The following is a 461,373-nucleotide window of genomic DNA, read 5'->3' on the forward strand; positions in this document are numbered from 1 at the left end:
TGGAAAGATGGTGAAAAAAAAATTTATTACCCATCTACAATAAATGAACCTGATGCTGAAATAAACAAGAAAAAACTTTGCAGAAATATTATTGAAACTGCATCGAGCAAATTAATTGAAGTACCTTTTAATAGTGACTTTTTGATTACAAGCCACTGTCAAGTAGATTCTATTGAAGAAACGGCTGGTAAAATAATAAATATTACTAGTGGAGATTTACACAATAAAATAACTACTTGGAAAAATGTAGCACTTATAAACCGTGAACAAGCAAAACTAAAATTAAATGATAACGATAATTAATAATTTACTTCTTCAATTAGAATTATTAAGTACCCCATTGGAATTTGGCTTATTATATTCGTTTAAGGATTCAGCAAAAAAATCTTATTGGTTAGTCACTGAAGAAGAAAATCTAACGACAGTAATTGACAAGCAATCAGATTATTTTGAACAATGTAGAGGTATTCTGAATAATGAATGGTTTGATAAAAATGCAAATTTACTGATATTACATAAGGTTGATGAGATTAATGAAAAATTTCATAAACTAGTTTTAAAAGTTGAAGAAGATCCATATTTATTTAAAAAACAAGTTCTATTATATAAAGATGCAGAGGTTCAAAAATTAAACGAAATTTTAAATACAGAAAATATTACATTAAAGGAGTTTCTTGATCAAAACCTATTAATTGATAAGGTGTATGAAATACATAAAAATCAAATTAATAACAATAACTGGGAATCACTTATTTATAGGATTGCACAAAAAATACCAATAATAAGATTAAATATAAGTAGGTCTAATGGGTTATCTGTTTTAATTGAGGAGAATAAGCAAAAAGTTGACGTAGGAAACCATAAAGAAATTAATAGTTTGTTAGAAAATATTTTTTTTCAAAAATCCTCAGAGGAAATCTTGGAAATTGACAATGACTTAATTTTTAACCTATTAAATGGTAAAGAAAATGAAAATTAATAAACTACGAATACAAAATTTTAAAATTTTTGAAAAAATTGATTTGAATTTTAGTGATTATGATTTAATCGTATTCGACGGACCAAATGGATTTGGTAAAACCTCAATTTATGATGCTATAGAACTACTCTTTATTGGTAGTATTAGACGATTTATTGATTTAAAAGAAAAAGTTATTGATGGAAGAGAAAGTTTTGCCGAGCATCCGTTTTTATATGAGTTCGCAAATGGAGATATATCTATTACAATAAGTTTTACTAAAGATGATGTCGAATATATTTTAGAAAGATATGTTGCCCAGGCCGACATTACAAATACAGTAAACTTTGACATATATAAACTTTATCAAAAAGAAACTTTTGATTCTGATGAGAGGTCATTAATTGATAATGAAAAGAAATTTTTAGAACCATTAGTTGGTGAAAATTATAAGGAAAATTTTCAGTTCTTAAATTACATTGAGCAAGAAGAAAGTCTATTTTTACTGAAATCTCAAGATAAAGTCCGTAAAAGTAATATCTCTCATTTATTTAATGTTGCTGAGTTTGAAGATAGAATTAATAAAATAAGTCTTGTTAAACGGAAAATAAGCGAGTTATGCAATACTGTTGAAGAAAAAAAAATTGCTGATTTGGAAATTCTAGTAAATGATACAGAAGAATTTTTAAAAAGTGAGTTTAAAAACACAGAATACATAAAACTTTTTAATGATTGGGAATTGATTTGGGATAATGTAGAATTTGATTATACAACAATCACTTATCAAGACCTATTTTCTTCCGAAGGTATCATTCCTAAAATAAAGAAATTAATAGAAAACAAGCATACATTTAGTACCTATCGAAATAATGAACTCATTGAAATGCTAATCTCTGATGAGGAAAGGTTAAATCAATTCTTTACTTATTACTATTTTATTTCCTCTAAAGATTCTTTAAGATTACAAAAAGCAGATTATGATAAAGAAAGTAAAATTATTCATCTCCTTTCAAATATTTCAATTGATGATATAAAAAGAAATCTTCTAGAAATCACATTTGAAGAATTAGGTTTTTCGGATGTTAAAATAATAGAGTCCTATGAATCTGAACTAGAGGTTTTAAAAAATTCTTTAAATGAATTAGATAAGTTAGAAAGTATTTACTCTGGAATAAAGGAAACTAGAGAAAAGCTCATCCATAGAATTATAGAACTAAAAGAAGAATCGGAAATATCTGGTATTTGTTTTCTATGTGGTTACGATTGGGGTAATATCGATGAACTTTTAACTAATATTAATTTCGAATCTGAACAGCTTGAAAATTTAGCTTCAGATAAAAGCTTACTTTTTGATGAAAGATTTAATAAATTTAAAGAGGAAACTGTTATACCAATTATTAATTATTTGAATAATAGGGCTCTTGAAAAAAACTTAGATATAAACTTTATAGATAAATTGTTATTACAGAATGAAGCTTTCTTAAATAGTAGTAAAATCAATCTTGAAAGAATTGGTTTTAACTATACCGAATTACTTAATAAGGTTCCATCAACTGAAAGTTTAATAGATATAGAAAAAATTGTTTCAGATCTTCAGCTTTTAAAGCGTGAATTAGATATTAATGAAATACAACCATATTTTAATGAGGTTTTCGCTCAGTATTTTGAAAATAATTTTGGCATTTTAAATTCTTTAACTACTGAACAAGTGGAGCAAAAAGAAAATTATTTAAAATATAAATATTCACTTTTACAAAATGAATATCTAGTCGGAAAAAAAACGGAACTCAAAAATAAAAAAGATAAATTTATAAATGCTACATCTTTAGCATCTAATCTAAATCGAATTGAAAGTATTTATAAAAATTCCTTGAAAGCATATCAGCGAAAAGTAATTAAAGATATAGAAGTTATATTTCACATTTATTCTGGTAGGATTTTACAGGATTTACAAGGGGGATTGGGTTTATTTATATTCTCTGATAAGGATGGTATAAGATTCCAGACTAATCCAGCAAAAACTTTTGATGCTGTTTTTTCGATGAGTTCAGGTCAGCTATCAGCTTTGATAATTTCATTTACATTAGCACTTCATAAAAAATATTCTAAAAACAGTATTTTATTAATAGATGATCCTGTCCAAACAATGGATGAAATAAATATTGTAGGATTTACTGAATTGTTAAGAAATGAATTTTCATCAAACCAAATAATAATATCAACACATGAGGATATTCCTTCGGTATTTATGCGTTATAAGTTTAAGAGTTATGGTTTGAACCAGAATGGAATTAATTTGAAAACATATCACAATTAATAAGGTGTTATGAATACGGTTAATGTAATTTTTTTAAAGTACTTTGTCTAATTTATATGACTTTAAATATTATTGTTTGAAGAATTTCAAGAAAAATGAGACTATCAATAAAATCAAAGTTATACAAGCGCAAAAGATCCACAGAAATGTATATAATTTTGCCTTCCACCCATATTCATCAATTAAATTTTCATAATTTTTAAATTCTATTTTATATTTTTTTTGAACAGATTCATCAAATTTTATGATATAAAGGGAATCTTTTATATAATTATCATAAGCTGTTTGGTCAATTATAAAAGATTCCATTTTTTTATCCGTTGCATTATTTCTCTTTAGTTTTTTCTTATAATATAAGCTCAAATCTTTTACAATTTCGTATTCTGATAAAAGTAAATTCAATTGTGCCGTGTATTGAGATTTTCTTTCTCTAAGATCGATATCATTATAAGCTTTTAGAATACCGATTTCAAATGGAAGATCGCCCTTAATTTCATTGACTTTATTTAAAAAATATTTTAATGAATCTTTGGGGTAATTATTATTTAAATAAGAGTTCAAAGATTTCAGTACAATTATTCCTCTTTTCTCAGAAGCCTCTCTTAAACTATCCGATTTTGTCTTGAAAGAAACCATTTTTTGCAGTAAGGAATTATTCTTTTCTAAGTTAAAATCTACGGAGTCCAAATAATTTAATCTTTTTTGTTTTAGAGCTATTAGGCTTTCATTACTATAATTATCTGCTGTAGTATAAAAAGTAGTCGATAAATTGAAAAAAAATGATATTAAGATAAATGTCACAGAAGCAGAAATGTGTGATCTATATAATGTTAATAATCTAATCATAATTTTTTTACAAATATATTTATTTTTTTGTAACTAAAAAATAGTTACATTTGTATAAGTATTAAAAATGAGATGTCGAAAAAAGATAAACTTATCGCTAGATTAAAATCAAAACCGAAAGATTTTGAATACTCGGAACTAAAGTCTTTATTAATATTTTTAGGATATGAAGAAAATAATAAAGGTGGGACATCTGGAAGTGCGGTATCATTTTTGAATAAAACTATTGAAAGTGTAATAATGTTACATAAACCACATAATCCAGATATTTTAAAACACTATCAAATAAAAGCAGTAATAGAAGAATTAGAAAACAATAACTTAATTTAAAGAACTATGCTTGAACATAAAGACATCAAGGGAACAGTAGAGTTCGATCAAGAAACTACAATGTTTTTTGGTAAACTAATAGGAGTAAATGGTCTTGTTATGTATGAAGCTGAGAACGCAGAAGAATTCGCCAAAAATTTTATCACTGCGGTTGAAGATTATATTAAAATGTGTGAAGAGAATGAAATGCCTATCAAAAAAGAATATAAAGGTGTTTTCAATGTCAGAACTTCACCCGAAATTCATGAAAGGTTATTTACTACTTCGGTAGAAAGAGGGGTTAAATTAAATGCAATTATAAATGAAGCATTTGATTTTTATTTAAAAAATCAATTACAGGATAAATTTGCAGAAAAAAAATATAGCTCTGTTAAGAGTCTGTTAGATGATTGTATAACTCAAGTCTATTGGGAGCCTAGCGAATCTAACGCTTATGGAAAATTTTTAAAAAAAACAATCCTCAAATATGATTGTAATAATAATGTTGTAGTAGACAAAAGGAATGTAACCAAATTCCTAGAACAAAAGCATCATTTAACAGATAACAAATAAAAAGCCTCAAATTGAGGTTTTTTTGTATTACATATTAACAGATTATTATGGGTTTAATCTAAAAGCAATTTTAGCAAATTTCACATACTTTATTTCTGGAAAGTTTGTTGTAAATATCTCTTGATACAATACAGTTTGTTTTGGATTTAAGCTGCTAGGTGCTGGAATTCGTGGGGTTAAAAGCAAGACCTGCAATCGGGTAATAATTGATTTCAATAAATGGTGTTTCTGCTGCTATCGATTCGACCTTACTTTCATTAGTGTTAACAATTTTAGAATACACTATTAAGTTTAAATTACTAGATGATGGTATTTTTGCAAATTTATGTGTAACATACAATTCAACTCCGTTTGATGATGACACAAGATTCCAACATCCTTCAGAAAAAGCAGAGCAATTTTGAGAGTAAAAGAGTGAGTAGAATAATAATCCTAAAATTAATAAGAGTTTTTTCATGGTTTATTTTTCTTTCAAAACTACACTTAATATCAATTTTATGAAATAACACCAAAGGGTTATTTTTTAAGAAAAGGCTAAAAACGAAATGGAGAAATTTTTATGGGGTTAAAAAATAAAGGATAGTATCTTAAAGATTTGGGAATCCTAGGAGAATATTAATTATCAAATAATTTTATAAAATTCTTTTAACTTCAACATTTCTAAAAGGAAATATAAATGGCTTAAAATAACTTACCGTACATTTACCGTACAAATTAAAAACCGCAACCATTGATAATCAATGTATTGCGGTTTATTATTGTAGCGAAGACGGGAATTGAACCCGTGACCTCAGGGTTATGAATCCTGCGCTCTAACCAACTGAGCTACCTCGCCTTTTTGGTGGTGCAAATATAGAAAATATTTCTTTACCTCCAAAATTATTTTAACTTAAAATATTCCAAAACATCACCAACATGATCTGGTTTGTTGATAATCTTATTGTTAGCATCTAAAATAAAATACGTCGGAGTTGCATGAATATTGTACATATCCGTGTAACTGCTGTTCCATCCTCTCAATTCGGAGTCATTCACCCAAGGAAATGCAGCAATCTTTTTAGTATAAGAATTTTTGTCAACATCTAAAGAAAACCCTACAACCTGAATATTTTTTGATTTCAGATCATTATATTTTTCCAGAAGTTTCGGAAGTTCACTTTCACAGTGTGAGCATGTGGATGACCAAAACACAATAACCTTTTTATCAGCCTTTATATCATATAATGACTTCGCAGTAGTATTTACTGGTGACTGGAACTTATAGTTAGGGAAAGCAGCTCCCATTTCAATATTGGCATTCGATTTCAGTGTAGATGCAAGTCTGTCAGTGATGGTACACTTAAGATTTTTGGCAAGTGACAAATATTTGCTCTTGTACTCATCCATCTCATACACATCAAAAATATCGATCAGTTCTGATAAAACAGTCTGCCCTCTTGGAGTTTCCACTTTTAATCGGTCTAAGAGTTTATCAACAGAAGCAGCAACATTGGTATTTCCTCCGGAGTTCAGATAAGATACTAACACTGGTCTTAGTAGTGAGGAAGTCTCCAGCATATCATTTGACTTGTCCAGAAAGTTGATTATTTCCTCCTGATCTACTTTTTTGGTGGCATCTTGTGAAGGGGAAATAAATTTACTGTAATTCGTGTTATAATAGGTAATAAATGGATGTTGAGCGGCATCAATAGAGCTGGAAGTACCGGAAAGTCTGTCGATCTCTGTTTTCAGTGCTTTTCCAAAGTCTGTATTATCTTTATAATATTCTTTAATCTGTGCTAAAGCCGGCAAAATAAGCTCTTTCTTTTGTGAGCCTTCCTGCTGCTTACTCATCAGGTTGTTCGCTTCATCCAGATAGGTAACATCTTTAACTTTATTATTCTGGATATCCAGTTTAAAGTTGACATTTTTATTTTCAGAAATAAAGCTTACTGTATTATTAGAGCCCGGGAAATAGACTTTCATCATTCCCATATAACTGCTTGGGTATTTAAAAGTCCACGTACTATTCTTACTTTGTTCTTTGGTAACAATAATATCTTTCGAACCGTTTAATGTATATAGAATAGCGTCCTGATCTTTAAAGTCTGCCGGAGTCTGAATGGTAACTGTAAATTGAGCCTGCAGAGCAAATGCAGCCAAAACCGCAGATAGCGTATAAATCTTTTTCATAGAGTAAAAATAAAAAAACTCTCTGATTAATCAGAGAGTTTAATATTATTTTAATAAAATTTTATGCTTTTACGCTTTTGTACTTTTTTGTAAAGTAAACAATAAATACAATTGCTACAATACCAAGTATATATACGTACATATCAATAGGCGCTGGTGCTCCGGTACCATTTCCTCCATTTCCACTTCCTGTTGGAGCTGGTTGTGGTTGTGGTGGGGCTGCATTTGCTAAAGTTATAGCAAAAAGAAAAAGAGCTAATACTAGTTTATTAATAGTTTTCATGTGGTTTATTTTAAGATTTTAGTGTTAACAGTTTCTCCCTTATCAGAAACGATTTTTACAACATATGAATTTTTAACTGAGCCATCAAGCTCGATTACAAAATCTCTGGATGCATCAACCGCTTTTTTAGAGATTACTAGTTTACCGCTCATATCATAAACTTGAATATCTGCTTTTTTCCATTTTGGATCAAATCTTACAATGTAATTTGTAATAGATGGATCATACACTACAAGTGTTCTTGATGCAGTAGTATTGTTTTTATCTACTGCTAAAGTAATATTACTTGGTTCTCCATAATACAAATTAGCTTCTTCATTTGTCACCGCTATAACATCTCCTTGTTTAGCTTCTATTAAGTTTCCGTTTTCGGCTTTATAATAGAACCCAAGTCCTGAAGATAACTGGTGTGCACCAGCTGGGATTAGCACTGCATTTTCTCTGATCTCGAATTTATAAGATTTCACCTGATCCAGATAGTAGTTAACTAACTTAACATTTTTCCCCTGGAAGTTACTCTCATTAGCTTCGTTAATATATAACCAATAGTTAGTATAATTATTATCATACCCACCATTCAAAGATTCTTCAAAAGTACCGATGATATTTTTACCCGCTGAAGACTGAACTGAAGTTGCGGCAGAAATCTGGTGCCCTGTCGTTAATGATGGAGAAACAACATAGTATGTTCTGGAAAGTTCTTTTCCATTAGCATCAAGACCGATTACACCAAGCTGTTTTACAGTATTGGTTATATTCTTGCCAGTGCCAGCCATTCTAGCTGCTGTTACATCATAATTGATACCTGCTGTTCTTGCAGTAGATTTGAATCTTCTCAGTGTATTAAAATTTAAAGTCTGAGCCGTATTGTCTCTTAACTTTATTTTAAATGACTGCATAGGTTTGATTACAAGTAAATCTACGTCACCAATAGCTGGAGCTACTCCGTCACCTGTAGGTAAGAAAGTAACTACCTTAGCAGATGTAGCATAAGTAGAACCACTTGGAAGAGTCACAATTGTACCTGGGTCATATTCAATACCCCAGATATTTTTCACAGCATTTCCATCAGATCCTGTAACACTTTCAGTATATCCAATGTTAGCTAAATCTAAATTGGTAAGGAAAGGGTTTCCGAATTGGTAAAAATTTTGGCCGAATGTTCCAGACCATGCATTCGTAGTAAACTCAAAACTATCATCAAGATAAGTGTTGTACTTCTCATTGTATTGGTTTAGAGCATTACCGTTAGTTCCGAACACAACATTAGAGGCTCCCACATTAGACTTCCCTGCGTTCTGTAATGTTACAGCACCCGCATATGGCGCATATGGTTTCCCGTTAATATTGAATACGGTTCCTGATGCAGGAGCGCTTGGATTCCAGTCATTATTTTTAACCTTTAGCATATAATAACCTGAAGCATCCCAAGTAGTTGAGGTAGGAGCTAGATTCAACGTGGTAATAGAAACAGCATTCGCATTATCCCACTTAAGAATTGGATTGTCATATCTTCCGGTATTGAAAGTTTTACCAACTTCAGTAGATAATGAATTGTAAGCTTTACCAGAGAAAGGCAAAGCAACTTGCTGGAAATAATTACCGGTACCGTTACTTGTAGTTCTGTATTCTTTGGTAACAATACCTGAAATGTTGGATTGGGATAATCCGTCAATGTACAACTGACCATACGTGGAAGTAGCAAAAGAACCAGGGGTATTAAGTCTTAAGATGATATTTCCACCGTCAGTCTTATCAGCACCGCCATCATCAATTGTCTTAAAATTATCCGTAGCAGATCCTACAACCATGATATTTCCATGTACGTCCAAAAGACCATTACCTTTTGTCTGTACACCTCCACCGCTATAAACTAGGGTGCCTTCGCTCACATACATATTAGCATTAGTGTCAACATGACATAGTATCTGCGCCTGAACAGAGTAACTAATTGCTAAAAGACCTATAGCAAATAAACTTTTTCTCATTGTATAAATTATTTGTGTGTTAATACAATCTTCACCCGCAAAGGTATTATTATTTTTCTTAAAAAAAAAATATTTTATCTATTAATCAAAACATTATCTTCCGTCAAGGTGATCTCTTTGTCCTCTCCTATTGAAAACATATAGTCTTCTAGAACTTTTTCGGTAGTACCTCTCAACCCTCTTGCGCCTAATCCTTTTTCAATAGTTTCCTCTACGATTCTTTCAATTGCACCATCTGTTATTACCAAATCTGTACCATCCATCTTAAAAAGTTCCACAAATTGATTCACAATTGAATTTTTTGGCTCTTTCATAATTCTTACCAAGGTCTCTTTCGTGAGTTTATCGAGGTAAGTGATGATTGGAAATCTTCCTAAAAGTTCCGGAATTAATCCGAAAGTACGAAGATCAATTGCATTAATATTTGTTAATATATATTCGTCTTCACCGGTTTTATTGATTTTCTCAGAACTGAACCCTATTGCCTGCTTGTTCATTCTTCTTTCAATAATCTCTTTAATTCCGTCAAAAGCGCCACCAGCAATAAACAGGATGTTCTGAGTATTGACCTGGATATATTTCTGATCCGGATGTTTTCTACCTCCCTGCGGCGGAACATTGACAATACTTCCTTCCAGCAGTTTCAATAATCCCTGCTGTACTCCTTCTCCGGAAACGTCTCTTGTAATACTCGGGTTGTCTGATTTTCTTGCGATCTTATCAATCTCATCGATGAAGACAATTCCTTTTTCTGCTTTTTCCACATCATAATCTGCGACCATCAGAAGTCTGGACAGAATACTTTCAACATCCTCTCCTACATATCCTGCTTCCGTTAAAATAGTGGCATCTACAATACAGAAAGGAACATTCAGTTCTCTGGCGATAGTTTTTGCCAAAAGAGTTTTACCTGTTCCCGTTTCCCCTATCATGATGATATTTGACTTTTCAAGTTCCACTTCTCTGTTTTCGTCCTGAGCGTGGAGTAATCTCTTATAATGATTATATACAGCAATAGAAAGCTGTTTTTTTGCCTGATCCTGCCCGATCACATACTGATCAAGAAATTCTTTGATCTCTTTTGGCTTTTTAAGTTCAGCCATACTGTCGGCAGGTGAATATCCTGTTTTGGATGCACCATCTTTTACAATAGCGTGCGCCTGCTCTATACAATTTTCACAAATAAAACCATTCTGGCCAGAAATCAGCATCTGTACTTCATTTCTTTTTCTGCCACAGAAAGAACATTGGTTTGAGTTCATATGATATAATAATATGTATATGTTAAAGAAAATCGTAAAAAATTACTTTTTTACGATTTTCTGATTGTTAAGAATTAATAATTGAGTGTTGAATCTCTGTATATTCTTCGTTCGTTAATTTTAATCTTTCATTTCTAAAATTCATGTCTTCCACCTTGTTTAAAGGAATCAGATGGATGTGTGCATGAGGAACTTCAAGTCCTACCACCGCTACTCCTACTCTTACACATGGAATTGCAGTTTTGATCTTCTTGGCTACCTCTTGGGCAAATCCCCAAAGGTTTTTGTATTCTTCACTTTCAAGATCAAAAATCAAATCCACTTCTTTTTTCGGAACTACTAAAGTATGTCCTTTCACCAAAGGCATTGCATCTAAGAACGCAATAAAGTTTTCATTTTCTGCAATCTTATAGGAGGGAATCTCGCCATTGATGATCTTTGTGAATATAGTGCTCATTTTATCAGAAGTTAGGGGTAGATATTAGAAGTTTAGAAACTGTATCAGACTATAAAGAAATGTCTAATACTTCAAAAGACAGTTTGTTTCCGTTTGGTAAAGTAATTTCGGCAGTTTCGCCAACAGCTTTTCCCAACAGACCTTTTGCAATAGGAGTGTTTACAGAAATTCTTCCTGTCTTCAGGTCACTTTCGTTATCCGGTACCAATGTAAATACCTGCTCTTGCTTGGTAGCATTATTTTTAAGTTTCACTGTTGTTAAGATGGAAACTTTTGAAGTATCTAATTGGCTTTCGTCTATAATTTTAGAAGTAGAGATAACGTCTTTCAGCTTAGAAATTCTCATTTCAAGCATCCCCTGAGCCTCTTTAGCTGCATCGTACTCTGCATTTTCTGACAAATCACCTTTGTCCCTTGCTTCCGCGATCTGCTGAGTGATTTTTGGTCTCTCTACAGTTTCCAACTGTTCCAGCTCAGCTTTCATTTTCTCTAGGCCCTCCTTAGTTACATAGCTTGCCATAATTTTCAAAATTTAGTTTTAGTATAAAAAAATAATCCGACATTTGCCGGACAATGTTTTCGTGTTGTAATCGTTTTATTTTTACAAATATATAAAAATTTAAATTGAAATGAAAAAAACTTTTTCAATCTTATCCATTTTCAGTATATTGATTTTCAGCAACTTAATCATAATCTCTTGTGGAAGCAGAGAAGATACTGTGAACTGTTTCCCCAATACTCCCATTAATGTATCCCTTAATCTAAACCTGCCTGCCTACTATGCTTTGAACAATATTAACGGCTGGATTTATGTGAATGAACAGCAGTCCGGAACAAGAGGACTGATTATTGTCCGAACTGCAAATGGATTTAAGGTATACGACAGAAATGCTCCTCACATATGTCCTGATAATAATACAACCCTTGAGGTAAAGGATAATATCGCTATTATCTGCCCGCAGGACAACACAAGATGGATCTTAAGTACGGGGCAGCCAGAAGCTGGAGCTAAAACATCTCTGCCGCCTAAAACCTACCCTTCCAACTATGATGCTCCAAGCAAAACTTTAAATGTTTATTATTAGAATACAAAATGAAGATCGTTATACAGAGAGTCTCTGAAGCCAGTGTAAAAGTAGACGGAAAAATTGTTGGTGAAATAGGAAAAGGATTAATGCTGCTGGTAGGTGTGGATGAAAATGATGAAAAAACAGATGCAGACTGGCTTGTACAGAAGGTTTTAAACCTAAGAATCTTTGGAGATGAAGAGGGTAAACTTAATCTTTCTGTCAAAGATATTTCAGGAGAAATCCTTTGTATCAGCCAATTTACATTGATTACAGATTACAAAAAAGGCAATCGCCCGTCTTTCATAAAAGCAGCAAAACCTGATAAAGCTATACCTCTTTTTGATTATTTTAAAGAAGAAATAGCGCAATCCGGATTAAAGACGGAAAGTGGAATCTTCGGAGCGGACATGAAGGTTTCCCTGGTCAACGACGGACCTGTCACGATCGTAATGGATTCGGTTACCAAAGGTTAAATGACAGAAATGAGTAACAAAAATATAGTCATTGCTTATCTTGCAGTGACTTTAATTTTCCAGTTTGGAATAGTATTAAGCCTGAACAACTATAGCTTCGCCGGATATTACGTTGATAAAATCATTAACTGGCTCTGGCTGTTGATGACCATTTTTATCATTATCAGGTTTTGGAATAAAAAAGTGATTAAAGTATATTTTGGTCTTTTAATCTCAGGAATCGTTCTCAGCATTTTACCTATGATGATTCCCTTTTTTGGCATCCTCCATTATTTTTCAACTATAGGCTGTGACCAGCGAATTCAGCTGAATGATACTTACAGAATGGAAAGAGGACGTCCGGGAGCACTTTACAAACCGCTTATTACGATTTACAAGAAAGAAGGAATCTTTGAAAAACAAATCTCAAGAATTCCTTATTCAAGCATTATAGAAAAAATAGTATGGTCTTCTAATGAGACTTATTTAGATGATAAAAGCCTGCCGATCCAGAAAGCAAAACTCATCAATGTCAATCAGGACAGTATGGGTATTCAGTACCGGATCATGAATAAGCAGAAAGTAATTTACCATAAGAACACATTAAACTGGTTTGATGATTTTTAAAAATTATACCTACATACCTCAACACAACCATTCAGTGATCCTGGATGGTTTTTTGTAATCATAGAAGGTCTATTTTCCCAACCCCACAGGTTTCAAAAGCGGTGAAGTTTATCATAAAAAATTGATAAGAGTCTTTATACAAAGGAGAAATAAAAAAACAAAAAATAAATTCACAAAAATGTGATTTGTTTTTATTTTATTATTATTTTTGGGATAAATCAAAACTGATTTACAACCATTTAACAAAATCGTATGAAAACAAAAATCAACCTTTTCGCATTGTTTGCGTTCTGCTCTTCCCTGTCTTTTGGTCAGGAAAGCCAGCCCAAACTTAATCAGGATCAAAATTCAATCATCTATGTATGCTTTTCAAAAGGCATCAATTCAGAAAAAACTGCATTCAGCAGAAATGCTGAACTGGAGAGATTTTCAAGAGAAAATAACATTTCATTTAAGTACGATCTGGATTTTACAGACCGCAAACTTGATGAAATGGCCAGAAGCAGCAAAGCAATTGGAAACTCCTCAGAATCTGTAGAAAAGCTGAAAAGAATTTATAAGGCTGATCTGCCTCTTCAAAACGAAGAAACTATTCAAAAAATCATTCACAGTCTTGAAAGATTCCCTGAAATAGAATATGTATCTGTGATGAGTGCGGCTCCTATTGAACCTCCTTTGGTAAATGCTTTTGTAGCCACACCTGATCTGGAAAGTATTCAGACTTACCTGAATGACAATCCGGGAATCAATGCAAAATATGCTTGGTCAAGAGGAATTACCGGACAGAATATTCGTGTAAGGGATGTTGAATATGGTTTTTACAAAACTCATGAGATGCTTACCAACCAAAACTCTATACAGCTTGAACCGGGATATTCTCCGAATGCAGGATTAGCTAATAATAACTACCGTGACCACGGAACTGCAGTGGTGAGTATTTTAGGTTCAATAAAAGATAACATCGGGCTTACGGGTGCTGCCTACAGTACTTCTGAAATAAAAGGATATATGGAATGGACCACTGTGGGATACAACAGAGCATCTGCCGTAAGCAGATCTATTAATGCTTCCCAGTCAGGCGACATTATTTTATATGAAATGCAGACAGGAGGAAAAGACGGCCAGTATTGTCCTGCAGAGTATGACAAAGTAATCTGGGATCTTACGAAAGCAGCTACCGATTCAGGAATTATTATCATTGCCGCTGCAGGTAACGGAAATCAGAATCTGGATGATCCGTTTTATGCAACTTATCTTGCCAGAGGAAATAGCGGTGCTATCATTGTAGGAGCAGGGTCTCCCAATACCACCCATTCAAAATTAAGCTTCAGTACTTATGGAAACAGAGTGGATGTTCAGGGCTGGGGAAGCAGTGTTCTTGCTGCAGGCTATGGTTCTTATGCCAAATATGATAATGATAACAACAGGACTTATAATTATTTTAGCGGGACAAGTTCTGCAACACCTGTAGTATCTTCTGCAGCTATTTTAATTCAGTCTTTCTATCGTCAGACTACAGGTCAGAACCTAACACCCTCTGCGATGAAAAACCTCTTGATTTCTACAGGAATTCCTCAGGGAGGAACTGTAACCGGTCAGAAAATCGGACCTCTTCCTAATGTAAAAAATGCGATACTGCAATTGGAAAGTAAATTTGCTACCCCTGTAAAAACATTGTCTCCGCTGGAGGTTAAAATCTACCCTAATCCATCCAGCAGTACTATTGCTATTCAAAGTACAGAAAACAAAAAGCTGGATTTTGAAATCATCAATCTTCAGGGGCGTACAGTGATCAAAAGTGCTGTTTTGCCTAATGAAAAAATTGATATTTCACAACTGCCAATGGGTCAATATATCATCAATATTAATGAAGGCCAAAGAAGGGTTGTTGAGAAATTCACAAAACTATAATAACATTTTTTATACATTTTACTTCACATTAAACCCTCTTTCAGAATACTGAAAGAGGGTTTTTATTATCAATTTTTATCCGGTTATTTCGCAGGAACGCTGCTGAAATTCAGGGCTACTTTAATGTTCATGTCTGAAGAGGTTTGATTCTTCAGTTCATAGACTGTTCTTACTGTCAATCCTGAGCTTTTTACAATTTCATCCAGAAATCCTGTATCATTCAGATCCAAATTTAAGCTGGAAGAGTTGGTTGATATATTGGAGCGTGAAGCAATCAATCTTTCTCCTGTTCCGTTGGATGAAACATATATTTTAACCGTTTTGAATGCACTCAGATTTCCTCCTGAAGGGGAAGCCACAGAAATTTTAGCATCTGAAATTCTTACGTCTTTAATCTTTGCATTGTTATTTCCTCCAAACCATGTCTGTACATTGGTAGCTGTTGCAGTGGAAGAAACTTCTTTATCTGCAGGAACACCTGTAGAAATTAAAACATTCGTTGTGTAGGGAAATGTATTCTGAACCAGCGACTGTACGGTTCCGCAACTTACGAGTACAGCTGAAGCGGCCATTGCTGTTAGAACTATATTTTTCATAATTTTAAATTTTTAAACTTCAGAGTTTAGTTTGCAGAAATTGTACCAAATTGATTTGGTCTTACTCCACATTTATGGTAAAATTTCCCTTGGTATTTCCGGAAGCCATATTACTTTTCCCGATAATCAGCCATACTTCGCCTTTTCCCGGAGTATCATAAGTGATTTCTCTTCCGAAAGGTCCATCGTAGTCTCCATTAGGAAGTTTGATCTGATTGAAACGGATATTGAAATCTTTCTCTTTGGTTGAAATTTTTGCTTTGATATTCGGGCGGTCGTAATGCGTCAGTTTTAAAACCAATTCCTGATCATCTTTTTTAAATTCTTCTCCCAATGTAAAAGGAAGCTGGGTAGCATCTGCAGTTCTTATGATCTGCCCTTCTTTTTCAGTTCTCATTACGCCTTTACGCAAAACTTCTTTGGTAGCGGGAGCATTGTTAATAATTGAATCTCTTTTTCTCAATGCTGCAGAATCTGCTTTTACAACGGAATCCGGCATTTCTGTTACAATTGTAGAATCCTTGTCCTGAACTGCTGTCACGGCAGGTTCTTTTTTACATGAAATAATAATCAATGGAATCAACAATAAGCTTTTTTTCATAATAATTAAGTTTAAGAATGTACCAACATATCATTCTGGTGAACTCTATTAAATGCTAAAACTGTTCCAATCCTACTCTACTAAATTATTTTCCGGCTTCAATTCTCTTTCGTTATTTGTTTCAACCCATTTAAATGTAAAATACATAAAATTGAGCATAATTCCCATCAAAACAGTGACACCCCATGTCTTGGTATATTCCAGCGGATAAATAAACCGTACTATAATATCAGAGAACAGACCAAAAGGATTATTGAGCACATCCCAGCTGTTCCATCTCAGAAATCTTCCCAGATAAACTCCAAAACTGCTCATGAAAAGAAAGAATATAATCACTCCATTGATACTGCTTCTCTTACCATACGCAGAAAGGCTTTTTTCAATATCATTAAGACTTATAAAACCACATATCAGACCCGTCCACGCATAGGAAAGAATGACAATCAGATCATACCATACCGGTATTGAATTTCTCGCCCTCAGATGAAAGAGGTCTGTGAGAATATAGGGTGAATTGGGGAAGAACAAAATCCAGACGACAATAATAAAGATCAGTGATATTTTACTTTTGATATTAAAAGCAAGGATAAAAGAGCTTAGTAATAAAGGAATCCATGCCAGAAAAAGATTCCAGTTGAGAAACAAAAACACCTTTGTATCACTTATATAATATCTGAAGGCAGAGAGACTGAAACAGAATACAGTCATCAATATCAGCAGCATATTGATTTTAAACCTTGAAGAGGCAACGAGCTTTTTCATGATCGGCTATTGAATGGTTTGATAGTAAATAATCTGTGAAAGGAATGTTTTGGAGGTTTCTTTTTTCACTTTCGCCTGCAAGGTCTTTTTAAGTTTCTGATCATTTTTTTCTTCTGCATACCTCAACAGGGCTTTTTCGCTGAAATTGATAGAAGTTAAATGGTAGTTGACTGCAAAATCTTTTCTTTGCATGTTCTGGGAAGTAATAAAGCCTCCCCAATTGAAGCAACTGCATACTAAAATGGTTCCATAAAAATACCAAACCATTGTGTTGACAAGGAATATGTTTCTTTTCTTCTTTTGAATTTTAATAAAGGTCAAAGCAAGACCCACTATTGATAAAAGCAGGAAAGCAAAAACGCCCAGTCTTTTATAAGTGAATGCATAATTCACGATGTACTCATAATTTTTAACAGCGGCTGACACGACAAGGATAACATTGAGGAAAATCCAGATTTTGGCTAAGATTTTCAATAATCCTGCTTTCGGATCAAAATTAAATCCTGATTTAAAATAAAACATGATAACCAGAATAGCCATTATGATAGATATGATGACGGCATTCACCCTTTCATGGGTTTCTTCTGAAAGCTGAACGGGTGTTTTTACTGTTTCATAAAACTGTTCGTAATTGTAAGTAATAATAAAGAAGATCAGTAAAATATTCAGCAGAACAAAAGAGATGACTCCACTCATTCTTTCGGCACTGAGATCAAGAAAAGAATAGGTAGCCTTCGGTATCCGGGAATCTTTTTGAAACTCATTATCCAAAAAGTGGTTGTTTTTGTAGATGAGTTTTTCCACAGCGTAGTTCCAGTAATTGAAGGCAATAAAAAAGCCCAATACAAAGAGACAGAATACCTGCCACAGATTAATATCCAGTTCATAATCTGTGAAAAGGGCAGCAAAATGATCACTTCCAGCGGAATAAATTCCAAAGAAAACGGAAACCAGCACCAGCGGAATGACAATGAAAGCGAATGTCTTTTGCCACAATCCGGGAACATTCTTTTTGGGAAGCCATTCATCAAAACTGAAAAAACGGCAGAATGAAGTGCAGCAATTCACAATAAAAACCGGAATCAAAAAGAGAATTTTCAGCCTTCTGTTCTTTGATTTATATCCCAGCAAAAGCAGCGAACTGACCACCGCAATAAAGGAAGGGAAATCTCCATACCACGCAAATGCAATACTGGATAAAATGCTTGTTGCAAAAAGAATATACAGGGTTCTTGTTTTATTTTTCTCCGGAGTCTTAAACAGGGTTAATACGGCATAAATGATTCCCAGAATTCCAAGGTTCAGTCCCATATCCTGATCGTAGAAGACAATGACAAACAGGATGGCGGTAAGAAATATATAGTGATGTGTTTTCATGATATTTAAAGATTGAAAAATTAAAAGATTAAAAGAGTTAGATTTTGAGAACCTCATCGAGCCAGCTAAACTGCGTCAATATATAGAGATACAAGACTGTTATCGGAATATTGACAAGTAAAAGTAAAACTGAATTGCCAGATGCTTTCTGATCTGAAATATCGGTAAGATAGATAATAAGCTCATGCAGAAGAATAAACATATTAATCACAGCGGTAACCAATACATAATAAAAGCCCAGCTCAATAAAAAACTCTGCTCTTATCAACCAAAATGCAGCCAGTAGAAGTGTTCCCAGCAGAAAAGAAATGATGAATGATCTTTTCCCAAACGGACTGAATTTTATTTTCTTCATGGTCATTCGTTTTAATGAAGAACAACGGTTTCTTTCTGTTGAATAAAATCCATTACATGTTCATACTTCTGGCTCAACAACCCCTCAAAATCCCAGTGATAGAAAGCACGCATATTTTGTCCCTTTTTATAGGCTTTGATATAAATTTTCACATATTCAGGCAGAATAATTGTTCCTAATACGATTGCTGCCAAAAGATGTGCATTGAATTTACCATTTCCTAAGAGCAGATACTGCATGGCAATTTCATCCTCGAAGTTGGTTCCACAACCGGTTATCAGGTGGTGTACATCGTGGTTTTCCATTTTGGGAATCATTGAAAACCCATGTTTTCTGTAAAATTCACCAAGTTTTCTCCCCAGAGAATCTTCCTGAAATTCCAGCAGCTGTTTTTCATTGAACTGCCATTGTCTTTTTTTCTTTTTAAAGTATTTTCTGTATAATTTTTGAGTTTTGTCGTACACAAAAAGCAAAAACTGAACGCGTATTTTTTTCATAGTATATTTATTTAATGCAGACTATTAAGTCCTATGGCTGTATAAAGAATTGCAATGGGTATATTGATCAAAAGAATTCCAATAGCTTTCAGACATTCATTCAATCTTGATCTGTATACTAAGCCATAGATCAACAGTCCTAGTATTGCCAGTAAGTTCAAATATGTTCCAAAAATTAGCAGCATATATCCTCCTATTGCAAATTCTTCCATCTTTGTTGTCAGGTATCCAATAAGACACATGCTCCCCAACACCACAAACACTGCAAACAGAGACTTCCCGAGGTATAGAATTTCCTGGCCTTTTACCATTTTTTGATTTATTATTTCTGAATCTTTCATCATTTTTTTAAATAAGTAATCCAACCAATTAATTTCCGGCAAACGGACTTCCAAAAATGCCTACAGCAAGCTCGATCCAGATCAACGCAAGAGCCAGCAAAATGAAAATACTGATCAGGACTTTCTTACTTTGTTTTTTAATTTTATTTCTGACCATGTTGATCAAAAAAGCTGTTGTAAAGAGTAATGCTCCTGCTATCAGAAAATCTGAAGCTGACCAGTTTACTTCTTTAGAAAATAGATTCCCCAGCAATGGAATACACAATAAAACCAATGGCAAGGCATAGATTGTGACTGTTTTTTGTTTTTGTGTTATCATTTTATTTAAAGTTTAAATTATAAAGTACTTTGTAATTCAAAGTTAATTTTCAAAAAAATATAGGACTATCGTCCCAATAATTTTTCAAGAACATCCAAATGTTCGGTAAATGCCTGTCTTCCACTCTGTGTAACACGATAAGAGGTTTTGGGCTTCTTCCCGACAAATTCTTTTTTTACTTCAATATAGCCTGCTTTTTCCAATGCATTACTGTGACTGGCAAGATTTCCATCTGTAATTTCCAATAAAGCCTTCATTTCTGAAAAATCAACCCAGTCGTTGACCATAAGAACGGACATGATGCCCAGTCTTACACGGCTTTCGAATTCTTTATTGAGTTGATTTATTTTGATCATAATTTTTAATTTTTATCCGGAAAACATTGACCTCCAACCGCTCCTCCTCCATATTGAAAAGCTATATCTCTGTTTACCAATATATATTCACAACCGTCATTATATTTACTTCGGTCAGTATTTATTTCTTGAAAAACATTAAAAGAAAACATTCCCAAGCCACTCCTTTTAAAACCTATTTTTAAAGGTTCTCATCTTCTACAGAAATACAGTTTGCTTTATCTAATTTATTTTTTAAAACTGCAACCTGGCTTTTATTCCACCCTGTTAAATCTTTAAACTTTTCTGTAAATAAAACATTAGAATTCAGATTCCAGTCTTGATAAATCACATTGGACGAATCTTTAGATGTTATCCTTAATCTTTCAAATATTTTATCATTTTTAAATTCTATATCTACAGAATAATTTTTAGGTTTGATTTTGTTATAATAATTTATCAGATCTTTAATTTCAGTTTCTTTTGAATAATATTCATCCTTTAATTCAGATACCGAATAACTTTTATCAAAACTCCCAAAGGCACAGCCAATCATTAAAACCGTTACAATAGAACCAATCAAAAATACTCCTCCAATTACAGAAAAAATTATCAGTAGATATTTGAAAAAACTATTCACTTATTATTTATACTTCTTATGCATAATCAATCCATACACAATATGCAAAACTCCAAAACCAATTGCCCAGAATACTAATCCCCAGCCTAGAATAAATAAAGAAATAAGACCTAAAATGATCTCAAAATATCCCAGATATTTCACATCCGTTAAGGTATATCTTTCTGCAGCCACCAGAGCCAATCCATAAAAGATCAGCGTAGCCGGAGCTATGAAAACAAAAAGGTGATGATAAAGAAGAGCCAGACAAAAAATCCCTCCTGCCACTAAGGGAACTGCAAAGGTAATCAAAAGTCGTTTTGTAGTAGCATCCCAGATCTTCAAGCCTTTCTTTTTGCTTTTATTGACGGTAAAAATATAACCACTGAGGATGGCAACAATCAGAATTATGATGCCAATCAGCACAAGCTCTTTCACTAACGCCGGACCGAGAATATTTCTGTCTCCATCAAAATAGCTGATTCCTTCCCTCTGAAAAACAAAATACACATATATAGCCCCAATAATTGCCGTTAATCCGGCAACAACTCCGGATAACCCACTTAAAGAAATGAATCTGGAAGACCGCTCCATCATGGAACGGATATGAGATAAGTCTTCGTGATAGTTTTTTGCTTCCATAAAAAGAACTTTGAATTACAAAGTTATAATTTATTTTGAATCTGCCAATTAATTATTTTAAATTTTATTAATCTTTTTTCATATCCCATTTCGGCAATTCTTAACTTTAAGAAAATATAATTTAATTGACTTACTATGTCAGAAATACCAATAGACTGTCCGCAGGTACAATTGGAGGAAAATATCCCTCTGAGTGATGAGGAAGTAAAAAAAATTGAAGAAGAGCAAAGAAAACTAACCCGCATAATGCCTGCCATCCTGGGTGGCTGTTCACTTTTGGGAATCCTGGTGAACCCTGAATATTATTCTCAATATAAGACCGGAACAAAAGCCGTTGTCATTTATTTAAAGTACAGCAAAACAGCCCTTTCTATCAGAAAATTGTAATTGCTCTGCAGCAACTGATTTTCGTTTTAACAAAAAGAAAACCCCGCCAAAAGCGAGGTTCTCAGAATATATTAAAATTTGTTGTTTTTATAGTGGGTTTTGAACAATCAATGGATTGGCATTAATCTCAGTTCTTGGAATCAGGAATTCCCAACGTAGGTCTGTATTAGCAACGGTCATTACGTTATTGGTAACTACAGAAGAATGGTTCGCTCCTGTTCTATCCAAACCAAGATTCAATCTCTTAAGATCTAAGAACCTGAACCCTTCACCCCAGAATTCCAGCCTTCTGCTGTCAAGAATTTCAGTGATATATGCAGCCCCTGTTGTAGTGGCTCCCGTGTAAGAAATGTTTCTGTTTTTCGCAAATATATTGAAAACAGCTTTAGAACCAGCTTCGTCTCCAGATCTAGCCAAAGCTTCCGCTTCAATAAGATACATTTCTGCAGCTCTCATATAAGGAACATCTACTCTACTGTCTGCCTGACTTGCCGCAAGAAACTTCTGTCCTGTGTATGGGAATTTAGAGTATGTTGAAGGTAAACTTAGTCCAGTATGTGCTCCTGTTGGATCAAAATTCTTAGTCCTAATATCTGTAGATGGGAATGACAGGAATAATTTACTATTAATCGCTTTTGGAGCCTGACGAATATTGGTTGAATTAAAGTTTCTTGACATATACGCCCCAAAATTTGAAAATGTATCTCCTTGATCTGCTATGATTGTAGCTCCCCACATCCACTCACCAACACCTGCCAAATTATTAAAGCCGGCAGTATAAGTAGCATTATCCATCAATGGAAACCCTGCACGAGCCGACTGAGCAGCCGTTATAGCAGCAGCGTAATTCCCTTGTGTCAATGCAATTCTAGCTCTTAATCCTAAAACCACTTTGTCATTGAAATGTGATTTTGTAGCTCTGGTAACTCCTGCAAGTCTCGTCGCTGCTTCATTAAGATCTTTGTTGATCTGGGTATACACCTCTTCAACTGTATTCCTTGCTAAAGGTATTTCATTCGCCACTAGTCTGACTGGAACTCCAAGCTGTGTATTATTAGCACCCGGTACATATCTCTTACCATAAATCTGAACCAACATGTAATAACAGAAAGCTCTGAAGGCATATGCTTCACCAATTGCTGTTTTAATAGTAGCAGCATCTGCGGCAGTTGGTGCAGGAACTGAAGGACCATTCGCAATAACTAAATTTGCATTTCTGATCAACGCATAGTAAAACTGGTAAGGATAAAAATCATTGGATCCACTTTCATTCACCTGGTCCTGCCATCTTACTGTTGATACATACCAGCCGTTTCCTGTAGATGGAAATACAAGATCATCAGCCAAGGCATCCATCATAATCATAATACCTCCCTGACCATTTTGTCCCTGGCTATCATTTTGTCTTGAATACATATCTCTATGCATCCCATTGACAATCGCCATAAGGTTAGCTGCACTTGAATAAGCCGCCTCTTCAGAGGCTGCAGTCGTAGGATCTGTTTCAAGATAATCGCTCTCACACGAAACCATTCCTGTAAAGACTGAAAGGACAACAGCCCATTTTATATATTGTTTTTTGATATTTTTCATTACTTAATTATTTAAAATGACACATTAAATCCTATAGTTACCACTCTCGCCGGAGTATATCTGTTTGATGCAGTACCGTTGGCTGCCTGAGCTGGTTCCAATCCTTTTCTGGCTGTTTTACTCCATAAATTTTCACCAGAAACAAGAATTCTTAATCCTGATACTCCAAGTTGAGATAAAGTTTCCGGAGCAAAGCTATAACTTAATGTAGCCTGTCTGAATGTTATAAAATCTGAGCTCACCAGCCATCTTGATGAATTACCGGCATTTGAACTTGTATATGTTGACGAGTTCAATGCAGGTACATCTGTGATCTGCCCCGGAGTAGTCCATCTATCCAGAATATCTGTACTTAAAGCCCCTCCTTGTGAGTAAGCAGACATTAGTGCGGCATAGTTGGAGTCATAGGTTTTTCCGCCTAACTGATAAGTAAACATTGCTGACAATGACCACTGCTTATAAGTAATCGCTGTTCCAAAACTTCCAAACAAATCAGGAATTGCGGTCCCGGAATAATCATACTTTGCTTTGTTAAAATTGGTCGTCACTTTTTGACCGTTCACGGTTCTGATATCAGCAGCTGTTGTATTAGCAAACGCATCAGCAACCAGAAATAAAGGTGAACCATCCGCCGGATCTACTCCATACCACTGTCTTAACCAATAATCATATATTGAGTGTCCTACAGAAACTTTCTTCGTTCCATTGATGATTTCCGTGATCCCATCAGTAAGTTCTGTAACCTGGTTTTTCAGTGTTGATGCATTCGCATTGATATTCCATGTGAAATTTTGAGTTTTAATAACGTCCGCATTAATACTGAATTCAAATCCACGGTTATACATTGTTCCCACATTTCTACTGATCGTATTATCCGGAACACCTGCAGAAACTGGAAGAGGAACGGGGAAGATCAAATCTTCAGTAACTCTGTTATAGTATTCTACAGATCCTGTAATTCTGTTATTTAAAAAGCCAAAATCAATCCCTACATCAGTTTGCTTATTAGCTTCCCATGTTATGGTAGGATCTGCTAAGAAACCAAATAAGATTCCAGGTTCCTGAGCATTATTATATCCTAAGGTATAAGTACTTTTGTACATATAATAACTGTCTGTTCTGTCGTTTCCAACTTCACCATATGAACCTCTCAATTTCAGTTCACTGATAAGGTTAGAATTACTTAAAAACTCTTCTCCTTTTAATCTCCATCCTGCACCAACAGACCAGAATGAATCCCATCTTACATCTTTGGCAAATCTGGATGAGCCATCCCAACGGATAGATCCTGAAAGTAAATATTTTGATTTGTAATCATAATTCAATCTTGAAAACACCCCTTCTTTTCTATAATTGTCTGTACGGGAAGTAAGTGTTGCAGGCGTTACAAAGTTGATCAACTCATCATTATCGTCAACAATCTGGCCTTTTTTATATCCGTACAGATATTCATACATGAATTTATAGCTTTCATGTCCTAAAAGGAATTCAAAATTATGATCGTTGAATTTTCTTTTATAGTTTAAGAGTTGATTCCAGGTAAAAGTCTGCTCCGTAAAGCTATACTTCTCTGCTGAACCTCCCGGAGCAGCATCTCCGATAATTTTATTTCCATAGGTACTTCTTCTGTTATTTCTGATGTCGTATCCTACATTGGTAGATAAAGTAAGATACGGATCTACTTTGATTTCAGCATAGGCTCTGGAAATGATATAATAGTTTTTAGAAAGATCCTTATTTAAAAGCGTTTCCTGAATAACGTTTCTTCCCGCTGCAGCATCTGCACCTCTGGCACTTCCCGGATCATATACTATGTTCCCTGCACTATCATAAAGGGTTGCAAATGTATTGGGATCATGAGCATAAGGGCTATAAATAGGCCCCATCGTTCTTGTCCATCTGTATGGGTTGATATAAGCGGAATTATTATCCACACCTTCCACGGAATTGTTTCCATTAGAAGATACTCCACTGATACTTGTTCCTAATTTCAACCAGCTTTTAACCTGTGAATCTACTTTCAATCTTGCTGTAAATCTTTCAAAATCTGATTTGATAAGATATCCTGTTTCATTGGTATATCCTACTGAAGAAAAGTACGTCGTTGTATTACTTCCTCCACTGTAATTCAATTCATAATTCTGTCTGAAACCTGTATTCATCAAAGGTTTTTGCCAGTCTAAATCTGTATATTTAAGTTTAGCATCAGGATTTAAAACACCATTAATAACTAATTGATGAGGGTCAACATTAAATACATTCGTTTTTAGAACACCCGGTCCATATTGTGCATTTCCAGTAACCAAAACTATCGAAGCATAATTATTAGCATCTGCGAGCCCTAATCCCGGATTAGATGCAAATCTCCCATTTCTGATAGCTTCCCAGATAAGCGGATAATACTGATAAACATTTATTCTGTCATATTCCGGAATTGATCTTCCTACCGCTCCGGTACTCATACTAAAGTTGAAAGCATCTTTTCCTTTTCTACCTGATTTTGTGGTGATCAAAACAACTCCATTGGCGGCTGCAGAACCATACAACGAGGTAGAGGCAGCATCTTTCAGGATATTGAATGAAGCAATATCATTGGGATTGATAGCAGCAAGAGAACCGGTATATATGGTCCCATCTACTACATATAAAGGATTTGTTGTAATACCATAAGAACCTATTCCACGGATTTGAATACTTGGCGAACTTCCCGGCTGTCCTGTACCGGTACTTACTTTAACCCCGGCACTCGCTCCGTCTAAAGCTTGTCCGATACTCGTTATGGGCCGGTCTGCAAATTGTTTAGCTTTTACTTCGGTATTGGAACCTACCATAGTTTCCCTTTTCTGGCTTCCATAAGCTACCACAACGATCTCATCAATCTTAGTATCCTGCGGTATTGTGTCACGTTTTGTTTTTTGAGCCTCCACCAGATGTCCTCCTACAAAGAACAGCACAGCAGTACTCAATATTAATTTCATTTTCATATTTAACATATTTTAACAGCATGAAAGCAAATATATACAATAAAAACTATTGAAAACGTAAAGAAAATGATATTTTAATTAATTAAATTTAATCAATTTAAAATTTTAATCAAAATTTGACTATTTATTAAAAAAATATGTTAAAATTGAGTTAAATAAGTTTATTAAAAAGAAGAAAATATCGTAAAATAAGTTAAAAACACATCAAATAGAAACCAAAACAACGATTTAATTAACAAAAGAGCATTAAAACACCCAAATAATTAAACCAAATCAATTCTACAAATACTAAAGAATAACTTTTGAATAATGCAATATTGAAATACAAAAGACATAAAAAAATCCGGCGAAACAAATGTTTCGCCGGATCATGTATAGATTAGAATCTTATTATTTTTTTTAATCAAGAAGAAATTTATTTCGCTCTCAACTTTTCTTTAATAGACTGAATATTTTTCTTGGCTGAATCTTCCAGGATAAGACTTGCGCTCATATGAATTCTTGCCGGCATCAATTCGTTGAAGTGGTCTGTTCCCTCCCATGATACTTTTTTAATTAATGCTAAAGCTTCACTGCTTCTTGACGCTAAAGTCTGTAAAAAATTCTCCAGTTTCTCATCCATCTCCTGAATAGAATCTGATACGGAATGATAGACATTATGCTGCTCAGCCCATTCAGCAGATCTGAAGTCTGCATCAATAGCCATCGCAGAGAATTGTGACTTTCCGATCTTTCTCTCTACATAAGGTCCTATTACAAAAGGTCCTATTCCAAGATTGATCTCAGTAAGTGCTAAAGCCGAATCTTTCGTTGCAAAACAATAATCTGCTCCACAAGCAATTCCAACTCCTCCGCCAGTTGTTTTTCCCTGAACTCTTACTACTACGATTTTTCCGCAGTTTCTCATAGCATTCAACACTTTTGCAAAACCACCAAAGAATTGTGTGGAAGCTTCCAGTTCTTCAATAGCTAAAAGCTCATCAAAACTTGCTCCTGCGCAGAAAGCTTTTTCACCTGCACTTTTTACTAAAATAGCTTTCACCTCATCTTTCGCTCCCTCTTCAAGAATGGTTTCTGCCAGTTTTTCTAAAATAGCTCCCGGAAGAGAATTGCTTTTGGGTGTTCCGAAACTGATCTCAGCAATATTATTTTTAATTTCTGATGCTACAAATTCGCTCATTTTTATTTTTATTGGATTCTTACAAAAATACGAAATACAGCTCTTTCAGAGAAACTTAAAGATAATAATTTCTATTATAGATATACCATTTATAAGATTCCCTTTACGTAGAAATACGGAATCTATAATTTGGTATTTTCTACTCTAGCACTCCCTTCTTATTAATCGTTCCTTTGGCTTAGAATAATAACCAAAGGCGGAATCTGAAAAGCCCATAACAGAGTAAGAAATTTAAAACTAAATATCATTATTATGGAAGAGTACATTGGAATTGTAAAATTATTTGCAGGAAATTTCGCACCTAGAGGCTGGATGTTTTGCGACGGAAGCTTAATAAGCATTTCAAGAAATTCGGCCTTATTCTCTATTTTAGGAACAACTTACGGAGGAGATGGTATCAGTACTTTTGCATTACCTAACTTAAAAGGGCGTATGGCCTTAGGAGCAGGAAATGTAAACGCCAACCAGTTCTATCCTTTGGGAGTGGTATCCGGTACTACACAGAATACTCTTTTAACCTCAAATCTTCCTAGCATCGCAGGTGGATTCCAATTGAAAGTAGCTAATAAGAATGCCAACTCATCAACACCTACTGCTACATCATCTATTGCGATCTCAGGAACACAGGTGGGAAGAGATTTCAACGTGGTATCCAGCTTTGTAAATGATTCTAATCCTGATACCGTGATTAACGGACAAAGCATTGCCTTTATAGGACAAAATTTACCGGTGAATAATATGCCTCCTTATCTGGGTTTAAATTATATCATCTGCGTTGAAGGCATTTACCCTCCAAGAGATTAATATTCACAATAACCTAATATTTAAAACAAAAAAAATCATGAAAAGCACTACTTTTTTAACAATTTGTAGTCTGCTCATTTCAATTATCACATTCGGGCAGACCAGTACAGAACAATTTGAAACGGAATCGCACGGAAGTACAAGCTTCACCGACAATGGAGTCATTTTCAATATCATTTCACATGTAAGTGTTTTCGATATTCAAGGAAATTACCCAGGTACAGGCTGGAATGGAACAGCTAATGACAACAGATACATTGACAATTCCAACGATACCCAGTCTCCTCCCTCTTTCAGTATTAAAACAACTTCTAATTTATTTAAAGTAAACCGATTCTGGATGTATCTTTCTGCGTTGAACCTCGATCTCAATGTAGCAGGAACACTAACTGTAACCGGAAAACTAAGCGGAGTCACAAAATTTACCCAAACAAAAACCAGCGGATTTGCGACAAGTTTAGGGAGTACGAACGGATACACCCTGATTGACCTAACTAATTTAAATGGACAAAATTACTCAAACATTGTGATTGATGAGCTGCAGATCACTGCGAACGGGTTATACCGATATGTAGCCATTGATGCTTTCACCTGGGTAAAAGACAGCAATCTGGTATTGGGTACTTCGGAAGCTAAAAGCATTAAAAAAGACTTGACTGTTTATCCTAACCCAACCAACGGGCCTATTTCTATCACAACAGAAAAAGCCAGTGAAGCTAAAATCTACAGTCTGGATGGTAAAACGCTGAAAACAGTACAAACTCAGAAGGGAAATAATGAAATCAATATTTCAGAGCTTCCAAAAGGAGTTTATATTATCAAAACAGCAACAGAATCAACCAAAGTTATTAAAAACTAAATTCAGGAAATTTTATATAGTTCCATATCCCATAAAGATTCTAATTCATGAATGACAAAACCCTTAATATTTTTAAGGGTTTTGTTTTTTCAATGCCAGAATATACTTGTCTATATACAGCTGTTTTTCTTTCGATTTATACTGCTGAATGTATCTGGGATGTTCCAGAACAGTCATGGTATCAAACAGTTTTGCTTCTTTGTTTAGTTTTAAAATAAAGTCAGCATTTTTTTTACCCAGAACAAATACCTCTGATGTATCGAGATTAAGACTGATATGTTTCTTCAAAGATTCGATCATAAAGTCTTTTACAGCTTCAAACAGCTTTTTATCATCATAGTAATTGGCATTAAGCCATCCGTTTTTTGTTTTTCTCACGATAGCCAGCGGAAATGGAGAATTGATATAAATGTCTTTGTAAAAAAGATCTACACCTCCATACTCTTCAATCATATCATACATGAAAACAGAAGAAACTTCATGGGTATGGGCTGATTTCATTTTTATTCCACAAATACTTTCAAGTCTTTTGGTATCGGTAAACGGAACTCCGGTTACCCCTGCTCCATGACGGCTGGGATTGATTCCGATCATAAATTTTCGCTGAGTGGAATCATTATAATACTTGTGATAAAACTTTTGCATCACCATTAATGTTTCAGGATTACCCAGATAGGGATTCAAGACTTCAAAACCTTCAGGAAGGCTTCCTTTATAACTAAGGTTTTCATTGAATTCAATGATGTGGTCTGCAAAAGTTTTATTCATATTTAGTTTTTAAGAAAAATAAAATTGTCAGGTTCACTCTCATCTTCATCTTCATCTTCATCTTCATCACTTAAAGCCAATTCAATATCAATAAACTGAATGTATAAACCACAGATTTCTTCATTGTCATCATAAGCAAAGTAAACAGGATAGCTACCATCGCCAAAACCACTTGCAAACATCGGAATCTGATAACTGGTACCCGGAACCGTCCAATTGATCCAGTCACCTGCTTCCCTCTGATTATTGGGATGTTCTTTATAGCTTTGTGAGAAAAGCTCAGCGAAATAATCATCATAAACATTATCGACAGCTATTCCATCTACAAATTTATCTACAAAAGGAAGTACTTCTTTATCCGTAATACACCCCAAACCTGCATCTACTCCGAAACCAAAAAAATCATCTTCGGTTACCCCCTCCAATTCTTCAATCCCGACTAATGCTTCTCTGTAAATAACAGGCTTTTCTTTGGTAAATTCAACCTTTACAACAGCATACCTGGCCCCCCAATCTTCAGATTTTACCACGGCAATAGTCACAGGAAAATTCCCCTTCGGAGTCTGAATAAAATAAGGTGATTGATTTGCATTTAAAGAAACCAAAGGATCTCTTACCACCACTTTTCCGGAAGGAAGAGAAACATTTCCAATTTCCATCGTCTCTAATTTCTTTCCCAGAATTTCATCAGAAGTAAAATACGCTTCCAGATCTGTAGGACAAACCAGAATATTTTTCACTTCTTCCCATTTTTGTATCCAGTTTTCGTTCATTATTTTTTATTTTATGAATTGATTTCAGGTTTGAAAGTAATGAATAAATCTAAGTGCATCAAACAGGAAAGATGTTTTAACAAAAGATTATAAAATAAAGCCGCAAATCAAGAGGAATTGCAGCTTTATGTATTGTTTTAAATTAAAAAATCTAAGAATCGGCACATATATAACATGCTCTGGCAATATCAGGCCATCTTCCAGGAAGGCAGCAGCTTCCGGGAGGACAAGGATTAAGGACACAAGACCAGTTTGGCCCGGATCCTTTAAGAGATCTCAACTCATGTCTTGAAAGTTTTTTTAAGTTTTTCATAGTGTTCAGTTTTGATGTTATCTCCTACTCTATATGCTTTTCGGATTTCGCCTATTAAAGTTAGGTATTTTTAAGCAAAAAAATATAACTAACTGAAATAATGAACATCCTCTTCTATATAAAATAAGCCTGTCAATATTCTAAAGGCTTGTAGTTTCTAAAAATTTTATAAAAATCATCATCCTTTCCTTTGAATAGTTTTTCTTCAATAATTTTAAACTTGCCTGTAGAATCTTTTTCTTCCACCACTATTTTATCAGAAACATCTACTCGTGCAAATTCATCCAGAGAATCTTTTTTAATTTTTAGAAATGCGGTTGTGGTAGAGCCTGTTAAAATTACAGAATTGATACAATTTAGTTTTGAATTAAAACTTAGGTTTGGATAATTATCTGAATTTTTGATGTGGATAAAATCTTTATTTTTCGGTTCATATAAAAATAAGGTCATTACAATATTCCCTCCTCTTCCAGCTATTCCGCTTTGGTAAGTCATATCATTGAAGCCATCATTATTAAAGTCACTTATCTGAACATCTAAACCGGTTACTCCATCTTTGATAAATTTAAAACTGTTCTTTAATTCCCAGGTATGAAATATTGAACCTTTAGTTTCCACCCAGATATCTTTTAGATCATAAAAATTCAAGGTAACAAACACATCACCATTCTTGACATGCCGGAATTTTTCAATCTCGACTTTGGTTTTACCCTTCCGTCCAACATTCAGGCTATCAACAAATTTTTCTTCAGAAAAATAACCTTTTTTATCAGGTTTCGGATTTCCAGAACAGGAAAAAAAGAGTAAAAGTAAAAAAGAACAAAAGACAAGAGAAATGTTTAAAGGTTTCATGATTAAAAAAATATTCCTGAATTTATATATTTCCGGTCATATTTGAAATAAAAATCCCTTTCAATTACTGAAAGGGATTTTAAATTTATATTTTCCTGAATTAAATCAATCCAAACTGCTGGAAGTGGTGCGTAAAATGCTTTTTGTGCATCAGTTCCCACATTTCTTTATTCAGTTTTCCGAATACATAATTCATGTGTTCTGCCTGTGGATTTTCTTTGTAATAGATCACAAATTTCTTCAGGTTATCCATGAATGATTGTTTTGCGGCTTCCAGATTTCTGTGTGTTGGTTCCAGAAGTGAGCCATCCTTCGGAAGGAACGGAGCCGTAAATTCTTTTGGCATTGCTCTGTGGTTATACAGGGAATCCTGCCATTTTTCAAGATGTTCTTCGGGAGTAAAACACTTCTCTGCTTCAGGTTCACCAAAACTTACCAGAAGAGCCTGTTCAAGATGTTCTATCATCTGCTGTGGAGACATTTTTCCCCAAAGCGCAGGAGTGCTTTCCGTTAATCCATTCAACATTTTCTGAACATTTTTCACATTCAGATCAATGAAAGGAGATTGTTTTGCAACCAATGTCAAAATTGTTGCTACACAAACCACCTCATCTCTTTGGTTCACCACTTCAACCAGCCATTTTACAACACCGGAAGGAATGTTTCTGCCTTTTACTCCTCTGTTGATTTTTTCTTTTGCTGTTAAATAAACAGTGATCGTATCTCCAGCATATACAGGTTTGAAGAAACTACATTCTTCTAATCCGTAATTGGCAATAACAGGTCCTTTTTTACCTGAAACAAACAATCCTGCTGCTGCTGAAAGAATGAAATATCCGTGAGCTACAGTTTTATCAAAGATGGTTCCTGATAAACTCGTTGCATCAGTATGGGCATAGAAATGATCCCATGAAACATTGGAGAAGTTGACGATATCTGCATCGGTAACAGTTCTTCCTGCGGTTTCCAAAGAATCTCCTACTTCCACTTCTTCAAAATACTTTTGGAAAGGATGTTTGTCTGAGAATTTTTTCTCTGCTCCCTGCTGGTAGATCTTGGTAATTGCTTTCAGTACATCCGGTGATCCCTGAATAGCTGTTTTCTGTAAGAAGAAATGAAGACCGCTTAGTCCGCCCATTTCCTCACCACCTCCAGCTCTACCAGGACCTCCGTGCATTAATGTAGGAAGTGGAGAACCGTGGCCTGTATTTTCTTTGGCGTTATCCCTGTTCAGCACAAAGATTCTTCCGTGTTGGGAAGCCATTTTCCAAGAGGTTTCTGCGATAAAATTCTCGTCATGAGAAATGATTGAACCTACCAAACTTCCTTTTCCTCTTTTTGCCAGTGCCGCTGCTTCTTCAGCATCTTTATACGGCATTAATGTAGATACCGGCCCGAAAGCTTCTACATCGTGAGAGATATTTTTTTCAAAAGGCTTGTCGTTCAGGAATAGTTTCGGGCTCATAAATGCACCGTTTTCATAATCAGCATCTACCAGCTCGTGTTTTCCGTCATAGACAAGTTCTGTTTCTGATTTTAAAATATTTACTTTTCTCAGAACTTCTTCGTACTGCTGTCTTCCCACCAAAGATCCCATTTTAGTTTCTCTGCTTAATGGGTTTCCGATTTTAGTCTGATCCAAAGCTTTAGACAAAGCATTCTGAACGTCACCGATTAAGTGTTCAGGAACGATAATCCTTCTGATTGCCGTACATTTCTGTCCTGCTTTTGTAGTCATTTCGTTACGAACCTCTTTGATGAATAAGTCAAATTCCGGAGTTCCCGGTTTTGCTTCCAATCCAAGAATTGAACAGTTCAATGAATCTGCTTCCATGTTGAAACGAACAGCATTACCAGCGATAGAAGGCATTGATTTCAATTTTCTACCCGTGTGGGCTGAACCTGTGAATAATACAGAGTCTCCATCCTGTACATAATCCAGAATATTCCCTGGTTCTCCACAGACTAATTGCACGGCACCTTCAGGTAATACTCCACTTTCAATCATATCCTGAAATACCGCATTGGTAAGATAAGATCCGAAAGGAGATGGCTTCACAATAGAAGGAACACCTGCCAATAATGAAGTAGAAAGCTTTTCCAGCATTCCCCATACCGGAAAGTTATAGGCATTGATTTGTACAGAAACACCTTCACTAGGCGTTAAAATATGAGTTCCCAAGAAAGTTCCGTTAGCTGAAATTTTCTGAGTATCTCCATCTACCCAAAATGATGTATTGGGAAGCATTCTTTTTGCCAATCCGGAATAGGTAAAGAAAGTTCCGAAACCTCCTTCAATATCCACCCATGAATCTACATGGGTAGCGCCTGTTTTATATGATAAGTCGTAATATTTTTTCTTTCTTTCCAGCAGGTAAAGTGCTACTTTTTTCAACATTTCACCACGGTCGTAGAAAGTCATTGAAGAAAGGTTTTTATATCCTACTGTTCTTCCATAGTCAAGAGCCTGTTCAAAATTAAGCCCTTCTGTGTCGGAAACAGCTACCTGTTCTCCTGTAACGGCATTGTACAAAGGCATTCCGTTTCCGGTACCTTCTACCCATTGTCCGTAGATATAGTTTTTTAACTTTTCCATAAAATATTTAATTTATCAATGTAATGGTGTAATAGTTTACCAGTGAGATGCTTCGACTACGCTCAGCATGACAAGTGTGACTATTACAGCTTACATTGTCATATTATTAGATTTATTATTTATTTCGGTTCCTGATAAGGAAACATTTTCACCAATCCTTCATATAAACTTCTGTGAAGAATAGTTGCATGATTGTCTGTTTCCATCATTTTATATTCTAATGTCCAGTTTTTCTTTCCTGCTTTTTTCAAAACATCGTAGAAAGCTTCAGCATCTTTTATCATCACCGGATGCTCTCCTTTCCCTACAGACACATAGACAAACTTTTGAGTATCCGGAGATTTTGAAAGTAATTGTGGAGCTTGTTTTAAAAGGCTTTCGTCATCCCACCACAAACTTGGGCTAATGATAAAGTAGTTGTTGAACATTTCCGGTTTTTTCAAAAGGATTTCTGTGGCCAAAAGTCCTCCTAAAGATTGACCGAAAAGGTATTTGTCTGTAGTTTTGAACTGACTTTCCACATAAGGTTTTAATTCTTTTTCAAGGAATGCTATAAACTTATCAGAATGTCCTGTTGTAGGATAGTCTTTCTGCAAGTCTTTTAAATCTGTATGAAAAGTAAAATCTCTTTTTCTGTCTACATTAGCAACTCCCACCACAATGGTTTCCGGCATGGAATACATCTGATTAAAGAATTGTACTAATCCTGTTACGTGAATAAAATCTTCATTCATACTTCCATCCAACAGATAGATCACCGGGTATGATTTTGTTTTATCATAGCCTTGTGGAAGATAAATATTCAACGTTCTGTCTTCATTTAACGTTTTGGACTTGATCGTCCTCACTTCTCCGATTGTAAGCGGTTTTGTAGTAACAGCCTGTGCTGATACCACACCATTCATCGCCAACATCATGCTGCATACCAGTGCAATTTTTTTAATCATATTTAATTTTTTTAAACCTAACGGGTTTTAAAAACCCGTTAGGTTTGATTATTAGCAATTATTCAAAATTTAAAAAATCATATTCAATAGTCGACTTATGATAATTTCTAAAAACTTCTAGCGAATCAAAATACTGCATGATTTCCTTTCTATTCAATTTACTTTCTTTTTCAGGATTTACATATGAATTATATGAAGAATGCTTCCATTGATCAATTTTATTTACAAATCCGTGATTAATCGGATTGTTATGGATGTAATGGAAAACTTTCAATAAATACTTTTCATCAGATATTTTCTTTCGTTTTACCGCATTCAGAAAAAGAGCTCCTTTTCTATTATATTTTTTGTTGTAAGCTTTAGCATAAGCATTCAATAAATTACCAAAATGCTTCATTAAAAACTGATACTCATTTTCACTATTCACATCATCAAAATTCTTAAATCTTAACAACAAATGAAAATGATTAGGTAATAGACAATAAGCATAAATATCAGTGACCGGAAGAATATATTTTTCTATCTTTTCCAGAAAAAATTGATAATTTGATGGTTCACGAAAAATAACTTCAATCCCATTTACATGAGAGAAAATGTGATATGTACCTTCAAATTCAAAATTTTCTGTATTAATCATTTTAAATCTGGTATTAATTTAAACCTAACAGGTTTTCTTGTATACTATTATTTGATATCATCCCAAATACTGTAATCCACAATTTTCGTTGGAATCTGCTGAACATATTCAGTAAAAGGCTCACAAGGCAGAATAGCTTCTTTTCCTTCTCTTGCCAACTCCTGATAAAGTTTTGTTCCTTCTGTTTTCCAGTGTATCATTTCGTCGGAAACGTCACGGATAATTTTTGCAGGGCTTCCAACGATCAGTTTCCTTGGTTCACATCTGAAATTAGCCGGTACAAAAGCCAATGCTCCCACGATACTCTCATCACCGATATAGGCTTTGTCCATCACAACGGAATTCATTCCAATCAGACAATTTTTTCCAATGTGACCAGAATGAATAATTGCTCCATGTCCGATATGGGCAGACTCTTCTAAAATTGTTTCTATATTCGGGAAAACATGAAGGGTACAATTTTCCTGTACGTTGGCTCCATCTTTAATGATAATTTTTCCCCAGTCGCCACGGATCACCGCATTGGGACCAATATATACTTCTTCTCCTATTTCTACGTTCCCGATAATGACTGCCTGCGGATGAATGTAAGCAGATGGTTTTATAATGGGACGAATCCCATGGTATGAGTAGATGTTCATATTTGTTAAAGATCAGATAGTAGATTTCAGATGTCAGACATTTTTCCTGACTCTATATCTTTTATCTTTTTTAATTGATTACACTTTTTCGATTACCATTGCATATCCCTGTCCGACACCGATACAAAGGGTACACAAAGCATATTTTTTATCCTGCTTCTGAAGCTCTATTGCGGCAGAACCTACAATTCTGGCTCCGGAAACTCCCAGTGGGTGGCCAATCGCAATAGCACCTCCGTTCGGGTTTATTCTTGAATCATCATCTTTCAATCCTAAGCTTCTGGTTACAGCCAGCGCCTGTGCAGCAAATGCTTCGTTGAGCTCGATGATATCCATATCTTCAAGAGAAAGATTTAATCTTTTCAATACTTTTTGAGCTGCCTCTACAGGACCAATCCCCATAATTCTTGGTTCAACACCTGCTACGGAAGATCCCAGAATTTTTGCTTTTGGTTTTAAACCATATTTTTTAACGGCTTCTTCGCTTGCTAAAATTAAAGCTGCAGCACCGTCATTCATCCCTGATGCGTTTCCTGCAGTTACCGTTCCTTCTTTTCTGAAAGCCGGACGAAGTTTTGCAAGCCCTTCCATAGAAGACGTCGGCTTGATAAATTCATCTTTTTCGAAAACAACAGAATCCCCTTTTCTCTGTGGAATTTCAACTTTTACAATTTCTTCTGCCAGTCTGCCGCTTTCCTGAGCTTTTGTCGCTTTCTGCTGAGACCAAAGGGCAAATTTATCCTGATCTTCTCTGCTGATCTGGTGGATATCGGCTAAGTTTTCAGCAGTGTCTCCCATTCCGTCAACCCCGTACAATTCTTTCATTTTAGGGTTGATGAAACGCCATCCGAAAGTGGTATCAAACATCTGGCTGTCTCTTCCGAAAGCAGCACTTGGTTTTGACATCACATAAGGAGAACGCGTCATATGCTCAACTCCTCCTGCAATATAAATTTCTCCTTCTCCTGCAGCAATGGAACGGAATGCATTTGCTACAGCAGACATTCCGGAAGCACACAGTCTGTTAACAGTCTCTCCTCCGATTTTATAAGGAAGACCAGCCAGTAAAAGTCCCATTCTTGCAACGTTTCTGTTATCTTCTCCCGCCTGATTGGCACATCCGAAAATAACGTCTTCAATTTCCTCCACAGGAACTTCAGGATTTCTAGCAACCACTTCTTTGATCACAATAGCTGCCAGATCATCTGCTCTCACTTCTGATAATCCCCCCTGCAGTTTTGAGATGGGAGTTCTGACATAGTCTATGATGTATACGTTGTTCATAATTTTACTTTGAAAATAGGATAATGGATAATTTGAAAATTATACGCTATCTTTTTTATTTATTTGTTTTTATTTCTTAATTCTAAAACCTGTTTTAAAGTATAGGGTTCATATTTGAAGTCCTTCCCATACATTCTTTGGACGCTTTCTTCAAAGGTGGAATCAAACCCTGCTTCTTTTCTTCTTTTATTTACATTTTTAAGATCCTTTACAGGCCATACAAAATTGACAAAGATTTGTTTTCCGTCTTTATCTTTTGTCATTTCGCCTTTTCCCTGCGTTCCATAAATCTGTTCTTTGTCCTCCTGCATCAGATATCTATCTTCCATCATGGCAACCCATGTGAATGGAATTTCTTTCTTTTTCCCAGCTTCCTTAATGAGAGGCAGATATTTTCCAATTTTGGTTGAATGCTGAATTACATACCAAGCTGCCTGATTCGTAGGTTCTCCAACCAGTGTTTTTCCGGGATAACCATATTGAGCAATAATACTTTCAATTTTCTTTATATTCAGGCTATCATGTTCTGCCACCAGCTGCCAGTTTTTCTTTTTGAACTCTTCCTTGTCAATATTCAGATCTTTCAGCAGCTGTTCTTTTTTCTCCGGCGTTATCTCGGTATCAAAAAGCATTCTGTATCCCTGATCCACTTTCATGATGTCATCAAGTTCTTTTTTCAAAGTTTCATTTACTTTCTGCTGAGCATTGATCAAAAGGGTTGAAATCCCGAAAAACAATGCAATTATTTTTCTCATTTTGTTTAATTTGATGTCTGGTTTTAGTTTTTATAAATCAGTTACTTTCTTCCCGATTTTGTAGACCGTTCCTACAAATTTTGCAATCAGCTCCTGATTTTGATTGGTAATCTGAATGTCATAAACGGCTGTTTTTCTCGTGTCATTCACCAACACACTTTCTGCTCTGAAGACATCACCTTCTTTTCCCGCTTTGGTAAAATTGATGATACAGTTCAGTGCTACAGCAGCATTTCCGGTATTGTTGGATGAAAATGCCAGCGCAGAGTCTGCAAAAGCAAAGGTAACCCCGCCATGAACTGTTTTAAGCCCATTAATCATATCTTTCTTGATGGGCATTTCTATTAAACAGTAATTTTCTTTTACTTCAATCATCTTAATATTCATCCACTGGGAAAAATAATCCTGATTGAACATATAATCTGCTACTTGTCTTGGATTCATTTCTATTATATGTTTGTTATTTCTTCATACAGCTCATCCGATAATCTGTCATAAACATTCATTGTTTTACCCAGAATGATTTGCTCATATGTAAGATTTTCTGAGTCTGATGAATCTTCAGAGGGATATGATTCGCTTAAATCAATTCCATTTTCAATAGCTAATCTTTTAATCAGCTCCTTATATTTTTCATTAAACTTTCCTAACAGCTCAAGCCTTTCCTCAGCATTTACAGAGGAGGCTTCCTGAGTTAAATACTGTTTCTCAATTAAAAGCCTTGTATTCAGCTCTGCTCTGAATTCTTCAATATTCATGAAAATAATTATATTTTCTTTTTACTTCATTAAACATCTTTTGCTGGCATCTTTTAAATAACGTTTACCATCTTTATCGAATCCCCAGACATTGGATATCTCTCTTAATAGAAACAAATCATAATCTCTTTTGTGAATTTTGATTTTGTTTAATCTTCTCAGTTTCCGATTAGCGTCTCTTTTATTTTCCTTTTCTGTCACAGCAGTTGTAATTCCTGTTATAGGTGTTTTTTTCCTAGATCTGCTCATAAAAGGTAATTTATCTTTATAGTTTTCTCAGCAAAGGACTTTGCCTGTATCTCTCTTCCTGATATTCTTCGTAAAGGTTCTGTAAGGTTTCAGAGATTTTTGCATATCCGATTTCTTTGCCCCAGCCTAATAATCCTTTTGGATAGTTTACTCCCTTCTGCATTGCCAGTTCAATATCTTCGTCATTGGCAACGCCTAATCTTTTGGCCTCAACTGCTTCATTGATCAGCATGGAAATGATTCTTAAAAAGATTTGCTGATATAAAGCCTCATCTTTCTGAGCAAGAGGTTTTTCTGCTCCTTCGCTATAATCGTAGAAACCTTTTCCTGTTTTTCTGCCATGAAGTTTTGCTTCAGACATTCTTTGCTGAAGTAATGATGGTTTATATTTCGGATCGTAGAAATAATCTTTATAGACCGTTGTTGTTACGGCAAAGTTTACATCAACTCCGATAAGATCCATCAATTCAAAAGGTCCCATTTTGAAGTTCCCAAGCGTTTTCATTGCATCATCCACCTGTTCCGGTGTTGCGATGTTTTCTTCAACAATTCTAAGCCCTTCCCCATAGTAAGGTCTGGCAATTCTGTTGACGATAAATCCGGGAATATCTTTGGCAATAACAGGAGTCTTCCCCCATTCTTTCATGAGGTTGTATATTTTTTCTGCTAATGTATTTTCTGTTAATAAGGATGGAATAACTTCCACTAAAGGCATCAACGGAGCCGGATTGAAAAAGTGAATTCCGATGAAACGCTCCGGTTTCTTTAGTTCTGCACCAAGAGAGGTGATAGAAATAGATGAGGTATTGGAACTGAGTATACAGCTTTCTGAAACATAGTTTTCAAGTTCTGTAAACACTTTGGTTTTAATGTCTTTGTTTTCAATAATCGCTTCAATCACCAAATCAGAATCTTTTAAATCCTGCAGTGCCTCACCTTTTACGATATTGTTTCTGATTTCTGCTGCTTTTTCCTGAGAGATTTTATCTTTCTCAGCCAGCTTTTGAAGGGTCTTTTCTAAACCAGAAAGCGCTTTATCAATTTGCGGAGCATTAGCGTCGAATAAAACTACTTTGCAGCCTGCTGTTGCAGCCACCTGAGCAATTCCTACACCCATGGTTCCTGCCCCAATAATTCCAATATTCATTTTTATTTGTACAATGTATTAATGTAAAATGTATTCATGTAAATCGTTTTAAAAATCATTAATACACTTTACATGAATACATTAATACGAAATTTATCTTCCTTTATAATTAGGTTTTCTTTTCTGTAAAAAGGCATTTACTCCTTCAATGAAGTCTTCTGTGCCTGCAGCTTCCTGCTGAAGATCTCCTTCCAGCTCAAGCTGTTCTTTCAAAGTATTGGTATAAGAATTGGCAAAAGCTTTTTTAGTAAGCTTAAGAGCAGCTGTAGGCATATTCGCCATTCTTTCAAGGATTTCCATAGATTTTGGAACGAATTCTTCTTCAGTGAAAACTTCAGCGACAAGACCATGAGTTTTAGATTCTTCTGCAGATAATTTTTTACCTGTAAATGCTAAATAATTGGCTAATTGTCTACCTAAAAGTTTCGGTAAGAAGTACGTTCCTCCTGTATCAGGAATTAAACCGATGTTTGAAAATGCCTGAGCAAAATATGCTTTCTCATTCGCTAAAACGAAGTCAGAGATTAAAGCCAACATTGCTCCAGCTCCTACTGCAGGACCGTTTACTAAAGCGATAACCGGTTTTTTGCAACGGGTAACTTCTAACACTAAAGGGTTATAATAGTCTACCACAATTTTTCTAATGATGTCATGATCATGGTGTTCTTTTCCTACCACAAAAGCTTCATCCAGATTCTGACCTGAGCAAAACGCTCTTCCTCTTCCGGAAATAGCAACACATCTTACCGTTTCGTCTTCACTGCATTCTTTAACAAAATCTCTAAGATCTGATAAAGCCGGCTTGGTAAGGGCGTTCATTGTTTCCGGTTGATTAAGATATGCGATTTTAAGCTTCCCGTCAAAATGCGTTTCAATATCAAGTTGTGTATACATAGTTTTTATTAATTTATTATTTAACAACGCACTAATTTAACAATATAAATCAATGTAACAGTCTAATAATTTGACAATCTAACAAATCCTTCGTTATGCTTTGCATAGCCGTAAAGTTTATGCAGATTGGTTGATTACTCATCAATGACACTTAAAATAATCAAATGGCTCCAGACAGTCTAAGCATTGATAAGATGCCTTACATAAGGTAGACCCAAATCTGCTAATCTGTTTGGTATGCTCAGAACCACAGCGCGGACATTTTTTCGGTTTCCCGATGTGATGTTCGTCTGCTCCCTTTTCAGGAGGTGTGATTCCGTAGACACGGAGTTTTTCCCTCGCTTCATCCGTTAACCAATCTGTTGTCCAGATCGGAAACATCTTGGTCACTACTTTTGCATCCCAGCCGTTTTCTTTCATCATTTTGATAATATCTTCCTCAATGGTAAACATAGCAGGACAGGCAGAATAAGTAGGCGTAATGATTACTTCACATGTATTGTCACCTGTGACCTGTGCATCTCTTACAATTCCTAATTCTACAATATCAATAACCGGAATTTCCGGATCGGGAATTGTTTTTAATAAATCTAAAAGCTGATTCATATTTTATTTTTTATCAGAATCAAGAATTAGTTTCATTCTGTTCTGATAATCCAAATTATCTGTTATTCCGTTGTGAGACTGATTCTTTAATATAATCAAGCTGTCATCTTTTTTGAAATTATCTTTAAGTTTTAAAGATGCTTTATAATTAATAACCTCATCTTTATCACCATGAAAAATAACTACCGGCGACTCAACGTTTTTTAAATATTCACCAGTTTCAAAATTATATTTCAGTAGAAATTTCGGAAGAAATGAGAATTTCTGACTCATTTCATCCTCTATACTATAATAAGGTGCCTGTAAAATCAATAATCTTGCGTTATGCATTGATGCTAATTTTGCAGCCAGCCCTGTTCCTACAGAATATCCTAAAATAATAATTTTGTTCTCCGGATATTTTTTCAAAAGCTCTTTGTAAGCACTTTCAACATCCGAGAAAAGCTGATCTTTACTATTAATTTTATCTTCACTTTTTCCGTAGCCCCGATAATCAAGCATAAACGTATCATAATTCATACTGCGATATAACTGTGCTACTTCTCCCCAGCCATTTATTGATCCTCCATTTCCGTGAAGATAAAAGATGACTCCTTTTGGGTTTTGAGCTTTAAACAGAACAGAGTTCAAATGCTTATTATCCTGTGTTTTGATTGTTATTTCTTCAAAATCACCCTCAAATTTAAATGTATAGTTTTCTGGTAATTTTTCAGGATAAAAAATAATTTTCTCCTGATAGAAATAGATTCCAACACATACTATCACATATGCTGCAAGAAAAAAAGCTAATATCCCCAGAAGCATCTTCTTCATGACTTATTACCAGGTACATCCAGGATACGCTCTCTGCATATACTGAAGCTCACAAAGAATAAATCCGAAATATTCTGTATGATATCCTGTTCTTGATTTAGGCTGCATGAAGGGGTTTTCAGGATATTCTAAACCGAAATCAGCAAAATCTTTCTTCGTAATGACAAGAAATTCTTCGTAAAGAGCATCTGCATTCGGAACGATGTTTAAAGCAATAAGATCATCTTCACCTTCTGTTTTGGCAAAAAGACCTTTTGTATATTCCCAGATATCTTCAATTGCTTTTACGACACGGAATTTACTTTCTTCTGTTCCCTGTGCGAAGATTTTCATCCAGGATGCAGCATGAGTATAATGATATCTTACTTCTTTTAATGATTTCTGAGCAATAGCCGAAAGTTCTTCATCTGCAGAGTTTGACAATGCCTCGTACATCAGTTTCTGATACACTGAAAAAACGTACACTTTCAGAATGGTCTGAGCATAATCTTCGTTTGGAAGTTCCATCCAGTGTGCATTTACATATTCGTGTTCGTATCTTAAAAAGGCTAAATCGTCTTCACTTTTACCATTGTCTATTACTCTTGAAGCATAAACATAAAAGTTATTAGCCTGTCCTAGTTCATCCAGCGCAATGTTTGTCAATGCAATATCTTCCTCCAAATAAGGACCTTCACCACACCATGCAGACAAACGCTGTCCCATAATGAAACTGTCGTCTGCGAGTTTTAATAAATAATTATATAATGGGTTCATTGTTTAGTAAATTTCAGATTTCAGACGTTAAATTTCAGATTGACAAAAGTCTGGTATCTGATCTCTCACATCTTACAATCTTTATTGATTACATATTTTTTACATCGTTTGGAATATCATAGAACGTCGGGTGACGGTATAGCTTGTCATCAGCCGGATCGAAGAATGCTTCTTTATCCACACCTTCCGAAGTCACAATATATTTGCTTGGAACTACCCAAACAGAAGTTCCTTCTTTTCTTCTTGTATAAACGTCTCTTGCATTCTGCAAAGCCATTTCTGCTGTTGGTGCCTGTACAATTCCAACGTGTTTGTGAGATAATCCCGGTTTAGTTTGAATAAACACTTCCCACATATCTAAATTTGCCATAGTCAAATTAATTTAACAATGTATCAATGTACCAGTTTAACAATGAGATGCTTCGACAAGCTCAGCATGACAATGATTGTTACATTTCTACATTGGTATATTGTTACATTATTATATTACTTCTTTTTGTTGTTTCTCTGCAAAAGCTACCGCTGCTTCCTTTACCCAAGAGTTTTCTCTTTGCGCTTTTCTCTTGGTTTCGATACGCTTTTTATTGCAAGGTCCGTTTCCTTTTAAGATTTCCATAAATTCATCCCAAGGAAGTTCCCCGAAATCATAATGTTGTCTTTCTTCATTCCATTTCAGGTCTTTATCCGGAACAGTCAATCCTAAGAATTCAGCCTGAGAAACAGTAACGTCGATAAATCTCTGACGAAGGTTATCATTACTTTCTCTTTTTACTCTGTAATTCATAGAGATCTTAGAGTTTGGCGAGCTGTCATCATTAGGTCCGAACATCATTAGAGCCGGCCACCAGAAACGGTTTAATGAAGCCTGAGCCATTTCTTTCTGTTGTTTGGTACCACGACAAAGCGCCATTAGAATCTCATATCCCTGTCTTTGGTGGAAAGATTCTTCTTTACAGATTTTCACCATCGCTCTGGAATAAGGACCATAAGAATTCCCCATCAGCATTACCTGATTCATAATGGCTGCACCATCTACCAGCCAGCCGATTGCACCGATATCCGCCCAGCTTAGCGTTGGATAATTAAAGATACTTGAGTACTTTGCTTTTCCTTCCAGCATATCATCATAAGTAGCGTCTCTATCAGCTCTGATAGTTCCGTTTCCTAACGTTTCTGTTGCAGAATAAAGGTATAAACCGTGGCCTGCCTCATCCTGAACTTTTGCTAAAAGAGCCATTTTTCTTCTCAATGAAGGAGCTCTGGAGATCCAGTTGGCTTCCGGCAGCATTCCTACAATTTCAGAATGGGCGTGCTGTGAAATCTGACGAACCAATAATTTTCTGTAATCATCAGGCATTACATCTTTTGGTTCTACTTTATTTTCGTCATGTACATATTGTACAAATTTTTCTAAGTCCATTTTTTTGTTTTTTGTACTAAAGTAAAATGTTGGTTGTACAATGTATTTTCGATATACGTTTTACATTATACGTTTTACATTTTACAAAAAATTAAACATCATAATTAAGCATCACCACATTCGTTGTCGGGTGACATTGACAGGTAAGAACGAAGCCTCTGGCTACTTCTTCTTCGGTAAGCGCGTAGTTTTTCTCCATGAAAACTTCTCCTTCCAAAACTTCCGCTTTACACGTACAGCACACTCCTCCTTTACATGCAAAAGGTACAGGAAGACTGTCTTTCAATGCTTTATCTAAGATACTTTCTTTTTTAGAATTAAGGTGGAACGAATATTCATCATCATCAATAATTACCGTTACCATGCTTTCAATATTGGCAATGGCCTTGAATTCATCACTCATTTCCTCCGTATTTTCTTCATCAGGAGCAGTGAAATATTCAAATAATACCTGGATAGCAGGTACTTTCTTATCTTTTTTCAGGTAGTCTGCAATCCCTTTGATCATTTCTGCAGGTCCGCAAATGAAATAGGTAGCTTCTCTTACATCAATATCTGTGTATCTTTCAAATAACTGTTCTAATTTCTCGGAAGAAATTCTTCCTTCAAAAACAGGATCTTCATGTTTTTCACGGCTTACCAGGTAAACCACCTTCAGTCTGCCATTGAAATGTTCAACCAGTCTGTCAATTTCCGCTTTCCTTAAAATATGATTCATACTTCTGTTGCTGTAAAACAGGTAAGCAGTACTATTGGGTTCCTGATAAAGGCTTTCTTTAATATTGGATAAAACAGGGGTAATTCCGCTCCCTGCAGCCAAACCAACGTAAGTTTTTACGTTTGTAGGATGATAAGAGGTATTAAAACCACCCATCGGAGGCATTACTTCCAGGATTTCATCCATGTGAAGATGCTCATTGAAATAGCCTGATACTTTTCCGCCTTCAAGCAGCTTTACCAATACTTCCAGCGTATTGCTTTTCTCGCTCGGAGCATTACAGATAGAGTAAGAACGTCTTTCTTCATTTCCGTTGATCATCATTCGGAAATTCAGATACTGTCCTTGTTTGAACCTGAATTTATCTTTCAGTTCTTCAGGGATTTCTACCGCCACACTGACTGCTTCGGAAGTGTCTTTCTGAACTTTAACTGTTTTAAGTTTATAAAATGAATTCATTATTTTTTAAGTATTCTATTAATTTTTCCACCTTCGCACTTTGGCAGGCTGTCCTGGGCATGAACTTTCACTTTCGTTGTGATTCCTACCCGTTTTTTTATTTCGTTTTCTATGTTTTTTCCAAAGTTCCCGACAAAATTAAAATAATCATCGGTATTTGCTTCTATTTTCTGAGTCTTTACCAGCTCATCGTCTATTTCAACATCAATATCCAAAGCGATACACATATGTTCCTTTTCGATAGGCGTTAGATAATAATTGGGCACTACCCCTTCCACATAAGAGAAAGCCTCTTCAATCTGGCTTGGATAGACATTTACACCTCTTACAATCAGCATATCATCTGCTCTTCCTACAATGGGTTTCATTTTCACCATCGCTCTTTTGGCATTTTCATCATAGTAAAGGCTTGTGATATCATTGGTCCAGTAACGAAGAAGCGGCATTGCTTTTTTCGTTAACGTTGTAATCACCAACACCCCTTCTTCTCCGAAAGGAACGGGCTGTTTGGTAACCGGATCTAAAATTTCTGGGTAAAAATGATCTTCCCAGATATAAGAACCTCCTTTTTCCTCGAAATCCTCCATTGAAACTCCCGGGCCGATAATTTCGCTCAACCCATAAATATTGGTTGCATGAACCCCTAATTTTTCTTCAATGTGGCCTCTGATAATTTCCGTCCATGGTTCTGAGCCTAACACAGCATATTGAAGACTGATTTCATCTGCAGAAATTCCTCTTCTGGCAAATTCATCTGCAATAGTCAAAGCATATGATGGAGAGCAGCAAATCACTTCCGGCTTAAAATCTACAATCAGATCTACCTGTCTCGCCGTCATTCCTCCCGAAATAGGAAGAACACTCATCCCCAGTTTCTCTGCTCCGTAATGAAGCCCTAATCCTCCTGTGAAAATTCCATACCCATAAGCGTTGTGCAGCTGCATTCCCGGTTTCGCTCCTGCAGCATGTAAAGATCTTGCCACGACTTCACTGAAAAGGTCCACATCTTCTTTGGTATATCCTACCACTGTTGGTTTTCCTGTAGTTCCGCTTGAGCAGTGAATACGCTGAAGCTCATTTTTAGGAACGGTAAATAAACCAAATGGGTAGTTATCTCTTAAATCCTGTTTGTAAGTAATAGGAAGTTTCCTGATATCTTCAATCGACCTTATATCCTGCGGAGATATTTGTAATTCATCAAATTTCTTTTTATAAAATTCCGACTTCTCCCCCAAATAGCTGATCAAACTCATCAACCGGTCGGATTGAAGCTGTCTCAACTGACCCAGCTCCAGATATTCAACTGAAAAATCCATAAAACTAACTAACATTTGTTAGGTGTAAATTTAAAAAGATTTTATAAGCTGGCAAAATTTTTATGACTTTTGTCATATTTTGAATGATTCTAAATAAGGAAATTGACGTGGGATTTCTTTTCTTGTAAAAAGTACAGTGTAAAATGTACTAATGATTTCTACTTGCGAAAGACTATATTTTCTGGTTTCCAAGTAATCCAAAAAGGATTTTCTCCCTGATTTCTTCAGTGATTTCATCAGTAGAATCACTGCTTCTTTTGAACCAGAAATAAGAATTGTTTAAAGTATGAAGAATAAATCTTGTTGTAAATGATGGTGATTTCAGTTCCCAATTTTCTGCACTGTAGATCTCAGAAATGAGTTTTTCAACTTCCTGCTGATAATTTTTTCTTAACTCTACAAACTCGGAAAGCTTTTCTTCCAGATGTCTCCATTCATTAGAATAAATATGAGTGACATCACGGTTTTTAAGAACAACAGACAGATGCTTATCCAATAACAGATTTAGTTTTTCTCTTGGAGTAATATCTGTATTTTTTACTTCCTGAAGCTCATCGAAAAACTCCTGAGCAATACCAAAACAAATCCATTCCAGAATTTCTTCCTTTGAACGGATATGTGCGTACAGCGATGCTGCTTTGATATTGAGCTTCGTAGCCAGGTCTCTTACCGAGCTCCCCATATACCCTTTCTCTTTGAAAAGTTCTACTGCTACGTCTAATATTTTTCTCTGTTTTTCTTTTAGTTCCATCTGGTAAAATGCAAAAGTAATTATTCTGATTTAAACTGCTCCTTTTTTGATCACAAAAAGCACAAGGCTCTTCAACTTCAGTTTCATTGATTGGCTATTTTACCTGATTCTGACTATTTGTTCATGAATTTCAAAGAAATAATTACGAAATCGGAAATTTTGTCAAGTTAATTTTCCGTTAAAAATACAATATCCGGAAAATTTGTCTTATTTTTTTGTAAATTTAATAATTGAACAGTTTTTGCGATATAGTCATCGAATAAATGATTAAATAATTGATGACATTAAGAAACTGAGCCTTAAAATTTGGTTTCTTGATGTTTTTTAAAAAACTAAACTTTGAACAAATCATTACCAAAAATATATAAAATATGAACTTGAACCAATATACAGTAAAATCACAGGAAGCCATCCAGGCAGCACAACAGACTGCTATGGAATTGGGCAACCAAAGTATTGAACCTCAACATCTCCTTGAAGGAATCTTCCAGGTAGATGAAAATATATCGCCTTTCTTACTTAAAAAATCTGAAGCAGATGCCAATTTAGTAAGAGAGCGTAACCGTGAAAATTTAGAAAAACTTCCAAAAGTACAGGGAGGAAACATTTACCTTTCACAATCTGCCAACAAAGTATTGCTGGATGCACCCAATATCGCTAAGAAAATGGGTGACGAATATGTAACGATTGAACATTTATGGCTATCTCTTTTGGAGACCAGCTCTGAAGTATCCAAGATGCTGAAAGATATGGGTGTAACCAAAAATCTGCTGGAAGGTGCTATCAAAGAATTAAGAAAAGGAAGTAAAGCAACTTCTGCTAGCTCAGAAGAAACATACCAGTCCTTAAATAAATATGCTAAAAACTTCAACGAGTTAGCGGCAGAAGGAAAACTGGACCCTGTAATCGGGCGTGATGAAGAAATCAGAAGGGTTTTACAGATCCTTTCCAGAAGAACAAAAAACAACCCAATCCTTATCGGGGAGCCGGGTGTAGGTAAAACAGCTATTGCCGAAGGAATTGCCCACAGAATTATCAACGGTGACGTTCCTGAAAATCTGATGGATAAAACATTATTCTCATTGGATATGGGAGCTTTGATCGCCGGAGCCAAATACAAAGGTGAGTTTGAAGAGCGTTTGAAATCTGTGGTGAATGAGGTTATCAAATCTGACGGACAGATTATTCTTTTCATTGATGAGATCCATACTTTAGTAGGAGCCGGTGGTGGTGAAGGAGCAATGGATGCTGCCAACATTCTAAAACCTGCTTTGGCAAGAGGTGAATTGAGAGCAATTGGAGCAACTACTTTGAATGAGTACCAAAAGTATTTTGAAAAAGATAAAGCGCTGGAAAGACGTTTCCAGAAAGTAATGGTGGAAGAACCGGATACTGAATCTGCTATTTCCATCCTTCGTGGTATTAAAGATAAATATGAGGCTCACCATAAGGTAAGAATCAAAGATGAGGCAATTATTGCTGCTGTGGAAATGTCTCAGAGATATATTTCAGACCGTTTCTTACCTGATAAAGCGATCGACCTTATTGATGAAGCTTCTGCCAAACTGAGAATGGAAATCAATTCCAAGCCGGAAGAACTGGACGTTCTGGACAGAAAATTAATGCAGCTGGAAATTGAATTAGCAGCCATTTCAAGAGAAGGAAATCAGACAAAAATTGATCACCTGAAGGAGGATATTGCAAAAATTTCTGAACAAAGAAATGAGATCAATGCCAAATGGCTGAAAGAAAAACAGAAAAGTGAAGATCTTACCCAGATCAAAAAAGATATTGAATCTCTGAAACATGAAGCAGAAAGAGCTTCCAGAGCCGGAGATTATGCCAAAGTAGCGGAAATCCAATACGGAAAACTTCGTGAAAAAGAGGAAGAATTTACCAAAATGGAGCTTGAAATGCAAAACCATCAGAATGAACTGATCAAAGAAGAAGTTACTGCAGAAAATATCTCTGAAGTGATTGGCAAATGGACAGGTATTCCTGTAACTAAATTATTACAATCCGAAAGAGATAAATTATTAAACCTGGAATCTGAACTCCACCACAGAGTGGTAGGACAAGACGAAGCCATTCAGGCGGTTGCAGATGCTATCAGAAGAAACAGAGCCGGATTAAGCGATGATAAGAAACCTATTGGTTCATTCTTATTCCTGGGAACAACCGGAGTTGGTAAGACCGAGCTTGCAAAAGCATTGGCAGAATTCTTATTCGATGATGAAAACAATATGACGAGAATTGATATGAGTGAATATCAGGAGCGTCACAGTGTTTCAAGATTGGTAGGAGCACCTCCGGGATATGTAGGATATGACGAAGGCGGACAATTGACTGAAGCGGTAAGAAGAAGACCCTATTCTGTAGTGCTTTTGGACGAGATCGAAAAAGCCCATCCGGATGTTTTCAATACCCTGCTTCAGGTTTTGGACGACGGACGTCTGACAGACAATAAGGGACGTGTGGTAAATTTCAAAAATTCAATCATCATTATGACCTCGAATTTAGGCTCACACCTTATTCAGGAGAATTTTGAAAATCTTACGGAAGAAAATCAGGATGAAATTGTGGCCAAAACAAAAGATGAAGTTTTTGATCTTTTAAAACAAACCCTGCGTCCGGAATTCCTGAACAGAATTGATGAAATTGTACTGTTCCAGCCTTTAAGAAAAAAAGAAATCGGAAAAATCGTTCAGTATCAGTTGAGAGGATTTAATGAAATGTTATCGAAACGAAACATCATTATGACGTTCACTCAGGATGCTGTAGATTATCTGATGAATAAAGGCTATGATCCTGCTTTCGGGGCAAGACCATTGAAAAGAGTGATTCAGCAGGAGGTTCTGAACAAATTGTCTAAAGAGATTCTTGCCGGAAAAGTAAATGACGGAGACAGAATCACACTGGATTATTTTGTAGAAACAGGTTTGGTTTTCAGACCTACTGAACAATAAAATAGTTTTTTTCATATACATTATTTTTGTGGATAAGTGCTGTAGAGAAATCTGCAGCACTTATTTTTTTTCTCTACTTTTAAAAACTATTTTTTTTGCTGATGTATATAAAATTAATCACCTTATCATTTTTCTTGATCTCACTTCTGGTCAACGCTCAGAATAAACTGACATCTCCATTTTCACTCACCGATTACCAGAATATGCGTACAGAATATCTTGATGCAATAAAACATAACCATGATATTGTTCATGAAGGCAGATTCTATTATTCAAAAAGAAAACTGGATAGTGTAAATATCATAAAGCACGAGATCATAAGACAGGAATGGATCAGAAAAGGAGTTGATCCATCTGCAATTACCAAAGAAGTGCTTCAGAATGCAGAAAGTAACAGACAATATTATCTGCAATATGCCTACTTCACCAAGAACAGGAAAGGATATGATTTTTACTATTCTGATGATTCAAAACTGATTCTTTTCAATAATAAAGATTTAACAATAGAATATTCATTTGCAAAAGATACAGACAGTGAATATCTTCATAATAAAAAAATTGCTACAGCTAATCAATACTTCAACAGCAATGGACAACTGAAAAGAACAGATTCCTTCATTCTTCCGTCACAGGAAGGAGCTGAAAAAGAGATAACAGGACTTTCAAAAGAATATAATGTTATTGGAAAACTTTTGTTTGAAGCTGACTGGGAAAAAGACTTCAAACACAGCAAAGCCAAGGTGATTGCAGCCAGTGACCAATTAATACAACAATATATACTTAATAATATCAAAAGGAATAATGACGGGATAAGCGATATTCAGGCCAAAGAAATGACAGCAAATTATTTAAAATATGCCCAGAAAACCATTCAAAAATTAAAAAATGATGACAAGGTTTCTATATGGTTTGTAGCCTATTGGACGGTAACCTCCCGAATAGAACTGAAGATCAATGACAAAACGCTACAATTAATTAACATCCGCGACTTTAAAATGCAGGAATAGTCCACACTTTTGATATAAAAAGTCTTTGGGATTCTTCTTAATAAATTTTTTCTGGCTAATAATTCAACATCTTTTTTTATCCTTGTTAAGTGAAATAATACTATATTTAGCTTACAAATCAATAACTAATACCAAAATCAGTATGAAAAAGCTAAAAAGAAACGAATTAAAGAAAATTGAAGGCGGAGTACTTCCATCAATGATATCATGTGATGAGTACTGGAACTGCCCTATCGGCCTATGTTGCACAGCAGGGTTAATCTGCAGGGATCCAAAACATTACGGATGTATTTAATATAAACGGAGATCTTCTCCGTTTTTTTATGGGATCAATCTGGCTTTTCTTTTTCCCAAAACTATTATACTTCACATACAATCCGTAAAAACACGGTAAAAATAACAGTATAATTCCCTATTCGCGAATACATTTTCTAGCATATTTTTTCCGAGATTTGCATATTAATTGAATTTCATCCGTAAAATACTGCTAAGCTATGAATACAGAATCAAATAATCCGCTACAACCTGGAACAATGTCAAATAGTCTTATCCAGGCTCTGATTGACAATTACCGTCAAAATCATCTCAATGCTATTAATACCGCATTAGGAATAGATGACGCTCATTCCATTTGGTTTGACCTTCCGAAATTAAAAAGTTTTATTGCCAATATTGAAGCTGAAGCCGCCAAAGCAAACCCAGCTACATCTACGGAAGATTTAGGGATCAGATTTTATTATGCTACTTATCCGAAACAGGAAAACTGGTCTATTATGGAATCACACCCTGTTCCGATAGAATACGCAGGAAGGCACACTCTAGTAATGGTCCCAACATTAAAAAAAGCCGATGAAACAGGAGAACTTATTGATTATGATTTCAATCCTTTTCAAAGTACAGAAGGAAAATCTTTTGCATTAGCCAACAAATCCAACAAAGTCACGGGAGAAGATGATGATACCAGTCTTGGAGAAAATAACGGAATACTTGTCCCGCCAAAAGCTCCTATCGGTCAGTCTTATTAATTGTAAATATATCATATTTAGAACTGTATGACAGAATTCCAGGAATTTGCACAAAAAAGTCTGCTTTGGGCTGAAGGACTTGCTGCAGTCATAGCAATTTTCCATTATAACCGTTTAAAAGAACAACATTGGAAACTTTTTGTGTTTTATCTGGTATTTATTTTTCTTGGGGAAGCTTATGGCAAGTGGGGAAGTTTTGTTCATTTTACCAAAGCTCAGTACTATAACTATCTTTTAATGCCAATCCAGTTTATATTTTTTTACTGGCTATATGCTGCGAAATCTTTAGGAAAGCCCAAGCTATTTTGGATAATATCCATTTTATATCTGCTTTCATTTATTCCCAATGAATTATATTTTTCCAAAAGTAAAATTGTATTTGCTTTCAACTATACTTTTGGCTGTCTTATTTTGATGCTTTTGGTAATCATGGAGTATTACAAACAAATTACTTCACAAGAGATTCTCAATTTCAATAAAAACAAAATGTTTTATATTAATCTTGGAATTACGCTATCATATATAGGAACATTACCCTTCATGGCATTTTTATCACTTCTGGTAAAATACAAGGAAATTTGGGATATCTATTTCAGTTATTTCCTGATCTCAGTTTCAGTGATGTATATCTTATTTGCAAGTTCATTTATATGGGGAAAACAGAACTCTTAATAGTTATTATTCTATTCAACATACTCTTTGTGATGTTTGTAACAGCTGTATTAATCTATATCCGAAGTTACAGACAGCGAAAAAGAGAATATCTGAATGAAATCGAGATGAAAAATGAACTTCATCAGAGAGAGCTTTTGTCAACCCAACTGGAGATCCAACAAGCCACCATGCAGCAGATCGGTCGGGAACTGCATGACAACATCGGTCAAAAACTGACACTGGTAAGTCTCTATGTACAGCAGATGCTTTATGAAAATAAGGTTCCTGAAGCAAACGAAAGAATTGATCAGGTATCTCAGATCATCAACCAGTCATTGCAAGATCTTAGAAGTTTGTCAAAAACACTGACTGATGACAACATCAACCAGAAGGAAATTGTAACTTTGATACAGGAGGAGGTAGACAATACCAATTCTTTCAAAAAGTGTCATGTAAGCTTTGAACATAATTTTAAGCAGCTGGACTTAGGCTTTGTTCATAAAAATGTATTGCTCAGAATCACCCAGGAGTTTATTCAGAATAGTATAAAACATTCCGGTTGTAAAAATATTTTTATCACCCTTAATACCTCTGAAGATATCCTTTGGGAACTTAATATTCGTGATGACGGAACAGGATTTGATACTTCGCAGATTAAATCCAACGGAATAGGTCTTACCAATATGAAAAACAGAGCAGAAATCATAGGAGCCAGTTTTCACATGGAAAGCCATGAAAATACGGGAACCCAACTCAATATTATCTTAAAAAAACAGTCATGAAGAAATCTATTGTAATTGTTGACGATCATATACTTATAGCCAAGGCTCTGGAAGGGATTATTGGAAATTTCAATGAATTTGAAGTAATCTATGTATGCGAAAACGGAAAAGACCTCATCCAAAAACTTGAAGAAGGCAATTCAATTCCTGATATTATTCTTCTAGACATCAGTATGCCGATTATGGATGGTTTTGAAACCGCTGCCTGGCTTACAAAAAATCACCCCGGTATTAAAATCATGGCGCTTAGTATGCAGGGAGATGACAACAGCGTGATTAAAATGATCAAAAGCGGTGCAAAAGGTTATCTACTAAAAAACACACACCCAAGAGATCTGGAAACAGCTCTTACCCGATTGAACAGTGATGGCTTCTTTTATCCGGACTGGGCATCAAAAATTATTTTCTCTAATCTTAATAAAGAATCAGAAACTGAAATTGCCGTAAGAATTTCTGACAGAGAAAAAGAATTTCTAAAGTACACTGTAACAGAACTCAGCTATAAGGAAATTGCAGACAGAATGTGCTGCAGCCCAAGAACAGTAGAAAGCTACCGCGATCAGCTTTGTGAAAAGCTGGATTTGAAAACCCGTGTTGGGCTCGCTGTTTTCGCTATTAAAAATGGCTTTGCAAACTAAACTTTAATCACGATAAAATTCTTAAAAAAATAAATTTAAGCGAAATTTATTCTTAAAAAAACCACAAAACCATAAAACGCGCTAATAAACCACCCTAGATTAATTAAAATTTAAAACATTCAGTATAATTGTAAATTAAAATTAATAAAACATAGCAATACATATTGATTTCATAAATAAATTAAAAAAATATTTGTATATCAATTTTAAATAATATATTTTCACATCCTCAACCTAAATGATTTTTGATATGAAAAAACTATTATTTGGAGCTCTTATGCTCAGTGTAATGTCTGCATGTAACAATGACAACATTACCAATCAAAATGAAAACACAACTGACGAAGGAGTAACTACAGCAGGCTTTGCTCAAAGAGGCTGTGCTTCTGAGGAAATCAGACAGGAAGCCTTGAAAAAAAGTCCTGAACTTCAGCAAAGATTTGCAGCATTAGAAACCAATACAGAAAAATTCGCCAATGATATAAAGTTTGGAAAAGTTCTAGCTGATGGTACTGTAGAAATTCCAGTTGTAGTGAATGTCATCTACAAAACTACAACTGAAAACGTTTCTGACGCAAGAATTGCTGAGCAAATTGCAGTATTAAATGCTGATTATTCCGGCACCAACAGTGATGCAAGCAAAATTCCAACCGAATTCCAAACTGTAAGTTCTGGTGACACGAAAGTAAAATTCAGACTGGTGAATACTGTTAGAAAATCTACTTCAAAAACCAGCTGGGCTACCAATGATGATATGAAAAAAGCCTCTAAAGGAGGAATTGACGCAACTAATCCTACTAATTATTTAAATTTATGGGTGGTAGGCAAAATGACCAGTCAGGGACGTACAATTCTCGGATATGCAACTTTCCCTGAATCTGCAGGTCTCTGGAATGACGGTGTTGTAATTGCTGCTCCATATTTTGGAAAAACCGGTGCATCTTCGCCTTTCAACCTGGGAAGAACAGCAACCCATGAAGTAGGACATTATTTAAACTTAAGACACATCTGGGGAGATGCTAATTGCGGAAATGACCAGGTAAGTGATACTCCTACACAAACTACAGCAAATTACGGAAAGCCTTCTTATCCTCTATACAATACTTGCAGCGGTGTACAAAGATCTGTAATGTTTATGAACTATATGGATTATGTAGATGACGCAGCTATGTTCATGTTCTCATCAGGGCAAAAAACAAGAATGCAGTCTGTAGTGGCCTCTTCAGGAGCAAGATCCGGGTTGAGAGTATATTAATTAAAACATCTTTTTTACTTATATTTTAAAATCTATCCCACAAAATGGGATAGATTTTTTTGTACCCATCTTCTAGATTAAAATTCAGAAATACGATTCTATGTAGTAGCTCAGGCAATTTACTCACATGAAAAGCCTGAAATAAGCTTAAGTTATTTCTTTAAAAACAAATAATTCAGTAAAAAAAATAATAATGGAAGAAACATATAGCTTTAATTATGTTTTTTAAGATATTTCCATGGTAAGTTTTTAAAGAATAATATCCTACAAATTATATAGAATATAAAATTATTTACACTTAAAAAACACACTTAAGCGTGAAATATAAAACAAATTAATTAAATTAATTAAAATTCAATAAAAACCAAATTAAGTTACAATAAACGCAACTAAAACAACCATTGAATAGGTATTTGTTAAGTATTTTACAAAATAATTTGCATATCAATTTCAAATAATATAATTTCACAACCTCAACCAAATTATATTATAACGATATGAAAAAATTCTTATTCGGAGCCCTGGTTCTGGGCTTTATGTCGGCATGTAACACTGACAACTTAAGTAATCAAAATGAAACGCCCCTGGATCAGGAAACCTCCGCTCCAAGTGCTCTTAAAAGAAGCTGTCCTTCAGAAGGAATAAGACAGGCAATGCTTCTGAAAAATCCTGCGCTAAAACAAAAAATGGCTGACATTGAGTTCAGTACTGAAAAATTTACTGAAAACCTTAAATTGGGAAAAGTTCTTGCAGATGGAACTGTTGAGATTCCGGTGGTTTTTAATGTAATTTACAACACTTCCGCTCAAAATGTTTCCGATGCAAGAATCGCTGAACAAATTGCTGTACTGAATGCTGATTATGGTGCTACCAATTCTGACATCAATAAAATTCCTTCGGCATTTCAGCCTTCAGCGGCAGGAGATGTAAAAATCCGATTCAAATTAGTTGCTACCAACCGTAAACAAAGTACAAAAACAGGCTGGAGATCTGATCTTGAACAAATGAAAAAGGCAAGCACAGGTGGTATTGATGCTACTGATGTGACTAAAAACATGAATATATGGGTTGTGAATTCAATACTTGACGAAAATAACCAACCAGGAACTTTAGGATATGCTTATTACCCGGAAAATGCAGGACAATGGTATGACGGTCTTGTAATAGGTTATCAGTATATAGGAAAAACCGGTGCTTCCGCTCCGTTCAACTTAGGAAGAACAGTAACTCATGAAGTAGGACACTACCTAAATCTACCACACCTTTGGGGATCATCCGATACAGGCTGCCAAACAGATTACTCTAATGACACTCCTACATCTCCTGGCCCTAATTACGGAAATCCTACTTATCCTTTAAACAGAATTTGTGGAGGAGTAAGCCGCTCTCAGATGTTTATGAACTATATGGATTATGTAGACGACAAATCTATGGTAATGTTCTCTGCTAATCAAAAAACAAGAATGCAGGCTGTAGTAGCAGCATCCGGACCAAGATCTGGTTTAAGATAATCAACTCCATAGTTTAAATATTATAAAAACATTAAAATAGTCTATCTCAATTTTTGAGATAGATTTTTTAATATTTTTACGTGACTTAAATTTCAGCACCACTACGATGAAAAACTAGCATTAGGAATACTATTGCACTTATCCTGTATTAAGGCACAGGATACTCTCCAATCCCGAAATCTCAGGGAAGATCTTACATTAATTAATTCCGGCTATGCCATTCAGGAGAAGACACCTTTTTTCAAAAAGGAATGGGTAAAAAAAATCAGTGGCTCCTGCCCTTCTTTTTACAGCTGCGGCTGCTACATGGGGAGAAAAGGAGAATATCCGCGAGGTAAGAAACCGATATCTTCCTAACTTCAAAGTCAAATTTGATGATTATCTTCAGTACGCTCCGGCTACAACTGTTTACGGATTAAAACCGGCAGGCGTAAAGGGCCGGAATAATATTGGAAGAGCAACTTTATTTTATGGTACAAGTTTAGTCATCATGGCTATTTTAGTCAATTCTATTAAATATACTACAAAAGTTGAACGTCCGGACGGATCCAAAAATAATTCTTTTCCATCAGGACATGCTAATGTAAGCATCTTATCAAGAATACAGGGAAATGATTATTCTTCTTTTCTTGCTTTGAAAATGGGTACAGTACTCGGGACAACAAACTTCCTGAAGGAATCTGAACTGGATGACAAAAAACAAATCGGGTTTGAAGGTGGATTGGAAGGCGCTTATTTCTTTTTAAAAAAATGGGGTGTAGGTGCAGATGTAACCTTCAGCAGCTTTCCTATTAAATCTCAAAGAATCACCTTTGATGACGGACAGGATTTTGGAGACCATGAAATCAAAACCCAATCCATGGGCTTTCTGTCTGCGGGTATCGGACCTTATTATTCCCATGAGTTTTCGGATAAATGGCAGCTTATGCTGAAAGCAACCGGAGGATATGCTGCAACTGCCAGTGGACAAGTATTTGTAAAAGGAGATAATATAGATGCTCCTAATCATGAACTTCAGATAGCCAGATACAAACCTAAACCTGCTTTCCGCTGGAATACGGGAGTCTCTATGACCTATAAATTCAATCCTGGACTCGGTCTTACTTTTTATACGGATTACAATATGATCAATTCCACCATCCGTTATCATTTCAGCGATGAAATTAAGGAAGGTGATGAGTTGGATCAGGAACTTAACAACCTGATTGCTAAAGAAAAATCAGTTATATTACATTAGGATTAAGATTAACTGCTTACTTTTAGAATACAAAAGCCTTCAGAGTCTGAAGGCTTTTACTTTATAAGTTTTTACGGTTGTCGTCCGGTGTATAGTCCATAAACAGATCTCCATCAAGCTGTACAGATTTTACTTTCTTCTTAATGGGGATTACAAGATCGGTCATCTTTTGATTTTTTTCCCAAATAGAGGGTGAGAAATGAAGCTTCTCTGTGGTTTCGTCCTCATAAGACAATATTGCATCAAATGGAATAGCAAATCCACCTACGTTGGTAACGTTTATGGTGAGCATATCATTCATTTGAGAGGCTTCCGCTACTTTTAAATCAATATAATTATTGGTATAAAACCAATTCTGGAAGAACCAGTTCAGATTTTTCCCTGAACCTGTATTCATAGAGTTGAAATAATCCCAAGGAACCGGATGCTTTCCATTCCAGTTGTCCATATAATGATGTAATGCCTTTTTGAACAGCTCATCTCCTAAATAATCTTTCAGAGCCAGATAAGATAATGATGCTTTCACATAGGAATTGTTTCCATATCCCGCTCCACTTACCTGCGTACTCATCGTAATCACCGGCTGATCCTGTTCTGAAGATGGGTCATTGATCCATTTTTTAACACGGAAATTTTTATAAAATTCCTTAGCTGCAGCTTCTCCGTTTTCATCAATTCCTATAAGGTATTCCAATGTGGTCGCCCATCCTTCGTCCATAAAGGCATATCTTGTTTCGTTGATTCCCATATAAAAAGGGAAATAGGTATGAGCAATTTCGTGATCTGCTGTCAGCCTTGCATCCTTAAGATCATCAGGAATACTGGTATCGTTGATCATCATAGGATATTCCATATCTGCATAACCTTGAATAGCAGTCATTACGTTATAAGGATATTCTACTCCCGGCCAGTTTTTAGAGAACCAATCAAGATTATAACGCATCCAGTCTACATAGTGCTCAAAATCTTTTGCCCCATTTTTATATCCTGCCTGAACACTTGCTCTTTTTGATTTCAACTGAACACTTGCTGCATCCCACACATAATGGTTGCTCATTGCAAAACAGAAATCTGTGATGTGACTGGCTTTAAACTTCCAGACATTCCATTTATTCGGTTTGGTTACTTTACCAGACTTCATTTCCTGCTCTGTCGCAATGTGCATTACTTTATCGCTTTTTAATGAAGCTTTGTATCTTTTTAAATATTCCGGCTGAAGTACGGCTTCCGGATTCAGGAAATCTCCTGTTGCCCAGACTACAAAATTCTTGGGTGCGGTGATGGCAAAACTATAGTCGTTGAAGTCGTTATAAAACTCCTGTCTGTCTGAGTGTGGAAGCATATCCCATCCGTTATAATCATCATACACGGAAATTCTTGGAAAAGAATAGGCTACATAGAATGTTTCAGGATCTATCTGTCCTTCTCTTCCACTCTGTACTGAAAGCGGATATTCCCATTCAATTTTTACTTCAGCTTTTGATTTAGATTTTAAAGCTGTTTTTAATTTTACTTTTTCAACGGTACTCCAATCGTCACTGTTGACATCATATTTTTCACCGTTTACAATGAAAGATTTGATCTTAAGCCCTGAAGATAGAAAATCTTTAGACACAAATCCTGATCTTGGCGACTGCGGTTTATGAAGGTTATTCACAAAACGTATGGCCAGTTCATTCAGGCTATCCGGGCTATTATTTGTATAGAGAATTGTTTCTTTTCCGGAAACTATTTTTGTATTGGCGTCCACCCTCACATCCACATTGTAGGCTCCTTTATTCTGCCAATAGTTTTTACCTGGTGCTCCGGAGATATCGCGGGTCCCTTTTTCATATGCTTTTTTGATATTCCTCGGCATATAGAGTTCCTGTGCAGACAATTGCAGTAAGGAAATGACCATCAGCATTCCGGAAAAAATTTTCTTCATAATGACCTTTTTAAAGATAGGTGTCAAAAATAGCAAAAATGTAACATCAGTAGGTTATTTCTTTTATAATAATATCTTATTGTAATGATGTTTATATCATATTATTCTACAGTCTATCTTGTTCGGCAGTTTTCTTTATTGTTTTTGCATTTTTCACAGACTGATTTCCAAAGTTGAATTTCAGTGAAAAGGAGATGCCTTGAGCATCCGTATAATCGAGGAAATAATTATCCTGATTCGCGTATTTTGTACTGACTTTCTGACCTGTTGTTCTGAAAATATCAGTGAATATAAGACTTGCTTCCAGCTTTTTATTCAGGAACTTTCTGTTCATCACAAAATATGCCGACCACGCCGCAGAAATTCTAAAAGTCCCTTGTATTCCGGGAGAATAGTAACGGTGTCCCATTTCCATCTTCCAATCGTTGTTTTTATCGAGGGTAAAACTTGTTGAAATATTGGAGACCCAGTTCCAGACTTTATTTTTATACAGCAATCCGTCTGTACCTTTGAAATAATTTTCATTGTGTTCAAGATTTTCAGACATAATGATATTCCACCATGGTTTGACCTGAAAGTTTTTGTACAGACTCAATCCGAAAGCTTCTCCTTTTTCAATATTCGTAAAGTAATAAATGAGACTGTTGGTACTGGGTTCCTGATATGAAATTTCCATAGACGGATACATTTCTTTTCGGTAATACAGATCCAGATTCCAGTCTTTCCATGAATAGGTAAGATTGAGATTATGGGTGATCGTTGCTTTTAACTTCGGATCTCCCTGATAGTATGAAAACAGATTGTAATAAGATTTCGCAGGATTCAACCATGAATAGGAAGGTCTGCTGATCCTTTTCCCATAAGAGAAGCCGAATTCCTGTTTATTTTCTGTGGTATATTGTGCGTAAAAAGTGGGGAAGAATTTCCAGTAATTGCTTTTATTCAATTCATAAGGTTCAGAGACCACGCCTTCGAGATCTGTCATTTCTGCACGAAGCCCTCCTTTGAAAGTCCATTTTCCAATATTATAGGCTAGTGAAGAATACAGGGCAAAATTATGTTCTTTATAATCAAAGATACTGCTCTTTTCCGGCCGGTATTGCAGTACTCCATTTTCATTATCAGAGAAATCAAGTTGACTGTTCGTCTTTACAAAACTATATTTTGCTCCGGATTCCAGCTCCAGTTTATCATTTTTCCACTGATAATCGAATTGTGTGGAATACAGCTGAACATCCGCTTTATTCTTTGTAAGGAAATTATCTTCTTTTGGAGGCTGGCCTGCAAAGTTCAGACTGGTGATTACATTCTGGTATTTATCGGCGTTGTTTCCGGTAAAATAATTGATCCACGAAAGACTGCTTTTCTTATTCAGCTTCCGGTCTATCTGAAAACTTACAGAGTTATTAATGGAACGTGAGCGGTGATCGTTGATCGTGATATAATTAGATTCTACGATATCCTGATTATTATAGATCAGTGTAGGAACATTGTAGGTTCCGAAGGATTTTGGAGAAAAATACCCTGAATAGTTAAGGCTTGCATTGGTCAAGCTGTCCAATTCATACTCCACATTAAAATTCAGGGTATTCTGGTTATAGTTTTTATCCTTCCTGTTCATCGTACTGACCCATCGGGTTTGGCTTTCCGGATAGTTCACATAGTCTGTTCCTTCCCGGTAGTACGTTCCCAGCCCTCTATAATAGCTGCCCATAATGGAAAGTTTATCTTTTTTATAATATTGGGAAAGGCCAAAAACGCCTTTCCCATATTGTGTCTGTACATATTTGGATGAGAGAATTCCCCGGTAGCCTTCAATTTTATTCTTTTTCAGGACGATATTGAGAACTGCACTTCCTGAAGCTTCATATTTCGCAGGTGGATTAGTAATCACTTCTACAGACTTCACTTCATCTCCCTGTGTATTTTCCAGAAGGTTCTTCAGCTCATCTCCCGTCAGCATTACCTTTTTATCATTAATAGTCACCAAAATTCCGGTGCTTCCCTTTACTCCGAGCACCTCATTATTTACGGTGACACTCGGTGTATTTTTTAGAATTTCCCAGGCATTGAGTGATGAAATATTACTGTTTTCAACATTAAATTCCAGACGGTCTACTTTTCTTTTCACCAAAGGCTTACGCTTGGTCATTACCACTCCTTCTATTTCCTGAGATTCTTTTTTAAGGATAATATTCAGAGGTTCAAGTTTTGTCAGATCAAGTTTTTTCTCAAATAAAGAGTATCCCTGGTTTTTAACAACCAGTTTTACCTCCTGTTCTGCTATTCCCTCCAGTATAAATTTTCCGTTTTCATCAGTTTTTAATTCTTTAATTAATATGTTTTGAGAATTATACAGCTCAACTTTTACCGACGAAAGCTTTTCATTTTCAGTATTCATAACTGCTCCTCCAACTTTTTGTTTTTGGGCGAGAATCAAAACCGGAAAACACAGAAAAAAAAGAATTTTATACATGGCTATTTTTTATCCTAACAAAAACATTGTTCTGTTTTATGGCTACAAAAATCTGTAATGAAAGGGAGAATTTCGGTTAACGATGGGTTAATGATAGGTTAATGTCTTTTCTTTAAAATAACAAAACCTGAATTCGCAAATTCAGGTTTTAAAATCAATAGAGTATATTTTTTATGGATAAGGAATGGCTTTATCCAGTTCAATCGGATTATAATATTTTTTGATGTCTATCTGCGTTTGTTTAGTCAAACCTGCAAACTCTTCTTTGCTTTTGATTTGCTGCCCATTAATGCGGACATTCCAGTCCGGCTGAAATTCGGTTCTCATTCTGGCATATGGATCATTGTAAAACTCCAGATTCAGTTTTACCCATTTCTTTAAGTCAATGGCAATAGGATTCAGTGAATAATGTTTTTCAAGAAAGCTTTTTGTATCGTATGTTTTTGGCAGATTTTTATTTCGGGAGAAAGAATATATAAAATCTTTCTTATCATCTTCCACATAGAGAACCAGTCCCGGCAATCCTCTGAATTTATAGGGTCCTTCAGGAATGTTGATATCCGGCGTAAACCACGCGGTCCAGTTTCTTCCTCCAAACACAGCAGTTGCTCTTTGTAAATTATAGTTATTGATCTTTTTAGTATCAGCCTCTATTTTCCACTGGATATTATCCTCCGTTTCAAAAACATAATAATAAGGCATCATCATGATCTGAACAAAGTTTTTATTTTTATTGGAATTTCTTTTTCGGATAATGGTTTGTCCGGACTGGCTGGTATGTTGAGAAGAAATTCCCCCGTGAAGAATATTCAGGGAATCGCTTACTAAAAATTCTAATTCATAAAATTTCACTTCCTCCGTATTGATATCCAGCACCATTTCTTCTTTATCATAACTTGTACCATTGGGTTCAAATCTGTATTGAAGTTCATATATAAAGCGGTGGGTTTGCGCATTAATCTGCATCCCAAGCATAAGAATAAGAAGAATGAGTGTCTTTTTCATTAAATGGTCATTAATTTTCTAAAATTACCAAAAACACATTAACCATCAGGTTAATAAAAGGTTAATGATAAAAATACTATTTCAGTAAAATGTTAAAGTTTTATCTTTGTTTCAATGATAGCCAAGAGTAAAATTCTGATTCCGGTTTTTGCCGCCCTGTTCCTCCTTTTACTGGGAATACAGGTTTACTTTATGTATAAAACCTATCAGGTAAAAGAGAGGGACATCTACAGATCCGTGAATGACGGGCTTACCAATTATACAGACAGTCTGGAAGACATTCAGGAAGCTAAAGAGAAAAATGACGACTCCCTTCAGGAAATCATTATACAATATCATAATAAGGAGATCAATAAAAAGGATTTTCTGAATTATTTTATAGAAAACAGAAAGTTTGCCAGAGAAAGACTGATCCATTATATTGACAGCCGCTACCAGAAAGACGGATATGAGATTTCTGCAAGAATCCGGTATCTTTCAATTGTTCATCTGCCAGACAGCACAAAAATAATTACAGAACCTATTGTTATTTTTGAGACACAGGATAAGCTTAAAAAGCCGCGTATTGCAAGTAACGGAAGTTGGGAAACTTCAACCACCAAAAGAGATGATTCGGATAAAGGTCAGGTTGAAAAAAGAAATACTTTTCTTGTCAAAACCCAGACAGATTTTGAGATTAAAAATATAAAGAGTATTGTTTTCAAAGAGCTTACTTTACTGATTATTTGCTGTGCTATACTTCTTTCCGGAGTCCTTCTGCTCTATATCTTCACGATCAGAAATCTGATTCAGCAGCAAAAGCAGGTAGAAGTTCTCCACACCATTGTGGATAACATTTCACATGAGTTTAAAACTCCGATCGCTACTTTAAAAATAGCTTCAAAAGCATTAAAAAAAGAATGGAATCCTGAAACACTTCCTCTTATCGACAGGCAGATTTCCCGGCTTGAAAGCCTGATGTTCCAGCTTCATAAGAATGAAATACCGGATGAGATGACAGCCATACAGCCTGAAGACTGGGATTTTTTCATTCAGGATCTTGCGGTTACTTATTCTGATATTGATTTTAAACTTGAAAATTCAGTTTCACAAAAGCTTCCCTATGATAAAAACCTGATGGAAACAGTCATTAAAAATCTTTGTGAAAACAGTGTCAAATATGGAGCATCTGTTGTGAAAATAAATATCCGTAACAGTTCTCAACAATTAGAAATTGAAGTTTCTGATAACGGTCACGGCATGGAAGCAAAAGAGCTGAATAACATTTTTGAAAAATTCTACAGAATACAGAATAACAATATTCATAATAGTAAAGGGCTTGGACTGGGACTTTATTTCGTGAAGAAAATTATTGCCAATTATAGCGGCAAAACAGAGGTATCCAGCCAGATTAATTTGGGCAGTACTTTTAAAATATCAATTCCTTATGAAAACTAAAATTCTTCTGGCAGAAGACGATCCGGATTTCGGAATGATTCTTAAGCAATATCTTGAATTGGAAGATTTTGAAGTCAGCTGGTTTCAGAATCCTGAAGATGTAGTCCCCTTACTTCAGACTGATTTTCCTTTTCAGATAGGAATTCTGGATGTGATGATGCCCAATATAGACGGTTTCTCGCTGGCTAAAATGATCATCAAGGAAAAAAGTAATTTTCCATTGTTATTTTTAACGGCTAAAAATCAAAAAATAGACCGCCTTACCGGATTAAAAATAGGTGCTGACGATTATATCCCCAAACCCTGCGATCCTGAAGAACTTGTTCTGCGAATTAAAAATATTTTAAAGAGAACACTTCCGGCCGTTACGGAAAGTCAGATAAAAATCGGAGCATTTTCACTGGATACTACCAAACTTCTATTGTCACATCCTAACGGAAACAACCGGCTGACCATACGTGAACAGGAATTGCTGCTGTATCTTCTGAAGCATAACCGTACTATCATTACAAGAGATAATATTCTGGATAATCTCTGGGAAACGAATGATTACTTTACCGGGAGAAGTCTTGATGTATTCATCAGCAGACTCCGTAAATATTTCAACAGTGATCCTCAAATAAAAATCCAATCCCTGAGAGGAATTGGATTTGAAGTCGATTTTCCAACCAACTGATTTTTTATAGGGAAAGGTTCACAATCACCGGAAAATGGTCTGATGGATACAAAAGATTTTCTCTTCTGTCATTGATGTGTCGGTGAGATCTTATTTTGAAACCTTGTGTAAAAATATAATCAATTCTGTCTTTTGGAACTTCATTGACGTTGAAGCCAGTAAAAGTTCCTACCGGACCGTAATGTTTGGTTTCAGAATGGTAGAAAGTGTCTTTCATATTCTGTGAAAGAATTTTAATGGGTTCTGAATCATCTGTCAGGTTAAAGTCTCCGCTTAGGGCCACCGGAAGATTTTTTGGATTCAGTTCTTTTATTTTTTTCAGGATAAGTTCGGAAGATTTTACCCTTGCTACATTTCCTACATGATCGAAATGAAGATTCATCGCCAGGAATTCTTTCTTTGATTGTTTATCTTTAAATACAGCATAGGTACAGATTCTGTTCAATGCAGCATCCCAGCCTTTTGAGGGTTTTTCCGGAGTTTCAGATAACCAGAACGTTCCTGATTTTACAACTTCAAGTTTGTTCGTATCATAAAAAATAGCGGAAAATTCTCCTTTTTCTTTGCCATCATCTCTTCCTACTCCTATATAATTATAGTTTTTTAATCCTGTTTTAATATCTTTCATCTGTTCCGGAAGCGCTTCCTGTACTCCGAAATAATCAGGATGATAATAGGTCAGCAAATCTGCAACATCCTGCTTTCTTTTTGGCCAGGCATTGTCTTTATCAGACTCTACATTCAGTCTGATATTAAAACTCATTACGGTAAGGTCCTGTGAAAATCCTAATGCAAAAAACATCAGAAACACCATTGAAAATCTGAAATTCATATATTATTTTATCAGTAAGAGACAAAAATAAAACTTCTCCGCGACAGAAAAGCTTTATTGATGTGATTATATTGTTAAATTATCTTTTTCTTCTTCTATAGATATAAAATATTCCTGAAATCCGGACTCCGAAACCGGTAACGGGCTTTCAAGCTTTACAACGCCTATGGTTTTATAATGAGAGGCCAGTTTTATGCTTTTACTTTTGAGAAGAACTTCAAGCTTTTTAAAATTTATATCTTTCTTTAAAACTGCGAGATAAGTGATCATAAGTATACCTGTATTAAACCGTTTCCAATATCTCTGTATTTTATGCCTTCAATAGGCCTTGCTTTTTTTTCAATCAGTTCCCAGATCTCTTTTGCTGATTTATCCGGAAACTGTTCCATGTACAAAGCAGCAAGTCCGGAAACATACGGCGCTGCCATGCTTGTACCACTCATGCTGTAATACAAATTATTTTTGTTCTTTGCGTTTTTAGGATAGGCACTTACAATATCTACTCCGGGAGCACAGACATTGATATTTCCTCCTGTGGAAGGATTGATTCCTGCGTTTGAAAATCTGGCGATCTTCATTTGACTGTCAATAGCTCCAACAGCCATAATTGATTTTGAATTAGCCGGCATTGAAACGGGTTGCGGAATCTGTGGCCTGCTGCTGTCATTTCCTGCGGCCGCTATAATAAGACAGCCATTCTCCAGCGCCCGTTCTCCGATGGTTTCAAATAAAACAGAAGGTTGGTCATCCAATTTCACCGGGGATGCCAGCGAAAGAGATAATATTCTGATTTTTTTCGTAATCGCCCAGTCTATAGCGTCTATTACACTGCTGGTAGTACCTCTTCCATTATCCGCGAGTACTTTTGCAATTTTCAGATTGCAGCCTCTGGCAATTCCATAACGGTTTCCATTATCACTTCTGATATTTCCTGTTGCTACTCCTGCGCAATGAGTACCATGTCCGTTGGGATCCCGGTTCCAGTCTTCACCGTCTATGAAAGATTTACCTTCAATTTCTTCAGAGGAGAAATCAGGATGGGAAGTTTCAAGTCCGGTATCCAGAATGCAGACATCAATACCTTTTCCTGTATAGTTGGCATTTCCCAGCCCAATAGCTTTTAATCCCCACTCCATTTCAACAAATGATTGTTGAGGTAAAGGTTTGCCGGTAATATATTTTTCAAGTTCTGAAATTTTTTCTGCGAGTCCGGCAGATTGTTTTTTAAGTTCATTAATCAACTGTAATTCATCTGCAGGAAAAAATTCTCTTTCCTTTTCGTAATAAATAATAGGATTTGATTCATTTTTTACAGCACTTTTCAACTGATCTTCATCCATATTTTCCACCACAAGAACTCCCAGGTTTTTGTAAAGCACTCCGTTATCCTGATCAATGATTTCATAGGAACGGTTTTCTTTGGAGAGAAACTCTGAAGAAGTAATATTCACTTCAAGCTCTTTCTCTATTTTCTTGAGTGCAGTTTTCTGTTGATCCTGCAGCAAAACGATATATCTTCCGGTTTTCATAATGATGTTTTTAAATTAATTTCAGAAATACCTTTTCCAGAATAAGAAAAATATCCTCGGGAATAATGGTCAGTCTGAGCTTTTTATTAATTCCCGATATTGCTGTATTCTGCTCAACCAATGAAGTCCAGAAGCGTTCAATTTTGGGAATAGAATTCATTTCTTTCAGCTTTTCATCATCCAGAATACCGTTCTGATATAATGAGACAATGATTCCTGAGATAAGTTCTTCTGCATCGTCAAGCTTTTTATTTTCCTTAGTATATATTTCCATCAGAATATCATACATACTTTCCATTCCGTTGAATGAAAATCCTCCGAGAAGCTCTCGTCTTCCAGTCGCTATTTTCTCCATTTTAATAGGATTAAAACCTCTTTTAACGGTAGAAATCATATTCATAATCTTCAACACTTCAGATTCGTGGCTGGTGTTTCCTTTGGTACGGAAATATTCAAGAACCTCATTAAGGAATACGTCAAACCGGGCATCAAAGTCAAATGATTTTGACAGATACAAAGCCTGAACATCATTGAAATGTTCCAGAAGCTCCTTAATTTTCTGTACCGTAAAGTGAATAAGTTCCTGCATTACTCAAAAGTTATCTGTTCTATTTCATTACCGTCTTTATCTTTGTAGGACACAATCCTGATTCCTTCTTCCTCCATTTCCACATGAAGGTTGATGAATAGTTTATCTTTATCTTCCGCAGCGCTGGTATTGGGATCTATGTAGATGTTGTTCAGTTTTGCATTCACCAGCGTATATTTATTCAGCAGAATCTTTGAAAAAATCTCTTTCAATTCATCAGTTTCGTCTTCTGTTGTGCCATCTTGAGGCCGAAAGATTCCGGAATTAAGAAGCTGTACTTTGTGTCTGAGATCCAGCTTAAGAACTTCATTAGCAGGAAGCTTCCCAAATTTCTGATCATTTTTTTCCAGTTTACTGAACAGTGTTTTGAACTCTTCGGTCTGAATCTGTTTTATGGTAATTTGAGGAATATTCATCCTTTTCTCCTTGTTCACCAGGCGAATTCTCTCATTCAGTTCTGTAACGAACTGATCCTGATTCAGTTTAAAATTATATTTGGGAGCTGAATCTATATCTGTAATTTTGATCGGAATATCCATCTTTACACTGGGCAGGGCATATCGTGGAACCTTAAAATATTTAAGATATTCATGACGGGCATATTCTTTTGCAATAAGAACAGCATTTTCGTCTGCCTTTTTACGAGCCTGAATTATCTCGTTGTTGAGATAATCCAGGTAATCTGATAGTTTTATCATCTTTCGTAAAATAAATTATTGTGAAAGAAGCCCAAGCACTTTTTCAAGTCCGGCAGGCATTTCGTCATTGGTTGCACGTACTTTTACCCCAAGAGAATATTCTTTTTCAACCTTGATTCCTGTACTGGAAGTTCTTTTGTAAGATACATCCACTTTGAATTTTACAGGTCCCCATCCTCCGGATACTCCTGCATTAATACCGAATTCGTCGCTTACGTCCTTCGTGTAAGTAGAATTAAGTTTAACATTAAAGTCTACTTCACACGTTTCAATTCTGAAACTTGGAACATTCAGTAATGCGATAAAAGGAACGGTAAGTTCTACCGGATCTGGAATTGTTTTAGGATTGGTATTATCTACCGGCTTATCTGGATCAAAATCCGGGTTGGGAATGTTTTTCGTGTATTTGAATTCCGCCATTCTCAGTTTTTTCGCACTATTCGGGTTGTTAGGATCCGTAAGCTCAAAACCTACTTCATTGATGAAATTAACGGTGGCAATAGAAGCATTAGACTGCGCTTTTACACAAGCATCCAAAGGACCGCCAATGATGGTCGCAAAGTCAATACTTCCCAATTCTGCTGCAAAATCTGCACTGGCAGCGTCTGAAGTTCTGAAAATCTCTTCATCAGCAGCCATTTTACCCGCAATAAGCTTCATGATTTCTGAAGAAACTCCGGAAAAGGATTTTTCCCACTTAGCATCGTAATTCTTTTTGAAATCTTCAACAATATTCAGCAATTCTTTGTTGGTCAATGTGTTTAATTCTGAAATCTCAATTCCTGATACTTTTTCATAGACTGCCGGAGTAAGAACTTTTTCAACTCCTGACAAAAGGTCAATTAACTCATTTTTTGTTTTTTTGGCGTGGCTTGCTTCAAGCACCGATTTTAATGTTTCCATGTTGTTTTTGTTTTTGATTAATATTGTAGGACAAAATTATATTGCAGACCACTCAAACATTGCAGGAGAACACCTCTACTTACCCGGGAAAAACACCCTAAAAAAATAAAAGCCTGAACTTACGATGGTAAGCTCAGGCTTTTGTGACATATAGATTCATCGATATTTATCAGCAAAACATTCTATGCAGGTTTTTTGCTGTTGTTTTCCAGATTGACATCAGGCACTACTGAATTCGGATCCAGCTTCACCTCATTTATTTCTTTTGTAGAATCTACTTTGAATGTCCATTCTGTATTTCTTTTCCAAACCTCAACAGGAATTTTCACTGTTTGCGCAGTTCCATCTTTGAATTTTAACTGTACCGTGGTAGGCATTGGCATTTGCCCAAGATTTTCAACAGTGATCTGAACTCCGTTCTTAAAGTCACCATTGATATATTTTACATTTTTAACGGCCTGATCAATTTTCCATTTATTAAAGAACCACCCTCTCCAGAACCAGTTCAGTTCTTCTCCGGAAACATTTTCCATAGTGTGGAAGAAATCCCATGGTGTAGGATGTTTAAAAGCCCAACGGTCTATATATGTTCTGAATGCTTTATCAAACTTTTCAGGTCCGAGAATAGTTTCTCTTAAAACATCCAATCCTGTTCCCGGCTTATAATAAGCCAAAGCACCGATACTTCTTTCTTTCATATTGTCCGGTCCTACCATTACAGGCTCCAGGCTGTCCGTCAGCAGATACATTCCTGATCTTGCCAGATTCGGTTTATTATAATACTCTCCTTTATTGAAAGCTTCAGTTGAAAGTCCATTAATGAATGTATTGAATCCTTCATCCATCCATGCAAACAGCCTTTCATTAGAGCCTACGATCATAGGAAACCAGTTGTGCCCGAACTCGTGATCTGTAACACCCCAAAGATCTTCTCCTTTGGAATCCATATGACAGAATACAATTCCCGGGTATTCCATTCCGCCTTCATTTCCTGCTACATTGGTAGCTGCCGGATATGTGTATTCATACCATTTTTTTGAATAATGTTCTATGGCAGCCTTTGTATATTCTGTAGATCTTCCCCAAGCTTTTTCACCAGCACTTTCTGCCGGATAAGCAGAAATAGCCAATGATTTTTTTCCACTAGGCAGATTGATTTTTGCAGCATCTAAAATAAATCCGGCAGAAGAAGCCCAGGCAAAATCTCTGGTCTGTGTTATTTTAAATTTCCATGTTTTTGTACCGGAAGATTTATTTTTACCGATTTCAGATTCAGGATGAATCATCACCGTTTTATCACTGTTTCTTGCCTCGTTCCATCTGTTGATCTCTTCTTTGCTGTAGACTTCTTTCTCATTCAGAAGTTCTCCGGATGCTACTACGTAATGATTGGCAGGAACCGTAATATTGGCTGTAATGTTCCCATATTCCAAATAAAACTCCGAAGCTCCAAGATATGGAAGCGTATTCCAGCCCATGACATCATCATACACACACATTCTCGGGTACCATTGTGCCATAGTAAATATTTTACCGTTTTTGGTGTCCTGTATTCCCATTCTGTCTGAACCATATTCGGGAGAGACAAAAGAATATTCAATTTCTATTTTGGCAACTCCTCCATTGGCTTTCAGTTCCTTTGGAAGATCAATCTGCATTCTGGTATCGGTAATGGTATATTTCACCTCTCTTTTTCCGTCAAGCTTTACGGATTTAATTTTATATCCGCCATTAAATTCTTCACCATGAGCTCCGTTTCTGCTTCCCGAAAGCGGAACTACACCGTTTCCTCTGGAATCTTTTGCAAACAGATTCTGATCCAGCTGCAGCCAAAGAAAACCTAATTTATCCGGGCTGTTGTTGGTATAGGTAATCTGCGCTGTACCGGTAATCTCTTTTTTATCTTCATTCAGGCTGACATTCAAATGATAATCTGCTGAATTCTGCCAATAAGCATGTCCCGGCTGTCCGCTTGCAGAACGTGTTGCTGTACCTGTCTGCGGATAGAAAAACGGCTTAAATGCCTCTACATAATCATATTTTGGGGTTTCCTGCGCATGTACAGAGCCTGAAAACAGGATAACTGCAACGGTGGAAACGAGGGTTGGAAGTTTAAAATTCATATGAAAAATATTATTTTACTGTATAGGTAAAAAAAACTCCCGGAATTGTTACACATCCGGGAGCTTTTTTAATATAAGTTTAATTTAATTTGATTTTTTTGCTTTAATCATGGCTTCTAAAGCATCCCACATTTCACGAGGAATTTCTTCAAGCATATTAAATTCTCCGGCTCCCTGAAGCCATTCTCCTCCATCAATGGTTACTACCTCACCATTCATATACGCTGAATAATCAGAAACCAGATAAGCAGCAAGATTGGCAAGCTCCTGGTGTTCTCCTACTCTTCTCAACGGAACTTTTTTCTTCATATCGAATTTCTCCTGAAGATCTCCCGGAAGAAGCCTGTCCCAAGCTCCTTTTGTAGGGAAAGGTCCCGGCGCAATAGCATTGAAACGAATTCCGTATTTTGCCCATTCTACAGCCAGTGATCGGGTCATCGCCAAGACTCCTGCTTTTGCACAGGCAGATGGTACTACATAGGCAGAACCTGTCCATGCGTAAGTTGTTACGATATTTAATACAGTTCCCGGAGTTTTAGAATCTATCCAATGCTTTCCTACAGAAAGAGTACAGTTTTTTGTTCCTTTTAAAACAATATCCAGAATAGAATCAAAAGCCGAGTGAGTCAGTTTTTCTGTTGGAGAGATAAAATTTCCGGCAGCGTTATTCAATAAGATATCAATCTTTCCGAATTCTTTCAGGGTAGCTTCTTTCATCGCTTCCACTTCATCCCAGTTTCTTACATCACACGCTACACAAAGTACTTTACCTCCTGTTTCATCTTCCAGTTCCTTAGCTGTAGTTTGTAATTTTTCCAGATTTCTGGAAGTAATCACTACTTTGGCGCCCAGTTCAAGAAAGTATTTAGTCATTGCTTTTCCAAGACCGCTTCCGCCTCCTGTTACAATTGCTACTTTATCTTTTAGTGCACCTTCGCGCAGCATAGGTTGTGTATATAGACTCATAAAATATTTTTTCTTAAAAATAATAAATATTAAAATGCAATCCTTTAAAATAGATTGAGAAATAATGCTACAAATAATTATTCTTTAGATTATTTTAAAAACTAATCAAATATTTAAAAAGAAAATAGCCTGATAATTGTTATCAGGCTATTTATTATTTGTTAAAACGATATATTAAGAAGCTACCACTCCTTTGAAAGAAAGTGTCTTAGGAGTTTTGCTGTCACTTGTAGTAACGTTTACAGTCTTCATAAACGGACCTGCTGCCGCTGCGTTATAGCTCGCTTCTACAAATCCTTTTTTTCCTGGCTGGATAGGAGTTTTTGTATAATCAGCTGTAGTACATCCGCATGAAGGCGCTACATTCTGAATAATGATTGGTTTTGAACTTGTATTGGTAAATTCAAATCTGATCAATTTTGGTTTCCCCTGAGGAATATTTCCTACGTCTATAGATTCTGATTTCCATTTAATAGCATCAGCTACCATTTTTACAATGGATGGAGCGTCTGCAGTAAGTACATTAGCATAAAAAGGAGAGAATGCCAACACTGCCAAAAGAGCTGTAATTTTTAGTTTTTTCATGAGTATAAATTTTAATATTATTTTATTTCGATATAGCAAATGTAAAGCAGACCGTGATTACAACTTGTTAACCGCTGTCAAACATTTGTTAACGAGTTGTTAATAATAAAAGATAAATAGATAATTTTGGATAATATTGTTTCAGGAAATGAAAATAAAAAGACTCAATATTATAATAACGCTGGGATTTATTGCTATTATCGGAATTTTAATAGCACAGCTGATGTGGACCCGCCAGGCTTATAATCTTGAAGATAAAAAATTTAATCAGAAGGTCAATATTGCCTTAATGGAAGTTGCGGAAAAACTCTCCGGAGGAAAGACGTCCTATACTGAAAACCCTGTACAGAATATTGCGAATGACTATTATGTGGTAAATATTAACAATGAATTTCATCCTGTAGTGCTGGAGTATTATCTGAAGACAGAATTTACCCGTTTCCAGATCAATACAGATTATGTTTATGCCTTATACAACTGTCACAGTGACAAAATGGTGTACGGAAAGTACATGACGTCACACCAGGAAAGTCCCAGTAATAAAGTGATCAACTTTCCAAAGCACAAAAATCTGATTTATTATTTTTCGATACGTTTTCCTGATAAAACAACTTATCTGATCAGTTCATTAAGGTTCTGGTATCTTCTTACATTTGCCCTTATTATCATTCTTCTGGTGTATGTATATTCTATTTATACCATTATTCAGCAGAAGAAATTTTCGGAGTTGCAGCGTGACTTCATCAATAATATGACTCACGAGTTTAAAACGCCTCTATCTTCGATACTTTTAGCTTCAGAGGCACTCAATAAGCAGAATCTGGTGCAGGACAATTCCAAATTGCAGACCTATACATCCATCATTATCAACCAAAGTCATAAGCTTAACAATCATATTGAGAAAATACTGAATATTGCTAAAAACGATGCCGCAGGACTGTCATTAAAGCCCCAAAAAATTCTATTGCTTCCCTTTATTCAGGAGATTGCAGATAGTATAGAGTACAAAAATAAAGACCTCAGCATCGAAATTGATATTGAAAACAGCACTTCAGTAATGGCCGATGAATTCCACTTTACCAACATTATTTATAACCTATTGGATAATTCCATCAAGTATTGTGAAACAAAGCCAGTGATTAAAATTTCAGCTTATAAAGATTCAAAAGGCTTATATTTAAAGTTTAAAGACAACGGAATGGGGATTCCCGCTAAAAATATTCCTCATATTTTTGAAAAATTTTATAGGGTACATACCAAAAGAAGTGAAGAAGTGAATGGTTTTGGTTTGGGATTATTTTATGTAAAGAAAGTCGTTCAACAGCATCACTGGAAAATTTCTGTTGAGAATAATGAAGATAAAGGAATTACTACTACCCTGTTTTTTCCGTTTTCAAATAATCATGTGTAAGTATGGAGAAATCTAAAATTTTATATGCCGAAGATGACAAAACAATAGCTTTCCTGGTGGAAGACAGTCTTGAGAGTTATTATGACATCAGCTGTTACTCGGATGGTGAATCAGCATTGGAAGCATTTAACAATCAGAATTTTGATATTTGCCTGCTGGATATTATGATGCCCGGCATGAACGGATTTGAAATAGCCGAACATATCCGCAGTAAAAATTCTGAGATCCCTATTATTTTCATTTCTGCAAAAGCGTTAAAAGAAGACAGAATAAAAGGTCTTAAAATAGGTGCCGATGATTATCTGGTAAAGCCATTCAGTATTGAAGAACTGATGCTGAAAATTGAAGTTTTCCTGAAACGCACCAAGAAAACAGATACTTCCCCTCTAAAGTATAAAGTAGGAAAGTATGATTTTGATCCCAAAAACTATACGCTGCAAGGCATAGAAAACAGCATTACTCTTACCCAAAGAGAATCTGATCTGCTTTTGTATTTTATCTGTCACAAGAATCTGGTTGTCAAAAGGCAGGATATTCTGAAGGCAATCTGGGGTGATGATGACTATTTTATGGGGCGCAGCCTCGATGTATTTATTTCCCGGTTGCGAAAGGTGCTTGCCGAAGAACGGAATGTTTTAATAGAAAACCTGCATGGAATAGGTTTTCGTTTTTCTGAAAAAGAATAAATAGTACCTGAATTTATTTAAAACACAATAGCAAATGATGATTTTAATTAATTTTAAACTTTGAAAAATTGTCATTAATGAAAAATCACAGACCCATTGTTTTTCTTTCTCTATTATTTTTAAGTGCAAGCTTTCATGCCCAAAAATTTGAAAAATTAACACAATACGTCAATCCGCTGATCGGCACTGAAAAAATGGGCCATACTTATCCCGGAGCTACAGTTCCCTTTGGCGCGGTACAGCTAAGCCCTGAAACAGATACTATATCTTATGAACTTAACGGAAAATATAATGGCGAGGTTTATAAATACTGCGCAGGCTACCGCTATGAAGATAAAACCATTGTAGGTTTCAGTTCCACCCACTTCAGCGGAACGGGACATTCTGATCTCGGAGATTTCCTGATAATGCCTACTGTAGGAAAACTGCAGTTGAATCCCGGAACAGCTTCCAATCCTGAAAGCGGCTATAGAAGCAGATTTTCTCACCAAAACGAAACAGCTGAAGCTGGATATTACAAAGTAAAACTGGATGATCACAATATTCTGGCAGAGCTTACAGCGACTCCAAGAGTTGGAATCCACCGCTATACTTTCCCAAAGTCTGATCAGTCTCATATTATTCTGGATCTGATGGCTGGCATTTACAATTATGATGGAAAAAATGTATGGACATACGTGCGTGTAGAAAACGGAAATACCATCACCGGATATCGCCAGACCAATGGCTGGGCAAGAACAAGAACGGTTTATTTTGCGATGAAGTTTTCAAAACCTTTTAAATCTTATGGTCAGAAAAACTACGATGAGAAGCAGGTTTATAAAGGGTTTTGGAGAAAATTTGACCAAAATCAGAATTTCCCTGAGATTGCGGGAAAGAACCTGAAGATGTTTTTCGATTTTGACACTAATGATAATGAAGCTATTGAAGTAAAGCTTGCCATTTCTCCTGTAAGTCAAACCAACGCTTTGGAAAACCTGGAAAAAGAAGCCGGAGGTATGAATTTCGATCAGGTTAAGACTCAGGCTCAAAGCAGCTGGAACAAAGAGTTGAACAAAATTGTCATTAAAGGTTCTGATATGGAAAAAACGAATTTTTATACCGCGATGTATCACACCTTTATCAATCCAACGACTTACATGGATGTTAACGGAGAATATAAAGGTCTGGATCAGAACGTTCATAAAGCAGACGGCTTTACCAATTATACGACCTTCTCTTTATGGGATACTTACCGTACTCTTCATCCATTCTTTAATATTATTCAGCCCAAACGGAATAGTGATATGGTAAAATCTATGATGGCTCATTATAACCAGTTTTCTATGAAAATGCTGCCCATCTGGTCGCATTATGCCAATGACAACTGGTGTATGAGTGGTTATCACAGTGTAAGTGTAGTGGCAGATGCTATTATTAAAGGAAATTATGAAGGAGATCCTGAAGAAGCATTAAAAGCATGTATAGAAACGGCTAACAAAAGAAATTATGAAGGAATCGGCCAATATATCGATCTTGGATATATTCCGGCTGAGAAAAGCGGAACTTCAGTTTCCAATACACTGGAATATGCTTATGATGACTGGGCTATTGCTCAATTGGCAAAACATTTAAACAAAACAGAAATTTACAATCAGTTTATCAAGCGATCTGAAAACTGGAAAAATAATTTTGACAAAACAATAGGATTTATGCGTCCGCGTCTGGCAGATGGAAGCTTTAAAAAAGATTTTGATGTGTTAAGCACTCATGGACAGGGCTTTATTGAAGGAAATTCATGGAACTACAGTTTCTTTGTTCCACAAAATCCTGATGAACTGATTACCATGATGGGTGGAAAGAAAAAATTTGCCTCAAAGCTGGATGAACTATTCACGATGCATCTACCTGATGAGTTTTTCGCAGACACTGAAGACATTACAAGAGAAGGAATCATTGGCGGATATGTTCACGGAAACGAACCCGCTCACCATGTTGTTTATTTTTATAACTGGGCAGGACAGCCATGGAAAGCACAGGCACAGATCCGCCGTATTTTGGAAATGCAGTATAAAGCTACACCGGATGGGTTGGGCGGAAATGATGACGCGGGACAAATGAGTGCCTGGTATATTTTAAGTTCATTAGGTTTCTATCCTGTAGTGCCCGGTTCAGAAGATTATTCTATTGGAAGTCCTGCGATTGATAACGCTCTGCTGAATCTGGAAAACGGAAAAACTTTTGAAATTGAAGCTATTAATCAAAGTCCGAAAAATGTATATGTTCAAAAGGTTCTTCTGAATGGAAAAGAGATAAAGAATTTTACGCTGAAGCATTCTGAGATTATGAATGGTGGGAAGCTGACATTTTATATGGGCAGTAAGGCGAAAAAGTAAAAAATATATTCTCGCAGATCTGCGAGAGCTAAGAACAAGTTTTGGCTAAAGCCAATGGAAGATTTAAAATAAAAGAGCGGGCTAAAGCCCGCTCCTATTGAATTATCTTGACAATCCCAAGTTAATCTGAGACTATATTCATCGATTATATCTTGTTAATCTCTAGCTTCAAAAAGCAATCTTTCTCCGAACTTTTCCTCAGCAATTGTACCATTATCATATACCAGGTGCCCATTGACAAAAGTGTGGGTAACCTTCGAGTGGAAGTTCATTCCTTCCAAAGGACTCCAGCCGCATTTGTACAGTAAATTATCTTTAGAAACCGTCCAGTTTTCATTTAAATCAACTAAAACCAAATCTGCTTTATATCCTTCCTTCACAAAACCTCTTTTTTCAACTTTAAAAAGGATGGCAGGATTGTGAGACATCTTTTCAACGATTTTCTCAAGGGATATTTTACCGTTTTTATAGTTTTCCAGCATCACAACTAATGAATGTTGTACCAAAGGTGCTCCTGAAGGACATTTTGTATATACATTATTTTTTTCTTCTGCAGTATGTGGAGCGTGATCTGTAGCGATAACATCAATTCTGTCATCTAACAATGCTTCCCAAAGGGCATCTTTATCCTTTTGAGTTTTTACAGCCGGATTCCATTTGATAAGTCCGCCTTTTGTTTCATAATCCTCATTGGTAAAAGTCAGATGGTGAACACACACCTCAGCAGTGATCTTTTTATCTTTTAAAGGAATATCATTTCTGAAAAGTTTCATTTCCTTTGCTGTCGAAAGATGAAAAACATGAAGTCTTGCTCCTGTTTTTTCGGCAAGTTCAATAGCTTTGGAAGAAGATATATAACATGCTTCTTCGCTTCTGATCAAATGATGAAATTTTACAGGAATATCTTCACCATACTCATCCATATATTTTTGAGTATTGGCTCTGATCGTAGCTTCATCTTCACAGTGAACAGCAATCAGCATTTGGGTATTGCTGAAAATATTTTCCAGTGTTTCCGGATTATCCACCAGCATATTTCCTGTAGATGAGCCTAAGAATAATTTGATTCCCGGAACATTTCTTGGATTTGTTTTCAAAACCTCCTCCAGATTATCGTTGGTTCCTCCCATCATAAAACCATAGTTAGCATAAGCTTTTTGGGAAGCAATCTCATATTTATCTGCTAACAGTTCCTGGGTAACAGCATTAGGTACTGTATTGGGCTGATCGATAAAGCTGGTAACTCCACCGGCAATCGCCGCCTTTGATTCACTTTCAATATCTCCTTTATGAGTAAGTCCCGGATCACGGAAATGTACTTGATCATCGATTACTCCAGGAAGAAGATACTTTCCTGAACCATCAATGATCTGATCTGCTTCTTCAGAAATATCAGCAGCTATCCTGGAAATTAAGTCATTTTCTATTAGGATATCGCTTTCAAAGACTTTTCCTTCGTTGACGATATTTGCGTTTTTTATAAGAACTTTCATTTCAATTTATTTCCCCGTAAAATTAAGATTTTATGTTTTAATTCACCCCAAAATCACCAAACGAATACTTAAAGTTTTACATTTGTAAAAAATTTCGACTTTGTATAAGAAACTATTAGGGCAGACAATCATCTATGGAGCGGGGGCTATAGCACCCAGAATTATTTTATTCATCCTGAATCCACTTTTGATTTATAAAATTCCCAATGAAGGTTTTGCGATTTTCACCCAGCTTTATGCGTGGATTTCTTTTGTTAATATCATTCTTTCTTTCGGTTTTGAAACGGCATATTTCCGTTTTTCAGCTGAAGAGGGTAATGAAAAAAGGACGTTCAATACTTCATTCTGGTTTTTGTTTTCAACGTCCACGGTTTTTCTTGCATTGTGCTATTTGCTCAATCAGCCTATTGCAGATTATTTAGGGTATCATGATAATCCTGAATACATCAGATGGTTTGCTTTGATTGCGTTTTTTGATAATTTATTGGTGATTCCGTTTGCATGGCTGCGTTTTCATAATAAACCCATCAAATACTCTGCTGTAAGAGTTGTTCAGGCTATATTTCAGGCTGTTTTTACAGCAGCATTATTCTTCTGGATTCCGGAAAACATATCCAAAAGTTTTGGGTTGGACCAAAATGTAGATTATCCGTTCTTCAGTAATTTGGCAGGAAGCGCTTTAGGAGTTTTATTACTCCTTCCTATTATATTAAAAGTAAGATTTCAGTTTGTGACCTCTTTGTTCGGGCGTATGATCAAATATTCCTTTCCGCTCATGCTGGCAGGTCTGGCTTTTATGGTCAATGAAAATTTCGATAAATCTATCCAGAGAAATCATATTTCAGACGAAGAAGCCGGTGCTTATGGTGGCTGCTATAAACTGGCTGTACTGATGACCTTGTTTGTCACAGCATACCGAATGGGTATTGAACCTTTCTTTTTTAAACAAATGGATAAAGGTGATGCCAAAAAGACCTATGCCAAAGTAGCAGAATACTTTTCCTTTTTTGCCTGTGCCGTAGCGTTAGGAATTATCGCCAATATATCCTGGCTGAAAGAAGTTTTCATTCCCAACAAATCTTATTGGATCGCTATAGACATTATCCCGATTATTGTTATTGCCAATCTCTGCTTCGGAATATATTATAACTTTTCCACCTGGTATAAAGTAACGGACAGGACCAGTGTAGGAACTGTTATTTCATGGCTTGGAGCAGGAATAAACATTGCCCTTAATCTTTTAGCCTTAACTTATTATCACAGCATGATCGGTTCTGCGTGGGCTACGTTTGGAGCCTATGTTATTATGATGATTGTATCTTATCTTCTGGGGCAGAAATATTATCCTATTCCTTACAGAATGAAGAAAATGTCCTTCTTCCTTATATTACTTGCGATCTTTAGTTTTATCATTGTAAAATATCTTAATTATAATATTCTAACAAGTAATGCCCTGTTTCTGATCTTCACCGGAATTTTGATTTATTCCGAAAAAGACTTGATTTTATCGAGAATCAGAAAAAATTAAACTTTGGTCTTTATTTTGATAGTAAACAAACCTATTCAAATATTAAAAAGATATAAATCATATACCAACAAAGGTTTTAATTATTATCTTTAACCAAATTATTAAAATAACTATAAAAAATTTTTTATATAATTTATGAAAATTATTGTTCCTATGGCTGGACGTGGTTCCAGATTACGTCCCCATACACTGACAGTTCCAAAACCGCTTATTCCTATTGCAGGAAAACCTATCGTACAGAGATTGGTGGAAGATATTGCTAAAGTTGCAGGAGAAAATATTGAAGAGGTAGCTTTTATCATCGGAGATTTTGGCCCTGAGATCGAAAGATCCCTTATTCAGATTGCTGAAAAGCTAGGAGCAAAAGGAAGCATATATTATCAGAACGATCCTCTTGGTACTGCTCATGCAATCAAATGTGCTGAGCAATCTATGCAGGGAGATATCGTTATTGCTTTTGCAGATACCCTTTTCCGTGCAGACTTCCAATTAGACAAAAATTCTGATGGAGTGATCTGGGTAAAAAGTGTAGAAGATCCATCTGCTTTCGGAGTTGTAAAATTAGACAATTACGGTTTCATTACAGATTTTGTTGAAAAACCGACTGTTTATGTTTCAGATCTTGCCATCATTGGTATTTATTATTTCAACAGTGCTGAAAAGCTGATGGAAGAGATCAACTATATCATGGACAATGATATTAAAAACGGAGGTGAATATCAATTGACAACAGCCCTTGAAAACCTTAGATCTAAAGGAGCCAAATTTACCCTTGGAAAAGTAAACGACTGGATGGACTGTGGTAACAAAAATGCCACTGTAGAAACCAACAGCAAAATCCTTGAGTATGAAAGAGAGGAAATGATGAAGCACCCTGCCTCTGCTGTGATTGAAAATTCTTTGATTATTCAGCCGTGCTTCATTGGTGAAAATGTAAAAATCTCCAATTCAAAAGTAGGACCTGGAGTTTCATTAGGAAACAATACAACGGTTGTTAATTCTAATATTGAAAACTCCCTGATTCAGGAAAACACCAGAATCAATCACGGAAATCTTTCCAATTCTATGATCGGTAACTCTGCACAATATTTCGGAGTGGCCAGAGAAATTTCTTTGGGAGACTATTCCGTGTTAGATTTTCTATCTAAATAAAAGAATAGAAATTATTTAACTTAAACAAGATATCATCAAGCCACACAACATGTTTTGTGTGGTTTGGCGTTAATATTGCACCGTATTTTTAATTAAAGATAAATACATGAAAAACTGGATTCCCCTTCTTTTATTGCTTCTTGTCTTATCATCCTGTAAGACCCGTACCAAAGTTCAAAATGATACAGATCAGACACGGGACAGTATTACTACAACAGTGGATAAAGACAATGGAAATCCAAAAGATGTAAACCAACCGGTGAGAGACAAACTCACTTTTTTCGAACATGTATTGATTCCACCCAAATTTGAGCAGATCAAGATTGACAGCAAAGTTCGGGTAGAAACGGGAAGCTATGTCCCTACCCTGGATGCTACTGTCTATATTGAAAATGACAAAAAGGTATGGATGAATCTCAGAGCTTTATTCATCAATGCGGCCAGAGGTATTGCGACTCCTGAAGGAATAAAAGGCCAGGATAAGATCAACAAAACCTATATAGATTCCGACTTTGATTATCTTAATAATTTACTGAACGTTAATTTCATTGATTATAAATCTTTGGAGAAAATCCTGTTAGGAAGAACTTTTGTCAAAATAAATGACAGACAATTTGATCTGACACAAAATGCACAAGGCTTCAAAATGGTTTCTAACATCAATCAGAAAATTACGACAGATGAAAAAAACAGGGAATATAAAATTGCACTTCAATACGACACTAATTACGATTTATTATCCGTCAATTTAAAAGATATTCTGTCTTCAGACGAACTTGATGTTTCTTATAGTGACTGGAATGAATATGAAGGAATCCGTCTTCCAAAAAATGTTAAAATAATTATAAAAGGCTCAAAATCTAGTCAGATCTTAATGGAAAATACGAAATTTGACTTTTCGAGGATGGAAACACCTTATTCTGTACCATCCAGTTATAAGAAAATTGAGATTAAATGATTAAAAAATTTAGCTTTTTAATAGGTGTTTTGATGTTTGGACTGCACCAGGGACAGCAGAACAAAGAACAGCTGCAGAAGCAGAATGCCGAACTTAAAAAACAAATTGCACAAATAAATTCCGATTTAGCCAAAACCAGAAGTGAATCTAAGCTTTCTGTAGCTTATCTTTCCAATGTGAACCAAAAATTGGTTTTAAGAGAGAAGGTATATAATAATACTCAGAAAGAAAAAAGATTCATTGAGGATGATATCTATTTACGTCAGCTGGAAATCAATCGTCAGAACAAAGAACTGGCTGTATTGAGAAAAAACTATGCTGAGGTTTTGGTGAATGCTTATAAAAATAAAGGTGTACAGAACAAAGTAACTTTTATTCTTTCTGCCAAAAATCTAGGAGAAGGTATACGTAGAGTACAGTACCTGAAACAATACTCAGATTATCAGGATAAAAAAGCAGCTGAAATTACCAATGCTGCCAACCTGATCAAGAAAACAATTGCACAAAGACAAAACTCTGTAAAAGAGAAAGCAAACCTTCTGGTAAACCAACAGAAGGATTTGGCGACAATCAATGCTGAAAGAGCTCAGAAAGAGCAGCTGGTAACTGATTTTAAGAAAAACGAATCCAAACTGACTGCTGAACTTAAGCAGAAGCAAGTTCAGTCCAAAGCATTGGAAGGACAGATCAGAGCTATTATTGCTGAAGAAATCAGAATTGCTAAAGCAGAGGAAGAAGCAAGAAGAAAAGCAGAAGCAGAAAAAATACGTTTGGCAAAAATAGCTGCCGAAAGAGAAAAAGCAAGAATTGAAGCGGAAGCCAAAGCAAGAGCTGAAGCCCTTGAAAGAGAAAGAAGACTTGCTGAAGCTGAAGCTAAAAGAGCTGCAGATCTGGCGGCAAAAAGAGCTGAAGAAGAAAGAAAGCGTAGTGAAGATGCTGCCAAGGCAGAAGCCAATGCAAGAGATGAGTCCAGAAGAATAGCTGCTAAAAAAGCTTCAGATGAAGCCAATGTAAGAGCTAAAGAAGCTGCTGATAAATTAACAGCTGCAAGAGCCGCAGAAGCTGCCCTTACGAAGAGAAAAGAAGAAGAGAAAAAAGCTGCTGAAACGAAGGCAATGACAAGCTACGGAGTTTCTACCGCTACCGGAAACAGCTTTGCAGACAATAGAGGAAGACTTGGTTATCCTGCAGACAGAGCCGGACAAATCACCCACCGTTTCGGAAGACAGCAGCACCCGGTTTTCAAAAATATCTCTGAAGACAATACCGGTATTAAAATTTCTGTGCCTTCAGGTACACGTGCTAAATCTGTATTCCCGGGAACTGTATCTTCGGTTGTAGCAAGCAGTGATGGTACCAAGACCGTTATTATCAAACATGGAGGGTATTTTACTATTTATTCCAACTTATCCAATGCAAACGTTTCCAAAGGACAGCAGGTTTCATCAGGAACTGCAATAGGTACTATAGCCCAGGATTTTGATGGCGCTTATACTCTTGATTTTCAAGTATGGAATGGAAGTACACCAGTTGACCCATTAGGTTGGATTTCATATTAAAAAAAGTGTAACTTTGCAAAAATTTTAAGAGATGAATACACTAACAATACTTGCCTTATCTTGGCAACACATCCTTATCGTAGCAATACTTTTAGTATTACTTTTTGGAGGAAAGAAAATTCCGGAATTAATGAGAGGAGTAGGTTCAGGAATCAAAGAATTTAAAGATGCGGTAAAAGAAGAAGATAAGCCAGGTTCTGAAAAAAAAACAACTTCGAACGATAATAATTCTCCAAGCAACTAAAATTCCTTAGAATTAATGAAATTTACTGAGACTGCATGGAAAGTCTTCAATCAAGCTATTGAAGACTATCACGTGTCTGATGACGTTAACACTCTAATTAATAACCCGTTCGAAAAAGATACTTTGGAACGGATTTTGTATGCAAAGAACTGGATTGATACCGTTCAATGGCATCTGGAAGATATAATTAGAGATGAAAATATTGATCCGGCTGAAGCTCTTCAACTCAAGAGAACAATAGACGCTTCCAATCAGAAAAGAACTGATCTGGTAGAATATATTGACGGCTGGTTCCTTACTAAGTTTGAAAATATAACTCCTAAATCTGAAGCAAAAATAAATACAGAAACTCCCGCTTGGGCAGTAGACAGATTATCAATTCTTGCATTAAAGGTTTATCATATGTCGTTAGAAGCGAATAGAGAATCTGCTTCTGAAGAACACAGAAACAACTGCCAGGCTAAACTGGATGTTCTGCTTACTCAGAAAGAGGACCTGTCAACTTCTATTAATCAGTTGCTTGCTGATATTGAGAACGGTAACGTTAAGATGAAAGTATACAAACAAATGAAAATGTATAACGATGAAAGTCTTAACCCAATCCTTTATCAAAAAGGGCAACAGAAATGAAACGACTAATTTTTCTTGGAGTACTTATCATATTAACATCTTCCTGCGCAACGGAAAAGCTAAATCTTTCACCGTTGTCGAATAATTTTTATAGTGATACCAAAGGTTCTGATTCCGACAGAGGCTCAAAGAAGAATTTTAATATCAATATTAAAGAAAATGTAAATGCTTCTGAAATTTCAAATATGATCTCCACTTTTCCCAAGTTTAAAAACAATGGGTTGAACGATGAGGTTACCAGTTTGAAATACAGCCTTCAGAATTATTTATATGCTATTGATGCCAGTAATTCTGCCGGTAAAAGCAGAGCCCTTAAAAGCTTTGAAAAATCATACAAAAAAATTCAAAAGCTAAGACAAAATCTTGACAGAGATGACGATGAAGTTCTCAACAGATATCTGGTTCGTTTAAAAACCAATATCTCTGTTATTGAAGATGCTTTGCCAGGAAGTTAAAAACTAATTGAACAACTATCAATGATTAAAATTCAGGCGGAAGCCAATGTTCCCACAGAACACGGTACTTTCCGAATGATAGCTTTCTCCGAAAACGAAAACGACTGGATGCCTCATATGGCCATCGTGGCTGAAAATACAGATTTTTCAAAGCCTGTCAATGTTCGTTTCCATTCAGAATGTATTACCGGAGAAGTTTTCCATTCAAAAAAATGTGAATGCGGCCAACAATTGGATGCTGCAATGAAATATATCCATGAAAACGGTGGAATTATCATCTACCTTCGCCAGGAAGGAAGGAACATCGGGATCATCAACAAGCTGAAGGCATATTCCTTACAGGAAAAAGGTTTGGACACCGTACAGGCCAATCTTGAACTGGGACTACCCGCAGACGACAGAAATTTTGGCGTAGCCATTGAAATCCTGAATCTGCTGGAAGTAAAAGATATCAACCTTCTGACCAACAATCCTGAAAAGGTAAGATATGTTGTAGACAGCAACATTCACCTTAATTCAAGAGTACCGCTACAGATTCCTGCGAACGAAATGAGCAAAGGATATCTGCAAACAAAAAAAGATTTCTTTGGACATCTTCTGGATGACAATGATAACTAAATAAAACAAAAGCTTCAGAATTTCTGAAGCTTTTTTATTTTACCTTACTACCTTGGGAAACTGTCATTATTCAGACCACAAATTTCACACGGAAAACACTCAAATAGGGCTTTAATTTAGCAACACCTGACTTTCTTCTATACTATCTAATAATGCCCAAATTACAGCATCTTATAAAATCATTTATAATCAGTCATTAACAAATCAAAAGCCCCGAGATTTCTCCCGGAGCTTTTTTAATTATAAAAAACTGAAAAGATATTCTAAATTATTTAGTCTTGATTTTAGACTCGTCAATATTGTAATATTTAATTACACTCTTGTAATCGTTGTAATCTACTACATTACCTTTAGCTGCTTTTGCTCCACCAGTACCCGTTCCATTAGCAGGAAGAATAAGTACTCTGAAATTTTTATTCTGATAATATGACGGATTAGCCGTTAAACTAAACGCAGCAGTAGAATTAATATTAATGGTAGCAGCAAGTTTACTGAATTCATAAATATAATCTACAGCATCATTATTCGCATTACCTACATAACGGGTATATGGAAGAAGTTTCCAGATAGGAGAACCTCCGTCAGTTCCAACCTGCATATAAATAAGGACCATATCGGATTGTACTAATGGGCTGTTGAAATCATCAGTCCATCTGTACAGATTATCATCCACCTTAGTAAAACTAGGACTTATATCAAATGACTGGTTTATCGTGTCATAATCTGTTCCCTGTACTACAGTATCATCACTATTATCACAACTGTAAGCTGTAAATCCAACAGCACCCAGGAATAAAAAGAGAAGTATTTTTTTCATTTCTTATTAAAGTTTAGTTATTATTTATATTGCGTATTCAAATCATATACCAAAAATCTCAAAAACTTTGTTTTCCTCATTTTTTTAATTGTATTTTTGTTCTTATTCAAAAAGTCATGAAGAAATTATTATATACTTCACTCTTTATTGTCGCATTGATAAGTCCTAAGGTGAACGCCCAATATCAGCCTAAAAATGCTTCTAAGGAAGATTTGAAAAAGGCTCAGCAATGGGTTGACAAAACTTATAAAAATCTTTCTCAGGATGAAAAACTAGGACAGCTTTTTATTGTGGCACTTTACACCAATAAAGGAGAAGACTATATCAGCCAGGTAAGAAACATTGTTGCCAATGATAAAATAGGCGGTCTGATCTTAATGCAGGACGATGCTGCAAGAGAAATCAATCTGGTCAATGAATTTCAGCAAAAATCTAAAGTTCCTTTGATGATTGGTATGGACGCAGAATGGGGACTGTATCAGAGAATAGCAACTGCTCACAAATTTCCATGGGCCATGACATTGGGTGCTATCCAGGATAAAAACCTTGTGTATCAGATGGCTTTAAAAATTGCTGAGGATTGTCACAGAATGGGAATCAACTGGGATTTTGCTCCTGTAGTGGATGTTAACACCAACCCTAATAACCCTATCATTGGGAACAGAAGTTTTGGTTCTGAAGTGAATAATGTAATCAGTTCTGCCCTATCCTATTCTAATGGTCTTCAGGACAACAATATCTTAGCAGCGATTAAACATTTCCCCGGACACGGAGATACCAGCACAGACTCACACCTTGACCTTCCAGTGGTTTCCCACTCAATGGAAAGGCTTAACACCATAGAACTGGCGCCGTTCAAAGCGTTGATGAATAAAGGAATCGGAGGAGTAATGGTTGCCCATTTATATGTTCCAAGCTTAGAATCAGGAAAAGGAATCCCTGCTTCTGTTTCTAAAAACATCATTACCGGATTGCTTAAAGATAAGCTGGGTTATAAAGGTTTAATCATTACCGATGCATTAAATATGGGTGCTGTAGCGAATAAATACAAGCCGGGAGAACTGGATGCTATGGCTTTTAAAGCTGGAAATGATATTATGCTTTTCTCACAAGGTGTTTCTGAAGGTAAAAAACTGATTCAAAAAGCTATTGATAAAGGAGAAATTCCTCAGTCCAGAGTAGAAGAAAGTGTAAAAAAAATCTTATTGACTAAGTATTTCCTTGGCCTTACTCAATACACTCCAAAAAATCCGGAAAACATCAATGCTGATTTAAATAACAATTCTCATATCCAGCTGGTACAGAATCTTTATTCCAATGCACTGACTTTATTAAAGGATGAAAAGAAATTACTTCCTCTTACAGGAAAGCAGATTTACTATGTCCCTTTGGAAGAAGCCCCTTACCAGACTTTCGCCAGCAGATTAGGTAATAACGTAATCATCAAAAAAGCAGGAGAAATAAATACGATTCCAGCAGGATCAACGGTCATTGTCGGATTCCATAAAGATAATTCAACAGCTTACAAATCTTATAAAGTTTCAGCAGAATCTAAGCAGGTTCTTTCTGAGCTTACCAAAAATCAAAATGTAATTCTGAATGTATTCGGAAGTGCATACGCATTAAAGGATATTGACCTTTCAAAAGTTTCAACAGTTCTGGTTTCTTATGAAAACAATGATGATTCAATGAATGCCGCAGCTGATGCTTTAAACGGAAAAACAAAAATATGGGGAAAACTTCCTGTACTGGTTAATGATCAGCTGAAACCAGGAATGGGTATTGATCTTAATGTGGTTACCTCAGTAAATAATACAACATCAAAACAACAATAATCTAATGAAAATAGGCATACTTTGCTATCCAACATACGGAGGAAGCGGAATTGTAGCAACAGAATTAGGAATGTCTCTTGCCAATAAAGGATATGAAGTGCATTTCATCAGTTCTGCACTTCCTGCAAGATTAGACATTACCAACCCGAATATTTTCTTCCACAGGGTAAATGTTCAAACCTATCCGCTGTTCCAGTATCAGCCTTATGATATTGCGCTAAGCTCGATGATCTACAGGGTTGTTAATCTATATAAACTGGATCTTCTTCATGCACATTATGCCATTCCGTATGCGTATGCGGCTTTTACAGCAAAGCAAATGCTTCAGGAAGACAATAATGATATTCCACTGGTAACTACCCTGCACGGTACAGATATTACGCTTGTAGGCCAGCACCCGAGTTATAAGCATGCTGTAGAATTTTCAATCAACCAATCAGATGCTATTACCTCGGTTTCTGAAAGTCTGAAAAAAGATACCCTTCAGTTTTTCAACATCAAAAAGGAAATTCAGGTGATTACCAATTTTATTGACAATTCTGAATTTGATGACTGCTCTGAGTGTCAGAGAACACAATTTGCCAATCCTGATGAAAAGATCCTGATCCATGTATCCAACCTTCGTCCTGTAAAGCGTGTGGATGAGGTACTTCAGATCTTTAAGAATGTGGAGAAAAAGGTAAAATCCAAACTGATCATCATTGGTGAAGGTCCCGATATGGAAAAAGTCAATCAGTTTTTAGAAGAAAACCCAGATCTTATTTCCAAAATCCGTCTTTTAGGAAAGGTAAATGATTTGTATAAAATCTTACAGCTTTCAGACGTATTTCTTCTTCCTTCCGAACAGGAAAGTTTCGGTCTGGCTGCTTTGGAAGCAATGGCCGCTTATACTCCGGTAATCAGTTCCAATGCAGGAGGAATTCCTGAGGTGAATATTCAGGGAGAAACAGGATATCTTGCTGAAATCGGAAATGTGGAGGCCATGAGCAACTACACCATCAAGCTGTTGAGCAATGATGAACTTTTAACCAAAATGAAGCAAAACGCGAAAGATCAGGCTATAAAATTCGATTTGAAAAACATTCTTCCTATCTATGAGAAAATGTATAGAACGACTATAGAAAACTTTAATAAGGAGCTGACGAAAGTATAATATTTCTATTATATTTATCGTCACACTTATGACGGAAAAACTACTTCAATATCTTTGGAACTATAAGGTTTTCAAAAATTTTGACTTCAAGGATATTGAAGGAAATTCCGTTGAAATCATCCATTTCGGAAAATGGAATAAAAATGCCGGCCCTGATTTTCTGGATGCTAAAATCAAAATCAGCGGCTTACTTCTCGCAGGAAATATAGAACTGCATGTTCGTTCTTCAGACTGGATTTTCCACAATCATTCTCAAGATCCCAATTATCAGAACATCATTCTGCATGTTGTACTTCAGCATGACATAGAAATTAAAGAACTTACCGGAAAACATGTTCCAACTCTGGAGCTGAAAAATCATATCGATGAAAATATCATCCAGAAATATGAAAAACTCATTAATGGAAATGAATTTATTCCCTGTGAAAATATCTTTAATCCAAAAAAAATACCGCTGAACTTCCACGAAGAGAATATTCTGAAAAAGCTGGATGAGAAATCCCTGGAACTTGAGCAGAATTTAATTCAGTATAAAAATAATTTTGAAGCCGTATTGTTTCACAGTTTCGCCTATTCATTTGGATTAAAAGTAAATGCTCATATTTTCCGGCAGATTGCCGAAAGTGTGGATTACAGTGTTATTAATAAAATCCGCCAGAATCCTCTTCAGCTTGAAGCTTTATTTTTCGGAATATCGGGATGGCTAGAGAATCCGCAGGATGGACAGATGAAAATATGGAAAAGGGAATTTGATTTCATTAAAGCCAAATTTTCGATTTCAGATCTGAAGTTTCATCCTAAGTTTTTACGGTTAAGACCACCCAATTTCCCTACAATCCGATGGTCTCAGATGGCAGACCTCTACAAACATCAGAATCTATATTCAAAGATTATGGAAGCCAGAAATGCGGATCAGCTGTATACTATCTTTAAAGCTATAAAAGCCTCTGAATACTGGGATTTTCATTTTAATTTCGGAAATATTTCAAAAGTACAGCCTAAAACACTGAGCAAGGATTTCATTGATCTTCTGATTTTAAATACTGTTCTTCCCTTAAAGTATACTTATCACAAATACCATCGGGAAGAGATTGCAGATGAAATTATTGAACTGTACAAAACTGTTTCTGCTGAAAAAAATACGATCATTAATGGGTGGCAAAAGCTTGGACTAAACATTACCAATGCACTCGAAAGCCAAAGCCTGATCTATCATCATAAAAACTATTGTGAAGCAAAAAATTGTTTAGCCTGTGGCATTGGATTTAAACTTTTAAAAGAATAATTCTCTTTATAGATAACATCATACAAAAACCTTATCAAAAAAATTCCTTAACTTGCAGTATTGGATTTAAACTTTTAAATAACAATCTGGAAATGCTGAGTAATATCCGTCATAAAATGGAAAGAGAATGGTTTGGTGTACTGACAAGAACAGGGGCCAAACTGGGAATTCCTGTATCTAAATTGAGAATCTTCTTCATTTACTCGACTTTTGCCACAGTCGGTTTTTTCTTTCTGATCTATCTGGGATTGGCATTCACACTTTGGATTAAAGATATTTTCATCACCAGAAGACCTAGTGTCTTTGATTTATAAATTATGGAATTTTTACCGATCACTTCTGCTGAAGATCATAGAATTCAGGAAATCTATGCTTCTTATACTACTACTTTCCCTGTAGACGAACAAAGGGATAAAGAACAGTTTGAGGGTTTATTTTCAAACCCTTATGTAAAGTTCATGTCTGTCGTCCATGAGTCTGAAGCTATTGGCTACCTCATCTTGTGGGAGCTTAGCACTTTTGTTTTTGTAGAGCATCTTGAAGTATTTGAAGCATTCAGAAGTAAGAAACTGGGTTCTCATATCATCAATCATATCTCAGAAAACTATCCGGGGGTTATTTTAGAAATTGAACCTGCAGATTTGAGTGAAGATGCTGCAAGACGTTATTCTTTTTATCAGAGAAATAATTTCAGTTTGATTGACGATACTCATATTCAGCCAAGTTATGGAGAAGGGAAAAAATCTTTGAATTTATGGCTGCTTGCTAATTACACTCCTGAAAATGTGGAGGAAGCAAAAAAAGAAATTTACAATATTATTTATCACTAAAAATATAAAACGCCGGAATTGTTTTCCGGCGTTTATTGTTTTTTTTAACCACAAAAGTTTTAATGGTAGAGCTAAATTTATACATAATAAGTACACTTAAGTTTTTTGAAAATCTTTGATTTTCATCTTAGGTAGGCTTTCCTGAGGCATCGTTTTAAACTTCCCTACGTCCACCAAAGTGTTTAAAAATAAATGCTTTTGTGACTTTTGTGGTTTTATAGAGTTTTTAGTTTACTTCGTACTCAAGTTTTATGGTGATACTGGCTTCTTTTTCTTTGGAAGAAGTATTGAAAGTTCCTCCATAGGAATAGTCTTCATTAGAATTGGGGGCTGTAATCTGGATTACTCCCATTGTTGCTTTCTTCAGATTTCCCAGACCGCTTCCAGAGTTCTCAGCAATTTTTTCAGCACGTTCTTTGGCATCTTTTGTTGCACTGGCAATCATTTCCTGTTTCACGGTAGCCAGTTTAGTATAAAAGTAGGCTGGTGAAGAAGAGGTGAATTCAATTCCGCGATTGATAATTTCCGTAATATTTCTGGATAGGTTTTCTATTTTTCCTACTTCTTTACTTTCAATGGAAACTTTTTGGGTAAGGTTATAACCGGAGAATTCTCCCTGTACGTAATTTCCATTGGTATCATTATAACTTCTGAACTGTTTTTGGATATCTACGGAAGAAAATACAATCTCCTTCTGCTGTATACCTTTTGAAAGCAGATAGTCATTGATTACTTTTCTGTCTGTCGCCAACTCATCATAAGCCGATTTCAGATCAGCATTATTTTTAGAAAAACTTCCGGACCAGGTGATCAGGTCTGACGTAAACTGTTTTGTACCGAGACCTGTTACGGAAATTGTATTTTCAGATTTGTTTCTGTTTTTAATGGCGTTTCCTAAAAATCCGAGCCCGATTATGAAACCCAGCGCGGCTATAGCTACTGCAAAAATGTTTTTATTCATAAAACTTGTGAATTTGGGTTGTTGTTACACTGAAGATTGTATCAATTACCATTCCAATATTTTAAGATTTTTTTAACATTTCAAAGATAAAGATTGAAAATACAACTTATTCAGCATAGCTAGATATTTCTCTCTTCAACTACTTTTGATTTTCTTTCAGTCTTACGATAAAAAGAGGTACTGTTTCTTCTAACCTCAGCATTACGCCTGAAAGATTTTTTGCTTTCACATAGGTTCGTACCTGAGGTTTTGCTAAAAATGAAAACTGAATAAATTCTGAAATTCTGTCAGCGGGGATTCCGGCTTTTACAAAATAATCATCATCTATCCTGTCCCGAACCCAGGCAATATGTTCCTGAAGATCATCATATCTATATTGTCTTTTCTGTCTTCTCGCTTTACCACTTATCAGATCATAAACTCCCTGAACATTCAGATTTCCTAAAAGTATCGGCAAAAGAACACTCTTCACTTCGGCTGGTTTTTCTCTCATTTTTCCAACCGGCTGTGGAAGCCCTACTGCATCTCTCACCTGTTCTCCTTTATCTACTTTTGCCACAATCCGTGAATCTGTTTCCAGATCTCCCGTTAGTTTTTTTACAATCTTCACCTCTCCTACATCTCTCGGAATCTGATAAAGAGTAATAAACAGCGGAGAATTAACACCATTGGTAAGAACTTTTCTGGATGTTCTGTTGAAATCTTCTTTTACAAATCTCAGTTCATCATTCGGATTGGCTTCTATAGAGAACACCCCTTCTGAATCAGAATATACCTTTTTGTCGGAAGACATGTTGATAACAATCACTTTACTTAAGTTTTCTCCATTATCATCCACTACCCGTCCTGTTACGGTCTGCTGAGAAAAAATAAAAGTACTGCACAGAAGCATAAGGAAAAGAAGAAATTTTCTCAGCCCAAATGTTTCAATATTTTCAGTCATATACCCCAACTTTTATTATTCTTTAGTTCCTTCTAATTTATTCGTTTTGCTGTATTCCGCGAATGCTGTTTTAAGCTCATACTCTACAACACTTATCTGAAAATCCTTCCTGTATCTCTTTGCCAGTGAACGTGTTTTTTCTGCATACAGGAGAAAGGTATCTATCTGTTCCTCATCCATTCCGTATTTTTTCAGAAAATTCAGGTTGACCTGATTTTTTACTCTTTTAAGGAAATCCTGAGTTTCATTGTAATTCGCTTTGGTAATTTTAGGTTTTGTTACCTTCTTCACCAAACCTGATACAGCATTAAATACACCAAACAGGTTTACCTGCCCTGCATTATAATCATGTCCTGTAAAAGTTTTTGAAATGGTATTATTCGGTAAAGGCTGATTAAGCGGACTTTTCATATACTCCTCCATATCTGATTTTAACGACTGAAGTTTTCTGGATTCATTCAGATGCTGATTATCTTTCGCTAAATTTCCTGTAGGCTTATAGGTAATTTTCACTTCAGGAATCTGGATCTCCATTCTTTTGAGAATAATATTCAATGGAGAATTCATTTCTTCGCTGGTAATCTTTTTATCAACACGGTAGTATCCTTCTTTAACAAATCTGATCTCATCATTTTCTTTTGCTTCAATCTCAAATGTCCCGGACATATCACTTAACATACTTTTACCTTGTGAAATATTGACAATGAGTACAGGTGTTAAATCCAGTTCGTTCCCCGTGATCACTTTTCCTGATATCTTTTGCTGCGCCCATAATCCCGAAGTAATACAAAAAAGCGCAAGAAACAGAATCTTTCCGATACATTTTATTTTCATCTATCTTTGAGTTTGTGGAGCACGGTAGGATGAAATTCTTGTCAGAACAAAACGTTGGAACCTGTTCAGATCTGCATCACTACAAAATCCATACTTCAGTATTTTTTTTCTCTCAAAACCACCTGCAAAAACATAATAAATAAAATGGTCTATCAGAGGTTTTTCGATCTTAAGATTGGTAAAATAATCATCTCCGAGACTCGCTCTGATGTATTTCATCAAATCTACGTCATCCCATTTGTTTTTCACTTTTCCTATAGAGAATCCCTGCCCTTTTGGCTGTACAAATTCCCCCGGCTTGGCTGCCAATATTCTCGGGTCAGATTTCTTAGCCATATATTGGTCCATATCTTTGAGTAGCTTTTCAACCTTTTTAGGCTTGTTGTAGAGCTTTGAATCTATTTTAAGATTGCCGGTAAGCCCCTGTTTCACTTCCACTTCAGGAATCTGAATGGTTTGGCGAACAAGGCTTATATTCATAGGAGATTGTATATTTTCCTGAGAAACTTTCCTCATGAGTCTTTCATATCCTGCTTTGATAAAACGTAATTCATCCCCTTGTCTTCCGGAAATCATAAAATGACCGTCTCTGTTGGAAACTACGATTTCATCAGTACGGATATTGATTACATTCACATCTTCCATTTCAGCACCATTTTCAGATGTAATTCTTCCAAATATATAACTTTGGGCATGGGTATGGATAAAAAAAATAAAGGATAGAAAAAAGAATAGTTTGAGTTTCACTGGCTGTTTTTTATAGAGCAAAGCTAAAATTATTTTTAATGTATACCATAAGTTTAACCACAGTTAACGCGTTTTAATATTTCTTTTTGATTTTTGCCTTCTAAACTGTTAAATAGCCTGATTAAATTGTTAAAGTTTCTTTTAAATTTTAGCTAACTTGCAGTCTCAATTCTCTCTTTACAATGCAAAATTCTTACACAGTCATCAATGCTTCTGCCGGATCTGGGAAAACATATGCTCTGGTACAAAGGCTATTGATGATCTGTCTCCGCTATCCTAATCAACAACAGTCGATAAGGAATATTCTCGCTCTGACCTTTACGAATAAGGCCGCGAACGAGATGAAGGAAAGAATTTTATCATGGTTAGGAAATTTTTCCGCTAAAGAGTATGCAGAGAATACAGATCTGAAAAATATCCAGAAAGCATTTGAAGAACAGGGACTAAAAATTACGATTGATGAGCTGCATCACCGTTCTAAGAAACTGCTGGATTACGTTCTCCACAATTATTCCACATTGAATATCGGAACTATTGACCGTTTTAATTCAAGGCTGGTAAGAAGCTTTTCTTATGAATTGGGACTGGCTAAAAATTTTAATCTTGAAATTGAAGCTGAACCCTTTTTGATAGAAGCCGTTGATAAGATGCTGGACCAGATTGGGGAGAATGAAACGATCTCCAATTCTTTCATGGACTATGTAGATTATAGTCTTGAAAACAATGAAAGAATTAATCTTAACAAAAACCTTTATGATTCGGCAAAAGAATTTGTAAAGGATATTCACTATGAACATCTGAAAAGCAATAAGAGTTTTGACGATGCCAGCTACGAGAATATAAAAAATACACTTCGTAAAGAAATTGTTCTCAACAAAAAACAGTCTGCAGAACTTGCAGCCAGTTCTATTGAATTATTCAAATCCAGAAATATTGATATTGAAGATTTTGCTCAGGGTAAAAACGGAATTGGAGGCTTCTTTACTAAAGTCATAGATTTTTACCAACAGAAAAGAACCGGATTTCCTTTTCCTACTACTCAGGAAGAGTCTGTCATCAATAATTACAGAAAGGGAGCATCTTCCAAGTCAAAGCATAAAGAGTCTGAGATTTTTGAGATTCTTGACTCACTTCTTGATAACAGAATGAAACTTATCCTTCTGTACATTGAAACCCAGAAGAAAGAAAAAGTTTTGTCGGCTCTTCTTCCCTTAAAGGTAAATAAGGATATTCAGGATGAACTTCAAAAAATTGAAGAGGAAAATGATCTTGTTCTTCTTTCTAAATTTAATATTCTGATCAATGAAAATCTTAAAAACGAACCTTCTGCTTTTATTTATGAAAAGGTAGGATCACAGTTTCAGCATTATTTCTTTGATGAGTTTCAGGATACATCAGAACTGCAGTGGCAAAATTTTGTTCCGCTGAGAGATCACAGTGTTTCTACGGAATATACTTCATTTACTTTAGTGGGTGATCCCAAGCAGAGTATTTACAGATTCCGTGGTGGAGAGAGTAAACTGATGCTGGATATTATCAACAAGAAAGAATTCTCACCTAAGGAAGCTGATCTTCTTGTGTTAAAGGACAACTGGAGAAGTGCCAGAAATATTGTACAGTTCAACAATGAGCTGTACCGTTTCCATTCTGAAGGACTTTTGGAAGAACATAAGAATATTTTCGGAGAAGATGCCGAGCAAAGTCCAAAATCAAAGTTTGACGGGCGTGTAAAGGTGAACCTGATCGACAATCTTACGAATGAAGAGTTCTACAATGATACTTCAGAAAGAATGCGGAAAGACATCCAGGAATGCCTGGACAATGGCTTTAAGTTTTCTGATATCACTATTCTTTGTCGTGGAAATTTTGATATTTTCAGCTACTCTCAAAAGCTGGGAAATTTAAAAGTTAAATATCGCGGTGAGGAAACGAATATTAAAACGATTTCCGATAAAGGTCTTACACTGGAACTTTCCAATACTTTAAAGGCTGTGATTGAATTTCTGCGATGGGAACTTAATCCTAAGAATAAACATTGCCTGATTATGATGATGTATCATCTGAATACATTGGGAAAAATTCATATGCCGGATTTCACTTCAGAAATGAAAGAAATTCTGGACATTGAAGGTCATGAAGAAATACTTCAGTTTATTAAGGAGAAATATTCACTGCAGCTTAAGCAGGATAATTTTCCAAGGTTTAATCTATATAACTTTATAGAATATTACATCAACGAATTTTCTGTTGAAAACAAAGAAACCGACTTTTTACTGAATTTCCTGGAAATGCTTTTCAACTTCACCCAGAATGCGGGTGCCAGTACGAAGGAATTTTTGAAATATTGGGATGAAGAAGCTTCTTCTTACACCATTCAGGCTTCGGAAAACATTGATGCCATTCAGATCATGACCATCCACAAGTCCAAAGGGCTGGAGTTCCCTATTGTTTTTATTCCTATGATGAACAAAAACCGGGATAATGAATTTACCAACTGGTTTGATACGAATGAAAATGAAGCTTTAAAATCTGTGAACATCAATCAGTTTAATAAGAACCTGGAAGTTTATGATGAGGAAATCCTGTTTTTTAACAGTAAAAATGCTTATAAAAACATGATTGACAGGCTATGTCTGCAGTATGTTGCAACTACCAGACCCGTTGAGCAGCTGTTTTTCTATCTTCAGAAAGCCAATAAGACCTCTAATAATCTCGAGCTTCTTGAATTCCTTCAAACAAAAAATACTGAACAGTCTGATGAGTTTGATGTGTATGAAGTGAATCCTGAACTGTTGAAAAAATACTCGAAAGATAAAAGTTCATTTTTTAAAACGCAGAATATTCAGGATCTTAAGAATGTTAATGAAAAAAGTACATCTATCAAGATTGCGACACCGTCTAAAAACTATCAGGTACGAAATGAAAAGGTAAGGATCGGGCTATTTGTTCATGAGCTTTTATCAAAAATCAATACTGAAAAAGATATATCAAAGGTGCTGGAAGGCTATGCGCTGGAAGGCCAGATTACACTGGAGGAAAAAAATGAAATACAGCTTACATTAGAGGAGATCGTGAAGACTTATGCAGAATTCTTTGATGAAAAATGGGAAGTGATCAATGAGAAAGATATTATGATCTCTGAAAACGGGGAAAGTCATATCTTCAGGCCTGACCGTATTTTAAAAGGTGAGGAAGGTTATATCATTGTTGATTTTAAAACAGGTGAACAGAAAACCAAAGACGAGGCACAGGTAGAAGGTTATAAGAATATTCTTGAACGTCTGGGGAAAAAGGTTCTTAAAACTCAGATTATTTATCTTTAAATTTTCCTATTCAGATAAAAAAAATAAAAACCGCTATTCTATCGGATAGCGGTTTTATATTTTGAGAAGTTTTAGTCTTAAGCTGTTGTAGCAGGAACAAATACTCTCTGAGACAATTCCTGGTCAAAAAGGTATAGTGCTGATGGATTATCGCATACCATTTTGATTTTCGTTACGTACTGAGAAGCGCTGGCTTCTTCTTCTACCTGTTCGTTGATAAACCACTGCAGGAATGACGTTGTTGCAAAATCTCCTTCATCGTTTGCATTTTTTACAATATTGAAAATACTTTTAGTTACTATTTTCTCATGTGCCAATGCTTTCTCAAAAATATCTGTAGCATTTTCGAACTCATGTGGAGGTTTTGGAATTTCTCCGATGATAATTTCCCCGCCTACATCATTCAAATAATCAAACATTTTATCTGCGTGCATTAATTCTTCTTTACTCTGTACTCTGAAATAGTTGGCAATTCCATCCAGATCTTTTCCAGAAAACCATGCAGACATTGAAAGATAATATTGAGCGGCGTATTGTTCGTGGGCAATTTGTTCGTTAATTAATTTTGCAATTTTTTCGCTAACCATAAGTATTAAATTTATAGTCAAAAATAAGGAATAAAAGCCCGAAATCAAAGGTTTTAAAGAAAATTAATACAAAAAGGATGGAAAAACATCCATCCTTATCACATTAAAAAACTAAAATTACAGGCTGCTATTTTACATCAGCTGTTCCAGTATTCATCGGCTTTTTCATCATTTTTCTTTCTTTCATTGCCATCTTCATTTTTTCTGCTTTTGCTTTTCTGTCAGCCTGCCATTTATCATATTGCTCAGGGTTTAGAATTTTTTTCATGTCAGCATCCATCTGTGCTTTCTTGGCCATCATTTCCTGCATTTTAGCTTGTCTGTCTCCTTTATTTTTCTCAAACTCAGCTTTTCTTTCAGCATTTCTTTTGTCCTGAAGGTCCTTTATCTGCGCTACCTGAGACTCGTTCAGATTAAGGTCTTTTTTCATTTCTGCAAGGCGTTCCTGCTGTTTCTGCTCCATTTTCTGTTTCATTTCCACAGCTCTTGCCTGTCTGTCTTGTGGAGTTGTAGTCTGTTGTGCCATTGCAAAACTTCCCATTCCGATAAATGCTATTGCTAAAACTAATTTTTTCATCTTTTTAAAATTTAATTAATTGTTATGTTGTTATTATACCTTTTTGATTATTAATTAAAACAGAAGTTAAATTAACAAATTCATAAATAATGTTAAATTTTAATAAAAATAAATCAATAAATAAACAAAAAAAAGGACAGATTATAAAAACCTGCCCTTCACACCACTTAAATATAATATATGAAAATTAATTCTTTACTAAGCTGCCTCTAAAGCCTCCATTACCACGGTTAGAACTTTCAGATTTTTGTCTGGAGCCTCCTCCATTATTTCCTCTGAATCCGCCATTATCTTCTCTTTTAGGAGCTTCTCTTCTCACTTCACTGTTTCCTCTGAAACCGCTTCCATTATTACTTCTGAATCCTCCATTATTATCAGCATTTCCTCGGGTTCCTCCACTGTTATTAGTTCTGAAACCTCCATTGTTGTCAGTATTTCCTCGGGTTCCTCCATTATCAGAATTTCCTCTGAATCCTCCGCTGTTATTAGTTCTGAAACCTCCGTTATTATCACGGAAACCTGAATTTTCTGAGGTTCTCGTATTTCTGAAACCATTACCACCTCTGTTGTCTCTTCTGACAATATCAAAAGTAGGGTTATCCATTCTACGAAATCTTGATCTGTCTACTCTATAAATATTGATATTGACATTTCTATATCTTGGCATTACAGTATATCTCGGTACATAGTATGATCTTCTGTAATTCTGGAAATATACAACCGGACTGGAACCTCTGTAATAGTTATTTTGGAAAACAACAAATACTCTTGGTCCTAATATTCTTTCCATAGCATAAAATCTATCATAATACCATCTGTCCGGGTTATATCGGTAGAAATTATTCCAAGCTGTAAAACTTGCATACAGATTATTAAGTCTCATGATCTGATCTACCTGCCAGCGGCTTAATCTGTTCTGTACGAAAAATCCGTTCCAGTCGATATTAATAATACTTCCTCTGTAGTCGTTATAATAGCTTTGATAATAATCACTTGGATAATAGTCCTGAGGATAATTGTAATAATAATCGTCAGGGAAATAATTTCTGTCATCTTCATCGCTGTAATAGCCATCTCCATTCTGATAATAACCATCATCACCCCAACCATTGTTCGGATACTGCTGAGCTGACGTCAAAACGCCTAACCCAAAAGCTAATCCTAAAAATATTTTTTTCATCTCTATAGTCGTTAATTGGTTAATATATAGCAGAATATCTTAATTCTATCTTTTTGATACAAATAAAAAAAAAAGTTAAATCGTAAGATCAAACTTCTTTTAAATTATTTTTAACCAATTGATAATCAGGTGTTAAATTTACAATCTACCACTGTCTTTTATCCAAAAAGCAATCTTATCATTGAAAGATTCTTTCTTTTTAAGGTCTTCCAGTTTTATATGCATTCTGTAACGCCAATAATGTGGGAAAACCGCAGGATTGTTGATTCTTTCATTATCAATATTTTTATTAGCGAGTTCTGCATCTGTTGCCAGAAATTCCTGAATCGGGAAAATAGCCAGCATAGCATCATTATATAAATGCTGCTTCATAATGATCTCAGCAAGATGAGGGTTCAAATCTGCAGGGGCTTTACCATACTGTATCAGCTGCTGGTTGAAATATTTTTGTGTAAGAGCAGGATCTTCTTTCCACCACTGTCTCAAGGTTGAGCTGTCGTGTGAAGATGCTGTCACTACATTCATATAGCTTGCATTCTTAGGATTATAGAAAGGAATATTTTCAGAAGGCATTCTCTGTACCTTCAAAGCAATGATAGCTAATTCGTCCATTACAACCGGTACACATGCAGGAACCATTCCCAGATCTTCACCGCAAATCAGCATTTTAGTGGCATTCAGGATAACGGGAAGTTTTTCCATTGCTTTTTCAGACCAAAGATGATCCTGTCTTCTGAAGAAATAATCGTGATACAGATCATAAATACTTTTCTGCTCCAGTTCAGGAAGATGTTTGTAAGATTCTGTATTGTACACATTGAACCTTGGGTGATAAACTGTTTTCCCGTTTCTCTCTTCTGTTAAAAACAAAACATTGGCACACAGAGAAATCAATTGTTCCTCAAGCGGGCCATATGATTTCTTCTTAAAGAAATTAACCAGTTTTCTCTGGGAATCAAATTCTTCTTTGAATATATAGGTTCCGTCTGCATTGCGGTCCATAAATTCAAGAGCTTTCCCACTATCTTTTCCAAAATAGTCCCATAAAATCTGATTGTTGATAAAAGGCTTACAATACCTATCAAAATTAAACGGAATCTGCCAGGCTTTAAATTCTTCCGCAACTATAGGAACAGCCGGATAAAAGTACCCTAAAATTCCTTGTACCGCAGAAACAGGCATTCTCCATATTCTGAAGAAACCAAGAATGTGGTCAATTCTCATCGCATCAAAATACTGTTCCAGCGCTTTGAACCTGTTTTTCCACCATCGGTAATCATCTGCTTTCATAGCTTCCCAATTGTAAGTCGGGAATTCCCAGTTCTGTCCAAGTTCTGTAAACTGATCAGGTGGAGCACCTGCCTGAAAATCCATCCCGAATAATTCCGGCTCTGTCCAGGCTTCTACGGAATATCTGTAAATTCCAATCGGAAGATCTCCCTTCAACGAAATTCCCAGGTTATGGGCATAGTCAACAGCATCCTTCAGCTGTACATGCAATTGATACTGTACCCAGGCATGAAGCATTGAGATATCATAATCTTTATTTTTTGTTGTGAAAAACTGTAAAATTTTTCCTGCAATATATTTTTTATGGGTTTTCCACTCGTTGAAATTGGGTGTCTTATATTTGTCCCTCAATACGCAGAATGCAGAATAGGGAACCAACCAATATTCATTATCCTTGATGAATTTTTTGAAGTTTCTGTCTTTGTAGATTTTATCTTTCTCTGCATAGAAAACAGCAGTAAGATATTTCCATTTACCTTCGATCATTTTTTCATAATCAATCAGGTCCAAAGCATTTAACTTCTCTTTTTCAGTTAAATACGAATCAACTAATTCTTTCGGTAAAGAATAATCAAGCTTTTCTATAGAGATATATTGTGGATGCAGAGCATAGACAGATACTGCTGCATAAGGATAAGAATCCGTCCAGGAATAATTTGCTGTTGTATCATTGATTGGAAGAATCTGAATAATACCAAGATTCGTTTCTTTTGCCCAATCTGCTAATTTTTTAATATCCGCAAATTCTCCTACACCGAAACCGTCTTCACTTCTCAAAGAAAATACAGGAACAGCAACTCCGGCATCATGATACATCTGATATCCTTTGAATCTAAAATAATGATTGGAAACAATCTGCAGAACATCACTTAATAGATTAGCTACCGTAAATCTGTTCTCTCCTGTTTCTACATCAATGACTCTGTTCTCTTTGGTATCATAAATGCAATATTTGAATTGGATAAATTCATCTTCCGGAATTTCTACAGAAGCTTCCCACATTCCGAAATCTGTCTGATGCAGGGGAATAACTTTTTCATAACTCCAGCTTCCTAAGGATGCAGTGCTTCCAAAGAGTACAATTCTCCAATCCGGATTATAAATAGGTGCTTCTATTCTGAATAAATGAGTATGTTTTTTTAAAACCGTTATTTTTTCGGGAACAAAATCATGCAGCTTGTTGTAAAGGATTTTGTTGTTTAAATAGTTTTCAGGAAAATTTTTGTTATTCCATTCGTCAAAAACTATAAACTCCTTATAATTATGGGGAAAATTAAGATGATGCGAAACAAATTCCTCTCTTAATACATTACCTTTTTCATTGACTACCAGGTATTGGTAAGAAATAGATTTTGAGAAATTGTCAACTTCACATTTCCACAAACCATTCTCAGCATAAAACATAGTATGGATATGTACTGCAGCTCCTTCTTCACCAATTACCAACTGCAAATTTTCTCCAGCTTTTACAATATATCCTACATTAAAGTATAGTTTCATCTATATTTTTTTATAAAAATACATTTTAATATCGAAAAATAAAACTTATTGAATATCAAATAATCATTAAAAAAACCTTCTCAAATTGATTTGAGAAGGTCCTTCTTAATTATATTTTGTAATTATCTTGTTACGAGAATCTTCTTATTGAATATTGCTTTTCCGGATTCATCAGTAATATTTACAATATAAGCTCCACTCACCAATCCTTTAAGATATACTTTCTCATCCAGCGAAGCATCTTTTACAGAAAGATCCTGAGTCATCACATTTTTACCTGACATATCAAAGATATTCAGTTTAATATTACCTTTTATATTCTTATCAGCATGAACGTTGATATAATGCTCATCTACCTTTGTCGGATAAATATCCAGATTAGCTGCCACAGCATTGATACTGGAAGTTTTATCATTCACAAAATATTTACTTGCCAAATCATAAATATGCAGCCCTTGTTCTCCAGGAAGCTGCTTTGCCTGTAAAGTTGCAAGATCTACTTCATACAAGGAAGCTCCTTTAGCACTTGCAATTACCACTTTACCCTGAGCATTTACAGCGGATCCATTTACAGAATAATTATCCGGAATTCCGGTGATTTTACCCACAAATTTAGCTTTTAAATCTTTTGTCAGCACCTTGAAAACATTTCCTGAAGCTGCAAAAACATAGAAGTTATTATCTGCATCAGCAATCATATCTCCACCAAAACCAGTTTCCATAGCTGTAAATGAATTTCTACCGTTAGACGAATCATCCTTGATAATCCCAAGATCATTTACTACATATTGTCCACTTTTTTTACTAATTTCCAGAAACTGTGTTCCGGCATTATTCACAGCATAAATACTCCCATTATACCCTGTTGCCATTCTTGTAATATGAGAATTGATATCACATGATGATACTCTTGCAACAGTATTTTCTACCAACGTAATCTCTTTAGTCTGTGGATTTAAAACATAGATATTAGACGAAAACATAGGCATATACACCAGATTATTATTCGAAGAATCATAGGCCAGGGCAGCCAGAGTTATGGCTTGAGAATTACTGTAAGAGTTTTTATCTTCAGCTACAATACCTCTTCTAGTCTGCGAAAAAACTTTTGTTGAAGAATCGGCAGTAAAAACTTTCTCTCCGGAAGTTCCATTAGCTGCATCAATTGTGCGAAAATCATTGAAAGTAATACTCTGGGTCTCTTTTCCTGCAATCGCAAAGAAATCTTGCTGTGCTTGTGCATTCACACCAAATAACAGTAAAAATAGAGGGAATAAATGTTTTTTCATATTATATATTTTTAGATTCGTAATCATTTTGATATTACTAAATTACACAATTTTCAAGTTAAAAAACAAAAATCCCGGATATTTGAATAAAGTTGATGATAAATTAATGAATACACAGCTGTTATCAGTCATTTCTTCTTCCTGTTTAATCAGTTTGATAGGTGACTGTAATAGTTTAAATGCACTATAACAGATAAGTGAGGAGTAAGATCAGTGAGGTGAGAAGTGATAAGTTCTAAATCATACTAATATCCCTTTTCCCAATTATGTCATTCCGTAGGAATCCAAGTATTAGAGTCTAAAGGATTCAAAGGATAAACTACAGAATATAAAATGTATTGTATAAACTCCTACGGAGTGGAGTATGTATCAATGATAAACGGTAAATAATCAATGATCTTGGATTACAATAGGGGACAGTCAATCATTATTGATTGCTGATTGCCTATTATTTATGAGTTGGGTATAGGCTTGGGTATAACGCAAAAAAAAATCCTTTATCATAAGATAAAGGATTTTTTAAAAATAAAATAAAAACTGGCGGCGGCCTACTCTCCCGCTTTCGCAGTACCATCGGCGCTGGTGGGCTTAACTTCTGTGTTCGGAATGGGAACAGGTGAGCCCCACCGCTAAAACCACCCTAAAGAAGGTATATAAGGTTGCACGGTATAGATAAAAGGATACAGGTTTTACCTGATTCCCAATAGCTACCATCTGCTACCTGGTTATTTTCGATAAAAACTTTCACAAAGAGGTAACCTTGCTGCACTTTCGTGCGCCATATTAGGCTATAAATCTACGGGTAATTAGTACTACTCGGCTATGACATTACTGTCTTTACACCTGTAGCCTATCAACGTCGTCATCTCCAACGACCCTTAAAAGATGTCTCATCTTGAGGCGAGTTTCGCACTTATATGCTTTCAGTGCTTATCTCTTCCAAACGTAGCTACTCAGCAGTGCACCTGGCGGTACAACTGATACACCAGAGGTTTGTTCAATTCGGTCCTCTCGTACTAGAATCAAGCCCTCTCAAACATCTAACGCCCGCAATAGATAGAGACCGAACTGTCTCACGACGTTCTGAACCCAGCTCGCGTGCCACTTTAATGGGCGAACAGCCCAACCCTTGGGACCTTCTCCAGCCCCAGGATGTGACGAGCCGACATCGAGGTGCCGAACCTCCCCGTCGATGTGAGCTCTTGGGGGAGACTAGCCTGTTATCCCCGGAGTACCTTTTATCCTATGAGCGATGGCCCTTCCATACGGAACCACCGGATCACTATGTCCTGCTTTCGCACCTGATCGACTTGTAGGTCTCACAGTCAAGCACCCTTATGCCATTACACTCTACGCACGGTTACCAAGCGTGCTGAGGGTACCTTTGAAAGCCTCCGTTACTCTTTTGGAGGCGACCACCCCAGTCAAACTACCCACCACGCAATGTCCTTCCATTAAGAAGTTAGGCTCCAAGTAAGTAAAGGGTGGTATTTCAACGTTGGCTCCACCTACACTAGCGTGCAAGCTTCAAAGCCTCCCACCTATCCTACACATTACTTACTCAAAGTCAATACGAAGTTATAGTAAAGGTTCACAGGGTCTTTTCGTCCCATTGCGGGTAATCGGCATCTTCACCGATACTACAATTTCACAGAGCTCATGGTTGAGACAGTGCCCAGATCGTTACACCATTCGTGCAGGTCGGAACTTACCCGACAAGGAATTTCGCTACCTTAGGACCGTTATAGTTACGGCCGCCGTTTACTGGGGCTTCAGTCAATGCCTTCGGTTTAACCCTAAGCACCTTCCTTAACCTTCCAGCACCGGGCAGGTGTCAGACCCTATACTGCATCTTTCGATTTTGCAGAGTCCTGTGTTTTTGATAAACAGTCGCCTGGGCCTCTTTACTGCGGCCACCATTGCTGATGGCGTCTCTTCTCCCGAAGTTACGAGACTATTTTGCCTAGTTCCTTAACCATGATTCACTCTAGCACCTTAGGATTCTCTCCTCGACTACCTGTGTCGGTTTTGGTACGGGTTGCTTCACTTCGGCTTTTCTTGGAAGCACTTTCCCTACAGCAGCTTCGCCCGAAGGCTAGGCCTTGACTATTCCGTCAGTCTCCAGTAAGTACGGCACTCCGTCCCCTTTTTAGTGTGAGCAAGTATGGGAATATTAACCCATTGTCCATCCACTACCCCTTTCGGGTTCGCGTTAGGTCCCGACTAACCCTCAGCTGATTAGCATGGCTGAGGAAACCTTAGTCTTTCGGTGAGCGGGTTTCTCGCCCGCTTTATCGTTACTTATGCCTACATTTTCTTTTCTATCCGCTCCACAATACCTCACAGTACTGCTTCAGCGCAAATAGAATGCTCTCCTACCAGATGTACATAAAGTACAAATCCATAGCTTCGGTAATATGTTTATGCCCGATTATTATCCATGCCGGACCGCTCGACTAGTGAGCTGTTACGCACTCTTTAAATGAATGGCTGCTTCCAAGCCAACATCCTAGCTGTCAATGCAGTCCAACCGCGTTGCTTCAACTTAACATATATTTGGGGACCTTAGCTGTTGGTCTGGGTTCTTTCCCTCTCGGACATGGACCTTAGCACCCATGCCCTCACTGCCGTAGAACATTTATTAGCATTCGGAGTTTGTCAGGAATTGGTAGGCGATGAAACCCCCGCATCCAATCAGTAGCTCTACCTCTAATAAACTTATATACGACGCTGCACCTAAATGCATTTCGGAGAGTACGAGCTATCTCCCAGTTTGATTGGCCTTTCACCCCTACCCACAGGTCATCCGAAGACTTTTCAACGTCAACCGGTTCGGTCCTCCACTCTGTGTTACCAGAGCTTCAACCTGCCCATGGGTAGATCACAAGGTTTCGCGTCTAATCCTACTAACTATACGCCCTATTCAGACTCGCTTTCGCTCCGGCTCCGGTACTTAATACCTTAACCTCGCTAGTAAAATTAACTCGTAGGCTCATTATGCAAAAGGCACGCCGTCACAGCTTAATGCTGCTCCGACCGCTTGTAGGCGTACGGTTTCAGGTTCTATTTCACCCTTCTATTCGAAGTGCTTTTCACCTTTCCTTCACAGTACTTGTTCACTATCGGTCTTTCAGGAGTATTTAGCCTTGGAGGATGGTCCCCCCATATTCAGACAGGATTTCACGTGTCCCGCCCTACTCATTTATCACTCAAATATGCCTTTCATATACGGGGCTATCACCCTCTACGGCCGTTCTTTCCAGAACATTCTATTAAACATATATCAGCTTTTGGGCTAATCCGCTTTCGCTCGCCACTACTTACGGAATCTCTTCGATTTCTTTTCCTCCGGGTACTTAGATGTTTCAGTTCTCCGGGTTTGCTCCTCCTTAGAGGTGACTGGTCTTCAACCAGCCGGGTTGCCCCATTCGGACATCTGCGGATCAATTCGTGTGTGCCAATCCCCGCAGCTTTTCGCAGCTTACCACGTCCTTCGTCGCCTCTGAAAGCCTAGGCATCCGCCATACGCCCTTAACGATTTCTTTCCTAATAATTATATTAGTTCAGTATTTTTTGATAAATTTAATTTATCGATATTTTTATAAACTCGGCACTCGAAAGTGCTCGGTTATCTCTTTGTGATGTCTTTACCGTTAATGTCAATGATCTTAATTTCTTTTTATCCAACTGATGAACAGATATTGTTTTTGGCTCTATCCGTAACTTTTAAATCAGTCTTCTAAAACTGTGGAGAATAAGGGAGTCGAACCCTTGACCTCCTGCGTGCAAGGCAGGCGCTCTAGCCAGCTGAGCTAATTCCCCCTCTAGTTGCTGTTGGCTATTTGCTTCTGGCTTCTGGCATTTTTGCCATAAGCTATAAGCTATTTGCCAGCCGCTTTAATTAGTAGTCTCGGGCAGGCTCGAACTGCCGACCTCTACATTATCAGTGTAGCGCTCTAACCAGCTGAGCTACGAGACTTTATATGAGTTATGGGGATGAGTAAGTAAGTTATACTTTTCCTCTTCTTCATTTCTCAATCTCTTTCCCTATACTAATTTCTAGTGGGTGTTGTATTTTTAATATAACCAACCAAACAAAAAACTAAAGCTTTACTTTGAAGTAAGTGCATGGTACATTTAAGTACCTTTGTTTTTTTATCGTCTTTAGACGCTCTAAAATGAGATGTTCCAGCCGCACCTTCCGGTACGGCTACCTTGTTACGACTTAGCCCTAGTTACCTGTTTTACCCTAGGCAGCTCCTTTTACGGTCACCGACTTCAGGTACCCCAGACTTCCATGGCTTGACGGGCGGTGTGTACAAGGCCCGGGAACGTATTCACCGCGCCATGGCTGATGCGCGATTACTAGCGATTCCAGCTTCATAGAGTCGAGTTGCAGACTCCAATCCGAACTGAGACCAGCTTTCGAGATTTGCATCACGTCACCGTGTAGCTGCCCTCTGTACTGGCCATTGTATTACGTGTGTGGCCCAAGGCGTAAGGGCCGTGATGATTTGACGTCATCCCCACCTTCCTCTCTACTTGCGTAGGCAGTCTCACTAGAGTCCCCAACTTAATGATGGCAACTAGTGACAGGGGTTGCGCTCGTTGCAGGACTTAACCTAACACCTCACGGCACGAGCTGACGACAACCATGCAGCACCTTGAAAAATGTCCGAAGAAAAGTCTATTTCTAAACCTGTCATTTCCCATTTAAGCCTTGGTAAGGTTCCTCGCGTATCATCGAATTAAACCACATAATCCACCGCTTGTGCGGGCCCCCGTCAATTCCTTTGAGTTTCATTCTTGCGAACGTACTCCCCAGGTGGCTAACTTATCACTTTCGCTTAGTCTCTGAATCCGAAAACCCAAAAACGAGTTAGCATCGTTTACGGCGTGGACTACCAGGGTATCTAATCCTGTTCGCTCCCCACGCTTTCGTCCATCAGCGTCAGTTGTTGCTTAGTAACCTGCCTTCGCAATTGGTGTTCTAAGTAATATCTATGCATTTCACCGCTACACTACTTATTCCAGCTACTTCAACAACACTCAAGACCTGCAGTATCAATGGCAGTTTCACAGTTAAGCTGTGAGATTTCACCACTGACTTACAGATCCGCCTACGGACCCTTTAAACCCAATAAATCCGGATAACGCTTGCACCCTCCGTATTACCGCGGCTGCTGGCACGGAGTTAGCCGGTGCTTATTCGTATAGTACCTTCAGCTACCCTCACGAGGGTAGGTTTATCCCTATACAAAAGAAGTTTACAACCCATAGGGCCGTCGTCCTTCACGCGGGATGGCTGGATCAGGCTCTCACCCATTGTCCAATATTCCTCACTGCTGCCTCCCGTAGGAGTCTGGTCCGTGTCTCAGTACCAGTGTGGGGGATCACCCTCTCAGGCCCCCTAAAGATCGTTGACTTGGTGAGCCGTTACCTCACCAACTATCTAATCTTGCGCGTGCCCATCTCTATCCACCGGAGTTTTCAATTTAAAATGATGCCATTCTAAATATTATGGGGTATTAATCTCCCTTTCGAAAGGCTATCCCCCAGATAAAGGCAGGTTGCACACGTGTTCCGCACCCGTACGCCGCTCTCTCATTTCCGAAGAAACAATACCGCTCGGCTTGCATGTGTTAGGCCTCCCGCTAGCGTTCATCCTGAGCCAGGATCAAACTCTCCATTGTATGTTTGTCTGACTCACTCAAAGTTTTTTTACGCTTTAGTTTTTCCTTACTTGGTTGTTATATTGTATGTCAATGATCTTTATATCTTTCGCTTTGTAACGAAACACTCTCTTCTGTCAGTGGCGCTCCGTATTTGCGAGTGCAAAAGTAAAACTTTATTTCTTAATGACCAAATGTTTTGAAAGAAAATTTTAAAGTTTTTTAAGTAACCTTAATCCCTCTCCTAAACCTTAATCACCCTACTCCTGCGCTCCCTTTATTTGGGATTGCAAAGATACAAACTCTTTTTAAACTCGCAACTTTTTTTTGATAAAAAAAATTAAAGTTTTTTGTCTGCCTCTTGTTGAAGTATCATAATGTCTATGCTTATCTAAAAGCTCTCCTGCGCTACTGTATTACTCTCGTTTTTCAGTGGGGCAAAGATAACAACTTATTGCAACGCAAAACAACTTTATTTAACATAAAAATATACAAAGTGGATAACTATTCCCGTATATATATGTTATTCAGATAATTAATTACAATTTATAGTTATCCACAATAAGTATTTAGAAATGAATATCATTAAATTCTATACATAAGATTTAATTCTAATACATAAATCTCCAAAAGCAATTGCATTTATATGGGATATTTATCATAGTAATATACTTCTAATCAAGTACCTCAAAGCGGACAAAAATTTTATGGAATATAATTTACATACCAGAAATGTATCAAACTATAAATTTATTTGGTTCTAAGATTCAAACATGAAATTAATTGAAAGTAGATTATATAGATTCTAGAGTGTACAAGCAATACAGCACTTTAACTTTATACTATGTACAAAATACAGGCAAAGATTTATATAAGTTCTGTAAAGGATGAATAATTCTGGATTCTGGATTCTGGATTCTGGGTTCTGCGTATGAACTATGGAGTGATGAGTGATAAGTTATAAATCATACTAATATCCCTTTTCCCAATTATGTCATTCCTTAGGAATCAAGTCTTATTTATTAGAATCTTAAGAGTTCAAAGGAATACTATAGATGTTTTAATATTTAAGTGATTGATAAATTGATAATCTTAGATCTACTTAATTATAAAATTTAAAAGGTATTGTATAGACTCCTACGGAGTGGAATATGTATCAATGATGTATACCTATTGCTCATTACTTATCTTTTAGGGTTGTGCTTGGCTGGGTATACAGCAAAAAAAAATCCTTTATCTTATGATAAAGGATTTTTTAAAAATAAAATAAAAACTGGCGGCGGCCTACTCTCCCGCTTTCGCAGTACCATCGGCGCTGGTGGGCTTAACTTCTGTGTTCGGAATGGGAACAGGTGAGCCCCACCGCTAAAACCACCCTAAAGAAGGTATATAAGGTTGCACGGTATAGATAAAAGGATACAGGTTTTACCTGATTCCCAATAGCTACCATCTGCTACCTGGTTATTTTCGATAAAAACTTTCACAAAGAGGTAACCTTGCTGCACTTTCGTGCGCCATATTAGGCTATAAATCTACGGGTAATTAGTACTACTCGGCTATGACATTACTGTCTTTACACCTGTAGCCTATCAACGTCGTCATCTCCAACGACCCTTAAAAGATGTCTCATCTTGAGGCGAGTTTCGCACTTATATGCTTTCAGTGCTTATCTCTTCCAAACGTAGCTACTCAGCAGTGCACCTGGCGGTACAACTGATACACCAGAGGTTTGTTCAATTCGGTCCTCTCGTACTAGAATCAAGCCCTCTCAAACATCTAACGCCCGCAATAGATAGAGACCGAACTGTCTCACGACGTTCTGAACCCAGCTCGCGTGCCACTTTAATGGGCGAACAGCCCAACCCTTGGGACCTTCTCCAGCCCCAGGATGTGACGAGCCGACATCGAGGTGCCGAACCTCCCCGTCGATGTGAGCTCTTGGGGGAGACTAGCCTGTTATCCCCGGAGTACCTTTTATCCTATGAGCGATGGCCCTTCCATACGGAACCACCGGATCACTATGTCCTGCTTTCGCACCTGATCGACTTGTAGGTCTCACAGTCAAGCACCCTTATGCCATTACACTCTACGCACGGTTACCAAGCGTGCTGAGGGTACCTTTGAAAGCCTCCGTTACTCTTTTGGAGGCGACCACCCCAGTCAAACTACCCACCACGCAATGTCCTTCCATTAAGAAGTTAGGCTCCAAGTAAGTAAAGGGTGGTATTTCAACGTTGGCTCCACCTACACTAGCGTGCAAGCTTCAAAGCCTCCCACCTATCCTACACATTACTTACTCAAAGTCAATACGAAGTTATAGTAAAGGTTCACAGGGTCTTTTCGTCCCATTGCGGGTAATCGGCATCTTCACCGATACTACAATTTCACAGAGCTCATGGTTGAGACAGTGCCCAGATCGTTACACCATTCGTGCAGGTCGGAACTTACCCGACAAGGAATTTCGCTACCTTAGGACCGTTATAGTTACGGCCGCCGTTTACTGGGGCTTCAGTCAATGCCTTCGGTTTAACCCTAAGCACCTTCCTTAACCTTCCAGCACCGGGCAGGTGTCAGACCCTATACTGCATCTTTCGATTTTGCAGAGTCCTGTGTTTTTGATAAACAGTCGCCTGGGCCTCTTTACTGCGGCCACCATTGCTGATGGCGTCTCTTCTCCCGAAGTTACGAGACTATTTTGCCTAGTTCCTTAACCATGATTCACTCTAGCACCTTAGGATTCTCTCCTCGACTACCTGTGTCGGTTTTGGTACGGGTTGCTTCACTTCGGCTTTTCTTGGAAGCACTTTCCCTACAGCAGCTTCGCCCGAAGGCTAGGCCTTGACTATTCCGTCAGTCTCCAGTAAGTACGGCACTCCGTCCCCTTTTTAGTGTGAGCAAGTATGGGAATATTAACCCATTGTCCATCCACTACCCCTTTCGGGTTCGCGTTAGGTCCCGACTAACCCTCAGCTGATTAGCATGGCTGAGGAAACCTTAGTCTTTCGGTGAGCGGGTTTCTCGCCCGCTTTATCGTTACTTATGCCTACATTTTCTTTTCTATCCGCTCCACAATACCTCACAGTACTGCTTCAGCGCAAATAGAATGCTCTCCTACCAGATGTACATAAAGTACAAATCCATAGCTTCGGTAATATGTTTATGCCCGATTATTATCCATGCCGGACCGCTCGACTAGTGAGCTGTTACGCACTCTTTAAATGAATGGCTGCTTCCAAGCCAACATCCTAGCTGTCAATGCAGTCCAACCGCGTTGCTTCAACTTAACATATATTTGGGGACCTTAGCTGTTGGTCTGGGTTCTTTCCCTCTCGGACATGGACCTTAGCACCCATGCCCTCACTGCCGTAGAACATTTATTAGCATTCGGAGTTTGTCAGGAATTGGTAGGCGATGAAACCCCCGCATCCAATCAGTAGCTCTACCTCTAATAAACTTATATACGACGCTGCACCTAAATGCATTTCGGAGAGTACGAGCTATCTCCCAGTTTGATTGGCCTTTCACCCCTACCCACAGGTCATCCGAAGACTTTTCAACGTCAACCGGTTCGGTCCTCCACTCTGTGTTACCAGAGCTTCAACCTGCCCATGGGTAGATCACAAGGTTTCGCGTCTAATCCTACTAACTATACGCCCTATTCAGACTCGCTTTCGCTCCGGCTCCGGTACTTAATACCTTAACCTCGCTAGTAAAATTAACTCGTAGGCTCATTATGCAAAAGGCACGCCGTCACAGCTTAATGCTGCTCCGACCGCTTGTAGGCGTACGGTTTCAGGTTCTATTTCACCCTTCTATTCGAAGTGCTTTTCACCTTTCCTTCACAGTACTTGTTCACTATCGGTCTTTCAGGAGTATTTAGCCTTGGAGGATGGTCCCCCCATATTCAGACAGGATTTCACGTGTCCCGCCCTACTCATTTATCACTCAAATATGCCTTTCATATACGGGGCTATCACCCTCTACGGCCGTTCTTTCCAGAACATTCTATTAAACATATATCAGCTTTTGGGCTAATCCGCTTTCGCTCGCCACTACTTACGGAATCTCTTCGATTTCTTTTCCTCCGGGTACTTAGATGTTTCAGTTCTCCGGGTTTGCTCCTCCTTAGAGGTGACTGGTCTTCAACCAGCCGGGTTGCCCCATTCGGACATCTGCGGATCAATTCGTGTGTGCCAATCCCCGCAGCTTTTCGCAGCTTACCACGTCCTTCGTCGCCTCTGAAAGCCTAGGCATCCGCCATACGCCCTTAACGATTTCTTTCCTAATAATTATATTAGTTCAGTATTTTTTGATAAATTTAATTTATCGATATTTTTATAAACTCGGCACTCGAAAGTGCTCGGTTATCTCTTTGTGATGTCTTTACCGTTAATGTCAATGATCTTAATTTCTTTTTATCCAACTGATGAACAGATATTGTTTTTGGCTCTATCCGTAACTTTTAAATCAGTCTTCTAAAACTGTGGAGAATAAGGGAGTCGAACCCTTGACCTCCTGCGTGCAAGGCAGGCGCTCTAGCCAGCTGAGCTAATTCCCCCTCTAGTTGCTGTTGGCTATTTGCTTCTGGCTTCTGGCATTTTTGCCATAAGCTATAAGCTATTTGCCAGCCGCTTTAATTAGTAGTCTCGGGCAGGCTCGAACTGCCGACCTCTACATTATCAGTGTAGCGCTCTAACCAGCTGAGCTACGAGACTTTATATGAGTTATGGGGATGAGTAAGTAAGTTATACTTTTCCTCTTCTTCATTTCTCAATCTCTTTCCCTATACTAATTTCTAGTGGGTGTTGTATTTTTAATATAACCAACCAAACAAAAAACTAAAGCTTTACTTTGAAGTAAGTGCATGGTACATTTAAGTACCTTTGTTTTTTTATCGTCTTTAGACGCTCTAAAATGAGATGTTCCAGCCGCACCTTCCGGTACGGCTACCTTGTTACGACTTAGCCCTAGTTACCTGTTTTACCCTAGGCAGCTCCTTTTACGGTCACCGACTTCAGGTACCCCAGACTTCCATGGCTTGACGGGCGGTGTGTACAAGGCCCGGGAACGTATTCACCGCGCCATGGCTGATGCGCGATTACTAGCGATTCCAGCTTCATAGAGTCGAGTTGCAGACTCCAATCCGAACTGAGACCAGCTTTCGAGATTTGCATCACGTCACCGTGTAGCTGCCCTCTGTACTGGCCATTGTATTACGTGTGTGGCCCAAGGCGTAAGGGCCGTGATGATTTGACGTCATCCCCACCTTCCTCTCTACTTGCGTAGGCAGTCTCACTAGAGTCCCCAACTTAATGATGGCAACTAGTGACAGGGGTTGCGCTCGTTGCAGGACTTAACCTAACACCTCACGGCACGAGCTGACGACAACCATGCAGCACCTTGAAAAATGTCCGAAGAAAAGTCTATTTCTAAACCTGTCATTTCCCATTTAAGCCTTGGTAAGGTTCCTCGCGTATCATCGAATTAAACCACATAATCCACCGCTTGTGCGGGCCCCCGTCAATTCCTTTGAGTTTCATTCTTGCGAACGTACTCCCCAGGTGGCTAACTTATCACTTTCGCTTAGTCTCTGAATCCGAAAACCCAAAAACGAGTTAGCATCGTTTACGGCGTGGACTACCAGGGTATCTAATCCTGTTCGCTCCCCACGCTTTCGTCCATCAGCGTCAGTTGTTGCTTAGTAACCTGCCTTCGCAATTGGTGTTCTAAGTAATATCTATGCATTTCACCGCTACACTACTTATTCCAGCTACTTCAACAACACTCAAGACCTGCAGTATCAATGGCAGTTTCACAGTTAAGCTGTGAGATTTCACCACTGACTTACAGATCCGCCTACGGACCCTTTAAACCCAATAAATCCGGATAACGCTTGCACCCTCCGTATTACCGCGGCTGCTGGCACGGAGTTAGCCGGTGCTTATTCGTATAGTACCTTCAGCTACCCTCACGAGGGTAGGTTTATCCCTATACAAAAGAAGTTTACAACCCATAGGGCCGTCGTCCTTCACGCGGGATGGCTGGATCAGGCTCTCACCCATTGTCCAATATTCCTCACTGCTGCCTCCCGTAGGAGTCTGGTCCGTGTCTCAGTACCAGTGTGGGGGATCACCCTCTCAGGCCCCCTAAAGATCGTTGACTTGGTGAGCCGTTACCTCACCAACTATCTAATCTTGCGCGTGCCCATCTCTATCCACCGGAGTTTTCAATTTAAAATGATGCCATTCTAAATATTATGGGGTATTAATCTCCCTTTCGAAAGGCTATCCCCCAGATAAAGGCAGGTTGCACACGTGTTCCGCACCCGTACGCCGCTCTCTCATTTCCGAAGAAACAATACCGCTCGGCTTGCATGTGTTAGGCCTCCCGCTAGCGTTCATCCTGAGCCAGGATCAAACTCTCCATTGTATGTTTGTCTGACTCACTCAAAGTTTTTTTACGCTTTAGTTTTTCCTTACTTGGTTGTTATATTGTATGTCAATGATCTTTATATCTTTCGCTTTATAACGAAACACTCTCTTCTGTCAGTGGCGCTCCGTATTTGCGAGTGCAAAAGTAAAACTTTATTTCTTAATGACCAAATGTTTTGAAAGAAAATTTTAAAGTTTTTTAAGTAACCTTAATCCCTCTCCTAAACCTTAATCACCCTACTCCTGCGCTCCCTTTATTTGGGATTGCAAAGATACAAACTCTTTTTAAACTCGCAACTTTTTTTGATAAAAAAATTAAAGTTTTTTGTCTGCCTCTTTTTGAAGTATCATAATGTCTATGCTTATCTAAAAGCTCTCCTGCGCTACCGAACTACTCTCGTTTTTCAGTGGGGCAAAGATAACAACTTATTGCAACGCAAAACAACTTTATTTAACATAAATTTTACACCACCGTAATATTTAACCCTAATACACTGGAACGCAGGGAGAAAAATTTTAAACATTTGTTTGGGATTCCAAGTGGAAGGTTGGAGGGTGGGAGAATTTGAGGGGTTGAGGGTTTGAGCGTGAAAGGGGAATCATGGGTAATGAGTAATGAAAGATACATTCTATTATATATAAGATAAAGGGAAGTTTGGGGGAAAGGTGCAGGGGGAAGCTTTTATAAAACAGGCTCCCTTCGTCTACGCTCAGGATTATAGTGCGTTCTTATGGAATGAGTATTGGGGTAACCACAGATCACACAGATTTGCACAGATGATGATGTATATTTAGTATAGGGTATTTCATTCGGGGGAATTCATAATTTATAATTCATAATTCATCATTAACCTCACCCCTAGCCCTGATAGGAATGGGTACCCCGCAGCATGCCTTTGAGAGGGATGGGATTGGATGTGGGAAAGCCCGGGCGCGAGGAGTATGAATGGATAGCAGGAAATAGCTCCTGAAAAAGATCATATATAATAATGGATAAGATATATTTTCCGAGATGGTTCCAAAAAAAACATTCCGTAAGAATCCTAAATGTGGGACTCCTACGGAATGTTTTATAAAATAAAGTTATATTTTTAGTTCAGAACGTATGATGTTCCATCTCTTCCGTCTTTTAATTCGATTCCTTCTGCAAGCAGTTTGTCTCTGATCTGATCTGAAAGGTCAAAATTCTTGGATTTTCTTGCCTGATTTCTCAGTTCAATTAAAACTTTTAAAGTTTGATCAAGTTTTTCATTGTTATTTTCTTCTACGGTCTGTAATCCCAGAACGTCAAAGATAAAGGCATTCAATGTTGACTTTAAATCTTCTAGATCTGCAGTTGAAATTGTTTCTTTACCATCGTTCAAGGCAAAGATGTATTTCACAGCTTCAAACAGGTGAGCAATCAGGATTGGTGAATTGAAATCATCAGTCAAAGCTTCATATGCTTTATCTTTCCATTCTTTCAGGCTGAAACCGGATTGTTTGGTATCATCAGGGGTGATTGAGTTCAATACTTTCACCGCTTCCATTAGCCTGATAAATCCTTTTTCGCTGGCTATCATTGCATCGTTTGAAATATCCAGAACACTTCTGTAGTGTGCCTGCAGGAAGCAGAAACGTACAATTGAAGGGTGGAAAGGTTTTTCAAAGAAGTCATTATCTCCTGTAACCAGCTGCATCGGAAGGATATAGTTTCCAGTGGATTTGCTCATGCGCTGAGAATTCATCGTCAACATATTGGCATGCATCCAGTAGTTTACCGGAGCTGTACCATTACAAGCTTTTCCTTGTGCAATTTCACATTCGTGGTGAGGGAATTTAAGGTCCATCCCTCCTCCATGGATATCAAATGTTTCACCTAAATATTTCGTACTCATTGCAGTACATTCAAGGTGCCATCCCGGGAAGCCTTCTCCCCAAGGGGAATTCCATCTCATAATATGAGCTGGAGATGCTTTTTTCCACAAAGCAAAATCCTGTGGGTTTTTCTTTTCTCCCTGGCCATCAAGGTCTCTGGTATTGGCAAAAAGTTCTTCTATATTACGTTTTGAAAGTTCGCCATAGTTCAATCCTCTTTTGTTGTATTCTAATACATCGAAGTATACTGAACCGTTGCTTTCGTAGGCAAATCCTTTTTCAATAAGTTTTTGAGTCAATTCGATCTGCTCCACAATATGTCCTGTAGCAGTAGGTTCGATATTGGGTGGCAAAAGATTGAACATATCCAATACTTTATGGAAATCTACCGTATATTTCTGTACAATTTCCATAGGCTCTAGTTTTTCAAGTCTGGTTTGCTTTACGAATCTGTCATTATCTACATTCCCATCATCAGTAAGGTGTCCAGCATCCGTAATATTTCTTACATATCTTACTTTATACCCCAAATGCGTCAAGGTACGGTATATAAAATCGAAGGAAAGGAAAGTTCTTACATTTCCTAAATGCACATTGCTGTATACTGTAGGTCCGCAGACATACATTCCGACATTTCCTTCTAAAATAGGTTTGAATATTTCTTTTTCCGCTGTAAGGGAGTTATATATTTTTAATTGCATTTATTTTTAAGTTAAAAGATTTAATGATTTTAAAGATTCAAAAATTAGTTAAAAATTACTTTTGTCACAACAAATAATTGTTGTGATAAAAATCTTATGTGAAACTTTTTTAAATTTTATCATAATTAAATCGCTTTTAAATGATGCTGCAGATGGTCTACATAATCATTAATAATAAACTCCAATGTAAAAACCTGAGGTTCTATTTTGGTTGTATCACAAGTTCTCTGTAATGCTTCATCGGGAATATTTTCAACTACATGAACAATCTGGTAGTTCAAAGACTTCCACAGATCAATAAGATCCGAAGTAGGAACATTCTGATAGTTCTGAGCTTTTACCCAGATATTCTGATCATATACGATATTCTCGTTCTCTTTATATTGAGTAACAACAAATCTACGGATATTTGTTAAAGCACTGTCACAAAGATGGCCTATAATTTCTTTTTTAGACCATTTTTCTTGAGAGCTTCTGTATGACCATTCTTCTTCAGGGATATTCTGAAATCTCTGAAGTTCGGCATCAATAATATTTTTAAGAATTTGGTAGTTCATTGATTAATAATCCAATTTTGCATGGCTTCCTACGTAATGTAAGAATTCCTGTCTTGTAATAGGGTTTGTTCTGAAAATACCACTCAATTCTGCAGTAATGGTAGAACTTGCCGTGTCTTTTATTCCTCGGCAATTGACACAAAGGTGCTTTGCATCAATGATACACGCAACATCTTTTGTCCCCAAAGCTTCTTTTAAAGCATCTACAATCTGCATGGTAAGTCTTTCCTGAACCTGTGGTCTTTTCGCATAGTAATCAACAATTCTGTTTATTTTTGAAAGGCCGATTACTTCCCCATTGGAAATATAAGCAACATGGGCTCTTCCTATGATGGGTAAAAAGTGATGTTCGCAGAAAGAATATACGGTGATATCTTTTTCCACCAGCATCTGGCGGTATTTGTATTTATTGGAGAAAGTGGAAATCCCTGGTTTGTTTTCAGGAAGAAGTCCTCCGAAAATCTCATTCACATACATTTTGGCAACACGTCTTGGAGAATCTTTCAGAGAATCATCTGTCATGTCCATTCCTAATGTTTCCATAATCTCGCCAAAAAGCTCAGTAATTTTTTCTATTTTTTCCTGTGGCGATTTATCAAAAGCATCTTTCCTTATAGGCGTATGTTCTTTTCCAGTGAAAATATCATCGTCGTTATCAGTAAAATCAACCATTTTTATTTAATTTGCAGCAAAAATACGGATAATATCTATTTCTCTATTTCAAATAAAGTGAAAAACATTATCTTTTATAGCCATTTCTGATTAAAAAGCCTATGATTATTGTCGAAGAAGTACAAAACCGACTCCATAAAAGGGAATTTCTGGAATTCCCGGCACAACTTTATCAACGTGACAAAAATTATATCCGCCCTTTAGATAAGTATATTGAGGAAATTTTTGAGCCTGAAAAGAATAAATTCTTTCAAAACGGCGAATGTAAGAGATTTTTGTTTAAAAAGAATCACAAAACGGTTGGTAAAGTAGCTGTTTTCATTAACCATTGTTATGAGCAAAAGCAACCTACGGGAGGAATTGGTTTTTTTGACTGTATCAATGATCAGAATACCGCCAATTTTATTTTTGACCATTGTAAAAACTGGCTTCAGAAAAAAGGAATGGAAGCTATGGATGGTCCGATCAATTTTGGGGAGCGGGATAAATTCTGGGGGCTTTTGATTGATGGTTTTGCTGAGCCTTTGTTTGGAATGAATTACAACTTCCCTTACTACAAAGATCTTTTTGAAAATTATGGATTTCAGATCTATTTTGAGCAGCTTTGTTTTACCAGACCTGTTTTTGCTGAAGTTTCGCGAATCTTCACGATTGCCCATGAAAAAAACAGAAGAAATCCTGCCATTTCAGCTCAGCCTATGAAAAAGAATAATCTGGTGAAATTTGCAAAAGATTTTACTGAGGTTTATAATAAAGCATGGGCATCTCATGGAGAAGGAAAACATTTGGAAGAAGCAAAGGTTCTGAAAATGTTCAATACGATGAAACCCATTATCAATGAGCATATCTCCTGGTTTGTATATGAAAATGAGAAACCGATTGCGATGTGGATCAATATTCCTGACCTTAACCAGTGGGCTAAATATTTGAATGGAAAGTTCGGAATTTTTGAAAAACTCAAGTTCTTATTTTTTAAACGATTTAAGAAAAATGAGAAAATGGTGGGGCTTGTTTTTGGTGTAGTTCCGGAATGGCAAAAGAAAGGTATTGACGGATATATGATTTGGGAAGGAACTCAACATTTGAGAAAACATACAGATTTTAAGATTACAGAACTACAGTGGATTGGTGATTTTAATCCTAAAATGATTAAGATTGCTGAAACTCTGGATACCACAGTAACGCGAAAGCTGGCTACCTACCGGTATCTGTTTGACAGGAATAAGGAGTTTGAGAGGCACCCCTATTTATAATTAAGATCAATTATTTCTTTTCATTTAATTTAGTAGAATAGTTGTATTTTTGAAAGTAAATTTTTAATAAACTAAATAAAACCATATACAATGAGAAAAATCATTATAAGTATCTTACTAATATCTTCTATTCCTTTTTCTGCTCAGCAGATGACTACATTGAGCTATGATGGATCACGTTTACTGAATCATACTTTTTATCAAAATGGAGATTCAAGTGGAAAAGGAATCAACTATGATGATATACAGGGTACTCCTTACTATGATAAAACATTTTCTGCAGCTAAATTTATTGTTGCTGACAGATTTGAGAGTGCTGTAGCACGTTATAACACTTACTTTGATGAAGTTGAGTTCAAGAAGGATGAAGAAACTTATTCTTTGGTTCCGGACAGCCCTTTTACCAGAATTGAATTTACCAGAACAAAAGAAGTATTGGTAAAACTTGATACTGGTGATGATTTAAAAGGATATTTCTTTGAATTGGTAGGTGGTAAAAATGCACTTTATAAAAAAGTGAAATCTCAGTTTAAGAATGCAGTTCCTGCAAAGAACTCTTATGATATGGACAGACCAGCAGTCTTTAATATATTAGATCCTGTTTATTATATCAAAACAGAATCAGGATATATTAAAAAACCAAAGAAAATAAAAGATATAGCAAATGCTTTCCCAGCGAAAAAAGATGATATTGAAAAATTTGCAAAATCTAATAACATTAAAGTAAATAAAGAAGAAGACCTCATCAAACTGGTTAAGTTCTTAAATCAGTAAAAAATAAACCCCTGTGAAAACTCACAGGGGTTCCTTCATTTTGGTACTTTTATTAGAATAGCTCACCGGCTACTTTTTTGATATTATCACTCTTCCCCATTGAGTAAAAGTGCAGAACAGGAACTCCAAAATCCAGCAATTCTTTGCATTGGGCAATCGCCCATTCTACTCCGATCTGCTTCACTGCTTCATTGTTTTTTGCATTTTCAACTTCATTGATCAGCTCTTCAGGAAGATCTATTTTGAATACCTGCGGCAGGATTTTCAAATGTTTTTTTGTGGCAATGGGTTTTATTCCCGGAATAATCGGAACTGTAATTCCAATTTCCCTTGCTTTCTGAACGAATTCTATATACTTTTTATTGTCAAAGAACATTTGGGTAACAATATAATCTGCTCCGGCATCTACTTTTTGTTTCAGCCACTTCAGATCATAATTCATGGAAGGTGCCTCCATATGTTTTTCCGGATATCCGGCAACACCGATGCAGAATTTATTCAATTCACCACATGCCTGTTCTTCGTTATGAAGGTATTTTCCTCTTCCCAGATTATTAATTTGATTCACAAGATCCATGGCACTTGCATGCCCTCCCTGAGTAGGCTCAAAATACTGGTGTCCTTTCATGGCATCTCCTCTTAAGGCCATTACATTATCAATTCCAAGATACATACAATCTACCAACAGATATTCTGTCTCTTCTTTCGTAAATCCTCCGCAAAGAAGATGTGGTACTGTATCTACATTATATTTATGCTGAATAGCGGCGCAAATTCCCAGCGTTCCCGGACGCATTCTTGTAATGCGGCGTTCCATGAGGCCATTTCCTTTGTCTAAATAGATATATTCTTCTCTGGATGTTGTAACATCAATGAAAGGCGGTTTGAATTCCATCAACGGGTCTATATTGGTATATAAGTCTTCAATACCTATTCCCTTTTGAGGCGGAACAACTTCTAAGGAGAATAAAGTTTTTCCATTTGCGTTTTTAATGTGTTCTGTTATCTTCATGTCAATGTTAATCTGCTAAATTTGGCGACAACCATTTTTTCGCTTCCTGAATGCTACAACCTCTTCTTGCTGCATAATCTTTAAGCTGGTCTTCTGTAATTTTTCCTAATCCGAAGTATTTGGCATGCGGGCTTCCGAAATAATACCCGGAAACGGATGCTGTCGGGAACATCGCCAGGCTTTCTGTAAGGAAAACACCTGTGTTTTCTTCTACTTTTAAAAGATCCCAGATTGTTTTCTTTTCCAGGTGGTCTGGGCAAGCCGGATATCCCGGTGCCGGACGGATTCCTTTGTATTTTTCGGCAATCAATTCTTCATTGCTTAAGCTTTCCTGATTGGCATATCCCCAGTATTCTGTTCTTACTTTTTTGTGTAAGAATTCAGCATAAGCTTCTGCAAAACGGTCTGCCAGGGCTTTTACCATAATGGAATTGTAATCATCATTGGCTTTTTCGTATTCACTGGACAATTCATCGGTACCAAATCCAGTAGTTACACAGAATGCTCCCACATAATCTGTTTTTCCTGAGCTTTGAGGAGCGATGAAATCACTGAGCGCCAGATAATCTTTTCCTTTTGATCTTTGAGCCTGCTGTCTTAAGGTTAAAAACTTCGCCTGTTCATTGTTATTTTCATCAAAAATCAAGATATCATCAGATTCATTGGAATTGGCTTTAAAGATCCCGAAAATGGCTTTTGCTGTTAAAAGCTTTTCATCCAGAATTCTCTTTAGAATCACCTGAGCATCTTTGAATAATTCTTTCGCCTGAGCTCCTACCACCTCATCTTCCAGGATATTCGGGTATTTCCCGTGAAGATCCCAGCTTCTGAAAAACGGTGACCAGTCGATGAAGGGAAGAAGTTCCCTCAAATCCTGATTTTCGATAACTTTTATTCCTATCGTATTCGGAGTGAAAATCTCTTCATTCTCCCAATCAATTTTAAAATGATTCTCTCTTGCTTCCTGGATGGATACATAATCTTTATCCACCTGTCTGTTCAGAAACTTTTCTCTGAAGTCGGAATAGTCATTCTTTAAATCTGAAACATATTCTTTATTTCTGTCACCCAATAATGAGCTTACTACGTTCACGGCTCTTGATGCATCATTCACGTGAACAACTGCATTTTTATATTTTAAATCAATTTTCACTGCAGTATGTGCCTTTGAAGTTGTAGCACCACCTATTAATAAAGGAAAATCTAAATTTTGTCTTTCTAATTCTGAGGCGATATACACCATTTCATCCAAGCTAGGGGTAATCAATCCGCTTAATCCTATAACGTCTACTTTTTCTGCAATAGCTGTCTGAATAATTTTTTCAGCCGGAACCATTACTCCAAGGTCAACGATTTCATAGTTGTTACAACCCAAAACGACACTCACAATATTTTTACCGATATCATGAACGTCCCCTTTTACTGTTGCCATTAAGATCTTTCCGTTGGCAGGTTTTGCTCCGTCTTTTTCAGCTTCAATGAAAGGTTGCAGATAAGCCACCGCTTTTTTCATTACCCTTGCAGACTTTACGACCTGAGGTAAGAACATTTTCCCGCTTCCGAATAAATCTCCTACTACTCCCATTCCGGTCATCAGATTAATTTCGATTACATGAAGTGGTCTTGCAGCTGACTGTCTTGCTTCTTCTACATCTTCTTCAATAAAACGGTCGATCCCTTTTACCAATGCATAGGTAATTCTTTCCTGTAATGGATTGTTTCTCCATTCTAAGTCTTCGGTCTTTTCTTTTTTGACTGATTTGTGTTTTTCTGAATAGTCAAGAAGTCTTTCTGTAGCATCTTCTCTTTTATCCAGGATTACATCTTCTACAAGCTCCAGTAATTCTTTATTGATTTCATCATAAACTTCCAGCATCGCCGGGTTTACAATACCAATGTTCATTCCTGCCTGGATGGCGTGATAAAGAAAAACAGAGTGCATTGCTTCTCTCACAGTATCATTTCCACGGAAAGAGAAGGAAACATTACTCACTCCCCCACTCACGGATGCATAAGGAAGATTTTGTCTTACCCAACGTGTAGCTTCAATAAAGTCGATGGCATTTCTTCTGTGCTCATCCATTCCTGTTGCCACCGGAAAGATATTTAAATCAAAAATGATGTCTTCTGCCGGAAAACCAAGTTGATTGACAAGAATATCATAAGAACGTTTTGAAATTTCAATTCTTCGTTCAAAACTGTCAGCCTGCCCTACCTCATCAAATGCCATAACAATAACTGCTGCACCATATCTTTTAATAGCTTTGGCATGTTTGATAAATTCTTCCTCACCTTCTTTCAAACTGATAGAATTTACCACACATTTTCCCTGAGCTACCTGAAGACCTGCTTCAAGGATTTCCCACTTGGAAGAATCTACCATGATTGGGATTCTTGCGATATCCGGTTCGGAGGCAATTAAGTTCAGGAATTTGATCATGGATGCTTTTCCATCAATCAATCCATCATCAAAGTTGACATCCAGAATCTGGGCACCTCCTTCTACCTGATGGCGGGCAATATCTAATGCTTCGGAGAATTTCTCCTCTTTGATCAGTCTTAAAAACTTTTTGGAACCGGCAACGTTAGTCCTTTCACCAACATTGATGAAATTGCTCTCCGGTGTTATGATAAGAGGCTCGAGGCCTGATAATCTTAAATATTTCATTTTATTCTTCTAAAATATAGTAGGCATTATTGGCATTCTGTCTCAATAAATCCCTATGCTTGCTTAAAGCAGTCAACAATGGAAATCTTTTATATGCAAGATCATATTCTCTGGCAAATTCTTCAATCTCCTCTGTGATCTCGTTGTAATACATATAACTGTAGTTCGGAAACAGATGATGTGCTACATGGAAATTAAAATTCCCCAACATATTTCTTACCAGCCAGTTATTTTCTTTTAAATCATTGGTCACTTCAAACTGATGACGAAGCCAGCTAAATGGCAGACCATTTTCTTTATTTAATTTTGGAAAGGCATTATCAGGAAGCGGATGCAAAGGCAGTAAAACAAACAATGCAAAAATACTTGCTGAAATTACCTGTAAAAACCACGCTCCTAAAGCCAACCCTATTGATACTTTAAAGAACATCACAGGAACCACAATCTGATAAAAGAAATAGAACAGCTTATAGCTTATCATTTTTACTTTCTCCATAACCGGTATTCTCCCCTGGGTCTTTAAAATCACTCTTTCTTTGTCAAAGAAGTCTCTGAAGTCTCTTATAAACATCCAATTGAACAAATAGAGTGGATATACTAAAAAGAAAAACTTATCCTGATACTTCTGTACTCCTTTTGCTTTGATCCACGGTACGATTAGCAGCAATCCGCTCTGCTCGATATCCGTGTCCCATCCATCTACATTGGGATATGCGTGATGGCTCGCGATATGTCTTTTTTTCCAGATATAGGAGTTGGCTCCTATAAAATCAAAAATGTGAAGAACCAGCCCGTTCAGTCTTTTACTTTTATATATGTTGTTATGGGCTGCCTCATGAATTAGGTTTAAATAAATCAAAACCAGAGAAATTCCCATTAAAACAAAGCTCAGAATATACATCCAATGTTTTTCAGCATTCAAAACAGCAAGAAAATATAACCCAATATAGACCAGTGGCAGAATAACCGCTTTGATCTGAATGTAGATATCCCTGTTCTCAGAAATAGTTTCTACTCTTTGGTTTACTTTCTTTCTCAGCTCATTAAATAATCTGATATCCTCCGAATCTTTTAAGTAAATTGGCTTTTTCATTATATTTAACTTTGTGGTTTACATAAAGTTACTATTTATAATTAGCCTTCATTCTTGATTTTAATTAAAAAAATCTATCAAATCATACAAATTCCTTCAATTTCCTTGGCTGATATTGTTCTACCAAATCTGCAATCGCTTTTATATGCTCAGGAGTGGTTCCGCAGCAGCCACCGATAATATTGATCAGTCCTTTTTCTACATATTCTTTAATTTGTCTTGCCATATCTTCAGGAGTTTCGTCATATTTTCCAAAAGCATTCGGTAAACCAGCATTCGGGTATGCTGAAATATAGAATTCTGAATTATGGGCCAGAGTTTCAAGATAAGGCGTCAGCTGATCTGCTCCCAATGCACAGTTGAAACCTACACTTAATAAATTCAGGTGGGAAACGGAGATCAGAAAAGCTTCTGCTGTTTGCCCGCTCAGTGTTCTTCCTGAAGCATCGGTAATGGTTCCTGACACCATGATCGGAATTTTTATTCCTCTTTCATCCTGTAGTTCATCAATGGCAAACAAAGCTGCTTTTGCATTCAGGGTATCAAAGATGGTTTCTACCAAAAGAATATCTGAACCTCCGTCCAGCAAAGCTTCACACTGCTGCCTGTAAGCTACTCTCAATTCTTCAAAAGTGATGGCTCTGTATCCGGGATCATTAACGTCTGGACTTAAACTTGCCGTTCTGTTTGTTGGCCCGATAGATCCTGCTACGAATCTCGGTTTGTCCGGGTTTTTCGCGGTATATTCGTCACAGGCTTTTCTTGCAATTTTTGCGGACTCATAGTTCAGTTCGTATACCAGCTCTTCCATGTGATAATCTGCCATCGCTATGGTAGTTCCCGAGAATGTATTGGTTTCAATGATATCAGCCCCTGCTTCCAGGTATTTCTTGTGAACTTCTTCAATCGCCTGAGGCTGTGTGAGAGAAAGAAGGTCATTATTTCCTTTTACCGGATGCTCCCAATCCTTGAAACGCTCTCCACGATAGTCATCTTCTTCAAACTTGTATCTCTGAAGCATTGTTCCCATAGCTCCGTCAAGAACCAGAATTCTCTTCTGAAGTTGGGCATTGAGTGCTGAAAGCTGAGCGTCTTGTATATTATTTTTCATTTTCTATCAATTTGTAACAGTTTATAAATCCGCTGACCAGTTTTTTGCATAAGAGGATTTTTTGATTGATTATTTTAAAATCTTCTTTAGAAATATATTGTTGGTCTGAAGCCAAATGGAATTGAGTTTCCAGTTTATAAAGAGATTTCCCGGCAATCTGCAGAAACGGTAAAGTATCTTCGGGATTCAGCCTTCTACTTCCTTCCGTTATATTGAACGAAACTGAAGTTACCATTTTTCTTATCTGACCTGTTAAAGCCAATAATTCTTCTTTAGGAAAGTTGGCAGTCAGGATATAAGTTAGATTAACCAACTTTCTTCCCTCCATCCAAATTGCTAATTCTGTGTATTCTCTATTCATTTGGTTTTTTATAAACTGTCAACGATTAACTAATCTAAAGCCTGTTTCAGATCTGCTATGATATCTTCTACATTTTCCAAACCTACCGAACAGCGAACCAATCCTGCCGTAATACCTACTTCATTTCTTTCCTCATCGGATAATTTAGAATGGGTTGTAGATGCCGGGTGGGTAACGATCGTTCTTGTATCACCTAAATTAGCAGACAGCGAACACATTTGTATCTTATCTAAAAAGTTTCTTCCGCCTTCTATCCCTCCCTTTATTTCAAATGCTACGATATTTCCTCCAAGCTTCATTTGCTTTTTAGCGACTTCATAACTTGGATGGGATTTCAGAAATGGATATTTTACTAATTCTACGTTCGGATGACTTTCTAAAAACTCAGCTACTTTCAATGCATTCTCACAGTGCTTTTCTACACGGATCGCCAATGTTTCTAAACTTTTTGATAATACCCAGGCATTAAAAGGAGATAATGCAGGTCCTGTATTTCTTGCGAAAAGATAAATTTCTCTGATCAGGTCTTCTTTTCCTACTGCTATTCCTCCTAATACTCTTCCCTGTCCGTCAATCAATTTCGTCGCTGAATGTACAACAATATCTGCACCATATTTGATCGGCTGCTGAAGATAAGGTGTTGCAAAGCAGTTATCTACAATAAAAATAAGGTTGTGCTTTTTCGCAATCTGTCCGAAAAACTCAAGATCCAGAATTTCAATAGCCGGATTGGTAGGAGTTTCAAGATATAAGATCTTTGTATTGGGCTTGATATATTGTTCAACATTCTCAGCATCTCCTGCTTTGAAATAAGAAGTTTCAATATTCCATTTCGGGAAATACTTCGTAAATAAAGTATGCGTAGATCCGAAAACTGACTGGCAGCTCACGATATGATCTCCGGCATTCAATAATGCAGCAAATGTAGAATAGATGGCAGCCATTCCTGTAGCAAAGGCATATCCTGCTTCTGCACCTTCCATCTTAGCAATCTTATCTGTAAATTCTGTTACGTTTGGATTAGAGAAACGGCTGTATAAATTCTTTGGTTTTTCTTCTGCAAAGCTTGCTCTCATATCTTCCGCATCCTGAAATATAAAACTGGAAGTAAGGTATAATGGTGTAGAATGCTCGTCAAACTGACTTCTTTCAGTCTGGGTTCTTATTGCTGATGTTTCAAAATTTTCCATATAGTTTTAATTGATCAATTTTACATTGTAACCATCAGATTCTTCGCTATGCTCAGAATGACAATTGTCGTTATGGTTACACTGCCAAATTGATAGATGTTAGATTAAATATTATTTAGTTTCACTTACTCTTAGAATATCTCCGAATACTCCTCTGGCTGTTACTTGTGCTCCTGCTCCTGCTCCCATGATAACAATAGGATTTTCACCATAGCTTTCTGTGTAAATTTCAAAGATTGAATCTGAACCTTTTAATTGTCCTAAAGCTGAAGTTGCCGGAACAGAAATCAATTTTACATCTAACTCACCTTTATCTTTCTGCAGATCACCATGCAAATCACCTACATATCTCAATACATGCCCAGGCGCCTGATTTTCTTTTATTTTCTGATACTCTTCGTCCAGTTCTTCAAGTCTTGAAAGGAATTCTGATTTTGAAACCTCAAGCAGACTTTCCGGAACCAGATTTTGAATATTGATATCTCCGAATTCATTGATTAAGTCTAATTCTCTCGCCAGAATCAATAATTTTCTTGCTACGTCATTTCCCGATAGGTCTTCTCTTGGATCCGGTTCTGTGTATCCTTTTTCCAAAGCTTCATTGATGATGGTTGAAAATTTATCGTCTCTTAAAGAAAAATTGTTGAAAACATAGCTTAATGTTCCGGAGAATACTCCTTTGATTCTTGTGATATTTTCTCCTGAAAGGTGTAATAATTTAATCGTATCAATTAATGGTAAACCTGCCCCCACATTGGTTTCATACAGATAACGTCTGTTGTTTTTATTCAACGTATATCTTAGTTTTCTGTATTCTTCAATCGGAAGGGTATTAAAAATCTTGTTTGAAGAAACCAGATCAAATCCGTTTTCTGCCAAAGCATGATAGTTTTTCACAAAATCCTTACTTGCCGTGTTATCAACAACGATAAGGTTCTCCAGCTGGTTTTCGTTGGAGAAATTAATCAGCTCCTGAACACTCGAAGGATGTTCTGCAGTCAAAACCTCATCGCTCCAATTCGCATCAAATCCTTTTTTGTTGAAAGCTATTTTCTTTGAATTGGCCACTGCAACAACTTTAAGATCTATTTTTTTACGTCTTTTTATTTCTTCTGAAGATTCCAATACCTGTTGTATCAGAGTTTTTCCTACATTCCCGTGTCCGATGATCGCCAGATGAACGGTTTTTGGCTTTTTGAAAATTTCAGACTCGATGATATTTCTGGTTTTTTCATCCTGTGAAGAAGTTACTACGATGTTGACTCTGTTTTCTCCCGCAACCTGATTCAAAAGTAATGGGAAAACATTGTTTCTTGCCAGCTCAGCAAATACTTTATTGAAATCTTCTGCTACAAAACCGATCACAGAAACATTATTAATACTATAGATCTGAGAAACTTTTCCAGATTTTCTTTCTGCTTCAAACTCATCAATAAGACAAGCAACTGCTTTTTCTGCATCAATTTCCTGAACCAAGATAGAAATTCCGTTTTCTATGGCCTGTTGGGAAATTACTCCTACACTGATACGCGCTAAGGTAAGCGCTTTAAAAATTCGTCCGTCAATCCCGATTTCTCCCAGGAAATCTTCTCCTTCAAATTTGATGATTGATCTGTTCTTCAAAAATTTTATTTCGTTAGCATTTTTCATTACTTCTGTAAAATGTTTTTAATGATATTATTTAATTGTTGATATTCCATTAGGAAGGCATCATGCCCGTGTATAGATTGGATCTCGTGATAAGAAACATTCTTATTTTTCTTTTTTAAGTTTTCAAAACACATTCGGATTTCAGAAGCAGGAAAGAATAAGTCTGTATCTACGGAGATCATGTGCATTCGTGCCTGTATTTTATCCAGTGATCGTTCATCAGCATTAATATTCATCAAGAGATGATTCATCAGTTTGTACGCTTTTAAACTAAATCTTTCGTTTAGTGCATTACCATGATAAACCAACCAATCTTCTGATTCCAGACATTGTTTGTCCTGGTTATATTGGTTTTGAAATCTGTCATTGAGCGACTGTGGTGTTCTATAACACAGCATGGCATGAATTCTTGCTTTCTGTAGTGGTTCTTCTTTATCATTCAATAAAAATTTCTGAACCAGACATTGTGCATGAAGCCAGTCATGTGTTCTGTAATCACAGGCAATAGGAATAAATATTTCTGCAAGATCCGGCTGCTTGGCAAGCATTTCCCAGGCAATTCCTCCTCCCAGAGAGCCTCCAATAATGGCGTATAGATTTTTGATATGTAAAGCTTCAAGCCCTTTTAGAAATATCGCAGCGATATCTGAAGGCGTGAAATCTTCATAGTCTTCAATTAAAAAATTGTCATAACCGTTTCCGGGTATATTGAAACACAGAACCGTATATTGATTGGTATCAACAATCTGATTTTCTCCTACCAATTGTTTCCACCAACCTTTTTCTCCGGATACATCTGAGTTTCCGGTAAGTGCATGATTGATTAAAACAATGGGTGCTGTAAACAGATCTTTCCCAAAAAGCTGATAGCTTAACGGGATATGGTATTCCTTTTGGGAATTGGTTTGATACGAAAGATTTATATAGTTTAGTTCTGTTTTCAATTCTATTATATTTTAATACAAATACAATTGAAAATGCCACAGGAAATGGCTGAAAAGAACTTCAGTAAGTTATCTGTCCAAAATACTTTGGTAGAACGTAGCACCTTCTTTGCTTGCGCAAAGGGTTGCTAAGGTTTCATAGGGTCTAATCCCTCAACCTTTCTTGATAACATTTTCAATATTTGAATGAACGAATGGTGCAAAGATAGTTCTTTTCTTTTAATTTCAAAAAAAAATTATTTTAATATTTAAAAAAGCCCTTAAATACAAGTATTTCAAAACTATATTAATAATTGTTCAGATGAAAAAAATTGGAATTATTTTTCAAAAAAACTAACTTCGTATGGAAAAATGATGAGATATGACCGCCGAAAAAGAAAGATTACAAGATACTAAATGGAAAAACTGGGGACCTTATGTAAGCAACCGACAGTGGGGAAATGTACGTGAAGATTACAGCTCAAACGGGAATGCCTGGGATTTTACCAATCATAATAATGCTGAAAGCTATGCTTACCGCTGGGGAGAAGAAGGCATCGCCGGAATTTCTGATGTAAAGCAACTTTTTTGTTTTGCTTTTTCATTCTGGAACAAGAAAGATAAAATGGTAAAAGAACGATTCTTCGGATTGAGTAACCCTCAGGGAAATCATGGTGAAGACATCAAAGAAATCTTTTATTACCTGGACAATACACCTACCCACAGCTATATGAAAATGGTGTATAAATATCCGATTAATGAATTTCCTTACGATGATCTTATTACAGAAAATGGAAAACGAAGCAAAAAGGAACCGGAATATGAGATTTTCGATACCGGAATTTTTGATAACGATGAATATTTTGATATTTTCATTGAATACTGTAAAGCCGATCACAACGATATCTTAGCCAGAGTCACCGTTTGTAATCGAAGCCAGCATGAGGCTCCTATTCTGGTAGCTCCCACAATCTGGTTCAGAAACAACTGGAAATGGGGATACAATACTTATAAAGGAGAGGTCAATGCGTCTCATGACGGAAGTATTAATATTGGTCATGACAGTATTTCGATCAAAAAGCTATATTCCCGAAACTCAAATGCACAGAGTGTATTTTGTGATAATGAAACCAATACTTCCAAACTTTACGGAGCTCCCAAAGCAGAGAATACTTATTTCAAAGATGGAATTAATAATTTTATTATTCATCAGGGAGATACTGTAAATCCAGAAAAAAGAGGAACAAAAGCTTCTTTTCTTATTGATGAAATTATTGATGCTGGGGAATCAAAAGTTTTTGAGTTCAGGTTGTCTCCTGACGAAATGGATGAACCTTTTGACAGTTTTGATCATATTTTCAATATCCGTCAAGCTGAAGCTGAAGAGTTTTATAACGATATTCAGAATGATACAGTAAATGAAGATGAAAGAAATGTTCAGCGACAGGCTTTTGCAGGGCTTCTTTGGAATAAACAGTTCTATCATTACAATATCGGAAAATGGTTGAAAGGAGATCCCAATTTTGAGGCTCCAAGAAATTTCAACGAATATGTAAGAAATACAGAATGGAATCATCTTCATAATAAGGATATCATTTCCATGCCTGATAAATGGGAGTATCCATGGTATGCTACGTGGGATCTGGCATTTCACTGCGTCCCTTTCTCCATTATAGATGCGGAATTCGCCAAAGGACAGCTTTTATTACTTACCAAAGAATGGTACATGCATCCTAACGGACAGCTTCCTGCTTATGAATGGAACATGAGCGATGTGAACCCGCCTGTACATGCCTGGTCTTGCTTCCGTGTTTTTAAGATTGATGAAAAAAACAATGGAAAGCCGGATTTATTATTTTTAGAAAAAGTCTTTCAGAAGTTGTTGCTGAATTTTACATGGTGGGTCAACAGAAAGGATAAAAATGGTAAAAATATTTTCGGAGGCGGCTTCCTTGGTCTCGATAATATTGGTGCTTTTGACCGCAATATGGAACTAAAGGACGGTCAGCATCTTGAACAGGCAGACGGAACAAGCTGGATGGCGATGTATGCATTGAATATGATGCGTATTGCGATGGAACTTGCCCAATATTATCAGGTATATGAGGATATGGCGATCAAGTTTTTTGAACATTATCTTTATATCGCTGAAGCTATGGAAAACCTGGGTGAAGGAACAAAAGGCTTGTGGAATGAAGAAGACGGATTCTTCTATGATGTATTGCAGCTTGGAAACGGAGACAGTGTTTCTTTGAAATTAAGAAGTATTGTCGGCTTAATTCCTTTATTCGCAGTAGAAATTGTGGATCACAGGCTGTTGGAAAAGATGCCTAATTTCAAAACCAGAATGGAATGGATCCTAAAAAATAAACCGGAACTCACCAAGCTCGTTTCTCATTGGGATGAGGAGGGACAAGGCAGAAAACATCTGATGAGTATTTTACGTAAAAACAGATTAACAAAGGTTCTTACAAGAATGCTTGATGAAAAAGAATTTCTAAGCTCTTACGGAATCCGTGCTATGTCTAAAGTATATGAAGAAAATCCTTTTGTATTCTCTGTGCATGGAGCCGAAAATATGGTATACTATACTCCTGCAGAAAGTGACAGCCGAATGTTTGGTGGAAACAGCAACTGGCGTGGGCCGATCTGGTTTCCTATCAATTTCCTGATTGTTGAAAGCCTGCAGCGTTTTCATTATTATTATGGAAACAGTCTTAAGGTAGAATTTCCAACAGGAAGCGGCGATAAAAGAAATCTTGATGAAGTCGCTCAGAATATCAGCAAAAGGCTCTGTTCAATATTTTTAAAGGATGAACATGGGCAAAGGGCTTTCAACGGAGGCAATCCAAAATTCAATTACGATGAGCATTTCAGAGATTATATCACCTTCTTTGAATATTTTCATGGCGATAACGGCCGTGGTGTAGGGGCTTCTCACCAGACAGGATGGACTGCCACTGTGGCGAAACTGATAAAACCAAGACTTACCTTTTAATCAGCAATGAGTAATAAATAATAAAAAAGCCGGATGAGTCATCCGGCTTTTTCTATTTTTAAATAAGAGATTAAATTTTTTCTCCGTTTACATAGACTTCATATCCGATTTCTACATTCGGTTCTAACGTTTTTGATACGGAACAGTATTTTTCAAAAGAAAGTTCTGCTGCCTTCAACGCTTTTTTAGGATCAATTTCACCTTCTAAAAGAAATTTCACCTTAATAGCCTTGAAAGGTTTTGCATCATCTACTTGTACTCTCTCTCCTTCTACCTCTGCCTGGAAGTCTGTAATGTTCTGACGCTGCTTCTTTAAAATAGAAACCACATCAATTCCGCTGCAGCCTGCTACTGCCATCAGCACACTTTCCATTGGAGAAACGCCTTTTGCTCCCGGCTGGGAAGTATTATCCAGAAGAATAGAATTTCCCTGAGCATTTGTACATTCAAATAAAAAATCGTCGTTTATTCTGTTAAGTGTAATTTTCATTATTTATTGCTTATTGCTTCTGCAAAGTTATAAAATTCCTCTCGCTTTTATCTCCAGATATTTATTGATAACATCGATATTCAAATTTTCCGGAAGTGTATATACAGTATAGATTCCATATTTGCGGAGTTCCTGAATGATCAGTTTCTTTTCAAATTCAAATTTTTCAGCAATGATCTCATCATAGATTTCCTGCATATTTTCAGGATTTTTGTTGATCAGCGTCTGCAATTCTGAATTTTTGAAGAATACAACTACCAGCAAATGGTTTTTTGCGATTCCACGTAGATATTTCAGCTGTCGGTTCAGTCCGTCCAATGTTTCAAAGTTGGTAAAAAGCAGAATTAAGCTTCTTTGATTGATAGAATATTTTACATCCTGATACAGGCGGTTGAAATCACTTTCAAAGAAATCTGTTTTAATATTATAAAGCGCTTCAGAGATTTTTTTCAGCTGCCCGGATTTATTATCGGCTGCAATTTTATTTTCAGCTTTCTTGGAAAAGGTCATCATACCGGCTCTGTCTCCCTTTCTCAAAATAATATGAGACAATGCCATCGTTGCATTAATGGAATAATCCAGTAAACTTAGTCCGTTGAAAGGCATTTTCATGGTTCTTCCTTTATCAATCAGCATAAAAATACGCTGTGATTTTTCATCCTGAAACTGGTTTACCATCAAACGGTTCGTCTTCGACGTCGCTTTCCAGTTGATCGTTCTGATATCATCTCCGGGAACATATTCTTTGATCTGCTCAAATTCCATCGTGTGTCCCAGCTTTCTGACTCTTTTGATTCCACCTAATAAAAATTCACTTTGAATGGCCATCAGCTCATATTTTCTGAGATGAATAAAGGATGGATAAGCAGGAAGCATAGCATCCTTCTGAAAAATAAATCTTTTTGAAATTAAACCTAATGGTGAAGATGCGTAAATATTCAAACCTCCGAAATGATATTCTCCTCTTTCCTTAGGTTCTAATGAATATTGAAAGAATGTATTCGCACCTGAAGAAATCTGTTTTTCAATCAAAAAATCTCTTTTCTGAAACTGAAAAGGAATTTCATCAATAATCTTAGTGGATATGGTAAAGCTATAATTATTTTTGATGTCAATTTTTACAAAGTTCTCATCTCCGTTGGAAAGTTTTTCCGGCAGAATCCTTTGAACCTGTAATGCATTCTTTTGATTAAAAAGCAATAGAAAATCTACTATTGCTGCAAGAAAACAAATCAGGAGTGCAATATGGGCTGCCCACATCAGCACCGGAAAGAAAAATGCCAGGACATACAGAATCCCCACTCCGATGAGTGCAAAAAAGAAACGTGTATTGATGTATAAGTTTTTCATTGGTTAGGGTATAGGGATTAGGATTTAGAAAAAAGGGATTAGGGATTATTGCCCTGCCACCTATTATCTAATAACCTATCTCGGAATCTCTATTCCTTCTAAAATCTGGCGGATAATTTCATCTGCAGTAAGACCTTCCATTTCTCTTTCCGGAGATACGATGACTCTGTGTCTTAAAACAGCATAGCTTGCCTCTTTGATATCTTCAGGAGTCACAAAATCTCTTCCTCTCAGCGCTGCAAATGCTTTTGATGCTGTAAGAAGTGCTAATGAAGCTCTCGGTGAAGCTCCCAGATATAAGAATTGGTTTTCTCTTGTATTGATGATAATCTTAGCAATATATTCCATCAGCTGACTTTCCACAATGATTCCTTTTACCAGATTCTGGTAATTTTTCAGCTGTCCAGCTGTGATCACGCGGTTTACGCCTTCTGTTTTATCTTCTTTTTTACTTTCGTGCTGATTTTTAATGATCGCGATTTCCTGCTCAAGAGTAGGATACCCTACATTGATTTTGAATAAAAAACGGTCTAACTGAGCCTCCGGAAGTCTGTACGTTCCCTCATGTTCTATAGGGTTTTGTGTAGCAATAACAAGAAAAGGTTCTTCCAAAATATAACGGGTACCATCCATGGTGATCTGTCTTTCTTCCATTACTTCAAATAATGCAGACTGCGTTTTTGCCGGCGATCTGTTGATCTCATCAATCAGGATGAAGTTGGAGAAGATAGGTCCTTTTTTAAATTCAAATTCTGAATTTTTCACATTGAATATGGATGTCCCCAAGATATCGGAAGGCATAAGATCCGGAGTAAACTGAATTCTGCTGAAACCTACGTCAATGGTTTTGGCTAATAATTTTGCGGTGATTGTCTTCGCTACTCCCGGAACTCCTTCAATCAAAACATGACCGTTTGAAAGTAACGCTGCCAAAAGATGTTCAATCATCCTCTCCTGCCCTACAATTACTTTTCCGATCTCAGATTTTACTTTCTCCAGGCTTGCACGAAGTTCGATCATATCTATTCTCGACTGAAACTGCTCTTCCTGCTTATTAAGGTCTATAGAGCTTTGGTTTTCTATATTAGGGTTATCAAAGTTTTCCATAATAAATTTTAATTTGCCGATCTAACAATGGCTGTCAATGTAATAATCAAATCTCTTCCTGGAAAAGTCATTATTAGCATTGGTACTTGTTACATCATTATATTGTTGTATTATTTAAATATTTCATCAAGGAGCTTATTGATCCTTGTAAGGTCTTCCTTCATTACGCTGGCGTAAGGGTCCTGAGCTTTTTTTACAAGCGTTATCGCTTCATTGATCATCTCCATGGTTTTCCCGGTTTTCAGCTGTAATTTTTTTGCAAATTCTTCATCTAAATTCTGGGTATCTATCAACAGATCCATCCTCACTTTGTTCAGAAAATACTGTGCCTTCTTGGCCATCATATCATGAAAATCACCTTCCTGAAGATACAGATTTCCAATACTTTTCACAAAATCCAGAGAAGTATTCCTTAGTGGCTCTGTTACCGGTACTATTCTCTGTTTTCTTTTCGCATTAAAGAAAATAAAAAGGACAAGTCCACCCAAAAGCACCCACCAGGCATACTTTAAAGCCGGATTTGACAATACAAATCTCATGAAGAAGCGTGATGCTGAACTTTTGTTGGATACAAACCAAATGGTTTCTCTATCCGGCAGATATGAAAACACATCCTGTGCATATTTTACGTTCCCAGGTTTCAGAAGATAATAATTGGTCAGAAAAAGAGGTTCAGTATGAGCGTAAATATATCCTTTTCCAAATTTCACTTTGATAAAGTTAGCCTGATCGTTATTCTTTTTTTCCACAGTTTTCCCCAGGACTTCAACTTTAGGTTTAATGAATGAAAATCCTCTTCCTGACGGAAATTTATCCAGCTTAACAAAATCATTCTGATATTTTTTGTCTGTAAGTTTCAGCACATTTTCCTCTTCAAAGGAGATTTCGGAATCATAATACCCGATACTGTCTGAAATTTCTTTCGGCATCCGAACCACCAGTAAAAATGCATCCGAACCTTCAGATACCTGAGTCAGGATTTTATTCCAGGACTCTTTGTCAATATTATTTTCAATAACAATAATATTGTGAGGATCCTTTTTATGCTGACTGTAGTATTCGTAGGGAATTTGTTCAATCTTCTTCAGATTATTTTTAAACAGATCTTTAGCTTCATTATTAAAAACAAATAGTCCGAACGGAGACTTCTCATTGATGTCAAAATTCTTTCGCCAGTCTGTCGTTTCTTTTTTGTTAACTTCAAGCAATGCCAGAACAATCATCACAATGACGAAAATTACAGCATATGTTTTGAAAGTTTTATTCATGGTTACTATTGTTAAGGTTTAAATGCCTGATACTGATTTTTAAATTTCTGATAGCTTTCTTCTTCAATACTGAATTCTCCGTACCAGACATAATCAAAGATATAAGAAAGATTAGAGAAATCGTTTTTAAGATGGGGAGCTTTCAACTCTGCGGCATAATCTTTATTGGTTTTTTCCGGATTCCAGTTGATCAGCTTTTTATCACTCAGTTTTTTAAGAACAAACAGGAATTGGTAACGAACTGCTGACCGATAATCTCCCGCCATCTCAAATTTCGCGATACTTTCAGGGAAATTGATTTCATGGATATTCTCATGGAGTTCCTGAACGTTGATATCCAGTTTCTTATTCTTTTTGCCAAAAATAAAATTCCCATCTTTCCCCATCAGATATTTAATGATGAAATAAAGCAGAAAACCTACAAGGATAATCGCAAACAGACGGATAAGAACAGTTGTAAATTCCCCCGACTTAGTCAATGTTGTTTCGCCAAAAATCCCCTGTATAATCTGATTGAGCTTCCGCATCAGTTTTTGAAAGAAAGATTCTCTTGGTTTTGATACTGAATAATCAAATTCACGTCCTTTATATCTTGACGGAATATTTTCTTTAAATGTTTTCGGATGAACCTCATTTTCTGACACTGGGTTTTTCATCAGCACAGAATCTGCACGCAGCATATTTCTGTAATGCCCGGTTGTATATAATGAATCTACCAGATCATCATCAGGATTATCGTCCTGAGCCTGAAGCAGCCCAAGAGAGAAAAAAAGGAGTAAGAAAAGGAAAATTTTATTCATTGATTCCAATTGTGTCTATTTCTGCAAGTTCTACTTTCTGGTGAAAATCTGTTCTGCTGTCATAATACATCAATCCAGCATTCACATACATCAGGTTTGAAAGAAAAAATGAAATCAGCATTGAAACTCCATAGAATACAAAAAACAAAATTCCGGCAGTTCCGGTAAAAGGGTTCTGCTCAAAATTTCCGTCCGGTGCAGACGTAAGAAGCGATCCGTAAAAGAATATCATCGGAATAAATGTAAATACAGATGTTATCATGTAAATAATAATAAACATCACAAACGCAGATCCCCAATATTTCCAGAACGGAGATTTCTCACTGCCATTCGGGTAAGAAAACTGTGACCGTAAAGCATAGCTCAAACTTCCCCAGAATCCTCTGTCCGAATTAAAATAATCATACATCAGAAATGTAGTGAAATTAAATATCGTTGGGTAAAGCAGCAGTATCAAAAACAGTCCGATAATAATAAAAATGAGGATATAAGAAAATCCTACGACAAACAATACCATCGGAGTGACAATAAAAATCATTCCAAGGCACAGCTTAGCTATTCTCCCTGCATTGCTTTTAAAATCACTCAGAATTTCATCTGCTTTTATCTTTTCTGCACCTTCTGCAATTCTTTTTAAATAGAAAACAGGATACAGGTAATTGACAATCATCAGGACCATGAAAAGCAGAAAAGTCAGTAATCCTACTGTAATCAGCATACCGGCATTATCCGAAAAATACTGTTCAAAATAAGATGTTTCTCCCCCAAGGTTGGATGCGAATACCTGCGAAAAGAGTTCTTTATACCCGAAGATTGCAACGGTTACCATTAAGATCAAAAGCAAGCCATTGATCAGAATATAGTTCTTAAAATAATTCTTCCCGTATATTTTGAAGAAATTAAAACTATCGCTGATAAAGTTTCCAAAATCTCTTTTTTTATATAATTGTATCATGGATGTGTTTATTAGTTTTTTTATAGACAACAGACGGATATACAAAATAGTAGAATCCTATAATTGCCAGTGAGCCAAAAATAATGATCAGGTTCAGAAACAAAGGCATTTTCAAAGCATGTCTTGTAACATAACCTTCTATAATTCCTGCACAAATTGTGAAAGGAACAGTACTTAAAAATATTTTAAATGAATCTTTAAATCCTTTTTTAAAAGAGTTAAACCTTGAAAACGTTCTCGGAAATAAAATAGATGCACCCAGAATCAGGCCACACATCGCTTCTACCACCATGGCAAAGATCTCAAAAACTCCATGAAGCCATATTCCTCTTGCACTCTCTTTCAATGCTCCGTAATCATAGAAAAAATACTGGAAAGCACCCAGCATCACACTATTGGAAAGCAATGCGAATAATGTTCCCACTCCGCCTGCAATTCCGTAAATATACAGTTTCGCTCCTACCTGGATATTATTAAAAATAATCCCGATGGTACTTCCCCATGTACTGCCACTCTGATAAACTCCTACCGCATTATTATGCTTAATATTTTCAATGGTTTCATTTACGTAACTTTCGCCCAGAATAATATTTACAAAATCTTTATCATAAATGGCAGAAAGTACTCCTATTGAAGTAAATAAAATGAAAAAGAGAAAAGCATACATCAGATATCTCCTGTACTGATACATCAGCAACGGAACTTCAGTTTTGAAAAAGTAAACCAGCCTGTTCTCCTCTACCCTTTTTGTTTTATAGATCTTCTGAAAAATCTGGGCAGACAGATGGTTCAGGTAAACAGTAGTGTTACTTTTCGGATAATAGGTCTGGGCAAAAGAAAGATCATTGATCAGGTTAATATACAATGAAGACAGGTCATCAGGATTTTTTTTAATTTTCCCTTGAATAACCTGTTCTATTCCCAACCATTTTTCTTTATTTTGTTTAATGAAATAAACTTCTCTCATAATTGTTAAGGCTAAAATAATAAAAAATATGTCTCAAATTGCGATAAATACCTCACAAAATGTAAATATTAATTTTAATATTGCAAGCGTAGGAGAAAGGATGCTTGCCTTCATTATTGATCTTCTGATCAGGATCGCTTATGTGGTGATTATCCTATATTTGTTCTTCAATATTTTTGACTTAGGATATTTATTAAACGGCCTTGATGAATGGTCTATAAGAGCTGTATATCTTATCCTTACTTTTCCTATTTACATTTATCCGCTTGTATTGGAAAGCTTAATGGAAGGCCAGACACCCGGCAAAAGGCTGATGAAAATCAAAGTGGTAAAGATTGACGGCTATCAGGCCAGTTTCGCCGATTATATGATCCGTTGGGTTTTCAGAATTGTTGATGTTTCATTTGCCGGAGTTATAGGACTTATCTCTATGATAGTTTCTAAAAACAACCAGCGTTTGGGAGATATTGCTTCGGGAACCGCTGTCATTTCTCTGAAAAACAATATCAATATCTCGCATACAATCCTGGAGAATATCCACCAAGATTACATTCCTTCTTTTCCACAAGTCATTGCTTTGAGCGATAATGATATGAGAATCATCAAAGATAATTATACCAAAGCGTTGAAAGTAGATGACCGCCAGATCATCAGTAAGCTGTCTGAGAAAATTAAAAGTATTCTGAAACTGGAAATAGACACTTCTAAAATGACGGAAAGACAGTTTATCAATGTGATTATTAAAGATTATAACTACTACACGGGAAAAGATAATTAATCAGGCCAATAGTGCAGGTTGCTCCGCAAGTGAATTGTCAATTTAAAAATATTGAGAATTTGACTGCGGAATTCATTACTTATTACCCATACCAGCAAGGTCGGTGCAATTTTTGTATCTTTAATCGTAAAGTTCAGCATTATGAAATTTGAAAACAATAAATCCGGAAACGGCGGAGTTCTTACCCTCAATAACGAAATAAAAGAAGTAGGCAGGCTTACCTATACTATTTTCCCTGAAGATCATAAATTCATTATCTCTTTTGTATTGGTACATCCCGAATTTGAAGGCCGAGGAATGGGAAAATTCTTAGTAGAAGAAGCCATCAAATTTGCCCGAGAAAACAACTGGAAAGTATATCCACACTGTTCCTATGCAAGATCTGTGATGATGAGAATGAGTGATGTGGACGATATTTTTTTAAAGAATTAAAACCTCATTGAGCAGAATATCTTCAATATCATCCGGGTAATCTACTTTTAGATGATGATCAGAAGCTACCCATTCCATAATTTCCTGAAGATTTAAAACCTTGGAATTGGGTATTCCCATTTTGTCAAGGGCACATGCATTACATTCCTGTTCATACTGATTGTGGATAGGAATCACAAATAGTTTTTTATCCATAAACAATGCTTCTGCAGGAGATTCAAAACCTGCGTTGCACAAAATTCCGTCACAGCCTTCAAAATACTTCAGGTATTGCATTTCATCAATAGGAAATACTTCCACATTTTTTACTTTAACCTGTACTTTGCTGTATTTTGAAAATACTTTCCATTCTACAGGAATTTTTCTTAAAACCTTGATGATATTTTCATCTGCAAAACTTGGAAGATATACAAGATAATATCCCTGTTTATAAGGATTAAGGTTTCTTATTTTTCTTCTGATCACAGGCTTTTTGATCTGAGGATGATAGTTTTCAAAATGAAATCCTATTTTCCTTTCACTGGGAACATAGTATTTTAAAATCATTTCTCCCAGAAAATCCTTTTTCTTTGGCTTTGGTGTTTCCGGAAAACTCATAGAAGCCTGATGGCTCAGTTCTATCATCGGAAGCTTTTTCAATTTGGAAGCCCAGCCCGTTAAAGGTTCATAATCATTAATTATTAAATCATATTGTGAGAGCTCCAATTCTCGTATTGTTTTGGCCGCTTCAAGGAATTTATTTTCTGTAAACGTTTTTCGGTAGGATAAACCGCCTGTTTTGTTATAAAGGAGGGAAATACCCTTATATTGGAAATTAATGTCAAAATCAGCCTTTAATTGCGATTGGTGTCCACTGATCAACGTATCAACGGATGCATATTTTTTGAGAATAGGAATAATTTCCTGTGCTCTGGCAATGTGACCGTTTCCAGTACCCTGGAATGCGTACAAAATCTTCATTTAGGAAAAGTTGGTTACAATTTTTAAAAGAGCAGAATTATCCATTTCCTGAATTTCTTCTACTTCATCATCTTTCAGCAAATGTTTATGCTCGTCATAATAAAAAATTGACCATTCTTTATTATTGTATTCCAAGGCAGAGAGATTTTCAATCCAATCCCCGGAATTCAAATAAGTACAGGATCCTTTTTTATTAACAACCTCACGGATCTGTGGCTGGTGGATGTGTCCGCAAACTACATAATCATAATTATTGTCAATAGCCAGCTCAGAAGCTGTAAGTTCAAAATCACCAATATATTTTACCGCTTTTTTCACATTGTTTTTGATCTTTTTCGAAAATGAATATTTCTCTTTACCCATTTTTTCTAAGAACCAATTTACAACATTATTGATAATAATCAGGAGGTCGTAGCCTTTTCCGCCAAGTTTGGCGATCCATTTTGAGTGCTGGACGGATGCATCGAAAACATCACCGTGAAATATCCAGGTCTTTTTCTGATCAATATTCAGGCAGATTTTATTGCAGACTTTAAGTTTTCCAAGTTCAAAATCTGTGAACTTTCGAAACATTTCATCATGATTACCCGTGATGTAATAGACATCTGTGTTCTTGGTTGCCAATGAAAGAATCTTTCTGATTACTTTCAAATGAGGTTTAGGGAAGTAAGACTTTTTAAACTGCCAGATATCAATAATATCACCGTTCAAAACTAAAGTTTTAGGCTGGATAGAATTGAGATATCTCAACAATTCTTTAGCCTTACATCCATAAGTTCCCAAATGAACATCCGATATAACAACTAATTCAACGTTTCTTTTCATAGTTTTATACAAAGAAACTAATTGAACGTTAACTGTATATGAATGCTATATTATTTTTTATAAAGAGTCCATCAGCTCTTCTGTGATTTCCATATTGTGGTAAACGTTTTGAACGTCATCATCCTCTTCGAAACGCTCAAGCATTTTCATGTTAGCTTTGAACTGTTCTGCATTTACTTCTTTTGTATTGTTTGGAATTCTTTGAAGTTCTGCACTCTTCGCTTCAATACCAAGCTCATCTAATTTGTGAGATAAAGAACCGAAATCTTCAAAAGCAGTTGTGATCATTACTTCTTCTTCATCTTTTTCTACATCTTCTGCTCCGCCATCAATCATTTCCATTTCAAAATCATCCCAATCCATTTTGATCTGAGCCAAATCAAGCGTGAAAATTCCTTTTCTATCGAAAATAAATGCCAATTCACCATTTTTCCCGAGGTTACCATCAAACTTGTTAAAAATAGCTCTCACGTTCGCTACAGTCCTTGTTGTATTGTTTGTAGTACATTCTACAAAAAAAGCAACACCACCTTGCCCGTATCCTTCATACGTAATTTCTTCATAGTTCTCTGCATCGGCACCGCTTGCTTTCTTAATCGCACGTTCTACGTTGTCCTTAGGCATGTTTGCCCCTTTCGCATTCTGGATACATCTTCTCAAGGCCGGATTCGCTTCCGGATCTGTTCCACCAGCTTTTACAGCTAATGCGATGTCTTTACCTATTTTAGAGAATGTTTTGGCCATTTTATCCCATCTGGCCATTTTAGAAGCTTTTCTATATTCAAATGCTCTTCCCATTTTAATTTTTAAATTTCCAACAAAATTACTCAAAAGTCAACAAAAAAAAAATACCTCCAAAAAATTTGGAGGTATTCATTATTTAGAAAAATTAATTATTTTTTCTTTTTAGCAACAGCTTTTTTCTTAGCTGGAGCTTTTTTAGTAGCTTTTTTAGTAGCTTTTTTCACAGGAGCATCTTCGTAATCTTTTTTCTTGATTGCGTTCCACTCGTTAGCATCTTCGATAGCAGTTACGATAACTTTTCTATCAGCTTGTCTTTCAGCATCAGAAGCTTTTTCAGAAACTGTAGCTTTAGTTTCACCAACACCGATTGACTTAAGAGAATTCACATCAACACCTCTAGCTTCTAAAGCAGCAACTACTGAAGCAGCTCTTTGTCTAGAAAGTTTCAAGTTATACTCAGCAGCACCTTTAGCATCAGTTTGACCTTCAACTAGGTAGTTACCACCGTCAGTTTTGATGATCTTAGCAGCGTTATCTAACTTAGCGCTAGATTCTGGTCTGATAGTAGCTTTGTTGAAATCAAAGAAGATACCTTTAAGAGCTTCTGTAGTTTCAATAGCAGTTTGTTTCTTAGGCTTAGGACATCCGTTGTATTCAGGAAGACCTGGAACAGTAGGACAAGCATCATCTTTATCTAAGATACCGTCACCGTCTGTATCTGGCCAAGGACAACCATTGTTTTCAGCAGGACCTGCTACTGTAGGACAAGCGTCATCTTTGTCGATTACACCATCACCGTCAGTATCTGGCCAAGGGCATCCGTTGTTTTCAACTGGACCTGCCACTTCTGGACATTGATCGTCTTTATCTGGAACTCCGTCACCGTCAGTATCAGGACATCCCTGGAATTCTGGTAGACCTGGAGTATCTGGACAAAGATCATCTTTATCTAGGATACCATCCTTATCTCTATCTCTGTTTCCGAATCTGAATAAGATAGAAGCAGAAGCTTGCCAGAAGTTAGCCACTGTAGAATTGTCACCTGGAGTTGATACATAATCTCCTTGAACACCAAGACCGAAGTTCTTAGTTACCCAGAAGTTAGCACCAGCACCTGTAGCTACAGTAAAGTGGTTAGCTTTACCATTCTCATTACCGTCTTTTCCGTTAGTAATGTTTTCGATTGGATTACCATTAGCGTCAACAGAAGTTCTTGGGAAAGTAAGAGCAGTATAGTCATGTCTTAAGTAGTTAGCACCAACTCTTAAATATGGATCAAACCAAGATTCTTCGTTCCATAAAAGACCTGCAGCGTGAGCCTGGAAACCAAGACCTGTCATTAGGAAAAATTCTTTCCCCATGTTGAATCTTTTGTTTTCAACATTCCCAACAGAAGTCTGCCAGTCAATTACTAAACCTTTACCAACATTTCTAGCAACTGTTAACTTAGATAATGGAGGTGTAATAGAGAAGTTGTTCACATTGAACATGTTCTTTGTCAAATTGTTAGCAGAGAACGTATTACTGAAAGTACCTCTCGCTGCTACGTGGTTTTCTGCATGAGCACCAACTCCGATTAACCACGGATTGTTGGTAGTCTGTGCGAAAACAGTAGAGGCAACAGTAAGCGCCAATGCTGAAATTCCTAATTTTAGATTTTTCATAGAATTAAATGATTAAATAATTGATAATGCAAAATAAATATAATTTTTCTTTATATACAAAGTTTTTCAAATGATTTTTAACTTTTCTTTAATATTCTGTCCAGGTTCCGTTTGTTTTCTCTATCTTTTATCGCCTCTCTTTTATCGAAAAGTTTTTTCCCTCTACCCAGCGCTATCAGAACCTTTGCTTTACCTCGGTCAGTGATATATAATTTTAAAGGTATTATGGTGTTCCCAGCATCCTTTAACTTTTTTTCAAGTTTTTGTAATTCTTTTTTGTGCAAGAGCAATTTCCGTTCCCTTTTTGTTTTATGATTGTAAAAAGTTCCCAATTTATACTCATCAATCATCATATTAATGATGTACAATTCCCCATCAATAAACTGACAGAAGGATTCTGTGATAGATGCTTTGGATGAACGTAAAGATTTTATTTCGGTACCCGTCAAAACCATTCCTGCTTCATATTCTTCAAGAATTTCATATTCAAAACGGGCTCTTCTATTTAATATACTAACTGTTTTCTCAATCTTCATCATTTTAAAATTTCGTTAATGAAATATATAAAAAATACCATACAATTAAAAACTTGACTATTATATTATTACAATATACCCAAATTCTTTTCGTATTTTTGCGCCAAATTTACAAAACTATATGTTAACAGTATCTAACTTATCTTTACAATTCGGGAAAAGAGTTCTTTTTGACGAGGTAAATATTATGTTTACCAAAGGAAACTGCTACGGGATCATCGGAGCAAACGGTGCGGGAAAGTCTACATTCCTTAAAATATTAACAGGAAAGCAGGATCCTACAACAGGACATGTATCTCTGGAACCAGGGAAAAGAATGTCAGTTTTGGAGCAGGATCACTTTGCTTATGATCAGTATACTGTTCTTGAAGCAGTTTTGAGAGGTAACAAGAAATTATTTGAGATAAAAGAGGAAATGGATGCGTTATACGCAAAAGAAGATTTCTCTGATGAAGACGGAATAAAAGCTGGTGAACTAGGTGTAATCTATGATGAAATGGGAGGTTGGACTGCAGAATCTGATGCACAGACAATGCTTTCAAACGTTGGAGTAAAAGATGATATGCATTGGCAGGTGATGAGCGAACTTGAGAACAAAGACAAAGTGAAGGTTCTTTTGGCTCAGGCTCTTTTCGGAAATCCGGATGTGTTGATTCTGGATGAACCTACCAATGACCTTGACATTGATACCATCTCATGGCTGGAAGATTTCCTTGCAGATTATGAAAATACAGTAATCGTTGTATCTCACGACCGTCACTTCTTAGATACGGTTTGTACGCACATCGGTGACTTGGATTATGCTAAACTTAACCTTTACACAGGTAACTACTCGTTCTGGTATCAGGCTTCTCAATTGGCAACAAGACAGAGAGCTCAAGCCAATAAGAAAGCTGAGGAGAAGAAAAAAGAACTTCAGGACTTCATTGCCAGATTCAGCTCAAACGTTGCTAAAGCAAAGCAGGCTACAGCAAGAAAGAAAATGATCGACAAATTAAACATTGACGATATTAAACCATCTTCAAGAAGATATCCAGCTATTATTTTCGAAATGGAAAGAGAAGTGGGAGATCAGATTTTAGATGTAAAAGGTCTTGAAAAAACAAAAGACGGAGAATTATTATTCTCAAACATCGATTTAAACCTTAAAAAAGGGGACAAAGTTGCTATTCTTTCAAAAAACTCTTTAGCTATCACAGAATTTTTCGAAATTTTAGCAGGAAATATTGAGGCAGACAAAGGAACTGTTGCTTGGGGAGTTACAACAAACCAATCTCAAATGCCTTTAGACAACACTAAATTCTTCCAGGAAGATATCAGCTTGGTTGATTGGTTGAGACAATTCACTAAAAATGATGAAGAGCGTCACGAAGAATTCATGAGAGGATTCCTTGGAAGAATGCTTTTCTCAGGTGATGAAGCTTTAAAATCTTGTAAAGTACTTTCAGGAGGTGAAAAAATGAGATGTATGTTCAGCAGAATGATGCTTCAGAAAGCAAACGTTCTTTTATTAGATGAACCTACCAACCACTTAGACCTTGAAAGTATTACCACTTTGAACAACTCTTTATCTAACTTCAAAGGAAATCTTTTACTGGCATCTCATGACCACGAAATGCTTTCAACAGTCTGTAACAGAATCATTGAACTGACTCCTAACGGAATCATCGACAGAGAAATGACTTATGACGAATACCTTGCTGATAAAAAGGTAAAAGAATTAAGAGAAAAAATGTATTCTTAATCGAACAACATTAAAATTTATATAAAAAAACCTCAAGGCAGTGCTTTGAGGTTTTTTGTTAGAAATATATAATCAATTATTTCGTAAGTTTTGCAGTAGGCAAAGTCACCGTTCCCGGGTCTTTCCACATCCCGTCTTTTTCTGCTCTCTTTTTAATAGACTCTGCCCTTTTATTACTGTCAGGATGAGAATTGAACATTTTCTCAAAATTACTTTGTGTACTTCCTTCTGAAAGCAGCGCTAATTTTTTGAAAGCCGTATAAGCTCCCACAACATCATATTTATTAGCTTTCATAAAGTCGTATGAGTAGGTATCTGCTTCTGATTCCTGTTTCTTACTGTGCGAAGCATCCAAAAATGCATTAGCCATCTTTCCTACCTGGCTCTCATTAAGAGTAGCTACTGCAGAAGAAGCTGATGATGCTGCATCTAATGCCGCTGCTTTCAGATAAGCAGATTTCATTGCATCTTTTGTATCCTGATTTTTCACGTGCCCTATTTCATGCCCGATAACGGCAAGCAATTCATTGTCTGTCATGATATCCATCAGAGAAGAGAACACACGTACGCTTCCGTCTGCACAGGCAAATGCATTGATATCTTTTACTTTATAAACTTTATAATTCAAATTCAGACCGTCCTGAGATTTGTGTTTTCCAAACAATTTGTTCAGTCTCACGGTATACGGATCTTTAGGTCCTGCTACGGCATTATTTTTATCCATCCAGTCTACTGATTCTTTGGATAATTTAACCGCATCTTCGTTCGTAAATGTCAATGCTTTTGCACCATTTGAAACCATTCCGGCAGCTTTCCCGAGGTTGATTTTTTGTGCATTGATAGAATGCATAGCCCCTAATAAGATAAGGCATAGAGTAATTTTTTTCATAATCATTTAAAATTTGGAGCACGAAGATAGCCTTTTTTTAAACAATTATTAAATTAAAAGAGTAATCTCAATTTTTTTAATTTTAAAAGAAAAATGAAAACCATTTACCTTTTTACTATATTCTTCTTTTCTCTATTCACAGGGCAGGAAAAAACAAGATATAATATGCCTGATTATGAAGATGTAATGATGACCTCTACTACTTATAATCTACCCTTTAATGTCAACTTCACATCATCAACTTACCCCAAAAATTTAAAAAGGCTTGAGCAAAAAAGTAATGGAGAATACCTTAATATTTTAGAATATGATAAAAATGGAAATTTGATTTATAAATATTATCGACAATATGTAAGTGAAAACTGGAATGGAAAATACCTGACTATTATTGAAAGAAATATTTACAATGATAAAAACCAGCCGGTTAAAACCCTTATTCTGCACTCCAATATCGGAGCAAGTTTAAATGAATATCACTATGATTCTGCAGGAAATATAATCCTTGTGAACAGCACCGGAATAGCCATCACGGGCAACAATGAAAACCACTGGAAATATATTGAAGACTTACGAAGGACCGAAGATTTCGACAAGGATAAAAATATTCTGAAACTGAATAATAAAAAGAATAAAAGTTCCTATATTTTTGAATATGATTTTAATAAAAAATTAGTAAAAGCATTGTCTAAGGATCAGCCTTCGGATTATAATTATATTATATATCAATTTAATAACTCAAATCAGTTAATATCAAAGACTGTTTTTGATCAAGGTGAAATTTATTATAACAATTCTTATTTCATTGAGTATAAAGACAATAAAAAAACCACAAAAGAATATGACGAGGAAAAGAATTTAACTCAGACAACAGTGGAATATCCTGAAAATAAATTCACTCTTATTGAAACAGCAAATACTGAATATAAATTTAACCAGAAAAGAAAATACTTTGGAAAAACACTGATTTTTGATGATAGCTTTACTCAGGATAACAATGAAAAGACATTGGAAAAATTTGATTTGGATGAGTACAATGTTCCCGTAAAGATGGTTTCAGAAAAGAATGGAAAGATAGATTCTACTCTTATTTTCATCAACAAGTATGAGTTTTATTAAGCGATATCCTGCTCATTTTTAAAATCTAATTTGCTGATTTTTAAAGAGGCTTTTAGAACTTTTTTCCTTATTTTTGTGAAATGAGTCAAAAATGGATTTATAAGCCTGAACCCGATGAAGAAGTTGTGGACAGACTAAGTTCGTCACTTGGTTTTGGTACTTTTGAATCTAAAATCCTCGTTTTAAGAGGGATTGACAACTATCAAAAGGCCAGAGAATTCTTCAAACCGAACTTTAACGATATACATAATCCGTTTTTAATGGCAGATATGCAAAAAGCTGTAGAGCGTATTGCAACGGCTATTGAAAATGGCGAAAAAATATTGGTATATGGTGACTATGATGTGGATGGAACCACTGCAGTTGCTTTGATGTACCTTTATCTCAGCAAAATTGTTGAGAAAAAATATTTAGACTATTATATTCCGGACAGAAATTCTGAAGGATATGGAATTTCTACTGAAGGAATTGATTTTGCCAAAGAAAATGGTTTTTCATTAATCATCGCTCTGGATTGTGGAATAAAAGCGCTTGATATGATCAGCTATGCCAGTAACCTGGATATAGATTTTATTATCTGCGACCATCACCTTCCGGGTGAAGAAATTCCTGATGCTGCGGCTGTACTTGACCCTAAAAGAAATGACTGCCGATATCCCTTCAAAGAACTTTCAGGATGCGGTGTTGGCTTTAAACTTTGCCAGGGATTAAATACAATTTATAAATTACCGGAAGCAGAATTATTTGAACTGACTGATCTTCTGGCCATTTCTATTGCAGCTGATATTGTTTCCATGACAGGAGAAAACAGAGTACTGGCTAAAATGGGACTAAAAATTCTTAGAAAGACCAGAAATCTGGGACTAAGACTGTTGATTCCTGAGGATAAACTTTCTCATTTTGAAATTTCCAATATTGTTTTTGAAATAGCTCCTAAAATTAATGCAGCCGGAAGGATCTCTCATGGCAAGGCGGCCGTAGAACTTATGGTTTCCGACAATCTGAAACATGCCAATCAGATTGTGAGTGATATCATGAACCTTAACGATGAACGAAGAGAACTGGATATGAATTCCACTCTTTCTGCATTAAACCAAATTATAGAGTCTCAGCAAGAAACAAAACATACAACAATCGTTTATCATCCTGAATGGAATAAAGGAGTGATTGGTATTGTAGCTTCCAGGCTTATTGAAACTTATTATAAACCCACACTGGTATTTACTGATGGTAACAATGGGGAAATGGTAGCTTCTGCGAGATCTGTTTCTGATTTTGATGTGCATGAAGCTCTTGATATGTGTTCGGAATATTTCCTTAAGTTTGGAGGCCATCACGCAGCTGCCGGACTTTCTATGGAAAAAGACAAGTTTGATGCTTTCAAGGAAAGGTTTGAAAAAATTGTTTCTGAAAAAATCAAAGACCATCAAAAAGAACCTTCCATTGCCATTGATACTGAAATTACAATTGATGAAATCAACAGAGAGTTTATCAATTTCCACAGAAAACTGGCTCCATTTGGACCTCACAATATGAAACCTATTTTTACATTGACGGATCAGAAACTTGCTGGTTATGTAAAAACAATGGGGAAAGATAATAACCACCTGAAGTTTTATATCAAGCAGGAATCCACAGGACGAAATATTGAGTGTGTAGGATTCAAACTAGGACCATTTGTTGAAGATTTTAAAAATAAAAATTTCGACCTTGCTTTTACCCTTGAAGAAAACCACTGGAAAGGCAACGTCACTCATTATCTAAATATTAAGGATGTGAAGTTTAGGGATTGAGAATAGGGATTAAGATTTAGCAATAAGGGAATAGGGAAATGCATATGGGAAATTATAAGGAATTAATCGTCTGGCAAAAATCTGTAGATCTCATTACAGAAATCTATACAGTAACGACAGCTTTTCCAAAAGAAGAACTGTATGGGCTTACAAGTCAGATCCGCAGATCCTCAATTTCAATTCCATCTAATATTACTGAAGGTCACTCCAGAAGATCTACTAGTGACTATATTCAGTTTTTGAAAATTGCAAGAGGCAGCAGTGCTGAATTGGAAACCCAATTGATTATTTCAAAAAATTTAAATTATTTGAATCCTGAAAATTTTCAAATTTTAATCGAAAAAACATCCGAAATATCAAAAATGCTGAATGCAGTAATTACAAAACTTCAAACTCCCTAAGACCTAATTCCTGCAACCTAACTCCTTGTAACAATGAAAAAAATCGGTTTATTTTTCGGATCATTCAATCCTATTCATATCGGACATCTTATTCTGGCGAATTATATTCTGGAAAATTCTGATATGGATGAGCTTTGGTTTGTAGTGAGCCCACAAAATCCGTTTAAAGACAAAAAGTCTTTACTGAAAGATCATAACAGACTCGATATGGTACAGCTTGCGGTAAAGCATTATCCGAATATGAGAGCTTCTAATGTAGAATTTTCTCTTCCGATACCAAGTTATACGATCGATACCCTTACTTACCTCCATGAGAAGTATCCTGAATATTCTTTCAGCCTGATTATGGGAGAAGATAATCTGAAGAGTCTTCACAAGTGGAAAAATTCTGATGTTCTGATCAAAAATCATCATATCATAGTTTATCCAAGAGTATTTGAAGGCGAAAAAGCAGATTCTGACTATTTACAGCATGAAAATATTTCTCTGATCAAGGCGCCGGTCATAGAACTTTCTGCCACTGAAATCCGTAATATGATTAAAGACGGCAAAAATGTAAGGCCGATGTTACCTCCCGAAGTTTTTGAATATTTGGATGGTAGCAGTTTTTATAAGTAATTTTGCAAATCAGAAAATGAGAGGCTAAAAACTAAAAGCCAGAGAAAGACTCTTACCTTTTAACTCTCACCTCATAACTCAAGAAATGGACTTCATCGAAAAATTTTTCTCAAAATATTCTCAGGAAAAAATCATCAAATGGTTTAAACAGATTTGTGTTGCAGAAGCTGTTTCATGTCTTTTACTGTACTGTGTTGCGATGATTTGGATCCGATATGATGAAAATTTGTATTCCATTATCTTCATCAGTGTTATTGGCAGTTTACACGGATTATTTTTTACGCTTTACCTTTTACTCTGCCTTCCTGCAAGAAAAATTTATAATTGGGATGATGAAGATTTTGTTTTTGCCCTATTATCTGCATTCTTCCCTTTTGCAACGGTTTGGGTAGACAAAAAGCTAGCCCGATTCGACAGAGAATAAATGATAAATATACTGCATAAAAAAAGGACCTTTTCGGTCCTTTTTATTTTGAATAGTATTACATATCCCGTTTTACATGTCCTGTTGCTGTAAAGGTATGATTACCGGAATTATCTGTAAAAGTTCCGTTAACTGTAAAATCAATGTAGTCTCCCAAAGCTCCAAAAGCAGTTATATCAACAACCAAATTCCCATTATTTGATGTAATGGATCCCCCCGAAAACTCAAACATATAGTTATTGGTAAAACTTGCAGTAATTCCTGTCATATTGTTTTGAGTCATAAAGAAAGTTGGCCCAATTGGATTTGTTGAGATTATTCTTAATTGTTTGGCTGGCAGATTAGGTGATGTAGAAGTAAGACCTGTCCATTGCGCATTGAACGATCCTGACAAATTAATAATAGACTGATTATCAATTTTATAACTAACAAATTCATTCACAGAATTACAAGCCATGATATTCCCCAAATTCATAGTAGTAGATGTGGCAGTGAAAGTAACTTCATTAGTACTCAGAAAATTAACGTTATCAAATCCTTCATACCTAAACTGTGGATTTGCTGTACATGAATACGTATTGAATATAAAACCTCCGTTATTATCTACCGGGACTGACATATACTGGAAATAATTTGTACTTACTGTTGGTTTCAATTCCACATAACCATCACTCACATTGGCATTGGCACATGTTTTCAGAACTCCCTGAATGGTATAGCTGGTAGATGTAGAAGGGTTTACAACAATATCAGAAATAGTCGTTATAACCCCTGTTGGAAAAGGGCCTACGTTCGATGTATAAATTACATTATTACAGACATCATAAACTTTTAAACTAAGAGTTTCACCTGCCGGAACAATTCCGGAAACCACCCCTACATTATCCGTCATTCCGTAAGTCTCATACGTTTGAGAGCTTCTCTTTAAAGCTACCTTGGTATTAGGTAAAACCTGCCCTGCAGAGTTTTTTACAGTTACTTTCATGGTTGCCTGTTCAAACTGTGCATCATAATTCCACCAGGAAAAATGACTTACTATTCCTACATAAGCATTTCCAATCTTTGTAGCAGAACCTTCTTCTTTCCACATTCCTGTATCTTCATTATAAGACCATAATGGAATTGTGGCCGGTGAACTGGAAGTTTGTGTGGCATCCACAGGAACAGTTATTTCTGCGGTATGTCCGTTTGCAAGCTGAAGGTTTTGTCCCGCAGTTCCTGTCAACTGTACATGCAGCATTCCAAATGTTTCCATTATTCTGGCATTACCTCCTGAATTGGTTGCCAAAAATGATCCAGGCATTAATTCATTAAGATATTGATTGGATGGTGCTAAATGAAAGACCCCAACACTCACATTTCCTGAATAGGCATTTCCGTTTGCATCTTTGAAACTTCCGTCAAATTTTACTTTTGTTCCGTTTGGTAATGAAACTGTAGAGGTAGAACCCGTGGTAATTGTAGATGTCGTTGTTGCGGGAATCATCATGATATTCACCCTATTGATTCCGTTGGTAGGTACCAAAACCCTCGATGCATTTACATAGCCGGATTTTGTCACTTTTATATGGGCAAAATTTTCTTTTACCGAAGCATTTTTAAATGTAAAGAAACCTTTAAGATTGGTTGTAACTGTACTTGTTCCGATTGTAATCGTTGCTCCTGATACCGGAAGCCCGTTCGTATCAAGAACTACACCCTGGAAATTCTTTTGCGCCGTATTCCCAAAATTATAATTGGATGGAGGGTTTGTTGTGTCGTCCTCTATTTCTGAGAAAGTTTCATTTTTACATGAAAACATCAACACAAACAACAATAATAAGAGATAAAATTTTCGCATATGGTATTAATTTTTAGTTTTTACTAAATTAATAATAAAATACAATCATTATTATCTTTTCTGATTTCTCATTAAATTTTTTTTAAAATTTCCATCAATTTCATATTGTCATGTAACAAAAATGAACTTCAAATTGTCTAATTAAGTAATAAAAACATTGAAACTCAAAATTGATATAAAATTTTAGTTACTGATAATCAAATACTTAAATAAAGTTTAAAAACATTTCAAGTACTTTGCATTGCATGATACTAAATTTATTATATATCTTTGTAATGTAAAATAACAAACCATACAAGCTATTAATTAAAAAATAATATCATGAAAACTCAAATTCTTATTGCAGCACTATTTTTCGGTGGACTTGTAACTGCCCAGCAGAAAAAAGACAGTTTGAAAGTAAATGCTATTGATGCAGTGAATATCAAGAAGCAGGTTTTCAAAAAACAAGGAGACCGTTTAGTTTACGATGTAGCTTCTTCATCTATTGCTAAGGGAACCAACACCTTTAATCTTTTAAAACAAACTCCAATGATTTCCAGCATTGATGGAAAAACACTGAAGATTTTGGGAAAAAATGATGCGGTGATCTACATCAACAATAAGAAAACAAATATGGATTCTGAGGCATTGATTGAAATGCTGAAATCTACTCCATCAGAGGATATCCAGAAAATTGAAGTGATTACAGTTCCGGGAAGTGAATTTCAGGTTGAATCCAAAGAAGGCGTAATCAATATTGTAATGAAAAAAAGCAAGAACAACGGTTACAACGGAACGTTGAAAATGCAGAATGAGCAGGCTTATTACAACAACCCAAATGCAGGAGCTTCTTTTAACTTCAGACAAGGAAAGTGGTCCGGTAACTCAAACTTCAGAACGGGAAGCTGGACAGACAGACAAAGATATACGCTCTCTAACGGAGATCCTACATTCAAAAATGAATCATTTGGATTTAATGATGATCCCAATAAAAATTTTGGCGGAGGGTTTAATGTTGATTATGAGATCAATAAAAAGCATAGTCTTGGTTTCTCCTACAACATGAGATATAATAAAAGTTTCAATTCTGTACTGGATATTACCAACTGGCAAAATGGGGTTTTAAATAACAGAACGGTCAATAATGAAGATGCACAAACGAGAAATCATTCTTTCAATTTAAATTATGAAATGAAAACCGATTCTCTGGGAAGCAGACTTACCTCAAACATTTCTTACTTATGGTTCAACAGAGATAAAGTAAGTTTTAATGAAAGTTTTCCTTTAACTAATGATACCATCAACAAATATTCTGCACTTCATCAATCAGTACCTCAGATCATTAACAACTATGCAGCAAATATCGACTACCTGAAAAAAACGGCTAAAGGCGCAACATGGTTAATGGGAATCAGCTACAATCATACGAACACTGATAATGATACCAAACAAGACAAATTAATAGGTAGTGATTTTGTGATAGATCCTAAACAAACCAATCACTTCATTTATAAAGAAAATATTTTAGGTATTTACCTGAACTATGAACGTAAACTGACTGAGAAAATATCCGGAAAAATAGGAGCCCGATATGAAATGACAAGAAGTACCGGAGAAATTCTGGAAAAAACAGGGTTTGAAAGAAATTACAACAATCTTTTACCTTATCTGAATTTAAATTATGCCATCAATTCTGATCACAATCTGAGCTATACTTTCTCAAGCAGAATCCGAAGACCAAGATTCTGGGAACTCAATCCGTCCAGAACGTATTTCACTCCTACAAATTATACACAGAACAATCCATTTGTTCTTGCTTCAAAATTTTATAATCAGGAGCTGAACTATATGTACAAAAATGCATTTTATGCCAATCTTAGCTTTAATATGGTAGAAGATGCATCTGCTTCTGACATGCTTCCGTTACAAGGGACTTTAACAACTCCAGAAAGGGATAAAAATGGAAATATAGTCTATGGTCCAGGCGGAAATATGATCATGCGAACAACTAGATTCCTAAGGTATATAAGAACCAATTACGGTAAAAACAGAGAGCTCGCTCTTACGCTGGGAATGAACAAGTCATGGTTCAAAGATATATGGACAACTAACTATTCTGTTAATTTGGGTTATGTTACCTACAAAGGTGGAGTATGGGAAGATCCAACGTCTCAGCTAGGTCAGTACGAATCCGAGTCACTGGATCCTTATATCATTGATGTAAAAAACTACAATATGTCTGCAACGATCAATAATATTATCAGACTTTCATCTAAAAAAGACTGGTTCTTAGGAGTTAACTACTTCTTTGCAAGCCAGACCGCTATGGAAGGAGGTATGATAGGAGCAAGACAAAGCTTTGATCTTAGTCTGAAAAAAATTGCAGGCGACTGGACCATTGTAGCGGAAGTAAGCGATTTATTTAACCAAAGCTTTTACAGCGTTAAAGGAGTACAGCCAAACGGAAAATATAACAATATAACCAACTTCAACTATCCAAGGCTCATGAGCATCGGGGTAACTTATAATTTCGGAAATCAGAAACTGAAAAAGGCAAGGGAAATGAAATCAGCTAATGATGCTGTAAAATCAAGAACCTAATCTGCACAACTTATATCACAAATCCACTCTTAAATAAAAACAAACATGAAACGTATAATTTTGTCAATGGCTATCGTATTCGGTACTTGTGCATTTGCCCAGGAGAAGAAATCTGATACGGCAAAAACAAAAAATATAGAAGGAGTTACCATTACAAAACAGGTTTTCAAAAAGCAAAGTGACCGTTTTGTATATGATGTGGCAGCATCACCAGTAGCTAAAGGAAATACCACTTTTGACCTTCTGAAACAAACTCCTCTATTGTCTTCCACAGATGATAAAACATTAAAAATCGCAGGGAAAAATAATGCTCTGATCTATATCAACGGAAGAAAAAGCAATATGGACTCTGAGTCGCTGGCTCAGTTCCTGAAAAATACTCCGGCAGAAAACATCCAGAAAATTGAAGTGATTACTGTTCCTGGCAGTGAGTATCAGGTAGAATCATCGGATGGGATCATCAATATCGTTTTAAAGAAAAAAATGAGTGACGGTCTCAACGGAAATATGAGAATGTCTAATACAACCGGTAAATACAACGGAAGCCAGGCCAGTTTCTCTGCCAACTATCGAAAAGGTAAACTGGGAGTGAGCGCCAACCTAAGCGGTGGTGAAAATATAGAGGCACAAACCTACACTTTAAGAAACGGAACTGCTAAAACATCTAACGAATCTACGGGAGATATTGATGATCCGAACAAAAATATCGGAGGTTATCTGAATATTGACTATCAGCTGAACGATAAAAGCAACCTGGCTTTATCATGGAACACATGGGCTAATAAAAGTTATAATTCTACCGTAAATCTTTTCAATACCATTAAGACAGAAAACGGAACAAAATATACATGGTCCAAGAATAAAGAAGATGCAAGATCTTACAACAATTCCGTGAATTTAAATTATGAATTAAAGACCGATTCCTTAGGCAGTAAGCTTAATGTAAATGCGGCTTATCTTAATTACAAAAGATTCCAGTTTACAGACAACAGAACACATATGTCTGATGCGAATATGGGAGTTGGAAAAATGACTACACAGTTATTCCAGGATCTTCCACAGATTATTAATAACTTCTCCGGAATGGTAGATTATAATCAGAAATTTAAAAATGATCTGACTATTTCAATAGGGGGAAATTATAACAAAACCAAAACAGACAACGATTCTAAAAACATTACGTATTCTTTTAATCCCATAGAAGCTCCGGATTCAAGACCAAACCACTTCATCTATGATGAAAATATTTATGGTGCTTATCTGACGATAGAAAAGAAATTATCTGATAAAATTTCCGGAAAAATCGGAGCGAGATATGAAATTACAAACAGCTTGGGAACTTCAGACAATGCTCCTACAGAAGAACTTAAAAGGATTGAAAGAAATTATAACAACCTTCTTCCCTATTTGAGCTTCAACTATGCAATCAATGATAAAAACAATATTTCTTATTCCTTTTCAAGCAGAATGAGAAGACCGAGCTTCTGGGAAATCAATCCGGTAAGAAACATTCTGACAGATGATAATTATACTCAGAACAACCCTTTTGTAAAGGCTTCATCTACTTACAATCAGGAATTAACTTATATGTTTAAAAACTCATACTTCCTGATTTTAAACCATTCTTATATTCAGGATGCCATCACTCAGGTTCCGCTGCAGGGATATCCGGTATCTCCTGATGGTACGGTGGGTCCCAATCCTGTATTGAGATATATAAGAACCAATTTCGGAAATAAACAGGAAATGTCTGCAATGGTAGGGGTTCAGAAATCATTCTTCAAACAATACTGGACCACCAACTTCAATATTGGAGTTCAGCATAATATCAACAATGGAAGCCTTGATATGGATCCTACTACGGGAGATCGATTTAGGAATCAGAAGGGCGAAGATATTGTATACACCAACAAGACTAATTCTACCAGTCTTTTGATCCAGACCAACAACACAATCCGTCTTGATAAAAAGAAAACATGGTTCTTTGGAGTTAATTATTTCTTCGTAGACAAGCAGCAGATCGAACTTGGATTACTGAAAAGTTTAATGAGTTTAGACCTCAGCATCAAGAAAGTGTGGAACGAGTGGACCTTCGCAGTTAATGCCAATGATATTCTTAATACCAATATCGTTAAAATTGAAGACTTCCAGGAGAATGGAAATTATAATTACATCCACCAAAACCGTTACAACAGAAATGTGATGGTAAGCCTTACCTACAATTTCGGAAACCAGAAAGTGAAAAAAGTACGAGACATCGAAGGTGCATCAGATGCTATCAAAAGCAGAACAAGATAAAGAACTATCTTTCTTCATATTCAATTAATTATTCTTACAGTATCCGCTGATTCTTTTCAGCGGATTTTTTATATTTAATTGCTATGAAAAAAGATATACATATTATTTCGGTTTGCTTAATCCTGCTTTTTCTATGGATTGGCTGCAAGGAAAAAAAGATAGAATTGGGTAAAAATGCCAGCTTTGATAAAGAAGAAAATATTCATTATGGGAATAGCGATAAGCAGGTCATGGATCTTTATATTCCAAACAAAAAAACAAATACCAAAAAAGAAGTCTTCATCATTATCCATGGTGGAGGCTGGCGCAGTGGAAATAAGTCACAATTGACTTTCTTCACACTTTCTCTGATGCAGAGATTTCCTGATCATATTTTCGTCAACATGAATTATAGACTGGCTTCAGCAACTCAATTTGGACTTCCGAATCAGGCTGAGGATATTAGAAAAGTGACTGAGTTGCTAAAAAATAAACTGGGTTACCACCCCAACCTGATTTTATTAGGAAACAGTGCCGGCGGGCATTTGTCTATGTTATATGCCTATCAATTCGATATTGACAAAAAAGTAAAAGCTGTAATTAATATTGTTGGTCCTGCAGATCTATCAGATCCGGGTTTCAGAAATTATCAGGAATATTCTTTTGTTGAAAAAAGGCTTGTAGATCCCGCTGTACCGAAAAAGGGCACAACACGAATAGATTTTGCAAGTCCTGTAAAATGGATAAGAGAAAACTCCCCTCCTACCTTATCTTATTATGGAAATTCAGATCATGTCATACCTTCTACTCAGGAAAAAATCTTAGATTCAGTTTTAAATAAAAATCATGTTATCCATGAGTCTTATCCATTCAATGGTGGACATCTGGATTGGGATAAACAGCCTAATGATGAATTTCTTATCAATAAAATTGAAGCTTTTCTTAAAAGACTATCAAAAAAATAACACGTTCTGATACTTCAAAACGTGCTATTCTTTTATCTATTAATGGTATTTATTCAGATTTTGCAACGGCTGTTCTTTCTGAAACCCCATTGGCATTGAAAGCTTCAATCTGGAAATAATAAGCATCAGTTCTGTCTGCTCCTGTAAAGAAATATTCATTCTTTCCGTATACCATAATGCTTCCATACAATTTATCAGGAGACTTCCCGAAATAGATTACATAGCCGTCTGCATCAGGATTCTGCTGCCACTTCATCCAGATACTTCTTCTTTCACCATATTTCTTGGGATCAGCTCTTAAAGGTACAAATCCCTCAACTTTTGAAGGCTGTTTCCCTGCTCCTTTTCCAAATACCCTGAAACCGCTCAGTGCAAATTTCCCTGTAGGCATTTTCAGATTTTCCATTTTAAGGAAACGGGCTTTTGCAGGCTGCTCCAGTTCTACATAATCGTGAGGAACATCTTTTGTATTTTTGCTTTTATCTACAATTACACTCCACTTCTTGCCGTCATTGGATCCATAGATCTTGTACTGGTGCATTTTTCCTAAGGTTTTCCCCATAAACTCTGCATCCTGGTCAGCATAATTGATCTGAATGGCATTGATAGCAGAGACCTCACCAAGATCTGTCTGGAACCATTCTCCAGAATTTCCGGTCTTGGCACTCCAATAGGTTTTGATATCTTCATCTACAGCATTATTCGGCTGATATCCACCTAAAGTAGATGAAACCTGAACCGGTTTATTATAATTCAACAGCATCCATCCGGCAAAAAGACCTTTTGTAAAATCTTTTCCCTGTGCATATTGCGGAAGGTATGTGGGATAATCACCATAAGCTGTATTACAGTACATTACATCATCTTTATCAAAACCTGCCGGCCAAATTCCCAGTCTTCTTTCAAAATTATTTTTAGTGGAGATAAAGATGGTTGAAATGTGCCACCAGTTTTTATAATTGTCTTCAAAAGTAGCTCCGTGACCCGCTCCTCTGGCAAAACCTCCCGGTTTATAGGAAAACGGATTATGCTGTTGGTATTCGAAGCCTTCCAAAGGATTTTTGCTTACGTATACTCCATCAGAATATCCGCTGAATTCTGTTGCCGGAGCACCATACTGCATATAATATTTTCCGTTGTGCTTTGTCATCCATGCTCCTTCCACAAAAGGCTGAAGAAAAACATTATCATTGTATTCCCCGAAACGTTCCCAGCCGTGGTCTTCTGGTTTTAATTTAATAATCGGTTTTACAAAACCTTCAGACTGAAGGTTTTTCACTTTCACTTCTGTTCCCAGCAATGGCCATTCATTACTTGAACCCCAGTACAGATAGAGTTTATTTTTATCTTCATCATAGTGGAATGCCGGATCCCACGCTCCTACTTTTAAGGTATCTACAGCAATTTTCCAATCATCTTTGGTAGGATTTGTACTTTTCCAGATCGGAAAATCCTGCTCCCAGGTAGAACCATAAACGTACAAAGTGTCTTTCATCGCCCAAACTGCCGGAGCATTAAGATCATGAGTGTATTTATTGTCTCTGAGAAATTTCCTTTTTACAAACTTCCAGTCCAGCATATCGTCACTATACCAATATCCTTCCTGATTCGTAGAAAAAAGAAACAGTTTATTCTTAAAATTAACAATCACCGGATCTGCCGTAGCACGGTGTTTTCCCTGTTTAGAAAAAACTTCGAAAGGAGTATAACCATAATCAATATTGATAGGATTACAGAAAGTCTTCTGCTGTGCTCCTGCAATGATTCCGAGAAAAATTGCTAATAACAGAAAATATTGTCTCATTTTTAGATTTTAAAGATTACCGCAAAGTTAGCTAACTTTTTTTGGTTTTCTCCAAATAAAGCCGTCCAGGAGATAATGAGTAAGCTGAGGCACGACTAATAATGGAACCAGAAACTGAAACCATTTCTCCGAGATCATCAAATTCATGGAAAAATGCTCGTTCCAGACCAGCGTTTCCCACAAAAATTCTTCAACAAAGGCAAATCCCAAAAGAACTCCTATAAATAAAAATACTCCGGAAAAAGATTTAAAAATCTGCATTCCATTCAACGTACTATTTTCCTTTTGCTTTATTTCCCGGATATAAATCAATGCGATATAAGGAATCCCGTGGGAAATCACATTCAGAAAAGTAAAAAGAAGATCATTGTTGAAGTACACGATTCCGAAATACCAGGAAAGGAAAGTTCCGGTAATCAATGCAGTTTTGGGGATATTAATTCTTTTGGTTTTAAGAGCTTCAAAAACAGTTTTAGCAATCCAAATAATCAGAATTGTAAAATATATGACTGTGATTAAATGAGTATAATCCGGGAGATTTTTAAGCCAGTCAAACTCATTATTGACAAACCATGTAAAGGCACGTGGTGTCATGAACCAATATAACATGGGATAGATTGTTGCGGAATAAACAGCTACCTCATCTATTTTTTTGCTCCAGTTATTCGGTTCAAAACGCGCATAGATTCTCATAAACCCGTATTGCTGGCGTATAAAATGGAAAACTGCAACCAAAGCCAATACCGACCAGAAGGTCAGATTCCCGAATTGAAACAGAATAACACCCAAAATCCAGCTTATAGCAGGAATTCCGAGATAAAGTAATTTATTTTTCTGGATCTCACCTTTTACAAAATAGGTCTTGAACAAGGTAGAATAGACGTGGGCTACATCCACAAAAACAATCAGAAAGAGCCATGTGTAAAAAGAATACTGATTTTCCAGCCCCTGAATCTGTTGCTGAAAAAGAAAAATAATCAGCAATACCAGGAAAGGTGGTGATAAAATAAACCACCAGTCTGTTTTGGCATTATGTATCCAGGGTTGTTTCATATAGTAATTTTATATCATTTTTTCTGCAGTCCGGATTCCCTGATAAAAGGCTTCTTCAAAAATAGATATTCCTGAAAGATCGGAATGGGCAAAGAAAATTTTATCTTCAATAGGTTCTTTTGCTGTTCTGGTTTCTTCTCCAAAAATCTGGTTGGGAACCGGCGCAATCATCGCATGCCCTATTTTATGAAACTGCATTTCCAGAACAAAGTCTTCTATCAGAGGGTGTGCTTTCTTCAGATCATTTAAAACTAAATCTTTCAGTTCGGCGTCTTTCATGGCATACAATTTTTTTCTTGCTTTTCTGCAGTCCCCGGTTGAAAAACTTTTGTAATGGGTAATTACCTTTTCACCCATAATCTGGTTAAGATTCTGATGCTGATCAAAGATATAACCCAATCCAGAAGATCCATAGATTACATTATCCCAGGCCAGTTCTTCATCTCCTCCGAATTCATTCCTCAGGGTAATTGTTGTTAAAAGCCAGGGGACATAGTTGAAAGAAGCCGCTTTTTGATGATTGAAAATTCTTTCGTTTACAAACTGTGGTGATGCAAACAGCACTTTATCAGCAATGATTTTTTTTGTTTTTTTCTGGGTATTGTCAAAACTCAGGACCTCAACTTTACCATTGAGCGTTACATCAAAGACAAGATTACCGGACATCTGTTTTCCTTCAGTATATTTTGAGAAATGTTTTGCAAGCCTTGCATTGCCTTCCGGCCATGTGAAAACCTGATCTTTATATTGAGTACTCCAGTTATTCTTTCTTCCAGCGAAATAATGAATTCCCGCCCATGCTGAAACATACTCTATCCCTAATCCGAAATCGTCTCTGCAGGAATAATCCAGAAGCCAAAGAAGTTCTTCGGAGTGATAATTATTTTCTTTGAGCCAGTCTTTGAAAATGAGCTTTTCAAGGTTTACAGCCTCATCTTTTCTGCTTGAATCATGTACCGGGATAGCGAACCAATATTTCCCCTGTGCATCTTTCTTTACACGAAACTCATCCATCAGCTTGAAAAAGCGGTTAAGTTCCTGCCGGGTTTCTGTTGAAATTCCTCTTTGGGGAACAATATCATTCTGCCAGGAGTTTTTATAAAACAGTCTTTCCTGTTGTGGAAAAGTCATTTGGTATTCATCAAGAATGGGCTCTCCGTTCTCTTCCGTTCCCAGACAGATTCCACATTCTTTCAGGAACTCGATGATTTCTGTATTCTCTTTGTTTGGTAATGGTAAATAGTGAGCACCTAAAGGAAATTTTGAAAATGAATTCTGTCCGTTGGAAGAGTTTCCACCGAGATGATTTTCCATTTCCAGGAGAAGGTAATCATTTTCGTTATTCAGATTAAAAAACCGGCATGCCGAAAGTCCGGAAATTCCACCACCCACAATAAGATATTTGGTGTGGATAACTTCTGAAAACTGTGGAAAATCTTTTGCCCACAGCCGATGTCCGAGAACATGATTAGTACCCGTAATCCTCAGGAGCAGTGACTTCACCTTCTTTCCGCAATATTGCAAAAAGGGAAGCATAAGGCTACCTAAAAATATAGTTTTAAGAAAATCCTTTCTACTGTACTTTCCCCCACTCTTCATCGAAATAACGAACTAGTATCTGGTTATCCAGACGGTTAACTTCTACTTCTTTCACTTTCATATCTTTACTGAAATAAGACATCTGTGAAAAGTTGTAATCATAAAATTTTAAACCGGGAAGCTTTCTGTAGATTCTGTTGTTGACAGGTTCAAACGAAGCCATAGAAAATCCCCATTCTCCAAAAGACGGAACATAAGTATGATACGCCGCTGTGAAAGGAAAAATCTGATTGATCGTTTTTTCTATACACCAGAATGATTTGGGAGCAAAATATGGAGAAGTGGTCTGAACTACAATTTTAGTGTCCAAAGTCGTCAGTTTCTCCAGTTCTTTATAAAACTGCAGGGAATAGAGTTTCCCTAAGCTGTAATTGGAGGGATCCGGAAAGTCTATGATGATGACATCAAACTTTTTTTTGTTCTCTTTTACCCAAATGTAGGCATCTTTATTGATTACTTCTACTTTAGGATTGGAAAAAGAACTTTGATTCAGCTTTCGCATGGTTTCATTGGTCTTAAAAAACTGTGTCATTTCTCCATCCAGATCTACAAGCGTTATTTTTTTAACGTCATTGTATTTTAATACTTCTCTTGCTGCAAAACCATCACCTCCTCCAAGAATCAGAACGTTATCAATGTTTTTTGCCATAGACATCGCCGGATGCACTAAAGCTTCATGATAACGGTATTCATCGGTGGAAGAAAACTGTAAGTTATTATTTAAATACAGACGGAATTCGTGAGTATTTCTGGTGAGAACAATCCTTTGGTAGGGAGAACTTTTGGTATAAACCACATTTTCACCATATAATTTTTCTTCAGAATAAGACAAAATAGTATCAGAAAAAATAAAAAGTCCTACTAATATAATGAATGCTAAAATTGATTTTACTTTTAATGAAAGCGGCTTTGACAATTCCCTTTTAAGATAATAACACAGGAATATAGCAATCGAAATATTAATGAGTCCGAAAAACAAAGGGGTTTTTACAATTCCCAGTTTCGGAATCAAAACCAATGGAAATAGAATGGATGCCAGCAAAGCTCCGATATAATCGAATGCAAAGACATTTGAAACTAAGTCTTTAAACTGCACCCTGTCTTTCAGAATATTCATCAAAAGCGGAATTTCCACTCCAACGAGGCATCCTGTGAAGAAGACAAAGAGATAGAGAACACTCTCAAAATGTGCCAGTGTATTAAACAAAGTAAAGAGCACCACAGAGCTGATTCCCCCCACGATTCCAACCAGAATCTCAATCTCAATAAATTTATCGATCAGATTTCCTTTGATGAATTTCGCAAAATAGGAACCTACTCCCATTGAAAAGAGATACACCCCGATAATGAAAGAAAACTGCTTTACAGAGTCTCCTAAAAGATAGCTCGCCAGGGCTCCGGCCACCAATTCATAAATCAATCCACATGTAGCAATGACGAATACTGAAAACAATAAAAGCAGCTCAAGAGGAATCCTCTTCTTATCCATGAATTGCGGCGCTTATAATCATTGAAATTCCTATGATAAATGCTCCGAAGACAATAGCCAGTGCTATATTTTTGTTCTGAGCGATCTCATGCCATGTTTTTTCCGGAGTAAGTTTTTCAATAATGAAATAACACACCAGCAAAATAGCGATTCCTAAGAATGAGTAAAGAACCGAGTTGAATATTGGTAATAAATTGATGTTGTCCATAGTTTTATATTTTTATTTGTGATAGTATCTGTAGAATCCTACTCTGGAATGACTTCTTGTGGTTCCATCGCGGTATGTTTCCGTCTTGGCACAGTCGCAGACCTGATTTCCCTGATAAGTAAGATATACGAACCATGTGAGGAAAAAGCTCCCAATCAGGCAGAGTATCCAGTTTTGTCTTATATAGTTTAAAATATTAGTCATCATGATGCAGAATAAGGTGAGTTTGAACTGTTCTTCCATTTATTCACATTAAAGAAATGCTTTCCTATCCACATCGCTACAAACAAAGCGGCCATTATGAATATAATAAATCCGAAGTTCCAGAATGAAACGGGAAGCCAGGTTGCTTTGAGCTGTACATAGGTATTGCTTGAAATGGGATCTGTAGTGAGTTTAGGCGCTTCAGCATTAATCAGGGAGTCCAGCTTTTGAGTCCCGAAAGACGTTTTAGTAAGTCTGGCCACTTCCGAAGTATCTTTTTCCAGTATCTTTCCATCTGTAAAAGATGTGGTTTGCCCGCTCAACAGGTTAGTAATCTCTATAGTTCCTGATTTATCCCGTGATAACGTTACCTTTGAATCCGGAGACATAAGACCGGAAAAGGCAGGTAAAGAGCCATCCTTCTCTGCAGAAATAAGAAAGTGATACTGCCCGGAACTTACTCCACAAAGATTAAAATCTTCGGACTGACTTCCTTCTGACCAGCTTTCCCCATCTTCGTAACCATGATACTGTTCGATATCTTTGGAGGTATAGATAATTTCATTGGTTTTTTCATTCACAAGACTCAGCTGAATATTTGCCCAGGAATTATCAACCCCTGAAAATGCATTTACCTTTAATGGTGCCGAACCTCCTGAAAGGGTAAAACTGCTGCTCACCATTTCTTTATCCCGTACATCTGTAAAGTTGATGGTCTGCGCAAAAACGGTTTCGTTAGTTCTTGATGTATAGACATACAGCTGAAACAGGCATATCAACAATGCTGCTATACAAAAAATGTTTATAGCCTGTTTGATATCAAAGTAATAAGGCTGAACGATTCCTACTCCTGTATAGTAGGGCATATGAGCTATTTTAAAAGCTCTTTTAACATCATATTTTGAAATGTGAACTCCGTAAAAATACCGACTTTTTTTGCTGCTCTTCTCCTGAGAGATCATACGTGTTCCGTTGACATATTCTTTGTAAGTGGCAATACTGAAATCCAGATGTTCATCAAAAAAACCGGCTGCAGCCTCAATACTGCATGGCGTATTTTCGTACCAGCGATACGTTCGTCCGGCATAGGTTGGTAATTTCGAATTTTTACTTTTAAAATCGTCAGGGTGCATTGAGATTATAAAAACCCAATGCCCATCACTCTCACTCAGGAAAGCATCATTTCCTTTGCTGTCTTTTAGATAATATTCGCGCCAGAAAATATTGTTGCCATATCTTTTGACCACAATTGCTACGACGGTATATTCTACACCTTCAATTTTTCCTTTCTGTCCGACGTCTAAAACAACGTTTTCCGTCGGTACCTTCAAATGTTTGATATTCTTATTTCCGGCTACATCAATGAGATGAGAACAGGTTTGACAAACATATTCTTCAACAGGAAAGGTGAGATCTAATTTATTTTCTGATTCGCATGCTGGGCAGACATAGTGCATTGTTATCTGTAAATTTTGTGTTTTTGAATGGTATTAGCTTTAAAATACTGAACCACTTCATCTGCAATCTGCTCTACTTTTGTGGTATTGTCCTGTGTATAATTACAAAGGAAAACATCGAAAGTAAGCTGTTTAAATTCCGGCCACGTGTGGATACAAAGGTGAGACTCTTTAAGGATCACTGCAGAAGTAAAACTATCATTCTCAAAAATATGATTGGTTACTCCTACAATTTCTACCTCTTTGGTTTTCAGAATCTCTTCTGTAAATGTGAGAAAACCTTTGCTGTCTAATAACAAATCTTCTGACTCTGTTTCCAAAGTCAGAAGAATATGTAAACCTTTACTTGATAATGGGTTCAATTAATTTTTTCGTAAATATATTATTTTTTTGGAAGAAAAACCTCAGCAAGCATACATCTTGCGCTTCCTCCTCCATTTACTTCAATGGTATTCAGGTCAGAATAGATAATTTCGCAGTATTTTTCAATAGCGGCTACCTGATCTGCAGCTAAAGATTGATAAGCAGTCTGGCTCATCACCAGAAATTTCTCACCATTTTTGTTCTGAACCTGAAGCATATTTCCTGCAAATTGCTGCATCTGCTCTTCTGAAATTTCGATGATTTCTTTTCCGGAACCTTTAATAGTTTCAACTACTTTTTCTCTTTCCAGCTCATCATCAATACAGTCCAGGCAGATTACGACAAACTTATCTGCCACACACATCATTACATTAGTGTGATAGATAGGAAGTCTCTCTGTTCCTACCGTCTGGAATGAATGGAAAACAACCGGAGTGAATCCGAATTTTGCACAGAATTCTCTGAACAGTTTTTCATCCAGCCTCAAAGAAACGGAACCGTAAGCAATTTTATTATCGTGATCGAAAATCATACTTCCCGTTCCTTCCAGGAAATGCCCCTGAGTTTCAGGAAAAGACCAGTCATCAATTTCAGCAACTTCAAAGCCCTGATCTTTGATGCTTTCAATAATATCTTCTCTTCTTTCTACTCTTCTGTTGGAAGCGAACATCGGATATAAAACCACTTTCCCGTCTTTATGGAAACTCACCCAGTTATTCGGGAAAATAGAATCCGGAGTATGTGGATCCAATGTATCTTTTATGGTGATCACATTGATTCCTTTTCCTCTCAGCTTTCCGACAAAGGTGTTGAACTCTGCCAAAGCTTTCGACTGGATATCAGAACCTGTCTGCTCTACCTGAAAGTAATTGTTTTTCGCTGTCTCAGCGTTGTAACCGAATGCAATCGGTTCTATCATTAATACTGTATCTGTTGTCTGCATTTTTTATAAGTTTGAGGGTGTTAGTGTATGAGAGTTTGAGAGTCTTACAACGGTTCACAAGTCCTTTTCTTCTCTATTCATCGGAGAAAATGAACACCATTTTTCTGACTGGTTCATCATACTAATTAACATTCCTATTATTTGGTTATAGTGGTTGTGCAAATTGTTATATTGCACTTCATTCATATAATTGCAGGCAAAAGCAAATTGAAGCCATGTTTAGGTTTCTCTTGCTTCTCCCTCCGAATCTGTAAGCTTAGCGATGAAGGATTTTTCATATTTCCTTTTCCCCCAGGCTTCACTAATATTTGCCGTTACAGATCGTGATGATCTCCTTATCTGGTCTGTAAGAGAATAAAGTTCTTCTTTTGGAAAAGATTTTGAGAGCTCATAAATCAGTTGTGCGTTTTCAAATGATTTTTGATAAACTTTTAAGTCCTGATGAAATCTAATCGTTGACATATATTAGTATTTATTTGAAATAAGAAAAACATTATCACCCATCAACGCTCCAGCTCTCAAACCCTAAAACTCTCCTACCTGATTATTCTCTCACAAGCGGCATTGTGGAGCATCTCAACAAACCACCCATTTTAGAGATTTCTCTGTAAGGAATTTCTTCAACGGTCATCCTCCACACGTTTCTCAAATGGTCATTCATTCTGGTGAATGCTTTGTCTGAAACTACTATATCAGGAGCAATAGAGAAAATATTCGGGAACATTTCAAACATTTCTTCATCATTGATATGGAAGCAGTTTTCTTCTCCGAAAATGTCGATAATCAAGCGGTAGTCGCTTTCGTCCACGAATCCGTTTTTATAAATGATACATTTGTCTTCTCCTACCGGATTAAATGTACAATCCAGATGCAGAATTCCTTCAAACGGAACTTTATCATTTTTCTTCAGCTCCAGGTCGATGATTCTTTTCTTTGGAAAATATTCTTTTAAGATTTCAATGGCATACTCATTTGTTCTTGCCGTCTTATAGTTTCTGTAATCTTCGCTGAAGCAGGTTCCGATAAAAATAAAATCATTCCATACGATAACATCTCCTCCTTCAATATGTGCTGTTTCCGGAAGGTTGATAATCTTTCTCCATGCTACTTTCTCAAAAACGCTTTTGTATGCTTCCTGCTCGTCTGCTCTGTCTGCAATCACATTGGAAATGATCATCTTGTCATCAATCACAAAGGCTACATCTCTTGAGAAGACCTGGTTGTAATCTTTGATGATACTTGGACGCAGTACTTCAACGTCATACTTTTTTAAAACCGCTTCAAAAGCGTTCATTTCATTGATAATATCCTCTTCTTTAGGATAAATATTGTGTTCGATTGAGTAATATGACTTTGCGTCATAACTTTCTTCTAGTGTAGGAACTGCCCCCAGTGAATTAGGCTGGCCTAGAACTACTGACTTCAGCCTACCCGTTTCGTTTTTAATGTTTAGTCTCATAAAGATTTATGCAATACTACAAATATAAGTAAAGGTCTCTACCTATAAAACTTTTGGATTATTTTATGTATTAAATTTGATCTCCAAAATCAACACCCTTCAACAAAATTACCTTGTCTGCACAGCCAACTGTAGTGAATAGCTCCAAAAACATCTACAACTTACTATTTTCCATCTACATAAGAACAAAAAAACAGATAATTCTATTATTTAATTTCCTATATTAGTGATATAATTTTCGCGAAATTATATCTCATAAAACTTAACTATTAACACCAAAAATCAAAGTTATGAACAAGAACAATCCGGTGCTGAAAAACGCACAAAAATTAGGAAGAGAACAACAGAAATCCGTAATGGGAGGTGCGCCAATCTCAACAGGCAGAAGATGCTGTGAGTGGGATGATACAGGAAAATGTTATATCTGGACTTGTGACAGATGCCAATGTCCATAATAAAAACGAAAGCCTGCTTTTTCAAGCAGGCTTTCTTATCTCGCTCTGTTTTCTTCTTCTGTTCTCTGGGTTTCTTTTACCTGATATTTTGAACTTCCCATAGTATAACTGAGTGAAAATACCAATCTGCTGCTATCCCACCAATGGGTAAAACGATTATCCATGATCTGTTTATGACGAAATTCTAATCGTTGGTCATAAGAATCAAGGAGATTATTAAACCCGATTTTAGTGTTCAGTTTATTATCAAACCATGACTTTTGAACCGATACATCTATGGTATACCTTGGTTTGATAATGTAAAGACTGTTCCCCGTTTTAGATTCATAATTAGCAAATACATTCACAGTAAATCCTTTTGGAAGGGAAAATACCTGATTGAGCCTCACTTCATAATTGTAGATTTTCAATGCAAAGACCTCATCCAGATAAGGTCTGAATTCATCATTATAATATCCTGTGATCTGACTGGTAACATTCCACCATTTTGTGATTCTGACTGGAAAGCTGGTTTCCAGGACAGCAAAGTTCCGGTAAGGAAGATTTGTTCCCAGATATTCTAATACATTCGTTTCCGGATTGTACAGGGGATAACGTGTCATCACATCTTTTTCTTTTCCAACGGTAAAGCTTGTGATCCAGTTTTTATAACGGTAGGTTGCTTTGATCTGGCTTGTAAAAGAAGGAAGCAGATAAGGGTTTCCTATCCAGTAATTTAGCGGACTAAAATAAAACCGGAACGGATTGAGCTGAGAGAAGACCGGTCTTGTTATTTTCCTGCTGTAAGAAAGGGAAAGTTCGCTGGACTTGTTAAAAGTATAATTTGCACTTAATGATGGCAGCCATTTCAGATAGTTTCTTGCAACAACGGAATCCACAGTAACTGCATTGGAAATACTGTTTGTATTTTCAAATCTCAGGCCTGCATTGATCTGTAAGCTTCCTATTTTCTGTCTGTATGCCAGATAACCTGCCCATATTTTTTCTTTATATAAAAACACATTACTTCTTGCAGGATCAAAGACAAAATGGTTTCCGGCAGACAGTGTATCATACCTGATATTGTTTTGGGTGTCTGAATTGATATATTTAACTCCCGCTTCAACATCTGCATGATCAATTTTCTGCGAAACATCTATCTGGGCAGTATAGATAGTAATTTTATTAATCAAGTCAGACTTCCAGTAAGACAGAAGATTTGCTGTGGTCTGATCTCTATTGATAAAATCATCATTCTGTTTATTTTTAACTGAAAGATAGTTTCCTAAAAAACCGAATTTAAAACCTCTATTTTGAAAAGAATAATCGGTGGTAATTCCATAATTATTTTGTGAATAACGGGTAGGACTTTCACTGGCGGTATTCAATATTGTCTGGGTTTCATTTTTATCGGTAGTAAAAAGTGATCCGTTTCGTGAACGGTCATTATTCCTGAAATTACCTCTCAGATTGATCCCCAGTCTGTTTTTATCATTCAGTCTGAAATCAACTCCCGTCTGAATATTGTACATCTTTCCAAAATCTTCCTGATAGGTATGGGTGCTCATCATATTTGTATTTGCCAGCCGCTGCAAAGCCTGATAACGATAGGTTGAAATACCTTCATTATAACCTGCCTGAAGACTGTATGTCACTTTCCCCGTATGATAAGATGTATTGAATGCATTCTCCCTGTAGTTGAATTTATTAATATACACATTACCATTATAGCTTGCTTTCCAGCCGAGTCCGGTATTCTTTTTTAATTTAATATCAATAATCCCTTTAAATTCGGCATCATATTTTGAAGACGGATTGGTATTCACTTCTACAGATTCTACCATATCCGGGGATAAAGACCGCAAATAAGCCTGCAGTTCCTGATTACTCATCACAACAGGTTTTCCATCAATAAGAACAGCCGGAGCAATTCTTCCGCCAATAAAAATTCCGTCTTCCTGATCCACTGTTACACCAGGTGTTTTTCTTAAAACATCAAGAAGATGTATAGACGTTTTAAAGTCTCTGTTTCCGGCAACAGAAACAACGAGGTTTCCATCACTCAATTTCATCTTTCGTGGAGCGGATTGAAGAATGATTTCTGAAATAGTCGTGGTGGAAGATTTTGCCTGAGCCAGAGAGTCCGGAACTTTTCTTTTTACAATTTCCTGTGCTTTTCCAAAAATCGAGAAAAATAGCATGAATAACAAGAGCCACAATTTGATTATCATAGATTTTAAATTTTATGAAATCAAAAGTATCAGCTTGTTGTAAAAAAGCGGTTTTGAAATTGAAATTCCGCAGTACTGAATTATAAATTTGAACTCTGAAACCTAGGTTCAGCAAGGGTTTGAGATTGTTTATACAAAAGAGGAGTTGTATTTTTAATTTTCTTGAAGGTTGAAAAGAAAGTGGACTTGGAATTAAATCCTACTTCATACCCGATCTCCTCAATTTTTAAATAAGACCCGTTTTCTATTTTTTCACAGGCTTCATTAATCCTGTATTCATTGATACAGGTAGAAAAACTTTTCCCCAAATTATCATTCAACAATTGGGACAGCTGATGAGTAGACATATTCATTCTTGAAGACAGGTCGCTCAATTTTAAATTCGGATTTTTATAGAGTTCTTCCGTATCCATTAATCTCTCTAATCTTGATACAAAACTATCCACTTGTTCTCCAGAAATCTTTTTATTGGAATACTTTTCTGTTTCTTTTACCGGAAGCTGCTGATATTTCTTGTTAAATAAAATCAAAAAATTGGCATACAGCACAAATGAAAACACGAGACTTCCTCCTGCACAGTATATCTGTACCCAGCCCGTTGAAAGCAGCTGATAGCTAAGAAATATAATCACATTGCTGACCAGAATCGGAAGTACAAAGTTATTCGGACTTTTAGGGTGCTGCTTAAGCAAAATATAATACTGATAGACTGTAAGAAATATAAATACAGACCAAACGGTATAGATAAAAGTACCAAAATAGTTATCCCACGTTATGGGAAACACCAGATACAATAGACCAACAATTCCTAAAATAAGGGTTAATATCCCAAACCATTTCTGACAGTCCTTCCAATCAAACTGATCCTGCTGGAAGGAAGATTTCACATAATAATATAAAGCCGGTCCTGTAAAAAATAAGGCTGACAGCCCTAAATGCGCGATAATTCTGGGTAAATCAGGATAAAAATAAAAGCATACAGAAATCATTACTCTTGAGCTTAGCATTAAGAGAAGAATTCCAAGGAAAAAATCCGGAGGGTATTTCAGTTTTTTAACAAACAGCAGATAGAAGCCCAGCAGAAGTCCGTTGAATGCTCCTACTGCGCTGAAGAAAAATAACATCTGTTCTCCAAAAGTCATTGGGTATTAATTTTTTACAGTAGTAAATTTAATCAATTTATTATATTATATTTTGTAAAAATTAAAAATATCTTTCTCTTTTTTAGGATTCTTTTTCCAGCCTTTTCAGGATCAGTGTCCGTAAGCGCTCATCATGGTCATCCCCCCATTTCCCTAGTGTGGCAATAACCGGAATCAATGTCTGTCCAAATTCTGTAAGCCTGTATTCTACTTTTGGAGGTACAACGGGATAAATCTTCTTTGTGACAAGTTCATGCTCTTCCAGTTCTTTTAACTGAACATTCAATACTCTGCGGGAAGCATCTGGAATTTTCCGCTGCAATTCACTGGGTCTTTGAAATCCTTCATTAATAAACCATAGTAAACGGATTTTCCATTTGCCATAGAGCACCTCAGCAATCAGATCAAGCCCGCAGTTCAGATTGGGTGGGATTTTTCTTTCGTACATAAAACAAATGTAACACAATGAGGTGAAATCACAATAGGGGATTAATTTATCCCTATGTGATTCGTAAGACCGTACTTGTAAGAGCCTGTCATACTCCTGAAATTTGTACAAAAAAGAAATCATGACAGAATCATTTAATTTCAACAATGAATTATCAGGTAAGATTGCTTTGGTAACGGGTGGAACAAAAGGAACCGGAAAAGCTATTGCTGAAAGATTACTAACCGCCGGTGCCACTGTAATTATTACTGCAAGAAATCAGTCTGAAGAGATGAATAATCAGCTTCATTTTATTTCAGGAGATCTGAGTAAGGCAAAAGACACGGAAAAACTGGTAAGAGAAGTGTTATCTACTTTTGGTAAGCTTGATATTTTAATTAATACATTGGGTGGCTCAGAAACGCCTGGTGGCGGCTTCTCTGTTCTGAATGATGAAGACTGGGAAAATACAATTCAGACCAATTTGTTGGCACCCGTTCGTTTAGACAGAGGATTTCTTCCGCAAATGTTGGAACGAAGGGAAGGTGTGATCATTCATATTGCGTCCATTCAGGGAAGACTGCCTTTATTTGATTCCACATTACCCTATGCTGCTGCCAAGGCCGGACTGATCAATTACAGCAAAGGTTTATCAAAAGAAGTTTCCCCGAAGGGAGTCCGTGTACTTACTGTTTCTCCAGGCTGGATCATGACTTCATCTGCCATCCGAATGATGGAGCGTATTGCTAAAAGTTCAGAAACTTCAATAGAAGAGGCAACTCAAAGTGTCATGGATGCGTTGGGTGGAATTCCGATCGGTAAGCCTGCCCAGCCAGAAGATATTGCAGAATTTGTTGGTTTTTTAGTTTCTCCACGGGCACAATATTTAACAGGAACCGAATATGTAATAGATGGTGGTACTATTCCTACAGTTTAATCATTTAAAAATAACAATATGAACTTACCTAACATTTTACAGGAATTTTTAAAGGCACAGAAGCTCTTTGACAGTACAACTTTTTCCAATTGTTTTTCTGAACAGGCATCCGTATTTGATGAAGGAAAAATATACACGGGAAAAGAGGAAATAAAGCAATGGAATGAAAAATCTAATCATGAATACAAAACCTTGTTTGAAGTAAAAGATTTTTCGGAGAAGGATAATACAACTGTTTTAAGAATCAAAATTTCCGGCTCTTTCAGTGGTAGTCCGGTAGTGCTGAATTTTCATTTCCGGTTGAAAGACCATCTTATTATGGCGTTAGCTATTACTGGATAAGTTGTAAAAAAAGAATCCCAAAGTTTGCTTTGGGATTCTTTTATGGTATAAGCAAATATTATCTGCTTGCGATGTCAATGTAGTTTCTTTCCTGAGCACCTTGGTAAACCTGTCTTGGTCTTCCGATTGGGTCTCCTTTCAATCTCATTTCTTTCCACTGAGAAATCCATCCTGGAAGTCTTCCTAATGCAAACATTACTGTAAACATCTCTGTAGGAATTCCTAACGCTCTGTAGATGATTCCTGAATAGAAATCTACGTTTGGATATAGTTTTCTTTCAATGAAGTACTCATCTTCAAGTGCTACTCTTTCTAACTGCATTGCAATGTCAAGAGCTTTATCCTGAATACCAAGTGCAGTAAGGATATCGTCAGCAGCTTTCTTGATGATTTTCGCTCTTGGGTCGAAGTTTTTGTAAACTCTGTGTCCGAATCCCATTAGACGGAAGCTATCACCCTTATCTTTAGCTTTAGCAACATATTTAGATACGTCACCACCATCTTTTTCAATAAGTTCAAGCATTTCGATTACCGCCTGGTTAGCTCCACCGTGAAGTGGTCCCCAAAGTGCAGATACCCCAGCAGAGATAGAAGCGAAAAGACCTGTGTGAGCAGAACCTACCATTCTTACTGTAGAAGTAGAACAGTTTTGTTCGTGGTCTGCGTGAAGGATTAATAATTTATCTAAAGCATTTACAACTACCGGATCGATTTCGAAATCAGCGTTTGGTAATCTGAATGCCATTTTGTAGAAGTTCTCTACATAGTTTAGGTTGTTATCACCGTGGTTTAATGGTAAACCTTGAGTTTTTCTGTAAGTCCAAGCACAAAGGTGAGAGAACTTAGCGATCATCAGCTCAGCAGCATGATCCATTTCTTCTTTAGAGTTTACGTTAACGGCTTTCGGGTTGAAAGCTGTTAAAGCAGAAGTCATAGAAGATAAAACTCCCATAGGGTGAGCAGAACGAGGAAAAACATCAATGATTTTTTTCATTTCGTCTGCGATGAAGTTATATTTTTTAATATTGTTGTCGAATGAAGTAAACTGATCCTGAGTAGGTAATTCTCCATGTAATAAAAGATACATTACTTCTGTGAAGTTAGATTTCTCAGCAATCTGCTCGATTGGATAACCTCTGTAGAACAATTCTCCTTTATCTCCGTCTAAGTAAGTGATGTCGCTAATAGTAGCTCCTGTATTTTTGTAACCTAAATCCAGAGTGATCAAACCTGTCTGGTCTCTTAATTTTGAAATATCAATCCCTCTGTCTCCGATAGTGCTATCCACGATAGGATATTCATATGAATTACCGTCGTAATTCAATATTACTTTGTTGTCTGACATTATTTATTTATTTTTTTTAAATATACCACTTTCCATAAAATACGGCAAACTAAAAATTTCGCTTGCCGTTATTTATAAATTCGATTAATTATCTTTTGATTTTAAAAGCTTCCAATCCTGGGAAAATTGCAGTTTCACCTAAAGCTTCTTCAATTCTCAATAATTGATTGTATTTAGCCATTCTGTCTGATCTTGAAGCTGAACCTGTTTTGATCTGTCCACAGTTCATTGCTACCGCTAAATCAGCAATTGTAGAATCTTCAGTTTCTCCTGATCTGTGAGACATTACTGAAGTGAACTTGTTGTTCTGAGCCATTTGTACAGCAGCCATTGTTTCAGAAAGAGAACCGATTTGGTTTACTTTTACAAGGATAGAGTTCGCAATATTTTCTTTTACTCCTCTGGATAGTCTTTCTACGTTGGTTACAAATAGATCATCACCTACAAGCTGTACTCTGTCACCTATTTTATCAGTTAACATTTTCCAACCCTCCCAGTCATTTTCCTGCATACCGTCTTCAATGGAAATGATTGGGTATTTTGCAGCCAGTTCAGCTAAGTAAGAAACCTGCTCGCTGCTTGAAAACTGAGCTGCGTCCTGAGTCTGGAATTTTCTGTAATCATAAATTCCGTCTTTGTAGAATTCAGAAGCCGCACAGTCAAGTGCTAACATAATGTCGTCCCCTGGCTTATAGCCTGCTTTTTCAATTGCCTGAAGCAAGGTATCCAAAGCATCTTCAGTTCCTTTGAAAGTAGGAGCAAAACCACCTTCGTCACCTACCGCAGTAGATAAACCTCTTGAATGAAGAATAGATTTCAGATTGTGGAAAATTTCAGTTCCTTTTCTCAATGCATGAGAGAAAGAATCCGCTTTTACCGGCATGATCATAAATTCCTGGAATGCGATAGGAGCATCTGAGTGAGATCCACCATTTATTACATTCATCATTGGAACAGGAAGCGTGTTTGCATTCACTCCACCTACATATTTATAAAGTGGCATTCCTAATTCTGCAGCGGCAGCTCTTGCTACGGCCAAAGAAACACCAAGAATAGCATTAGCACCAAGATTTCCTTTGTTAGCCGTTCCGTCAAGATCAATCATAATCTGATCGATATAGTTTTGTTCGAAAACCGGCTGTCCAACTAAATTCTCTGCAATTACTTCTTTTACATTTTCAACAGCTTTCAGAACTCCTTTCCCTTGATATTCTGAACCACCGTCACGTAATTCTACCGCTTCGTGTTCTCCTGTAGATGCTCCTGAAGGTACAGCAGCACGGCCCATTGCCCCGCTTTCTGTAAATACATCTACTTCAATGGTAGGGTTACCTCTGGAATCTAAAATCTGTCTTGCTTCTATATAAGAAATTGCACTCATTTTTTATTTTTTTTAGTTTAGACAAATTTAATCAAAATTTAACTTTTAGGGGTATTTCGAGGGATTTTTTTGATATAAATCCAAGTTAAATTTTAGTTAATTTATATTATGATAATTCCACAATTTATTTGTGAAGAATTGCCGATTTAAAATAGGGAAAGAATGATAAAAAAAAACTCACCTTTTAAAATTGTAAAGATGAGTTTTCATTATGTAATTATTATACTATTCTTTTTTCATTGCATCAAAATTGAAACTGATATTTAAGAAACCAAAAAGATTATTGTTTTTAATATCATATTTTAAAATCAACGGAACCCAAAGGTTTTTTAAAATTCTTATTCTTAAATCTGCATTGGCTAAGAACTGGTCATTTTTTTCATCTGTCATTATTCCTGAAACAATTCTTTTATATTCAAAATTAGGTTTAAGTTCCACGATAGATCTCTCTTTAGTTTCCCAAATCGAAATATTCAATCCTAACTGTGATGAAAATTCTTTTCTTTTTATAACCGATGTCGTGATACTGTCTTTTGCTTTAAACTGATTTCGGAAGTCTATTTCCAATTTGCTTCCCTTCTTAGATTTCAAACCTTGCAGATACACCAAATTGGCATCAAACTCGTCTAAAAACTTAGAATCCTTTTGAAAATTACTATGAAATCCTACAGTTAATAAAGGTCTCCTTTTTACTCTTCCCAATTCATTTTGAAAAGTATCTAAAAATTGTTTAGCTTCTACTCCATCTTGCTCTTCCAGCAATATCTTTTTAAAATCCTCCGGCAGATTATCTATGGGCAGGTAATATTGTTTTTCAATAGAAGCTTTTGCTAATTTCTCAATTTTTTGGTAGTTTTCAGAAGTTGCTACGTTTCTATATTTTTGTAAAGCAAAAATTAAAGCGGAACTTAGCTTGGCAAAATATTTACCGGATTCATACTCTTCTCTGGCTAAACTGGCTATGGTTGTATCTCTTTTATTAATGATTGCCCAATCAAAGCCATAATTAAATCCCTTAAATTTATAATCATTATCAAGGTTCAGTCCTATTTGTATCTGAAAATTCCTATAAAAGGTTTCTCGTTTACTTGTATAGTTATAGTCAATTAATAAAGTACTATCAACTTTTGATCTCAATGAAAAAATGTTTGCTTTAAATTGAAAAGATTTGTTTTCACTTGTTAATCCTTTAAAAGAAGCCTGCATATAATCAGTCAATACATCTTTCCAGTTTCCTGATTTTGTTTCTTCAATTTTATTATAAAAACTTTCTGATTTTAAATCTTTTTTTGCAAAACCTCCATTTTGGGCACAAACCAATAATGCATTAAAAAGAAATAGAATAATCCCTAATTTATATATAAGTGTTTTCATGATCCTTTTTTATTATTTACTTTAAAATGATACGTTAACAAATACCCATTCCCTTTTCTATTTGCAGGATTTAAATCAGAATCTTCACTAAGCGTAATATCTCCATCGATTTTTATTCTTGTATTTCTTTCCGCTGATAAAGGATTCGATCCAATTATATAAAGATCATATTCTGCATCTTCATTCAATTCAAATTCCTCAGAAAAAGTTCCATTTTCTGTTTTTTCAAAAAGAGGAACTGTGTTTCCTTTTTTAAAAATTTTATAAATAATTCCTAAAATTGAAGCTCCACCCGTTACTGTAATATTCAATGTTATAGTTTTCATAATGTCTAGTTTTTTAAGTTGTTTATTTTCTCGGTGTAGGAGATAGAAGACCCGCTAAGGCGCCTATGGCTCCTGATGAAATGGTAGCAAAGATTGTCACCAGTTGATTGTCTTTGGGCTGTCCGTTACTCCATGCGGAAATAAGAATAAGCCCTGCAATGATGGCAATCACTGCTAACCCGAGCATAATCACTATAATTCTATAAATCCAAAAATCTGTTCCTCTGGGATTTCTAATTTCCACATCCCTTATAGCCTCTATAGGATTATTTTTAAATTTCTCCTGAAGATCACTGTTGTTTTTTAAAGCAGCTTCTAAATCTCCAATACTGTCATTAATAAGAGTTTTCATGGCTTTTGGTTTTTATGTATCAAATTTCCCTCTAAAAAACACACCAATCAATTACACAAAGGGGTAATTTTCATACACTTATTTTAAAAACCAGACATGTTCCAGGGTTTTCAGGTAAAATATTACATTCACCGGATAATTCATTCATTCTTCTTTTCATATTCCGGAGGCCATTTCCTTTTGGCTGATCATCCGGAATTCCAGTTCCATTATCTGAAATTTTCATTGAAAAGCAATTTTTTTCCTGTGAAAATGAAAGTTTCAATACATCTGCATGGCTGTGCTTGTATACATTATTCACCGCTTCTTTTAAACAGAGGAAAAGATTACGCCTCATTTCTGTGGAAACAGGGGTTTCAGCAATGATATCATTACATTCTGAATGCAATACTATTTTTGTTTTCTTTAAAAAATTTCCGGTATACAGTATTGCATAATCAATAAAACTGCCTAGTGTGTCATTCCCTGAATTCAGACTCCAAAGCATTTCTCTCATAGAGATATTCATTTCTTCAGAAGTTTTCAGAAGTTCATCAATATCACTTTGCAGATCACCATCTTCTGCTTTCTGTTTTAAAAACTCTGCCTGAAGTTTCAATGCAGAAATCCCTGCTCCGAGATCATCATGCATATCGTGGGAAATACGTTCCCGCTCCTGTTCCAGAATTTTTTGTTTTTCGAGTTCTTTCTGAAGGAGCTGGTTTTGGTGTTCGGCTTCTTTGAGCTGCTGCTGTTGAATAAAAAAAAGCTGTCTTTTATTATACAGAACAACTATTAAAACAATAAAGATGACAAAAGTTATTAACAAAATAACAGCCATAATATAAGCCAATCTTATTGTATCCGGTAATTGCTTCATATTGTGTTTTTATTTTCAAATTTTCTCAAAGCGATATAGAACATTCCATACATAATGATATTAACACAATACTGCATAACCTTTAAAATTTGCAGAAGACCCGGATCATTGTCTCGAAGAAAAAACATTGGAATAGACCTGAAAATAAAGAAAATACTCCAAAAAAGCAATCCACAGGAAACCCAGAAATGCGGATCATCCAGAATTTTTATTTCTTCAAAGGTTTTTAATCTTATATAAAACCAAACCAGCACATTAATGATAAAATAAAAACACACTAATATTCCTAATCTATTTTCATAATTATCACTATAAAACTTTACAAACAGAATAATATAGACAAGTATGGCCATCAGAACATACTGGAAAAATACGCTGAGTTTCTTAGGGAAAATTTTAGCATAGTAGATGCCAAAAAATATAATCAAAAAAATGCTATAATAATTAAACAGATAAGCAAAGTCAAATTCTTTATTAAGTATTTTATAATGTCCATACAGCTCCAGACAAAGTGACAAAAACAAAAATATCGCAAAATAGTTTTGGCTGGAAAGACCTTTCTTTCCAGCTAAAACTATAGACTTTACAGTAGCTGCCAAGAGTACCATAATGTATATTATTTGAATTACCATTTTATGGATATAATGAACCCATATCGTAATATCCTTTTTCTGTACTAAAAACAAGTGTCATTTGTTTTTCGTGTGTTTCAAAGTGTTTTTTATATTGATCTTCTCGAAATCTATCTCCAAGATTATTTTCAAAAATTACTTTCTTTACATCACTGATTTCACAAAGATTGATAATAAATGTATCATTAGTATCTTTTGACAAGGTATCTATCAGGTCAACGATATGATAACTGATATAAAAAGTATTGTTTCGCCCCAGATAATCAGTTAACACCCGATGTCCATTCTCAAGATAAAAATCAATAAGCTCTTTTAAACTCTCATTGGAGATTTTCAGATCTTTAAGTGTAAGATCCTGATTGGAATTAATGAGGAGATAATTATTCCCATCAATAGTATTTTTATCCTGCGTTTGTAAAGAGGCCACCATATAGATCACTCTGTTTTCAGAATACGGTGTGAGTCTTATCCTTGAATCCTGAGGATCTATCTGTACAAAAGTAAATGTTAAATAGGTCGCTTTAATTTCATTCATAATCTCGCAAATATCTTTCAGGAGTGAATGTTTTACAGCATAAATACCTCCAAGATTAAAATTCACATCCTGATTTTGCATAAATGCCAAAACTCCCTTTTTAGCACTATCAATAAAACTTTCTGCCAGAATACAGCTAATGGGAAGCATTTCCTCCCCATCAACTAACTGATCAAGTTTATTACCGATAGGGCCTTCTCTGTAAGATAAATTATCATCAAGAACTTCTTGACTTGTTGCATTGAAATTTTCCATAATTTCTTAGTTTTTTGATTGGTTAAATTTATTAATAGCCTCCACTTTATTGTTTACGTGAAGTTTTCTGTAGATATTTCCGACATGTTTTTTTACCGTATCAATGCTGATACATTTTTTGTCTGCGATCTCTTTATAAAGAAGTCCCTCCGAAAGAAGGTCAAGAATTTCTTTTTCACGCACTGTAAGTTCATCGAAGCCTTTAATTTCGGGAAGTTTTCGTTCAAAATGTCTGAGAACTCTTCGGGCAATGGAAAAACTCATAGGAGCTCCACCCTGATATACATCACGGATTGAAGAAAGGATTTTATCCATACTTTCTCCTTTTACAAGATAGCCCATCGCACCAGCTTTTAAAGAATTAAAAATCTTCTCATCATCATCAAAGCTGGTACACATGATAAATTGTGTATTGGGCATGTCTTTTCGCAGTTTTTCTATGATTTCAATTCCCAGCATATCTTGTAACTGGATATCCATCATCACTACGTCCGGGGAAATAGCGGGGAGGTTTTGCATGGCATCATTTCCATCAAAAAACTGAGCAATTACCTTCATATCCTGTTGGTAATTGATGACTTTCTTCAACGCATTGTTGTAGTTTTTTTCGTCCTCTACTATGGCGATGGAAATGCTCATGACTTTGTTTCTTTGTAGCAAATTTCAACAGAAAACAAATTGAAATCAATTACACCTTTGTGTAATATTGATTTTGGAGTTTGTAATTATGGTTAAGTTTTTTTAGCTCTATTAAATTTAATCAATTTCTCATTTAAAAACCAATATTAATATAACTATTTCATAATAAATTAAAACACAAGTCACAAAATCGTAATAAAACCTTTAAAACAGAGAATTATTCCACAAGACAATCAAGTATAGGATGATCAATGCTGCTTACTGTATTATGAAATTCAATTTGTTCGAAGATTTGAATCAGATTTCTGCCTTTCTTCAACCAAACTCCAGGAATGTAAAGAGTCAGCTGCGGCCCTACTTTACTCCAGTATCTTCCTGCATTTTTTCCGTTGATAAAAACAATTCCTTTTCCAAAATTTCTCATGTCAAGAAAAGTATCTCCTGTCTCATCAAGTGTAAATTCAGCTTCCTGAATTACGGGTGAGTGAGCTGCAATCTCTTTTTGTTTAAAAGTATGTTTGGGAAAAGTATCGAAAGGCATTGGAAGCATTTCCCAGTTTCCGGAGACTTCAGTTCCGTTGATTTTTACTGGACTGATAATGCCTTTTAAATTATGGACAATCTCCGCTCCATAATTGATCCTACCCATATTTTCAACCAGAATTTCCAATCGGTCTCCTGGTTTAATTTCAATATCAAGATCATATTTTTTGTTCACCCTGTTCAATTCTCCTTTCCATCTGCCATTGATGTATATGTTGGCATAATCACGTAATCCTTTTATCTCTAATTTTCCTTTCGTATCATTATCAAATTTTCTTCTGTAGAGAACATATCCGTTTCCGATATTCAAATCTTCAAATGTAAGCGGTTTATCACTCACAACAGGTTTCTGACGATCAGTAAGATCAAAGAGGTAATTTATTTTTGAAAATTTAATAGTGGGAATAGTGATGACTTTCATTGGCTTTGGAACATCAGGAAGCTTATTCTGATGTATTTTTTGGAAAACTTCTCTCAGCGCATTATATTTTGGAGTAGCCCATCCTGCTTCACTGATGGGAGCATCATAATCATAGCTTGTAAGATCCGGCTGGATATCATGATCCCTATCGTAATTTGCACCGCTGGTAAATCCAAAGTTGGTTCCGCCATGAATCATATAATAATTAAAAGAAATTCCATTTTTTATATACAGCTCTGTTTGCTTTACCACTTCTTCTGTAGAAACCTTAACAAAAGGTTCTGCCCAATGATCAAGCCATCCGGGGTAGTATTCGGCAACCATGTAAGGACCTTGCCCTCCATTATATTCATTGATGCTTTTCTTTAAAATATCAATATCACCTTCCCCGTTTGCAGTTGGTATCGCTCCTTCAATAGAACCGCCTTTAAAAAGTGAGCTTCCATCTGAAGTAAATAACGGAACCGAAACTCCGCTGTTCAAAAGCATTTCTTTTATCTTGTGGCTGTATTTTCTATGCTCTTCGAGAGGAATATCTTTTCTTTGGGCAACATAGGAACCAAATTCATTTTCGGCCTGCACCATAATCACCGGACCACCATTATTGATCTGCATGGGTACTATTTGTTTTGCCAGCTGATTAATATATTTCCGGCATTCTTCGAGAAAAGCTTTATTATCTCTTCTTATCTCAAGGTCTTTATTTTTTTGCAGCCACCAAGGATATCCACCAAATTCCCATTCCGCACAAACGTAGGGTCCCGGTCGAATAATAACATACAAACCGACTTCTTGTGCTGTTTTTATAAACTTCTTCAAATCTTTTTCACCCGAAAAATTCCATTTTCCTGGAGCCTCTTCATGATAATTCCAAAAAACATAAGTGGTAACCGTATTCAAACCCATTGCTTTCATCATCTCCAGCCGGTGCTTCCAGTATTCTGACGGAACCCTGGGATAGTGCATCTCCCCGGAATACACTGTGAACGGTTTCCCATTTAAGATGAAATGTCCATCCCTAATTTCAAAATTTCCTTTTTGTGAAAACATAGTATTAAAGGATAAAAAGAAAAGAATTATGTATAAATAATGACTAAAATTTCTCATATTGTAAGGCATGATTTTTGTAAAATTAAAATATAAAAATCATATTGAATATCAAATAATATAATCATGAAAAAAAGTCTTTTAGCACTAGGTGCTGTACTTACATTAACAGCTATTGGCTGCAAAAAAAATGAGAGTGGAAATAAAAGTGTTATCAAAACAGACAGCTCAACAACTGTAGTTACAGATAACAATGGAAAAATAGATTCGTTAACACAAAGTTCTTCTACAGTAGATGTAAACGGGCAGAAAATTGAAAAAACAGATTTTGTTTATAAAGCTACAGACGGAACATTAGTGAAAGTAGTATTCAAAAACGATCCGAAAGAAAGTACAGTAGCCATTACCAGCAACAAGAAAACATTTACATTACCTAAGACAGAAACCAAAGGTGGTGAAACAATTTACAAGAAAGATGATATGACAGCAAGGGTAAAAGGAGACAGCCTTCACCTTGAACAGGGTAATAATCTTATTGAATTGAAAAGAACAAAGATCTAAAATAGCAATGCCCCTCAATATAGAGGGACATTTTATTTTTATACATTTTATATCTTTTTGAGCTTCCGTTTTCATCAACAAGAATATGATTGCTCAAATTATTCTAAGTAAAGAAAATAAAAAAACCATCCGGAATCCGGATGGTTTTTTTTATATATCTGAATGAATATTATTCTTCAGTTTTTTCTTCAGTAGTATCAGCTTTAGCTTCTTCTACTTTTTCTTCTACTACAGGAGCATCAGCAACTACTGCTTCAGCTTTTTTTGTAGTAGCAGTTGATCTTCTGCTTCTTCTTGTAGCTTTTTTCTCTTCAGCATTAGGGTTGTAAAGCTCGTTGAAATCTACTAATTCGATAAGAGCCATATCAGCAGCATCACCTGGTCTGAAACCTGTCTTAATGATTCTTGTATAACCACCGTTTCTTTCAGCGATTTTAGGAGCTACAGTTCTGAATAATTCAGCAACCGCAAATTTATTTTGAAGATAAGAGAATACTATTCTTCTGTTGTGTGTAGTATCTTCTTTTGCTTTTGTTAATAGAGGCTCAACATATACTCTTAAAGCTTTAGCTTTAGCTACAGTAGTGTTGATTCTTTTATGCTCAATTAGAGAACAAGCCATATTAGAAAGTAAAGCACTTCTGTGAGAAGCTGTTCTTCCTAAGTGATTGAATTTTTTACCGTGTCTCATTATTAATTATTTATCAGCGTCTAACTTATATTTTGCAACGTCGAAACCGAAGTTAAGACCTTTTGAATGCACTAATTCTTCTAGTTCTGTCAAAGATTTTTTACCAAAATTTCTGAATTTCATCAAATCAGACTTACTGTAAGAAACTAATTCTCCAAGAGTTTCTACTTCAGCTGCTTTTAGACAGTTAAGGGCTCTTACAGAAAGATCCATATCTGCTAATTTAGACTTAAGAAGTTGTCTTGTGTGAAGTGTTTCTTCATCGTACTGGATAGACGCTTTTACAGCTTCAGTTTCAAGCGTGATTCTCTCATCAGAGAATAGCATGAAGTGATAAATTAATATCTTAGAAGCTTCTGTTAAAGCATTTTGAGGGCTGATAGACCCATCAGTTTCTATATCTAATACAAGTTTTTCGTAGTCTGTTTTTTGCTCTACACGATAATTTTCAATGCTATATTGTACTTTCTTGATCGGCGTAAAAATAGAGTCGATAGCAATAGTTCCTACAGGAGCATTGTTTGACTTATTTTGTTCAGAAGGCACATACCCTCTGCCTTTTTCAATATTGAAAGTAATTTCGAAAGTTACATCACTGTTTAGGTTGCAAATCACTAAATCTGGGTTTAAAACCTCAAATCCATTGACAGACTTTCCTAAATCACCAGCAGTAATAACCGTCTGACCTGAAACTTTAGCAACAACCTGCTCGTTAGCCTGGCCTTCTGCTGCAGCTTTTAATCTTACCTGCTTAAGGTTAAGAATAATTTCGGTAACATCTTCGATTACTCCTGGAATAGTTGAAAATTCGTGCTCTACACCTTCTATTTTGATAGATGAAATAGCGTATCCTTCCAGAGAAGAAAGCAACACTCTTCTCAAAGCATTACCGATTGTAAGCCCGAAACCTGGTTCTAAAGGTCTGAATTCGAATTGACCTTTAAATTCATCAGAGTTAAGTAAAATTACTTTATCGGGTTTTATGAATTGTAAAATTGCCATATTATTGGGTTGAGCAAAAATTTGATTAAAAAATTATTTAGAGTAAAGTTCCACGATAAGGTTCTCCTTAATGTCCTCCGGAATCTGGATTCTTTCAGGAGCAGAAATGAAAGTACCTTCTTTCTTCTCATCGTTGAATTGTAACCACTCATAGTTTGACTTAGAAGCCAATGCATTGGTAACAACCTCAAGAGACTTAGACTTTTCTCTTACAGTGATTACATCACCAGCTTTTACCAAGTAAGAAGGGATATTAAGAATTTCTCCGTTCACAGTGATGTGTCTGTGAGAAACTAATTGTCTTGCACCAGATCTAGTTTTAGCAAAACCTAATCTGTACACTACGTTATCCAATCTTGATTCACAAAGTTGTAATAGAACTTCCCCTGTTACTCCTTTGCTTCTGTGTGCTTTTTCAAATAAGTTAGCAAACTGTCTTTCTAAAATACCGTAAGTATATTTAGCTTTTTGTTTTTCAGCTAACTGAACTGCATATTCTGATTTTTTAGCACCTCTTCTTTTGTTAGGACCGTGTTGTCCTGGCGGTTGGTTTTTTCTTTTTTCGAAGTTTTTATCATCTCCGTAGATTGCAGCACCAAACTTTCTAGCAATCTTAGTTTTAGGTCCAATATATCTTGCCATAATGGGTAAATTCTAAAAATTAAACTCTTCTTCTTTTTGGTGGTCTACATCCATTGTGCGGCATTGGAGTCACATCAATGATTTCGCTAACTTCAATTCCTGAATTGTGAATAGATCTGATTGCAGATTCTCTACCTGCACCTGGACCTTTCACAAACACCTTTACTCTTCTTAATCCAGCTTCATGAGCTACAGCAGAGCAATTTTCAGCTGCCATTTGAGCAGCAAAAGGAGTGTTCTTTTTAGAACCTCTGAATCCCATTTTACCGGCAGATGCCCAAGAGATAACCTCTCCACTTTTATTTGTTAAAGAAATGATGATGTTATTGAAAGAAGCTTGAATATGTGCTTCACCAATAGCTTCAACTTTTACTTTTCTTTTTTTAACTACTTTACTTTGTTTTGCCATAATTCCTAACGATTATTTACTTGCCTTTTTCTTGTTAGCAACTGTTTTTCTCTTTCCTTTACGGGTTCTAGAGTTGTTTTTCGTTCTCTGGCCTCTTAAAGGTAATCCTAGTCTGTGACGTATTCCTCGTTGGCATCCTATGTCCATCAATCTCTTGATGTTCAATTGCACTTCAGATCTTAATTCTCCTTCAACTTTAACGTTTTCAGAGATATATGTTCTGATTGCAGCCAATTCATCGTCATTCCATTCGTTGACTTTCTTGTCTTCGCTGATACCGGCAGCTTTAAGGATTTCGGAAGAAGTATTTCTTCCTACTCCATAGATGTAAGTTAAACCGATAACACCTCTTTTGTTTTTTGGTAAATCAATACCTGCAATTCTCGCCATAATTTAATGTTAGCCTTGTCTTTGTTTAAATTTTGGGTTCTTCTTGTTGATTACGAATAGTACACCTTTTCTGCGTACGATTTTGCAATCAGCGCTTCTTTTTTTAATTGATGCTCTTACTTTCATTTTGATAGTATTTATTTTTTACAAATGCCAAATGGAAAGTGTATTCCATTTGGCTAATTGTTTTAATATCTAAATGTGATCCTCCCTTTTGTTAAATCGTAGGGAGACATTTCTAGTTTTACCTTATCACCAGGTAAAAGTTTAATATAGTGCATTCGCATTTTACCTGAAATATGAGCGATAAGAATATGCCCATTTTCAAGTTCTACACGGAACTGAGCGTTCGAAAGTGCTTCCGTTATAACGCCGTCTTGTTCAATATGTTTTTGTTTTGCCATAAATTAATATCCAGTCGTTCTAGACAGTTTAGACTGCATTAAGCCATCATAATGATGATTCAGCAGATATGTATTAATCTGTTGAACAGTATCTAAAATTACACCTACCATAATTAATAGTGACGTTCCCCCGAAAAATAGGGCAAACGCATCTGTCTGAACAAAGCTTCCATGCACAATTGCCGGAAGGACTGCAAAGATAGATAAAAAAATTGCACCTGGCAAGGTAATTTTTGATAAAATATCATCTAAGTAATCTGCTGTCTCTTTCCCTGGTCTTACTTTCGGTACTAAACCTCCATTTCTCTTCAAATCATCAGCCATTTGGTTCACCGGAATTGTAATTGCAGTATAGAAAAACGAGAAGATAATAATTAATAGCGCAAACAATACATTGTACTGCCAGCTAAAAACATTCTTGAAACCTGCAAGAAAAGTGTTGGACTCATCGAATTTTGTTAATAATCCTGGTACGAACATCAATGCCTGAGCAAAGATAATCGGCATTACACCAGCAGCATTTACTTTCAACGGAATCCATTGTCTTGCGCCCTGCATAAGATTTTTGTTTACACCTCCTCTTGCTTGAGCTCTGCTTACATACTGAATTGGAATTTTTCTAACAGCCACAGATAAAATCACGGCTAAAAGAACAACTACCATCCAGAATAATACTTCAATAAGGATCATGATAGATCCCATTCCTCCTTTTCCGTTCTGCACGGCCATCTCCTGTACGAATGCTTCAGGTAATCTTGAAAGGATTCCCACCATAATAAGGATGGAAATACCATTTCCGATTCCTTTGTCGGTAATCTTTTCACCTAACCACATTGCGAATACTGAACCAGCAACCAAGATAACAATACTTGGCAACCAGAACATGATAGAATTTGGCTCTACAAAATATGCAGATTGGAACTGAGCATACGGTAAGAATAATTGAGTAATAGAAGTTAAATAAGAAGGTGCCTGTACCAGACAAACTCCAATTGTTAACCATCTTGTAATTTGGTTCAATGTATTTCTACCTGACTCTCCATCTTTCTGAAGCTTCTGAAGATAAGGAATAGCCATTCCCATCAACTGAACAATAATAGAAGCAGAAATATAAGGCATGATACCCAACGCCATTACGGAAGCGTGGCTGAAAGCTCCCCCCGTAAACGACGAAAGCAAGCCAAGGAGACCTGCTCCTTGCTTGTTACCGCCTTGATTTTTATAATGCTCTAAGAGATCTCCCACCTCTGCAAGGTTAATTGCAGGAAGTGAGATATAAGATGCGAATCTATACACAAGGATAATACCTAACGTAAAGAGAATTTTATCTCTTAACTCCTTTAGGCTCCATATATTTTTAAGTGTTTGTATAAATTCTTTCATTAGTAAGTATTATAAGGTAATTGCTTTTCCACCTGCTTTAGCAATAAGCTCTTCAGCAGACTTAGTGAATTTGTCAGCAGAGATTGAAACCGCAGATTTCAATTCTCCTCTACCCATAATTTTCACTAATTCGTTTTTAGAAACTATCCCGTTTTCTACTAAAACTTCTTTCGTGATATCTCCAGTGATGGATTTGTTCTCGATTAAAGTTTGAATAGTATCAAGGTTAATTCCTCTAAACTCTTTTCTATTTACGTTTTTGAATCCGAATTTAGGTAGTCTTCTTTGTAAAGGCATCTGTCCACCTTCGAAACCGATTTTCTGAGAATAACCAGCTCTAGCTTTCTGACCTTTGTGTCCTTTTGTTGAAGTACCTCCTTTTCCACTACCTTGACCTCTACCAATTCTTTTTGAGTTGAAAGTAGATCCTGCAGCAGGTTGTATATTGTTTAAATTCATTTTAATTCTCTTTTATAAAATTATTTTTGAACTTCAAGTAAGTGGCTTACTGCAGCTACCATTCCTAAGATAGAAGGAGTAGCTTCATGTTCTACAACTTGGTGAAGTTTTTTTAATCCTAATGCTTCAAGCGTTCTCTTTTGGGTTTTTGTTCTACCAATAGCGCTTCTTACTTGCTTTACTTTAATTGTTGCCATTGTTTTAATATTAACCGTTAAACACTTTACTTAGAGAAATTCCTCTCATTCTTGCGATCTCTTCAGGTCTTCTGATATCCAATAACGCTTTGAAAGTAGCTTTCACCACGTTGTGAGGGTTAGAAGATCCTTTAGATTTTGAAAGGATATCGTGAATACCAGCAGATTCCAATACCGCTCTTACTGCACCACCGGCAATAAGTCCTGTACCGTGAGAAGCAGGTCTTAAGAAGATATCTGCACCACCGTATCTAGCAGTAGTTTGGTGAGGAATAGTATGGTTCATTACAGGAACTTTCACAAGATTTTTCTTAGCATCTTCAACTGCTTTAGCAATTGCAGAAGCAACCTCTTTAGATTTTCCTAAACCAAAACCGATAATACCTTCTTCATTACCTACTACAACAATAGCAGAAAATCCGAAAGCTCTACCCCCTTTAGTTACTTTTGTTACTCTGTTAACAGCTACGAGACGATCTTTTAATTCTAATCCTCCCGGTTTTACTCTTTCTATATTATCTAGTCCTAACATATTTTCCGAAATTTAATGATTAGAATTTAAGTCCACCTTCTCTCGCACCATCAGCTAGAGCTTTTACTCTACCGTGATATACGAAACCGTTTCTGTCAAATACAATACTTTCGATTCCTGCAGCGATCGCTTTAGCAGCGATAGCTTTACCAACAGCAGCAGAAATTTCAGTCTTAGTACCTTTAGCGTCTACACCTTTTTCTCTAGAAGAAGCTGATGCTAAAGTTTTACCATTTTTATCGTCGATTAACTGAGCGTAAATTTCCTTATTACTTTTATATACAGATAATCTTGGCAATTCAGAAGATCCAGAGATTTTCCCTCTTACTCTTCTTTTGATTCTTATTCTTTTTTCTAATTTACTTAATGCCATAATACTTATAATTTATTAAGCAGATTTACCAGCTTTACGTCTAACAATTTCTCCTACGAATCTTACACCTTTTCCTTTGTATGGCTCAGGCTTTCTGAAAGAACGGATCTTTGCAGTAACCATTCCTAGAAGTTGTTTGTCGTGAGACGCTAAAGTAATAATTGGGTTTTTACCTTTTTCAGTCAATGTATCAACTTTTACTTCACTTGGAAGTTCTAATACGATACCGTGAGAGAATCCTAAAGCTAACTCAAGTTTTTGACCTGCGTGAGAAGCTCTGTATCCTACCCCTACTAGTTCTAGTTTCTTTTCGAAACCTTCTGATACACCTACAATCATGTTGGCGATCAACGCTCTGTATAAACCGTGAAGCGCTTTGTGTTGTTTAGAATCAGATGGTCTGTTTACATTAAGCTCACCATCTTTTTGTTCTAAAGTAATTCCTGCCGTAAGCTCCTGAGAAAGTTCTCCTTTTGCTCCTTTTACAGTTACTACACCGTTGTTTTCAGTGACTGTAACTCCAGCTGGAATTGTTATAATTGCTTTACCAATTCTTGACATTTTCCTCTGATTAAAAATTAATAAACATAGCAGATTACTTCACCGCCTACTTTCTCTTCTCTAGCTTTCTTGTCAGTCATTACTCCTTTAGAAGTAGAGATGATAGAAATACCCAAACCGTTTAGTACTCTTGGAAGTTCAGTAGAACCTTTGTACTGTCTCAAACCTGGTCTTGAAGCTCTTTGAATAGACTTAATAGCAGGTTTGTTAGTTTGCTTATCGTACTTTAAAGCGATTTTGATCACTCCTTGAACAGCGTTATCTTCAAACTTGAAGTTTAAGATATACCCTTGATCAAATAGGATCTTAGTAATCTCCTTTTTGATTTTCGATGCAGGAATTTCCACCACTTTGTGGCCTGCGCTTTGTGCGTTCCTTACTCTTGTTAGGAAATCTGAAATTGGATCTGTTACCATTTTTCTTTTATAAATTATTGGTTAAAGACAATCAGTATTGAAAAGACTTGAAGAGAAAAATATCAGACTTCAGAGAACTTCGGTCTGATATTATTGTTCTTTAGTATCCTGACAACTTAATTGTCCCGATTTTTAATTAGTAATTATTACCAACTAGCTTTTCTTACACCTGGGATAAGACCGTTGTTTGCCATTTCTCTGAAAGTTACTCTGGAAATACCAAACGTTCTCATGTACCCTCTTGGTCTACCTGTTAGTTTACATCTGTTGTGCAATCTTACAGGAGAAGCATTTTTAGGCAATTTTTGAAGTCCTTCGTAATCACCAGCTTCTTTAAGAGCTTGTCTTTTAGCAGCGTATTTAGCAACTAGTGCTTCTCTTTTGCGCTCACGCGCTTTCATTGATTCTTTAGCCATTTCTTAGTTCTTTTTAAATGGTAAACCGAAGTGAGTTAATAATGCTTTAGCTTCTTTATCTGTTTTCGCAGTAGTTACGAAAGTGATGTCCATCCCTTGGATTTTTTTCACTTTGTCAATTACGATTTCAGGGAAGATAATTTGCTCAGTAATACCTAAGTTGTAGTTACCTCTACCATCGAACCCGTCTGCTTTGATACCAGAGAAATCTCTGATACGTGGTAAAGCAGAAGCAGTAAGTCTGTCTAAGAACTCATACATTCTGTGAGCTCTCAATGTTACTTTCGCTCCTACAGGCATTCCTTTTCTTAGTTTGAATGCAGCTTCATCTTTCTTAGAGATTGTACCTACAGCTTTCTGTCCTGTAATGTTTGTTAGTTCTTCTACAGCATAATCAATAATTTTCTTATCTGCAGTAGCATCTCCTAAACCTTGCGATATAACGATTTTCTCTAATCTAGGTACTTGCATGATAGACTTGTACCCAAATTCTTCCATCATTGCAGGAACAATTTGCTCTTTGTATATTTTTTTGGGTCTTGCTATAAATTCCATGTTAATTCAAATTATAAAGTTTCACCCGTTTTTTTGTTAACTCTCACTTTCTTATCTCCTTCGATTTTGTAACCGATTTTGATAGCTTTTCCGTCTTTACCAACTAAAGCTACGTTTGAGATATGAATAGAAGCTTCCTTTTCAGTAATTCCTCCTTGAGGATTTGAAGCTGAAGGCTTAACGTGTTTTTTAACGATGTTAAGTCCTGCAACGATTACTCTAGGGTCTTTTCCTTCTTTCTTAATCACTTCAATAACTTCACCAGTCTTACCTTTGATATCTTTCTTACCAGTAGTAATGATTACGTTATCTCCTCTTTTTATTTTTAACTTTGACATTTCTTTTAAAAATTTTTAAAATTAAAGTACTTCAGGAGCTAATGAAATGATTTTCATATATTCTTTGTCTCTCAACTCACGAGCAACTGGTCCGAAAACACGCGTTCCTCTCATTTCTCCCGCTGCGTTTAGTAATACACAAGCATTGTCGTCGAATTTGATGTATGAACCATCTTTTCTTCTTACTGCTTTTTTAGTTCTTACTACTACAGCTTTAGATACCTGACCTTTTTTAGCATTTCCTGATGGTGTAGAATCCTTGATAGTAACAACGATTTTATCACCAACTGAAGCATATCTTCTTCTGGTTCCTCCCAGAACTCTAATAACTAGTACTTCTTTAGCACCTGTGTTATCAGCAACTTTTAATCTTGATTCTGTTTGTAACATTATTACTTAGCTTTTTCAATGATTCTTACTAATCTCCATCTCTTGCTCTTGCTCATAGGTCTAGTTTCTTGGATCAAAACTGTATCACCTTCTGTGCATTCGTTGTTCTCGTCGTGTGCAGTATATTTTTTCGTTTTCAAAACGAATTTACCGTACATCGGGTGCTTTACTCTTGTAGTTTCACTAACAACAATAGTTTTTTCCATTTTATTGCTGGAAACCACTCCGATTCTTTCTTTTCTTAAATTTCTATCCATTGTAAAATGAAATTATTGTTTGTTAGTTAACTCAGTGTTTAGTCTTGCGATTGTTTTTCTCAAATCTCTGATTTGAATCGGGTTTTCAATTGGGCTGATGGCATGAGCTAATTTCAATTTAGAATATTGAGCTTTTGCTTCAGTTAATTGAGCTTGAATATCACCCGCGCTTAAATTTTTAATATCAGCATTTTTCATTGTATTCAAAGATTATAGAGGTTTAACAAAATCGTTAGCAACGATGAATCTAGTAACTACTGGTAATTTTTGTGCAGCAAGCCTTAAAGCTTCCTTAGCGATTTCGTAAGGTACCCCTCCGATTTCGAACATAATTTTACCTGGTTTTACTACAGCTACCCAATATTCAACAGCACCCTTACCTTTACCCATACGTACTTCCGCTGGTTTCTTAGTAATTGGCTTATCTGGGAAGATTTTGATCCATAGTTGACCTTCTCTCTTCATATATCTTGTCGCAGCAATACGAGCTGCTTCAATCTGTCTTGCAGTGATCCAAGCTCCTTCCGTTGCTTTGATCCCAAAAGTTCCGTAAGCAAGTTGACTACCTCTCTGGGCATTCCCCTTCATCTTCATCTTGTGAACTCTACGGAATTTGGTTCTTTTTGGTTGTAACATAATTTCTAAATTTTAGATTTTAGATTTTAGATTTTAGATTTTTTTTAATTTTAAAAAAGTAACGGTAATTTAAAATTCAAAATTTCTAATCTAAAATTTTAATTATTATTGTTATTGTTGTTGTTTTTTCTAGGTCTTCTGTTGTCTCTGTCTCCACCTCTGTTTCCTCTGTCTGACTGACCTCCTTTTTTCTGTTGTCCCACTAATGGAGAAAGTTCTCTTTTACCGTAAACTTCACCTTTCATGATCCAAACTTTTACACCTAGTCTACCGTAAGTAGTGTGAGCTTCTGCCCAGTGGTAATCAATATCAGCTCTGAAAGTTGACAATGGAATTCTTCCGTCTTTGAAAGATTCTGATCTTGCCATTTCAGCTCCGTTCAATCTACCAGAGATTTGAACTTTGATACCTTCAGCACCCATTCTCATAGTACTTGCCATTGCCATTTTAACAGCTCTTCTGTAAGAAATTCTGTTTTCAATTTGCTTAGAAATACTATCAGCAACTAATACAGCATCTAATTCAGGTCTTTTGATTTCGAAAATGTTGATTTGAATATCCTTACCAGTAAGTTTCTTCAATTCTTCTTTCAATTTATCAACTTCCTGACCTCCTTTACCGATGATAAGTCCCGGTCTAGCAGTAGTAATTGTAACTGTTACTAATTTTAGTGTTCTTTCAATATAAATTTTTGAAATACCACCTTTAGATAATCTAGCCTCAAGGTATCTTCTGATTTTGTAGTCTTCAGCGATTCTGTCTCCATAATCTTTTCCACCAAACCAGTTAGAATCCCAACCTCTGATGATACCTAATCTATTACCAATTGGATTTGTCTTCTGTCCCATACCTTGATTAATTTTCTTTTTTACCTAAGATTAATGTAATGTGGTTTGATCTTTTTCTGATTCTATACCCTCTACCTTGTGGAGCTGGTCTTAGTCTCTTCAATTGTCTTGCACTGTCTACAAAAATTTCTTTAACGATAAGATTAGCTTCTTCAATATCAGCACCTTCGTTTTTAGTTTGCCAGTTAGCCATTGCAGAAAGCAATACTTTTTCTAACTTGTTAGATGCGTCTTTTTTAGAATATTTTAGAATGTATAAAGCTTTGTCTACCTGTTCTCCTCTAATGATATCAGCTACTAATCTCATTTTTCTTGGAGAAGATGGGCAATCATTGTGTATTGCTTTTACTACATCTTGGTTTGTCAATTTACGTGCTAATGCACTTTCTCTTTTTCTTGATCCCATGATTATCTGCTTCCTTTGTTTTTGTTACCACCATGACCTCTGAAAGATCTTGTTGGAGAAAATTCGCCTAGCTTGTGACCAACCATGTTTTCTGTAACATAAACAGGAATAAAAGATTTCCCGTTGTGTACTGCAATAGTTTGTCCTACGAAGTCTGGAGAGATCATTGATGCTCTAGACCAAGTTTTGATAACTGTCTTCTTACCAGACTCTATATTTGTCTGAACCTTCTTATCTAAAGTATGATGAATGAATGGTCCTTTTTTAAGTGATCTTGCCATAATTATTTACGTTTAGATATGATATGACGGTTAGACGCTTTATTTTTCTTTCTGGTTTTGTACCCTTTAGCAGGCATACCGTTTCTAGATCTTGGGTGACCTCCTGAAGAACGTCCTTCACCACCTCCCATTGGGTGATCTACAGGGTTCATTACAACAGCTCTTGTTCTAGGTCTTCTACCTAACCATCTGCTTCTACCAGCCTTACCTGATACAGTTAATTGGTGATCTGAGTTGGAAACTGAACCAATCATTGCCATACATTCAGTAAGGATCATTCTTGATTCTCCTGAAGGCAACTTGATGATTGCATATTTACCATCTCTAGAAGTTAATTGAGCTGAAGAACCAGCACTTCTTGCTAAAATAGCACCTTGTCCAGGTTTCATTTCAACACAAGAGATTACAGTACCCAATGGAATGTTTTTCAATTTCATTGCGTTACCTACGTTTGGTTCAACGCTTTCTCCTGATACTACCTTCTGATCAACTTTGATACCGTTTGGAGCGATGATATATCTCTTCTCCCCATCAGCATACTCTAATAAAGCGATAAATGCAGTTCTGTTTGGATCATACTCTACAGTTTTTACAGTTGCTTCAACGTTTGCTTTGTTTCTTTTGAAGTCAATAATTCTGTATTTCTTTTTGTGTCCACCTCCGGTGTAACGCATGGTCATTTTACCAGTTTGGTTACGTCCACCTGACTTACTAATACCAACTGTTAGAGATTTCTCTGGTTTGTTGGTAGTAATTTCTTCAAAATTGTTTACAATTCTGAATCTCTGTCCCGGGGTGATAGGTTTTAATTTTCTAACAGACATTACTATTATTTATAATTAATAATTAATTTACAGCAAAAATATCGATAACCTCACCTTCAGCAAGTTTGATTACCGCTTTTTTCAATTTGTTTGTCTTTCCTACTTGAAGACCTTTTTTAGTGTACTTTGAAGAAACCTTCGGAGCATAAATCATTGTGTTAACGTCTGCTACTTTTACACCGTAAGCTGCTTCAACAGCTTTTTTAATCTGGATTTTATTCGCCTTAGGTTCAACTAAGAAAGAATAAGAACCTCTTAAATCTGTAAGGTAATTAGCCTTTTCTGAAATAACTGGTTTAATAATAATAGACATGACTTATTTCTTTAAATTTTCCTGGAATTTTTCAACTGCACCTTCGAAGAAAATAATCTCACCTGCATTTACTAAATCGTAAGAACTGATCTCGTTGAAGTTCATTACTTTAGTTTTAGGCAAGTTTCTTGAAGATAAATACACATTCTTGTTAGCTTCAGGAAGAACGAATAAAGATTTTTTACCGTTAAGTTCCAATGCATTTAATACATTGATGAAATCTTTAGTCTTAGGAGCACCAAAGCTCAAATCTTCTAAAACTTTAATGCTGTTGTCTCTCATTTTCTGAGATAAAACAGATTTCTTAGCTAATCTCTTAAGAGCTTTGTTCAATTTGAATCTGTAGTCTCTTGGCTTAGGTCCGAATACTCTACCTCCACCTCTGAAAGTTGGAGATTTAATATCACCATATCTAGCAGATCCTGATCCTTTTTGCTTCTTAAGCTTTTTAGTAGAAGCAGTAATTTCGCTTCTTTCTTTTGCTTTATGAGTTCCTTGTCTTTGTGCAGCAAGGTACTGTTTAACTTCTAAGTAAACCGCGTGCTGATTTGGCTCAATTCCGAATACTGTTTCGTCTAGAGTTACTTTTCTTCCGGTCTCTTTTCCTGATGTATTTAATACTACTAGTTCCATTTTCTGATAATTACATAAGAATTTTTAGCTCCCGGAACAGCACCTTTTACTACTAAAAGATTTTGTTCTTGATCAACTTTTAACACTTGAAGGTTTTGAACAGTTACCTGCTCACCTCCCATTCTTCCAGCCATTCTCATCCCTTTGAATACTCTTGAAGGGTCTGAACCAGCACCGATAGAACCTGGAGCTCTAAGTCTGTTGTGCTGACCATGAGTTGCCTGCATTACACCTCCAAATCCGTGTCTTTTAACAACACCCTGGAAGCCTTTACCTTTTGAAGTTCCTGTTACGTCAACATATTCACCTTCTGTGAATAGATCAACTTTTACTTCTTCTCCTACTTTTACTTCATCAACGAATTCTCTGTAGAATTCTACTAATTTAGCTTTAGGAGCAGAACCAGCCTTTTTAAAATGGCCAGCTAACGCTTTACCAACGTTCTTCTCACTCTTGTCATCGAAACCTAATTGAACAGCTTTATAACCGTCTTTTTCTATGGTTCTGACCTGTAAAACCGAGCATGGACCAGCCTGAATAACCGTACAAGGAATGTTTTTTCCTTCTTCGTTAAACAAAGACGTCATACCGATTTTTTTACCAATAATACCTGACATTGTTTATATTATAATAAAATTTATCCTTTATTTATCCCCATTTTTTGGAAGTCTGAAGTAATTTCTACTTTTGATATAGGCATACTACGCTCCTAAAATGAGTGTGCAAATTTATGAATAATTTTATAACTGACAAATATTTCGAGTAAAATATTTTGATTTTTAATCGATTAGGTAATTTTGAAAAAAATTAGAACAACTTTCTCAAAGATTTATTTTGATTAAAAAAAAAAGAAATTAAAATGAAGACCTTATTGAGCAACAACTGTCACCCCAACTTCTTCCAGCCCAGCCCTGTCTTCCGCGGAAATACCATTATCAGTAATCAGATAATCCACCTGATCCAAAGCGGCAATCTTACCAAATCCTTTCTTATTCAGTTTGGAAGAATCCGCAAGAATTACAGTTTGATCTGCGCACTCCATCATAATCTGGTTCAGATGGGCTTCTGCAGCATTGGAAGTACTGATTCCGAATTCCGGATCAATACCATCAACTCCAAGAAAGAGTTTATTACATGAAAACTGTTTAAGAATGCCTTCGGAAATAGAACCCACTATAGAAGTAGAGCTTTTTCGTACTTCACCCCCCAGCTGTATAATATTAATATTAGGATTATTGCAAAGTTCAATTGCCACTCTCAAAGAAGATGTGAGTACCGTAAGCGGACCAAAATTCATCAGCATCCTGGCAAGATAATGCATGGTTGTTCCGGATGCTAAAATAATACAGTCGTTTTCCTGAATCAACAACAAAGCCGCTCTTGCAATAGCCTGCTTCGCCTCTACATTGATACTTTCTTTCTCTACAACATTTTTTTCATAAGCATACCTCATCTGCTTACTTGCCCCTCCATGATTTCTGAAAAGAAGCCCCAGACTTTCGAGATAGTTCAAATCCTTTCGGATCGTAACTGAAGAAACATTGAGTTTTTCACACAGATCCTGAACAAGAACATGTCCTTTTTCATCAAGCTCTTTCAATATTTCATCGTGTCTTGGTATTAGCTTTTCCATTTTATTCGTTTCATCAAAAATACCGTTTTTTTTTCACTTTTTAAAATTTCGTTTATTTTCTTTTTGCTTTCATTTTTAATTTATATATTTGAAAACGAAACATAAACGAAACATTTATGAAACGAAACGAAGAACTAAGTAAGTTAACCAATGTAAAAGAATGGGACTTTATTGTCATAGGAGGAGGAGCCAGTGGTTTAGGTTCAGCATTAGACGCAGTAAGCAGGGGATTCAAAACTTTATTGATTGAATCTCATGATTTTGCAAAAGCAACATCCAGCAGAAGTACCAAATTGGTACACGGCGGAGTAAGATATCTTGCCCAGGGAGATGTCGGATTGGTAAAAGAAGCATTAAAGGAAAGAGGACTTTTAGCAAAAAATGCAGCACATATCGTAAAAAATCAGTCTTTCATTATTCCAAATTACACATGGTGGGGAGGAATATACTATAAAATAGGACTGTCCATTTATGATTTCCTTGCCGGAAAACTGAGTTTGGGTAAAACGAAATACATAAGTAAATCAAAAACCGTTGAAAAGCTTCCAACTATTGAACAAAAGCACTTGATGAGTGGGGTTGTTTACCAGGACGGACAATTTGACGATGCCAGACTTGCGATTAACCTTACCCAAACCATCATTGAAAAAGGCGGAAGTGCAGTCAATTATGTAAAAGTTATTAATCTTCTAAAAGATGCTTCCGATAAAGTAATTGGTGTCGTTGCAGAAGACCAGTTTTCTAAGCAGCAATATCAGATTCATGGTAAGGTGGTCATCAACGCAACTGGTGTCTTTACGAATGACATCCTTAATATGAACAATCCTAAGCATGGTAAACTTGTAGTACCAAGCCAGGGAATTCACCTTGTATTAGATAAGTCCTTCCTGAAAAGTGATGATGCGATCATGATTCCTAAAACTTCAGACGGCAGGGTTTTATTTGTCGTTCCATGGCATGACAGAGCCTTAGTAGGAACTACAGACACTCTTTTAAAAGATGAAAGCTTTGAACCCCGCGCACTGGAAGAAGAAATTAGCTTTGTTTTAAATACTGCCAGACAATATTTAGCTAAAAAACCGACTCGTGAAGACGTAAAATCAGTTTTCGCCGGACTTCGTCCTCTTGCCGCTCCTAAAGACGGAAGCAAAAGCACAAAAGAAGTTTCCCGAAGCCATAAAGTTATTACTTCAGAAACAGGATTGGTTTCTATCATCGGAGGAAAATGGACTACCTACCGTAAAATGGCAGAAGATACCGTAGATGAAGCAATGAAAGTTCACAAGTTGGGAAATAGCCCATCTAAAACCGAACATCTTTCCATCCATGGAAATGTGAAACCAGAACAGGTAGACAGAACGAATCACCTGTACGTTTACGGATCTGATATTCCTTCTATAAAAGCACTGCAGGAAAGCAATCCCCGATATGCTCAAAAGATTCACCCAGATCATCCTTTTACTGTCGCAGAAATCGTATGGGCTGTAAGAACGGAGATGGCAGAAACTATTGAGGACATCCTGGCAAGAAGAGTTCGTTTACTGTTCCTTGACGCAAGAGCCGCTATAGACAGTGCTCATAACATAGCAAGAATTATTGCTGAGGAAAAAGGATATTCTGAAGAATGGGCCCAGCAGCAGGAAAATGAATTTATTGAATTAGCAAGAGGGTATTTATTAACACCTTATTCACCTAAAGTTATCAACCTAAATTAGCATTATATACATGAATGAAAAACTAATTCTCGCTCTAGACCAGGGGACAACTTCCTCCAGAGCGATTCTCTTCAACCACAGTGGAGAAATCAAATATGTATCGCAAAAAGATTTCGAACAGATATTTCCTACCCCGGGCTGGGTAGAGCACGATCCGAATGAAATATGGTCTTCACAGATCTCCGTAGCAGCAGAAGTTATAGCAAAAGCCGGAATCTCCGGTCTGGAAGTTGCCGCTATCGGTATTACAAATCAACGTGAAACAACCATTGTATGGGATAAAGAAACCGGTGACCCCATCTACAATGCTATTGTATGGCAGGACCGCAGAACCTCAAAATACTGTGATGAACTGAAAGAACAAGGGCATGCAGAAATGGTCAAAGAAAAAACAGGACTTGTTCTGGATGCTTACTTTTCAGCGACTAAACTAAAATGGATTCTCGATAATACAGAAGGAGCAAGACAAAAGGCTGAAGAAGGAAAATTATGTTTCGGAACCGTTGATACCTGGCTTGTCTGGAAACTTACCCGCGGAAAAATGTTTATCACGGACGTTTCCAATGCCAGCAGAACAATGCTTCTGAATATTCATACTCTAGAATGGGATAATGATTTATTAGAATTATTCAACATTCCGAAAGCTATTCTTCCTGAAGTAAAACAAAGCAGTGAAGTATATGGTGAAACGGCCACTACTCTGTTCTCTACTAAAATTCCGATTGCCGGAATTGCGGGTGATCAGCAGGCTGCTTTATTTGGGCAGATGTGTACCATTCCGGGAATGGTAAAAAACACGTACGGAACAGGCTGTTTCTTATTAATGAATACAGGAACTGAAGCGGTTTCTTCTAAAAACAATCTTCTTACAACAGTAGCCTGGAAAATCAATGGAGAAGTGAACTATGCATTAGAAGGAAGTGTATTTGTAGGAGGTGCAGCCATTCAATGGTTAAGAGACGGTCTTAAAATCATTCATTCTTCAGATCAGGTGAACGAACTGGCTGCTTCAGTAGAAGATAATGGCGGTGTATATTTCGTTCCTGCATTAACGGGTCTTGGCGCTCCTTATTGGGATCAATATGCCCGCGGAACGATTGTAGGAATCACCCGTGGTACTACCGATGCCCATATCGCAAGAGCTACATTGGAAGGAATTGCATTTCAGGTTTATGAAATTGTAAAAGCTATGGAAGCTGATTCAGGAAGAGAGAGTCTTGAGCTAAGAGTAGACGGAGGCGCATCAGCGAGTGATCTTTTGATGCAGATACAGTCTGATTTATTCGCGGTTAAAATAACACGTCCAAAAACCTTGGAAACTACAGCACTAGGCGCAGCCTATCTTGCCGGTCTTGCAGTAGGATACTGGAAAAGTATAGACGAAATCCAGGAGCAATGGATTGTAGACAAGGACTTCTACCCTCAACTGGACAGAGAACAAGTGGATAAAATGACCCACTTCTGGAAGAAAGCTGTAAAAAGCGCTCAAAGCTGGATAGAAGATTAATTCACTCACAAAAAAAACTTATATGACCCCATTTATCGCAGAAGTTATCGGGACGATGCTTCTTATATTGTTAGGCAACGGCGTTGTAGCCAATGTTGTCTTAAAAGATACGAAAGGAAATAATTCCGGGTGGATCGTTATTACTACCGCATGGGCATTGGCCGTTTTTGTGGGAGTAACCGTTGCAGGGCCAATAAGTGGTGCCCATCTGAATCCAGCTGTAACCATTGGACTGGCCATTGCAGGAAAATTTTCCTGGGATCTCGTTCCGTCTTATATCGCAGCTCAAATGATTGGAGGAATGCTGGGTGCATTTTTGGTGTGGTTGTTCCACAAAGATCATTTTGCGATCACGGAAGATGAAGGAGCTAAACTAGCCTGCTTCAGTACTGGTCCGGCTATCAGAAAAACATCCTCTAACCTGATTAGTGAAATTATCGGAACATTTGTACTGGTATTCTGTGTTTTTTATTTTGCAGGCCCCAGCATTTCTTTACAGGCAGATCCAACCGCTAAAGTTGGACTAGGCTCTATTGGGGCCATTCCTGTTACGTTTGTGGTGTGGGCAATTGGTTTATCGCTAGGAGGAACAACAGGATATGCCATAAACCCAGCAAGAGACCTTGCCCCAAGAATCATGCATGCCATCTTACCTGTAAAAGGGAGCAGTGATTGGGGATATGCCTGGATTCCTGTTATAGGCCCAATTACAGGGGCTGTTATCGCAGCAGTTATATATGGATTTTTAAAATAAACAAATGATGAAAAAAATCTTAAAGGGAATCTTTCTTCTTGCTATGGGCACAGGAAGGTTATTTTCACAGGAAAATAGTGAAACCAAGGAAACCAAAGAAGGGAGACTTGATTTTACGGCCAACATTCAGAACAATCACTTATGGAGAGGGCTTATTATTACAGACAAGCCTGTTGTGATGGGAAATCTTTCATATGCCCTGGATGCGGAGAAGAAATGGAAAGTGGGAATTTGGGGTGCTTCTGCATTAGCAGATGATAAGGACAATACCCATTATAAGGAGATCAACTACTATGTTCAGTATTCTGACGGACGTTTTTATATTGGATTATGGGATCTTTACAACTCCAGAAATATCAACACTGCAGTGGCTGCTGATGATATCTTCAGCTATTCACAGAGAAGAACCGCCCATATTATTGATTTAAGAACAAATTATACTTTTGGTCCTTCTTTTCCAATCAATATTGAAGCTGACATTATGCTGTATGGAGGAGCCAATGCAGGAGAAGTCATTTTGGAAGCTGACGGAAGTTATAAGAAAAACAGATATTCTACGTATGTTCAGGCAAGTTATCCTGTCATCAGTGGTCAGAAAGTAAACCTGGATGCTTTTGTAGGAGCCGGATTTGCCCTTAATGACAAAACCTTTTTATATGGTAATGGCAAAAACAGCTTCGATATTGTAAATGTAGGGGTGAAAGCAGGGAAAGTGGTTAAGATCACAGATCACTACAGTCTTCCTGTATCCATGATGGCGATGTGGAATCCGTCTAACAAGTATGCAAGGATTCAGCTTGCAGCAACCGTTTTTTAATCTGAATTTAACTAAATTACAGAAAAGCCACTTCTTTTGAAGTGGTTTTTTGTGACGTCGTTCTTCCTAAGAAAGAGAATGATTAAAAGAATTTAAAATAGGGTGAAAACCCCACCAATAACCGGGTTTTTACGGAGAATATTTTACTTAAATATATTTACTTTTGGAAAAAAAAGAATGAAAAAGATTTTCAGTTTACTCATTCTGTGTATCAGTATTTTTACATTGGCTCAGCAAGTAAAGCTTCCTTTTACCGGACACAGAAGTTTTGATATCATGAAAGGATACAGCGGCACCGGTACTCCCCACTATTATCTGGATATAAAAGCAAATGGTGATGTTCATTTTGGATATGTTCAGGTGAATCAGGCAGACGGAAAAGAAACAACAGAGGAAATCAATGCCGGAAAATATGCTCCAAATAAAGTCATGAAAGTAGTTTTCAAAGAATATGACGAGACATTTTTGGTGAAATTCGACAAAGACAAGATTTATCTTACCGATGAAAGGGGAAATATTCTACATCTTGACGGATGCTGTTCTTCCAGGGAGAGTATCGATAAAGAAACCTGTAAGTGTGAAAGTGAACTTTACAAGTAGTAAAATAGTATATAGAGAGAGTCGCTCCATCCGGGGCGGCTTTCTTGTTGTGAAAAGCAATCCCATCAGATTAATCACCGGGATTTTACGGTTTATACTTTGTTTAAATATCTTTATTTTTGAAGAAACATATAGCTACAATGAATTGTGGCTTCAAGAGTGATTTGTATCAATGAGACATTTTAAAATTCTATTCGTATTTCTTCTCTTTCTTGTAGTATCATGCAATAAGAAAGAAAATTATCCTTACACATTCTATTACTGGAAAACCCATCTGAAACTGGATCACGAAGAAAAGAAAACATTAGATCAGGCAACCGTTCCTTACTTGTACACCAGATTTTTTGATGTAGATAAAGTGAACGGAAAATTCCAGCCGGTAGCTGTTATTACAAAAGACAAGAGTTTTCAGACGGATAAACAGATTGTTCCCACCGTTTTCATTACCAATCAGACTTTATTGGGTATTTCCACAGAAGAGGTCAGGTTTCTAGCGGAAAGTATTCATCTTTTGATTCTAAAAAAAACGGAAGAGTATCACCTGAAAACCAATAATGAAATTCAGATCGACTGTGACTGGACAGCCGGAACACGAAATGATTATTTTAAATTTCTGAAAGAACTCAAAAAGATCTCCGGAAAGGAAATTACCTGCACGCTTCGTCTTCACCAGGTAAAAGATAAAAAGCAGACCGGAATTCCTCCTGTAGAAAAAGTATATCTGATGTGCTACTCCACTTCATCACCACTGGAAAATTCTGACAAGAACTCGATTCTGGACATCAACATCCTAAAAAGCTATCTTTCAAAAATGGAAGATTACCCTATCAAAAAAATTGAAGTAGCCCTTCCTATCTATTCCTGGGGAATTGTCACCAATCATTTAGGTAAACATAAACTGATCAATGCTTTATCCAAAAGAGATCTTGAAAATTCAAATTTCAAAAAGATATCCGATCATGAAATTCAGGTTTTGAAGGACGGATTCTATTTTGGAAGTTATTTAAACAAAGGCTTCAAAATAAAGGCAGAAGAAATCTCTGAAGAACAGCTTGAAGAGGTTATCTCTTTTTTACAGAAAAAAATCCCGCATTTTAATATTATTTATTATCAATTAGATAGTAAATTTGTGTCAGATCGGAAATTTTAATCTCTCAGAGATAGAGACACCTCCCTGTCAAGACCAAACCATAAACTATTACACAAAATTAAAAAAACACCACAAACCCTATGAAAAAGTATATTCTTTCACTTGCGGTTGTATCACTTTTCTATACAAAGTCTGACGCCTGTGCATGGTCAGATCCTGATTATGATTACTTCAACCTTTTTACGCAAAGCATTATTAAGGATAAAGCATACCTTCCCTTTCTGCACAACTATTCGAGCAGGTTCTACGGAGGATACAATCCATCATTGATTCCTGATGATAATATTGAAACATGGAAAAAGTTCTTTAACAATCAGCTTAGCTATACCGAAACTCAGAATCTGGTATATAAGATGAGTATGAACGACCTGAATGCCTTAAAGAATGGAAGCCCAGCAAATCCACTTCTACAAAAGCTAGGAACAGGATTCTACCAAAAATATAAGGAAGGTCTTGATTATTTGATTGAAGCCAAGTATCTGGAACCTTATATGAGCATCAATTATGTTGAAAGTGATAATTCATTTTATTATGACAGAGATGCCAACAGGAAAAATGCCACAGCTCTTGATTATAATAAAACCATTGCTGCGTTAACGTCTTTGTACAATGCGGCAAGAAACCCTGAGATCAAACAACGCTACGGATACCAGCTGGTGCGTCTGAATCATTATACCAGAAACTATGATTCCGCAATGCAGGCTTTCAAAACCTACGTTGCTCCAATCAAACTGAAAGGAACAGTTTACTTCATGTCTCTGGACCAATTGGCAGGAGCACAGAGAGGATTGGAAATGAACAGCGATGCCAACTGGAATTTCTTTCAGGTATTCATGAACAGCAAAGACCGCAAGGAATCTGCATTTGTTTCTATGAAACTTTCTGATACGGCATCTTTCAGCAATATTATGAAAAGAGCCAATACTAATGAAGAAAAGAATATGGCTTATTTCCTTTTAGGGTATGAAGACTTCAACAATCCGATTCCTACCATGGAAAAGATGTATGAGATCAATCCTGATTCTGAGATCCTGAAGGTAATGGCCGCAAGAAGCATCAATGAACTGGAAAGAAGTTATCTCCCTACTTATTATTACACTTCAGACGCTGCCAATAGTCCGTATATACAAAGAGGAAAAGCTGACAACAATACTTCTTCAAAAGATGCTAAAGCCACTCCTACAACTGAAGTAAAGGAGGAGAAGATTTCTTTCTGGCAAAAAATTGTAAGGTTTTTTAAAAACCTGTTCGGAGGTTCAAAATCTAAAGAATCTGCTGATGGAAAGAAAACGGATCAAAGCGATGACGAATTGCTGGACAATCCAAACAGAATTCCATTCTACACCACTTCCGGCTATGGATATGACGATAAGATGAAAGACTATCTTGACGACCTTCAAAAATTCACTGACAAAACGAAAGAGAAGTCTAAGGATGAATATTGGCAGATCGCAGATGCTTATCTTAAATTCCTGAAAAAAGATTACAAAGGAAGTACAGAAATCCTGGAAGATATTAAAACAACGAATCCTGAATATCTGGAAGAGATCAAACGAATGAAAGTTCTGAATGACATTGTTTCCCAGCCAAGGATTGACGCAACCTATGAAGATCATTTGATGAAAGATTATGCTGAATATTTCGTGGAGAAAAAGGTAGAGAAAGACACAGCCACTACAGATAATTTCGATTATTATGGTGAAGTACCTTCTACTGCAGATTTCCTAAAGGATGTTATGGCAAACCGTTATTTCCTTCAGGGAGAAGACGGAAAATCATTCCTGATGAACAATAAGCTTTCGGATCTTCAATACAATCCTAACTCTGGTCTTGTGAAGAGTGTGGAAGAGTTTTACAGAAAGCCAAATAAAACTCAGTTTGAGCAGCAAATCATTGCTAAAAATATGGATAGCGTAGGTAATATTGATGCTTTCTTCAATACCATTTACGGGGACAGAGCTATGAGGCTTGCCGATTTTGAAAAGGCGAAGTCTTATTATGAAAAAGCAAAAAGCTTTGCCGGTATTCCAAGACAGAATTACGAATGGACAGAAAAGAATGGCCAAACGATTACTCCAAAACAATATGCTTCTGCAGAGTATGATGGATTTAAAAATATATCAAATCTTGTATTCGGGCATAATGTTTGGGAAAGCTTTGGAAGTCCTGATGCAGAAAGTATGAAAGCTGAGAGCTATACTGATTTTCCTTTCATTAAAACCAACATGGACAAACTTGAATTAGCTGATGTATTGATTCAGCTTAAAAAGATAGGAAACGGAACGGATGAAAAAGCCACAAAAGCTAACCAGCTTATCGGAAATCTATTGTACAACACCTCTATTTTAGGATATTACCGTGAGTTGTTCGTAATGGATATTGACAACAGCAACGGAGGCAAATATGACTTCTGGAATACAGACAGAAAGAATCCTTACAAGTATTATTATAAGAACTTCCTTGACACTTCTTATATTGAACCTGATAATTTTGATCTGTCGATCAACTATTATCAAAAGGCACTTAAGCTTTCCAACAATAAAGAAGAAAAAGCAAGAATCTTATTCCAGATGGCAAGTGCCGAACAGGGTAAATATTATCAGTACGAAGCAAAGGCTCCAAAAGATTTTGATTATTCTGATCCGAAGTGGTCCGAAAAAGAAGACGCCCGCCAAAAGGAAATGGACAATCTTAAAAATCAGAAGTACAGAACCTATTTTGCTCAGTTAAAAACTCAGTATTCTGAGACCGAAGCTGCTAAAAGCCTGATGGGAAGCTGTAGTTATTTCAGCTATTTTATGAAACGATGATTCTAAAGAGAATGTATAGAAGTTTGTATAAAATGAAGATTATATATTTTAGATGGAGTTCAAGACAAGCTTATTATTTATCAGACAAAAAAAGGAATCATTTAGATTCCTTTTTTTGTTCTTGCTTCTGTAGCCATTCTTCATGCTTCTCTCTGAAAAAATCGTGTTTATAGTTCTGATTTCTCTTTGCGGCATCAATAGAATGAGACATATGAATATCAGTATCTTCCTTAGCAAACTGAGCCAGGTTCTCGTAATAAAGATGAAGCTGGTCAAGTTCTGCTTCCGTAAGATCTTCAATATCTACAATTCTGTTGCTTGCCTTTTCGTGAGCGGCTATAATTTCGTTCAGTTTGATCTGTATGGCTTTTGAATCTTTATTCTGGGCTTTCTGAATGAGGAAAACCATCAGAAAGGTAATGATTGTAGTTCCGGTATTGATTACCAGCTGCCAGGTTTCTGAATAGTTAAAAAAAGGACCTGTAACAGCCCATATTACTACGATAAGGAAGGCCCCGATAAAAGCAGATGGACTTCCGGTAAATTTTACAGCCCAGTTTGAAAATTGTTCAAAAAAATGATGACCTTTATGACTCATTGCTTCTGTTTTTATATACTAAATTTATAAAAATTAATCCGAAATCATGAAAAGGCTAAGAATATGAGGTATCTAAATATTTTGGGTTGTTTTTATTTCATTTTTCTGAATCTATGCCACCAGATCATAAACCCTGTCACCGGCAGCGAACAACCGATAAGAGAAACTATAAAGTAGAGAATAATACTTGGCAATCCCATGATTTCTCCCGTATGTAAAGGTTTTGCTAAAGATGTAAACTGTTTGTTCAAAGGTTTGTCAGAAAACAGTTCTTTTGTTTTGAAAACTCCCGTTTTATCAAATGTTACTTCGTCCGGGAACATCATTCCAAGGAAGTTTTCTCTGTTGGTTTTGATAACAACATACCGCGGATTTTCTTTATTGGGGAGCTCTATACTTGTAACAGCATTGTAAGGAAGATGACGGTCTGCCAGCTTTAAAATCTTATCCACAGAAGCGGAAGTAGCGTCTTTCAGCTTTTTCTTTTCGTCCTGTTTCTGAAGCATATCTTCCAGAAGTCCCCCGAAAGCATCATCTCCACTGTCTTTTTCTTTTGAAATATTATCTATTGACGATCCTCCCAGGCTTATGATGAGAGTATTCTTTACCCACGGATACGTCACATACAATCCGGTAACTGCAATAAAGAAAAGCATGAGAAATGTATAAAACCCCAGTGTATTGTGCAGATCATAATTGACCCTTTGAAATTTTGCTTTGAACATGACAGTGAGTCCCTGTTTCAAAAACTTCAGTTTCTTCGGGAGCCAAAGAATAAATCCTGAAATCAGCAGAATACAGAACATAAGAACTGAAGCTCCTACAATCTGTCTTCCTACATTTCCCATCATCAGATTTCTATGAAGATCCAGAACAACTTCAAAGAATCTACCGGAGTCAACATTGGGCTGTCCAAGAACTTCTCCTGTATATTGGTTGTAGTAAGTACTTTTATCCAAATTATTTTCACGGTAACCGACCACATAACTTTTCCCTTTATCATCGGGAATCATCAGAGAAGTAAGTTCTTTACTATGTTTTAATAATTCCACCTGGATCAGATCAAGATTCATCGCTTTTTCTGAACCCGGACTTATGTAAACTTTATCTCTGTTGCTAAAATCGGTAATCTGATTTTTGAATGCATAGAGGCATCCGGTAAGACACATGATAAAAACAATACTGCTTGATAAAAGTCCCAGCCAGAGATGAATGATCCACATCAGGTATTTTGTAACCGATTCGTTTTTTCTTCTTTTCCTGTAAAGGCTTTTAAGTAATACTCTCATTATTTAACAGCAAAAACATTAAGACAGTTGTACCGTCTTAATGTTTTAAATTAAAATTGATATGAATAAATTAAAAAAAGTTAATACAAATTCGGGAAAGGAAGCATGAAGCTTTTGATGGAAGTTATTTAGTCTAAAAGATTACTGACCAAACTTTAATCTACATTCACCAAATTGAATACGTTTTCTTAAAAGTAGTAAGAACTTTTAGCCCAATATCATATCCATCTCCTTCTTCCTGCTTCCAGCCCTCACTGGTATCAATGTCGTTTATTTTCTTCCTTTGAACTGAACTTCTTTTACGATTGTTTCAAACTTCGTATAGTGCTCAGGACTTAGTGCTTTCTGAATAGCAGCTTTTCTCTGGGCATCAAATTTCTCCCAGTATTCTTTAGCCAGATCGTTGTTCCCATGATATACATCGTGCGCATCATTGAATGCTTTTTCAAAGGCATCATTCGCAGCATTTACTACTTTGAACTCTTCTTCGGAAAGCTGTGCTTCCGTTTTGATTCTTTCTAACAATACATTGTCATATCTTGGTCTTTTTCTGGAATTTTCATCTACAAACTTATTGAACTTTTCCATCTGAGGACCATCTAAAACGGTAGCCATTTCAATAGACTGCTGCGCTCTCAGTTCTTCATTCTTTATTCCTAAAGCTACGCGGTCCATATTACCACCCTGAGCTTTTGCTGCCTGAAAATTCTGCTCCTGAAGCTGCTGATATTTTGCAGTGATCTCGTTAAAGCTCTTTTCCTGTTCAGGAGTAAGTTTCACTTCTGTTTTAAACTGGTTATAATCTATTCCTTTCTTTTTGTCTCCGGAACATGACACAGCTGCTGCGCCAAGAGCCAATGCTAAGAATATAGTTTTGATACTTTTCATAATGAATAATTTTGTTGATTAGAATTTATAGTTTACCTGTACAGCAAAGTTTCTAGGCTGAATCTGATCGATGTACCCTCCTCTGAAATAAGAGCTGTATCCTACGCTATCAAAAATGTTATTAAAGAATACTCTTATTCCCATTCCATTTTTCAGGGTATATCCTGCCTGGGCATCTACGGTAGTATATTCCGGCATATCGAAAGGTTTGTCTCCAGGCTTCACACTGTTCAGGTGACCTGCTGTAAATGTTTTCTGAGTCCATTCGTCAACCGGTCTTTTTCCTACATAATAAATTCCCGCCCCTACATCAAGTCCTGATAAAGTACCTTTATTGAATTTATAATTCAGCCATCCGTTTGCAGTATGCTTAGGAGCGTTCATTGGTGCAGATCCGTTCATGTAAGCTGGGCTGTCCTGATACTGAGCATCCAGATATGCCCACCCGGACATTACCTGAAGGTTTGGCAGAATTCGTCCAATCAATTCTACTTCCACTCCTTTTCTTCTAAGGTTTCCTGCAAGACCATACATAGTTTGTTTGTCAATCACAACAGGGTTATAATTTTCGTCAAGAATAGTGAAAGAAAGATGATCTGTTTTAATATCAAATACCGTTACATTAAATCTTAAACGCTCATTAAACCAATCTGATTTAATACCAGCTTCCCATTGTTTAGTCATTGACGGGCCTACTCTTCCACCATCTAAAAGGAAATTATTAGAAGATCTTAAAGATGTGGTTGTAGTATATGATCCAAATACATTAACATTTGGAAGTGGAGAAACAATCAATCCGAAATTAGGGTTCCATGTATCTACAGATTCATTGGCAGAACCATTGAGCCTGCTGTAACGAAGTCCCAAATGAGCTTTTACATATTTTCCAATCGTCATCACATCCTGAGCCATTGCACCGATACTTGGTGTCAATACTGCGTTTGATCTTCCCAGATTTTTATAAATGACATTTACCGGAAGTTGGTTCGGGATATTTCCGTTCACTACGTCAACAATATCAAGTGGATTAGCCGCATAGGTTGTATTTCCGATTTTTGTATTACGTGCAGTAATTAAATTCCCGGGTGCAATTGAGTTTTTGTATGCTTCAAAGGTTGTAGAAGAGGTTTCTGTTTCTCTCCAGTCAAAACCAACCTGGAATGTGTGTTTAATAAATCCTGTCTTTATCTGCTCTCCAATGAAGTCTAACTGTAATACTTTGTTGATATCTTCTCCCTGTGATTTTCCTATAGTACGCTGTCTGATATTGTAGTTGGTTTCACCAGCAGGCAATGACACGGATGAAGCTTCAGAATCTGTATTACTTACGGAATTCACGAAAGCTGCTCTCACTTTTAATTTGTCCGTAATGTTACGTACGATTGTAGTCGCAAAGTTGTAGGCTTCAGTTTTTGAATAATCAGATGTATATCCTAAAAACTTTCCTTTTGGCATGTGATATAATGCTTCAATAGTTCCTGGAGCAAGGTTTATTGTTCCTCTGTCCGGTGTTCTTTTATCATGAAGATAATCCATTTCCACATTGATTAATGTTTTATCATCCGGACGGAAAGCGACAGATGGGTTTACATAAATCCTTTCTCCCTGTACATGGCTTCTGAATGAATTATTATTTTGGTACGCTCCATTGAACCTCAAAGCTACTTTTCCCTGAGGATCCAATACTCTTTGGAAGTCTACTGTAGGTCTGTAAAAATCCCAGCTTCCATAACGGAATCCTACATTAGTCTGATCAATAAACTGAGGTCTTTTTGTTACAACATTAATCACACCTCCTGCAGATCCCAAACCATTTCCTATTCCCTGACCAATAGCAGCAGATCCTTTGATAACCTGAATACTTTCTACACCCTGCATATCAGTGATCATCCCTGCGGTACGGAAATCTGAATCCAGCTGAACTCCGTTTTTCAGTACAGGAACTCCACGATATCCTCTGATTGACATACTTTCGTTTCCTCCGCCATAGCTTGAAAATAGGGTTACCCCCGGAACGTTTTTCGCAACATCAGTGACTGTAAGCGCTCCTAATTCTTCAATTGCTTTATGGGAAATCACAGAAATACTTTGAATCTGATCTCTGGTTTTCAATGGCAATCTGGTAATTGCGTCCAACCCTTGTGGTTGTTTCTTTTTTTCACCAAACAGTTCTACTTCTTCAATTTTCTTGTGTTTAACTGAATCATTTACTTTCTGCGCATTGGCCAGAACTCCACCCAATAGCAGCAGAGAAAAGGATACTACTTTATTCATCTGATAATTTTTGGCAAAATTATTATTTTTATTAATTCTAAATAAATAAACAAGAGTGACATATGTCACCTGAAAAAGAACTATTAATATCAGATCATTAATCCTTCGAAGGGACTCTTTAAAATCCCTAAACAGAACTACTCCATCGTTAAGGTTAATCTCCTTAACACTTTTTATGAGTATAGAAAGTATAATTCAAAAAAAACAGATTTGATAATGTATCCAATATGCTTTTCAGATCATATCAAAAAAAACCGCTCCTAAAAAGGAACGGTTTGTATAATCATTGCAAAGTATGCATTTATCACACTTTAATTTCAACGTCTACACCTGAAGGAAGTTCTAATTTCATTAGAGCATCAACAGTTTTAGAAGAAGAAGAGTAGATATCCATTAGCCTCTTGTGAGCTGATAATTGGAACTGCTCTCTTGCTTTTTTGTTTACGTGCGGAGATCTCAACACTGTGAAGATTCTCTTATTCGTTGGTAATGGAATTGGACCGTTTACAACAGCACCAGTAGCCTTTACCGTTTTTACGATTTTCTCAGCAGACTTGTCTACCAAGTTGTAATCGTAAGATTTTAGTTTTATTCTGATTCTTTGTGACATTTCTTTAATTTAAAAATTAACCTTTTGCTTTAGCTATGATTTCTTCAGCAACGTTTTGTGGAGTAGCTTGGTACTTCTCTAATTCCATAGAAGAAGTAGCTCTTCCTGATGAAAGTGTTCTTAGAGTAGTAACATATCCAAACATTTCAGAAAGTGGAACAGAACCCTTGATTACAACAGCACCGTTTTTCTCTTCCTGACCACTGATTGTACCTCTTCTTTTGTTAAGGTCACCAATGATGTTACCCATATATTCTTCCGGAGTTACAACTTCCAGTTTCATAATAGGCTCCATAATTACTGGCTTAGCAGCACGTCCCGCTTCTTTAAATCCTAATTTAGCAGCCATTTCAAATGAAAGAGCATCAGAATCCACCGCGTGGAAAGATCCATCTTTAAGAACAACTTTAATACCTTCAACTTCGAAACCAGCCAAAGGACCGTTCTTCATTGCAGCTTTAAAGCCTTTTTCAATTGCAGGAACAAATTCTCTAGGAACGTTACCACCTTTGATCTCATTGATGAATTCTAAACCAATTTTACCTTCTTCAGCAGGTCCTAATTCAAATACAATATCAGCAAATTTACCTTTACCACCAGATTGTTTTTTGTAAACTTCTCTGTGTTGAGCAACTTTTGTTAAGTTTTCTTTGTATTCTACCTGAGGCTGTCCTTGGTTAACTTCAACTTTGAATTCTCTCTTCATACGGTCAACAATGATATCTAAGTGAAGCTCACCCATACCAGAGATAATCGTTTGTCCAGAAGCTTCGTCAGTTCTAACCGTAAACGTAGGATCTTCTTCAGCCAATTTAGCTAAAGCGTTACCCATTTTATCCTGGTCAGCTTTAGTTTTAGGCTCAACAGCGATACCAATTACCGGATCAGGGAAAACCATCGATTCAAGAACGATTGGGTTTTTCTCGTCACACATAGTATCACCAGTTTTGATAGATTTGAATCCTACCGCTGCACCAATATCACCAGCTTCAATATATTCTACTGGGTTTTGCTTGTTAGCGTGCATCTGATAGATTCTAGAGATTCTTTCTTTATCACCTGAACGAGTGTTCAAGATATAAGAACCTGCATCCAGTCTTCCAGAGTATGCTCTGAAGAATGCTAGTCTTCCCACAAACGGGTCAGTAGCAATCTTAAATGCTAATGCAGAGAAAGGCTCATCTACAGATGGTTTTCTTGTGATTTCAGCGTCAGTTCTTGGATCAGTACCTTTGATATCATCTTTATCCAATGGAGAAGGAAGGTATTTACATACCGCATCCAACATAAACTGTACTCCTTTATTCTTGAATGAAGAACCACAAGTCATTGGGATAATAGATAAATCGATAGTAGCTTTTCTAAGAGCTTCGTTGATTTCGTCTTCAGAGATTGAATCTGGATCTTCGAAGAATTTCTCCATCAAAGTCTCATCGTAGTCAGCAACAGCTTCTACTAATTTCTCTCTATATTCTAGAACTTCAGCTTTCATGTCTTCAGGAATTGGCACTACTTCGAAAGTAGCTCCTTGTCCTGCTTCATCCCAGATGATCGCTCTGTTTTTAATTAAATCAACTACACCTTTGAAGTCTTCTTCAGCACCGATTGGTAAAACGATTGGAACTGCGTTAGATCCTAGCATTTCTTTAACCTGATTTACCACGTTAAGGAAGTCAGCACCTTGTCTGTCCATTTTGTTTACGAATCCCATTCTCGCAACTTTGTAGTTGTCAGCAAGTCTCCAGTTTGTTTCAGACTGAGGCTCTACTCCATCTACTGCAGAGAATAAGAATACCAATCCATCCAATACTCTTAAAGATCTGTTTACTTCTACAGTGAAGTCAACGTGTCCCGGTGTATCAATGATGTTGAAGTGGTAAGGCTTAGTTTCAGGTAAAGCTTTTCCTTGATCCGTTGGAAAGTTCCAAGAACAAGTGGTAGCTGCAGAAGTAATAGTAATACCTCTTTCTGCTTCCTGCTCCATCCAGTCCATTGTAGAAGCACCATCGTGAACTTCACCAATTTTGTGGTTAACCCCTGTATAGAATAGAATTCTTTCTGTAGTGGTTGTCTTACCAGCATCAATGTGAGCGGCAATACCAATATTTCTTGTAAATTTAAGATCTCTTCCCATTTCAGATTAGAATTTGAAGTGTGAGAAAGCCTTGTTAGCTTCCGCCATTTTGTGAGTATCAGATTTCTTTTTGAAAGCTGCACCTTCTTCTCTAGAAGCTGCTACAACTTCATTAGCTAATTTCAAAGCCATAGACTTATCATTTCTAGCTTTAGAATATTTGATTAACCATTTCATTGCCATAGAAATTTTTCTATCAGCTCTGATTGGCATAGGGATTTGGAAGTTAGCTCCACCTACTCTTCTAGAACGTACTTCTACGTGAGGCATTACATTTGTAAGTGCATCTTTCCAGATTTCAAGTGCAGTTTTTTCGTTATCTCCTTTTTTAGTTTCTACGATCTCTAATGCATCATAGAAAATTTTGAATGCGATTGACTTCTTACCGTCAAGCATTAAGTTGTTTACGAATCTCGTTACCAATTGATCATTAAATTTCGGATCTGGTAACAACGGTCTTTTTTTCGCTTTTGTCTTTCTCATTGCTTTTGTACCTTATTTAATGATTATTTTTTCTTTCCTTTTGCAGGAGCAGCAGCTGCTTGTCCTGGTTTAGGTCTCTTAGCTCCGTACTTAGATCTTCTCTGAGTTCTTCCATTTACACCAGCTGTGTCTAATGCACCTCTTACGATGTGGTAACGTACTCCCGGTAGGTCTTTCACCCTTCCGCCTCTAACCAATACTATCGAGTGCTCCTGTAGATTATGTCCTTCGCCCGGGATATAGGCATTCACTTCTTTACCGTTAGAAAGTCTTACCCTTGCTACTTTTCTAAGTGCAGAGTTAGGTTTCTTAGGTGTAGTTGTATATACTCTCGTACATACACCACGTCTTTGTGGACAAGAATCAAGGGCAGCCGATTTGCTCTTCTTGGCAAGCGTGGCTCTTCCTTTTCTTACTAATTGTTGAATAGTAGGCATTTAATTGCTTTTTATTTTAGGGTGCAAAAATAGTAATATTTTTTTAATCTGCAAACACTTATATAAAAATTAAAATCAAATACTTACATCAGAAATTGAACATGTTTCTCCATGACAATCAGAGAACCATAATATACATAAGGAAAAGGAACAGAAAATATAAATTTCTCAGCTGAAAAAATGAGTATTAAATAATTATGAAATTTATATTATAAAGATAACCATCACAATTCTTCATTTAAAACAAAAACCGGAACACCTCATCTGATGTATCCAAACTATTTTAAAAAACTTTCGTATAGTTATCATCTATTAATATTCAAGGGAGTTCGGCATGATATTTCGTAAATTTGGACTATACAAAATGATAAACACATCTATCACCTTAATGGATCTTACGGTATACTCAACTGAAACCGGTGATTGTATCTAATCTTAAAAAAATAAATATATACATATGAAAAATGCTAGTATCATTGGCCTTAAAGAAGCCGATTGTAAAAAAATCTCAGAAAAATTAAATGTACTGTTAGCTAATTATTCTGTATTCTATCAGAATACAAGAGGTTCTCACTGGAACATCAAAGGAGAACAGTTTTTTACCCTTCATCCAAAATTTGAGGAACTGTACAACAGTCTTGTTTTAAAGATTGATGAAATTGCAGAAAGAATCCTGACATTGGGAGCTACTCCTGCACACAATTACTCAGATTATCTAAAGGTGTCAACCATTAAAGAAAGCAAAGAAGTAACTGATGGCATCAAAAGTGTTGAGCAGATTCTAAGTTCTTTCAAAGTAGTCATTGATCTGCAGAGAGAAATTTTAGATATTACGGATGAAGCAGGAGATGAAGGTACCAATTCGCAAATGAGCGATTATATTACTGAACAGGAGAAAGAAGTTTGGATGTACAATTCTTATCTTGGAAAATAACTCCATAAAATGTATTGAAATATTTCAAAAAAATCGCCTTACATTTAGGCGATTTTATTTTTTATTTTTATATTTGCGTTAAAATTACACATATTATGAACGACGTAAGACTGAACTCTATCCTAGATAATGACTTTTATAAAATAACCATGCAGAATGCAGTGGTAAAGCTATTCCCTAGTTCTATTGTAAAATATGAATTTATCAACAGGGGGAAACACCACTTTCCGGAAGGATTTGATGTTGCGTTAAGGGAAGCCGTTAATAAAATGGCTGAACTGAAACTTACGAAAGACGAGAAAAAGTTCATGGCAAGAACATGTCCCTATATTGATCTTCCTTATCTGGATTTCCTGGAAGGATACCATTATGATCCTTCCGAAGTGAAAATACATCAGGAAGGAGGAGACCTTTCCGTTGTTGTAGAAGGGCTTTGGTACAGAACAATTCTCTGGGAAGTTCCTTTATTGGCCTTGATCAGTGAGCTGCATTATGAAATGAACCATATGGAAAGAGACTCCAATGAAGTGGTGATGAGCAAAACGATAGAAAAAGCAGACTCATTAGGCAGACTTGGAGTAACCTTTGCCGAATTTGGAACAAGAAGAAGACATTCTTATAAGGTACAGAACCTGGTGATGGAAGCATTGACTCAAAAAAGAGAATCAACTTTCATCGGAAGTTCAAATGTTCATTTTGCTATGAAGTATGGTGTAAAACCCATCGGAACCCATGCCCATGAATGGTTTATGTTCCATGCTGCTGAATATGGATTCAAAATGGCCAATGAAATGGCCTTGGAACATTGGGTAGATGTTTACAGAGGTGATCTTGGAGTTGCCTTGTCTGATACATATACCACAGACGTTTTCTTCCAGCAGTTTGACAAAAAATTCGCAAAACTTTTTGACGGTGTACGCCACGACAGCGGGGATGCATTAGAATTTGCAGATAAAACCATCGCCCATTATCAAAGAAATGGCATTAATCCTATGTTTAAATACATTATTTTTTCAGATGCATTAAATCTTGAAAAAGTAGAGGAAATCACCAATTACTGCAGAGGGAAAATTGGTATCTCATTCGGAATTGGGACCAACCTTACGAATGATGTTGGATTGAAACCAATGAACATCGTGATGAAGCTCATCGGTGTACAGGCTCCTAACAAAGAATGGATTCCAACAGTAAAGCTTTCTGATGAACATGGTAAATACACAGGCGATCCTAAGATGATTGAACTGGCTAAAGAGTTTTTAAGAATAAAAGATTAATATAACTTCATCAGAACTATTAGATATAACCTCGTAACCATCGAGGTTTTTTTGTATCATATCATTTTTGAAATTCAGCTCTCAGAAATCTTTAAGGTTTTTATTATATTTATCAAAATAAAACAAGATGAAATCAAGAACATTACTAACTGCATGCCTCCTCATATCAGCATTATCTTTTGCACAGGAAAAGAAAGCAGAAAAACTTAAGTACAATCAGGAATTGGCCACATCACTGGGAGCTGATAAATACGGGATGAAACCTTATACGATTGTCATGCTGACAACTGGCGATACTAAAATTGAAGACAAAGCCAAAATGAGCGAACTCATGAAAGGTCATATGGCCAATATCGGGAAACTGGCAGATGAGGGCAAAATTGTAGTTGCCGGTCCTTTCCTTGAAAAGAATAAAGAAAACTACCGTGGTATGTTTATCTTCAACACCAAGTCAAAGGAAGAAGCTGAGGAATGGGTAAAAACAGACCCTGCAGTTCAGGCTGGAGTTTTCAGTTATGAAATCTTTCCTTGGTATGGATCTGCTGCTCTACCATTGTATCTTAAACATCATGATGAAGTTTCAAAAGAAAACCCGTGATATTATCTTAAAAAGCACATTGAAAATCTTGAAGAATTAAATTTAAATTCACATTTTTGTAAAAAGACTGATTATTCAAAAGAAAAACATCGCACACTAAGAAAAAGAAAGGCTTTAGCAAAAAAGAAAGTGAGGATGTAAAAATCATTAAAGATGAGTGGAAAAAAATAACTATTTCAATACTTCTTCCAACAGAACCAGATATCACCAAACTCAAAAAAATAATAACCATGAAAATAAGACTATTCGTTTTGCTGTTTTTAGCATCAACAAAACTACTCTTCGGGCAAACAGTTCCCAAAGAATACACCGATAAAGTAAAAACGGCTGAATCACTTTACCATGCCAAGGATTTCAAAAACTCTGCCAGCAACTATTCAGAAGCTTTTAAATCTAACGGCTGGAAAGCATCTCTAAATGACAGGTATAATGCAGCATGCTCTTGGGCAATGGCATCTGGGCCAGACAGTGCATTTTCCCAACTTGACAGGATTGCAGTAAAATTCAGTAATTATAACCATATAACAACGGATACAGACCTTAGCTCTTTACATAGTGATAAACGATGGAAGCCTCTCATCAAAAAAATCAAACAGAATCAGGAGAAAGCAGAAGCAAATTTGAATAAACCCTTGGTCGCAAAGCTTGGTGACATTTATAATGAAGACCAAAAGTACAGAAAACAAATCGATAGCATTGAAAAAAAATACGGTGGGAGTTCAAAAGAAATGGACAAGCACTGGCGACTTATCAATAAAAAAGATTCATTAAATCTTATTGAGGTAAAAGCTATTCTTGATAAATATGGCTGGCTGGGTCCTGATGTTGTGGGCGGACAAGGAAGCGTTACATTATTTCTTGTTATCCAACATGCAGATCAGGCAACACAGGAAAAATATTTACCCATGATGAGAGATGCTGTAAAAAATGGTAAAGCACAAAGCAGCAGTCTGGCCCTTCTCGAAGACAGGGTGGCCCTGAGACAAGGTAAAAGACAAATTTATGGCAGCCAGATCGGACGTGATCCTGAAACACAAATACATTATGTATCCCCACTGGAAGATCCTGACAATGTAGATAAAAGACGCGCAGATGTTGGACTTCCTCCATTGGCTGAGTATGTAAAGAATTGGCAAATGACATGGGATCCTGAACAATATAAAAAAGACTTGCCTAAACTGGAGGCAAAAACAAAGCACAAATAAACAGAAATAACATCACAATACTATTCATAGCTAGATTTCAAATCTAATTGACATTCTTCTATTTTAAACTTATTGGGTATTTAAAAAAATCTAACCTTCATTTTAACATTTATCATAAATTAATTCAATTATCATAGATTAATTTACTATTTTAGTTTAATATTTTTAACCCTACTTATTTAATTATAAGAGTGTTAAGAATAAATTAATTTACTAAACAAAAAAAATTAAACCATGAAAAAGAACTTAACAAAACTTTTAAGAACAGATTTGAAAGATGTATTTGGAGGAACTCTTTATCCGGCAGAATGTCCCGGAGGATGCCACGGTGAAGGCATGATCAGATGTCCTGACGGCACCACCACAATGACGAATTTTATATGCATGGGAGGAACCTGTCAACCGGCAGCAATGTGCAAACCACTGGTTCTTGAACCTTTTCCGGATCCGATTATAATCACTCCATAATCTGATGAATAATACATAAAGTGAGCTTTCCGGCTCACTTTTTTAATATCTTTAAATAAACAAAACTCACCATGAAAACTATTGAGGAAGTTCTTAAAAAGCTGGATAAAATCATTATCTGGTGCAAGGAAAATAATAGCCCTGCAGGATATTTCGCCTGTACCTACCGAATCATGACCGCACAGGTTCTGAAAGGTATTCAACAGAAAAAATTTGAAGATAACCCCAGAATGACATTACTGGACCTTGCTTTTGCACAGAGATATCTTCAGGCATGGGAAAGCTACAGCAAAGGAGAAAAATGTACCAACTCATGGTATATTGCCTTTGAAGCCAGCAAGAATAAAAACCTGTTGATTCTACAGCATATATTTTTGGGAATGAATGCACACATCAATCTGGATCTTGGTATTTCTGCAGCTTCCATAATGCCTTACCGGAAGATAAATCCTTTGAAAAAAGATTTTGAAAATATTAATAATGTCATTGCTTCCATTAATCAGAATGTTCAGGACTCTTTAAACAAAATCTGTTATCCTGTAGATCTTATTGATAAACTATCCAATGGGAAAGATAATGCTGTACTTGATTTTGCCATTTCCAAAGCAAGAGATACTTCCTGGGCAACGGCAGTCATTGCATCCAACACTCCGAATTTCTTAAGAGAATCTGTGATCGGCATTGTAGATTATGCGGCGGCTAAAGTCGCTACACAAATCCTGAACCCGAAGATCCTCACTCCTTCCCTTTTAAAAGAATTTAAAAAATGTGAAAGCAGTGATGTAGTAAAAAATATTGAAATTTTAGAATCTACAAAAAACTCATAAAAAAGGCCGGGATCTTCCTCACGGATCCCGGCCTCATAATGAACAAAATAAAAGAAACTATATTGCTTCCTTATGCTTTTTACGATAGGCATAATGGAAAATAATTGGCAGTATTGTAAATGACAGCAGCATACAGACAATCAGTCCTCCAACAATCATAATGGCTAAAGGTTTCTGAATTTCGGAACCCATCCCGTTTGACATTGCTGCCGGAAGAAGTCCCATAGATCCCATCAGAGCGATCATTACTACCGGACGGATTCTGCTTTTCACTCCCTCTGCGATAGATTCTTTGAGAGACAACCTGTTTTGCAGATTTTCTTTCATCACGCCGATCAGAACGATACCATCTATGGTTGCTACTCCGAAAAGAATGATAAAACCAATTCCCGCTGAAATTCCGAAGATGGTTCCCGTAAACCAAAGGGATAAAAATCCTCCTATAAATGCAAATGCCAGTGTAATGGAAGAGATCAGCGTATCTTTTACGTTCCCAAAGTTGAAATACAATAACATCAGAATAAGAACTAAAGAAATCGGTACTACCATTGCCAGCTGTTTTGCTGCTCTTTCTTTGCTTTCAAATTCTCCTGCCCAGGTCATTTTATGATTTTTCGGAAGTTTTACTTCTTTAGCTACTTTAGCTTTGGCTTCTTTAATGGTACTTCCAAGGTCACGACCTTCAATATTGAATCCAACTCCGATATATCTGCTGTTTCCTTCACGGTAAATAAATGACGGTCCGGTATGATAATCAATTGTTGCAATTTCTTTCAACGGTACTTTCTTATTATCCTGAGTCGGGATGAGAATATTTCCCATTTTTTCCGGCGTATCCCTGTAATCTTTTTCAAACCTAAGCATTACGTCAAACATTCTTTCTTCTTCATAAAACTTGGTAGCGGCCTGTCCTCCGATTGTCATTTCAATCACGGCCTGCGCATCTGCTGTGGAAACTCCATATTTTGCCATTTTGGAATCATGAAGCTGTATTCTCAATTCCGGAAGTCCGATATTTTTAAAAACATTGACATCAGATATTCCCGGAACTGTCCTGATGGAGTTAGCAACTTTATTGGCATAATTTTCAAGTTCAAAAAGATCATTCCCGAAAATCTTAATGACCAGCGGAGCTTTTACTCCTGCCACATATTCTTCCACATTATCCTGAATAGGCTGGCTGAATCCGAAATTGATTCCCGGATATTTTTCAAGGGAAACTCTCATTTCTTCAAGAAGTTCTTCTTTGGATATTTTTTTCTTCCATTCATTCTCCGGTTTTAGCTGAATATTAAATTCGATATTAAAGAAACCTGTGGGATCAGTACCATCGTTCGGGCGGCCTGTTTGGGTCATGACAAATTTCACTTCATCATATTTCATAAGAATTCCTTTCATCTCTTTCGTTAGCCGTACCGATTCATCCAGATTGACACTGTTTGGAAGCGTTGCTCTTACATAGATTGCGCCTTCATTCAGCTTGGGTAAAAATTCAGATCCATAATTGGAGAATCTCCATCCACAGACAGCAAGTAAAGCAACAAATCCAATGATGAATCCTTTTTTATAACGGTCGCTGAATTCGTAAATTCTATAGATATTCACTCTGAAGAATCTTGAGATAAAGTTTTCTTTCTCTTCAATATTTTTCGTCAGCAAAAGCTTACACATTGCCGGAACATAAGTCAAGCTTAAGATCAATGATCCCAATAATGCATATCCCAATGTAAATGCTAATGGAGAGAACATTTTTCCTTCCACTTTCTGGAAAGAGAAGATCGGCATCAGAGCAACAATAAGAATCAATAGGGCGAAGAAAATATAACTTGCTACACTTCCTGCACTTTTCTTAATAATACCCAATTTTGAAATTTTATTAAACCTCTTCAGTCCTATCTTCTTAGCTTTAAGTTCGAGAGCAACAAAGACATGTTCAACAATGACGAGCGTTCCTTCCAGCAGAAGTCCGAAATCCAAAGCTCCCATAGAAATCAGGTTGGCAGGCAATCCCTGAATTTTCAACATAATAATGGCAAATAAGAAAGCCAAAGGAATTACTGATGCTACAATAAAGGTTGTTCTCCAGTTGTAAAGGAATATAAATACAATGATAGAAACCAGAATAACTCCTTCAATAAGGTTTTTGGAAACGGTATGAACTGTCGTATTTACCAATTCTGTACGGTCAATGATCGGAACAATCTGAACATCACCGGGAAGTTCTCCCCCATTCAGTTCTTCTATCCTGTCTTTCAGTCTTGCAATAACTTCACTTGGGTTTTCACCTCTAAGCATGATCACAATTCCTTCTACGACATCATTTTCTTTGTTATATCCTACCTGACCTAATCTTGGCTTTGCTGAAATTTTCACTTCAGCCACATGCTTTACCAGAATGGGCGTAGATCCTTTTACTTCGATCTGAATATTCTCAATATCTTCTTTTTTCTCCAAAAGACCAATCCCCCTCACTACATAAGCCTGATCTCCTTTTGCCACTACATCTCCTCCTACATTAATATTACTCTTCGAAACCGCTTCATACACATCCAGGGGGGAAAGGTCATAATTGTGTAATTCCGTAGGATTAATTTTTATTTCATATGTTTTTTCTTCTCCACCAAAGCTTACCACATCAGCTACACCGGGAACTGCCAGCAACTCTCTTTCCACCACCCAGTCCTGAATGGCTGTCACTTCTTTGATCGGAAGTTTGCTTTTGATAATATATCTGTAAATTTCACCTGTAGCACCAGAGGGAGGTTCAATACTGTATTCTGCTCCAGTGGGAAGCTCTACATTTCCGAGTTTATTGGAAGCATATTGCTGGGCATAAAAATCATTGACATGATCATCAAAAATAACCGTCACCACAGACAATCCAAATAAGGAAATAGAACGCACCGAAGTTTTGTTCGGAATTGCATTCATTTCTTTGGAAATAGGAAGTGTGACAAATTTTTCTATTTCTTCAGCACTTCTTCCAGGCCACTGGGTAATAACTCTTACTCTGGTATTGGTAACATCCGGAAATGCTTCAATAGGAGTATGCATATAGGAATAGATTCCTCCGGCCAGCAAAAGAAAAGTTCCCAAAAGAACAATCAATGAGTTTTTTAAAGAGAAGGAAACAATATTCTGTACAAATTTTCGCATTACTTTGTGGAATTATTTAATTGGTTTTTCAGGTTTTCATAAATCAGCAGTCCGTTGGAAGCAATAACATTTTCACCTGGTTTTAAATTGCCTTCTACATAGATATACTGGCTATTGGAAGCAATCTCCGTCACCGGCCTTATTTCTAGCTCACAGTCTTTTTTGTAAACCACGACATAGCTTTGGTTGTTATCAAAGATTAAGGCTTTCGCAGGAATAGCCAATGCACTTTTGTTTTGTGAATTCACTGGTAACACAACATCTGCAGACATTCCCGGTCTTAGCTTCATTCCATTATTATCCATAATGATTTTAGCCTTGAGTACTCTTTCATTTTCATTGAAAACCTGAGAGATATTATCAATCTTTCCGGAGAAACTGTCGTCCGGATAAGCAAGAGTCTTTACCACTACCGGCTGACCTACATAAACATGTCTCATATTGGTTGCATACACGTTGGCCATTACCCACACTTTATCCAGATTGGAAATCGTAAAAAGCTGGTCTCCTCCTGCTGTAACCGGCATTCCTTTGGAAATATTCTTTGAAATAACATATCCATCCGCAGGCGCTTTTATCTGAATGGTATTTCCTCCTGCGGAATAAAGCTGCATGTTTTTCTGTGTCTTGGAAATATTGGATTGTAAGATGGCCACTTCCGATTTTGCTTCCTGTAAATCTTTCTGAGAAGCAATATCATCTTTATACATGGCCTCTACAGAAGACAGCTTTCTTTTCGCTACTGCAAGCTGAGCCTGTAAGGTTTGGGTATCATCCTGCATTTCGTTGACAGCTGTACTTTTTATACTGGCCAGAGTTTGTCCTTTTTTCACATAATCTCCAAGGGAAAAATAGGTATCTATCACGACTCCGTCTACGAGACTTACAAAAGGTACCGTTTTATCCGAGTTACTCTCCACTTCTCCGGTGAGCGTGATACTTTCTTCTATAGAAAGCATTTCTGCTTTAACGAGTTTAATATCTTTTTTAAGCTCATTACTGATGCAGTAACCTTTTTCAGCTTTTTTACTTTCTTCTTTTCCGGCACAGCCTGTAAAAATAATGAGGGTAGACAGGTAAGCCGCAGCAATGTATTTGGTAATATTTTTATTCATATCTTATAAGTCTTGTCCTACAACATACTGTAGGTTTTCGTAGTATTGATTAAGCTCTTTTTTGGTATCCAGTATGATCATTTTATTCCCTATGTAGGTATCCAGAAAGTCCATATACTCCAACATGCTGATATTTCTTAGTCTGAAATTTTTCTCGTGGCTTACCAGTAATCCATCCAATGTGGATTCATAATTGTTATCGATCTCTTCTGAAACCTGCTGTGTTCTGATATAGTTTCTGAAAACAGAGACAATTTCATTCTCTGATCTCAGCATATTCTTACGGATCTCCAGTTTGCTTTTCTCAATCTCAAGTTTAGCTTCCTGAATATTTCCTTTGTTACGGTCGAAAATGGGAAGATCCATAGAAACACCCAATCCTATAAAGTCTTTCATGATATTTCCTCCACGGTCGTATCCTATAGAAACAGCAACATCCGGCGTTTTCATAGCATTTTGAATTTCGAGATTTTTGGCAGCATGTTTCTCTTTATTTTTCGCGATCATGATATCTGGACGATTTTCTTTTGCCTTTTCCATCCATTGAGTCACTTCCAGTTCTGAAAATTGTTTTTCAGGCATAACAAAAGAATCCGATATAATCAAATAAGATTGAGACGGCAGCATCAATAAGGCTTTCAGTTCTACCTGCTGTTCTTCGATTTCCTGTTTTAATGAAATCAGTTTTTTCTTGAATTCAATTTCCTGTGCTTTCAGACGGACATATTCAGCTTTACTGATATTCCCAAGAGTTAATTGATTGTTATAGGATTTTGTTAATTTCTCAATAGAAGAAATCTGTCCCTGATAGATCTTTTGCTGTTCCTGATTATAAAGAATTTCAGTAATCGTATTTCTGAGTGTCTTTTTAAGTTCACGCAACACTTCCTGCAGTTCATACTTCTCTCCTTCCACTTCTATTTTCTGAAGTTCAATATTTTTTCTTCTTTTCCCTGCCGTCTGAATCACCTGTTCGATCTCGGCCGAAATCTGGGTACTTTTTCCCCAGTTTCTGATAAGCGCAGGCTGCTCTTCGATGTCATAGGTTCTCCATAAATTCACCTCACTGATACTCAATGTAGGATTAGGCCAGTATTTAGCCTGGACAGCTCTTGCCTCGGCTTGTGAAATTTCAAGTTTCTGTGCAATAAGGTCAAGGTTTTTAGTCAGAAAAATAGTTTCAGCCTCCTTTCTGCTGATTTTCATAGTGTCTGAAATCTGTGCAGAAAAGAAACTGAAACAGGGAATATAAAATAGTGTAAAAAATAGCTTCTTCAAGGGTCTCTTATTTTAAGACTACAAAGCTATTTGTCTAATATTAGAGGGAATTTTAAACAGAATTAAAATACGGTTAGTTCAACATTAGAGTTTGATTAGAACTTTTTTAAAACACAAAAAACACAAATCTTTTCACAAATAACACGATTACGAATGGGCAGGAAATTCCAGAAGAACATTGGTTCCCACATTGACCCTAGAATCAATTTTCATGATAATATGATGATGATCAAAAATACTTTTTGAAAGCGATAAACCAATTCCGCTGCCTTTTACAGCATCTACATTTCTACCTCTGTAGAAGGTCTCAGCTATTTTCATAAGATCATCTGACGGAATTCCTCTCCCTTCATCTCTTACCTCAATATATAACTGATTATTTTTCTCTGATAATACAACCACTACCGGTTTATCATAGGAATACTTGATTGCATTTTCAACGATATTATACAGTGCTAAATATAGTAGAGTTTCGTTTCCCGGAAATTCCAGCAAAGCAGGTTTTGCGACCTGAAGCTGTATTTTAATGGATGAATTGTTTTCTTTTGCTTTCGATTCTAATTTCTCGTAGATTTTCCAGATCAGTTCATCCACTCTCATTTGTTGATGAGAGGCTTCAAGTTTGGTCATTCCGGACATCAGCAAAAGATTGTTGAGAATATTTTCAATCTCGTATACGTTTTCCAATGATTCTTTCGCTACTTCTCTATACTCTTCCGGAGTTCTGTCTTTTTGGGCAAAGACTTCCAGATTTCCGGAGATTGCAGCCAAAGGAGTTTTAAATTCGTGAGAAACGTAATTGATAAAGTTCTGCTGTAAGAGAACATTTTCAGAAATTCTACCAAATAGTTTATTATATGATTTTATAAGATCTTCAATCTCATCATTGGTATTCATAGAAGTAATTGCCGTAGAAATATTATTATAATCTACTTTATTGATACGCTCTACAACATTGGAAATAGGTTTATAAACCACTTTTGAAAGATACCGGCTCAGAAAATAAATCGCCAGCAAACCAATAACCAATACAGAAAGCATAATAATGGCAAGTCTCAATATCTGTGATTGAAAAGAATCGTTTGATGATTTTACAAAAACAACAAAGTCTCCCTGATTGTCCGGATAAAAAATCCCATAGTAGAATTGATTATCAGACATAAACTGTACTCCTTTATTATTCCGTACAGCCTGCAAATCGGAAAGCTTTATATTCTTATCGTTCACATTATGGCCAAAAGTAACTTCGTTATTCTGATTGTAGACCGCCACCCTGTTATTCTGGATAAGATGATTGTATTCTTTTTTTATTTGGGCATGTCTATCTTTTGGCAGCTCATCTTTTTCAAGATAATAAATGGCAGAAATAAGAGCTGTATTTCTAAGCTTTTCAAAATAAAAAATTTTAGTACTGTCATAATAGGCAAAAAATATCACCGCAGATGTAATGATAGAAACAATGCCAAATGAAAGGCTTGAAATAAGGGTAAATCTGTTTCTGAGCGTCATTTTCAGTCTTTGATCAAATATCCTGTTCCTTTTACTGTATGAATAATTTTTTGTTCTGTTTCATCAATCTTGTTACGGACATAGGAAATATAAACATCTACCACATTCGTTGTATTATCAAAATCAATTCCCCATACCTTATGTAAAATCTGGGTTCTGCTCAGCACCTTATTTTTATTCTCCATCAGGAAAGTAAAAAGCTTGTATTCTGTAGGCGAAAATTCTATTTCCTTATCGTTCTGCGTTACTTTGTGAAGATCTGTATCAATGACGATATTTCCGCATGACAAATATTGATCTTCTTTCTGATAGCTTAGTTTATTCCTTCTGGTTAAAGCTTTAATTCTTGAAATCAGTTCTTCGAAATGAAAAGGTTTTGATAAATAATCATCAGCGCCCATGTCCAGCATTTTGATCTTATCATCCGGGCTGTTCAATGCACTTAAAACAAGAATCGGAGTATAGTTTCCTTTAAATCTAATAATTTGTGTAAGCTGCATCCCATCCAATCCGGGAAGCATGATGTCCATTAAAATAAGATCAAAATCATAGGTATGAAGAAATTCACGCGCTTTTTCCCCGGAATCTGCAAGAGTGAGATTGTACCCAGCCTCAGAAAGGCCTTTAATCAGGAAATTGCTGATTCTTTGATCATCTTCTACCAACAAAATATTCATAATTCTCTGAAATTTCCTATAAATATAGGTATTCTTATTAAGAAAGAAAGCGGGAAGAAAGAAGAGTGAAGTAATGAACATCTATCAAACAAGAGCTAATCATTTTATTTCTCATTAAAAATAGTAGAACAAACAACTATTATTGTCCATACAGCTTCCGGCCTTTTTTCATAATTTTGGAAGATGGAGATGATATACTTAATTATTGGGTTGATTGCCGGTGGTATACTTGGCGCGGTTATATTATATTTTGCACTGAAATCGTCAATGGTTTCAAGAAGTTCTTATGACTCGCTGAATACTTTATCTATAAAAACGCAGTCTGATCTTGAAAATTCAAACCTTAAGATTCAAGAACTTCATCAGAATATCAGCAAAGAGAAAGAAGCCAATATGCTGCAGCAGGATCTTCTTGATGACCTGAAAAATGAGTTTTCTAAAATCTCCGCCGAATATTCTTCTTTAAACATTCAGTTCCAGGAATTAAAACAAATCAATCAGAGACAGAATTCTCAGATAGAAACCCACATTCTTGAAAAGCAGACTCTTTTTGCTAAAAATTCTGAACTTTCTGCAAAAAATGAAGGTCTTCAACAATCGCTTGATACCCAGAAAGAAGAAATTATTAAGATCCAGGAAGACTCCAAACTTCAGTTTGAAAACCTTGCCAATAAAATTTTAGAAGAAAAGACAGAAAAGTTTACCACTTTAAATCAAAATAACTTAAAAAACATTCTGGAACCTTTTCAGGAAAAAATTGCTGATTTAAAAAATAAAGTCAACGAAGCCTATGAAAAGGAAAATAAAGAACGCTTCTCTCTTGCCGAAAAAGTGAAAGAACTGGCAGAACTGAACCAGCAAATTTCCGAAGATGCCAAAAAACTGACCCGTGCACTGAAAGGGGAAAGTAAGACCCAGGGAAATTGGGGCGAAATGATCCTAGAAAGTATCCTTGAAAAATCTGGATTGGTAAAAGGAAGAGAATATTTTCTGGAACATGAATTACGGGATGAAGACAATAAAGCTTTATTCTCAGAATTCTCAGGAAAGAAAATGCGTCCTGATGCCGTTGTAAAATATCCGGATGAAAGAAATGTCATCATTGATTCTAAAGTATCTTTAACTGCTTTTACAGAATTGGTAGATGAAACCGACGCTGATGTTTACGCTATAAAACTTAGCCAACACCTTGGATCTATCAAAAACCATATCACACAGCTAAGCCAGAAAGCATATGATGATTACGGAAAATCACTGGATTTCGTGATGATGTTTATTCCTAGTGAACCCGCTTATATTGCAGCCATGCAGGCAGATCAGAACCTTTGGAACTATGCTTATGAAAGAAGAATTCTTTTGCTTAATCCAAGTAACCTGATCACTTCCCTTAAACTGATTGCTGATCTTTGGAAACGTGAATATCAAAACCGAAATTCCGTAGAAATTGCAGAACGCGGAGCCAGACTTTATGATAAATTTGTAGGTTTTGTGGATAATCTGGAAAAAGTAGGCAGAAACCTAGATCAGGCTAAAAATGTATACAATGATGCTTACAAACAGCTTCATACCGGAAATGACAACCTTGTGATTCAAACTCAAAAGCTGAAGTCATTAGGAATTAAAAATAAAAAAGATCTGCCTCAAAGTCTTATAGACAATAGTAACCTTATTGAACCATCAGAAAGCTAAATGATATGTTTTCGTTTGCATCATATCCTTACCCAAAATCCGAATCCTTCAAAGAAATTTTCGTTTCTTCTTTGGGAGCAGGAGTTTCTGTATACCTGTTTCTGATTATTTTTCAGCCTTTTGGTACAGAAAACTTTCTGCATCCCTATAAGTTTTTACTACTTTTCCCCTATTGCATTATTTTTGGAACAACATTTTTTATCGCCAATCTTATGACTTCCCGTTTCAGCAACTGGAATATGGGTGCAGAGCTTTTAAAAATAATTTTCATTCTATTCGTTGGATCAATTCTATCCTACTTTTACAATTCATTATTTCTGAGCCATGTAAAACTTGATTTGGGCAATTATTTTTATATGTTCCTTTATTCTCTGGCCGTTGGCATTCCAATTTCTATCATATATATTTTATCGCGGTATATCTATTTAAAGAATCTTCACGAAAATACAGCCCGGAATATTTCTCAACACCTTCCGGTTTCTATTCCGGAATTACAGCAAAATTTATTGAAAATATCCGCACAGAATATAGAACTTATCATCAGCGAAAGCAATTTTCTATGCGTTCAGTCAATGGAAAACTATTGTACGTTTTATTTTTTAGAGAATAATATTTTAAAAAAAGTGTTGGTCAGAATCAGTTTATCCAGTGCTCTACAACAAATCGAAAACGGTTCTGTCAAAAAATGCCACCGTTCTTATATTGTCAATCTTACAAAGGTCAAAAATCTTAAAGGAAATGCTCAGGGATATAAATTAATTCTCCCGGAAATTGATTTTGAAATCCCGGTTTCAAGAAGTTTTATTCCTTCAATTATTCCTCAGCTACAGCAGCAGAATCCATAAATTTTGTCATTCGTCACTATTCTTTGCTATTCATCACATTAGTTTGAATGCATAGATTTAAAACCACATTTTTGCTCAAAATTTAACTAACATGAGTAAGAATATCCGCTTCTTTTTAATCTTTATTCTGGGATTTACAGCCTATTATTTCTTTGATACTTTCTTTTTTAAAAGCATTCAGACATTTTCAAAAAACCTAAGCCATAGCAAAGCCGTAGCACATGTAACCGCTTATCTGATAACTTTAATTCCTTTGATCATCACTTTAAAAATTATGTTACCCAAAAGAAATATTTTGGATCTTCTTTCTTTAAACAAACCTATTTTCAAAGGATTTACATTAGCTTTTACAGGAACTCTTCCCATGCTTATTGGATATATGATTCACTTTAAAGCAGTTAATAAAATATATTTTGAAACCTTGTTTATCAATACATTATCTTCAGCATTTTTTGAAGAAATCATATTCCGGGCTTTTCTTATAGGCACAATATACCGGTTTACCAGACTTGGTTTTTTATCATCAGCCTTATTCGGATCTTTACTGTTTGCACAGGTACATTTATACCAGAGCCAGAATATAACAGAGCTTATGGAAATATTCGCGATTACATTTCTTGGGTCTTTATTCTTTGCCTGGGTGTATTTTGAATCCGAATATAATCTATGGACAGCTATATTTCTGCATTTCCTGATGAATCTGTACTGGGAAATCTTTACTGTTTCGGAAAATGTTTCCGGTAATTTTTATGGAAATCTATATAAATTAGTTTCCATTGTTGCTATAACGGTCATTGTTATTTATGCAAAAAGAAAAAATAAACTCCCCTTTGAGATCACGTGGAAAAACCTTTTTATCAAAACCAGAGAAGTTCAATCATAAATTTTGCATAATTTTGCGGAATGTTGATAGAAAGTTTTCAAAACGAAAAAATAAAAAATGTCACTAAGCTCCTTACTGACAACAGGTTTCGTAAAAAATCAAAAGTTTTTGTAGTAGAGGGCCAGCAGGAAAATGAAAGAGCTATGCAGTATCATTTTGAACCACTGGAATTCTTTATCTGTGAAAATATCTTTAAAGGAAGCCTTCCAGAGGGAAAAATCCATCATGTAAGTGAAAAAGTATATGAAAAAATAGCTTACAGAGGAAGTTCTGAAGGAATTATCGGGATCTACCAGGCAAAGGAAACTCCTCTTTCATCATTTGTTCCTAAAGAAAATTCTACGGTAATTATTGTTGAAGGAGTAGAAAAACCGGGAAACCTTGGCGCTATTTTAAGAAGTTGTGAAGCGTTTGGAGTAGATGCACTGATTGTTGCTGATGGGAAAACTGATTTCTACAATCCTAATGTGATCAGATCCAGTGTGGGCTGTCTTTTTGGAATGGAAGTATATCAGGCTGAAAATGAAGAAACATTGGAATTTCTGCAAAAAAACAGCTTCAATATTTACACTACCCTTATGGATGAAAGTGCTGAAGACCTTTATAAGAGAGATTTCAGACAGCGTTCTGCCGTATTATTCGGTACTGAACATTCCGGATTGAGTGATTTCTGGATTGGAAAAGGAAAAAACACGCTGATTCCTATGGCCGGAAGTATTGATTCTTTAAATCTGAGTAATGCAGTAGCTATTACCTGCTATGAATCTTTAAAACAAAAAAAAGGATAAATACCGTCTGATAAAGCTGGGCTTTATTTTCAATGGGGTTGCTTCGCCTTGGGCTCGGCAATGACTAAGCATAAAAAAACCGTCTCACTGAGTGAAACGGTTCTTTTATTGTTAAGCGTATGCTAGAATTATTTCTTAGCAGCGTCTTTTGCAGCATCTTTAGCAGCGTCAGCAGCACCTTTAGCCGCATCAGCAGCTCCTTTAGCAGCTTCTCCAGCTCCTTTAGCAGCATCTTTAGCAACTTCAGCACCAGCAGCAGTTGTAGCAGCAGCAGCATCTTTAGTAGCTTCTACAGCAGTAGTTGCAGCAGAATCAACAACTTTAGCAGCAGAGTCAGAAACTACAGCAGCAGAATCAGCTACAGTAGCAGCAGCAGAATCAGTTGTTCCTTCAGTAGAAGTAGCTTCAGTTTTTTTACAAGCAACTAGAGAGATTGCAGCGATAGCAGCTACGAATAATGACTTTTTCATAATAAATTAAATTTAATTTTGTTAATATTGTTTTATAAAATTTTCTTCTGTTCTGTTATTTGAACAAGACAAAGGTATAGCAGTTAGGAAATTTGTTTATGAAAAATAATTGTAATACCTTTGTAAAATAGTTTTACAAAAAAACATAGCTGATAATCAACAATTTAATTATTTTTTGAAAAATTGACAGATTTAGATCTATTACACTTTGAGCAGCTAAAAAAGGATGTTCAGGGTCAATACTTAAAAGAACATACCCCTTCGCAGGATGATATATCCAAGTGGAAGGGTATTGATATTATATATTTTCAGGAAGACCTGCGTAAAAAAGCGAAAGGGAACATCAGTGAAAAGTCATTTTACACCTATTTCAAAAGTTCACCGGTTACTAAATTACCAAGGATAGACATGCTCAATTTATTGAGTATTTATGCAGGTTACGACTCTTGGTATGAATTCAAAAAGCTGCATCTTTTTGCGGGTGAATTGCTACAGGAAAATGAAAATTCTGAAGAAGAAGATCTTAGTGAACTTGAAAAAACAGTTTCTACAGCTCCTGATATTCCAAAAACTGAATTTCAGCCTAGAAAAACCGAAAACACCACCCAAGAAAACATTGATTTACAAAAATCAAACACTGATAACCAGCAAGTTAATCAAAATAACAATACCGCTCAGAAAATTGAAATTTCATCCGTTCCACCTAAGAAAAATTTCTTCAAAAAGAACGCCTGGGCATTCGTTACTTCCGTTTTAATTACGATCACCGGTCTTTTGGGATTTAAAGATGTTCTTTTTTCGAAAACTTATAAATATTGTTTTATCGATAAAGACAGAGGAGTTTCTGTAATCAACACTTTAGAAATAATGGTGGTGAAGGAAAACGAATCTCCATTGATGTATAAAATAAAACCTGGTGAGTGCTTTTATTATTCTACTAAGGATAAAAATTTAAAAATGCGTATCAGCGCTCCTTTCTACGAGCCTCTGGAAGTCAACAGAAACCTTGAGAATGCACCTGAAGAGGAAAAAATAGAACTAAAGCCGGACGATTACAAGATGGCCGTGTACTATTTCTCGATAAAAGACATCAAAGGAGGAAATCCGGATGAACAGGTTGCCCTTATCAAGCAGAAAAGAAATCAGCTGGAAAACCTGATCAGCAGCAATGCTGTAATTTATCAGGTATATGACAATGACACCTATGGAATAGAAAGACTGGATAAACAGAAATACATCACTCTGGTCACTACTCCTACAACTTCACTGAAAAATCTGAATGTAATAGAAATGAAAAAGGATAACAAAGGTAAAATTGTATCCATCAAATTTAAAATTGCTACCACAAATGAAAAGAATAAGTAATTTTTTAATTTTCACCGTACTTCTGACATTATTTATTGCTTGTAATAATAAAACCTCAGAGGTAAGCGACCTCGATAAGCTACGAAACAGCAACAATGAAAAGAGTTATCCTGCAGTACAGATGGACAGCATGCAGGCGATCAATTCTATTACCAAACAGAAAGTTCAGGAACTTTTTGACCTTTCTACTCTTTATCTATCCGGAAACAGAAATACAGAAATAGATACCGTTATTTATTCACAAATGGAAAGTTATTTCCATAAACCGGATTCTTTGACATTTAAAAGATTACTGAAAGAACTGGATAGCATGAAAGTAAAAACAGCAAAGGTGAGCAACCTGAATGTTTATAAAGAATTCTATAAAAAAGACACTCTGGACTATGCCAAGTTTAATGTGGAATATTTTGATAATAAAAACAGATCTCTGGGAAGCTTTGAAAAAAATGCACAATATATACTGCTGTCTACTTCCAAGCTCAAAAAGGAGTTTAAATTCTACTTTTTAGATTTCTATTCCCCACCGATTAAGAAAGACAGTACTTCAGTAGGAGTAACTAAATAGTCTACAGGAATATCATTTTCCCAGACATCATCCACATATTCATCGGGGTCAAAATAATTGACTCCGATTTTTTTGGTATCTGCTGATATATCCTGGAATAATCCATCATAAAAACCTTTCCCATATCCTACTCTATTTCCTTTTCTGTCACAGTACAGCAATGGTGCAATCACATATTGAAAATTATTTTCACCTGAATCTTCATTAGAAACAGGCTCCGAAATACCCCAGCTGTTGGTTTCAAAAACAGTATTTTCAAAGATTTCAATACTAATAAGCCTATCACCCACAATTTTAGGAACGTAAACATGTATATTCTTCGCTAAAAAATACTGAATGAAGATTTGGGTATCAATTTCTTTTCTTGCAGGAATTGGGATGAAAACATGTACTTTTTCACCTTCCTGAGGATTGAAGTGATCAATAAAATTTTCAAAAATTTTTCCAGATAACAAGAAAGCCTCATCAGGAGACAAGGCTTTTCTTTTTTGGGTATATTTTTTTCTAAGCTCAGCTTTTAGCATAATTATTAAGTTTTAGAACTGAAATAATTTTTACCGGACAAACTTTCACAGCTTTATCGTTTATTCCTGACTATGCGTTTTGCACAATTCTGTACAGTTTATCAGATAAACGAACTCTGAATGGAAGTTCGAAAGTGATCTGATCTCCAATTTTTGCTGTTTCACAAGGACCTCCATTTGCATAAATTTCAGTAATAGTAATTTCCTGTTCTCCAGTTGTTGGGCCTGAAATTAATACTTTATCTCCAACTGACAAGTCTTTATGTTCAATTAAGAACTGTGCAATTTTTGATTTTGAGAAATAATGCTCTGCCTTTCCAATCAGTTCTTTTTTAACCGCAATTTTTTGGCGTATATTCTTTGTTTCAGCTTTTGCTAAAGGTTTATCTGATAAATCACCTGAATTTTTAAATTTCAAGGCATCAGACTTCCCTTTTCTGAATACTTTATTTCCGACCTGTAATCCTTTTCTTAGCTTCACCTGTTCGTCCCAAGACAGATGTATAGTATCCAGACATTCTGTAGAACAGCAGTTCTCCATTATTGCTTTACACTCATCACACTGGATAAACAGAAGGTGGCATGCATCATTAGCACAGTTGGTATGGTTATCACAAGGTTTTCCACACTGGTGGCACTGTGAAATAATATCATCTGTAATTCTTTCCCCTAAACGGTGGTCAAATACAAAATTTTTACCGATAAATTTACTCTCTATTCCTTCTTCTTTAATCTGGCGGGTATACTCAATGATTCCTCCTTCCAATTGGTAGACATTTTTAAAGCCCTGATGTTTGAAGTAAGCACTTGCTTTTTCACAACGGATACCTCCGGTACAGTACATCAAAAGGTTTTTATCTTCTTTAAAATCCTGTAGCTGTTCATTGATAATCGGTAAGCTTTCTCTGAAGTTTTCCACATCCGGAGTAATAGCTCCTTCAAAGTGTCCTACTTCACTTTCATAGTGATTTCTGAAGTCTACAACGATTGTATTCGGATCTTCAAGTAAATTATTGAACTCCTGTGCTTTTAAGTGAACTCCTTTATTGGTAACATCAAAAGTTTCGTCGTTCAAACCGTCAGCAACAATTTTATTTCTAACCTTAATTGTCAATTTTAAAAAAGAATAGTTATCCTGATCAACAGCGACGTTCAAACGGATTCCTTTCATAAAATCATAAACTTCAAGCGTATTTCGAAAAGCCTCAAACTGATCTGCAGGAACACTCATCTGAGCATTAATTCCTTCTTTTGCTACATAAATACGGCCAAGGGCATCAAGGGCATTCCAGGCTATAAATAATTCGTCGCGAAATTTTTTGGGGTCTTCAATTTTGGCATACGCATAGAAAGACAAAGTAAGACGGTCTTTACCGGCTTCATCAATAAGTTGAGCTCTTTCTTCTGCGCTTAAGGTGTTATACAGTTGCATGCTATAAACGTTTTAAGTGAGAATAAAATTTTTGCAAAGATAATCATTTTTGAATTAAGTATCTTTATGACACAAATCACAGGTAATGAATAATGAGTGGCCAGCATTGAATAATTAGTAATAAATAATGGAAAACAGAATGTATTTTACACCCTACAAACTGACATTTTTTCTTTAATATTTTTTTAAGTTTTGTTAACCTTGACATTAACAATTATGACATAAGACATAAAATGACATAATAGCCGTTAAATTTTAGTTAAAATTGAAACATAGCATACTAATTGCTTACTTATTTAACATTAAATTTGTTTACTCAAAAACATAAAATAGAAATAATTAATAAACAAGAAAGATATACAATGAAGAGTACTTTAAAAAAACTATTACCATTTGCAGTAGTAGGAGTTATTTCCGGAGCTACTACCGTTGGAGCCATACAATATTTAGGACACAGCTCCAACAATGGAGATCAATCTTACTTCACAACGTCAGCACCTAACACCTCATTCGCAGGAATGAATACGGGGGCAGTAGGCGACGATTTTGTAAAGGCAGCCAAAACAACCGTTCCGGCTGTAGTTACCATCAAAAATTACCAAAGCAGAACAGCAAGCAGAGCTTCAGAACAAGACTTGTTCGACTTTTTCTTCGGAGACCCTTTCGGGGGAAGAGGCCAGGGCCAGCAGAGACAGAAGCAGCAACAGACCCCGGACAATATGCCATCAGGAATGGGTTCAGGTGTCATCATCTCTCCAGATGGGTACATCATCTCCAATAATCACGTGGTAGCAGGTGCCAATAAGCTGGAAGTAGTATTAAGCAATAAAAAATCATATATCGCAACTCTGGTAGGAACTGACCCAAATACGGATATCTCACTACTAAAGATTGAAGAAAAAGGTCTTCCTTACTTAAATTTTGCAAATTCTGATAATATTGATGTAGGGCAATGGGTACTTGCAGTAGGAAATCCACTTGGATTAAATTCTACGGTAACAGCAGGTATTGTTTCTGCAAAAGGAAGAGGTATCGGAATTTTAGGAGGCCAGGGAAAAGCAACTAATCCTATTGAGAGTTTCATTCAAACGGATGCTGCAATCAACCCGGGTAACTCAGGAGGAGCTTTGGTGAATACTAACGGGGAGCTTATCGGAATCAACTCTGCGATCCAGTCTACTACAGGATATTATCAGGGATACGGATTTGCTGTTCCTTCTAACTTAGCCAGAAAAATTGTTGAGGATATCAAGAAATTCGGAATTGTACAGAGAGGATTCCTGGGCGTTCAGTCTCTGGACCTTTCCAATGACCAATTGGTAACTTCATACAACAAACAGTTTAAAACGAGTCTGAAAGTAGGTTCAGGAATTTATATTACAGGATTTGGTGACAATAGTGGTGCTGAAGATGCAGGATTGAAAAAAGGAGATATTATTACCAAAGTAGACAACTACGATATCACAGACTTTGCTGATCTTTCAATGTCAATCGGAAGCAAGCGTCCTGGTGATAAAGTTCAGGTAACCTATTCCAGAAATGGTAAAGACGGTACGGCTACTGTAACGCTTAGAGACCAGAAAGGAGGTACTTCCACGAGAACAAAAGCAGATCTTAGCGTAACTGAAAAAATCGGAGCTGAATTCCAAAGCATTGACGAAAGAACGAAAGCATATTACGGCTTAACTAGCGGAGTGATTGCTAAAAACGTTTTAGAAGGAAGCGAAATGGCCAAAGCAGGAATTGTAGACGGTTATATCATTACAGAAATCAATGGTAAACCTGTAAATTCACAGAAAGATGTGGAAAGTTTATTGAATAAGTTCACAGGAACTATACAAATAAAATATATGGACGACTACGGAAGAAATTACCAGAGAGGATTCAAAATGCCTTAATCAGAAGACAAAATTAGTTTTTCATATCAACAAAAAAACGCTGCAGAGATCTGCAGCGTTTTTTATTATTTATTTAGGCTTATTCATTTTTTCAGCAATTCTTTTCTGCTTGTTCCGCTCATAAATAACTTCTACAATCTTACCTCCAATCCAGGAAAACGGAAAAAAAGTAAGGAAAATAGAGATCTTATAAAATGTAGGATGGTAAGGAAATATAATCACATCCAGCATAGCAATAAAGAGCATAATAAAACCGATCAGAATAGCATAAGCTACTTTAGCATATTTAACGATGATGGCTGTTGCAACGCCCCCAATAGTAGTTCCCAATCCGGAAATAAACAACAGGAAGCCAAAAAACGCCTGATCATCTTTCATACTGAAAAGAAACCTCTGCCAGTGCTCAAACGGAGCAAAAGCCTCAAAAGTAACCCATTGCGGAAAAACCCTTATACCAAGAGTAATAATAAGCCCTGCAATGCCAAGACCTACCAGAACCGCAATTGTATTTCTTATAAAATTCATTAATCCTGATGTGCAATCATAGAAATTTCGATATCCACATTTTTAGGCAGGCAAGAAACCTGTACTGTTTCACGGGCAGGATAGCTTTCTGAATCTAAGTAAGAAGCATAGATATCATTCATTACAGCAAAATCATCCATGCTCTTAAGGAAGATGGTAGCTTTTACAACGTTTTTGAAAGTCATTCCGGCTTCAGTAAGAATTGCCTCAAGGTTTTTCATTACCTGGTGTGTTTCTTTTTCAATTCCTTCTACCAATTTACCAGTTGCAGGATCTACAGGAATCTGTCCGGAGATATACAAAACTCCGTTTGCCATATTAGCTTGTGAATAAGGACCGATAGCTGCAGGTGCATTAACTGTGTTGATTATTTGTTTCATAGCGGATATTTATTTTTTTCTAAGGTCATATGCCATCACTTTTGCCAGTAAGAAAATCCTGTCAGCAGTGATTTCATTAGAGTTTATTTTGATTGCAAATATAAAATTTATATTCTCAAATGCCAATCTGATATTAGAAAGGTGCATTAGGCTGGGTAAAGCTTCTGTCTTTGTACTTCAGTGCGTCACTTAAGATATTGGCTTTTATACCAATAAAGAAGTCATACACTTTATACTGTCCGAAAGGCACCCAGTTGAAATTGATGGTAAAACTTCGCTGATCTCTTGAGAAACCAATTCTTGTATACGCCAATTCTTTTGTTACCATGTCATAATGCGTACTTCCTGTAATATTCCAGAAAGGAGTCAACTTAAGGCTCCCGTCTAATCCTATGGACGCAATTTTGTTGGCAAATCTGCTCAGTCCTTTTGAGTAGGCATAATTGGCACTGATGTTTAAAGTCCATGCCTGATCAAAATGGGCGTAATGATCATCATCAAAATAATAATTTTCATTCCGGATCTCTCCTTTTGAAGAATATTTTTTAGCATAATCTGTTTTCTCCCCAAAAATCTCACTGCTTAAAGGATAAGATAACTGAACATTGAATCCCTGTACACTGAAGTGCCCGAACTGTTCTGTTCTTACCCCTGAATCCTGACCAGAAGAGAAATCTATTTTATAAGGCTCCAGCGCAAGACTGGTATTTACCGTAAGTTTATTATTGAAGAATGAAGACTGTCCGTTGATTGAGAATACAGACCAAGGGTGGTCATTAGCAGCGAAATTATAGCTTCCTGAAAGGTTTAAAGATTCAAATATCTTGATTTTTTTCACTCCTGTGGAATCACTCTTAGACTTTACTTTCATCTCGATATTGTTACCGATATTGAAACCTAAAGCACCCTGCATTCCACTTGACGGGCTTCCTATGATCCCTTTTTCGAAAATAGAATAAGGAGTCAACGCTCCAGTTGCATTGTAATAATTTTTATAATATCCGAAATTAGGACTTGAAAAATCCGGAGAATAGGTGAAGCTTACACTTGGAGTCATCATATGTCTTACTGCTTCTACTGCAGATCCTTTTTTAAATTTCATCATCCCGAAAAGGGTGGTCTGAAGACTGGCAGAAGTAGAGAATGTAGAATATCCTGTAAAGTTCTTATTGATCTCATCTACTGTTACATTCTTTACCGGATCATAGAATCTGTTCAATGTTTTTGTAGTCAATGCATTGTCGATATTCGCACTTAAACTGAAAGTGAAATATTTTGCCACCGTGGTATTGGTAGCCAATGCAATATTGTTTTTAAGACCTGTCTGCATTTTGTCCCACATTTCTTTTTTAAACAGTTCGTTCTCCTGAGTATTAACGAAATTGGTAAGGTTGAAACCTGTATTCACTGTAATATTTTCAAGAAGTCCCTGTCTTATTCCTGTTCTTGATTTAAACAGATAAAACTGGTTAATCGCTACGTTCATCTGTGGAAGACGAAGGTCTGCCAATCCCGTTGCAAAGTTTTGTGAATAAGAAGCCGTTCCTGTAATTGTTGCCGGAAGTTTCAGAAATCTTTTGGTAAGGGTTACCGTAGAGTTCTGCTGGGTATTCAATACATTCTGGTTGAAAATATAGTTGTTGTTAAGAGGATTATTATAAAACTTTGTACTTACGATATCCACAGAAGCACTGAATGTAAGAAAAGGATTGGCTTTAGAATCCTGGGAGTGTGTCCAGTTTATTCTATAAGTACTGTTCTTTGTATAATCATCTAAACCTTTAATACCTCTTACCATGGTTCCAACATCCGCTGTAAAGTTTCCGGAATAACGGTACTTCTTCTGATAATTTACCTGAGGCCGTAAATTCCAGCTTCCTTTGGTATAAATATCAGCAAGAATCTTCACGTCAAAGTGTTCCCCAATTGGCTGGTAATACCCTATTCCATTAAGGAAAAACCCTACATCTTCCCTTTCCCCGAAACTCGGAATCAGGATACCCGCTGCCCTTTTATCTGAAAACGGTAAAATAGCAAAAGGAAGGTAAAGAGGTGTAGGAACCTGCTCAATAAACATCTGGATAGGCCCGGTAACGATCTGGGATTTGGTTTTGGTTTTAATCAGCTTAATATTGTAAGCTCTCATAAAATAATCCGCGGCGGTATCTTTTTTCTTAATGAAATAATCATCCGTGGTATAATCCGCTTTTCTCATCGCGAATACGGAGTCGTTATATTTTTTGGTCTTCTGCGCTATAATTACCCCTTCACTTTCTTCTGTTCTTGCATTGAAAGCAATTGCCTGTTTGGTTTTTGTGTTATAGCTGAATTCGTTGGTTTCGTATTTTTTCCCGGCCTGTGTTGTAATTACAGGTTCAATAATTTTTCCTAAAGAATCTTGTTTTCCTCTGGCGTAGATCAGGTTTTTATTATCATCTATGGAAATATAGTCTGCATCAATCTGCATATCCTGATACTTCACCTGCGCATTTTTGTTCAGAAAAGTCATCTTTTTAGGGACATCTCTTCTCTGATCATCAGCTTTTGTGCGAAGAACATCATCCAAAGTTTCTTTTTTTACAACTATGGTATCCTTTTTGGAAATAGTATCATTAACCGCATTTTTAGGCAATTTTTCAGGAGTTTTCTGTGCTAAAAAATTGTTAAAAATTAGGATAATTAAAATTTGTAATATATTTTTGAGGACGGTTTTGGCCAATTTTATTATATATAATTAAGGCCCAAAATTAATATAATTTTTATAACTGTAAGATGCACAAACAAAATTTTAAAATAATTTTATCATTTCTCCTTATCCTGACCAGCAACTTTATTTTCTCTCAGAAGAAGTTTACTATCGTTCTGGATGCGGGACACGGAGGAAGTGATCATGGGGCCAACAGGACCTATTCCGATATTGGAAGAGTCGCTGAAAAAGACATTACACTTGCCATTACGTTAAAAGTAGGCTCAATGTTAGAGAAAAGCAGAGATTTCAAAGTTATATATACCCGTAAAATTGACGAGTATCCTTCTCTATCTGACAGAACCAATCTGGCCAACAGGAGCAAAGCAGATCTTTTTGTATCTATCCACTGTAATTCCTCCCAAAGACCTACAGCTTATGGTACAGAAACATATGTACAGGGACCTAACCAGAATAACGAAAATCTTGAGGTAGCCAAAAGGGAAAATGACGTGATCTTCCTGGATGAAAAAGATAAGCAGACCTTCGGATCTTATAATCCTGACTCTCCGGAGTCATTAATTGCCTTAAAACTTCAGCAGAACAAATATCTGGAGTCCAGTCTTCTTTTGGGAGGATTGGTAGAGGATAACTTTGTAAATAAAGACAAGCGTTCCTCAAGAGGTGTTTTCCAAAAGAACCTTCACGTTCTCCGTATGAATGCCATGCCATCTGTACTGATAGAAACAGGTTTCATCAACCATCCTGAGGAAAGCCATTATATTGCTTCGGATAAGGGGCAGACTGAAATTGCAGAAAGTATTTACAATGCTATTATTGATTATAAAAAAGCAGTTGACAGAAAATCGGGAGGTTCTATTGCAGTCAGAAAACCAGAGCCTGAAAAACCTGCAGAAATTCCTTTGAAAAATGATTTCAGAATTCTACTCATGAGTTCTCCTACGAAATACAATGAAAATGATCCGGCTCTGAAAGGCCTGAACTATATTCTTACTCTTAAAGAAAACGGACAGTACAAGTATTACTATGCTGTAACCAATATGGCCTCTGTAAAAGATATTAATCTTAAAACAGCCAAGGATGCAGGTTTTAGAAATGCTTTTGCAGTAGGATTTATGCCTAATCAAAGGATTAATATGGGATACTACACCATAGAAGTATATTCGGGTGATAAACTGAATGGAAATTCTTACATTCTTCAGAACCTGAAAGATGTGGAAAGAGAGAAAGACAATGGCGTTTTTTATTACACTTATGGAAAAGTATACACGTTGGAAGATGCAGCAAAACTTCAAAAGGAGCTTGAAGCTAAAGGTATCAAAAACACAGTGATACAGAAAGTCTATAAATAATTAAAAAAAATAATTTTGAAGTTAAAAAGTTAATGATTACTTTTGCAACCTCAAAATTTGGCCTATTCGTCTAGTGGTCAGGACTCAAGATTTTCATTCTTGCAACAGGGGTTCGATTCCCCTATAGGCTACAAACTTATCAACCTTTAACGAATCCGTTAAAGGTTTTTTTATGGCTTATTTTATACTGTATTTTACTTTCAAAACCAGCTTGAATATTTTCTGAGAACTCTTTTTAAAATTAATATTCTCCAGATTTTTACAATGTTCTGGCAAAATTTATTAGGAATTGCAATATTCTAACAACCTGAAAATTAATATCATTATAATATATGGCTTTTACTTTTATCGTAAAAATTCATTCCATTTATGTTATATGTCACAAAAGCATTATATTTGCAAAAATTTAACCATAATTGGTCGCACAAATATGGTCGCATTGATGAAAAATATTATTTATAAATCATTGTTTGTAGTTCACTACAGGCTACCAAATTTTATATCATGCCGGATTTAAAAATACAAGAAGCGAAATTGCTTTTTAAGAAAATCCACTCTAACCCAAAAAGTTACGATTTACAAATCAATGAAGACGGGATTACAGGCAGAGATGATAAAATCAGTTTCAGACTTTACAGGACTGGAGAGAGGGTTGCTTTTGAAGTAACAATTGATGGACTCACTTTCACCAACACCACTGGAGAATGGAACAATGCATTGATCATGCTGGGAAATACGATCAAAAAATTAGAAAAAGAACAAGAAAATTTAAAAATAGAACAAGCAATAAATAAACTAAGAAAGTACCTTTCAGAAGAAAATTAAAATTTTTGAAAATAAATTTGGTAGTTTTAAAAAAAGTTTATAGTTTTGCACTCACATTTAAACGATATGGCAAATCATAAATCAGCACTAAAGAGAATCAGACAAAACGAAACTAGAAGACTTCGTAACAGATATTACCACAAGACTGCTAGAACAGCTTTAAAAGCTTTAAGAAATGAAGAGAACAAAGCTGCTGCTACAGAACAACTGCCAAAAGTTATCGCTTTATTGGATAAATTAGCTAAGAAAAATATTATCCACAAGAACAAAGCGGCTAACTTGAAAAGCAAATTGACAAAGCACGTTAATAAATTAGCGTAAAAATATAGCTGGCCCGTTCGTCTATCGGTTAGGACCTCAGATTTTCATTCTGGTAAGAGGGGTTCGATTCCCCTACGGGCTACTTACATCTTATAAAACCACTGTAATAACGGTGGTTTTATAAAGATCACAGTAGAAAAAGCTATATATAAAATAAATCTAACCGGCCCGTTCGTCTATCGGTTAGGACCTCAGATTTTCATTCTGGTAAGAGGGGTTCGATTCCCCTACGGGCTACAAGATTAAGAGTTGATACTTATAAAAACAAAAACTAACACATTATTTCGGTAATGGAAGATAGAGGGCCCGTTCGTCTATCGGTTAGGACCTCAGATTTTCATTCTGGTAAGAGGGGTTCGATTCCCCTACGGGCTACAAAAGGATTTTTTCGAAAGTCCTTTTTTTGTTTTATACATACATTCAGACCATCTTTACCCGGCAGTATCTTACTTATTTAATCACCGGATCTCCTAAATTACCACACTACCCTATCATTTTGGGAATCCTCCATTGAATTATACCCAACAATATCAACAAAAGATGCTCTTCAATTTTTGCATCTTCCTCTTATACAATCCAAAGAATCAATAGTCTTTGTCATCCGATAACAAGACCATATTAAATTTCATTAAAAACATCACCAATAATGGAAATATTATTTTTTACTTGGTCTATTAATCCTTAAATTTGGCTAAAACTATTCACAATAAAAATAAATAACATGAAAATTAATTTACTTCTGGGAAACCGATTCTCTTTTAAGGCAGGATTAATGGCTTTATTTCTATTTTCAACCAGCACATTATCTTTTGCACAAAACAGAATTTATGCACACGCGCAAAGCTCAGGTGTATTTGGTGTAGCCTGCCTGGGATGTCATATTGAGAATCCTTTGAATGCAGTTGGGTATAACGAAGATGACTATTCAACAATGGTATTGGGAACAGCTTTGTTGGGTGGAATTCAACAAACACTGATTTTTCCTGACCTAAGATCAGACACAAGACTGGTTGTAGGAATTGGTACAGACAACATTCCATTATCTGTACAGTTATTAAGTGGAGTAACTCTTGAAACTATGAATGGAGGCACTTCTAATGAGGACCGCAGAACGATAGATGTAAGTCTTCTTAAACTGGGAGCAATACCAAACAGAGGAACAGTAGAATTCAAGCCGGCAAAACCTTATGACGGAATAAGAATAGGCTTAACGGGAGGTGTACTGAGTCTTGGCGGCGGATTCCGAATTTATTATGCTTATCAGGATCCATTGATCAGCATTATGGCTCACAGTCAAAACGGACAGGTTACACTTGGAGGAAATGTTCCGGTAGAAGGCTCAGAAGTCATATTATTCAACACTTCTGGTAAAGAAGTATTTCGTTCTACATTACAGTCAAACACTTTTGAACCAAGACAGCCTGAAGGAGTTTATATAATGAATGTGCAGACTAAAAAAGGAAAAACATATTCCAGAAAAATTTTAATTAAATAATAAAATAAGCGATATAATACATGCGGTAGACTTTTAAGCTACCGTATTTTTTTGCATTCATTTTCAGCGAAATACAAAAACAAATTATTAAGTAAAAATAAATTCATAATTATAAATATCAATAAATTATTAACAAATCACATAAATATGAAATAAAATAAGCAACATAATCATTTTATTTATAAATTTACACGAAACTAAAACCCAAAATTTTTCTACATATGAAAACTTATTTATTACCTGGCCAACGCACCATGAAAGCTGCAGTTTTGGCATCATTCCTATTTTTAACAAGCACAATGTCTTTTGCACAGATTGTGAAAACCTATGTAAGCAGCCAAACCAATCAGGTATTGGGAGTATGCTTAGGCTGCGGAGTATTGAATCCTCAAAATGCAGTAGGAAGTAACGAAACTGACTACTCTACTATCCAGGTTTCAGTAGGCCTTTTGGCGAGAACGGAACAGACATTGATCTTCCCAACGACCAATATCGCCAATAACACCAATAAGCTTGTCATTGGAATTGGTTCAAATGGTACTCCACTATCTGCTCAGGTATTGGGAGGTGTATCAATTGAGACATTCAATGGAGATGTTTCCAACAACGATCGCCAAAATCTTAGTACCAGCCTGCTCAACCTTGGAGCTGGAGACCCAAGCAAAGGAGAGATTGAACTTACCATGAACATTCCTTTTGACCGTATCAAAATCAATGTGAATTCAGGATTACTAAATATTGGTGGTGAGCTTAGAGTATACTATGGATATCAGTACAAAGATCCGTTCATCAATTTCATGGCTCACAGTCAGAATGGACAGTTTACTCTTGACAAAAATATTTCTACACAAGGTTCGGAGGTTAGTCTTACCAATACTTCAGGAAAAGAAGTATTCCGTTCCAAGCTAACATCAAATACATTTGAAACAAAGCAGCCACAAGGAGTATACATCATGAACCTTACTACGAAAGAAGGAAAAACCTACTCTAAAAAGGTAATCATCAAATAAAAGATCCACAACAGATCAAACCCGGCAGGCTTTTCAAGCTTGCCGGGTTTTTTATTAGGAATAATGTGTTACTATTTTTCATGATAAAAAAATCTCTATCACTTCATAAATAAACCCTGACCAAAACTGGCTAGGGTTATATTAACAAGATTTGCTATCTAAAATAGTATTAGTTTTTAATTACTTTTTGCTGATATACCGCTTTATCTGTAATGGCTTTCAAAATATAAATACCTTTTGGAAGCGCGCTTACATTGATTTGTCCGTTGTTCAGCTGCGCATTAACCATTCTTCCTGAAGCATCATACATAGAAACATTCTGGATTTTCTCCTGTGTTTTGATGATAAGAATATCAGTAACCGGATTCGGATAAATACCAAATTCAAGTTTCTTCACCTCAGCAGTTGCTAAAGTTGAAGTTGTACTGTTTACTGTAAGTGTTTTTTCTACTAACTTACCATTTGAGTTAAACCTGATCACGATATCAGATGTACCTGCAACAAGTGGTGTTAAAACCAGCTCATCATTATCATTAATTACTGCAGAAACTGCTGTAGGATTACTGTTTGATTTGATAGATTTTACAACCGAAACAGTCATATTGTCTGCATCAGAAACTATTGATTTCAAATCAATCGCAGTAGTATTTCCTACTGTAACCTGTGAAGGTAAAACGTTACTCACAACAGGAGCTGAGTTATTGGTAAATACCGTTAATGCCGGGAACCAATAGTAATCATTCAAAGTTTTTGTACTGATAAGAGCTCCGGTCATATTATAAGTATGGATCCAGTTTTTCTGATAGTGTGCACCGTATCCGCTTTCTGTTGTGTTCAGAACAAGTTCACCGGTAACAGGATTTACACGAAGAGCTGCACCGTAAGGAATCTGCTTAAATTGTCCTGTCTGCCCTGGAATTGCGGCAAAGTTTTCGTTAAATGTTTTCGTTGTAACGTCAAATCTTACAATCTGTGTTCCTGAGCTCCAGCTGCTGATTGAATTGATCCAATATAAGGCATTTTCTTTATTACTTGCTGAAAATTTACCAGCATTCCATGCTCCCCAGTCTCCAATATATTTCGTTGTTGGGATATTGTAAACCTGTGTGGCAAAAGTAGTGGGATTGATGCTGATCAGCTTCTGATCCTGAATTCCCCATACACTTCCGTCTTTAGCCTGAGCAACTGAATAGAAACCTCCTGCAATGGTACTCACTACCGTATCTGTATTAGGATTAATTACTAAAATTCCTACTCCTTGCTTCACTGCAAATACATATTGTGAAGTACGGATCATATTTCCAATCTGTCCGCTGCCGCCAGTTCCGGCAATTAAAGAACCTACCTGTAAATTATCAATGTTGAAAAGAACAATTCCGGTAGAAGTACCAATATATCCTTTGTGCTCATTTACTCCTACAAATGACCTTCCATCACCGCCTCCAATGTTATTAAACCCAGCAATTTTCTGCATAGTCTGTGCATTAGCTACAACAAGTCTTCCTCCCGGAGTATATTGAGTATCTCCTCCATCGGCAGCCTGTTTTGATACAAAATAGAATTTGTCTCCATAGATGGTTCCATATTGTGTAGTTGCACCGAAAGCCTGGTTGTTGTTTGCATTACTGTACACACGGTAATTGATCTGACCGTTATTGTCAATAAAGTTCACAGAACCGTTGGTATGACCAAACCATTCTTCGTTCACCATGAAATATCCGTTGGTAAAGTTATTGGATGCTACATAAGGCGAAACAGGGGTAAGCGTAGATGAAATTGGGGTAGAATTAAAGCCTACGTTAAAATTCCAGACATCCCATGAGCCGTTTTCCAATACACGTGAAGAAGCTCCTACGCTGGAATATCCGAAATCAGCATCTGCAGGGTTTTTTACCCAATAAGACCAATACCCGTTAACCGTCCATCCGGACTGCCAGTGATCGTTGGCAGCATCTACGATAGTATAGCTGTCAAAATCATAAGCTGTTGTATTAACGAAACCATTCACCGGATATAACGGATAAGTGGCATTTCCGCTTTTGATCAGTGCATTGGTACCTTGACCGTTTATGTCAAAACCTATTCCTCCTACTGCTGACCCAAATTGTGTTCCCTGATACAGCAATGTGTAAAGTCTGTGATCTGCCTTAGCAATAGCTTTAAGCATATCTTCACCTGTAGCATTTCCGTCCCATTTGAATCCCCAAACCATAGCGTCAGGGTTTTTACTGTCGTTCCACTGCACTACAAAAGCAGCTTGGTTAGCTCCTGATCCTACCCAATACTGAATATCAGAAAAACTGATTGTGGTGGTATTAAGCTTGCTGATCCCCGAAATATCATTTCTGGGTACGCCCTGAACTTTTATCTGTGCATTTGATAGACATGCAAACAGAAAAAGCATCATAAAAAGGTAAAACTTTTTCATTTTTTATTAATTTAAATAGATTGAATTATTATTTGAAATGTAAATCGTAGGCCCCTGCCACTTCTGTAGAAACTTCTCCCAGCCAGCCAGCTTCCTGATTGACCCCTGTGTATATTTTCATAAAATCTACCCCAGGAAGTTTTACATATTTTCCGTTTCTGTCTACAGCCCATGAAATATCAATATTGGAAGCTTCGTCATTATTCGGAGCATTATCAGCGTATCCGAAATCATATGACTTTCCTACCCAATACGATCCGTCACCATTCTGATCGTAAAAATTGTTTGCCAGTCTTGTTCCCGAAAAGCCGTAAGAACTATCGGTAAACCATAAAGGATAATAGCTTTGTGCATGGAACGTATTTTTTGTTTTAAAACCTTGATTCCCCAGATTATCATTCCACTTGATATATTCTACATCGGTCTGCCAGAATTCGGTTCCGGCTACAGGTGTTTTATTTTCATCAGGTTTATGGTACGTTATACTGTACTCTTTTACGGTTGCGTTTTTAAAATATTCGCTGCCTGCAATTTCATACCATTCATCATTATCAGGTTTTCCGTTTTTGTTTCTGTCGTAGGCTACCATAATAATTCCCGGCTCACATGATCCTGAACGCTGATCACTGGCATCATTTCCAAAGAATGCATTTCCTAACACTTTAAAATCTCTTCCGTTCAAATTCGGAATGGTATGATCAAAACCGAAAACCACATATCCGCCATATCCGCCCAGACTGATCATGGTAGAATTACCTCCCACCAACGATTCGTTTGCTTTCTGAAGCATATTTGCAGTGGTATTTCCAGGCATATATTCCGGAATTTCATTCATGAACTGTCCTACAGCAGGACGGAATTCCAATACTTTAGCAATATATTTACTGTAAGGTGTTTTCTCTTTGGTAACAATGATTTTAGAATGATAAACCTGTTCGTTTCCTTTGTTATTAATTTTTAAAGTCAGCGGATAAGCATCTGCTGTTGGGCTGATAAATTCAAGTTCTGAATTTTGAGAGATAATAGAATCATTGATACTCCACGTAACCGATCCTGAAGCATTGGTTGGAATACTCAAAACCTTTAAACGTTCAATGGAATAAGAATCATCAAGACCGTTAAAGGTAAACTCCTCTTCATCATCGTGCTTACAGGCTATTACACCTGCCAGGAAACATGATAAAACTCCGATTTTTAAATAAGTAAAGGTATTTCTCTTCATTTCTTAAAGTTTGGTTATTTGTATAAAAAGGTAAAGTGGGCAGGGATATTTCCGCCTTCTGTTTTCCATTTAAAATGTCCGTTTTTATCAAAGCAATAGACAAATCCCATAGAAACATAATTTCTGGCATCTGTCATATAGATATCTTCTGTGATTGGGTTTACAGCAATTCCGTAAGGTGTTTTAATCGCAGTTTCGTATTCTTTGTCAAAAATACTGTTGGCAATAATTTGTTCTGTTTTTACATCAATGATCCCAAAGCTCTTTTTATAGCTGTGCGTGTTGTAATTGAATTCGTTTCCGTAGAAATAGAGTTTATCATTAACGATTGTCATTTCGCTCACTGCGAGATGGAAATCTTTTTTAACAATTCCAGTTGTTGCATCTATAAGGTATAGGCTGGAAGGAACGTTATAATAATCTCCTCTTGAACTCACGTACAGATCACCGTAATTATCTTTTTTAATGTGGTGAAGATTAATCGCAACATTTAATTTTTGGATTTCAGTAAAAGTGTTCAGGTCTATTACAGAAACGGTATTGTCGTAATCAGGAGCTTTGTATCCTCCGGAATTGGCCACAAATAATTTATTCCCTACAATTTCCATTTCTTCCGGTTGATACCCTACTACCACTTCACGCTGGATGGAAAGAGAAACTGTATCAATTTCCACAACTTTTCCTTTGGGTGCTTTTGGATTAACCGCTACCGGACCTGCATAGCTGCTGGCATAAGCTTTCCCTCCTTTAAAGGTTAAATAACGGCAGTTCTGTAATGGAATAGAAGTAATACGTTTGGCTGTTTTGGCATCCAGCACTTCAATCTTGTTGGAAACATTGACAACAATATACAGCTTGCTTCCGTAAATCTTAATATCATTTCCAACATCTCCCAGCTCTTTCACAACATTCGGATTAATCTCCGCGTAGATGTTCCTGTAATAGGTTCCTTTGGTATAATCAAAAAAATCCAAGGTACATTTGTTGCTTCCCATATTTCCTTCATTCAGCATGTAGAAACCTTTGATTGCTGTATTTTCTGATGGAAGTCCCTCTACCACTTCCTGGCGGACAATAATATCATCCGTACGGCATGAACTAAGAAAAGCTAAGACAAGAAATAAAAAATAAAAGTTTAGTTTTCTCATAAGGTAAAATTTAGAATAAGTTTAAAGTTTCTTCCCGGCATCGGATAATTGATCACTACATCATAATATTGGTTGAAAATATTATTCATCTCAAGGCTTACTTTAAATTGATGATTCGCCCAGTTGAATTTTCTCTGAACAGACAGATCATGGGTATACCAGGGTTGTACATAATTGTATTGAATGTTGTCCTGGTTCACATCATACCTTTCTCCTACATACATCGCACTGTAATTGAAACTCCAGTCTTTATAGTCCGCCATCAGGGTGAAGGAGCCACTATGCCATGGTGTGTAAGGAATCTGATTTCGGTAGAATGTATCCTCCGGATCTGTCATATCTCTTGCGCTTTGGTAAGTGTAGGAAAGCAAGGGTCTCAGTTTTACTTTTCCTAACTGCATTTCTGCCTGAACATTCACGTCAGCACCTATGATTTCAACCCGTCCAAGGTTCATCATCAGCCAGCGGAACATACTTCCGTTAGGGGCTGCAACAATCTTATCCTGTACTTTGTTGTAATAACCGTCTACTTTAGCATAAAAGGATGTAAAGAATCGGTTTTTATAATTCTTCTGATACGTAAATCCTACATCATACTGATTGGTAAATTCCGGCTTCAGGTAAGTATTTCCGATATTAGTGTAATACAGATCATTGAAGGTTGGCAGTCGGAAAATCCTTTTATAGAAAGCTCTTAAAGTAAGTTCAGGAATTATTTCAGGCTGGTAGCTCATAAATACAGCGGGGGTCCATTCTCTGCTGTCTCCGGGTCTTTTATTTTTTCTTACTTCTTCAAAAGTAAAAGTTCCTAAAAGGCTGCCCAGGATCTTGAATCTGTTCCACTGATACGTTGTTGCCAATGCAACCAATGTAGTGTAACGTGTAGGATAAGAAAAGTTATCCAGATTGGCATCCAGATTATTGTACTGAAAATCCCCGCTCAGACTGACATCCCAATTGGATGTGATAGAATAGATATTGGATGAGGAAAGATAGAGCTCTCGTTGGATATAGGTGTTATCGGTATGAATAATAGACTGCGAGCGAACAGTATCCATAAAATGAGTGTAATCGTAGGCAAACTTTGCTTTCAGCTGAGTTTCAAATCTGGGAAACAGTTTTTTCCGAAGATTGGCCTGCACGAAATAATTTTCATCAGAAAGTCTTGCTCCCCTTCCTCCAAAACGGCCATTCACAATAGGAGCCGGCGTTCCACGGTCTGAAATATAACCATAGCCTCTTACATTCCAGCTTCCGTTATTTAAAGTTCCGTTTAACGAAGTTTCAAAACGTTTCGCTTTGATATCTGAGTCCTGTCTCTTTGCAATCGTATCATAAGCCTGCTGTCCATCAGGATATTTCTTGGCATACCGAAATCTGTAAATCCCATCACTCTGCAGAAATTCTCCACTGAAGCTGGCAGAAGTTCTGTCTGAAATTTTCTGTTCCAATCGGAATGACGGATTAAAAAGGTCTATGGAGGCACTTTTTGCTCTTATCACAAGATTGGTTTTCTTTATTCCTTTAAATACGGGTGTTTTAGGCTGTAAATAGATAGATCCCGAAGAACCGAAATCTTTTGCCGGCTGAAAAATCTCGCTTTTCTGCCCGTTATACAATGATATTTCTTCCAGATCATCCAAAGAATATCTTCCCAGATCTACCAGTCCGTTCTGTGCATTTCCCAGTTGAATTCCATCATAGAAAACGCCTACATGCTGACTTCCAAGGCTTCGGACATTAATGGTTTTCAATCCGCCAATCCCTCCATAGTCTTTGATCTGAACACCGGAAAAATACCGAAGAGCATCTGCTACAGAATGACTGTTCAGTCTTTCCAGCTGCTCGCCCTGCAGAGTTTGTGCCGGAAGAATTTCTTTGAAGTTTTTCTTGTAAAGGTTGATCCCTTTGATTGATTCTTCCTGAACACTGTCTTTTTTCTTGGTTTGAGAAGACAAAAGGTGAGATGTTAACACCAGTATTGTGAAAACAGCTTTATGAATTGCAGAAGTAATTAGTTTTGCCGCCATTAGCTCATTTAGGATAATGAAGACGCTAATGGATATAAGAATACAACGACAAAGCACAGCTGTCACTGCACAGAATCATTGATGTCCTAAGCTTTATTCCACGAAAGCGTCAAACGATTATTTTCTGGCAGGTCTTCTGACTTACTCCATTTTTGAAATCCTTCCCATTAAAAAACAGTGGATATATTCTTCAAAAATCTTGGTGCGGAGCTTACAGCAGCGGGTCTGTTCCGGATTTTCACCGGATTCCCTTTTAAGAGCTTTTTATGGCTCACCAAATTTCGGCAAAGATAAAAAATTATTCCTAACCCCCAATTAAAATCATGATTCATAAACAATTAAAGCTCCCGAAGGAGCTTTAACATGATTAAAAAGGGGTTTTATTTAAATTCCGATATTCAGGAAAATACTAAATCTGGATTTTGCTTCAATATCACCACCAGCCAAATGGGTATACATAGGAAGCATGAGTTCACTTCCCAGGCTCAGTTTTTTATAAGAGGCTTCAAACCCAATCTTCCCATACAATGCACTTCCGGCAGTATTCGGTAGCGCTTCATCAAATTGTTTATTCTGAGCATACACTTCTCCCTGCACTCCGGTTTTTACAGAAAAGATAGATTTTTCATTTCCTGCAACCTGATAAAATCCTGTTGCAGCGTAGTTCCACTGGTTTCCAAAACGGTAATTTTTCTTATTCTCTGTTTTAATCGTATAGTCTGTATTGACCAATACAGCTATTTTATTCTTCTGAAATTTATAATTCAAAGCCGCCTGATAATCCCAGCTTCCGGTTCCCAACTGAAAACTCGGATTGACTCCGGATGCTCCTTTTTCATCAAACTTTCCCAAAGGAATTTTCACGCCCAAACCTCCGCTCACGTGATGGAAATTATCTTTAGAGCTCATTAGCTGATAGATTCCCATCAGGTTCAGATCTCCGATTCCGTTGATTTTGATATCTCCCTGCATAGTCCTTTTTTCATGAAAATGAAATGGCAGACTTGCATATACACTTAGTTTTTTAGTCAATGGAATTTTTCCCCATAGCTGTAAGGTATTAAAATACTGATCCTGTGTAAGATCTTTTACAAATAAATTTTCTTTTGCTTTGTAATGCTGTGCAAAGTATTTGATTCCGATAAACTGTGGATTCAATAAAGATTCAAAGCCTGAAGATCCGTTACCGGCAGCACAGCCACATGCATCACAGTCATCATCAAAATCAAATCTACTGAAGCTGTCCGGAGCAATATAAATACTGTCTTTAATAGTCTTCGCTTGATACTGGCCAAACAAAATCAAACTTAATATTACGATAATCTTCTTCATGTTTTCTATAATTTATTCTGCAAATTTTGGGTTGGATATAAAACTTTTGTCTGATAATGTTTTCAGGAAAGCAATAATCGACTGTTTTTCCTGACTATTCATGGCTATTCCTGTATGACCATTCTGTTTCAGCTGTGGATCCAGATTGGCATTATCTTCTACCTGATCTGAATAGAAATTGAGTACAGCATCTAATGTGTAAAACCTTCCGTCATGCATATAAGGTGCTGTATATTCTACGTTTCTCAAACTTGGAACACGGAATTTCATCCAGTCTACCTGATTAAGAGTAACTCTGTAACGTCCTGCATCTTTGAATTCCGTGTTATAATACATTCCTGTATTTCTAAAACTCTCATCGGTAAATAATTCTCCGCTATGGCAAGAGGCGCATTTCTGTCCGAACAAAGCCATTCCCTGAGATTCTGTAGAAGTAAACTGCTCTTTTCCCTGCCTGAACCTGTCATATTTTGAATCTGCAGAAATTAAAGAAGCCATAAACTGTGACAGTGCTTTTAGAATTCTTTCTCCGGTAATGGTTTCATCTCCGTACGCTTCCCTGAAAAGTTTTTTATATTTCTGATCATCTTTTATTTTTGAAATGGCTTCCGGTATAGAACTGTCCATCTCATTGACATCTGTAATAGGGCTTATCGGTTGTTCATTGAGGTTATGAATCACTCCGTCCCACATATATCTTTTTAAAAAAGCCATGTTCTGAATGGGCGGCGCATTTCTGATTCCTATTCTGTCATCTACGCCATGACTTACAGTATGTCCGTGATGGGTGAATGCGTTTTCCTGAATATGACAGAAGCCGCATGAAATGGTATTGTTTCGGGAAAGTCTTCCTTCATAGAATAATTTTCGACCCAACTCTACTCCGTTTTTGGTTACCGGAGTGATTGATTTATCGAAAGTCATTTCCGGAAAATAAGAAGGAAACTGCAGATTGTATGCTTCATCTTTTTCCAGTGGCTGAATCACCTCATCAGAACAGGAAATACAGCTCATAATCAATACAAGCAGAACCAACATCCTTTTAATAAGAAAATTAATCATTGTGAACGTGGTCTACTTTAAACATTTTGGTAAGGTTATTGGTAACGTCTACCAAATGCTGGTTTGAGCCCATCAACATATCATTAGTTGTAGTAAGGGTAAGCGCTTTATCTCCACTCAAAAACTGATTCAGATCCGCAAGAATATGGACAGAAGGACGAATTTGTCCCGTCACTCTTGCTGTTGTCGGAAGATTCAATGTGATTTCACGGTATAGGTCAGCCTGTTCATTAGCGGTAACATTTCCCATATTTCCTGTATGATTCATAAATTCCTTTGAAGGGGCATCATTTCCATATTTCCCTTCCAGTTTCACAAAAATATACCCGGCAGCCCATGACCACGTCAGCCCTTTCTGCTTGGCTTTTGTCCAGAATTCCGCTTGCCCGTCTTGTCCCAGTAAGTAGGCTTTCTGGCTGATTCCCAATCCGAATTTTATTTTCTTATAATTGTTTTTCGGAATACCATCCAGATTCAGGTATATAATTCCGGCTACCGCATCCACCTGATCTACTATGAAAGCGCCTTTATCAGGATTGTTTTCATTGTATTTAAATTCATTTCCATTTTCGTCTATCAGTGATATGTTACTGATGACATATTTTAAAGCCGAAAAATTGTGTTTTTGTCCCTGAGAAGAAGTCTGAACCGTCTGATTTAAAACAACATCTCCTACATTATTAAATCCGTTTTCAAATTTGATCTGAAGTTTTCCGGGTGTGGTATCCTGTGGATTTTCGTCATCCCTGCTGCTTTCGCAGGCTGCAAAAGAGAATAAAGTAAAGGCAATAAAGAATAGTGATAAAAATTTATAGATTTTCATTGTTGATTTTTTAAGTTGAATACTAATTATGTAATGTGAAAACATTCTTTTTTACCACAAAAGGCACAAAAGTCCTACACTTAAGTTTTTAAGTGATAGATTTTATGCACAATAAGAACACTTACACTTTTTTAAATCTTTGATTTTTAATTGATGTAAGCTTTGTGACTTTTGTGGTTGAATAGTGATGGTTTAACTTAAAAAACCGGTGGTTTGAAAATGTGAGTCAGAAACAGAAAAGAATATGCTGTTTCATAGATAAAGTTGAAATTGGAAAGTATAATTTTTCCAGTAATGATAACCTCTGTTATCTCAGGCAATATATATATATCAAGAATTTTCTGTCCTGAGTTTTTTATTTTATTGAAAGGAGTAGACTCTGTCTCGTTATTGGCTTTTGCCAGCTCTTTGCTCAAGTAACACTTTCCATTGCAGTGAATTTCTGGCCTGGATTTATTCACACAGAGAACTTTAATGATATAATCATAATTTACAGCATACTCTACCACTGGCACCAAAGGTCTTAGCACCATATATAAAGTAAAAAGTATGCTGTAAAATAATTTCATCAGACTATTTCTTACTTAAAGCTTCGTCATATCTTCTGCTGATCTCTTTCCAGTTCGTCACGTTCCAGATAGCGGTAAGATAATCTGCTCTTTTGTTCTGATATTTTAAATAATAAGCATGTTCCCAGACATCAATTCCGAAAATAGGAGTTCCTTTTTCTTCTACCACATCCATCAAAGGGTTGTCCTGGTTAGGAGTAGAGGAAACAAACAATTTTCCATCTTTTCCTACAGAAAGCCAGGCCCATCCTGAACCGAAACGATCCGCTCCGGCTTTAGCCATTTTTTCTTTAAAAGCATCTATACTTCCGAAAGTTTCAGTGATGGCTTTTGCTAATTTTGCAGAAGGCTGTGTATTTTTTTGAGGGGTCAGAACAGTCCAGAACAGTTCGTGGTTATAATGTCCTCCCGCATTATTTCTTACTGCAGCAGGCAGTTTTGAAACATTGGAAAGAATCTGAAACAACGTTTCCTTTTCCTGTGGAGTTCCTGTAATTGCTTTATTCAGGTTAGCTACATACGCTGCCGCATGTTTTGAATAATGAATTTCCATAGTCTGGGCATCAATATTTCCTTCCAGAGCATTATAAGCGTATGGCAGAGGTGTCTGCTTAAACTGAGCCAGTGTAAACTGGGCCGCGAAAACTGCAGTTACAGCAGCTATTTTCAAAATCTTCATAACGTTTTTGTTTATGGTTGAACAATGTTTTTTTGCTAAGCTGGAAGATGGGAGATGGAGGCTGGAAGTAATTGGCATTAAGTATAAATCCTTCAACTTCTATTTACTTCTATAGCTATCTAAAAACCGCTACAGCTTTACCGTCTGGAAGAACTTCCAGCTTCCAGCTTCCAGCTTCGCGCTCCCATCTCCCTTATTTCAATAATTTCTTAATATCCTCAATCAGGATTTCTCTGTCAGGGTGATACTTTCCCGTCAGCAGAGGTGTTTTACCTTCCGGATCTCCATAATTTAATCCTGAATAATACAGAATCGGCATATTTTCTTTGTTATATCTGCATCTGATATTTCCATTCTGATCTACCAGGGCAATCATTCCGCTGTGGTTCAGGCTTTCTCCTTCATCTTCCTTGTCACCTACGTAGATATTAAATTTATCAGCAAGATCACCAATGTATGTACGGTCTCCTGTCAGGAAATGCCAGTTGGGAGATGTCTCCCCTATTCTTTTAGCATGTTCTTTTAAAGCTTCAGGGGTATCATTTTCCGGATCAATGCTGATGGAAATGATGCCGAAGTTGGGATCATTGACCTGGTTCTGAATAGCCTTCATATTGGTATTCATCACCGGACATATTGTAGGACATTTGCTGAAGAAAAACTCTACAAGATATACCTTACCCAACATATCTTTATTGGTGATTTTTTTGCTGTTCTGATCCGTCAGTTCAAAATCGGGAACTTTCATCACGGTATAAAGGTTCTTTTTAAAATACCCCATTCCTATCCCTATTCCCAGAAAAAGCAATGCAAATAATGCGATCGGTATGATTACCTTACTTTTATTATTGGTTTTTTTATTTTTGGGCATATTTCTCAGGGCTTTTTTTGAATTCATCCTTGCAGTAAACACTGCAAAAACCATACGTTTTATTTTTATATACTGCTGTATCTTTAAGAGATCCGGCAGTCTTCATGTGACAGATCGGATCTTCTTCATTTACGACCAGTACATTTTCTATTTTCTTTCCTGAAGAGTCCATATGGCTTGCATGCTTTACCTGAGGCGTTTCCTTGGCACACGACAGTATTGATATGGACAGCAGGGCAGTCATAATAATGAGAGATTTCATTTTAATGTTAAATTGAAATTAATAATGTTAAATAAAATTATGGCACAATGCATAAGTCTGAAAAAACACAGAATTCTTCAAAAAGAAATAGTGTATTCTAACAGCTTACAATTATTCATTTTAATTGTAGAATATATCTTTAATGACTTATTAATAAAAGTTTTAAGCACTTCTATTTCATCAACTAAAAATATAGTTTATAATAGAAATTAAGCCAACGGAGGATGGAATATCCTTGAAAAGTATTCTGAAGAGTGAGAATTAAAATAGCTTGAATCAGGAATTTCAGAAAGAGATTCCGAATTCAAAAGAGAAGAAAAAGAAAGGATATCATGAGAAATAAAAACATCTAATCCTGCAATCTTTATTGTTTGGGAGCTATTGGACTGTTTTTCTGTTTTTGACAGTTCTTTTTCCACGTAGCATTTTCCCTTACATGTTGATTGGGGTACGTTTCTGTTCTCACAAAGGTTTTTCACAATATAATCATAGTTCACAGCATAGTTTACCAATGGCAAAACGGGACGTACTGCAACGGTAAAAATGATGAATATGGAAATGAATAACCTCAATGTTTTAGTTCTCTGTTACAAATATACTACTTCAAAATTGTTTTATAATAGATTTATGATGAATGTCATTATGGTTGTTTACTGTTACCCATAAAAATTACAAAACTGTGCCTGTCACCGATATAATATTATCCCGAACTTTGATTGAAACTTTAGACCTAAACTAAAATTTAGTTCTTTATATTCAATTTAATCTTGTTGATAAAAGCTTTGCTGATGTTTTTGGCAGAGCTTTTTTATTTTGTTGAAATAATAAAGGCGCTAAAAATGTTTCCGAATACTTAATGTTATTGAATAAGACATTCAATTAAGAAGTAAACTAGCTGAAAATCTTTGATTTTCTTGCGCCCTTAAAAACAACACAATTTTTATCTTCTTTGCACCTTTGCGTTTATCCAACAAAAAACCTATTACCTTTCTAAATTAAGTTTTGATGTGATGTTGGAAACGCAAAGACGCAAGTTTTTTTTTAAAATACTTGCTGTTTTAAGGCGCGAAGATTTTATCTGCAATAAAATTTAAAACTGATAATAATGAGACTGATCATTAGATTCTTACAGAATGACAAACTATGGGTATCATTTTATACTAGTTGTAATTGTCAGTCATAGTTTATACGGAAAGCGAAGGCAGTCTCTTTGTCACTCCGCAGGAGTCTCTAGTGCATAATATGGATCTCAATGGAATGGCTGGTATGATGTATAATTTAAAACAAAAGCCCTGCTGAAATTCAGCAGAGCCTTTATTGAATATAATTTAGTTGTGCTTATTATTTGCTTTTTAAAATTTCATCCTCTGAATTCTCACTGCATTTAAAATTGCCAGCAATGCGACTCCCACATCTGCAAAAACAGCTTCCCACATGGTTGCCAACCCTCCTGCTCCAAGGATAAGAACAACTGCTTTTACCGCGAAGGCAAGAATGATATTCTGCCTAACGATCTTTTTCGTTTGTTTCCCGATGTTGATCGCCATTGGAATTTTACTAGGTTTATCATCCTGAATCACGACATCAGCTGTTTCAATAGTGGCATCACTTCCCAATCCTCCCATCGCAATTCCCACATCACTTAAAGCAACTACAGGTGCATCATTCACTCCGTCCCCTACGAAAGCTACGGTTTGTTTTCTGGCTTTAATTTCTTTAACCTTATTTACTTTATCTTCAGGCAGCAGATCTCCAAATGCATTGTCAATTCCCAACTGATCTGCTACATATTTCACCACGGTTCCTTTATCACCGCTCAGCATCGTAACTTTTACATTCATTTTATGCAGATTGTCTACGGTTTCTTTAGCATCTTCTTTTATACTGTCTGCAATCGTGATATACCCTGCAAACTTTTTGTCATAAGCTACTGCGATCACAGTGTACACAATACTGGAGTGGTTGATATCGTAACTGATACTGAATTTATCCATCAGCTTAAAATTCCCTACCAGAAGTTCTTTACCGTTAACAGTTGCTTTCAGTCCATGACCGGCAATTTCTTCTACATTTTCTAAAGGAATGGCGTGATTGATATCTCCTACATAATTGTGAATAGCTGTTGCTACCGGATGGGTACTTTTACTTTCGAGAGCATTGACCATCTGAAGGATTTCTTCTTTGTTAAATTCAGGGCTCATGCTTACCTCCTGAACTTTGAATACACCTTCTGTCATCGTTCCTGTTTTATCCATCACGACATTCTGAATCTCTGCAATGCTGTCCAGGAAATTACTTCCTTTGAATAAAATTCCGTTTCGGCTTGCGGCTCCGATTCCTCCGAAATACCCTAACGGAATAGAGATTACCAATGCACAAGGACAAGAAATTACAAGGAAAATCAATGCTCTGTACAGCCAGTCTCTGAATTGATAATCGCTCACAAAGAAATAGGGCAGTAAAGAGATTCCTATGGCAAGAAATACTACAATAGGGGTATATACTTTAGCAAATTTTCTGATGAATAATTCGGTAGGAGCTTTCTGCGCTGTGGCATTCTGAACCAGTTCCAGAATTTTACTCAATTTACTGTCTTCATAGGCCGTATTTACTTTAACCAAAGCAATACTGTTCATGTTTATCATTCCGGCAAGAACGACTTCGCCTTTATTTTTAGTATCAGGTTTACTTTCTCCTGTTAAGGCCGCTGTGTTGAATGAAGCGGAATCTGAAAGCAGTTCTCCGTCCAGCGCCAGTTTTTCACCGGGTTTCAGCTGAATAATATCTCCAATTTTAGCTTCTTTAGCTTTCATTGTTTTAGGCTGATTATTTTCCATCACCGTTACCTCATCAGGACGCTGATCCAATAGCGCTTTTATATTTCCTTTGGCTCTGGTCACTGCCATAGACTGAAATACTTCTCCTACGGCATAAAAGAGCATTACCGCTACTCCTTCCGGGTATTCTCCAATGACAAAAGCCCCAATGGTTGCAATGCTCATCAGAAAGAATTCTGAAAACACATCTCCTTTGATGATACTTTTATAGGCATCTTTCAATACAGGGAATCCTACGGGAATATAAGCCGCAAGGAACCATACCAAACGTACCCAGCCAGTAAACCATAAGGGTTTTATATAGTTATCAAAGGTAATTCCCAATAATAAGATCGCAAAGGATATAATGGAAGGAAGAAACATCTGAAAGACCGTCTGATCTCCGGAATCGTGAGAATGATCATGACCATCGTGGTCATGTCCATCTCCTTCTGCATGGTTATGTTTGTGCCCTTTTGTATCGGGCTTTTCCGGGGTTGTACTACAGCATTTTTCCATAACTGAATATTTTTATACAAATGTAAAGATGAGACTGATGCAATGCTATTGCAAACTTTCAAGACAGTTTTCGCAGATTCCTTTGGCAAAGAGTCGTATTTCATCAATCCTGAAACTGGTCTGTATGTTTTCAGGAAAGGAAATATCTTCTTTGCAGGTGGTTTGTTTGCATATTTTACAATAGAAATGCAGGTGCCAGTCTTTATGTGTCTTTTCATCGCAATCGTCTTCACATAATTTGTATTTTGTGGTTGTATTTTCCTGAATGCTGTGAACAATTCCTTTTTCTTCAAAGGTTTTCAATGTTCTGTAGATGGTAATCCTGTCAGCATTGTCAAAATAATTTTCTATTTCAGAAAGGGATAAAGCCGCTTCCTGAGAGCTCAAAAAATCATATACCAAAATCCTCATACTGGTAGGTTTGGTATTTTTATCAATGAGTTTGTGTTCTATATCTTTTTTCATTGTAAGTTTTTAATTTTTTACAGATGGACTTCATTTTCTTCATAGCCTCCTCCTCTATCTGAAAAGTGGTATGACTGATTTTAAAGTTATTCACAGTAGTATCCGTCAATATTTTTAACAATTGATTCTGAGAATATGCTTCTTCTTTTACCACATGAGCACTCATAGCATTGACGCTTGATGTCAGTGACCATACATGCAGGTCATGAATATTTTTCACCCCAGGAGTCTTTTCCAGAGATTTACGAAGTTCATGAATATCCACTTCTTTAGGAGTTCCTTCAAGCAACACATTAATGGCTTCTTTCAACAGTCTCCATGTTCTTGGGAAGATCAGTAATCCAATTGCGGCTGAGATCAACGGATCGGCGTAGTACCAGCCTGTTGTGAGCATAATCACTCCTGCTACCATCACTCCTACAGAGGTCAGCATGTCTGAAAGTACTTCAAAATACGCGCCTTTCATATTTAAGCTGCTTTCTGAGTCTTTTCTCAGAATCATCATTCCGACAATATTGACGATTAATCCGATTCCTGCTACAATCAGCATGGATTTACTTTGTACTTCCGGCGGATCTTGAAACCGCTTGTAAGCTTCAAATAAAACATAGATCGAAATAGCCAGTAAAACCACCGCATTGATTACGGCTGCCAGTATCTCTGTTCGATAATAACCATATGTTCTGGAAGGATCTGCTTTTCTTTCTCCTATTTTGATGGCAATAAATGCCAGTAACAATCCTACAACGTCTGTCAGCATATGGGCTGCATCAGCCAATAATGCGAGACTGTTGGTAACAATTCCTCCTATTACCTCAGCAATGAGATAGGTTCCGCTAAGGCAGAGTACGATCAGGAGGTTCTTTTTATGTCTGCTTCCTGCAGAAGCTGTTTGTGTTGGTGTGCTTTCCATATGGTGTATGGTTTAATTACATTTCATAATAGGATGTATTTTCTTTTTTAGGGGGAACATTCTGCTCACCGATCATCTGTCTGATATTGATTTCTATGGTCTGCGCCAGGGAAGTCATCGGAGTGTCTACAGGGCCATTTTCAAACGGATCCTGCATGATGATAGATGTTTTTTCAATAGCAATGAATGTCACCGGAACCAGAAAAGTAATGGCAATTTCTACCAACAGCTGTGAATCATCAAGTCCAAAGGGAAGAATGGCCGCAAAAACATAGATTAAAATATGAACTAAAACACTGTAAGAACGTGGGAAAACCGTATTCTTCAGTCTTTCACATTTCCCCATACTGTCGCAGAGCCTTGTGATGATATCGTTCAGCTGCATCTGCTGAAAATCAGTCAATCCTTTGGAAGCGGCAATTTCTTTCAGCTGTCTGGAGTGTTCGTCCAGAATTGCATTGGGAATATTGGTTCCTTTGATCTGATGCTGATCCAAATATTGCTGAACTTTTTCAGAAAACGGCAGTTTTCTCAAAGATTCCCCAAGTGCATACGTCCAGATAATTTGTCTTTCGGCAAAATCTTTTATTATTTTGTCATTTCCCACCGGCATAAACTGAATAATCAACCTTACAAAAGTCCGGGAATCGTTAACAATTGCCCCCCAAACAGTTCTGGCTTCCCACCATCTTTCATAGGACTGGGAAGTACGGAATGCCAACAGCAATGATACAGCCGTTCCCAGCAAAGCAGGAATATTCAACGGCAGTGAGATCTTGCGAAACCATGACAGTTCGTCCAAAAGGCCAATAGCGATGGCAAAGATTCCGATGAACAGGATTTGGCTTTTTATTTCACGGATGAAATACCAGACTGATATTTTTTTGTTTAATAACATAATTGGGTTATTTATTAAAATTCGGTGAGGTTATCTTTAGTTTCTTTCAACCGTTTTTATTCAATAAAAAATTACGTAAACAGCTCTAATTTAAGGATAAAAATCGATATTTTACTGGTTCCGGCTACTTTCATTAATGTTCGTGCTCTCCTGAATTCACCAGTTTGGCATTCACGAAAAATGCTCCTTTCACTACTATTTTTGCATTGTCAGGAATATTCCCCACCGGGGTTATCGCGGTATATCCCATATCAGATGTTCCTTTCACTATTTCTATTTTTTCAAAGTTTAAGGTTTTCGGATGTGGTTTGCCGTTTTCTTCATGTTCTTCCTCCCCCTTTTTATCAGTCTGCACAAACACATAATATTTACCGTCTGCTTCTACAATGGCTTCTGTGGGAACGGCAGGAGTAGTACTTTTATCAAGGCTTACAATTCCGGTGATATTCATCCCGTCAATCAGTCCGGATTTGTTTCCGATCACTTCGCAATGCATGGAAATAGTTTTACTTTCATTTTCAAAAGAAGATCCTATGCTGTAAATTCTTGCATCATATTCGGTTTCCGGATTGTTGGTCAGTTTAAAATGAACAATCTGCCCCACTCTCATTTTAGGAAGGTCTTTTTCAAACACCTGAAGATCGAGATGGATGGAGCCGTTATCAATCACTGTAGCTACGGGAGAAGAGATATCTACATAGCTTCCGATCTGTGCTGTAATACTGCTGATCGTTCCACTGATAGGAGCTGTGATCACCAGACCGGATTTCATATTTCCATTGTTTACTTTTCCAGGGCTTATTCCCATCATCTGAAGCTGTTTCAACAGGGAAGCTCTTTTTGTTCTTAAGGTTTTCAGTTCTGCATCGGCACTCTGAAGGTTCTTCTTGGCTCCTGCATCATTATCAAAAAGCTCTCTTTGTCTTCTGTATTCCTGTTCTGCATAGGTTATTCTGCTGTTGGTAGTCAGATAATCTTCCTGAAGCTGGATATATTCCGGGTTGGCAATGGTTGCAATGACTTGTCCTTTTTTCACGATACTTCCTACCTGGATATTGATGGTTTTGATAATTCCTCCGTACAGGGAAGTGATGGTTGCTTTATTACTGTTCGGTACACTCAGCAAACCGTTGGCTTTTATCGTTGATGTCAGCTCTTTCATTTCTACGGTTCCCAAAGCCACTCCTACAGACCTCATCTGTTCTTCCGTGAGTGAGGCTATAGTTTGTGGAGCTTCTTCATGTGCCTGTTCTTTCTGTTCTGTTTTCTCAGGAGCTTTTTCTTCTGAAGCTTCTTTTTTTCCACAACTTGTCAGTAATAGTGAAATCAGGATAAGGGGTATGATATTATATTTGAGTTTCATATCTAAGAATGTATTTTGTCTGATACTGTATTTCAGCGCTTTTATATTATTTATTAATAATTGAATTAATAGTTACTACAGATTGATTCACCTGCTGGATAGATTCCAGATATTTCAGCTGAATGTTTGTAGCCGTCTGCAGGGCAAAAAGATATTCAACATAGGAGATCTCTCCTGTTTTATAACCTAACTGGGCCGCTTTTACAATTTTCTCAGCATTTGGCAGTGCCTGACTTATGTAATAATCATACTGCTGAATATCCTGCTGGTATTGACTGAACGCATTGTCCAACTGTGCGGAAAGTTGTTTCTGCCGCATTTTCGCATTGGTTTCTGCAACCTGTCTGTCATATTCCAGAGCCTGAATCCTAGCTTTTGTCGCTCCAAAGGTCAAAGGAATAGCCACTCCTACCGTTGCCGACTGAAAACGTTTCCCTGAGTTATAAAAATTCTCCTGCCCGTTGATGGTATGAAGACCAATCAAAGACTGGTTGGTATATCCTAAGCTGAAATCAGGGAGTCCAAGAGATTTTTCAACTTTCTTATTTTTCTCAGCAATTTCCATTTCCTGGTAAAAGGCTCTTACAGACGGATTGTTGGCTACCACTGCACTGTCGAGTACATTTTCTGCTTTTAAAGGAACATAATCTTTGTTAAACGGAACTTTAAGATCTTCTGACGTATTCATAAGGGCCTTTAAATTCTTATAGGCATTATTCAGAAAGACTTCATTTTGTCTGAGCAGCAGATCAATTTCTCCTTTTTGGGTTTCTGCAGTACTGATTTCTATCTTTTTGATATCACCCGCTTTGAATCTTACGGTTGCAATTCTGATAAATTCCTCATAATATTTGTCCAGACTCGTCAGCTGAGCTTTATTATACTGTAAATATTCAATCTGATAATAGTAAGTACGCACCTGTTTTACTAGTTCATTCGCTGTAATTTCCTTATCAATCTGTTTGCTTTTAATATTCTCATTGATTAAGTCTTTTCTTGCTTTAAAAAGTGTTGGAAAAGGAATACTTTGTGAGATTGCAAACGACTGGTCAAACTTTGGACTGTTATACTGTCCAAGCTGAGCTTCAAGGCTTAATTTCGGGAGTTCTTTCGCGGTTGCCCTTAAAGCTTCAGCAGACTTAATACTTAAGTCTTTTGACTGCAGGGTTAAATTATTACTCACTGCCTGCTCTACTGCCTGTTCTACAGAAATAGGTCTGGACTGTGCTTTAAAAGTCTGTCCCAGCATCATAAATCCTAAAACAAGAACCGCTGTAAACATTCCTGTATTTTTATTTTTTCTTTTCAAAATTTTCGTGTTAAAAATGATATACAGCATCGGCAAAACGAATAACGTAAGGAAAGTAGCTGTTACAAGACCACCAATCACCACCGTTGCCAACGGTTTCTGTACTTCAGCTCCCGCTCCGGTGGAAATAGCCATTGGTAGAAATCCTAATGATGCCACTGTTGCGGTCATTAATACCGGTCTTAATCTGGTTTTTGTTCCTTCAAATACTCTTTTCAGAATATCTGTTTCACCCTCTTTTTCTAACTGGTTGAATGTTCCTATCAAAACAATTCCGTTCAGTACTGCCACTCCAAAAAGTGCAATAAATCCGATCCCGGCACTGATACTGAATGGCATATCTCTTATTAAAAGTGCAAATACACCTCCAATAGCACTCATAGGAATCGCTGTAAAAATCAATGCTGCCTGTTTAAATGAGCGGAAAGTAAAATACAACAGCATAAAAATCAAAAGTAACGATACCGGAACAGCGATCATCAGACGTTTGCTTGCTTCCTGCAGGTTTTCAAACTGTCCGCCATACGTAAAGTAATATCCTGAAGGAAGTTTCACTTTATCCAGTTTTGCCTGAATATCTTTCACCACACTTTCCACATCACGGCCTTTTACATTGAATCCAATAACAATTCTACGTTTTCCCTGCTCACGGCTGATCTGTGCAGGCCCAAGTTTGTAACTGATATTCGCTACCTGCGATAATGGAATCTGAGCTCCTGTACTGGAGGTGATCATCAGGTTGTTCACATCTGAAATATCAGTTCTGTGAAGACTGTCCAGACGGACTACCAGATCAAAACGTCTTTCATTTTCAAAAACCTGTCCGGCAGCTTTTCCTGCAAAGGCTGTACTTACTGCATTGTTGACATCTTCGATATTTAATCCATAATTAGCAATTCTTGTTCTGTCATACTGCACGTTAATCTGTGGAAGCCCACTCACTCTTTCAATCTGCGGGGCTGTAGCTCCGTCTACTGTCTGAATGATTTTTCCTACTTTATCTGCATATACTGCTAAGGAATCCAGGTTTTCTCCGAAAATTTTTACGGCAACATCCTGCCTGATTCCGGTCATCAGTTCATTGAAACGCATCTGAATAGGCTGATTTTTCTCAAAGAACACTCCGGGAATTGTTTCAAGCTTTTCACTGATCTCATCCGCCAGTTCGTTGTAGGATTTCTTAGTTTTCCATTCGCTCTGCGGTTTTAATACCACGATCATATCTGTAGCTTCGGGAGGCATCGGGTCTGTAGGAACCTCAGCAGAACCAGTTTTACCGACAACCATTTTCACCTCATCAAACTGCTTGATAATTCTTGATGCCTGCATAGAGGTTTCTATACTCTGGCTCAATGAGCTTCCCTGTGGTAAAATACAGTGAAATGCAAAATCACCTTCCTGCAGCTGCGGGATAAATTCACCTCCCATATTTTTGAAGATAAATGCTGAGAGAAGAAAAACGACAGCGGTTGCTGAAACGATGATATATTTTACTTTTATCGCTTTCTGTAATAATGGCTGATATACCTTTTGCAGGCTGTTCATCATTTTATCAGAGAATGTTTCTTTATGGGAAATTTTCTTGGATAAAAACAAAGCGCTCATCATTGGAATGTAGGTCAAGGATAAGATCAGGGCTCCCAGAATAGCAAATCCTACTGTTTTTGCCATTGGGGTAAACATTTTTCCTTCTACACCAGCCAATGTAAGAATCGGGATGTATACAATAAGAATGATGATTTCCCCGAATGCAGCACTGCTTCTGATCTTTGATGCGGAAAGGAATACTTCTTCATCCATTTCAGACTGCGTTAATGCGCGGACAGATTTCCTTACTCCCAAATGGTGTAATGTGGCTTCTACAATGATAACCGCACCATCTACAATCAATCCGAAATCTATCGCTCCAAGACTCATCAGGTTGGCACTTACCCCGAAAACATTCATCATTCCTAATGCAAATAACAAGGAAAGCGGAATGGCCGAAGCTACGATAAGCCCGGCTCTTAAATTGCCCAAGAAAACTACAAGCACGAAAATAACGATCAAAGCTCCTTCGATGAGGTTTTTCTGTACGGTATTGATCGCTCTGTCTACAAGGTCTGTTCTGTCCAGAAATGGTTCTATAATAACATCATCCGGAAGAGATTTCTGTATAGTCGGAATTTTTGCTTTTATATTGCTGACCACTTCATTACTGTTGGCACCTTTTAGCATCATGACTACTCCACCTACAGCATCAACTTTTCCATTATACGTTAATGCTCCGTAACGAACAGCACTTCCCAAACGAACATCAGCTACATCTTTTATGAAGATAGGAACGCTTCCGGTCTCATTTTTAACCGCAATATTTTTAATATCTTCAAGAGAAGTTACCAATCCAATTCCACGGATGAAATAGGCGTTGGGCTTTTTATCAATATAAGCTCCTCCTGTATTTTGATTGTTTTTTTCAAGCGCTGTAAATATTTCAGTGATGCTTGTTCCCATTGCTTTTAAACGATTGGGATCAATAGCCACTTCATATTGTTTTAATTCACCTCCGAAACTGTTGATCTCAGCAACTCCGGGAGTTCCGTTCAGTTGTCTTCGGACGATCCAGTCCTGCATGGTTCGGAGTTCTTTGGCATTATATTTCTTTTCGCTTCCTTTTTTAGGGTGAAGAATATACTGATATACTTCTCCAAGACCTGTACTTACGGGAGCCAGCTCGGGAGTTCCTACTCCTTTTGGAATTTCTTCCACTGCGTTTTTCAGTTGTTCATTAATGAGCTGTCTTGCAAAATACACATCTACATTTTCTTTGAACACCACTGTAATCACAGAGAGTCCGAATCTTGAAATACTTCTTGTCTCCTGAATATCGGGAACATTGGCAATACTCTGTTCAATGGGAAAGGTAACCAGCTGTTCAACTTCCTGTCCTGCCAAAGTGGGACATACGGTAATGATCTGCACTTGGTTGTTGGTAATATCCGGTACAGCATCTATTGGCAATCTGGTGGCACTCCATGTTCCCCAGATGATCAGTACCAGGGTCATCAAGCCAATAATCACCTTATTTTTAATACTGAATTTTATGATTTTATCTAACACGATTTATATGTAATTTTTATTGAAAAGTGAATGCAAACAGTATAAAATACTGCAGCAAAAATATCCTGAAAACCTCTGCAATGGTATTGCAAAGTTTCAAGCACGATTAAGCATTAGAAAGCATCGCTTTCTAAAAGTCAATAAAAATTAAATTTTAGGAGGCTGCCAGATAGGATCGTAAATCTGGTAAGCAAAGTCGTTTTTGTGGAATAAGATCTTCTTTGAAAAGTAAGCAGGAATCTGCTCCGGAATTTCTAATAAAGGATCCATTTTAAATGCTGAAACTGTCATCTGACAACAGCTGCACACACACAAGGGAGAACAGATATCTCCTTTCTCTGTAGAATGAACTCCGTGAATGCTTAATGAGATCTTATTATTTCCTGAATTCAGCGGATGGGACGTGTCTTCACATGGCATTAATGATAGCGCCATGAAATAAAATGCAAGTATCCATCTTAAGAGGTTCATTGTGACAAAGGTAGAGATTTTTTCTAAAATGGAAATCTACTATTCTAGAACTTACTCGGAAAAAATATATTTTCTTGTCTTATTTTTTTTGATTTATTGACTTTATATTAATAAAATGCACCATTTGAACAATTATTACAACAAAAATAACAATAAAACAAATATTCACTAAAAACAGTATAAAACAAAACATTATCTATTAAAAAATACTAATACAATCCAAACAAAACAATATTAAGTCATAATTTTTAATAAATTTGCAAAAAAAATATTAAATACAACATCGTTTGTCGCATTCCATTTATAGTTTTACAAAAAAAAAAATTAATTAATAATTATGAAAACACAATTATTTTCGATTGCACTGTTAGTGTCATCATTTACATTCGCACAAAATGCAGTAGGTCTAACAGTTCACGATACTAGAACTATCAATGATTTGCCCTCTGCCTATAGTAATATAGTAAAGGCAGAATTTAAATCCAGAGATGCAGTGGGGGTTCCAGGAATTGGAAACTATTCAGGTATGTTAACAATTGCTCCATGGTTTGATAATTCAGGGAACAAACGTCATCAGCTTAATTTTAATGATGGGGGTATTTTTTATAGAAATGGTTTATTTACAAGTACTCAATGGGGAAACTGGAGCAAACTTCTAATACAATCAAGTGAAGGAAAAGTAAAAATTGGTAATAATAATGATCCTGACACAAATACTGCTGCTTTATTAAGGATATATGATAAAGATGATGTTATGATGGAAGTTGCCAATTCATATGGCACATTTCAGATTGCCAAATCTGGATGTAATGGTTGCTACGGAGGTACTACAGGAGATACGGTTTTAAGAAATCTGGGACAGACTCATAACATTATTATCGCCCAGCCAAACAATAATAATGACGGTAATTCCTTCGTAGGATTTCAGGATGCTTACCGAGGAATATGGATCAAATTTCTCAACAATGGAATTGCCAAATTCGATGGTAAAATCCATGCGAAAGAAATTGAAGTGAAAGCCAATGTATGGGCTGATTATGTTTTTAAAAAAGAATACACATTGAGATCTTTAGAGGATGTTGAAAAACATATTATCGAAAAAGGACATTTACCTAATATCCCAACTGCTGAGGAGGTAATCAAAAATGGAATTAACGTTGCTGAAATGAACTCCAAACTTCTTGAGAAAATTGAAGAATTAACTCTTTATTCAATTGACCAAAATAAACAAATAAAGCAACAGTCAGAGCAGCTTAAACAGCTTCAGAATGAAAATGAGGTTTTAAAATATCAATCTTCAAAAATTGAAAAACTGGAACAACAGGTTCAACAACTTTTATCAACACAAAAATAACCACAAATGAAAAGAAAAATACTCTCACTATCATCATTGATGATAGGATTCTTCGGCTTTTCCCAAACCGAAGTTTATTTTAAATATGATGAAGCCGGAAACCAGAGATACAGAGGAATCGACGCGGCGGGTAAAAAGGCTGAAGAGATCGTTTCAAAAGAGTCAAAAGTAGCAGCTGTTACCAGACAAGCTCCTGTTATTGATGAAAAAGCATTCCTGAAACAAATACGCCTATACCCGGTTCCTGTCAATGACTATCTTACCATAGACTGGACAGAGGAAGTAGATGGATTAATAGAATCCGTTTCATTATATCAACACAGTACAGTTCATTGGAAATTCCAGCAACAGAATATCCCGGACTTAAACCGTCAGGTTAAAATTAATATGACAAGTTATGACTGGGGAGTATATGTTGTGCGCTTCACGCTAAAAGACGGCAGAATTTTCAGTAAAAACATCACCAAACGATAAGAATAATGAAGCTTTACGATAAGAAAATACAATTATTTTCATCATTCATACTGTCATTATGGTCAGTAATGGGCTTTTCACAGACCATATTATATCAGGCAGAAAACACCTCTAGAACGGTTCAGGATCCACAAACAGTGGTGCTGGCACCAGGATTTCGAGCGTCTTCCAGCTCATCAAATCCATTCGTAGCTAAAATTGGTCCAGCAACGGAGAATCCGGGCGGTGGTCCTACCGATTCAAATGCAGGAGCAACTAATCCATCGGGAACGACAGCTCCGGATGGAAAGAGTTTTCATGATACCAAGGGGAATATTGAGGTTAACGGAGCCGGGCAATTGCAATTTACTTTACCTATTGCTTTGCCTCCCGGGGTGAAAAGCGTTGCTCCACAAATTAATTTGATGTATACCAGCGGTTCCTCCAATGGAATAGCAGGATATGGTTGGAATATTTCAGGGATTACCTCTATCTCCAGAGTTGGTAAAAATATTGAGAAGGATAGAGAAATAAAAGGAATACAATTGGATTATTCTGATTATTATAGCTTTAATGGACAGCGATTGATATTAAAATCAGGAGAATATGGTAAGGATGGCGCTGAATATGTGACGGAAAAATACTCTAACCTAAAAATTAAATCTGTTGGAAATAGTTTAAACATTTCAGGACCCAACTATTGGGAAGTGACTTTTGAAAATGGATCTCAAGCTAAATATGAAAAAACATTTTCATCAGGATTTATGGCAGATACAACCCCAGCACTGGAGTATAATATCACAAAATGGAAAGATACTCAAGGGAACTTCATCACATACAGCTATGAATATACACCACTTGGTTCCGGAGGGATAAATGGTGGTGTGTCCAGAATATCCACTATAACATGGGGAGGAAATGAAACATTAAATAAACCTCATTATAACAGCATTGAATTTACTTATATAGACAGGGACTTGATCGAACAATCATATGTACAGGGATTAAAATATGCTCAAAATAAACTTTTGTCCGAAATTAAGGTAAGTTACAATGGTAGCCAGTTTAAAAAATATGGAATTGATTATATTAAAAATGGAACAAATTATCAATCAGTTGATAAGATAACTGAGTATAATACAGACAACAGTGCAGCTAATCCGGTAGCTTTTACTTATCCAGCTCCTACCCAGCCTGTTTTAGAGTTTTCAGATAATAATGTAGATAGCTTTGAAAACGTGAAGCTGACAGGAGATTTTAATGGTGACGGATATTTGGATTTTGCCATGAACAACGGTATTGTAAAGCTTGGAGGACTCAACAATACCTTTACTGATATTTCTACAGGTAAAACCTTTAATACAGAAGCAAAAGTTGTTAATACATTGCTTGATGAAGAAGGACAAATTTATAATGGCAATGGGATCGTCCAATATGAAGGCGGCAAAGTAGAAGGCTATATATTCAGAAGCAATACTTTTGTTAAAGTATTTGAAAAAGTAATATCTCCAACAGTATGTACAGTATGTGATGCCACCTTGAATGAAGGTGATATTGACGGAGATGGGGTGTCTGATGTTTTCCTTAATTTAACAAGCTCCGGTGCGGCCAATGGGTTTACTGATAAATTTATCATAGACTTGAAAAACCCAAACAATACTGTTTCTAATTATTCCCTGGAAAGAGGGCAATCTGAAAGTTTTTACACAAATCAGAAATATCTCGATATAAATGGGGACAGGAAAGTAGATATTATTGATGTTTCCAATACCGCTTATACTGTATTTGAATTTATAAAAACAGCTCCTAATCAGTATCTGAAGAAAATTAGATTCACAGGTAATTTAGCAGAAACAAAAGCACCTGAATTTCCTGTTTTGTTTGGAGACTTTAACGGTGATGGAAACCCTGACTTTACGATCCCAACAACAGATAACAAAGAAAAAGATAACTGGAGGTTTTATATGGGTACGGGAAAAGGATTTTCCAATGTCTTAAAAACAGATTTTTTGAAATACAGAAAGCCAGATGACTTTCAAAATAGTAATTATCCTACGTTTAATATTTACAGGAATTTTTACACTACTTCAGATATTAATAGGGACGGAAAATCAGATATTGTACACATCAACTCTTTTAATAAAGCGGGTGTAGTAAATTCGAGCGGATTAATACTTAAAAGATATTATGGCTATACTATTGCTGCTTATACTGCTAATGGAGCTATGGCAAATGAAAGCCCAGATTTTTATACCAGTTATAATTATGGAGGATATAATTATGTTACCAGTTCCAGTGAATTTGCTTTATTCTCTCCCATCACCTCACAGGTAAAAGTCAACAACAACTATTATGATGTACTATTATTCTGGAAAGAAAGGATGCATAAACTTAAATCTCCTTCACCTATTGGAAGATTAGCCCAAATACAATCTATTACGCAAGGAGGCATCGTTACATCAGCAGACTATCAGGAGGTGATTCCAAATGATCCAGCTCTTCCTAATTTTTATCAAAAAGTAAAAAAAGAATATTACCCTTATTTTTCATTAAGCAGAGCAGATCAGTCCTATGCAGTATCACAACTTAGGCAAGAAGGCAGAAAGCAGGATTTCCGATACAGAGGAATGACAGGACATTTACAGGGCAAAGGGATGATGGGATATCATCAGTCTGCCCGCAGCTCATGGTACGCTGATGGATTTGAAAACACTAAAAACTGGTCTGGAGTAGAGATTGATCCTGTTTTTGATGGTGCCCCTGTAAAAGAATGGAGCATCAGAACTACCAATGAAAACAACATTTTCCCAACAGATATTTCTGAGAACAACGCTCAGCTATTGAGCTTTAAATCTACCCTATATGATACTTATAAATTATTAGACGGACAGGTGGTAAGTACACCCGTTTCTGATACTGATAAACCAAAGGTTGTTACAGTTACTGTCCCAAAAAGTACTAAAACAAAAGATTTCCTTACTGGAACAATTATAAACAGTTCTATTATTTATGGAGATTACTATCTTCCGAAACAGACAGTGAGCAATGTAAACAATGGTTATGCTGTGACCACTTCTGATTTTGACTATATACATAACATATCAGGAATAGGTTCTGATTATTTTGTAGGACGTCCAAAAAACAAGACAGAAAAGTCACAGGCATATGGTGATACAAAATTTTCCAAAGAAGAATACACGTATGAAAACAATTTGTTAAAAACCTTAAAAACCTGGAATCGGGACAATACAGGGTATTTACTTGAAACATACAATTATGATGATTTCGGAAATATTACCCAAAAGATAATCAGTAATAGTGTGGATTCCCAAACCCAGACAAACGGAACCCTGTATGACCCTAAGGGAAGATTTGTTGTAAAGAAAACAGATCATTTAGGATTAGAAATAGGTATTGAATATAACGATTGGGGACAGATAAAAAAACAAACTGATGCTTTAGGAAATACGCTTGTTAATACCTATGATACGTGGGGAAAATTATCAACCTCTAAAACCAATCTTGGAGGCACAACAACCTATCAATATAATAGAGATAACAATTCTAATATTACTGTTACACAGTATAATCCGGATGGAGATATTTCAAAAAAATATACCAATAAGCTGGGACAGGAATATAAAGTCTCTACGAAGGCATTTGGACAGGGACAATTTGTATCTCAGGAGACCGGGTATGATGTGCTGGGTAGAAAAATAAAAGAGTCTGAGCCTTACTTTGACGGGCAGAGTCCAAGTCAATTTAATACCATTGCTTATGATGACACGCTTTTTCCTGCTAAAATAACAGCCACTTCATTTAGTGGTAAGCAAATGGAAACATCTGTTTCAGGTTTCGCTACAACTGTAAAAGAACTAAATGGATATCAAAGAACAACGTCAAAAACTACCGATGCCTTAGGTAATGTAAGTTCTTCCACGGACAAAGGTGGAACAATTCAATTTACTTACAATGCTGCAGGAGAACAGATAAAGGCACAATATGCTGAAAATATTGTGACCACTAAGTACGACTCCTGGGGTAGAAAATCAGAATTTAACGATCCTTCCAATGGCATTTACAAATATGAATACGATGGACTTGGACAGCCGAAAAAAACAATCAGTCCAAAAGGGACAAAAGAATTCACCTATAATAACTTAGGTCAACTCATCTCGCAGAAGGAGATTTCAACAACAGACGGAGGACAGGCGACCAATAAACTGATTTCGTATTCATACGATAATAAAGGAAGGCTTATTTCCAAATCGGGAACATCTAAAGGACAATCATATAGTTTCAGTGTTTCTTATGATCCACAAGGAAGACTTTTATCTTCATCCGAAAGCAGTAATGGAAAATATTTTATCCAAAAAGGAATTACTTATGACGATAAAGCAAGAGTAACCTCTTATGAAAAGCAACTCTATTCTTCTGGTGCCTTTACTAAAGTTCAGATTGAGAATGTGTACAGCGCCTGGAGTGGTGAGTTGTATCTGATAAAGGATAAAGTTACAGGCAAAGCCCTTTGGGAACTTAAAGAAACCAATGCCAAAGGACAAATGTTGAAATCAAAGCTTGGTGCAGCAGATATTAACAATACTTACGATTTAAATGGCTTCTTAACCAATGTCAACCATTCATCAGCGGTGAAGCCGGGTATCCTGCAACTTTCGTATTCATTTGATGCGATCAAAAATGAACTCAAGAGTAGAACAACAGGAGGAGATTTTAACATTAATGAATCTTTTGATTATGATGAAAATAACCGTTTGGTAAACTGGACCAATCCTGTTACGGGAGTTAAACCTCAATCTAACAGAAATGTTTACGACATCAAAGGAAGAATTACACAAAACGATCAGGTAGGGACAATTAAGTTTGAAAATTCTGCAAAGATCTACCAGCCAACCGAAATGACATTAAATGCCGCTGGAGAACAGAATTATAATAATGATCTGATCCAAAGCATTACCTATAATGAGAACAATGACCCTGTGTTCATTGATGGAATGAAAGGAGATGCAGCCTTCCAGTATGGCTTAACTTCAATGAGACAGAGAGTCACCTATGGAGGCAATTTCAGTGTCGATGGTGATGGTAAGTTCACTAAGTTTTATAGCGAGAACGGGAGCTTTGAAGTGGTAAAAGATAATGCAACCGGAAAGGAAAAGCATATTCTTTATATTGGTGGAACACCATATGAATCAAATATTGTATATTTAAAGAACTTCGCAGAGAGCATCGGTTCTTATAAATTTTTGCATAAAGATTATATCGGAAGTATTTTAGCTATCAGTGATGAAGCTGGAAACAAATTGGAACAGAGACATTTTGACGCCTGGGGTAATTTCACTCATCTTCAAATCGGAAATGGCGCTGTTATTACAGACAAAGATGTCATCCTGAGCTTGTCGAAGGATCTCATTATTGATCGCGGTTACACTAGCCATGAACATTTTGGAGAAGTAGGCATCATTCACATGAATGGTAGATTATATGATCCGTTATTAAGAAGATTCCTGAACGCGGATGAAAATATCCAGGATCCTTACAACACCCAAATTTATAATAAATACGGATATGCGCTTAATAACCCTTTGATGTATAATGATCCAAGTGGAGAAGTACTTCCTTTCCTTATTGGTGTGGGATTAGGTTATTTATGGGCTACAGTAATATCAGGTGCAATTATTGGAGCAGCAATAAGTGTAGGCGTATATGCATTACAAGCAACATTTAATAATAACTGGTCTTTAGGAGGTTTTGCAAAAGCACTTTTAATAGGCGCTCTTACCGGAGCTGTCTCGGCTGGAGCCGGAGAAATATTCAGCGCCAGTGGTTTCTGGGGAACGGTTGGAAATGGAGCTCTGGCAGGTGCAGGAACAGGTGGTGTTACTTCATTAATTAACGGGGATAATTTCTTAAAAGGATTAGCAACAGGGGCTGTAATTGGTGGAGCTGTAGCTGCTGTAAGTTATACCGTAAATTATTATGCTCAAGGATATAATAAGACTAACTATAAAACCGTTTCTTCAGAGATTAAAAGTAATGATACTCAAACATATGATATAAATATTAGTCGTGATACCATGCAGAATGATATAGATATTATGCGAAGCAAAAACTTTACATTATCAGAAATGGATCAATTTGGAGTAGGAAAGGACACCTTAGGATATGGGGGATTTGATGGATATATATATCCTGGGGATGGAAGTAAAGTTTATGCATATACCACCCCAAAAAATTTCTGGACGGGTAAATCTGATATTGTATACGCACCTATAACAGCACAAAACAAAAAGCTTTTAGCAGCAACGATGGTACATGAGACAGGGCATGCATATTCTCAAAAAATAGGATTGCTTGATGTGCAGCTAAAATCAGATAGCAGCGAACATTTAGGGATGGCTAAATTAGAGCACTTATATGCAGACAAAAATCTTGTAACACCGACAGAAAGATTAAACAGCGGCTTTTACTGGAGACCATCCGTTATTAGTAGACTATATAATAATTTAGACCAAATCTCCCGAAGTATAGTTGACAACGCATATAATAAGCTTATGCCAGTATTCAACCGATTTATGTTTTATACAAAATAAATGTCATATGAAAAATTATAAAATAATCACTTTAGTTTTACTTATCTTAAGTACACAAAGTTGTTTCACCCAAAAAAAAGATAAACTTCATTTATTCTACAAGGATATTTTGTATTATAATAAAGTCATTGATGAAATTAAATCTTATGATAGTAAAACTGCAATTTATCAAGTAAAACAATTATATCCTGATGGAAGCTATAAAACAAAAACAGTCAAGGTAAACCTGACACAACAAAATCTTCAAGACATTTATGATTTATATTTAAAGCTTAAACCTAAAAATTTACGCAATTGTATATTTGCTGATAATAACGAACTCTTATCAAGCTCAACAATCAGTTTTAATAAGGATAAAAATATTGAGAATTTCCCATGCAATGAAAGCGTTACTGATAAGGAGAAATATGCCCAGGTTGAAGCAAAACTATATGAATTCATTTTACCTACGTATAGGTTGCAATTTCCGGATGAATTTATACAAAAATAAATAGCAATGTTTTACATGTGCTAGCAAAACAAAACTATTATTTAAATCAATCCCCCGAAAATCGGGGGATTTTTATTAAATAAAAATCATTAAAAAAACCACCGCAAAAAGCAGTGGCTCAAGAAATCAATCTAATTATGGACTAAATATCATAAATTCGGATTATTCTCAAACTCCCTCTGTGGAATACTGAATAAATAATAATTGCTGTTGGGTGTGAAAGCAGATTTATCCGGGAAGGGCATTAATTAATAACCAAAAGCTTAATTTTGCACACTAAATGAAATACTTTTTATTTATACCTTTTATGATCTATCAGTTTTTAAAAAAGCGAAATAAAACTGATAGCGATGCTTATATGAATAGCATTCTCATTTTTATTTTATATACAATCCTCTATACTTTTTTTTTAATCCCTCAAAGTGTAGATTTTGTATTTATTATAATCAATAAAATTTCTAATGTTCTGGGATTTTCAACGAATAATAAATTGGTGAAATATGCCTTTTTCATTATATTAACAATACCCTTTTTTACCTTTATCAGAAAAAAAAGATTGGATACCATAAAATTTAATGACTTTGAATATAAAATAGCTTACGTGCTCACAGGTTTTATCCTCTGGTTTCCTGTAGCTTTGTTTATTTTTTTACTTATCAAGCTTTTACTGGTTGAATAGAATGTACTATAAATTTGTAATCTACGAGTTATAACTTATTATCTAGTCCCGAAAAAGGTTGATTAGTTTAATATATTTAAATCAGAATAGGAAAGTTCCTATTCTGATTTTGTTTTTCATATGCAGTTATACTGTAATATCATCAAGGAAAGAAATGATACCTTAAATTAGTATTACCAATAAATTTGATGGATTAAAGTTTTTAGATTCCTATTCTAGATATTGTGAATAAATGTCATTCTTACAGTTTTCAATAAAAAAAGAAGTGGCTTAAAAAATCAATCTAATTATGGACTATATCTTATAAATTCGGGTTATTTTTAAACTCCCTTTGTGGGTATATGAGTCAATTAAAAACAATATTTTTATAATGTTTCAAAGTCGAGAGACTTCGAAGAGCGGGAGATTAACCAATTATTTAATAACTCAATGGAAAATAAAAAAAAAGAATTAAAAAAAACAGATATTAGAAAACTTATTGAGGCTTTAATTAATCAGTTAGATAAATTAAATGATTCAACTTCTTTTGCGTTTGACAGTGACTTGTATTGGAATATTACTGATGAAGAATTATATGACCCATATAAGAATCCCAAAGAATTAACAATGGGAAGCTTAATTGAAGATTGGGAATTTTTGCAAAAAGTTTTAGATGGAAAGCGAGAGATAATAGATTATGATTTATATAAAATCGCATCTCTTTTAAGATTTCTAGGGAAAAGTACGATTATTACAAAGTCCAGAATATAAGTAATCCTTAAATAATTCAAAATAAACCCGTTGCTTTTTTAGCAACGGGTTTTTTATTAAAAAAACCACCGCAATCGCAGTGGCCAAAAAATCAATCTAATTATAAACTATGGACTATATCTTATAAATTTGGGTTATTTTCAGATTCTCTCTGTGGAATACTGAATAAATAATAATTGCTATTTGGAGTGAAAGCAGATTTATCTGGAAAATCAAGAACAGAATGCCCTTTACCATCTACAGTTTTCACTGTTCCTTCTGGTGTAGTAATCTGAACTTTTATCGGTTTACCATCAGCATCTACAAATGGTTTTCTTACTACTGTTCCCTGTGTTCTGATAATATCTGAAAGGGAGAAACCTTCTCCGAATAATTCTTTTCTTCTTTCGATCAGAACTGCTGCTACAACCTCATTCTGTGATAATGAACCACTATAAATATTGGCATTTCTGGCAGATTTCAACTGGTTCAAAACAGCTACTGCCTGAGTCACATTTCCGTTTCTGGCTTCAGCTTCAGCTTCTATCAGATACATTTCTGCAGCTCTCATGTAAACAATGTCTGCAATAAGAGTTGGCTTAAATTTAAACTTAGCATACCTCAGTAATCCTTCTCTTCCTTTCTGCCCGTCCCATGAAAATAGTTGGGATCTGATATCATTGCCATCAAAAAGATCTTTAAAGTAAGGATCCGCCATAAAGCTGTAATAATAACTTCCTGATGAAGATACATCCAGATAGTGGAAGGCATAACTTGCATCAGACTGTTCCTGTGTCTGTCCGTGTCCCCAGATCCATTCTGCATTGTTGATATCATTAAAGCCATCTTTGTATTTTTCCGGTGCCATCAATGGGAATCCTTCTCTTGCAATTTTCGCAGATGCTGAAGCCTTGCTCCATTCACCGGTATTCAGATAAGTTCTGGCAAGAAGTCCGTTGACTACAGCACGATTAATCTTATCTTTATTATTTCTTGTATAGGTTTTCAACAGGTTGTCAGCATCTGTAAGATCACTTTTAATCAAAGTATAAATTTCTTCAAGACTTGCTCTTTTCTTTCCTACCGTACTGGTTGTAGAAGGTTCAGTATAAATGGGAGCCGTCAACGCTGACTTGTCTTTCAAATAACTGAACTGATAGAAGCTCGCCAGATTCAGATAACAGAAAGCACGTAATGCTTTTGCCTGTCCTTTCACCTGATTTTTTTTCTCCTGACTTCCTTCTGTCCCGTCAATTCTTGTAATAACATTATTCATATTATTGATGGTAGAATACAACATGGTCCAGATAAATAACGGACGAGAAGCCGTACTGTTTACCATTTCTGTAAAAGCGTAAGTAGAAGCAAATCCATACTTATTGGTTAATACAGCTACATCGCTTCCCATTGCATCACTGGCTCTTAAAACAGTGGAATATCCAATATTAGCATAGGTAGTTCCATCGTTATTAAATTTTGCCCAGGTACCGTTTACTACAGTTTCTGCACTTTCAGCAGTTTTGAAAACTTCCACACTGTTAGCCTGATCAGTCGGAGCAGTGTCCAGATCGCTTTCACAGCTTGTCAACGCTAAAAATCCGATAAGTGCAAACGATAGATATTTTAATTTTTTCATTGTTTCAATTTTAAACGTTATAGTGTTGTCTGAAGACCAAAAGTGATTGTTCTCATTGCAGGGTATCTGTAATAGGTGGTTCCATCCAAAGCCTGTTCAGGATCCATTCCCTTATGTTTATAGAAGGTTAAAAGATTCTCTGCCTGAATATAAATTCTGAACTTTTTAAGTCCTATTTTCTCAAAATAATCCTCAGGAAGTGTATAACCTAAACTTACATTTTTAAGCCTCGCATACGTTCCGGAGTATAAGAATCTTGAAGATGTTGAGGTCCAGTTATTCGTTGTTGTACTTAATCCAGGAACATCTGTATAAGGATTTTCAGGGGTCCATCTGTTCAGCATTTCTGCGCTCCATACACGTCCGCCGGAACTTCCGTTATGCATGATGGAAGTATAATCGGTATCCAGAATCTTCCCACCGATTTTGAATGTCAGCAATCCTGAAAAATCAAAATTTTTGTAGGTAATGCTGGTACTGATTCCTCCGGTCAGTTTAGGCAAAGCAGAACCCTGCAAGAGTTTTGTTGCTTTTGAATATTCTGAGGTAGTTCCTTCTACTGAATTTCCGCTCGCATCTGTAGAAACCGTTTTCCACAATGGTTTTCCATTGCTTGGATCTACCCCGCCCCATTCAGGGATAAAGAAATCATACACAGAGCCCCCTACCGTTAATAATTTACTTCCCACCACAAGGGAACCGCCAGGCAACTTGGTAACTTTATTGTTTAAGGTACTTAGGTTTACATCTACATTCCATTGGAAATTATCATTCTTAATGGGGGTTGTGAATAATGAAAATTCAAATCCTGTATTTTGAATAGTTCCGATATTCGCCGGATAATCGCTGATTCCCAACGACGGCGCAACCGGCATATTAAACAGAAGATCCTGGCTTTTTCTTTTGAAGTATTCAATATTTCCTTTAACTCTGTTATTCAGAATAGCGAATTCCAATCCTACATTTAAATTAAGGTTCGTTTCCCACTTCACATTATTGGTAGATGTTTTTTCAAGTGTTGTTCCCGGTTCTCCACCAAGACTGATAAATCTGTACAATTCCTGATATGCATAATAAAGCGGTTGCCCGTTTGGCCGAAGTAATTTATCATTTCCTTGTCCTCCATAGCTGGCACGCAATGTCAATTGGTTAAAGACATTCAGGCTTTTTACGAATTCTTCATTTGAAATTTTCCACGAACCACCCACTGACCAGAATCTCCCCCATCTGTTATCCTTCGCAAATCTTGAAGAACTGTCTGCTCTTCCTGATGCAGACAGGAAATAAGTATTATTGTAGTCATACTCTACTTTTCCAAGGAAACTCAATAAGCTCAATTTATTACTGTTCCCACTGAAGCTTCCCAGTAAAGAAGCAGCATCCGGTTCATAATAATAAGGGAGAGAAAACTGGCTTCTTGTTCCGGAAATCGTCTGATAGTCATATTTATAGAATTCATGTCCTGCTAAAGCATTTACATGGTGTTTTCCAAATTTCCTATCGTATGTCAGAATATTACTGGTTGTATAAGAAAGTGTTCTGGTATTGGTTTTCGTTACTGAACCTCCAATCTCAGCGCCTTGTCCCAGCAATGGATTTGAATAATAATGTCCGTTGTAATTCACCAGATCAACAGAAAAGCTTGTCTTGAATTTCAATTCCGGTAAGAAAGTAAATTCCATGAATCCTTTCCCTGAAAAGTTATCTTCTTTATTTTCGTTTTTGTCTAATGGCAGGGTTGCGGCCGCATTCTGATTCTGAAGGGCACTTGTAGGTCTGTATTTTCCAAAATCATAAATCGGGTTTCCATCAGCACCCAAAATGTAAGTTCCGTCATCATTTCTTTCATAATAAGGATAGAATGAAGGAATAAATCTTGCCGCATTGATGATATTACTTGAATTGGAATCTGAAGAAGTGGGTGCCTGCTGAATACTGTTTGTATAGCTTAAGTTTACCCCGACATTCAGCCATTTTTTTACTTCAGAATTGATCTTTAACCTGGTATTGTATCTTTTATATCCTGATTCAATAGCCATTCCCTTATCATCAAGATAGCCCAATGAAAAGAAATAATTGCTCTTATCACTTCCTCCGCTGATATCAAGATCTACCTGATTTCTTGAAGCAACTCTCTGCAAAATATCCCTCCAGTCGTCATTCCAAAGTGGTGATGCTCCGGGTAATAATTTCCCATCGGTTCCCACCGGTTTTGGATATCCTGTTCCATATGGATTGATCCCAAGTGTAGAGACAAGATTATCTGTTGCCATCTGTGCAGCCTGTTGAGAAGACACTTTTCCGGACTGATATCCGTTTCTCAAGGCTTCCCAATATAATTGAAAGTATTGATCTGTATTTACCTGTTCGTAATCTTTTACGGCTCTTCCGGAGAATCCCTGGCTGATATTAAAATTAACTCTAGCTTCTCCTTTTTTACCTGATTTTGTGGTAATGATGATAATCCCGTTTGCTCCTCTTGATCCATACAACGCACTCGCAGTGGCATCTTTCAAAACACTGATGGATTCAATATCACTTGGACTGATGGAGTTAATATTTCCGTCAAAAGGGATTCCATCTACTACATATAACGGATCACTGGAAGCACTTATTGAACCAACTCCTCTGATTCGGATGGTAGAAACAGCTCCCGGCTGCCCTGATGAGCTGGTAGTCTGAATCCCGGCAACCTGCCCTTCCAATGCCTTGGTAATATTGGTTACAGGTCTGTTGTTGATCTTATCGCTGGAAATGGTAGCAACGGAACCGGTATAGCTGTTTCTTTTTGCTTTTCCATAGGCTACGACTACAACTTCGTCAATTTCTTTTTCATGAAGACTGTCCTTTTCCGGCTTAGAACTCTGTGCATGTACACTGGTTACTCCCAGAAAAAATGCAGCAACCGGAGGTATCCAAGTTTTAGAAGCGAATAAATTTTTGCTAATCATAATCAATTTCATTTATCATATATTAAAATTTTGTCCTTTGCAGAAAAGTCAGCAAAGGGCATCGATAAATACGATAAACCAAATGCTTATTTTTCCTTAAAAGGCTGAACGTAACACCTTGCCCAATGGGTAGGTTGTCAAGATTTCACAGGGTCAGTTCCCTCCATCTTTCTTTATAAGCCGATCGAAATATGGTTGCAAAGCTAAAAACTTTTAGTCTACAAAACAAGTAGACTTATTATTTTTCATGATAAATTTTCAAAAATTAACATAAGATTTTAATAAAACCCATTACTGTAAGGAGTTGCAATCATTACCATTTTATCAAACATGATAAATATCATTATTAATAATACAATTGAACGAACGTTAATTTGTGCGGAAATTTTGAGCATTTAATTAAAAAAAGTTTTTAATTTTATAGTATGAAAGTTTTGATTATAAATGGGCCTAATCTCAATCTTTTGGGCACCCGAGAACCGGAAATTTATGGAAATGTTTCCATGGAAAGCTATTTGGAAATTTTAAAATCCGAGTTTCAGTCTCATGAAATACAATATTATCAGTCAAATATTGAAGGAGAGCTTATCAACAGGCTTCAGGAAGATGATTTTGATGCAGTAGTAATTAATCCGGGAGCATTCACCCATTATTCCTATGCGATTGCTGATTGTCTAAAAAATATCAGAAAACCAAAAGTAGAAGTTCATATCAGCAACATCTATAAAAGAGAGGAATTCAGACAGAAGTCTGTGACAGCTGCTAATACGGATGCAGTTTTATCTGGCTTTGGAATGGATGGATATAGATTGGCTATATTAAGCTTAAAGTAATTTTCAAATAATATCTGCGAAAAATTAGAAATAAAAAAGCCTCATCAATGATGAGGCTTTTCCTTATGTTATAGAGAACTATTAGATAGTCTGTTCCTGTAATTGAGGTCCTGAAGCAACTAATTTCTTACCTTCTTCAGTATCACAATACTGCTCAAAGTTTTTGATATATCTTGAAGCAAGATCTTTTGCCTTTTCTTCCCATTCTGAAGCGCTTTCATAGGTATCTCTAGGATCTAAAATACCTGTAGAAACGTTTGGCAATTCAGTAGGAATCTCAAGATTCATGATTGGAACCTGAGTTTTAGGAGCGTTATCGATAGATCCGTCAATGATTGCATCAATGATTGCTCTTGTATCTTTCAGAGAAATTCTCTTTCCCGTACCATTCCAACCTGTATTTACCAAATAAGCTTTAGCACCGTGTTCCTTCATTTTACCGATCAATGTTTTAGAATACATTGTTGGGTGTAATGTAAGGAATGCTTCACCAAATGCAGGTGAGAAAGATGGTTGAGGTTCTGTAATTCCTCTTTCCGTTCCAGCTAGTTTTGATGTATAACCGCAAAGGAAGTGGTATTGAGCCTGATCTTCATTCAAGATGGAAACCGGAGGAAGTACTCCGAATGCATCTGCTGAAAGATAAACAATCTTCTTAGCATGTCCTGCTTTAGAAGGCAATACAATTTTGTTGATATGATAAATTGGATAAGAAACTCTTGTATTCTCAGTGATTGATCCGTCTGTGTAATCTGCTACTCCATTGTTCACAACAACGTTTTCAAGAAGTGCATCTCTTTTGATGGCAGCAAAGATATCCGGTTCTTTTTCTTCAGATAAGTCGATAACTTTAGCGTAGCATCCACCTTCATAGTTAAATACTCCGTTGTTATCCCAACCATGCTCGTCATCACCAATAAGATATCTTTTCGGATCTGCAGACAGAGTCGTTTTTCCTGTTCCTGAAAGACCAAAGAATAAAGCTACATCACCTTTTTCTCCTACGTTAGCAGAACAGTGCATTGAAGCCATACCTTTTAATGGAAGGTAATAGTTCATCATGGCGAACATCCCTTTTTTCATTTCACCTCCGTACCATGTACCTCCAATGATCTGTAGTTTTTCAGTAAGGTTGAACATGATGAAGTTTTCAGAATTCAATCCTTGAGCTTCCCAGTTAGGGTTTATTGTTTTAGAACCATTGATTACTGTGAAATCAGGCTCTCCAAAGTTTTCAAGCTCATAGTGAGAAGGGCGGATAAACATATTAGTAACAAAATGCGCCTGCCATGCTACTTCAACGATAAATCTTACTTTAAGTCTCGTATCTGCATTCGTTCCGCAGAATGTATCTACTACATAAATGTTTTTAGATTCAGCAAGCTGGTTCAGCACTAGTTCTTTACAAGAACCGAAAATTTCTGCAGTAGTAGGTAAGTTTACTTTACCATCCCAGAAAATTGTATCTCTTGTAACATCATCCTGAACAATATATCTGTCTTTAGGTGAACGACCTGTGAAAATTCCTGTTTTTACTGACACCGCGCCAGATTCCGTAAGTTCAGCTTTCTCAAATCCCTGATTTTCAGAAGAAACTTCAGCCTGGTATAATTCTTCATAAGAAGGATTATACACTACTTCATAGTTTCCTTTAATCCCCAATTTCTCTAAATCCTGGATGATTTTAGTGTTTTTCATTTTACTTATATTTTCTATTTCTTTATTGACTTCAACAAAAATAATATTAATTATTTGTTAAAGGTGGTTTAAATATACTGATATAAGTCAGAATGACAAATAAAAAAACAGGATCGTAATGGTTTGATTATAAATAAATTATATTTTCCCATTCAAAAATAGTTGTAAAACCTTTCTCCCAAAAATAGTTCTTGTAGTCCCCAAATTTGGCACTCATTACAAAATCTCCCCCCCATGCGCCTAAACTTTTGACAAAAGAAGGGCAATCTGAGAATATTTTTTCTTTAACTGTGGATATTTCAAGAAAATCAGCAATTTTACGCTCATGAATCATCATTAATTCGGAAAATTTTTCCAATTCACTGCATAACATTATTTTTTTTGTGATATTTGAAAATTCTTCAATCAATTCAGGAGACTTCTTTTTTGATTTATAAAAGTTGATCCCTTCTCTGCTATCCTGCTTCTGATTTAAATGAATAAAAATCAGCTCATTTTTAAATGAAGGATTGAAATTTACCTTCTCATATTTAATCTCAGGTTTGCTTTGGAATAGAACTGCAGATTTTTCTTTTGCCACTGCAATATCATATCCGCTTCCTCCTAAACTAATTGCATTAAGATGAAAAGGATCAATCTCAGCCCATTCTGCAAGATTGTTCATCAAAGTAGAACTGCTACCAAGCCCATAGTCTGCAGGAAACTGAAGATTAGTTTTTAAGTGGTAAGTAAGATTGAATTTGAATTTAGTATTAGAAAGCTGCTGAACATTCTTTAATGTTTTGACAATAAATTCAGCGCTTGATGGAATATTGGTTTCTAAGACCTGCCAGTTTTTATAATCAATGACCGCCTTCAACCATAATTTGTTTTGATGATAAGCCTCCCAAAGAATAAGTGACCTCTCATCTTCTTTTTCTTCAAAGAAAAACTCTTGTCCCAGCTTGGTAGGTACCGCTAAGACAAGAGCTCCGTCGATTGCGAAATATTCTGAAGTAAGCATAAGCTTGCCCGGTGAAAATATCGCGTTCATATATTTTTAGTTAGATTGCAGAAGCAGCATCTACTGATCCGTCAATTTTCTTGATCAATCCCTGAAGGGTTTTTCCTGGTCCTACTTCTACGAAGTTGGATGCCCCATCTTTAATCATATTCTGAACAGACTGCGTCCATTTTACAGGACCGGTAAGCTGATCGATCAGGTTTTGTTTGATTTCGTCAGGATTCGTTACCGCTGTTGTAGTGATATTCTGATATACAGGAATAGTTGCTTTTCTGAATTTTGTTTTTTCGATAGCTGCTGCCAGTCTTTCTTGTGCAGGCTGCATCAATGGTGAATGGAAAGCTCCATTTACTGGTAGTAACAATGCTCTTTTAGCACCTGCTTCTTTCAGTTTTGCACAAGCTTCTTCTACTGCTGGTGTTTCTCCTGAGATCACCAATTGTCCCGGGCAGTTATAATTTGCAGGAACAACAATTCCACTGATTTGCGCACAGATTTCTTCAACCTTAGCATCATCTAATCCTAAAATAGCAGCCATAGAACTTGGATTGGCATCACAAGCAGCCTGCATAGCTTTTGCTCTTTCGGAAACTAATTTCAAACCGTCATCAAAGGATAGAACTCCGTTGGCAACCAATGCTGAAAACTCTCCTAAAGAGTGTCCTGCAACCATTTCAGCACCAAGACCGTTTACGGCTTTTAATGCTGCTACTGAATGTATAAATATTGAAGGCTGGGTAACCTCTGTTTTTTTAAGATCCGCGTCCGTTCCGTTAAACATAATGGAAAGAATGTCGAAACCTAAAATTTCATTGGCAGATTCCATCAGATCTTTAATATCTTTTCTAGAATCATACAATTCTTTTCCCATTCCTACGAACTGAGAACCCTGCCCTGGAAATACAAGTGCTTTCATGTATTAAATTAAATATTATGCAAATATAACTATAATGTTAACAATATTCTTTTAAAGAGCAATAAATCATGTTAAGGTACCAGTCTGATTACTCTGTAACCCGTGTTTACATAAGCACCGTTAGCTTTAGATTTTACAAACTCAAATTTTGTAGCAAGCTGAGTCTGAACTTTATTCATCTGTTTAAAGATCTCACCTTTTTTATTTTCTCTGGTTAACATGTCATTGACAACATCAAAACCTACGATAGCATATTTTGGTGGAGTTTTACAGTATTTGCTTTTGTAAGCAGCCAGTATTTCTTTTTCAAAGGTACCGTCTGTATTAATCTTTCTATCCATCAGATAGACCAAACTAGCCTGGCTCAGCTCATCAACTTTTTTCTCAAAAGTTGGAGAATAGAACATACTGAACGCTTTCACGCCCTGTACTTCCTTAGAAATAGCAATAATTCTGTTGGCAAAAGCATCTCCTGCTGCATTATCATCATTAGCAAGAATAGCAATAACCGGTGCAGACTGACCTGTCATCATATTCTGATCAGGCTGAATATCCGCCGGAGAGTTGACAATAATGATATTAGGATTTTTCACAGCTTTTTCAAGCCCAGCTTTGATGTAATTGGCATTTTCTTTTTTGGTATCTGCCACTACATATATTTTCTGGTCAGAATAAATTCCTTTTACTTCTTCTACAATCTTATCAGCATACGTCTGATTGTTGGTTTCAACGATAATAAGATTATTATAGTTATATAATTCCGGAGTGTTGGCAAATGGTGCTACAATCGGGATTTTCTGATTTTTTGTAAAATCAAGAACATCAATTACATTAGATTTAAAGAAAGGTCCGATAATAAGATCTGTATTATCAGGGTTAATCTGTGTCAAAGAATTTTTGAATGATGCTTCATTTCCAGAATCTACTATTTTGACATCCAGTTTCTGTCCTCCTCTGGCATTCCTTTCAATAGCAAGCTTAGCTCCTGTTAAAAAGTCAAGTGCCATTGCTCTGTACTGCGTTTCGTTTGTGCTGTACCCGAATGGAAGCATTAGGATCACACTAAGGGCATCACCATTTTTCTTACTATATGCTGCATCCTGTTTTTTGATCTTTAAAACCATTCCGGTTTTCAACCCATGAGAAAGGTCCGGGTTAAGAGCAATAAGCTCATCTATAGAAACACCGAATTTATTCACGATGGAAAATACAGTATCTCCCTGCTGAACGGTATAGGTTACATAATCATCTCCTGCAACAACATTGGTAGAGGTAGTTGATTTTTCGTTCCCAGAATCCATTTTTGCTTTTGGATTTGCGGGCTCAGCAACACTATCAGTATGTGTGTTATTATTGGATGTTTTTATTTTAATGGTTTCACCAGGTTTAAGTCCTTTTTCTTCCAATCCTGGATTTAAAGCAAAAAGATCCTGCTGGCTGATTCCAAATTGTTTTGTAATTCTGTAATAATTATCTTTAGACTGGATTACATAGGACTCTCCTTCTACGGCTGCAGGTACTGTAGTTGTTACTACTTTTTCTACAGGTTTCTCCACAGGCTTTTCTGCTGTTACAGTCTGTTGTTGTGTACCACCATATTTTTTAATGCTGGCAAGAGGTAAGGTGATTTCATCTCCGATTTTCATGTGGGAATCCAGGTCAGGATTCAGTTTTCTCAAATCAGTTTCAGAAATTCTGTATTGTTTTGTGATGCCATAGATCGTTTGCTTTGGCTGCAAAACAATTTTACCCATGGAAGAAGTACTTGTATTTGAAGTTACTTTTTCTACTGGAGCTGTTTTTGTGACAACCGGAGTGGCTGCTTTCTCTGATTTTATAGTTAAAACATCTCCGATAGCCAGCTTGCCATCTTTATGTTTTGGGTTTAGCTTCAGCAATTCATCTACAGTCATTCCATACTTTTTGGCAATGTTGTAAGGATTATCACCTTGCACAACCGTATGTGATTTCTGGGCTGAAACTCCCAAAACCATACATAAACTGGATAGAATAAAAAACCTCTTTATCATATTCGATAATTATAATTTACAAAAATACTTCTTTAAAATTAAATGGCAACAATTATTAATTTGGAATCTTGAACCACCATTTCTTCCAAACAATTTTCAAGCCACGAATAACCATAATCTGAAAAGAATACACTAAAATTATAGACTCTCTCCTGCCATGTTTTAGCTGGATGAACATCTAAAAACAGATTTTCAAGTCTTTCCAGCAACTCATTTTGTTTTATTTTCTCAGCATGGAGCAGACGTTTTTTCATTCTTTTGAAAGACTTCAATTGTCTCACTTCTTCTGCCTTCACCATATTTCCAAATGACTTCTCAGTGGTTTCTGCCGAAGTTCTCAACGCTGAAAAACTGCTGATCAGCAACTCCTCTTTCTCGTTGAGTAATTGTAAAATCGGATTGTCTTTTAAAATTTTATGATTGGTGAGTATGGTAAAATTCTGGAAAAAGTCTTCTATTTTAAGATCCAGTTTCTCAATTTTCCCTAATGTTTTTTCTTTCAGGAAGAGCATCGAATTTCTTGGAATCAGTATAGGGAACGGAATAGTAATTTTTGAAAAATAATCTTTAAGTTCCAGCCAGTACATAATTTCAGCATTTCCTCCAATATAAGCCAGATTCGGCAATACATTTTCCTGATACACGGGACGCATTAAAGCATTGGGACTAAATTTTTCCGGATGATTTTCCAATTCAGCAAGTATTTCTTCTTCTGTAAACTGAATCGTTTTATCTACGATAATGTATTTCTGTCCGTTAAATTCAATTCTGTCTCTGGTTTCAGAAAGATAGAAAAGGTTTATTTCACGAGGATTTACCTGAACTTTCCCGTATTTTTCCGTCAGAAAATCTACTTTACTTTTAGATGTTTTCTGTAAACTGAAATGAAGAAGTTCATCTTTAAAGATCTCCTTCATCTGATTTTTAAGTTCTTTAGAATCTCCATCCAGAATCAAAAGTCCGAATTCTGAAAAGAGACGGTTGACAAGAATCTTAATTGCTTCCGTTAAAGTGTTTCCTGTCTTATAAGCTTCCTTCATCATTAAGATCAGCTCGGTTCCAAAAATGGAATCTTTGAATTCTTTTTCAAATTCAGAAATAAAATAGATATCGCTGACCTCAATTCTTCCTACCGGACCACCGGATTTCTCATTGGTCTCATAATAATTATTCTCGGTTTTAAAATGATTGATCTCAGCAAAATCATGATCTTCTGAAGCCATCCAATATACCGGAACAAAATTAAAATCCGGAAAATTTTCTTTCAGATAGGTACATGTCTTTATGGTCTGCAGAATTTTATAAACAAAGAAAACAGGTCCCGAAAACAGGTTCAGCTGATGTCCCGTTGTAATAGTAAATGTATTGGGCAGTTTAAGATTTTCAAGATTTTCCTTCTGTTTTGAAGAAAGGGAAAGACTTGAAAGCTGGCCTTCAAATACCTCTGATAAAATTTCTCTCTTCCTTAATGAAAAAGAGTCTTTTTTCAGATGAATCTGTTGTTTAAAATGATCTAAAGAAAATGTATTATTTTCAAAACCCTCAATTTTCTGATTTAAAAAATCTTTTACCAATTGAGGAATGCTTTCTATATCGTTGAATGATATTTTATTTATTGTTTTCAACCTGTACAGTTTTTAGTTGAACAAATACCACACAATTCCGATGTTCAATCTGAAATCATATACCGGATAATGTGGAAATGCATATGCTTTGTTATTGGAAATAACAGTTCCTATCTGCTGACCTTCTATGAAAAAGAACATTTTTTTCACCTTCATATTGATATAGATATCGGCAATAGGCTGCCCTCCAATTGAAAATGAATCTGCTCTCGGAAGGATATATTCATTAAGAACAGGGAAATAATCTCTTGAAGCAAATTTAGAGAAGTAATAAACTTTAATACCTGCCTGAATTTCCGCTGCTTTTTTGAATGCTTGTGTCTGATAAAAGAAATTAGCTCTACCAATAAAGCTTGGCATAGGAAGCAATTCTTTATTCGTTAAAGTATTTTGGAAATGCACTCTGGTATTCAGATGGAATTTGTTGAAACTGAATGTAGCATCACCTCCAATCTGAGAGATATTCACAGAATTATCACTTTGTTTCGGGCTTCCATTGCTGTCAAAATAAGTATAGTTATCTATTCTGAAATAATTGGCAAAAATCTCTGTTTTAAACCATTTCAAATTGATACTTCCCCCCACTTCCATTACAGACTGGTTCTTTGCATTTTCAAGATAATAATTGAAATTATTGTAAACAGAAGTATTCAATAAGTAATTGAATGATGGATAGGCACTTTGGAAATTTACTTTAGCGTTAACGAAATAATCTTTAATAGGTTCAAACTTCAGATTATTGGTTGTTTTCAGGTAGCTTTTAAACTGGCTTCCGTTTGAAAATTCAAGGAATGAGTTCAATTGAATTTTATCCCAAAGTTTTACCTGTAGATTCCCTACAGCTCCGATTCTGTTTTCTTTAAGCTCACCAGGAAAAGGAACGCCGTTAAGGGCAACAACATCTCTTATTCCCAATTTGATCATCTGATAACGCACACCAGCATCCAGTTTGAATTTTTCATTATTAAAAATCAAGCTAACTGTATTGCTGAAGTTTTCAGAATATTTTTTTGTGGTGAGTGGAAAGCCGTTAACCAACTCAGTAGGAGCATCATACCAATAAGGCTCCAAAGCTGTTTGATTATAGTAATATTTATTCCCCTGATGAGAAATAATATGTCTTATACTGAATGGAAATTTCCCGGAATTGAATGGGGTGAACTGATGACTCAGGTAGTATCTTCTGTAAGAAAACTGTGAGCTGCTTGATGCCAGGTTTACCTGAGCATTTTGTCTGTTGCTGTAATTACTGTCACCATTCATAAACAGGTTATCTTCTGTAATACCTCCACTTTCCTGATTGTTTACATTCTGGTGAAGATAGTGAGCGAAAATTTCATAGTTTCCACTTTTTGAAGTATAATGACCTGAAAATAAGGTATTGTTATTTGCCGCTAATGAGTTTCTGTAAAGTCCCTGAGAACGAAGTCCCATATATTCAAGAGCAAAATTGAATCTTTTCCCAATATTCTGGGTGTAAGTAGAGGTTAGCGCCGCCCCGTTTCGCATTGCATTATGGTATACAAATGTAGCGGTAGGTGTTTTTACATCATAGTATTTCACATCATTTGCTCCAATAATCATATAAGATTTATTGGATGGCAGTAAGGAAAGATTCTGCTCATCATTCACTTCAAATACCAGAGGATTGAATCCCGACCCTATATTGGCAGTTTGTACTCTTCCGAAATTATCTTTATTATTTTGTTGTGAAAAGATATAGGTTTTATCAAAAGTCATTACCGTATCAAAAACTTTCTTTTCAGAAAACTGAGTCTGATACTGGTAATCATTAATAGTAGGCTTGAAAATTTTCAGGGAATCTTTTTTCCCGGAATCTATCACAAGAGTATCTTCTTTTTTAGGCTGAGGCTTGGCCCCAGCTTTATTAACGACCTGAGCCCTGGCTACAAAACTTAAAGAGAAGAGTATGAAAAGGATGTACTTCATTATTCATTATTGTACAGCAAAAATAAGAAATAAAAGGACATAAAAAACCCCACAATAAATGTGGGGTTAATTTATATAAGTATATAATATTTTACTTATTGACCTGTAAATTCTTCATCATAATCTCCAAAACTTCCTAGTGAAGCACCAGTAGCAGGATTTTTAACAAAAAAGTTAACACGAAGTTTCAATACTCTTGTACATGCATTGAATGATGATTTAGTTCCATCAGCAGCATCTTTAATGTAGTTAACACCACCATTAGAATTAGAACCAAGGCTCTGCTCAGGTGTAGTAACAGCATAAGTATCAGGATTATACTTCAAAATCATATCAGCACCATTATCCATAAATCCGATAACTTTAAATGTACCAACACCAGCTGTAACTCCTAAATCCTGAATAGTATAAACTGCAGTAGGGTCTTCTTTCCATGAAGATACATTGTTTTTGAACTGTCCATTTCCAACAAATGCAGAAGACGGACAAGCTTTAGTATACGTCAAAGTATAAGTCTGATCAAAAGATGTATTAGGAATTGATGAAGATTGTAGTTTAAATACAATTACTTTAGGTGCAACTGTAGCTCCTCCTTCAAGAAGTTTCACCTGAAATTTACCATCTGCCTTACCTGCATCAACTGTTACAGTAGGATTTACAATTTGGAAATCTGTACCTTCTACAGCTGTTGAAACATTTTTATCTACAATAAGTTTTACTTGTGCTGATGAAGACAATGTTTGAATAGTTCCAAAGTCAATATCAACTGTAGTAGAACCTGTTCCCATTTTTACAACCGCTTCGCTTCTTACTCCTTTATTGAAATGTAAATATGGATCGCCATCATAAGTCTGGGCTTCGTCCTTACAACTGTTGAAGAAGAAGACGAAGGAGGCCAATATTAGGAATGCAATTTTTTTCATAAATTTTTATATTATTATATTAATAGCCTGGGTTTTGTTGAACATTAGGATTTGCATTAATTTCATCCAATGGAATAGGTAATGTAAATCTATAATCACTAGCAGGCAATGTAAGAGGCATAGTCTTATTGTCATCATCATAAACATCTCTGTCTACTCCAACGCCAGCAGCTACCCCCATTCTTTTTAAGTCCAAATAACGATGACCTTCAAAACATAGCTCTCTTCTTCTTTCTAAAAGAATATCTGCATATGCTTGCTGAGGAGATGTATAAGTAATTGTAGCAGCTAATGACTGTTTTGATCTTGTTCCTCTGATTGCTCTAACACGAGATGCAGCGGTTACTAAATCTCCTTCATGCACAGCAACTTCAGCTAAAATCAGATACATTTCTGACAATCTGAACATTTTAATATCATTCCTTAAAGCCATTGTAGAACTTGCAAGAGGAGCAAGTTTACCCGGGTATTTATCTATAACGATAACATCGTCTTCTCTAGCGTTTGGTCCGTTAGGATAAAGCTGATCAAACTTACTTGACGGATCAACAAATACATCAAATCTAATATCTCCACCTGGCAACTGATTAAGGAGTGAGAATAATTTTCTACTCATATCAAAATTCACAGATCCGTTAATATCAGTTGTATTTGTAGTCCATAATCCGGCAATATTTGACCAAGAACCAGTAGAACTGTTAGGTCTGTATAATGACCATAAAATCTCCCCTCTACCACCATTAGCAGCAGTAGCATCTTTCCACATATTCGTATATGCAGTCCCATTACCACTAGACAGCGCTAAACCACTAGTTGTGATAGCTGCTGTAGCATTAGCTTTTGCATTAACATCATCACCTTTGTAGTTATAATATCTCGCTGCAATCGCATTAATTGATGCTTTTTTATCGAAGTAATGTTGAGCAGAAACACCTGTAGATACTACGCTTGAGTTAAAATTTGTAAGTGCATATTCCAAATCTGATTCAATCAAAGCAAAAACTTCAGAGTTTTTCACTCTTGGTAATTTCGTAGTAAAAATATCTGCTGGTTCAGTACTAAGCATTACACCCAAAGCATTAGGATCCTTCATATTCGTAGAGAAGTATGATTCCAAAGTAAGATAAGCATAAGCTCTTATAGCCCTTGCATTTACTAATATACCAGTATATAATGCTTTATTAGCATCAGATAATGAGTTGTAATTAATCAGAGTACTTCCTTTCAAAAGGATATTCACTTTATTGATAATGTTATAATTACTTACCCAAATACCTGACGGTTGGCTTGTTGTAGAATTAAGTACAAATCTGTGTGTTAAAATATCTGATGTACTTACACTGCTTGGGCCATATCCAATTTCGTCCGTGAATAGTGAAGTAAAAAAGATCTCATTCGTTGGGTTTACAGCCGGATAAACACTTCCATTAAGAAACTTCTGCATATCATCCACCGACTGAAAAGCAACATTTGCATCATTAATCTCTCCATCCTGGACAATTTCTAGTGCATCGTTACATGACGTCAGCACTAAGAAAAACGATAATATATAAAATACTTTTTTCATTTTAATAATTTTTTAGAAATCAATTTTCACCCCTACTGTATACATTCTTGGGTTAGGGTATACACTTAAATTAGATCCTGTAATTGGTTCAGGATCGAAACCTCTCCATTTTGTCCATGTATAAAGGTTTTCTCCTTGTACATAAATTCTAAGTCCTGTAATTGGCAGATTCTGTAACTGCTCTTTTTTAAGCTGATATCCTATTGTAAAAGATCTAATTTTTAGGAATGAAGCATCTTTAATAAAGTAGTCTGAGTCTGCTGTATATCCCCAGTTGGTAGCTCTTAAGCTTGGAGTATCAGAATTTGAATTCTGAGGAGTCCATGCATTTAATAAGTCTGTTGACATGTTTGAAGATCCAACAGCACTAGACCCTAGTCCTTCAGGGTTAGCTAACCAATAAAGTGCATTATCAAATTTCTTAACTCCTTTTTGGAAAGTGAATAATCCATCAACGAAGAATCCTTTATAATTTGTTTCAAAACCAAAACTTCCTGCATACTTAGGAATAGGACTTACATCAAGGAATTGTGCATCTTCAACTTTTGGAGCCTCTGTAACTCCACCGTCTTTACTGTAGAATAATAAATTACCATTACTTTTATTAACTCCGGCATATTTATATACATACCACTCACTTAGAGTATGCCCTGCCATGTTAACGGTTGTACCTGGTTCCGGATCTCCGAAAATCGTATAGTCATTAACTTTATTGTTGTTATAAGAACCATTAGCAAATACACTTAAGGTAAGATCGTTAGTTTTTATAACATTATAACGCAATCCAAGTTCAATACCTTTATTAGTCATTGATCCATTGTTACCAGATACGCTATAAGAACCTGATACACCAGAAACTGGGATTGTACTGAATAGATTTGTTGTTTTCTTCTGGTACACATCAAGAGTACCTTCTAGTTTATTATTAAGTAAAGTGAAGTCTAACCCGATATTCGCCTGAGCAACATCTTCCCATTGTACTAACGGGTTTCCATAAGCAAAACCTAATCCAAGAGCATTACCATATCCTGTAGGAGAAGTATATAAGTCTCTTACAATCTGGCTAGCTGTTAATAAAGGGTTTGAACCTGGAGTAGCTGCAAGAATATTCTGGTTACCGTTTGTTCCATAAGAAGCTCTCAGCTTAAGACTATTGAATGTAGATCCTTCCATGAAGCTCTCTTTGTCAATATTCCATCTACCTGCTACAGACCAATACGTTGCCCATCTGTTTTCTCCAACAAATCGGTAAGATGCATCTCTTCTTAATGTACCACTGAAACCAAATCTTCCAGCATAATCATAGTTAACAGTTCCAAAAACAGCTACCGTTCCTGCTGTAACTCTTGAAGCACTTACTGAAGGGATATAAGGAGATGTTGCAGTGTTATCAAACGGCACATATCCTGTACCTGAACCTGGCACATAAGTTCTTGGGTCCAATCCGTTTTGTCTTCTCGTTGTAGATCTATAATTTACTTTATTATATTCCATGTTCACGGAAGCATCCACAGAGTGTTCACCCAATTTCCCACTATATAATGCAGAGATTACGTTGTTAATAGTTAAGTCTCTTGTTGTTGTTTGATCTTCGTTACCTGTATATTTAGCTGTTCCTTGTGTTGCTAACGCCAGATATGCCCAAGGAGCTCTACCAGAGATTCTATCACCTTGTCTGTAATCGATACCTAGTTTATTACTAATGGTAAAGTTCTTAGTAATATTATAAGAAGCACCCAAGTTTGCACCGATCGATATCTGATCTACCATGTTTGGAAGGTTTCCTCTTGTTAGTAGATTTTGCAGTACATAGATGTTGTTACCATTATTGAAATTAGTACCAATACTATTAAACAACTCTTGTCCGTTAGCATATTTAGTTGGAGATAAATATGGTAACCCTTGAAGAACCCCTAAAAGTGGGTTTTGTACAGAGTTATTTCTGATACCGGTATTTGTTTCTTCTAATAATTCGTTTCTTCTTGAGAAAGCAAGAGCAATTTGTGAGTTAACGTTTAACTTATTATCTTTTGATTTAGCCTGAATGTTTGACCTAACAGTAAATCTCTTGAAATCAGTAGTTGGTACTGCTCCTCCTTGCTCCATATAACCAAATGAGTTATATGAAGATACGTTTGCTCCTCCTGTAGAAAGTGCAACATCATGAGACTGGAACATCTCTGGCTTAAAGAAGTAGTCTTTCCAATTTGTATTAATTCCTTTAGCTAAAGCATCTTTAGCCTTTAGATATTCCGAGTTAGTATCAGATAATCCGTATAATTTCATAATCCCCATATACTGTTCAGTATTGGCAAGATTATATTTATCAAGCGGTCTTAGAGACATCCCTGTCATTCCCGTATAGGAAAGCTTAAATCCACTGTTATATTTACCTCTTTTTGTTCTGATAACTACAACCCCGTTAGCACCACGGTTACCGTACACGGCAGTTGCTGCAGCATCCTTCAAAATAGTCGTTGACTCTATATCATTAGGGTTCAAGTTTCTATATTCTGAAGCATTTGATGGAATATCATCAATAACGATTAAGGCATCTGTGTTACCATTAATAGAACTGGTACCACGAATCAATAAGCTAAACTTAGCAGAACCCGGGCTACCAGAACCACCGTTCATGATTACCCCCGGCGCTGACCCCTGTAAGGAAGTTAACATATTGACATTTGGTCTGTTCTCGAAGAATACCTCCCCAACAGTATTAGAAGCAACAGTTGACTTAGGTTTTGTGATACTTTTTGAGTAACCTAGCAAAACTACTTCATCAATTGATGTTTCTTTTTTTACCGTGTCCTTTTTCTTAGTTGTTGTCTGCTGCGCAATAACCATTCCTCCAAAGAAAAACAGCGCACCAGCACTCAATACACGTAATTTAACATTCATATTAACAAATTTTAATATATTTAATGGGCAAATATGTTAATAAATATTAACATCCACAAATTAAACCACTGTTTAAACAGTGGTTTTTTTTAATATTTTATTTAAAAATAACGCAAATTAAATAGGATTCAATAATAATAGATGGTTTTTATTCAATAAAAAATAATTTTTTTACAGACCAAATTCATTTTAACAAATTATTAGTAATTCAAAAAAAATTATTTAGAATCATTATAAATTAATTGAGTATAAAAAATAAAAAAACCACTTTATAAAAAAGTGGTTTTCACATATTTAGGATATATTTATTTCAGTTTCTTCTTAACAGCTACTTCTTCGTAAACTTCAAGAATATCTCCGATTTCGATATCATTATAACCTTTCAGGTTCAGACCACATTCGTAGCCTTTTGTGACTTCTTTAACATCGTCTTTGAAACGCTTCAAGCTTTCAAGTTCACCGTCAAATTTAACAATACCGTCTCTTAATAAACGTACTTTCGATTGTCTTGTAACTTTTCCGGTAAGAACCATACATCCGGCAATTGAACCAACCTTAGAAATCTTGAATACCTCACGGATTTCAACATTACCAATTACCTGCTCCTGAATTTCCGGAGAAAGCATTCCTTCCATTGCTTCTTTTACCTCATCTATTGCTTTATAGATTACAGAGTATGTTCTGATTTCAATTTCCTCACGGTCTGCAAGCTCTTTGGCATTAGCACCTGCTCTTACATTAAATCCAATGATAATCGCATCTGATGCTGCTGCTAAATTGATATCAGATTCCGTAATCTGTCCTACACCTGAGTGAAGAATTTTTACGCTGATTTCCTCTGTTGACAATCTTTGTAACTGATCAGAAAGTGCTTCCACAGAACCATCCACGTCACCTTTAAGAATAATATTCAATTCTTTGAATTCTCCTAAAGCAATACGTCTACCTAATTCTTCAAGCGTTGTATGTTTTTTCGTTCTGATAGAAAGTTCTCTCTGAAGCTGTTCTCTCTTGTTGGCAATAGCCTTACCTTCACTTTCGTCAGCATATACACGGAATTTATCACCAGCTGTAGGTGCTCCATCTAAACCTAAGATTGTTGCAGGAATTGAAGGTCCAGCTTCATTAAGGTTTTTACCTCTTTCATCAAGTAACGCCTTTACTTTACCATGATTTTTACCAGCTACTACATAATCTCCTACTCTTAATGTTCCGGTTTGTACTAACATGGTAGCAACATATCCTCTACCTTTATCTAAAGATGCTTCAATAACAACACCATTTGCAGAACGGTCAGGATTCGCTTTTAGTTCAAGCATTTCAGCCTGTAATAAAACTTTTTCCAATAATACGTCTACATTATTACCAAACTTAGCTGAAATTTCCTGCGCCTGAACATTCCCACCCCATTCTTCAACTAAAACCGGAGGGTTTAAGCCTGAAAGCTGTTGACGAATATTATCAGGGTTTGCATTTGGCTTATCAACTTTATTGATTGCAATAATCATTGGCACCTGTGCAGCCTGGGCGTGAGCAATTGCTTCTTTCGTTTGTGGCATTACATCATCATCAGCAGCAATTACAATAATTGCAATATCCGTGATTTGTGCACCTCTCGCTCTCATTGCTGTAAAGGCTTCGTGACCAGGAGTATCTAAGAATGTAATTCTCTGACCGTTTTCCAGTTTCACGTTATAAGCACCAATGTGCTGGGTAATACCTCCAGATTCACCTGCAATTACGTTAGTTTTTCTAACATAATCCAATAATGAAGTTTTACCGTGGTCAACGTGTCCCATTACAGTAACTACTGGCGCTCTTGATACTAAGCTTTCTTCACTGTCGATTTCATCTTCGCTGTCACTTTCTTCAAGGTCAGCATCCGAGAATTCAATTTTATAACCAAACTCATCTGCTACCAATAATAAAGTATCAGCTTCAAGTCTTTGGTTCATGGTAACCATTACACCTAGTGAGAAACAAGCAGAAATTACTTCAGTTGGAGAAACGTTCATCAAACTTGCCAATTCACCTACAGTGATGAATTCTGTTACTTTAAGAGTTCTGTCTTGTGCCTCAAGCTCCTGCTGACGCTCATCCTGCTCTCTACGGAAAGTTCTTTTGTCTTTTCTGTGTTTTGCAGATTTAGATTTACCTCCTTTATTAGTAAGTTTTTCTAGTGTTTCTTTGATCTGGTTCTTAACTTGCTCGTCAGTCAGCTCAACTGGCATAACTCTTTGTCCAGGTCTATTGTTCTGGCCTCCTTTCTTGAAGCCACCACCACCTTGACCTTGAGGACGGTTTCCTCCACCTTGGTTGTTTCCAAAACGGTTTCCTCCTTGACCACCTTGACCTTGTGGACGGTTTCCTTGGCCACCTTGCCCCTGACGGTTTCCACCTTGGCCACCCTGTCCACCATTGTTGTTATGCGGACGGTTTCCACCTTGGCCTTGACCACCTTGATTGTTGTTATTTCCTGAGTTTTGATTATTCCCCTGACCTTGTTGATTGTTTTGGCCACCAGGTTTTTCAATTCTCTTTCTTTTCTTTTTTGCTCCAGAACCTGGTTTTGGTGCAAATTGAGTCAAGTCGATCTTTTCCCCAACGATCTTAGGACCGTCAAGTTTCTGATATACTGTCTCAATTTTCTGAGGCTCCTGAGATTCAGGTTCAGCCTCAGCCGCTTTTGGAGTTTCCACTTTTTTCTCCTCCACAACAGCTGGTTTTGGAGTTTCTTTTACTGTTTCCACAGGTTTCACTTCTTCTTTTTTCTCCTCCATTTTTGGCTTGTCTTTTTTCACAGGTCTGTTTCTAGATTCTATTTGAGACAAATCAATCTTATCCAAAACTTTGAATTCCTGTTTTTCAGGAGCTGCTTTTACTTCCGGCTGTTCTTCTTTCACGATTTCTTCTTTCTTTTCTTCAACCGGTGTTGCAACAGGAGCCACAGGAGCTGCAGGAGCTTCCTCAACTTCAGGCTTCTTAGGTTCTAGATCTATTTTACCTAAAATTCTAGTTTCTGGTTTATTTGCTTTAGCTCTTATCACTTCAGGGGTTTTCTTCTCTTCAATTTCCAGTTTTTCTTCCGGAACTTTAGTGATCACCACCTCATGGGAAGCCTTTCGTTGTTCGCCGTCTTTAGCAAACTCAGCCTCCAATGCAGAATATGCCGATTCTTCCAATTGAGCGTTAGGATTGCTTTCAACTTCAATACCCTTTGATTGTAAAAACTCTACTAATCTGGACATCGAAATGTTGAATTCCTTAACCGCTTTATTTAATCTAATTTTTGGCATCTATATTATTTACTGTTTTTTAATTTTTAAAATTAAAGTATTTCCTTTTTACTGTTTATTAAAATTTATTTAAATCTTAATCTTCAAATTCTTCTCTCAAAATACGTTTTACCTCTTCGATTGTTTCTTCTTCAAGGTCTACCATATTTAAAAGACTTTCAGTTTCTTTATCTAATACTGATTTTGCAGTTGTAAGTCCTACTTTCTTAAACTCATCCAAAATCCACTGCTCGATATCGTCATTAAATTCTCTCAATTCAACATCGTCATCCTCGCTGGACTCTCTGTATACATCAATTTCATATCCTGACAACCAAGAAGCCAGTCTAATATTCTGTCCTTGTTTTCCAATTACTTTAGAAATCTCTTCAACAGGAGTATATACTAATGCATAGTTTTGATCCTCATTGATGTCAATTTTATTGACAGTAACGTTTCCTAAAGCTCTCTTCACCAAAATTTCAGGGTTTTTAGACCACTGAATAACATCGATGTTCTCATTTCTCAACTCTCTTACAACCCCATGAATTCTGGATCCTTTAACACCTACACAGGCACCTACCGGATCAATTCTGTCATCATAAGCATCTACTGCAATCTTCGCCTTTTCACCAGGAATTCTTACTACCTTTTTCAGCATAATTGTTCCGTCCTGGATCTCAGGAATTTCCAGCTCTAATAATTTCTCAAGGAATTTAGGTGCAGTTCTGGAAATAATAATCTGTGGTTTAGAACCTTTAAAGTCTACTGTTTCAACAATAGCTCTGATATTCTCACCCTTTTTAAAGAAATCGGATGGGATCTGGTTTTCTTTTGGTAAAATAAATTCATTTCCTTCATCATCCAGCAAAATCACGTGCTTGTGACGGATATGGTGGATTTCTCCTACAACTATTTCTCCAATTTTATCTCTAAACTGCTCGTACAGCATTGCATTATTGTGCTCCTGAAGTTTTGTAGCCAGAATCTGCTTAAGGGTAAGAATATTTCTTCTTCCCAACTGTGCAACAGGAATTTCCATTGTAAAGTCCTCACCTACTTCAAAGGTAGGATCAATCTTCTTTGCTTCAGAAATTTCAATTTCCAAATCATCATCTTCAGACATTTCGTCCTCTACAATTGTTTTATTTAAAAATATCTGAAAATCTCCTTTATCTGGGTTTACAATCACATCAAAATGATCATCCGAATCAAATCTTTTTCTCAAAAGAGTCTTCAGTGAATCTTCAATAATTGCCATAAGATCAATTTTACTGATCCCCTTTTCGTCTTTAAAATCACCAAAGGATTCAATCAACGCTATATTATCCATCTATTCTTTTTTCTTTTTAAAATTTAATTACTACTAATGCTTTCTTGATTTCGGAGTAAGGAATCTCCTTCTCCTCTTCTACATCTACTTTTCCTTTTCCGATATCTTTCGGCTTACGGTAACGCAAAGTAAGCGTGATCTTTTCATCATCTACTTTTGACAATTCTCCTTCTATTTTGGAAGAATCTTCCAGCATTACCTCAATCTCTCTTCCAATGTTTTTACCGAACTGTCTTGGTGTGGATAATGGTTCGCTCAATCCCGCAGACATCACCTGAAGACTGAAGTCATGCTCTTCACGATCCATATTGAATTCTATTGCACGGCTTGCATCAAGGCAGTCCTGCAGCGAAACTCCGTTATCACCATCTAAAATCACTGTAATATCATCCCCTGCAGAAATTTTAAGATCAATAAGAAACAGATCTTTTCTGGTCTCAAGGAATTCATTTAACAATTCGTCAATTCTTTTTCTAAACTCCATATAATTTTATCTTGATTTACAGTACGAAAAAAGGCTTTCTTCCGAAGCCTTCCCATTTTTTCCCGTAAATCCATTGCAAATATACGCATTTTTTCCAAAAACACAAAATTATCTTAAGTATCAAGCAAATAGCGCCAGATTCATTTACAATAAATTAAAAGAATATGTCACAGGATTTTTATTACTTTTGTCTTTAGAATTTAAAAACAAACATTTTGAATATAACGATTGTAGGAACAGGTTATGTGGGGCTAGTTACAGGAACTACTCTGGCAGAACTTGGCAATTCAGTATACTGTGTTGATATTGATGAAAAAAAAGTAGAAGGTTTGAAAAACGGCATTGTTCCCATCTATGAGCCGAACCTTGAAGAGATGTTTTTAAGAAACATTCAGTCTGAAAGATTATTTTTCACCACCGATCTTAAAGAAGCCTTAGACAAAAGCGAAGTCATATATCTGGCATTACCAACTCCTCCGGGAGAAGACGGTTCTGCAGATTTATCTTATGTACTTCAGGTAGCCAACAACATTGGTGAGATGATGACAGAATACAAAGTTGTTGTCAATAAAAGTACTGTTCCCGTAGGAACAGCTGACAGGGTAAGAGAAACAATCGCTTCCAAAACAAACCTCCCTTTTGATGTAGTTTCAAATCCTGAATTTTTAAGAGAAGGTTTTGCCGTTGAAGACTCTATGAATCCCTCAAGAGTAGTTGTAGGTGCAAGCTCAGAAAAAGCAAAAGACATCATGTCTAAAATCTACCAGCCTTTTACCAATACGGGAATTCCAATCATCTTTATGGATGAGAAATCATCAGAGCTTACAAAATATGCTGCGAATTCATTTTTAGCCGTAAAAATTACCTTTATGAACGAAATTGCAAACTACTGCGAAAAAGTAGGTGCAGATGTAGATAAAGTAAGACTGGGAATGGGTAGTGATGACAGAATTGGGCATAGATTCTTATTCCCGGGAATCGGATATGGAGGAAGCTGTTTTCCTAAAGATGTAAAAGCTCTTATCAAATCCGGGAAACAGGAAGATTTTAATTTCCAGATCCTGGAAGCTACTGAAAATGTAAACACCACACAAAAAATAATTTTAGTGTCTGAAATCGAAAAGTATTTCGATGGTACTATAAAAGGAAAGAAAATTGCCATGTGGGGACTTGCCTTCAAAGCAAATACAGATGATATCAGAGAGGCTTCATCTTTAGACAACATTGCTCTTTTATTAGAAAAGGGCGCAGAGATTATAGCTTATGACGCCGTTGCCGAAAGCAATGTTCAGAAACTCCTTGGCAGCAAAATACAATATGCCAAAGGAATGTATGACGCATTGGAAGGCGTTGATGCGTTATTTATCGCCACCGAATGGCCGGAGTTTAAAAATCCTAATTTTGAGCTTATGGCTAAAAAAATGAAAAACAAAGCCATTTTTGACGGCAGAAATATGTATCCATTGGAAATCCCTGAACAAAACGGATTTCATTATAAAAGTATAGGAAGAAAGACCATCTCAAAATAAATAAATGAAAAACATTATCATTACAGGAGGTGCCGGATTCATCGGCTCCCATGTTGTAAGAGAATTTGTAAAAAACAATCCGGATACAAAGATCATCAATCTTGATGCCCTCACCTACGCCGGAAATCTTGAAAACTTAAAGGACATTGAAAATGAACCCAATTACGTTTTCGAAAAAGCAGACATCACAAACCCGGAAGAACTCAGAAAGGTTTTTGAAAAATATAATCCCGATGCTGTAGTACATTTGGCGGCAGAAAGTCATGTAGACAGAAGTATTACTGATCCAATGGCATTTATCAATACCAATGTAAACGGAACAGCCAATCTTCTGAATCTTTGTAAAGAATTCTGGACACTAAACCCAGATCATACTCATGGCAGATTCCCGGATGAAAAAAGAACCAACCTTTTCTACCATATTTCCACTGATGAAGTATATGGAAGTTTGGGTGAAACAGGATTCTTTTTAGAAACAACTCCATACGACCCACAATCTCCGTATTCTGCTTCAAAAGCAGCATCTGATCATTTGGTAAGAGCTTATGGAAATACTTACGGAATGCCGTTCATCGTTTCTAATTGTTCAAACAATTATGGACCCAATCATTTTCCGGAAAAACTTATTCCTCTTTGCATCTCAAATATTATCAACGAAAGACCTCTTCCTATTTATGGTGATGGAAAATATACGAGAGACTGGTTATTTGTAATTGATCACGCCAAAGCAATTCATCAAATTTTTATGGAAGCAAAAACTGGTGAGACTTACAATATCGGAGGATTCAATGAGTGGCAGAATATTGATCTTGTAAAAGAACTGATCAAGCAAATGGATGCTAAACTAGAAAAACCGGAAGGCTATTCTGAAAAACTGATCACTTTTGTAAAGGACAGACCTGGCCATGACAAGCGCTATGCTATTGATGCCACGAAACTAAATAAGGACTTAGGCTGGAAACCTTCGGTAACTTTTGAAGAAGGGCTGGGAAAAACGATTGACTGGTATCTTGAAAATAAAGAATGGCTTGAAAATGTAACTTCCGGAAATTATCAGGATTACTACAACAAACAATACAGCTAAAGGTCTTAGCTATTGAAGGGACAATCCAGAAATAGCAAAATAAAATCAATTTATAACACAAAAGAAATAAGCGTAATACGCACCACCAAATGAAAGGAATAATATTAGCCGGAGGTTCCGGAACAAGGCTTTACCCTCTAACCATTGCCGTAAGCAAGCAGCTGATGCCTGTTTATGACAAACCAATGATCTATTATCCGCTTTCCACACTTCTTTTAGCCGGAATCAAGGATATCCTAATCATTACTACCCCACACGACCAGGCCGGGTTTATCAAACTTTTGGGAGATGGTTCTCAAATTGGCTGTAATATAGAATATGTTGTACAGCCAAGCCCTGATGGTTTAGCGCAGGCATTTATTTTGGGGGACCAGTTTATTGGCAATGATTCTGCTGCACTGGTATTAGGTGATAATATTTTCTACGGTTCTGAAATGGGAACTTTACTGAAAAATAAAACCAACCCGAATGGAGGAGTTGTTTTTGCTTATCACGTTGCTGACCCCGAAAGATATGGGGTTGTAGAATTTGATAAAGATTTAAAGGCAGTTTCTATTGAAGAAAAACCTATAAATCCTAAGTCAAATTATGCAGTACCGGGTCTTTATTTTTATGATAACGATGTGGTAGAAATTGCTAAAAACATCAAGCCTTCTGCAAGAGGCGAGTTGGAAATTACTGATATCAACAACGTCTATTTAAAAAATGAAAAGCTTGAGGTTGCAGTTCTTGACAGAGGTACTGCATGGCTGGACACCGGAACTTTTGACTCTCTTCATGACGCTTCAGAATTTGTAAGTGTTATAGAAAAAAGACAAGGGTTTAAAATCGGCTGTATTGAAGAAATAGCGTTCAGGAATAAATTCATTAATGAAGAAAAACTGCTTGAAACTGCGGTAAAATATGGCAAAAGCGGCTATGGTGAATATCTGAAACAACTTATCGGGAAATAACAAAAATAATTTATAAAAATCATAGACTATTGGCTTTATGGCCAATAGTTTTTGTTCATACCATCAATTATCAATATATTAGTTGTTGATTTTTAGTTTTATTTATCATGAAAATTTATAAACGAAAAGATATGGTAAGAATTAATTATTATAAATTTGCAAAAACTTACACAGATGAATGAACCACAACAGAAGTGGACTGAGACGATTGGTGCAAATCATTCGTTATTTGACTTGAAGCTAAAAGAAGTCTGGAAATACAAAGATCTTGTCTATATGTTTGTAAAGAGAGATTTTATATCCAGTTTTAAGCAGACTATTTTAGGACCTATATGGTTTTTTATCAATCCCATTCTAACAACCATCGTATATCTGGTTATTTTTGGAAGAATTGCGAAACTCCCAACAGATGGAGCCCCACCTCTTCTTTTTTATCTGGCCGGCGTTACTCTTTGGAATTATTTTTCTGCCTCTTTACTGGCTACATCCTCCACTTTTACAGGAAATGCCGGAATTTTCGGAAAAGTATATTTTCCAAGACTGGTTACCCCATTGTCAATCGTCATATCTAACCTTATGAGGTTTGGAGTACAGTTTATTCTATTCATCCTTGCGTGGGCTTATTATTACTATAAAGGAGAAGCCCATCCTAACATCTGGATTCTTACAACCCCTTTTCTTATATTCCTGATGGCTCTTTTTGCATTAGGTGTTGGAATGATATTTTCTTCACTCACTACGAAATATAAAGATTTGGCAATGCTATTAGGTTTTGGGGTAAGCTTGTATATGTATGCAACTCCAGTAATATATCCTGCCTCCTCATTACCAGGATTCTTCAAAAAATTAGCATATTACAACCCCTTAACCGGTATTTTTGAATGTTTTAAATACGCTTGGATCGGTGTTGGAGACTTTTCTCCCGCTATGCTGGGAATTAGTACTATTATTATTCTTATCCTTTTGATGGTAGGAATTGTTGTATTCAATAAAGTTGAAAAAACCTTTATGGATACGGTGTAATTATTTCCTGTTTAAAAATTTAAATTAAAAAAACATGCTAGCTTTAAAAGCAGAAAACATATCTAAACAATACCGTCTGGGACAAGTCGGTACAGGAACACTGTCTCATGATCTCAACAGGTTCTGGTATAAAATAAGAGGAAAGGAAGATCCTTATTTGAAAATTGGAGAAACCAATGACAGAACAACCAAGGGAGACTCTGAATATGTATGGTCTCTCCGTGATATCGATTTTGAAATCGAAAAAGGAGATGCTGTAGGAATTATCGGAAGAAACGGTGCAGGAAAATCAACGCTGTTAAAGGTTTTAAGTAAAGTTACAAAACCTACGACAGGTAAGATTTATACCAATGGAAGAATTGCTTCTCTATTGGAAGTAGGAACAGGATTTCATCCTGAAATGACAGGACGGGAAAATGTTTTTCTCAATGGTGCTATTTTAGGAATGACAAGGAAAGAAATCAAGAGAAAATTTGATGAAATTGTAGATTTTTCTGGTGTTGAGAGATATATTGATACTCCTGTTAAAAGATATTCTTCGGGAATGTATGTTCGCCTTGCGTTTGCTGTAGCAGCTCACTTAGAATCTGAGATTTTAATCGTTGACGAGGTTTTAGCAGTGGGTGATGCAGACTTTCAGAAAAAATGCCTTGGAAAGATGAATGATGTCACCAAAGGAGAAGGAAGAACCATCTTATTTGTAAGCCATAATATGACTGCAATAAAAGAGCTTTGTTCATCCGGAATTTTACTTCACCAAGGGCAGTTAACATATAGCGGAGGTATTTTAGATACCATTGCAGAATATCAGAAAAGCTCTGAGAAGCAATCAATTTACCTTCATGAAGGGCCGTTGGAAACAGCTTTAGGAAATGAAAATATCAAAATATTAGAATTTTCTGTTAAACCTACAAAAGGACAGTTTTTAGATATAGAATCAGGGATTAAAATCCTGCTTAGATTTTATAATTTCAAAGAAAATATCAATATTGATACAACTTTTGAGCTGAGAACATATGAAGAAGCGGTAGTTTTCCATACAGGGGCTCCCATTACTACTCAAAATGATTCTCAGAAAAAAGAATATGTTGTAGAATTCGAAATCCCACCACACTTACTCAATACGGGTAATTATTATTTCAAACTCATGTTTGGAGAAGATCAAAGAATCCCTCTTTTTGTAGCCAACGAAATAATAGGTTTTGAAGTTGAAAATGTAAAAATGGGTAAAAATATCAATGTATTACCCGGAATTATCAGACCTGATTTTAATTACATCGTAAAATAAATTATTTAATGGAAAAAGTTCAATATTTTGATTTAGAAAAAATAGGTGATTCTTCATTAGGCTTCATTACAGTCGCTGAAAATTTAAAAAATATACCTTTTGAAATTAAGCGTGTATACTGGACTTATTATACACCTCAGGATGTAATAAGAGGAGGTCATGCTCATAAAAATCTTGAACAATTAATATTCGCTGTTTCAGGTATTATAGAATTTAACACAGAAAATAAAGATGGACATAAAGAAAGTTTTGTTCTGAATAACCCATCTAAAGGTATATACATCCCCAAATTGGTATGGAGAGATATCAAGTTTTCACATAATGCAGTGCTTTTATGTTTAGCATCTCTGCCATATACTGAAGACGATTATATAAGGGATTACCACGAATTTCAAAAACTCATAGAATGATTAAAATATTAATTGCCGGTGCAGGCGGCGCTCCCTCTGAAGGAGTCATCAACTCACTTCTTCTAAGCTCGAAAAAGGAGAGAATAATTGGGATGGGCAGTGAGCCTACAGATCTGATACTCTCCAATGCACATGAAGTATCCTATATACCTTATGCCAATCAGCCAGATTATAAAGCGTCATTATTACAAATACTGAATCAGGAAAAACCTGATTTAATACATTTTCAAAATGATCTGGAGATTTATCATGCCTCCATAATCAGAGAAGACATTCATTCTACCGGCACTAAAACGTTTATGCCATCGCATGAAGTAATAGACACCTGTGTTCATAAATATAAAACCTATTTAAAATGCAGGGAAGCCGGTGTAACAGTTCCAGAAAACATCATGATCAATAATGAAGAAGATCTAAAAAAAGCGTTTTCAGATTTAGGAGATAAGGATGGAAACATATGGCTAAGAGCTTCATCTATTGGAGGAGGAGGTAAAGGCGCCCTGCCTACTAATGATTTTTCGTTTGCCAAAGGGTGGATTGACCGATATAACGGATGGGGAGACTTTGTCGCAGCAGAAATGCTTACTCCAGACACGGTAACATGGCTCTCCATTTGGCATGAAGGCGAATTGGTAGTCGCTCAGACAAGATTAAGAAAAGGATGGACTCATGGAAACAGAACTGTTTCCGGGGTTACAGGTGTTACAAAAGTAGGCCAGACCTACTCAGATCCTGAAATAGACAGAATATCAATAGCTACCATAAAGGCAGTTTCGGATAAGCCTCATGGCATTTTCGGGGTAGATATGGCTTATGACAAAAATGGAGTACCTAATCCTACAGAAATCAATATTTCAAGATTCTTTACAACGGTATTATTTTTTACCGAAGCAGGATTAAACATGCCTGAAATATTTAAAGACATTGCTTTATATAATGAATTTCCCCAATTAAGTAAAAAAATAAATCCATTACAGGATGGGCTAATGTGGCTAAGGGGGATGGACACTCACCCCAAATTAATGACCGATATTCAGATACAGCAACGAATAAAAAATTTATAAATGTTACTTTTAACGGGAGCTTCGGGATTTATAGGAAAACATTTACTTCCGCTATTGATTGAAAAATACGGTAGGGATAATGTTGTGTGTCTAACTTCTCAACCTATATCAGAATGTAGATATTTGTTACACAACAACTATCAGTTCGAAAGCGATTTTTTTTTTAAAAATGGGTTTCAGTATATTGAAACAATAATTCATGCAGGAGCTTTCACCCCCAAAAAAGGAAGTGAAGCCAATAATATTCAATTATCCAATTCAAATATATTTAACACAGATAAACTATTAAGTGCTACTTTACCTCATATAAAAAAATTCATTTACCTTAGTACACTCGATGTCTATGATAATGAGAACATTATTTCTGAGAGTACTTTAGAAAAACCGGCTTCATTGTACGGCCATTCTAAGCTATATTCAGAAAAGATGGTGGAAAGTTGGGGAAAAGAGCATAATAAATCCGTTCAAATTTTAAGGATAGGCCATGTATACGGTCCGGGAGAAGAGGCTTATCAGAAAATAATTCCTGCAACAATACATAATATTTTAGCAGAAAAGCCAATTCAGATCTGGGGCACAGGAGAAGAATTGCGCTCTTTTATTTATATTAAAGATATCGTTAAAGCTATTGTAGATTCTATTCAACTAAAAGATATAGGAGTTATAAACTTAGTCGGAAATCGTTCTATTTCTATCAATGATTTGGTAAATACAATAAAACTCATTTCTAACAAAGACGTAACAATAGAAAAAATACCTGCTGAAAAAAAAGGAAGAGACTTTGTATTTGACAGTTCAAAAATGAATGAATTTTTGCTACAAAAAGAAACCTCTCTTGAAGAAGGGCTAAAAGAAGAGTTTGAGTACATGAAAAAAAATAAAAAATAATATGAATATTTTTTTTGACCTTGATGGTACTTTAATTGATTCCCGGCCTAGGCTATACCACTTGTTTCAGTCATTAGTTCCCACTTCGGAATTGTCTTTTGATGAATATTGGACTTTAAAGCGGGGTAAAAAAAGTCATAAAGAAATTCTACTTTCTAAATTTAATTATTCCAGCGAGCAATACAGCGATTTTGAGAAAAAATGGATGTCGGAAATTGAATTAGAAAAATGGTTGAAATTAGATACTCCTTTTGAAGGAATAGTAGACTTACTCACAAACCTGTCTAAAAACTATACCCTGTTTGTTGTTACAGCCCGTCAGTCTGAAAGCATTGCTCTGGAACAGGTAAAATCATTCGGTTGGGAAAATATTTTCACGAAAGTTTTAGTAACCCAACAGCAACAGGAAAAACATGATTTAATTAAAAATGCAGTTCAGATAACTCCTGAAGACTGGTTTATTGGAGATACAGGAAAAGATATTCAAACAGGCAAATTATTAGGGATGAAAACAGCCGCCGTACTTTCCGGTTTTCTAAGTAAAGAAAGTTTACTCCCCTATCAGCCAGACATAATTATAAATACTGTTCTCGATTTAAAAATAGATAAAATTACAAATGGAAAATTATAAAAATAAAGTGCAGGATTCGGCACAATTCTATAACAGCTCTTTTCTTGATTTTGATTTTAAGTTAACAGAATTGAATTACTTAAGTTTAAAACCTTATTTTAAAGGAGAATCTGCTTTGGAATTAGGACCTGCCTTAGGACATATGACCAAATATCTGATTAATGACTTTTCATCTTTGGATTTGGTTGAAGGCTCTCAAGATTTATTAAATCAAATTCCTGATTATCCAAATATTACAAAACATAACTCCTATTTTGAAGAGTTTAAAACAGATAAAAAGTTTGATACTATAATAATGAGCCATGTCCTCGAACATATTGAAAATCCTGTTGAAGTTTTAAAAATTATATCTTCCTGGTTATCCGATAGTGGTGTATTTTTAATTTCAGTGCCTAACGCAAAGTCTATCCACAGATTAGCCGCAGTAGAGATGGGATTATTAAACAGCGAATATGAATTGAATCAAAGAGACCATGAATTAGGACATTACAGAGTATATGATTTGGATACTTTAAAAGATGACATTACAAAGGCCGGTTATAAAATAGTGGATGAGGGCGGCATTTTCTTTAAACCTGTTTCAAATGGGCAAATTGAAAATAATTGGAATGAAGCTATGATAGATGGGTTTTATAAATTAGGAAAAAAATTCCCTCACCATTGCGCTGAAATATATGTGGCATGTTCAAAATAAAAAGAAATGATTAAGTTTTTAGATCTTCAAAAAGTAAATTTGAAATACCAACAGGAAATAGAAAACAAACTTCTGGAAGTGTTCAGAAGCGGATGGTATTTATTAGGAAACGAAATTAAAAATTTTGAAACCAATTTAGCCGGTTATATTGGTTCAGAATATGCAATAGGGGTAGCAAACGGACTGGATGCGCTTCGTCTTATTTTTCGGGCTTATATCGAACTGGGTTATATGAAACCCGGTGACGAAGTAATTGTCCCTTCCAATACCTATATTGCTTCCATTCTGGCTTTGTCAGACAATGGATTAGTTCCCGTTTTAGTAGAACCCGAGCTTAATACTTACAATATTGATATTTCAAAAATAGAAGAAAAGATTACTGATAAGACAAAAGCCATTTTAATAGTTCATCTTCAGGGCAGAATTGTTTTCTCAGAAAAACTGAAAAGTATTGCTGAAAAATATAAATTAAAAATTGTAGAAGACAATGCCCAGGCAATAGGTGCCGAATGGAATAACATTAAATCAGGAAATCTTGGAGACGCCGCAGGGTTCAGTTTTTATCCCGGAAAAAATCTGGGAGCTCTGGGAGACGCAGGAGCAGTCACAACAAATGACAAACAATTATCCGAAACGATCCGTGCTTTAGGAAATTATGGCTCAAACCAAAAATATATTAATATTTACAAAGGATTAAATTCCAGATTAGATGAACTTCAGGCAGCTGTTTTAGATGTTAAACTGAAATATATTGAAGATGAAAATGAAGCAAGAAGAAGAATTGCAAAATTATTTATCGAAGGAATAAAAAATTCCAAAATCATACTTCCTGAAAACCCTTCAGATGAAAAAGAGCATGTATGGCATGTTTTTGTCATAAGAACAGAAAACCGTGATCTACTTCAAACCTATTTAACAGAAAAAGGTATTCAGACTATCATTCACTACCCTATTCCTCCCCATCAACAGGAAGCTTACAAAGAAATGAATGAACTTTCTTTTCCTATCAGTGAACTGATACATGAGGAAGTACTGAGCTTACCTATATCTTCTGTGTTAGAAGAGCATGAAGTGATAAACATCATTAATGCCTTAAATGAGTATTAATATGGAACAGCCTTTAGTTACAGTTATTGTCACAGCCTATAATCATTCCCAATATATCAAGGAGAATTTAGATAGCGTAAAAAATCAAACCTATAAAAACATTCAGCTTATTCTGGGTGATGATGTCTCGCCTGATAATTCCGTTGAAGTTTTTGAGCGTTGGTTAAATGATAATAGTTATTCTGCAGAAAAAAACTTCCATACCAAAAACACAGGTCTGGCAACAATGTTGAATGAATGTATTAAGCTTGCAAAAGGAAAATATATAAAAATCATTTCAGCAGATGATTACCTGCATCCTGAGTTCTTAGAAAAGACTGTTGCTAAAATTGAATCTTTAGGAAAAGAATATGCCATGATTCATACCAATACCAATATAATAGATGAAAACAGCCGTATTGGAGAAGACATAGCAGATTATGATGCATTAGGAGAAGTTGATCCCTATATTTTCAGAAAAGAACTGATAAAAAATAACAGAATTGCAGGTCTGACTACATTGATAAGAACAGAAGCAATTATTGAAACCGGCGAATATGATTCAATGTTTATTGCTGAAGATTATTATCGCTGGTTAAAAATAAATGAAAAGTATTTAATTGGTTACATCCCTGAAAAACTGGCATATTACAGATTACACCAGGAAAATATTTCAAAAATAAAAGCACACAGAATTGAAATTGAAAACGTGATGCTTCAAATGATGTTTGATAAAGAAGGTGATCTAAAAAATAAAATAAATGGTATCACACAGAAATATTATTTTTCTGGAGAAAAACTGCCTTCACAATACACTGAAGCCTACAAGAAATACCCTTTCAATGTAAAAAGATTAAGTATTGCAATACAGTATAAAATTCCGGTTCCGTTGTATAAATTTTTAAATAAAATGATTTAAAAATGAATCCAAAAATTTCAATAATCGTCCCATGTTATAATCAGGCTCATTTTCTTGATGAATGCCTACAATCTGTGTTAGAACAGACGTTTCAGGATTGGGAATGCATCATTGTGAATGATGGATCACCGGATAACACAGAAAATATTGCAAAAAAATGGCTGGAAACAGACAGCCGTTTTCACTATCTCTATAAAGATAATGGTGGTTTATCGTCTGCCAGAAATGCAGGAATAAAAACGGCCAATGGAGAATGGCTGCTTTTCCTTGATTGTGATGATATAATAGAAAATAAAAAATTAGAAGCTCATTCTAGATTTTTTAATCAAAATATTGACATCATTATTTCCGGATATCGATATTTTGAAAGCTCAGAAGGAGTCAACTATAAAAGGATTTTTGGAAGAAATAATTTTCTTCCGGAAGTATACTTAAATTTTGATGATACTATTGATATTAAGCAGCTTTTTAAGATTAAAAACCCTTTTGTAATATCTGCTCCGTTATATCATAAAGATATTTTCAAAACAATTGGTTTCTTTGATGAGCGTTTAAAGTCTTTAGAAGATTGGGAATTTAATCTCAGATGTGTTTTGAATGATTTTAAATTTCAGCATATTGGCTATGAAGGCAATACAAAAACGCTTATAAGACTTCATGACAGCAGTATGATGAGAGATACTGCAAAAATGAATCAAAACTATGAATTATTTCTTTCCATCTGTTATTCCAGTCCAAAATATGTGGAAACTTATGGCAAGCCTGCCCCAAAAACAGAAAAACCTCAAGAAAAAAAAGGAAGAAAGCTGCTCAAATTATTGATTCCTCCTATTTTTATTGTATTAAAAAATAAGATCCTCTATCGAACGAAATAAGTTAATGATGAAAAAAATAAAGCCCCTTGCATTCTACCTCCCTCAATACCATCCTGTCCCTGAAAATGACGAATGGTGGGGAAAAGGTTTTACAGAATGGACGAATGTAGGAAAAGCCCAACCTTTATTTGAAGGACATGAACAGCCTATATACCCTGGAGATTTGGGATATTATGATCTGCGGGTTCCAGAAGTAAGAGAACAGCAGGCTCAGATGGCAAAAGATTATGGAGTACACGGATTTATCTACTATCATTACTGGTTTGGTAATGGCAAACAACTGTTGGAACGTGTTGCCAACGATGTGCTGAAATCAGGAAAACCGGATTTCCCTTTCTGCTTCTGCTGGGCCAATGAAACATGGTCAGGCATATGGCACGGATTATCAGAAAAAATTCTGGCCCAACAGGTTTACCCTAATGAACAGGACTTAATTGCCCATTTCGAATACCTTCTTCCTTTCTTCAAGGACGAGAGGTATATAAAAGTGGACAATAAACCTCTTTTGATTATCTACGATCCCAACCATTTGAATGACGGAGATCCTCATTATATTTCCAGATTCAGAGAGCTCGCAAAAGAAAACGGATTTGATGGCTTATATGTCATGGCATCCAATAAACTTCGTGATGATCTTGATTTTAAATCTATGGGATATGACAGTAAGATTTCCAATGCCTTTCAGAAAGCATGGCTACCTCATATTGACAAAAAAGAATACATCTCCCATTCTCAATATTATAAAAACAGAATAAAAGGATTAATCGGAATTAAGAAAAAAGAACAGCCTAAAGTCAGAATTCAGGACGCCCAGGCGGTAGTCAATGACTTAAAGTTTGAAGAAAGCAACGTTCCTACCTATCCATGTATCCTGCCTAATTGGGACAATACTCCAAGAAGTGGATACAGAGGCATTATACTTGCTAATAATTCTCCGAAAATATTTGAACAGCAGGTTGAAAAAGCCGCAACATATCTTGAGGATAAAAAAGATTATCCTGAACAGTTTTTAATTGTTAAATCCTGGAACGAATGGGCAGAAGGAAATATTCTGGAACCGGACAGAAAATATGGTTTCGGATATCTGAATGCATTAAAAAAAATCTTGAATAAACACAGTCGAAATGAGTAAATTCAGTATACTTATTGCCAATTATAACAATGGCCATTTTTTTGAACAATGCTGCCAAAGCTTAGTTGCGCAGACTGAAACGGATTGGGAAGCTGTAATTCTGGATGACGGCTCTACCGATAACTCTCTAGAAGTTATAAAAAAAATCATAGGTGACGATTCCCGGTTTAAAATACACCAGAATGACCAAAACAGAGGAATTGGCTATACAAAAAAGAGATTAATAGGTCTTGCTGAAGCAGAAATATGCGGTTTTTTAGACCCAGATGACGCTTTGGCTCCTCATGCTCTGGAAATTGTTTTAAAAACACATTCCGAATATCCGGAAGCAGGCCTGGTATATTCAAATTTTGTCCGTTGTGATGAAAATCTTAATCCCCTGTCTGTTCATAAAGCCAAACAAATCACAGAACTGGATCAGTCTTACTTTAACTTCAATGCAGAGATTTCACATTTCGTCACATTCAAAAAGAAGATTTACGAGCAGACGTCCGGCATTGATTCTTTCTTAAAAATTGCTGAAGATAAAGACTGGTACATGAAAATGTGCGAAACAGCCCCTGTTAAATATATTGATGAAGATTTATACTTATACAGAATCCATGACAGTGGGATCTCTACGACCAAAAATGCAGAAAAAGCATTATTCTGGCACTGGGTTGCTATGATCAAAATGGCAGAAAGAAGAAACATAAGTATTGAAGATCTTTTTATTCAGAGCTATGTTCCGAAAAAGAAATATGACCAGGCCCTCAACCAATTGAATCATGTAAAAAATTCAAGATGGGCAAAATTGGGGAATACACTTGGACTTTTTAAAATCTTTAAAAAACTTTAAATCTATTGATGTTCTTAAAAGATTTAAAACTAACATCTTAATTAGAAAAGAAGCATATGATTATTGGTAGTGGAATTCTGGCAAATGCCGTAAAACTTTATGATAAAGAGGATGTTATTTTTTTTGCATCAGGGGTTTCCAATTCACTGGAAAAGAATCCTGCTGAATTTGAAAGAGAAATATCCCTTCTGAAATCAGTTATTAGCCAAAATCCGGATAAGAAGCTGATCTATTTTTCCACATGCAGTATTTATGATCCCAGTAAAACCGACAGCCCTTATGTAGTGCATAAACTTGCTATTGAAAAAATAATTGCAGAGCATTGCTTCAGCTTTATTATTTTCAGGGTAGGAAATGCTGTAGGCCGTGGAGGAAATCCCAATACACTGATCAACTTTCTTAAAAATTCAATCCTATCGGAAAATAAGCTTACCATTTACAGCAATGCAAGAAGAATTCTGATTGGTACGGATGATATTGCATCATTTATCGGGAAGTATATGCAGGACCTCAACAATGAGATCGTCAATCTTGCTTACCCTTACCAGTACTCGTTACCGGAGATTTTATCTCAGCTGGAGAATCATCTTGCAAAAAATGCAGATTATGAAACTGTGAACGAAGGTTCCTTTTATAATATAGAGTTCAACAGCCTTACAGAAGATTTTTTCGAGGGTCTGTCTCCTGATGAATACCTTAGGAAACTCTATTCATCTTATTTATAAAAGACAATACATGGCCGCTCCCGAAAGATCCCATTCTGTACCGGAAAAAATAATTTTTGTACCTTCGACCAGAAAGCTTCAGATATTATTCAGGCCAAGAAAAAGCAATTAAAAAGTAGTGGTTTTTATGACCAACTGAAGAATAAAAAACACATTAAACCTATTGAATAAAAAATGAAAATGAATCCCAAAATATCCGTAATTGTCCCCTGCTACAAACAGGCTCAGTTTTTAGATGAATGTCTGCAGTCTATAATGGATCAGACTTATGAAAATTGGGAATGTATCATTGTCAATGACGGATCGCCTGATAATACTGATGAAGTAGCTGATAAATGGGTAAAAAAGGACAGCCGTTTTAAGTATCTTTATAAAGAAAACGGAGGTCTGTCTTCTGCAAGAAATGCAGCACTGGAAATTGTTACCGGAGATTACATACAGTTTTTGGATTCGGATGATCTGATACACCGTGAAAAGTTTTCCAAAAGCCTTTCCGGAGACAAAGAATATCCGTTGATTGTAAGTCAGTACACCATCTACAGAAACCAAACCCATCTTCCTGGCTATAAAAATGTTGAGCAGAGTTTCCTGACCTTTGATGGAATTGTATACGATTGGGATCTTAAATTTTCTATCCCGATACACTGTGCCTTGATAGGCAAAAAACTTCTGGAAGGTTTTCTTTTTGACACTACCCTTACCAGCTGTGAAGACTGGGTAATGTGGATTTATATCACCAAGGATCATCCTGATGCCCTTTTGATCAATGAAGCTCTTGCCCATTACCGAAAAGACGTCAACGATAATATGTCTGCCGATCCGATCAAAATCATGAAGCAGCGCCTTAAAATTCTACCAACCTTAAAAAAACTTTATGGTGAAGAGGTACACGACAAACTGGCTTACCATATCATAGACGTTCGTACCACTCAGCTTATACAGCAAAGACGCGAATTTCAAAAAATGATTCCCCTGGCCGTAGTCGCAAAATATCTTTCTTTCAAAAGATTTTATTACAAGCTTTTCAGAAAAAAAGTAGATGGCTAAATTTGAAGTATAATAAACTTCGGACAACTATATTTCCATAAAAACTACACAAATGAGTGGGTACTGCCAAACAGATATACAGCAGAAACCCTTGTAAATTATATAACTTTAAATAAATTTATTTAGATGAGTCAATTTGTACACGTAATAATGACAAGATTCAATGTTCCTACAAAAGGCTGGAACGAAACACGTTCAGGATATAAACCGCTTACTGAAGAATGGCTGGATGACCGGTTCAAGTTATTCAGAACTTACGTGCTTCCTTCTTATAAAAATCAGACCAACCAAAACTACGTCTGGCTTACCTTTTTCGACACCAATACATCTGATAAGTTTAGAAAAATCATTAAAGAAATTGAAACAGAATACCCAACTTTCAAAGCGGTATTTGTAGAAGATTTTGATGTTATGAAAACGAAAGCTGTAGAAATAATTCCTCAGTTTTTCACTCCTGATACAAAATTTGTGATCACCAGCGAGCTGGATAATGATGACATGCTTCATCAGGATTATATAAAAACAGTTCAGGAACATTTCAAACCGGTTCATGATCTGGTAATAGATTTAAGAAGAGGATATCAGCTTACCATGCTGCCAGACCGTAAAGCGGTAGTAAATGTTTATAACGCTGTAGTAAACCCGTTTGTAAGCTTAGCGGAAAGTGTAGACAACTTCAAAACGATGCTAAAGGAAAGAGCTCACAACAGCTATCGTCATTACCCGAATTTTTCTGTGGAAGACAGTAAAGAGATGTATATCCAGGTTATCCATCAATATAACTTAATGAATGTCACTTTTAAACATAAAGCTGTTCCTGAAGTAGATTTTTCAGAATACGGAATGACAGAAGATACCAAATTTACCATAGACGGATTCAAGACGCTTCAGCATAACATTGCCAGAGTACCGTTTGTGATGGGCCTTATTTTGAAAAAGATATTTAAAAAATAAGATTCTTCCAGTCATGAAGCTTAACAACCTCCAGATATTAAGAGGGATTTCAGCCTTATTGGTATGCTGCTTTCATTTCCGTGAAACAATAAACCTGCCCAGGCTGGATCTTGGCGATATTCTCTTTAAAAAAGGAAGTATCGGTGTTCCCGTATTTTTTATTATCAGTGGGTTTATCATGGCTTTCACCACTCAAAAAATAAATTTCAGTAAAGATTCTTTTCAGCAGATCACTTTATTTTACAAAAGAAGGGTGATCAGAATTGTTCCGCTGTATTATCTTTTGACCTTTGCTGCGATGATACCCGGAGGCAGTTTTTTCCTCTATTTTCATGGAGCAGGACTTTATGAGCTTATCCATTCATTATTATTTCTTCCCACAAAGAAAGAATTTCCGGTCCTTTTCTTGGGCTGGTCCTTAAATTTTGAAATGTTCTTTTATCTCATATTTGGACTTTCATTATTCTTTAAAGAAAAAAGATATTACTTCATTGCAGGTTTTTTTATCCTTACTTCAATTCTGGGATATTTTATCTATTTTGAAAACCCGTATTTACGAATGGTAACCCATTCCCTGAACCTATATTTTGTTGTAGGAATTCTTTTTTCGCTTCTACTGAACAGATTTACAATTTCAAAGATTTGGGCAGCGTTACTTTCTGTAACTGGAATCGCATTATTTATATTGGTGCTGCTTAGCATTATCCCTATAGATAATGATATGATAAAGCTGGCCATTATTTCCCTGTTTGTCTTTTCTTTCTTAACTTTTGATTATGTATTTCAGTTTAAAGGAAACAAAGCCTTTATTTTTCTGGGAGACATTTCCTATTCACTGTATCTGTCGCATCCTTTTGTAGAAATTGCTTTAAAAAGATTTAAAGTTGAAGGCTACCTCAGCTTTCCCTTTTTTCTATTTAAGATTGCCATGGTCATTATAGTGGCATCACTTCTGTATTATTTTGTTGAGAAAAGAGTAACCAATTATTTAAAAATTAAATTAAAAGCATAATACGATACAAATGAAAATTTCAGTAATTATTCCCGTTTACAATGCCGAAAAATATGTTTCACAGGCTGTAGATTCTGCGCTTCAGTTCGAAGAGGTATATGAAGTGGTATTGGTAGAGGACAAGTCTCCGGACAATGCATTGCAGGTCTGTAAGGAACTCGCTGAAAAACATGATAGAGTAAAGCTTTTTCAGCATCCTGACAAAGGCAATCATGGAGCCGGTGCCAGCAGAAATTTAGGACTGGAAAAAGCGGAAGGAGATTTTATTGCTTTCCTGGATGCGGATGATTACTACCTTCCCAACCGTTTTGATGCAGAAAAAGAACTGTTTTCCAATAAAGATGTTGACGGAGTTTATGGTGCAATCGGGGTTCACTATTATTCGGAGAAAGCAAAAGAACAATATTACAAGGTCTTTGGGGACCGCCTGACTACAGTTTACAAGAAACATCCTCCAAGAGATGTATTTCCGGGACAGCTTAACATGATAGGAACTTTCGGGCTTTTCAGCATTGATGCATTGACTATCCGTAAAAGTTCTTTGAGAAATATGGAGTATTTCTTTAAAACTCATTTAAAGCTCCATCAGGACACTGAATTCCTTTTCAGACTCTCCTACTATCTGAATTTATATCCGGGAATTCTTGATAAGGCAGTAGCGGTAAGAGGGGTTCACGAAAACAACAGAATTACCAAAATAGATTCCAGACAAGTTAAACCGGCCTCAACAAGAGTTATCTTGTGGAAGGAAGTCAACCATTGGGCAGAAAATGAAAATACCATTCCCGATGATATGAAGCTTCATATCAAAAGAGTCTACAGAAGTTTCCAAATTGCCAATGCTCCTCTTTTCAAAAAATGGGGAATGATAACGAAGTATCTGCTTACGGATTATAAAAGTATACGTTCAGGGCTCTATAATATTAATTTTAGGAACGATTTGTTCTAATAGTATAATTAAACTAAGTGTCTAGTTTAAAAACAGTACTTTAATTTTATTGTTTGGAAAAATGTATCTTCCTTAAAAGATCACGCATTGGTTTTTCAATACACTGATAAAAAACTGCAGAACTGAACAGCATAACAATAATGTAAATCACAAATACAAGATCAATACTAAACGTGTATTCCTGCCATTTTAAAAACTCCCGGACAAGATAAAGAACAGGAATATGTGTGATATATATACCATAACTTATTTCTCCAAGATATTCCAGAGGCTTTAATGAAAAGAGCTTACTTATTCTTCCGTTATTCGCCGAAATAAGGAGAATTGCAGGTACAAAAAGTAAAGCCATCAAACCGTTGTGATAAAAAAGCGGAACAAACATCAGCGACACAAGGATCAGTAAAAAGACGGCAATCACCTGACGATCGTAATTTTTTTGCTTATAATTTCTCACGAAAAATATTCCCGCAAGATTTCCGATCAGAAATTCATTAAGATGCCAGAAAGGGAAATAATAAAGGAATTCATGACTTTTCGTATGTGGCCCTTCATACGCTCCATATACCGGATAAAGGTTTGAAAACACCTGAGTAATCAGCCACAGTCCAATAGCAAATACCCAGATCATTTTATTTTTTTTCGCGTAAAAATAATTATATAAAAACGGGAAAATCAGGTAAAAGAAAAACTCTACAGAGATAGACCATCCCGGAAAATTCAGAATCATGGCTTCTCCGGGTATCCAGCTCTGAATGCCTAATCCATATAAAACCAGCTTATACCAATCAAACATTTCATATTTCGTCATGAAATACAGCAGAAGTCCCAGCATATAAAGCGGATAGATCCTGGCAAATCTGTTTTTATAAAACTCCAGATAATCAATCTTATCCTTTTTATGATAAGCAATGATCATAATAAACCCTGAAAGGATAAAGAAATAGCTTACCCCGACATTCGCTCTCAAAAAAAGATTGGAAATGTAATCTATCTTATATAAAAACAGATCTTTATTGAAATGGGAAATGACAATTGCCATAGCGGCAATAAACCTGGTAAATGTAATCTGACTTATCTTCACAGAACCGCAAAATGCTTTACTTTATCAAAACACAGCAAACTCAACACGGAGTACTGTTTTTATTACTATAAAGTGTTAATTTTAAGGCACAAAAATAAGATTTATTATTATAATTATGTAAAACAAATTATATTTGTAGGCTACAAATGTGAAAATAAATTTAGGTATGCTTTATGAAATTTTAGCAAAACTTCAACGGAAAAGCCAGATTTCTCTTCTCAAAAAACATCCTCATGTTTCTTTCAAGGGGATAAAGCTTGGGATCAGTGATCATTTTATTCTGCATGAAAATGTAAAGAAAGTGACAATTGGTAATGGGGTCAGTTTCAGAAATTATGTACATGTTCTTGTGCAGCAGAATGCCACTTTAGAAATCGGAAACAATTTTTTCATGAATAACTTCTGTTCCATCAACTGTCTGGACAGTATTTCAATAGGGGATAATACATTATTCGGAGAAAATGTAAAACTGTATGACCACAACCATGCGTATCAGACTCATCCGGATTTTAAACTGTCTCACGCTGAGTTCACCACAGCTCCCATCAAAATCGGAAGCAACTGCTGGCTCGGAAGCAATGTTACCATCCTAAAAGGGGTAACTATCGGAGACAACTGTATTATTGGAGCAGGATGTACAATTTACAAAGATGTTCCTCCCAATACAACCGTAATCAATCATCAGGAATTAATATTTAAGGAACATTCATGAAGTTTTCTATCCTTATAGCCCATTATAATAACGCTCATTTTTTCAAAGACTGTTTTGAAAGCATCCTTCAGCAGACGTATACAGACTGGGAAGCCATCATTCTGGATGACGCCTCCTCTGAAAGCGAGAAGAAAATGATCCGGGAAATGATTTCAAGTGATAAAAGGTTTAAATTTTTTGAAAATGAAAAAAATTCCGGTGTAGGTGTAACAAAAAGTAAACTGATTGAGCTGGCAGAAGGGGAAATCTGTGGATTTTTAGATCCTGATGATGCTATAAACCCAACAGCCATTCAAAAATGTATGGAGATCTTTCAGGCTAAAAAAAACACAGTCCTTACCTATTCCAGGTTTATGACCTGTGATCAGAATCTGAAACCAATTTCTCCGTTCAGATCTGCAATGCAGGTACCGAACGGTGATCCTTATTTTTTTAATTTCCCTATTCAGATCGCTCATTTTGTAACCTTCAGAAAGGCAGTATATGAACAGACAGAAAAAATGAATCCGGATTTGAAAATCGGGGAAGATCAGGATCTCTACCTTAAAATGTATGAAAAAGGAAAAGTTCAGTTCATTAATGACACCAACTACCTTTACAGAACTCATCAAGGGGGAATTTCCCAGAATGACAATAAAAAGAAATCCCATGAGTATTTTGCTCAGGTGATTTTCAATACCATGAAACGCAGAGGACTTACCACCATCAATGGCCAGAAAATTCCTGATCATTATCCGGGTGTAGATGAAATATTTAGTCTGCTGCAATATCAGCATAAACTTCCTTTCCGTATCAAGAAAAAAATAACAATTACTTTACAATCAATCTTCGGATAATGTTAGAAAAAAAAATAAAAATTTTGTTCAGACACCGCTCCATGGAAATGGGAGGTGTAGAAAAAGTACTGTTGGGACTTCTCAACAACCTGGATCCTGACAAATTTGAAATGACGGTATGCCTTACCCTTAACCAGGGCAAGTTGCGTGATGAACTTCCGAAACATATCAGAAAAATATATCTTACCGATGGAAAAGAGGATTTTTCCGACAACACTCTCTTACAGAAAGTTCAGCTTGTCAAAAGAAGGTTAAAGCTTCGTAAACTGAAAAACAACCCAGCGATTGCAGACCGGCTTATCAATGATACTTTTGATATAGAAATAGGGATGGATTACAGGGATTATGATGCTATTCTCAGTTCTACCCATACGAATTCAAAAAAAATCGGATGGTTTCACTCTGAAATCAATGTTCCTAAATTTCAACCTTTGGTTCCTGATATTTTAAAGAGTTTTCCTCAGTTTGATCATATGGTGTATTGCTCTCACAAAATAAAGGATATGATGCATCAGTATTATCCGGATCTCAGTTATCCGGCTGAGAGTGTTATTATCAATCCTATTCCTATCGAAGAAATAAAACGTAAGGCCGAAGAAAAGCTTGATACGTTCCCTGAAGGACCTGTTTTCGCTTCTATTGGAAGGCTTCATTCAAGAAAAGGATATCATAAGCTTATAGAAGCACATACAAGGCTTATCAACGAAGGATTTCATCACAGCATCATTATCATTGGTGATGGTGACGAAATGAAGAACCTTAAGGCTCAGGTCGCAAAAAACAATGTTGAAAAGACATTTATTTTAGCCGGAAATCAGATGAATCCTTATCCATACATTAAAAAGGCGGACTACTTTATCCTTCCTTCCGAATCTGAAGCATGGCCTTTGGTAATTGCTGAAGCATTAATCCTTCAGAAGCCTATTATTGCGACAAATGTAGGTGATGTAGGGCTGATGATCAAAGACCGGGAAACAGGGTATCTCATCAGCTATGAGGTTGATGAAATGTATTCGGCAATGAAGACATTCTTTACAGATCCCGGCATTGTTCTCCATATCAGAGAAAATCTTAAAAATATTGAAAGTCAGTTCGACAATAAGAAAATATTTGACAGTGTAGAAAATATTATAGAAACGCTGTACAAAAAATAAGTTACTGTGCGGAATATCCTCCGTCAATAACAAGGTTGGTCCCTGTGACCCATCTTGAAGCATCGGACAATAGAAAAATACAAGCATTCGCTACATCTTTAGGATCACCTATTCCCAGCGGATGCTTTTTTATGATTTCTGATGAAGCTTCTTCACCAATATCCTCAAACATTTTTTCCAGAATCGGGGTATTCACCATCGCAGGGCTGATGCTGTTGACACGGATATTACTTCTGGAAAGTTCCATTGCCAACGAACGGGCTCCGGAAATCACGGCTCCCTTACTTGCAGAATAAGCAGCTTTCCCAGCCTCTCCTACCATTCCCGCAACGGAAGAAATAAATACAAAACTGGAAGTCTCATCTTTATACTTTTTTAAAGACAGGATTTTAGCAATTTCAAGTCCGGCAATCACATTTACTGCAAATATATCGTGGTACAGCTGAGGATTGTGCTTTTTTAACGGCAGTGTTTTTTCTATACCGGCACAGTGTATAAATCCTGAAATTTTGCCTAAAGCTGAAACTTTATCTGCAATGATTCCTTCAAGGTTATCAGATTGGGTAATGTCTTCGGCAATGATCTCAACTTTTGTTTCAGAATTCAGCAGAGAAACGGTTTTCATCAGTTCATCCTGGTTTCTTCCCACAAGAATCAGATCTGCGCCGCTTTTGCTGCATTCTACAGAACAACTTCTCCCGATCCCGGAAGAAGCGCCTGTAATGAGGATAATTTTATTTTTTAATGAGAAAGCATCCATTAATCTTCAAAATTTTCTTTTCCTATAACATTCATCAGATCTGAAACAGTTTCGATATCTTTAAAGTGCTTGGTATCAATTTTCTTACTGAAATTTTCGTCTACAAACGCAATAACAGAAAGTAAACTGATAGAATCATAGCTTTCCAAAGATTTTAAATTCGTTTCAGTGGTCAATGTTTCATCTTCCTCCAATTCTTCCTGTAGTTTTTCTAAAAAAACGGATGTTTTCATATTCTATAATTTTAAATGTTTGTTTTCTTAAATTTCCATAATGGTGGCTCCCCATGAATATCCTACGCCAAATCCTGCCATTAAAACTTTATCTCCTTCCTTCAGCATTCCTTTATCCATCATATTTTTAAGGGCAATAGGAATGGTTGCAGAAACGGTGTTTCCGGTTTTTTCCATATCAATATAGAACTTTTCAGCCGGTATTTTTGTTTTCTTTCTTAAATAATTCAGCATAAAAGAATTGGCCTGGTGAAAAACAAAATGGTCAATATCATCCATTGTCATTCCGTTTACGTCAAGGGTTTCTTTTACCAATCCCGGAATATTTTCAATGGTAAAATTAAAAATCTCAGGGCCATTCATATAAATATTTTCAGGACTGAATTCATGCTCAGGATTCAGTTCAAAGTCTTTTTTGAAAGCCCCTTTCTTCACGATAAGATTTTCAGCACCACTCCCGTCTGTTCCCAGACAGAACTGATAATCATTGCCCTCTGCTTTTTCAACAATTACGGAAGCGGAAGCGTCCCCGAATATACTTCGGTTTCCTTTATCATCAGCATGAATATGTTTGGTGTAGGTTTCTGAAGTAACCAAAAGAATGCTCTTTGCAATTCCTGCAGCAATCAATCCTTTCGCAAAAGCCAGCCCATACACAAACCCTGAACAGCCAAGATTAAAGTCTATCGCTCCGATATTTTTTCTAAGACCCAATCTGTCCTGCAAAATACAGGCCGTTGTAGGTAGAAAATACTCCGGACTTTGGGTACAGAACAAAATAAAATCTACTTTGTTCCGGTCATAATTTTCGAAGATTTTCTCTGAAGATTGTACAGCCATATCCAGCACCGTTTCGTTGTCTGAAGAAATATGACGTTGAGAAATACCTACTTTCTCCTTGATGCGTTCGGAACTCCATTCGGGGAACAATTTTTCAAGCCCCTCGTTAGTTAATACCTGCTGAGGCAGATAATATTCTATTTTTGAAATTTTCATCATATTAATAAATTCTCTTTCTTTGCAAAAGTAACGAAAACAACTTTACACTTGTGATGATTTTTATATTCAGAATCCTATTAAAAATAGACGCTCTCTATCATTCTTTTTTGAATAGAGGCAGTCTTGAAGTGGCTAAATATAGAGGTATGAAGGTAGGAAAAAACTTTAATATGCCTGATAAAGTGTATTTTGGAACCGAACCTTACCTTATCGAAATTGGTGACAATGTGAATATTGCCGGAGACGTAAGATTTGTAAACCACGGCGGAACTACTACCCTGCTGAGAAGACTTCCCGGATATGAAGATGCCAGAATTCTTGGAAGAATAAAGATTGGAAACAACTGTACAATTGGTCTCAATGCTGTAATCATGCAGGATGTACAGATTGGCAACAACTGTATTCTGGGAGCCAACTCTGTGTTGTCACAGTCTATGCCAGACAACACTGTTTTTATCGGAAACCCGGCACAGTTTCTGTGTACCATTGAAGATTATGGTGATATTGTCCTTAAAAACAATCCGGAATATCCCCGTGAATTGGAGAAGGACAGAAAAAAACTGGATGCCTATATCAAAGAAAATCTTCCTCACAAGTATAAAAAAGCAAGAAAAATTAAATAAATTTAATCTTGTAAAATCATAAAAGAAACAAATTGAAAAAGAAAAAACTCCTCATTCGTATAGGTTCATTACGTCATGGCGGTGCAGAAAAAGTATTAATCAACTTTTTAAAAAATCTTCCTTCCGATAAATATGAAGTAGATCTTCTGGTCAACCTCTATTCAGGGTTATATATTAAAGAGGTTCCGTCATGGGTGACTTTATACTATTTAACAAAAGGAGAAATGATAACGACTAACAGGCCGCAGGATATTCCTGTGAAAGCGTACAGGGTTCTTTATCAGAAAATGTTTCTTTGGTTTCCTTCTCTTCTTTATAAATTTATTTTAAAAAATAAAAAATACGATGTAGAGATTGCTGCCATCCATGCAATGCATCAGGAAATACTGTCAAGTCCTCAAAAGGATTCCAAAAAAATCATCTGGGTACAAAATGACATTTTCAATTTGAAAGAATACACTCCTGAAGTCATCAGACAGTTTTTTAAGTTTGACAGAATCCTTGTGATTTCCAACAAGCTGCAGGAAGGAATGCATAATTTGGCCAAAAATGAGGCTGAAAAGGCTTCTGTGATCAAGATTTTTAATCCAATTGATAAGAATGATACCTTAAGAAAGGCAGATATTGAGATCAATGATTATCCTTTCGACAATGATCTTCCTACTTTTGTAACAGTGGGAACCGTATATCCTCAGAAAGGGTATGACAGATTGCTGAATGTTCATAAAAAACTGATCGATGAAGGATTAAAGCATCAGCTTTTGATCATTGGTGACGGCTATGATTTTGAAAAAACCCAGGATCTGCTCAATACACTGGGACTTCAGGATACTGCAAAAATGCTGGGCTTCAGCAGTAATCCGTACCCATATATGAAAAAGGCGGATTTCTATATTATGTCGTCAAGGCATGAAGGATTTCCAACCATCATAGCAGAAGCACTTATTCTCAACAAACCTATTTCTGCAACGGATATTTCCGGTATCAGAGATCTCCTTCAGGACGGAAAACTGGGCAATATTACTGCAAATTCCGAAGAGGGAATTTATGAAGGAATGAAAAAGTTTCTTACCGATAAAAATATAACTGAAGAATACAAAAAACAGATCTCAGCAACAGAGCTGCCGTTTGTACTGGAAAAATCTGTGGAACATCTTCAGAAAATAATTGATGAAGTATAAAAACATTAACAATGGCTGATTATTCTATCATTCAAAAAGACTTTTACCGGGAAAGCGGAAAGTGGCTTTCAACATTTCAGATCTGGAAAAAATGCATCAATCCCAATCTTCATTTTGTTTACATTTTGAGAAAGGCTCAGAAGTATCAGAAGAATCCTCTTTTGAATACTTTCTGGAGGATTGTATTAAGACATTATCAGATCAAATATGGATTTCAGATTTATCCTGAAACCCAGATCGGGGAAGGTTTTTATCTGGGGCACTGGGGAAGTCTTGTTATCAACCCGAAAACAGTCATTGGAAAGAACTGTAATATTGCACAGGGAGTGACCATCGGCCAGCAAAACCGTGGAAAAAATGAAGGTTCTCCAATCATTGGTGATGAAGTATGGATAGGTACCAATGCCGTTATTGTAGGAGCTGTTACTATCGGAAATAATGTATTGATTGTTCCTAATTCTTATGTCAACTTTGACGTTCCGTCCAATTCTGTTGTCATAGGAAACCCGGCAAAAATCATCCCTACTCCTAATGCTACAATGGATTATATCAACCGTAAAGTGCAATAATTCCAGCCATTTATAGTAAAAATTCTACTTGCATTTATCGGTAATTTCGTGTACATTTGTAAAAAGGGCATTGTTTAGTTATGAAATAACGATATGATTATTCGGTTTGAAAATCCCGATGGCATCAATTCTTCAATGCTCCTTGTTCTGAAAAAATCGCTTAATATTAAAAACACAACCCAGGCTTATTATTAATTAAAAAAATATATTTTTTGATGAAAAAAACACACCCTCATTATTCCCATTCTTTATCTGCAATATCAGCTCTATAGTTACGTTTTCTACAATCATTGAAAATCTAAACGGACAGAAACAACGCTCCGTACAACTGTAGCAATTTATCTTTCAAAAGATTCTTTTTTGACTTGATATAATATCTGTAATCCCTAAGAATTATTAACTGATATTAATTCTTCTCAAGCAACACACGATTCTGATATTCAGCAGGCTCTCACCCGGAAGACTCTTAAGAAAGATTATAAAAAATGATCTTAACAACCCCGAAAACATATATACAACCATGCTCAAAAAAATAATTCCGATTTTTCTTATTTTAATCTATCTCACAGGTTTTCTTCTTTCTTTCCCTTATATTTTTGATAATTTATTCGGGGCAGAGAAGCTGGAAAGCATCCGGAGTATTTTTGAATATGGAATTATGTTTTGTTCTTTCCTTGTATTCAATGCGCTTCTTTTAAAAAATAAATATACTTCAGTCGTTGCTGTTATTCTGTGCTTATTATTAAGCATTAATTTTCTAATATCAGCATCGTGCTTCCTTATCTATCATTCCGGATTTAATGTAGGAATGGCCATCAGTATTCTTGAATCTAATCCAGATGAAGCAATGAGCATGTCTTACATGTTTATCCTTCCGGGTATTTTGTTTTTGATTTTTCTGGGAATGTTACTATATTCTGTGAACTACCTTAAAAAAAATGTTGTCCGTTTTGATGCTAAGTTTATCATCATTGCATTACTGTGGCTTATTCTACCGTTTGGATATCATCTTAAACACACATATGTAAGCAATAAAGGGGGAGGAAAAATGATAAAGAATGTATACTACCATTTATCCGATTTCAATACAGCATTGAATATCCAGAGAGATATCAATGAAATAAAAAAGAATGTTCCTGTTTTCAATATTAAAAAAATACAGCCAGGGATTGAAAATGTAATTTTTATTATTGGAGAATCCGAAAGAAAGCAAAACATGTCATTGTATGGCTATCATAAAAAAACAACACCCTATACAGATCAGCAGGCTGAAAACATGATGGTTTTTGACAATGCAGTTTCTCCTGCAGGAATTACCAACCTGAGTGTGCCTTTAATGCTGTCCAGCATTCATCCTGATGAATTCAGGTACCGTTATGACAAGCTATCCTACAATATCATCAATCTGGCCAACCAAACCGGATACAATTCTTTCTGGCTCAGCACACAGGCAAGCGCAAGAGGAATAACAGCCATTGCTTCAATGTCTAAAAATAAAAAATGGGTAAACGGATACGATGAAGTGATTGTCCCTGAACTGGAGAAGGTCATTCAGAAAAAAGAGGATAAATTTGTAGTTCTCCACATCATGGGAAGCCACCCCAATCCATGCAACAGACTTCCTCCCAACTGGAACTCTGAGAACCTAAACTGCTATGACAGCTCCATAAAATATACAGATTATGTCTTCAATAACATTTTCCGCACATTGAAAAACACCAATTCTGTAGTCATCTACGCTTCAGATCATGGGCTTAAAATACAGGGTGACAAATTACTGCATATAGACTCTAAAGAATCTACACAGGTTCCGTTTTTTGTATGGTTTGGTGATAAAGTTCCTGCAGCATATAGAATTACCGGACATGAAACTAAACAGACCCAAACGACTTATATCTATCCTCTGATTATGAAATACATGGGTCTTGAGCCTCCTCAGCATTATAAAAATGAAGGAAATAAATATTTAAACTTAGAGATGAAAAGTATGGAGTATGGAAAGTTGCCGGAGTAGAATATAATCTCTCTTATGAAGGGAAATCTATATCACAGCTATTCTTTTATTGATAAAATAGGCAGTCAATAAATTAGGAACCCAGCACAGCCAGGCAACAGCAGTATAAGAGTTTTCAGGATCACCGGTAATATTGGTTAACAAAGGATACCACAATCTCAGTGTCACGGCAGCAAAAGTACAGGCATAACTGTAAATCATGAACTGTTGATGCATCACAACATTCCCTTTTCTTATCTGCCCAACTGCTATAAGAGTTGTCATCAGCCAGATACATCCTAAACTGATAAATCCTATTGCGGAGATCAGTCCGCCATTGGCATAAAAACCCATATAAACAGCTGAAACAGAACTTATGACCACTGCAATGACATAGATACTTCCAAGTTTCCTATGAATCTTGATATATTTATTCCTGAATGAGCTGCCAAACTGACGCCAACCCATAAAAAGCGCCAGTCCTCCGAAAATAATATGGGCAAAAAATGCTGTTTTCCAGATGATATTATGAAGCACTACAGGAGATTTGGAACCTAAAAAAGTATGTTTCTGCTCCACAAAAGCATACATAAGAGGATAAGCGCCAATAAGCAATGCCAGCACACACATGATTACAAATAGTAATTTTTTCATAAAAGTCTGATTCAATTTTTTTGTAAAAATGAGGATTATAAACGCTTCATCTGTTCCAAAATGAAAGGTGGAACAAATATTTAAATAACTCAAAAAGAACAACTTACACTAAAACGAATTAATAAATAAGTTATTCCATAGTAATACTCTGGCTTTTTAAAAACTCTCTTGGTGAGCAGTTCATATATTTCTTAAAATTCCGGTTAAAAGAGGTTTTTGAGTTAAATCCACTCTCAAATGCCAGTGAAAGAATCGTAAACTTTCCATTTTCAGGTAACACTGCTATTCTCTTAAATTCTTCAATCCGCTGACGGTTGATATAGTCATAAAAGTTTCTGTTTTCAACAAAATTAATGGTTTGGGAAAGTATATTCGGATGAACATCCAAAAGTTTTGCAACATAGTTCAGGTTCAATTCAGGATCTGTATACAATTTTTCCTTCTCCATCTGAATCACCAGCTTATTATAGATATCCTGTATTGCTTCTTTTCCGGCAAAGGTTTTCTCATATTTTGGAACTTCAGGACTGTTTTCAACTGTACTATTTTCCGTAGCGCCTTCAGTTTTTACCACTGAATAATCCAGAATGCCCACCCGGCTGATCCCGAAATAAGCAGCAACCATAATAAACAAAACAACCATTGAAAAAATAAGGATATTATTCCTGATCATAACGGCAATCCAAATCAGCGCAATACCGATAATCAGATAATATGCCCAGTTCAGATTGATTTTCTCAGTATTTGAATATTGATTGGAAATTGCTTTCTTATATTTTCTTACTGCAAGAAAACTTAATCCTACATACAGAATTCCCGAGAGAATCATAAGAAATTTAATCACCTGGCTCAATGTTTCATACCCTTTTCCTTTATTCTGATATACCTCTACTCTCTCTTGCGGAGGGAGCAGCAAAAACTGAAACAAAGAGAAATAGATCATCAAAACCGGAATCCAATGCAGCAGCCAGATCTTTTTGCCTGAATTTTGGCTGGTGACATACAAAATGTACAAATACAGCATTGGCCCATGCATAAAAGGAAAGGGAATCTCGAAACCAATGAGAGAAGGGAAACGCAAATATCCTTCTGTACGAAATAAAACAAAGAAAATAAGATGAATTCCTATGATCATAAACCATATTGCCAACACATAATCTGCGGTCACCTTCTTGGATTTTCCCAAAATCAGAAAAGATGAAAAAAAGGCAATAAAAATTCCTGCCCAATAAAATAGTGATGATAAAGATTGCAGACCAAGATCAGACATCAAATGGATAGATTAATCAAGGTGTTAAATTATTCATTTTTTGACACATATGACAGCTTTTTAATGAACTCTTGTGAAGCAACATGTGATGAGACAAATAAATTAAGAATATTTTAATTCACAAATCTCAATTTTTAATTTATACTTCGTAATTTTATCCTGGTTTTAAACGTTTGGATTACCCTATAGAGCCTGATGGCTGTAAAGCAAAGTATATCGGAATATTAGACATGATTTTAAGCATATTTTAATATTAAACTTTGTTAAAAGTGATTTACTTTTTAACAAAAAGTATATTTTTGCATAATTATTGATTTAGTCTATTGATTTTGGAAATAATTTAAACGAAATAAATAATTATAAACTTTTAAAAATTTAAAATTATGTCACAATCGTACGAGGTTATTTTCGAAAACAACAAAAAATGGGTAGAATCCAAAATAGCTGAAGACCCGAATTTCTTTAAGGAACTTGCAAAAACTCAGCATCCTGAATTTCTTTATATCGGATGTTCAGACAGCAGAGCCACCGCAGAAGAATTGATGGGAGCAAAGCCGGGCGAAGTATTTGTTCACAGAAACATTGCTAATATAGTCAATACTTTAGATATGAGTTCCACAGCCGTTATTCAATATGCTGTAGAACATCTGAAAGTGAAACACATTATTGTGTGCGGACATTACAACTGTGGTGGTGTAAAAGCAGCGATGACTCCTCAGGATCTGGGATTGTTGAATCCCTGGCTGAGAAACATCCGTGACGTTTACAGATTACATCAGGTAGAGCTGGATTCTATTGAAGACGAAAACAAGCGTTATGACAGACTTGTTGAACTTAATGTTCAGGAGCAGTGCATCAACGTGATCAAAATGGCCTGCGTACAGGAAAGGTATATTTTAGAGGAACAACCTATTGTACACGGCTGGGTATTTGACCTTAGAACAGGTAAGATCATTGATCTGGAGATTGATTTTGAGAAAACCTTAAAAGACATCCAAAAGATCTACAATCTTACAAGTTCAGATTGGGTAATGAGCAGAAAGACTAAGTAGTTTTTCTAAAAAAGAATGTAAAATGAAATTCTGGAGTATTATTGTATTAACGTTTTTTCTGAATTTTACGGCGCTGCCAGGCATTGCTGCGGTAGCGGGCTGGGATATTGCAAGAACGAATATAATAATCAACGAAGAAGAACCACATTCTCATCCGTCCTCATTTATTGTTTACGAAAAAACCATTCCGAAACCTTTGGACGTTTTCGACTATCTGAAGTTTTCCGAACCTGATTTTCAGGGCGTTTCTTTTGTACTGATAGATGATTCTTTTCATCTTTCACCTTTACTTACTATATTTTCTCCCCCTCCGGAAGCGTAACTCCTACAGTTAGATTTTTTTGATACTATTTCCATATCATTTTTTGATATCGGATACACATGTACTTTAAAAATTATTTTTTCTCAACTTTTTGTAATTGACTTATTTAAAAAAAAATAAGCCGGTTATACTTTACAGCTTCACATTATGAAAAAGACATCATTAATAGGAGGAATCAAGGAGAATTTTCCTTCAGGACTCGTGGTATTTTTAGTAGCACTTCCGTTGTGTTTAGGAATTGCTTTAGCATCAGGTGCTCCCCCATTATCCGGTATTATTTCCGGTATTATAGGCGGCCTGGTAGTAGGAACAATCAGTAATTCTAATATTTCAGTTTCCGGGCCTGCAGCAGGTTTAACGGCAATTGTTTTAACAGCTATAACAGATCTTGGCGCATTTGAGCTTTTCCTTTGTGCAGGGATTATTGCAGGACTTATTCAATTGATTTTAGGGTTTGTAAGAGCCGGAAGTATTTCCAACTACTTTCCCAACAACGTTATTGAAGGAATGCTTGCTGCCATAGGAATCATTATTATTTTAAAACAGATTCCGCATGCTTTAGGATTTGATAAAGATTATGAAGGTCATGAATCTATTTTTGATAATGGTTTAAACTTCGGATATTTTACAGAATTATTTGAGGCTATACACCCTGGGGCTATTGTTATTACTTTGATTTCAGTGGCAGTTCTTATCGCATGGGATAAAATCCACGTTCTGAAGAGACTGAAAATGCTTCCGGGAGCTTTGGTTGCAGTAATTGTAAGTATTCTTCTGAATCAACTCTTCAAGATGTCCGGAAGTTCTCTTGCTATCGAAACCCAGCATTTGGTTTCTTTGCCTGTTCCTCAGTCTTTTGATGATTTCAAGAACCTGATTACCACTCCGGATTTTAATGGTTTCACAAATCCTAAAGTATGGATTGTAGGTGCAACAATTGCTATTGTAGCCTCAATTGAGACGTTACTTTGTATTGAAGCATCAGACCGATTAGACCAACAGAGAAGAATTACAGATACCAATCTTGAGCTTAAGGCTCAGGGAATCGGGAATCTTATCAGCTCATTTATCGGTGGTCTTCCAATGACGTCTGTTGTCGTAAGAAGTTCTGCCAACGCTAACGCCGGAGCAACTTCTAAAATCTCAGCCATTATTCACGGAATATTCTTATTGATCTGTGTACTTTCTATTCCTGTTATTTTAAATTTAATTCCATTAGCTACATTGGCTGCGGTATTAATTTTAGTGGGATATAAATTGGCAAAGCCGGCTACATTCAAGCATTTCTGGCATTTAGGAAAATTCCAGTTTATTCCGTTTGTAGCAACGGTGGTAGCTGTTGTAGCAACAGATTTATTAAAAGGAGTCGGAATTGGTCTTACTATCTCTGTTTTCTATATCCTTCAGGGGAATATGAAAAGAGCTTATTATTTGAGCAGAGAAAGGCTGGATGATGCAGATGGAATCAACATAAAACTAGCTGAAGAAGTTTCATTTTTAAATAAAGCTGCTATCAAAAAAACACTTAAAAATATAAAACCAAGTTCAACGGTTATCATTGATGCCAGAAGCACTTCATACATCGCAACAGATGTACTGGAAATGATTCAGGATTTTGCCAATATCCGTGCAAAGGAACAGGATATCAACGTAGAACTTTTAGGCTTTAAAACTTCATACAGAGATTACGAAAGAAGTGAAGATTCCCATATTCTGGTTACTCACAAAAGAGCCATGTAATCTCCATTTATAATTAATTTTTTTAACTTTAAATTCGAAAACAATAAAAATATGAAAGCACATACATACGAAACACAGTCTACTATCACTCCAGAGAAAGCATTAGAATTCTTAAAAGAAGGAAATCAAAGATTTGTAAACAATCTTAAAGCAAACAGAGACCTTCTTGAGCAAGTGAATGCTACCCGTGAAGGACAGTGGCCTTTTGCTGTAGTCCTAAGCTGTATAGACAGCCGTACTTCTGCGGAGCTTATCTTTGACCAGGGATTAGGAGACGTTTTCAGTATCAGAATTGCCGGTAATTTTGTTAATCAGGACATTCTTGGATCGATGGAATTTGGCTGCAACGTTGCCGGTTCTAAACTTATTGTAGTTTTAGGCCACACAAAATGCGGTGCTTTGAAAGGAGGTCTTGATGCTGCACAGATTGAAGGATTGGGAATGGATAATCTTAACCACCTGATCAATCATTTCAACCCTATCATCAATGACATCATTGAAGAAAATGAAGAGCGTTCATCAAAAAACAGTTCTCTTCTGGAAAGGCTTAATCAGCAAAACGTAAAAAGCGCTATTGAAGACATCCGTAAGCAAAGCTCAACACTTAAAAAACTTGAAGAAGAAGAAAAAATTAAAATTGTTGGTGCCAATTATGATGTTGAAACGGGTGCAGTAAGTTGGTTATAAAAGATAAACTCATTAAATTTCAATTATAATTTACAGAAAATGCCATCGGAATCCGGTGGCATTTATTTTTTGTCATGCAATAAAAGTCTACTCCTTATTACCTGCTCCTATACTCTCTTACTTTCTGTCTTTCTATTATTTCCCGTTAAATGCAGACATCGTATTATTCAATCCTGCAAATACGAAAGAAAGGCTCGCTTTTGAAAAAGTTTCAATTCTCTCAGTAAGCTTTGCTGTCTCTTCTTCATTCCAGGTTCCTAATACATAATCTACCTGTCGTCCTGCAGAGAAGTCAGCAGAGATTCCGAAACGAAGCCTTGCGTAATTTTGGGTCTGCAATACTTCATTAATATTTTTGAGTCCGTTGTGGCCAGCATCAGAGCCTTTCCCTTTCAACCTTAATGTTCCGAAAGGTAAAGCAAGATCATCAGTAACAATCAGTACATTTTCCAAAGGAATATTTTCTTTCTGCATCCAGTATTTCACCGCATTTCCAGAAAGATTCATATACGTATCTGGTTTAAGGATAAAAACTTTTCTGCCTTTATGTTTTCCTTCTGCCATCCAGCCAAAGTTAGAGGTATTGAATGATACCTCAAGAGTTTCAGCTATTTTTTCAGCTACTTTAAAGCCTATATTGTGTCGTGTATTTTCATATTCTGAGCCTTTGTTACCAAGCCCGACAATTAAATATTTCATCAGAAATTTTTTGCAAAATTAAGGGATAAAAAATAAAAAACTCAATCTTAGGAAAGATTGAGTTTCAATATTGTTAAAAAAGTCTTCTATTGTGGTTTGTAGATATAATTAACGCCGTATCCTTTTGTCATATAAGTCTGAGGATCATAAACGTAATTGGTACTCTTTACAATTGGAGTTGGAATAGGTGGCGAAAGATCTGTCACCGACCATCTCTTAGGGTTGTTTGGAGATAGAATAAGACTTTCTTTATCATTGATTACTGTAGATAATAGTCTTGAAATCTTATATACGTGTGGCAATAATGTGAACGGGCTCACCTGATCATCATATGCATAGTATTCATAGCTATATTTTCCTGTAACAGCACCGAATGCTCCTCCTGTCATTGTTCCATAGTTTCTTGTTACTTTAGATACGTTATCGCCTACATATGTGTAAGCCGTTTTAGAGTAATCTGTGAAAGCAAGCGGCACTCCTGCTACATCCGGACCATTCCTCATAATGATAGAATCCAGCTTCCCTGTAGCAGTACTATATTTAATATTGTAAAGGCTCTTCTCTTTTTTCAGTAATGTCTGTGGACCTGGAGTAGTTGCCGGTGGTACAGGCGGAGGTCTTCTGAAAATAGAACGGTTTTCAGAAATCGTCTGCAGCTTATTGTTATTTGCGTAAGTGAATAATTGAGTGTATGATACACTATCCTTATCTAGTTTTCCGTTTCCGTCAAGATCCAAAAAGCCATTGAAATTAATCTGGCTGATTTTATCACCACTGTACATAATATTAGTAACTGAAGCACTGTCTGTAAGTACTTTAGTCACAAGAAGTCCGCTGTACTGATATTCTGCGATAGTATCTTTATCTGTAATTTCTCTGTATAATGCTCTGGGACCGCTTAATCCCCCTGTATTATTAAGATCCAATAATGGATTTCCATCCTCATCCAGCATGTCCTTGCACGAATGTACCGAGGAGAACCCTGCAATGAGTAAAATAAAATAGAAAATTTGCTTCATTTCCTTGTAATTGATTATTTTTTTGACAAATATAATTTTTTTTGCCTAAAAATTATATGATTATTTTATATTCTGGTAAGATTATTAATTATCTCTCTCCTATAAATTTTTATAGGTAAAAGTAACATTCTGGTTTTTCTCTACAACCACATACCCTTGATTATCATAAGAATAGCTCTGAGCTGTATTTACCGGAGCCGCTGGTGCAGGTAATTCTATAAACATTGAAGTAGGATTATTCGGAGAAATTTTATAGAATTGAGCTGGATTTATCAGACTTCGTGTTATAAAATAAACCGGTGAAAGTGTAGAGTAAGGGCTTTTCTGAGCATCATAGTTCTGAAAGCTGTACTTGCTTACTACTGCAGTACCCATATTCGGGTTTCCATTGATATCTAATAATCCTTTGGAAGAAACTACCTGAATAACATTATCTCCGGTATATACAAAACTATAATCTATAAATTTGTTATAAGCGCTGATTCCCCCTTCTTTTCTCTTCTCAAGAATCTTAGTAAGTTTATTCGTCGTTGGATTATAAGTAAAAGTATAGTCACTTATAACAGAAACTGATGGAGTGGCACCTGTTGTAGTAGAAGTGGCGTTGTAAATCTTTTTACCTGTAGCATCAGGAACAATATTAAATTCATAAACAAGACTGGATGCTGCTGAACTTACATATTTAATTTTTGTGATATTCTTGTTGGTATACGTTACCGTTCCCGTATAAAAAGCACCCGGAGCAGATTCATCCTTAGAAACCGTAGTCTGTAAATCTCCGGTTACTGCTGCCGTAACATATTCTTCCTGGGAAATATTATTAGCACTCACCTTTGCTAAAACCTTTTTAGGCGGCGGTCCATCATCCGGATTCGGGATAGATTCTATGGGATCTGAGGTAGTAGTACATGCTGCCAGCAGCCCAAGAAAAGCAATACCGGCAAATATTTTTAAAAAATAGTTTTTTACCATATAGAATTTTTTTAGCTTGCCCAAATATAATTCAATTTTCGATAATACACTTCAATTTATATGGACAAATTCACAAGAAATAGAGTTAATAAACAAAAAAAATCTAAAAACATAACGTTTTTAGATTTCTAATTATTGTATGATCATAAAAATTAATAGGGCTGTAGTATAGATGTTGTCAAAACAGATTGTGACATATCACTATTAAGATAAGTAGCATCAACAGCTCTTCCTATTCCAAGAGTTGTTCCTGAGATTGCTCTTTTGATGCAAGCCACTTTAGCGCTATATTGGTTTTTAGGAGTCAGATTCGTAAGAGTAGCATTAAGATTAAAAATCTTGTAAGCACCACTGTCTCCTAATAAAACATCTGTTCTTACCGCTCTGAGTTTGTTATCTATAAAAATACCGCAGGCAAAACTTGCTGAGCTTGTTCCTGTTTTTTGAACAGTAGTCTGAAAAGAAAATGTAGCTTTATTTACCATATTTGTTACAGAAAATGTATCTACGGCTCCGGGAAGCACAGTCCAGTTCCCAGCTAAAGCATCCCCATCGCTATAAGGCGTAGTAGCCCCATTGGGTGCAACAAAAGTAACTCCTGTTTTATCAGCAACCGTATTGATTGAAAAAACAGACATACTTCCTTGTCCGTCTGCAATTTTTATTGCCTTCCAGTCGTTTGTAGTCAGGTCTGCGTTATTGTGAAATATATCACCTGCTGCTCCGGCAGATCCTCTCAGTACATCTGTACCTCCTGTTCTTAATTCTTTTCCAACATTCAGGTCTCCGTTTACATCCAGCATATTAGTCGGATTAGGAGTATTAATACCCACTTGGGCCGTAGCTGCAACAGTTAACAGAAGTGATGTTACAAATAATATTTTTTTCATAATCCGCTTTAGTTTATAATGGTGTTAAACACTTCTGGAACTTCATATACATCTACTTTAAGGGATGACTGTGAAATAAAGCCATTAATATTAGAGTATACATTGGTTCCTATCGTAAGGGTATTGCTCCCCGCTCCATAAGAACCCAATCTTGTACAGGCAACATCTACTGTATGATCTCCTTTCGCAAGATTATCTACAATACCAATCTGAGTATGGGTAAGGAAAGGATATGAAGTACTGATTGCTTTTAAGTTTCTCTGTCTCAGATTCACCAGTTTATTGTCTACAAAAATCCCACAGGCATAATCTATTGAGGTATCTGTAGTCCCAGCACCTCCGAAGTCTGCCTGTACAACCGTTTCAAACTGAAAGTAAGCTTTACTCTGAGTACTGAATACACTGATTACCTGTGAAAGATTGTTGATTTTTTTAAAATTAGTAAGACTGCTGATCTCTTTTCCTTTGGTAAAAGTTCCTCCTCTTGAGGCCAAACCTACCGAAGAATCATCAGAAGAAGTAAATGAAATCCCTACTTTATCTGAAAAAGAGTTGTTGTAGATCAGATAAAATTTATTAGGCTCATATTCAGGAATACGAAGTGATTTCCAGATTGGGGCATAGCCTTCTCCCTGAGAAACCAGTAATTGGTCGTTATTTCCCTGAGAAATTGAATTATCAGTAGCATTAAGGACTGCAATTTTATTTCTGAAGTTCAAATCTCCGTTTACATCAAGAGTTGCTTTTGGAGTATCTGTTTTTATTCCTACCTGAGCCGACCCCAAAAGTCCTATGGTCAGAAATAGGGTTGATAATAGTTTTTTCATCATTAGTTCGTTTTATAGCTCACGTATTCAATAACGTCCATTTTCATTGTAGATTCCAAAGTAAATGCACTGGAGGCTCCATTTGAAGCCTGTACATTGCGTCCGATGGCAAATTGTGAGGTAGAATTTGAAGTATCAATCTTTCTGCATGCAATCTCAATCGTATGAGCTCCAACGGGAACATTCTGTTCGGTATAATTAAGGGTAAAGATATAGTCCTGAAGACCATTTTTTCCGCTGTTGTTATTAGATGCAACTCTATCCGGACGTACCGCTACCAAAGTTCCGTTTCTGAAAACACCACAGGTAAATCTTACACTTTCTATCGTCGTAGATGTAGGTGCTTTTATTTCGATTCCTGTCTGGAACTGATAGGTAAGCCTATTTTTTCCATTTTTGATTGTAAAGGTATTTGTAAGTCCATCAATCTTTTTCCACGTTCCTTTAGCAGCATCAGTAATATTATCTCCAACACTGTTTTTGTAAATACCATCACCAGCAATACCATTGGTAAGTGAGATAATACCTGTTTGATCTGACGACAGATAAGAGTTGATCAACTTATACTGTCCCTCTTCCATAAAGGAAATGTTCAAAGACTTCCACACGGGAGGCAAGCCCTCACCCTGAGAAACCAAAACCTGGCCATTTAACCCGGCATCTCCAGCCTGAGTTGAAGTTCCGCCTACTCTAAGTTCTTTTCTTAAGGTGGTTTTTCCATTCACATCAAGAACAGATTTAGGTTTTGCAGTACCTATTCCCACCTGCGCATTAGCGCAGAGTGATAGAAGTCCAGCTGCGCAGCAATATATAATTTTTTTCATAATAAGGACTGCAAAGGTACACAATGAAGTCCTAAAAATCCCAGTTATACATCCATAAACCTATAGAAATAAACACATTACAACATAGAATTAATCACACATAAAAGTAGAATTATTTCTACATAACTCCACTTTTTATGTTTAAAAAAAATCTAGTAAGGTCTCAAACCCTTACTGTACGGGAATCTACAGAATATTTTTAGTCATAACAAAGTGATATCAGACCCTTCAAAACAGGCTTAATTCCCCTCTCAAGGAATATTACTCAGAAAAAACATGATAACAATCACAAAAAAGCGTATAAAATTTAAGATTTTATACGCTTTTCACATTTTTTACAAATTTGTTTACAAAAAACAAAACCTATAATTTAATTATGTTCAATAATAGCTTTTAACAATATATTAACTTCATCCACATTTTTCACCTTTTCCTTCCTCATCATCAGCTGATTACCTTCTTTTCCGGACTTCTCTTTAAGCTGGGCTTCGGCAGGATTTCGGGTTAAATAATTAATAATATGTCTGAATCTATCTGTCTGGTAGAATTTATCCTGAGGATTCCCCGGGAAGTATCCTAAGAATACTCCATTTTTCATAACAATCTTCTCAAAACCTATATCTGCGGCTAACCATTTCAGAGAAACGCTTTTCAATAGATTGACGGCTTCTTTCGGCAATGCTCCAAAACGGTCAATCAGTTCAAGTTCAAACTGATGAAGATCAACTTCATTATTAATTTCAGCAATTTTCTGGTATAGCAGTAATCTTTCTTCGGTATTGGAAATATAGAAATCAGGTAACATCAATTCCAGGTCAGTATCGATATTGACATCTTTTACAGATTTGAAGAGCTTTTGTCTGTCTTCCTCGTTTTCAAACAGACTTTCAAAGTCAGCATCATCTTTCAGTTCTTCCAGCGCTTCCTGCATTAGTTTCTGATATGTTTCAAACCCCATTTCATTGATGAAACCACTTTGTTCAGCACCCAAAAGGTCACCGGCACCACGGATTTCAAGGTCTTTCATTGCAATCTGGAAACCACTTCCCAGATCAGAAAACTGCTCAATGGCTTCCAGACGTTTTCTGGCATCGGAAGTCATCATATCATAAGGTGGTGTGATCAGATAGCAGAATGCCTTTCTGTTACTACGTCCTACCCTTCCTCTCATCTGATGCAGATCTGCCATTCCAAACCGCTGTGCATCATTGATGAAAATGGTATTGGCATTCGGGACATCCACACCACTTTCTACAATTGTCGTGGACACTAGAACATCATATTTTCCTTCCATAAAATCCAGAACATTCTTCTCCAGCTGCTTTCCTTCCATCTGTCCATGTCCTGTGATCACTCTTGCATCCGGAACCAGCCTCTGAATAAGTCCGGCAATATCTTTAAGGTTTTCTATTCTGTTATTAATGAAATAAACCTGACCATCCCTCTGAAGCTCATAAGAAACGGCATCACGAAGAATCTCTTCATTGAATCCGATCAATTGCGTATCTACAGGCTGTCTGTTAGGTGGTGGTGTTTTGATGACAGATAAATCCCTTGCCGCCATTAATGAAAACTGTAAAGTCCTTGGAATAGGAGTCGCTGTAAGGGTAAGCGTATCAACATTACTTTTAAGTGTTTTCAACTTATCCTTTACTGAAACTCCAAACTTATGTTCTTCATCAATAATCAGCAGGCCCAGATCTTTAAACTTCACAGAACTGCTTACCAACTGGTGGGTTCCAATGATAATATCTACTTTTCCATTCTTTAAAGCATCTAAGGTTTCTGATTTTTGCTTCGCTGTTCTGAATCGGTTTATATAGCCAACATTTACAGGAAAATCTTTAAGTCTTTCTTTAAAACTCCTGTAGTGCTGAAAAGCAAGAATAGTTGTGGGAACTAATATTGCAACCTGTTTACCGTCTGTGGCCGCCTTAAATGCTGCACGGATTGCAACTTCCGTTTTACCGAAACCTACATCACCGCAAACCAGCCTGTCCATAACCGTATCAGCCTCCATATCTTTCTTTACATCTACGGTTGCTTTTTCCTGATCCGGAGTATCCTCGTAGATAAAGCTGGCCTCCAGTTCATTCTGAAGATAAGAATCCGGTGTATAAGCAAAACCTTTTGCCGTCTTTCGCTGTGCGTATAATTGAATAAGATCAAAAGCAATTTGCTTTACCTTCGCTTTTGTTTTTTGTTTCAAAGATTTCCAGGTTGGAGAACCAAGTTTGCTCAGCACAATCTCTCTTCCATCCGGTCCATTGTATTTCGAAATCTTATGCAAAGAGTGAATACTTACATATAATAAGTCTCCGTTTTTATAAGTCAGTTTAAAACATTCCTGAATCTTACCATCATTATTTACTTTTACCAGCCCCATAAATTTTCCGATCCCGTGGTCAATATGGGCAATATAGTCACCTATTTTCAAAGACATCAGATCTTTCAGGGTAAGCTGTTCCGATTTCGCAAAAGTATTCTTCGCCTTATATCTCTGATAACGGTCAAAGATCTGGTGGTCCGTATAAACAAGAAGCTTGTGGCCGTTGTCTACAAATCCCTCATGCAGCTCAGATTTAAAGCTCTTAAAAGGAAGTTCATGCTCAAGCTCTTCAAAAATAGATTCCAGTCTTTCTTTCTGTTTTTCTGTTGAAAAGGAAATCCACGTATCAAATCCGCTGTTCTGTTTTTCTTCGATATCTTCAATCAGCAGTTCAAAGTTTTTATGGAAAGACGGCTGAGGGAGCTGCTCCATTTTGACTTCAGTAATTTCCTTCAATCCTTCAATTACTGCCCCACCAAAATCAACTGTTCTGAATTTTTTATAATCGAATAAAAACTCCTGATCAGAAATAAAAAGTTCCTGAGGAGTTCTGTGAGCAATATCTTTACTTAAAGTATCATATTTTTCCAGGGACTTCTCATAGAACGTTCTGATCTTCTGCATTCCTATCATTCCATTTTTAGAAACTACAAAACTTTCGTTTGGCAACAGCTGCAACAATGACACTCTGCTTCCTGTCACAGAGAAATTCATATTGGAAACCAATTGAAAATCCTTTACTTTATCTATAGAAAGCTGGGTTTCGATATCAAAAGTTTTAATGCTTTCCACTTCATTCCCAAAGAATGTAATCCTATACGGCTTTTCGTATGAATAAGAAAATACATCTACAATTCCCCCTCTTACAGAAAATTCTCCCGGTTCTGAAACAAAATCGGCCTGCTGAAAATGGTAGTGGGTGAGCAATTCGTCTACAAAATCGAAGTCCAGCTGGTCACCTACTTTTATATGATGAGAGATGGCTTTAAAATCTTCTTTTTTCAAAACCTTTTCAGACAAAGCTCCGGCATAAGCTACAATAACTTTCGGAGATCTCCCTGAATTGATTTTATTTAAAACTTCAGTTCTTAGAACCAGATTGGCATTTTGTGTTTTTTCTACCTGATAAGGCTCAAGATGGGTGGCTGGAAAATACAACACCATATCTTTGCCAATAAGATCTTCCATTTCAGTATTGGCATACAATGCATCCTCTTTATCATCTACCAGATAAAGAATATTTTTCTTTTGAACTAAAAAAAGTTCAGCCACAAAAATAGAAACTGAAGATCCCGCACTTCCCTTTACGGCAATATGCTGGCTGTTTTCTAACTGGGTGAAAATTTCTTTCCCGAACTCTTTCTGCATCAGATCTGGAAGAAACTTTTCTTTGATGGATTTTAATTGCATAAATAGTATTGATATAAACGACAAAAGCGATTTCGGGAGTTTTCCGAAACCGTTTATGATATACAAAGGTACGGATATTTTTTTCTTCCATTAAAAAACCAGCTGACTTTCGGATTTAAAATGAATGACTTAGCCTAATAAATCTTAATTTTTTACAAATTTATTTAATAACCCGTTAAAAAAAACCAATTATTCCCTCATGGCATAGTGTTTGGGTTTTTAAGCCTAACCAAACATTTAAGTATTATGAAAAAAGCAATTAAAATCTTAGGAGTTATGATGCTGCTGGTATTCACAGCATTATCGTTTTCGTCGTGCAGCAAGGATGATGATCCAGTAAACAATGAGTTCTTTGCAGGAACATACAAAGGAAGTATTTCTTATAACGATGGCGGATCTACTAATGTAAGCACAGATAACGGAAGTGTTTTTGTAACGAAGATTGCCAGCGGTACCAAGTATAATTTCGGTTTCTCAAACAGCATTCCGGATCTTAACGGAATAGAGTTTAATCAGGAAGGAGATCACACTCTTGTTATGATTGGTTCTACAGCAACCTCTTATATCAGAATTGACAACAATACGTTAAAAATCCTATACGCAAAGGACGGTAAAACGTGGACAGCCAACTGTACGCGCTAACCTCCTGTCTATTTATATATTATTGCAAGCCTGTTTTCATCTGAAGACAGGCTTTTCTATTGTAAATGAATTGTTTTAATTTTTTTTTAAGCAGTAATAAACTTTAGTTAAGGTTGAAAATCCAAATTTTCTAGCCTGCTTTTTGTATATCTTTATTCAACAAAAACAAACAATAATATTCTTATGAAAAAATTATTATCCGCAATGTCATTGATCCTTGGATTAGGACTTGCAACTGCTCAGCAGACTGCTCCCGCTACAAGCACTCAGGCTCATCCACCTGTAAAAACTACAGTGAAAGCCGCTAAACCTGCAGAAGTAAAAGCTGCAAAACCAGCAATGGATGCAAAAGCTGCGAAGCCTTCACAACCGGCTGCCAAAATGAAAAAAGACGGCACTCCTGATAAGAGATATAAAGAAAACAAGCACCTGAAAAAAGATGGTACTCCTGATAAAAGGTATAAGGTGAACAAATAAGCATAACATTAACATATAGTTGTTATTTTCATAATCAAATTTCGAAAAGCCGGTGGAACTAGTTCTATCGGTTTTTTTATGTGAAGCTTCGTAAAAAATGACTCCATATTCTCTACTTATTTATAAATTTGACCCATGTTAAACTTCTTCAAGAAAAATGCAGCGCTGATCTGGGCAAAGAAACATGTTCAAAAAGCGGAGGAATTCAAAAAAAATGCAGAGAAAAATCAGGAGGACTTATTACTTTCTCTAGTCAGTACGGCTCAAAAAACACTTTTTGGCAGGGAACATGATTTTGAAAACATCCATTCGGTGAAAGATTTTCAAGACAGAGTTCCTGTAGCAGATTATGAAGATCTTAAACCTTATATAGAACGGGTAAAAAAAGGACAGGCCAATATTTTATGGACAGAAACCCCTGAATATTTTGCTAAAACTTCGGGAACAACTTCCGGATCAAAATATATTCCTATTTCCAAAGAAGGAATGCCGCTTCAGATTGCCGGTGCACAAAGTGCCTTATTTCATTACATCAGTAAAAAGAATAATGCCGACTTTGTGAACGGAAAAATGATTTTTCTGCAGGGAAGTCCTGAACTGGAGGAAGTTTTTGGAATAAAAACAGGAAGATTATCCGGTATTGTAGCGCACCATATTCCTAATTATCTGCAAAAAAACCGTCTGCCAAGCTGGGAAACCAATATCATGGAAGACTGGGAAGCCAAAGTAGATAAAATCATTGAAGAAACGGAACATGAAAACATGACCCTGATCTCAGGAATTCCGCCATGGCTGATCATGTATTTTGAAAAGTTAACAGAAAGACACGGCAAAAAAATCAAACAGCTTTTCCCAAACCTACAGCTTATCGTTACAGGAGGGGTCAATTACGAACCATACCGCGATAAAATGGAAGATCTGCTGGGTGGAAAAGTAGATATTATTCAGACATTTCCTGCTTCTGAAGGCTTTTTTGCTTTCCAGGATGATTATACAAAAGAAGGTCTTCTGCTATTGACCCATCATGGAATTTTCTATGAATTTATTCCTTTGGAAGAATATGGTAAGCCAGGAGCAAGAAGATTAACATTAAAAGAAATTGAACTTCATAAAGATTATGCCTTAATTCTTACAACCAATTCCGGACTTTGGGCGTATTCTATCGGAGATGTTGTGCGGTTTATCAGCAAAGATCCTTACAGAGTTCTAGTAAGTGGCAGGACCAAACATTTCACTTCGGCATTTGGGGAACACGTGATTGCTTTTGAAGTTGAAGAAGCGATGAAAGCTACTCTTGAAAAACATCCGGCACAGATTACAGAATTCCATCTTGCCCCACAGGTAAATCCTGGCGAAGGACTTCCTTATCATGAATGGCTGATCGAATTTGAAAAGGAACCGGAGAATTTAGATACATTCAGAGATGAACTGGATTTGCAATTAAGGGCAAGAAATACGTATTATGATGATCTTATTTCCGGGAATATTTTACAGAAGCTGCATATCACCACCTTAAAAAAGAATGCCTTTCAGGAATATGCCAAATCTCAGGGGAAACTGGGTGGCCAAAATAAGACTCCGAGATTGGCTAATGACAGAAACATTGCAGATCTCTTAGAAATTTACAAAAATTAATCATATTTTTTCAATTCCAAAAACGTATATTCAAAAAAAATTATAAATTTGAAAAACTAAAAGAAAATAATGAAAGCATCTGTACTGTTGAAATCGTCTTTACTAACATCTTTATTTGTTATTACATCTTGTGCTACTACAAAATACAGCGAAGATATTTCAAAAAACAATTACTCTAATCTTGAAGCCGGAAAGGTATACAAAGTAACTATGAGAGACGGTTCTCCTAAACAAACCATCTTATTCAGAAACGTTGTTGGTGACAATCTTGTAGGTACAGCGGGTAAAAAAGACAGTACAGAAGTAGTGATCCCGAAATCAAATGTAGCGGCTGTAAAAGACAGAAGAAAGGCAAGAATTGCTGCCGGAGCTACTATTATTGGGGCTGCGGGTGTTGCTGCCATCGTAATCAGTTCTTCAAGAGCAGACTAAAATAGATTTTATCTTTCAGGATATATTTAATATATCTTTTAAAAATCAACATATGAATAGTCCTAAATAGATTTTTAGGGCTATTTTTGTTCATGATTTCCTTTACCCCGTTACAAACATTACAAAATGTTGAGTTCAGAAATCTTCTTACCGGGAGATTTTTTATTGTTTTAGCTTTCAGAATGCTGGCCACTTTATTAGGATGGTGGGTATATCAATTAACAAAAGATCCTTTTTCAATAGGTCTTATCGGGCTATCGGAGGTAATTCCTGCTGTAAGCTGTGCGCTGTATGCCGGGCACGTTATTGATATGAATGAGAAAAAGAGACTGCTTCTCATCTGTAATTATACATATATTTTCCTGATCGGGCTTCTGCTGATTCCTGCCTTTTTTGATGTGGAGATGCATTTCACCGGTCATCAGATTACCTATTATATTTATGGGGTCATCTTTTTTACCGGAATAGCAAGAGCGTTCATAGGTCCTATTGTACCTTCCATGATTCCTAAAATTGTAAAGAAAGAAAACCTTCCCAACGCTGTTACTCTGAACCAGGCTACTTTCCTTATATCTTCTGTGTGTGGACATGCGGTAGGTGGTATTCTTATTGGCTTTATAGGCGTAAAATGGACGTTGGTTGCTATTTTAGCATTAATATTTGTTGCTTCACTGTTTTTCTGGCAACTTCACAAACAGTATTCGGAGTACAAAAAGGAAACTGTAAATGTGGTGGAGAGTATGCGTGAAGGAATTTCTTATATTTTTAAAACCAAAGAGATTCTGGGAGCACTGTGTCTTGATATGTTTGCTGTACTTTTTGGGGGTGCAGTGGCCATGATCCCGGTATTTGCTACTGATATTTTAAATTCAGGGGCTGAAGGTTTCGGATTGTTGAATGCAGCATCTGATATCGGTTCAATGTGTATCATTACTATTTTATCCATTGTTCCTCTTCGAAAAAATCAGGGGAAAATACTACTTGTTGTTGTCACCGGATTTGGGCTTTGTATTATTGGGTTTGGTTTATCCAAATTGTATTGGCTGTCTTTCATGTTCCTTGTGATGAGTGGAATGCTTGATGGAATTTCTGTGGTCATCCGGGGTACCATTGTACAGTTAAAGACACCAGACCATATAAGAGGACGTGTTCTCAGTGTAAATTCAATCTTCATTATGTCCAGCAATGAAATGGGACAGTTTGAAAGTGGTGTTATGGCTAAATTACTGGGGGTTGTACGCTCTGTAGTATTTGGAGGATGCATGACTGTTCTTGTTGCTTTACTTGTGGGAAGCACCAATCCTAAACTAAGAAAAATGCAATATTAACTTATTATTTATCAATCCATTTCAAATCCTATACGGTAAAAACCGTAATCCGAAATACTTAAAATCAGAATAGAACGTTTTCTATTCTGATTTTACTTTTATAGGTGTTTTTTCAAAATCATTCAAAGGATTAAATCCCAAATATTCAGTGAAATCATTAAAATCTTTACGATCTCTGTATAATTTCACTTAAAAAATAAAATACAATATTAAAAATCAATATATTACTTTCTTTAAATATATCTCAAAATCTTTAATTTAACGTTAATAATTTTTTATATTTGCTCTATAAAATATCCCCCTATGTATAAACTTTTACTAATTTTGAGTTTTTTCGTCACAGGTTCGCTGATGAATGCCCAATTTTTTTCAGATCAAACCTTACAGCAATCTGTTTTGCAGCTGAATAATGCAAAAACAGAAAACGACTATGATACTCTTTTTTCTAAGTTTTCAGAGGCTAAAACTTCAGAAAAATGGCAGGCTAATTATTATGCCGCTGCAGCATTGTATCTTAAAACAAATTTTCTTTTAAAGAACAGCCCGAACAGTCCTCTTGGAGAATCTAACGAAACTGCAAGAAAACTGGCTATGCAGGCTCTTGCTTCTGAGAAGAATAATGGAGAAGTAAATATTCTTCTTGGTCTTATCCATTTTCAGAAAATCAGGATAAAAACAGCTGCAGATCCTCAAAAGGAACTAAAGACCGCTACAAGCTTTATGACAAAAGCGGAAACAACTGTAAAGAACAATCCAAGACTTTCTTTCTTAAAAGCTGAAATGGCTGAAAAGCAAGGCAATAAGACAGAAGCTATCAAATTTTATCATAAAGCAGTCAAAGAATTCGAAACATCAAACGCTTCATCCGGTTCACCAAACTGGGGAAGACAGCTGATCGGAACAAATTAACAGTAAGAAAACACATGATCTCCTGAGTAAATTGGGCGGTCAGTTTTTATTTTGATACACAAAACTTTAATAGTTCGCAGAAACATTTTTGTATCCGATAAAGCACCGCATTTTTTTAGTAATTAAACAATTTTACTATTTGTTTTTAAAATCATCTCTTATGAAAAAAGCATTACTTGTTTTCTCAATTATATTTTCACATCTTTTATTTGCCCAATCAGACTGTACTACTGCAATGGCGGTCTGTGGTAACTCAGATATTTCATATACTCCGGGCGGACATGGAGACATTCCGGAAGACCTGGGCGGATGTTTAACTTCCGATGAAAAGTACTCTGTATGGTACTCGTTTACGGTAGCTACAGCCGGAACCTTAACTTTCGAAATCATTCCTAACGATCAGACCGATGATTATGACTTCGGTGTATATGGTCCTAACAAATCATGTGGCAGCCTTGGAACTCCAATCCGCTGTTCTTATTCAGGACAGGCTGGAAACACAGGTCTTAACATGACCGCTACTGACCTTAGTGAAGATGCATCAGGAGACAAATGGGTGAAATACCTTGATGTATTACCTGGCCAGACGTACTATTTAATTGTAAATAACCACAGAGAGACCGCTAACGGATTCAAATTATCATGGGGTGGGACAGCTACTTTATCTTCTCCATTTACAGATCCGAATATACAGCCTCATCCGTTCATTCCACCAGGAATTCCAGGAGCAAACCCTACAGACCCTAGAGAAGTAGTGGTGTGTGCAAATCCTGCAACTTTTGATTTCTCTTCATTAACAGCAGGAATTCTGAACGGTAACCCGAACTTCAGTATTAGCTATCATACAAGCCAAAATGATGCATTAACAGGTAACAATCCTCTTATTGGCCCTCAAACAGTTACTCCTGTAGGTGTTTATTTCTATAGTATCAACTATACCGATCCTACTAATCCGGACAGTCCTATTAATAAATGTAGACAGACTGGTAAATTTAAATTTAAAGATGGTACGATCAAGGCAACAAGCGTTACTTTAACAAGCTGTAACAACAACAATGCGGGTACGGCAACTTATGACCTTACAACAGCAGCTGTTTTTGCAGATCCTACGGCTACAAAAAAATATTATTATACTTTATATGATCTGAATAACTCAATTAATGAGATCACCAATATCTATCAGTTTGTTTCGGCAGAGGGTAAAATATATGTAAAAGTAACTTCTGTATTCGGATGTACCGATATTGCAGAAATTACCCTTAAGTTCTATCCGGCAATCATTGCAAAAGATGCAGAATTAAGATCATGCTTTATTGAAGCAAATCCTTCTACCGCTTTATTCAACCTTGATAACGCCGCTGTAATCACGCCACAGGCAGGTATCACGAAAAAATATTTCCCTTCATTGACAGATGCAATAGATGCAACCAACGAGATTTTAAATGCTAATTATATTGCACCAAACGGTTTGGTATACGTAAGAGTATCTGATACCAGAGGATGTTTTGTAGTTGTAAAAATCGGTTTAACAGTTATCCCTCCGGTAACATCCAGTGTTCTGAAAGACAAAATCATCTGTATAGAAGACACAACAACTTTAGATGCCGGGCCTGGATTCAAAAGCTATGAGTGGAGCACGGGAGCTACAACTCAGTCTATAAAAGATGTAGGAGTAGGAATCTACTGGGTAAAATTAAAAACAGGGGAATGTATCACTACTCAAACAGTAACAGTATATCCTGCTGATCAGCCGGTTGTAACAAATATTGATGTTTCTAACACTACATTAACGATCAATGTTATAGGAGGAACTCCGGATTACCAGTATTCTATGGATAAAATCATATGGCAGACCTCCAATACATTCTCTAATGTGGCAAGAGGCACCTATAAAGTATATGTAAAAGACGCTTATGACTGTGAGCCTATTGAAGTTACAATAGTGGTTCCTAACCTGATCAATATGATTACACCGAACGGAGATGGTGTGAACGATGTTGTAGATTATTCTGCAATTGCAGACAAACAAAACCTTGTATTGAGTATCTTTGACAGATACGGAACAAAAATCCACCAGGGAGATAAATCCAATGGATACAAATGGGACGGAACCATTGCAGGGAAGAAGATTCCGACAGGTACATACTGGTATTCTGTAACATGGAATGAGAATGACAAGAAGAATACTCCATTTAAGTTTTCAGGTTGGATTGTTGTAAAAAACAGAGAATAAAACTAATACAATACGAGAAAGCCGCTTTGGCGGCTTTTTCTTTTAACAAATCATGATAAAATTAATTGATCCCAATTTTGTTTAACAAAAATCGTTTCAACAATGAAAAAAATACTACTTCTTTTTATTTTATTGATAACACAAATAGTCTACTCACAGTCAGATTGTATCACGGCAATTCCCATCTGTGGTAACTCTGATATTTCTTACACTCCTTCAGGACCTGGAAATATTATAGAAATTCTTAATGCAAACGGAGGATGCCTTAGCACCAATGAAAGATATACCGTTTGGTACACTTTCACTGTATCTACACCAGGTACACTTGCATTTAAAATAAAGCCTAACGATCAAGGTGATGATTATGATTTTGCAGTTTATGGACCAACAGCAAACGGCTGTGCTTCTTTACAGAATGCAGATCACGTCTTCATACAGCCTATAAGATGTAACTATAGCGGTACTCCGGGAGATACAGGTCTGGATCTTACTCTTGCTCCACCTGCTGTATTCCCTACCAATCCTCCTGGCACTACAGCCAGTATGAACAATGGTAAATGGAGTCCTTATATGGATGTATTAGTAGGACAAACCTATTATTTAGTCATTGATAACTTCAGTAGATCCGTTAATGGTTTTTCTATGGAATGGTCAGGTACTGCGAGCTTAAGTTCTGCATTTAATGATCCTGTTCTTTCACCTAACCCATTCATTCCTCCGGGAATTCCAGGAGCTACTCCTAACGATCCTAACCAGGTAATGGTTTGTGCATTACCTAGCCAGTTTGACTTTACAACACTTTCTGCTGCTATTGTAAACGGTAACAGCCCTAATTTCAAGGTTACTTACCATAAAACTACCAACGATGCCCTTACAGGAGAAAACCCTCTTACCATAGCAACTGTAGATGGAACAACAACCTACTATTACAGAGTGGTATATAAAGACCCGAACAACCCAACCAATCCCATCAACGGATGTTTTATAACCGGGAAATTTAAGTTTGTGAATGTAGGCATCTCAGCCAATACTGCTACTTTATATTCTTGTAATAACAATGGAGCCGGTACTGCCAAATATAATTTGACAACAGCCAATATATTCGGAGGAAGCGGAGCAACTATTAAGTATTATACTACGGTTGATGATATGAATGCGGAAATCAACGAAATTACGGATCCTGCCAACTATATCTCTCCGGAAGCAACTATATACGCAAAAGTAATTTCTACTTTCGGGTGTAAAGCAACCACTACCATCAGACTATTATTCTACCCTACAGTGGTATTAAAAGATGCAGTACTTCAAAATTGTTATATTGATAATGATGTTACCCGTTCAACATTTGATCTTTCCAAAGCAGATATCGGAGTACCTGTACCAACCCCTACAGGAACTATCATTAAGTATTATACCTCGGTAGCTGATGCCAAAGCCCAGATCAACCCTATTACAATGCCATTTAATTATCTTTCAGAAAGCAAAACGGTATATGTAAGAGTAGACAATGATAAACAATGTTATTCAATTGCTAAAATAGAACTGGTAGTATTACCTCCGGTAAAATCAGCGGTATTAAAAGATAAAACGATTTGTGCGGAAGCCAAAACCACTCTGGATGCAGGGCCTGGATTCGACAGCTACGAATGGAGCACCGGAGAAACTTCACAATCTATCAATAACGTAGGCGTAGGAGTTTACTTTGTAAAACTTCAGACTGGAAAATGCTTCACGCTTCAGGAAGTACGTGTACATGCAAGCCTTCAGCCGGTGATTTCTGGGATAGAAATATCAAATAATAACATCACCGTTACTGCTACAGGTGGAGTTCCTCCATATAAATTCTCAGTAGATGGTATCAACTGGCAGGATTCTAATACATTCACAGGACTTCCAAGAGGTGAAAATACAGTGTATGTAAAAGACACTTATAATTGTACTCCTGTTCAGGTAACGGTTACTGTTCCTAACCTTATTAACGCTATCACTCCAAACGGAGACAACGTAAATGATGTGATTGATTACTCTGCACTGGCGTACAAGAAAAATCTTATCTTCGTTGTGTATGACAGATATGGAAACAAACTTCATGAAGCCAACAAAATGAGAAATTTCACTTGGGACGGAACTGCTTTCGGTAAGAAAATCCTGACAGGAACTTACTGGTACACGATCTCATGGAACGAAAACAATAAAGACAATACAGAAACCAAATATTCAGGATGGGTATTGGTAAAAAATAAAGAATAAGCGATACTTAATCTTTTTGAAAAAATCACCTCAGTCTGAGGTGATTTTTTTATCAACAAGATCAACCTCCTGTTTACAGCATTTTCCGAAAGACTGCTAATAATTTGTTGAATACTATTTTTTTATTATTTTTTAAATAAACTATCTTTGCACCATGGCGCAGAAAGAAACTTTATCATCCCTGACACACGGAAACTTTGCAAAAGAATTGTCTATTGCGGATGGAAAAATGCCTCCCAATGCAGTGGATTTCGAAAGACTTGTTATCGGAACTTTTTTGATTGACAAAAAAGGGCTTGACCATTCTATTGACCTTCTCACTTCAGAAGTATTCTATGATCCGAGACATCAGGTCATCTTTTCTATCATCTTAAAGCTTTATGAAGGCAACCATCCGGTAGACTTAATGACCATTATTCAGGAATTAAAAAAAGAAGATAAGCTAAGCCAGGCAGGTGGTGATCACTACATTATTGACCTGACAATGGGAGTAAGTTCATCTGCCCATATTGAATACCATGTACGTGTGATTCTTGAAAAATATATTTTAAGAAGCCTTATCAATGTTTCTGCCAATGTCATTGATTCCTCATACAAAGAGTCAACCGACGTTTTTGAACTTCTGGATAAAGCTGAACAGTCTTTCTTTGAGATTACCAACGGAACGATCAAAAAGGGATTCGATACTGCCAATTCGTTAGTAAAACAGGCTATTGACACGATTAAATCTTTAAAAGATAAAGAAGGCCTTTCAGGGGTTCCTTCAGGATTCCGAGACGTAGATAAGGAAACCGGTGGGTGGCAGAATTCTGACCTTATCATTATTGCTGCACGTCCCGCGATGGGAAAAACGGCATTCCTTCTTTCCATGGCAAGAAATATTGCAGTAGGACACAAAGTTCCTATGGCTCTTTTCTCTCTCGAGATGGCATCAGTACAGCTGATCACCAGAATGATTGCTTCCGAAACAAGAATTTCTTCTGAGAAATTAAGAAAAGGAACTCTGGATGATGAAGAATGGCAGAGACTATTCTCCAATGTATCTGAGTTGGAAAATGCTCCTTTATATATTGACGAAACCCCTTCCCTTTCCATATTCGACTTCCGTGCAAAATGCCGAAGACTTGTCATGCAGCATGGTGTAAGAATTATCATGGTCGACTACCTTCAGCTGATGACAGCAGGAAGCAGCGGTGGAAAAGGAGTTGGAAACCGTGAACAGGAGATCTCCATGATTTCACGTTCATTAAAAGCGATTGCAAAAGAACTTAACGTTCCGGTGATTGCTCTTTCCCAGCTTTCAAGAAGTGTGGAAGCGCGTCCGGGGAAAAGACCTCAGCTTTCTGACCTTAGGGAATCCGGAGCGATTGAGCAGGATGCCGATATCGTATCTTTCATCTTCAGACCGGAATATTATAAAATTACCGTTTGGGATAATGATGAAGAAGGACAGGAAACTTCTACTGAAAACCAGGCCGAACTGATTATAGCAAAGCACAGGAATGGTGCTACGGCAGACGTCCGACTATCTTTCTTAAAACATTTTGCAAAATTTGGTGATATCGAAGCAGCAATGGATGGAGCCGGAGGAGGATATCCTTCCAACTTTGGAGAACCAAGCGGCTTTGACAAGATCAAAACGACTATTCAGCCAGGGGCAGCATTTGACCTTCCGGACAGCTCAAAACTTTCCGGCTCATCAATGAATGACTTTGATGATGATGACGATTTTCCTTTTTAAGTGAAGGCTTAAACCTAATTCAGTTTAAATTCACAATTCATAATTCAATTTTTTAAAAAACAGATTTGAGAATCGAAATTTATACCGACGGGGCTTGCAGCGGAAATCCGGGAAAAGGCGGATATGGAATTCTCATGCGCGTTCCTGAAAAAAATTATCAGAAAACATTTTCCAAAGGGTTTCGGAAAACCACCAATAACAGAATGGAACTTCTGGCAGTCATCACTGCATTGGAAAAGCTGAAATCTACAGAAAATGAGATCCATGTATATACTGACAGTAAATATGTATCTGATGCAATCAACCAAAACTGGATTGCCGGATGGATCAAGCGAGGCTGGAAGAATGTAAAAAACCCCGACCTCTGGAAAAAATTTGTTGAGCTATACAATAAACACACCCCTAAAATGCATTGGGTAAAAGGCCATGCAGGACACTTTGAAAACGAACTTTGCGACAAATTAGCGGTTGCAGCAGCCAATTCTTCCGATCTCGAAATTGACACTTATTTCGAAAATCTTGATAATAATTCTCTATTTTAATCTTAATTAAAACTATTCTAAAGCCCCAGCCTCATATTTACCATTTCATCAGAAGAAACAAGATTTATTAAAAAATAATTAAATTTTTTAACAAAATTAACATTAAATACATATTGTTTGATCGGGATTTAATATCTTTACACATTAATCAAAGTCCCATTTAAATGAATAAAAATCTATTATTGTATTTATCTGTTTTTTTACTTTGTATAGCCGGGAAGTCCTTTGCCCAGACTTATCAGCTTATTGGAAACCCAGTGACTACTACTGGATGGACGATGGTTTCCCCTACTCAGGTAAACACAGATTTTATTCAGCTTACCCCGGATACCAACAACCAATCCGGTTCTATCAGACTGAATGACCCTATCAATTTAAAATATTGTGACAAATGGAGAGTGGAATTTGATTTCAGAATGGATTCCAACCAAACCTCTAACGGAGATGGAATTGCCTTCTGGTATCTGGCCAATCCACCTGTCGCCAGCGTATTGGGATCCGGTCTGGGGGTATCTCAAAATGCAGTAGGCCTTGTTGTAGGTTTTGACACTTATAACAATACTACAACTGCTACAATGAGCAAGGTTCACGTTGCTTATGGACAAGTTCAAAATACAAGTGATACGAATAATGTTGAGTTCTTTAATGTTGCGGGAAGCTCCTTCCATTCACCAGATCTGAATACAACCCAACCTTTTCAGGGAACCACCTTTAAGCATGTTGAAGTAACGGCACAGGTAGATCCAGCGAATCCTACAAGCTGGATATTAAAAATAACAATAGACGGCAATGTAATCTGTAATCAGTCTTTTGCTCCTTCCGGAACGGCTGCCGCAATGACTGTAGGATATTTTGGATTTTCAGCTTCCACAGGAGGTGCAAGATCAAGACATTCTATTAAAAATGTAAAAATTTATACTGATAAAGTTCCTATTTTACAAAACTCGGCTACTCAGTCTTTCTGCCCTAATCCGACTACCGGATATGGCTCTGTAAACCTGACATCTTTCAATTCGCAATTCGTCAACAATACTTCAAATTATACATTTACGTATTATCCACTGGGAAGTTCTACCCCTATTGCCAACCCCGCCAACTACCAATTCAATACAAATACAACAGTTACGGTTGTTATTAAAGATAATGCAGGACTGCTCTGTGATAATCCGGATGGTAAAATCTTACTCGTTCTCGCTCCTTTTAAAGCTGAGGATAAAACCATTACTGTATGTAATAATAACAAAGCCGGAACGGCCGCTTTCAACCTGAATACAGCAAATGTAACAGGTGTTCCGGGAGCGGTTAAAAAATATTATAAAACGTTAGCAGATCTCAACGCAGATACTAATGAGATTCAAAATCCCGGCAACTATATATCTGCTCCGGGAGACGTGTATGTAAAAGTTACAACTCCTCAGGGATGCACAGGTTCGGCAAAAATCACGCTGGCATTTTATCCTGACACACCTGTGAAAGAAGCCACACTCAGATCATGTTTTATTGAAAACAATATTACCAGTGCTATTTTTAATCTGACCACTGCTGATGTTACTACATTAACTTCTGGAGTGACAAAAAAATACTACACCTCCATTGCTAATGCTTTAGACGGAACCAATGAAATCATGAACCCTCTTCAGTACTTATCCACAAGTACTGCCGTTTACGCAAAAGTAACAGATGCCAACGGATGTTTTAATATTGCTAAAATCAACCTTATTGTACTACCACCTGTTCCTTCTTCTGTTCTGAAAGACAAAACCATTTGTATTGGTGAAAAAACAGATCTGGATGCAGGTCCTGGATTTGATGGCTATGAATGGAGCACTGGAGAAACCACCTCATCTGTTAAAGACCTGGGAGTAGGTGTTTATTGGGTAAAGCTTAAAACAGGCAACTGTATCACGACACAGATTGTAAAAATAAATGCATCTGCAAATCCTGTGATTTCCAGCATTGATATTGACAACAACACGATCACCGTAAATGTAGCAGGAGGAAAACCTCAGTATCAATTCTCTCTGGATGGAGTCAACTGGCAGACCAGCAACATATTCACCGGACTGGCAAGAGGAGAAGTAAGAGTATATGTAAAAGACTTCTATAACTGTACTCCTGTTGAAGTTCAGATCACTGTACCAAACCTGATTAATGCCATCACTCCGAACGGTGATAACGTAAACGATTTCATAGACTACTCTGCACTCGCTTACAAAAAAAACTTAGTATTTATCGTCTACGACAGATATGGCAATAAATTGTATGAAGCCGGAAAGATGAGAAACTTCACTTGGGATGGAACTGCTTCCGGTAAAAAAGTTCTTACAGGTACTTACTGGTACACCATCTCATGGAACGAAAACAATAAAGACAATACTGAAACTAAATACTCAGGCTGGGTATTGGTAAAAAACAGAGAATAAATTTTACTATCAGAAACTACCTCATTTGGGGTAGTTTCGGTATTAAAACAAGACCTGTTTAATCAGAGATTGGGATCAGATATTGTTTTATGATCAATTCAAACATTAAAAAAACAATTTTATTTCTAAGAAAAAGTATAACATCACAATCCATCCACTATGAAAAAAGATATACTCATTTTTGTACTGACTATCTTATTATGCTTGCCGGGAAGCCTATTTTCGCAAACCTACCAACTTACCGGAAACCCCGTAAATACAACAGGCTGGGACCTTGTCTCTGATGCTGTAGTAAGCGGAGACTTTGTAAGGCTTACAACCGATCAGACCAGCAGATATGGAGCTGTAAAATTATCCACACCTATCACCCTGAGCTATTGTGATAAATGGAAAGTGGAATTTGATTTCAGAATTGACGGAAATGGAACTACTCAGTTTGGAAAAGGAGATGGCTTTACCTTCTGGTATCTTGCCAATCCACCCACAGGATTCGTTTCAGGAGGAGGACTTGGTATCCCGGCGAATGCTTCAGGGCTAATGGTTGGTTTTGATATTTTCAATAACACTACGGAAGGTCAGATGAGTAAAGTTCACATTCTTTATGGCACCAATAATACAGCTGGTAACAATATTGAATTCAACACCACTCCTGGAAGTACCTACCATTCTCCTGATCTTATCGCTACTCAACCGTTTGTAGGAGATACTTACAGACATGTTGAAGTAAACGGAGAAACAGACCTTACCAACCCAACAAACTGGATTATCAAAGTAAGAATCAACGGTGTACTTATCGTAGATCAGTCTTTTGCTCCTTCCGGAGGTGCAGTAGGAATGTCACAAGGATATTTCGGTTTCTCTGCAGCAACCGGAGGTGCCAGCGCAAGACATTCTATTAAAGATGTTAAAGTATTCGTAGATAAAGTTCCTATTTTAAGCAATACGGTAACTCCTTTTGTATGTACAAATCCCGCTACCGGAAATGGTGTCGTGGATCTTACTTCTTTCAACTCTCAATTTGTGAATAATCCCGGAAACTATCTTTTCAGTTATTATGTATTGGGAAGCTCTACACCTATTGCCAATCCTGCAAGTTTCCAATATTCAGGAAATACCACCATCAAGGTTGTTATAAAAGACCCTACTTCCACTCTTTGTGATAATGGTGACGGTGTTATTCAGCTTAATCCTACTCCTTTTGCAGCAACTGACGCTACCCTTTCCGGATGCAATAACAACAATGCCGGAACAGCGACCTTTGATCTTAATTCTGCTGCTGTAACAACTGTTGCCGGAGTTACAAAGGAATTCTATCCTACATTATATGACCTTAATAATGACACCAACAAAATCACAAACCCTTCAGCTTATGCTTCCGCACCAGCTACACTATATGTAAGGGTAACAACTCCCCAGGGTTGTGTAAGTACAGCTAAAGTTACGCTGAACATTTACCCTGTTGTGGTTGTCAACGATACCGAAATAAAATCCTGCTTTATAGAAACCAATCCATCTATGGCCTCTTTTAATCTTACAGGAGCCATCGTTTCCCAAGGCGGACTTACAAAAGAATATTACCCATCATTAACAGATGCAATCAGTGGAACTAATGCAATCTCTACTCCGGCGGCATACATTGCTCCGAACGGAGTCATTTATATTAAAGTATTTGGCGCAAACGGATGTTATTCAATTGCTAAAGTTACTTTAACGGTCATCCCTCCAGTTTTCTCAAGAACTTTACTTGATCAGACTATCTGTATAGAAAATACAACCACATTAGATGCAGGAGCTGGTTTCAAAAGCTATGAATGGAGCACGGGAGCGACCACTCAATCTATCAAAAATGTGGGAGTAGGTACTTATTGGGTAAAACTTAAAACCGGAGATTGTATTGCAACACAAAAAGTGACAGTATATCCTTCCGATAATCCCGTTGTTACTACTGTAGATATTTCAGGAAGCACAGTGACAGTCTATGCCAATGGCGGAACTCCACCTTACCAGTATTCTATGGATAATATCAACTGGCAGGATTCCAATATCTTTACCAATATTGCCAGAGGTGAGGCTACAATATTCGTAAGAGACGGTTATAATTGTGCTCCTGTTGAAGTTAATATTACAGTACCTAATCTGATCAACGTGATCACTCCTAATGATGACGGTATTAATGATTTTGTTGATTATTCTGCACTTGCCAATAAACAGAATCTGGAAATAGGCATCTTCGACAGATATGGCTACAAAATGTTCCAGGCTGATAAAACCAATGGCTACAAATGGGCAGGCACCACTAATGGAAGTAAAAAAGTTCCTACAGGAAATTACTGGTATTCTGTTTCATGGAATGAAAATAATAAAAACAGTACTCCGATAAAATTCTCAGGTTGGATTGTTGTAAAAAACAGAGAATAATTACACTTTCCATCACATCAAAAGAATCACCCTGCCAGCCAGGGTGATTTTTTGTATTAACAGAGCGGAGATATTTCATTTTAAAGACTCTTTATTCATATTCAATTCTTAAATTTGTCCTATGAATTATTTGGAAGCTTTAAGCAGAAGATATTCTGTAAAAAAATTCAATCATCAGATTATTCCTCAGGAAACCCTTCACAATATTCTTGAGTCAGGAAAGCTGTCTGCCAGTTCTCTGGGACTTCAGCCCTATAAAATTGTGATTGTTGAGAGTGAAGAAATGAAGCAGAAACTGATTCCGGCTTTCTATAATCCTTCTCAGATTTCCACCTGTTCTCATCTTATCGTTATTATTTCAAAGAAAATTATTGAAGAGAACTATATCCGGGGATATTTTAATCATATTTCTGAAGTAAGAGATACTCCTGTTGAAAAACTGGATCCTTTCAAAAACAGTATAAATCAGCACATCACCCAGAAAACAGAGGATGAAATCTTCAACTGGGCAGAAAAACAATCCTATATAGTTTTGGCCAATCTTATGTATGCCGCCGCTATTGAAAATATAGACTCCTGCCCTATGGAAGGTTTCCGCCAGGATCTTATAGAAGAAATTCTGAATATCAATCCCGAAACAGAAAAAGTAACCGTTACCCTCGCTTTAGGCTACCGTTCTGAAGAAGACCATTTTCAGCACATGAAAAAAGTAAGGAAACCAAACGAAAAATTGTTTAAATTTATTTAATCGTTCTAAAACGATTGTACCTAAAGCAAGCATATGATAAAAGCGGATGTATTAGTAATCGGTTCCGGCATTTCCGGACTTTCCTATGCCATTAAAGTTTCTGAACAGCTCCCTGATGCCAAAATCATTATCGTAACCAAATCTGACGAAGACGAAAGCAATACCAAATATGCACAAGGCGGTCTGGCCGTAGTTACAGATTCTAAAAATGATAATTTCAGCAAACATATTGAAGACACTATGCGCGCCGGAGACGGTGAGAACAAACGCGATGTCGTAGAAATGGTCGTTACGGAAGCTCCAAAAAGATTTAAAGAAATTGTAGAATGGGGGGCCCAATTTGACATGAAGAACGGCAAATTCGCTTTAGGAAGAGAAGGAGGCCATACTGAAAACAGAATCGTACACCACAAAGATATTACAGGTTTTGAAATTGAAAGAGCTTTGCTGGAAACAGCCAATAACAGCCCAAATATTGAAATTCTTGACCATCATTATGTAATTGATATCATTACACAACACCATGTTCCCGGAAAAGAACTCAACGAAGGAGATATTCATTGCTATGGAGCATATATTCTGGATGAAAAGTCCAAGACCATCAAAAAAATTACTTCTAAAATAACACTGGTTGCAACAGGAGGTGCAGGACATGTTTATAAAAACACTACCAACCCCACCATTGCTACAGGAGACGGAATTGCTTTTGTAGCCCGCGCGAAAGGAAAGGTTTCCAATATGCAGTATTATCAGTTTCACCCAACAGCTCTGTACAGCAAAATGGACGGAATGTTGTTTCTAATTTCGGAAGCAGTTCGTGGAGACGGAGCGAAATTAAGAACCAAAAGGGGCGAAAAATTCATGCATAAGTATGATGAACGTGAAGAACTAGCATCCAGAGATATCGTTGCAAGAGCCATCGACGCCGAAATGAAAATTACCGGAGACGAATTTGTGGGTTTAGACTGCAAGGAAATGAACCATGAAAAATTCTTAGAACATTTCCCTAATATTTATAAAAAATGCAGAGACGAAGGAATTGATCCCTTCACTCAATTAATTCCCGTTGTACCGGCCTGCCACTATTTAATGGGAGGTATTGAAGTTGACAGAGACGGACAGTCCTCCATCAGAAATCTTTTTGCTGTGGGTGAATGTACCAACTCAGGACTTCACGGAGCCAACAGACTTGCTTCCAATTCATTACTTGAAGGCTTGGTTTTCGGGCACAATGCTGCCATGAAAACCGTAGAACTTCTGAATGAAAATAGTTTCAACTTTGATGATCTGAAAGCCGTTCCGGAATGGAATGAAGAAGGAATGAAAATCATGGACGAAATGGTAATCGTAAGCTATCTCAGAAAGCAGCTTCAGGAAATGATGAGCGACCTGGTAGGTATTGTAAGAAGTAACAAACGTCTGAATATGGCACTCCAGAAACATCAGGAAATTGCTGCTGCCGTGGATGAAATTTACCACTACTCTATCCTTTCTCCTCAATTATCAGAATTAAGAAACTTAACAACCGTTGCCTACCTCATCATTACCCAGTCTATGGAAATGACGGAGAATAAAGGGGCATTCTATAATAAAGATTTAGCCTAAAAGCATCACAAAATGAAAAGACCAGCATACGTAACAGATAAAGCATTAAAGACATTTATAAAAAACGCTCTTGAAGAAGATATTCAGGATGGAGACCACTCTACCTTGTCTACCATTCCAAAGGATCTTGTGCAAAGTGCTAAGCTTTTAGTAAAACAGAACTGTATTCTTGCAGGTGTTGAGCTGGCAGAAATCATTTTCAAGACTTTTGACAAAAATCTGAAAGTGGAAGTTTTCATTAAAGACGGTGCTCCTTGTAAATTTGGAGATGTAGCACTTATGGTAACAGGAAGTGCAAGATCTATTCTTTCCACTGAAAGATTCGTTCTTAACTGTATGCAGAGAATGAGCGGTATTGCTACGCTTACCCATGACTGGGACTCAAGATTGGTAGGTACAAAAACCAAACTTTTAGATACAAGAAAAACAACTCCTAACTTCAGAATGTGTGAAAAATGGGCGGTTGCCATAGGTGGAGGAACCAATCACAGATATGGTCTTTATGACATGATTATGCTGAAAGACAACCATATCGACTACAATGGAAGCATCACCAATGCAGTGGCAATGGCCAAGGATTACGTTAAAAAGAACAAAAAAAAGTTAAAAATAGAGGTTGAAACAAGAAACCTTGAAGAAGTTCGCGAAGCCATCAATGCAAAGGTTGACAGAATCATGCTTGATAATATGGATGTAAATACCATGAAGCAGGCGGTAAAAATGATCAACGGCTCATGTGAGTCTGAAGCTTCAGGCGGAATTACCCGTGATATGCTTAAAGAAATTGCTTCAACAGGGGTAACATTTATTTCTGTAGGAGCCCTTACACACTCTGCTGAGAATATAGATTTGAGTCTCAAAGCAGTGAAATAGCGTTGAATTTTTAACAAAAACACCCCCACTTTGTTAGAAATTCAATAACATGACTTTTTTCATATAAAAATTCAATTTTTAGCCATAATACTGATTTTTAACACATTAACATTATTAAGACTGATTAAAAATTAACATTGAGTTAATAATAGTTAAATTTTATTTTGCGAATTTTGCAGAAAATTAAATCTAACTATTACTAACGATTATGAAATTAATCAACAAATCGATACTAACTGCGGTTATTACATTATCTACAGCTAGTGTTTATTACGCTCAACAAGTTCAGGACACGGTGCAGACTAAGTCCAAAGATATTGACGAGGTAATCTTAAGAGGTGTTACGGATATCGCTAAAGATAGAAAAACACCTGTTGCTGTTTCTACCATTAAATCTGCACAGATTGTAGAAAGACTGGGTAACCAGGAATTTCCAGAGATTTTAAAAACTACTCCTTCTGTGTATGTAACAAGAGGTGGTGGTGGGCTTGGTGATGGATCACTAAGAATTAGAGGATTTGATACTAAAAATACGGCTGTAATGGTTAACGGTATGCCTGTTAACGATATGGAAGGAGGTACAGTATATTGGTCTAACTGGCAAGGGCTAAGCGACGTAACTACATTTATGCAGATGCAAAGAGGGCTTGGGGCATCTAAATTGGCAATTGCTTCTGTAGGAGGAACTATTAATATGCTTACAAAAGCTGCTGATGCAAAACAAGGTGGTAACGTAACTCTTGGGGTAGGTAATAATGGGTTTTTAAAAACTTTATTTTCTTATAATACTGGTAAAAACCAGAATGGCTGGTCTACATCATTTTTAATGAGCAGAACCTCTACTAACGGTTATATTGACGGAGGTAAAGGAGAAGCTTATAATTATTATTTCGCTTTAGGTTACAAACCTAGTGAAACTCATGAACTTCAGTTTACTTTTACCGGAGCTCCACAATGGCATGAGCAAAACTTTCAGTCTCCTATATCTGCTTTTCTAAAATATGGTAAAGACGGAAACCCTAACAGAAGATACAACCCAAACTGGGGATATCTTAATGGACAAGAGTTTTCAACAAACAGAAACTGGTATAGTAAACCTGTTGCCATGTTAAACTGGGACTGGAATATGAACTCAAAATCCAAGTTATCTACAGTATTGTATGGTTCTTGGGGTAGAGGTGGTGGAACTGGAATGCTTGGTTCAATCAATGGTAAAAATACCAATTATGCAGACAATTCCCCATTAAGAGATGCTAATGGAATTATCCGATGGGATGATATCGTAAAATGGAATCAAGGTGGATCTGTTCCGGATTTTGGGGCAAATAAAACTGCTACTAATGGAGAAATTGGACTTAATACATCTAATAATGGACTTACCAGAAGAGCTAGTGTAAACTCACATAACTGGTATGGGATCTTGACTAATTTCCAACACAAAATCAATGATAATTGGAATTTTTCAGTTGGTTTTGATGGAAGATATTATTATGGATATCACCCGGGATATGTAACTGATTTCTTAGGAGCCTCAGGTTACCAGGAAAAAGGAAATTTAAATTATCCTGGTGGGTATATTGTAAGAGATTCGTTCAATGCTGTTCCTTCTGCTAATCCATTTGCTAAAGCTACTAAAGGTGATACCCAATACGCATATAGAAACTTTGATGGAGAAGTATTGTGGGGAGGTTTCTTTGGACAATTAGAGTATTCTACAGAAAAATTCTCTGCTTATATTCAAGGATCGGCTTCAGAACAAGGTTTCCAAAGAATTGATAACTGGATTGTTGATGGTGTAACGGTTAAAAACGGACAAATCCAAAATACTAAAACAGGTTTCAAATATCTGTTCGGATATAATGCAAAAGGGGGAGTAAACTACAATATTAATGAGAATCATAATGTTTTCGGTAATATTGGATACTACGAAAGACAACCTAACAACTATGGAGTCTATCCAAGTAATAACCAAAATCTTAACCCTAATCTAACCAATGAGAAGGTGATGAGTGGAGAACTAGGATATGGTTATAGAAGCTCCAAACTCACTATGAATGTGAATCTTTATTATACTTCATGGAAAGACAGATTTCAAAGATTTACAAACCTTCCTAACTTAACCGATGTTAATGGAAAACCAGTGTCCCGTCCTTATGCTAATATGGATGGTATACAAGAGGTTCATATGGGAGTGGAATTTGAAGGCGCTTATAAAATCACTAATTATATTACTGTTAATGGTATGCTATCTATTGGTGACTGGAAATATAAAGGTAATGCAACTGGTGAGATTTTTGATGAAAATGACCAACCTGTACAGTTAGCGGCCGGACAAAGCAATAGAAGAACTTTTGCATTAGATAAAGTAAAAGTTTCAGATGCCGCTCAAACAACAGCTTCTGTTGGAGTAACTGTAAACCCTGTAAAAAATCTTTCGGTGTATGGTACATGGACTTATGCTGATAAATACTACGGAGGAGTAAGCTTTAATCAGGATTATTTAGTAGGACCAAATGGAGAAGTAACTGATGCTGCAAAAAAAGGAGCATTAAAGTATCCTAGCTTTAGTCTTTTCGATGTAGGTACATCATATACTTTAAAATTAAAAGATCAAAAGCAAAGTTTTGTATTTGGAGTTAATGTATATAACTTATTTGACAAATATTACATTTCTGATGCCAGAACTTCTGTTCATACAAAACAACTATCTGACTTTAAAGATAATTCATCTGCAACTGCACAGCAACAATTTGATGCATATCAAAACACTCTTTATAAAGGTATAGATCCTTCAAACCAAGTGTATTTTGGAGCTGGAATTACATGGTCAGCATCTATTGCATTTAAGTTCTAATATCTTAATATATTAACATAAAAACCCGCCAATGGCGGGTTTTATTTTTTATATTTATAAAAAATAAATATGGATATAGCTCTTACCGAATTTATCAAACATTGGAAATCCAAAGACTATGTAATTGGAATTGTCTTAACCGGTAGTCATGCATTGGGATTGCAAAATGAAAATTCAGACATTGATATCAGAATTATATTTGATCATACACAAAAAACAACACTGAAAGGCATAAAAAATAAAATTTCATACTTCGCTGAAAGTATTGACTCTGTAAAGAAAAGAATGCAGCAGGACTATGTACGCAATATGAAATTCGAAGCCAGGCTTTTTAGTATCGGAAAGATATTATATAAAAAAAATAACGCAGTTGATGATTTGATCATCATTGCTCAAAAGTTTATGAATACACCTTTCAGGAATATTCAACATAACAGAGATGCTATCATATTAAAAACTTATTCGCTTTCAGTTAATTACAATTATCTGATGCATAATGAATCTTCAAAGCTCTATGCCTATAATTACATGAGCTTTTTGAAGAATGCTTTACATACCTATTCCTGGTTTATGAGCTATGAATTATTTATTGATGTAAAAACAGATCTGATCCTAAATGATCCTAATTACAGAAGGACCAACTTATGGCAAGATTATCCGGATAAAACTTTCATTAAAATCTGGACAGACTGTATAGAAGGCGAGTACAATAATGAGAATATTAGAAAAATTTATAATTATCTTCAATCACAAATGATACAAATTGAAGGGAGAGATTTCGAAGTAGTACGGGAGGAAAATATCTTTTAATTTACTATTAAAAAATAAGCATGTGTGCTAGTTTCCAAGCTCCAATTGATTTTTAACAAGTTGATAGTAAGCCCCTTTTAAACCAACCAATTCCATATGAGTACCTTCTTCTATAACTTTCCCCTGATCAAGAACAATAATTTTATCTGCATGTTTCACTGTTGATAAGCGGTGCGCAACAATGACAGCTGTACGACCTTTAAAAAATTGTTCAAGATTATCAATTATCGTTCTTTCATTATTTGCATCTAAAGCACTGGTCGCTTCATCAAAGAATATATATTCCGGAGATTTATAGACAGCCCGCGCAATAAATAAGCGCTGTTTCTGACCACCGCTTATACCCATACCCTCATTACCGATCTTAGTATTATAAGTCAATGGAAGACCTTCTATAAATTCTTTAATATTGGCAACATGCACCGCATGTCTTAATCTGGATTTATCAATATCATCATCCCCTACTGCAATATTATCTGCAATCGTATCATTAAAAATGTAACCGTCCTGCATAACAACACCCACATGATCCCGCCACATTACCGGAGAAATATTTTTAAAGTTTTGATTTCCAAGCTTAACCTCTCCTTTTGTAGGCTCATAAAACTTCAATAATAACTTAATCAGGGTGGTCTTACCACTACCACTAACACCAACGATTGCTGTTGTTTTCTGATAGGGAATTACCAGATTCAGATTCTCAAAAATATTCTGATTTGATCCTGTATATCTAAAACTTAGATTATGTACAAGCAGATCTCCTCCAGATATTTCCGGAATATATTGGGATCCCGCAGTTTCTTCTTCATCTTTCTCATGGATTTCATTAAGTCTTTCTAATGAAATACTGGCATCCTGTAATTGCTTAATAAAGCCTATAACCTGTCCTATCGGGCCATTTAACTGACCTATGATGTACTGTATAGACATCATCATTCCCAATGTAATATTACCGTCAATGACCAATTTTGCTGAAAGAAAACTAATAATCATATCTTTTATCTGATTGATAAATCCACCACCAATAGACTGCCACTGATCCAAAGCAAGACTCTCTATTCTTAACCTAAATATTTTTACCTGTAATGACTCCCAGGCCCATCTCTTTTTCTTTTCGGCATTTTGCATTTTAATTTCCTGCATACCATTAATCAACTCAATTACCTTACTTTGGGTCTGAGATACTTGAGAGAAATTTTTATAATCCAGATCTTTTCGCTTTTTTAGGAAAAAAAGAATCCACATCGAATAAAATGTAGCCCCCACTAAAAATACTAGAAACAATCTATAATCATAAAACAATAAAATAATACTGTAAACAAAAAAATTAACAATGGAAAACAATGTACTCAATGCTGAACCTGTAAGCAACTGCTCTATTCTTGAGTGATCTCCAATCCTCTGCATAATATCTCCTGTCATTCGGGTATCGAAAAAACTGATAGGCAATTTCATTAGTTTAATAAAAAAATCTGAAACTAATGAAATATTAATTCGCGTACTCAGATGGAGTAAAATCCAGCTTCTGACAACATCAATTCCCATCCTTCCGAGATACAACATAAACTGAGCAATCAGTACGAGGTAAATAAAATTAATATCTTTATTCTGAATCCCTACATCCACAATGCTTTGCGTAAGAAAAGGAAGGATCAGAGAAAGCAAACTTCCTGCAAGCAGACCTACCGCCAACTGAATAATTAGTGATTTATATTTAATTGCATAGCGGCTAAGAAATCTTAGATTAAGTTTTTTTTCATCATCCCATTCTTTATTATAAAAGGCTGGAGTAGTTTCTACAACCAAAGCAATACCCTCTTTTAAGGTTTCATCGGCATTATTTCCGATCCAGTGTTTTATAAATTCATCTTTCTTATAGGTGACAAGTCCATGAGCTGGATCAGATACATAGATCAAATAATCTCTCGATTTCTTCTTAATTTCATATACTACTACAAAATGTTTTTTATCCCAATGAACAACACAGGGTAAAGGGATAGCCCTTGAAAGAAGATCAAAATTTATTTTTACACCATTCGTTTTAAATCCAATCTTTTCCGCAGCATTACTTAAATTTAATAAACTGCTCCCTATTCTTGTTGTTTCGGAAAGCATTCTTATATACTGTAAGTCAACCAACTTACCATAATATTTACTAATAATACGTAAGCATGTTGGACCACAATCCTTAGCGTCGGGCTGGCGATAAAAAGGGAATTTTTTCACAATGATTTAAATAATAAACTTATACTTCAACAGATTTCCGTGCTTTAATCGACTGATATTTTTTTAATAAGAAAAAATAAATTTTAAATTCATTAAAGCGTTGCTTTTCTGTAAATAACCGATTCATACTCATGTGAATATAGCTGGACAAAACATTTAAATAGTCATTTTCAACATTTTTTTTAACCTGGTCAATAACCTGTTTTAAATTGGATTGGTTAATAAGCTTTATTACATCTGCGCTGAGTTTTTCAGCAATTACAATATCCTTAATCCTTCTCTGCTCTTCATGTAAGGTATTTCTCATCATCTTATCTTTCGTGTACTCGAACTCTTTTGCATAGTAATTAAATTGTTTTTCCAGAAAATGTAACCTGACCTCGTCATTGAGATCAGAAAGATTAAGATAGTGCTCTGTCAGATAATAGCCTACTAAAAACAGATCCTGATAGCTTATATTATTCTTCCATTTATATATTTTGCATATCAATGATGAATCATAATAAAACAGAGTTTCAGAATCAATAATATTTTTACCTCCATATCTTCCTAACTCTCTGGCATATGTATCCTGAACAATATTAGATACATACCCCTTTCTAACCAACGGTGTCAATATACTATTACAAGCTTTCATTATTAAAGAAAGAAACTCTAAATCATTTACATACAAGCGTAATCTCAAATGCTGCTTGGGATCTGAATATCTTATAAAAAACCATTTTTCAACAATTCCTTTTTTAACAAATTTACTTTCAATACAACCCGCAAGCTGGAGAAGTATTTTATTGATGAACTTAAAATCCACATAAATTTTAAGATAAACCCAATGAGACCCTGGAATAAACACATTGTCATTGTAAGCATCTTTATTATTCAGTCTCCTTTCCACAGAAGTTCTTATAGTGGGATACTTTTTATCCTTATTTATAAAAGGTACTATAATTTCTTTATGATAAACAGTGCTTGCGTGTTCATTCGTCTGTTCCCATAAACTCTCATATAAAGTGATATACTTATCTTTCTTATCAATAATTTTCCACAGCATATCCATACCTAAGGAAGTTGATATATCCAGGCAAATTGTATTATCTCCTTCCTTAAAGATAACTAAATCATGAATACTTAATCCTTTTCTGATTACCTCAAATTTATTATTGAAATCAATGAGATTTTTACATTTTTTTAATCCTATAAATTTTTCATTTCTTATAATCCACTTTTTAGGCTCCAATACATAATTCCCGTACATCACTCTTGGAAAAGACTCTTCAACAGAGTCTATGATTCCCCAATCCCATACTTTAATATAGGGATTACTCTGATATTGCATATCACATAAAAAATGATAGATAGGAAGACCATTCTTACTAAAGTTATGAGCGTTGGATAAACGAGGTTTAATAGGCTTTTTTAGTTTTTCAGAAAATAAAAACAGTTCATTATTTATCACCTGAATGTAAAGATCATCTACATTAATTTTTTGTTTTTCAGGAAGTACAGAATTAGACAGATAAGGAATTTCATACTCTCCAAAATGAGGCCTTGCAATTACATTCCCAGATCTTGCTTGTGGTAAATGAATAATCTCAGCATAGATATAATTTTTGTCCAGTTCTTCATGTTCATGAATTAATGTACTTAGGTTATTATAAACATTATCATGTGAAGAGCAAAAACGTCCCATAAGATTATTTCCTAAAGAACTTGATAGAGATGCAATGTGAATGAGATTCTCATCCTTGCGGGGATAGATTTTTAAGAAAAAATTAATATGTGGGAGATCAGCTGGTACAGCATCATTGAAATGAGTTTTTATATCAGTTGTATTAATAGTAATCTGATCTTTATTATGTTTTAAATATTCATGGTATTTGTGTAAAACAAAAGTTGTCAGTTTATTATTATCATTTTTTTTTCCATTATCATAAAAATCCCTCGTGCTTTTGGCACTCTTGTAACCAATCCCCAATTCTCCATCTAAAACCTCTGCTAATTTAACCTTTCTATCTTCATAACGTTCTTTGAATGCTCTTTTAAAAACTTCAAACCAGGAATTTTGAGAAGGAGGTGTAGAAAATTTAGAAACAATATTGATTAAACCTTTTAATTCTTTCTTTGTATCAATAGTAAAAGTCTGATCATCTTTTAAATCTATAACATCAAGTTGTATCAAATTCTTTTCTGGTATTCCGGGCAATACAGTAGTAACATGTTCATGGATTTGTTTATACAGTTCTATGTTTGACCGACTGCTGTTAACCTGAAGCAATAAATCTTTTACTTTTAGTAAAAGATTTCTGATTTTTGAGATTTTATCGTTGATCCGATTTTCATGTAGGTTTTTCAGAAACTCTAACAGGATATCAAAATAATCTTTCCCTGAAATATTGATATCCAGATTACTTGTTAAAACTTTATTAAGAATTAACTCACTAATATAGTTAGCCAATTCTTCTTTTGAAACATCATATTTATTTAATAATTTCTCAACCAATAAAGTATAACTTATACCAGATCGGGAGATCTTAATAATATAAGACAATACTTCATCAGGTTCCAACGATACAAGATGATGGGTGAGATTCATTTTTTTTAATCTGTATTCCACATACCTGTATGTTCCTCCTGCTTTATATAAGCTATTGTTTACTCTGTAGGTTAAGAACTCCTGTACGCCTTCAAGTTTCGAAATATAATCTCCTATTTGATATTGCACCTCCATGTCTAAACGTGGGAAATATTGTAATGAACCTGATATTTCTTTACCTTCTCCCTGTTCTTTATAGGTACCTTGGCTAAAATTAGCAAATAAACCAAATGGTGTGCAGCGACTTGCTGACCTTATATAATATTTAGCTAAAGAATGAAGCAATTTTTTCTTGTCCTTATCTGAGAAGTTCTCGGGCGTTGCAGCATATTTCAGGGTCTCATTATATAGAACATCAGATGCCAGATATAATGCCTCATTTAATTGATAGTTTTCAGAAAATTCTTTAATAAGATAATTCAGAATCTCTTTATCATCATTAGTTTCAGAAAATTTATAAAATTCAAAAAGATTTTTTAAAGACAGAAGAGGTTTCCTTACCGCATAAAAATTACTCTCGTACATTGTTGTTGACATAATTAAAGAATTTACATTAATAACACATTGCCCCATTTAATATCAGTATCTATTAAAGAAAGTAAAGATAACCCGACACCACTAAGCCCTTGTAAAAACCCAAAATCGTTATAATACCCTCGCTCATTATGCCATGCACAATGCCCACTTGCATATTTTTCTTCTTCAGAATGAATCATTTCGATAGTTATATTCTTCCAATATTCTATTGCTTCAGAATAATCCGCTTCTCCATTAAGATAAGAAAACTTATTAAAAATATGCATTACACCTGCTGCTCCATGACAAACTGCAGCATCTTTAATACTATTGAGATTAAGATCTCTTTTAGATGCCGAAAAATTAATACAATCTAAAGCTACCTTCTTAAAATCTTCATTTTGAATCATTTGCCCAACATCCCACAATGAAATACCCATTCCTAAATCTCCATAACACCATCCCAGCCGGGCACCCCTGCTCATATTTTTTTCTATATCTTCAACCGCAGATGTCATCGTAGGAAAAAGAGAATTTTTCTTTGTTTTAAATTTAAAATCCAGCATTGCAGAGGTTGCATCGTTCAGCAATATCTTTAATTCACTACTGGAATTCAACTCATAAACCTTCGCTAAAACAGATACTATAGCCGGCTGCCCATGTGAAAGTCCGAAATTGAGTGTCTCATCATATCTTTTACCTTCGCTTACATTAAAAGAAGCCCAATAAGGTTTATTATATATTGTAGTTTTAGTACCAGAAGCCAATTTGGAAGTTATATCTTCTATATATCCGTTTGTAGTATTAGCACCTTCCGTAAAATAGTATAATGCTCCAATAGCCCCATGTAAAAAATCATAATTATCCTTATTTATTTCTTCAATTGCATAATGATAAATATATTCGTCCAAATCGGACAATGCGTCTTCTACTTCAAAATCAATAAAATCTTCTTTATGAAGAAATTTTAATAACCAGCCCAAACCTGAAGCTCCTGTACTGAATCTATAATTTTTATATTTTATACTATCTTTAATACCTTCCAAAATATGATCAACTAATATATTTCCTTTGTCTGAACTTATAGGATCATTAAAAATTTTTCCATAATAAAAATAAAAAAGACAAATACCTCCTAGCTCGTGTAATACTCCGGGAAGATATGATTGCTTATGCAGATATAATTGATCTATTTTACTTTTTATATTTGTTATTTCTTTTATCAAATTCTCCACCATAAAATTAATTCATCTTTTATACAAATATAAACACGGATAACTTTTCCATAAAGATAAAAAGCTATCCGCGTTTATTTTAACCGTAAATAATTAAATATTATGTCCTGTCATCACACATTCCGGATCCGTCTTGTGTAAAGCAATCCATTGTGATATCTGTAATGCAGGCCATATCATCTATATCGTTCATTGTACAGCCACCATAGGTGCAATCTTCGTCTGTGCAGTCATTGGTGTTATTGATCACATGCATTTCCGGGACATTGGCTAAGGTCTACGGTAATCAAGGCTCCGCCTCCTCCCATAATTTTTTGAGATTCATCTTGTGATAGATCCAGAATATCTTCCTTATTAATTTCTAACTTAATAATTTTTTTCTTTCTCATGTCTCAAAATAGTTGCTTCTAGTTAGGTTCTTATACAATCTCCTTGAAAACCTGTATCCTGACACCATCCGGATTCACAATTCCCTCCAGCACTTAAGTTACACATTTCTGTATCTTGAACCGTATTATCCCAACAATCATAGGTGGGTTCAATACAACCAACAGTGCAACGCACATTCTGAGATTCAGGACATTGATCTTCTGTATTCAGACCACCCCCCACAATTCCATAAGCCTCTTTTTCAGATAAATTAAGAATATCTTCTTTGTTAATCTCTAATTTGATGATTTTTTTCTTTTTCATATTTTAAAATTTAGTTCATATTTTAGGTTCTAGTTCCATTACATTGAAATACATCTCCTGTATAACAGTTTCTATCGTCACTCACTCCACAAGCGCCATCACAACTATCCAGGCCTTCTGTGTACCCCTGACAGCCTTCTTCTGTGCGATTACAGTCATCTGGCAATGTTAGTTGTTGGCACGTATCACCATTATCGTACGTTAAAGTATCTCCACCTCCAATAATTTCTCGAGATTCGCTCTGTGAGAGGTTAAGAATATCCTCTTTATTAATTTCCAGTTTAACAATTCTTTTTTTCATACCTTAACTAGTATTTAATTACGTTCTTTCACAAGTGAAATCAAAAGTTCTGTCACAGTCTCTTGTAACATCAGTGATACAAGCCATATCATCTGTTTCATTCATTGTACAACCCCCATATGTACAATCTTCATCTGTACATTCATTTGTGTTGCAACGCTCTGTCTCATCACATACATTTCCCGGACACTGACTAAGATCTACAGTAATTACCGTTCCTCCTCCTCCTAAAATTTTCTGGGATTCATCGTGTGATAGATTAAGGATGTCTTCTTTGTTAATCTCTAATTTGATAATTTTTTTCTTTTTCATAGTTATTTTAGACTTTGTAAATCAAATATACATTTATTTCCGAATAAAACGCATTACATTTTATTAACAATACACCAAATAGTGTCTAATCCTTTTATTGGTCGCCAATAGTCTACTTTTAAAGAAAAAAATTAGTATTTACTGAATAAGGGAAGAAGTTTGAAAGTAATTCAATGACAATTATAACCCATCAACCTTAAATAAATGGTCTTTTATAATTATGTCTCATCGCTTCAACAGAATTCATTCAAAATTTGAAAGAACTATATCTACAACATTATCATTCAACTTCTAATAATATCACAATATTAGATTTTATAAATATCAATCCCGGCTTTGAGCCGGGATTTTTGTTATCTTTGTGTACAAAAAAATAGGATTATGGATTTTTACAAGATTTTTCTTAGTGCACACAAAGGATTCGGTTATTTAGAGCTTCTTTTAGTTGCATTATTTATCATTGCACTTTTAGCTACCATGTTTGGCTTCAGTGGAAAAGTGAACAAATTTTTGAAGAAGACGACGCTCTTCACAATGATTTTCTTCCACGTTCAGTTTTTATTAGGAATATGCTTGTTATTCATATTTTCCCCAGGCTTCAAAGCTGCTTTAGATGCAGGGACATTAATGAAAGATCCTTACAGCAGACAAACATTTGTGGAGCATCCGTTCTCGATGTTAATTGCAGCAGTTTTGATGACTATTGTCAACAAAAAAGTAAAATCCAATGATACTATTTCTTTAGGAGTAGTGTTTATGGGGCTGATTGCAGCAGGTTTATTTGCATTCGCGTTCCCTTGGCTAAGAGTCTTTGGGGCTTAAAAAAGATAAAGAAATTATATGTGTTATAATTTATAAATAGTTTAATCTTAAATTTTTAATTAAATCAATGAAAGTAGCTGTAGTAGGTTCAACAGGAATGGTTGGACAAGTTATGCTTAAAGTTTTGGAGGAGAGAAACTTCCCTGTAACAGAATTAATCCCGGTAGCATCCGAAAGATCTGTAGGCAAGAAGGTGAAGTATAAACAGAAGGAATTTACCATCGTAAGCATGAAGGACGCTATAGCTGCCAAACCGGATATTGCAATCTTCTCTGCGGGTGGTTCTACCTCTCTTGAATTCGCTCCTTTATTTGCAGAAGCAGGAATCACAGTAATTGATAATTCTTCAGCATGGAGAATGGACCCTGATAAAAAACTGGTCGTTCCTGAAATCAATGCTGATGTTTTAACAAAAGAAGACAAAATCATTGCAAATCCAAACTGTTCTACCATTCAACTGGTAATGGTTCTAGGACCTTTGAACAAAAAATATGATTTAAAAAGAGTAATTGTTTCTACCTACCAATCTGTAACAGGAACAGGGAAAGCTGCTGTAGACCAATTAAACGGTGAAATCAGCGGAGATGATTCTATCGAAAAAGTTTATCCTTATCAGATATTCAAAAATGCATTGCCACACTGTGATGTATTTTCTGATGATGACTACACGAAAGAAGAGATCAAACTGATGAAAGAACCTAAGAAGATCTTAGGGGATGATACCTTCAATTTGACAGCAACCGCTGTAAGAGTTCCGGTTCAGGGAGGACATTCTGAAAGTGTAAATATTGAATTCGAAAATGAATTTGAACTGGATGAAGTAAGAAAAATTTTATCCGAAACTCCTGGTGTAATTGTAATGGATGATGTGAAAAACAACCACTACCCGATGCCTTTATATTCGGAAGGAAAAGATGAAGTCTTCGTAGGAAGGATCAGAAGAGATCTGTCACAGCCCAAAACACTCAACCTCTGGATCGTAGCTGACAATCTGAGGAAAGGAGCAGCAACAAACGCTGTACAAATTGCAGAATACCTTGTAGCAAACAACTTAGTATAAACTAACAAAATAAAAAAGAGTCTCAAAATTGAGATTCTTTTTTTTATCAAACTCTATATGAATACCCAGAAAAATACCCACAAAGAGAAAATAGGATTCCAAAAACTTATTGCTGTGTTTGGAGTTATCCTTTTTATCGGAAAGATTATTGCCTGGAAACTCACCAATTCCGATGCTGTATTTTCCGACGCCATGGAAAGTATTGTCAATGTCATCAGTGCATTCATGGGACTTTATTCCCTTCATCTTGCAGCCAAGCCTAAGGATGAGGACCATCCATACGGTCACGGAAAAGTAGAATTTGTAACTTCCGGTATTGAAGGAGCTCTTATTGCTATTGCCGGCGTTATGATTATCTACGAGGGAGTTCACAGCCTTATTGTAGGAAAAACTCTGAGCAAAATAGATCTTGGGATATGGATTATTGCTGCCACGGCAATTATCAATTATCTATTGGGATATATTTCTATAAAAAAAGGAGAAAGAGAAAACTCTCTGGTGCTTGTCTCATCTGGAAAACACCTTCAGTCCGATACCATTACCACTCTTGGAGTAGTTGTCAGTTTAATTATTGTTTACTTCACCAAAATTTATTGGCTTGATTCTGCAGTAGCATTAAGCTTTGGGCTTTATATCATCTTTGTAGGCTATAAAATCGTCCGAAAATCTTTAAGTGGTATTATGGATGAGCAGGATCCTGAAATATTGAATCAGGTCATCAGAATTCTTGAAGGAAACAGACAAATAGAATGGATTGATGTACACAATATGAAAATACAGCAATTCGGTTCTTCACTGCATATTGATGCCCATATTACACTTCCCTGGTATTATGACCTTCGTGATGCTCATAGCGAAATGGAAAAGGTAATTATCCTTCTTGCCAAAAACATGAAACGCAGTATTGAGTTCAATTTCCATATGGATGATTGCAAACCGATTTCATGCCCGGTATGCCAGATTAAAGACTGTCCTGTCCGCGAAAAAGATTTTATCAAACGGGTAGAATGGACTCCTGAAAATGTAACGAGTGTAGATAAACATACCATAGAATAGATAAATTCACTTATCTACCCTCTTTCATCATCTGTTTTCTGTAATAAAACATCGGGACAATCAGCAGTATAATCAATGGCTGGATCACAAATCTTCTCATATAAAAAGAAAAAAGATATCCAATTTCGAATTTATCATGAATACAGTACAGGTAAATCGGAAGAGAGATCATAAACACAATAACCATCATTACGGCACCCTGCAATGTCCATTGTTTGTTTTTAAAGAAACCATAAATAATCAGACAAGAAAACAAAAGATTTAAAACAAATCTAAATAAATGTCCCCCAATCAGTCTTCCCCATTCAAATGCAGGGAATTCAATATTTTTATTTGCTTCATGAAAGTAATCAAGGAAAGGATCATAAAAAAGAGTATTCTCCAGAACCCTTACCCCAATCAATCCACAGATTCCTGTGATAACAAGAAGCCAACTAAGAATTTTCATGTTTTAAAGCAAAAAATTTAATCCAGACCAGCCAAAGCACAACAACAGTTCCATAAATAATGGCAGGAAAAATAAAATCATGGAACATTTTACCGTATTCCTTATGATCAGTCATGACGATATTCAATCCTACAATTCTCAGAAGATTCATGATGTACAGGATAATCAACCCTGCCCCAACAAAGACAAAGGTTTTCATTCCTTTATAAAAAGCAAAAACGAAAGAAACAAACAGAATGATAACAGAAACAGCATTACAGCCTTCCACCATTCTCGTCTCATACCGTTGTTTTACATAAAACCAAACCTGCTCATTCTTTACATCATCATAAAGTTCCGTAGGATACCCTATGGTATTCTGCAGGGCAGCCACCTGATTGGCAATTATTCTTGAAAAAGAATCCAACCCGGAATCTTTACCGCTATTCAGATAGAACTGATAAGCAAAAAGCAGTACCAGGTAAATAATAATGAAACGCAATAAAATACCTAAAACAGGTTTAAAGTCTTTCAGCATTCTGCAAAGATAAAAATTAGCCTGTAATATCCTGAATTTGAATCAAGAAACTTAAAAAACACCAATCAAATCCTACGATTGTGTGTATAATACTGAAAAATTTTCTTTAAAACATTCAGTAAAATAAATATTCAACTCTTCTTTTATTCCTTCATTATAGCGGTCTCTTCCTTTCACATTCTCAATTCTTTAAACTATAATTCCCAACTCATGTTAATTTAGTATATTTGTTTCCATATTATGACTTCTGAAAACGCAAAACGATTTTTTGAAAACCATTTGGGTAAAAAATCTTCCGAATTCGTCACATTAGCTCAAAGCGGCTCTGCGAGGGTAAATTTCCTGGCCACTGCCGGCACTGAAAAATACATCATCACCTACAATGAAAATATCCAGGAAAATGAAAGTTTTCTTTACTATTCCGAGGTATTTTCAAATTTGAAACTCAACACCCCTTCTATTCTTGCTGTTTCTGATGACAGAAAAATGTACATCCAGGAATTTTTGGGACAGCACACCCTTTCGGAGATCATTACCAAAGAACAGCAATCTTCTATTGTAAGATCTTTGGTACAGCAGACATTAGAAAGGCTTTTCCAAATGCAGACACAGACACTGGGGAAAATTGATTTTTCAAAAACCTTTGAATACGAAAGTTATGATGAACTTCCTGTGATTCATGATCTTTATTATTTTAAAAACTTTGCAGCAGATGTCCTTGAGCTTGAATACAACAAATCAACACTTTTAAAGGAATTCAAAAAGATTGCTTTACTCATTGAAAACATTGAGCCTAAAGGAATCATGATCCGAGACTTCCAGGCAAGAAATATCATGGTAAATGAGAAGAATGAAGTTTCTTTCATCGATTACCAGTCTGCAATGAAAGGTCCTTTAATGTACGACGTCATCTCTTTTCTTTTTCAGGCCAAAGCCAACTTCACCGAAGACTTCAAACAGGAAATGCTGGAATTTTATATTCAGCAGTTTGAAAATCCTGAAACAAGAATTCAACTAAAAGATGCGGTGATGCCTATTCAGATGATGAGATTTCTGCAGGTTTTGGGAGCTTATGGATTCCGTGGTTTGATTCAGAGAAAGCAGCATTTTATAGCCAGCCTTGAAAAAGGAATTCAGAATATTACACAATTTGCTAACTCATGGGAGCAAATGAAAAACTACCCGGAACTGGAAAAAGTAATTCAGCAGCTGACATCAGACAGAGCAAAGCAAAAAATTGAGGAAATTATAAATTTAAACCATTAAGAAAGCTTTAAGTCATTAAGAATATTAAGGTTATGACCAAAAAAGAAATTACCCAACTGTCATATGAAATTACAGGCTTTGCTATTAAAGTCCATAAGGCTCTTGGTCCTGGTCTCCTTGAAAGTGTCTATGAAGAATGTTTAAAAATTGAGCTTATTAAAAATGGTTATGATGCTAAACAGCAGCTGTATTTCCCCATCAATTATGAAGGGATAGAAGTTGAAACAAAGCTTGTTGTAGATCTCCTCGTCAATGATACAATTATTAAAGAGTTAAAAGCTGTAGAAGAAGTTTTACCAATACATAAGGCACAACTACTCACTTACATGAAAGTTCTTAAAAAGCCACAAGGTCTTCTTATTAACTTTTTTACGAACAATATTACCAAGTCAATGAAACCCTTTATTAATGATTTTTTTAAAGAACTTCCTGACTAAATTTTGATTTATCAAAATCTTAACTTACCTTAAAAACTAAATAAACCTTAATGGTTTAAAAAATTAAAAAAGAATATGCTACACATCGAGATACACAGTTTTTCATACAAGAAAGGGGGAATTCCTAAAGACAATTCAGGAAATGGCGGAGGTTTCGCTTTTGACTGCCGTGGAATTTTAAATCCCGGAAGAATTGAAGAATATAAAATTCAGACCGGAAATGATATCGGAGTTCAGGAATACCTGGAAACAAAAACGGACATGCCAAAGTTTTTAGAACTGGTAAAATCCCTTGTTTCTATCAATATTGACAACTATCTTGAAAGAGGATTTGAACATCTGCAGATTAACTTCGGGTGTACGGGCGGACAGCACAGATCGGTATATTCTGCTATAAAAATCGCTGAATTTATCCGGGAAAAATATCCTGAAGGAACTGAGATAACCCTTCACCATGATGAACAACCACAACTGAATTCATAAAAGATAAGCGATGATTGATAAATGATTATTTTTTCACTGTTATTTTAATGATCATTTATTAATTATAAAAGTTTTATCATTCATCAACTATCATTTATCAATTATAAAAAAATGAAAGCTCTAATTTTCGCAGCAGGAAAAGGGACCAGACTTAAACCGTTTACAGATCACCATCCGAAAGCGTTGGCAAAAGTAAACGAAATTCCGCTTCTGGAAAGAAATATCACTTACCTGAAAAGTTTCGGAATAAAGGATTTTGTGATCAATATTCATCATTTTGGAGATCAGATTGTTGATTTCTTAAATAAAAACAATAATTTCGGATGCAGGATTGAAATCTCTGATGAAACCAACGAACTTCTTGAAACAGGGGGTGGCTTGATTTTTGCGAGAAAATTTCTTGATCACGGAGAAGATTTTTTAATCATGAATGCGGATATTCTCACCGACCTGAATGTCAATGCGTTGGTGGAATACCACAAAAAGATAAAAGATTTTGCTACTTTAGCGGTTTCCGACAGGGAAAGCTCAAGAAAACTCCTTTTCAATGATGATATGGTTTTGAGAGGCTGGCTAAACGTACAAACTGGTGAACAAAGGCTGGCGGAATTCAACAAAGGCTTTAAAGCTCTTGCTTTCAGCGGAATTCATTGTATCAATCCTAAGATCTTCGAAAAAATAAAAAGAACAGGCAAATTTTCTGTTATGGAAGAATATCTGGACCTGATGCAGACCGAGCATATACACGGTTTTGTACACAACAGTATTCTTATCGATGTCGGAAGACCTTCATCTGTAATAGAAGCCGAAAAACACTTTAAATAAAATTTTGCAATGGAAATTGATGGAATTAGGGATGAAAGTTTAATAAATCCGGAACTTGACGTTAACGAAACAAAACTACATAACAGTTTCAGACAAAAAACCTGGGACGAAACAATCGCTAAAGACAGCTGGATGGTCTTCAAGGTCATGGCTGAATTTGTAGACGGTTATGAGAAACTGGCCAAGATTGGTCCATGTGTTTCTATATTTGGTTCTGCCCGACTGAAGCCGGAGAACAAATATTACGAAATGGCTGTCGATATTGCGGAAAAGATTACCAAAATAGGTTTCGGAATCATCACAGGAGGTGGTCCGGGTGTTATGGAAGCAGGAAACAAAGGAGCTTTCAACGCCAAAGGAAAATCTATCGGATTGAATATTGATCTTCCTTTTGAACAGCATTTTAATCCTTACATCAATAAATCCTATTCTATGAATTTTGATTACTTTTTCGTGAGAAAAGTAATGTTTGTAAAATATTCTCAGGGGTTTGTAGTAATGCCAGGCGGTTTCGGGACATTGGATGAGCTTACTGAAGCAATGACTCTTATTCAAACCAACAAAATAGGAAAATTTCCAATTGTTCTGGTAGGCAGTGAATTCTGGGGAGGATTATTAGATTGGTTCAAAGCAACCTTGCTGAAAGAAGGAATGATTGCTGAAGATGATTTGGATCTTTATCGTGTGGTAGATACCGCTGACGAGGCCGTAGCACATATTAAAGCCTTTTATGATAAATATTCTGTGAATGTAAATTTTTAATTGGCATATTATTTGTGACTTATAACAAACAACTATGATTGTAAATCTATTAATTAAGATGAAAAAACTTTTATATATATCAGGAATTTTAACATTTTTTGTGTTAATGAGTTTTATGTATGTAGACTTTTTCTCTTCAATGACCAAAGTGGATTATGTTGATGGAAGCAAGACATTGAAGTTTACCACAAAAATGAATACAAGCCACATCTCTGATGCGATCAAGATCAACCCCAACACGGCTGGATTTGAAGCAGAGGTAAAAAAATATGTGAACAATAATTTTGATGTGTTTGTCAATGGAGCTCCTAAAACGATAACCTTCACAGGAAGTCAGGTCAGTGGAGAAACTGTATGGGTATATTTTGAAACCGGAGGCGTTTCAGATATCAATACCTTAAAGATTAAAAATACGATCCTTTTAAGCGCTTTTCCTAAACAGATCAATCTGGTGAATATCGCCTATAAAGGCAGCCAGAAAACGATGAACTTTCAAAGAGGAAAAGAAGTGAACGAGGTTTCTTTTTAACGTGAATTAGATTTAACCATTATAAAATGGGTACCCTGGAAAGTAAAACTTTTCAGGGTATTTTTTTTTGTTTAAATCCAAACAAGTCACATAAAAGAGATTAATTAAGTACAAATACCTAATCGCTAATTTCAGCATTTGTACCATAATGTATTCAATTTCAGTAATGTACATTTGTATAGTAATTACAACCACAACAACGTGAAGCCGGAATCACTTAAATCACGGGGCAGAATCTGAAAAGCCAAATGAGTAAGAAACACCAAACTAAAACCAAATATCATGGACGACGTAACACTTAAATCATCGAGTCAGGAAATAGATGTCCTGATTGTTATCGACACGGATTATGTAAGAGATACTTATAAAAACCCAAGTAAAGACCCTAATAATCCTACAGGAATAGATCATAACAGCCAGCATATGATTGTTTCCAATGCCAACGCTATTTCAGGGCAGGGTTCTGCTGATCTGAACTTCAGTGCAAGAGCCGGAGATACAGTCTCATTCAGAGGAACATCAATCTATCAGAATTCCGATGATGCTGTAATCATCTACAATATTAAATACTGGTCCGGAGATCAGGTCTTCAACAGCTTTATATACAATTCCGTTGAAAGAAAACAGGCTGCAGTACCAAATTTGAATTCTCAAAATGGTCTTCCTGCTGCAGCTGCTGATATCACTTTTGCCAGTATTGACTCTAAAGTAAAAGCTACAGGTAAAGAGAACTTCTATGTGCAGTTTGGACTTTACATTTTAGACCCTAATGACAGTAACAAACAGATTCTGTACGGTTACTTTTACTGGGATCCAACAATTACGGTTAAGTAAACGAAAATAATAAAACCATTGCTAATGCGGTGGTTTTTGTTTTTTAACAGCTACCAAATCCGCTGCTCCATAAAAGTGTTGCAAGATCCAGTTCACAGATAATAAAATCATCCTGATGATCTTTAAAACCTGGTTTATTTTTGAGTTCTTCAATAGCTTTCTCTACCTTTTCTAAGGTTGAAAATACTCCGATATATCTTTCATCATCTAAAAAAGTATGGATGGTATAGGAATGACTGACACTGAAAACAGTACTTAAACCTAATTGTTTGACTGAAATACAGTTCTCATCTATCTCATCACCTTTTTCTATATAATCACGTCCTATTTCTATTTCACCAATTACCTTCTCAAAGCCATTATTCCAATGTATTTTATCCATAATATAACAATCTGTAACAAAACAATCCGGATAATCTCTGAATCCAGACATCAGAACGGCTTTTGCTTTTAGCTTCTCCAAATCCTCAAGGCTATTTGAGAAGCCCAGAAATTTGGTGTCCGTATGAGACTCATCGGTATAGGTATGATTCAAGGCATAAATGAAGTATTCCATCTTAAATATAATTTCCTAGTTTAAAAATATAAAATTCTCTGTTTTTTTGATTTGAAAAAAATATTAAAATAAAACACGGGCAGCTCTTACGAGCTGCCCGTGTTTTATAAAGTATATCAGAACTATATTCTATCCTAATGCATTACTCAACTTTGATGTTGTCAATCTGAAGATCATATACTCCGTCTTTTCCGGTTTTGAGGGCAAACATAGTTTTTCCAGAAGTAGTGTTAAGATCGGTAAGACCTGTAAGGGTAAGCTCGATCAGTCTCCATTGTCCGTTCGTATTGATAGATCCTGTATATGAATTCGTACTTTCCGGACTTAAAGTAGCACCGGTAGAGAATGTTCCTAAATTGAAAGTATAGAAAGCAGACGTATTAGGAGCAAGCGGTGTTGCTCTATATACATTGAAAGAAAGTGATTTTCCGGATGCGATCCCTTTGATATACATTGTAATTCTCTTCGGAGCCGCTGGTATTCCTGACGCAGCATTCGCTGTAAATACATAGTCATTATTGGCAGGTGTACCTTTAATCTTAAGGGAATTTGTACCGTTATACCCCAAACCAATACCTTGAGACGCATAAGGCATAAGCCCAAAGCTATTTAAACTTGATAAGAAAGATGTCCAGTTTTCAAAATCAGAGCTTGGGAAAAGATTTACCGCATTAGCAGATGGAAGTTCCGGCTCCCCTGGTGTGAATCTGGCGTTCGGGAAGTTAATATCATTAAGATCCCTTATATAAGCCTGATCTGTGAAAACCGTCGTGTTACTTGAGCTTGTAAAACGGCTTAAAACAAGAACGATATCACCACTTTTTTCATATTTAGGAGAGATTGGAGATTTCCCAAAAGTTGAAAAGTTACTGAAACGAAGATCTAATCTGCCTGCTTTTTTATCCGTAATATAACGATCCCCTGTAGCTGATTCGTCGGCAAAGTTCTTTGTTAATTCAGGCTCTTCAAACTGAACGTTTTTTATTTTTACAAGCTGATTAACGTGCGCACCATTTTTCAGAGCATCTGAGATAAAGTTGAACTCTAATGGTTTCATTGCAGCTACTACAGGCTTCTGTCCGTCGCAAACTCTTGCCATGTAATTAGAAACTTTATTTGGGTTGATTCTACCGATAGGATAGTTAGGATCATAAGAACCTACTTTAATGTTTCCATTAACCCCCTGAACGATCAATCCTTTCAGGTTGATTCTTACTAAAGCCCCTACTGGGAAATCAAGATACTGATTGCTACCGTCGATATCAATCTCAATACCTTGAGTTGGGTTTTCAGGCTTATCCTGAAGAAACATCATTTTGTAAAGATTTCCGGATTCATCACTTGAAGAAACGTAAGCTTCTACGATGAAATCTTCTTTAATGATATCAGCTTCAACGGGTTTTGCTTTTGCTATGGCTGTAATCTCAGATAACTGATGATTAGCTGCTGCAAATTTGTTACTACATTTGATTTCCGGCACATCATAATCATCAGTTTTTACACAAGACGAGATTGCCAGCATTGAAATGGCCGTAAAGATCGCCGCTTTAAAATATATATTTTTCATTGTTTTCGATTTTTAATTTTAATTTTTTAGAATCTGAATTGAAGGTTAACAAAATAAGATCTACCCTGGTTATACCAATATTTAGGAGCGAATACCATGTTTCCGCTGTCATAATCATTAGCATAGTCAGTATAGTTAACGTTTCTCGTCTGCTCAAATCCACCTGTAATAAAGTTTCTGTTATTAAGGATGTTATTTACAGATGCAGACACTAACACATAATACTTACCAATCATCCATGATTTACCTGCATTCACATTGAAGAAGAACGCTGAAGGTAATTTTGTTGGAGTAAGAATTCTTGCAAGCTCTTCCTCTGTTACGTTATCATAAGGTACTCCAGGTGTGTTAGGATTTGTATAGAATCTTTCTGTTCTGGTTACCGGAGACGGATCCAGGAATGAATGTCCGAAATAGTTCCATGTAGCTCCTACCCACCAATACTTAGGGCTGCTGTAACGAAGACCTAAAGTGTATGCCTCCTGAGGCGTTCCTCCTTGTCTGTAGTTTTTAAGGGTAGCCTCTCCCATATTGGTATAAGATCTTGATACAATATTTCCGTTTCCGTCAAGTTCTCTGAATGTTCCAACCGCATCAGATGCAAAATAAACGGTAGGATTATTAGTATAAGTATATTGTCCTACACTTAATAATCCGCTGGCTGTCAAAGTAGGAGTAACTTTCACCTGTGCTCCAAGCTCAATACCCATATTTCTCTTATTGGCTCCTGCCAATACCTGTGTAATGAAAGCACCATCCTGTACCGGAGTCTGATCTCCGCTTTCGGTCAAAGTAGTCAACTTAACTCCTTGTGCAAAGTATCTTTGTACACTTGTTTCGTTTTGAGTGTTAACAAGGTAACCTGTCAATCTCAGTTTTAGAATCGGAGTAGAAATTACATAGCTCAAATCGTTTGCATCAACAACAACATTCTTGATCCCCGGAGTTGTAACACCACTTACTCTTGTATTAAAATAAATATCATTTAAGAAAGGAGACTGTGAAAAGTAAGCTCCGTTATAAACCAAAAAGTTTCTACCGTTGATTTTATAGGTAACCTGACCTTTAACCCCTGCATTCCAGAAGTTTTGGTCTGCTCCTTTTCCATAAGAAGACTCATACAGATAATGTTGGAATAAACCTTCTCTGCTGTTCGTTGTATATCCGAACAGTCCGGAAATAAAAACATCAAATTTCCCTGTGGAGAATTTAAATGCAGGATTTATTTTAAATTCCTGTCTTCTGAAAATATAGCTGTACCCGATTTTATCACCTTCTCTTTTGGCAACATCAGTATCGCTTTCTCTTGTATTAAATTTCCCCCAAACACTTCCAGCAGTCGTATTGGACGCAAATGGGTCCATATTCAGAGCAAAATCAGCACCTAAAAGGTCATTCACTTCTCTGTACTGTTCAGATCTGTAATTCTGATAAGATAAGTTTAAGATAAAACGGGAAGTATCGGTGAAGTTATAGGTATAATGTGTAGATACATTCCATACTTTATCATCTTTTACATCATCTACAAGGTAATAAGCCGCTCTTCTTCCTCCAAGTAACGCATTGTATTGTACGTTTCTATTGGCATTATAAAGATTATCCCAATTGATCTGTGTGTGCGACTGATCATCATTAGTCCACCAGTCTCTTGTAATTCCAATGTTAGCAGCCTGCTCCGGAGACGGATTTGTATAGTTTAACCAATAGCTTGGTAAATTACGGTAATAAGTTGGAGACGGGTTATTGGCTCTATACCAGTCCAATCTTGAACTGTATTCTTTACCGAACTGGTAAGAAACAGAGGTCCATAACTGAGAGTTTTTATTTATTTTCCAGAAATCCTGTAACTGGATCATTGGCTGGAAACCTCTTTTCACTCTCTCATTCCTTTTATCTCCATTCTGCCATCCCCAGTAAGAATTGTAATGAACTCCTCTGAAATCATAAACTTCCTGAGTACTTGGGCTTGAAGAGCTTCTCTCATATTTGGAACCTATAGCATTTAAAGTCATGGTATGACTGTCACTGAATTTCTTCTCAATACCAATATATCCACTGTATGCATCATAAGCAGTACCATCCTGAATCCCTTCCTGTGCCCATCTTCTTGCGATCATTCCAGTAAAGGCCCATCCGTTCTTATTCATTCCGGAAGAGAATCTGTAAGATAATCTGTTGGTATAGTTTCTGTTGGTCAGAGAGTACGTCAGCTGACTTCCTTTTCTGTACTCGCTGGCTTTGGTATTCTTATAAAATACTCCGGTAGTTCCTCCGAAAGCATATTCGGAAGGGGCATGATTAGCTGCAATTTCCGGGTAACGGGTGATTTCGTTCAATCCTCCCCAGGTACTGAAGTCTACATCTCCATTATCTGCAGCGGCCATAGAAATCCCGTTGATCATATTCTCACCTGTTCTGCTATCAATTCCTCTTGGGCGGAACCAGTATGGTCCTAAATCGAAACTTGCAATTCTATTGAAGACATCCTGAGAAGACTGTAATAATCCTACAGTTGCGGTTTGCTGTGCGCCGCCACCATCACTTTCTCCTGAATCCTCCACAATAGCTAAACCCTGATCTGCACCATTCAATGCAGAATAAAGAGTAATTACTCCAAGATCTTTTCTCTTCTCATTATTAGTTACGTCAAATTCAAAAATTTTAGTTTCAAAATTCGGCTTTGTAACCATAATTTGATAATGTCCCGGCATCAAGTCAGTAAATTGGAAATAACCGATCTTGTCTGCCTTTGCATCATTTCCTGCTCCTTTTAAATCTACACTTGCTTGCTCAACAGGCTTTCCTTCCGCATCCTTAAGATACGCAAACACTGTTGTCTGCGCATAATAATATGACGCAGGCAGCAAAGTAAATAAAGAGATCAATGATAGTTTTTTAATCATGAGTATATTTATTTTTTTAAATACTTTTCTTGTTAATTTTCAACAGTTTAAAAGTTGGGGGCACAAATTTAATCAAATTTTGTAATTCACAACTTTTTTAACAATATTTTTCCTTAATACTGCAAGCTTTTAAGAATCATTATATAAATGATTCTGAGATAATTGCTTTTAAATTTACAAATATTTAAAACGTAGTGAATTAAAAAAAGTAAATTTGTAAATTAAATAGTATTAATAATAACTCAAAGAAGATGAAGAGATTTTCGAGTCTGTTTGCCATCATTATTTCGGTCATGGCATTTTCACAGCAACAAGGAAAACTGAGAAAAGTAGCTACTGTAGGTTTTTTAAATGTAGAAAACCTGTGGGACACTATCCGTTCAGCGGATTATATTGATGGAACCAAGGACATTAAAAATCCTGCTTTTCACAGAAGTATTCCTATGGATTCTATCAAACTTCTGGAAGCTGAAAAATATGACGGACCATGGAGTGACGGTGCTTTAATTGGTAAAAAGGTAGTAAGAGAACAAGGTGGTTCTGAAGAATTTACCCCAAAAAGTGCAAAAAACTACGGGACTAAAATTTATAAAGCAAAATTGGCCAATGAAGCCAAAGTAATTTCTGAAATGGGAGCACAGTATACCAAAACAGCTCCTGCAGTAGTGGGATTAATTGAGGTTGAAAACAGACAGGTCATCCAGGATCTGATCAACGAACCCGCTTTAAAGAAATATGATTACGGGATTATTCATTACAACTCTTATGACTACAGAGGAATTGATGTTGCATTGATTTATCAGAAAAGAAGATTCACTCCTACCAATTCATTAAAAAAAGAACTGAAAATATACGGTGACAACGGAAGAAGAGAATATACAAGAGATATTCTTGTTGTAACAGGGTTTTTAGATAATGAAAAAGTGGCATTCTTTATGAACCACTGGCCTTCAAGAAGAGGAGGTGAAGCGATTTCTCTACCTAAAAGAAATGCTGCAGCCGCTTTATTGAAACAGCAGATGGACAGTATAAGAGCTGCAGACCCAACAACGAAGCTTTTTGCAATGGGTGACTTTAATGACGATCCTGTAAGCCCGAGTTTAAAAAACCACCTGAAAGCTCAGGCAGCACCTAAAGATTTAAGTGAAGAAACACCATACCTTAATCTGATGTATCCTTTATATAAGAAAGGAGTGGCATCTCTCGCCTATCAGGATGCACCGAACCTGTTTGACCAGATTATTGTTTCTAAAAATGTAATTTCAGATCAGGTAACTAAAGAATATTCTGTGTACAAAACAGAAATTTTCGCACCGTCTTATTTAGTTAATAAAGAAGGAAATTATAAAGGCTATCCTTTCAGATCCTGGAATGGAGACCAGTTCACAGGAGGTTACAGTGATCACTTCCCGGCATTTGTAGTTCTCCAGAAAGAACCATAAAAAAGTTAGGCACTCTTATTGGAGTGCTTTTTTTATATAAATACCTTCATCATGAAAAATATTATTTTATTGGTATTGATCGCATTGATACCTTACAGCTGTTTTTCTCAGGAAACACCAAAGAAAGATAAAGAACAACATGAAATGAAGCCTTCTAAAAACGAAGACGGAGAATGGGATCTCACGGTTATTGATACGCAATTTGATTATTTTTTGAACGCTGTTGCCAAGCCCATCAGCCAGTATACAGAATCATATCTGAAGACAAAAAATACATTTCTGGTGAACGAATGGAACAGTTATTATAATTCCGGGAGATACAGAAATATCATAGAATCCGGAATAGATTATGATCCGCAGGAAAAGTACGGAATCAAGTTTGAATATAAGTTATATCAGGTCTTTGTGTATGTAAACTGGAAGTATAAGCTAAGATTGAATGGATTATCCGGAAGCGATACCATAAGATAAATTTTAAATACTACTCAATAAAAAAGGTTCAGAATTGTTCTGAACCTTTTCATTTTTATAATAGCTGAAAATTATTTATTGAATAATTCTTCTACTTTATCCCAGTTTACTACTTCAAAGAATGCAGAAACATAGTCAGGTCTTCTGTTTTGGTAGTTTAAATAATAAGCGTGCTCCCAAACATCTAATCCTAAAACCGGAGTTCCTTTAACGTCTGCTACAGGCATTAATGGGTTGTCCTGGTTTGGTGTAGAAGAAACAGATACAGAACCGTCAGCATTTTTTACTAACCAAGCCCATCCTGAACCAAATCTTGTTTTAGCAGCATCAGAAAAATCAGTTTTGAATTTTTCAAGACCTCCGTAGTTTTCGATAGCAGCTTTTACATTTCCTACAGGCTCTTTGCTTCCTCCTGGCGTTAAAATTTCCCAGAATAAAGAGTGGTTGAAGTGTCCTCCTCCATTATTTCTTACTGCTGGTTTGTCAGTTCCTGTCTGGCAGATTTCTTCAATAGTTTTTCCTGCTAGTTCAGTTCCTTCAATTGCTTTATTTAAATTGTCAATATATGCCTGGTGGTGTTTTGTATGGTGGATTTCCATAGTTCTTGCATCAATAGTTGGCTCTAATGCATCATATGCATATCCTAGTTTTGGTAATTCAAATGACATAATCTTTATTTTTAATGTTATATTCCAAAATTAGCCAATATTTAAGGTATTATCAAGGATTGAAGATTACTTTAATAAATCTTTAACATTGATACATTGATTTAGAATGAATTAAGTTTTAATTTTTTTTATTTACAACCAACAAAAAGCACGAACCAAATGATCCGTGCTTTTCATTTAACAATATTAAATTAAATTTATTTATTCATAGACATCAGGAATTCTTCATTGTTGAGAGTTCCTTTGATGTTCTTATTTACAAATTCCATAGCTTCTACAGGATTCATTTCAGAAAGGTATTTTCTGAAGATCCACATTCTCTGAGAAGTTACTTCATCCAGAAGCAGATCATCTCTACGGGTACTGGAAGAAATTAAGTCAATAGCAGGATAAATTCTTCTGTTAGCAATTTTTCTGTCTAGCTGAAGCTCCATGTTACCAGTACCTTTGAATTCTTCAAAGATTACTTCATCCATTTTAGATCCTGTATCAATCAATGCGGTTGCAATGATCGTCAGAGATCCTCCTCCTTCGATTTTTCTTGCTGCTCCAAAGAATCTTTTCGGCTTGTGAAGTGCATTGGCGTCTACCCCACCGGAAAGAACCTTACCTGATGCAGGAGTAACTGTGTTGTATGCTCTTGCCAATCTTGTAATAGAATCCAGTAAGATTACTACATCGTGTCCACACTCAACCATTCTCTGTGCTTTCGCAAGAACAAGGTTAGCTACTTTCACATGTTTTTCAGCTGCTTCGTCAAATGTAGAGGCAATAACTTCTGCATTTACACTTCTTTCCATATCAGTAACCTCTTCCGGACGCTCATCAATCAAAAGAACCATCATGTATACTTCCGGGTGGTTGGCTGCAATAGAATTAGCAATATCTTTAAGCAACATCGTCTTACCTGTTTTAGGCTGTGCAACGATCATTGCTCTCTGACCTTTTCCAATAGGTGCAAATAAATCTACAATTCTGGTAGAAATGGTAGATCCGCTTCCTGCTAAATTGAATTTTTCTTCCGGGAAAAGCGGAGTAAGATATTCAAAAGCAACACGGTCCTTAATGAATGCAAGGTCACGTCCGTTAACTTCTGTAGGTTTTAATAATGAAAAATATTTTTCACCTTCTTTTGGAAGTCTTACAATTCCTTTAACGGTATCTCCGGTTTTTAAACCATAATTTCTGATCTGTGCTGTAGATACATACACATCATCTGGAGAAGAGATATAGCTGAAGTCTGATGAACGTAAAAATCCGTAGTTATCCGGTAAAATTTCCAAAACACCTTCAATGCTTACCAATCCATCGAAATTGAATTCTTTTTTATGGTCGTGCTGCTCCTCTGCCTTTTCAGAATGTCTGTTTTGATTCTGATTTTGGTTTTGGTGCTGCTGGTGTTGTTGGTTCTGGTTTTGATTTTTATGTTGGTTTCCACTATTCTGTGGATGGTTGTGTCCTTTTTGAGGTCTGTTAGCCTGTTGTTGAGGATTGTTAGGCTTTTCTTCAGCCTGAGCAGGCTCTTGAGATTCTGTGTTTTTTGGAGCTTCTGTTTTTTCCTGAGATACTTCTGCATTACCTGCATTGGTAGAAACTCTTTTTCTTTTCTTTTTAGCCTGGGCGCTTGCTGCAGATTCCTCTGTTATTGCAGCTACTTCAGCTTTGGGTTCTTCCGGTTTTACTTCTTCAGAAGCGGGTACCTTTTCTTCTACTTTTTCTTCTGCTTTAGGTTCTTCTGCCGGAGCTTTTGTATTTGTGTTTGTATTTGTTTTTGGCTTGGCTGCTGGTTTCTTCGGAACAGCTTTTCTTGCCGGGGCTTTAACAGGTTTATCTGCTGGGGCCTCTTCAGTAGTTACACTGGTGGTTTCTGTGGCGTTGAAATAATCTTTTGCAACTTTAGGGTTAGAAGCCTGAAAGTCAAGAATAGCAAAGATCTTGTCATTTTCATTGCTGGTTCTTGCAACTTTAACGCCCAAATCTTTTAAGATTTTAGTCAGTTCCGTTACGGATTTTGACCTTAACGTTTCTATGTTAAACATATTTATGTAAAAATGTAATTAATTGTGAGTAAGAAAAGTAAGTCCGGTGACTTTGGTTTTCAAGTACATTGTATAATGCAAATCTACACTTATTTTTGAATTGTGCAAAATTTATGTTATTTTTGCCAAGAATTTAATATTCAATGCTACAGAGAATACAAACTATATGGACGTTATTGGCAGTTTTAGCTGCTGTTTTCCTTTTTATAACAGGACAGGATGTTGTCATTTCCGACAGTATTCCTTTACTTAATATGGGCAGTATCGTGCTTGTAATCATTGGAGCATTAAGTATTTTTAGTTTCAAAAACAGAAAAAGACAAATTTTGCTGAATACTATCAGCATCATTATAAACGTTTTGTTGATTGGTGTATTGGCGTACTGGTTACTAAACTTATCCGGAGGAATTCATTTTCCTGAGAAGGGTATTGAGCCGATTTTCCCATTGATTGCGGTAATTTGTCTGCTTATTGCAAACATTTACATCCGTAAAGATGAGAGGCTCGTAAAATCTGTAGACAGACTTCGATAGCCTTACAACGATTTTTTGAGTGAGAACAGCTTCTTTTTAGGAGCTGTTTTTTATTTGCCCCATATTCTTATAATTTATGTAAATTGATTGCAACTTTTTGATCAAAACCACGACAGATCATATAACTTTTAATAAAAGACAATGAAAAAGCTAACGTATCTTACTTTATCACTATTCTCCATATTCACTTTTTCCCAGGAGGTTTCTAAAGAAAGGGTAAAAACAATCCTTTCCACTCTCGCTTCAGATGAAATGAAAGGCCGTGAAATCGGAACTCAGGAAAATGAAAATGCAGCCAACTACATTGCTAAACTCTTCAAAGAAAATAATCTGGAATACTGTACCGGAAAATCTTACCTGGTACCATTTGATTATAATGGGAAAACAGCATACAATGTCTGTGGTGTCAAAAAAGGAAAAACAGATCAGTATCTTGGATTCTCAGGGCATTTTGATCATATTGGAACCAGTGATAAAAGTGGTGACAACATTTATAACGGAGCCGATGATGATGCCAGCGGAATTACGACTCTGGTAGGTATTGCCGATTATTTTAAAAACAAAAAGCCTGAATTCTCTATGGTTTTCATGGCATTTAATGGAGAGGAGAAAGGAATGCTGGGTTCAAGAGCTATCTCAACTGACACCAATCTGGATCATATTTATAATAAGCTGACAGCACTTTTCAATTTTGAAATGGTAGCCACAGAATCTCAGTGGGGAAAAAATGCATTATATATGACAGGAGACGGGTTCTCTGACCTTGATGAACTGTTCAATAAAAATGCGGTAAACGGATTAAAACTCAATGCAGATCCATATGCAAAACAACAGCTGTTCTACCGTTCAGACAATGTAAGCTTTGTAAAAAAGAAAATCATTGCCCATTCATTCTCTACAGTAGATATGACGAAAGCATCTCATTATCACCACGAAAATGATGACATCAACATCGTAGATTTTGATAATATGACGCAGATCATCAATAACTTTGGAAAAACTCTGGATAAATTGAATCCTAAAAATTTTGCTCCAAAGTATAATGACCAGGTGAATTTTTAATTAAATCATTATATCAAAACCGCTGTTTCAGCGGTTTTTTTTATGAAGCAGCAAGACCTTTTTATCTTTTATTTTTATGTCATAATCAGGTTTAATTTATTCAAAAAACAAAGCTTAATAACACGGAGTTGTAACAAAAAGACATTTTTTGAAACTTATCCATTAAAGTAAAACAGGATTAAGGACGTCTTATCTTTTAATTTTACGTAATTTTGCTATCCAATTTTTTCATTGAATGAACCAATATATTAAAATACTGAAGTTCGCAAGACCTCACCAAAAATACATCTACGGAAGCTTGTTTTTCAACCTTATGTATTCTGTTTTTCAGATTGCTTCCTTAGGAACTATTCTACCGGTTTTGGGAATGCTTTTCGGAACCATAGAGGCTAAAAAATACAGCAAACCACCTGTTTATTCGGGAGAGATTTTAGATTTTTTCTCTTACGCAAAAGAGTATGCCAATTATTATGTTCAGAGTTTAGTAACTGAGCACGGAGCACTTAATGTTTTGGCCTGGCTTTGTGTGATAACGGCCTTTATGTTTTTACTGAGAAACCTTTTCAGATATTTAGGTTCGTTTTTACTGATCAATTATCGTGTAGGGGTTACCCAGGACCTTCGTGGAGCGATGTACAGAAAGATTCTTTCTTTACCTGTTTCCTTTTTTACAGAAAGCAGAAAAGGAGATCTGATGTCCCGTATGTCAAATGACGTAGGTGAAGTTGAAGGTAATATTTTAGGAAGTTTAGTAGAATTGATCAATGCACCTTTTATGCTGATAAGCACATTGGTGACTCTTTTCTTTTTAAGTACAGAGATGACTCTTTTCTCCCTTCTGGTATTGCCTGTAATGGGAACTATGATTGCTTTAATAGGAAAAAGCCTGAAAAAAGACTCTCACGAAGCCCAAAATGAAATGGGAACTATTTTCTCAATCGTAGATGAAACATTGAAATCTACAAAGGTGATTAAGATTTTCAGTGCAGAAAAAATAATGGACAACCGTTTTATGCAGTCAATGCAGAAATGGATCAACAGCTCTATAAGATTAGGTAGAAAAAAGGAACTTGCATCTCCGATGAGCGAATTTTTAGGTTCGGTTACGTTCTTAATTATCGCTTGGTATGGGGGAAAACAAATCATTGTAGAACAAAGTATTTCCCCTGCAGATTTCTTGGTTTTCCTGGGAATTTTCTTCCAGATTTTACCTCCTGTGAAAAGTTTGTCTCAGTCAATTTCGAATGTACAGAAAGGAGAAGCTTCTCTTGAAAGAGTTTTAGCAATTCTGGATGCTGATGTGAAAATTGATGAAATAGCAAATCCCGTTTCCATTTCAACATTAAATCATTCTATCGAGTTTAATAATATTGGCTTTTTCTACGATAAAGACCATACGATTCTTAAAAACTTCTCACTTTCAATTCCAAAAGGGAAAACAGTAGCTCTTGTAGGGCAAAGTGGAAGTGGTAAAACAACCATTGCCAATCTTTTAGCAAGATTCTATGATGTTTCTGAAGGAGAGATCATGATTGACGGCACCAATATTAAACATTTAAAATTAGATGAATACCGCAAGCTTCTGGGTATGGTAACCCAGGAATCTGTATTATTTAATGATTCCGTTTATAATAATATCCTGATGGGTAAACCTGATGCGACAAGAGAAGAGGTGATTGCTGCCGCAAAAATTGCCAATGCAGATGCATTTATCACAACACTTCCTGAAGGATATGATTCCAATATCGGAGATGATGGCGGTAAGCTTTCCGGAGGTCAAAAGCAAAGAGTTTCTATTGCGAGAGCAGTATTGAAAAACCCTCCAATTATGATTCTGGATGAAGCAACCTCTGCGCTGGACACAGAATCTGAAAGATTTGTACAGGATGCACTGGAGAAAATGATGGAAAACAGAACTTCTCTGGTAATCGCCCACCGTCTTTCAACCATTCAGAAAGCAGACTGGATCGTAGTGATGGAAAAAGGCGATATTGTAGAGCAAGGAACACATCATGACCTGATCGCTAAAAAAGGAATGTATAACAAGCTTGTTGAGCTTCAAAATTTCGACTAATATTTTAATTCAATTAAAATGAACCCTATACAAGAGTATTTCTACAGAATCGAAGAGCCTGAAAGAAGTACTCTTTTATTTTTACGTGATTCTATTTTAGCTTCAGATCCGGAAAATATTACAGAAACATTCAGTTTTGGGCTTCCGTTTATCAAATACAAAAAGAAAATGCTGTGTTATTTTTATTACAGCAAAAAATACAGGAAACATTATATCAGCTTTTACCACGGTGACAAATTGGATTATCCAGAGTTGATTCTGGATGGCAGAAAGAAGTTTAAAATCCTCTTAATTGACACTGAAGAAGATCTCCCGGTAGAATTCATATTAAACCTTACAGAAGAGATTAAAAAGCATATAAAATAAAAAACTCCGGCACGAATCATCGTACCGGAGCCCTCTTTAAAAAACTTTTATCATTGTGTGTTTATTCCGCTGAATTCTGCCTGTTTAATATCCCATGCCAAAGCATTCGCAAACAGTATAGAGTTGTAAACAGTATATCCGCCGGCAGATGTTCCATTTCCACCATTACCATAACCTGTACGCTAATTAGTTTCCTGTGACATCACAGCAAGAAGGAGACAGGTATCCTTATTTCTATTACATCTGTGTAAGCAGTATATAAATTTCATCAACTATACCTATGAAAATTCTAATATAATCTTTGAATAGATAAATAGATAACTCTAGTATTATCCGAAGTACCAGTGGTATTTTTATTATCAACTGTTGGGAAATAATATACTCTGTACCATTTATCATCAAAAGCAATATCCACTGTTTCTACTTCTTGATTGGCATTATTTCCAGAACCTGAGGTTCTTCCAGGTGTAGATGTAGGGTCTGTATACATATCATTAAATCCTACTCCATAGTAAATTCCGTTATCTAATTCAACATAACTTTTATTTGTTCCTGAAGAAGGTTTTGCAGCCAATAAATAGTTTCCAGCGTTAAACCTGTCAACTGTTGAAAGTGCACTAAACCAGATTTTTATAGGAGTTGATGTTATATTTACAATACGTGGATACATAGTTACTGATCCATTCCCACCATTAGAATCACCAGAGAAATATGCATCAAGCTGAATCTTATTTCCAAGAGTTGGAAGAGAAGTACTACCATTTGCCGCAAGCATGTCAGATAACCAACCTGCTCCTGATGCAGAAACTTCAGCTCGGTAGTACACAAGCTCTCCTAAAGTTATAGCATCTGAAGCTCCAACAGTAGCACTGCATGTTTGTCCCCCAATAGATAGGTTAAAAGTTGTTGTTGTTGGACTGGTAACAGTGGGAGTTCCTGTTACAGAATATATGAGTGTTCCTGAACCATTTGTAAAATTCCCATCAGAAATTGTTGCTGTAAGTCCATTGACAGGACCTATTGTTTGACTTGGATATACTCCCCCATTTCCACCTGTATAAGGGACTTCCATAGTTCCACTGTATGCGTTTCCAGCAGTATAACTATTGGGAGTGAGGGTAACATTGTTGCAGGTAAGGGAGCCTATGGTTCCAGATTTTAAAGATTTACCATCCAATGTCCTCCATTCGGATCCATTCCAAAAAACGTACCCTTTGTAAGACAAAGCCCCCGCTCCTGTATTGTAGGCCATAAGGCCTGTAGCAGGAGAAGTAATAGTTGTTTGATCCGTATTACTTGTAAGAGATATTTTAGGGGTAATAAAACCTTTATCGTTTATTGTAGACATATCCAAAACGGATGAGGCTTCTGGTAAAATAGTTCCTATTCCTATTTGTCCTGCGGAAGTAACCACAACATCATTTTTTTGTTGCAGAGCTGAAAGAGTTCCTGAAGAGGGATTATCTTTGCTTCCATCTATATGGAAAATTGCCTTGGGATTTTGTGTATTAATTCCGACTTGTCCTAAAACAAATGCAGGAAACAAAGTAATAGCTAATACTGTTTTTTTCATGTTAATTATGTTTTGAAATTAATTATATTTACAGGAGTATATATCTGTTTTTTATTTTAAACTTCGTAACCGAACAAGTTTCGCAGTAAAAAATGACTTTCTATTTAATGTAATGATGTATAAACTTATTTTGAAGAGGTTTACCCTTGAATTATAATATAAATGATATTCATTTGCTTGATCCAAAAATAGAAAGTATATCTGATGATCAGCAATAATAACATACTCACATATACGCTTGAGTAAAAAAAACACTTAAAATTCACACAATTCATTAATTATCAGTATTTTAAATCATGCTATTTGCGTAGACTGAGAATAAAAACACTCTCCTTGTATATCACCAAAATCTGAATTAAGAAAGTAATAAGTGCAAATAACTAAAATATTTATGCAAAAAAAATCTCCAGCCTAGCCAGTTAATATTAAAATGGTTATTAAGCAAATAAGTCCTAAACCGAAGATTGGTAAGGTTATTATTCTCTGATAGATGAGAATTTTCAAAAACAAAATTTCCATCTCAAAAAGACGTTATTGACTATTGATCTAAAAAAATAGTTAAATTTCAGAATCTCAATAGCACAATGAAATGCTTTAAGCTTATTACATTTGATCCTATTATCTTTCATTCACACCCTTCAAGATTTTTTAAGAAGAATAGCAGTGCAGGACTTTTACAGATAGACATCATATTATTTTTTTCAATATTTACATAAGAAATCCTTTATCTTCTTCTATATAATATTCTTTCTGAAACAACTTATGAGGAAATAAATCGGAACTCTGTTTAAATATTAATAAGAAAGCTATTGATATTGATATCGGAAGGAATATTGAGTTTTTTTCGTATTCTGTATTTTTTGCTTTCTACTGCACGAATACTATTATTAGTGCATTGGGCAATCTTTTTCGTATTAAAATCAAGCTTCATCAAAGCACAGAAATACAATTCAGAATGAATCAGATTGGAATTGATTTTTACAATCTCCGGAATAAAATGAGGAAAAAACAGTTGGAATTTTTCAAAAAAAACAGGCGAATTATTTTCTGCAAGACTCAAAATCTCACGGATATTTTCTTCTGAGAGATGATTGATAAGCATCTGATGCTTCATGAGTTCTGTATTTGATTTCATCAGATCTTTGATGGTAGAATCCTTTACTTTTCTGTCCGTAATCAAGCCGTTAATAAGTTTATCTTTTTGTGCAATAAAAACAATGTCCATCAAAAAAGAAGCGATAGAAAATAAAATATTCAACGATTTTATTGTTTTAAAATCTTCTTTTTCTAAAAATTTACTTTTAGGCAGAAAATCAAAATCAAAATACAGACATATAATAAAGTTGATACAAATCATTAAAGTAATAAAAAAAATAGAATAAGAATTTTTTTTATAGTTAAAAAAAAATGGCACAGCAAACAGAAGACAAAAATAAAAGTATTCTACACCTGCGCTTTTGTAAGTATAGATATTAAAGAAATTTACTATGAAAGTAAGTAATACAAATATCCCGATAATAAAAGGGTTCAATTTTTTTTTAAATCGCTTCGTCTTTCCTTTTACAGTCATTAAAAACAGCCAGAAAAAGGTAATAACGGTAAGAAATATTGAAATCAACATATCCCCGAAAAAAGTAATGATAAAAATGGAGTAAAACAGAAATATGAAGAACAATAAAAGCAGATACCGATTGATAAGATTTAGATAATTGCTATCAAAATCATCATTCATTTTCTCCGCTTCATCGTTGATCATCTTAAAGAAAAACTTATAAATCATCGTGTTGTTTTTTATGTTTTCACAAGCTCAAGTTGGCATTCGTGCTACTGAAAGCATAAATTTCCCAATCTTAATAGCTTTTAAACAACATAATAACTGACCAAACAAAATAGCTGTCCGTAATTTCAGCGATAAAAGAATATGATTCGTGTTTTTCCATTCTAATTTAGTAAGAATCTGATTAGTTTATTCAACAAACCTGATCAATAATAAAAAAACAACGCTGAAAATTATAAGTCATATTCAATCATTTGATGTATAAGCATAAAAGCATGAATAACCCGTGTTTATGTAGCTGCAAAATTATTGATCTGTACAAATAAGCTTTAATAGCTATATACTCAATATTACTCACGCGTAATTAAACTCAAAAAACACAATACATATCAAATAAAAGAGAGAGGGAAACTGAATGATCAGTCATGATCGGAAGAATTTTTCTTCCAGCTTTTATATTTCCTGATGCATCCGACTGAATTTATGATATCCCATATATCTAATGATGTAGAAGAAGTAGAAGGAAATATTTGGGGAAACTTAATTGAATTGGTCAACCCTTTTATGTTGATCAGCCCCCCTGGCTACCTTATTTTTCCTAAGCCCGGAAATGACTCTTTTCTCTTTACTGGTTCTCCCTGTAATGAGAACAATGATTGCACTGATCGGAAAAAGCCTTAAAAAAGATTCTCACAAATCACAAAATGAGCTGGGAAAATATTTAATAGGGAAAAATCATGAATAACAGATTCATGCATTCTATGAACAAATGGATTTAAAGCTCTGTCAGTTTAGGTAAAAAGAAGGAATTAGCTTCCCCAATGAGCGAATTTTTAGGCTTTATACCATCCTGATCATTGCCTGGTATGGTGAAAAACAAATTATCGTTGAACAAAGCATTTCTCCGGCAGACTTCCTTGTATTTTTAGGAATGCTCTTCAAGATTTTACCTCCAGCAAAAAGTTTATCAACTTCTATTTCTAACGTTCAAAAGGGAGAAGTTTCCTTGAAAAGAGTACTGGAAATCTTGGATGCTGATGTAAAAAATTGAGGAAGTTGCAGAGCCTGAAAGAAGTACTCTTTTATTTTTGCGTAATAAGATTCTGGCTTCAGATACCGAGAATATTTCAGAAACATTCAGTTTTGGGCTTCCATTTATCAAATATAAAAAGGAAAATGCTGTGTTATTTTTATTACAGCAAAAGATATAAAAAACACTATATCAGCTTTCATCATGGAGATAAGCTGGATTATCCTGAACTGATCTAGGGCGGTAAAAAGAAGTTCAAGATCCTTCTTATTAATATGGAAAAGATCTTTCTGTAGAATTTATCATCAATCTGACAGAAGAAATTAAAAGATATATAAAATAAAAAACTCCGGTACGAATAATCGTACCGGAGCCTTCTTTAAAAACTTCATCATTGTGTGTTTATTCCGTTGAATTCTGCCTGTTGAATTGCCCAGGCCAAAGCATTGGCAAACAGTATAGAGTTGTAAACAGTGTATCCGCCAGCAGGCGTCCCGTTTCCACCATTACCATAACCTGTACGGGCAATTGGTTTTCCTGCGGCATCAACAGCAAAAGGACATATAGTCTGACTTCCATTACCAGCTGCGCCAGCAGTATTATTGGGATTAGAAGTAAACCCTCCGTCACCTATGAAAATAAAATTATGCGTATTATCTCTAAAACTTGATACACCAACATTTGTATTATTTGAAGTAATTGGAACAGCTGTTGAATATGTTGTTATGCTGCCTAATGGGGCATTCGTTATATATGAACCACCACCATTATCTTCTCCCCAATTCTTTCCTCTAATATCTCCAAAAGGACCATTTAAAACAGCATCATTAACAGAACTCAACTGATAAATACTTCCCCCTCCAAATGTAGAATTAAAAGTAATACTGTTATCACCATAGAATGTCTGGAAAAAAGTAGCCACATTGGTAGGATCTTGCTGCATTAAAATACATGTACCTTTATTGTTTAGGTAATCTGCCATAGCTCTCGCTTTATTAACACTCCAGTTCATATAATATCCAATGATTACAATATCCGGTTTGGCAGCCAGCCATGCGCTGAAATTGGCATCCGAAGGATCTGAAGAATAATTTGTATAAGTCGCTGTTGTATTATCATATTTTACAGTGCTAGTATTCAATGTTCCAAAATTTTCAGCAGCATTATACATAGCACTCGATGCACTGGATTCCATATGATATCCATATGTACCCCCATACACCCCAATACCTATAATTTTTTTACCAGATATTACCACGATTACATTTACAGAACACGTTGTAGGCACGCCTCCCTGGCTGTCAGAAGTAATAGCCATTGTTTTCACGGATGTAGAAGATGGAGTTCCCGATCCGTTTAAGGTAATATTCTGATTTCCCGTAGCGGTAAATGTTCCAGAGCCACTGAAAGAGATACCATCTACCGTATTCGTGGTAATAACATAACTTCCTAACGATGAAACATTTACAGGCAAAGTGATTGTATTGGAAGACGTAAGAGCTGTTCCCACTTTGTACACTCCGTTTACGGTTGCACTTCCACAACTCATGGTATACGTTCCTGAAGGGCTCAGAACAGTAATAGAGACCGCTGGGGTACATGTCACTTCGGTACCATTGGCATCAATTGCAATATTATCGGTCTGGATATTCTGAGGATTACCCTGGCCCGGGACCTGTACCGTTTGTGTTCCTGTATTAAGAAACACCCCGGTTCCGTAAAAATTATATCCGTTTGAAGTAGTTCCGGTAATTGTATAATTTCCAATTTTTGTTACATTAACCGCAATGCTCAGATAATTGGAACTTGTAAGATCTTTACCTTTCACATAGCTTCCCATTGCTTTGGAAGTTGAACAGTCTACCGTAAAAACAGATTTTCCCATCTGCCCGCAGACACTTTTCCATTCATTATCAGCAAGGCTCCAGTAATTAAGGCAGTCTTCTGTTGTATTGTAAACCGTCAACCCATCATCCTGAGATGTGTTGATTACAATTGCATTTCGCTGGGCCTCAGTTAAACGGGGAATAAATATTCCTTTGTTATTATTACCTGAAACGACATCCAATACAGAATTGGCATTAGGTATTGTGGTATTAATCCCTACAGCACCATTGGTACCTTGCGAATAATAGTTTCCGAAAGCAAAGACCAGTGCTATAAGCAGGATCTTAATTGGAGGCAAAATAAATTTTGTGTCCATCATTATATAAGTTATAATTGTTTAATGCATAAGATGTAAATAAGTCATTTAACTGGAACAAAAATATCATCAACAAACAATTTTTATATTAACTCATCATACGTAATATTACGCACACGTAGTAAAACTCACAAATACATATAACTTTCAACGAATAAAACCCATAAATAACATAAATAAGAAGCTGAACTATTCTATAAAGTTTTATTTTTACTTTTTTGAAAAATATACAATTCTATCATATTTATGTCATTCATATTTTTTACCCCCCACCGGGCAATTCTATTTCGAATTATCTTAAATAGTTGCTGAACTGAAGGTTGGTAGACTTATTTTTTTGCTGATGTCTGAGAATTTTTAAAACAGACTTTTCATCATAAGAATGGAATTGTTGATTAGTAATCCCGGCCGTATATTCATTACAATATTTTTACTTAAAAAAAACAACAAACACCATCAAGCACTGTTTAAGACTACGTATTAGTATTAAAAATCGGAATATTTGCTTACATTTTAAGAAGAAAGCTATTGATATTGATATCGGAAGGAATATTGAGTTTTTTTCGTATTCTGTATTTTTTGCTTTCTTCTATTATTAGTGCATTGGGCAATCTTTTTCGTATTAAAATCAAGCTTCATCAAAGCACAGAAATACAATTCAGAATGAATCAGATTGGAATTGATTTTTACAATCTCCGGAATAAAATGAGAAAAAAACAGTTGGAATTTTTCAAAAAAACAGGCGAATTATTTTTTGCAAGACTCAAAATCTCACGGATATTTTCTTCTGAGAGATGTGATGCTTCATGAGTTCTGTATTTGATTTCATCAGATCTTTGATGATAGAATCCTTTACTTTTCTGTCCGTAATCAAGCCGTTAATAAGTTTATCTTTTTGTGCAATAGAAACAATGTCCATCAAAAAAGAAGCGATAGAAAATAAAATATTCAACGATTTTATTGTTTTAAATCTTCTTTTTCTAAAAATTTACTTTTAGGCAGAAAATCAAAATCAAAATACAGATATATAATAAAGTTGATACAAATCATTAAAGTAATAAAAAAATAGCACAGCAAACAGAAGACAAAAAATAAAAGTATTCTACACCTGCGCTTTTGTAAGTATAGATATTAAAGAAATTTACTATGAAAGTAAGTAAGTAAGTAATACAAATATCCCGATAATAAAAGGGTTCAATTTTTTTTAAAATCGCTTTGTCTTTCCTTTTACAGCCAGAAAAAACAGCCAGAAAAAAGTAATAACCGTAAGAACTAATGAGATCAGCATATCTCCAAAAAAAGTGATAATAAAAATGGAATAAAATAGAAATATGAAAAACAGTAAAAGCAGATACTGGTTAATAAGATTTAGATAACTGCTTTCAAAACTATCATTCGTCTTCTCTGCTTCATCGTTGATCCTTTTAACGAAAAACTTATAAATCATCCTGTTATTTTTTATGTTTTCACAAGCTCAAATTGGCATCTGTACTACGGAAAGCATAAATTTCCCAATGTTAATAACTTTTAAGCAACATAATAACTGACAAAGTATCTGTCTGCAATGTCTTGATAAATATGATTCGTGTTTTCTATTCTAATTTAGTAAAAATCTGATTAAGCCAATCAGCCAACCTAATTAATAAATTAATAATAAGAAACCAACATTAAAAATCGTAAGTCATATTCAGTCTTTCTCTATGGGCATAAAAGCATAAACAACCTGTGTTGTATAGCTGCAAAATTATTGATCTGTACAAATAAGCCTTAACGCCTCAATACTCAATATCACTCATGCGTAGTTAAACTCAAAAAAAATACAATGCATATCAAACAAAAAAGAGAGCCTGAATGACTCTCTTTTTTTATATTTGATAAGAATTTTAATTTTCCTTCAGCTTGGCAATCACATCCAAACCTCCTTTTGTAATATCTCCGATCTTACAGATAATCTCAGTATCCAAAGGCAGGAATACATCCATTCTGGATCCGAATTTAATAAATCCGAACTCATGCCCGGCTTTTGCTTTATCGCCTTCATTACAGTAGAAAACAATCCTTCTAGCTACATACCCGGCAATTTGTCTGAAGACAACTTTATGATTGGTCATAGTTTGTACGGCCATAGTAGTTCTTTCGTTCTCTGTAGAAGACTTTTCATGCCATGCTACCAGATATTTTCCCGGGTGGTACTTTTTGTAAATCACTTCACCCGAAACCGGATATCTACAGATGTGAACATTCAGCGGGGACATAAAAATAGAAACCTGAATGGCTTTTCCTTTTATAAATTCATCCTCATCCACTTCTTTGATCATTACCACTTTTCCGTCCACCGGAGCTATCACGTTTTCTTTGTGATCAAGGATATTACGATCCGGAACTCTGAAGAACCAGAAAACTAAACTGTAAATAACCAACAAAGGCATAATGATCAACAGGGACCATATTTTAAGGAAATAAATTGCTAATACGCCCAAAATAATAAAAAGTATGGTCGCAACGGTAATTGTTCCTTTTGATTCTCTATGTAATTTCATGAGACTAAATAAATTTTTCTAAAATAAAGTACAAATATACGACAGGAACGCAGATAATAAAACTATCTAATCTATCTAAAACTCCTCCATGTCCTGGAATGATGTTTCCACTGTCTTTCACACCGAAATTTCTTTTCAATTGGCTTTCCACCAGATCCCCTAGCGGAGCAAAGGCAGCAACCAAAAATCCTACGACCATCCAGTTTCCCCTCAGTTCAGGTTGATAATGTTCAATAAAGTAGGATAAAACCAATGTTAACACTACGCCACCTGCATATCCTTCCCATGTTTTCTTAGGGGAAATTTTAGGTGCCATTTTATGTTTACCGAAGAACTTCCCTACCAGATAGGCAAAGGTATCACTACTCCAGATGAGAATAAATAAAAACAGGATCTCCAAAGAGAAAGCATCACTATAGCTGGAGAACTTTGGCAGTCCCAATGCAAAACTGAATGGGAGCGCTACGTAGATAACGGTAAAAATAAGTTTCCCGCTGTCGAAGTATAATTCGCTGGGAAATTTGAATAAAGTAACCACAGCAATCCCAATAAGCGCCAGTGCCAGTATTTCACTGAGCCTGAAATCAAAAAAGAAATCGTGGTTGAAATATCTTTTGGAAAAAATATAGAATATAAAAATGACTAATGGATATACCACCCATTTTTCATATCCGTTTCCAAATTTCATGATTTTAACACATTCCCACGTCCCCACCATCAGCAGCAGACTCATTAAGCCATAAAAAAGATACTGTTGTTTGATAAGACCAGGAGCAATGCTGTTCAGCAATTGCGCTCCCAGCGGAGTCGAACAAAGTATAATAACGGCTACATAGACTATACCTGATACGGTTCTTTGAATGAGATTTTTGTCCAAAATTTAAAATTTAGAAGTGGTTGCTTAATCTTCAAGCAGCAATAAAAACAGCTTTGTATTGGAATTGGAAGAACTGTCCATTTTAGACTGGCTTCCGCTGATGGAAGTAAGGTTCTTGATATTTCCGTTTCTTTTTATTTTCCCCATAGCATCATTCAGGTTGTTTACAATCTGAGAAACATTGGCAATGATGATAATTCTATCGGGAAGTCTTGAAGAATGATAATGAAGAATATTATTATGCGAAAGCATGATCCTGCCATCATAGGCGATCAGGTATTCACATGTGATGAATGCAGCATCATTAGACGGCTGCAGTTCTGAAGTATAGGCAGACCTCACAACGTTCAAAAAGTTCTGAAGTTCTTTATCCCAACAGAAAAGGTTGTGGATACCTTCTATTTTGATAATTTGATTTAAAGTTTGTAGAGCCTCCGCTTCATCTGCACAATAATTAAAAAATCCCCCCGAATGCGTAAATAATTGCGCAAACTTATAGTCAAGATCCGCATTTTTCAGCGAATCCCCAAGTTTCTCCAGGCTCTGTTTGTCCTCTTCTTCAGGCTGGTTGGTAAGTTTGCTTACAATCCTCTTGAATAAATTCAACTTAATCTATTTTTAGTCAACTTTATACAAAAATAGAAAATAAATTACAATAGTGTCCAAAATATCTCCTTAAATATGAAAAAACCTGACAATTTTCGAGGTTGTCAGGTTTTTGTAATATTTATTTTTAAGAGTCTTAAAGCTGTGTTGGGCTTTCTGGAGCCTGTATTTCGCTTTCTTCTTCTTTTTCTTTGATCTGAGGTGTTTCCACTACTACCGGCTGATCTTTTTCAGGAATAGTATTGGTAACAGGTTTCTCTGTCAATTCAGGATCCCATGCTCTTTTTCCGAAGATATCTTCTAAGTCTTCACGGAAGATCACTTCTTTTTCTAACAGCTTATTTGCCAGAGCATCCAGTTTATCTTTATTTTCTTCAAGAATTCTTACAGCTCTTTCGTACTGATTTTCGATAATCAATTTGATCTCTGCATCAATTTTGGTAGCCGTTTCTTCAGAATAAGGCTTTCCGAATGAGTATTCAGACTGTCCTGAACTGTCATAATAAGAAATATTACCAATGTTCGGGCTTAATCCATAGATTGTCACCATTGCCTGAGCTCTCTTCGTTACTGTTTCCAGATCAGAAAGTGCTCCTGTAGAGATATTATTGAAGATCACCTGCTCTGCAGCTCTACCTCCCAATGTTGCACACATTTCGTCCAACATCTGCTCAGTAGTGGTAAGCTGTCTTTCTTCCGGAAGATACCATGCTGCCCCTAAAGAACGACCTCTTGGAACAATCGTTACTTTTAAAAGTGGTGATGCATGTTCTACCAACCAGGAGATTGTAGCGTGACCTGCTTCATGATAAGCAACTCTTCTCTTTTCAGATGGCTTGATGGCCATATTTTTCTTCTCAAGTCCACCGATAATTCTGTCTACCGCATCCAGGAAGTCCTGTTTTGTAACAGAAGTATGGTTATATCTCGCTGCGATTAATGCTGCTTCATTACAAACATTAGCAATATCTGCCCCACTGAATCCAGGAGTTTGTTTTGCTAAGAAATCTCTATCTACATTATCATCAAGCTTGATTTTTTTCAAGTGAACATCGAAAATCTGTCTTCTTTCGTGAAGTTCCGGAAGATCTACATAGATAGAACGGTCAAAACGACCTGCTCTCATTAATGCTTTATCAAGAATATCCGCTCTGTTGGTAGCCGCCATTACAATAACATTGACATCTGTTCCGAAACCGTCCATTTCGGTAAGAAGCTGGTTCAATGTATTTTCTCTTTCATCGTTTCCGCCAGAGAAGTTATTTTTTCCTCTTGCACGTCCGATAGCATCAATCTCATCAATAAAGATGATCGCCGGAGATTTTGCTTTAGCCTGAGCAAAAAGGTCTCTTACTCTGGAAGCTCCTACCCCAACAAACATTTCAACGAAGTCTGAACCAGAAAGTGAGAAGAACGGAACTTTAGCTTCACCTGCAACGGCTTTTGCCAATAATGTTTTACCGGTTCCCGGAGGGCCTACTAAAAGAACTCCTTTAGGAATTTTACCTCCCAGTTTTGTATATTTTTCAGAGTTCTTCAAGAAATCTACAACTTCCTGAACTTCTTCTTTAGCTCCTTCCAATCCTGCAACATCTTTAAATGTTACCTGAATTCTTTCTTTTTCGTCAAAAAGCTTCGCTTTAGATTTACCGATAGAGAAGATTTGTCCGCCAGGACCTCCGCCTCCGCCCATCTTTCTGAAAAGAAGGAAGTAGAATAACCCCAGAATGGAAATCCAAACCAGCGCAGGAACTAAAATATCCATTAGTGCGCTTTTCCCTGTTCCGTAATCTTTAGTTGTTTTAATAACCGGATTGCTGGCTTTGACCTGTTCAAATTTCTGAAGGAAAAGTTGAAGGTCTCCGTATTTCACAGAAAAATCTGCTTTAGGAGCCATTTCGAAGGCAGAAAGAGGGTTGTTTTCTTTACCAGCTTTGGAAACCATTGCTGATTTTGCTTCTTTTGTTAGGAAAACATCAGCTTTCTCTATGTCTTTGTATATAATTATATTCTGAACTTTCCCTGCCTGCATTTCTCTAAAGAAACCATCTTCATCAATAGATTTTGCTGCATCACCTCCAAGGAAATTGGAGCCAAAAAATAGCAACAGAGCTATGATTGCAATTGGAAAGAACCAGTTGAATCCTTTATTATTCATTTAGACTTTTTAAAATTTTTATTATTCATTTTCAATTTTGGTAATGACTGCGTCACCCCAAAGCTCTTCTATATCGTAGTACTCACGTACATCTTTTTGGAATATATGAACCACCACTGAAACGTAATCTACCAATACCCACATTGCATTTTCAGTACCTTCTACGTGCCAAGGTCTGTCCTGCAGTTCGTTTCTTACTTTCTTCTCGACACTTCCTGCCAATGCAGCCACCTGTGTATTTGAGTTTCCACTACATATCACGAACGTTTCTGCTACGGAGTTTTCGATGTTGGAAAGATCGAAGATCATAATATCTTCTCCTTTTACATCCTGGATAGCTTCAACGATTTTATCTATTAACGCTTGTTTTTCTGCTGTTTTATTCATTAAAAAATTACTATAATCTGCAAATTTATTGTTTTTTCTTTACTTTAACCTTACTTTTACCCTCTTAATGTCTTAAAGTTTTCTTAAATGAGCCAACTCTTCTATCTGAAAGAATGTTCTTCTACTAATGACGAAATAGCAAAGTTTTTACTTTACGGAGATTCAAATTTTATAGGGCTTCATACTTTTAATCAAACTAAAGGCCGTGGTCAGTATGGAAATGTTTGGACTCAGACTGCCGGAAAAAACCTGGCTTATACGCTGGCAGTGAATATTCAGAACATCCTTTGTTCCGACTTTATGTTCAATTATTATACCGCAATGATTATCCGGGATTTCCTTGCCAAATTGTCTGACTCTGAGGTAAAAATCAAATGGCCGAATGATATTATCCTTAAAGGTAAAAAAATCGTTGGAATTTTAATAGAAAAGAAAAAAATTAATCAAAATAATTATTTCATCATCGGAGCAGGAATTAATATCCTTCAGGACGAATTTGATCAAATATCCAATGCAGGATCCCTCCTGACGCAGACAGGCATGCAATTTGACCTGGAAGAAGTTTCATTAAATCTTCATGAATATTTGTCTGAGAAACTGAAAAACATTCCTTCTGATCAGGAAATTCTGGATGAATTCAATGCAAACCTTTTCAGAAAAGACCTGATCTCTGTCTTTGAAATTGAAAAAGAGCGACAAAATGGCATCATCCGAAATGCAGACGAAAAGGGTGAACTCTGGATTGAACTGGAAGACGGAATACGTTCCTTTTATCACAAGGAAATAAAACTACTTTACTGATTGGCTCTTTTGATATACAGATAAAGGGTAAGCGGCAAAAACACCATATTAGGCAGCCACATTGCTACAGCTGGAGACAAACTTTTATTTTCAGAAACCACTTTCAGGGCTTCAAATGAAAACACAAAAATAAAGGCCAATGAGATCCCTATTGCCAGGTTAATCCCCAATCCTCCTCTTTTCTTTTGTGAAGACAGGGAAAGTGCCAGGAATGTCAGAATAATAATAGAAACAGGCATTGATGTTCTTTGATGAAGCTCATTCAGATAAGAATTCAGGTTACTGTTTCCTCTTGCCTTTTCTCTTTCAATAAACTTTAAAAGTTCCGGAGTGGTTTTATTTTGTCCCAAAAGCTCGTTAGGGAAAAGCTCTTCCGGTGAGTGACCGTAGTTTTTCCTTAATTCTATCCCGTTGCCGAGTTTTTCGGTATTGTCTTTATTGATTGTTTTTTCCAGATAATTATTTAAAACAAACTGCTTTTTGGCTTTATCCCAATACACTTCGCTTGCTTTAAGCTCGTAAGTCATTTTTCTGTCTTTATCATATTTCTGATAGACAAAACTAGAACCTCTTTTTTCTCTTTTGTTCCAGGAATCAACAAAAATATATTCTGTTTTGCTCAGCTGTGAGGAAGCTGGAGCAGTTCCTAAAATCTTTTCTTTATTGGCCGCATTATAGGTATACGCTTCCAGTTCATTTTTCTTGATATTGGCCCATGGAAGAACCATATGGTATACCACAAGGGCAATCAATCCAATAAAAATGGAAGTTACCAGATAAGGTTTGGAAAACCTGTGAAAACTGGCCCCACTACTAATAATAGCAACAATTTCAGTATTATTCGCCATCCTGGAGGTAAAATAAATCACCGAAATAAACACCAGAATGGAAAGGAAGGTAACCACAAGATTGATAATCCAGAAGGGATAAAAGTGGATAAGAAAATAGGTCAGATCCAGTTTCGGATCAATGGCCTTGGCATTTTCTATTCTTGGAATCTTCTGCTGAACATCAATTACCAATACGACTATAGACAATAATACCAACATAAAACTAAAAGTTCCAAGGTATTTTTTAATGATATATCTGTCTACAATTTTAAGCATATTCTCTTACAGTCTTTGTCTAAGAACCGGTACTACGGAGTTTTTCCATTCGTAGAAATCTCCTGCAATAATATGTTCTCTGGCTACTTTTACTAAATCAAGATAGAAGGCAAGATTATGAATCGAAGCAATCTGCTTTGCCAGATATTCTTTAGATACAAACAGGTGGCGAAGATACGCTTTTGAATATTCACGATCTACAAAACTGGTCCCAAATTCGTCTAAAGGCGAAAAATCACGCTTCCATTTTTCATTTTTCAGGTTCATCACCCCCTGCCATGTGAAAAGCATTGCATTTCTTGCATTTCTTGTTGGCATTACACAATCCATCATATCAATTCCCAATCCGATAGATTCAAGGATATTCCATGGAGTTCCTACTCCCATCAGATATCTTGGTTTTTCTTTTGGAAGAATGTCTGTCACTTCATCAGTGATTCTGTACATTTCTTCTTCAGGCTCTCCTACAGAAAGTCCTCCAATGGCATTTCCTTCGGCTCCTGCTTCAGAAATTACTTCTGCAGAGATTTTTCTAAGGTCGGAATAGGTAGATCCCTGAACAATAGGGAAAAGTCTTTGTTTGTATCCGTATAATTCAGGATTATCATTAGTCCATTCAATACATCTTTTCAGCCAGCGATGGGTAAGCTCCATAGATGATTTTGCCTGGTTATAATCGCAAGGATAAGGAGTACATTCGTCAAAAGCCATGAAAATATCGGCTCCTATCTGTCTTTGAATCTCCATTGATCTTTCTGGGGAGAACATATGGTAACTTCCGTCGATATGAGATTTGAATCTCGCACCTTCTTCAGTCATTTTTCTGTTACTCGCCAGTGAAAATACCTGAAAGCCTCCTGAATCAGTAAGAATAGGAAGATCCCAGTTCATGAATTTATGTAAACCACCTGCATCCTGCATCGTCTCCATTCCCGGACGAAGATAAAGGTGGTAAGTATTTCCCAGAATAATCTGAGCCTTAATGTCTTCTTTTAATTCTCTCTGATGAACTGTTTTCACACTTGCAACAGTTCCCACAGGCATAAAAATGGGAGTTTGAATCTTCCCGTGATCTGTGGTAATTTCCCCTGCTCTTGCTTTTCCTTCAGAGGTTTTTTCTATATTAAAAAATTTCATCTCTCTACTTTTTTAATTCACCTTGTTATCAGTGATTTCTTATAGGTTAGAAACTTCAGTACCGTTTTACCTTACCAAAGGTATTACAGCCCCGTTTTGTTTCAGTTTATCCTTTACGTATTTATCTGCTTTGGGATCTTTTTTCAGCAGTATTTCCTGTGCATCATTGGTAATCCCATCCATTTCTTCTTTGATCACATAATATTTGAAGCTTTCTACAAAGTCGTCAGATTTTACTTTATGTGACTTCAGGACAGCTCTTGTACCGGCTTCCATATTTTTGTCAGGATATACAAAGATCGCCTGATCATTGATCGCAAGATCTGCAATGATTTCTGCCATTACGCCTTTATCGATCAGATTTTTAGGCTTATCAATATAATCGCTGCACGAAAACATGCCCAGCAAAACGAAAATAAAGATCAGCTTTTTCATCAGTTTATTTTTATATTTTTTATTTAATAGTCTGATGGAACTTCGCATATACATATTCCTCCGTCTGAAAAGAATTGTTCATGCTTTGTTTCACAGTCTATTGATGATTGATTTCCACTTTAGATTTAACACTCCAAAAACGGCCTCATGGATAATTCCACCGTTCATTTTGCTTTCTCCTAAAATTCTGTTGGTAAATATAATAGGAACTTCTACAATTCTGAACCCTTTTTTAAAGGCTCTGAATTTCATTTCTATCTGAAACCCGTAACCTTTCAGTCTTACAGTATCCAATCCTATTTCTTCCAATACATTTCTTGAAAAACAGACAAATCCTGCTGTAGTATCATGAATAGGAAGTCCCAATACAAATCTTACATACTTTGATGCAAAATAAGAAAGCAGTACTCTTCCCATGGGCCAGTTGACCACATTCACTCCTTTTGAGTAGCGGGAACCTATGGCCATGTCTGCATTTCTGCATGCTTCAAACAATTTCGGCAGATCACTAGGATTATGAGAAAAATCGGCATCCATCTCAAAAATATAATCATATTTATTTTCAATAGCCCATTTAAATCCATGAATATATGCCTTTCCCAACCCGTCTTTTACATGTCTTATTGAAAGATGCAAATAATGCGGATGTTTCTTCTGCATTTCTTTTACAACCTCGGCTGTTCCATCCGGGGAAGTATCATCTACAACTAAGATATGAAAGTCGTCCTCCAATGCAAAAACCGCGGAAATAATATTTTCAATATTTTCCTTTTCGTTGTATGTGGGGATAATAACGAGTTTTTTCATTTCAGTTTGCAAAGATAGTTTATTTAACCTTTTTATTTTATACAAAATAATCTATAATTTTGCAAAAATATTTCTCAGGGATTAAGCGGATGAAACAGAAACTTTTATTTAACAGATCTGAACAATACGTAAAATCGATGAGAGCAAATATTTTAACTGCGGATACATGAAACAGGTGACAGGAAATTCTGTGCCGGATTGTGCTATCAGAAGTTAAATAATAAATAATAAAAACTTAAATTTTGCCATCATCACAACACTTCATCAATCATGTAAGAATACCTGAAAATAACGACTGGGTAATCTTTATCCTCGTGGGCTGTATATTTTTATATGTTTTTATGATGAACGTCATAGAAAGGGATGCCAGTCTCAAAGATTTTCTGCTTCAAAAGTATTTTGATGCAAGCAACAACCTTCCCAGCTGGATTATCACTTCATGTGTGACGACGCTCACCTTATCTGTTTTGATCTCACAGTATATTCCTATTGTACCGAAATATATTGCCGATCTTCAGCTTTTTGGGTATCAGCTTAATAAATTCGGGTATACTTTGCTGGTGGTGCTGTTTTTTTATTTAATAAAATCAACATTAGGTTTTTTATTTTATCAAAGTATAGGAGACGGAAAAAAATGGACTGTTTTTTATTTTACCTCCACAAAATTTTATTTCATTCTTACATTTTTGCTAATAATTCTTTGTGTAGCCCATTATTACTTCCCTATAGACAGAAATAAAATATTTTTGTATTATTTGTGTTTCTTTTCTTTTGTATTCATTTTCAAAGTTTTTTTCTACTTATTTCACAAGAACAAGATTCTTCCTGAAAAATGGTATTATAAATTTTTGTATATTTGCACCCTCCAAATCGCACCATTATTATTGCTTTGGAAGTTGTTATTTTTTTAATAAATGTCAATGATGAGAATAAAGTCTATATTGGTTTCTCAACCAGCGCCTAGTGAGTCTTCTCCATATTTGGATATAGCAAAGAAGGAAAAAATAAAGATTGATTTCCGTCCATTTATCCACGTTGAAGGGGTTGACAATAAAGAGCTCAGAACACAGAAAATAGATCTGACGCAGTATACCGGTATTATTTTTACCAGTAAAAATGCGATTGACCATTACTTCAGACTTGCGGAAGAACTTCGTTTTGCCGTTCCGGATACAATGAGATATATCTGCCAGTCGGAAGCAATTGCCAACTACCTTCAAAAGCATATTGTGTACAGAAAAAGAAAAATCAGCTTTGGGGAGAAAAACTTCTCAGATCTGCTTCCTCTTTTCAAAAAATTCCCAACTGAAAAATATCTGCTGCCATCTTCAGATGTTTTGAGTCCGGATATTGTGAAAACCATGGATGCATCTAATGCAGACTGGACAAGAGCAATCATGTACCGTACCGTATGCAGCGACCTTACAGATATCAACATTAAAGATTATGACATGTTGATCTTCTTTAGTCCGCAAGGAATCAAATCGCTACAACAAAACTTCCCTGGCTTCAAACAGGATGAAACCAAGATTGGTGTTTTCGGAAACACGACTTTGGCTGCCGCAGAAGAAGCTGGATTAACAGTAGATTTAATGGCACCTACGAAGGAAACTCCTTCCATGACAATGGCCCTTGAAAAGTACATTAAAGCACTTCATAAATAGTCTTTAATTATAAAAATACCATGAACCATCTTTTCAATAAAGGAAAGATGGTTTTTTTTTACCTAAATTTGAACGAAAATTAACATTGAATGAGACGTCTGCATAAATTGCTTACTTTCAGAAGAAAAGCATAAAGACAAACTCTGCTCAATAAAAAATTAAAATATCCGGATGAAAGCTCCACAGGCAAAAAAAATAGAAAAAATATTAGAAACCCACGGCGATAGAAGGACCGATAATTACTTTTGGCTGAATGAAAGGGAAAACCCTGAAGTCATCAAATATATTGAAGAGGAAAATGCCTACGAAGAATTCATCATGAAAGATACGGAAGTTCTTCAGGAAGAGCTTTTTGAAGAGATGAAAGCCCGTTATAAAAAGGATGACGAATCTCTACCCTATTTCTTTAATGAATACTGGTATATTGTACGTTATGAAGAAGGCAAGGAATATCCTATTTTCTGCAGAAAGCATAAAAGTCTTGACAACGAGGAGGAAATTGTACTTGACGTGAACGTTCTGGCAGAAGGCAAAGAATTTTTTGAAGTAGGAAGTGTAGCCGTGAGCCCCGGTAATGAACTGGCTTCTTTTTCTTCAGATGATGTAGGAAGAAGAATTTATACGCTTAATTTTAAAAATTTAAAAACCGGGGAAATTCTGCCGGATTCTATTCCAAATACAACAGGAAAAGCAGTTTGGGCGAATGATAATCAACATGTTTTCTACATTAGAAAAGATAAGAGCCTCCGTGCTTTCCAGGTATACAGACATCAGTTAGGAACTGATTCTGCTGATGATGTTCTGATCTTCCACGAAGAAGATGACACTTTTGATGTCAATGTATTTAAAACAAAATCTTTACAGTATATTTTCATCGCTAGTTCAAGTACTATCTCTGATGAGCACCGCTTTATTCCTTCTGACAACGTATTTGCAGAATGGATAACAATACAGCCCAGAATAGATGATCTCGAATATTCTGTAGAGCATTATGAAGATGAATTCTATATTATCACTAATGCTGATGATGCAATTAACTTCAAAATTGTAAAAGCAAAGATTGACAACTGCAGTATGGAAAACTGGGTGGATGTTATTCCACACCGTGCGGAAGTTTTACTGGAAGGTTTTGAAATTTTCAAAGATTATCTGGTACTTGAGGAAAGAGAGAGAGGTTTGCTTCAGATCAAAATTATTGATGAGAAGACCCAGGAGTCTTATTATTTACCTTTTTCTGATCCAACATATACAGCCTATATTGGGATTAACCTTGAATTTGACACTGAAATTCTTCGTTATGGCTATACATCTCTTACACAGCCAAGCTCCACTTACGAGTACAATATGAAGGACAAAACCACCAAGCTCCTGAAACAACAGGAAGTATTGGGTGGGAAATTTTTCCCTGAAAATTATATTTCAGAAAGAATATGGGCAGACTCCAGAGATGGGGAAGTAAAAGTTCCAATTTCTTTAGTATACCACAAAGACACCAAAAAATCCGCTGACACTCCACTTCTTCTGTATGGATATGGAAGTTATGGGCACACCGTTGATGCCAGCTTTTCAAATGTAAGATTGTCTATTCTGGACAGAGGTTTCATTTATGCTATTGCCCACATCCGTGGCGGAGAATACCTGGGAAGAGAATGGTATGAAGATGGAAAAATGTTATTCAAGAAAAATACTTTTTTCGATTTTATTGATGCAGGAAAACATTTAATCAAAGAAAATTATACATCATCGAGACATATGTACGCGATGGGAGGAAGTGCCGGAGGGCTGCTGGTAGGCGCTGTGGTCAATTATGAGCCTCAGTTATTCAACGGAATTGTAGCACAGGTCCCTTTCGTAGATGTTGTTTCCACAATGCTGGATGACACGATTCCTTTGACTACCGGGGAATATGATGAATGGGGAAATCCAAATGACGAGGAGTATTATCATTATATGAAAGACTATTCTCCTTATGACAATGTAGAAGCTAAAGATTATCCTCATATGCTGATCACTACAGGATTCCATGATTCTCAGGTACAGTATTGGGAGCCTGCAAAATGGACTGCAAAACTGAGAGAACTTAAAACAAACGATAACATCTTAGTTTTTAAAACTGACATGAGCTCCGGACATGGAGGCGCCAGCGGAAGGTTTGAATCATTGAAAGAAGATGCTTTAGAGTATGCTTTTCTTTTGAAAATAAATGAAAAATAGCTTTTACATTCTCTTAATTAATTTTCAAATACAGAGTATATGTTATTATTAGTTTTTATTTCAATTGCTATTATTTAATACAAAAACAGAAAATTACAAGAATAGAAAAAAGAGAAGATTTTAAAGCCAAACAAGAGGAAAACCTACAGTACCTTCTGAAAAAAGCAAGAGAAGAAGAAGATCTTAGAAACAAAGAAAATAATAATTTATAAAATACATTGTCATGATAAAAAATGACAGTTATAATCATATGAACGAATCTGAATATTGGAAAAAAATAGAACAGTTTTTTGAAGACAACTTCCAGACTGAAAAAAATCCACCGATTGAAACGATATTATTTTTAATTGGACTTCAGGAATTGGGAAGCGGCCAACAGAAATATACAAAAGACGATAAATTAAATATCCTTCATATCGCAGTTTGCAGATTGATGGAACCTTTTGGATATTACAAATTTTCACATTACGAAGATGGCTGGCCACACTTTGAAAAAATAGAAGATCTGCCTGAGTTAAGACCTAATGAGCAAAGCTTGCTTATGAAAAAGGCGATTATTCATTACTTTCAGGAAGAAGAATTGATTTAATAAAAAAGCAGGATGTCTGAATGAGCATCCTGCTTTTATATTATAAATGTATCCGCAACATCTTTCATTTCCTTTTTTTTCAGATGCCCAATTATTTATGAGCCAATCAGTTCTTCCAATTGTGTCAATCCCATTTTAAATCCTTCTTCAAATCCCATTTCCAAGATCTTTTTCATAACTTCCTGAGAATGGTAGTGGATATTGATGGTCACTTTAGTACCCTCTTCCACTCCTGTAAAGCCGAGCAGCCATTTTGATCTTGGAAAATCTTCATTAATATTTCCTTTTTCATCACAAAAAGCACTCATCCAGTCAAGGCTTCTGCGTTCTGTAATTTCGCCATACTGAGACTGAGCATACATAGGTCCTTTCTCACCGTTTGGCCCTACCATCGCATACATCCAGATTCCCCCTTCTCTGAAATCCTGTTTTACCGTTTCACATCTCCAGGGTTTAGGTCCCCACCATTGATCCAATAATTCGGATTGGGTGAAATGATCCCATACCGTTGATACATCAGCTTTATAAATTTTCATGACATACGTACTGGCAGCATCAAAATCTTTGTTGAAAATGATATTAGATTCCATATATTTTTATTTTTAATAAAGTTAACACTTTATTTATTGAAAGGGACTTTTCATATGACAAGTAAAGGATAATTCATAAATAATTGTTAAAAAACACTCTTTTAAGAAAAAAAAAACAATTATTTGGCTCGTTTTTTGTTTATGTAGTCTTAAAACAATTAATTTTAACATTCATTTTTCCAAAACATATATAATTAAATAATGAATAACAAATTCATCCCAATAATTTCAGTGTTTATGACGATCTCGCTGATTGTCTTTGTGACGCTCCAATTTTATTGGTTGAAAGGCTATTACGGTGTACTGGAACAGGATTTTTCAAATAAAGTGTATGCAGTTTTGGAAAGTACTTCAAAAAGTATTGAAGAGATCGAAGCAGACAAATATCTGAATGAGGATTATAAGGATTTCAGAAAAAATATTCTTGCCAATAGTAAACAGCCGTCTCTAACTACAATTCAGCAGGTAGAAGACTCTGGAACTCAAAGACAGATTATTTATTCTAAAAACATTATTGAAAAAACACAGCTGCCGATTTCTCAAAAAGGGGATTCTATTAAACTCACAACCTTATATACAGACGAAGCAGCCTATAAAATAAAAAGAGATACCACCAACCGTGAACTTCTTACCACGGATATCAATCAGGAGATTGAAACCGGAGATTACTCTATGAAAGAATTTGTGAAAGTATATGGAAATAACCTCCCTATCACAAAAAGAGTGGATCCGAAAACACTTGATTCCGTCATTGCGAAAGAACTTAAAATAAGAGGAATATCTGCCAAGTTCGGATATGGAGTTCTTGACCGCAACAACAAGCTTACAAGCATCGTGAATAAAGCCTACAAAGAGAAAAAAGACAGTAATATCTACAGCTTTCCTCTTTTTGCAGACAAAAAAAACACATTGTACAGTCTCGCATTGGTTTTTCCTAAGAAAGAATACTCTCTGGCGATGAACAACTGGCCGATGCTTTTAGGAACATTTCTTTCTCTGCTTACCATTCTTGGGATTTACATTATTTCCATCAATTATATGATGAGACAGAAAAAGCTTGCTGAAGTAAAAACAGACTTCATCAACAACATGTCCCATGAGTTCAAAACACCATTGGCAACCATTTCTGTAGCAACGGATTCTTTGGCTAATGACAAAATTGCCACCAATCCGGATAAGGTAAAATATTATTCAGAACTGATCAAGCAGGAGAACTTAAGGATGAAAAAGCAGGTTGAAAACGTGCTTAATATGTCTAAACTTGAACGAAATGAAGTAGAGCTGTTTTTAAAAGAAACCAATGTAAGGGAATTGATCAAAAGGACAACAGAATCTTTCAATCTGATTGTGAAGCAAAGGAACGGTTCTCTTACCCAGAAATTCAATGCCACCCATTATAATTTTAAAATAGACGAGTTCCATATTTCAAATATGCTGGTCAACTTACTGGATAATGCCAATAAATATTCTCCTGAAGCGCCGGAAATACATGTGGAAACAAGAAATGAAGGACACTGGTATATCATTGAAATTTCCGATAAAGGAATGGGAATGGATACCCAAAATAAAACCAAAATTTTCGAAAAATTCTTCAGGGAAGAAACCGGAAATATTCACAACGTGAAAGGACAGGGATTGGGTCTTTCCTATGTGAAGAAAATTGTAGAACTGCACAAAGGACAGATTATCGTAGACTCTAATAAGGGAGATGGAAGTACGTTCACGATAAAACTCCCAATGGGATAAAATATATAAAATGATCATTGATGAATGATAAATCATCATTGACGAAAAATTAAACCAAATATCAAAATATAGAAGATAGAGTGAGGAAGTTCATTCTTAATTGTTAATTATTAATTATTAAAAATTATGAGCAACAGAATATTATTAGTAGAGGACGATCAGAGTTTTGGGGCGGTGCTTAAAGATTATTTGACAATCAATAATTTTGAAGTAACACTTGCCACTGATGGGGAGCAGGGACTTAAAGAATTTACAGAAAATGAATTCGACATCTGCATATTTGACGTAATGATGCCTAAAAAAGACGGGTTTTCATTGGCCGAAGATGTAAAAAAGATTGATAAAAATACACCGATTATATTTCTTACAGCAAGAAATATGAGGGAAGATATTTTGAAAGGATACCAGTTGGGAGCTGATGACTATATCACAAAACCTTTTGATACTGAGCTTCTTTTATATAAAATCAAGGCTATTTTACAGAGAAGCTCTACATTGGAAAATGAGGAGCAGGAGCAGTTTAAAATCAGCAATATTTTCTTTGACTCTATGCTGAGACAATTGAAAGTAGGTGATAAAGAATACAAACTTTCTCCTAAAGAAAATGAATTATTGAAGCTTCTTTGTATTCACAGAAACGATTTCATGCCTAGAGATCTTGCTTTAAGAAAGATCTGGAAAAAGGAAAATTATTTTACAGCAAGAAGTATGGACGTATATATTGCAAAACTTCGTAAGTTATTAAAAGATGACGAAGGATTGGAAATTATCAACGTTCACGGAGAAGGATTTAGACTTTTGGTAAAAAATTAATCCAAAAATCAAATTATAAGTATAAAATTAGCAAAACAATTGAAAATGTTTTGCTAATTTTGTTTCATACCCATGGATATGAAGAATACATTTATAGGTTTGATCGCCGTATCACTATTAGCTGCCTCTTGTAAAAAGGATGAGAAAGCCACTTATTTAAAAGAAGAATCCAATGCCGGGCAACCCAGCGTTGCTCTTAATACAACCTCCAAAACAACATTAATGGACCAGGCAGGTATTTCATCTGCCTCCACTCCTGCTCCAATGGCTACCGCCCCAGGGATGAATCCTCCACACGGACAACCTGGCCACCGATGCGACATTCCGGTAGGCCAGCCCCTGAACAGTAAACCTGCAACAGCGGCGACCTCACAAAATATAAATGCAAACGGAAATAATATCGTCCAGATTGATCCTAATGTAGTATCACCAGGAAAAATCACTCTTGACAACAACGGAAAACAGGCAAAAACAGCTCCGGGGATGAATCCTCCACACGGACAGCCCGGGCACCGATGTGACATCCCGGTAGGACAGCCTTTAAACAGTAAACCTGCACAAGCTCCTCAATCGGCACAAAATGTAGTTCAGACTGCTCCTGCACCTGCGGCACAGAATCTGGCGATGGGAGAAAAACCAAAGCTAAACCCGGCACACGGAGAACCTTGGCACAGCTGTTCTCTAAAAGTTGGTGATCCTTTGCCATAAATTTCTTATTTTTGCAGATATGAAGCTGTTTCATCTACTTGCAATAGTATTTTGCCTGGGAGTCTTTTTGATTCCCAAGGATGCCTTCTATGCGCAAGGAATGCAGGAAACATGTTGTAAAGCAGAATCTTCCAAGAAAATGGACTGCTGTAAAAATCATTCTTCAAAAAAAGACAGCCAACATGACAAAACAAAATCATGTAATGATGACTGCTGTTCATCATGTGTGGCATGCTATACTTTTATTGAAACTCCTTTCTCAAAAAATCTACGTTTGGAACTATCTTATTACAAAGCGAATAAGAATCCTCAGTTTCAATATTCAGATCCATATATTTCAGACCGTTTAAAAGAAATCTGGCAGCCGCCTAAAATAGGTTAATTAAATATCAAGGGTTCATTATGTCATGTAGTGAGCTGTTTTTTAATTAATTTAAACTTTTAAATAAAATGAAATTATCTATTTCCAGGTTAATACTTGGTGCATTATTCCTATTTACACAATTTATATCTGCTCAAACACTTTCAAAAAATCAGTTCAAGGCAAAAGGGAACTGCGAAATGTGCAAAACAAGAATTGAAAGTGCCGCGAAAAAAGCCGGCGCAAAAACAGCAGTTTACTCTATTGATCTTCAGATATTAACATTAGAAACAGACAAAATACCTTCCGAAGACATCCTGAAAAAGGTAGCAGAAGCGGGTCATGATAATGAGAAATTCAAAGCGTCTGATACAACCTATGAAGGACTTCCGGGATGTTGTCATTATGACAGAAACCTGCAGCCTTCTCAGGCAGAAACACACCTTGATCATCACGAAGATGCTTCTGTTTCCGCTAAAAAAGAAAATGAATTCTATGTGAGAGGAAACTGTGCTTCATGTAAAGCCAGAATTGAAAAAGCATCAAAAGATGCCGGAGCCAGTGTTGCAGAATGGAATGCAGAAAAACAAACGGTTACTTTAAATTTTGACCCGTCAAAAACCTCATCAGATAAAATTTTAAAAGCTATTGCTGATGCTGGCCATGATAATGAAAAGTATAAGGCTTCAGATGCTGTTTACAATGGTCTTCCGGGATGTTGTCTGTATGACAGAGATTTTACTTTTGGTGAACCTAATCCAAAAGTACATTATGAAGAAGCTACAAAGCATGAAGATCATAAAGAGAACGGAACCTCATCAGCTAAAGAGGATCATTCCCAACATGAAAAAAACATTGCCGGTGTAGTGGTAACAGGCTCTAAGGCAGCAACTTCTTTAAGCAAGAAAGAAGCTGGTCTTGTTTTTAATATCGATAAAAAGGAACTTTTAAAGGCAGCCTGCTGTAATCTTTCCGAAAGTTTCGAAACCAATGCAACTGTAGATGTTTCTTTCAGCAATGCCGTTACCGGAACAAAACAGCTGAAAATGCTTGGTCTGGATCAGAAATATACGAGCTTAACGAAGGAACAGTTACCCGAAATCAGAGGTCTGGCTTCTGCTTATGGTTTAAATTTTATTCCGGGAAGATGGATTGAAAGTATTCAGCTTACTAAGGGAGGAAGTACTGTAACAAATGGTTATGAAAGCATCACAGGACAGATCAATACTGAACTTTTGAAGAATGCGAAGACTCCTGAGACGTCACTGAACCTTTTTTCTGATTTTAATGGAAGAGCTGAAGTGAATATTACCAACGTCTCTCCCATCAACGATAAATGGTCACAAACTTTCCTTCTTCACGGAAACGGAACTTTCGGGAACACGGATATGAATGATGACGGTTTTCTGGACAGACCAAAAGGAACCCAGATCAATGCCGCGTATTTGTTGAATTATAACGACCTTGAAAAGTCAGGATTCGGATCTCACTTCGGAATTAACTTTATCCGTGATGAAAGAACGGCAGGACAGGTTGGTTTTGATAAAAAACTGGCTCAGGACAAACAGCCTTTTTATGGAGTAGGAATTGATATTTCAAGGTTTCAGGTTTGGAATAAGACAGGATATGTTTTTAAAGGAAAACCTTACCAAAGTATCGGATGGATGAACCAATATGTGTATCATCAGCAGGATAGTTTCTTCGGACTGAGAAATTATGCAGGGCAGCAGCATACGTATTATTCCAATTTAATCTTTGAAAGTATTATTGGAAATACCAACCATAAGTATAAAGCCGGAGCAAGTTTCTTATATGACGGTTATAAGGAAACGTATTTATTGAACGATCTGAAAAGAAATGAAATTGTACCGGGTATTTTTGCTGAATATACCTTAACGGGATTAAAATATACATTAGTAGCAGGAACCAGAGTGGATTTTCACAATCTGGCAGGAACTCAGTTTACGCCAAGGCTAAATTTCAAGTATGATTTTACGCCTCAGACTATTTTAAGACTTTCTGCGGGAAGAGGATTCAGAACAGCTAATGTATTTGCGGAAAGCCAGCAGTATTTTGCATCGAACAGAGCAATCAATATTTTATCCAACGGAGGAAATATTTATGGATTAAAACCTGAAATTGCCTGGAACTATGGGGCAAGTTTACAGCAGGAATTCAAATTATTCGGAAGAAAATCCAGCATCATTGCCGATTTCTTCAGAACAGATTTCCAGGATCAGGTATTGGTGGATCTTGACAAATCTCCTCAGCAGCTGACATTCTATAATCTGGAAGGAAAATCATTTGCCAATTCATTCCAAACCCAGTGGGACTTCACCCCTTTCAAAAACTTTGATGTGAGGCTTGCTTATAAATATTATGATGTACAGGCAGATTATATCGGAGGAAGAAGAGAAGTTCCTTTCATGGCTAAGCACCGAGGATTTGTGAATTTAGCATATTCTACCAATAAAAATAATAACGGAGGATTCTGGAGTTTTGATACGACTTTAAACTGGGTTGGAAAACAGAGACTTCCTGATACTTCAAGCAATCCGGCCGAATTTCAGCTACCAACCTATTCGGAATCGTATGCCGTTCTTAATGCTCAGATCTCAAGAAATTTCAATAAAAAGATCAGAGCTTATGTAGGTGGTGAAAACCTTACTTCTTATTATCAGAAAAATGCGATTGTTGATTTTAAAAATCCTTTCGGGAATCATTTTGACGGAGGAATGGTATATGCACCCATTATGAAGGCAAACGTCTATGTGGGGCTGGATGTAACGTTTTAAAAGCTGGAAGCTGGAAGACTGATGCTGGAAGTGCTATTAGCCTATAAAGTTCTTATATGGGATAAACTACTGGTAAACTCTTAATAATAGACAACGTTTTAAAGGCTGGAGGCTGGAAGAATGAAGCTGGAAGTGTCTATAACCAAGTAAAAATTATCTTATTGAGGATAAAATCTGAATACACAAAAACCTTATAGGTTTCAGAAATCTATAAGGTTTAATTTTTATCATAAGCAGGTAAAATTTGCCACTAATAGCGGAGAAAATCCAAAAGTTATGAAAACCTCCAGTAACTCCCCTCTTCCAGCCTCAAGCTTCCTTACTCAATAAAAAAATCCGCTTCAATGAAGCGGATTTTTCTATTTATCTTCCAAAATCATCCTGTACCCTTACGATATCATCCTCATCTGAAGGATTGGATGCATCGGTATGCTGCCAGATTTCGGCTACAATTCCCCAGCCTGCAAGACCTATCAATCTGTGTCTTTCTCCCTGCTGAAGTTTCACCTGATCTTTTGGACCATATTCTCCCAACGCTCCTTCTTCATCGGTATTGCTTCTTTTGATTCCTACAGTTCCTTCCACTACCTGCCAGATTTCGGCTCTTCTGTGGTGGTACTGCCAGCTTAATCTTGCTTCCGGAGCAACGATAAGAATTTTCGGGCTTAGCTTCCCTCCTATTCTCAGGTTGTCTACATCAATACCATCGAAATACTGGTTGGCAAAATCCTGCGCCTGTGTTTCATCAATCACAAAGAAACCTCCCCATGGTCTTGTATCATCTTTTGCTGCGATATTGAAACCTTGTGTCTGCAGCATGCTTTCTACTCTGTCGAATATTTCTTTTTTTTCTGTACTCATACAGCTTGTATTTCTAAATTAAAAATTATTTATTTGATTCTTCTTTTGACATTGAATATGGAAAATCTTTTTCCTGAGAACCTCTTTCTTTATTAGGTTTGCTATCCATTTTAAAGTCTAACACAGCGCCCTTCATCAGTTCTTTATGGCTAAGCCAGTTTTTGGAGTAAGGCTGCTGATTTACATTCAAAGATTTTACATATAAATTTTCGGAATTATTTTCCGGAGCTTTTATTTCAATTTTCTTACCATTTTCAAGATGAATGGTTGCTTCTTTAAACAATGGTGCTCCCAACACATATTGATCTGTAGCCGGCGTCACCGGATAAAAACCTAGAGCTGAGAAAATATACCAGGCAGAAGTCTGTCCGTTGTCTTCATCTCCGCAATATCCATCCGGAGTGGCATGATACAATTTATTCATCACCTGTCTTGCCCAATATTGCGTTTTGTAAGGTGCTCCTGCATAATTGTACAGATAGATCATATGCTGAATCGGCTGGTTTCCGTGGGCATACTGCCCCATATTCATAATCTGCATTTCTCTGATCTCGTGAATCACGCCTCCATAATAGCTGTCATCAAAAACCGGTGGTAATGAGAATACCTCATCTAATTTGGCTTCGAATTTCTTCTTTCCACCCATCAGTTCTGCCAGACCGTCGATATCCTGGAAGACAGACCATGTGTAATGCCAGCTGTTCCCTTCTGTAAAAGCATCTCCCCATTTGAAAGGATTGAAAGGTTTCTGGAAGTTACCATCTTTGTTTTTACCACGCATTAAGCCTGTTTCTTTGTCAAAGACATTTTTATAATTATAAGCTCTTTTCTTATAAATATCAATTTCTGAAGCCGGTTTTCCAAGTGCTTTTCCTAGCTGATAAATTGAAAAGTCATCATAAGCATATTCCAGTGTTCTTGCAGCATTTTCATTGATTTTCACATCGTAAGGTACATAGCCCAAAGTGTTGTAATATTCTACTCCTGCACGACCCACAGCTTCGATAGGACCTGCATTATTGGCGCCGTGTTTTACAGCCTGCCAAAGGGCTTCCGTATCATATCCGCGAAGTCCTTTAATGTAAGCATCTGCCACTACAGACGCAGAATTGTTTCCAATCATAATATCAGAATATCCCGGACTGCTCCACTCTGGTAAGAAACCGCCTTCTTTGTAAGCATTGGCCAATCCTTCCTGCATTTCTACATTGATACCTGGATAAACAAGATTCAGGAAAGGATATAAAGCACGGAAAGTATCCCAGAAACCGGTTCCTGCAAACATTCTTCCGTCTGCAATTTTACCATTGTAAGGGCTCCAGTGTTTTATTTTGTTCTGAGCATCTATTTCATATAACTTTTGTGGGAAGAATAAAGTCCTGTATAAAGAAGAATAAAAGGTTCTCATCTGCTGATCCGTCCCTCCTTTTACGTCTATTTTCCCTAATGTTTTGTTCCAGATATTTTTAGCATCCGTTTTTACCTGTTCAAAATTTTTGGTCCCGATTTCTCTTCTCAAATTCAGTTCTGCCTGTTCAAAGCTGATGAATGAAGAGGCTACTTTTGCATAAACCGTCTCTTTATTTTTAAGCTTAAACCCTACTACGGCACCTGTATGATCACTGGTAATTTCTAACTGATCATTCACCAGTTTATCGTCTTTCCATGTTTTTGTCAGTTCAAAATCTTTATCAAACTGAATGACAAAATAGTTTTTAAAATTTTCATATTTCCCGGTAGAATATCTTGTCGTATAACCCAGAATTTTTCTTTCCTTCGGTAAAATCTTAATATAAGATCCTTTGTTCAGTGCATCAACCACTACATAAGCACTGTCTGTCTTTGGAAAATCAAATTTAAAATAAGAGGCTCTTTCTGTAGGGGTAAATTCTGTTGTAACATTAATATCAGCTAAGTAAACACTATAGAAATAAGGCGTAGTAACCTCAGCTTTATGGCTGAACCAGCTCGCTCTGTCGTCTTCTTTAAATTTCACTTTTCCTACTCCCGGCATGATGGCAAATGCGCCATAATCATTCATCCAGGGAGATGGCTGGTGGGTTTGTTTGAATCCTTTTATTTTATCTGCATCGTAGGTATATGCCCATCCATCGCCCATTTTACCGGTCTGTGGTATCCAGATATTCATTCCCCATGGAAGTCCGACTGCCGGATAGGTATTTCCGTTGGATAATGAGGGTTTGGATTGTGTTCCCATCAAAGGATTCACATAATCTACGGGAGATACATTCTGACCTAAAGCCCAGGCCTGTAATAACAGTAAGCAAGTAGAAAATATAAACTTCATTGTATCTTTTCGTTTGTTAATTTATATAAGCTTTTTTAATGCATAGCTGGCAGCTCCAAGAATGGCCGCATCTTCAAATATAGCAGAAATTTTAACCTGCAAGTTAATATTATTCTTTGTTAAATTCTGAATAAATCTTTGCTCAAAATAAGGATAAGCCTTGGCAATATTCCCTCCTATAACTAAAACTTCCGGTTTGTAACGATCTACATATTTCACTATAAATTCTGAAAAAGAGTCTGCATATTCATCAAACATTCTGGTCTGTATTTCTGCAGACTTATCCAACAACTCTTTGGTTCCTGAGATTTCTTTTCCGGTCAGTTCTTTATAATGATTCACAAACCAGCGTGTTGCCAGATAGTCTTCACAGATAGAATCTCTGAAAGGAGAATCCCACAAGTCTTCATCGGAAGCAAATTCTCCATTAAAGAATGTCGTTCCCAATCCTGTACCGAGAGTCACTCCAAAAGCACTACCGAATCCCTGAGCACAACCTCCGAATACTTCCCCTTCCATGAAGGCCGCCGCGTCATTTACAAAATGAATCTGTTCCTGAGAAATATCCAGTCTTTTTGCCAGCTCTTCTTTAATATTGACCTGATAGATATCAATAAATTTTCCCTGCTGCATCAGTGATATTCCGTTTTCATAATCGAAAGGTCCCGGCATTGCGATACCAATTAAAAGGTCTTCCTTTACCAGATTGTGAGCTACTTTTTCAATGGCCGAAACCCATGCTGAAAAAATAACTTCCTTTTTATCAAAAGCATCTACATGTTCTCTTACATAGGTTGATGAAATGATTTCACGTTTTCCCGGATCTACCTGAGCCAGCGTAATGTGTGACCCTCCGATATCTATTCCTACCATATTCTGCATTATTATTTATTTTTAATTCAAGCCATCCTGTGACTGAAAAAACAGACAAACAGGAATACATATCATGTCTGTCTGCTTTGTATTTCAGACTTTATATTTATAATCCTGATAACTATATCATTATCTGAATCTTACTTTACAATAATTTTACCGGTTGATAGTACTTTACTGTTTGCGGATGTAATCTTGTAAATATAAGTACCACTGATTAAATCCTGCGTATTCACAGCATTATTATTTTGATTAATGCTCTGTTTTTTGAATAATTTTCCTGAAACATCATACAATGCCACTTCACTTGCAGAGTTGTCGCTGATGGCAAAGTGAATATCATTTCCTCTTTTCACAGGATTTGGATAGACTGTACTGTTCTCTTTTACCGATTCAATATCTTTCACGGCAAGAGATGAAGCACAGGCAACGTCTGTTCTCCAGTTGGCATCTGTCATATTGATCAGGGCTGCAAAATGAGTGTTTGCCGTAGCATCCAATGCACCTAAACCACTTCCTTCATCCATTTTCCAATTAGCTTCAAGGCCAGTGGAATTGGCAGGAACATTACAGCTGTTGCTCAATATTTCCTGAGGAGTCAACGCTTTTTTCCACACTCTGAATTCATCAAGGAATCCGTTGATTGTACGGGAATTGTCATAGTTTCTTCCCAAATACAGAATTCCGTTTGCTGTAAAGTTACCTGTCACCGCAAAGCTTGCATCAAGGTTTCCGTTGACATAAATTTTCATTGCTGCCCCATCATAAGTGGCTGCTATATGATACCATGTATTGGTATTAAATGCTGTATTTGTATTCAATTTTACCTGTGATGAACCGAAGCTCAGGATAAACTGAAGTTTGTTATTCGCCAGATTTCCGTCTCCGAATCTAAGCATTGCCGAGTTATTATCCCCTACTTCCACTCCCATTACTGATGAAATATAAGGGAATCCTGTTTTGAAAGCATTTACTTTTACCCATCCTTCAAATGTCATCGCATTTCCGCTCAGGTTAAACTGTCCTGCATTAAGATAGTGCGTGCTTCCGTTGAAAGAAAGAGATCTTGCTCCGGGACTTGTAACAGGTGCAAAGCCACTGTTGAATGATCCTTCTCCTGAAAAAGTACTTGTAGTTCCTCCGGCACATCCCGCCTGTACTTTCCATACATAACTTGTATTTGGGGTAAGATTTTGAAGTGCGTAAGAATTGGTTGTAATATTCGGAATTTCAGACCATGTTGTAGCTGCTGCAGTTTTATATTGCAGTGTATATGAAGTTGCATTTCCTGCATCCCAGGATAGCTGAGCAGTATTACCAAGGAAACTTCCGGAAGTTAATCCTGATGGCGTAGTACAGCCACTTCCGGAGTTAAACCTTGGTGCAAAAATATAAGTACTTGTTAATGTCGGTGAGCAGTTGAACTGTATTCTCCAATCGTAATTGGTATTCAGGGTAAGGTTATTGATGACAATATTATTTCCTGAGTAATTATTGGCTACATTCGTCCATACTGTAGAATTGGCCGGTTTGTAATCAATATTATAAGACTGGGAAGCATTGGAAGTCCAGTTCAGTTTTGCTGAAGTTCCTGTCACGTTTGAAACATCGAGTCCTAATGGCGGATCACATGTTTGTCCCTGAGACCATGAATACAACTGACCACTTAAAAGTGTATTTTCATTATAGAGAATATTGGAGCCTGTACTCAGGTAGCTGGCTACATTAGTTCCTGCCAGATCATACCACATGAATACCCCATATTGATCATTTTTTGTGCTGGTTGCTAAGCTTGCCAGTGTAGTGGCAGAAGTTGAGCTTGGATTCGAGTTTTGAATCCATGTTGCAGCAGCTGAAATTTTGGATTTATTAAGAGGAGGAACAACAGGCGCATTGTATGTACTGTACATCGCATTCCATGTGTAATCAATATAGTTTCCTGCTAAATCTCCATTATAAGTTTGTCTGGTTGTAGCCGGGCCATAGTAGTAGAATGTAATCAGTTTATCCGGCATTGCTGCTTTTAATTCCTGCAGAAGCATGACAAAAGAACTGTTATTAGGCTGCCCCGTTCCGTTATTTCCGTATCCTGCATATTCATCATCAAGGTCTACTCCATCCAAGCCATAAGTATAGACAGTATGAGCAACCTGTAACGCAAAATCTTTAGCCGCTTCACGGTTTGGAAAATTAGAAATTCCTGCTCCCTGGTGATTTCCTAAAAGATCCAGTAATACTTTTATTCCTTTTTGCTGTAAAGGTTTTACATAGGTAGTGACATCATTAAGGACTTTAGTGACGTTATTATTGTTTGAAATATAAGCTCTGTTTTTAGAAACATCATAATTGATATTCGCTGCAAAAATAATAGCAACGTCAAAAAGCTGTCTGTTGGTATTCTGCAAAGTATAGGAACCTGCGTTCAGCATATTATTGTTGTTCACCTCCACATAGCAGATTCCTAAAGGATCTAGCTGCTGTGCCTTGAGTAATGGAGCAGCCTGAAGCATTAAGGCCATCAAGGGAATAAAAAAGGATTTTTTTCTCATAGTATATCAATTTTGTAGTAGAAAAATCATTGGGCCGAAGCCCAATGACTGTGGTTATTATTTTACAATTAGTTTTTCGGATTGTTTTAAGCTTCCATCATGAGACTCAAACTGAAGAATATAGTTTCCTGCCGAAAGTCTGGTCAATTCATACTGATTGTCTCCGGAGTTCAGTGATTTCGTATCTACGATTCTTCCATTAAAATCATAAACCGTTAATTTTCCTTTGCTGTATTCATCCGGAACAGACACTGTAAGTGATGAAGACTTGCTTACCGGATTAGGATATAATTTTATCTGATTTTTAATGTTTATCTGTCCTGCATTTACTGCCTTTTGGATCGAAGCATTTCTTGCTAATAATGAAGTTCCTGTTGTACATGGCAGATCTGTTCCCCAATTGGAAGCATCAACACCTGTCAATGTTAAAGTCACGCCATTTCCTGAAGTATCCTGAACAGTAGAACCACTGCCTTCGTTAAACTTCCAGTAGGCAGCCAATGATGTAGCCGGAACTGTTACATTACACATATTCTGACTGATTTCCGTTTGGCTTAATGCACGTTTCCATACTCTTACCTCATCAATTTTTCCATTGAAGTTTCTTGATGTATTATATAAATATCCTATATTGAATGCTCCTGTTGAATTCACATTTCCGGTTTGTGCTTTAGTTGCATCCAGAACACCGTTGATATACAATTTCATGTTGGCACCATCATAGGTAGCCGCCACATGATACCAGGTATTGGCATTCAAAGCTGTTGCAGAGGCCAGTTTTTGCTGTACATTATTAATACTTACAACAAACTGGAGTTTATTATTTGCCAGACTGGCATCTCCTAATCGTAAGAATGCAGAATTGCTGTCGCTTACTTCTGTTCCCATGATAGAAGAAATATATGGAGATGCTGATTTAAATGACGAAGGTTTGATCCAGCCTTCAAAAGATAATGCAGAACCGCTCAGGTTCATACTTCCGGCCGCTCCTGATTCCGTGCTTCCATCTAAAGATAATGCGTAAGAACCTGTAGGAGTCGTTCCTGAAGTGCTTGTAAATCTTGGAGCAAACATATAGGCACTTTTCACACTGCAATTCGTTCTGATTCTCCAGTCATATTCAGTATTGGCTGTTAATCCGGAAATGGTTACAGAAGTGGAGCCTGTTGCTGATACAGCATTCGTCCAAGTTGTTGAAGAAGCCGGTTTATAATCAATATCATAGGTATTGGTCCCTACGGCTGACCAATTCAGTTTTGCACTTGTTCCTGTAAGATTGCTTGTGTACAACCCAATAGGCGCATCACAATTTGCCCCTTGTGTCCATGACTGTAAAGTACCGCTTAAAACAGTTGGCTCTCCGTACAACGTCTGAGTTCCTGCTGAAAGTTGTGACGTTTCATTAGTTCCATGTAAATCATACCACATGAATACTCCGTATCCGCCATTTTTGGTTTGGGTGGCCAGACTGGTGGTTGTAGAATTGGAAGTATTCCCCATCCATACGGCTGCCGGAGAGATTTGTGCTTTGGTAAGAGGAGGTACATTTGGGACAGAGAATGTTCCGTACATGGCATTCCAACTGTAATTGACATTGTCTCCTACTCTGGCACCATTCCAGGAAAGTCTTGAAGCGGCAGGACCATAATAATAGAACGAAATAATTTTATTCGGTAATAAGGCTCTGAGCTCTTGAACAAGCATTACGAAAGAACTGTCATTAGGCTGCCCTGTCCCATTGTTTCCGTATTCTGAGTATTCATCATCAAAATCAATTCCATCAAGACCATAGGTATTCACTGTATTGGCAAGTTGTAATGCAAAGTCTTTTGCTGCTTCACGGGTAGGGAAATTACAGATTCCCGCTCCCTGGTGATTTCCCAAAATCGTCAGTACTACTTTCATTCCTTTTTGCTGAAGTGGCTTTATGTAGGTATCTGCATTGGTAAGAACCTTGGTAACGTTATTATTGGAATACAGATAAGCTCTTCCACGGCTGGTATCATAATTAATATTGGCCGCAAAAATATTTACCACATTAAACAGATAGCTGTTCGATGTCTGCAGTTTGTACGCTCCTGCATTCAGGAGGTTGTTGTTATTCACTTCTACATAGCATATTCCGGTAGGACTAAGCTGTTGTGCATTAATCAGAGAACCAGACTGAAGCATCATGGCAATCAGTGCGGTAAAGATGGATTTTTTTTTCATTGTATAATTTTTTTAAGGTGTTTTTGGTGTCTGAATTTTATATAGCATTCCCCTGACACCTTCTTTTTCAGGAAGGAATCTCAAATGAATACACCATATAAAAGGAAGGGCTATGTCAGTAGCTCCGGGTTTTCGTTAAAGGTTTTCCATAACAATTCACCGAATAGCGTATTTGCCCATGCAAACCATTCTCTGGTGAACTTTTTAGCATCGTCTTTATGGAAGGATTCATGCATAAAGCCTGTTCCTCCGTGCGTTTTCTGTAAGGTATCTATACACCATCTGATCTCACTTTTGTCATTGGTAGTGAGTGCCTTCATTATGATACTCATTGGCCAGATCATATCCAATCCGATATGTGGACCTCCTATTCCTTCTGCCAGCTTTCCTTTGAAGAAGAACGGGTTATTTTCTGACCACACAAATTTTCTTGTATTCAAATACACAGGATCATCAGCTTTCACCGCATCCAGATAAGGCAGTCCCAGCAAGCTTGGACAGTTCGCATCATCCATCAGATTGTAGCTTCCAAAGCCATTCACTTCAAAAGCATAGATTTTTCCAAATTCAGGATGATTGTAAATTCCGTATTTTTTGATGGCTGCATCTACTTCATCAGCAAGGCTGTTCAGTTGTTGAGCCAGTGTTTTTTCATTTTTAATCTGAGAAACCATTTCCGCAGCCTGGCGTAAGCTTACTACTGCAAATAGGTTAGATGGAATCAGGAATCCGTAGATGGTAGCATCATCACTTGGACGGAACATAGAACTGATCAATCCTACAGGTTTCGTTGGATAACCATATCCACCCATAGGAACTCCATCTGTTGCCCATGCTGTTGTACGCTCAAATTTGTAAGGTCCCAGATCATTTTTTCTCTGCTGTTCTGTAAAGGTCTGCAAAGTAAGTTTTATTCCTTTCAGCCAGTTGGCATCGAAAGGTTTTGTATCTCCTGTTGTTTTCCAGAAGTGGTAGGCCAGACGGATAGGATAACAAAGAGAATCAATTTCCCATTTTCTTTCATGGGTTCCCGGCTTCATATCGGTATGGTCATATTCTTTCCATTTACTGATCTTTTGGTCATCGTTGTAGAAAGCATTTGCATAAGGATCTTTCAGGATAAAAGTAGTCTGCTTATGAATCACTCCTGAGATCAGCTTGTGCAGCTTTTCATCTTTTTTGGAGAACTGCAGGTAGGGGAAAACCTGTGCAGAACTGTCACGAAGCCACATAGCATCAATATCCCCTGTGATTACGTACGTATCAGGCGTTCCGTTGGTTTCACTATAGAAAACAGTAGTATCTAATGTATTGGGAAAGCTGTTTTCAAAGAGCCAGCTGAGTTCTTTGTTTTTAACTTTCTTTTTAAAAGCAGCAATAGCATTTTCTACGGATTCGCTGGTAAAATGTCTTTTTTCTTTAGGAACGCGGACAACAGGAAAATCGTCCAATACTAAATTTTTTGCAAAAACATTCTGAGTAAACAGCAATCCGGCTCCTGCCAGTGCACTTGTTTTAATAAAATTTCTCCTTTCCATTGATACTTTGTTTCGTTTATTTTTATTAGTCTTATTTTACCGGTTTGCTGCCCATTACAAATCTAAGCTCACCACCGTTCATAATATCACTGTGATTCAATTCCCAGCTTTTGTATTCTTTTCCGTTCAGGAACATTTTCTGAACATAGATATTCTTGTCAGATATTTTGTCTGCAATCACGGTGAACGTTTTTCCGTTCTCCAATTGTAAAGAAGCTTTTGGGAACTGTGGTGCTCCGATAGCATAAACAGGTTTCCCCGGTGTCACAGGATAGAATCCTAATGATGAGAAGATATACCATGCTGACATTTGCCCGCAATCTTCGTTATTGACGATTCCGTCCGGTTTTGCCGCGTACATATTGTCACGGATAAATTTCACCATTTTCTGAGTCTTGTAAGGGCTTCCTGCATAATTGTACAGGTACGGAACATGATGTCCCGGCTCATCACCAAATCCTAGAGATCCGATAAATCCTGAGATATCAACATGCTGTTCTCCTTCCATATGAAGGGCTTCTGTAAAGGTTTTATCCAGTTTTTCTTCAAATCCTTTTTTCCCTCCATACAGGTTCATCATTTCATCAATCTGATGAGGAACAAAGAAATCGTAAGCCCAGATATTTCCGGAAACCCAGTGTGGCTGCAGTTTTTTCCAGTCGTTAAGAGTAAAATCTGCTAAGAATTTCCCGTCTTTTTGTCTTGGCCAGAAGTGATTGTTTTCTTTATTGAAAGTGTTCAGGAAGTTCATAGAACGTTTTTTATATACTTCTGATTCCTCTTTCTTCCCTAGTTTTTCTGCAAGCTGCTGAATACACCAGTCATCATATGAATATTCCAGTGTTGCAGAAACTGAAGCACCGTTTTCTGATGGGGTGTAGCCTAACTTGATATAATCATTAAGACCTCCGCCACCATCACTGCTGCTCATTTTATCTGTTAAAGAAGCATCTTTCATAGCAGCAAATGCTTTTTCCGCGTCAATACCCGGAACACCTTTGGAAATAGCATCCCAAATTACCGAAGCACTGTGATACCCTAACATACAGAAGTTATCATATCCGCAAAGTTCCCAGATTGGCATGTGGTCTTTACGATCTGTATATCTGCTGATCAGGGAATTGGCAAATTCTTTTGTGTGTTTCTGATCCATAATGGTCAACAGCGGGTGAGTTGCTCTGAATCCATCCCAGTAGGAATAGGTACTGTAATTCGTGAACCATTTTGTATTCATGTTTTCCTGAGCGGCCACATAATCTCCATTGGCATCCATATAAAGATTTGGTGCAATGAATGTGTGGTAAACGCCTGTGTAGAAAATTTTTCTCTGGCTGTCTGTACCTCCAGTCACCTGGAATCTGCCGATCAAATCTCTCCATGTCTTTTGAGCTGTTTCCTTCGCTTTTGCAAAGTCAATATTTTTTGCTTCAGTATCGAAATTTTCCTGTGCATTTTCTGTACTCACCGGAGACAGTGATACTTTTACTTCAATACTTTCCTGATCTTCTGTAGAGAATCTTACAAAGGCTTTAGCATCCTTGGCAAGGGCAATTTTTTCATCATTTTTGATTTTTCCGTCAGCATAAACGCCGTAAGACTTAAACGGTTTGGAAAACTCCATGACGAAGTATGCAAATCGTTTACCTCCCCAGCCATTGCTGTAACAGTACCCTTTGATTTTATTATTACCTTCTACACTCACCAAAGTGTGGTAGATATTTCCGAAGATTTTGTTAGTAGGATCAATAATGATATTGGACTCATCACTTTTCGGGAAAGTATATTTATGAAATCCGACTCTCGGGGAAGCAGTAAGTTCTGCTTTAATTCCATAGCTGTCCAGCATTACGGAATAATATCCCGGAGATGCCACTTCTTTATCATGCGTAAATTTTGAACGGTAACCTGTTTCAGGGTTTTCCTCAGATCCCGGAACCATTTTTACCTGTCCCACAGTAGGCATTACCAGAATATCTCCAAGATCTGCCCATCCTGTTCCGCTCAAATGGTTATGACTGAATCCCATAATCGTTTTACTGCTGTAGTGATATCCGGAACACCAGTCCCAGTCGCCACTTTTTGTATTCTGATCCGGACTCAGCTGTATCATCCCGAAAGGCGTAGTTGCCCCCGGAAACGTATGGCCATGTCCTCCTGTGCCTATGAAAGGGTCTACCCAGGATAAAACATCATTTTTATTTTGCTGGGCACTGGCTACAGAAAACAGGGCTATAAAAAAGCAGATAATCAGTTCTTTTTTCATGATAAGAGAGGTATCGGAGATTTTTTTGTTTAAAAATAGGAAAACCATTATAAAATTCCCAGAAAACGGGAAAATTAAGATGATTAACCTATTTTCCTAAACTTTATATTACTGTATTAAATTGAATTCTTTTTCATAAAATCAATGATTTCTGAGATATATCCAAAGGCAATCGCAACTACGGTATCAGCAGCACCATAATATACTGTTACTTTGTCACCTTCTGTAAGGGCTGCACAAGGGAAAACCACATTCGGTACATCTCCTGTCAGTTCATACAATTCAGCCGGAGCCAACAGATAAGGCTTCGTTCTGTACAATACTTTTGTAGGATCTTCAAGATCAAGCAAAGCTGCTCCCATAGAATACCTGAATCCTCTGCAGGTATTGATCACTCCATGATAGAAAAGCAGCCATCCTTCTTCTGTTTTGATAGGAACCGGCCCCCCTCCTATTTTTGTACACTGCCATGCACTGTCTTCAAAAGGAGTTACTTTCATCACGCAACGGTGCTCTCCCCAGTACTTCATATCAGGGCTGTAGCTGATATAAATATCACCGAAAGGCGTATGTCCGTTATCACTAGGACGGCTCAACATGGCATATTTACCATTGATTTTTTCAGGGAATAAAACGCCGTTTCTGTTGAAGGGAAGAAAGGCATTTTCACACTGAAAAAATTCTTTAAAATCAAAAGTATATCCAATTCCGATGGTAGGACCATTGTAACCGTTGCACCATGTAATCCAGTAGCGGTCTTCAATGAAGGTTACGCGGGGATCGTATTTGTAATCGGATTCGATCATATCTGTATTTCCTGCCTGCATTTCAATAGGGTCATGATTGATATCCCAATTGATTCCATCCTTACTGAAACCGGCAAAAATATTCATCTGTACTGCTTTGTTATCACAACGGAATACCCCTGCAAATCCATCCTCAAAAGGAATTACTGCGCTGTTGAATATACTGTTGGATGTTGGTATCGCGTATCTGTTAATGATCGGGTTTTCGGAAAACCTCCACATGATATCATTGCAACCTTCCGGGCGATCCTGCCAGGGGATCATTACTGATTGAGCTGTCATAAAGTATTTTTTACTTTTTATTTTTAAATTATTATTAATTGATTTGTTGTTCTTTCTGATTTTCCGGATAAGGGAAAGGAACGAATAAAGTGGCCAAGAATGCAGGAATCGTAGCAATCAGGACCCAGATAAAGAACATTTTGTATCCAATCCAGTCACTGATCATCCCACTGAACATTCCGGGAATCATTACGCCAAGATTCATAATTCCTGTTGCAAATGCGTAATGGGCCGTTTTGTGTTTTCCTGGAGCAATCTGCTGCATCATGTAGAGCATTAATCCTACAAAACCAAATCCATAGCCGAAATATTCTACCACCACAGCAATTCCCACAGGCAATAGATCTGAAGGCTGATAATGCGCTAATAAAGCATATACCACAAATGGAATATTAAATGCACAACATAACCAGATCAAAGATTTTTTCAGTCCGCGGGCTGAAATAAAATATCCCGCCAGAACAGAACCTAAAATGAATGCCCCGGAACCATAAGTTCCATAGACAAGTCCGATGTCTGAAGTGGATAACCCCAATCCTCCTGAAGTTCTTGGAGCTTTAAAAAATAATGGAGCAATTTTGATTGCAAATCCTTCTGCAAAACGATATAGAATGATAAAGAGTATACACCACAGAATCTTCTTTTTGGTAAAGAAAGAGGTAATCACTTCCAACAGTTCTTTACGAACATTTCCGGCTGTTTTCTCATCTTTCAGTTCTTCTTTATTTTCTTTTGGCAGAATGAAATAGTGGTAGATAGCCAATACAAAAAACAGTAATGCATAGATCACCATAATGATCATCCAGGCATTGGTAACGCCTTTTGTTTTTTCTAAAATACCTGCAAAATAAACGAGTGCTCCACTGCTGATAATCTTCGCCAGATTATAAAAAGCGCCCTGCCAACCTATATATTTTGCCTGCTCTTTATTGGTAAGAAAGCCAATATACGTTCCGTCTGCTACCACATCATGGGTAGCTCCACAAAATGCTATTACAGCAAAAAGTGCAATACTGTATTTGAAAAAATCATGCATCGGCAGACTTAACGCTACTAATGCAAACAGAATTCCTATGGCAAACTGAGTAGAAACAACAAAGAATTTTTTTGTTTTATAGATCTCCAGGAACGGGCTCCAAAGCGGCTTTAACGTCCAGGAAAACAGGATAAGGGCTGTCCAGAATGTGATCTGTGAATCCGAAACTCCCATATCTTTATACATGATTCCTGAAACCGCATTAATAGTTACAAAGGGTACACCCATTGCAAAGTACAATGTGGAAATCCAAAGAATTGGCTGTATCCGACGGGTTCCGGAGTTGTTTTTTCCCATATTTAAAAATAAGATTCTAAATAAAAGAGAACATCTCAAAGATTCATTCAGGCTAAAAAAAACGAAACTATAATTTTTTTGGAGATTCTACTCTATTCTCCCGCCTCAATGAATGTGTCAAATAAAAATCTGATGTTGAGATGTCTCTTTATTAATGAGTGATTCTGAATATTTTTTATTTCTTATCCCACCATAGCTTAGTACCTCCGGTATCAGGTCCGTTGAGCATCTGTGAAGCCTGCTGGTAATTATAGAGTGAAGTTTTGGTATCAATAGTAAAAGGAATTCTTCTAATCATGGCTTCTGTACTGATCGCTCCACCACTGTCATTTTTTCTTACTTTGAAGAGAATCGGATATCCAGTTCTTCTCTGCTCAGCCCACGCTTCCGGTCCGTTTGGATAAAGAGAAAGCCATTTTTGAGTAATGATTCTTTCTAATTTTCTTTCGTTGGTATCTCCGTTATTCCATGCAATCGTGATAGTACTTAACTGAGGATTTCCAACAGGTACGTTATTGTCTGCATTTTTCGGATCAAGATAAGGTGCTTCTGTAGAAGTTGTATCAGCAAGATAACTGGCAACATTGGCACTTTTTCCCCATTCTCCGAAAGACTGCTGAACTCCGGTAGTATAGTTGGTTTGAATATCTCCTGCTCCTGCATATCCTCTCAAAGCAGCTTCAGCTTTCAGGAACCATGTTTCTGCAGCAGTGAATAATTTCATTTTACCATCTGTACCGGAAAAATAATCTCCGTTGGCAGATTTTGCCTGTGGTTGTGAGAATCCTCCGTACGTTGATTTACCATTTAGTAAATCAATCCCCTGGCGTATTCCTATATATTTTCCTTGTAAACCAGCATCTGATGCCGGAATAGCATATGCCGGAAGTCTTGGATCGTTATATCCGTTCATATAAGCCATCAAAGGTGCACCTATTAAACAATCTCCCCATGAATAAATGATGAAGCTCAATTCTGATTGTCCTACACTGATCAAAGCATTGTCTGCGTTATCAGTAATCAACCCTGCAGATGAAGCCAAAGCCTCTTCTGCATATTGTTTTGATTTTGCAGGATCAGCATAGCTTATTCTCATTGCTAACCTCAGCTTTAATGAATTTGCCAGTTTTGCCCACTGAGCCATATTTCCTCCATACACTAAATCTGCATTTTTCAATGATGTTTTATCTTCTACGTTCTTTGTCGCCGGCATTGCCATTACTTTCTGCAAGTCTGTAATAGCAGTACTAAGGTCAGCGATAAAATAATTGTAG

413 protein-coding genes, 9 tRNA genes, 6 rRNA genes, 1 pseudogene and 3 riboswitches (2 of these 432 only partly in view) are annotated in these 461,373 nt (G+C 36.3%); of the genes and pseudogenes, 167 read left to right on the plus strand and 262 right to left on the minus strand.

What is annotated here, in order from left to right:
- The 3 genes in view from ACPF63_RS18215 to ACPF63_RS18225 are tightly spaced (each overlapping or abutting the next) and all read left to right on the plus strand, a layout consistent with a single transcriptional unit that may run on beyond the window.
- A protein-coding gene (locus ACPF63_RS18215) for an ABC-three component system protein (protein ID WP_426480843.1) crosses the window boundary here: on the plus strand, positions 1-303 show its 3' portion. 990 nt of this gene lie to the left of the window's left edge; 303 of the gene's 1,293 nt are visible here — the last part of the coding sequence; its start codon lies off the left edge, out of view; its stop codon occupies positions 301-303.
- A complete protein-coding gene (locus tag ACPF63_RS18220; RefSeq protein WP_426480844.1) occupies positions 287-979 on the plus strand; it encodes an ABC-three component system middle component 1 in 693 nt (230 codons plus the stop codon). Before ACPF63_RS18215 ends, ACPF63_RS18220 begins: the two co-directional genes overlap by 17 nt.
- Positions 969-3,275: an AAA family ATPase gene (locus tag ACPF63_RS18225; protein ID WP_426480845.1), complete on the plus strand. Its 2,307-nt coding sequence runs from the start codon at positions 969-971 to the stop codon at positions 3,273-3,275. The genes ACPF63_RS18220 and ACPF63_RS18225 overlap by 11 nt, the downstream gene beginning before the upstream one ends.
- A gap of 69 nt (positions 3,276-3,344) precedes the next feature.
- On the opposite strand, the gene ACPF63_RS18230 is transcribed toward ACPF63_RS18225, so the two are convergent.
- The gene (locus ACPF63_RS18230; protein WP_426480846.1) at positions 3,345-4,121 is read right to left on the minus strand and encodes a hypothetical protein; all 777 of its coding nucleotides are present in this window, start codon (positions 4,119-4,121) and stop codon (positions 3,345-3,347) included.
- A 72-nt stretch (positions 4,122-4,193) separates the two neighbouring features.
- Between ACPF63_RS18230 and ACPF63_RS18235 the strand changes: the two genes are divergently transcribed.
- Together ACPF63_RS18235 and ACPF63_RS18240 are read left to right on the plus strand one after the other, a co-directional pair.
- Positions 4,194-4,451: a type II toxin-antitoxin system HicA family toxin gene (locus ACPF63_RS18235; protein WP_288436962.1), complete on the plus strand. Its 258-nt coding sequence runs from the start codon at positions 4,194-4,196 to the stop codon at positions 4,449-4,451.
- 6 nt (positions 4,452-4,457) lie between these two features.
- Positions 4,458-5,003, plus strand: coding sequence for a type II toxin-antitoxin system HicB family antitoxin (locus tag ACPF63_RS18240; protein ID WP_426480847.1), 546 nt, complete (start codon positions 4,458-4,460; stop codon positions 5,001-5,003).
- 154 nt (positions 5,004-5,157) lie between these two features.
- Here ACPF63_RS18240 and ACPF63_RS18245 read toward each other — a convergent pair whose 3' ends face one another.
- From ACPF63_RS18245 to greA, 8 genes are all read right to left on the minus strand, one after another.
- Positions 5,158-5,460, minus strand: coding sequence for a hypothetical protein (locus ACPF63_RS18245; RefSeq protein WP_426480848.1), 303 nt, complete (start codon positions 5,458-5,460; stop codon positions 5,158-5,160).
- Between the two features lie 304 nt (positions 5,461-5,764).
- Positions 5,765-5,838 (minus strand) — tRNA-Met (locus ACPF63_RS18250).
- Positions 5,839-5,882: 44 nt separating this feature from the next.
- Entirely contained in the window at positions 5,883-7,175 is a 1,293-nt protein-coding gene (locus ACPF63_RS18255; RefSeq protein WP_426480849.1) for a TlpA family protein disulfide reductase, read from the minus strand.
- Between the two features lie 61 nt (positions 7,176-7,236).
- Entirely contained in the window at positions 7,237-7,458 is a 222-nt protein-coding gene (locus ACPF63_RS18260) for a hypothetical protein (RefSeq protein WP_047383050.1), read from the minus strand.
- 5 nt (positions 7,459-7,463) lie between these two features.
- Entirely contained in the window at positions 7,464-9,446 is a 1,983-nt protein-coding gene (locus ACPF63_RS18265) for a T9SS type A sorting domain-containing protein (RefSeq protein ID WP_426480850.1), read from the minus strand.
- 74 nt (positions 9,447-9,520) lie between these two features.
- Positions 9,521-10,708, minus strand: a complete 1,188-nt coding sequence (clpX, locus tag ACPF63_RS18270; RefSeq protein WP_077413716.1) for an ATP-dependent Clp protease ATP-binding subunit ClpX — start codon at positions 10,706-10,708, stop codon at positions 9,521-9,523.
- A 67-nt stretch (positions 10,709-10,775) separates the two neighbouring features.
- Positions 10,776-11,165: an HIT family protein gene (locus ACPF63_RS18275; RefSeq protein ID WP_077413717.1), complete on the minus strand. Its 390-nt coding sequence runs from the start codon at positions 11,163-11,165 to the stop codon at positions 10,776-10,778.
- A 49-nt stretch (positions 11,166-11,214) separates the two neighbouring features.
- Entirely contained in the window at positions 11,215-11,685 is a 471-nt protein-coding gene (greA, locus tag ACPF63_RS18280) for a transcription elongation factor GreA (protein ID WP_047420150.1), read from the minus strand.
- 109 nt (positions 11,686-11,794) lie between these two features.
- On the opposite strand from greA, the gene ACPF63_RS18285 reads away from it, so the two are divergent.
- From ACPF63_RS18285 to ACPF63_RS18300, 4 genes are all read left to right on the plus strand, one after another.
- Positions 11,795-12,250 (plus strand): hypothetical protein, encoded by a 456-nt coding sequence (locus ACPF63_RS18285; protein ID WP_426480851.1) that lies wholly within the window; start codon positions 11,795-11,797, stop codon positions 12,248-12,250.
- A gap of 8 nt (positions 12,251-12,258) precedes the next feature.
- Complete coding sequence (gene dtd / locus ACPF63_RS18290; protein ID WP_426480852.1) at positions 12,259-12,708, plus strand: D-aminoacyl-tRNA deacylase; 450 nt, start codon at positions 12,259-12,261, stop codon at positions 12,706-12,708.
- 9 nt (positions 12,709-12,717) lie between these two features.
- On the plus strand, positions 12,718-13,314 hold the full coding sequence (locus ACPF63_RS18295) for a hypothetical protein (RefSeq protein ID WP_426480853.1): 597 nt from the start codon (positions 12,718-12,720) through the stop codon (positions 13,312-13,314).
- Between the two features lie 252 nt (positions 13,315-13,566).
- Positions 13,567-15,225 (plus strand): S8 family peptidase, encoded by a 1,659-nt coding sequence (locus tag ACPF63_RS18300; protein ID WP_426480854.1) that lies wholly within the window; start codon positions 13,567-13,569, stop codon positions 15,223-15,225.
- 83 nt (positions 15,226-15,308) lie between these two features.
- On the opposite strand, the gene ACPF63_RS18305 is transcribed toward ACPF63_RS18300, so the two are convergent.
- The 11 genes from ACPF63_RS18305 to ACPF63_RS18355 all read right to left on the minus strand — a co-directional run bounded on the left by ACPF63_RS18305 (position 15,309) and on the right by ACPF63_RS18355 (position 21,669).
- Complete coding sequence (locus tag ACPF63_RS18305; protein WP_077413722.1) at positions 15,309-15,821, minus strand: hypothetical protein; 513 nt, start codon at positions 15,819-15,821, stop codon at positions 15,309-15,311.
- 61 nt (positions 15,822-15,882) lie between these two features.
- Complete coding sequence (locus tag ACPF63_RS18310; RefSeq protein WP_426480855.1) at positions 15,883-16,422, minus strand: hypothetical protein; 540 nt, start codon at positions 16,420-16,422, stop codon at positions 15,883-15,885.
- 72 nt (positions 16,423-16,494) lie between these two features.
- Complete coding sequence (locus ACPF63_RS18315) at positions 16,495-17,184, minus strand: DUF1361 domain-containing protein (protein ID WP_426480856.1); 690 nt, start codon at positions 17,182-17,184, stop codon at positions 16,495-16,497.
- 6 nt (positions 17,185-17,190) lie between these two features.
- Positions 17,191-18,561 (minus strand): DUF4153 domain-containing protein, encoded by a 1,371-nt coding sequence (locus ACPF63_RS18320; RefSeq protein ID WP_426480857.1) that lies wholly within the window; start codon positions 18,559-18,561, stop codon positions 17,191-17,193.
- 37 nt (positions 18,562-18,598) lie between these two features.
- Positions 18,599-18,916 (minus strand): hypothetical protein, encoded by a 318-nt coding sequence (locus tag ACPF63_RS18325; RefSeq protein ID WP_426480858.1) that lies wholly within the window; start codon positions 18,914-18,916, stop codon positions 18,599-18,601.
- Between the two features lie 11 nt (positions 18,917-18,927).
- Positions 18,928-19,413 carry a Coq4 family protein gene (locus ACPF63_RS18330; RefSeq protein WP_426480859.1) on the minus strand — a complete coding sequence of 162 codons (486 nt, stop codon included), beginning with the start codon at positions 19,411-19,413 and terminating at the stop codon, positions 18,928-18,930.
- A gap of 11 nt (positions 19,414-19,424) precedes the next feature.
- Entirely contained in the window at positions 19,425-19,757 is a 333-nt protein-coding gene (locus ACPF63_RS18335; protein ID WP_077413727.1) for a hypothetical protein, read from the minus strand.
- 25 nt (positions 19,758-19,782) lie between these two features.
- Positions 19,783-20,073 carry a hypothetical protein gene (locus ACPF63_RS18340; protein ID WP_426480860.1) on the minus strand — a complete coding sequence of 97 codons (291 nt, stop codon included), beginning with the start codon at positions 20,071-20,073 and terminating at the stop codon, positions 19,783-19,785.
- Between the two features lie 65 nt (positions 20,074-20,138).
- Entirely contained in the window at positions 20,139-20,429 is a 291-nt protein-coding gene (locus tag ACPF63_RS18345) for a winged helix-turn-helix domain-containing protein (protein ID WP_426480861.1), read from the minus strand.
- Positions 20,430-20,610: 181 nt separating this feature from the next.
- Positions 20,611-21,048 (minus strand): hypothetical protein, encoded by a 438-nt coding sequence (locus tag ACPF63_RS18350; protein ID WP_426480862.1) that lies wholly within the window; start codon positions 21,046-21,048, stop codon positions 20,611-20,613.
- Between the two features lie 3 nt (positions 21,049-21,051).
- Positions 21,052-21,669, minus strand: coding sequence for a hypothetical protein (locus ACPF63_RS18355; protein ID WP_426480863.1), 618 nt, complete (start codon positions 21,667-21,669; stop codon positions 21,052-21,054).
- A 135-nt stretch (positions 21,670-21,804) separates the two neighbouring features.
- Between ACPF63_RS18355 and ACPF63_RS18360 the strand changes: the two genes are divergently transcribed.
- Positions 21,805-22,056, plus strand: coding sequence for a hypothetical protein (locus ACPF63_RS18360; RefSeq protein WP_426480864.1), 252 nt, complete (start codon positions 21,805-21,807; stop codon positions 22,054-22,056).
- Between the two features lie 87 nt (positions 22,057-22,143).
- Here the strand turns inward: ACPF63_RS18360 and ACPF63_RS18365 are convergent, their stop codons facing one another.
- The 3 genes from ACPF63_RS18365 to ACPF63_RS18375 all read right to left on the minus strand — a co-directional run bounded on the left by ACPF63_RS18365 (position 22,144) and on the right by ACPF63_RS18375 (position 27,813).
- Positions 22,144-23,649, minus strand: a complete 1,506-nt coding sequence (locus ACPF63_RS18365) for a RagB/SusD family nutrient uptake outer membrane protein (protein WP_077413733.1) — start codon at positions 23,647-23,649, stop codon at positions 22,144-22,146.
- Between the two features lie 11 nt (positions 23,650-23,660).
- The gene (locus tag ACPF63_RS18370; protein ID WP_426480865.1) at positions 23,661-26,633 is read right to left on the minus strand and encodes a SusC/RagA family TonB-linked outer membrane protein; all 2,973 of its coding nucleotides are present in this window, start codon (positions 26,631-26,633) and stop codon (positions 23,661-23,663) included.
- A gap of 415 nt (positions 26,634-27,048) precedes the next feature.
- Positions 27,049-27,813, minus strand: coding sequence for an enoyl-CoA hydratase/isomerase family protein (locus ACPF63_RS18375; RefSeq protein WP_077413734.1), 765 nt, complete (start codon positions 27,811-27,813; stop codon positions 27,049-27,051).
- 252 nt (positions 27,814-28,065) lie between these two features.
- Between ACPF63_RS18375 and ACPF63_RS18380 the strand changes: the two genes are divergently transcribed.
- Both ACPF63_RS18380 and ACPF63_RS18385 read left to right on the plus strand, forming a co-directional pair.
- Complete coding sequence (locus ACPF63_RS18380; RefSeq protein ID WP_077413735.1) at positions 28,066-28,617, plus strand: phage tail protein; 552 nt, start codon at positions 28,066-28,068, stop codon at positions 28,615-28,617.
- 37 nt (positions 28,618-28,654) lie between these two features.
- Positions 28,655-29,476, plus strand: coding sequence for a T9SS type A sorting domain-containing protein (locus tag ACPF63_RS18385; protein WP_077413736.1), 822 nt, complete (start codon positions 28,655-28,657; stop codon positions 29,474-29,476).
- Positions 29,477-29,548: 72 nt separating this feature from the next.
- Here ACPF63_RS18385 and ACPF63_RS18390 read toward each other — a convergent pair whose 3' ends face one another.
- The 23 genes from ACPF63_RS18390 to ACPF63_RS18500 form a co-directional block, all read right to left on the minus strand.
- A complete protein-coding gene (locus ACPF63_RS18390) occupies positions 29,549-30,244 on the minus strand; it encodes an SMUG2 DNA glycosylase family protein (protein ID WP_426480866.1) in 696 nt (231 codons plus the stop codon).
- 2 nt (positions 30,245-30,246) lie between these two features.
- Positions 30,247-31,017 carry a DUF4241 domain-containing protein gene (locus tag ACPF63_RS18395; protein WP_426480867.1) on the minus strand — a complete coding sequence of 257 codons (771 nt, stop codon included), beginning with the start codon at positions 31,015-31,017 and terminating at the stop codon, positions 30,247-30,249.
- A 151-nt stretch (positions 31,018-31,168) separates the two neighbouring features.
- Positions 31,169-31,330, minus strand: coding sequence for a bacteriocin-like protein (locus tag ACPF63_RS18400; protein WP_156118866.1), 162 nt, complete (start codon positions 31,328-31,330; stop codon positions 31,169-31,171).
- Between the two features lie 132 nt (positions 31,331-31,462).
- Positions 31,463-32,182: an XAC2610-related protein gene (locus tag ACPF63_RS18405; RefSeq protein ID WP_426480868.1), complete on the minus strand. Its 720-nt coding sequence runs from the start codon at positions 32,180-32,182 to the stop codon at positions 31,463-31,465.
- 100 nt (positions 32,183-32,282) lie between these two features.
- Entirely contained in the window at positions 32,283-34,778 is a 2,496-nt protein-coding gene (gene paaZ, locus ACPF63_RS18410; RefSeq protein ID WP_426480869.1) for a phenylacetic acid degradation bifunctional protein PaaZ, read from the minus strand.
- 119 nt (positions 34,779-34,897) lie between these two features.
- Positions 34,898-35,725, minus strand: coding sequence for an alpha/beta hydrolase (locus tag ACPF63_RS18415; RefSeq protein WP_426480870.1), 828 nt, complete (start codon positions 35,723-35,725; stop codon positions 34,898-34,900).
- Positions 35,726-35,783: 58 nt separating this feature from the next.
- Positions 35,784-36,362: a transposase gene (locus tag ACPF63_RS18420; protein WP_426480871.1), complete on the minus strand. Its 579-nt coding sequence runs from the start codon at positions 36,360-36,362 to the stop codon at positions 35,784-35,786.
- A 47-nt stretch (positions 36,363-36,409) separates the two neighbouring features.
- Positions 36,410-37,003: a transferase hexapeptide repeat family protein gene (locus ACPF63_RS18425; RefSeq protein WP_077413742.1), complete on the minus strand. Its 594-nt coding sequence runs from the start codon at positions 37,001-37,003 to the stop codon at positions 36,410-36,412.
- A 78-nt stretch (positions 37,004-37,081) separates the two neighbouring features.
- On the minus strand, positions 37,082-38,287 hold the full coding sequence (pcaF, locus tag ACPF63_RS18430; protein ID WP_426480872.1) for a 3-oxoadipyl-CoA thiolase: 1,206 nt from the start codon (positions 38,285-38,287) through the stop codon (positions 37,082-37,084).
- Between the two features lie 59 nt (positions 38,288-38,346).
- Positions 38,347-39,042: a DUF6624 domain-containing protein gene (locus tag ACPF63_RS18435; protein ID WP_426480873.1), complete on the minus strand. Its 696-nt coding sequence runs from the start codon at positions 39,040-39,042 to the stop codon at positions 38,347-38,349.
- A gap of 30 nt (positions 39,043-39,072) precedes the next feature.
- Entirely contained in the window at positions 39,073-39,486 is a 414-nt protein-coding gene (locus ACPF63_RS18440; protein WP_426480874.1) for a PaaI family thioesterase, read from the minus strand.
- Positions 39,487-39,491: 5 nt separating this feature from the next.
- Positions 39,492-39,800 carry a hypothetical protein gene (locus ACPF63_RS18445; RefSeq protein ID WP_426480875.1) on the minus strand — a complete coding sequence of 103 codons (309 nt, stop codon included), beginning with the start codon at positions 39,798-39,800 and terminating at the stop codon, positions 39,492-39,494.
- Between the two features lie 21 nt (positions 39,801-39,821).
- Positions 39,822-40,049 (minus strand): hypothetical protein, encoded by a 228-nt coding sequence (locus tag ACPF63_RS18450; protein WP_426480876.1) that lies wholly within the window; start codon positions 40,047-40,049, stop codon positions 39,822-39,824.
- 16 nt (positions 40,050-40,065) lie between these two features.
- On the minus strand, positions 40,066-41,196 hold the full coding sequence (locus tag ACPF63_RS18455; protein ID WP_426480877.1) for a 3-hydroxyacyl-CoA dehydrogenase NAD-binding domain-containing protein: 1,131 nt from the start codon (positions 41,194-41,196) through the stop codon (positions 40,066-40,068).
- A 93-nt stretch (positions 41,197-41,289) separates the two neighbouring features.
- Positions 41,290-42,090 (minus strand): enoyl-CoA hydratase/isomerase family protein, encoded by an 801-nt coding sequence (locus tag ACPF63_RS18460; protein WP_047382975.1) that lies wholly within the window; start codon positions 42,088-42,090, stop codon positions 41,290-41,292.
- Positions 42,091-42,231: 141 nt separating this feature from the next.
- Positions 42,232-42,696 (minus strand): 1,2-phenylacetyl-CoA epoxidase subunit PaaD, encoded by a 465-nt coding sequence (paaD, locus tag ACPF63_RS18465; protein WP_426480878.1) that lies wholly within the window; start codon positions 42,694-42,696, stop codon positions 42,232-42,234.
- 3 nt (positions 42,697-42,699) lie between these two features.
- Positions 42,700-43,509, minus strand: coding sequence for an alpha/beta hydrolase (locus tag ACPF63_RS18470; RefSeq protein WP_426480879.1), 810 nt, complete (start codon positions 43,507-43,509; stop codon positions 42,700-42,702).
- 6 nt (positions 43,510-43,515) lie between these two features.
- Positions 43,516-44,265, minus strand: a complete 750-nt coding sequence (gene paaC, locus ACPF63_RS18475) for a 1,2-phenylacetyl-CoA epoxidase subunit PaaC (RefSeq protein WP_426480880.1) — start codon at positions 44,263-44,265, stop codon at positions 43,516-43,518.
- 88 nt (positions 44,266-44,353) lie between these two features.
- Positions 44,354-44,635 carry a 1,2-phenylacetyl-CoA epoxidase subunit PaaB gene (paaB, locus tag ACPF63_RS18480; RefSeq protein ID WP_039364405.1) on the minus strand — a complete coding sequence of 94 codons (282 nt, stop codon included), beginning with the start codon at positions 44,633-44,635 and terminating at the stop codon, positions 44,354-44,356.
- A 111-nt stretch (positions 44,636-44,746) separates the two neighbouring features.
- Positions 44,747-45,685, minus strand: a complete 939-nt coding sequence (gene paaA / locus ACPF63_RS18485; protein WP_077413751.1) for a 1,2-phenylacetyl-CoA epoxidase subunit PaaA — start codon at positions 45,683-45,685, stop codon at positions 44,747-44,749.
- A gap of 91 nt (positions 45,686-45,776) precedes the next feature.
- Positions 45,777-46,862, minus strand: a complete 1,086-nt coding sequence (locus ACPF63_RS18490) for a 2Fe-2S iron-sulfur cluster-binding protein (RefSeq protein ID WP_426480881.1) — start codon at positions 46,860-46,862, stop codon at positions 45,777-45,779.
- A complete protein-coding gene (locus tag ACPF63_RS18495; protein ID WP_426480882.1) occupies positions 46,862-48,178 on the minus strand; it encodes a phenylacetate--CoA ligase family protein in 1,317 nt (438 codons plus the stop codon). The genes ACPF63_RS18490 and ACPF63_RS18495 overlap by 1 nt, the downstream gene beginning before the upstream one ends.
- A 172-nt stretch (positions 48,179-48,350) precedes the next feature.
- Entirely contained in the window at positions 48,351-48,929 is a 579-nt protein-coding gene (locus ACPF63_RS18500) for a TetR/AcrR family transcriptional regulator (protein ID WP_426480883.1), read from the minus strand.
- Positions 48,930-49,300: 371 nt separating this feature from the next.
- Between ACPF63_RS18500 and clpB the strand changes: the two genes are divergently transcribed.
- The 9 genes from clpB (at position 49,301) to ACPF63_RS18545 (ending at position 60,004) form a co-directional block, all read left to right on the plus strand.
- Positions 49,301-51,895 carry an ATP-dependent chaperone ClpB gene (gene clpB, locus ACPF63_RS18505; protein WP_426480884.1) on the plus strand — a complete coding sequence of 865 codons (2,595 nt, stop codon included), beginning with the start codon at positions 49,301-49,303 and terminating at the stop codon, positions 51,893-51,895.
- Positions 51,896-51,996: 101 nt separating this feature from the next.
- A complete protein-coding gene (locus ACPF63_RS18510; protein ID WP_426480885.1) occupies positions 51,997-52,902 on the plus strand; it encodes a hypothetical protein in 906 nt (301 codons plus the stop codon).
- Positions 52,903-53,396: 494 nt separating this feature from the next.
- Positions 53,397-53,927, plus strand: a complete 531-nt coding sequence (locus ACPF63_RS18515; RefSeq protein ID WP_426480886.1) for a hypothetical protein — start codon at positions 53,397-53,399, stop codon at positions 53,925-53,927.
- 27 nt (positions 53,928-53,954) lie between these two features.
- A complete protein-coding gene (locus ACPF63_RS18520; RefSeq protein WP_077413758.1) occupies positions 53,955-54,599 on the plus strand; it encodes a hypothetical protein in 645 nt (214 codons plus the stop codon).
- Between the two features lie 32 nt (positions 54,600-54,631).
- Entirely contained in the window at positions 54,632-55,363 is a 732-nt protein-coding gene (locus ACPF63_RS18525; RefSeq protein WP_228408628.1) for a sensor histidine kinase, read from the plus strand.
- Positions 55,360-56,001, plus strand: a complete 642-nt coding sequence (locus ACPF63_RS18530; protein WP_077413760.1) for a response regulator transcription factor — start codon at positions 55,360-55,362, stop codon at positions 55,999-56,001. Before ACPF63_RS18525 ends, ACPF63_RS18530 begins: the two co-directional genes overlap by 4 nt.
- Before the next feature lie 250 nt (positions 56,002-56,251).
- Positions 56,252-57,256 carry a zinc metalloprotease gene (locus ACPF63_RS18535; protein ID WP_426480887.1) on the plus strand — a complete coding sequence of 335 codons (1,005 nt, stop codon included), beginning with the start codon at positions 56,252-56,254 and terminating at the stop codon, positions 57,254-57,256.
- A 497-nt stretch (positions 57,257-57,753) separates the two neighbouring features.
- Positions 57,754-58,767: a zinc metalloprotease gene (locus ACPF63_RS18540; RefSeq protein ID WP_077413761.1), complete on the plus strand. Its 1,014-nt coding sequence runs from the start codon at positions 57,754-57,756 to the stop codon at positions 58,765-58,767.
- A gap of 268 nt (positions 58,768-59,035) precedes the next feature.
- Positions 59,036-60,004, plus strand: coding sequence for a hypothetical protein (locus tag ACPF63_RS18545; protein WP_426480888.1), 969 nt, complete (start codon positions 59,036-59,038; stop codon positions 60,002-60,004).
- 61 nt (positions 60,005-60,065) lie between these two features.
- Here the strand turns inward: ACPF63_RS18545 and ACPF63_RS18550 are convergent, their stop codons facing one another.
- The 3 genes from ACPF63_RS18550 to ACPF63_RS18560 all read right to left on the minus strand — a co-directional run bounded on the left by ACPF63_RS18550 (position 60,066) and on the right by ACPF63_RS18560 (position 65,412).
- The gene (locus ACPF63_RS18550; RefSeq protein ID WP_426480889.1) at positions 60,066-61,931 is read right to left on the minus strand and encodes a M1 family metallopeptidase; all 1,866 of its coding nucleotides are present in this window, start codon (positions 61,929-61,931) and stop codon (positions 60,066-60,068) included.
- Positions 61,932-62,037: 106 nt separating this feature from the next.
- A complete protein-coding gene (locus tag ACPF63_RS18555) occupies positions 62,038-64,407 on the minus strand; it encodes an outer membrane beta-barrel protein (protein ID WP_426480890.1) in 2,370 nt (789 codons plus the stop codon).
- 171 nt (positions 64,408-64,578) lie between these two features.
- On the minus strand, positions 64,579-65,412 hold the full coding sequence (locus tag ACPF63_RS18560) for a GLPGLI family protein (protein ID WP_426480891.1): 834 nt from the start codon (positions 65,410-65,412) through the stop codon (positions 64,579-64,581).
- A 114-nt stretch (positions 65,413-65,526) separates the two neighbouring features.
- On the opposite strand from ACPF63_RS18560, the gene ACPF63_RS18565 reads away from it, so the two are divergent.
- Positions 65,527-66,849, plus strand: a complete 1,323-nt coding sequence (locus ACPF63_RS18565; RefSeq protein WP_426480892.1) for a sensor histidine kinase — start codon at positions 65,527-65,529, stop codon at positions 66,847-66,849.
- Positions 66,839-67,525, plus strand: coding sequence for a response regulator transcription factor (locus ACPF63_RS18570; RefSeq protein ID WP_077413767.1), 687 nt, complete (start codon positions 66,839-66,841; stop codon positions 67,523-67,525). The genes ACPF63_RS18565 and ACPF63_RS18570 overlap by 11 nt, the downstream gene beginning before the upstream one ends.
- 4 nt (positions 67,526-67,529) lie before the next feature.
- Here the strand turns inward: ACPF63_RS18570 and ACPF63_RS18575 are convergent, their stop codons facing one another.
- The 9 genes from ACPF63_RS18575 to ACPF63_RS18615 form a co-directional block, all read right to left on the minus strand.
- Positions 67,530-68,357 (minus strand): endonuclease/exonuclease/phosphatase family protein, encoded by an 828-nt coding sequence (locus ACPF63_RS18575; RefSeq protein WP_077413768.1) that lies wholly within the window; start codon positions 68,355-68,357, stop codon positions 67,530-67,532.
- Positions 68,358-68,423: 66 nt separating this feature from the next.
- Positions 68,424-68,627 carry a hypothetical protein gene (locus tag ACPF63_RS18580; protein ID WP_077413769.1) on the minus strand — a complete coding sequence of 68 codons (204 nt, stop codon included), beginning with the start codon at positions 68,625-68,627 and terminating at the stop codon, positions 68,424-68,426.
- Positions 68,624-69,886, minus strand: a complete 1,263-nt coding sequence (locus ACPF63_RS18585) for a S8 family peptidase (RefSeq protein ID WP_426480893.1) — start codon at positions 69,884-69,886, stop codon at positions 68,624-68,626. The genes ACPF63_RS18580 and ACPF63_RS18585 overlap by 4 nt, the downstream gene beginning before the upstream one ends.
- 10 nt (positions 69,887-69,896) lie before the next feature.
- Positions 69,897-70,475 carry a hypothetical protein gene (locus ACPF63_RS18590; protein WP_077413771.1) on the minus strand — a complete coding sequence of 193 codons (579 nt, stop codon included), beginning with the start codon at positions 70,473-70,475 and terminating at the stop codon, positions 69,897-69,899.
- Positions 70,475-71,173 carry a hypothetical protein gene (locus ACPF63_RS18595; RefSeq protein WP_426480894.1) on the minus strand — a complete coding sequence of 233 codons (699 nt, stop codon included), beginning with the start codon at positions 71,171-71,173 and terminating at the stop codon, positions 70,475-70,477. The genes ACPF63_RS18590 and ACPF63_RS18595 overlap by 1 nt, the downstream gene beginning before the upstream one ends.
- A 15-nt stretch (positions 71,174-71,188) precedes the next feature.
- Complete coding sequence (locus ACPF63_RS18600; RefSeq protein WP_426480895.1) at positions 71,189-72,076, minus strand: DUF2589 domain-containing protein; 888 nt, start codon at positions 72,074-72,076, stop codon at positions 71,189-71,191.
- 182 nt (positions 72,077-72,258) lie between these two features.
- Entirely contained in the window at positions 72,259-74,199 is a 1,941-nt protein-coding gene (locus ACPF63_RS18605; RefSeq protein ID WP_426480896.1) for a M1 family metallopeptidase, read from the minus strand.
- An 84-nt stretch (positions 74,200-74,283) separates the two neighbouring features.
- A complete protein-coding gene (locus ACPF63_RS18610; protein WP_047382900.1) occupies positions 74,284-75,165 on the minus strand; it encodes an SDR family oxidoreductase in 882 nt (293 codons plus the stop codon).
- A gap of 174 nt (positions 75,166-75,339) precedes the next feature.
- Positions 75,340-75,750, minus strand: a complete 411-nt coding sequence (locus ACPF63_RS18615; protein WP_034695742.1) for a DUF1573 domain-containing protein — start codon at positions 75,748-75,750, stop codon at positions 75,340-75,342.
- Between the two features lie 148 nt (positions 75,751-75,898).
- Here ACPF63_RS18615 and ACPF63_RS18620 point away from each other — a divergent pair, with 148 nt between their 5' ends.
- From ACPF63_RS18620 to ACPF63_RS18630, 3 genes are all read left to right on the plus strand, one after another.
- The gene (locus tag ACPF63_RS18620) at positions 75,899-77,161 is read left to right on the plus strand and encodes a sensor histidine kinase (RefSeq protein ID WP_180565088.1); all 1,263 of its coding nucleotides are present in this window, start codon (positions 75,899-75,901) and stop codon (positions 77,159-77,161) included.
- Positions 77,162-77,163: 2 nt separating this feature from the next.
- A complete protein-coding gene (locus ACPF63_RS18625) occupies positions 77,164-77,847 on the plus strand; it encodes a response regulator transcription factor (RefSeq protein ID WP_426480897.1) in 684 nt (227 codons plus the stop codon).
- 77 nt (positions 77,848-77,924) lie between these two features.
- A complete protein-coding gene (locus ACPF63_RS18630; protein WP_426480898.1) occupies positions 77,925-80,222 on the plus strand; it encodes a GH92 family glycosyl hydrolase in 2,298 nt (765 codons plus the stop codon).
- 155 nt (positions 80,223-80,377) lie between these two features.
- Here the strand turns inward: ACPF63_RS18630 and ACPF63_RS18635 are convergent, their stop codons facing one another.
- Complete coding sequence (locus ACPF63_RS18635; protein WP_426480899.1) at positions 80,378-81,715, minus strand: dihydroorotase; 1,338 nt, start codon at positions 81,713-81,715, stop codon at positions 80,378-80,380.
- 100 nt (positions 81,716-81,815) lie between these two features.
- On the opposite strand from ACPF63_RS18635, the gene ACPF63_RS18640 reads away from it, so the two are divergent.
- From ACPF63_RS18640 to ribA, 8 genes are all read left to right on the plus strand, one after another.
- Entirely contained in the window at positions 81,816-83,243 is a 1,428-nt protein-coding gene (locus ACPF63_RS18640; protein ID WP_077413779.1) for an oligosaccharide flippase family protein, read from the plus strand.
- A 135-nt stretch (positions 83,244-83,378) separates the two neighbouring features.
- A complete protein-coding gene (locus ACPF63_RS18645) occupies positions 83,379-84,395 on the plus strand; it encodes a sugar phosphate nucleotidyltransferase (protein WP_426480900.1) in 1,017 nt (338 codons plus the stop codon).
- A gap of 106 nt (positions 84,396-84,501) precedes the next feature.
- Positions 84,502-85,353, plus strand: coding sequence for a DUF4292 domain-containing protein (locus ACPF63_RS18650; RefSeq protein ID WP_077413781.1), 852 nt, complete (start codon positions 84,502-84,504; stop codon positions 85,351-85,353).
- Positions 85,350-86,912, plus strand: coding sequence for a peptidoglycan DD-metalloendopeptidase family protein (locus ACPF63_RS18655; protein WP_426480901.1), 1,563 nt, complete (start codon positions 85,350-85,352; stop codon positions 86,910-86,912). Before ACPF63_RS18650 ends, ACPF63_RS18655 begins: the two co-directional genes overlap by 4 nt.
- Before the next feature lie 31 nt (positions 86,913-86,943).
- The gene (locus ACPF63_RS18660) at positions 86,944-87,156 is read left to right on the plus strand and encodes a twin-arginine translocase TatA/TatE family subunit (RefSeq protein WP_047382882.1); all 213 of its coding nucleotides are present in this window, start codon (positions 86,944-86,946) and stop codon (positions 87,154-87,156) included.
- Positions 87,157-87,171: 15 nt separating this feature from the next.
- On the plus strand, positions 87,172-87,786 hold the full coding sequence (locus tag ACPF63_RS18665; RefSeq protein ID WP_047382879.1) for a DUF4254 domain-containing protein: 615 nt from the start codon (positions 87,172-87,174) through the stop codon (positions 87,784-87,786).
- Positions 87,783-88,241 (plus strand): hypothetical protein, encoded by a 459-nt coding sequence (locus ACPF63_RS18670; protein ID WP_047373996.1) that lies wholly within the window; start codon positions 87,783-87,785, stop codon positions 88,239-88,241. The genes ACPF63_RS18665 and ACPF63_RS18670 overlap by 4 nt, the downstream gene beginning before the upstream one ends.
- 21 nt (positions 88,242-88,262) lie before the next feature.
- Positions 88,263-88,859, plus strand: a complete 597-nt coding sequence (ribA, locus tag ACPF63_RS18675; protein ID WP_077413784.1) for a GTP cyclohydrolase II — start codon at positions 88,263-88,265, stop codon at positions 88,857-88,859.
- Between the two features lie 268 nt (positions 88,860-89,127).
- Here ribA and ACPF63_RS18680 read toward each other — a convergent pair whose 3' ends face one another.
- Entirely contained in the window at positions 89,128-89,676 is a 549-nt protein-coding gene (locus ACPF63_RS18680; RefSeq protein ID WP_426480902.1) for a hypothetical protein, read from the minus strand.
- Positions 89,677-89,792: 116 nt separating this feature from the next.
- Between ACPF63_RS18680 and ACPF63_RS18685 the strand changes: the two genes are divergently transcribed.
- From ACPF63_RS18685 to ACPF63_RS18705, 5 genes are all read left to right on the plus strand, one after another.
- Positions 89,793-91,511, plus strand: a complete 1,719-nt coding sequence (locus tag ACPF63_RS18685; protein WP_426480903.1) for a glycoside hydrolase family 3 protein — start codon at positions 89,793-89,795, stop codon at positions 91,509-91,511.
- Between the two features lie 4 nt (positions 91,512-91,515).
- Entirely contained in the window at positions 91,516-92,664 is a 1,149-nt protein-coding gene (bshA, locus tag ACPF63_RS18690) for an N-acetyl-alpha-D-glucosaminyl L-malate synthase BshA (protein ID WP_047420302.1), read from the plus strand.
- 28 nt (positions 92,665-92,692) lie between these two features.
- Positions 92,693-93,949: a DUF2851 family protein gene (locus ACPF63_RS18695; RefSeq protein ID WP_426480904.1), complete on the plus strand. Its 1,257-nt coding sequence runs from the start codon at positions 92,693-92,695 to the stop codon at positions 93,947-93,949.
- 92 nt (positions 93,950-94,041) lie between these two features.
- A complete protein-coding gene (locus tag ACPF63_RS18700) occupies positions 94,042-94,263 on the plus strand; it encodes a PspC family transcriptional regulator (protein ID WP_426480905.1) in 222 nt (73 codons plus the stop codon).
- A 3-nt stretch (positions 94,264-94,266) separates the two neighbouring features.
- Positions 94,267-94,779 (plus strand): GNAT family N-acetyltransferase, encoded by a 513-nt coding sequence (locus tag ACPF63_RS18705; RefSeq protein WP_426480906.1) that lies wholly within the window; start codon positions 94,267-94,269, stop codon positions 94,777-94,779.
- 226 nt (positions 94,780-95,005) lie between these two features.
- On the opposite strand, the gene ACPF63_RS18710 is transcribed toward ACPF63_RS18705, so the two are convergent.
- The 4 genes from ACPF63_RS18710 to ACPF63_RS18725 form a co-directional block, all read right to left on the minus strand.
- Entirely contained in the window at positions 95,006-95,740 is a 735-nt protein-coding gene (locus ACPF63_RS18710; RefSeq protein WP_426480907.1) for an SIMPL domain-containing protein, read from the minus strand.
- A gap of 139 nt (positions 95,741-95,879) precedes the next feature.
- Positions 95,880-96,683: a carboxypeptidase-like regulatory domain-containing protein gene (locus ACPF63_RS18715; RefSeq protein WP_426480908.1), complete on the minus strand. Its 804-nt coding sequence runs from the start codon at positions 96,681-96,683 to the stop codon at positions 95,880-95,882.
- A gap of 15 nt (positions 96,684-96,698) precedes the next feature.
- Positions 96,699-97,517 (minus strand): hypothetical protein, encoded by an 819-nt coding sequence (locus ACPF63_RS18720; protein ID WP_426480909.1) that lies wholly within the window; start codon positions 97,515-97,517, stop codon positions 96,699-96,701.
- Positions 97,518-98,264, minus strand: a complete 747-nt coding sequence (locus ACPF63_RS18725; protein ID WP_426480910.1) for a hypothetical protein — start codon at positions 98,262-98,264, stop codon at positions 97,518-97,520. It lies immediately after the preceding gene.
- Between the two features lie 182 nt (positions 98,265-98,446).
- Here ACPF63_RS18725 and ACPF63_RS18730 point away from each other — a divergent pair, with 182 nt between their 5' ends.
- Positions 98,447-101,587 carry a UvrD-helicase domain-containing protein gene (locus ACPF63_RS18730; protein WP_426480911.1) on the plus strand — a complete coding sequence of 1,047 codons (3,141 nt, stop codon included), beginning with the start codon at positions 98,447-98,449 and terminating at the stop codon, positions 101,585-101,587.
- A gap of 77 nt (positions 101,588-101,664) precedes the next feature.
- Here the strand turns inward: ACPF63_RS18730 and ACPF63_RS18735 are convergent, their stop codons facing one another.
- The 18 genes from ACPF63_RS18735 to folE form a co-directional block, all read right to left on the minus strand.
- Positions 101,665-102,174, minus strand: coding sequence for a ferritin (locus ACPF63_RS18735; protein WP_047374012.1), 510 nt, complete (start codon positions 102,172-102,174; stop codon positions 101,665-101,667).
- Positions 102,175-102,301: 127 nt separating this feature from the next.
- Positions 102,302-102,751: a hypothetical protein gene (locus ACPF63_RS18740; RefSeq protein WP_426480912.1), complete on the minus strand. Its 450-nt coding sequence runs from the start codon at positions 102,749-102,751 to the stop codon at positions 102,302-102,304.
- Positions 102,752-102,938: 187 nt separating this feature from the next.
- Positions 102,939-103,931: a hypothetical protein gene (locus ACPF63_RS18745; protein WP_426480913.1), complete on the minus strand. Its 993-nt coding sequence runs from the start codon at positions 103,929-103,931 to the stop codon at positions 102,939-102,941.
- A 138-nt stretch (positions 103,932-104,069) separates the two neighbouring features.
- Positions 104,070-106,721 carry a 4-alpha-glucanotransferase gene (locus tag ACPF63_RS18750; protein ID WP_426480914.1) on the minus strand — a complete coding sequence of 884 codons (2,652 nt, stop codon included), beginning with the start codon at positions 106,719-106,721 and terminating at the stop codon, positions 104,070-104,072.
- A gap of 122 nt (positions 106,722-106,843) precedes the next feature.
- Positions 106,844-108,010, minus strand: a complete 1,167-nt coding sequence (locus tag ACPF63_RS18755; protein ID WP_426480915.1) for a T9SS type A sorting domain-containing protein — start codon at positions 108,008-108,010, stop codon at positions 106,844-106,846.
- A gap of 535 nt (positions 108,011-108,545) precedes the next feature.
- A 5S ribosomal RNA gene (gene rrf / locus ACPF63_RS18760) occupies positions 108,546-108,653 on the minus strand.
- A gap of 143 nt (positions 108,654-108,796) precedes the next feature.
- A 23S ribosomal RNA gene (locus tag ACPF63_RS18765) occupies positions 108,797-111,555 on the minus strand.
- A 203-nt stretch (positions 111,556-111,758) separates the two neighbouring features.
- Positions 111,759-111,832: transfer RNA gene (locus ACPF63_RS18770), tRNA-Ala, on the minus strand.
- Positions 111,833-111,915: 83 nt separating this feature from the next.
- Positions 111,916-111,989 (minus strand) — tRNA-Ile (locus ACPF63_RS18775).
- Positions 111,990-112,186: 197 nt separating this feature from the next.
- Positions 112,187-113,703, minus strand: a 16S ribosomal RNA gene (locus ACPF63_RS18780).
- A gap of 1,250 nt (positions 113,704-114,953) precedes the next feature.
- Positions 114,954-115,061, minus strand: a 5S ribosomal RNA gene (gene rrf / locus ACPF63_RS18785).
- Positions 115,062-115,204: 143 nt separating this feature from the next.
- Positions 115,205-117,963 (minus strand): 23S ribosomal RNA (locus ACPF63_RS18790).
- A gap of 203 nt (positions 117,964-118,166) precedes the next feature.
- A tRNA-Ala gene (locus tag ACPF63_RS18795) sits at positions 118,167-118,240 on the minus strand.
- A gap of 83 nt (positions 118,241-118,323) precedes the next feature.
- A tRNA-Ile gene (locus ACPF63_RS18800) sits at positions 118,324-118,397 on the minus strand.
- Positions 118,398-118,594: 197 nt separating this feature from the next.
- Positions 118,595-120,111: ribosomal RNA gene (locus ACPF63_RS18805) — 16S ribosomal RNA — on the minus strand.
- Together the 16S, 23S and 5S rRNA genes with 4 tRNA genes alongside form the textbook arrangement of a ribosomal RNA operon.
- A gap of 1,093 nt (positions 120,112-121,204) precedes the next feature.
- Positions 121,205-122,671, minus strand: a complete 1,467-nt coding sequence (gene cysS, locus ACPF63_RS18810; protein ID WP_077413654.1) for a cysteine--tRNA ligase — start codon at positions 122,669-122,671, stop codon at positions 121,205-121,207.
- A gap of 125 nt (positions 122,672-122,796) precedes the next feature.
- The gene (locus tag ACPF63_RS18815; RefSeq protein ID WP_426480916.1) at positions 122,797-123,228 is read right to left on the minus strand and encodes a DinB family protein; all 432 of its coding nucleotides are present in this window, start codon (positions 123,226-123,228) and stop codon (positions 122,797-122,799) included.
- 3 nt (positions 123,229-123,231) lie between these two features.
- The gene (gene folE, locus ACPF63_RS18820) at positions 123,232-123,900 is read right to left on the minus strand and encodes a GTP cyclohydrolase I FolE (protein ID WP_047376638.1); all 669 of its coding nucleotides are present in this window, start codon (positions 123,898-123,900) and stop codon (positions 123,232-123,234) included.
- Positions 123,901-124,001: 101 nt separating this feature from the next.
- Between folE and ACPF63_RS18825 the strand changes: the two genes are divergently transcribed.
- Both ACPF63_RS18825 and ACPF63_RS18830 read left to right on the plus strand, forming a co-directional pair.
- A complete protein-coding gene (locus tag ACPF63_RS18825) occupies positions 124,002-125,153 on the plus strand; it encodes a hypothetical protein (RefSeq protein WP_426480917.1) in 1,152 nt (383 codons plus the stop codon).
- 90 nt (positions 125,154-125,243) lie between these two features.
- The gene (locus ACPF63_RS18830; protein ID WP_426480918.1) at positions 125,244-125,927 is read left to right on the plus strand and encodes a hypothetical protein; all 684 of its coding nucleotides are present in this window, start codon (positions 125,244-125,246) and stop codon (positions 125,925-125,927) included.
- 52 nt (positions 125,928-125,979) lie between these two features.
- On the opposite strand, the gene metF is transcribed toward ACPF63_RS18830, so the two are convergent.
- The 8 genes from metF to ACPF63_RS18870 form a co-directional block, all read right to left on the minus strand.
- Positions 125,980-126,939: a methylenetetrahydrofolate reductase [NAD(P)H] gene (metF, locus tag ACPF63_RS18835; RefSeq protein ID WP_426480919.1), complete on the minus strand. Its 960-nt coding sequence runs from the start codon at positions 126,937-126,939 to the stop codon at positions 125,980-125,982.
- Between the two features lie 7 nt (positions 126,940-126,946).
- Complete coding sequence (gene metH, locus ACPF63_RS18840; RefSeq protein WP_426480920.1) at positions 126,947-129,607, minus strand: methionine synthase; 2,661 nt, start codon at positions 129,605-129,607, stop codon at positions 126,947-126,949.
- Position 129,608: 1 nt separating this feature from the next.
- Complete coding sequence (locus ACPF63_RS18845) at positions 129,609-130,700, minus strand: fatty acid desaturase family protein (protein WP_426480921.1); 1,092 nt, start codon at positions 130,698-130,700, stop codon at positions 129,609-129,611.
- 82 nt (positions 130,701-130,782) lie between these two features.
- Positions 130,783-131,811, minus strand: coding sequence for a homocysteine S-methyltransferase family protein (locus ACPF63_RS18850; RefSeq protein WP_426480922.1), 1,029 nt, complete (start codon positions 131,809-131,811; stop codon positions 130,783-130,785).
- The gene (locus tag ACPF63_RS18855; protein ID WP_426480923.1) at positions 131,801-132,172 is read right to left on the minus strand and encodes a four helix bundle protein; all 372 of its coding nucleotides are present in this window, start codon (positions 132,170-132,172) and stop codon (positions 131,801-131,803) included. Before ACPF63_RS18855 ends, ACPF63_RS18850 begins: the two co-directional genes overlap by 11 nt.
- 29 nt (positions 132,173-132,201) lie before the next feature.
- The gene (locus ACPF63_RS18860) at positions 132,202-133,362 is read right to left on the minus strand and encodes an O-succinylhomoserine sulfhydrylase (RefSeq protein ID WP_077413646.1); all 1,161 of its coding nucleotides are present in this window, start codon (positions 133,360-133,362) and stop codon (positions 132,202-132,204) included.
- 111 nt (positions 133,363-133,473) lie between these two features.
- On the minus strand, positions 133,474-135,012 hold the full coding sequence (locus ACPF63_RS18865; protein WP_077413645.1) for an ACT domain-containing protein: 1,539 nt from the start codon (positions 135,010-135,012) through the stop codon (positions 133,474-133,476).
- Positions 135,012-135,956, minus strand: coding sequence for an alpha/beta fold hydrolase (locus tag ACPF63_RS18870; RefSeq protein ID WP_426480924.1), 945 nt, complete (start codon positions 135,954-135,956; stop codon positions 135,012-135,014). Before ACPF63_RS18870 ends, ACPF63_RS18865 begins: the two co-directional genes overlap by 1 nt.
- A gap of 66 nt (positions 135,957-136,022) precedes the next feature.
- A riboswitch (SAM riboswitch) is annotated at positions 136,023-136,129 on the minus strand.
- Between the two features lie 188 nt (positions 136,130-136,317).
- Here ACPF63_RS18870 and ACPF63_RS18875 point away from each other — a divergent pair.
- Positions 136,318-138,933, plus strand: a complete 2,616-nt coding sequence (locus tag ACPF63_RS18875; protein ID WP_426480925.1) for an MGH1-like glycoside hydrolase domain-containing protein — start codon at positions 136,318-136,320, stop codon at positions 138,931-138,933.
- 70 nt (positions 138,934-139,003) lie between these two features.
- On the opposite strand, the gene ACPF63_RS18880 is transcribed toward ACPF63_RS18875, so the two are convergent.
- The 7 genes from ACPF63_RS18880 to ACPF63_RS18910 form a co-directional block, all read right to left on the minus strand.
- Positions 139,004-139,423 carry an OsmC family protein gene (locus tag ACPF63_RS18880; protein WP_426480926.1) on the minus strand — a complete coding sequence of 140 codons (420 nt, stop codon included), beginning with the start codon at positions 139,421-139,423 and terminating at the stop codon, positions 139,004-139,006.
- 27 nt (positions 139,424-139,450) lie between these two features.
- Complete coding sequence (locus ACPF63_RS18885; protein WP_426480927.1) at positions 139,451-140,773, minus strand: DUF58 domain-containing protein; 1,323 nt, start codon at positions 140,771-140,773, stop codon at positions 139,451-139,453.
- Between the two features lie 75 nt (positions 140,774-140,848).
- Positions 140,849-141,880, minus strand: coding sequence for an AAA family ATPase (locus tag ACPF63_RS18890; protein WP_426480928.1), 1,032 nt, complete (start codon positions 141,878-141,880; stop codon positions 140,849-140,851).
- Positions 141,881-141,990: 110 nt separating this feature from the next.
- Positions 141,991-143,148 carry a hypothetical protein gene (locus ACPF63_RS18895; RefSeq protein WP_426480929.1) on the minus strand — a complete coding sequence of 386 codons (1,158 nt, stop codon included), beginning with the start codon at positions 143,146-143,148 and terminating at the stop codon, positions 141,991-141,993.
- A gap of 11 nt (positions 143,149-143,159) precedes the next feature.
- Positions 143,160-143,948, minus strand: coding sequence for a DUF4129 domain-containing protein (locus tag ACPF63_RS18900; protein WP_426480930.1), 789 nt, complete (start codon positions 143,946-143,948; stop codon positions 143,160-143,162).
- Complete coding sequence (locus ACPF63_RS18905) at positions 143,941-144,903, minus strand: DUF4013 domain-containing protein (protein WP_219072128.1); 963 nt, start codon at positions 144,901-144,903, stop codon at positions 143,941-143,943. The genes ACPF63_RS18900 and ACPF63_RS18905 overlap by 8 nt, the downstream gene beginning before the upstream one ends.
- Complete coding sequence (locus ACPF63_RS18910) at positions 144,887-145,870, minus strand: stage II sporulation protein M (protein WP_426480931.1); 984 nt, start codon at positions 145,868-145,870, stop codon at positions 144,887-144,889. Before ACPF63_RS18910 ends, ACPF63_RS18905 begins: the two co-directional genes overlap by 17 nt.
- Positions 145,871-145,898: 28 nt before the next feature.
- On the opposite strand from ACPF63_RS18910, the gene ACPF63_RS18915 reads away from it, so the two are divergent.
- The gene (locus tag ACPF63_RS18915) at positions 145,899-146,648 is read left to right on the plus strand and encodes an RDD family protein (RefSeq protein ID WP_426480932.1); all 750 of its coding nucleotides are present in this window, start codon (positions 145,899-145,901) and stop codon (positions 146,646-146,648) included.
- Between the two features lie 141 nt (positions 146,649-146,789).
- The gene (locus ACPF63_RS18920) at positions 146,790-147,080 is read left to right on the plus strand and encodes a GNAT family N-acetyltransferase (RefSeq protein ID WP_089692650.1); all 291 of its coding nucleotides are present in this window, start codon (positions 146,790-146,792) and stop codon (positions 147,078-147,080) included.
- On the opposite strand, the gene ACPF63_RS18925 is transcribed toward ACPF63_RS18920, so the two are convergent.
- From ACPF63_RS18925 to smpB, 5 genes are all read right to left on the minus strand, one after another.
- Positions 147,069-148,040, minus strand: a complete 972-nt coding sequence (locus ACPF63_RS18925; RefSeq protein ID WP_180565070.1) for a glycosyltransferase family protein — start codon at positions 148,038-148,040, stop codon at positions 147,069-147,071. The genes ACPF63_RS18920 and ACPF63_RS18925 overlap by 12 nt on opposite strands.
- Positions 148,041-148,865 (minus strand): UDP-2,3-diacylglucosamine diphosphatase, encoded by an 825-nt coding sequence (locus ACPF63_RS18930; RefSeq protein WP_047380663.1) that lies wholly within the window; start codon positions 148,863-148,865, stop codon positions 148,041-148,043.
- A gap of 57 nt (positions 148,866-148,922) precedes the next feature.
- Positions 148,923-149,663, minus strand: a complete 741-nt coding sequence (locus ACPF63_RS18935) for a YebC/PmpR family DNA-binding transcriptional regulator (protein ID WP_077413632.1) — start codon at positions 149,661-149,663, stop codon at positions 148,923-148,925.
- A 95-nt stretch (positions 149,664-149,758) separates the two neighbouring features.
- On the minus strand, positions 149,759-151,273 hold the full coding sequence (locus ACPF63_RS18940) for an OmpA family protein (RefSeq protein WP_426480933.1): 1,515 nt from the start codon (positions 151,271-151,273) through the stop codon (positions 149,759-149,761).
- A 77-nt stretch (positions 151,274-151,350) separates the two neighbouring features.
- Positions 151,351-151,809 carry an SsrA-binding protein SmpB gene (smpB, locus tag ACPF63_RS18945; RefSeq protein WP_045501613.1) on the minus strand — a complete coding sequence of 153 codons (459 nt, stop codon included), beginning with the start codon at positions 151,807-151,809 and terminating at the stop codon, positions 151,351-151,353.
- A 121-nt stretch (positions 151,810-151,930) separates the two neighbouring features.
- Between smpB and ACPF63_RS18950 the strand changes: the two genes are divergently transcribed.
- On the plus strand, positions 151,931-153,553 hold the full coding sequence (locus ACPF63_RS18950; RefSeq protein WP_077413630.1) for an ABC-F family ATP-binding cassette domain-containing protein: 1,623 nt from the start codon (positions 151,931-151,933) through the stop codon (positions 153,551-153,553).
- A gap of 76 nt (positions 153,554-153,629) precedes the next feature.
- Here the strand turns inward: ACPF63_RS18950 and ACPF63_RS18955 are convergent, their stop codons facing one another.
- Complete coding sequence (locus tag ACPF63_RS18955; RefSeq protein ID WP_077413693.1) at positions 153,630-154,442, minus strand: M48 family metalloprotease; 813 nt, start codon at positions 154,440-154,442, stop codon at positions 153,630-153,632.
- Positions 154,443-154,535: 93 nt separating this feature from the next.
- Here ACPF63_RS18955 and ACPF63_RS18960 point away from each other — a divergent pair, with 93 nt between their 5' ends.
- The 5 genes from ACPF63_RS18960 to ACPF63_RS18980 all read left to right on the plus strand — a co-directional run bounded on the left by ACPF63_RS18960 (position 154,536) and on the right by ACPF63_RS18980 (position 158,794).
- On the plus strand, positions 154,536-155,558 hold the full coding sequence (locus ACPF63_RS18960) for a hypothetical protein (protein ID WP_426480934.1): 1,023 nt from the start codon (positions 154,536-154,538) through the stop codon (positions 155,556-155,558).
- An 80-nt stretch (positions 155,559-155,638) separates the two neighbouring features.
- Positions 155,639-157,351 (plus strand): single-stranded-DNA-specific exonuclease RecJ, encoded by a 1,713-nt coding sequence (gene recJ, locus ACPF63_RS18965; protein WP_426480935.1) that lies wholly within the window; start codon positions 155,639-155,641, stop codon positions 157,349-157,351.
- A 44-nt stretch (positions 157,352-157,395) separates the two neighbouring features.
- Positions 157,396-157,752, plus strand: coding sequence for a four helix bundle protein (locus ACPF63_RS18970; RefSeq protein ID WP_426480936.1), 357 nt, complete (start codon positions 157,396-157,398; stop codon positions 157,750-157,752).
- A 33-nt stretch (positions 157,753-157,785) separates the two neighbouring features.
- Positions 157,786-158,370 carry a nicotinate (nicotinamide) nucleotide adenylyltransferase gene (gene nadD, locus ACPF63_RS18975; RefSeq protein WP_426480937.1) on the plus strand — a complete coding sequence of 195 codons (585 nt, stop codon included), beginning with the start codon at positions 157,786-157,788 and terminating at the stop codon, positions 158,368-158,370.
- An 85-nt stretch (positions 158,371-158,455) separates the two neighbouring features.
- Positions 158,456-158,794 (plus strand): DUF3817 domain-containing protein, encoded by a 339-nt coding sequence (locus ACPF63_RS18980; RefSeq protein ID WP_077413626.1) that lies wholly within the window; start codon positions 158,456-158,458, stop codon positions 158,792-158,794.
- Positions 158,795-158,852: 58 nt separating this feature from the next.
- Here ACPF63_RS18980 and ACPF63_RS18985 read toward each other — a convergent pair whose 3' ends face one another.
- Positions 158,853-160,634: a carboxypeptidase-like regulatory domain-containing protein gene (locus ACPF63_RS18985; protein ID WP_426480938.1), complete on the minus strand. Its 1,782-nt coding sequence runs from the start codon at positions 160,632-160,634 to the stop codon at positions 158,853-158,855.
- Positions 160,635-160,955: 321 nt separating this feature from the next.
- Here ACPF63_RS18985 and ACPF63_RS18990 point away from each other — a divergent pair, with 321 nt between their 5' ends.
- From ACPF63_RS18990 to ACPF63_RS19000, 3 genes are all read left to right on the plus strand, one after another.
- Positions 160,956-163,217, plus strand: coding sequence for a TonB-dependent receptor domain-containing protein (locus ACPF63_RS18990; RefSeq protein WP_426480939.1), 2,262 nt, complete (start codon positions 160,956-160,958; stop codon positions 163,215-163,217).
- A gap of 45 nt (positions 163,218-163,262) precedes the next feature.
- Positions 163,263-165,515: a TonB-dependent receptor domain-containing protein gene (locus ACPF63_RS18995; protein ID WP_426480940.1), complete on the plus strand. Its 2,253-nt coding sequence runs from the start codon at positions 163,263-163,265 to the stop codon at positions 165,513-165,515.
- An 83-nt stretch (positions 165,516-165,598) separates the two neighbouring features.
- Positions 165,599-166,459, plus strand: a complete 861-nt coding sequence (locus tag ACPF63_RS19000) for an alpha/beta hydrolase fold domain-containing protein (RefSeq protein ID WP_426480941.1) — start codon at positions 165,599-165,601, stop codon at positions 166,457-166,459.
- A gap of 49 nt (positions 166,460-166,508) precedes the next feature.
- Here the strand turns inward: ACPF63_RS19000 and ACPF63_RS19005 are convergent, their stop codons facing one another.
- The 11 genes from ACPF63_RS19005 to ACPF63_RS19055 form a co-directional block, all read right to left on the minus strand.
- Positions 166,509-168,263 (minus strand): discoidin domain-containing protein, encoded by a 1,755-nt coding sequence (locus ACPF63_RS19005; RefSeq protein ID WP_219072121.1) that lies wholly within the window; start codon positions 168,261-168,263, stop codon positions 166,509-166,511.
- A 27-nt stretch (positions 168,264-168,290) separates the two neighbouring features.
- A complete protein-coding gene (locus tag ACPF63_RS19010) occupies positions 168,291-169,316 on the minus strand; it encodes a hypothetical protein (protein WP_426480942.1) in 1,026 nt (341 codons plus the stop codon).
- Between the two features lie 9 nt (positions 169,317-169,325).
- Positions 169,326-170,819, minus strand: coding sequence for an NAD(P)-binding protein (locus ACPF63_RS19015; protein ID WP_426480943.1), 1,494 nt, complete (start codon positions 170,817-170,819; stop codon positions 169,326-169,328).
- A gap of 70 nt (positions 170,820-170,889) precedes the next feature.
- Positions 170,890-172,404 carry a polyamine aminopropyltransferase gene (locus ACPF63_RS19020; protein WP_426480944.1) on the minus strand — a complete coding sequence of 505 codons (1,515 nt, stop codon included), beginning with the start codon at positions 172,402-172,404 and terminating at the stop codon, positions 170,890-170,892.
- Positions 172,397-172,612 carry a DUF350 domain-containing protein gene (locus tag ACPF63_RS19025; RefSeq protein WP_077413617.1) on the minus strand — a complete coding sequence of 72 codons (216 nt, stop codon included), beginning with the start codon at positions 172,610-172,612 and terminating at the stop codon, positions 172,397-172,399. The genes ACPF63_RS19020 and ACPF63_RS19025 overlap by 8 nt, the downstream gene beginning before the upstream one ends.
- Before the next feature lie 12 nt (positions 172,613-172,624).
- Positions 172,625-172,855 carry a hypothetical protein gene (locus ACPF63_RS19030; protein ID WP_232539049.1) on the minus strand — a complete coding sequence of 77 codons (231 nt, stop codon included), beginning with the start codon at positions 172,853-172,855 and terminating at the stop codon, positions 172,625-172,627.
- A complete protein-coding gene (locus ACPF63_RS19035; protein ID WP_426480945.1) occupies positions 172,816-174,273 on the minus strand; it encodes a DUF4178 domain-containing protein in 1,458 nt (485 codons plus the stop codon). The genes ACPF63_RS19030 and ACPF63_RS19035 overlap by 40 nt, the downstream gene beginning before the upstream one ends.
- Positions 174,274-174,275: 2 nt before the next feature.
- A complete protein-coding gene (locus tag ACPF63_RS19040; RefSeq protein WP_121486271.1) occupies positions 174,276-174,635 on the minus strand; it encodes an S-adenosylmethionine decarboxylase family protein in 360 nt (119 codons plus the stop codon).
- Between the two features lie 20 nt (positions 174,636-174,655).
- The gene (ctlX, locus tag ACPF63_RS19045) at positions 174,656-175,579 is read right to left on the minus strand and encodes a citrulline utilization hydrolase CtlX (RefSeq protein WP_077413614.1); all 924 of its coding nucleotides are present in this window, start codon (positions 175,577-175,579) and stop codon (positions 174,656-174,658) included.
- A gap of 219 nt (positions 175,580-175,798) precedes the next feature.
- Entirely contained in the window at positions 175,799-176,041 is a 243-nt protein-coding gene (locus ACPF63_RS19050) for a four helix bundle protein (protein ID WP_426480946.1), read from the minus strand.
- 82 nt (positions 176,042-176,123) lie between these two features.
- The gene (locus ACPF63_RS19055) at positions 176,124-177,038 is read right to left on the minus strand and encodes a dimethylarginine dimethylaminohydrolase family protein (RefSeq protein ID WP_426480947.1); all 915 of its coding nucleotides are present in this window, start codon (positions 177,036-177,038) and stop codon (positions 176,124-176,126) included.
- 290 nt (positions 177,039-177,328) lie between these two features.
- Between ACPF63_RS19055 and ACPF63_RS19060 the strand changes: the two genes are divergently transcribed.
- Entirely contained in the window at positions 177,329-177,493 is a 165-nt protein-coding gene (locus ACPF63_RS19060) for a hypothetical protein (protein ID WP_156118387.1), read from the plus strand.
- A 35-nt stretch (positions 177,494-177,528) separates the two neighbouring features.
- On the opposite strand, the gene ACPF63_RS19065 is transcribed toward ACPF63_RS19060, so the two are convergent.
- From ACPF63_RS19065 to ACPF63_RS19075, 3 genes are all read right to left on the minus strand, one after another.
- On the minus strand, positions 177,529-179,703 hold the full coding sequence (locus ACPF63_RS19065) for a TonB-dependent receptor domain-containing protein (RefSeq protein ID WP_426480948.1): 2,175 nt from the start codon (positions 179,701-179,703) through the stop codon (positions 177,529-177,531).
- A gap of 80 nt (positions 179,704-179,783) precedes the next feature.
- Entirely contained in the window at positions 179,784-180,845 is a 1,062-nt protein-coding gene (locus tag ACPF63_RS19070) for a helix-turn-helix domain-containing protein (protein WP_426480949.1), read from the minus strand.
- A gap of 82 nt (positions 180,846-180,927) precedes the next feature.
- On the minus strand, positions 180,928-181,293 hold the full coding sequence (locus tag ACPF63_RS19075) for a winged helix-turn-helix transcriptional regulator (RefSeq protein WP_077413610.1): 366 nt from the start codon (positions 181,291-181,293) through the stop codon (positions 180,928-180,930).
- Positions 181,294-181,414: 121 nt separating this feature from the next.
- Between ACPF63_RS19075 and ACPF63_RS19080 the strand changes: the two genes are divergently transcribed.
- Positions 181,415-182,209, plus strand: coding sequence for an SDR family oxidoreductase (locus ACPF63_RS19080; RefSeq protein WP_426480950.1), 795 nt, complete (start codon positions 181,415-181,417; stop codon positions 182,207-182,209).
- Between the two features lie 18 nt (positions 182,210-182,227).
- Positions 182,228-182,551, plus strand: coding sequence for a nuclear transport factor 2 family protein (locus ACPF63_RS19085; protein ID WP_426480951.1), 324 nt, complete (start codon positions 182,228-182,230; stop codon positions 182,549-182,551).
- Positions 182,552-182,609: 58 nt separating this feature from the next.
- On the opposite strand, the gene ACPF63_RS19090 is transcribed toward ACPF63_RS19085, so the two are convergent.
- The 10 genes from ACPF63_RS19090 to ACPF63_RS19135 all read right to left on the minus strand — a co-directional run bounded on the left by ACPF63_RS19090 (position 182,610) and on the right by ACPF63_RS19135 (position 192,320).
- Positions 182,610-183,896: a citrate synthase gene (locus ACPF63_RS19090; protein WP_047380612.1), complete on the minus strand. Its 1,287-nt coding sequence runs from the start codon at positions 183,894-183,896 to the stop codon at positions 182,610-182,612.
- Between the two features lie 88 nt (positions 183,897-183,984).
- Entirely contained in the window at positions 183,985-185,277 is a 1,293-nt protein-coding gene (eno, locus tag ACPF63_RS19095) for a phosphopyruvate hydratase (protein ID WP_077413607.1), read from the minus strand.
- Positions 185,278-185,502: 225 nt separating this feature from the next.
- Complete coding sequence (locus tag ACPF63_RS19100; RefSeq protein WP_426480952.1) at positions 185,503-186,651, minus strand: hypothetical protein; 1,149 nt, start codon at positions 186,649-186,651, stop codon at positions 185,503-185,505.
- Complete coding sequence (locus tag ACPF63_RS19105; RefSeq protein WP_426480953.1) at positions 186,648-186,977, minus strand: hypothetical protein; 330 nt, start codon at positions 186,975-186,977, stop codon at positions 186,648-186,650. The genes ACPF63_RS19100 and ACPF63_RS19105 overlap by 4 nt, the downstream gene beginning before the upstream one ends.
- 22 nt (positions 186,978-186,999) lie before the next feature.
- A complete protein-coding gene (locus ACPF63_RS19110) occupies positions 187,000-187,329 on the minus strand; it encodes a hypothetical protein (protein WP_180565052.1) in 330 nt (109 codons plus the stop codon).
- 70 nt (positions 187,330-187,399) lie between these two features.
- Entirely contained in the window at positions 187,400-188,188 is a 789-nt protein-coding gene (locus ACPF63_RS19115) for a sensor histidine kinase (protein WP_426480954.1), read from the minus strand.
- Positions 188,185-188,796: a hypothetical protein gene (locus ACPF63_RS19120; protein WP_426480955.1), complete on the minus strand. Its 612-nt coding sequence runs from the start codon at positions 188,794-188,796 to the stop codon at positions 188,185-188,187. The genes ACPF63_RS19115 and ACPF63_RS19120 overlap by 4 nt, the downstream gene beginning before the upstream one ends.
- Positions 188,797-188,821: 25 nt before the next feature.
- Entirely contained in the window at positions 188,822-189,610 is a 789-nt protein-coding gene (locus ACPF63_RS19125; RefSeq protein ID WP_426480956.1) for a hypothetical protein, read from the minus strand.
- Positions 189,611-189,616: 6 nt separating this feature from the next.
- Positions 189,617-190,249, minus strand: coding sequence for a response regulator (locus ACPF63_RS19130; protein WP_077413601.1), 633 nt, complete (start codon positions 190,247-190,249; stop codon positions 189,617-189,619).
- Between the two features lie 217 nt (positions 190,250-190,466).
- Positions 190,467-192,320, minus strand: coding sequence for a glycoside hydrolase family 35 protein (locus ACPF63_RS19135; RefSeq protein WP_426480957.1), 1,854 nt, complete (start codon positions 192,318-192,320; stop codon positions 190,467-190,469).
- Between the two features lie 66 nt (positions 192,321-192,386).
- Here ACPF63_RS19135 and ACPF63_RS19140 point away from each other — a divergent pair, with 66 nt between their 5' ends.
- Positions 192,387-192,821, plus strand: a complete 435-nt coding sequence (locus ACPF63_RS19140) for a hypothetical protein (RefSeq protein WP_077413600.1) — start codon at positions 192,387-192,389, stop codon at positions 192,819-192,821.
- Between the two features lie 169 nt (positions 192,822-192,990).
- Here ACPF63_RS19140 and rplQ read toward each other — a convergent pair whose 3' ends face one another.
- The 29 genes from rplQ to ACPF63_RS19285 form a co-directional block, all read right to left on the minus strand.
- Positions 192,991-193,512, minus strand: a complete 522-nt coding sequence (rplQ, locus tag ACPF63_RS19145; RefSeq protein ID WP_077413599.1) for a 50S ribosomal protein L17 — start codon at positions 193,510-193,512, stop codon at positions 192,991-192,993.
- A 6-nt stretch (positions 193,513-193,518) separates the two neighbouring features.
- A complete protein-coding gene (locus ACPF63_RS19150) occupies positions 193,519-194,514 on the minus strand; it encodes a DNA-directed RNA polymerase subunit alpha (RefSeq protein ID WP_105702141.1) in 996 nt (331 codons plus the stop codon).
- Positions 194,515-194,547: 33 nt separating this feature from the next.
- A complete protein-coding gene (gene rpsD / locus ACPF63_RS19155) occupies positions 194,548-195,156 on the minus strand; it encodes a 30S ribosomal protein S4 (RefSeq protein ID WP_047096812.1) in 609 nt (202 codons plus the stop codon).
- Positions 195,157-195,175: 19 nt separating this feature from the next.
- Complete coding sequence (rpsK, locus tag ACPF63_RS19160; RefSeq protein WP_047376581.1) at positions 195,176-195,565, minus strand: 30S ribosomal protein S11; 390 nt, start codon at positions 195,563-195,565, stop codon at positions 195,176-195,178.
- A gap of 12 nt (positions 195,566-195,577) precedes the next feature.
- Complete coding sequence (gene rpsM, locus ACPF63_RS19165; protein WP_034738759.1) at positions 195,578-195,955, minus strand: 30S ribosomal protein S13; 378 nt, start codon at positions 195,953-195,955, stop codon at positions 195,578-195,580.
- 9 nt (positions 195,956-195,964) lie between these two features.
- Entirely contained in the window at positions 195,965-196,081 is a 117-nt protein-coding gene (rpmJ, locus tag ACPF63_RS19170) for a 50S ribosomal protein L36 (RefSeq protein ID WP_007839480.1), read from the minus strand.
- 62 nt (positions 196,082-196,143) lie between these two features.
- Positions 196,144-196,359, minus strand: a complete 216-nt coding sequence (infA, locus tag ACPF63_RS19175; protein ID WP_034684855.1) for a translation initiation factor IF-1 — start codon at positions 196,357-196,359, stop codon at positions 196,144-196,146.
- Between the two features lie 3 nt (positions 196,360-196,362).
- On the minus strand, positions 196,363-197,742 hold the full coding sequence (gene secY / locus ACPF63_RS19180; RefSeq protein WP_047376580.1) for a preprotein translocase subunit SecY: 1,380 nt from the start codon (positions 197,740-197,742) through the stop codon (positions 196,363-196,365).
- Between the two features lie 9 nt (positions 197,743-197,751).
- A complete protein-coding gene (rplO, locus tag ACPF63_RS19185; RefSeq protein WP_077413598.1) occupies positions 197,752-198,201 on the minus strand; it encodes a 50S ribosomal protein L15 in 450 nt (149 codons plus the stop codon).
- 20 nt (positions 198,202-198,221) lie between these two features.
- Positions 198,222-198,398, minus strand: a complete 177-nt coding sequence (gene rpmD, locus ACPF63_RS19190; RefSeq protein ID WP_047376578.1) for a 50S ribosomal protein L30 — start codon at positions 198,396-198,398, stop codon at positions 198,222-198,224.
- A gap of 10 nt (positions 198,399-198,408) precedes the next feature.
- Positions 198,409-198,930, minus strand: a complete 522-nt coding sequence (rpsE, locus tag ACPF63_RS19195) for a 30S ribosomal protein S5 (protein ID WP_047376577.1) — start codon at positions 198,928-198,930, stop codon at positions 198,409-198,411.
- A gap of 19 nt (positions 198,931-198,949) precedes the next feature.
- Positions 198,950-199,303: a 50S ribosomal protein L18 gene (gene rplR, locus ACPF63_RS19200; RefSeq protein ID WP_077413597.1), complete on the minus strand. Its 354-nt coding sequence runs from the start codon at positions 199,301-199,303 to the stop codon at positions 198,950-198,952.
- Between the two features lie 15 nt (positions 199,304-199,318).
- A complete protein-coding gene (rplF, locus tag ACPF63_RS19205; protein ID WP_219072111.1) occupies positions 199,319-199,864 on the minus strand; it encodes a 50S ribosomal protein L6 in 546 nt (181 codons plus the stop codon).
- Positions 199,865-199,881: 17 nt separating this feature from the next.
- Positions 199,882-200,280 (minus strand): 30S ribosomal protein S8, encoded by a 399-nt coding sequence (gene rpsH, locus ACPF63_RS19210; protein ID WP_047376575.1) that lies wholly within the window; start codon positions 200,278-200,280, stop codon positions 199,882-199,884.
- Positions 200,281-200,426: 146 nt separating this feature from the next.
- Positions 200,427-200,696, minus strand: coding sequence for a 30S ribosomal protein S14 (gene rpsN, locus ACPF63_RS19215; protein ID WP_002983233.1), 270 nt, complete (start codon positions 200,694-200,696; stop codon positions 200,427-200,429).
- Positions 200,697-200,699: 3 nt separating this feature from the next.
- Positions 200,700-201,251 (minus strand): 50S ribosomal protein L5, encoded by a 552-nt coding sequence (gene rplE, locus ACPF63_RS19220; RefSeq protein WP_047380587.1) that lies wholly within the window; start codon positions 201,249-201,251, stop codon positions 200,700-200,702.
- A gap of 11 nt (positions 201,252-201,262) precedes the next feature.
- Positions 201,263-201,589 (minus strand): 50S ribosomal protein L24, encoded by a 327-nt coding sequence (rplX, locus tag ACPF63_RS19225; protein WP_047376572.1) that lies wholly within the window; start codon positions 201,587-201,589, stop codon positions 201,263-201,265.
- Positions 201,590-201,610: 21 nt separating this feature from the next.
- Positions 201,611-201,979, minus strand: a complete 369-nt coding sequence (gene rplN, locus ACPF63_RS19230) for a 50S ribosomal protein L14 (protein ID WP_002983226.1) — start codon at positions 201,977-201,979, stop codon at positions 201,611-201,613.
- Positions 201,980-201,981: 2 nt separating this feature from the next.
- Complete coding sequence (gene rpsQ / locus ACPF63_RS19235) at positions 201,982-202,236, minus strand: 30S ribosomal protein S17 (RefSeq protein ID WP_027387210.1); 255 nt, start codon at positions 202,234-202,236, stop codon at positions 201,982-201,984.
- Between the two features lie 12 nt (positions 202,237-202,248).
- Positions 202,249-202,434: a 50S ribosomal protein L29 gene (gene rpmC, locus ACPF63_RS19240; RefSeq protein ID WP_034694678.1), complete on the minus strand. Its 186-nt coding sequence runs from the start codon at positions 202,432-202,434 to the stop codon at positions 202,249-202,251.
- A gap of 12 nt (positions 202,435-202,446) precedes the next feature.
- Positions 202,447-202,872: a 50S ribosomal protein L16 gene (gene rplP, locus ACPF63_RS19245; RefSeq protein ID WP_077413596.1), complete on the minus strand. Its 426-nt coding sequence runs from the start codon at positions 202,870-202,872 to the stop codon at positions 202,447-202,449.
- A 98-nt stretch (positions 202,873-202,970) separates the two neighbouring features.
- Positions 202,971-203,720: a 30S ribosomal protein S3 gene (gene rpsC / locus ACPF63_RS19250; RefSeq protein WP_077413595.1), complete on the minus strand. Its 750-nt coding sequence runs from the start codon at positions 203,718-203,720 to the stop codon at positions 202,971-202,973.
- Between the two features lie 7 nt (positions 203,721-203,727).
- Positions 203,728-204,126 (minus strand): 50S ribosomal protein L22, encoded by a 399-nt coding sequence (gene rplV / locus ACPF63_RS19255; protein WP_034694674.1) that lies wholly within the window; start codon positions 204,124-204,126, stop codon positions 203,728-203,730.
- 2 nt (positions 204,127-204,128) lie between these two features.
- Entirely contained in the window at positions 204,129-204,407 is a 279-nt protein-coding gene (gene rpsS / locus ACPF63_RS19260) for a 30S ribosomal protein S19 (protein ID WP_034702850.1), read from the minus strand.
- 2 nt (positions 204,408-204,409) lie between these two features.
- Positions 204,410-205,231: a 50S ribosomal protein L2 gene (gene rplB / locus ACPF63_RS19265; RefSeq protein ID WP_047380579.1), complete on the minus strand. Its 822-nt coding sequence runs from the start codon at positions 205,229-205,231 to the stop codon at positions 204,410-204,412.
- 22 nt (positions 205,232-205,253) lie between these two features.
- The gene (gene rplW, locus ACPF63_RS19270) at positions 205,254-205,544 is read right to left on the minus strand and encodes a 50S ribosomal protein L23 (RefSeq protein ID WP_047380577.1); all 291 of its coding nucleotides are present in this window, start codon (positions 205,542-205,544) and stop codon (positions 205,254-205,256) included.
- A gap of 3 nt (positions 205,545-205,547) precedes the next feature.
- Positions 205,548-206,177, minus strand: coding sequence for a 50S ribosomal protein L4 (gene rplD / locus ACPF63_RS19275; protein ID WP_045491156.1), 630 nt, complete (start codon positions 206,175-206,177; stop codon positions 205,548-205,550).
- Positions 206,168-206,794, minus strand: a complete 627-nt coding sequence (gene rplC / locus ACPF63_RS19280; RefSeq protein ID WP_077413594.1) for a 50S ribosomal protein L3 — start codon at positions 206,792-206,794, stop codon at positions 206,168-206,170. The genes rplD and rplC overlap by 10 nt, the downstream gene beginning before the upstream one ends.
- 251 nt (positions 206,795-207,045) lie before the next feature.
- Complete coding sequence (locus ACPF63_RS19285) at positions 207,046-207,810, minus strand: DeoR/GlpR family DNA-binding transcription regulator (protein WP_426480958.1); 765 nt, start codon at positions 207,808-207,810, stop codon at positions 207,046-207,048.
- A 116-nt stretch (positions 207,811-207,926) separates the two neighbouring features.
- Here ACPF63_RS19285 and ACPF63_RS19290 point away from each other — a divergent pair, with 116 nt between their 5' ends.
- From ACPF63_RS19290 to ACPF63_RS19320, 7 genes are all read left to right on the plus strand, one after another.
- Positions 207,927-209,525 carry a glycerol-3-phosphate dehydrogenase/oxidase gene (locus ACPF63_RS19290; protein WP_077413592.1) on the plus strand — a complete coding sequence of 533 codons (1,599 nt, stop codon included), beginning with the start codon at positions 207,927-207,929 and terminating at the stop codon, positions 209,523-209,525.
- 10 nt (positions 209,526-209,535) lie between these two features.
- On the plus strand, positions 209,536-211,032 hold the full coding sequence (glpK, locus tag ACPF63_RS19295) for a glycerol kinase GlpK (protein WP_426480959.1): 1,497 nt from the start codon (positions 209,536-209,538) through the stop codon (positions 211,030-211,032).
- Between the two features lie 22 nt (positions 211,033-211,054).
- Entirely contained in the window at positions 211,055-211,786 is a 732-nt protein-coding gene (locus ACPF63_RS19300) for an MIP/aquaporin family protein (protein ID WP_077413590.1), read from the plus strand.
- 43 nt (positions 211,787-211,829) lie between these two features.
- Positions 211,830-212,603: a hypothetical protein gene (locus ACPF63_RS19305; protein ID WP_426483233.1), complete on the plus strand. Its 774-nt coding sequence runs from the start codon at positions 211,830-211,832 to the stop codon at positions 212,601-212,603.
- A gap of 177 nt (positions 212,604-212,780) precedes the next feature.
- Positions 212,781-213,203, plus strand: a complete 423-nt coding sequence (locus ACPF63_RS19310) for a hypothetical protein (RefSeq protein ID WP_426480960.1) — start codon at positions 212,781-212,783, stop codon at positions 213,201-213,203.
- A 172-nt stretch (positions 213,204-213,375) separates the two neighbouring features.
- Entirely contained in the window at positions 213,376-214,353 is a 978-nt protein-coding gene (locus ACPF63_RS19315) for a hypothetical protein (RefSeq protein WP_426480961.1), read from the plus strand.
- Between the two features lie 80 nt (positions 214,354-214,433).
- Entirely contained in the window at positions 214,434-217,163 is a 2,730-nt protein-coding gene (locus ACPF63_RS19320; protein ID WP_426480962.1) for a hypothetical protein, read from the plus strand.
- Positions 217,164-217,260: 97 nt separating this feature from the next.
- Here the strand turns inward: ACPF63_RS19320 and ACPF63_RS19325 are convergent, their stop codons facing one another.
- The 8 genes from ACPF63_RS19325 to rpsL all read right to left on the minus strand — a co-directional run bounded on the left by ACPF63_RS19325 (position 217,261) and on the right by rpsL (position 225,876).
- The gene (locus ACPF63_RS19325; RefSeq protein ID WP_077413585.1) at positions 217,261-217,761 is read right to left on the minus strand and encodes a low affinity iron permease family protein; all 501 of its coding nucleotides are present in this window, start codon (positions 217,759-217,761) and stop codon (positions 217,261-217,263) included.
- Between the two features lie 92 nt (positions 217,762-217,853).
- On the minus strand, positions 217,854-219,050 hold the full coding sequence (locus tag ACPF63_RS19330) for a PepSY-associated TM helix domain-containing protein (protein ID WP_426480963.1): 1,197 nt from the start codon (positions 219,048-219,050) through the stop codon (positions 217,854-217,856).
- 270 nt (positions 219,051-219,320) lie between these two features.
- On the minus strand, positions 219,321-219,938 hold the full coding sequence (locus tag ACPF63_RS19335; protein WP_426480964.1) for a hypothetical protein: 618 nt from the start codon (positions 219,936-219,938) through the stop codon (positions 219,321-219,323).
- Positions 219,939-219,956: 18 nt separating this feature from the next.
- Entirely contained in the window at positions 219,957-222,212 is a 2,256-nt protein-coding gene (locus ACPF63_RS19340) for a TonB-dependent siderophore receptor (RefSeq protein ID WP_077413582.1), read from the minus strand.
- Positions 222,213-222,516: 304 nt separating this feature from the next.
- The gene (gene rpsJ / locus ACPF63_RS19345; protein WP_002661363.1) at positions 222,517-222,822 is read right to left on the minus strand and encodes a 30S ribosomal protein S10; all 306 of its coding nucleotides are present in this window, start codon (positions 222,820-222,822) and stop codon (positions 222,517-222,519) included.
- Between the two features lie 16 nt (positions 222,823-222,838).
- Positions 222,839-224,956: an elongation factor G gene (fusA, locus tag ACPF63_RS19350; protein WP_255813647.1), complete on the minus strand. Its 2,118-nt coding sequence runs from the start codon at positions 224,954-224,956 to the stop codon at positions 222,839-222,841.
- Between the two features lie 6 nt (positions 224,957-224,962).
- Positions 224,963-225,439 (minus strand): 30S ribosomal protein S7, encoded by a 477-nt coding sequence (gene rpsG, locus ACPF63_RS19355; RefSeq protein ID WP_034694654.1) that lies wholly within the window; start codon positions 225,437-225,439, stop codon positions 224,963-224,965.
- A gap of 23 nt (positions 225,440-225,462) precedes the next feature.
- Positions 225,463-225,876, minus strand: coding sequence for a 30S ribosomal protein S12 (rpsL, locus tag ACPF63_RS19360; RefSeq protein WP_002983146.1), 414 nt, complete (start codon positions 225,874-225,876; stop codon positions 225,463-225,465).
- Positions 225,877-226,333: 457 nt separating this feature from the next.
- On the opposite strand from rpsL, the gene ACPF63_RS19365 reads away from it, so the two are divergent.
- The 6 genes from ACPF63_RS19365 to ACPF63_RS19390 all read left to right on the plus strand — a co-directional run bounded on the left by ACPF63_RS19365 (position 226,334) and on the right by ACPF63_RS19390 (position 231,182).
- A complete protein-coding gene (locus ACPF63_RS19365) occupies positions 226,334-226,810 on the plus strand; it encodes a Dps family protein (protein ID WP_426480965.1) in 477 nt (158 codons plus the stop codon).
- Between the two features lie 95 nt (positions 226,811-226,905).
- Complete coding sequence (gene pncB / locus ACPF63_RS19370; protein ID WP_077413579.1) at positions 226,906-228,084, plus strand: nicotinate phosphoribosyltransferase; 1,179 nt, start codon at positions 226,906-226,908, stop codon at positions 228,082-228,084.
- A 127-nt stretch (positions 228,085-228,211) separates the two neighbouring features.
- Complete coding sequence (locus ACPF63_RS19375) at positions 228,212-228,682, plus strand: YciI family protein (RefSeq protein WP_077413578.1); 471 nt, start codon at positions 228,212-228,214, stop codon at positions 228,680-228,682.
- 230 nt (positions 228,683-228,912) lie between these two features.
- Complete coding sequence (locus ACPF63_RS19380) at positions 228,913-229,887, plus strand: DUF6624 domain-containing protein (protein WP_426480966.1); 975 nt, start codon at positions 228,913-228,915, stop codon at positions 229,885-229,887.
- Positions 229,888-230,121: 234 nt separating this feature from the next.
- The gene (locus ACPF63_RS19385) at positions 230,122-230,355 is read left to right on the plus strand and encodes a hypothetical protein (protein WP_077413577.1); all 234 of its coding nucleotides are present in this window, start codon (positions 230,122-230,124) and stop codon (positions 230,353-230,355) included.
- Positions 230,356-230,426: 71 nt separating this feature from the next.
- Complete coding sequence (locus tag ACPF63_RS19390) at positions 230,427-231,182, plus strand: DUF5995 family protein (RefSeq protein WP_426480967.1); 756 nt, start codon at positions 230,427-230,429, stop codon at positions 231,180-231,182.
- Positions 231,183-231,239: 57 nt separating this feature from the next.
- Here the strand turns inward: ACPF63_RS19390 and ACPF63_RS19395 are convergent, their stop codons facing one another.
- The 5 genes from ACPF63_RS19395 to ACPF63_RS19415 form a co-directional block, all read right to left on the minus strand.
- A complete protein-coding gene (locus tag ACPF63_RS19395; RefSeq protein WP_426480968.1) occupies positions 231,240-234,338 on the minus strand; it encodes an efflux RND transporter permease subunit in 3,099 nt (1,032 codons plus the stop codon).
- A complete protein-coding gene (locus ACPF63_RS19400; protein ID WP_426480969.1) occupies positions 234,338-235,453 on the minus strand; it encodes an efflux RND transporter periplasmic adaptor subunit in 1,116 nt (371 codons plus the stop codon). The genes ACPF63_RS19395 and ACPF63_RS19400 overlap by 1 nt, the downstream gene beginning before the upstream one ends.
- Before the next feature lie 3 nt (positions 235,454-235,456).
- Positions 235,457-236,731, minus strand: a complete 1,275-nt coding sequence (locus ACPF63_RS19405) for a TolC family protein (protein ID WP_426480970.1) — start codon at positions 236,729-236,731, stop codon at positions 235,457-235,459.
- 147 nt (positions 236,732-236,878) lie between these two features.
- Positions 236,879-238,240, minus strand: a complete 1,362-nt coding sequence (locus ACPF63_RS19410; protein WP_426480971.1) for an ATP-binding protein — start codon at positions 238,238-238,240, stop codon at positions 236,879-236,881.
- Between the two features lie 2 nt (positions 238,241-238,242).
- A complete protein-coding gene (locus ACPF63_RS19415; protein WP_426480972.1) occupies positions 238,243-238,917 on the minus strand; it encodes a response regulator transcription factor in 675 nt (224 codons plus the stop codon).
- A 183-nt stretch (positions 238,918-239,100) separates the two neighbouring features.
- On the opposite strand from ACPF63_RS19415, the gene rmuC reads away from it, so the two are divergent.
- From rmuC to ACPF63_RS19435, 4 genes are all read left to right on the plus strand, one after another.
- Positions 239,101-240,606 (plus strand): DNA recombination protein RmuC, encoded by a 1,506-nt coding sequence (rmuC, locus tag ACPF63_RS19420; protein ID WP_426480973.1) that lies wholly within the window; start codon positions 239,101-239,103, stop codon positions 240,604-240,606.
- Between the two features lie 5 nt (positions 240,607-240,611).
- Positions 240,612-241,451 (plus strand): LytTR family transcriptional regulator DNA-binding domain-containing protein, encoded by an 840-nt coding sequence (locus ACPF63_RS19425; protein WP_426480974.1) that lies wholly within the window; start codon positions 240,612-240,614, stop codon positions 241,449-241,451.
- A gap of 91 nt (positions 241,452-241,542) precedes the next feature.
- Positions 241,543-242,334 carry a CPBP family intramembrane glutamic endopeptidase gene (locus ACPF63_RS19430; RefSeq protein ID WP_426480975.1) on the plus strand — a complete coding sequence of 264 codons (792 nt, stop codon included), beginning with the start codon at positions 241,543-241,545 and terminating at the stop codon, positions 242,332-242,334.
- Between the two features lie 20 nt (positions 242,335-242,354).
- Positions 242,355-243,122, plus strand: a complete 768-nt coding sequence (locus tag ACPF63_RS19435) for a TrmH family RNA methyltransferase (RefSeq protein WP_426480976.1) — start codon at positions 242,355-242,357, stop codon at positions 243,120-243,122.
- Positions 243,123-243,250: 128 nt separating this feature from the next.
- Here ACPF63_RS19435 and ACPF63_RS19440 read toward each other — a convergent pair whose 3' ends face one another.
- Positions 243,251-243,592 (minus strand): hypothetical protein, encoded by a 342-nt coding sequence (locus ACPF63_RS19440; RefSeq protein WP_047380511.1) that lies wholly within the window; start codon positions 243,590-243,592, stop codon positions 243,251-243,253.
- 183 nt (positions 243,593-243,775) lie between these two features.
- Here ACPF63_RS19440 and ACPF63_RS19445 point away from each other — a divergent pair, with 183 nt between their 5' ends.
- Positions 243,776-244,957 (plus strand): hypothetical protein, encoded by a 1,182-nt coding sequence (locus ACPF63_RS19445; protein WP_077413566.1) that lies wholly within the window; start codon positions 243,776-243,778, stop codon positions 244,955-244,957.
- A complete protein-coding gene (locus ACPF63_RS19450) occupies positions 244,941-245,522 on the plus strand; it encodes a hypothetical protein (RefSeq protein ID WP_219072105.1) in 582 nt (193 codons plus the stop codon). Before ACPF63_RS19445 ends, ACPF63_RS19450 begins: the two co-directional genes overlap by 17 nt.
- Here ACPF63_RS19450 and ACPF63_RS19455 read toward each other — a convergent pair.
- Both ACPF63_RS19455 and ACPF63_RS19460 read right to left on the minus strand, forming a co-directional pair.
- Positions 245,471-246,046 carry a 5-formyltetrahydrofolate cyclo-ligase gene (locus ACPF63_RS19455; protein ID WP_426480977.1) on the minus strand — a complete coding sequence of 192 codons (576 nt, stop codon included), beginning with the start codon at positions 246,044-246,046 and terminating at the stop codon, positions 245,471-245,473. The two genes, ACPF63_RS19450 and ACPF63_RS19455, sit on opposite strands and share 52 nt — an antisense overlap.
- A gap of 70 nt (positions 246,047-246,116) precedes the next feature.
- The gene (locus ACPF63_RS19460) at positions 246,117-247,478 is read right to left on the minus strand and encodes a rhodanese-related sulfurtransferase (protein ID WP_426480978.1); all 1,362 of its coding nucleotides are present in this window, start codon (positions 247,476-247,478) and stop codon (positions 246,117-246,119) included.
- A 362-nt stretch (positions 247,479-247,840) separates the two neighbouring features.
- Between ACPF63_RS19460 and ACPF63_RS19465 the strand changes: the two genes are divergently transcribed.
- The gene (locus tag ACPF63_RS19465; RefSeq protein WP_180565036.1) at positions 247,841-249,376 is read left to right on the plus strand and encodes a trypsin-like peptidase domain-containing protein; all 1,536 of its coding nucleotides are present in this window, start codon (positions 247,841-247,843) and stop codon (positions 249,374-249,376) included.
- 69 nt (positions 249,377-249,445) lie between these two features.
- On the opposite strand, the gene ACPF63_RS19470 is transcribed toward ACPF63_RS19465, so the two are convergent.
- From ACPF63_RS19470 to ACPF63_RS19480, 3 genes are all read right to left on the minus strand, one after another.
- Positions 249,446-249,901, minus strand: coding sequence for a hypothetical protein (locus tag ACPF63_RS19470; protein ID WP_047376540.1), 456 nt, complete (start codon positions 249,899-249,901; stop codon positions 249,446-249,448).
- On the minus strand, positions 249,901-250,281 hold the full coding sequence (locus ACPF63_RS19475; protein WP_034694591.1) for a RidA family protein: 381 nt from the start codon (positions 250,279-250,281) through the stop codon (positions 249,901-249,903). Before ACPF63_RS19475 ends, ACPF63_RS19470 begins: the two co-directional genes overlap by 1 nt.
- A gap of 133 nt (positions 250,282-250,414) precedes the next feature.
- Positions 250,415-253,000 carry a putative LPS assembly protein LptD gene (locus ACPF63_RS19480; protein WP_077413561.1) on the minus strand — a complete coding sequence of 862 codons (2,586 nt, stop codon included), beginning with the start codon at positions 252,998-253,000 and terminating at the stop codon, positions 250,415-250,417.
- Positions 253,001-253,053: 53 nt separating this feature from the next.
- Here ACPF63_RS19480 and ACPF63_RS19485 point away from each other — a divergent pair, with 53 nt between their 5' ends.
- From ACPF63_RS19485 to ACPF63_RS19525, 9 genes are all read left to right on the plus strand, one after another.
- Positions 253,054-254,340, plus strand: a complete 1,287-nt coding sequence (locus tag ACPF63_RS19485; RefSeq protein ID WP_426480979.1) for an N-acetylmuramoyl-L-alanine amidase family protein — start codon at positions 253,054-253,056, stop codon at positions 254,338-254,340.
- Positions 254,341-254,399: 59 nt separating this feature from the next.
- Positions 254,400-254,471: transfer RNA gene (locus ACPF63_RS19490), tRNA-Glu, on the plus strand.
- 373 nt (positions 254,472-254,844) lie between these two features.
- Entirely contained in the window at positions 254,845-255,165 is a 321-nt protein-coding gene (locus ACPF63_RS19495; protein ID WP_047380487.1) for a hypothetical protein, read from the plus strand.
- 66 nt (positions 255,166-255,231) lie between these two features.
- Positions 255,232-255,486 (plus strand): 30S ribosomal protein S20, encoded by a 255-nt coding sequence (gene rpsT / locus ACPF63_RS19500; protein ID WP_002983073.1) that lies wholly within the window; start codon positions 255,232-255,234, stop codon positions 255,484-255,486.
- 10 nt (positions 255,487-255,496) lie between these two features.
- Positions 255,497-255,568 (plus strand) — tRNA-Glu (locus ACPF63_RS19505).
- 83 nt (positions 255,569-255,651) lie between these two features.
- Positions 255,652-255,723, plus strand: a tRNA-Glu gene (locus tag ACPF63_RS19510).
- A 66-nt stretch (positions 255,724-255,789) separates the two neighbouring features.
- A tRNA-Glu gene (locus ACPF63_RS19515) sits at positions 255,790-255,861 on the plus strand.
- A gap of 346 nt (positions 255,862-256,207) precedes the next feature.
- Positions 256,208-256,981, plus strand: coding sequence for a T9SS type A sorting domain-containing protein (locus ACPF63_RS19520; RefSeq protein WP_426480980.1), 774 nt, complete (start codon positions 256,208-256,210; stop codon positions 256,979-256,981).
- Between the two features lie 221 nt (positions 256,982-257,202).
- A complete protein-coding gene (locus ACPF63_RS19525) occupies positions 257,203-257,991 on the plus strand; it encodes a T9SS type A sorting domain-containing protein (RefSeq protein ID WP_426480981.1) in 789 nt (262 codons plus the stop codon).
- A gap of 169 nt (positions 257,992-258,160) precedes the next feature.
- Here the strand turns inward: ACPF63_RS19525 and ACPF63_RS19530 are convergent, their stop codons facing one another.
- The 19 genes and pseudogenes from ACPF63_RS19530 to ACPF63_RS19620 form a co-directional block, all read right to left on the minus strand.
- A complete protein-coding gene (locus ACPF63_RS19530) occupies positions 258,161-260,419 on the minus strand; it encodes a DUF5074 domain-containing protein (protein WP_426480982.1) in 2,259 nt (752 codons plus the stop codon).
- A gap of 28 nt (positions 260,420-260,447) precedes the next feature.
- Positions 260,448-261,641, minus strand: a complete 1,194-nt coding sequence (locus ACPF63_RS19535) for a cell surface protein (protein ID WP_426480983.1) — start codon at positions 261,639-261,641, stop codon at positions 260,448-260,450.
- 14 nt (positions 261,642-261,655) lie between these two features.
- Positions 261,656-262,789 (minus strand): YncE family protein, encoded by a 1,134-nt coding sequence (locus tag ACPF63_RS19540; protein WP_426480984.1) that lies wholly within the window; start codon positions 262,787-262,789, stop codon positions 261,656-261,658.
- Positions 262,786-264,819 carry a TonB-dependent receptor plug domain-containing protein gene (locus tag ACPF63_RS19545; RefSeq protein WP_426480985.1) on the minus strand — a complete coding sequence of 678 codons (2,034 nt, stop codon included), beginning with the start codon at positions 264,817-264,819 and terminating at the stop codon, positions 262,786-262,788. The genes ACPF63_RS19540 and ACPF63_RS19545 overlap by 4 nt, the downstream gene beginning before the upstream one ends.
- A 109-nt stretch (positions 264,820-264,928) precedes the next feature.
- Positions 264,929-265,113: riboswitch (cobalamin riboswitch) on the minus strand.
- Positions 265,114-265,203: 90 nt separating this feature from the next.
- Positions 265,204-266,151, minus strand: a complete 948-nt coding sequence (locus tag ACPF63_RS19550) for a transporter (RefSeq protein WP_426480986.1) — start codon at positions 266,149-266,151, stop codon at positions 265,204-265,206.
- A gap of 12 nt (positions 266,152-266,163) precedes the next feature.
- Entirely contained in the window at positions 266,164-267,189 is a 1,026-nt protein-coding gene (locus tag ACPF63_RS19555; protein WP_426480987.1) for a cytochrome-c peroxidase, read from the minus strand.
- Between the two features lie 16 nt (positions 267,190-267,205).
- Positions 267,206-268,036: an MbnP family protein gene (locus ACPF63_RS19560; RefSeq protein ID WP_426480988.1), complete on the minus strand. Its 831-nt coding sequence runs from the start codon at positions 268,034-268,036 to the stop codon at positions 267,206-267,208.
- A gap of 197 nt (positions 268,037-268,233) precedes the next feature.
- A complete protein-coding gene (locus ACPF63_RS19565; protein ID WP_426480989.1) occupies positions 268,234-268,605 on the minus strand; it encodes a hypothetical protein in 372 nt (123 codons plus the stop codon).
- A gap of 4 nt (positions 268,606-268,609) precedes the next feature.
- Positions 268,610-269,284: a superoxide dismutase gene (locus ACPF63_RS19570; protein ID WP_426480990.1), complete on the minus strand. Its 675-nt coding sequence runs from the start codon at positions 269,282-269,284 to the stop codon at positions 268,610-268,612.
- Between the two features lie 193 nt (positions 269,285-269,477).
- Positions 269,478-270,155 carry an SCO family protein gene (locus ACPF63_RS19575; RefSeq protein ID WP_426480991.1) on the minus strand — a complete coding sequence of 226 codons (678 nt, stop codon included), beginning with the start codon at positions 270,153-270,155 and terminating at the stop codon, positions 269,478-269,480.
- A complete protein-coding gene (locus ACPF63_RS19580) occupies positions 270,142-270,417 on the minus strand; it encodes a YHS domain-containing protein (RefSeq protein WP_077413550.1) in 276 nt (91 codons plus the stop codon). Before ACPF63_RS19580 ends, ACPF63_RS19575 begins: the two co-directional genes overlap by 14 nt.
- A 209-nt stretch (positions 270,418-270,626) precedes the next feature.
- Positions 270,627-270,989 carry a hypothetical protein gene (locus tag ACPF63_RS19585; RefSeq protein ID WP_077413548.1) on the minus strand — a complete coding sequence of 121 codons (363 nt, stop codon included), beginning with the start codon at positions 270,987-270,989 and terminating at the stop codon, positions 270,627-270,629.
- 780 nt (positions 270,990-271,769) lie between these two features.
- Positions 271,770-273,752 carry a heavy metal translocating P-type ATPase gene (locus ACPF63_RS19590; RefSeq protein ID WP_426480992.1) on the minus strand — a complete coding sequence of 661 codons (1,983 nt, stop codon included), beginning with the start codon at positions 273,750-273,752 and terminating at the stop codon, positions 271,770-271,772.
- Between the two features lie 45 nt (positions 273,753-273,797).
- Positions 273,798-274,217 carry a Fur family transcriptional regulator gene (locus ACPF63_RS19595; RefSeq protein ID WP_426480993.1) on the minus strand — a complete coding sequence of 140 codons (420 nt, stop codon included), beginning with the start codon at positions 274,215-274,217 and terminating at the stop codon, positions 273,798-273,800.
- A gap of 17 nt (positions 274,218-274,234) precedes the next feature.
- Positions 274,235-275,130, minus strand: a pseudogene (locus ACPF63_RS19600) (cation diffusion facilitator family transporter).
- Between the two features lie 16 nt (positions 275,131-275,146).
- Positions 275,147-276,028, minus strand: coding sequence for a bestrophin family protein (locus ACPF63_RS19605; protein WP_426480994.1), 882 nt, complete (start codon positions 276,026-276,028; stop codon positions 275,147-275,149).
- A 133-nt stretch (positions 276,029-276,161) separates the two neighbouring features.
- Entirely contained in the window at positions 276,162-277,391 is a 1,230-nt protein-coding gene (locus ACPF63_RS19610; protein ID WP_426480995.1) for an efflux RND transporter periplasmic adaptor subunit, read from the minus strand.
- Between the two features lie 46 nt (positions 277,392-277,437).
- A complete protein-coding gene (locus tag ACPF63_RS19615) occupies positions 277,438-281,799 on the minus strand; it encodes a CusA/CzcA family heavy metal efflux RND transporter (RefSeq protein ID WP_426480996.1) in 4,362 nt (1,453 codons plus the stop codon).
- Positions 281,800-281,946: 147 nt separating this feature from the next.
- Positions 281,947-282,270 carry a DUF6660 family protein gene (locus tag ACPF63_RS19620; protein ID WP_426480997.1) on the minus strand — a complete coding sequence of 108 codons (324 nt, stop codon included), beginning with the start codon at positions 282,268-282,270 and terminating at the stop codon, positions 281,947-281,949.
- Positions 282,271-282,607: 337 nt separating this feature from the next.
- On the opposite strand from ACPF63_RS19620, the gene ACPF63_RS19625 reads away from it, so the two are divergent.
- From ACPF63_RS19625 to ACPF63_RS19645, 5 genes are all read left to right on the plus strand, one after another.
- The gene (locus ACPF63_RS19625; protein WP_426480998.1) at positions 282,608-283,624 is read left to right on the plus strand and encodes a cell wall anchor protein; all 1,017 of its coding nucleotides are present in this window, start codon (positions 282,608-282,610) and stop codon (positions 283,622-283,624) included.
- Positions 283,625-283,630: 6 nt separating this feature from the next.
- Positions 283,631-284,098, plus strand: coding sequence for a hypothetical protein (locus tag ACPF63_RS19630; protein WP_426480999.1), 468 nt, complete (start codon positions 283,631-283,633; stop codon positions 284,096-284,098).
- A gap of 5 nt (positions 284,099-284,103) precedes the next feature.
- Positions 284,104-290,685, plus strand: a complete 6,582-nt coding sequence (locus tag ACPF63_RS19635; RefSeq protein WP_426481000.1) for an RHS repeat-associated core domain-containing protein — start codon at positions 284,104-284,106, stop codon at positions 290,683-290,685.
- A 7-nt stretch (positions 290,686-290,692) separates the two neighbouring features.
- Positions 290,693-291,175: a hypothetical protein gene (locus ACPF63_RS19640; RefSeq protein ID WP_426481001.1), complete on the plus strand. Its 483-nt coding sequence runs from the start codon at positions 290,693-290,695 to the stop codon at positions 291,173-291,175.
- Between the two features lie 1,108 nt (positions 291,176-292,283).
- Positions 292,284-292,604 carry a hypothetical protein gene (locus ACPF63_RS19645; protein WP_426481002.1) on the plus strand — a complete coding sequence of 107 codons (321 nt, stop codon included), beginning with the start codon at positions 292,284-292,286 and terminating at the stop codon, positions 292,602-292,604.
- 121 nt (positions 292,605-292,725) lie between these two features.
- Here the strand turns inward: ACPF63_RS19645 and ACPF63_RS19650 are convergent, their stop codons facing one another.
- Positions 292,726-294,219 (minus strand): RagB/SusD family nutrient uptake outer membrane protein, encoded by a 1,494-nt coding sequence (locus ACPF63_RS19650; protein ID WP_426481003.1) that lies wholly within the window; start codon positions 294,217-294,219, stop codon positions 292,726-292,728.
- A gap of 17 nt (positions 294,220-294,236) precedes the next feature.
- Positions 294,237-297,170, minus strand: coding sequence for a SusC/RagA family TonB-linked outer membrane protein (locus ACPF63_RS19655; RefSeq protein WP_426481004.1), 2,934 nt, complete (start codon positions 297,168-297,170; stop codon positions 294,237-294,239).
- 83 nt (positions 297,171-297,253) lie between these two features.
- A riboswitch (SAM riboswitch) is annotated at positions 297,254-297,352 on the minus strand.
- A gap of 243 nt (positions 297,353-297,595) precedes the next feature.
- Between ACPF63_RS19655 and ACPF63_RS19660 the strand changes: the two genes are divergently transcribed.
- A complete protein-coding gene (locus ACPF63_RS19660) occupies positions 297,596-298,003 on the plus strand; it encodes a type II 3-dehydroquinate dehydratase (RefSeq protein WP_426481005.1) in 408 nt (135 codons plus the stop codon).
- 81 nt (positions 298,004-298,084) lie between these two features.
- Here the strand turns inward: ACPF63_RS19660 and pckA are convergent, their stop codons facing one another.
- The 12 genes from pckA to rimP all read right to left on the minus strand — a co-directional run bounded on the left by pckA (position 298,085) and on the right by rimP (position 317,708).
- Positions 298,085-299,701: a phosphoenolpyruvate carboxykinase (ATP) gene (gene pckA / locus ACPF63_RS19665; RefSeq protein ID WP_426481006.1), complete on the minus strand. Its 1,617-nt coding sequence runs from the start codon at positions 299,699-299,701 to the stop codon at positions 298,085-298,087.
- A 127-nt stretch (positions 299,702-299,828) separates the two neighbouring features.
- Positions 299,829-300,734 (minus strand): GYDIA family GHMP kinase, encoded by a 906-nt coding sequence (locus tag ACPF63_RS19670; protein ID WP_426481007.1) that lies wholly within the window; start codon positions 300,732-300,734, stop codon positions 299,829-299,831.
- Positions 300,735-300,744: 10 nt separating this feature from the next.
- A complete protein-coding gene (fabD, locus tag ACPF63_RS19675; RefSeq protein ID WP_077413532.1) occupies positions 300,745-301,620 on the minus strand; it encodes an ACP S-malonyltransferase in 876 nt (291 codons plus the stop codon).
- Positions 301,621-301,691: 71 nt separating this feature from the next.
- Entirely contained in the window at positions 301,692-303,650 is a 1,959-nt protein-coding gene (locus ACPF63_RS19680) for a LysM peptidoglycan-binding domain-containing protein (protein ID WP_426481008.1), read from the minus strand.
- Between the two features lie 38 nt (positions 303,651-303,688).
- Entirely contained in the window at positions 303,689-305,275 is a 1,587-nt protein-coding gene (gene bshC / locus ACPF63_RS19685) for a bacillithiol biosynthesis cysteine-adding enzyme BshC (RefSeq protein WP_426481009.1), read from the minus strand.
- A 12-nt stretch (positions 305,276-305,287) separates the two neighbouring features.
- On the minus strand, positions 305,288-307,225 hold the full coding sequence (locus ACPF63_RS19690) for a putative porin (protein ID WP_426481010.1): 1,938 nt from the start codon (positions 307,223-307,225) through the stop codon (positions 305,288-305,290).
- 95 nt (positions 307,226-307,320) lie between these two features.
- Positions 307,321-308,148: a hypothetical protein gene (locus ACPF63_RS19695; protein WP_426481011.1), complete on the minus strand. Its 828-nt coding sequence runs from the start codon at positions 308,146-308,148 to the stop codon at positions 307,321-307,323.
- Between the two features lie 19 nt (positions 308,149-308,167).
- The gene (locus ACPF63_RS19700) at positions 308,168-309,715 is read right to left on the minus strand and encodes a RagB/SusD family nutrient uptake outer membrane protein (RefSeq protein WP_426481012.1); all 1,548 of its coding nucleotides are present in this window, start codon (positions 309,713-309,715) and stop codon (positions 308,168-308,170) included.
- 12 nt (positions 309,716-309,727) lie between these two features.
- The gene (locus ACPF63_RS19705; protein WP_426481013.1) at positions 309,728-312,616 is read right to left on the minus strand and encodes a SusC/RagA family TonB-linked outer membrane protein; all 2,889 of its coding nucleotides are present in this window, start codon (positions 312,614-312,616) and stop codon (positions 309,728-309,730) included.
- Positions 312,617-312,921: 305 nt separating this feature from the next.
- Entirely contained in the window at positions 312,922-315,912 is a 2,991-nt protein-coding gene (gene infB, locus ACPF63_RS19710; protein ID WP_426481014.1) for a translation initiation factor IF-2, read from the minus strand.
- A 76-nt stretch (positions 315,913-315,988) separates the two neighbouring features.
- On the minus strand, positions 315,989-317,224 hold the full coding sequence (gene nusA / locus ACPF63_RS19715; protein WP_047097519.1) for a transcription termination factor NusA: 1,236 nt from the start codon (positions 317,222-317,224) through the stop codon (positions 315,989-315,991).
- Positions 317,225-317,240: 16 nt separating this feature from the next.
- The gene (gene rimP / locus ACPF63_RS19720; protein WP_077413525.1) at positions 317,241-317,708 is read right to left on the minus strand and encodes a ribosome assembly cofactor RimP; all 468 of its coding nucleotides are present in this window, start codon (positions 317,706-317,708) and stop codon (positions 317,241-317,243) included.
- A 215-nt stretch (positions 317,709-317,923) separates the two neighbouring features.
- Here rimP and ACPF63_RS19725 point away from each other — a divergent pair, with 215 nt between their 5' ends.
- From ACPF63_RS19725 to ACPF63_RS19820, 20 genes are all read left to right on the plus strand, one after another.
- The gene (locus ACPF63_RS19725) at positions 317,924-319,237 is read left to right on the plus strand and encodes a UDP-glucose dehydrogenase family protein (RefSeq protein WP_426481015.1); all 1,314 of its coding nucleotides are present in this window, start codon (positions 317,924-317,926) and stop codon (positions 319,235-319,237) included.
- 4 nt (positions 319,238-319,241) lie between these two features.
- The gene (gene rfbB, locus ACPF63_RS19730) at positions 319,242-320,321 is read left to right on the plus strand and encodes a dTDP-glucose 4,6-dehydratase (protein ID WP_426481016.1); all 1,080 of its coding nucleotides are present in this window, start codon (positions 319,242-319,244) and stop codon (positions 320,319-320,321) included.
- Between the two features lie 89 nt (positions 320,322-320,410).
- Positions 320,411-321,274 (plus strand): glucose-1-phosphate thymidylyltransferase RfbA, encoded by an 864-nt coding sequence (gene rfbA / locus ACPF63_RS19735; protein ID WP_077413522.1) that lies wholly within the window; start codon positions 320,411-320,413, stop codon positions 321,272-321,274.
- Between the two features lie 174 nt (positions 321,275-321,448).
- Positions 321,449-322,297 carry an ABC transporter permease gene (locus tag ACPF63_RS19740; protein ID WP_426481017.1) on the plus strand — a complete coding sequence of 283 codons (849 nt, stop codon included), beginning with the start codon at positions 321,449-321,451 and terminating at the stop codon, positions 322,295-322,297.
- A gap of 34 nt (positions 322,298-322,331) precedes the next feature.
- Entirely contained in the window at positions 322,332-323,585 is a 1,254-nt protein-coding gene (locus ACPF63_RS19745) for a polysaccharide ABC transporter ATP-binding protein (protein ID WP_077413520.1), read from the plus strand.
- An 8-nt stretch (positions 323,586-323,593) separates the two neighbouring features.
- Complete coding sequence (locus tag ACPF63_RS19750) at positions 323,594-323,995, plus strand: sugar 3,4-ketoisomerase (RefSeq protein WP_077413519.1); 402 nt, start codon at positions 323,594-323,596, stop codon at positions 323,993-323,995.
- On the plus strand, positions 323,992-325,059 hold the full coding sequence (locus ACPF63_RS19755; RefSeq protein WP_426481018.1) for a hypothetical protein: 1,068 nt from the start codon (positions 323,992-323,994) through the stop codon (positions 325,057-325,059). The genes ACPF63_RS19750 and ACPF63_RS19755 overlap by 4 nt, the downstream gene beginning before the upstream one ends.
- The gene (locus ACPF63_RS19760; protein WP_426481019.1) at positions 325,060-325,947 is read left to right on the plus strand and encodes an NAD-dependent epimerase/dehydratase family protein; all 888 of its coding nucleotides are present in this window, start codon (positions 325,060-325,062) and stop codon (positions 325,945-325,947) included.
- Between the two features lies 1 nt (position 325,948).
- Positions 325,949-326,578 (plus strand): HAD family hydrolase, encoded by a 630-nt coding sequence (locus tag ACPF63_RS19765; RefSeq protein WP_426481020.1) that lies wholly within the window; start codon positions 325,949-325,951, stop codon positions 326,576-326,578.
- Complete coding sequence (locus ACPF63_RS19770; protein ID WP_180565009.1) at positions 326,565-327,272, plus strand: class I SAM-dependent methyltransferase; 708 nt, start codon at positions 326,565-326,567, stop codon at positions 327,270-327,272. The genes ACPF63_RS19765 and ACPF63_RS19770 overlap by 14 nt, the downstream gene beginning before the upstream one ends.
- A 6-nt stretch (positions 327,273-327,278) precedes the next feature.
- On the plus strand, positions 327,279-328,379 hold the full coding sequence (locus ACPF63_RS19775; protein WP_180565008.1) for a DegT/DnrJ/EryC1/StrS family aminotransferase: 1,101 nt from the start codon (positions 327,279-327,281) through the stop codon (positions 328,377-328,379).
- Between the two features lies 1 nt (position 328,380).
- Positions 328,381-329,277, plus strand: a complete 897-nt coding sequence (locus ACPF63_RS19780) for a glycosyltransferase family 2 protein (protein ID WP_426481021.1) — start codon at positions 328,381-328,383, stop codon at positions 329,275-329,277.
- Positions 329,278-329,279: 2 nt separating this feature from the next.
- Positions 329,280-330,152 carry a glycosyltransferase family 2 protein gene (locus ACPF63_RS19785; protein WP_426481022.1) on the plus strand — a complete coding sequence of 291 codons (873 nt, stop codon included), beginning with the start codon at positions 329,280-329,282 and terminating at the stop codon, positions 330,150-330,152.
- Between the two features lie 7 nt (positions 330,153-330,159).
- On the plus strand, positions 330,160-331,284 hold the full coding sequence (locus ACPF63_RS19790; protein WP_426481023.1) for a glycosyltransferase WbsX family protein: 1,125 nt from the start codon (positions 330,160-330,162) through the stop codon (positions 331,282-331,284).
- Positions 331,277-332,122: a glycosyltransferase family 2 protein gene (locus tag ACPF63_RS19795; protein WP_426481024.1), complete on the plus strand. Its 846-nt coding sequence runs from the start codon at positions 331,277-331,279 to the stop codon at positions 332,120-332,122. Before ACPF63_RS19790 ends, ACPF63_RS19795 begins: the two co-directional genes overlap by 8 nt.
- A 56-nt stretch (positions 332,123-332,178) precedes the next feature.
- Complete coding sequence (locus ACPF63_RS19800; RefSeq protein WP_426481025.1) at positions 332,179-332,847, plus strand: NAD-dependent epimerase/dehydratase family protein; 669 nt, start codon at positions 332,179-332,181, stop codon at positions 332,845-332,847.
- Between the two features lie 180 nt (positions 332,848-333,027).
- Complete coding sequence (locus ACPF63_RS19805; RefSeq protein WP_077413684.1) at positions 333,028-333,894, plus strand: glycosyltransferase family 2 protein; 867 nt, start codon at positions 333,028-333,030, stop codon at positions 333,892-333,894.
- 126 nt (positions 333,895-334,020) lie between these two features.
- Positions 334,021-334,848: a glycosyltransferase gene (locus tag ACPF63_RS19810; protein ID WP_180565003.1), complete on the plus strand. Its 828-nt coding sequence runs from the start codon at positions 334,021-334,023 to the stop codon at positions 334,846-334,848.
- 13 nt (positions 334,849-334,861) lie between these two features.
- Positions 334,862-335,860 carry an acyltransferase family protein gene (locus ACPF63_RS19815; protein WP_426481026.1) on the plus strand — a complete coding sequence of 333 codons (999 nt, stop codon included), beginning with the start codon at positions 334,862-334,864 and terminating at the stop codon, positions 335,858-335,860.
- A 10-nt stretch (positions 335,861-335,870) separates the two neighbouring features.
- Positions 335,871-336,809: a glycosyltransferase family 2 protein gene (locus ACPF63_RS19820; protein ID WP_426481027.1), complete on the plus strand. Its 939-nt coding sequence runs from the start codon at positions 335,871-335,873 to the stop codon at positions 336,807-336,809.
- A gap of 46 nt (positions 336,810-336,855) precedes the next feature.
- Here ACPF63_RS19820 and ACPF63_RS19825 read toward each other — a convergent pair whose 3' ends face one another.
- Entirely contained in the window at positions 336,856-337,890 is a 1,035-nt protein-coding gene (locus ACPF63_RS19825) for an acyltransferase family protein (protein ID WP_426481028.1), read from the minus strand.
- A gap of 166 nt (positions 337,891-338,056) precedes the next feature.
- Here ACPF63_RS19825 and ACPF63_RS19830 point away from each other — a divergent pair, with 166 nt between their 5' ends.
- Genes ACPF63_RS19830 through ACPF63_RS19840 form a run of 3 tightly spaced genes read left to right on the plus strand, consistent with a single transcriptional unit; the run spans position 338,057 to position 340,592 of the window.
- Positions 338,057-338,602 (plus strand): acyltransferase, encoded by a 546-nt coding sequence (locus ACPF63_RS19830; protein ID WP_426481029.1) that lies wholly within the window; start codon positions 338,057-338,059, stop codon positions 338,600-338,602.
- On the plus strand, positions 338,599-339,438 hold the full coding sequence (locus ACPF63_RS19835) for a glycosyltransferase family 2 protein (protein ID WP_426481030.1): 840 nt from the start codon (positions 338,599-338,601) through the stop codon (positions 339,436-339,438). The genes ACPF63_RS19830 and ACPF63_RS19835 overlap by 4 nt, the downstream gene beginning before the upstream one ends.
- Positions 339,438-340,592 carry a glycosyltransferase gene (locus ACPF63_RS19840; protein ID WP_426481031.1) on the plus strand — a complete coding sequence of 385 codons (1,155 nt, stop codon included), beginning with the start codon at positions 339,438-339,440 and terminating at the stop codon, positions 340,590-340,592. The genes ACPF63_RS19835 and ACPF63_RS19840 overlap by 1 nt, the downstream gene beginning before the upstream one ends.
- A gap of 1 nt (position 340,593) precedes the next feature.
- Here the strand turns inward: ACPF63_RS19840 and ACPF63_RS19845 are convergent, their stop codons facing one another.
- Genes ACPF63_RS19845 through ACPF63_RS19855 form a run of 3 tightly spaced genes read right to left on the minus strand, consistent with a single transcriptional unit; the run spans position 340,594 to position 342,584 of the window.
- Positions 340,594-341,352 carry an SDR family NAD(P)-dependent oxidoreductase gene (locus ACPF63_RS19845; protein ID WP_426481032.1) on the minus strand — a complete coding sequence of 253 codons (759 nt, stop codon included), beginning with the start codon at positions 341,350-341,352 and terminating at the stop codon, positions 340,594-340,596.
- Complete coding sequence (locus ACPF63_RS19850; RefSeq protein ID WP_047380387.1) at positions 341,352-341,585, minus strand: phosphopantetheine-binding protein; 234 nt, start codon at positions 341,583-341,585, stop codon at positions 341,352-341,354. Before ACPF63_RS19850 ends, ACPF63_RS19845 begins: the two co-directional genes overlap by 1 nt.
- A gap of 27 nt (positions 341,586-341,612) precedes the next feature.
- Positions 341,613-342,584 (minus strand): 3-oxoacyl-ACP synthase III family protein, encoded by a 972-nt coding sequence (locus ACPF63_RS19855; protein WP_426481033.1) that lies wholly within the window; start codon positions 342,582-342,584, stop codon positions 341,613-341,615.
- Between the two features lie 146 nt (positions 342,585-342,730).
- On the opposite strand from ACPF63_RS19855, the gene ACPF63_RS19860 reads away from it, so the two are divergent.
- The 4 genes from ACPF63_RS19860 (at position 342,731) to ACPF63_RS19875 (ending at position 346,971) form a co-directional block, all read left to right on the plus strand.
- Complete coding sequence (locus ACPF63_RS19860; protein ID WP_228408609.1) at positions 342,731-343,207, plus strand: acyltransferase; 477 nt, start codon at positions 342,731-342,733, stop codon at positions 343,205-343,207.
- A gap of 32 nt (positions 343,208-343,239) precedes the next feature.
- Positions 343,240-344,388, plus strand: a complete 1,149-nt coding sequence (locus tag ACPF63_RS19865) for a glycosyltransferase (protein WP_426481034.1) — start codon at positions 343,240-343,242, stop codon at positions 344,386-344,388.
- A gap of 11 nt (positions 344,389-344,399) precedes the next feature.
- Positions 344,400-344,957: a serine O-acetyltransferase gene (locus tag ACPF63_RS19870; RefSeq protein WP_426481035.1), complete on the plus strand. Its 558-nt coding sequence runs from the start codon at positions 344,400-344,402 to the stop codon at positions 344,955-344,957.
- Positions 344,958-345,477: 520 nt separating this feature from the next.
- Positions 345,478-346,971: a sulfatase-like hydrolase/transferase gene (locus tag ACPF63_RS19875; RefSeq protein ID WP_426481036.1), complete on the plus strand. Its 1,494-nt coding sequence runs from the start codon at positions 345,478-345,480 to the stop codon at positions 346,969-346,971.
- Positions 346,972-346,998: 27 nt separating this feature from the next.
- Here ACPF63_RS19875 and ACPF63_RS19880 read toward each other — a convergent pair whose 3' ends face one another.
- Positions 346,999-347,604, minus strand: coding sequence for a DUF2306 domain-containing protein (locus ACPF63_RS19880; protein WP_426481037.1), 606 nt, complete (start codon positions 347,602-347,604; stop codon positions 346,999-347,001).
- Positions 347,605-347,734: 130 nt separating this feature from the next.
- Positions 347,735-348,874: a helix-turn-helix domain-containing protein gene (locus tag ACPF63_RS19885; protein WP_426481038.1), complete on the minus strand. Its 1,140-nt coding sequence runs from the start codon at positions 348,872-348,874 to the stop codon at positions 347,735-347,737.
- A gap of 383 nt (positions 348,875-349,257) precedes the next feature.
- Between ACPF63_RS19885 and ACPF63_RS19890 the strand changes: the two genes are divergently transcribed.
- The 4 genes from ACPF63_RS19890 (at position 349,258) to ACPF63_RS19905 (ending at position 352,675) form a co-directional block, all read left to right on the plus strand.
- Positions 349,258-349,926: a carbonic anhydrase gene (locus ACPF63_RS19890; protein ID WP_426481039.1), complete on the plus strand. Its 669-nt coding sequence runs from the start codon at positions 349,258-349,260 to the stop codon at positions 349,924-349,926.
- A 22-nt stretch (positions 349,927-349,948) separates the two neighbouring features.
- On the plus strand, positions 349,949-350,248 hold the full coding sequence (locus tag ACPF63_RS19895; RefSeq protein WP_047380370.1) for a hypothetical protein: 300 nt from the start codon (positions 349,949-349,951) through the stop codon (positions 350,246-350,248).
- A 147-nt stretch (positions 350,249-350,395) separates the two neighbouring features.
- Entirely contained in the window at positions 350,396-351,988 is a 1,593-nt protein-coding gene (locus ACPF63_RS19900) for a SulP family inorganic anion transporter (RefSeq protein ID WP_426481040.1), read from the plus strand.
- A 51-nt stretch (positions 351,989-352,039) separates the two neighbouring features.
- Positions 352,040-352,675 carry a carbonic anhydrase gene (locus ACPF63_RS19905; RefSeq protein ID WP_426481041.1) on the plus strand — a complete coding sequence of 212 codons (636 nt, stop codon included), beginning with the start codon at positions 352,040-352,042 and terminating at the stop codon, positions 352,673-352,675.
- Between the two features lie 135 nt (positions 352,676-352,810).
- Here ACPF63_RS19905 and pth read toward each other — a convergent pair whose 3' ends face one another.
- The 7 genes from pth to mfd all read right to left on the minus strand — a co-directional run bounded on the left by pth (position 352,811) and on the right by mfd (position 361,645).
- Positions 352,811-353,374 carry an aminoacyl-tRNA hydrolase gene (gene pth, locus ACPF63_RS19910; protein ID WP_077413494.1) on the minus strand — a complete coding sequence of 188 codons (564 nt, stop codon included), beginning with the start codon at positions 353,372-353,374 and terminating at the stop codon, positions 352,811-352,813.
- Between the two features lie 86 nt (positions 353,375-353,460).
- Positions 353,461-354,393 (minus strand): hypothetical protein, encoded by a 933-nt coding sequence (locus tag ACPF63_RS19915; RefSeq protein ID WP_426481042.1) that lies wholly within the window; start codon positions 354,391-354,393, stop codon positions 353,461-353,463.
- A gap of 99 nt (positions 354,394-354,492) precedes the next feature.
- Complete coding sequence (locus ACPF63_RS19920; RefSeq protein WP_426481043.1) at positions 354,493-355,365, minus strand: hypothetical protein; 873 nt, start codon at positions 355,363-355,365, stop codon at positions 354,493-354,495.
- Positions 355,366-355,517: 152 nt separating this feature from the next.
- Entirely contained in the window at positions 355,518-356,255 is a 738-nt protein-coding gene (locus ACPF63_RS19925; RefSeq protein WP_426481044.1) for a hypothetical protein, read from the minus strand.
- An 8-nt stretch (positions 356,256-356,263) separates the two neighbouring features.
- Positions 356,264-357,082, minus strand: a complete 819-nt coding sequence (locus ACPF63_RS19930; protein ID WP_426481045.1) for a hypothetical protein — start codon at positions 357,080-357,082, stop codon at positions 356,264-356,266.
- Between the two features lie 2 nt (positions 357,083-357,084).
- The gene (locus ACPF63_RS19935) at positions 357,085-357,906 is read right to left on the minus strand and encodes a hypothetical protein (protein WP_219072075.1); all 822 of its coding nucleotides are present in this window, start codon (positions 357,904-357,906) and stop codon (positions 357,085-357,087) included.
- A gap of 370 nt (positions 357,907-358,276) precedes the next feature.
- A complete protein-coding gene (mfd, locus tag ACPF63_RS19940) occupies positions 358,277-361,645 on the minus strand; it encodes a transcription-repair coupling factor (RefSeq protein ID WP_426481046.1) in 3,369 nt (1,122 codons plus the stop codon).
- A gap of 246 nt (positions 361,646-361,891) precedes the next feature.
- On the opposite strand from mfd, the gene ACPF63_RS19945 reads away from it, so the two are divergent.
- From ACPF63_RS19945 to ACPF63_RS20025, 17 genes are all read left to right on the plus strand, one after another.
- Positions 361,892-362,287: a hypothetical protein gene (locus tag ACPF63_RS19945; RefSeq protein WP_047380349.1), complete on the plus strand. Its 396-nt coding sequence runs from the start codon at positions 361,892-361,894 to the stop codon at positions 362,285-362,287.
- A gap of 183 nt (positions 362,288-362,470) precedes the next feature.
- Entirely contained in the window at positions 362,471-362,764 is a 294-nt protein-coding gene (locus tag ACPF63_RS19950; protein WP_426481047.1) for a hypothetical protein, read from the plus strand.
- Between the two features lie 135 nt (positions 362,765-362,899).
- Positions 362,900-364,399: a GH3 auxin-responsive promoter family protein gene (locus tag ACPF63_RS19955; RefSeq protein WP_426481048.1), complete on the plus strand. Its 1,500-nt coding sequence runs from the start codon at positions 362,900-362,902 to the stop codon at positions 364,397-364,399.
- 69 nt (positions 364,400-364,468) lie between these two features.
- Positions 364,469-364,831 (plus strand): hypothetical protein, encoded by a 363-nt coding sequence (locus tag ACPF63_RS19960; protein WP_047380343.1) that lies wholly within the window; start codon positions 364,469-364,471, stop codon positions 364,829-364,831.
- Between the two features lie 92 nt (positions 364,832-364,923).
- Positions 364,924-366,159 (plus strand): MFS transporter, encoded by a 1,236-nt coding sequence (locus ACPF63_RS19965; protein WP_077413483.1) that lies wholly within the window; start codon positions 364,924-364,926, stop codon positions 366,157-366,159.
- 303 nt (positions 366,160-366,462) lie between these two features.
- A complete protein-coding gene (locus tag ACPF63_RS19970) occupies positions 366,463-367,068 on the plus strand; it encodes a tetratricopeptide repeat protein (RefSeq protein ID WP_426481049.1) in 606 nt (201 codons plus the stop codon).
- Positions 367,069-367,228: 160 nt separating this feature from the next.
- The gene (locus ACPF63_RS19975) at positions 367,229-369,301 is read left to right on the plus strand and encodes a T9SS type B sorting domain-containing protein (RefSeq protein WP_426481050.1); all 2,073 of its coding nucleotides are present in this window, start codon (positions 367,229-367,231) and stop codon (positions 369,299-369,301) included.
- Positions 369,302-369,403: 102 nt separating this feature from the next.
- Positions 369,404-371,551 (plus strand): T9SS type B sorting domain-containing protein, encoded by a 2,148-nt coding sequence (locus ACPF63_RS19980; RefSeq protein WP_426481051.1) that lies wholly within the window; start codon positions 369,404-369,406, stop codon positions 371,549-371,551.
- 154 nt (positions 371,552-371,705) lie between these two features.
- On the plus strand, positions 371,706-373,292 hold the full coding sequence (gene dnaB, locus ACPF63_RS19985) for a replicative DNA helicase (RefSeq protein ID WP_047380329.1): 1,587 nt from the start codon (positions 371,706-371,708) through the stop codon (positions 373,290-373,292).
- A gap of 65 nt (positions 373,293-373,357) precedes the next feature.
- A complete protein-coding gene (gene rnhA, locus ACPF63_RS19990) occupies positions 373,358-373,834 on the plus strand; it encodes a ribonuclease HI (protein ID WP_077413479.1) in 477 nt (158 codons plus the stop codon).
- Between the two features lie 164 nt (positions 373,835-373,998).
- Entirely contained in the window at positions 373,999-376,257 is a 2,259-nt protein-coding gene (locus tag ACPF63_RS19995; protein WP_426481052.1) for a lectin-like domain-containing protein, read from the plus strand.
- Positions 376,258-376,416: 159 nt separating this feature from the next.
- Positions 376,417-378,675, plus strand: a complete 2,259-nt coding sequence (locus ACPF63_RS20000) for a T9SS type B sorting domain-containing protein (protein ID WP_426481053.1) — start codon at positions 376,417-376,419, stop codon at positions 378,673-378,675.
- A 121-nt stretch (positions 378,676-378,796) separates the two neighbouring features.
- Positions 378,797-379,423 carry an NAD(P)H-dependent oxidoreductase gene (locus ACPF63_RS20005; protein ID WP_426481054.1) on the plus strand — a complete coding sequence of 209 codons (627 nt, stop codon included), beginning with the start codon at positions 378,797-378,799 and terminating at the stop codon, positions 379,421-379,423.
- Positions 379,424-379,456: 33 nt separating this feature from the next.
- Positions 379,457-381,028 (plus strand): L-aspartate oxidase, encoded by a 1,572-nt coding sequence (gene nadB, locus ACPF63_RS20010; protein ID WP_180564988.1) that lies wholly within the window; start codon positions 379,457-379,459, stop codon positions 381,026-381,028.
- Between the two features lie 12 nt (positions 381,029-381,040).
- Positions 381,041-381,901: a carboxylating nicotinate-nucleotide diphosphorylase gene (gene nadC, locus ACPF63_RS20015; protein ID WP_426481055.1), complete on the plus strand. Its 861-nt coding sequence runs from the start codon at positions 381,041-381,043 to the stop codon at positions 381,899-381,901.
- Between the two features lie 208 nt (positions 381,902-382,109).
- Complete coding sequence (locus tag ACPF63_RS20020; protein ID WP_180564987.1) at positions 382,110-384,755, plus strand: TonB-dependent receptor; 2,646 nt, start codon at positions 382,110-382,112, stop codon at positions 384,753-384,755.
- 69 nt (positions 384,756-384,824) lie between these two features.
- Entirely contained in the window at positions 384,825-385,565 is a 741-nt protein-coding gene (locus ACPF63_RS20025) for a nucleotidyltransferase domain-containing protein (RefSeq protein ID WP_426481056.1), read from the plus strand.
- A 27-nt stretch (positions 385,566-385,592) separates the two neighbouring features.
- On the opposite strand, the gene ACPF63_RS20030 is transcribed toward ACPF63_RS20025, so the two are convergent.
- From ACPF63_RS20030 to ACPF63_RS20065, 8 genes are all read right to left on the minus strand, one after another.
- A complete protein-coding gene (locus ACPF63_RS20030; RefSeq protein WP_426481057.1) occupies positions 385,593-387,791 on the minus strand; it encodes a peptidase domain-containing ABC transporter in 2,199 nt (732 codons plus the stop codon).
- A gap of 19 nt (positions 387,792-387,810) precedes the next feature.
- Entirely contained in the window at positions 387,811-390,918 is a 3,108-nt protein-coding gene (locus tag ACPF63_RS20035) for a lantibiotic dehydratase (protein ID WP_426481058.1), read from the minus strand.
- An 11-nt stretch (positions 390,919-390,929) separates the two neighbouring features.
- Positions 390,930-392,135 carry a lanthionine synthetase LanC family protein gene (locus ACPF63_RS20040; protein ID WP_426481059.1) on the minus strand — a complete coding sequence of 402 codons (1,206 nt, stop codon included), beginning with the start codon at positions 392,133-392,135 and terminating at the stop codon, positions 390,930-390,932.
- Positions 392,136-392,232: 97 nt separating this feature from the next.
- Positions 392,233-392,388, minus strand: coding sequence for a hypothetical protein (locus ACPF63_RS20045; RefSeq protein WP_426481060.1), 156 nt, complete (start codon positions 392,386-392,388; stop codon positions 392,233-392,235).
- Positions 392,372-392,521 carry a class I lanthipeptide gene (locus ACPF63_RS20050; RefSeq protein ID WP_426481061.1) on the minus strand — a complete coding sequence of 50 codons (150 nt, stop codon included), beginning with the start codon at positions 392,519-392,521 and terminating at the stop codon, positions 392,372-392,374. Before ACPF63_RS20050 ends, ACPF63_RS20045 begins: the two co-directional genes overlap by 17 nt.
- Before the next feature lie 22 nt (positions 392,522-392,543).
- A complete protein-coding gene (locus tag ACPF63_RS20055) occupies positions 392,544-392,825 on the minus strand; it encodes a class I lanthipeptide (protein WP_180564981.1) in 282 nt (93 codons plus the stop codon).
- 22 nt (positions 392,826-392,847) lie between these two features.
- On the minus strand, positions 392,848-393,126 hold the full coding sequence (locus ACPF63_RS20060; RefSeq protein WP_426481062.1) for a class I lanthipeptide: 279 nt from the start codon (positions 393,124-393,126) through the stop codon (positions 392,848-392,850).
- 18 nt (positions 393,127-393,144) lie between these two features.
- The gene (locus ACPF63_RS20065) at positions 393,145-393,438 is read right to left on the minus strand and encodes a class I lanthipeptide (RefSeq protein WP_047427254.1); all 294 of its coding nucleotides are present in this window, start codon (positions 393,436-393,438) and stop codon (positions 393,145-393,147) included.
- Between the two features lie 381 nt (positions 393,439-393,819).
- Between ACPF63_RS20065 and ACPF63_RS20070 the strand changes: the two genes are divergently transcribed.
- The 3 genes from ACPF63_RS20070 (at position 393,820) to ACPF63_RS20080 (ending at position 396,376) form a co-directional block, all read left to right on the plus strand.
- Positions 393,820-394,260, plus strand: a complete 441-nt coding sequence (locus tag ACPF63_RS20070; protein ID WP_180564979.1) for a hypothetical protein — start codon at positions 393,820-393,822, stop codon at positions 394,258-394,260.
- A 67-nt stretch (positions 394,261-394,327) separates the two neighbouring features.
- The gene (locus tag ACPF63_RS20075; RefSeq protein ID WP_077413472.1) at positions 394,328-395,320 is read left to right on the plus strand and encodes an aspartate-semialdehyde dehydrogenase; all 993 of its coding nucleotides are present in this window, start codon (positions 394,328-394,330) and stop codon (positions 395,318-395,320) included.
- A 57-nt stretch (positions 395,321-395,377) separates the two neighbouring features.
- Positions 395,378-396,376 carry a cation diffusion facilitator family transporter gene (locus ACPF63_RS20080; protein WP_180564978.1) on the plus strand — a complete coding sequence of 333 codons (999 nt, stop codon included), beginning with the start codon at positions 395,378-395,380 and terminating at the stop codon, positions 396,374-396,376.
- A gap of 10 nt (positions 396,377-396,386) precedes the next feature.
- On the opposite strand, the gene ACPF63_RS20085 is transcribed toward ACPF63_RS20080, so the two are convergent.
- Both ACPF63_RS20085 and xrtF read right to left on the minus strand, forming a co-directional pair.
- Positions 396,387-396,824, minus strand: coding sequence for an exosortase F system-associated membrane protein (locus tag ACPF63_RS20085; RefSeq protein ID WP_426481063.1), 438 nt, complete (start codon positions 396,822-396,824; stop codon positions 396,387-396,389).
- On the minus strand, positions 396,811-397,341 hold the full coding sequence (gene xrtF, locus ACPF63_RS20090) for an exosortase family protein XrtF (protein ID WP_077413469.1): 531 nt from the start codon (positions 397,339-397,341) through the stop codon (positions 396,811-396,813). The genes ACPF63_RS20085 and xrtF overlap by 14 nt, the downstream gene beginning before the upstream one ends.
- A gap of 240 nt (positions 397,342-397,581) precedes the next feature.
- Between xrtF and ACPF63_RS20095 the strand changes: the two genes are divergently transcribed.
- The 7 genes from ACPF63_RS20095 to ACPF63_RS20125 all read left to right on the plus strand — a co-directional run bounded on the left by ACPF63_RS20095 (position 397,582) and on the right by ACPF63_RS20125 (position 402,477).
- Entirely contained in the window at positions 397,582-398,607 is a 1,026-nt protein-coding gene (locus ACPF63_RS20095; protein WP_426481064.1) for an aminoglycoside phosphotransferase family protein, read from the plus strand.
- Positions 398,608-398,639: 32 nt separating this feature from the next.
- Positions 398,640-399,044 (plus strand): GxxExxY protein, encoded by a 405-nt coding sequence (locus ACPF63_RS20100; RefSeq protein ID WP_426481065.1) that lies wholly within the window; start codon positions 398,640-398,642, stop codon positions 399,042-399,044.
- A 75-nt stretch (positions 399,045-399,119) separates the two neighbouring features.
- A complete protein-coding gene (locus tag ACPF63_RS20105) occupies positions 399,120-399,527 on the plus strand; it encodes a RapZ C-terminal domain-containing protein (RefSeq protein ID WP_426481066.1) in 408 nt (135 codons plus the stop codon).
- Positions 399,528-399,638: 111 nt separating this feature from the next.
- Positions 399,639-400,352, plus strand: a complete 714-nt coding sequence (locus tag ACPF63_RS20110) for a nucleotidyltransferase family protein (protein WP_077413466.1) — start codon at positions 399,639-399,641, stop codon at positions 400,350-400,352.
- Positions 400,353-400,361: 9 nt separating this feature from the next.
- The gene (locus tag ACPF63_RS20115) at positions 400,362-401,114 is read left to right on the plus strand and encodes a TIGR00730 family Rossman fold protein (protein ID WP_077413465.1); all 753 of its coding nucleotides are present in this window, start codon (positions 400,362-400,364) and stop codon (positions 401,112-401,114) included.
- 58 nt (positions 401,115-401,172) lie between these two features.
- Positions 401,173-401,643 (plus strand): DUF6702 family protein, encoded by a 471-nt coding sequence (locus ACPF63_RS20120; RefSeq protein WP_228408605.1) that lies wholly within the window; start codon positions 401,173-401,175, stop codon positions 401,641-401,643.
- A 282-nt stretch (positions 401,644-401,925) separates the two neighbouring features.
- Entirely contained in the window at positions 401,926-402,477 is a 552-nt protein-coding gene (locus tag ACPF63_RS20125; protein WP_426481067.1) for an inclusion body family protein, read from the plus strand.
- Positions 402,478-402,520: 43 nt separating this feature from the next.
- Here ACPF63_RS20125 and ACPF63_RS20130 read toward each other — a convergent pair whose 3' ends face one another.
- The 3 genes from ACPF63_RS20130 to ACPF63_RS20140 all read right to left on the minus strand — a co-directional run bounded on the left by ACPF63_RS20130 (position 402,521) and on the right by ACPF63_RS20140 (position 407,503).
- Entirely contained in the window at positions 402,521-403,033 is a 513-nt protein-coding gene (locus tag ACPF63_RS20130) for a DUF7336 domain-containing protein (protein WP_426481068.1), read from the minus strand.
- 142 nt (positions 403,034-403,175) lie between these two features.
- Complete coding sequence (locus ACPF63_RS20135; protein WP_426481069.1) at positions 403,176-404,600, minus strand: DUF5689 domain-containing protein; 1,425 nt, start codon at positions 404,598-404,600, stop codon at positions 403,176-403,178.
- A gap of 26 nt (positions 404,601-404,626) precedes the next feature.
- On the minus strand, positions 404,627-407,503 hold the full coding sequence (locus ACPF63_RS20140) for a carboxypeptidase regulatory-like domain-containing protein (RefSeq protein WP_426481070.1): 2,877 nt from the start codon (positions 407,501-407,503) through the stop codon (positions 404,627-404,629).
- Positions 407,504-407,754: 251 nt separating this feature from the next.
- On the opposite strand from ACPF63_RS20140, the gene ACPF63_RS20145 reads away from it, so the two are divergent.
- Both ACPF63_RS20145 and ACPF63_RS20150 read left to right on the plus strand, forming a co-directional pair.
- Positions 407,755-408,945 carry an endonuclease gene (locus ACPF63_RS20145; RefSeq protein ID WP_077413461.1) on the plus strand — a complete coding sequence of 397 codons (1,191 nt, stop codon included), beginning with the start codon at positions 407,755-407,757 and terminating at the stop codon, positions 408,943-408,945.
- A gap of 51 nt (positions 408,946-408,996) precedes the next feature.
- Positions 408,997-409,416: a DUF6146 family protein gene (locus ACPF63_RS20150; RefSeq protein ID WP_426481071.1), complete on the plus strand. Its 420-nt coding sequence runs from the start codon at positions 408,997-408,999 to the stop codon at positions 409,414-409,416.
- Positions 409,417-409,487: 71 nt separating this feature from the next.
- Here the strand turns inward: ACPF63_RS20150 and ACPF63_RS20155 are convergent, their stop codons facing one another.
- Positions 409,488-410,084 (minus strand): superoxide dismutase, encoded by a 597-nt coding sequence (locus ACPF63_RS20155; RefSeq protein WP_047380285.1) that lies wholly within the window; start codon positions 410,082-410,084, stop codon positions 409,488-409,490.
- A 197-nt stretch (positions 410,085-410,281) separates the two neighbouring features.
- Positions 410,282-412,123 (minus strand): transcription termination factor Rho, encoded by a 1,842-nt coding sequence (gene rho / locus ACPF63_RS20160; RefSeq protein ID WP_426481072.1) that lies wholly within the window; start codon positions 412,121-412,123, stop codon positions 410,282-410,284.
- 143 nt (positions 412,124-412,266) lie between these two features.
- Between rho and ACPF63_RS20165 the strand changes: the two genes are divergently transcribed.
- From ACPF63_RS20165 to ACPF63_RS20180, 4 genes are all read left to right on the plus strand, one after another.
- The gene (locus ACPF63_RS20165) at positions 412,267-412,656 is read left to right on the plus strand and encodes a DUF4293 domain-containing protein (RefSeq protein WP_077413458.1); all 390 of its coding nucleotides are present in this window, start codon (positions 412,267-412,269) and stop codon (positions 412,654-412,656) included.
- Between the two features lie 141 nt (positions 412,657-412,797).
- Positions 412,798-413,718: a M28 family peptidase gene (locus ACPF63_RS20170; protein WP_426481073.1), complete on the plus strand. Its 921-nt coding sequence runs from the start codon at positions 412,798-412,800 to the stop codon at positions 413,716-413,718.
- Positions 413,719-413,953: 235 nt separating this feature from the next.
- Positions 413,954-415,792 (plus strand): ABC transporter ATP-binding protein, encoded by a 1,839-nt coding sequence (locus ACPF63_RS20175; RefSeq protein WP_426481074.1) that lies wholly within the window; start codon positions 413,954-413,956, stop codon positions 415,790-415,792.
- 18 nt (positions 415,793-415,810) lie between these two features.
- Positions 415,811-416,158, plus strand: coding sequence for a DUF1801 domain-containing protein (locus ACPF63_RS20180; protein ID WP_426481075.1), 348 nt, complete (start codon positions 415,811-415,813; stop codon positions 416,156-416,158).
- Between the two features lie 289 nt (positions 416,159-416,447).
- On the opposite strand, the gene ACPF63_RS20185 is transcribed toward ACPF63_RS20180, so the two are convergent.
- The 10 genes from ACPF63_RS20185 to rsfS all read right to left on the minus strand — a co-directional run bounded on the left by ACPF63_RS20185 (position 416,448) and on the right by rsfS (position 429,309).
- Positions 416,448-417,731 carry a hypothetical protein gene (locus ACPF63_RS20185; RefSeq protein ID WP_426481076.1) on the minus strand — a complete coding sequence of 428 codons (1,284 nt, stop codon included), beginning with the start codon at positions 417,729-417,731 and terminating at the stop codon, positions 416,448-416,450.
- Positions 417,732-418,518: 787 nt separating this feature from the next.
- On the minus strand, positions 418,519-418,989 hold the full coding sequence (locus ACPF63_RS20190) for a hypothetical protein (RefSeq protein ID WP_426481077.1): 471 nt from the start codon (positions 418,987-418,989) through the stop codon (positions 418,519-418,521).
- 1,940 nt (positions 418,990-420,929) lie between these two features.
- Positions 420,930-422,744 (minus strand): hypothetical protein, encoded by a 1,815-nt coding sequence (locus ACPF63_RS20195; RefSeq protein ID WP_426481078.1) that lies wholly within the window; start codon positions 422,742-422,744, stop codon positions 420,930-420,932.
- 760 nt (positions 422,745-423,504) lie between these two features.
- Positions 423,505-423,693: a hypothetical protein gene (locus ACPF63_RS20200; protein WP_426481079.1), complete on the minus strand. Its 189-nt coding sequence runs from the start codon at positions 423,691-423,693 to the stop codon at positions 423,505-423,507.
- Positions 423,694-423,945: 252 nt separating this feature from the next.
- Positions 423,946-424,188, minus strand: a complete 243-nt coding sequence (locus tag ACPF63_RS20205; RefSeq protein ID WP_426481080.1) for a hypothetical protein — start codon at positions 424,186-424,188, stop codon at positions 423,946-423,948.
- Positions 424,189-424,624: 436 nt separating this feature from the next.
- Positions 424,625-425,281 (minus strand): phosphatidylserine decarboxylase family protein, encoded by a 657-nt coding sequence (locus ACPF63_RS20210; protein ID WP_077413451.1) that lies wholly within the window; start codon positions 425,279-425,281, stop codon positions 424,625-424,627.
- Positions 425,282-425,285: 4 nt separating this feature from the next.
- Complete coding sequence (locus ACPF63_RS20215; protein WP_426481081.1) at positions 425,286-426,158, minus strand: phosphatidate cytidylyltransferase; 873 nt, start codon at positions 426,156-426,158, stop codon at positions 425,286-425,288.
- A gap of 24 nt (positions 426,159-426,182) precedes the next feature.
- A complete protein-coding gene (locus ACPF63_RS20220; protein ID WP_175627176.1) occupies positions 426,183-426,764 on the minus strand; it encodes an LUD domain-containing protein in 582 nt (193 codons plus the stop codon).
- Between the two features lie 136 nt (positions 426,765-426,900).
- Complete coding sequence (ftsH, locus tag ACPF63_RS20225; RefSeq protein WP_047380273.1) at positions 426,901-428,922, minus strand: ATP-dependent zinc metalloprotease FtsH; 2,022 nt, start codon at positions 428,920-428,922, stop codon at positions 426,901-426,903.
- Positions 428,923-428,943: 21 nt separating this feature from the next.
- A complete protein-coding gene (gene rsfS / locus ACPF63_RS20230) occupies positions 428,944-429,309 on the minus strand; it encodes a ribosome silencing factor (RefSeq protein WP_047380272.1) in 366 nt (121 codons plus the stop codon).
- 87 nt (positions 429,310-429,396) lie between these two features.
- Between rsfS and ACPF63_RS20235 the strand changes: the two genes are divergently transcribed.
- Positions 429,397-430,110 carry a biotin--[acetyl-CoA-carboxylase] ligase gene (locus tag ACPF63_RS20235; protein WP_426481082.1) on the plus strand — a complete coding sequence of 238 codons (714 nt, stop codon included), beginning with the start codon at positions 429,397-429,399 and terminating at the stop codon, positions 430,108-430,110.
- Here the strand turns inward: ACPF63_RS20235 and ACPF63_RS20240 are convergent.
- From ACPF63_RS20240 to ACPF63_RS20255, 4 genes are all read right to left on the minus strand, one after another.
- Positions 430,104-431,216: an LptF/LptG family permease gene (locus ACPF63_RS20240; protein WP_047376356.1), complete on the minus strand. Its 1,113-nt coding sequence runs from the start codon at positions 431,214-431,216 to the stop codon at positions 430,104-430,106. The two genes, ACPF63_RS20235 and ACPF63_RS20240, sit on opposite strands and share 7 nt — an antisense overlap.
- 6 nt (positions 431,217-431,222) lie before the next feature.
- Positions 431,223-432,353, minus strand: a complete 1,131-nt coding sequence (gene tgt, locus ACPF63_RS20245; RefSeq protein WP_047380269.1) for a tRNA guanosine(34) transglycosylase Tgt — start codon at positions 432,351-432,353, stop codon at positions 431,223-431,225.
- A 66-nt stretch (positions 432,354-432,419) separates the two neighbouring features.
- Positions 432,420-432,788, minus strand: coding sequence for a DUF4296 domain-containing protein (locus ACPF63_RS20250; protein WP_077413681.1), 369 nt, complete (start codon positions 432,786-432,788; stop codon positions 432,420-432,422).
- A 90-nt stretch (positions 432,789-432,878) separates the two neighbouring features.
- Complete coding sequence (locus ACPF63_RS20255) at positions 432,879-433,595, minus strand: polyprenol monophosphomannose synthase (RefSeq protein ID WP_426481083.1); 717 nt, start codon at positions 433,593-433,595, stop codon at positions 432,879-432,881.
- A 344-nt stretch (positions 433,596-433,939) separates the two neighbouring features.
- Between ACPF63_RS20255 and ACPF63_RS20260 the strand changes: the two genes are divergently transcribed.
- From ACPF63_RS20260 to ACPF63_RS20275, 4 genes are all read left to right on the plus strand, one after another.
- Positions 433,940-434,506 carry a DUF4271 domain-containing protein gene (locus tag ACPF63_RS20260; RefSeq protein ID WP_426483234.1) on the plus strand — a complete coding sequence of 189 codons (567 nt, stop codon included), beginning with the start codon at positions 433,940-433,942 and terminating at the stop codon, positions 434,504-434,506.
- A 12-nt stretch (positions 434,507-434,518) separates the two neighbouring features.
- On the plus strand, positions 434,519-435,259 hold the full coding sequence (locus tag ACPF63_RS20265) for a uroporphyrinogen-III synthase (RefSeq protein WP_077413680.1): 741 nt from the start codon (positions 434,519-434,521) through the stop codon (positions 435,257-435,259).
- A gap of 171 nt (positions 435,260-435,430) precedes the next feature.
- Complete coding sequence (locus ACPF63_RS20270) at positions 435,431-437,473, plus strand: S9 family peptidase (RefSeq protein WP_077413445.1); 2,043 nt, start codon at positions 435,431-435,433, stop codon at positions 437,471-437,473.
- A 250-nt stretch (positions 437,474-437,723) separates the two neighbouring features.
- Complete coding sequence (locus tag ACPF63_RS20275; protein WP_077413444.1) at positions 437,724-438,062, plus strand: hypothetical protein; 339 nt, start codon at positions 437,724-437,726, stop codon at positions 438,060-438,062.
- A gap of 95 nt (positions 438,063-438,157) precedes the next feature.
- Here ACPF63_RS20275 and ACPF63_RS20280 read toward each other — a convergent pair whose 3' ends face one another.
- Positions 438,158-438,652 (minus strand): SRPBCC family protein, encoded by a 495-nt coding sequence (locus ACPF63_RS20280; RefSeq protein ID WP_426481084.1) that lies wholly within the window; start codon positions 438,650-438,652, stop codon positions 438,158-438,160.
- A 201-nt stretch (positions 438,653-438,853) separates the two neighbouring features.
- Between ACPF63_RS20280 and ACPF63_RS20285 the strand changes: the two genes are divergently transcribed.
- The 5 genes from ACPF63_RS20285 (at position 438,854) to ACPF63_RS20305 (ending at position 445,075) form a co-directional block, all read left to right on the plus strand.
- Positions 438,854-440,398 (plus strand): sensor histidine kinase, encoded by a 1,545-nt coding sequence (locus tag ACPF63_RS20285; protein ID WP_077413442.1) that lies wholly within the window; start codon positions 438,854-438,856, stop codon positions 440,396-440,398.
- 126 nt (positions 440,399-440,524) lie between these two features.
- Positions 440,525-441,211: a response regulator transcription factor gene (locus ACPF63_RS20290; RefSeq protein ID WP_002982671.1), complete on the plus strand. Its 687-nt coding sequence runs from the start codon at positions 440,525-440,527 to the stop codon at positions 441,209-441,211.
- A 72-nt stretch (positions 441,212-441,283) separates the two neighbouring features.
- On the plus strand, positions 441,284-441,919 hold the full coding sequence (locus ACPF63_RS20295; RefSeq protein WP_426481085.1) for a hypothetical protein: 636 nt from the start codon (positions 441,284-441,286) through the stop codon (positions 441,917-441,919).
- Positions 441,920-441,938: 19 nt separating this feature from the next.
- Complete coding sequence (locus ACPF63_RS20300) at positions 441,939-442,301, plus strand: hypothetical protein (protein WP_426481086.1); 363 nt, start codon at positions 441,939-441,941, stop codon at positions 442,299-442,301.
- A gap of 68 nt (positions 442,302-442,369) precedes the next feature.
- Positions 442,370-445,075 carry a TonB-dependent receptor domain-containing protein gene (locus ACPF63_RS20305; RefSeq protein ID WP_426481087.1) on the plus strand — a complete coding sequence of 902 codons (2,706 nt, stop codon included), beginning with the start codon at positions 442,370-442,372 and terminating at the stop codon, positions 445,073-445,075.
- 363 nt (positions 445,076-445,438) lie between these two features.
- Here the strand turns inward: ACPF63_RS20305 and ACPF63_RS20310 are convergent, their stop codons facing one another.
- The 10 genes from ACPF63_RS20310 to ACPF63_RS20355 form a co-directional block, all read right to left on the minus strand.
- Positions 445,439-445,936 (minus strand): phosphoheptose isomerase, encoded by a 498-nt coding sequence (locus ACPF63_RS20310; protein ID WP_426481088.1) that lies wholly within the window; start codon positions 445,934-445,936, stop codon positions 445,439-445,441.
- Between the two features lie 25 nt (positions 445,937-445,961).
- The gene (locus ACPF63_RS20315; RefSeq protein ID WP_426481089.1) at positions 445,962-448,244 is read right to left on the minus strand and encodes a GH92 family glycosyl hydrolase; all 2,283 of its coding nucleotides are present in this window, start codon (positions 448,242-448,244) and stop codon (positions 445,962-445,964) included.
- 21 nt (positions 448,245-448,265) lie between these two features.
- Positions 448,266-449,126: an ROK family protein gene (locus ACPF63_RS20320; RefSeq protein ID WP_426481090.1), complete on the minus strand. Its 861-nt coding sequence runs from the start codon at positions 449,124-449,126 to the stop codon at positions 448,266-448,268.
- Between the two features lie 131 nt (positions 449,127-449,257).
- Positions 449,258-451,666, minus strand: a complete 2,409-nt coding sequence (locus ACPF63_RS20325) for an endo-beta-N-acetylglucosaminidase H (RefSeq protein ID WP_426481091.1) — start codon at positions 451,664-451,666, stop codon at positions 449,258-449,260.
- Positions 451,667-451,723: 57 nt separating this feature from the next.
- Positions 451,724-453,877, minus strand: coding sequence for an endo-beta-N-acetylglucosaminidase H (locus ACPF63_RS20330; protein WP_426481092.1), 2,154 nt, complete (start codon positions 453,875-453,877; stop codon positions 451,724-451,726).
- 110 nt (positions 453,878-453,987) lie between these two features.
- Complete coding sequence (locus tag ACPF63_RS20335; protein WP_426481093.1) at positions 453,988-455,415, minus strand: glycoside hydrolase family 125 protein; 1,428 nt, start codon at positions 455,413-455,415, stop codon at positions 453,988-453,990.
- Between the two features lie 31 nt (positions 455,416-455,446).
- Positions 455,447-457,678 carry a GH92 family glycosyl hydrolase gene (locus ACPF63_RS20340; protein WP_426481094.1) on the minus strand — a complete coding sequence of 744 codons (2,232 nt, stop codon included), beginning with the start codon at positions 457,676-457,678 and terminating at the stop codon, positions 455,447-455,449.
- A gap of 116 nt (positions 457,679-457,794) precedes the next feature.
- The gene (locus ACPF63_RS20345; RefSeq protein ID WP_047376309.1) at positions 457,795-458,766 is read right to left on the minus strand and encodes a glycoside hydrolase family 130 protein; all 972 of its coding nucleotides are present in this window, start codon (positions 458,764-458,766) and stop codon (positions 457,795-457,797) included.
- Positions 458,767-458,800: 34 nt separating this feature from the next.
- Entirely contained in the window at positions 458,801-460,099 is a 1,299-nt protein-coding gene (locus ACPF63_RS20350; RefSeq protein WP_426481095.1) for an MFS transporter, read from the minus strand.
- A 175-nt stretch (positions 460,100-460,274) separates the two neighbouring features.
- Positions 460,275-461,373, minus strand: partial view of a SusD/RagB family nutrient-binding outer membrane lipoprotein gene (locus tag ACPF63_RS20355; protein ID WP_426481096.1) — the 3' portion only. The gene runs 527 nt beyond the window's last position; the window shows 1,099 of its 1,626 coding nt (coding positions 528-1,626); its start codon lies off the right edge, out of view — the gene reads right to left on this strand; the stop codon is at positions 460,275-460,277.

Source organism: Chryseobacterium sp. R2ACT005 (assembly GCF_049949215.1).
Lineage (GTDB): Bacteria > Bacteroidota > Bacteroidia > Flavobacteriales > Weeksellaceae > Chryseobacterium.

Bases quoted from the DNA above. Each gene is read 5' to 3' on its own strand.
- ACPF63_RS18220 (WP_426480844.1), top strand. From the start codon at position 287: ATGATAACGATAATTAATAATTTACTTCTTCAATTAGAATTATTAAGT.
- ACPF63_RS18225 (WP_426480845.1), top strand. From the start codon at position 969: ATGAAAATTAATAAACTACGAATACAAAATTTTAAAATTTTTGAAAAA.
- ACPF63_RS18230 (WP_426480846.1), bottom strand. From the start codon at position 4,121: ATGATTAGATTATTAACATTATATAGATCACACATTTCTGCTTCTGTG.
- ACPF63_RS18235 (WP_288436962.1), top strand. From the start codon at position 4,194: ATGTCGAAAAAAGATAAACTTATCGCTAGATTAAAATCAAAACCGAAA.
- ACPF63_RS18240 (WP_426480847.1), top strand. From the start codon at position 4,458: ATGCTTGAACATAAAGACATCAAGGGAACAGTAGAGTTCGATCAAGAA.
- ACPF63_RS18245 (WP_426480848.1), bottom strand. From the start codon at position 5,460: ATGAAAAAACTCTTATTAATTTTAGGATTATTATTCTACTCACTCTTT.
- ACPF63_RS18255 (WP_426480849.1), bottom strand. From the start codon at position 7,175: ATGAAAAAGATTTATACGCTATCTGCGGTTTTGGCTGCATTTGCTCTG.
- ACPF63_RS18260 (WP_047383050.1), bottom strand. From the start codon at position 7,458: ATGAAAACTATTAATAAACTAGTATTAGCTCTTTTTCTTTTTGCTATA.
- ACPF63_RS18265 (WP_426480850.1), bottom strand. From the start codon at position 9,446: ATGAGAAAAAGTTTATTTGCTATAGGTCTTTTAGCAATTAGTTACTCT.
- clpX (WP_077413716.1), bottom strand. From the start codon at position 10,708: ATGAACTCAAACCAATGTTCTTTCTGTGGCAGAAAAAGAAATGAAGTA.
- ACPF63_RS18275 (WP_077413717.1), bottom strand. From the start codon at position 11,165: ATGAGCACTATATTCACAAAGATCATCAATGGCGAGATTCCCTCCTAT.
- greA (WP_047420150.1), bottom strand. From the start codon at position 11,685: ATGGCAAGCTATGTAACTAAGGAGGGCCTAGAGAAAATGAAAGCTGAG.
- ACPF63_RS18285 (WP_426480851.1), top strand. From the start codon at position 11,795: ATGAAAAAAACTTTTTCAATCTTATCCATTTTCAGTATATTGATTTTC.
- dtd (WP_426480852.1), top strand. From the start codon at position 12,259: ATGAAGATCGTTATACAGAGAGTCTCTGAAGCCAGTGTAAAAGTAGAC.
- ACPF63_RS18295 (WP_426480853.1), top strand. From the start codon at position 12,718: ATGAGTAACAAAAATATAGTCATTGCTTATCTTGCAGTGACTTTAATT.
- ACPF63_RS18300 (WP_426480854.1), top strand. From the start codon at position 13,567: ATGAAAACAAAAATCAACCTTTTCGCATTGTTTGCGTTCTGCTCTTCC.
- ACPF63_RS18305 (WP_077413722.1), bottom strand. From the start codon at position 15,821: ATGAAAAATATAGTTCTAACAGCAATGGCCGCTTCAGCTGTACTCGTA.
- ACPF63_RS18310 (WP_426480855.1), bottom strand. From the start codon at position 16,422: ATGAAAAAAAGCTTATTGTTGATTCCATTGATTATTATTTCATGTAAA.
- ACPF63_RS18315 (WP_426480856.1), bottom strand. From the start codon at position 17,184: ATGAAAAAGCTCGTTGCCTCTTCAAGGTTTAAAATCAATATGCTGCTG.
- ACPF63_RS18320 (WP_426480857.1), bottom strand. From the start codon at position 18,561: ATGAAAACACATCACTATATATTTCTTACCGCCATCCTGTTTGTCATT.
- ACPF63_RS18325 (WP_426480858.1), bottom strand. From the start codon at position 18,916: ATGAAGAAAATAAAATTCAGTCCGTTTGGGAAAAGATCATTCATCATT.
- ACPF63_RS18330 (WP_426480859.1), bottom strand. From the start codon at position 19,413: ATGAAAAAAATACGCGTTCAGTTTTTGCTTTTTGTGTACGACAAAACT.
- ACPF63_RS18335 (WP_077413727.1), bottom strand. From the start codon at position 19,757: ATGATGAAAGATTCAGAAATAATAAATCAAAAAATGGTAAAAGGCCAG.
- ACPF63_RS18340 (WP_426480860.1), bottom strand. From the start codon at position 20,073: ATGATAACACAAAAACAAAAAACAGTCACAATCTATGCCTTGCCATTG.
- ACPF63_RS18345 (WP_426480861.1), bottom strand. From the start codon at position 20,429: ATGATCAAAATAAATCAACTCAATAAAGAATTCGAAAGCCGTGTAAGA.
- ACPF63_RS18355 (WP_426480863.1), bottom strand. From the start codon at position 21,669: ATGGAAGCAAAAAACTATCACGAAGACTTATCTCATATCCGTTCCATG.
- ACPF63_RS18360 (WP_426480864.1), top strand. From the start codon at position 21,805: ATGTCAGAAATACCAATAGACTGTCCGCAGGTACAATTGGAGGAAAAT.
- ACPF63_RS18365 (WP_077413733.1), bottom strand. From the start codon at position 23,649: ATGAAAAATATCAAAAAACAATATATAAAATGGGCTGTTGTCCTTTCA.
- ACPF63_RS18370 (WP_426480865.1), bottom strand. From the start codon at position 26,633: ATGAAAATGAAATTAATATTGAGTACTGCTGTGCTGTTCTTTGTAGGA.
- ACPF63_RS18375 (WP_077413734.1), bottom strand. From the start codon at position 27,813: ATGAGCGAATTTGTAGCATCAGAAATTAAAAATAATATTGCTGAGATC.
- ACPF63_RS18380 (WP_077413735.1), top strand. From the start codon at position 28,066: ATGGAAGAGTACATTGGAATTGTAAAATTATTTGCAGGAAATTTCGCA.
- ACPF63_RS18385 (WP_077413736.1), top strand. From the start codon at position 28,655: ATGAAAAGCACTACTTTTTTAACAATTTGTAGTCTGCTCATTTCAATT.
- ACPF63_RS18390 (WP_426480866.1), bottom strand. From the start codon at position 30,244: ATGAATAAAACTTTTGCAGACCACATCATTGAATTCAATGAAAACCTT.
- ACPF63_RS18395 (WP_426480867.1), bottom strand. From the start codon at position 31,017: ATGAACGAAAACTGGATACAAAAATGGGAAGAAGTGAAAAATATTCTG.
- ACPF63_RS18400 (WP_156118866.1), bottom strand. From the start codon at position 31,330: ATGAAAAACTTAAAAAAACTTTCAAGACATGAGTTGAGATCTCTTAAA.
- ACPF63_RS18405 (WP_426480868.1), bottom strand. From the start codon at position 32,182: ATGAAACCTTTAAACATTTCTCTTGTCTTTTGTTCTTTTTTACTTTTA.
- paaZ (WP_426480869.1), bottom strand. From the start codon at position 34,778: ATGGAAAAGTTAAAAAACTATATCTACGGACAATGGGTAGAAGGTACC.
- ACPF63_RS18415 (WP_426480870.1), bottom strand. From the start codon at position 35,725: ATGATTAAAAAAATTGCACTGGTATGCAGCATGATGTTGGCGATGAAT.
- ACPF63_RS18420 (WP_426480871.1), bottom strand. From the start codon at position 36,362: ATGATTAATACAGAAAATTTTGAATTTGAAGGTACATATCACATTTTC.
- ACPF63_RS18425 (WP_077413742.1), bottom strand. From the start codon at position 37,003: ATGAACATCTACTCATACCATGGGATTCGTCCCATTATAAAACCATCT.
- pcaF (WP_426480872.1), bottom strand. From the start codon at position 38,287: ATGAACAACGTATACATCATAGACTATGTCAGAACTCCCATCTCAAAA.
- ACPF63_RS18435 (WP_426480873.1), bottom strand. From the start codon at position 39,042: ATGAGAAAAATAATTGCATTGTTTTTCGGGATTTCAACCCTTTTGATC.
- ACPF63_RS18440 (WP_426480874.1), bottom strand. From the start codon at position 39,486: ATGAATCCAAGACAAGTAGCAGATTATATGTTCAATCAGGATTATTTT.
- ACPF63_RS18445 (WP_426480875.1), bottom strand. From the start codon at position 39,800: ATGAATATTGAAGAATTCAGAGCAGAGCTGAATACAAGGCTTTTAATT.
- ACPF63_RS18450 (WP_426480876.1), bottom strand. From the start codon at position 40,049: ATGAGCAGATCTAGGAAAAAAACACCTATAACAGGAATTACAACTGCT.
- ACPF63_RS18455 (WP_426480877.1), bottom strand. From the start codon at position 41,196: ATGAATATTGGAATTATTGGGGCAGGAACCATGGGTGTAGGAATTGCT.
- ACPF63_RS18460 (WP_047382975.1), bottom strand. From the start codon at position 42,090: ATGTATACACAACTTGATATTGAAACGCATTTTGACGGGAAGCTTAAA.
- paaD (WP_426480878.1), bottom strand. From the start codon at position 42,696: ATGAATCAGCTTTTAGATTTATTAAAAACAATTCCCGATCCGGAAATT.
- ACPF63_RS18470 (WP_426480879.1), bottom strand. From the start codon at position 43,509: ATGAAGAAGATGCTTCTGGGGATATTAGCTTTTTTTCTTGCAGCATAT.
- paaC (WP_426480880.1), bottom strand. From the start codon at position 44,265: ATGAACCCATTATATAATTATTTATTAAAACTCGCAGACGACAGTTTC.
- paaB (WP_039364405.1), bottom strand. From the start codon at position 44,635: ATGGCAAATTTAGATATGTGGGAAGTGTTTATTCAAACTAAACCGGGA.
- paaA (WP_077413751.1), bottom strand. From the start codon at position 45,685: ATGGACTTAGAAAAATTTGTACAATATGTACATGACGAAAATAAAGTA.
- ACPF63_RS18490 (WP_426480881.1), bottom strand. From the start codon at position 46,862: ATGAATTCATTTTATAAACTTAAAACAGTTAAAGTTCAGAAAGACACT.
- ACPF63_RS18495 (WP_426480882.1), bottom strand. From the start codon at position 48,178: ATGGATTTTTCAGTTGAATATCTGGAGCTGGGTCAGTTGAGACAGCTT.
- ACPF63_RS18500 (WP_426480883.1), bottom strand. From the start codon at position 48,929: ATGGAACTAAAAGAAAAACAGAGAAAAATATTAGACGTAGCAGTAGAA.
- clpB (WP_426480884.1), top strand. From the start codon at position 49,301: ATGAACTTGAACCAATATACAGTAAAATCACAGGAAGCCATCCAGGCA.
- ACPF63_RS18510 (WP_426480885.1), top strand. From the start codon at position 51,997: ATGTATATAAAATTAATCACCTTATCATTTTTCTTGATCTCACTTCTG.
- ACPF63_RS18515 (WP_426480886.1), top strand. From the start codon at position 53,397: ATGAATACAGAATCAAATAATCCGCTACAACCTGGAACAATGTCAAAT.
- ACPF63_RS18520 (WP_077413758.1), top strand. From the start codon at position 53,955: ATGACAGAATTCCAGGAATTTGCACAAAAAAGTCTGCTTTGGGCTGAA.
- ACPF63_RS18525 (WP_228408628.1), top strand. From the start codon at position 54,632: ATGTTTGTAACAGCTGTATTAATCTATATCCGAAGTTACAGACAGCGA.
- ACPF63_RS18530 (WP_077413760.1), top strand. From the start codon at position 55,360: ATGAAGAAATCTATTGTAATTGTTGACGATCATATACTTATAGCCAAG.
- ACPF63_RS18535 (WP_426480887.1), top strand. From the start codon at position 56,252: ATGAAAAAACTATTATTTGGAGCTCTTATGCTCAGTGTAATGTCTGCA.
- ACPF63_RS18540 (WP_077413761.1), top strand. From the start codon at position 57,754: ATGAAAAAATTCTTATTCGGAGCCCTGGTTCTGGGCTTTATGTCGGCA.
- ACPF63_RS18550 (WP_426480889.1), bottom strand. From the start codon at position 61,931: ATGAAGAAAATTTTTTCCGGAATGCTGATGGTCATTTCCTTACTGCAA.
- ACPF63_RS18555 (WP_426480890.1), bottom strand. From the start codon at position 64,407: ATGTATAAAATTCTTTTTTTTCTGTGTTTTCCGGTTTTGATTCTCGCC.
- ACPF63_RS18560 (WP_426480891.1), bottom strand. From the start codon at position 65,412: ATGAAAAAGACACTCATTCTTCTTATTCTTATGCTTGGGATGCAGATT.
- ACPF63_RS18565 (WP_426480892.1), top strand. From the start codon at position 65,527: ATGATAGCCAAGAGTAAAATTCTGATTCCGGTTTTTGCCGCCCTGTTC.
- ACPF63_RS18570 (WP_077413767.1), top strand. From the start codon at position 66,839: ATGAAAACTAAAATTCTTCTGGCAGAAGACGATCCGGATTTCGGAATG.
- ACPF63_RS18575 (WP_077413768.1), bottom strand. From the start codon at position 68,357: ATGAATTTCAGATTTTCAATGGTGTTTCTGATGTTTTTTGCATTAGGA.
- ACPF63_RS18580 (WP_077413769.1), bottom strand. From the start codon at position 68,627: ATGATCACTTATCTCGCAGTTTTAAAGAAAGATATAAATTTTAAAAAG.
- ACPF63_RS18585 (WP_426480893.1), bottom strand. From the start codon at position 69,886: ATGAAAACCGGAAGATATATCGTTTTGCTGCAGGATCAACAGAAAACT.
- ACPF63_RS18590 (WP_077413771.1), bottom strand. From the start codon at position 70,475: ATGCAGGAACTTATTCACTTTACGGTACAGAAAATTAAGGAGCTTCTG.
- ACPF63_RS18595 (WP_426480894.1), bottom strand. From the start codon at position 71,173: ATGATAAAACTATCAGATTACCTGGATTATCTCAACAACGAGATAATT.
- ACPF63_RS18600 (WP_426480895.1), bottom strand. From the start codon at position 72,076: ATGGAAACATTAAAATCGGTGCTTGAAGCAAGCCACGCCAAAAAAACA.
- ACPF63_RS18605 (WP_426480896.1), bottom strand. From the start codon at position 74,199: ATGAATTTTAAACTTCCAACCCTCGTTTCCACCGTTGCAGTTATCCTG.
- ACPF63_RS18610 (WP_047382900.1), bottom strand. From the start codon at position 75,165: ATGAGTCTATATACACAACCTATGCTGCGCGAAGGTGCACTAAAAGAT.
- ACPF63_RS18615 (WP_034695742.1), bottom strand. From the start codon at position 75,750: ATGAAAAAACTAAAAATTACAGCTCTTTTGGCAGTGTTGGCATTCTCT.
- ACPF63_RS18620 (WP_180565088.1), top strand. From the start codon at position 75,899: ATGAAAATAAAAAGACTCAATATTATAATAACGCTGGGATTTATTGCT.
- ACPF63_RS18625 (WP_426480897.1), top strand. From the start codon at position 77,164: ATGGAGAAATCTAAAATTTTATATGCCGAAGATGACAAAACAATAGCT.
- ACPF63_RS18630 (WP_426480898.1), top strand. From the start codon at position 77,925: ATGAAAAATCACAGACCCATTGTTTTTCTTTCTCTATTATTTTTAAGT.
- ACPF63_RS18635 (WP_426480899.1), bottom strand. From the start codon at position 81,715: ATGAAAGTTCTTATAAAAAACGCAAATATCGTCAACGAAGGAAAAGTC.
- ACPF63_RS18645 (WP_426480900.1), top strand. From the start codon at position 83,379: ATGAAAATTATTGTTCCTATGGCTGGACGTGGTTCCAGATTACGTCCC.
- ACPF63_RS18650 (WP_077413781.1), top strand. From the start codon at position 84,502: ATGAAAAACTGGATTCCCCTTCTTTTATTGCTTCTTGTCTTATCATCC.
- ACPF63_RS18655 (WP_426480901.1), top strand. From the start codon at position 85,350: ATGATTAAAAAATTTAGCTTTTTAATAGGTGTTTTGATGTTTGGACTG.
- ACPF63_RS18660 (WP_047382882.1), top strand. From the start codon at position 86,944: ATGAATACACTAACAATACTTGCCTTATCTTGGCAACACATCCTTATC.
- ACPF63_RS18665 (WP_047382879.1), top strand. From the start codon at position 87,172: ATGAAATTTACTGAGACTGCATGGAAAGTCTTCAATCAAGCTATTGAA.
- ACPF63_RS18670 (WP_047373996.1), top strand. From the start codon at position 87,783: ATGAAACGACTAATTTTTCTTGGAGTACTTATCATATTAACATCTTCC.
- ribA (WP_077413784.1), top strand. From the start codon at position 88,263: ATGATTAAAATTCAGGCGGAAGCCAATGTTCCCACAGAACACGGTACT.
- ACPF63_RS18680 (WP_426480902.1), bottom strand. From the start codon at position 89,676: ATGAAAAAAATACTTCTCTTTTTATTCCTGGGTGCTGTTGGATTTACA.
- ACPF63_RS18685 (WP_426480903.1), top strand. From the start codon at position 89,793: ATGAAGAAATTATTATATACTTCACTCTTTATTGTCGCATTGATAAGT.
- bshA (WP_047420302.1), top strand. From the start codon at position 91,516: ATGAAAATAGGCATACTTTGCTATCCAACATACGGAGGAAGCGGAATT.
- ACPF63_RS18695 (WP_426480904.1), top strand. From the start codon at position 92,693: ATGACGGAAAAACTACTTCAATATCTTTGGAACTATAAGGTTTTCAAA.
- ACPF63_RS18700 (WP_426480905.1), top strand. From the start codon at position 94,042: ATGCTGAGTAATATCCGTCATAAAATGGAAAGAGAATGGTTTGGTGTA.
- ACPF63_RS18705 (WP_426480906.1), top strand. From the start codon at position 94,267: ATGGAATTTTTACCGATCACTTCTGCTGAAGATCATAGAATTCAGGAA.
- ACPF63_RS18710 (WP_426480907.1), bottom strand. From the start codon at position 95,740: ATGAATAAAAACATTTTTGCAGTAGCTATAGCCGCGCTGGGTTTCATA.
- ACPF63_RS18715 (WP_426480908.1), bottom strand. From the start codon at position 96,683: ATGACTGAAAATATTGAAACATTTGGGCTGAGAAAATTTCTTCTTTTC.
- ACPF63_RS18720 (WP_426480909.1), bottom strand. From the start codon at position 97,517: ATGAAAATAAAATGTATCGGAAAGATTCTGTTTCTTGCGCTTTTTTGT.
- ACPF63_RS18730 (WP_426480911.1), top strand. From the start codon at position 98,447: ATGCAAAATTCTTACACAGTCATCAATGCTTCTGCCGGATCTGGGAAA.
- ACPF63_RS18735 (WP_047374012.1), bottom strand. From the start codon at position 102,174: ATGGTTAGCGAAAAAATTGCAAAATTAATTAACGAACAAATTGCCCAC.
- ACPF63_RS18740 (WP_426480912.1), bottom strand. From the start codon at position 102,751: ATGAAAAAATTAGTTTTAGCAATAGCATTTATCGGAATGGGAAGTTTT.
- ACPF63_RS18745 (WP_426480913.1), bottom strand. From the start codon at position 103,931: ATGAAAAAAATATTTTTAGGATTAGCTTTTGGGTTAGGCGTTTTGACG.
- ACPF63_RS18750 (WP_426480914.1), bottom strand. From the start codon at position 106,721: ATGAAACTATACTTTAATGTAGGATATATTGTAAAAGCTGGAGAAAAT.
- ACPF63_RS18755 (WP_426480915.1), bottom strand. From the start codon at position 108,010: ATGAAAAAACATTTATTCCCTCTATTTTTACTGTTATTTGGTGTGAAT.
- cysS (WP_077413654.1), bottom strand. From the start codon at position 122,671: ATGCAATTAAAAATATATAACTCCCTTACAGCGGAAAAAGAAATATTC.
- ACPF63_RS18815 (WP_426480916.1), bottom strand. From the start codon at position 123,228: ATGAACTACCAAATTCTTAAAAATATTATTGATGCCGAACTTCAGAGA.
- folE (WP_047376638.1), bottom strand. From the start codon at position 123,900: ATGGTTGATTTTACTGATAACGACGATGATATTTTCACTGGAAAAGAA.
- ACPF63_RS18825 (WP_426480917.1), top strand. From the start codon at position 124,002: ATGATTATTGTCGAAGAAGTACAAAACCGACTCCATAAAAGGGAATTT.
- ACPF63_RS18830 (WP_426480918.1), top strand. From the start codon at position 125,244: ATGAGAAAAATCATTATAAGTATCTTACTAATATCTTCTATTCCTTTT.
- metF (WP_426480919.1), bottom strand. From the start codon at position 126,939: ATGAAGATAACAGAACACATTAAAAACGCAAATGGAAAAACTTTATTC.
- metH (WP_426480920.1), bottom strand. From the start codon at position 129,607: ATGAAATATTTAAGATTATCAGGCCTCGAGCCTCTTATCATAACACCG.
- ACPF63_RS18845 (WP_426480921.1), bottom strand. From the start codon at position 130,700: ATGAAAAAGCCAATTTACTTAAAAGATTCGGAGGATATCAGATTATTT.
- ACPF63_RS18850 (WP_426480922.1), bottom strand. From the start codon at position 131,811: ATGAAAAATAATATACAAGACGCTCAGCTTTCAGCACTCAATGCCCAA.
- ACPF63_RS18855 (WP_426480923.1), bottom strand. From the start codon at position 132,172: ATGAATAGAGAATACACAGAATTAGCAATTTGGATGGAGGGAAGAAAG.
- ACPF63_RS18860 (WP_077413646.1), bottom strand. From the start codon at position 133,362: ATGGAAAATTTTGAAACATCAGCAATAAGAACCCAGACTGAAAGAAGT.
- ACPF63_RS18865 (WP_077413645.1), bottom strand. From the start codon at position 135,012: ATGAAAAATGCTAACGAAATAAAATTTTTGAAGAACAGATCAATCATC.
- ACPF63_RS18875 (WP_426480925.1), top strand. From the start codon at position 136,318: ATGACCGCCGAAAAAGAAAGATTACAAGATACTAAATGGAAAAACTGG.
- ACPF63_RS18880 (WP_426480926.1), bottom strand. From the start codon at position 139,423: ATGAAAATTACACTTAACAGAATAAACGACGATTTTTTATTTGAATGT.
- ACPF63_RS18885 (WP_426480927.1), bottom strand. From the start codon at position 140,773: ATGAAAAACTTATACATCAATACACGTTTCTTTTTTGCACTCATCGGA.
- ACPF63_RS18890 (WP_426480928.1), bottom strand. From the start codon at position 141,880: ATGGAAAACTTTGATAACCCTAATATAGAAAACCAAAGCTCTATAGAC.
- ACPF63_RS18895 (WP_426480929.1), bottom strand. From the start codon at position 143,148: ATGAATAAAACTTTCAAAACATATGCTGTAATTTTCGTCATTGTGATG.
- ACPF63_RS18900 (WP_426480930.1), bottom strand. From the start codon at position 143,948: ATGAATAAAATTTTCCTTTTCTTACTCCTTTTTTTCTCTCTTGGGCTG.
- ACPF63_RS18905 (WP_219072128.1), bottom strand. From the start codon at position 144,903: ATGATACAATTATATAAAAAAAGAGATTTTGGAAACTTTATCAGCGAT.
- ACPF63_RS18910 (WP_426480931.1), bottom strand. From the start codon at position 145,870: ATGAGAGAAGTTTATTTCATTAAACAAAATAAAGAAAAATGGTTGGGA.
- ACPF63_RS18915 (WP_426480932.1), top strand. From the start codon at position 145,899: ATGTCTCAAATTGCGATAAATACCTCACAAAATGTAAATATTAATTTT.
- ACPF63_RS18920 (WP_089692650.1), top strand. From the start codon at position 146,790: ATGAAATTTGAAAACAATAAATCCGGAAACGGCGGAGTTCTTACCCTC.
- ACPF63_RS18925 (WP_180565070.1), bottom strand. From the start codon at position 148,040: ATGAAGATTTTGTACGCATTCCAGGGTACTGGAAACGGTCACATTGCC.
- ACPF63_RS18930 (WP_047380663.1), bottom strand. From the start codon at position 148,865: ATGAAAAGAAACGTTGAATTAGTTGTTATATCGGATGTTCATTTGGGA.
- ACPF63_RS18935 (WP_077413632.1), bottom strand. From the start codon at position 149,663: ATGGGAAGAGCATTTGAATATAGAAAAGCTTCTAAAATGGCCAGATGG.
- ACPF63_RS18940 (WP_426480933.1), bottom strand. From the start codon at position 151,273: ATGAAAAATCTAAAATTAGGAATTTCAGCATTGGCGCTTACTGTTGCC.
- smpB (WP_045501613.1), bottom strand. From the start codon at position 151,809: ATGAAGATTGAGAAAACAGTTAGTATATTAAATAGAAGAGCCCGTTTT.
- ACPF63_RS18950 (WP_077413630.1), top strand. From the start codon at position 151,931: ATGTTAACAGTATCTAACTTATCTTTACAATTCGGGAAAAGAGTTCTT.
- ACPF63_RS18955 (WP_077413693.1), bottom strand. From the start codon at position 154,442: ATGAAAAAAATTACTCTATGCCTTATCTTATTAGGGGCTATGCATTCT.
- ACPF63_RS18960 (WP_426480934.1), top strand. From the start codon at position 154,536: ATGAAAACCATTTACCTTTTTACTATATTCTTCTTTTCTCTATTCACA.
- recJ (WP_426480935.1), top strand. From the start codon at position 155,639: ATGAGTCAAAAATGGATTTATAAGCCTGAACCCGATGAAGAAGTTGTG.
- ACPF63_RS18970 (WP_426480936.1), top strand. From the start codon at position 157,396: ATGGGAAATTATAAGGAATTAATCGTCTGGCAAAAATCTGTAGATCTC.
- nadD (WP_426480937.1), top strand. From the start codon at position 157,786: ATGAAAAAAATCGGTTTATTTTTCGGATCATTCAATCCTATTCATATC.
- ACPF63_RS18980 (WP_077413626.1), top strand. From the start codon at position 158,456: ATGGACTTCATCGAAAAATTTTTCTCAAAATATTCTCAGGAAAAAATC.
- ACPF63_RS18985 (WP_426480938.1), bottom strand. From the start codon at position 160,634: ATGCGAAAATTTTATCTCTTATTATTGTTGTTTGTGTTGATGTTTTCA.
- ACPF63_RS18990 (WP_426480939.1), top strand. From the start codon at position 160,956: ATGAAAACTCAAATTCTTATTGCAGCACTATTTTTCGGTGGACTTGTA.
- ACPF63_RS18995 (WP_426480940.1), top strand. From the start codon at position 163,263: ATGAAACGTATAATTTTGTCAATGGCTATCGTATTCGGTACTTGTGCA.
- ACPF63_RS19000 (WP_426480941.1), top strand. From the start codon at position 165,599: ATGAAAAAAGATATACATATTATTTCGGTTTGCTTAATCCTGCTTTTT.
- ACPF63_RS19005 (WP_219072121.1), bottom strand. From the start codon at position 168,263: ATGAGACAATATTTTCTGTTATTAGCAATTTTTCTCGGAATCATTGCA.
- ACPF63_RS19010 (WP_426480942.1), bottom strand. From the start codon at position 169,316: ATGAAACAACCCTGGATACATAATGCCAAAACAGACTGGTGGTTTATT.
- ACPF63_RS19020 (WP_426480944.1), bottom strand. From the start codon at position 172,404: ATGGATAAGAAGAGGATTCCTCTTGAGCTGCTTTTATTGTTTTCAGTA.
- ACPF63_RS19025 (WP_077413617.1), bottom strand. From the start codon at position 172,612: ATGGACAACATCAATTTATTACCAATATTCAACTCGGTTCTTTACTCA.
- ACPF63_RS19030 (WP_232539049.1), bottom strand. From the start codon at position 172,855: ATGGAAGAACAGTTCAAACTCACCTTATTCTGCATCATGATGACTAAT.
- ACPF63_RS19035 (WP_426480945.1), bottom strand. From the start codon at position 174,273: ATGCACTATGTCTGCCCAGCATGCGAATCAGAAAATAAATTAGATCTC.
- ctlX (WP_077413614.1), bottom strand. From the start codon at position 175,579: ATGCAGACAACAGATACAGTATTAATGATAGAACCGATTGCATTCGGT.
- ACPF63_RS19050 (WP_426480946.1), bottom strand. From the start codon at position 176,041: ATGTCAACGATTAGATTTCATCAGGACTTAAAAGTTTATCAAAAATCA.
- ACPF63_RS19055 (WP_426480947.1), bottom strand. From the start codon at position 177,038: ATGAGACTAAACATTAAAAACGAAACGGGTAGGCTGAAGTCAGTAGTT.
- ACPF63_RS19060 (WP_156118387.1), top strand. From the start codon at position 177,329: ATGAACAAGAACAATCCGGTGCTGAAAAACGCACAAAAATTAGGAAGA.
- ACPF63_RS19065 (WP_426480948.1), bottom strand. From the start codon at position 179,703: ATGATAATCAAATTGTGGCTCTTGTTATTCATGCTATTTTTCTCGATT.
- ACPF63_RS19070 (WP_426480949.1), bottom strand. From the start codon at position 180,845: ATGACTTTTGGAGAACAGATGTTATTTTTCTTCAGCGCAGTAGGAGCA.
- ACPF63_RS19075 (WP_077413610.1), bottom strand. From the start codon at position 181,293: ATGTACGAAAGAAAAATCCCACCCAATCTGAACTGCGGGCTTGATCTG.
- ACPF63_RS19080 (WP_426480950.1), top strand. From the start codon at position 181,415: ATGACAGAATCATTTAATTTCAACAATGAATTATCAGGTAAGATTGCT.
- ACPF63_RS19085 (WP_426480951.1), top strand. From the start codon at position 182,228: ATGAACTTACCTAACATTTTACAGGAATTTTTAAAGGCACAGAAGCTC.
- ACPF63_RS19090 (WP_047380612.1), bottom strand. From the start codon at position 183,896: ATGTCAGACAACAAAGTAATATTGAATTACGACGGTAATTCATATGAA.
- eno (WP_077413607.1), bottom strand. From the start codon at position 185,277: ATGAGTGCAATTTCTTATATAGAAGCAAGACAGATTTTAGATTCCAGA.
- ACPF63_RS19100 (WP_426480952.1), bottom strand. From the start codon at position 186,651: ATGAAAACACTTATATATAAATTAGGGATTATTCTATTTCTTTTTAAT.
- ACPF63_RS19105 (WP_426480953.1), bottom strand. From the start codon at position 186,977: ATGAAAACTATAACATTGAATATTACAGTAACGGGTGGAGCTTCAATT.
- ACPF63_RS19110 (WP_180565052.1), bottom strand. From the start codon at position 187,329: ATGAAAACTCTTATTAATGACAGTATTGGAGATTTAGAAGCTGCTTTA.
- ACPF63_RS19115 (WP_426480954.1), bottom strand. From the start codon at position 188,188: ATGAAGCAATTACCGGATACAATAAGATTGGCTTATATTATGGCTGTT.
- ACPF63_RS19120 (WP_426480955.1), bottom strand. From the start codon at position 188,796: ATGGTACTCTTGGCAGCTACTGTAAAGTCTATAGTTTTAGCTGGAAAG.
- ACPF63_RS19125 (WP_426480956.1), bottom strand. From the start codon at position 189,610: ATGGAAAATTTCAATGCAACAAGTCAAGAAGTTCTTGATGATAATTTA.
- ACPF63_RS19130 (WP_077413601.1), bottom strand. From the start codon at position 190,249: ATGAGCATTTCCATCGCCATAGTAGAGGACGAAAAAAACTACAACAAT.
- ACPF63_RS19135 (WP_426480957.1), bottom strand. From the start codon at position 192,320: ATGAGAAATTTTAGTCATTATTTATACATAATTCTTTTCTTTTTATCC.
- ACPF63_RS19140 (WP_077413600.1), top strand. From the start codon at position 192,387: ATGAAAAAAAGTCTTTTAGCACTAGGTGCTGTACTTACATTAACAGCT.
- rplQ (WP_077413599.1), bottom strand. From the start codon at position 193,512: ATGAGACACGGTAAAAAATTCAATCACTTAGGAAGAACAGCTTCTCAC.
- ACPF63_RS19150 (WP_105702141.1), bottom strand. From the start codon at position 194,514: ATGGCAATTTTACAATTCATAAAACCCGATAAAGTAATTTTACTTAAC.
- rpsD (WP_047096812.1), bottom strand. From the start codon at position 195,156: ATGGCAAGATATATTGGACCTAAAACTAAGATTGCTAGAAAGTTTGGT.
- rpsK (WP_047376581.1), bottom strand. From the start codon at position 195,565: ATGGCAAAACAAAGTAAAGTAGTTAAAAAAAGAAAAGTAAAAGTTGAA.
- rpsM (WP_034738759.1), bottom strand. From the start codon at position 195,955: ATGGCGAGAATTGCAGGTATTGATTTACCAAAAAACAAAAGAGGTGTT.
- rpmJ (WP_007839480.1), bottom strand. From the start codon at position 196,081: ATGAAAGTAAGAGCATCAATTAAAAAAAGAAGCGCTGATTGCAAAATC.
- infA (WP_034684855.1), bottom strand. From the start codon at position 196,359: ATGGCAAAACAAAAACATATTGAACAAGACGGCGTTATAACGGAAGCA.
- secY (WP_047376580.1), bottom strand. From the start codon at position 197,742: ATGAAAGAATTTATACAAACACTTAAAAATATATGGAGCCTAAAGGAG.
- rplO (WP_077413598.1), bottom strand. From the start codon at position 198,201: ATGAATTTAAACAATATACAACCTGCTGCAGGATCTACTTTCAACTCA.
- rpmD (WP_047376578.1), bottom strand. From the start codon at position 198,398: ATGGCAACAATTAAAGTAAAGCAAGTAAGAAGCGCTATTGGTAGAACA.
- rpsE (WP_047376577.1), bottom strand. From the start codon at position 198,930: ATGTTAGGACTAGATAATATAGAAAGAGTAAAACCGGGAGGATTAGAA.
- rplR (WP_077413597.1), bottom strand. From the start codon at position 199,303: ATGGCATTAAGTAAATTAGAAAAAAGAATAAGAATCAAAAGAAGAGTA.
- rplF (WP_219072111.1), bottom strand. From the start codon at position 199,864: ATGTCAAGAATTGGTAAAGCAATTATAACAATTCCAGCTGGAGTTACA.
- rpsH (WP_047376575.1), bottom strand. From the start codon at position 200,280: ATGGTAACAGATCCAATTTCAGATTTCCTAACAAGAGTAAGGAACGCA.
- rpsN (WP_002983233.1), bottom strand. From the start codon at position 200,696: ATGGCTAAAGAATCAATGAAAGCGCGTGAGCGCAAAAGAGAAGCACTA.
- rplE (WP_047380587.1), bottom strand. From the start codon at position 201,251: ATGGAATTTATAGCAAGACCCAAAAAAATATACAAAGAGCAAATTGTT.
- rplX (WP_047376572.1), bottom strand. From the start codon at position 201,589: ATGTCAAAGTTAAAAATAAAAAGAGGAGATAACGTAATCATTACTACT.
- rplN (WP_002983226.1), bottom strand. From the start codon at position 201,979: ATGTTACAAACAGAATCAAGATTAAAAGTTGCTGATAACACAGGTGCT.
- rpsQ (WP_027387210.1), bottom strand. From the start codon at position 202,236: ATGGATAGAAATTTAAGAAAAGAAAGAATCGGAGTGGTTTCCAGCAAT.
- rpmC (WP_034694678.1), bottom strand. From the start codon at position 202,434: ATGAAAAATGCTGATATTAAAAATTTAAGCGCGGGTGATATTCAAGCT.
- rplP (WP_077413596.1), bottom strand. From the start codon at position 202,872: ATGTTACAACCAAAAAGAACCAAATTCCGTAGAGTTCACAAGATGAAG.
- rpsC (WP_077413595.1), bottom strand. From the start codon at position 203,720: ATGGGACAGAAGACAAATCCAATTGGTAATAGATTAGGTATCATCAGA.
- rplV (WP_034694674.1), bottom strand. From the start codon at position 204,126: ATGGGATCAAGAAAAAGAGAAAGTGCATTAGCACGTAAATTGACAAAC.
- rpsS (WP_034702850.1), bottom strand. From the start codon at position 204,407: ATGGCAAGATCACTTAAAAAAGGACCATTCATTCATCATACTTTAGAT.
- rplB (WP_047380579.1), bottom strand. From the start codon at position 205,231: ATGTCTGTTAGAAAATTAAAACCTATCACCCCGGGACAGAGATTCAGA.
- rplW (WP_047380577.1), bottom strand. From the start codon at position 205,544: ATGTCTATTATTATTAAACCAGTTATTTCAGAAAAGGCTAATTACCTT.
- rplD (WP_045491156.1), bottom strand. From the start codon at position 206,177: ATGGAACTAGTAGTATTAAATACATCAGGAAAAGAGACCGGAAGAAAA.
- rplC (WP_077413594.1), bottom strand. From the start codon at position 206,794: ATGTCAGGTATTATTGGTAAAAAAATCGGTATGACGTCTTTGTTTAAC.
- ACPF63_RS19285 (WP_426480958.1), bottom strand. From the start codon at position 207,810: ATGGAAAAGCTAATACCAAGACACGATGAAATATTGAAAGAGCTTGAT.
- ACPF63_RS19290 (WP_077413592.1), top strand. From the start codon at position 207,927: ATGAAACGAAACGAAGAACTAAGTAAGTTAACCAATGTAAAAGAATGG.
- glpK (WP_426480959.1), top strand. From the start codon at position 209,536: ATGAATGAAAAACTAATTCTCGCTCTAGACCAGGGGACAACTTCCTCC.
- ACPF63_RS19300 (WP_077413590.1), top strand. From the start codon at position 211,055: ATGACCCCATTTATCGCAGAAGTTATCGGGACGATGCTTCTTATATTG.
- ACPF63_RS19305 (WP_426483233.1), top strand. From the start codon at position 211,830: ATGGGCACAGGAAGGTTATTTTCACAGGAAAATAGTGAAACCAAGGAA.
- ACPF63_RS19310 (WP_426480960.1), top strand. From the start codon at position 212,781: ATGAAAAAGATTTTCAGTTTACTCATTCTGTGTATCAGTATTTTTACA.
- ACPF63_RS19315 (WP_426480961.1), top strand. From the start codon at position 213,376: ATGAGACATTTTAAAATTCTATTCGTATTTCTTCTCTTTCTTGTAGTA.
- ACPF63_RS19320 (WP_426480962.1), top strand. From the start codon at position 214,434: ATGAAAAAGTATATTCTTTCACTTGCGGTTGTATCACTTTTCTATACA.
- ACPF63_RS19325 (WP_077413585.1), bottom strand. From the start codon at position 217,761: ATGAGTCATAAAGGTCATCATTTTTTTGAACAATTTTCAAACTGGGCT.
- ACPF63_RS19330 (WP_426480963.1), bottom strand. From the start codon at position 219,050: ATGAGAGTATTACTTAAAAGCCTTTACAGGAAAAGAAGAAAAAACGAA.
- ACPF63_RS19335 (WP_426480964.1), bottom strand. From the start codon at position 219,938: ATGAAAAGTATCAAAACTATATTCTTAGCATTGGCTCTTGGCGCAGCA.
- ACPF63_RS19340 (WP_077413582.1), bottom strand. From the start codon at position 222,212: ATGAATAAAGTAGTATCCTTTTCTCTGCTGCTATTGGGTGGAGTTCTG.
- rpsJ (WP_002661363.1), bottom strand. From the start codon at position 222,822: ATGTCACAAAGAATCAGAATAAAACTAAAATCTTACGATTACAACTTG.
- fusA (WP_255813647.1), bottom strand. From the start codon at position 224,956: ATGGGAAGAGATCTTAAATTTACAAGAAATATTGGTATTGCCGCTCAC.
- rpsG (WP_034694654.1), bottom strand. From the start codon at position 225,439: ATGAGAAAGACAAAAGCGAAAAAAAGACCGTTGTTACCAGATCCGAAA.
- rpsL (WP_002983146.1), bottom strand. From the start codon at position 225,876: ATGCCTACTATTCAACAATTAGTAAGAAAAGGAAGAGCCACGCTTGCC.
- ACPF63_RS19365 (WP_426480965.1), top strand. From the start codon at position 226,334: ATGAAAAATGCTAGTATCATTGGCCTTAAAGAAGCCGATTGTAAAAAA.
- pncB (WP_077413579.1), top strand. From the start codon at position 226,906: ATGAACGACGTAAGACTGAACTCTATCCTAGATAATGACTTTTATAAA.
- ACPF63_RS19375 (WP_077413578.1), top strand. From the start codon at position 228,212: ATGAAATCAAGAACATTACTAACTGCATGCCTCCTCATATCAGCATTA.
- ACPF63_RS19380 (WP_426480966.1), top strand. From the start codon at position 228,913: ATGAAAATAAGACTATTCGTTTTGCTGTTTTTAGCATCAACAAAACTA.
- ACPF63_RS19385 (WP_077413577.1), top strand. From the start codon at position 230,122: ATGAAAAAGAACTTAACAAAACTTTTAAGAACAGATTTGAAAGATGTA.
- ACPF63_RS19390 (WP_426480967.1), top strand. From the start codon at position 230,427: ATGAAAACTATTGAGGAAGTTCTTAAAAAGCTGGATAAAATCATTATC.
- ACPF63_RS19395 (WP_426480968.1), bottom strand. From the start codon at position 234,338: ATGCGAAAATTTGTACAGAATATTGTTTCCTTCTCTTTAAAAAACTCA.
- ACPF63_RS19400 (WP_426480969.1), bottom strand. From the start codon at position 235,453: ATGAATAAAAATATTACCAAATACATTGCTGCGGCTTACCTGTCTACC.
- ACPF63_RS19410 (WP_426480971.1), bottom strand. From the start codon at position 238,240: ATGACGCTCAGAAACAGATTTACCCTTATTTCAAGCCTTTCATTTGGC.
- ACPF63_RS19415 (WP_426480972.1), bottom strand. From the start codon at position 238,917: ATGAATATTTTGTTGGTAGAAGATGATCAAAGAATCAGCAATTTCCTG.
- rmuC (WP_426480973.1), top strand. From the start codon at position 239,101: ATGGAGATGATATACTTAATTATTGGGTTGATTGCCGGTGGTATACTT.
- ACPF63_RS19425 (WP_426480974.1), top strand. From the start codon at position 240,612: ATGTTTTCGTTTGCATCATATCCTTACCCAAAATCCGAATCCTTCAAA.
- ACPF63_RS19430 (WP_426480975.1), top strand. From the start codon at position 241,543: ATGAGTAAGAATATCCGCTTCTTTTTAATCTTTATTCTGGGATTTACA.
- ACPF63_RS19435 (WP_426480976.1), top strand. From the start codon at position 242,355: ATGTTGATAGAAAGTTTTCAAAACGAAAAAATAAAAAATGTCACTAAG.
- ACPF63_RS19440 (WP_047380511.1), bottom strand. From the start codon at position 243,592: ATGAAAAAGTCATTATTCGTAGCTGCTATCGCTGCAATCTCTCTAGTT.
- ACPF63_RS19450 (WP_219072105.1), top strand. From the start codon at position 244,941: ATGAAAAGAATAAGTAATTTTTTAATTTTCACCGTACTTCTGACATTA.
- ACPF63_RS19455 (WP_426480977.1), bottom strand. From the start codon at position 246,046: ATGCTAAAAGCTGAGCTTAGAAAAAAATATACCCAAAAAAGAAAAGCC.
- ACPF63_RS19460 (WP_426480978.1), bottom strand. From the start codon at position 247,478: ATGCAACTGTATAACACCTTAAGCGCAGAAGAAAGAGCTCAACTTATT.
- ACPF63_RS19465 (WP_180565036.1), top strand. From the start codon at position 247,841: ATGAAGAGTACTTTAAAAAAACTATTACCATTTGCAGTAGTAGGAGTT.
- ACPF63_RS19470 (WP_047376540.1), bottom strand. From the start codon at position 249,901: ATGAATTTTATAAGAAATACAATTGCGGTTCTGGTAGGTCTTGGCATT.
- ACPF63_RS19475 (WP_034694591.1), bottom strand. From the start codon at position 250,281: ATGAAACAAATAATCAACACAGTTAATGCACCTGCAGCTATCGGTCCT.
- ACPF63_RS19485 (WP_426480979.1), top strand. From the start codon at position 253,054: ATGCACAAACAAAATTTTAAAATAATTTTATCATTTCTCCTTATCCTG.
- ACPF63_RS19495 (WP_047380487.1), top strand. From the start codon at position 254,845: ATGCCGGATTTAAAAATACAAGAAGCGAAATTGCTTTTTAAGAAAATC.
- rpsT (WP_002983073.1), top strand. From the start codon at position 255,232: ATGGCAAATCATAAATCAGCACTAAAGAGAATCAGACAAAACGAAACT.
- ACPF63_RS19520 (WP_426480980.1), top strand. From the start codon at position 256,208: ATGAAAATTAATTTACTTCTGGGAAACCGATTCTCTTTTAAGGCAGGA.
- ACPF63_RS19525 (WP_426480981.1), top strand. From the start codon at position 257,203: ATGAAAACTTATTTATTACCTGGCCAACGCACCATGAAAGCTGCAGTT.
- ACPF63_RS19530 (WP_426480982.1), bottom strand. From the start codon at position 260,419: ATGAAAAAGTTTTACCTTTTTATGATGCTTTTTCTGTTTGCATGTCTA.
- ACPF63_RS19535 (WP_426480983.1), bottom strand. From the start codon at position 261,641: ATGAAGAGAAATACCTTTACTTATTTAAAAATCGGAGTTTTATCATGT.
- ACPF63_RS19540 (WP_426480984.1), bottom strand. From the start codon at position 262,789: ATGAGAAAACTAAACTTTTATTTTTTATTTCTTGTCTTAGCTTTTCTT.
- ACPF63_RS19545 (WP_426480985.1), bottom strand. From the start codon at position 264,819: ATGGCGGCAAAACTAATTACTTCTGCAATTCATAAAGCTGTTTTCACA.
- ACPF63_RS19550 (WP_426480986.1), bottom strand. From the start codon at position 266,151: ATGAAGAAGATTATCGTAATATTAAGTTTGATTTTGTTTGGCCAGTAT.
- ACPF63_RS19555 (WP_426480987.1), bottom strand. From the start codon at position 267,189: ATGTTGGTTCTGCTTGTATTGATTATGAGCTGTATTTCCTGTTCTGAT.
- ACPF63_RS19560 (WP_426480988.1), bottom strand. From the start codon at position 268,036: ATGAAAATCTATAAATTTTTATCACTATTCTTTATTGCCTTTACTTTA.
- ACPF63_RS19565 (WP_426480989.1), bottom strand. From the start codon at position 268,605: ATGAAATTATTTTACAGCATACTTTTTACTTTATATATGGTGCTAAGA.
- ACPF63_RS19570 (WP_426480990.1), bottom strand. From the start codon at position 269,284: ATGAAGATTTTGAAAATAGCTGCTGTAACTGCAGTTTTCGCGGCCCAG.
- ACPF63_RS19575 (WP_426480991.1), bottom strand. From the start codon at position 270,155: ATGCCCAAAAATAAAAAAACCAATAATAAAAGTAAGGTAATCATACCG.
- ACPF63_RS19580 (WP_077413550.1), bottom strand. From the start codon at position 270,417: ATGAAATCTCTCATTATTATGACTGCCCTGCTGTCCATATCAATACTG.
- ACPF63_RS19590 (WP_426480992.1), bottom strand. From the start codon at position 273,752: ATGGAAAAATGCTGTAGTACAACCCCGGAAAAGCCCGATACAAAAGGG.
- ACPF63_RS19595 (WP_426480993.1), bottom strand. From the start codon at position 274,217: ATGAAAAAAGATATAGAACACAAACTCATTGATAAAAATACCAAACCT.
- ACPF63_RS19605 (WP_426480994.1), bottom strand. From the start codon at position 276,028: ATGTTATTAAACAAAAAAATATCAGTCTGGTATTTCATCCGTGAAATA.
- ACPF63_RS19610 (WP_426480995.1), bottom strand. From the start codon at position 277,391: ATGAAACTCAAATATAATATCATACCCCTTATCCTGATTTCACTATTA.
- ACPF63_RS19620 (WP_426480997.1), bottom strand. From the start codon at position 282,270: ATGAACCTCTTAAGATGGATACTTGCATTTTATTTCATGGCGCTATCA.
- ACPF63_RS19625 (WP_426480998.1), top strand. From the start codon at position 282,608: ATGAAAACACAATTATTTTCGATTGCACTGTTAGTGTCATCATTTACA.
- ACPF63_RS19630 (WP_426480999.1), top strand. From the start codon at position 283,631: ATGAAAAGAAAAATACTCTCACTATCATCATTGATGATAGGATTCTTC.
- ACPF63_RS19635 (WP_426481000.1), top strand. From the start codon at position 284,104: ATGAAGCTTTACGATAAGAAAATACAATTATTTTCATCATTCATACTG.
- ACPF63_RS19640 (WP_426481001.1), top strand. From the start codon at position 290,693: ATGAAAAATTATAAAATAATCACTTTAGTTTTACTTATCTTAAGTACA.
- ACPF63_RS19645 (WP_426481002.1), top strand. From the start codon at position 292,284: ATGGAAAATAAAAAAAAAGAATTAAAAAAAACAGATATTAGAAAACTT.
- ACPF63_RS19650 (WP_426481003.1), bottom strand. From the start codon at position 294,219: ATGAAAAAATTAAAATATCTATCGTTTGCACTTATCGGATTTTTAGCG.
- ACPF63_RS19655 (WP_426481004.1), bottom strand. From the start codon at position 297,170: ATGATTAGCAAAAATTTATTCGCTTCTAAAACTTGGATACCTCCGGTT.
- ACPF63_RS19660 (WP_426481005.1), top strand. From the start codon at position 297,596: ATGAAAGTTTTGATTATAAATGGGCCTAATCTCAATCTTTTGGGCACC.
- pckA (WP_426481006.1), bottom strand. From the start codon at position 299,701: ATGAAAAACACTAAAATCATCCAGGATTTAGAGAAATTGGGGATTAAA.
- ACPF63_RS19670 (WP_426481007.1), bottom strand. From the start codon at position 300,734: ATGAACGCGATATTTTCACCGGGCAAGCTTATGCTTACTTCAGAATAT.
- fabD (WP_077413532.1), bottom strand. From the start codon at position 301,620: ATGAAAGCACTTGTATTTCCAGGGCAGGGTTCTCAGTTCGTAGGAATG.
- ACPF63_RS19680 (WP_426481008.1), bottom strand. From the start codon at position 303,650: ATGATAAAGAGGTTTTTTATTCTATCCAGTTTATGTATGGTTTTGGGA.
- ACPF63_RS19690 (WP_426481010.1), bottom strand. From the start codon at position 307,225: ATGAAGTACATCCTTTTCATACTCTTCTCTTTAAGTTTTGTAGCCAGG.
- ACPF63_RS19695 (WP_426481011.1), bottom strand. From the start codon at position 308,148: ATGAAAAAAATTGCATTCCTAATATTGGCCTCCTTCGTCTTCTTCTTC.
- ACPF63_RS19700 (WP_426481012.1), bottom strand. From the start codon at position 309,715: ATGAAAAAAGTATTTTATATATTATCGTTTTTCTTAGTGCTGACGTCA.
- ACPF63_RS19705 (WP_426481013.1), bottom strand. From the start codon at position 312,616: ATGAATGTTAAATTACGTGTATTGAGTGCTGGTGCGCTGTTTTTCTTT.
- infB (WP_426481014.1), bottom strand. From the start codon at position 315,912: ATGCCAAAAATTAGATTAAATAAAGCGGTTAAGGAATTCAACATTTCG.
- nusA (WP_047097519.1), bottom strand. From the start codon at position 317,224: ATGGATAATATAGCGTTGATTGAATCCTTTGGTGATTTTAAAGACGAA.
- rimP (WP_077413525.1), bottom strand. From the start codon at position 317,708: ATGGAGTTTAGAAAAAGAATTGACGAATTGTTAAATGAATTCCTTGAG.
- rfbB (WP_426481016.1), top strand. From the start codon at position 319,242: ATGAAAAACATTATCATTACAGGAGGTGCCGGATTCATCGGCTCCCAT.
- rfbA (WP_077413522.1), top strand. From the start codon at position 320,411: ATGAAAGGAATAATATTAGCCGGAGGTTCCGGAACAAGGCTTTACCCT.
- ACPF63_RS19740 (WP_426481017.1), top strand. From the start codon at position 321,449: ATGAATGAACCACAACAGAAGTGGACTGAGACGATTGGTGCAAATCAT.
- ACPF63_RS19745 (WP_077413520.1), top strand. From the start codon at position 322,332: ATGCTAGCTTTAAAAGCAGAAAACATATCTAAACAATACCGTCTGGGA.
- ACPF63_RS19750 (WP_077413519.1), top strand. From the start codon at position 323,594: ATGGAAAAAGTTCAATATTTTGATTTAGAAAAAATAGGTGATTCTTCA.
- ACPF63_RS19755 (WP_426481018.1), top strand. From the start codon at position 323,992: ATGATTAAAATATTAATTGCCGGTGCAGGCGGCGCTCCCTCTGAAGGA.
- ACPF63_RS19760 (WP_426481019.1), top strand. From the start codon at position 325,060: ATGTTACTTTTAACGGGAGCTTCGGGATTTATAGGAAAACATTTACTT.
- ACPF63_RS19765 (WP_426481020.1), top strand. From the start codon at position 325,949: ATGAATATTTTTTTTGACCTTGATGGTACTTTAATTGATTCCCGGCCT.
- ACPF63_RS19770 (WP_180565009.1), top strand. From the start codon at position 326,565: ATGGAAAATTATAAAAATAAAGTGCAGGATTCGGCACAATTCTATAAC.
- ACPF63_RS19775 (WP_180565008.1), top strand. From the start codon at position 327,279: ATGATTAAGTTTTTAGATCTTCAAAAAGTAAATTTGAAATACCAACAG.
- ACPF63_RS19780 (WP_426481021.1), top strand. From the start codon at position 328,381: ATGGAACAGCCTTTAGTTACAGTTATTGTCACAGCCTATAATCATTCC.
- ACPF63_RS19785 (WP_426481022.1), top strand. From the start codon at position 329,280: ATGAATCCAAAAATTTCAATAATCGTCCCATGTTATAATCAGGCTCAT.
- ACPF63_RS19790 (WP_426481023.1), top strand. From the start codon at position 330,160: ATGAAAAAAATAAAGCCCCTTGCATTCTACCTCCCTCAATACCATCCT.
- ACPF63_RS19795 (WP_426481024.1), top strand. From the start codon at position 331,277: ATGAGTAAATTCAGTATACTTATTGCCAATTATAACAATGGCCATTTT.
- ACPF63_RS19800 (WP_426481025.1), top strand. From the start codon at position 332,179: ATGATTATTGGTAGTGGAATTCTGGCAAATGCCGTAAAACTTTATGAT.
- ACPF63_RS19805 (WP_077413684.1), top strand. From the start codon at position 333,028: ATGAATCCCAAAATATCCGTAATTGTCCCCTGCTACAAACAGGCTCAG.
- ACPF63_RS19810 (WP_180565003.1), top strand. From the start codon at position 334,021: ATGAGTCAATTTGTACACGTAATAATGACAAGATTCAATGTTCCTACA.
- ACPF63_RS19815 (WP_426481026.1), top strand. From the start codon at position 334,862: ATGAAGCTTAACAACCTCCAGATATTAAGAGGGATTTCAGCCTTATTG.
- ACPF63_RS19820 (WP_426481027.1), top strand. From the start codon at position 335,871: ATGAAAATTTCAGTAATTATTCCCGTTTACAATGCCGAAAAATATGTT.
- ACPF63_RS19830 (WP_426481029.1), top strand. From the start codon at position 338,057: ATGCTTTATGAAATTTTAGCAAAACTTCAACGGAAAAGCCAGATTTCT.
- ACPF63_RS19835 (WP_426481030.1), top strand. From the start codon at position 338,599: ATGAAGTTTTCTATCCTTATAGCCCATTATAATAACGCTCATTTTTTC.
- ACPF63_RS19840 (WP_426481031.1), top strand. From the start codon at position 339,438: ATGTTAGAAAAAAAAATAAAAATTTTGTTCAGACACCGCTCCATGGAA.
- ACPF63_RS19845 (WP_426481032.1), bottom strand. From the start codon at position 341,352: ATGGATGCTTTCTCATTAAAAAATAAAATTATCCTCATTACAGGCGCT.
- ACPF63_RS19850 (WP_047380387.1), bottom strand. From the start codon at position 341,585: ATGAAAACATCCGTTTTTTTAGAAAAACTACAGGAAGAATTGGAGGAA.
- ACPF63_RS19855 (WP_426481033.1), bottom strand. From the start codon at position 342,584: ATGATGAAAATTTCAAAAATAGAATATTATCTGCCTCAGCAGGTATTA.
- ACPF63_RS19860 (WP_228408609.1), top strand. From the start codon at position 342,731: ATGAAGGTAGGAAAAAACTTTAATATGCCTGATAAAGTGTATTTTGGA.
- ACPF63_RS19870 (WP_426481035.1), top strand. From the start codon at position 344,400: ATGGCTGATTATTCTATCATTCAAAAAGACTTTTACCGGGAAAGCGGA.
- ACPF63_RS19875 (WP_426481036.1), top strand. From the start codon at position 345,478: ATGCTCAAAAAAATAATTCCGATTTTTCTTATTTTAATCTATCTCACA.
- ACPF63_RS19880 (WP_426481037.1), bottom strand. From the start codon at position 347,604: ATGAAAAAATTACTATTTGTAATCATGTGTGTGCTGGCATTGCTTATT.
- ACPF63_RS19885 (WP_426481038.1), bottom strand. From the start codon at position 348,874: ATGTCTGATCTTGGTCTGCAATCTTTATCATCACTATTTTATTGGGCA.
- ACPF63_RS19890 (WP_426481039.1), top strand. From the start codon at position 349,258: ATGTCACAATCGTACGAGGTTATTTTCGAAAACAACAAAAAATGGGTA.
- ACPF63_RS19895 (WP_047380370.1), top strand. From the start codon at position 349,949: ATGAAATTCTGGAGTATTATTGTATTAACGTTTTTTCTGAATTTTACG.
- ACPF63_RS19900 (WP_426481040.1), top strand. From the start codon at position 350,396: ATGAAAAAGACATCATTAATAGGAGGAATCAAGGAGAATTTTCCTTCA.
- ACPF63_RS19905 (WP_426481041.1), top strand. From the start codon at position 352,040: ATGAAAGCACATACATACGAAACACAGTCTACTATCACTCCAGAGAAA.
- pth (WP_077413494.1), bottom strand. From the start codon at position 353,374: ATGAAATATTTAATTGTCGGGCTTGGTAACAAAGGCTCAGAATATGAA.
- ACPF63_RS19915 (WP_426481042.1), bottom strand. From the start codon at position 354,393: ATGAAGCAAATTTTCTATTTTATTTTACTCATTGCAGGGTTCTCCTCG.
- ACPF63_RS19920 (WP_426481043.1), bottom strand. From the start codon at position 355,365: ATGGTAAAAAACTATTTTTTAAAAATATTTGCCGGTATTGCTTTTCTT.
- ACPF63_RS19925 (WP_426481044.1), bottom strand. From the start codon at position 356,255: ATGAAAAAAATATTATTTGTAACATCACTTCTGTTAACTGTTGCAGCT.
- ACPF63_RS19930 (WP_426481045.1), bottom strand. From the start codon at position 357,082: ATGAAAAAACTATTATCAACCCTATTTCTGACCATAGGACTTTTGGGG.
- ACPF63_RS19935 (WP_219072075.1), bottom strand. From the start codon at position 357,906: ATGAAAAAAATTATATATTGCTGCGCAGCTGGACTTCTATCACTCTGC.
- mfd (WP_426481046.1), bottom strand. From the start codon at position 361,645: ATGCAATTAAAATCCATCAAAGAAAAGTTTCTTCCAGATCTGATGCAG.
- ACPF63_RS19945 (WP_047380349.1), top strand. From the start codon at position 361,892: ATGAAAAAAGCAATTAAAATCTTAGGAGTTATGATGCTGCTGGTATTC.
- ACPF63_RS19950 (WP_426481047.1), top strand. From the start codon at position 362,471: ATGAAAAAATTATTATCCGCAATGTCATTGATCCTTGGATTAGGACTT.
- ACPF63_RS19955 (WP_426481048.1), top strand. From the start codon at position 362,900: ATGTTAAACTTCTTCAAGAAAAATGCAGCGCTGATCTGGGCAAAGAAA.
- ACPF63_RS19960 (WP_047380343.1), top strand. From the start codon at position 364,469: ATGAAAGCATCTGTACTGTTGAAATCGTCTTTACTAACATCTTTATTT.
- ACPF63_RS19965 (WP_077413483.1), top strand. From the start codon at position 364,924: ATGATTTCCTTTACCCCGTTACAAACATTACAAAATGTTGAGTTCAGA.
- ACPF63_RS19970 (WP_426481049.1), top strand. From the start codon at position 366,463: ATGTATAAACTTTTACTAATTTTGAGTTTTTTCGTCACAGGTTCGCTG.
- ACPF63_RS19975 (WP_426481050.1), top strand. From the start codon at position 367,229: ATGAAAAAAGCATTACTTGTTTTCTCAATTATATTTTCACATCTTTTA.
- ACPF63_RS19980 (WP_426481051.1), top strand. From the start codon at position 369,404: ATGAAAAAAATACTACTTCTTTTTATTTTATTGATAACACAAATAGTC.
- dnaB (WP_047380329.1), top strand. From the start codon at position 371,706: ATGGCGCAGAAAGAAACTTTATCATCCCTGACACACGGAAACTTTGCA.
- ACPF63_RS19995 (WP_426481052.1), top strand. From the start codon at position 373,999: ATGAATAAAAATCTATTATTGTATTTATCTGTTTTTTTACTTTGTATA.
- ACPF63_RS20000 (WP_426481053.1), top strand. From the start codon at position 376,417: ATGAAAAAAGATATACTCATTTTTGTACTGACTATCTTATTATGCTTG.
- ACPF63_RS20005 (WP_426481054.1), top strand. From the start codon at position 378,797: ATGAATTATTTGGAAGCTTTAAGCAGAAGATATTCTGTAAAAAAATTC.
- nadB (WP_180564988.1), top strand. From the start codon at position 379,457: ATGATAAAAGCGGATGTATTAGTAATCGGTTCCGGCATTTCCGGACTT.
- nadC (WP_426481055.1), top strand. From the start codon at position 381,041: ATGAAAAGACCAGCATACGTAACAGATAAAGCATTAAAGACATTTATA.
- ACPF63_RS20020 (WP_180564987.1), top strand. From the start codon at position 382,110: ATGAAATTAATCAACAAATCGATACTAACTGCGGTTATTACATTATCT.
- ACPF63_RS20025 (WP_426481056.1), top strand. From the start codon at position 384,825: ATGGATATAGCTCTTACCGAATTTATCAAACATTGGAAATCCAAAGAC.
- ACPF63_RS20035 (WP_426481058.1), bottom strand. From the start codon at position 390,918: ATGTCAACAACAATGTACGAGAGTAATTTTTATGCGGTAAGGAAACCT.
- ACPF63_RS20040 (WP_426481059.1), bottom strand. From the start codon at position 392,135: ATGGTGGAGAATTTGATAAAAGAAATAACAAATATAAAAAGTAAAATA.
- ACPF63_RS20045 (WP_426481060.1), bottom strand. From the start codon at position 392,388: ATGCATGTGATCAATAACACCAATGACTGCACAGACGAAGATTGCACC.
- ACPF63_RS20050 (WP_426481061.1), bottom strand. From the start codon at position 392,521: ATGAGAAAGAAAAAAATTATTAAGTTAGAAATTAATAAGGAAGATATT.
- ACPF63_RS20055 (WP_180564981.1), bottom strand. From the start codon at position 392,825: ATGAAAAAGAAAAAAATCATCAAATTAGAGATTAACAAAGAAGATATT.
- ACPF63_RS20060 (WP_426481062.1), bottom strand. From the start codon at position 393,126: ATGAAAAAAAGAATTGTTAAACTGGAAATTAATAAAGAGGATATTCTT.
- ACPF63_RS20065 (WP_047427254.1), bottom strand. From the start codon at position 393,438: ATGAAAAAGAAAAAAATTATCAAATTAGAGATTAACAAAGAAGACATC.
- ACPF63_RS20070 (WP_180564979.1), top strand. From the start codon at position 393,820: ATGGATTTTTACAAGATTTTTCTTAGTGCACACAAAGGATTCGGTTAT.
- ACPF63_RS20075 (WP_077413472.1), top strand. From the start codon at position 394,328: ATGAAAGTAGCTGTAGTAGGTTCAACAGGAATGGTTGGACAAGTTATG.
- ACPF63_RS20080 (WP_180564978.1), top strand. From the start codon at position 395,378: ATGAATACCCAGAAAAATACCCACAAAGAGAAAATAGGATTCCAAAAA.
- ACPF63_RS20085 (WP_426481063.1), bottom strand. From the start codon at position 396,824: ATGAAAATTCTTAGTTGGCTTCTTGTTATCACAGGAATCTGTGGATTG.
- xrtF (WP_077413469.1), bottom strand. From the start codon at position 397,341: ATGCTGAAAGACTTTAAACCTGTTTTAGGTATTTTATTGCGTTTCATT.
- ACPF63_RS20095 (WP_426481064.1), top strand. From the start codon at position 397,582: ATGACTTCTGAAAACGCAAAACGATTTTTTGAAAACCATTTGGGTAAA.
- ACPF63_RS20100 (WP_426481065.1), top strand. From the start codon at position 398,640: ATGACCAAAAAAGAAATTACCCAACTGTCATATGAAATTACAGGCTTT.
- ACPF63_RS20105 (WP_426481066.1), top strand. From the start codon at position 399,120: ATGCTACACATCGAGATACACAGTTTTTCATACAAGAAAGGGGGAATT.
- ACPF63_RS20110 (WP_077413466.1), top strand. From the start codon at position 399,639: ATGAAAGCTCTAATTTTCGCAGCAGGAAAAGGGACCAGACTTAAACCG.
- ACPF63_RS20115 (WP_077413465.1), top strand. From the start codon at position 400,362: ATGGAAATTGATGGAATTAGGGATGAAAGTTTAATAAATCCGGAACTT.
- ACPF63_RS20120 (WP_228408605.1), top strand. From the start codon at position 401,173: ATGAAAAAACTTTTATATATATCAGGAATTTTAACATTTTTTGTGTTA.
- ACPF63_RS20125 (WP_426481067.1), top strand. From the start codon at position 401,926: ATGGACGACGTAACACTTAAATCATCGAGTCAGGAAATAGATGTCCTG.
- ACPF63_RS20130 (WP_426481068.1), bottom strand. From the start codon at position 403,033: ATGGAATACTTCATTTATGCCTTGAATCATACCTATACCGATGAGTCT.
- ACPF63_RS20135 (WP_426481069.1), bottom strand. From the start codon at position 404,600: ATGAAAAATATATATTTTAAAGCGGCGATCTTTACGGCCATTTCAATG.
- ACPF63_RS20140 (WP_426481070.1), bottom strand. From the start codon at position 407,503: ATGATTAAAAAACTATCATTGATCTCTTTATTTACTTTGCTGCCTGCG.
- ACPF63_RS20145 (WP_077413461.1), top strand. From the start codon at position 407,755: ATGAAGAGATTTTCGAGTCTGTTTGCCATCATTATTTCGGTCATGGCA.
- ACPF63_RS20150 (WP_426481071.1), top strand. From the start codon at position 408,997: ATGAAAAATATTATTTTATTGGTATTGATCGCATTGATACCTTACAGC.
- ACPF63_RS20155 (WP_047380285.1), bottom strand. From the start codon at position 410,084: ATGTCATTTGAATTACCAAAACTAGGATATGCATATGATGCATTAGAG.
- rho (WP_426481072.1), bottom strand. From the start codon at position 412,123: ATGTTTAACATAGAAACGTTAAGGTCAAAATCCGTAACGGAACTGACT.
- ACPF63_RS20165 (WP_077413458.1), top strand. From the start codon at position 412,267: ATGCTACAGAGAATACAAACTATATGGACGTTATTGGCAGTTTTAGCT.
- ACPF63_RS20170 (WP_426481073.1), top strand. From the start codon at position 412,798: ATGAAAAAGCTAACGTATCTTACTTTATCACTATTCTCCATATTCACT.
- ACPF63_RS20175 (WP_426481074.1), top strand. From the start codon at position 413,954: ATGAACCAATATATTAAAATACTGAAGTTCGCAAGACCTCACCAAAAA.
- ACPF63_RS20180 (WP_426481075.1), top strand. From the start codon at position 415,811: ATGAACCCTATACAAGAGTATTTCTACAGAATCGAAGAGCCTGAAAGA.
- ACPF63_RS20185 (WP_426481076.1), bottom strand. From the start codon at position 417,731: ATGAAAAAAACAGTATTAGCTATTACTTTGTTTCCTGCATTTGTTTTA.
- ACPF63_RS20195 (WP_426481078.1), bottom strand. From the start codon at position 422,744: ATGATGGACACAAAATTTATTTTGCCTCCAATTAAGATCCTGCTTATA.
- ACPF63_RS20205 (WP_426481080.1), bottom strand. From the start codon at position 424,188: ATGATTTATAAGTTTTTCGTTAAAAGGATCAACGATGAAGCAGAGAAG.
- ACPF63_RS20210 (WP_077413451.1), bottom strand. From the start codon at position 425,281: ATGAAATTACATAGAGAATCAAAAGGAACAATTACCGTTGCGACCATA.
- ftsH (WP_047380273.1), bottom strand. From the start codon at position 428,922: ATGAATAATAAAGGATTCAACTGGTTCTTTCCAATTGCAATCATAGCT.
- rsfS (WP_047380272.1), bottom strand. From the start codon at position 429,309: ATGAATAAAACAGCAGAAAAACAAGCGTTAATAGATAAAATCGTTGAA.
- ACPF63_RS20235 (WP_426481082.1), top strand. From the start codon at position 429,397: ATGAGCCAACTCTTCTATCTGAAAGAATGTTCTTCTACTAATGACGAA.
- ACPF63_RS20240 (WP_047376356.1), bottom strand. From the start codon at position 431,216: ATGCTTAAAATTGTAGACAGATATATCATTAAAAAATACCTTGGAACT.
- tgt (WP_047380269.1), bottom strand. From the start codon at position 432,353: ATGAAATTTTTTAATATAGAAAAAACCTCTGAAGGAAAAGCAAGAGCA.
- ACPF63_RS20250 (WP_077413681.1), bottom strand. From the start codon at position 432,788: ATGAAAAAGCTGATCTTTATTTTCGTTTTGCTGGGCATGTTTTCGTGC.
- ACPF63_RS20255 (WP_426481083.1), bottom strand. From the start codon at position 433,595: ATGAAAAAACTCGTTATTATCCCCACATACAACGAAAAGGAAAATATT.
- ACPF63_RS20260 (WP_426483234.1), top strand. From the start codon at position 433,940: ATGAACGTCATAGAAAGGGATGCCAGTCTCAAAGATTTTCTGCTTCAA.
- ACPF63_RS20265 (WP_077413680.1), top strand. From the start codon at position 434,519: ATGAGAATAAAGTCTATATTGGTTTCTCAACCAGCGCCTAGTGAGTCT.
- ACPF63_RS20270 (WP_077413445.1), top strand. From the start codon at position 435,431: ATGAAAGCTCCACAGGCAAAAAAAATAGAAAAAATATTAGAAACCCAC.
- ACPF63_RS20275 (WP_077413444.1), top strand. From the start codon at position 437,724: ATGAACGAATCTGAATATTGGAAAAAAATAGAACAGTTTTTTGAAGAC.
- ACPF63_RS20280 (WP_426481084.1), bottom strand. From the start codon at position 438,652: ATGGAATCTAATATCATTTTCAACAAAGATTTTGATGCTGCCAGTACG.
- ACPF63_RS20285 (WP_077413442.1), top strand. From the start codon at position 438,854: ATGAATAACAAATTCATCCCAATAATTTCAGTGTTTATGACGATCTCG.
- ACPF63_RS20290 (WP_002982671.1), top strand. From the start codon at position 440,525: ATGAGCAACAGAATATTATTAGTAGAGGACGATCAGAGTTTTGGGGCG.
- ACPF63_RS20295 (WP_426481085.1), top strand. From the start codon at position 441,284: ATGGATATGAAGAATACATTTATAGGTTTGATCGCCGTATCACTATTA.
- ACPF63_RS20300 (WP_426481086.1), top strand. From the start codon at position 441,939: ATGAAGCTGTTTCATCTACTTGCAATAGTATTTTGCCTGGGAGTCTTT.
- ACPF63_RS20305 (WP_426481087.1), top strand. From the start codon at position 442,370: ATGAAATTATCTATTTCCAGGTTAATACTTGGTGCATTATTCCTATTT.
- ACPF63_RS20310 (WP_426481088.1), bottom strand. From the start codon at position 445,936: ATGAGTACAGAAAAAAAAGAAATATTCGACAGAGTAGAAAGCATGCTG.
- ACPF63_RS20315 (WP_426481089.1), bottom strand. From the start codon at position 448,244: ATGAAGTTTATATTTTCTACTTGCTTACTGTTATTACAGGCCTGGGCT.
- ACPF63_RS20320 (WP_426481090.1), bottom strand. From the start codon at position 449,126: ATGCAGAATATGGTAGGAATAGATATCGGAGGGTCACACATTACGCTG.
- ACPF63_RS20325 (WP_426481091.1), bottom strand. From the start codon at position 451,666: ATGAGAAAAAAATCCTTTTTTATTCCCTTGATGGCCTTAATGCTTCAG.
- ACPF63_RS20330 (WP_426481092.1), bottom strand. From the start codon at position 453,877: ATGAAAAAAAAATCCATCTTTACCGCACTGATTGCCATGATGCTTCAG.
- ACPF63_RS20335 (WP_426481093.1), bottom strand. From the start codon at position 455,415: ATGGAAAGGAGAAATTTTATTAAAACAAGTGCACTGGCAGGAGCCGGA.
- ACPF63_RS20340 (WP_426481094.1), bottom strand. From the start codon at position 457,678: ATGAAAAAAGAACTGATTATCTGCTTTTTTATAGCCCTGTTTTCTGTA.
- ACPF63_RS20345 (WP_047376309.1), bottom strand. From the start codon at position 458,766: ATGACAGCTCAATCAGTAATGATCCCCTGGCAGGATCGCCCGGAAGGT.
- ACPF63_RS20350 (WP_426481095.1), bottom strand. From the start codon at position 460,099: ATGGGAAAAAACAACTCCGGAACCCGTCGGATACAGCCAATTCTTTGG.